This is a genomic window from Bradyrhizobium sp. CB82, assembly GCF_029714405.1.
Lineage (GTDB): Bacteria > Pseudomonadota > Alphaproteobacteria > Rhizobiales > Xanthobacteraceae > Bradyrhizobium.
In genome coordinates this window covers 5,914,168-6,375,540 of record NZ_CP121650.1, presented here as the reverse complement: position 1 = coordinate 6,375,540, position 461,373 = coordinate 5,914,168, and the positions used below count along the sequence as shown (strand labels likewise).

Below are 461,373 nucleotides of genomic sequence, written 5' to 3'. Positions count from 1 at the left end.
CCGGTCTCGGCTTCGTCGCCCTCGCTATAGCGGCCGCGACTGCGGTCGCCCTGTTGATCATACGAGAAGTACACGTTCGTGCATTGGAGATGCGGGCGTCAAACGCCGTGATCGGCGTTCCGGAGGGGTCAACACGCTCCCAGGACATGGTTGGTTGGCTTTCGTCCCTCGGCATGCGGTATCGGCGCTTCTATGCCGAAGAAAATCTCGAACAGCTGCGAGCGATCCTTCAATCATCAGGTTTCAATCATCACCGAAGCTTGCCGATCTGGCTCGGTATCAAGATCGTCAGCATGTTCCTGTTCCCGGTCAACGCCTTCTTGATTGCGCAGCTGTCGGGCAGGGCTCCGATGGATGTGCTGGTCTTCACGCTTTGTGGCGTGGTGATCGGAATCATGGGGCCGCGATTGATATTGTCGGTGCTCAGACGTCGCTTTGATGCGGCCATTCGGTTGGGCACGCCGGATACCATCGATCTGCTGGTCGTGTGCAGTGAAGCCGGAATGGGCCTCGAGAGCGGGTTGCAGCGCGTGGCGCACGAAATGAACGAGACCAATCCGGCCATGGCCGGGGTCTTGAACGGTCTTCTCGATGATCTCCGGGTGTTGCCAAATCGCAGCGACGCGTTCGAGAAATTGGCAGCGACATCGGAGGGACTTCGCCGCTTCGGCACCATGATCAGCCAGAGCCTGCAATACGGAACGCCGTTGAGCCAGGCTCTGCGCACCATTGCTGCCGACCTTCGGCGCGAACGTATTACCAAGCTGGAGGAAAGAGCACACAAGCTGGGTGCCAAGCTGACGGTCCCGATGGTGTTGTTCCTGCTTCCATCCATGTTCATCATTCTCGGTGCAAGCCCGTTTCTGCACCTCATTCGTACGTTCGAGCACTTGAGATAACAGCCATGACCACGGTTCGCGCCTGGCGAGAGAGGCTTAAGAGCCGTACAGACGCGTTCATAGCGGATCGACGCGGCGCCGTCTCGTTCGAGATGGTTTTCGTCTACGGTCTCATGATGTTCAGCCTGTTTCTGCCGCTGGCCGACGTTGCTATCGCTGGCTTCAGGTACATATCCGCCTGGGAGGCGTTACGCGGCTTCGGGCAATTGATCCAATACGCTCCGCCACCTAACCTTGCGGACCCGTCGAGCGTGTCAAGTTGGTCGACAAGCGCGCGCGCCAAGGCTGATCCCAGTTACCCCATCCCCAGTATTCAGCTCATTTGCGGCGATAGCAACGCTGTCTGCTCCTCAACCAACACGGCGTCGCCCAAATATTATTTGTACACGACGACAGTCACCATGGCGCCGCTGGTGCTGAGATCGGTGTTGTGTACGAGTACCAATACCAATCCTTGTACGTTCACGCTGTCTTACTCGGAACGGTTTCAATAGGATTATTCCCATGCGTAACCTACTGCGTAGCCGTCGAGGTTCGGTCGCATTCGGAACCGTCATCGCGCTCGTGCCGCTGATCGGAGTGGTTGCACTCGGGGGCGAGGCGGGATCGTGGTACGTCACCAGGCAGCACGCCCAGAACGCCGCTGATGCCGCAGCCCTTTCGGGCGCCTTCTGGCTGGCATGCAAAAACTCCGGCAGCAGCCTTTGTGAGCCAAATCCAGCACAGGACTATATCTCTCGCGGGAAAGAATTTGCCGCACAGAATAGTTTCTGCAACTCCGGCGACGTGTCCTATCCAGGCTCCACCTGTCCCAGTTCGCTTGCGAAAAATACGTCACGGAGTGTGCAGATCGATCGAGGGACCTATGACGTTGCTGCCAACACTTGGACCGGCTCGGCGAGCGGCAGTGACGTTCGTGCCGTTGTTGGCCAGCAACAGCCAGCCTACCTGGCGGCAGTACTTGGTTGGTCGACTGTCAACATAAGTGCTACGGCCGTTGCCCGAGTCGGGAAGCCGAAAGACGTATGTACGCTGGCCCTTGCGCGGTCGCCGTCAAACAGCTCAGCACTTACACTGGCCGGCAGTCTTAGCGTTACCGGAAATGGTTGCGAGATGATGTCGGACGACACCGTCAAGTATGCCAGCACTCCGTCTTTCACCGGTTCGGGGTGGGCCATTGGTGCTGCAAATGGCTGTGTCAACTCGGGGAGCTGCGATCCTGGTGTACCATACAATTATTCTATGCCCCCTGCGGCGAATCCGCTCCAGGCACTGGATACTGCATCGTTCAACAGCAGGACTGGCAACGACAAGCCACTCACAACGATAACGTGCCCCACTTCGCCACCGCCACCCGCTGGTACAAGCAGGTGTTATTCGGTGGCCCCGAACAGCAGTGGCGCGTACGGAAATCTAACGGTGACGACCGGAGATTGGGTGAATTTTGCACCAGGAACATACTTTTTCTATAATGCAGCGATAAAGATCAATGGCGGAACCGTCACCTGCACCACCTGCACAAGCTGGGCCAGCACGGGTCTAGGCGTAACGCTCGTATTGCTGGGGGATTCGAGCATTTCCATCACGGGCGGGACGGTTAGCCTTTCCGCCCCGAAGACCAACACGACATCCTCCGCTCTGAACGGCGTTTTGATCGACGATCAGGCACCAAACAAGAGCAACAATGCAGTCACGATCAATGGCAGTGGGACGGTTTCCCTCGGCGGCGCGATGTACCTTCCCAACGTCGATGTCACGTGGAGCGGAACGACCGCCAATACCAATACCAACTGTTCAGAGGTGATCGCCAATAGTGTGACAATGAGCGGAGGTGCGTATATGAGCACGCAGAACTGCCTGCCAAACACCGTTCCTTTCACCCAGGTTGTCATTTTGGTGCACTGATGAGGAAGCTCGATCAGCGCGGGACCGCGGCGCTGGAATTTTCCCTGGTCGCCCTGCCGTGGTTCCTGCTGATGTTCGCCATCTTCGATCTCGGTCGATATGCGATCACCATGCAATCGCTGCGCAAGCTCGCGAGTGCAGGCGCCCGGGCAATGATAATCCAATGCTACTCGCCGGCCGTCACTGGTTTGACACCTGGCACGTCACCCTCGAGTTGTACCGGTACATACCTTTCTGCTGCGCAGATGCAAGCTGCCGCTCCGTTCCTGTACGGCGGCGGTCTCACGCCTACACTGAGCATATCGTCGGGAGGCTCTGCACTTACCGTTACGGCATCTCAGCCGGGCTTCACAATGCTGACGCCGGTCATCTGGGGCACAGCCTTCAATGGGCCGAGCGCGTCCACCCAGGTCCCGTTCTAGCGCCGTTCCAGCCCCCTGCACTTAGGGGATTATCCGGGCGAGGCGCATGCGCTGGAGGCGGCGTATGGCGTTGCGCGCCGGCATCTCGATCGCGAAATAAGTGCCGGTTGAGATGAGAAACGTTGTCCCCACCAGCAGCACGTAAACGGACATTGGCCAGGTGTCAGGCCTGGATTTGAGCGCAAGGATGAACAGGGCATACACGATGATGTGCGTCATGTAGATCGAGTAGGAAATGACGCCGAGAAAGTGTAACGGCCTCGATCCCAGCAGGCGCGATGTAGCCGAAGCTGGATCTGTCGCCGCGAGCACCACGAACGGAAAGAGGAATACCAGCGCCTGCGAGTGGATGCGGCCGCAGTACCACAGGACGAGAATGGCAACGAAGCCTAGCCAGATCGGGGTGGAGAACGTCGTGCAGAACGTATGGAGCCCGTCCCGCTTCTCAAAGCTCGCGAAGACGATCCATCCGGCCGTGAAGCCGAAAAGTCCACGGAGCAGGTTTAGCCAATAGCTCCACTGGCTCTTCGCGACATAGAGCTCCGGGTTTGTCAGGCGTTCGTCGTAATACTCCATGAACAGGCGGTAGGAAACGGCCGACAGCACGACGAGGCAGAGCAGCTTGATCGGCGTCGAGCGCGGCGCATTTTGAAGCAGTAGCAAGGGAAACAGCAGGACGTAGCAAAACCATTCGACAGAGATAGACCACGCCGGAGGATTCCAATGCACACAGGAGCCCACCACCGGCCAGCAGTTCAGCATCAGCGCCTGTAACAGGAAATCGGAGAAGGCTGTTCTGGTCGGATAGGTTACCGGATCGATCACCAGCGGCCAGATGTAGAACGCTCCGGCAATGATGAGTGTCAGGACGTACAAAGGGTAAATCCTGGCAACGCGAGCCATCAGGTAACTTGAAAACTGAAAATTCTCTCGGCTGTAAACGTAGGACAGCGTGAAGCCGCTGAGGCAAAAGAATAAATCAACCGCAGCATTCTGCCATAAGAAGAAGAGGTGGGCATCGAAGGGCAACAGCGGCCGGAAGTGCGCCAAGGCAACGGTCGTCGCCGCCACTCCGCGAAGCCCTGTTAGCGCCCTCAGCTCTGGCCGCGGTATAGGGCTGCCCTGACCGATCTGGTGACTTTCCAACCTGCCGTCCCTTTCGTGCTCGAAATGGGAATCATCACCAGACTAGCACCACCGAACAACCGAGCCGTCGGTTCGGCGCGACAAGGCAGCCTTCCCGAGCGGAGGGTAGGGGTGTTTTTACACCCATTTTACGCGGCGGTTGATCGGCCGTCAGGTCGCCAGCGGTCGAGCCGCGCCGACGGCCAGCACCACTGCGGGAGCCGCCGCACTGACTGTGATGGCCCCAAGCGGGCTTCACCATGATGCCGATCTGGGGCACGGCACTCGATGGGCCGAGTGCGGCCACCAAAATTCCGGTCTAGCGGGAATCAGTGTCCTCAAAAGTCATAAGCGGCCAAAACAGGCCCCCCGTTGTCCGAACAGACTTACCGGAGAACCGATAGGGAACTTGCCCAGTAGCGGAGCAACAGCGGGAACTCATCTGCGGTTCCACTGCAGAATGGTTCCAGCGACCTAGAGAAGTGGTGCTCACGGGCAACATCGCGAAGTTTTCTCTGCCGTTCCCGCACTGCAGTAAGTGTCTCTTCTTGCAAGTAGACGGCATGAGGGATGATGATGTTGCAAATACGAAGTAACGATTTGTTCTGAGACAGATTGTAGGCTCTGCGACGTGGTGCGTGGAGGGAGCTTTTAAGGGACATCGAGTGCGTGGATCTGCGGGATAGGCGTGGATCGCAGCTGGGGGAACTCGAATGGGTGGCGGTTGTGTTGCGGGTAATAAGGTAGGGAAGTCCCTCGCTTGCGGCGTGATGGCTCTTGGCGCGGCGCTCGCCCTGTTTGGGTCCGCTGACCGCGCGGCGGCAGCAGACCGGGGCGCCTCCTCCGGCGGCGTGTTCGTCAGCGAGATGAATGACGTCCAGCGGGTCAAGGTGGTGGTCAACAAGTCACGCACCTTCAGGGTCGATGCCCCGTTCGCGACCATTGTCGCGGGCTCGCCTGACATCGTCGACGTGAAGTCGCTGAGCGATCACCTGATCTACGTTCAGGGCAAGCAGACCGGCACCACCAACGTCATCCTGTTCGACTCGTCGATGAAGCAGATCGGGATCCTCGACGTCGAGGTCGTGCTCGATACCAGCAATCTGCAGCAGAACATCCGAGCGAGCACCGGCGCCCAGGGCATTCGGGTCTCCTCCTCCGAGGGCCAGGTCGTGCTGAGCGGAACGGCACCGGATGCCGTCGCCGCCGAGCGGGCTATGTCGATTGCCACCGGCAGCGTTCCCAAAGGGGGCGTCGTCGTCGTCAACGCCATGAGTGTCGCGTCGCCGCAGCAGGTGATGCTCGAGGTGCGCTTCCTCGAGGTCAGCCGGGAAGCAGGCCGTGACCTCGGCGTGAAACTGTTTGCCGCGAACGCCAATGGCACCAACGTTGCGAATTCGGGACTAGGCGGGGTCGCAGCGGCAGGCCGATCACCGATTGGCGGTATCAATACCACCAACGGTCCTCTCGGTGCTGGCGGGGGCGCTGTCGGTTCTCCCCCGACGGGAAGCCTTCCGCTCCTCGGAACTGTGGGGACACTCATTGGTTCGGCGGGCGGTGTAGCTCCCACCCCGTTCGGAAGCTTGTTGACCAGCATCATCCGAACCAGCAATGGCGGCTCGGTGGACTTGTTGATCTCGGCGCTGGAAACCAAAGGGTTGGCGCGCCGACTTGCGGAGCCGAATTTGACCACGCTGTCCGGCGATGCTGCCCGCTTCCTCGCCGGCGGTGAATTCCCGGTGCCGATCCCCAACACGACGACGAACGGTTTTCCGACCGTGACGATCGACTACAAGAAGTTCGGTGTTGAGCTGGCGTTCGTGCCCACCGTTCTGTCGCGCGGCGTGATCAATCTTCGGGTCGAGCCATCAGTCAGTGAGCTCGATTTCTCCAATGCGGTAACGATCCAGGGGACGACGGTTCCAGCGTTGACACGCCGCGACGCCCGCACAACGGTCGAGTTGCGCGACGGTCAGAGCTTTGCCATTGCTGGCCTGCTGCAGACCCGCAACCGCCAGGACGTTTCGCAATTGCCTTGGATTGGTTCGGTGCCTGTGCTTGGAACGTTGTTCAGCAGCAAGTCGTACCAGCAGCAGGAAACGGATCTCGTCATTATCGTGACGCCGCGCCTGGTCGCGCCGGCGGCACCGGGTCAGAAACTAGCATCGCCGCTCGACTCCCGCCTGCCGGCCAACGACGTCGATTTCTTCCTCAACGGCCAGATGGAAGTCCGCAAGCGTTACGACGACTACGTCAATTCCGGCGGCGACGTGAAGGGGCCGTATGGGCACATTATCGCGCCGGACGTTCGCGAGGCCGCGCCCCCAGCGGCTCCTGTCGCCGCACAACCCGTCGTCAAAACCCTCAACTGAGGACGCGAGACATGACCAAGCGTTACCTGGTACTCCTCGCGGTCCTGCCCCTGGGCGGCTGCTATGGCCTTTACGGCCATGATGAGGTCGACCGCTACTTCCAGCGCTCCGACACCATCACCATGAGCGCTGGCGATGCCAAAGAGGTCAACGCTGTCACCCACACCATCCATCCCTGGCCGCGCTATGTCGGCAACCGCAGGCTCGCCTACGACGCGCGACGTACAAGCGCCGCGGTGAACCGCTACACCACAACGACACGGCCGGTGGATCAGCTGCCCAACATCGGCCTTGGGGGAGACGCCATGGGCCAACCGCCACCGAGCAACCAGAATATCAACATCAGCGGAACGGGGGCAGGAGCGCCTGCAGTCGCGGTTCCGGTCGGCGGGGCCACGGCTAGGTAAAGACCGATGTCAGCCTCGAAGCGAAAAGCGCATTTGCCGCTGGGGCGGGGGCTGCAGGGGTGGAGAAATGCGGTGCGTATTTCTGGCGCTGACTTGTTGCCGTGTGGCCACAGGTCTGGCTGCCGGTTCATGGTAAGTAATTCAGCGATGATATTTCATTGAGTCCGCTGGAGTCGGGCGGGGGACAAGATTCATGCGGCGTGTGATTCTAATGCTGACCTGTTGCTGGTTAGGGATCGGCCTTGCGGCGTGCGACTACACCGTGAGGGAGGCCGCCATGGTGGCCCCCGTGGACCCGCCGGGCGGCGACCCCGTGCAAGAGCCGACCGACGTCAAATATTACCCCTCGGACGAGCCGGTGCGGCTCGGGCTCGAACATTACAACCGCGGCAATTACGGGCTCGCCCAGCGCTATTTCAAGGACGCCGTCGAAAAATCGCCGAAGGACGTGACGGCGTGGATTGGATTGGCGGCGAGTTATGACAAGATTCGTCGTTTTGATCTCGCCGACCAGGCATATGCGCAAGCGATCCGCCTCGGGGGCGTAACCGTTCAAATCTTGAATGATCAAGGATATTCGTACATGCTGCGCGGCAATCTGAGTGCAGCGCGGCGGAAGTTCGAGCAGGCCTATTCGCTCGATCCAGGCAACCCGGTCATCGCCAACAACCTGGAGCTTCTCAATGGCAGCCGGCGGTTCATTGAAAGACCGCCGAACAACCAGCCATCAGCAAACTAGTCCAGACACGGATTTAATTCATATTTTACGAGGGCCGAAGGCCGCCCCTTGCGGCCGGGGAACTTTAACATATCCTAAACATTGCTGGAGCAAGCTACGCTGCATGGTATCTGACGTATGGCACGTCGTCTCATGAACCGTCTCTTCAAGTTGCAAATCCTGGGACCATCTGCGCTTTTTGCCGCCACCCTTTGCGCCGAATTGTCTGCAAGGGCGCTTGAATACGCCCCCCGCTCCGAACTTCTCTGGTTCATCAATGTCCGAATCTTCGGCATCTTTCAGCGAAGCCACACCACGTTGAGCTACTTCGTCGCGATGGATGGGTTTCAGTTGTTCGGGCTTGCCCTTCCGATCTTCCTGCTTGCCTGCCTTGGGCTCGCAGCCAAATCCAGGCTCCCGTTCACGCTCGCAACGCACTTGAGTGCGGCATATGCGGGCTTCTTGGTCTTCTCCTGGCAGGCTGGCGTGCCCACCGCCAAGCAGGCATCGCTTGTACCCCTCGCGGTCCCATCCGGTGCCGGCCTGTACCTATTGGCGACCATTTTAGGGACGTGCGTGCTGTCCTTTGCGGTCACGCACCTGCTCTATTTCCGCGCCGTGGGGCAGGAAATCAGAGCTCTGTTAAATTGGGTCGGGCCGACACGAGTTGGTCGAGGCGGAGCAGAGGTTAAATAACGGTCGCGCTACTGGCGCCGCGTTTGAATACCGCGCCGACTGTCGTGCGCTCTGCTCCCCACCGCAGCGCCAGTCCTCCTCACCTGTCCTCCCTCGCGGTTGTGACGGCGTTACGGTCACCCTTGTTCTGCGTCTCCGCTGTCAATGGCGGAGAAGGCTTCTGCGCGATATCCGGGTCGGCGCGACCGCAACCGGCCTCAGTGCAAATAAGGCCGATATAGTCCTTCGTATCCCCACCAAAGCCATAGATTTTGACCAGGTGACCGGCGTCCGCCACGGAAACATTGGAGCGGTGGACGACTTGGCCGTCTGGGGCATAGGCCGTCATCAAGACTTGGCCGGGGCTGATCGCACGTATGGTGAAGGTGCGATCGGTTTCAGGTCTGACTTCCACAACGCCGTCGGCCGAGACCGAAAACCTGTTCACCGACTGCTGAAACATAAAGGTCCGCGTCTGCCCGGTCTGAATCTGGATCGTGTCGGCCCCAACAATCTCCTGCGGCGGCTGAGCGTTCGTAGTGCTGATGCTTCCGACGAGTAGGGTAGCGCTGATCGCGCTGAGAAATAAAATACGCATTGTGCTCTACCTCTGCTTAGGGGCAATTTACGATAAAGCTCCAATGCTAGGATGCTACTTGGGGATGGCCACAAATTCAATCACGAAAAGAGCCCCAAATGACGGTGATCGCCAACAACCTCGAGCTTCTCAACGGCAGTCGCAGGTTCATCGAAAGGCCGCCGAACAATCCGCCATAGCTTGCCGCGTGTCGTCAATTGGGCCCGATCACGACATCGGCGCGATTGCTGCCGTTTCGGGTAATGACGATGACGCCGTTGCGAATGGTAAATCTCGCGCCAAGCAGTTTACGCACCTTATCCGTGATTGGAGAAGGGAAGGGGATGGTTTCTCCCGCGACGGGATCGCCGACCTTGATCGAGTCAGTCGCGGAGCCCGCAACTGGCGCCGGCTTGATATAGTCGCGGATCAGCTGAAGCTCTTCGCGCGATAGGGCGAGGTCAGGACGATTCTCAGCCGGCGGCTTGGGCGCATCGCCTGGCTTGTCGCGCGCCTCATTGGCGCTTGCGATCTGATCGAGCCTCGCTACCCGCAGCTTGAGCGCGATGATCTCGCGTTGCAGCGTAGCGATCTCCGCTTTGAGCGACGTGACCTGCGTGAAGACAATGGTCGCGCAAACGCAACTCACGATGACGAGGACGCTCAGCAACGCGAGTAACCAGCGCTCGATGTTTCCCATCGAGCCGCCGGTCGCCTCGGGGAGTTGATCGAGCAGGAGGTGCCCGCGCCAGATGCGGCGTCCCCGCAGCATCCAATTCGCAATTGCGCTCACACGTCCGGATTTCCCCATCCCGGAACCGAAGTGCGCGGATGACAAGCCAGGGGCCTCTTGGGGCGGGTGAATGATGGGCGCACCGTTGCTGGGCTCGGTGTGTGGCCGCGGCTCTCGGCCCTCGGCGACGCGATCATCCTCCATCTCGTGATTAAGTCGGCCGGTATCCATTCTCGATGGAGCCATCTATCAGCTTCAGCGGTTGTTCCGCCCGGGGCGTCGAATCAGACGGTCGTTCTGCACGCTGCGCGCTTGTGCGTCGACGCCGCCGGATCCGTAAATCGTTTCAGCATGGACGTGGATGCAAACCGTGCCGACAAGCGAGCTCCATGTCAATTGAGGACAAGGACACCAGCATTGGACCGGGATATCCGAGGCACAGATCGTTTCCTTGCGCCCTGTTTTCGCGTTCGCGAACCCGTGAACAGATTTCGTTCGCCCGCGCCAGGACGAAACAAATGACCTCGGATTGAAACCACTTTCCAGCAACCACGAAGTCACGGAAAAACATGGCCGACCTACGATCTGGGCTGTTTCTAACTCGGAGAGCCAACAATGCGGTCTCACCAAAGTCTAGTCGCGCCAGTCGTCATTCTGTGCTGCTCGGCTCTGAGCATCGTCACGCTTGTGATGGTCGGGGCGTGGTGAGTCCCGGGCCATATGTCCATGCGTGAAGAATTCACATCTCTTGCCTTTTTGGCGGTTACGCTCGCGGGCGTCGTTCTGCTCAGCTCCGGTCTGCTCGCACTGATCATTGTGGGCTAGAGAGCGTTTTCCAGCGAAGTGGACACCGGTTCGCGTGAAGAAAACGCGTCAAAACTAAAGTCTAGAGCACCCGTTCCGATTCAATCGGAACGGAAACGGCTTTAGGGCGCGGCCGGACGCACGCTGCTGGTGCTACCGAGGAGTGATATCCGAGGCGGTGACCAACTCCTTGCCGATCTGCGCCAGCGTTTCGCTCTGAACGCGAACTTCGCGTCTTCGCGCGCTCACAGCTCTCCTGCGCGACTTTCGAGAGCTGGTCTTGAGGAGAGACTGTCTGCCCAAAAGCGTATCGCATGACGCAGCTCCAGCGCGTGGATGGCGAAATCGCGACTTTCAAACCTGCGCCTGACGTGATGCTCGTCGATCCGAGTGTCTACCCTCTTGCTCTCGATCGCCAGTTCATTCTTGGCTGGCTTCAAAAGAGAAGGCTCTCGCAATCAGTCAGAAGTGATGTCGCGATGTTCGATGTCCGGCTGGAGCCTGGCTTGAAAATTGTTGGTCAATTGCCGCGGTCTGTCGCTTGGGTTCGTAGCGCTCCACAAGCTTCAGAAGACGCATTTTGATGAAGGGATCGGCTTGCTCTGCGAGATCACGCAATATTTTCGCGCGCTGCTTGTTAAATTCATCGTCCAACACGGTCGTCCCCATACAAAGAATGATACCGCAATTGGGTTAGTATAGCGCCCCATGGTTCTTGAGGAAGCCCCCAAGACGCCGCCGAGAGGCCGCGCGGCACCAGGTGCCTGCGGACACGCGGATTCCTGCGTCAGCGGCTGGCAGCTCTGTCCAGAAACTCCAGCAGGGATGGCGCCGCGTCGTCGAGCTCGACGAAGCGGCGGCGAATCTCATCGGCGATGTCCGCAGTCACGTCTCGCGACCATCCCTCTATCGGATTGAAGGCAACGATGCGGATGGGATGTTCGTATTGGCCCTCGATCAGGTGCCGCACCAGCGTGGCGCGATTCGCGTCCTCTTCGGCAGTCTCGCACCAGGCACACCCGAGCCGGCCGCCGAAGTCTTCAAGCACGAGGTAGACGTCACTGTTGGCTGGCACATGCGGCACGATCGAGGGTGAGCGACTCATGGGGCCTCCGCCGGAAAGAGTAGGCTTCGCTTGATGCGGGGAACTCTGAGCCTTTGCGGTGAGAAAGCCATGGATATAAAGAGTTAGCCGTGGCCGATGCCGCGCATTGCGCTGCAACAGATCGGATGCTCTTCCGGTGCCGAATGGCCTGGAGCCTCATCCGGAGAAGTGTGAAGCGGTTTTCGACACCCTCCTGCCGGGCGAGCCTGACCAGTCGCCGGACGTCCTGTTCGGTCAATTGCTTTGGCTTCGGTGCTTTCATGGCGCGCGAGCGCCAGTTGGCCGGTGAGCCCAGTGGCCAAAACTTGAAAAACGGGTGTCCGCCGCGCGTGGACGTGATCCCGCCTGCCATCGAAGACAGGTCCGTAGCACATTGAAATCATTATAGAATCCGACTGGCCCGGCCAGCCGTAGCCAGATTCAACCATTCGGACTTTCCTGCCGCCGGCCTTTGCCGAGTGCAATCCTTATCGCTCCCTATCCCTCGTATTGGTCCGGTCCCATCGCCCAGGGCGATTGATCGTGGCCGAAAGCGTAGTTGCGGTTCGTCAGCGCCGGATTGCGGTTGACCATCGGCCGCATGAACATCGGGTGGGTCGCGCTGCGTACCTCGTGCTCGACGGTGAAGAGACGCTTGCCGCTGTCGAGATCGACGATGTCGCAAAACCGGTACTGGTACTGGTTGTCCTCGCGCGAGATCAGGTTGCGCGCCGATAGCCGTCGGTAAGGACCGGAGAAATCGGTGATGTACATCTGCACATGGTGGCCGTCGTAGTCCGGCTGGGGGCGGTCGGTCTCGCGGAACAAGAGATGCTGGCCGCGGCCGGCCTTCACCGCGGCAACCTGGCCGTCGCCGTTCCGCAAGCTGGCGGGCATGCCCATGATCTCGCGATAGAAGGCGCAAATTCCAGGTGTAGATCCGGCCGGCACCTCGAATTCGACATAGGGGATGCCGAGCGCGATGCGCCCGAAGCGCGCCGCATCCGGCTCATGGCAGCGCAGGCGATTGCCCCACGGACAGGTCGCCTCGACATAGTCGTTGTGCTCGGCGAACGCGAACGCCGTGCCCTCGAGCTTTTTGGCGACCGATGCCAATCGGGCCAGCAGCGCCTCACGGCCCGCGATGACCAGCCCGACATGACCGCGCAACACCTGCGGCTTGCCGCTCGGCAAGTGAAACTGGCTCCGACCGGCATTGATCCACATGTTGGTCTCGGACACCATCAGATAGGGATCGCGGGTGAGCCCAAGTCCCGCGACGTAGAATAAGGTGGCGAGGCGCTGGTCCGGGACCTGGACGTTGACGTGCTCGAGATGAATCGCGTTGCCGAGATCTTCAGCAGATCGATCGAACTGTTGAGGCATGGATGCGGCTCTGGGTAGGGATGACGGACAGGCCATACTAATGCGGAACGTCGACCAGTCTAACCATTGGGCGATCACTTCTGCTGGCCGAGGCTGGCGGTTGCCACCTTGCCGTGGCAACCGTTCCCTGTAATCTGACAAGAAACACAAGGGAAGAAATCGATGGGGGGAGTTCTGGAGGGCGTGCGCGTCCTCGATTTCGGGCGCTATATCGCGGGGCCGTATTGCGCGACATTGCTGGCCGAGTTCGGCGCCGAAGTCATTCGCGTGGAAAAGCGCGATGGCAGCGAAGATCGCTTCGTGGCGCCGGTCGGCGAAGGCGGTGAAGGCGCGCTGTTTCTACAGATCAACCGCAACAAGAAGTGCATCACGCTCGATCCGATGAAGCCGGAAGGGCAGGAGGTGATGCGCCGTCTTGTCGCGACCGCGGACGTGGTCGTCGCCAACCTGCCGCCACAGACTCTGCGCGCGATGAAGCTCGACTACGACGCCCTCAAGGCGATCAAGCCGGACATCATCCTGACGACGGCAACTGCGTTCGGCGGGCCGGGGCCCTGGTCCGACCGCGTTGGCTTCGACGGTGTCGGGCAGGTCATGTCGGGATCGGTGTACATGACGGGCGCCGGCGATCCACCTTACCGGGCCGCCGTGAACTGGGTTGATTTTGGAACTGCGTTGCATTGCGCGTTCGGAACGCTTGCCGCGCTGATCGAGCGCGGCAAATCCGGGCGCGGCCAGGTCGTCGAGGGCGCATTGCTTGCCACCGCGCTCTCCTTCACCAATGCAACGCTGATCGAACAGGCGGTGATTAACGTCAACCGCGTTCCGACTGGCAATCTCGGCCAGACCGCCGCGCCGGCCGACATCTACCGCACCAAAGACGGCTGGGTGCTGTGCCAGGTCACGGGTCATCCGCTGTTCGTTCGCTGGGCGAGGCTCATGGGTGAGGAAGACAAATGGCTCGGCGATCCGCGCTTTGCCGACGATATCAAGCGCGGCGACAATGGCCCCATCATCAGCGAGCGGATGGCGCGCTGGTGCGCCGAGCGCACCACGCAGGAGGCGGTCGACACGCTGGGACGTGCGATGATTCCAGCCGGCCCCGTCCTGAGCCCGCAACAGGCGCTGGATCATCCGCATATTCGCGCCACCGGCTTCATGCAGGACGTCGATTATCCGGGCTTGCCGAAACCCGCGCCGGTGGTACGAGCCGCCGTCCGGTTGTCGGAAACGCCGGGCGAGATCGCGACGCGTCCGCCGACGCTCGGCGAGCATACGGATGTCGTCCTGACCGAACTCGGCTATGACGCGGCCGCGATTGCGGCGCTCCGGCGAGGCGGCATCATTTAGCGGGTACGGCCATCCATTGCGTCCAAAGCGGGATGAGTTTTGGTTGAATCGGTGCGATGCCGAGGATTCACCTCTCCCGGAGGGAGAGGTCGGATCGCATCGACAGATGCGATCCGGATGAGGGTTACAGTCTCAATAAGTGCTGCGGCCCTCACCCGGATTGCTTCGCAATCCGACCTCTCCCCGCTGGGGAGAGGTGCCCCACGCGACTGATCGGACTTAATCTCATCACGCTTTAGGATACAAAAACGCTGGCGCCGCGATCTGCGCAACTGACGCGCTCGCGGAAGAAGCCGAAGAGTTCACGGCCGATTCCTACATGCGCGGTGGAGAGATCGGCTTGCGCGCAGGCTCGCGCGTCCCACTCGCTCGGGGCGACGAGCACGTCAAGCTGACCGGTGACGGCGTCGAGCCGAATGAGGTCGCCATCGCGAATCCGCGCAATCGCACCGCCATCCGCCGCTTCAGGGGTGACGTGAATGGCTGCAGGAACCTTGCCCGAGGCGCCCGAAAGCCGCCCATCTGTGACAAGCGCGACCCTCAGTCCGCGATCCTGAAGCACGCCAAGGAGCGGCATCAGCTTGTGCAACTCCGGCATGCCGTTTGCTTTCGGACCCTGGAAGCGTACCACCGCGACCACATCACCCGTGAGCTCACCCGCAGCGAAGCTCCGTTGCAGATCCTCCTGGGAATGGAAGACGCGAGCCGGCGCTTCGATGACGTGGCGTTGCGGTGCGACCGCAGATGTCTTGACGACCGCGCGTCCGAGATTGCCCGTCAGAAGCTGAAGGCCGCCGGCTGCTTGGAACGGATCAGCGATCCCGCGCAGCACGGCGGAATCGCCGCTTCCAGCCGGTCCGTCGCGCCACGTCAACGTGCCGTCGGCCTCGAGCAGCGGCTCCTGCAGGTACGCATCGAGTCCGGCGCCGCAGACGGTCAAGACGTCGCGGTGCAGGAGCCCGGCAGCAAGCAATTCCCGGATCAAGAAGCTCATTCCGCCGGCGGCATGAAAATGGTTCACGTCTGCGGAGCCGTTGGGATAGATCCGCGCGATCAGTGGCGTCACCTGCGCGAGGTCGGCAAAGTCGTCCCACGTAAGGGCGAGGCCGGCCGCCGCAGCCATGGCGACCAGATGCAGCGTCAGATTGGTCGAGCCGCCAGTGGCGTGCAGCCCCACGATGCCGTTGACGAAGGCGCGCTCGTCGAGCACGTGGCCAATCGGGATGGGTTGGTTGCCGAGCGAGGTGATGTCCAATGCTCGCTCGGTCGCCGCGCGAGTCAGCGCATCGCGCAAAGGCGTGTTGGGGTTCACGAAAGATGAGCCCGGAAGCTGCAGGCCCATGATCTCCATCAGCATCTGGTTGGTGTTGGCCGTCCCGTAAAACGTGCACGTCCCCGCGCCGTGGTAGGCCTTCGCCTCTGCTTCCAGCAGAGCTTCGCGGCCCAGCTTTCCTTCCGCGTAGGCCTGCCGGATTTTCGCTTTTTCGCTGTTGGCCAGGCCCGAGGTCATCGGTCCCGACGGAATGAAGACCGCAGGCAAATGTCCGAACGAGAGCGCGCCGATAACAAGTCCCGGCACGATTTTGTCGCAAATGCCGAGAAACACCGCGGCGTCGAAGGTTTGATGCGACAGCGCGATCGCGGTGGACAAGGCGATGACCTCGCGCGAGAACAGCGAGAGCTCCATTCCCGCCTCGCCTTGCGTGATGCCGTCGCACATCGCCGGAACGCCGCCTGCGACCTGGGCAACACCACCCGCTGCACGCGCAGCCTGTCGGATGAGTTCAGGGAAACGCTCGTAGGGCTGGTGGGCCGAGAGCATATCGTTGTAGGCCGTGACAATTCCGAGGCTGGGGACATGGCCATCCTGCATCAGCTTCTTGTCGTGCCCCCCGCAAGCCGCGAAGGCGTGGGCCTGGTTGGCGCATCCCAGTCGCCGCCGCACTGGCGTGCTCGCCGCGTTCGCAATGCGGTCGAGATAGCGTGCTCGGCTGTCGTGACTGCGCCGAGCGATGCGATCCGTCACTTCGGCGACCCGCGCATTGATCCTTGCTTCGATCGTCATACAAGCCTCCTGTTTGCGGACTGAGCATCGATTGCGCGCTGCTCGGCAATCATGGACCGTCCTCCATCCATGTTCGGCCGTCGCGCTCGATCAGTGCGACGGCCGCGGAGGGGCCCCAGCTGCCGGCAACATAGGGGCGCGGGATTTCGTTCATCTGGCTCCACGCCTGACGGATCGGGTCAATCCAGCGCCATGCCGCCTCGACTTCGTCCCGGCGCATGAACAAGGTCGCGTCTCCGCGGACCACATCCATCAACAGCCGTTCGTAAGCGTCCGGTACCGAGACGTCGAATGCTTCGGCAAAGCTCATGTCGAGGGGGACATATTGCAACCGCATGCCGCCCGGCCCGGGCTCCTTGATCATGAGCCAGAGCTTGATTCCCTCGTCGGGCTGCAGGCGGATCACGAGCCGCGTCTGAACGGCTTTTCCCGAATTCGAATTGAAGATCGAATGCGGAACTTTCCTGAAGGTCACGACGATCTCGGAACTGCGTTGCTGCAGTCGCTTTCCGGTGCGCAGGTAGAAGGGAACGCCGGTCCAGCGCCAATTGGCAACGGCTGCCTTGAGCGCAACGAAAGTTTCGGTCGCGCTTGGGCGATCGGTGATCTCTTCCGCATAACCCGGAACCGCGACCCCATCGCATGCGCCGGCGCGGTATTGACCCGGCACGGTCAGCAATGCCGCGTTTGTTTCGTCGATCCGTTCGAGCGATTTCAGGATCTTGAGCTTCTCGTCGCGCACGGCGTCGGCTTCGAGCGAATGTGGCGGCTCCATCGCCACCAGACAGAGCAGCTGGAGGAGATGGTTCTGCACCATGTCGCGCAGGGCGCCGGACTTGTCGTAGTAAGTGCCGCGTTCCTCCACGCCGATGGATTCAGCGACCGTAATTTGCACATGGTCGATGTGAGCGGCATTCCACAGCGGTTCGAACAACGCATTGGCGAACCGTAGCGCCATCAAATTCTGCACCGTCTCCTTGCCGAGATAGTGATCGATCCGGTAGACGCGTTCCTCCGGGAAAATCATGCCGATGGTTTGATTGAGCCGGATTGCGGACTCGAGATCCTTGCCGATCGGCTTCTCGATAACGATGCGGGAATCGCCTTTTGAAAGACCGTAGTGACCCAGCCGTTCGCAGATCGGTCCGAACAGATGCGGTGCCGTCGCCAGATAATGGACCTGAATGCGTTCCGCGTAGGCCGACAAGGCGGCTGCGAGTTCGGGCCAACCATTCTCACTCTCTGCATCGGCAGCCATGTAGGAGATGCGGCCCAGGAAGCGATCGAGTTCGGGTCCGGCGGTTTCCGATGCCGGCACATATTTCATGATCGCCGCTCGCACCATGGCGAGGAAATCATCCCGCCGCATTGCGCCGCGCGCGACGCCGAAAATAGTCGCTTCCTCCGGTAGCTGGCCGGCAAAATCGCGACGAAACAGCGCCGGCAACAGCTTGCGGCACGCCAGATCGCCCGTCGCTCCGAAGACGGTCAGGACGAAGGGAGCCACGGGAATCACGCGGCTGGTCATAGGCGAAGCCTTTTCAATTGGAGCCCCTCTGATGTGGCCCGTTGCGTCCGTCACTCTGTCAAGCATGGCATGGCTCCGTACTCGCATCGATCTCGGTGGTGGTCGGCAGGTCGGCACCATCGCGGGAAACCGTGATGGCGGCGGCAGCCGCTGCGTAAGCAAGCAACTCGCGGATTGCGGGCAGGTCGAGCGCCGCGATGGACTCGGGATGGAGCCTGCCGGTTTTCGCAAGCTGCGCAAGCAGTGCGGCGTGGAATGTGTCGCCGGCGCCCACGGTGTCGCGCACGACCACGGAACGACCCGGCACTGAAACGCTGCCAGCGGCGGAAAAGGCGGTTGCCCCCTTCGCTCCCTCGGTCACCACCACGAGGCGCGCGCCACACTTGAGCCAATAGGCGGCCGCATCGGCAATTGAGACACGACCGCCCCACGCGAGGCGAATATCCTCGTCGCTCGCCTTGATCATCGTGGCCGTCCGGTAAAAACGTTCCGCGGCAACTGCCCAGCTTTGCATATCGCTGACGACGGTCGGACGGACGTTCGCGTCGACGCTGATGACGCGGCGTGCACGCTCGCGCTCGGCGAGAGCAGCAAATGTGGTGCCGACCGGCTCGACAGCCATGGAAAAGGAACCGAAAGTCAAAGCCTGAACGTCGTCCGGCAACATGCCGGGCAGGTCTTTGAGCTGAAGCGACCGATCTGCCGCCCCATCGCCATGGAAAGCGTAGTTCGGTTGACCGTCGTCGGTCGTCGCTACGATCGAGATCGTGGACGGCCTGTCGGTGCGCACGAGAAAGCTGTCATCAACGCCTTCGCCAGCCAGCCTGTCCGCGAGGAACGCGCCGAAGTGATCGCGCGAGATGCCGCTCAGGAAGGCCGTTCGCACGCCAAGCCGAGCGAGACCGATCGCGACATTGAAGGGAGAGCCACCGGCAACGGCACGGGCCGACATTTCGGACCGGCCGGACCTGGTCACAAACAGATCGATCAGGGCTTCGCCACAGACAAGGATCACGACGTCACCCTTGTTCATCGCGACAAGCCTCGAGTCTGTCAGGGACTTGCGGGAAGAAGGATCCGTACCACGCACGATAATGCGCTCGGAGTGGAGAACCATGCCGTCGATCATGCTCAATCCTTGAAGAGAACGTCGTGATCGCGAGCGAACGCTGCGAGCAGCGGCAAGGCCGCACCGCCGATCGCGCGTGCATCACGCCCGATCGAGCCTTCCACCACCACGGCATCGGTGAGGCCCTGCCGGTCCATGCGGGCCCAATATTCGTTTGTGCGCTCGACGAGACGACGGCGCACATCGAGCGGAAAGGCTCCGTCGATGATGACGGCTTCAAAGTCGATCACAGCCAGCAATGCGGCGATGGCCTGCGCCAGGGCCTCGGCCGCTCCCGCAACCCACGCATCGAGCGGCTCCTCGAAACTCGACCAATCGTCGGGCGAGAGCCAGATATCGGTGCCGCGTCGACCGGCGGCGATCAGTTGTCGCTCCAGCTGATAGATGGAGGCAGTGCGGATCAATTGCTGAAGGCTCGACTCACCATGTTCGTCCCGTCGCATGATCGGCATGGAGCCAAGCGCGCCGGCGTTGCCGCTGCGGCCGGGGAAGAGGCTTCCGTTCAGAACGATACCGCCGCCGATGAAGGCGCCAATGTAGAAGTAGGCGAAATCCCGGTACGCTGCGCCGGCACCGAAGGTGAGTTCGGCCGCACAGGCCGAAGTCGCGTCGTTGCAGACGTGCACCGGCCAAGCGCCGAAGCGGCGCGAGAGTTCAGCTGCTACGTCGAAGTCACGCCACTTGCCGAGCACGCCGGGTGGCGTTTGCAGATCGGCTTCCCAGTTCCACAACTCGAACGGCATCGCGACACCAATGCCGCTGATCCGGCCATGCTGGGCTTCAGGCAATTCGGCGAGAAGATCCGGCATCTCGCGCTCGGCAAATGCCATGATGTCTTCTGGCACGGGGAATGAATAGATCGCGCGGCGTCTGGCGCGGATTCCGGCGGTGAAGTCCATCAACACCAGATCGGAGCTGCGCCGGCCGATCATCAGACCGAGACCAAAAGCGCCGGCCGGGTTGAGCGAGTAGGGAACGGAAGGTTGGCCGATGCGGCCTCGCTGCGGTTCGCCTGCGAGCACCAGGCCATCGGCTTCCAACCGATTGATGATCACCGTCGTCGTTTGGGTCGAAAGACCAGTCAGGCGCGCGATCTCGACTTTGGCGAGACTGCGATGGCGCCGGATAAGGGAGAGGATCAGGCGCTCATTATACAGCCTCATACCCGTCTGGGTGCTGCCGCGGCTCCCGCCCGGCAGGGCCACCGTCGGGTTGGTTGCTCCGACCGGTGTTGTTTCGTCCATCCTCGGCTCCGCAAACGCCTTGGTCGTTTGCCATCACGACAGTTTGGTTGACCCATTCCAAATGGCAGTCGGCCTACAATGAACGCAGTTGCCGGTCGGTGTCAATTAATAAGTCGGAATGATTTATTTATTGACAAGTCCGTTTGCTTTCTCTTAGGATCATCCAACCCGCGGTCGAACCGCGCAGGCAACAAACGCTCCAGGAGAGGGAATACATGCGTCAGTCACTCGGGCTATTCGCGGCAGTCGCGCTTACTTTGGGCGCCACTAGCGCTTTCGCGGCCGACAAGCCGATCGTCGGGCTCATCACCAAGACCAATACCAATCCGTTCTTCGTGAAGATGAAGGCCGGCGCCGAGGAGGCGGCCAAGGCCAATGATGTCGAGCTGCGATCCTTCGCCGGAAAGGTCGACGGTGACAATGAGAGCCAGGTCGCAGCCATTGAGAACCTGATCGCCGCCGGCGCCAAAGGCATCCTGATCACACCGAACGACTCCCGCGCCATCGTTCCCGCCGTCGAGAAGGCACGGGCCGCGGGCATCTTGGTCATTGCCCTCGACACCCCGCTCGATCCGGCGAATGCGGCGGATGCGACGTTTGCCACCGACAACTTCCTGGCGGGCCAATTTATCGGCCAGTGGGCCGCCAAAACGCTGGGCGCCAAGGCGGCATCGGCGAAGATCGCGCTACTGGACCTGAACGTGAACCAGATCTCGGTCGACGTCGCCCGCGATCAGGGTTTTCTGAAAGGCTTTGGCATTGATCTCGGCAACCCCGCCAAAATCGGCGACGAGAAGGATGCGCGCATCGTTGGCCATGATGTGACCCTCGGCAGCGAGGAGGGCGGCCGCAAGGCGATGGAGAATCTGCTGCAGAAGGATCCCGGCATCTCGCTCGTCTATACCATCAACGAGCCTTCGGCCGCGGGAGCCTACGAGGCCCTGCGCTCGGTTGGCCGCGAAAAGGACGTGCTGATCGTTTCGGTCGATGGCGGTTGCCCCGGGGTGCGCAACGTGAAGGACGGCGTCATCGGTGCCACCTCCATGCAGTTCCCCTTGCTGATGGCGGCGAAAGGCGTCGAGGCGGTGAAGGCGTTCGCTTCTGGCGGCGGCAAGCCGAAGGCCTCGCCGGGCCTGGATTTCTTCAACACCGGTGTCGAACTCGTCACCGACAAGCCGGCCGGCGAGATGCCGTCGATCGACAGCGCCGCCGCCTTGAAGAAGTGCTGGGGCTGATCGCCCCTGACTAGTAGCCACTGGCAAGGACTGGCGTCCGCGATCCGGGCGCCAGATAACGCCGGAGAAGCTCGTCCGAGAGTGGATGGGCAGGTCTCCGCATGCAACGAGGAAAACGGCCATGACCGATATCGGCAGTAGTCGCCCCGCTGCCCAGGCCTTCGAGCTCGTGCCCGGCAAGGGCGAGAGCCGCGTGGCCGAATTCGAAGTCCGCGCAAGATCGCCGCTTCAGAAGCTTCAGCACTTCCTGCACGCCAATCCGACGGCGGTGCCGGCGATTGTGCTCCTGCTCAGCGTTGCGGCGTTCGGCATCACCGTCGGCCCGCGCTTTCTCTCGATGTTCAACCTGTCGCTGATCATCCAGCAGGTCACGATCATCGGGGTGATCGGGGCGGCGCAGACCTTGATCGTGATCACCGCCGGCATCGATCTGTCGGTTGGGGCGATCATGGTGCTGTGCTCCGTCATCATGGGCAAGCTTGCGGTCACCATGGGGCTGCCCGCTCCAATCGCGCTCGTCGTCGGCGTCGCCACGGGGGCCGGCTGCGGCTTGCTCAATGGTGCGCTCGTGACCCGGCTCAAGCTGCCGCCCTTCATCGTCACGCTCGGGACATGGTCGATCTTTTTCGCGCTCAATCTCTGGTATTCGGCGTCCGAGACCATCCGTTCGCAGGAGGTCGCGAAAATCGCCCCGCTGCTGCAGGCATTGGGAACGCCGGTGAACGTCCTTGGCGCCCGTTTCACCTACGGCTCCTTCTTCATGCTCGGACTTGTGGCGTTGATCTGGTTCGTGCTGAATCGTACGGCCTTCGGTCGCCATCTCTATGCGGTGGGCGATGATCCCGATGCGGCGCGGCTTGCCGGCATCCGAACCGACCGCATCCTCTTCAGCGTCTATGTGATCGCCGGCGTGATTTGCGCGCTCGGTGCGTGGGCGCTGATCGGGCGCATCGGCTCGATCAGCCCGCAGGCCGGCCAGACGGCCAATCTGGACAGCATCACGGCGGTCGTCGTCGGTGGTGCCAGCCTATTCGGCGGGCGTGGTTCGATTATCGGCACGTTGATCGGCGCCCTCATCGTCGGCGTATTTCGCAACGGGCTCGCATTGTCCGATGTCGACGTGCTCTGGCAGGAATTCGCCGTCGGCTGGCTGATCATCATCGCAGTGGCGCTCGATCAATGGATTCGCAAGGTGTCAGCATGAGTGCAGGACCGAACATTCCCGGGGCAACACCGCTCCTCCAGGCACGCGGCTTGAACAAGCGCTATGGCCGTGTGACGGCGCTCGATCACGCCGACTTCGATCTCTATCCGGGCGAGATCCTGGCCGTGATCGGAGACAATGGCGCCGGAAAGTCGTCGCTGATCCGGGCGCTCTCGGGCGCACTCGTTCCGGACGCCGGCGAGATCAGGCTGGCCGGCACGCCAGTCGCGTTCCGCTCGCCGCTCGACGCGCAGGCGGCCGGCATCGAGACGGTCTATCAAACGCTTGCACTGTCGCCGAGCCTTTCGATCGCCGACAACATGTTTCTTGGCCGCGAGCTACGCAGGGCGGGCCCGCTCGGCACGATCTGCCGCATGCTCGATCGCAAGGCCATGCAGCGCGTCGCGCGTGCGAAGCTCACCGAGCTGGGTCTCATGACCGTGCAGAGCATCAACCAGCGCGTCGAGACCTTATCGGGCGGTCAACGCCAGGGCGTGGCGGTGGCAAGGGCCGCGGCCTTCGGCTCGCGCGTCGTCATCATGGACGAACCGACCGCGGCGCTCGGGGTCAAGGAATCGCGTCGCGTGCTGGAACTGATCCTCGACGTGCGCCGGCGAGGCGTATCGGTGGTCTTGATCAGCCACAACATGCCGCACGTGTTCGAGATCGCCGATCGCATCCATATCCATCGGCTCGGTCGGCGGCTCACGGTGATCGATCCCAAGGCTTATACGATGTCGGATGCGGTCGCCTTCATGACCGGCGCGCGGGCACCGACAGACGTCGCAGCGTGACGGGACTGGAAGACTTTGTTTTCCTCGCCGCGCGTGCGGACTTTGATTCCGTCATTCGGAGGTTCGATGGCTCCCGCCCCGCCGGCGGCCATCGGCTAATTTGAAGCCAACGCCGTCTTGGCAACTTCGGCCATCCAGTGGGATGCGACCGGCAGGATTGCGTCGTTGAAATCGTAGCGCGGGCCGTGAAGCTCGGCGCCGTCGCGAAGCTCGCCGTTGCCGATCCAGACGAAGGCGCCGGGCCGATGCTGGAGGTAGAAGGCGAAATCCTCGCCGGCCATGCTGGGGGCGAGGTCGCTGCGCAGCGGCGCCTGCACCTTCTCCGCGGCAATGCGCGCCAGGCCCGCCTCCGCCGGCGTGTTGACGACCGTGCCCACGCCCATGACGATCTCGGGCGTGACCTTGACGCCAAAGCTCGTCGCAATGCCGGCGCAGGTCCGCTCGATACCTTCGACGATGGTGTCCTTCACCGCGCTGCGGTGGTGACGCAGCGTGCCGCGGATCACGACGCGCCCCGCGATCTGGTTCGACGCCGTGCCGCCTTCGATCGCGCAGAGCGAGAGCACGGCGGTGTCGAGCGGATCGACATTGCGCGAAACGATCGATTGCAGCGCCACGATCAGGTGGCCGGCGGCCACGAGCGGATCGCGCGTCAGATGCGGCATGCCGGCGTGACCGGCGTGTCCCTCGATCGTGAGCGTGACGCGCCCACCGGAGGCCATGACGACGCCGTCGTGGACCGCGATGGTGCCGGCGTCCAGCCCCGGCCAGTTGTGGAAGCCGAAAATCCGCGTCATCGGAAAGCGCTCGAACAGGCCGTCGGCGACCATCGCACGCGAGCCGCCAAAACCTTCCTCGGCGGGCTGGAAGATGAAATCGACCGTGCCGCTCCAGCTCGCATCGAGCGCCAGCAGCGCCGCCGCGCCGAGCAGCGAGGCGGTGTGGCCGTCATGTCCGCAGGCATGCATCACGCCTTGATGGCGCGAGGCGTAGGCAAGCCCGGTCTCCTCGGTGATCGGCAGCGCGTCCATGTCGGCGCGCAGGCCGACGCGGCCTTGCGCGGATCCGCGCGTCAGCGTTGCGACGATGCCGTGGCCGCCGATGTCGGCCTCGAAGGGAATGCCGAGCTCCGCAAGCCTCGATTGCACGAAGGCCGACGTCGCCTTCTCCTGCAAGGACAACTCGGGATTGGCATGCAAATGCTGGCGCCACGCGGTGAGTTTCTGGTGAAGTTCAGGTGTCAAGGCTTTGGTCTTTCGGATGGTGCCGGCGCTCGCCACCATAACCGAATCCCCGGCCCGCGGATCCGGCGCGCCGGAATGCCTCGCGTGCAACAAAACGCTTTCCGCCGGGGGGAAAGCTGTGCCAGCCCCTTCCAGTCGAAGCCGATGGGCCGCGGATATCAGATCATCGTCGGCGGGATAGATCGGGCGCCGCGCGGGTCGATATTTGGATTCGAGGCGACGTAATCGATCTCCCCACGCGAAATGCCGATGTCCATCAGCTCCCTGTCGGCTAGATCGGACAGGACGCCGCGCAGCCGCGTGCGTTTGCGTCGCTCCTGAAACGCCTCCCAATATCGTTCGAGCAGGCTGACGACACGCCGTGCAGAAGCGAGCCGCCTGTACGCTGTTGCACTATAGGTCGTGCTCATGGCGCAATCTCCGGATTGCCAACGCGGCCGGTACGCGCGTCATCGCCGCCTCGCGAGCGGCAGTCTTCAAGATCGGCTGTGGCTGCAGCATGGTTGGCTTCGCTATCGATCGGGAGCGCGCAGCCAACGCTCTGTCTGACGGGGGCAGGCGCAGCTGCTGCAACGGTTGCTTCGAAGGCAACCGCGATAGCCCCGATCCAGAACAGCTTCCTGCTGGAAATCTCCTGCGCAGAAAAATTTCGCAAGCCGACTTCCGTCAACGACCTTAGCTCGCTGCCCCCAGTGCCCACTGTGAGCGAATTCACATGCAGGCGCGAATTTCGACGCGTGCGACAATTTGCCTCCCGATAAAGTTGTGCTCAGTGTTCGTTCAACCGCATGTCAGAGGAGCGCCATGGCCGTCCCAGCCGCGGCACTGAAGGCGACGACGACGAGTGGAGGAGCGCGCCAGACGGTCAGCAGGACGAAGCCGACCAGCGCGATGCCGAAAGTCGCGAGGCGAATGCACGGTCGTCGTCCATACCGGATTGTAGAGCGCCGCGCCCAGCTCAGGTTGCTCACGGTCGTTCGATCCGGTTACGGGTCCACGTTTATCGGATTCCGATAAACGATATCGGTTCTTCAGCCGGCCAGTCTCAATCCTTCATGGCCTCGCCGGTGAATTCGAGGACGCGCGACTTCGCGAGCGCAAGCCCCCTCTTTGAATTTCATGCCGTCTTCATCGAATTTCGTAATTGGAACGAGGCTATCCCCCGACCGTTGACACGCCGTCTCGCCGGACGCCCGGAGTCTGGCGGTGCCAACATTAGCAATGAGGAGACTGGCCATGGCAAGTGCGGCAGATCGCGATCCCAGGCATCATACGCAGAAGATGCAGAAGCAGCTCCAGGATATCCGGAACCATCTGCGCGAGGACATCCAGAAAGTCGACGAACCGCAGTTGAAGGCGATGTTCGAGACGTCCGCCGAGGTTCTCGGCGGCCTCGAGAAGGCTTTCAAGGACTATGAACAGAAGAACGAAAAGGCCTGGCGCTGACCGCGCCCGACGGCTGCCAGAAGCGCTACGAAGCGGGGATCCGGAAGTTCTCGTCAAACGAGGATTTCGACGCCGCCCTGATCACGCAGTCGGCCGGGATCATCCGTGATTTCATCAACGACTATCATGAGAAGTCGGAGGAGGAGCACGTTTTCCCGCGCTTCAGGAAGGCCGGGAAGATGACCGATCTGGTGGACCCCCTCTGCGCCAGCACGAAGCGGGCCGAAAGGTGACGGAAACGATCCTGAGGCTCGCGCCGTCGGCCGCAGCAATGATGGCGATCGAAAGCAGCTCGTCGGTTCGATGCAGTCCTTCATCGCGATCTATCGGCCGCACGCGGCCCGCGAGGATACCGATCTCTTCCCGAAGCTGAAGGAGGTGGTCTCCTCGAATGAATACGATGCGATGGCCGAGGATTTCGAGAAGCAGGAGCACCAGCTGTTCGGGCAGGACGGCTTCGAGAAGATGGCGGCCCGCGTCGCCCAGCTCGAGCAGCAGATGGTCATCCGCTGGTATCCATCGGTCTTTTCCGTCTCCGTGTCACGCCCATCTCACGCACGACAAACGGGCCGATCGCTCCGCTTGTTCGAAGCGATCGGCCAAGTCTAGGGAGGAAACGCCCGTCGGCGCACGGCAAAGCGAACCAACGCCCGCCGCTCACCTAACGTAGTCTGCTCGATGGACACAACCTATGATCTAGATCACATAAGGAAGGCCGCTTGACTTGACGGGAGGCGCCCGATCGAACCGCGCCGGGCCACCGCAAGTCCACGGCTGATGCAGTGCAAGAGAGGCCTACGTGGCGCATACGCGCATTGGAATCATCTCGGACACCCACGGCCTGTTGCGGCCGGAGGCCGTGCAGTGCCTGGCCGGAGTCTCACACATCATCCACGGCGGTGATATCGGTCGGCCGGAAGTTTTGGACGGACTTCGCCGCATTGCGCCCGTCACCGCCATCCGGGGAAACATCGATGTCAGTGATTGGGCGAACAGCTACCCCGAAACGGTGACCGTACGGCTTGGCGGCCGATCGTTTTATGTCTTGCATGACCTCAAGACGCTACGGATCACTCCGGCCGCTTGCGGAATCGACGTCGTGATTTCCGGACATTCCCATCAACCCGGCTTCAACACGAAAGACCGGGTCCTCTACCTGAACCCCGGAAGTGCCGGCCCGCGCCGCTTCAGGCTGCCCGTGACGGTTGCGACGCTGGACATTTCGGCGCGAGAGCTTTGTCCAGTCATCCACGAGCTGAGGATGTAGCCTGTAGGAGGGTAGAGCGAGATGCAGCCCATCAATTCATTCGTGACAATGACGGATTCGCGAAGGGCTCAACTCATCTCATGAGCTAATTGCTCCTCGCGTCTTCGTCGTTGACGAGACCACGAATAAGCGCAACCAGAGGTTTCTCATCCCCGCCGAAGCTGTCGATCATGGCTTGCATCACCCGGTCAGGGTCCAGCCGCTCCATGGCCAGCGGATGACCGGCAGTCTCGGCGAGCAGAGTGAGGAAGGTAAGCTGTGCACGACCGTTGCCTTCGCGGAACGGATGGATCGCATTGAGGTCAGCGAGGAAATGTGCGGCCTTTTCCGCGAAGTTGTCAGGCGTCGTGTTCTTGAGGTGTTTCTGACCGGCGAGAGTGCTGAAGAGTCTCGACATCTCACGATCGATGCTCTCCGGATAACAGAACATGCTACCACCTTTCGAAATCCGGACCGTGCGGACCTTCCCGGCCCAATCGTAGACGTCCTGAAACAGGTGTTTGTGGATAGCCCGGTAGTGCGGATAGGTGAGCTTGCCAGCCGGCAGGGGCTCCTCTGCGCGCTGCGCGGTAATTTCCGCCTCGAAAGCGTCGAGTTCCTCTTGCGTCTTGAGCTTCAGCTTGTTCTTGAGGACCATTGTGCCCGGATAACAATACGGGTCTTCAACGGCGTCGTACATCGAGGCTCCTAGCCCTTCTTGTACGCTTTGATGATTTCGCGGCGCCGCTCCGCGGCAGACAAGCCTTGGCGGTCGAACCGGGCTACCCGCTTCAGCATGGCGGCCGAGGGCTGGATGCCCTCAACTGCGCTGATCTTTGCAAAGCGCTCTCGGCCAATAACGACCTTGGTGACGCGTTTTTTTGTCGAGGATTTTTTTCGGGCGGGCATAGAAGAATATTACCACAAGAGGCTGTTGCTTTGCACTTGCGAATGTTGCCGATACGTAGCGAGCTTCGCGCCGTTGAGCAAAACGTTGCCAAGCACCTGTCAGTGAGATTGCGGACCGGAATTACGGTGACCGCTCTCTGCCAATTCTGAGTGATTGCCGTGAATTTCTCTGGTGACGCTCACTGTCGGCCTAAGAGCGCAGCCTATTATTTGGTTAAGATGAATCAGCCATCGGTCAGCGTTGTGCTGTTCCTAGGTAGCGAAAGCTCGGGCGAAACGAGCCTCGAAAAGCCAATGTGCTCGAACGCTTTACCGATATCAGGAGCAAGGGATGGTGTCCCGCTGTGTCAGCGATGACGTCTAAGCCATTGATATTCCTGGCGCGCTGCGTCCCCGCGAATCAGCTCTCAGTTCTTAAATGGAGAGCTGTATGTCTGACCACCAATTGAAATTCAAAGGGCCTGGTTTTGAGTTCGACGCCCGGGGGTGGATGGGGGTGGTCGCTGCGGTTGTGATTGTCTTGCTCGTGCTGCTGGTGCCGAGGTTGCACTATTGAGAAACCCCCGACACTGCTTCCAACCGAGGTATCTCACGGCCGACTAGCCTCTTCCATAGGGCGAGGCATCACCGACTATCACTTCAACTCACGCAGCAGCTTCCGCGCTTCATCCAGCATTACCCGGACCTGCCTTCGTTCGGCGACCGCCTCCTTGGTGAAGAGGCCAAGCTTCCGAGCGTTCCGGTTTTTCTTGGGCGCGCCGGATCCCTCCGCGCCGCCGTGCATGCGGCAGCGGCTCTTGCCGCGCACGGCCGGCGCGCGGCAAGCATTGCCGCGGCGGGTTTTGGCGCCGCAGCGCGGGCTCTCGTGCATCGGTGTCCTGTCGCAGCGTTGATCGCTCATGCCCGGGCGGCGCGCGTTGCGCGCACGGGTGCGTGCTCGCGTTCGCCGAGCTCCTGCGTCGGGACCGTCCGCGCATCGGTTGTTGCGGCCGGCGGGCGTTGGTCCGAAACCATCACGCTCGCGTGCTGCGTGATGTTGCCGACGATGGCCTTGCCGCCGTCCTGCACCGACAGGTTTTGCACGGTGATGGCGGGCTCGTCCTTGGTCCGGTAGCGATTGAGCGCCTCCATCTGGGCCGGGAAGGTGCGCGCCAGCCGGCCGAGGGCGCGCGTGGCGCTGTCCTGCTGCGCGATGTCGATGGCGCTTGCGAGCTGAAAGGCGCAGCGCATCGTCATCACATGGACCGACACCATCTGCGCCACCAGCATGGCCTCGATGGCGTCCCTGGGCTGGATGCTCTGCACCATCGAGAGCATGAAGGCGAGGCAGGTCGCATCGGGCCTGGTGCCCTTCACGCTTGCCCTCACCAATTGGCGGAGGATGCCGTGCATGGCGTCGCGATCGGTGACGCCGAGTGCCTCGGCCATCAGCCGCTCGCCGGTTGCGGGATCCGGATGGTCGATCGCAAAGCCGCGGCGCGACAGCTTGATCCGTGGGATTGAGGCGGGTCGCCGTCGATCGGGCGCGGCGATCGTCGTGGTCGTGCTGCGGTCTGGGGCTGTGGTCATGTCGATGGACTCCTTCGCGCGGGCGCGCGGCTTTGCACGCGCGGGCGCGACGCCCGCTGCGGCGGTGAGATGCAACTTCATCTGTCGATTGGGATTTTTCGCGCGCAACCGCGCGACGCTCGCCTGTTCTCGGGCGGGTCTTGGGTCTGCTATTGCGGATTGTGCGATGATCTACTTTTGCCACTGATTTGCCCGACGTGTCAAGTCATTTCGTAAAAACAGCAATGGTGATCCGGCGACCCTCGCCGCCTTTGCATGGGGTTGTTTTTCAAATTTTGATGGGGCGGTCGGCCGAGCCGCCCGGTGCTCGCTGAGAACTGCGTCGCGTCGGGAGCGACGTGGGCTTTGGCTGAGAGCGTGACCGCAGGGTCGGTTGACCTCTTTTGCAGGCGGCAGAGGGGGCGCACCTGCTTCGTGGCCGGGCACGCGATCGCGAATTCGGGCCTCGTCGATCTCGTGTTCCCAGTGGTTACCTCGCCGGTGACCGACACGAGAGACCGGTCTGTGCAGCGGGCGCGACTGCAGCGATCTATCCGGAGCGCCCGCCCGCTAGCTGCGCCAGCCGATCCAGCAGCGGACGCTGTCCCGGATTGATCTTCGCCCGCGCCTCATCGAGCGCGAACCATTCGGCGCGATCGATCTCGGGGAAGCTTTGCCGCTTGCCGCTGCGCGGCGGCCATTCGATCTCGAATGTGTTGCTGCGAATGTTGCGGAGGTCGACGTCGAACTCGGCGGCGAAGGCGACGACGATCTTGCCGCCGCGTTGCTTGATCTGACCGAGCTTGGTCAGCGGCCTCGTCAGCTGTACTCCTAGTTCCTCGGCGAACTCCCGTCGTGCAGCTGCCTCGGCCTCCTGCCCGTCAACGTATTCGCCCTTTGGAATGGACCACGCTCCGAGATCCTTGTTGCGCCAGAATGGCCCGCCGGGATGCACGAGCAGGACCTCGATGCCCGGCGGCCGCATCCGATAGGCGATGATACCGGCGCTCTTCAACGGCATTGCTGTCCCGTGGCCTCGTGTTGCACCCCATTCGTCGGGAATGAATTTCAACACAGGCTGGTCGCCAACGAAAGGCGACCGTTGGAAGCCATCGGTCGAACGGCTCGCTGGTTTCGTGTATCAGCTCGAGGATCGCTCGCGCGATGCGACGCGAACGGCACGAGCCTTGGCGTTCCTGGCCGCGCGCGCGGCGATCATGTTGCGTGCCTTGCCGAGCCGCGTGGCACCCGCCGGCGCCGCGCTTTTCCTGAGCAGCAAAGCGAGGCGCTTGCGCACGCGGTGCGTGGCGAGCTTTGCCGTGGCCTCCGCGGCTTGCGCCTTCTGAATCAGCGCGGTGACACTCGCCGCAGGGGAGGCCGAGACGAACGCGACCTCCCTGGTCTTGGATAGCCCTCCGACGCCTTCGCACGGTGCTTCGCTGGGCAGATCAATACGGATCGCAAGCATGTCGGCGTCCTCGATCCAGTCTTCCGCCTTGGTGCCGGTGATGATCTGGACGTAATCGCGTGTCTCGCGCGGCAGTGCACTCTGCTTCGCCAGCCATTTCTGTATGCGGCCGCTGCCGGCATTGTAGGCGGCTGCTGCGAGGCCAAGATTGCCGAAATCATCGCGCAGCTTGCGCAGCAGTTTTGCGGACGCGGGCAACGCCTTGAACGGATCGAAGGGATCGTCGAGCCCGACTTCGGCTGCGGTTTCCGGCATGAATTGCGCGACGCCTCGCGCGCCGGCGTGGCTGACCTCGTTCGAGCGGAAGCGGCTCTCCTGCCAGATCAGGCGTGCAAAGAACGGCACCGGGATTTCGCTGTTCTCGGCGGCCTCGCGGAGCGCGTGGCAGAATGCATCGTGCGGCGACTTCTCCGCCTTGTATTCGGTGGTGGTATCCGCTGACGTGTCCGACGGAGGAGAATTCTCTTGCGCGCGTGCTACGTTCGACTGTTCGTTGGCCTCAGCTCTTTCGAACAGCGCTGCGAAGGCGGAGGAGATCTGTTCCGATGGACTGGTGGCGAGGAGAAGATTGTTGGCGCTCGATGCCGGATTCGCCGGTCCGTCGAGGTCGAGCATCAGGACGAGGAACGCGGCGAGCGCCGCGAGAACGAATCGCATTGCTTGTGTGAGCCTCAATTGTGGGTGAGTTGGCTGCAAATGCGCTGCCGATAGGGACTTTTTAACGAGTCGATTGCGGCGAAGCTGCGATCTTTGCTGTTCCGTGCAGGAACACCGTATTTTCCTCGCTCTGGAACTTCATCGCTTCCCGCGACTTTACGGAGAGCTTTGGGCTGAGGATGCAGCATGTTGCGAAGTCTTGCCGCTGTGGTGCTCTCGTTCCTTGCGATGACGCCCGTCATGGCAGCAGGTCTCGATGCCGCCGGCATCAATGACGCAGCCATGCCCGCGAAACCGACGGGCTCCGACAAGCCGAGCAGTTCAATCGTCAAGCTTCAGATCCTGCTCGACCGCGCGCACTTCTCCCCGGGCGAGATCGACGGTAAGCTCGGGGAGAACGCGCAGAAGGCCCTGTTCGTATTTGCCGAAGCAAATGGGCTAAATCTCGGGAAGGCAATCACACCGGATCTCTGGGATAAGCTCGCCGCGACGAGCGATGGCCCGGCCATCATCGATTACGAGATCACGGAAGCGGACGTGAAGGGGCCTTTCCTCAAGAAGCTGCCTGCGAAGATGGAGGACATGAAGAGCCTGGACGCGCTTAGCTACACGAGTCCGCGCGAGGCGCTCGCTGAGAAATTCCACATGAGCGAGGCGTTACTCAGTGCGATCAACCCCGGGAAGACTTTCGACAAGGCCGGGGAAAGTATCGCCGTTGCTAACGTCATTGGGCAACAAAATCCGATGCCGGTCGCGCGGGTCGAAATCGACAAGACGCGGCAAACGCTGAAGGCGTTCGATGCAAGCGGAAAGCTGCTCGCGTTCTATCCTGCGACTGTCGGCAGCCCGGAGAAGCCGACGCCGAGCGGTACGCTGAAAGTGACGGAAATCAATCAAAATCCGACCTATCGCTACAATCCGGACTACAAGTTCAAGGGCGTGAAATCGAAAAGGCCTTTCACGATCAAGCCTGGTCCGAACAACCCCGTCGGCTCGACCTGGATCAACCTGTCCGCCGAAGGCTATGGCATTCACGGCACCCCTGATCCTGGCAGGGTGAGCAAGTCGGCCTCGCACGGTTGCGTCCGGCTGACCAACTGGGATGCGCAGGCGCTCAGCGCGAACATCAAGCGCGGAACGCCGGTGGTGTTTCTGGACCGGCCGGGAGAAGCGGCTGCACAAAGTCCGCCGCTGGCGAAGAACTCGCGGATGTAGCATGGCCGATCGTCGTCCTCGGATGGACGCGCAGCTAGTCCTTGGGAAAGTCCTTGCGCATCGCGATCTCGGCGGCGTCGCCCGGCGACAGCACGGTCTGGTCGAACGCGGGCTGCGGCCTCGTCATGATGTCGTAGAGCGAAATGCCTTTGATGGGTTTTGCCATCAGCTCGCGAACGCATTCGGCGAGCGTGCCGTTGTAGACGAGATAGGGCGGGCCGCGGTCCTTGAGGCGTTCGCCCTTCAGCGACGGCCACTTCTTAAGTTCGGCCGGCGCGTCATAGACGATTGGCGAGCCTTCTCTAAACATGAATGCGATCCCAGGAAAATGTGGTGTACCTGGGATCGTATGGCGCCGGCGGTAAATAGCCGTTAAAGAATTAGCTCAAATCAGCCGGCAACGAAGGCGAGCAGGGTGCCGTTGGCTGCGGCCGGCGCCACGCAGATCGCAGCGCCGCTGCGCGAGGCGGCTGCACCGAGCGCCTTCTCGGTCGCCGCGAGATCGCCGCTCACCAGCACGAGCGCCGCCCCGCCGCGCTCGGCAAGACCTTCGAGCGAGACGCCGGGATAGCGCCTGCCGAGCTGGTCGAGCCTCAGGAACACGAAGTCGGCGCGGTTGCCGCCGGAGGGCACCGTCACGGCGCCGTCGGCTTCCGCTTTTGCCTCGCGGTCGATCAGGCGCGACAGATGCGCGGCGTCCTTCGTCGGCTCCGGGGTTGCGATCAGTACCTGCTTCAGCCGCTTCGCTCTGTTGGCATGCGTCATCAGCTCGGGAATCCACACCGTCTCGCGCGTCTTGTGCTGGCAGGCGAAGATGCGCACGCCGCCCGGCGCTTCCGCAACCGGCCACTGGAAGACGCGGAATTTTGCCGCCGACACCGAGCCGTTTGGCAGCGTCACCGGTCGCTCGAAATCAACCGGGCCGACCGGCGTCAGTCCGCGCGCGCGGATCTCCTCGGCGCCCGCCGTGGAATCGACCGCGGTGAAGGCGATGCGCTCGATGCCCTCACCGTGCTTTTCGAGAAAGGCGCGCGCCGGAGCATTATGTTCCGTCGGCGCGAGCACGCCGAGCAATTCCATATAGTCGGGGTCGAACATGATGGTGTAGTTGCCCGATCCCATATGCGCGCTGTGGGTGCCGCGTGGCGAGATGGTGAAGCCGAGCCGCTTGTAGTTTTCCGCGGCCTTGTCGAGATCCTTCACCATGACCACGGCGTGGTCGATTCCGATGACGTTTTTGAGGGCCACTTGATTTCCCCGGCATGAATGGGTGGATTAGGCTGGCGAGCACGACAACGTACCCGCAAGCGGCTGTCAACTGCGACTGCCGCAGATGCGGTATCTCGTGACGCTTGGGACAATTTGGAAAGATTGATGATGAGTGGTTCAACCGTCACCTGGCCGAATTCACTGTGGGCCGCGGTCACGCCGCAGGGGCTCGAATTGCCGGAGCTCGTCGGAGCTGCGAAGGCGGATGTGGTCGTGGTCGGCGGCGGCTTCACGGGCCTGTCGACGGCGTTGCACTTGCGCGAAGCCGGCGTCGATGTCGCAATCGTAGAGGCGGCCGAGCCGGGCTGGGGCGCCTCTGGCCGCAACAACGGCCAGGTGATCCCGACCTTGTCTCGCCCGGACCCCGAGGACATCATCGCCCGACACGGCGCGGTCGGCGAGCGCTTCGTCCACCTGTTGCGCGGCAGCGCATCGACGCTTTTCGAGGTGGCGCGGCGTTATGGCATCGAGGCGGAACAGGAGCAGGCGGGCTGGGTGCAGCCGGTGCATTCGCCGGGCCGCATCAAGATCGCGGAGCGGCGGGTGCGGCAATGGTCGAAATTCGGTGCGCCCGTCGAACTGCTCTCGCGCGAGCAGGTGAGGGACATGCTGGGCTCCGACGCCTGGTATGGCGGCTTCTGGAACAGAACCGGCGGCCACATCAATCCGCTCGCGCTGGCGCGCGGCCTGGCGCGCACCGTGCTCGGCCAGGGCGCGCGCATCTACGCGCGCTCCCCGGCTGTGAGCTTTGAGCGGCGCAACAACAGATGGGTGGTGAAGACGCTGAAGGCCGAGATCTCCGGCCGCGCGCTGGTGATGGCGACCAATGCCTATAGCGGCGAGTTCTCCAAGCAGCTCGTGCCCGACATCGCGCATGAGGTGATGCCGGTGCTGTCCTGGCAGATGGCGACGCTGCCGCTGTCGGACAATGTCAGGAAGACGATTATTCCCGCGCGGCAGGCAATGTCGGATACCCATGGCGAGCTGTATTTCGCCCGTTACGACGCGCGCAACCGGCTCGTCACCGGCGGTGCCGTGATCGGGCCCGGCAACAAGGCGGAGCGGCTAAAGACGCGCGTCACCGAGCGCTTGCGGCGGCTCTGGCCACAGATCGGTGACGTCAGCTTCGACTATGTCTGGAGCGGCTATGTCGGCATGACCTCGGATTTCCTGCCGCGGATCCACAAGCTCGGGCCGAATGCCTACGGCTGGACCGGCTGCAACGGCCGCGCGGTGGCGCTGACGATCCCGCTCGGCGATCAGCTTGCGAAAGCGGTGCGCGGCGTGCCGGACAGCGAGCTCGCGCTGCCGTTCACCAATCCGGTGCCGATTCCGGCGCACAGCCTGATGCGCAAGCTCGCACCGCTCATGCTGCTGGTCTACCGGCGCCGCGACGCGCGCGAGATGTAGACCATGAGATGAGATCCGGCCGGCAGCCTCGGTGTGCACCTCCCCAGCGGGGCGAGGTCGGATTGCGCCTGGCGATGCGAAGCATCGACCAGTGCCATCCGGGTGAAGGGCCGCAGCGCTCACCGCAGTCAAATCGCGAGTCCGCCCGGCTATACGGCCGTCTCATGCTCCCGTGCGAACGCGCCGCCCGGGACCGAGGCGAGCAGCGCCTGGGTGTAGGGATGTTGCGGCCGGCCGAACACGCCGGCCACCAGCCCGTGCTCGACGATCTCGCCCTCCTTCATGACCGCGACGAGGTCGCAGACCTGCGCTGCAACGCGCAGATCGTGGGTAATGAAGACGATCGAGAGCCCGAGCCGTTCGCGCAATTCGCCGAGCAGCTTTAGGACCTGCGCCTGCACCGACACGTCGAGCGCAGACACCGGCTCGTCCGCGATCAGGACATCCGGCTTCAGCGCGAGCGCGCGCGCAAGACCGATGCGCTGGCGCTGGCCGCCGGAGAATTCGTGCGGAAAGCGGTCGCCGGCGGATGGATCCAGCCCGACCAGCGCGAACAGTTCCCTGGCTTCGGTCATCGCGGTCGCGCGCGGCGTGCCGTGGACGATGGGGCCCTGCGCGACCAACTCGGCCGCCTTGCGCCGGGGGTTGAGCGAGGCAAAGGGGTCCTGGAACACCATCTGAATGTGACGGGTCTCGCGGCGGATCTCGTCGCGCTCCAGCTTTGCCCAATCCTTGCCGTCGAGCAGGATCGCGCCGTTGTCGGGATCGATCAGCCGTACGATGCAGCGCGCCAGCGTCGATTTGCCTGAGCCTGACTCGCCGACGATGCCGAGCGTTGCGCCCTTGGGCAGCATCAACGAAGCGTCCTTCACCGCCGCGGTGACGCGCACACCACGGCCGAGAAAGCCGCCGGTGCGATAGGTCTTGGCGACGTTGCTGATGGTGAGGATATTGTCTGATGACAGCGGCCGCGGCGGCGGCGCCGTCAGCGGCGGGACGGCGGCGATGAGCTGCTTCGTGTAGGCGTGCGTCGGGCGGTTCAGCACGTCATCGGCCGTGCCTTGCTCCACGATCTTCCCGTGCTGCATGACCACGACGCGGTCGGCGATCTCGGCGACGACGCCGAAATCATGGGTGATGAACAGCACCGCCGTCTTCTTGCGTTGTTGCAGGTCGCGGATCAGCTTCAGGATCTGTGCCTGTGTGGTGACGTCAAGCGCGGTGGTCGGCTCGTCCGCGATCAGGAGCTTTGGGTCGAGCGCCAGCGCCATGGCGATCATCGCACGCTGGCGCTGGCCGCCGGAAAGCTCGTGCGGATAGGCCTTGGCCGCAGCCTTCGGATTGGGAATGCGGACGTCCTCGAGCAGCGACAGCACCCGCGCGCCGATCTCCGCCTTGGAGAGATCGGTGTGGATCCGGAACATCTCCGCGATCTGGTCGCCGACGGTCCGCAGCGGATTGAGCGCCGTCATCGGTTCCTGGAAGATCATGGCGATAGCGGCGCCACGCACTTCGCGCATCACGGCCGGGTCGCTCGTGCAGAGATCGCGGCCGTCGAACATCATCCGGCCGTTCTCGATCCTGACCTCGCCCGGCAACAGCCGCATGATGGCATTGGCCATCATCGACTTGCCGGAGCCGGATTCGCCGACGACGCAGAGGATCTCGTTCGAGGCGATCGACAGCGAAATATCGTTCAGCGCATGCGTGCGATCGGCGCCCTTGGGCAGGCGGACGCCGAGGCCTTCCAGAGAGAGGATCGGCTGCTTGCTCATCGGCTCTTCAGCCTCGGATTGAGCGCGTCGTTCAGGCCCTGGCCGACCAGCGAGACCGCAAGCACGGTGACGAGGATGGCGATGCCGGGAATGGCCGAGACGTACCACTGCACGCGCAGCACGTCGCGCCCGAGGCCAATGAGGTTGCCCCAGGATGCCACGTTGGGATCGGAGAGCCGCAGGAAGGCGAGCGCACTCTCCAGCAGGATCGAGAGCGCCATCACCACGCTGGCATAGACGATCACGGGCGGCAGGGCGTTGGGCAGGATCTCGCCCAGGATGAGCTGAAGGTCTCTCATGCCGAGCGTGCGTCCGGCCTGGACGAATTCGCGGTTGCGCAGCGACAGGAACTCGGCGCGGGTCAGCCGCGCCGGCGCCGGCCAGGAGACGATGCCGATCGCGATCGTCACCGTCGTCAGCGTCGAGCCGAACACGGCGACGAGCACGAGCAGCAGCACGAAATTCGGCAGCGTCTGGAAGGCCTCCGTGATCCGCATCAGGATGTTGTCGACCCAGCCGCCATAGTAGCCGGCAAACGCCCCCATCAGTGTGCCGATCGCAACGGCGATCACGGTGGCGACGCCCCCGATCAGCAGCGAGATCCGCGCGCCGTAGAAAATCTGCGCCGCGATATCGCGCCCCGAATTGTCCGTGCCGAGCGGGAAGCGCGCATTGGTGAACGGCCACACCAGCGGCCGGCCGGCGAGCGCCAGCGGATCGCGCGGATAGAGCGCGCCGGCGGAGATCGCCATCGCGATCACGGCGAGCAGGAGAACGAGGCCGATCACGGCCGCGGGGCTGCGAAAATAACGCTTTACGGCGTCCATGTCAGCCCTCCGCCGAAATGCGCGGATCGAGCCGCGCGTAGAGGAGGTCAACGACGAAGTTGACGACGATGACCAAGAGCGCCGAGACGAAGACGATGCCGAGCAGCGTGTTGAGATCGCGCTGGATCACGGATTCATAGGCGAGCCGCCCAAGGCCCGGCAGCGAGAACACGCTTTCCACGACCACCGAGCCGCCGAGCATGGTGCCGGCTTGCAGGCCGATCAGCGTCACCATCGGCAGCAGCGCGTTGCGCAGCACGTGCCCCATGACGACGCGGGTCTCGTCGAGGCCTTTGGCCCGCGCGGTGCGGACATAGTCGAGGTTCAAGACCTCGAGCATCGAGGCGCGCATGATGCGCAGGTAGATCGCGAGGAAGATCAGCCCGAGGGTCAGCGTCGGCAGAATGAGGTGGCGCGCGATATCCATGACGCGGAAGATGCCGGTCCGCACCTCGCCGATATCCTCGAAACCGCCGGCCGGCAGCCATTGCAGATAGATCGAGAATACGACGATGGCCATCAGGCCGAACCAGAACGAGGGCGTCGCGTAGAAGACCAGGCCGAGGGTCGAGATCAGCGTATCCGGCCACTTGTTGACGGCGTGCGAGGCAATCACGCCGGATACGAGGCCAAAGAAGAACGCGAAGGACAGCGAGGCCGTCATCAAGAGGATGGTCGGCGGCAGCCGTTCCATGATCACGGTTGCGACCGGCTTGCCGTAGATCGACGAGAAGCCGAGATCGAGCCGCACCAGATGCCAGAGATAGTTGGCAAGCTGCGCCGGGATCGACAGGTCGAGCCCGTAGAACTTGCGCAGCTCGCGCGCGGTCGCAGCGTCGCCGCCGCCCATCTGGGCCATCAGCGCGTCAACGGTGTCTCCCGGCGCGAGCTGTAGCAGCAGGAAGACGCCGATCAGGATCAGGAACAGGGTCGGGATCGAGGCGGCGAGCCGCCGCCCCGCAAGGCCTATGATGCGCATGGCATCATCTTGACGAAAAACGGATCACGCGGAAAGCCAAAGATCGTGCCAGCTCGACGAGCCCCAGCGCGGGGTGTTGGAGTGGTTGCGGGCCTTGGCCGTGATCACGGTGACGAAGATCTGCTCGATCGGCATCCACACCGGCAGCTCCGTGTTCACCTCCTTGACGAACTCGGCATAGAGCGCCTTGCGCTTGGCGGGATCGAGCTCGGTCAGGGCATCGTCGATGGTCTGGTCGACCTGTTTGTCCTCCCAGCCCCACTGGTTGGTCCACGGCGCGCCCTTGGGCTGGCCGGAGCGGTACCACACCGTGGTCGAGACGGCGGGGTCGTTACGATATTGATGCCAGCCGGTGGCGAGATCGAAGGCATGCTCGTCATAGACCTGCTTGAGGAAGCCGCCGCCGTCATTGCGCACGATGTCGACGGTGATGCCGACATCCTTCAGCGACTGCTGGATGAAGGTCGACCAAAGCGAGATGTCCTCGCCCCAGGGTGCGGGCAGGAGTTTCAGCGAGAAGCGCGCGCCGCCGGCACCGGCCTTATAACCGGCCTCATCAAGAAGCGAGGCCGCCTTGGCCTTGTCGAACGGATACTGTGGCGTGCCTGTGCCGGGATAGAAGTCCGTCGACGTCGACGGAATCGGACCGGTGCCGAGCTTGGCAAAATCGCCCAGGAAGTTGTCGATGAAGAAAGGCACGTCGATCGCATGCGCGATCGCGCGGCGCACACGGATATCGGACAATTCCTTGCGGCGGAAGTTGAACTCGATGGTGTTGGTGCGCGCGTTGCCTTCGTTGCCCTTGGTGGTGACGACGAAGCGCTTGTCCTTCCCCAATCGCGCCATGTCGGAAATCGTCAGGCTTGAGAACGGCGAGTGTTGCAGTTCACCGGCCTCGAGCTGGGCTGCAGCAGCTGAACGATCGGTGATCACCTTCCAGACGATGCGGTCGAGATAGGGCGCATTGGGCCGCCAATAGTCGGGGTTGCGGTCGGCGATGATGTATTGGCCGCGCTCATATTTGACGAACTTGAACGGGCCCGTGCCGACCGGCGCGAGATTGGTCGGGTTCTGCCTGATGTCGCCGCTCTCATAGAGATGCTTGGCGGAGATATAGCCGAGATCGGGCAGCGCGCGGAGCAAGAGGTTCAGTGGCATCGGCCGCTCGTAGCGGAATACGGCCGTCTGTGGATCCGGCGTATCGACGGCGGTGAGGAAGAGCTGCAGCGTCGAGCCGTAGTTCAAAATCTTCTTCCACATGTTCATCGCGGTGAACGCGACGTCTTCGGATGTGAACGGCTTGCCATCATGCCAAGTGATGCCCTTGCGCAGCTTGAACGTGATGGTCTTGCCATCGGGCGAGGATTCCCAGCTCTCGGCGAGCACGCCGACCGGCTTGCCGTCGGCATCGAGATCGATGAGGCTCTCCTGGATCTTGCCGCTGATGATGTAGACTCCGGTGGACGCCTGGATGCTCGGATTGAGCTGGCGCTGCTCGGCATTGTAATGGACGTTGAACACGCCGCCCTTCTTCGGGGCCTCCTGCGCAAACGCCCGCATCGGGCTGATGACGTTGGCGGCGATTGCCGCCGAGGTCAGGAGCGCCGTACGGCGGTTGATTTCGAGGCGGGTCAAATCCATCCGACGTCTCCAAACTGACTTACAGGCCGACCAGTGGCCGCATGGTTTCCTATCTACGCCGGACGGGCGCTCAAGTCATTTTGAAATGGTCTGCAATTGCGGAATATCCTTCCGCAAAACGTCGCATGGACGCGTCGCTTCGATTGGCGTCAGCGATCGGTCTGCGTGATATAGGCGGCCAGCACCGCGCGTTCCTCGCCGGTCATCCCGGTGATGTTGCCCGGCGGCATCGCGCTCGACCATGCAGCGACGCGTCCGATCAACCTGATGTTGCGCTGGATGTGTTCGGGTGCGTCGAGCAGGATGCCCTTTGGCGCAGTGACGATGTCGGCCCACACGGGCTCTGCGGCATGGCACATGCTGCAACGGGACATCACGATCTCCTCGACATTGGCGAGCGTCGGCTGCGCGGCAAGCGCGCCGGTCTTCAACTCGCGCGGGCCGGCGGCGGAGAGGAAGCCGATTGCGATCACGCCGAATGCGGCGACGCCCCACACCCACCATGGCGATTTCCGCCCCGCATGACGCTCGTTGAAGAAGTGCCGGATCACCGGCCCCAGCGCCAGCACGATCGCAACGATGATCCAGTTGAAGCGCGTCGCGTAGAGCAGGGGATAGTGGTTGCTGATCATCAGCACGACGACGGGCAGCGTCAGATAGTTGTTGTGGACCGAGCGCTCCTTGCTGGTCTTGCCGAGCTTGGGATCGGGCGATACCCCCGCGATCAGGCTAGCCACGATCTTCTTCTGGTTCGGGATGATCACCGCGAAGACGTTGGCGACCATGATGGTGCCGATGATCGCGCCGATCTGGTTGAACGCGCCCCGGCCGCTCAGCACATGCGTGAAGGCATAGGTCAGCGCGACCAGGAACAGATAGCCGCCGATCGCAAAGCCGAGTTCGCGCCGGGCAAGGCCGGTGCGGCAGGCGATCTCGTACAGCAGCCATGCCAGAGCAAGGCTGCAGAAGCTGAACAGGCCCGCCTGGATCGGGGTGAGGTCGAGGATCGACCTGTCGACCAGGAACAGGTCGGCGTCGAGATAATAGACCACCACCATCAGCGCGAAGCCGGAGAGCCAGGTGGTGTAGGCCTCCCACTTGAACCAGGTGAGCTCCTCCGGCATCTGGTTTGGTGCCACCAGATATTTCATGATGCGGTAGAAGCCGCCGCCGTGCACCTGCCAGGCTTCGCCCTGCACGCCGTCAGGCAGTTCGCGATTCGGCTTCAGGCTGAGATCGAGATGGATGAAATAGAAGGAGCTGCCGATCCATGCGATCGCCGCCACGACATGCAGCCAGCGCAGGAGCAGGCTCGCCCATTCCGAGATGATGGATCCCCACATGCTTACCCCGTCCGTCGCGACGTCGATGCCGCAGCTTTGATGACCGCAACCGGCAGCCACGCCTCTACAATGTGTCGCACCGATCGACGGGATTTTCCAGCAGGACGGCACTTCGCATTGCACATCCTGCGGGCATGAGCTGATGTGCGATTCGGCACTCAAAGGCCGCGGAGGAACACGTGACGAAGCATCTTGGACGCCCGGCCAAGCCCGCATTGACGTCCGTACTGTTCGTGGCCGTCATCGGCACGACCGCGTCGGCAGAACCCGTGCTGCAAGGCAAGGACGCCTTCGGAAGCTGGCAAGCGGACAAGCCGGGGACGGTGAGGCTGATCCGGCCACAGGATTTGCCGCGGCCCGGCGCCTCGCCGTCGGTTGCCAACGCTTCGCATGTCGTCGCACGGCCATCCGGCGCGATGCCGCGGGTGCCGGAGGGATTCAAGGTCGAACTGCTCGCCGAAGGCCTTTCAGGTCCACGCATCCTGCGCGTCGCGCCGAACGGCGACATCTTCGTTGCGGAAACGCGGGCAGGTCGCATCCGCGTGCTGCGCGCAGACGGCGCGACGATCGTGGCGAATGATATCTTTGCCAGCGGGTTGAACCGACCGTTCGGCATCGCCTTCTTCCCGAACGGTGACAATCCGCAATGGGTCTATGTCGCCAACACGGACAACGTCGTCCGCTTCGCCTATCGCAGCGGTGACCTCAAGGCATCGGGCAAGCCAGAGACGGTTGTCGCGAACCTTGCGCATGGCACCGGCCATTCCACCCGCGATATCGTCTTCAGCCCGGACAACAAGCGCATGTTCGTCTCGGTCGGTTCGGCCGGCAATGACGGCGAGGGCATGGGCAATCCGCCCGGCGGCATCGAGGCGTGGTCACGCGCGCAGCCGCTCGGCGCACCCTGGGGCTATGAGGCGGGGCGTGCAGCCGTGCTCGCCTTCGATGCGGACGGCAAGAACAGAAAGCTCTACGCCACCGGCATCCGCAACTGCGTCGGCCTTGCCATCGAGCCGCAGAGCGCCACGCCCTGGTGCTCGACCAACGAGCGCGACGGCCTTGGCGACGATCTTGTGCCGGACTACGTCACGAGCGTGCGGGAAGGAGCGTTCTATGGCTGGCCGTGGTTCTATATCGGCGCCAACGAAGACCCGCGCCACGCCGGCGCGCGGCCGGACCTGAAGGACAAAATCACGATTCCCGACGTGCTGCTCCAGTCGCACTCCGCGTCGCTCGGCATGACGTTCTACCAGGGCAGCAATTTCCCGGCCGACTATCAAGGCGACGCCTTCGCCGCCGAGCACGGCTCCTGGAACAGATCCAAGCGCACGGGCTACAAGGTTATCCGCATCAGGATGAAGGACGGCAGGCCGACCGGCGAGTACGAAGATTTCGTCACCGGCTTCGTCGTCAACGACAGCGAGGTGTGGGGCCGTCCCGTCGGCGTCGTGGTGGCGAAGGACGGCGCGCTGCTGATTTCGGAAGACGGCAACGGCACCATCTGGCGCGTGACGCATTGACCTTCGCGCAACGCGGACGCCGCACCCTCTCCCCTCACAAGGCAGGGCTATCGCATATGGCCATGTCTCGTACCCGGCCTCATGGTTCGAGACGCGCCGCAAGCGGCGCATCCTCACCATGAGGGTCTAGGGTTTTCGCCACGAAACAAGACCTCATCCTGAGGAGCCTGCCGAAGGCGGGCGTCTCGAAGGATGGGCCGCAACGAAATCACCCACCAGGTTCTGGCTCAAATGCTATAGCCCTGCCTCACAAGGGGGAGAAGGAAAGGGCATCGTGCTCGCTTCAGCTCACCCCCTGATCACGCTCGCCCCGCCGTCCACCGGCAGTGTCACACCCGTGATGAAGTTCGCTTCGTCCGAGGCGAGGAATAGCGCCGCGTTCGCGACGTCCCATGCGGTGCCCATCTTCCGGCGCAGCGGCACCTTGCTGTCGCGCTCGGCTTCGACCTCGGCGCGGGTCTTGTGCCATTCGCGGGCGCGGGTGTCGACCGCCATCGGCGTGTTCATCAGGCCGGGCAGGATGACGTTGGCGCGGATGCCATATTCGGCGTTCTCATAGGCGAGCTGCTCGGTGAAGGCGATCATCGCCGACTTGGTCGCCTTGTAGGCGACGTAGGGATAGGTCGTGATTGCGGCCATCGAGGAGATGTTGATGATCGCGCCGCTTCTCTGCGCCCGCATGATCGGGATCACCTCCTTTGCCGCCAGGATGCAGCTTTTCAGATTGATAGCCACCACGCGGTCGAACGCCTCTTCGGTCAGCTTCAGGAGCTCGGCATCGCCGCCGCCGAGACTGACGCCGACATTGTTGTGCAGGATGTCGATGCGTCCCCAGCGCGTCTGCGCGTCCGCCACCATCGCCTTGATGTCGGCAATCCTGGTCACGTCGGCCTTGAAGGCGTTAGCGGTGCCTTGTTTCGCCGCGATCATCGCGACGGTCTCCTGTGCCGATTCGAGATTGTGATCGACGCAGACGACCCTGGCACCCTCGCGCGCAAAGGTCAGTGCGGTGGCGCGGCCATTGCCCATGCCTTCGCCGGGGCTTTGCCCGGCACCCACCACGATGGCGACCTTGTCTTTCAAGCGCATACGCTTTCTCCTTGCGTTTTCATCACGATAGCAATGGTGACTCCGGGAGAGAAGAGTGTTCGTCGGCCATACTATGGCGCCGAAGGAGCATTCCTCTACAAGACTTGCATGGCTTGATCGCCCTCAGAAGATTGTGCGGGCACGGCGATGACTTTGCCGTCCTGCGGGAACCGACGTCGCACGATTTTCGTTTGTTGGCGGAACTTGTCCGCGTTAGGCTCTCCCGGGGCTCCCCAACCGCCAGTGGCTTGCCGATGAATCTGCTCGATCCGCAAGGGCCTGTTGCTGTCGCCAACAGTACGATTCTCGTCGATTCCGTTTTCATCATGTTGACGATCGTGGTGCCGACGATCGTCGCCATCCTCGGCTTCGCCTGGTGGTTTCGCGCCTCCAATCCGCGGGCGCAGTACCAGCCCGACTTCGTCTATTCCGGCCGCGTCGAAATGGTGGTGTGGGCGATCCCGGCGCTCACCGTCATCCTGCTCGGCGGCGTCGCCTGGATCGGCTCGCACCAGCTCGATCCGAGGACGCCGGTGCCGGGCACCGGCAGCCCGGTGCGCATCCAGGCAGTGTCGCTCGACTGGAAATGGCTCTTCATCTATCCCGACCAGCGCATTGCGACCGTCAATTCGTTGACGGTGCCGGCGGGCGCCGAACTGAATTTCCAGCTGACGTCGTCGAGCGTGATGAACGTGTTCTTCATCCCGCAGCTCGGCAGCATGATCTACACCATGAACGGCATGGTAACGCGGCTCAATCTGCGCGCTGACAATGAAGGCAAGCTCCAGGGCCTTTCAGCGCATTTCTCCGGCGACGGCTTTCCCGAGATGATGTTCGACGTCAACGTGATCTCGTCGCTCGCCTTCCCGGACTGGGTAGCGAGCACGGCGAAGACCGACCAGGTGCTGAACGAGGACAGCTACAAGAAGCTGATGCAGCAATCCGTCGAGCGGGGCAGGCCGACCTATCGGCTCGAGGATCCCCGCCTGTTCGACATGATCGCGACCCAGCACATTCCGCCGGGGCCGGGCCCGCAGCTGACCTCGGACGCCGGGCGGGAGCACAGTGGAGAGCACGATGCTCGGTAAGCTTGATTGGTCCGCGATCCCGTTCGACCAGCCGATCCCGCTCGTCGCCGGCGGCGTGGTGCTGGTCGGGATATTTGCGGTGCTGGCCTGGGTGGTAGTGAAGGGGCATCTGCCCTATCTCTGGCACGAATGGATCACCAGCGTCGATCACAAGCGGATCGGCGTCATGTACATGCTGCTCGCCTCGGTCATGCTGCTGCGCGGCGGCAGCGACGCCATCATGATGCGGATCCAGCAGGCGGTCTCCTACCAGTCGCAAGGCTATCTTCCACCGGAGCACTACAACCAGATCTTCTCGGCCCATGGCACCATCATGATCTTCTTCGTGGCGATGCCGTTCGTGATCGGGATGATGAACCTGGTCGTGCCATTGCAACTCGGCGTGCGCGACGTCGCCTTTCCGACGCTGAACTCGGTGGGCTTCTGGCTGACGGCGACCGGCGCGCTGCTGGTCAACCTCTCGCTCGTCATCGGCGAGTTCGCGCGCACCGGCTGGCTCGCCTTTCCGCCGCTGTCGGAGCTCACCTACTCGCCCGGCGTCGGTGTCGACTATTACGCCTGGTCGCTCCAGATCTCGGGCGTGGGGACGCTGGTGGCCGGCATCAATCTCGTCACCACGGTGTTGAAGCTGCGCACCAGGGGCATGAGCTACCTGCACATGCCGATGTTCTGCTGGACGACGCTCGCCTCGAACCTCCTGATCGTCGCGGCGTTCCCGATCCTCACCGCAACGCTCGCGATGCTGCTGCTCGACCGCTATCTCGGCTTCCATTTCTTCACCAACGAGGCCGGCGGCAATATGATGATGTTCATGAACCTGATCTGGGCGTGGGGCCATCCCGAGGTCTACATCCTCGTGCTACCGGCCTTCGGCATCTTCTCGGAGGTGGTGTCGACGTTCTCCGGAAAACCGCTGTTCGGCTATCGCTCCATGGTGCTCGCCACCATGGCGATCTGCGTCATCTCCTTCATGGTGTGGCTGCACCACTTCTTCACGATGGGCGCAGGCCCCGACGTGAACGCCATCTTCGGCATTGCCAGCATGATCATCGCGGTGCCGACGGGGGTGAAGATCTACAACTGGCTGTTCACGATGTATGGCGGCCGCATCCGCTTTGCGACGCCGATGCTGTGGTCGGTCGGCTTCATGGTGACCTTCATCATCGGCGGCCTGACCGGCGTCCTCGTCGCGGTGCCGCCGGCCGACTTCATGCTGCACAACAGCATGTTCCTCGTTGCGCATTTCCACAACGTCATCATCGGCGGCGTGCTGTTCGGCGTGTTCGCCGGCTTCGAATACTGGTTCCCGAAAGCGTTCGGCTTCCGTCTCGACGAGCGCTGGGGCAAGGCGGCGTTCTGGTTCACCTTCACCGGCTTCTACATCACCTTCATGCCGCTCTATATCGCGGGCATGCTCGGCATGACGCGGCGCTTGCAGCATTACGACGTCGCGGCCTGGCGTCCCTGGATGTTCTGGGCGGCGATCGGCATGGCCGTGCTGACGATCGGCGTCATCTGTCAGGTCATGCAGCTCGTCGTCAGCATCCGCAACCGCGAGCAGCTGCGCGACCGTACCGGCGATCCCTGGGACGGCCGGTCGCTCGAATGGGCGACCTCCTCGCCACCGCCGGTGTTCAACTTCGCCTTCTATCCCGACGTGCGCGGCGAGGACGCCTATTGGGCGCAGAAGCTCCATGCCAAGCAGCAGCAATTCGAGCACGAGGAAGTTGAATACCAGGATATCGAGATGCCCCGGAATTCGCCGACCGGATTCGTCTGCGCCTTCTTCGCGTCCTTCATGGGCTTTGCGCTGATCTGGCACATCTGGTGGATGGTGATTTTGGGCGGCCTCGGGGCGTTTGCGACCTTCGTCGTGTTCGCCTGGCGCGACCATGACGAATACATCATTCCGGCGGTCGAGGTTGCAGCGATCGATCGCTCAAATCTTGAAGAGCGGCGCAATCTCGTCAGCATGGCGGGGGCTGTCTGATGGCCTTGACCGCGACCTATGGCCACGCGCAGGCCGATCCCCACCATCTCGGCCGCGCCGTCGAGCATCTTGGACCGGCGCCGAAACGGATCGTGACCGCCTACGGGTTCTGGGTCTTCCTGCTCTCCGACATCGTGATGTTCTCCTGCTTCTTCGCGGCCTATGCCGTGCTGGTCGGCCAGACCGCCGACGGTCCGAAGGGTTCGGAGATCTTCGAGCAGCGAAACGTGGCGATCGAGACGGTCTGCCTGCTGCTGTCGAGCTTCACGTGCGGCATGGCAAGCATTGCGGCCGACGTGCGCAACCGGTTCTGGTTCTACCTCGGCATGGCGGTGACCTGCGTACTCGGGCTGGCATTCCTGACCATCGAATTCCGCGAATTTGCCGACCTGGTTTCCCGTGGCTATGGACCCTCGCGCAGCGCGTTCCTGACGGCGTTCTTCTCGCTCGTCGGCTGCCACGGCCTGCACGTCACCGCAGGCGTGCTGTGGCTTCTCACCATGATAGCCCAGGTCTTCGCCAAGGGCTTTCGTGCCGACATCCTGCGCCGCATGATGTGCTTTGCGCTGTTCTGGCACGCGCTCGACATCATCTGGGTCGCGGTCTTTTCCGTCGTCTATCTGCTTGGAGGCGCGCCATGAGCGATCTGTCACAGCATGGCGTCCATGAGCACGACCTCGCCCCCGGCGAGGAAGAGCAGCACAGCGTCGGCACCCGGATCATCGGCTATGTCGTCGGCCTGGTCCTTGCCCTCCTGCTCACGGCGACGTCGTTCTTCATCGCCGGCACCAACCTGGTCTGGCAGCCCTCGATCCCCATCGCCATCATCGTGCTCGCGATAGCCCAGATGGGCGTGCATCTCGTGTTCTTCCTGCACATCACCACCGGCCCCGACAACACCAACAACGTGCTGGCGCTGGCCTTCGGGCTCCTGATCGTCTTCCTGGTGGTCGGCGGCTCGGTCTGGATCATGTCGCACCTGAACGAGAACATGCCGGCGATGGACCAGATCATGCGGATGCAGTGAGGCAGGGCTGCCTAGATGCGATCCGGCCTTGCCCGGAGGCGGGGAGAGGCGAAGAAGGAGTCGCTCTCTCAGATCACTTCGGCCGGCGGCAGTTATACGCCTTGCGGAAGCCTGCGGCCAACGCGTCGTCCTCGGAGCAGAACCAGCGATCCGGCTTCGTCGTCGCCGGATAGCTCGGGCAGCCCCGCAATTGATAGATGCCGATGTTGCCGGTGACGCGCGCGCGCACGGCGAGCTTGCCCTTGATGCTGCAATTCGGCGGCATGGCCGGCTCGTCCGGAAACAGCACGCTGCGGATCTCCTTGTCGCGGTCGGGGCGGCAGGCGGCGCCGAGCAGCGTGCCGTCCTTCTTGCCGGTGCGGAATTCCTGCGGTGCAACAAAGCAGCCCTTCCAGATACCGGCCGAATTCGTCTTGGCCTCGGCGGCGGCGGGCCTGACATTCGCCTTGATCGGCTCGCGCGCGACGGCAAAGCCGAGGCGGACGAGCTGCTCGTTCAGGCTCGCCTTGTCGCCATCGGCCGTGCAGATGGCGCGGTGCCGCTTGCCGAAGCTCTTCTCCGGCCCGACATCGTCGCAGCGCACGTTGCGGCCGTTGATCAGCTTTGCGAGCTGATCGCGCGCCTCCAGCCCGCAGGTCCAGGGATCGGCGTGGTCGTCGATGCAGACCTGGTCCAGCTCCGGCGCGTCGACGCCGTCCAGCCGGTAGGTCGCGTCGCCGAGCTGGATGGAGTTGCCATCCCGCGCCGTTGCGCTGGCCGTCACGGCGAAGCCAGGCTCGGCATCGGCGACGCAGACGAGGATAGCGAGAAGCAAGGCAAGCGCGGCAGCGCCGGCGGTGGCAATGGAATTTTGGAAGGACATACGTTCTCGCTATCGATTTGCTCTTTCGTGAGGGTTCTCTAGCATCTCGACATTGCAACACCAATGGTCTGCGCCCAGCGAAGCCTGACATTCGTCTCTCGCGGCTTTACTCGCCGGCAGCTCTGACCCTATCGTTTGACGCTGCATGCAAGCTGAATCGCCCGGGAGCGGCGAGGGCGGGAGGATGACCTTGGCATGAACGATCCAGTGGACGTCCTGATCATCGGCGCCGGCGCCTCTGGAGCTGCGGTCGCCTGGTCGCTCGCCGAGACCAAGATGCACATCCTCTGTCTCGAGCAGGGCGATTGGATGAAGCCGGCGGACTATCCGAGCACCGGGAGGGACTGGGAAGCCAGGTTCTACGGCGAATGGTCGACCAGTCCGAACATCCGCGGCCGGCCCGAGGACTATCCGATCAACGACGACAACTCGCCGATCAAGGTCGTCAATTTCAACGCGGTCGGCGGCTCGACGGTGATGTACACCGCGCATTGGCCGCGGCTTCATCCGTCGGATTTCCGCGTCAAGACGCTCGACGGCGTCGCCGATGACTGGCCGATCGATTACGATACGCTGGCGCCGTTCTTCGAGGAGAACGACCGGATCATGGGGACCTCGGGTCTTTCGGGCGATCCGCTGTCGCCGCTGACCCATCCGCCGATGCCACCGCAGCCGCTCGGGCTCTCCGGTCCCCTCGTCGCCAAGGCCATGAACACGCTCGGCTGGCACTGGTGGCCGTCGGACACCACGGTTGCGACGATGGACTACGAGGGCAGGGCGCGCTGCATCAATCTCGGCCATTGCACGCCGGCCTGCGCGCAAGGCGCCAAAGCTTCCACCGACATCACCTATTGGCCACTCGCGATCCGCGCCGGCGTCGAGCTGCGCACCCGCTGCCGGGTGCGCGAGATCATGACCGACGAGAACGGCATGGCCTCGGGCGTCGTTTATTACGACAAGGACGGCGTCGAGCAGTTGCAGCCCGCACATGTCGTGATCATCGCCTGCAACGGCGTCGGCACGCCGCGGCTGCTGTTGAACTCTGCGTCGGGGCGCTTCCCGAACGGCCTTGCCAATTCGTCCGGCCTGGTCGGCAAGAACCTGATGTTCCACCCCTATGCGCAGATCTACGGCTATGTCGCCGAGCCGACTGACTCAAACCGCGCACCGCCGACCTGCCTTTGGAGCAAGGAATTCTACGACACCGACCTGTCGCGCGGCTTCGTCCGCGGCTATGGCATCCAGTTCGTGCGCGGCGCGGGCCCGGTGTTCGAGGCCGTCGTGAGCGAGCAGAAGGGCATTTTGCCGTGGGGGGCGGATCACCACCGCGTCTTCCGCAAGCTCAACGGTCATCGGCTGGGCGTCTCCGCGATCTGCGAGGATCTCCCGGAGGAGCACAATCGCGTCACGCTCGATCCGGTCCTGAAGGACAGCCACGGCATTCCCGCGCCGAGGATCGACTACACGATCAGCGAGAACAGCCGGAAGATGATGGAGCATGCGCTGGCCCGCGGCCGCGAGATCCTCGAGACCGCTGGCGCGACCGACATCTGCGTCAACAGCCCGATCCCCTGGGGTGGCTGGCACCTGCTCGGTACCGCGCGGATGGGCGCCGATCCTGAGCGTTCCGTCGTCAACGAATGGGGCCGCTCGCACGACGTCAAGAACCTCTTCATCGTCGACGGCAGCGTCTTCGTCACCTCGGGCGGCGTGAACCCGACCTCGACCATCCAGGCCATCGCGCTCTACGTCGCCGACCAGATGAAGCAGCGCCTCGCCAATTTGTTCGATTGATGATGATCAGACCAGGCCACGAATTCGCTGTACCTCTCCCGCTTGCGGGGGAGGTCGACGCGCTCGAAAAGCGCGGCGGGTGGGAGCTCCCTCCACGCGGGGGCTATCGATTGCGGAAGCACCCTCACCCCAACCCTCTCCCGCAAGCGGGAGAGGGAGCGCACCGCCATTGCGGTTACACTTTAGATTAGAGGAAGCCATGCCTGATCAGATCACCCTCACGCCGCGGCAGCGCCATGACCTGCGCACCGTTGCGGCGATGATCATCCCGGCGAGCGCCGAGTATCGGGTGCCGGGTGCCGATGACGACATTATCCAGGCCGACATCCTCACGACGCTCGGCCGCGATGCCAAGCTCGTTGCCGCGGCGCTCGATCATCTCGCCCGGCTCGCCGGCATGCCGCTTGCGGAGCTCGATCCGGCTGCGCGCGACCGTGTCATCCAGAGATTCCGCAGCGAGGGCGGCGCGCCGGCCGCGACCCTCGTCCGCGTCGTGCTGCAATGCTACTACCGCGACGACCGCGTGCTGCTCTCGCTCGGGCTCGAGCCGCGCGCGCCTTTCCCCAAAGGGCACGTGCTGGAAGACGGCGATTGGTCGCTGCTCGACCCGGTCAAGGCCCGAGCTCGCACGATGCGTCAGGTCAGTTAAGCAGTTCGTGAAGAGCGGCCGGCTTGCATTATATGTCCGAGGTAACCATCTGACGCGCGAAGGATATTTGCCATGTTAGATTTTACCTCAGATCTCAGCGATGCCGGCTTATCATCGCAACCGATTCAATCCACTCCCGTCGACGATCAGCAGCTGTTAGACGCCTATTCGAACGCCGTGATCGGCGTGACGGACCGCGTCGGGCCGGCCGTGGTCCGCGTCGAGACCGGACCAAAGGTGCCGAACGGCCGCGAGCGCGGCGGGCTCGGCTCCGGCATCGTGATCTCGCCGGATGGCCTGGTGCTGACCAACAGCCACGTGGTCGGCTCATCCAGGGAGATCCGCCTACGTGACATCGAGGGGAATGTCGGCGACGCGCGTGTCCTTGGCGTCGATCCCGACACGGATCTGGCGCTGCTCCGCGCCAACGGTGTCCGCGACCTCCGCTACGCCTCGCTCGGCAATTCGAAAAGTCTGCGGCGCGGCCAACTCGTGATCGCGATCGGCAATCCCTTAGGATTCGAGTCCACCGTGACAGCCGGCGTGGTCTCGGCGCTCGGACGCTCGATCCGCTCCGTTAGCGGGCGGACCATCGAGGACGTGATCCAGACCGACGCGGCGCTCAATCCCGGCAATTCCGGCGGGCCGCTGGTGTCGTCGAATTCCGAGGTGATCGGCATCAACACCGCCATCATCAGCGGTGCGCAGGGCATCTGTTTCGCAGTTGCGAGCAACACCGCGCAATTCGTGCTGTCGGAGATTATCCGCCACGGCTATGTCCGCCGCGCCTATATCGGCGTCGCTGGCCAGACCGCGCCGATCCCGCGGCGCCAGGCGGTGCTCGCGGGCGTCGAGAACAAGATGGGTGCGTTGCTCGCCCAGATCGAGCCGGACGGGCCGGCGGCGAAGGCCGGGCTGCTCCCCGGCGATGTCGTGATCAGGCTCGACGCCGTCGAGATCAACGGCGTCGACGACCTGATCCGCGTGCTCGACCGCGACCGCATCGGCCGGCGGCTCGCCATGGACGTGCTGCGGCTCGGGCGCCTGCGGGCGATCGACATCGATCCCGTCGAGCGCAAGCCGGCCCGCTAGCCTGGGGCCAACCGGGCGAGTATGACTGCGTCATGCTTTGCCCGGGGCATTCCGCCGCATGATGCCGGCGCATGAGACCTACGACGTCATCGTGATTGGCGCCGGCGCCGGCGGCATGACGGCGGCAGCCGTCGCTGCCGCCGAAGGTCTGCGTGTGCTGGTGATCGAGAAGACCGCGTTCGTCGGCGGCACCACGGCCTGGTCCGGCGGCATGGTCTGGATTCCAGCCAATGCCCAGATGAGAGAGGCGGGGCTCTCGGACAGCGTCACGCATGCCGTGCAATATCTTGCGAGCACAGTGCCCGAACCCGGCAATGCTGGCTTGCGCGCTGCGTTCCTCGCTCGCGGGCCGGAGGCGATTGCCTATCTCGAGGCCAACACTGAAGTTCGCCTCCAGCCGGTGAAAGCCTATCCCGACCACTATCCGGAGCGGCTGGGCGCGACCGCCGGCGGGCGCGTGCTGGAGCCGGTGGCGTTCGATGGCACAAGATTGGGTGCCAGTTTCGCCCGGCTGCGGCCGCCGTTGCCCGAGTTCATGCTGTTCGGCGGCATGATGGTCAACAGGCTCGACATCCCGCATCTGCGCAAGCTCGGAAAGTCGTTCCGCTCGACGCTGTGGTCGCTGCGGCTGATCTCACAATATGCGCTCGAACGGCTGCGCTCTCCGCGCGGCACCACGTTGCATCTTGGCAACGCGCTCGCGGCGCGGCTCTACGCCTCGCTCAGGGCGAGGCAGGTCGAGATGCTCTTCAGCGCAGATGTCCAAGACCTCGTCGTTGCGGGTGGCCGTGTCAACGGCGTGACCATCCGCCATGGCTCGCGCGACCGCACGATCTCGGCGCGCCGCGGCGTGGTGCTTGCAACCGGCGGCTTCTCGCATGATGCGCCCTTGCGCAAGCGCTTCTTTCCCACTGCCGCGGGATATATCTCGGCGACCACTCCCGCCGCCACCGGCGACGGGCTTCGGCTTGCGACCGCAGGCGGTGCCACGCTGAACTTGGAGGCCACGAGCCCGGCCTATTGGGTGCCGGCCTCGCTATTCCGCCGCGCGGACGGCAGCCGCGGCGTGTTCCCGCACATGGTGACGGACCGCGCCAAGCCGGGCGTGATCGCCGTCAACGCGGCCGGCCGGCGTTTCGTCAACGAGGCGCAGTCGTACCACGAGTTCGTGCTCGCGATGTTGCGCGACGGCAATGGCGAGCCCGACCGGCCCTTCTACCTGATCTGCGACCGCAACTTCCTGTGGACCTACGGCCTCGGCCGCATCAAGCCCTTCACCTGGAGTTACCGCCGCTACGTCAGGAGCGGCGAGCTGATCGAAGCCGAAAGCATCGCGCGTCTCGCTGAGCGGATGAGCATCGCGCCGTCCTCACTCGCCGCGACCATCGCCGACTACAACGCCCACGCGCCCGAGGGCCGTGATCCCGAATTCGGCCGCGGCAGCACCATCTATCAGCGCCATCTCGGCGATATCAACCGCAAGCCCAACCCCTGCGTGGCGCCGATCGAGCGCGCGCCGTTCTTCGCAATGCGCATCTATCCCGCCGATCTCGGCACCGCCATCGGCATGAAGGTCGACGCCCATGCCCGCGTGCTGCGCGAGGACGGCGCGCCGATCGCGGGCCTCTATGCCTGCGGCAACGATATGGGCTCGATCATGAACGGCAACCATCCCGGGCCCGGCATCACGCTGGGGCCGGCGCTGACGTTCGGGTATATTGCCGGGCGGCATCTGGCTGAGGGTGCGACGGTCAGCACGAGCGCCGCCGCGGCGTCGGCCTGACCATCTGCTCCGCCGTCACATGCACCGGCGAAGTCGATATCGCTGGCCGGATCCGTATTACTCCCGCTAGAGCATGATCCGGAAAAGTGTGAAACGGTTTTCCCTCGCGACAAATGCGGAATGCGTTTACGTGGAGATCATGCTCGAACAATAACCTAAAGCGCGACGACGATTCATCTCAATCTCATCGCGCTTTAGTCAGGGCTGCAAGGGAGGCCACTATGACGGCACAAGCGTTCGACACCGAGATCACTGAGACCGACAGCGCCCTGATCGGGCCATGGCGCCAGCCACGCCAGATGCTCCAGGCGCAGGTCTATGATGCGCATGCCTCGATCCACGACGATGCGACCGCGCAAAAGCTCGGCTTCAAGGGCGGCACCATCGAAGGCCCGACGCATTTCAGCCAGTTTGCGCCGCTGGGTGCGCGGCTGTGGGGACGGGCCTGGTTCGAAACGGGATGCCTCTCCGCGCATTATCGCAACGCCTGCTTCGAGGGCGAGGAGGTGCAGGGGAGCTTGTCGAAGCCTCTGGCCGGCACGAGCCACTGTCAGATCCAGATGGTCAAGCGCGACGGCACCGAAGTGTTGCGTGGCTCGGCCTCAGTGGGTGATCCGCAGGTTGCGACCGCGCTCGAGACGCGTCTCATCGAGCTCAAGCCGCTCGTCGATCCCGTCATCCTGCGCGACGTGAAGGTGGCGCAGAGCAGCAAGCGTCAGGCCGTGCGCATGGGCCTCGACCAGAACATGGGCGACCTCTATCCGTTCTCGCTGCGGCAGAAGCTCGCCGTCATCACTGAGAATTCGCCGTACTATTCGAGCCCAGAGAACCCTTGGGGCAGGGCGATCATCCCGATGGAGATGCTCAGCGTGCTCTTCCAGTACCGTGCCAAGGACGATCCGCTTCCGACTCGGGGACCGGCCGTCGGCTTGTTCGCCGACCAGGAGATACGCCTGATCAAGGGTCCGCTCTTCGTCGACGAGGAGTACGAAGTCGAGCGCGAGGTGGTCGCGCTCTCCGGCAGCCGCCGCACCGAAAGCGCCTGGGTGAAGACACGCGTGTTCGACAAGGCGGGCACGGTGGTCGCGACCATGCTGCTCAACATGGCGACGATCAAGGACTCGTACGCGCCGTATGAGGCGGAGTATCGCAAGCTGTATGGGAGCGCACGGTAGGGGCCTCCGCTTATCATTCCGGGGCGACGCGAAGCGTCGAGCCCGGAATCCATTTCGCCGTTGCGCTGCGGCCCGATGGATTCCGGGCTCGCGACTTCGTCACGCCCGGGAATGACGTGCGGAGAGAGCTTCATTCTGCGCTCATCCTTTGAGCAGATGCCCGTCGCGAAGCCGTCGCACAGGGAATGAGCAGACGAGGGTTCCCAGCATAACGCGCTGAAAGCGCAACGAAATCCGACGCACGCCTCGGACCACCGCTATTGTACACAATGGCACGACGCTTGCAGAACTCTCCTGACAGGAGTTCTCGCGAGGGGCGTGCATGTTGAACTCAGCGAAGCCGACACTTGGCGTCATCGATGCCGAGCCCGAGCCGATCAAGCTCGACTGGTCGACCACTGCGCTTCTCATCATCGACATGCAGCGCGACTTCATGGAGCCCGGCGGCTTCGGCGAGACGCTTGGCAACGACGTCTCCCAGCTGGCACGCGCGGTCGAGCCGATCGGCGCCGTATTGGCCGCGGCGCGCGATACCGGCATGCTGGTCATCCATACGCGCGAAGGCCATCTGCCCGATCTGTCCGACGCGCCGCCTGCGAAGGTCGAGCGCGGTGCGCCATCCCTGCGCATCGGCGATCCCGGGCCGATGGGGCGCATCCTGATCCGCGGCGAGGCCGGCCACGACATCATCTCCGAGCTCTATCCGCTCGATAGTGAGGTCGTGATCGATAAGCCCGGCAAGGGCGCGTTCTACGCCACCGAGCTCAGCGACGTCCTGGAGAAATACGGCATCGAGAATCTCCTGGTGTGTGGCGTCACGACGGAAGTCTGCGTCAACACCACCGTGCGCGAAGCCAACGACCGCGGCTATCGCTGCGTCGTCATCTCGGACGGCTGCGCGTCCTACTTCCCCGAGTTTCACGAGATGGGCCTGAAGATGATCAAGGCCCAGGGCGGAATCTTCGGCTGGGTCGCAAGCTCGGCCGCAGTGCTGGAGGCGTTGAAGAGTTCGACCATTTAGGGGATCACCATGAGCATCATGACGGGGACGGCCGGCAAATCTGAGATCGCCAAGTCCGAGTTCAAGCCGGCACTGTGGACATCGGGCGACTGGAACGCGTTTTTCGGCTTCGGCACCAACATCCTCGTCAACATGCTGGTGCTCACGGGCCTCTTGCGCTTCGTGCTGAAGATGCCGGACAGTCTCGTGTTCGGCCGCATCCTGCCCGCGCTCGGGCTGATGATGTGCCTGTCGACCTTCTATTATGCCTTCCTTGCGTACCGGCTGGCGCTGAAGACCGGTCGCAGCGATGTCTGCGCGCTGCCTTCGGGCGTCAGCGTGCCGCACATGTTCATCGTCACCTTCGTGATCATGCTGCCGATCACGATCAAAACCGGTGATCCTCTGAAGGGCTGGTCGGCCGGCCTGGTCTGGGTGTTCTTCCAGAGTTTCATCCTCATGATCGGCGGCTTCGTCGCGCCGTTCATCCGCAGGATCACGCCGCGCGCGGCGCTGCTCGGCACGCTCGCGGGCGTCTCCATCACTTTCATCTCGATGCGGCCGGCGCTCGAAATGTACATGACGCCGCAGATCGGCCTGGTCTGCTTCGCGATCATCCTGGTGAGCTGGTTCGGCGGCGTGAAATATCCGAAGGGTATCCCGGCAGGCCTCGTCGCGATCGCGGTCGGCATGGTCATCGCCTGGGGCTCGAACCTGTTCGGTCTTGGCCTCGGCGGATTGAGCCTGAAGGGCGTCGGCGATGCCTTCGCCAATTTCGGCTTCTCATTGCCTCTGCCCGCCGTGGGCTACGTGTTCTCAGGCTTCGAATTCCTCGGCGTCATCCTCGTCACTGCGATCCCCTTCGGCATCTATGACCTCGTCGAGGCCATGGACAATGTCGAGAGCGCGGAAGCCGCCGGCGACGAATATCCGACTACGCGCGTGCTCACCGCCGACGGCGTCGTCAGCCTGATCGGCTGCCTGATGGGCAATCCCTTTATCAACGCCGTCTATATCGGTCATCCCGGCTGGAAGGCGATGGGCGGCCGCATCGGCTATTCGGCTGCGACCGGTGTCATGGTGGTTGTGCTGTCCTGGTTCGGCATCATCTCGGTGCTGCTGGCGCTGGTGCCTGTGGTCGCGATCTCGCCGATCCTGCTCTATATCGGCATGCTGATCGGCGCGCAGGCGTTCCAGACCACGCCAGTCAAACATGCGCCGGCGATCGTGCTGGCGCTGACGCCGCATCTTGCGGCCTGGGCCAAGCTCCAGATCGATACCATGCTGGGCTCGACCATGATGGCGGCGCAGAGCGTGGGCGGGTTGGCCGCCGACAAGGCCAACGCGGTCAAGGCTGCCGCGATCGCCGCACTGCCGCAGCAGGGCGTGTTCTATCACGGCCTCGAAGTGATGGGCGGCGGCTCGATCCTCGCCGGCCTGATCCTGGGCGCGATCGGTGTCTTCATCATCGAGCGCGACTTTGAGAGAGCCTCGGCCTTCGCGCTGGTCGGTGCGCTCCTCACCTATTTCGGCTTCATGCATGGCGAAGCTGTTGGCGTCGGCGGCGGCTTCGGCGTCACGCCGGCAGGGGCGCTCTCCTATGCGGTGATGGCCGCCGGCCTGTTCGCGCTCGGCCGCCTCGGCACCAGCGAGCACTATGCTGCGCACCCGGAGATGCACGCCGCGCCGGCGGAGTAGGCGTCCACCTTAATCCTGACGGAACGGCCGGGGGATGTCCCGGCCGTTTCCTTTTGGCCAGGGCCAGCTGACTCGGTGATTATGTTAAGGCGCCATCTCGGCTGTCTTGCGATGCTCCTGCGCCATTTTCTCGGCAACTTTCGTTGCCGCCGCTGTGATACAAGCGCACCGGTTTGCAGCGACTAAAGCGAATGTCGACGCGCGGGCACCTCTAGGCGCCGCAGCTACCCGCCCTTGACGGCCCCCGCAGTGAGCCCGGCGACGATCTGCCGCTGGGCGAGCACCGTCAGCAGCAGCACGGGGAAGGTGACGATCAGCGCGGCGGCCGCGAGCGGACCCCAGCTCAACTGATCGAACGAGATCATGTTGTAGACGGCGACGGGCAGGGTGCGCGTCTCGCGTCCGGCCAGCACGATGCCGAAGACGAAATTGTTCCAGGAGAAGATCACCGCCAGGATGAAGGCGACCGCGATGCCGGGCCGGGCGATTGGAAGAGCGACGTGGCTGAACACCTGCCAGCGCGTCGCGCCGTCGATCAGCGCGGCCTCTTCCAATTCCATCGGCGTAGTCTCGAAATAGCCAATCATGATCCAGATCACGATCGGGACCGTCACCACGAGGTGGATGATGACCTGCGGCACCAGCGTGCCGAGCAGTCCAAGCCACTGGAACAGCAGGAACAACGGGATCAGGTAGGACAGGCCGGGCGTGATGCGGGCGATCAGGATCACGATCGCGGATTTGTGCGCGGCCATCCGTGCGATCCCGTAGCCGGCGGGAACGCCGACGATCAGCGCCAGCGCGGTTGCGCTGCCGGTCACGATCAGGCTGTTGAAGAAATAGGTCAGGAAGCGGTTGGAGGCGAGCACGTCGGCATAGTTCTTCCAGGCGATATGCTCGGGGATGAACACTGGCGGGTAGGCGGCGTTGTCGACCTCGAATTTGAGCGACAGCGAGGCCATCCAGAGGAAGAACAGGATCGCCGGCGACACGATGACGAACACCGAAAGCCAGAGGCCGATTTGGCCGAGGATCTGACGCGGGGTCATGCGCCCCTCGCGATTTCGGTCCACAGCATGCGCTGGCGCATGTAAAGCATCAGGGCAGCGAGCGCGACGATGAGAAGGAAGAACACCACAGCGATCGCGGAACCGTAGCCGAGGTCGTAGTAGGTGAAGGCGACGCTGTAGAGATAGATGTTGATCGTCTCCGACGCCGAGCCCGGTCCGCCCTGCGTGATCGCGAAGATGATGTCGAAACTTTTCACCGCGTCGATCATCCGGATCATGCCGGCGATGAACAGGAACGGCATGATCAGCGGTAGCGTGATGAAGCGGAACACCTGCCAGAGATTGGCGCCGTCGATCTGCGCGCTTTCGTAAGGTTCGGTCGGGATCGCTGCGAGGCCGCCGAGCACGATCAGCATGACGAGGGGCGTCCACTGCCAGGTCTCGACCAGCACCAGCGAGGGAATGACGGTTGCGGGATGAAACACCCAGAGCTGCGCCGGCAGGCCGACCAGCGACAACAGATAATTCAGCACGCCGAGCTGCGGATGGAACATCATGGTCCAGACCAGCGCGATCGCCACGGGTGTTGCCATCATCGGCATGATGAAGACGCCGCGCAGGAAGCCGCGACCGGGGAATTTCTGGTGAAACACCACGGCTGCGAGCGTGCCGAGGATCAGCGGCAGCACCACCGACAGCACGGTGTAGACTATGGTGTGGCCCACCGACTCGAGGAAGCGCGGATCGCTCGTCAGCCGCAGATAATTGGAAGGCCCGACGAACGTGGTCGGCGAGCCGACTTTCCATTCGTTCAGGCTCATCCAGATCGTGAACAGCCACGGGAAGATGATGATCGCGAGCACGACGACCAGCGCCGGCACAACGAACGGCCAGTAGGACGGTGGCCGCAATTCCTTCTCCGGCGCGGCATCAGATTCTGCCGCGGCCGGAGTTGCTTGTGTCAACGCACTCACGCTTTTTCGCTACGCTCCAGGATCGGCCGGTACTGTTCGTGGGCTTTCTTCAGCTCGGTCGCGGGATCGGCGCCGGAAAGGGTTGCGGTGAGCGCGGCGCCGACGAGATCGCGGAATTCGGCGACCGGGATCACGACGGGCAGGCCGAGCTTGCTGATCTTGGCGGAATCGATCACCGATTGCAGCCACTCCGGCGGCATCTTGACGCCCTTCTGGACCTCGGGATCGTTCAGGATCGAGTTGCGGAACGGCACGCCGCCGCCGGCCTGCAACAGCCGCGCGCCTTGCGTCTTGGACACTGCCCACTGGCAGAGCAGATAGGCCGCTTCCTTGTTCTTGCTCGCGGCGGCAATGCCGAGGCCGTCGCCATAGGTGGCCGAATATTGTCCCTTCGGCCCGGCAGGCACGACGGTGTAGCCGACCTTGCCGACCACGCGCGAGGCGGCCGGATCCTCCAGCGGCGGCGCCCAGCCGACGCCGTCGATCCACATCGCCGAACGTCCTTGCGTGAACGAGGCCATCGACTCCATCCAGTTGAAGCCGGCGACGCCGGGCGGGGCAACCTTGGTCAGCAGCGTCTGGTAGAGCTTCGTCGCTGCGATGGCCTCGGGACCGTCAGTCAGGATGTTGCCCTTGGCATCGAGGAATTCACCGCCATAGTCGAGGAAGAAGTTGGTCCACAACGTCATGTTGGCGTTGCGCAGGCCGCGCCCGACAAAGCCATAAGTGCCTTCCTTGGCATCGGTGAGTTTCTCGGCGGCGACGACCATCTCGTCCAGCGTCTTGGGCACCGCGACGCCCTTCTTCTGGAACAGCTCCTTGTTGTAGTAGAGGATGAAATAGTCGACCGACCAGGGCAGCGACAGCATCTGGCCCTTGTCGTTCTTGCCGTATTGCAGGCCGGCGGCCGAAAAATCGCTCTCGATGAGATCGGGCGCGGTCAGCGTCGGATCCTTCATGAAGGGCGTGATATCGGCGAGCCAACCGGCTTTCTCGAACTGCCGCTTCTGCACGTGATAGCTGAGATGCACGACGTCGAAGCTCGGCCGCCCCGAGGTGAGTTCGATGACGCACTTCTGGCGCTGCTGCTGCTCGGGAATCTGCTCGGATTCGACCTGGATGCCGGTGAGGTCGGTGAACTCCTTGATGTTCTTTTGCAGGTTGTCGCCGCGCGGACCCTTGGCGAGGATCACCTCCAGCTTGGTCCCGGCATATTTCTTCCAATTGACCTCGGCGTGCGCCGGAAATCCGGTCAGGCTGAGCGCGCCAGCCGCGGCGGTCCCCTGCAAAAGCGTGCGGCGCGAGATACGATGGTCAGCCACTTTAACCTCCCTGTGACTCGTTTCTTGGGAGGGGATACTAGCGTCCGCGCCGCGCCTGCCTAGTCCTAATATTCCTCTGCGGATCAAGGCCGCACGGCGGGGCTTTCCATGGGCATGCGGCGCGCCCGCGCCATCAGATAGAGCTCGAGCGCGACCAGCTCGGGCGCGCCGTAGTCATAGGCCTGGGCTCGCACCCCGCTCATGCAGCTCCGCAGCCGGCGCTCCAGCGATCCCAGCGTCTGCCATTCCAGGCGATAGAGCGGATAGCCGGTCGGTTGTCCCTGCGTCACCGGGGCGCCCGCCAGATGCTTGTCGTAGTTGTCGTCATGGCAATTAGTGCATGCGAGGTTGAACTGCCCCTGCCGCCGCATGAAGAGCGCGCGGCCCTGCTCGACGAACGGTTTGAGCTGCGGATCGTCGGCGGCCGTGATCGCGGCCCCGCGCGACTGGCGCGCGACGAAGGCTTCGAGCGCGAGCAGGTCGCGGCTTTCGTAAGGCAGCGCTGTTGCCTGCTGATGGTTGGCGCGGCACAGATTGATGCGCTGGTCGAGCGTGACCGGGCGGGCCTGCGTCTTGTCGAAGGCGGGATAGCGCGCGGCGACGCCCTTCATGGTCTCGCGGGTCGCCGGCCGCCGCGCGGCGAAATCCGGTCTCCATGATGTGCGAGGTCAGCGTCCGGATCTCGATGACATCGCCGCGCTTCGCTCGTGCTGGAACGTTGATCAGGGCGGAAGCCATCAGTTCACCTCCTCGGTGCAGGCGGCGAGCGTCACGACGACATCGGCTGCGACTTGCCAGAAGGAATCGTTTGATAGCCGCGCGATCGCGACAACCTTCTGGCTGTCCGCGAGCCGGATGCGGGTCGAGACCTGCGCACGCCCGGCCCATGGGCCGAGATGAAAATTGCCGATATTCGGCTGCGGATTCTTTTCATTGAAGACGTGGATGCTCTTGACGTAATCAGTTACCGTCATCGGGCCGCGACGCTGACGATCATCGGCACGGTGTTGCCGTTCTCGACCAGCGGCGGAATGTCGAGCCTGACCTTGCCGGTGCGCAGTTGTGCTTCGCCGACGACATTGCGGATCGCCATGCCGAGCATCGCGGGCGTCGCCTCGAGCGGGCGGATCGCGGCGATGGGGATCGTCCCGGCGGCGACCGTGAAGCCCAAAAATTGTCGGCGTGTGCTTGGCATTCCCTGTCCTAAAGCATGATCCGGAAAAGTGTGAAGCGGTTTTCCGGGAAGTCCTTGGCGTCCAGGATCAGAACCTTCGAGCGCGGCTTCTTCGCTTTCAGATAATGCGCGATCAGGCTGGCGCGCTCGTAAGGCGCCGGCGGGCAGCGCGACGGATTGGCGGGTACCGCGATTGCGACCACGCCGCCATCATCCATGGCCTCCAACTGTCTGCGCAGGAGCAGCGTCTGCTCACCGGCCTTCCAGGCATGCGGCATCTTTTGGCTTGCGGCTTGGTCATAGCCGGGCAGGCCGTCGAAATGGAAATCGACGCCCGGCGAGAGCACGAGACGGTCATAGGGAAAGGATGAGCCATCGACCAGCGTGACGCGCCGCGCTTGCAGATCGATCGCGGTTGCGGCCTGCGCGATGACCCTCACGCCATCGGAGGCGATCTTCTCATAGCCGAACTGCTGCGCCTCGATCTCGCGCAGGCCCGCGATCACCTCGTTGCTGAACGGGCAGGCGGTGAAGGTCCTGTTGGGCTCGACCAGCGTGACCTCAGGATTCGCTGCGCTGCGGTTCAGCGCTCGTGCGCAGGCGGTCCCGCCAAAGCCGCCGCCGACCACGACGACGCGCGTAGCGCCCTGCGCGCGCACCAGCGCGGGCAGGGCCAGCGATGCGGCCGCGATGCACCGATGAGGCCCCAAGGCATGCAATCTGTCCGGCTAACGGAACCGTTTCAAATCAACAGTCCGAGGTTGGGCCTGCGAAACAATCCTGCGCCATCGGGAAGAATGTCCCGCGCGCGGTGTTGCGTCGCGCCTTACCGGTGCGCCTTTTCCTGGCCGGATTCCACCGTGACATCGTCCTCCGGATGTCTCTTCTCGTAGTGGAGGAAGAGATCGAGCAGAGCGAGGAGTGCGATGACGATGCCTATTCCGATGCTGATGTGCATGGCGCGGGTATGCGGGAAGCCCAGTAGCCAGGGCGAGGCAATGAGCCAGACCCCCATGAGGACGTTCACCCATTCCTCCCAGTCGCGGTAGGCGATGATCGCGGCGAGGGAGGCAATACCGATGACGGCGCCGGTGATCCAGAGATCGACCTTCCCCGGCTCGTTCGTCAGCCTGAACAGCCAGGGTGAAACGAACAACACGGCGGCGAGAAAAAGATTGTAGAGATCGGGTACGGTTTCGCGCTCTTGCAATTTGCTCATGACGAAATCTCCTCCGCGCGAGGGCATACCGAAGCAAGGTTTCGGCGACCGTCGGGTTCCCTTGGAACAGGCGTAATCCGGGTAGACTTTGGTCGTGGGGCCTGTTCGCAGGTGGCGTCCCTGAGCGCCGGCGGCGTGGCTTGAAGCGTCGTCCAGCGAATGAAGCGACGCAGCAGGCGACAGTTTGTCCGCTTGGAGGGGGTACAAGACGGACGTGCTTTGGTACACTCGGCACGAAGCCTGAGGGGGGTTCCATGAACGTGCCGCGCCGTTGCAATGTGCTCATGCTCTATCCGCTGTTCACGGCGGAGTCGTTCTGGAGCTTCGGCGAATCCTGCAAATTGATGGGCGTGCGGCGCCCCGCAGCGCCCCTGGGGCTGATCACCGTCGCGGCGATGTTGCCCCAAAGCTGGGCTATACGTCTGATCGACTGCAACACCACGCCGCTTGGTGATGACGATCTCGATTGGGCGGATGTGGTCTTCACCGGCGGGATGTTGCCGCAACAGACCGATACGCTGCGGCTGATCGAGCTTTGCCGTGCGAAGGGCAAGCCCGTCGTCGTCGGCGGTCCCGATCCGACATCGAGCCCCCATCTCTACGCGCGAGCCGACTTTCAGGTGCTGGGCGAAGCCGAAGGTGTCATCGACGAGTTCGTCGCCGCCTGGGAGAGTGGCGTGCGATCGGGCGTATTCACTGCGCCGAAATTCCAGGCCGACGTGACCAGGACGCCGGTGCCGCGTTTCGACCTGCTGAAATTCGAGGACTATCTCTATATCGGCGTGCAGTATTCCCGCGGCTGCCCCTTCACCTGCGAGTTCTGCGACATCATCGAGCTCTACGGCCGCGTCCCGCGCACCAAGACGGCGTCGCAGATGTTCACCGAACTCGAGGCGCTGTACCAGATGGGCTACCGCGGCCATCTCGATTTCGTCGACGACAATTTCATCGGCAACAAGAAGTCGCTGAAGCAGTTTCTTCCCGAACTCGCCGAATGGCAGCGCGCGCACGACTATCCCTTCGAATTCTCGACCGAAGCCTCGGTCAATCTCGCCGATGATCAGGAGCTCCTGAACATGATGGCGGCTGCGAACTTCTTCGGCATCTTCGTCGGCATCGAGAGTCCCGACCCGGCGACGCTGGTCGCGATGCGGAAGAAGCAGAACACGCGGCGCAACATTGCCGAGAGCATTCACAAGATCTACGGTGCCGGAATGCTCGTCACCGCCGGCTTCATCGTCGGCTTCGACAGCGAGAAAGTCTCGATGGCCGATGCCATGATCGAATTCATCGAGGAGGCCGCCATTCCCGTCTGCATGGTCGGCCTGCTTTTTGCCCTGCCGAACACGCAGCTGACGCGGCGTCTCGCCCGCGAAGGCCGGTTGCGCCCGAACCACGATTCGGCTGCGTCGACCATGAGCGGCGGCGATCAGTGCACCGCCGGGATCAATTTCGATCCGGTTCGCCCGTTACAGGACATCCTGATGGATTACAGGCAAGTTCTGGAGCGGATCTATGATCCCGCCGCTTATGCGAGCCGTGTCGACCGGTTGATGACGATGCTCGACCGTTCCCGGCAACGTCAGGAGCTCCCCGAGGGCGACATCCGTAACAGGGTGCGTGCGCTGGAAACCGTGCATCGCGTGACGTCAGCCATTCCTGAGGCGCACGGCCCGCTCTGGAAGACCTTCTTGAGTTGCGCCAAGCGCGACACGTCCTCGGCGCGCATTGCGGTCGCGATGATTGCGGCCTATGCGCATCTCGGACCGTTCTCGCGCCGGGTCATCGAAGCCATCGATGCGCGCCTCGCTGCTTTGAACGAGCAGATGCCGCCGATGGTGGCGGCACCTGCGTCACAGCCTATCTCACCGCCAGCCTGAGAAAGCTCATCACGCTGCCGAGCGCGGCGAAACCGGCGCCGAGGGCCAGTGCGGCGGTGGCGCCGTCATGTCCCGCAAGCGCAAAGCAGAGCGCGGCGAGCGCTGCGCCGGTCGTCTGGCCGGTCAGGCGCGCGGTGGCGACGATGCCGCTCGCGCTGCCGCTTCTGTGCGGCGGCGCGCTTGACATCACCGCCTTCATGTTCGGCGCCTGGAAGAAGCCGAATCCCATGCCGCAGATCACCATGCGCCAGATGACGTTGAGGATGGACGGATTGGCCGGAAGCGTTGCCAGGAGCGCCATGCCGATACCGAGCAGCACGAGCCCGATGCCGCCCAAAAGTCCGACTGCATGGCGGTCGGACAGGCGGCCGGCGATCGGCGCCATGATGGCGACGACCAGCGGCCACGGCGTCATGAAGAAGCCGGTCTCGACCTGGGAGCGACCGAGCACGTCCTCGAAATAGAACGGCAGCGAGACGAAGGCGAGGCCCTGCACGGCGAAGGAGCAGACCGCGGTCGCCGCCGACAGCGCGAACATGGGACGACTGAACAGGTCGATCGGCAACATCGGCGCGGGATGGTCGGCGTGCCTGCGCGTCAGGATGAGGCCGATCGCGAGCGCTGCGATCAGTTCGACCGCGACGAGGCGAGGGGAGAGGTTATGCGCCGCGCTGCCGATGCCCGTGATGAACAGGCCGAGGCAGATCGCCGCCAGCACGGCGCCTGCGAAATCAAAGCCGTGATCGGCGCGCGGTGTCTTCGGCAGCATCGCAAATCCAATGCCCATGGCAACGAGGCCAAAGGGAATGTTCACAGCGAACAGCCAGGGCCACGGCCCGAGCGCGAGGATCGCGGACGCAATCGACGGCCCGAAGGTAAAGGCGGTCGCGACCACGAGCGCATTGTGGCCGAAGCCGCGACCCTGCATCCGCCCGGGATAGACGAAGCGCACGAGCGCCGTGTTCACGCTCATGATGCCGCTCGCACCCAGGCCCTGCAGCGTGCGCGCCACGAGCAGGCTCGGCAGCGACCACGCCACTGCGCAGAGCAGCGAGGCGATCGTGAACAGGAGCAACCCGCCAAGATAGATGCGCTGATGCCCGACGATCTCGCCGAGGGCTCCGAGCGGCAACAGCGTGGCGACCAGCGCGATCTGGTAGACGTTGACCACCCAGACCACCTGTTCGGGGCTGACATGCAGATCGGCCGCGATGGCGGGCAGCGCGACATTGGCGATCGCGGTATCGAGCGAGGCCATCGCAAGCGCGGTGAAGATCGCGGCGATCGCCCAGCGCCGGCGCATCGTCGGCAGGCCGTCGGCGATGGGGCGATCGGGCTCCTTCGCGAGCGCAGGTAACGTGATTGTCATTGCCTGCGCTTTGCTCCGGCGTGAGGTGTCGATGTTGCTCCCGGGATGTACTACGGCCGCGCCGCGTGCCACAGGCCTATGCCTGCATACGGGTATGCGCGAGGATGGGGAGGCGATTGCGCGGCATGGCGTATGATCGAGATAAGCTGCCTTGAGGGGATTGACCGATGCAAATTGTGGTTCTGTCGGGTGACGGCATCGGGCCGGAGATCTCGGCCGCGACTTCGGCCGTGCTGCGCGTGGCGTCCGAACGCTTCCAGCTCAACCTGCGGCTGGAGGAGCATGCCGTCGGCCACGCCAGCCTGAAGCAATTCGGTACGACGGTGCGGCCCGAGCTCCTCGACAAGATGCGAGCGGCGGATGGGCTGATCCTCGGCCCGACCGCGACCTTCGACTTCAAGGACGAGGCGCGCGGCGAAATCAATCCGTCGCGTTACTTCCGCAAGAACCTCGATCTGTTCGCCAACATTCGCCCCGCGAGCACTTATGCCGGCAGGCCCGGCCGTCTCGGCGATTTCGATCTCGTCGTGGTGCGCGAGAATACCGAAGGCTTCTATGCCGACCGCAACATGGAACAGGGCAATGGTGAACTGCTGGTCACGCCGGATGTCGTTATCTCGCTTCGTCGGATCACGCGGTTGTGCTGCGAGCGCATCGCGCACGCGGCCTGCCGGCTGGCAATGAGGCGCCGCAGGCATCTCACCGTGGTGCACAAGGCCAACGTTCTCAAGATCGGCGACGGCATGTTCCTGGACATCTGCCGCGAGGCGGCGAAGGGCTATCCGGGCCTTGAGGTCGACGACGTCCTCATCGACGCCATGATGGCGCATGTCGTGCGCAACCCCGAGCGCTTCGACGTTATCGTCGCCACCAACATGTTCGGCGATATCCTGTCGGATCTCACCGCGGAATTGTCCGGTAGTCTTGGCCTCGGCGGCTCGCTCAATGTCGGCGACCGCCACGCCATGGCGCAGGCCGCGCACGGCTCGGCGCCTGACATCGCCGGGCAGGACGTCGCCAATCCGGTGTCGCTGATCCTGTCGGCCGCGCTGCTGCTGGCCTGGCACGAGGAGAAGATCGGCGCGGCGCGTTATGAGGAGGCTGCGCGCGCGATCGAGGAGGCGGTGGCGACCGCGATCGCCCAGGGACGCGCGACGCGCGACATCGGCGGCACTCTGGGCACAGCGGCGATGGGCGCCGCGGTGGCGCAGCTGTTGCACAGCAAGATATAGGATTGATCGCGGGTCGAGATTGCGTTCGTCGCGTTCTGGTTTCGGGGCCTGGCGATCGAAGAAATTCGGTCGGGCCACATGCGTCCCGTTTGAATTCGAACGGACCGGACATTGGCTTCCGCGGCCCCACGCCGCAGGACAAACATTTCCGCAGTGAGCGGGCACCGAAGCGACAAGGCCGCTATTGAGTTGGATCAAACGTTTCCAGGCTCGTTGGCGGGATATTCAGTAATGCGCCCTGCTCGGACACCGACCAAATACGCAAACGTCGCCGCGCCGGCAGGTGCGCTCTCGTCGATCAGAACTGATACCGCCGCAACCCGCCATCGACCGGGATCACCGTGCCCGTGATGTAGCGCGCCACCGGCGAGGCCAGGAACACGGCCAGGGCCGCAAGGTCCTCCGGCTCGCCCCAATAGCCGACCGGGATCTCCTCTTCCGCAAAGCGCTCGCGGTAATCGGGCGCATAGTTGCGGCGGATCTGCTCGCTCATGATGCGGCCGGGCGGGATGCAGTTGATGGTGATGCCATGCTTGCCGATCTCGCGCGACAGGCCCTTGGCCCAGGCGTGCACGGCGGCCTTGGCGGCGAAGGCGGCGTTGAGGCCTTCCGGCTCGGACTTGCCGGTGATGTTGATGATGCGGCCCCAGTTGCGCTCCATCATCTGCGGCAACAGCGCATGCGCGATGCGTCGGTAACTGGTGAAGTTCAGCGCGATCGCCTCGTCCCATTTGCTTTCGGGCGCATCGACCGGCAGCGGACGGCTGCCGCCGGCATTGTTGACGAGGATGTCGACATGGCCGAGCTCCTTGAGTGCAAAGGCGGCCAGCCGCTCGGCGGCGTCCTCCGCCATGACGTCCTGCTCGAATGCCGTGATCAGCCCCGCGCCTGACTCCTGCACGAGCTGGTCGAGCAGGTCCTTGCGCCGCGCTACCGCCACCACGCGTGCGCCTTCGGCGGCAAGGCCCTTGGCGATGGCGCGGCCGATGCCGATGCTTGCTCCCGTGACGACTGCGGTTTTCGACTTGAGCCCGAGGTCCATGGTCACACGCTCTCTTGTTTGCTCTTGTTGTGTTGCGGTTCGTTTCCAACGCGTCCCGGGAGCGATTTGCCCGACCGGGACGAGCAGTGGTAACGAAGAGCCAAGGCGAAGGAAACACGAAAAACAGGTTCGCGAAGATGGTGTGGGATCCGCAGCAATATTTGAAGTTCTCCGGTCACCGCCTGAGGCCCGCGGTCGATCTCTTGTTGCGGATTCCGGAATTTGCGGTCGCGAGCATTGCCGATCTCGGTGCCGGAGCCGGCAACGTCACAAAGCTGATCAGGGAGCGCTGGCCGGGTGCTGCCGTCACCGCTGTCGAGGGTTCGGCTGAGATGGTTGCCGCGGGCCGCAAGGCCGCGCCGGAGGTGGAATGGTCACATGAGGATCTCGGCCATTGGCACCCGACGAAGCGATATGACCTGATCTATTCCAATGCCGCACTGCACTGGCTGCCCAATCATGCGGCACTCTTCCCCTCGCTGATGGAGAAGGTCACCCCCGGCGGCATGCTTGCAGTGCAGATGCCGCGTAATTTTACCGCGCCCTCGCATGTCCTGATCGGCGAGACCGCGTTCAACGGTCCTTGGCGGGCCAAGGTCGAGCATCTCGTCACCCCACCGCCGGTCGAGGGGCCGGCATTCTATCACGATCTGCTTGCGCCCCTGTCGCAGAACATCGACATCTGGGAGACCGAATACCTCCAGGTCCTGGAAGGCGAGAATCCCGTCAAGGAGTGGACCAAGGGCACCTGGCTGACGCGCTATCTCGACATCCTGCAGGGCGAGGAGAAGGCCGCCTTCGAGGCCGCCTATGGCGAGCGCGTCGCAAAGGCCTATCCGAAGAATGCGGCGGGGAAGACGCTGTTTCCGTTCCGGCGGCTGTTCATGGTCGCCCAGCGCAAGGGTTAACTTCGTTCGCCGATGCGACATAAGCGCCCGGCCGCCGGGGCTGGAGCGGGCGCAAACTTGCGTATACAAGAGCCGTCAAGGCGATTTGGCTGCGGCAAATTGGGCTTAGGTCTAGTTGTTCGCCTGGTGGTTTGCTGCCACTACTGACCGGAAAACAAAAAAAGAACCGGCTTTAGAGGTTGTTGGGAGGTACTTAATGCGCAAACTGCTGCTTGCGGCCGCTGCGGCCGTGCTCGTCTCGACGTTCGTGTTGGCGCCTGCCGCCGTGCAGGCCCAGAGCCCGATCGTCATCAAGTTCAGCCACGTCGTCGCCAACGATACACCCAAGGGCAAGGGCGCGCTCAAGTTCAAGGAGCTCGCCGAGAAATACACCGACGGCAAGGTCAAGATCGAGGTCTATCCGAACTCCTCTCTCTACAAGGACAAGGAGGAGATCGAGGCGCTCCAGCTCGGGTCGGTGCAGATGCTCGCGCCCTCGACCGCGAAATTCGCGCCGCTCGGGGTGAAGGAATTCGAGGCGCTTGATCTGCCCTGGCTGTTCAAGGACGACGAGACCTACGCCAATGCGATGAAGGGAACGGTCGGCAAGTGGCTGTTCCAGAAACTGGAGGCAAAAGGCATCACGGGTCTGGCCTATTGGGACAACGGCTTCCACATGGTCTCGTCCAACCGTCCGCTGATCAAGCCCGCCGACTTCCAGGGACTGAAGTTCCGCATCTCGGGCTCGAAGGTCGCCGACCAGTATTTCCGCCTCGTCGGCTCGATCCCGCAGATCATGGCGTTCTCCGAAGTCTATCAGGCCCTGCAGACCGGCGTCGTCGACGGCTGCGAGAACACGGCCTCGAACTACCTGACGCAGAAGTTCTACGAGGTGCAGAAGGACATCACCGTGTCTTATCACGCGCATCTGCAATACGCCGTGATCGTCAACTCGAAATTCTGGGCGGGGCTGCCGCCGGACATCCGTGGCCAGCTCGAGAAGGCGATGTCGGAGGCGACCGACTACACCAACTCGATCGCGCGCCAGGAGAACGAGGACGCGCTCGCCGAGATCAAGAAATCGGGCAAGACCACGCTGCACTACCTCTCCGATGCCGACCGCAAGGCGTGGCAGGAGGCGATGCAGCCGACGTATAGATGGGCCAAGGGCCGGGTCGGGCAGGAGGTGCTCGATCTCGTCGCCAAGGAACTCGACGTCAAGATGAACTGACACGGCCTGGCGTAGAGCAACAACAAGAACGGTCGGGAGTGAACGCACTCCCGGCCGTTTCAGTCTGATAAGGGGGACTTGATTTGCTTCGCGTGCTAAATCGTGCGCTCGATCACCTCGAGGAATGGCTGATCGCGACGCTCATTGCGGCGGCAACGGGCCTGATCTTCATCGCGGTGCTGCATCGCTACGGCACCGGGGAGTCGATCGCGCTCTCCAGATGGGCCGCCGCGCACGGGCTAACCTGGCTCGCCGCGATAGCGCAGGGCCTGTTCACCTTCTTGTCCGAGCTCGACCTGTCCTGGGCGCAGGAGCTCTGTATCTACATGTTCATCTGGATGGCGAAGTTCGGCGCAGCCTATGGCGTGCGCACCGGCATCCATGTCGGCGTCGACCTGCTCGTCAACCGCCTGCCCGAACATTCGCGCAAGCATGTGATCCTGTTCGCGCTGCTCTGCGGCGCGATCTTCACCGGCATGATCGCGGCCTTCGGCGCCTCCTTCGTCGGCGAGATGTTCCACACCGGACAGCAGTCGAACGATTTGGAAGCACCGATGTGGATCGTGTATCTGGCTATCCCGCTCGGCTCCGGCCTGATGTGCTTCCGCTTCCTCCAGGTCGCCTGGTTCTATTTCTGGACCGGCGAGCTGCCGCATCACGACGAGACCCATGTCGAGGGCATTCAGGCCGGCGCTTCGCCTGCGCTGCATCCGCAGCCGGCGGGTGCTGTGACAAAAGCGGCTTCGCGAAAGGTTTCGCCGCTCGGCGTGATCCTGATTTTGGCACCGATCCTGATCTTCGCGCTGTGCCTTGCCGAAAAGTCCGGCGTCATCGTGCTGCCGCAGTGGATGCGCGCTGCCACGGTGTTTGCGCTGCTGATCGCGCTGATGCTGACGGGCATTCCGGTCTCGATCGCGCTCGGCCTCACCGTGATGACGTTCCTGTTCACGCTGACGGCGGTACCGATCGAAGCGGTCTCGATGAAGCTCTTCACGGGCATCGAGAGCTTCGAGATCATGGCGATCCCGTTCTTCATCCTGGCGGGCAATTTCCTCACCCATGGCGGCGTGGCGCGGCGCATGATCAATTTCGCGACCTCGCTGATCGGTCACTGGCACGGTGGCCTCGGGCTTGCCGGCATCGTCGCCTGCGCGATGTTCGCGCTGGTGTGCGGCTCGAGCGTCGCCACGGTGGCCGCGATCGGTGCGATCGTGCTGCCCGAAATGGTCCGCCACGGCTATCCCATGCGCTTCGGTGCCGGCATCATCACGGTCGCCGGCTCGCTCGGCATCCTGATGCTGCCTTCGATCCCGAAGATCGTCTATGCGGTCTCGACCAATACCTCGATCGGCGCGCTGTTCGTCGCGGGCCTTTTGCCCGGCATGCTGTTGACCACGATGCTGTGCATCGTGACCTGGTGGCTCGCGAAGAAGCGCGACTATCCGCGCCTGCCAAAGGCGAGCTGGGGCGAGACGGTGCGCACGTTCCGGGAGAGCATCTGGGGATTGATGCTGGTCGTCATCATCATCGGCGGTATCTATAGCGGCCTGTTCACCGCGACAGAGGCGGCCGCGATGGCAGCGGTCTATTCCTTCTTCATCTCGGTCTTCGTCTACAAGGCGATCGGGATGAAGGACGTGCCGCGCGTGCTGCTGCGCGCCGCAAATACCAGCGCGATGCTGCTCTACATCGTCACCAACGCGGTGCTGTTCTCCTTCGTGCTCTCCAACGAGAACCTGCCGGCGACGCTCGCCGACTGGATCGCGGCGCAGAATCTCGGCTGGGTCGGATTCCTCCTAGTCGTCAACGTGCTGTTGCTGCTCGCCGGCAATTTCATGGAGCCAAACTCGATCATCCTGATCATGGCTCCGATCCTTGCTCCGGCCGCCAAGAAACTCGGCATCGATCTCGTGCATTTCGGCATCGTCATCGACGTCAACATGGAGGTCGGCCTCTGCCACCCGCCTGTCGGGTTAAACCTCTACGTCGCCTCGATGATCGCGCGAATGCGTATCACCGAGCTCGCTGGGGCCGTCATGCCGTGGCTGCTCACGATGCTCGCCTTCCTCGTCGTCGTGACCTACTGGCCTGGCCTGACGCTCTGGCTGCCGAGAGTTCTCGGCATGCATTAGCCAATTGCCGGCGTTGGCAAATCTTCATGGCGGGCAACCAGCAATCCCGAGTTTCGAAAGGCGTGGCTGCCGGGACGGGAACTCGCCGATCCCGAGCCAACCACCATTACCCCCGGTCGAGAACTCCGATACGCCCTGCGCGAGAGCGTCCCACCCTTTCTCGAGAGCACGGTGACATTCAGGATCATCCCGACTCATTCTCAATCTTGAGAATTCCGCGCTCACCTATACCGAGGGCGTGCAGGCGGAGGAGGCCGACGCCAGTTTCACGCTCGCCCGCGCTACGCTCGACGAGGTGATCGCGAAGCTCACGACCTTCCCGGAGGCGGTTGCCGCCGGCAAGATCAAGCTATCGGGCAACGCACTGCGCCTCGCCGAGCTGATGACCCTGATGGACGAATTCCCGCGCATGTTCGAGATCGTCGAGCCAAAGCGCGCGGTGGTGACATAGCCGCGTGCCACATTGTCGGTGTCATCGCCCGAGTTGATCGGGCGATTCAGTATTCCGGAGACGACGCGAGGAAACGAGAGATCGCGGCGTACTGGATTCCCCGCTTTCGCGGGGAATGACAGCGGAGAATGTGGAGGCGTACCGCTACTCCGCGCTGCTCACCAGCTTGATCTTCGGCGCGGTCGCTTCCATCAGGCCGCGGTAGGCGGCGAGATAGTCGAGCGCCATGCGCCTTGCGGTGAAGCGAGTCTCGAACTGCTTGCGGATTGCCGCGCGGCTCAGCTGCGGCAGGCGTCCGACGGCCGCGACCGCGCTGGTCTCGTCCTCGACGACGAAGCCGGTCAGGCCCTCATCGATGATCTCGGGCACCGAGCCGCGATTGCAGGCGACCACCGGTGTGCCGCAGGCCATGGCTTCGATCATCACCAGGCCGAACGGCTCGGGCCAATCGATCGGGAGCAGAAGGCCGAGCGCGCCGCTCAAGAACTCCGATTTCTCGTTGTCGCTGATCTCGCCGATATACTCGACCAGCGGATTGTTCTCGATCAGCGGCCGGATCAGCTCGTCATAATAATCCTGGTCGGCGCGATCGACCTTGGCCGCGATCTTCAGTGGAATGCCGCAGCGGGTCGCGACGTTGATGGCGCGATCGACACCTTTCTCCGGCGCGATGCGGCCGAGCACCGCAAGATAATCCTGCTTTGCGGGCACCGGGGTCAGCAGATTCTCCGGCAGGCCGTGATGAATGGTGCGCACCCAGTTCGCCTGCGGTACGGGCCGACGCTGCGCATTCGAGATCGAGATGACGGGGATGCTGGAGAACGTATTGAACACCGGTTGGTGTTCGGGCAGGTCGAGCCGGCCGTGCAGCGTCGTCAGGAATGGCGTCGGCTGGCGATAGAACAGCGACCACGGATAGTAATCGAGGTGGAAGTGGAGGAAGTCGAATTCCTCGTCGTCGCATTTCTGCCGCACCCGCTCCAGCATCACCATGTGCAGTGCGTTGGGGTCGCGCACCGCGCCGTCGAGGCGCAACGCCTTCGGCCACATTGCGTCGAGCTTGCCCGAGGTATGCGAGTCGCCGCTGGCGAACAGTGTCACGTCGTGGCCAAGCGCCACCAGTTCCTCCGTCAACCAATGCACCACCCGTTCAGTGCCGCCATAAAGCTTGGGTGGAACAGCCTCCGTCAACGGAGCTACCTGCGCGATGCGCATCTCACCATCTCCTTGTCGCGATCATGAAAGTTGAACCCCAGCTCACTTCGGCACCGGCATGCCAGCGAAGGGAACGTTTCCGCATCTGCGAAGTTCCCTCGCGGAAAGGTTACTTATTCGACACGTCGGCAATACGGCGTGAGATGTCCGCAATCTGGTCTTGATGATGTCACGGCGGCTTCTCAGATCGCCTGCATCGTCGTGTCGTGATCGCACTGCAAGGGAACCGGATCGAGCCGGTTGATGTTCACTCAACCAGGGCCGTGCGGGGCACGACTGACAGTTCTTATGACGGGGTGGCAACCATATGGATCATCTGTCCGGCTACGCGAGGCGGCCGTTTGCCTTTGTTTTACGCTATCTTCGCCGGCGGCTCGCGTCGCATCTGGTGATCCTGTCGGCCGTGATCGCCGCGGTTGCCTGCTCGGTGGGCACGCAGTATGGCGTCAAGTCGCTCGTCGACAGCCTCTCCGCCGGCGCATCGCATAGCGGTAGTGTATGGCTGGCATTCGTTTTCCTCATGTCGCTGATTGCCGCCGATAACTTCCTCTGGCGCATCGCGAGTTGGACAGCGAGCTTCACCTTTGTCGGCGTGACCGGCGATCTGCGCCGCGACATCTTCCGCCATCTCACGGGTCATGCGCCGAGCTATTTCTCCGATCGCATGCCGGGTATGCTCAGCAGTCGCATCACCGCAACCTCGAACGCCGTGTTCACGGTCGAGAACATGTTCGTCTGGAACGTACTTCCGCCATGCGCTGCCACAGTTGCGGCCATCCTGCTGATTGGAACCGTGAGTCCTTATATGGCAGCCGGATTGATCGTGATCGCCGGCGGCATGGTAATCGCGATGTTCCATCTCGCCGCGGCCGGCAAGCCGTTGCATGACGACTTCGCCGACAAGGCCGCCGTCGTCGACGGCGAGATGATCGACGTCATCAGCAACATGCCACTGGTGCGGGCGTTCTGCGGCATCGCCCACGAACATCAGCGCTTCGATGCAACCGTGAACCGGGAACTCACCGCGCGGGGCCGCAGCCTGCGCTACCTGGAAAAGCTGCGCCTGACCCACGCCGCGGTCACTGTCGTTCTGACCCTTGCACTACTCGCCTGGGCGATCACGCTTTGGCAAAAGGGCGAAGCCACAACCGGCGAGGTCGTGCTCGTCTGTACGCTCGGACTCTCTATTCTCAACGCGACGCGCGATCTTGCGGTCGCTCTGGTCGACGTCACCCAGCATGTCGCGCGGCTCACGGAGGCGATCGCGACGCTGTTGGTGCCGCATGAATTGCGCGACCACCCCGAGGCCGAACCGCTGGTCAAGCGCGGCGCCGCGATTGCCTTCAACAACGTGACGTTTGGCTATCCCGGAGCGTCGAAGATATTCGAACGCTTCAGCCTGCGGCTGCAACCCGGCCAGCGTGTCGGCCTGGTCGGGCAATCCGGCGGCGGCAAGTCGACGCTGTTCACGCTGTTGCAGCGGTTCTATGACGTCGATGACGGCAACGTCACCGTCGACGGCCAGGATATCGCGCGTGTGACGCAGCAGAGCCTGCGCGAGGCGATCTCCGTGGTGCCGCAGGACATTTCATTGTTTCATCGCTCGGTCCGTGAGAACATCCGCTACGGCCGGCCCAACGCGACCGACGACGAGGTCTTGCGTGCGGCGATCGCGGCGCGCTGCGATTTCGTCGAGAGCATGCCCGAGGGGCTGGATACGATGGTCGGCGACCGCGGAGTCAAGCTCTCCGGCGGCCAGCGCCAGCGCATCGCGATTGCGCGCGCCTTCCTGAAGGACGCGCCGATCCTTCTGCTCGACGAGGCCACCGCGGCGCTCGACAGCGAGGCGGAAGAGGCGATCCGCGAGGCGCTGTCGCGTTTGATGCGAGGCCGCACGGTGATCGCGATCGCGCACCGGCTGGCAACCTTGCGCAACTTCGACCGCGTGGTGGTGTTGAAGGCCGGCAAGATCATCGAGGACGGCTCGCCCGATCGCCTGATGCAGAACCACGGGCCTTACCGCGAGCTGGTCACGCAGGAGATGAATCGGCTCTCGAAGTTCGCCGCGTAAGTCGTCAGTCGCGTTCAGGTCGATTGCGTTTTGGATAACGGCGCAGGGGAATAGCGCATGTCAGCCGAAGTCGTCACCCAGTTCGTCGCGGCATCGCGAACCGTGGAAGTGGTGGAGGAGCAGCCGTTCTACATTCCCATGACGGGACCTGCGGCGAGGCCGCGGCGCTCGCTCAAGCACGACGATACCTTCATCGTTCTCGACAGCCATGGCGATATCGGCGCCTCCGCCGGTGGTCCGGACGGTCTGTTCAACTGCGACACGCGCTATCTCGCGCGGCTCGAGCTCGTGCTCGACGATCTTCAGCCGTTGCTGCTCGGCTCGAACTTGCGCGACGACAACTCGGCCCTGACCATCGACCTCACCAATCCCGATATCTACCGCAATGGCCGCATCGTCCTCCAGAAGGATCTGCTGCACATCGTGCGCACGGTGTTCCTGTGGCGCGGCACGGCCTATCAGCGTATTGGCCTCCAAAACCATGGCGACCGGCCGGCGAGCTTCGAGCTGACGCTGCTGTTCGACAGCGATTTCGCCGATTTGTTCGAGGTGCGTGGCGAGAAGCGGCCGCGGCGAGGGACCGGCGCGAGCAAATTGCTCAGCCCGACCGATGTCCTGTTCGAATATCGCGGGCTAGATGATGCGCAGCGCACGACCGGACTGCACTTCGATCCAAGGCCAACCCGGCTTTCGGTCAATGCCGCCACCTGGCAGCTCGAGCTCGAGCCGCATCACACGAAGTCGTTGTTTGTGGCGGTGTCCTGCAACCGGCCGCAGACGCTCAAGCCCGTGCGCTTTTTTCCGGCCATGCTGGCGCACCGCCGCGAGATGCGCGCCTGTACGGCGGGGACGACCAGCATCGAGACCTCCAACAACATCTTCAACGAGGTGCTGTGCCAGGCGATGGCCGACCTCAACATGCTGATGACGGATACGCCGCAGGGCCGCTATCCCTATGCAGGCATTCCCTGGTACTCGACGACGTTCGGCCGCGACGGCCTGATCACTGCCTTGCAGATGCTGTGGATCGATCCGCGGGTCGCCAGAGGCGTGCTGCGGCGGCTCGCGCACTTCCAGGCCAAATCCACCGATCCGCTCGCCGACGCCGAGCCCGGCAAGATCCTGCATGAGATGCGCGGTGGCGAGATGGCGGCGCTGCGCGAGGTCCCGTTCGCTCAATACTACGGCAGCGTCGATTCCACCGCGCTGTTCGTGCTGCTCGCCGGCCGCTATTTCGAGCGTACGGGTGATGTTGAGACGCTGCTGGAATTGTGGCCCGCGATCGAGGCCGCGCTGGCCTGGATCGACGGACCTGGCGATCCCGACCGTGATGGCTTTGTCGAATATCAACGCGCGTCCGAGCAGGGCCTCGCCAACCAGGGCTGGAAGGATTCCTATGATGCGATCTTCCATGCCGACGGCACGCTCGCGGAAGGCTATATCGCGCTTGCCGAAGTGCAGGGCTACGTCTTTGCCGCCAAGCAGCTCGCCGCGCGCTGCGCCCTGCGGCTGGGCAAGCCGGACAAGGTGAGGAAGCTCGAGGCTGAGGCAAAGGCGCTCGCCGCCCGTTTCGAGGAGGCGTTCTGGTGCGAGGAACTCGGCACCTACGCGATCGCGCTCGACGGCGCCAAGCGACCCTGCAAGGTGCGGACGTCGAATGCCGGCCAGCTCCTGTTCAGCGGCATGATCAGAGAGGACCGCGCCCGCAAGGTCGCCGCCGACCTGATGCGGCCGCATTTCTTCTCCGGCTGGGGCATCCGCACCGTGGCGCTCGGCGAAAAGCGCTACAATCCGATGTCCTATCATGACGGTTCGGTCTGGCCGCACGACAATGCGCTGATTACGCTCGGGCTCGCGCGCTACGGCCTGAAGCATTCGGTGGCGCATGTCTTCAAGGGCCTGTTCGAGGCCGCGACCTACATGGACCTCCGGCGTCTGCCGGAATTGTTCTGCGGCTTCCGCCGCGAGAAGCGACGCGGCCCGACTCTCTACCCGGTCGCCTGTGCACCGCAGGCCTGGGCGAGCGCGACACCGTTCACGCTGCTGGAAGCCGCGCTCGGCATCGAGTTTGACGTCGCGCGTTGCGAGATCCGCCTGCGCAATCCGCATCTGCCGGCGTTCCTGAACGAGGTTGTGCTGCGCGAGTTGCAACTGGGCGCCTCCAGTGTCGATTTGCGGATCCGGCGCCATGGCCATGATGTCGCGCTCGAGGTGCTGCGCACGCGCGGCCAGATCCAGGTATCGATCGTGCTGGCGCACTAGCGCAATCAGTCGGAGGAGGTAGCATGCGCGCCATGACGCGGTTGATGCTCGTCGCAGTGATCGTGGGGAGCATCGCGCCTGCGGGCTCGTACGCGGCGGAGGAGCCTCCTGCGGCGCAAGCCGAGCCGAACGCGTCGCCGTCGCCGGCCCCGACCGTGCCCGTGGTGCCGAAGGACGCGGCGCCGCCGCCCTCGGTCACCATCATCGGTGCCAGCGACGCGCACGGCGTGCTCGGGCGGGACGTGCGCAGCGCCGCCGATGAGGACATGGGACGCATCGTCGATGTCATCGTCGATCGCGCCGGCAAAGTGCGGGCGGCGGTGATCGATTTCGGCGGTTTCCTCGGCGTCGGTAGCCGCAAGATCGTGGTCGACTGGAACGCGCTGCATTTCGGCAAGATCGCCAACAAGAAGGACAGCATCAGCCTGGAGCTGACCAAGGCGCAGGTCGCGGCTGCGCCGGAATACAAGGAGGACACACCGATCGTCGTGCTGGGTGCCTCCGGCACCCTGCAACCGCTGCAGTTCATTCCGTAAGGAAGGGGAGGGCAGACTGCCGGTGCGCTTGTCCAGGAAGCCGAGCCATCCGAGCGACGTTGAACGTGGCCGACCCGAGAGCCGCAACGCTGTTTCTGCGCTTCCGCAACCGGCGCCGTCAAAGCAGAGTCTGCGGGCGCTGGATTGGTTCATCTTCTTCCTGGCCGACGTGCAGACCGGCTTCGGCCCGTTCATCGCGGTGTATCTGACGACGCAGAAATGGACGCAGGTCGAGATCGGCCTCGTGCTGTCGATCGGCGGCATCGTCGGCCTGATCGGTCAGATGCCGGGTGGCGCGATCATCGACGCCGCGAAATCCGAGCGGCTGGTCGCGGCGCTTGCGATCGCGACCATCGGCTGCTGCGCGCTGGCTTATGCGGCGATGCCGATCTTTCCGGTCGTGGTGACGGCAGCGACCCTGCATGCGGCGGCGAGCTGCGTGCTGGGGCCTGCGATCGCCGCGATCAGCCTCGGCCTCGTCGGGCCGTTCGCGATCGGCGAACGGCTCGGCCGCAACGCGCGCTTCGCCTCGCTTGGTAACGGGGTCGCGGCCGCGGTGATGGGCACCGCCGGCTATCTCCTGTCGAGCCGCTCGGTGTTCCTCGTCACCTTCCTGCTTGCGATCCCGACCCTGATCGCCTTGTCGCGGATCCGTGAGGAGGAGGTCGACGTGGCGCGCGCGCACGGCGAAATGCCGCGCGAAGCCGCCGAAGGCGCGGACACGAATGTGTGGCATCTCCTGAGGCAGCGGCCGCTGTTGATCTTCGCCTGCAGCGTGATGCTGTTGCAGCTCGCGAACGCGGCGATGCTGCCCTTGATGGCCAGCGTGGTGACGACGCGGTCGAGCCAGTGGGCGACCGTCCTGATCGCGGGCTGCATCATCGTGCCGCAGGCGATCGTGGCACTGATGTCGCCGTCGGTCGGGCGCAAGGCGCAGGCCTGGGGCCGACGGCCGCTGCTGCTGATCGGATTCGGCGCGCTTGCGATTCGCGGGCTGTTGTTCGCGACCGTCCGTGATCCCTATGTGCTGGTGCTGGTGCAGGTGTTCGACGGTATCACGGCCGCTGTGTTCGCGGTGATGATCCCGCTGATCGTCGCCGACGTCGCCTTCGGCAGCGGCCATTTCAATCTTGCGCAGGGAGTCGTGGGAACCGCCACCGGCATCGGTGCGTCGCTGAGCACCGTGCTCGGCGGCTTCATCAGCGACAGGTTCGGCAGCAGCACCGCCTTCGTCGGCCTCGCCTGCGTCGCAGCAGCCGGGCTCCTCCTGATTCTCCTGGTGATGCCGGAGACGCGGCGCAGCGCGCGTTGAGAGTAAGAAAATGGTCGGCCGAAACGGGTTCGGCCGGCCAGTCGGGAAGATGGCAGGGAGGAAGAAATCAGGCGTCGAGATTGTGCAGACGCTGGCGGTTGCGCAGCACGATCTGACGGGCACCGGAGAAGCCCAGGATGCCCTGGGAATGAAGCTGCGACAGCGCGCGCGACACCGTCTCGAGCGTCAGGCCGAGATAGTCGCCGATGTCGCGGCGGCACATCGGCAGCGCCATCATGCCGGCGACAGCGAGGCGGCGGTCCATTTCGAGCAGGAAGGTCGCAACCCGCTCCATCGCGGTCTTGCGGCCGAGCAGCAGCATGTGGTCCTCGGCGTGGCGCAGCTCGCCCGCGGTCATCGCCCAGAGCTTGCGCGCGACCTGCACATCGATGCCGGCAGCCTTCTCGAGGCTGGAGCGCTTCACGAGGCGCACGGTGGTGTCGATGATGGCTTCGGCGGCGAGGCGATGGCTGGCGACGGATTCGAGGCCGAACACGTCGCCGGGGAGATGGAAGGTGCCGATCTGACGGCGGCCGTCGGAGAGGAGCTTGTAGCTGCGCACCGCGCCGGAGACGACCTGGTAGACATATTCAGCGGGCTCCTCCTCGCCGTAGATCTCCTCGTCCTTGCGATAGGAGAATTCGGTAGCGACAAGACCGACATGGCCGGTGATGGCGCCGAACTGGTCGGAGACGGGATAGGCGGCGGGGGCGATCTTGTTGCCGCGAACCTGGGTGTTGAGCGACTGGGTGAGCATCTGTGCCATCTCCGTTGTGATGGCGGATGGTTACCGCGCGTCGAGCGGCGTGAAAATTTCGAGCGATATCTTAAGGATGTCTACCTACGTAGAATCCCGTAGGTCGAGCCTTGAGGTCAACCCCTGGGCTTGCCCTCGATGGCGCCGCGGATGCACTTGATGAGATTTTCGTCGAGAAGCGGCTTCAGGATCACGTCCTTGATCCCGACCGCGGCGGCCCGGGTCGAAATATTCTCGTCCGGATAACCCGTGATCAGGATCACGGGCGTGTCGCCCTTCGACGTGCGCAGGCGCCTCGCAAGCTCGACGCCGTTGATGTCGGGCATCTTGTAGTCGATCACGTAGCAGTCCGCGCCCGCAGAGCGGGGAGCATTGAGCAATGCCGTGGCATTCCTGAAGGTCCGCACGGCAAAGCCGTCGGTTTCCAGCAGGAATCGCAGTGATCCCAGGACGGCGTCGTCGTCGTCGACCACGTAGACGATGGGCTTGAGTGAGGACGACATCGGATCCGGCCCACAATGCAAGCTGATCTCGGTCATGGCAGCTTTGCTAGCACGTGACGAGGGGAGGGCCTTGACCTGCCTCAAGTCGGACTTGCCTCAATCCTTGAGCATGCCGGCGCGCATCGCCAGCCGCACCAGCTCCGACAGGCTGCCCGCCTGCATCTTGGTCATGACGTTGGCCCGATACACTTCGATGGTGCGCGGGCTGATGTCGTACTCGCGGGCAATCAGCTTGTTGGAGAGGCCCGCGATCAGCCCCTCCATGACCTGACGCTCACGCGGGCTGAGCGAGGCCACACGCGCGGCGACGTCCTGCGCGATCGCCTCGCTCTTGGCGGCAGGCTCGGCCTGGCGGATCGCCGCTTCGATCATGGCGGTCAGGCGATCGTCCTCGAATGGCTTTTCGAGGAAATCGACCGCGCCGAGCTTCATGGCTTCGACCGCCAGCGGAACGTCGCCATGACCGGTCATGATGAGGATCGGGAATGGACTTTGAGCATCCTTCATGCGCTTCAAGAGCTCGATCCCGTCAAGCCCCGGCATGCGCACGTCGGAGACCACGCAGCCGAACGAGAGGCCCTGCAGCGCGTCGAGAAAGCTTTGCGCCGTCTCGAACAATCGGACGCTGAAGCCGGACGAATCCAGAAGGAAGTTCAGCGAATCCCGCATCGCCTGGTCGTCGTCGATGACATAGACATGTGCCTTTGTGGTCATTGATCAGTTCTCGTCGGCTGCCGGCAAGGTAAAGCGAAACGTTGCGCCGCCCGATGCGTTGCTCTCGGCCCACATGCGGCCGCCGTGCGCCTCGATGATCGAGCGGCTGATGGAAAGTCCCACGCCCATACCGGTCTCCTTCGTCGTGAAGAAGGTCTGGAACAGGTTTGGTATCACGTCGTCGTGGAAGCCGGATCCGGTATCGCAGACCTCGACTTCGATCATGCCGTCGGCCACCTCGGCGTTGGTGACGACGAGCTCGCGCTGCGGCGATTGCGCCATGGCTTCCAGCGCGTTTCGGAACAGGTTGACCAGTACCTGCTGGATCTGGACACGATCGGCCAGCACGAGGTCGGCGTCCGGATTGAGCTTGAAGCGGAGCTGGACGTTCTGCTCGCGTGCGCCGGCAAGGCCGAGCGCGCCTGCCTCCTCGATCAGCTTGGAGAGGCTCTCGACCCGCTTCTCGGATTCGCCGCGCGAGACGAAGTCGCGCAGGCGGCGGATGATCTGGCCGGCGCGCAGCGCCTGCTCGGCCGCGCGGTCCATCGCGCTCTCGATCTTGGTGATGTTCGGATCGCTGCTGCCCGCCAGCAGCCGGCGCGAACCCTTCATATAGTTGCTGATGGCCGCCAGCGGCTGGTTGAGCTCGTGCGCGAGCGCCGATGCCATCTCGCCCATCGCGCTCAGGCGCGAGACATGGACGAGCTCGGACTGCAACTCCTGCAGCCGGGCCTGGGTTTGCTGGTGCTCGGTCAGGTCGCGCACGAAGCCGGTGAAATAGGGTTCGCCGCCAGACTGCATCTCGCCGATCGACAGGTGCATCGGAAAGGTCGTGCCGTCGCGCCGCTTGCCGGTAACGATGCGGCCGATGCCGATGATGTGCGGGTCGCGCGTGGTGCGATAGCGGGCGATATAGCTGTCGTGGCGGGAGCGGTCGGGCTCGGGCATCAGGATGTCGACGTTCTGGCCGATCGCCTCATGCTCCAAATAGCCGAACAGGCGCTCGGCGGCCGCGCTGAACAGCTGGATGATGCCGTGGCCGTCGATGACGATCATGGCATCGGGAATCGTCTGCAGAATCGAGCGGAGGTGGCTCTCGCGCGTGCGCAATGCCTCCTCGACCTGCTTCTCCTCGTCGATGTCGAGGAAGATCCCGCTGAGATGGCGCGCGGCCCCGGCGTCGTCCCGGATCAGGCCGGCGCGGGCTCGGATCCATTGCCCTTTGCTGGAGACGCCGGAAATCCGGAAAGACACGTCGAACCCGCCGCCGCGTTCTGAAACGCGCTTGATCGCGGCTTCGACCCGCTCGCGGTCCTTCGGCTCCAGGTGCGACAGGAAGAACTCGTAGGTGATCTCCAGGTCGCGGGCGACGCCGAACAGCGCCCTGGCCGCATCCGACCATTCCAATTCCTGCGTCTTGAGATCAAGGTCCCAGGTGCCGACGCCAAATCCTTCGATCCGGACCCGGAAATGTTCGCCCCGACCGTCATCTGCCGGATGAGTTACGCGGGTCGGGCTCAATTTGCTTCCATCCTTGCGTCGTGGGGGTGCGGTTCCGCGGACGATAATTTCGCGCATGGCCGCCCGGGAGGCAAGTTCGGCAATCGGATAATCCGCTCGGGGCGGCTGGCCGAGCCGGCCCGAACTGCCTGGCGGCTTGATCTATCTCATCCCGCTCCGGCGGCGGTGCGCCTAGCATCTTCGCGATCCGCAAGTTCGGGAGACATGGAATGACATACGCGACCGTCATGGTCAGCCTGGCGCTTGGTCAGCCCAATGAGGCAAGGCTCCAGGTCGCGGGCGAGCTCGCGGAGCGCTTCGAGGCGGCGATCGTCGGAGTTGCTGCGGCGCAGTTCGCGCCGCCGCTCTATTTCACCGACGGTGCCGAGGCCCAGCGTCTGATCGACCAGGGCGAGGCCTCGGTTCGGCAGTGCCTTGCGGAGCTCGAGGGACAATTCCGCGCCGCGACCAGAAATCGCGGCGGGCACGTCGAGTGGCGCGGCGCGGTCGATTTCCCGGCGCGTTACGCGCTGCAACAGGCGCGCTGCGCCGACATCATCGTCAGTGGCGGGCAAAGCCCGGCCTTCTCGGACGCCTTCTCGCTCGTCACCCCCAAGGATCTGGTGATGCAGACCGGCCGTCCGCTGCTGGTTGTGCCCGACGGCATCGACTGGCTCGATCTGCGCAGTGTGCTGGTGGCCTGGAAGGATGCGCCGGAGGCGCGGCGCGCGGCCGCCGATTCGTTGCCGATGCTGCGCAAGGCGAGGGAGATCACGCTCGTCGCGATCCCCGAGCCGGACGACGATCGCCCGGCGGTGCTGGCCTCCGTCACCGACGTCGTCGCCTGGCTCGCCCGCCATGGCGTCACGGCAACCGCCCAGGTGTCGGAAGCGGGCCGGAACGAAAGCGCGGCTGACCATTTGGATAAGGTGGCTGGCGATGTCGGAGCCGGCTTGATCGTGGCCGGCGCCTACGGCCATTCGCGGTTCCGCGAATTGGTCCTCGGCGGCGTCACGCAGTTTCTGCTCACTCAGTCAGCCCGCTGCGTGCTGCTGTCGCACTGACATCGGCTGACTGAAGGACAATGAGGGACGCGCCGTGTACAGATTCCTTGAACAGACCACCGACGGCTACATGACGCGCAACGTCAAGACCGTGGTGCGCGACCTCAACATGCTCGAGCTCAGCGAGATGTTCGAGCGCGACGACTTCAACGGCTATCCAGTCGAGGAGGACGGGCAGGTCGTCGGCATCGTCACCAAGTTCGACATTTTGAAGTGCTTCGCCTTCACGCCGAGCCAGATGGTGCCTCGCTATCTCGACCTGATGAATCGCAGGGTCGGCGATGTCATGACGCCGGAATTCATCTACGTCCACCCCGACACGCGATTGACCCGTGTGCTCCAGCTCATGGTCGAGCACCGGATCCGGAGCATCATCGTGCTCGATGGCACGCAGAAGCTCGTCGGCATCATCGCGCGGGAGGACGTCATCACCGCGCTCAAGGCCAACGCGCGCGACTGACCACCGGCTGGCGCATTTTTGCGACATTCGGGCTCCGTGATTTGCCGGAGGTACTGCCGGTCATGCGCGCGTAAGTAGCTGATATCGTTTCCCGAAGTCCCGTCGATCGCGACCGCCGGAAATCCGGTTATCTTGATTTCAATCAATTCCGCGCGAGCGTGAATGTGGTTTCTGGCTCCGTGTTCTTTCAGAGAGAATCCGCATGAGCCAGCCCTCCATTTCCAAATCCATGACCGTCGGTGAAAGCGGCCTGGCGGTAGTCTTCGCAGTCACCGCCTTTCTCTGCGTGATCGCGGCGGCCAAGGCGCTCGATGCGCCCTTCGCATTCCATGCGGCACTCAGCGCCGCGGCCAGCATCGCTGCGGTCTTCGTCATCCTCAACCGCTACTTCGAGCGCCCTGCGGCGCTACCGCCCGCGGAAATCAACGGCCGGCCCAACTACAACATGGGCCCGATCAAGTTCTCCGCCTTCATGGCGATGTTCTGGGGCATCGCCGGCTTCCTGGTCGGCCTGATCATCGCCTCGCAGCTCGCCTGGCCCGCGCTCAACTTCGATCTGCCCTGGACGAGCTTTGGCCGCCTGCGTCCGTTGCACACCTCGGCGGTGATCTTCGCCTTCGGCGGCAACGTGCTGATCGCCTCTTCGTTCTACGTCGTTCAGAAGTCGTGTCGCGTTCGGCTTGCCGGCGAACTCGCGCCCTGGTTCGTCGTGGTCGGCTACAATTTCTTCATTCTGGTCGCGGGCACCGGCTATCTGCTCGGCGTTACCCAGTCCAAGGAATATGCCGAGCCGGAATGGTATGCGGACCTCTGGCTGACGATCGTGTGGGTGGTCTATCTGCTGGTCTTCCTCGTGACGGTGATCAAGCGCAAGGAACCGCACATCTTCGTCGCGAACTGGTTCTATCTCGCCTTCATCGTCACGATCGCCGTTCTGCATCTCGGCAACAATCCCGCGCTGCCGGTGTCGGTGTTCGGCTCCAAATCCTACGTCGCCTGGGCCGGCGTCCAGGACGCGATGTTCCAGTGGTGGTACGGCCACAACGCGGTCGGCTTCTTCCTGACCGCCGGCTTCCTCGCCATCATGTACTACTTCATCCCCAAGCGCGCGGACCGACCGATCTATTCCTACCGGCTCTCGATCATCCATTTCTGGTCGCTGATCTTCCTCTACATCTGGGCCGGCCCGCACCATCTTCATTACACCGCGCTGCCTGACTGGACACAGACGCTCGGCATGACCTTCTCGGTGATGCTGTGGATGCCCTCGTGGGGCGGCATGATCAACGGCCTGATGACGTTGTCTGGCGCCTGGGACAAGCTGCGCACCGACCCCGTGCTGCGCATGCTGGTGGTCTCCGTCGCCTTCTACGGCATGTCGACCTTCGAGGGTCCGATGATGTCGATCAAGGTCGTCAATTCGCTCAGCCACTACACCGACTGGACCATCGGCCACGTGCATTCCGGTGCGCTCGGCTGGGTCGGCTTCGTCTCCTTCGGCGCGCTGTATTGCCTCGTGCCGTGGGTCTGGAATCGTAAGGGCCTCTACAGCCTCAAGCTCGTCAACTGGCACTTCTGGATCGCCACCCTCGGCATCGTCCTCTACATCTCGGCGATGTGGGTGTCCGGCATCCTTCAGGGCCTGATGTGGCGCGCCTACACCTCGCTCGGCTTCCTCGAATATTCGTTCATCGAAACCGTGGAAGCGATGCATCCCTTCTACATCATCCGTGCCGCCGGCGGCGCTCTGTTCCTGATCGGTGCGCTGATCATGGCCTACAATCTCTGGATGACGGTGCGCGTCGGCGAGGCAGAAGTCACGTCGCCCATGGCTCTTCAGCCGGCGGAATGAGGAGTTCGACAATGTCTTTCTGGACTCGCCACCAAATCTTCGAGAAGAACTCGATCATCCTGGTCGTCGGCATCCTGCTGGTGATCTCGATCGGCGGTCTCGTCGAGATCGCGCCGCTCTTCTACCTCAAGAGCACGATCGAGGTCGTCGACGGCGTGCGGCCCTATACGCCGCTCGAGCTCGCCGGCCGCAACATCTACGTCCGCGAGGGCTGCTATCTCTGCCACTCGCAGATGATCCGACCCTTGCGCGACGAGGTCGAGCGCTACGGTCACTTCTCGCTCGCCGCCGAGAGCATGTACGACCACCCGTTCCAGTGGGGCTCCAAGCGCACCGGTCCCGATCTTGCCCGCGTCGGCGCCAAATATTCCGACGACTGGCACGTGACCCATTTGACCGACCCGCGGGCCATCGTGCCGCAATCGGTGATGCCGGGCTATCCGTTCCTGGCCGAGAATGAGGTCGATCCCGCCACGATTGCCGATCACATGCGCACGCTCAAGGCCGTCGGCGTGCCCTACAGCGACGACCAGATCGCCAACGCGGCCGATGACCTGAAGGCGCAAGCCGATCCGGACAATGCAGGCAGCGATGCCTTCACCAAGCGCTACGCCAAGGCGGTTGTGCGCAACTTCGACGGCAAGCCGGGCACCCCGACCGAGATGGACGCGCTGGTCGCCTATTTGCAGATGCTCGGCACGCTCGTCGACTTCAAGCTCTACAACGAGAAAGCCAATCTCCGCTGAGAAGGCATGAACGATGAAAGCAATTCTGACAGTCCATAACCTTGCGTCCGATCTCGTGACGACGATCTGGACGCCGGCCTTCGTCGCGATCTTCCTCGCGATCGTCGCCTACGCATTCTGGCCGCGCAACAAGGCCGCTTTCGACGAAGCGGCGCGACTGCCGTTGCGCGAGGAGTAAGGGATCATGACCGACCACGGTGAAATCGACCACGTCTCCGGGAAGTCCACGACCGGACATGAGTGGGACGGCATCAAGGAGCTCAACACGCCGCTGCCGCGCTGGTGGTTGATAACCTTCTATCTCACCATCATCTGGGCGATCGGCTACTGGATCGTCTATCCGGCGTGGCCGCTGATCTCGACCAATACCACCGGCCTGTTCGGCTATTCGACGCGCGCAAGCCTCGCGGTGGAGCTTGCCAATCTCGAGGCCGTCCGGGGTGAGAAGATGGCGGCGCTGGCCAAGGCCTCGCTCGCCGAGATCGAAAAGGATCCGGCGCTGCTCGCCCTGGCGCGGGCCAAGGGCAGGACCGTGTTTGGCGACAATTGCGCGCCGTGCCACGGCAGCGGCGCCGCCGGCGCAAAGGGCTTCCCGAACCTCAATGACGACGACTGGCTGTGGGGCGGCACGCTCGACCAGATCATGCAGACTATCCAGTATGGCGCGCGGTCCGGTCACGCCAAGACCCATGAGGGCCAGATGCTCGCCTTCGGCAAGGATGGCGTGCTCAAGCCCGACGAGATCGTCACGGTCGCCAACTACGTCCGCTCGCTCTCGGGCCTGCCGACCCGGCAGGGCTATGACGCGGCCAAGGGTGAAAAGATCTTCACTGAGAATTGCGTCGCCTGCCATGGCGACGGCGGCAAGGGCAATGCCGAGCTCGGCGCGCCGAACCTGACCGACAAGATCTGGCTCTATGGCTCGGACGAGGCGACGTTGATCGAGACCATCAGCCAGGGCCGCTCGGGTGTCATGCCGGCGTGGGACGGACGGCTCGATCCCGCCACCCTCAAGGCGATGGCGGTCTACGTCCACTCGCTTGGCGGCGGCAAGTAAGCGGAAGGCCGCTCTTGCAATCGAAGGGGACGGGGAAACCGCCCCCTTTGAGCTGGATCAACTGCACGGTCGGAGTTCGATCTAGGTTCGATCGTACCCGCAAACGGACCCGCGATGAACAAGGCTGTGAACCCGAACGAGCTCCAACCGGAAGGCGATTACGGACCGCTCTATGCGTCCCGCAAGAAGGTATACCCCCAGAGCGTCTCAGGCAGCTTCCGCCGGATCAAATGGGGGCTGATGGCATTCTGCCTCGGCGTCTATTACCTGCTGCCCTTCGTGCGCTGGAATCGCGGCCTTGGCGCTCCTAACCAGGCGGTGCTGATCGATCTCCCCAACAGCCGCTTCTATTTCTTCTTCATCGAGCTGTGGCCGCAGGAGGTCTACTATTTCACCGGCCTTCTCATCGTCGCCGCGGTTGCGCTGTTCCTGATGAATTCCATCGGCGGCCGCATCTGGTGCGGCTATCTCTGTCCGCAGACCGTCTGGACCGACCTGTTCTACGCCGTCGAGCGCCTGATCGAGGGCGATCGGCGCGAGCGCATGAAGAAGGATGCCTCGGCCGATCCGATGAAGCTCGAGCGCATCTCGGAGATCGTGCTCAAGCATTCGATCTGGCTCCTGATCGCCTGGTGGACCGGAGGCGCCTGGGTGCTCTACTTCAACGATGCGCCGACGCTGGTGAAGGAACTCGTCACCTTCCAGGGGCCGATGATCGCCTATATCTGGATCGGCATCCTCACCGCGACGACCTATCTGCTCGCCGGCTACATGCGCGAGCAGGTCTGCACCTATATGTGCCCGTGGCCGCGCATCCAGGCCGCGCTCACCGACGAGTGGGCGCTCAACGTCACCTACCGCTATGACCGCGGCGAGAAGCGCACGTCGGTCAAGAAGGCCGCCGAGCTGCGTGCGCTCGGCGAGCAGGTCGGCGACTGCGTCGACTGCTACCAGTGCGTCGCAGTCTGCCCGACCGGCATCGACATCCGCAACGGACCGCAGCTCGAATGCATCCAGTGCGGCCTGTGCATCGACGCCTGCGACACCGTGATGAAGAAGATTGGCCGGCCAACCCGTCTGATCGCCTATGACAACGACATCAACATCCAGCGCCGCCAGGAGGGCAAGCCGCCGATCTATCGCATCGTGCGGCCCCGCACCGTGATCTACAGCGCCATGATCGTGGCCGTCGGCGGCATCATGCTCTACGCGCTCCTGACCCGCAGCCTGCTCGACGTGAACGTGCTGCATGATCGCAACCCGATCGCCGTCAAGCTCAGCGACGGTTCGATCCGCAACGCCTACACCGTGCGGCTGCTCAACAAGCGCGGCTTTGACCGCGTCATCGCGATCGATGTCGACGGGCCCGTGAATGCGACGGTCCATGTCGTCGGCGTCGATTCCGTGACGCCGGACCGGCCGATGATCGTGATCGGTCGCGACCAGACCGCGGAATTGCGGCTGCTCGTGACGGCGCCGGCCGAGCAAAATCCGGAGAAATCGATCCCGGTCCATTTCCACGTCACCGATATCGGGCTCGGCGAGGTCGCAACCGCCACCGACAATTTCGTCGCGCCCTAAAGAGCATCGTTTGGAGTTTGCCATGGCATCCGCCGTATCGAAGCCACTGACCGGCACCACGGTCTTCGTCATCCTGGTCGCGTTTTTCGGCGTCGTGATCGGCGTCAACGTCACCATGATGAAGCTTGCGATCGCGACGCTTCCGGGCACCGACGTCGACAGTCCCTATGCCGCCGGTCTCACCTACGAGAAGGAGATCGCTGCGGCGCGGGGTCAGGCGGCACGGAAATGGCAGGTCGACGCGAAGATCAAGCGCAGCGCCGATGGCGGCGCGACGGTACGGGTCGAGGCTCGCGATGCCGCCGGCCGGCCGGTGACTGGCCTCACATTCTCAGGGCGGCTGGAGCGGCCGACCGACAAGCGTGCCGATCTTTCCGTCGAACTCGCCGAGATCGGCATCGGCGTCTATGGCGGCAGCGCGGCGGCGGTCGTACCGGGCCAGTGGGATCTCGTGCTCGAGGGCGATGCGCGCGGCGAGCGCATGTTCACGTCGCGCAATCGCGTGATCCTGAACTGAAGGAATTCGTCATGCACGTCTCGCGCGATTTCTCCCATTATGTTCGTGCTGCGGGTGAGGGCTTCCAGCACATCGATCTCGCCGTCGAGGGCGTGCACTGCGCCGGCTGCATGGCAAAGATCGAGCGCGGTCTCTCCGCCATTCCCGACGTGACGCTGGCGCGGGTGAATCTCACGGACCGCCGCGTCGCGCTGGAGTGGAAGGAGGGTACGCTCGATCCCGCGCGCTTCATCGATCGGCTCGAAGAGCTCGGCTACAAGGCCTATCCTTACGAGACCGCGAGCGCGGAGGCGACCGAGGTCGCGGAATCGCGCTTCCTGCTCCGATGTCTCGGCGTTGCGGCCTTCGCCACCATGAACGTGATGATGCTGTCGATCCCGGTCTGGTCCGGCAATGTCAGCGACATGCTGCCCGAGCAGCGCGATTTCTTCCACTGGCTGTCGGCGCTGATCGCGCTGCCGGCCGCGGCCTATGCCGGCCAGCCGTTCTTCCGCTCGGCCTGGCGCGCGCTCGCGGCGAAGACCACCAACATGGACGTCCCGATCTCGATCGGGGTGATCCTCGCGCTCGGAATGTCCGTGGTCGAGACCATCCACCACGCCGAGCACGCCTATTTCGACGCCGCAATCATGTTGCTGACCTTTCTCCTGGTCGGCCGCTTCCTCGACCAGAACATGCGCCGTCGAACGCGTGCGGTCGTCGGCAATCTGGCGGCGCTGAAGGCCGAGACGGCGGCGAAGTTCATAGGGCCCGATGAGATCTCGCAGGTGCCGGTCGCTGCGATCAACCCGGGCGACATCGTGCTGCTGCGGCCCGGGGAACGCTGCGCGGTTGACGGCACCGTGATCGAGGGCCGTTCGGAGATCGACCAGAGCCTGATCACGGGTGAGACGCTTTATGTCACGGCCGACAGGGGCACGCCGGTCTACGCCGGCGCGATGAACATCTCCGGCACGTTGCGGGTGCGGGTCTCGGCCGCGTCGGAAGCGACGCTGCTCGCGGAGATCACGCGCCTGCTCGACAACGCGCTCGAGGCGCGCTCGCGCTATCGGCGGCTCGCCGACCGCGCCTCGCGCCTTTATGCGCCGGTGGTGCATGCCACCGCGCTCCTCACCATCCTCGGCTGGGTGCTGGCCGGCGCAAGCTGGCACGATGCGATCGTCACTGGCGTCGCCGTGCTGATCATCACCTGTCCCTGCGCGCTCGGGCTTGCGATTCCGACGGTGCAGACGGTAGCCTCGGGCGCAATGTTCAGATCCGGCGTGCTGCTCAATGCCGGCGATGCGATCGAGCGGCTGGCGGAAGCCGATCACATCATCTTCGACAAGACCGGCACGCTGACGCTGCCCGATCTCGATGTGGTCAATGCGGCAGCGATCCCTGCCGACGTCCTGGCGCTCGCCGGGCAGCTCGCGCTGTCGAGCCATCATCCGGTGGCCGCCGCGGTGGCGCGGTCCGCCCGTGCCAAATCGCCGATCGTCGGCGCGGTCGAGGAGGCCGGGCAGGGCGTGCGCGCAAACAGCGACGGCGTCGAGATTCGCCTTGGCCGGCCGTCCTTCTGCGGCGCCGAGGGGCTCGTGCAGAGCGGCATCGCTCTCGATCCGGAAGCCTCCATCGTGGCCTTCAGCAGGGGAGCGGACAAGTACGTCTTCGCGGTGCGGCAGGCTCTGCGTCCCGATGCGGTCACGGTGATCGCGGCGCTGCAGGCGCGCAATGTCGGCCTCGAGATCCTCTCCGGCGACCGCGAGCCCGCGGTCAGGTCGGCGGCTGATGCGCTCGGCATTCCCGAGTGGCGCGCCGGTGTGACGCCGGCCGACAAGATCGCACGGATCGAAGAGCTGAAGCGGCGCGGCACGCGCGTCCTGATGGTCGGCGACGGCATGAACGATGCGCCCGCGCTTGCGGCGGCCCACGCCTCGATGTCGCCGATTTCGGCAGCGCATCTCAGCCAGGCGACCGCCGACCTCGTCTTCCTCGGCAAGCCGCTGGCGCCGGTCGTCACCGCCGTCGATCATGCACGCAAGGCGTTGCACCTGATGCGGCAGAATCTCTGGCTCGCGATCGGCTACAACATCCTGGCAGTGCCGATCGCCATCAGCGGCGTCGTCACGCCGTTGATCGCGGCGGCCGCGATGAGCGGATCGTCGATCCTGGTCATGCTGAACGCGCTGCGCGCGCGCAGCGCCTCGCGGGGGATCACATCATGGAAGTCCTGATCATCCTCGTCCCTCTGGCGCTGGGGCTCGGGCTTATAGGGCTCGCCGCTTTCCTCTGGTCGCTCAAGAGCGGCCAGTATGACGACCTCGACGGCGCGGCCTGGCGCGCGATCGCCGATGACGATCCGCCGCAGGAGACGCAGCCTGACCTGGCGCAGGTGAAGCGCTAGACATCGTTTTTGAGCGCGAGCTGTCCGACGAAGCCGGTCACGGCCGCCTGGGCGAAGAAGGTGCCGACTCCCGTCAGCACCATCCCGGCCAATACGTTGGCCAGGTGCGTGGTCAACATCAGAGGCAGGCCGAGCGCGGCAATGCCGAGCGCCGTCCAGATGGTCGGCCGTGTTCCGATGCGCGCGACGGCGCGGTCGGCGATCAGGGTGGTGATGACCGAGGGCAGGAAGACCAGGTAGACGAAGCCGAGGTCCATCATGCCGAGCGACAGCGGCGGCCGCACCAGCACGAAGTTGACGAAAGTGAATGTGCCGATGAAGGCGAACAGGATGCAGAATCCGATTCCATAGGCCGCGCGCAGCCGCCGGTTGCGCCAATGCGAGATCATGGCCGCAAGCGGGGAATCTGTCAGCGTCATGGCTGGCATCGGCGGGACGCGCTGGATGGTGAAATAGACCAGCGCCGCGCCTGTAAGGTTCAGCGCAGCGAAGAAATAAAAATTCCAGGCCAGGCCAAAGCCATCGGCGACCGCCGCAGAAACCAGCCGGCCAATCAGGTTGCTTGCGACATTACCGGTAATGTAGGCGGCGAACGCGCCTCCAGCGTCCATCGCGCTACACTGTTCGCCGAGATAGGCGAGCGTGAGCGTGAAAGCGGAGGCCATGCAAAGGCCCTGGATGATGCGCAGGCCTGTGAAGATCGCGAGGTTGGGCGCCCACGCGAGCAAGCTGGTGGGGATGGCGAGCAAGGTCAGGCTCAACAGGATGCCACGCCGTCGATCGATGCGCGGGCTGAGGAAGCCGACAACGAGGCTGGCGGTTGCCATGCCGAAAGTGCTGGCATTCACCGCAAAGCCCATGGCCGCCGGCGTCACGCCGTAGTGTCGCGTCAGTGAGGGGAGGATCGCCTGGGTGGCGAACAGGTCGACCACTGTGAGGAAGGCGGTCAAACCGATGATGATGGAGCGCAGCACAGCGCCGGGCGAATGCCGGCTCATCTCCATTGCAAGCGGCTTCATGCGTGCGGACAGATCGGTCATGACACGATGTCTCCTGAACTGGGGCGGGTCGTCATTCCGGGGTCGGCCCTACGAGCCGCCCCCGGAACGACGGGGTGCTCGTCACATGTTGTGGTCTTTCGGGTCCCTGCGGACATCGCCGACATAGAGGATGACGGTCTCCTTGCCGAGGTTCTTCCACCAGTGCGAGGTGCCGTAGACCTCGGGGCGGAGATCGCCGGCCTTATGCACGATCGGGTCGACGCAGTTGGAGGCGTATTCGACGATCTCGCCCTGCTGGACGAAAATCAGGGCCGGGCGGTCGTCATGGCTGTGCCAGGGTACGATGCCGCCGGGCTCGATGGTCAGCTTGCGGAAGCGCAACTCGCGGCCTTCGATATGGGCGGGCTGCTTTTCGAGGTCGATCGAGCCGAGCGTGACGTCAGTGACACCGACCGGCTTGGTGTCGACCATCTGGCGCGCACGCGGCTTGATCTTGTCGGCCGGACATTCGCCGGCGAACACCGGCTGGGCCGAGATCACGAGTGCGCCCGCGAGCGCAAGGCCCAGCCAGACGGTGCGCGACGAGGTGAGATGCGTGAACATGGAGAGTCTCCTCTGTTGGCCGTGGCCTGGTTGTTGGCCGGCTGGCATCACCTTCCTCGAAGCCACATGTCTGATGAAATGCCGTCTCGCTCTGGACGCGATAGCTCCACGCTATCGATAGGCGGCGGCTATCGAAGCGATTGGGGATCGGCATTTCCGCTCGAGCGCGGTCCGGCGTTCGATGTGAGCCGGTCCAGCGCCTCTTGCAGGTGGCCCCGCGACGAACCTAGTATCCGACTTCAAACGCCGGAGCGGAACATGACGTCCCTTTCAGCAGCCGATGCCGAGCGGCTCGGGCTCGCCTTCCAGCGCTGCCGCGACATGGAGGGCACGCTGAACGAGCAACTGCGGGCTTATGCCAACGCAGGCCGCGAGATCTTTCCGGCCTATGGCGCGGCGGTTGATCGCCTGGTGGCGCGGCTCGCCGAAAACGGTGGCGGAGAAAACGCACCGCGGCCGGGTGAGGCGATGCCGCCCTTCATGCTGCCTGACGAGAACGGCAAGCTGATCACGCTGCCTTCGCTGCTGGAACGCGGCCCGGCCGCCGTGATGTTCTTCCGCGGCCATTGGTGCCCGTACTGCCGGCTGAACGTGCATGCGGTGACCGAGGCGCATGATCGCATCACGGCGATGGGCGCCCAGGTCGTCGCGATCATGCCGGAGACGCAGGAATTTTCGGAGACGTTCAAGGCCGAGTCGGGTGCTTTGTTCCCGGTGCTCACCGATCTCGACAACGGCTATGCGCTGTCGCTCAATCTGGCGATCTGGCTCGGCACCGAGATCCAGGGGCTTCTCTCCTACCAGGACATGGCCAGATTCCATGGCAACGGCGGCTGGATCCTGCCGATCCCCGCGGTCTTCGTCGTCGGTCGCGATGGCATCGTCAAGGCGCGCTTCGTCGATCCCGACTTCCGCAGGCGCATGGAGATCGACGATCTGCTCGTGGCGCTGGAGCGTGCGAGTAGGGAGCGCTGAATTTCAAGACTTCCACTGCGAGCGCCGTATGTTCTTACCCTCTCCCCTTGTGGGAGAGGGTGGATCGCCGCGTAGCGGCGAAATGGGTGCGGGGGCACTCTCCGCGTATGACACTTTCGATGCGAACTCGCGGAAGCAACCCCTCATCCGGCGCTTCGCGCCGCCTTCTCCCACAAGGGGAAGAGGAGCGAAACGGCTGCTACCCCGCGATCTCCCGCCAGTCGGCGCCGCGCAGCATGCGCATCACCGCGGAGGCGACTGCCGTGCGCTGACGGCCGGCGACACCGTAGAGATTGACGGTGCGGCGGGCATCGAGCCCGGCGACAGTCGCCCGCTTCAGGCCATCAGGCACCGGCGAGGTGTGGGGCATCATGGCGACGCCGATATCGGCCTCGACCAGCTCGATCAGGTCGCGCTCGCTCGAAATCTCGTGGCTGTGATCGACGTCGACGCCGTGTTCGCGCAGGCTCGCCGCGATGCGCGTTGAGTGCTCGCAATAGCTCCGGCTGAGCAGCTGCTCGGAGCGCAAATCGTCGAATTCGATCGTGCTGCGCTCGGCGAGCGGGTGACCTTTGCCGATCACGAGCTCGAAATTCTCAGTGAACAGCGGCCAGACGTCGAGCCGCTCCCAGGCTTCGTCAATCTCGGCGGCGATGCCGAGCTCGGCCTCTCCTTTTTTCAGGAATTCGCCGACCTCGCGGCTCGAGCCGCGCAGGAAGCGGAATTCGAGCCGGTTGAACTGCCGCTTGATCTGGTTGAGATGCGGGATGAGCAGCGCGAGATCGACCGAATGCGTCAGCGCGATGCGCAACGCGCCGATCTCGCCGCTCTTGAAGGATGAGGCGAGCGAGCGCGCGCCGGCCGCGGCCTCGTAGCACTGCTTGAGCAGCGGATGCATGCGCTGGCCGAGCTCGGTCAATTGCGCCGCCGGTCGTTCGCGCCGGAACAGATCGCCGCCGAGCTCGGCTTCGAGCTGCTTGATGGCGCGGGTCAGCGAGGGCTGCGTCACGTTGCACTCCTCGGCCGCGCGCGTGAAGTTCAACGTTTGGGCCACCGCGAGGAAATAGCGGACTTGGTGCATCTCCATGGATCGCTCCCGGCAAGATCGAGGCCAAGTCTAGCCGATCGGGGCCGGGAATGACATCCCGGGCGCGATAGCGCCCGGGCATGGTTTCGGAAGCCAGCGGGCATTTCCGTTCTTGCCGGCGATCCCTCAGGGTTTGACCGCGGCTCGACCGCGCATCGATGGCCGGGGCGTAACGATGTACCGCGAGGTGCGAAGACTAGACCGGCGCAAGGTCTCAAGGGAGAGAGACATGAACGGCATGCGAGACAACACGCAGAGCAAGAAGGCCTTACCCGGCCAGATCGTGCTGGTATTGCAAGGCGGCGGCGGCGCTGCACGAGGCTGGAATCGAGCCGGACTGGATCATCGGCACCTCGATCGGGGCGATCAACGCCAGCCTGATTGCCGGCAACGCGCCGCAGGACCGGCTGTCGCGGCTGGAGGAATTCTGGAGGCGGATGGAGCAGAATCCGGTCTGGAACCTGCGCACGGCTTTTCCCGGCTTCAACGAGAAGCTGGCTTATTGGTCGACGGTCACCAACGGCATTCCCGGTTTCTTCCGGCCCAATCCTCTGGCGCATGCCGGCGATTCCTTCCCGCTCGGCGCGGATCATGCCGGCTTCTACTCGACCGCGCCGCTGGAAAGGACGCTCACCGAGCTCGTCGACTTCAACCTGGTCAACCGCTGCACGCCGCGCCTTACGGTCGGTGCCGCGCACGTCCGCACCAGCCAGATGCACTATTTCGATAGCCGCGACGGCGATCTGACGGTGAAACACGTCATCGCCTCGGGCGCATTGCCGCCGGCCTTTCCGGCCGTGCGTATCGACGGCGAGCTCTACTGGGACGGCGGCATCCTGTCGAACACGCCGACCGAGGCCGTGTTCGATGACAATCCGCGCAAGAATTCGCTGATCTTCGCAGTGCATCTGTGGAATCCGGTCGGCGCGGAGCCGACCACGATGGCGGAGGTGCTGAACCGTCACAAGGACGTGCAATATTCCAGCCGGATCGCAAGCCACATTGCGCGGCAGCAACAGGCGCACCGCCTGCGCCACGTCATCAACCAGCTCGCCGCGCGGCTGCCCGAAAGCGCGCGCAACGATCCTGCGGTGCGAGAGCTGACGAGCTATGGCTGTCCCACGCGGATGCATGTGGTGCGGCTGCTTGCGCCGCAGCTCGACCGCGAGACCCACACCATCGACTTCAGCCCATCCGGCATCATGCGGCGCTGGAAGGCAGGCTATCTCCATACGCGATCGGTGCTGGCGCGCGCGCCATGGATCGGCGAGTTCGACCCGCTCTCGGGCGTGGTGCTGCACGAGCACATGGAGGAGATGCCGATTGCGGCGGAGTAACCCATCATTGCAACCGACGTTGTGACGTGGCGACTTCGCGGTACCGCAGGGTTGGTCTATCTTGCGGTAGCCGCGCTGTCGAAAGGTTTGCAATTGGTCTCCGCGAAGGATCTGGAAACGACACTTGATCTCGTCAGGGCTGAAGCCGATGGACGTGTCGAAGGCATATTCGGTCCGGAGTCTCTGACCTGGAGGATCGATCGGGAAGCCGTCATCTTTCTGGGCGCCGGCCGCGCCTTACTGCTCCAGCTCGCCCACCCCTGGGTCGCCGCCGCCATCGCCGAACACTCTCGAACCTTTGCTGATCCGATCGGTCGATTCCATCGCACTTTCGACATCGTATTTGCCATGGTGTTCGGCTCGCTCGACAGGGCGCTCGCTTCGGCCCGACAACTCCACCGGCGTCATACGATGATTGTCGGCCGCATGCCCGAACCCGTCGGTCCCTTCGCGGCAGGCTCGCTCTATTGCGCCAACGACGTTGCGGCGCTGCGCTGGGTCCATGCGACGCTGGTCGATACCGCTCTCATCGTGCATGATCTGGTTCTGCCGCCGTTCTCGGTCGAAGAACGCGAGCAGTACTGGGCCGAGAGCCGGCTGTTTGGCGCCTTGTTCGGGCTGACGCCGGCCGACCTTCCGGCGGACTGGGCCTCCTTTGCTGCCTACACCGAGGCGATGGCTCAGTCGGACACGCTCTCCGTCAGCCCGGCGGCGCGCGAGGTCGCCACGCAGATCATGAGCGGGGGACGTCCGTGGTTGCGGCCGCCGCGATGGTATCGGGCGCTGACGGCGAGGCTGTTGCCGGAGCGATTGCGCGTAGGCTTTGATCTCGCTCTTGAGAAACAGGACCAAACGGCTGCGGACAACGCGCTGAGATGGATACGACGCGTCTATCCCCGCTTGCCCCATCGCCTGCGCTATGTCGGTCCGTATCAGGAGGCCCAGGCGCGATTGCGCGGCCAGCCGCAACCCGACTGGATGACGCGATGTCTCAATCGGGCCTGGATCGGCCGGCCGCACATGGACGAGCGCTCGAGATGAATCCCTATGCCGACGCGATCTTCCGATAAAGCGCGCTGTAACAGGCCGCGGAGATATTCCAGCTGAACGACCGCGACATGGCGGTGCGGCGCATGGAGTCGAGACGCTCCTGGGCCATGAATGTCGCAAAGGCCCGACGAACCCCGCCGAGGAAGGATTTGTGGGACGGCTGTGAGAACAGGAAGCCGGTCTCGCCGTCGGTGATGGTCTCCGCAAGGCCTCCGGTCTGGTGGCCGATCGGCAGCGAGCCGAAACGCTGGGCATACATCTGACTGAGCCCGCAGGGCTCGAAGCGTGAGGGCATCAGCGTGAAATCGCTGCCGGCAAAGATGCGCCGCGCCTGTGCATCGTTGAAGCCTATGGCGACGCCGATCGCGTCGGGCCGCCTGCGATGGGCGTCGATCAGCGCCCGCTCGAGCGCCGGCTCGCCGGAGCCGGTGACGACGATCTGCCCGCCGGCATCGATGATCTCGTCTGCGGCCGACAGCACGAGATCGATGCCCTTTTGGTGCACGAGACGCGCGACGATGCCGAACATCGGCCCGCGTGACACCGCGAGCCCGAACTGCTTGCGGACGTAGTCCGCATTCGCCCGCTTGCCGGCCCAGTCGCCGGCGCCGAATTGCTGTGCAAGCTGCGCGCAAGAGCGGGGGTCCCAACTCTCGTCGATGCCGTTCAAAATGCCGGTGAGTTCGGCTGCCTCGGAGCGGATGCGCAACAGGCCCTCGAGGCCGCAGCCGAATTCGGTCGTGGTGATTTCGCGTGCGTACGTCCCGCTCACGGTCGTCAGGTGCGAGGCGTAAACGAGGCCCGCCTTCAGGAAGGACAGCTTGTCGTAGAACTCAATGCCGTCGATATGGAAGGCGCTCTCGGGCGCGCCGATCCGCCGCATCGCGTCCTTCGTGAAGAGGCCCTGATAGGCGAGGTTATGGATGGTCAGTATCGATGGCAGCTTTGAGCCGCGCCAGGCGAGGTAGGCCGGCACGAGCGCGGCCTGCCAGTCATTGGCATGGATCAGGTCTGCTGCCCAATTCTTGTCCAGTTTGCCCGTTGCAAGCTCAGCGGCTGCCGACGCAAAACGCGCAAAGCGGACGTCGTTGTCTGGCCAGTCGCGCCCGGTTTCGTCGCCATAGGGGTTGCCGGGGCGGTCGTAGAGCTGCGAGCAGAGCAGCACATAGACCGGCAGACCGTCGCGCGTCGCGGCCCGGCCGAGCGTGCATGCAGGCATCTCCGCGAACGCCGGACAGCGGCCAACGATCTGAATATGCGTGAGTTGTTCGATGATATCGCGATAGCCGGGCAGCATGATCCGGATATCGGCGAAGGGGCGGAGCGCTCTCGGGAGGGCCGCAGAAACGGCACCAAGTCCGCCGACGCGGACAAAATCGTCCATCTCTGTCGTGACGAACAAGACCCTCAAGAACAGCTGCCCTCTTCCGAGCCCGATTGCTGCTATGCAAGATCGGGTCCAGTTGCTCTCGGAATTCCAAGCCCGCCCTGGAAAGCTGCCCTTCGGGTAAAGACTTTCCAGGCGGCCGCCATCTAGGGTCGGCGCATCAACAAGCAAGAACGCGCATGGTTCCAGGGAAGGGCAAGGATAAGGATTAAGGTCAAGGATGAAGGGCTTGATGCGGCTGATCGGCCGGCCGGACAGGGTTTCGGATGCGCGCTTCCGCGCCTATGGCGTGCGACGCGACAACTGGGCTGACATGATGGATGGTGTCGAAGCCTGGTCGCGGCAGATCGCGACGGAGCAATGTCTCGCCGCGCTCGGTGCCGAGGGCATGCCGGCCTCGGCCTATCGCGCCGTCGCCGAGGCGTTGCGCGACCCGCAGCTTGCGCATCGTCAGGCGCTGCCTGACGTGGAGGACGAGAGCGGCTTATACGCCGCTGGCCTCTGCCATCAGGCGAAGCCGGAACTGGCGGACGCCGAAGTGCCCGGACATCTCTACGCCTGCTTCCATCCGATCCAGATGGCCGAGGGGCTCGACGCATGATGCAGGTCGCCGCGAAGTCTGACGAGCCGCTGTTGAAGGTCGACAACCTCGTGGTCGGCCGCCTGCCGCATGAATTCTCCGGCGGCCAGTCGCCACGGGCGAGCCGCCATCGCCGATCGCGCCGCCGTCCGGTTGCCGCTTTCGCACCTGCTGTCCGCGCGCGGATCAGCGATGCGCGGCGGAGATGTCTGAGCTGCGCGAGGTCGCGCCCGGCCAGCTCGCGGCTTGCCATCATCCGCTGACGTAGCTTACGACAGCGTCGTTTGTTTTGCACCGCAGGACGTGGCAAGGTTGCGCTTGAGAACAAGCGCGGAAAAACGAGAATTGAGCGGGAGAGACGCCATGAAGAGCTTCAAGGTCGCCGATTTCAAAGCGCCGCTGAAGGAATTCGACGAGCCGACGCCGCAGCCCTCGGGCACGCAGGTGCTGATCAGGGTGAAGGCGGCCGGCGTCTGTCATAGCGACCTGCACATCTGGGAAGGCGGCTATGATCTCGGTCACGGCCGCAAGCCGCTCTCGCTGAGGGATCGCGGCATCGCGCTACCCCTGACGATGGGCCATGAGACGGTCGGTGAGGTTCTTGCGTTCGGCCCGGACGTGAAACCATCCGATCAGGGCGACCTCAAGAAGGGCGACATCACCCTCGTATATCCCTGGATCGGCTGCGGCAAATGCGCGACGTGTCTTTCCGGTGACGAGAACATGTGCCTGACGCCGCGCTCGCTCGGCGTCTATTGCGACGGCGGCTATTCCGATCACATGCTGGTGCCGCATCCGCGCTATTTGCTCAATCTCAGAGGACTCGATCCCGCCACCTCGGCGCCCTACGCCTGCTCCGGCGTGACCACCTACAGCGCGCTGAAAAAAGTCGAGCAGCATTTCGACACGCCGATCGTGATGTTCGGCGCCGGCGGCCTCGGCCTGATGGCGCTGTCGCTGCTCAAGGCGATGGGCGGCAAAGGCGCGATCATGGTCGATATCGATGCGAAGAAGCGCGAGGCGGCCGAGAAGGCCGGCGCGCTAGCGACCGTCGATCCCAAGGCGGCGGATGCGCTGGAGCAACTCGCCAGGAAGGCAGGCGGCCCGATCCGCGCGGTGATCGATCTCGTCGGCAACGCCGCGACCACCCAGCTCGGCTTTGACTGCCTGACCAAGGGCGGCAAGCTCGTCATCGTCGGCCTGTTCGGTGGCGGCGCCACCTGGGCGCTGCCGCTGATCCCGATCAAGGCGGTGACGATCCAGGGCAGCTATGTCGGCAATTTGCGCGAGACGCAGGAGTTGCTCGACCTTGTTCGGTCCAAGAAAGTGCCGCCGATTCCGGTGACGACATTGCCGCTCCACAAGGCCAACGACGCGCTCGTGCAATTGCAGCAGGGTGCAGTGGTTGGACGCACGGTGCTGACGCCGTAGCCCCGCCATTTCCACCGTTATTGCGAGGAAGCAAAGCAATCCAGAAACGCATCCGCGGTTCCAGCCTGGGTTGCTTCGCGTCGCTTGCAATGACAGTGTGGCCCCGTTCTTCGCACAGGAATCCCCATGTCCGCAAATAACGCCCTCCACATTGCCGTGCTCGCCGGTGATGGCATCGGTCCCGAAGTCATGGAACCGGCGCTGGAGGTGCTGGGCAAGGTCGGCGAGAAGTCGGGGCTCAGCTTCCATTTCACCGAGGCGCCGGCTGGCGCCGATAATTATCTCGCCACCGGCAAGTCGATGCCGGACTCGACGGTTCGGCTGTGCGAGGAGGCCGATGCGATCCTGCTCGGGGCCTGCGGCCTGCCTTCGGTGCGCTATCCCGACAACACGGAGATCGCGCCGCAGATCGAGCTTCGCTTCATCTTCGATCTCTATGCCGGCGTGCGCCCGGCGCGACTCATCCCGGGCGTGCCGAGCCCGATCGTCGGCGCTGACCAGCGCGGCATCGATCTCGTCGTGATCCGCGAATCCACCGAAGGCCTGTTCGCCTCGATGGGCAAGGGCGTCGTCACGCATGAGGATGCGCGCGAGACGATGGTGATCACGCGCAAGACGTCCGAGCGCCTGTTCGAGTTCTCGTTTCGTCTTGCCGAGCGGCGCAGGGCGAGGGGCAGGCCGGGCGCGCTGACCTGCGTCGACAAGGCGAACGTGTTCAAGGCCTTTGCCTTCTTCCGCGGGATTTTCGACGAAGCCGCCAAGCGTCATCCGGACGTCAAGGCCGAGCGCCTCTATGTCGACGCCTGCTCGGCGATGCTGGTCAAGCGGCCCTGGGATTTCGACGTGATGGTGATGGAGAACATGTTCGGCGACATCGTCTCCGATATCACCGCCAGCCTGATCGGCGGCCTCGGCATGGCGCCGTCGGCCGACATCGGCGATAAGTACGCTGTGTTCCAGCCCTGCCACGGCACCGCGCCCGACATCATGGGGCAGGGCAAGGCCAATCCGACCGGCATGATCCTGTCGGCGGCGATGATGCTCGATTGGCTCGCCGACAAGCACGGGGTGGAGAACGCCGCCGAAGCGGGTGAGCAAATCGAGCGCGCGGTGGATCAGGTCTATGCCAGCGGCATCAAGCCGATGGAGTTTGGCGGCAGCAACGGCACCGCCGACATCGCCAAAGCGGTGCTTGCGGCGCTTTGATCAATCTGATCGTGCATGGCTGCCGCTCAAGCTCGACGTCAAGGCCGATCGCCTCGGAATTTGCAGCTCACCCCGGGGGAGGTCTCAAACCTGCCAGAAGCAGATGTTCGCGCTTCGGCAGGTTGGTACATTGGCGTCGACCTTGGTGATGCCGGGCGACTTGGCCGGGTGACTTGACCGGGTGACTTGGCCGGGCGACTTGGCATCAACCGCGCGCTGTGTCATTTTGCATGAAATGGCGAGGGAGGGTTGTCTCTTGTCCTGGCACGTTGGAGCTCTAGGCTCGGCTGCAATGCTCGTGGTTGGCGCTACGTCAGCCGCCCTGGCCGGCGACTCGGAAAAGTGTCAAGAAATCGGCCGTCGGTTTCAAACCGCGCAATCTCAGATCACTGCAATGGAGGTATCGTTGCTTCTATTCTCAGCAGCGGACGAGAATTGTGCCGAGCTGGCGACCGCGCTGCTGGACCATGGCGCGTCAGTGGATGCGCGCGACCGGTTTGGAGCCCGCCCGCTCAGCCACGCCGCGCGATCTGGGCATCTGGAGATGGTCGATCTTTTGCTTGCGCGTGGCGCTCCAATTGATGCGCGCAATCTCGCCGGCGCAACGGCGCTCTACTTCGCGGCCGAGCGCGGCCATGTCGCGGTCGCCCGGCGACTTGTTGAACGGGGCGCCGACGTCAAGCTCACCGGACGCAGCGGCGTTTCACCGGTCGCGGCCGCCGCCTATGCGGGCAGTGACGCAATCGTCGAAACGCTACTCGCGAATGGGGCCGACGAAGGCGTGCCCGACGACACCGGGAAACCGCCAATCGTCTACGCGGCGGCCCGCGCCCGGCTCGACATTGTGAAGCGTTTGCTTTCGCGAAACATCGATATCAATGCCCGCTATCCGAATGGTCTGACGCTGTTGATGTGGGCTGCGGGTCCGGATGAAAAAGTTCCGGAGACGGAGGCTGTCGAGGTTGTGAGATATCTGCTGGAGTCAGGCGCGCACGTCGACGATCGCGATGCCCGCGGCCGGACGGCTCTCATGATCGCCGCCGAAGGTGGGCGTGCTGAGATCGCCGGCCTCCTGCTCGCGCGAGGCGCTGATCCCTCGCTCATGGACAACGCGGGCAAACGCGCCGCGGATCTCACCTCACTATCGTTGCTGCGTGATCGACTGGCTGGGCCGTAGCTCGGGCACGTTGTGGTCTGGCGCATGATCCGGAAAAGTGTACGGCGGTTTTCCCTCACGACAAACGCGGAACGCGTTTGCGCGGAGATCGCGCGCAAACAAAGAGCTAAAGGAGCGATGACATTAAGTACGATCAGTCGCAAAGTACGATCAGTCGCATGGGGACACCTCTCCCCAGCGGGGAGAGGTCGGAATGCGAAGCAATCCGGGTGAGGGGCCGCAGCAACCTTACTGCGTCATAAACGCTCTCACTCCTCATCCTGAGGAGCTTGCGAAGCAAGCGTCTCGAAGGATGTGGGCCACAGGCCGGGCCTCATGGTTCGAGACGCGCTTCGCGCTCCTCACCATGAGGTTTAGTGACACAGTAAGGTTAAAGCGCGATGACGATTCAACTTTTAAGACCGTCGCGCTTTAGAGACCGGCGAGATATTGCGCGAGCGCCGTAAGATCGTCGACAGGCGTGGCGAGCATCAGATCGGTCATGCCAGGATTGTTGCCGCGCGCACGGGTGCGGAAATCCGCGATTGTCTTGGCGAGGTATTCCCTGCTCTGTCCGGCCAGGCGCGGTGTGGTGCCACTGCCTTGAAACCGATCGAGATGACAGCCGGTGCAGCCTACCGAGTGCTCGGCGCTGAGCGCCTGCTGGGCCACCTGCTTCGGCGCGCGGGGCTGGCCCAGATCAGGCCACGGCTTTTGCGCGAAATACTGCGCGATCGCCAGCATGTCCTGCTTATCGAGAGACGACACGATCGGCTGCTTGATCTCGCTCTTGCGGTCCCCGCGTTTGAAGTCGCGCAGCTGGATGTAGATGTAGCCGGCTTGCTGTCCCCAGATGATGGGAATCGACTTGTCGCTCGGCTTGCCGTCCTGGCCGTGGCAGCCGGCGCAGACCTCGACCTTTTCCGCGATGCTTTGTGCGAAGGTGGGGGCTGCCATCAACAATGCCCCGAGGATCATCCCGCCCGAAATCACCCAGCTCAAATTGCCGACCATGGAGTTCATTCCGGCGAGATTAACAGAAGCGGGGCCGCAACCGGCCCCGCTTGAGTGATCGCACGTGATGCAAGTTCGCTCATTCGAGCGTGAAGGCGATGATGTTGTTGCCGCGCCTGAAGTTCACCTGGGTGTTACCCCCGGCGCCGACCACGATATATTGCTTGCCGCCCACCGAATAGCTGGACGGCGGTGCATTGACGCCCGCACCGGCGCGGAAGCTCCACAATTCCTTGCCGTTGGACGAGTTGTAGGCCGCGAACTTACCGTTGCCTTCGCCAGCAAAGACCAGACCGCCCGCGGTGGCGAGAATGCCGCCGATCATCGGCTCTGGCGTGTTCACCTTCCATCTGATCTTGCCGGTGTTGTAGTTGACGGCGGTGATGTTTCCCGACTGTCTCTCACCCGGAATGGCGGTGAACGCGCCACCAAGCCAGAGCTTGCCGTTTGGATAGGGCGAGTTCTCGACCCGGTAGTGCATGGGTTGATGCAGATTGATGGCGTAGGCCAGCTCCTGTCCGGGGTCCGTGGCAATCGGCGACCATTCGACGCCGCCATTTGCCCCTGGAAGCATGCGCGCGCCTTCCTTGGTCGGCAAGGTCCACATGTTCTCCTGCGGCACCATCGCCTCGGAGAACCGGATCATGCTGCAGTCTTTCCGGTCGTGAACATAGATGTGACCGGTCTTGCCGGCATGGATCACGCCCGGAATGGTCCTGCCGTTCTTGTCCTTCACATCCACCAGAACCGGCGGGCTCGCGGCATCGAGATCCCAGACGTCGTGGGCAATGTACTGAAAGTAGCAGGCCAATTTTCCGGTATCCAGGTCAAGCGATACCAGCGAGTCGGTGTAGAGGTTGTCGCCGGGGCGCGGCGTGCCGTCGAGGTCGGGAGATGGATTGCCGACCACGAAGTAGATCCGGTTGGTGGCGAGATCGACAGCGGGATTTTGCCAGACGCCGCCGCCCAGCTTCTGGTAGGGGTCACCGATCTTGGCGAGCTGGTCCTTTTCGGCCTGGATGTCCCGATGCATGTCCCGCCCCGTGGCGTCCTTGGTTGCCCAGACGCCGACGGTATTTTCCGGGATGGTATCGAAATTCCAGACCTGCTTGCCGGTCTTCGCATCATAGGCCCTGACAAAGCCGCGGATGCCGTACTCGCCGCCGTTGGTGCCGATCAAGACCTTGTCCTTGATGACCGTCGGAGCCATCGTCTCGCTGTAGCCGAGCTCGGGATCGGCGATATCGGTGCTCCAGACGACATCGCCAGTCCTTGCATTCAATGCCACCAGCTTGGAGTCCAGCGTGGCGAGATAAACCTTGTCACCGAGGACCTGGACACCGCGATTATTGGGACCGCAGCAGTAGGTCGTTACGGGCCCCATCTTGTGATTATAGTGCCAGAGCTGTTCGCCCGTCTTGGCGTCGATCGCATAGACATGGCTGAACGATGTTGTCACGTACATCACGCCATCGATCACAATGGGCGACGTTTCCAGGGATTCCTTGACCTCCGTCTGGAAGATCCAGGCGACGCGCAGGTTTTTCACATTGTCGCGGTTGATCTGCTTTGCAGGGTGAAAGCGCGTCTGAGCGTAATTGACGTTGGTCAGCAGAAAGTTCGTTGCATTCTTGTCTGCTGCATTGAGCTGCTCTTGAGTGACTGGAGAAATCTTCGCCTCGCGCGGAGGCGACCACTGATCCTGCTCCTTGACTTCTTGCGCATGGCCTGATGCTGCGAGCGTGCAGCCCAGGCCAAACAACGTGGCATATGTAATAGAATGTCTGTTCATGGCTTCAGCCCCTTATTATTCGAATTATCAGAGCCGGCACTCATGCACACCGGTTCCTGAATTCTGATCTTGCGAAACCTATTTGACAAGGAGAAAGCCATAGGGAGCGCGTTGCGGGCGTTTAAGCCTTCGCCGTTCGCGGCCGCCAAATCAGCGTGCGTTGCAGTACCGATTTGCCAAGTGGGTGCGGCAGCGGCGCATGCTTTCAGAGCACGCAGGGCGATAAACCGGCAATCGCCCTTAGGTCATAGTCACTGGCATATATTCAGCGGACGACAGAAGGCGACGTTGAAGCCGATACGTCTGTATGTCGATCTTGGGCCTGAGAGCGGCAATGCCCTGATCGGAAGAATTACGCTGGGCCGTCAGAGCGTTTTTTGTGAGTGCAGAACGTTTCACGAAAAAGGGGCCCCTTGGGCCCCTTCGTCGATCACCAGCGGCGCCAGTGACGATGGCCCCAGCCCCACCCGGGTCCGTAGAATCGCCGCGGACCATAAAAGCCGTAGGCGCCATAGTAGTTCGGGCGCCACCAGCAACGGCCCCAGGGGTTACAGACCCAGCGCACCTGATCGACATTGGCAGCCGGGCCGCTGGCGATACGATCGGCCTGCGGAATGCCATTCGGCATTGCCGCCAGAGCCTGCCCTGACGCGAGCGCCACACCGCCCATAGCCGCCAGGCCAAGCACAGCAAATCTGAGTTTCATCACAATCTCCCTCGTTGGTGTCGAGAGAACCGTCGCGAGATCAGTTGGTTGCAATGTGCAAACGGGCCCGAGAGGAATTTAATCTTCCTGAATATCGGTTCACGTCATTTGATGGTGCGAGCGGTTCCAGATCAGCGCGCTCAACGTCGTGCGCGATGCAGCGGAGCGATCCAGGTCGTTCCGAGGAGGCAGTCTGGATCGCTTCGTCGCGGTGCCCCTCGCACCACCGAGGCAGAAGCCCTGGATGCAGGCGATAATCGGCTTGAGGTAGTCGGCGAGCATCGCCCGCTGCGCGGCGCTGCGCTTCGCGTAGTCTTCGGAGGCCGCCGCGTTGTGGCGCTGCTTCTCGAACTGGCTGATGTCCGCACCCGACACGAAAGCCTTGCCGCCGGCGCCACGCAGGATCACCACGCGCACCGCGTCATCGTCGCGCAGGTTCGTCAGCGCCTGGCCAAATCCCTCCCACATCTCGAGCGACATCGCGTTGTGCTTGTCGGGATTGTTGAAGGCGATCACGCCAACGCCGTCGGTGGTCGTCCTGAGGATGTTGCCGTCGGCGAATGAAGTATCCGGCTGGAGAACGTCTGGCATCGCGCACCCGCTTGTGTTGGCGGATGGCAATTTGCGGCAGGCTGTGCGGCGAGGTCAACCATGGCAGGGGGGCCAGATCTCAGACCGGACCACGGCTGTTCTTCTTGGATTGCGCCGTCAGGACGTGCCATAGGCAGGGTCAAAAGCTGGCGTCCATCTAGCCAATGAAATCGCGGCGGGCTCTCCGAGCCCGCTCAGGTCTGGCGGGACGTGTTTAGCGTGACGTCTTGAACAGAGTCGGATTTGCCTCGACGTACTCGGCCCAGAGCTCTTCCATCATCCTCTTCACGGTCTCTGGATCGTATCGGTCGCCGGTTCGAGGCTCGCCTTTCAGCTGGCCCGCTCGAATGCTCCCGGAGAGAGGGTTGTCGATGTCAGGAATAAAGGAAGCGCCGGTCGGCTTGTGCGTAATGCCTTCAGGCGTGACATTGAACTGATCTCGGCTAACCAAAATATTGCCCACTCTCGCCGCCACCCGCTCGGGCGGCCCCTCATGCTCCCGTTGACGTTTTCTCCGCAAGGTAACGCTCAACGCCCGCCGCGCATCGCCGTTCCCGTCGCGCTTCGTCGGCGTCGCTGCGACTGGTCGCGTCAGAACGCTTCGAGCAAAGCACAGCCTTCGCGGCATTTCGGGAACATCTGCCAAGTGCCTGTGTTAACGCGCCGCCCTGGAAGGGCCAACGCTCTCGCGGGGTCTCATGCCGATCGTCAGATGTTTCCTGTTCACAGCAAGCCTGTTGCTGGTGCTTCTGTTCGCAGCGGTTTGGTATTGGCCTCCTCAAGGCGATCACGCTGTCGCCACGGACATTGACCGATCTGTCATCCGCATTCGCTCGGCGCGAAGCGTTCCTGAGAAGATCGTCTCGACACGAACAGGCCGACTGTCGTGTCCTCTTCGACTCCCATTCATGACCGGGGACGTGAAGCCGAGCCAAGGGATGCATTCGCGATGGTAGCTCCCTCGTTGCCACCCCGGCCAACCGGCGCAGACATCGTCAGCGGGCGTGGGCCGTCGCGAGCGGCACGGGAAACGCTCAACCAGAACGACGCAAAGATTGCCGGCGAGGCGGCTGGCCCTGGAGCGTCGCGAATGGTTTGGCGGCTGGTGACCGCTGCACGCGCACCCGTTCAGTGGGTGACTTGAGTGCCAACAGTGGACGCAACTTTCAATTTGCAGGTCGCTACCACCGGCGCAGTTTGGCGCGGGCCGTGAGACAACGCCTCGCGACGATCGACTCGGGCGCGGATCGGAGAAGCCGGCAAAAAAAACCGGCCGCTGGGGGGAGGAGCGGCCGGGGGTTTCGCTTTCCACCGGTGTTGCGGGGGGCCAAACCGGTTCGTGAAACAATCCGGCAGGCGCGCCTTCGTTCCTTGGCTGTGTCCTGCGAGAAGCAGTCTCTGCAGCGTGGCGATAGGCTAAGCGCGGTGAGATCAGGTAGTCATATGGGGACACCTCTCCCTCCCGGAGAGGTGAATCACTCGGCATCGCACCGATTCAACCAAAACTCATCGCGCTTTAGGTTGTTGTTTGCACATGATCTCGGCGCAAACGCGTTCCGGGTTTGTCGCGAGGGAAAACTGTTCCGATCCATGCTTTAGCGTCGTGAGAAGATCGTTCCGCGCTCGGCGGCTTCCGCAAGCTTGGTCCAATCGTCAGCCAGTCTCAGCCAGGCATCTCGTTCGGTCTCGCTCATGGCCCGATCGGCCAGCCGCTGGCATTCCTCCGCTTCCTTACGGAACTGTGCTGCATCGGTCGCGGTCATACCGATTCAATGCACAAACCGTCATGAGGTGCCATTGCTGCTTACGCAGCGGCGACTCGCCGTGCGCCGTTGCTTCCAACCGGTGGCAGCTCCAGCCGCCTCAACAAGAAAGCCCGCGAGCGGGGGCGGTGCGGGCTTGATGATTCTTGCGATGATGCATGTTTACAGGTGATTTGCCCGACGCGTCAAGTCATTTTCGTAAAATCCGCAATGGCCCGCGGCGACCGTCCCGCGCCTTTGCATGGGGTTGTTTTTCAGATTTTGATGGGGAGCGCCAGCTGGGACGCCCCCCGAGGGCCGCTCCGTGCCTACTGCGCCAGATGCGCGGTCAGCGGATGGTTGGCGGCATTGCTGAAGAACGCGGCCTCTTCGGCCGTGGCCTCCAGCAATTGTTCGTCCTGATTGTAGACGTCGTTGCGGAACTGGATGGTCTGGTCCTTGGTCATCCATGCCGTGAGATAGATCCAGGCCACCGGCACCTTCCTGGCCATAGCGACTTCGAGATGCTGTCCGGTGGCAATTTCAGCGTCGATCGCGGCGCGGTTCCACCTTGGCTGGTCCTTCAACAGCCAGGCTGCGAGATCGCGAACATTGTCCACGCGCGAGCAGCCGTGAGAATCGAAGCGGTAGTCGTCGCTGAACAGATTGCGCTGGTTGGTGTCGTGCATGTAGACCGAATAGGAGTTCGGCATGTCGATCTTGACCGCGCCGAGTGCGTTAAACGTGCCGTTCTGCTGGCGCAGGGTGAAGTTCGGCGTGTGCGTGCCCGACCAGTCGACCGAATGCGGATCGATCGGATTGTCGTGGCCGTCCAGCACCTCCATGTGCATGCGCGACAGATAGGTCGGATCCTTGCGCATATGCGCGGAGATTTCGGTCTTGGCGATCGAGGAGGGCACGGTCCAGGTCGGGTTGAGGATGACGCCGGTGATCTCGGCCGTCAGCGTCGGCGAAGGCTTCTCGGTCTTGCCGACGATCACGCGATAGCGCCGTACCACCACGTCGTTCTCGATCGCTTCGGCAAAGGCCGCGGGGATGTTGACCACGACATAGCGTTGCCCGAAGCCGAAGTTCATGTTCTGGAGCCGCTCCAGCGACGCCTCGAGCTGTCGGATACGCTTTTGTACGGGAACGTTCATGGCCGCGATCGTGCGCGGCGTCACCGTGCCGGTCGGCGCCAGGCCATGGCGTGCCTGGAAGCGCTTCACGGCCTCCGCCAGCGTCTCGTCGAAGGCGCCGCTTGTCTGGTCGGCGGCGAGATCGCCGGAGACGATCAGGCGCTTGCGTAGCAACTCGTCACTGGGCCCCTGCGCGCCGAGCGTGAATTTCGCATCCGCAGGGATCATCGGCCAGCCGCCGCGCACGGCGAGGTCGGAATAGCTCAGCGCAGCGTCCTTGATCCGCTGGACCGAGCCCTCGTCGAGGATCGGCTCGTGCGACAGCGCAAGTGCGGCGGCTGAGCGTGACTCGGGGGTCGAGGCGGACGTTGCGGCGGCCTTCGGCACCGCAATGTGGGCCGGATTGGCCGTCGCGGGCGTCGTGCCGGCCGGCGCTGTGGCGCCGGGCTTGGCGGGACCAGCCTGGCCGGTGGTTTCGGTTTGCGCAAGGGCCGAGGCGCTCGCGAACAGGCCAACCGCAACAATGATGGCTTGGCGCTTCAACATATTCCTGATCTTCCCCTTGGAAAGCCGAGGCCCGGACGGGCGCTCGCATGACGTTCTTCTTGCAGCAGTGCCGCGGGCGCGGCGTTCGGCGAGGCGGTGGCATCCTAGGGCATGGGGGTTGAGGTCCGATTAAACGCAGGCGTCCCGGCCCATCCGCCCTCGATTTGGTCGTTCGACGGCTCGGATCGGTTCGTGAAAAACGCGTCGGAGAGGAACGAAAAGCAGCAAGCGGGCCCGTTCAGAGGAGGCCCAAAAAAGCAACTGCCGCGCATCAGGCGCGCTCGAAGTCCCGTTCAATCCAGCCGCGCCCCCGCGACGCGGCGGATTGAACATCAAATCGATGGACGGCCGACTGCCCAGCCGTCGATCGCTCAGCTTTCGTTCGCCGCGATCGATTCCATCAGCGAGACGAGCTGACGCTGCACCGTCTGGTCCTTGATCTTGCTATAGGCGCGCAGCAGCCGGAGGCTGAAGGCGCTGTCGAGGAACAGAAGGCTCTCGACTTCGCGCGCCTTGTTGTCGCCGTCGTAGAAGAAGGTCACGGGCACGTCGAGCGCCGAAGCGATCTGCTGCAGACGGGCCGCGCCGACGCGATTGACGCCCTTTTCGTACTTCTGGACCTGCTGGAAGCTGACACCCAGCTTCTCGCCAAGCTCAGCCTGCGAGATTTTCATCTCGACGCGCCGCAACCTGATCCGTTTGCCAAGCTCAATGTCCGGTTTGCCGGCACTGCGCTGCTTCATTCTCTTCGCCGCTGTTTTCATACTTTTTTTCACCGTTCCTCGGTTGAAAATCCCCCGAAGAGTTGGGTCAGGGGTTCGCCCATGTACACTTCCTTGAATTCGCGCGGATGCACGAATTCATCCTTGAACCACGGGAAGCGCGCCGGATTGAAGGCCTCGATCAGCCAGTCAATCATGTGCCGCACCCTTGGAATCCGGCCGCTACCGGGATGGTAGGACAACCAGATATCCAACGGTCGCTTCAACGCGACCTCCAGTGGAATCAACTTCCCGCCAAGCGCGATGGCATAGCTCGGGAATACGCCGATTCCGGCGCCGTTCGCGACAGCCCAGTAGTTGGCGCTTGAGACGTTGGTCTTCATGACCAGAAGGTCACGCTCCGCAACGCCCGGGAAGAAGCTCTCGAATGTCTCCTTGGCGGCGATCTGATCGGCGAATTGCAGCACCAGGCGGTGCTTGATCAATTCGTGGGCCGTGCGTGGTGCGCCATGTTTCTGAATGTATCTTTCGGCCGCCCAGAACATCAGATGCATGCGGCCAAGCCGCACCAGCTTGATGTCCAGCGCTGAGGGGCGCGACAGATGGATGGCGACGTCGGCCTCGTGACGGGAGACGTCGGCCGAGCGCATCGCGCAGTGCAGGTCGACAAGGATATTTGGATAGCTCTGCTGGAATTCGACCAGCCGCGGCGCGAGCCAGAAGGTGCCGAGTCCCTCGGTGATGGCGACCCGCACCTCGCCGGACGTGCCCGCGAGCGTATCGCTGGCGCGCAGCACGTCGAAGGTCGCGGCCTCCATACGCTCGACGGCCGAGACCACCAGCGCACCTTCATCGGTCAAATGGGTGTCGTGGACGTCGCGGGTGAACAGGGTGGCGCCGATCTGGCGCTCGAAATCGTCGATTCGTCGCCGGACGGCATTAATGGAGAGCGAAAGGCGCTCGGCGGCCGAGCGGAAGCTGCCGCAACGCACGACCTCAAGGAATATCCTGGCCGCATCCCAATCCGAGAGGCCGCCGAGGAGTGCTTTCTGGCGTTCTTCCAGAGGAACGCCCCTTTCCGCCAAGAGGTGCATACAAGTCCTTTCGGCTGGCTAAACTGGCAGAATCTTGGACAAACCACAACCACGGCGGGTTGCGGGGGTGGCGAGTTTTTTTACGTCATCCTCACCTATGGTTTTGTGGTATCGCAGTGTGCCAAGGGTTGGGAATCGGGCAGACGATCGTCCGGAAGAGGGGTATCGCGTGCGTTTCGTTGCGAGCCTTGAGAGGACTGGGTGGATATCGGGTTCTCCGAAGCTGGAGAGCATCGACCCCAAGTCGAGGCACTTGGCGAGGCTTGGCGTTGCCTCCCATTCCTCGCTCAAACGACGCCATATTTCTGATGGGACGCTGTATTTCGCTCCGGACGCGGCGAAATCGTGTTCGAAGCCCCGAATTCGTCATGCTATCCTCGCCGGCGACGATGGGCCGCGGGGATCGTTGCCATTCATTCTCACAGGTTGAACTAACGGAAAGTACGCCGGTGCCGCATTCAGATGAACAATTGCAGTCGGTGCTCGAAACGCTTGAGGAGTGCCGTCGGGTTCTCGGTCAGAACCAGGTCCGCGAGACGGTCGAATTGCTGTCAATCGCCATCCTCGATTTGCGGATGAAACTCAAAGGCATCGACAATGGCGAATTGCGGGCGTTGTGCGACGAAATGCTGCGGGGCGCTGCCAGCGACACCGCCTTCCGTTCCAAGCAGACGCAGGACCAGCCCCGGCGTCCGCTGCTCCGCGTGGTGAAATAACCACGCCGCCATCTCTCGCAGCCGCGAGATTTGTGCGCGTCCCGATGCCGCATCTGTGATCAGAGGCGGCATCGGGAGGAGCCTTGGATTTCCGCGCCTCTGTTGCGCATTGCCCTGCATCGGTTACACCAAAGGCCGGTAGGCCCAAATTCCGTCGCGCCCCCTTGCGCACGGTGCGGGCCTTGAGATGGCCCCGACTGCATCATGCAAAATGTTTCGATTACGGCGGCGCTGCTTGCCGGCCTCGTCAGCTTCCTCTCGCCCTGCGTCCTGCCCCTGGTTCCGCCTTATCTGATCTATCTGACGGGCGCCACGATCGAGCACGTCGAGAGCGACGAGCAGCCGTCCGCCTCCAGGCGCGCGGTCATGATGTCGGCTCTGCTGTTCGTGCTTGGCTTCTCGACCATCTTCATCGCGCTGGGCGCCAGCGCCTCCCTGATCGGCAGCGTGATCCGTGCCTGGTCGACCGAGCTCTCGATCCTCGCCGGTGTCGTCATCATCGTGATGGGCCTGCACTTCCTTGGGCTGACACGCATCAGCCTTTTGATGCGGGAAGGGCGGCTGCCGATCCCCAAGCCGGTCGGCTTGTGGGGGGCCTATATCATGGGGCTCGCCTTCGCCTTCGGCTGGACGCCGTGCATCGGGCCGATCCTCGCGGCAATCCTTTCGATCGCCGCGGCGGAGGCGACGGTGACCAAGGGCGCCGGCCTGCTCGCGGTCTATTCCGCGGGGCTCGGCATTCCTTTCCTGATTGCAGCGCTCCTGATCGAGCAGTTCTCGGCGCTGTTCGCGCGCATGAAGGGCCATCTCGTCAATGTGGAGCGCGCGATGGGCGTGCTCATGGTGATCACCGGCATCTTCTTTCTCACCGGCGCGATCAGCAACATGAGCATCTGGCTGCTCGAGACTTTTCCGGTGCTCCAGAGCATCGGTTAGGACAGGTCGGGAGGGTCTTTCGCTACCGCGTTTCGTCCAGCGCGCAGCTGATCGTGCAGACGCCGCCGCGCGGCAGGAAGTCAACCGTGGCTTCGCCGCCGAGCTGATCGCGCGCGCTGCGCTCGATCAGGCGCGAGCCGAAGCCGCGTTGTACCGGAGCGGTCACCGGCGGGCCGCCCCGCTCGGTCCAGATCAGTCGCAGCCGCGGCTTGGGCGTATCGGCCGTGACCTCCCAGTCCGGCGTCACCGTCCCGGTTTCGTTGGACAGCGCGCCGTACTTGGCGGCGTTGGTCGCGATCTCGTGCACGATCATCGAAAGCACAAGGGCGAGGCGAGGCGACAGCGGCACCGCCGGTCCGTTCATCCGGATGCGATCCGGATTGTTCAGCAGGAACGGGTCCAGTGCGCGGGCAATGACGTCCTTCAACTCTGAGCCCTGCCACTTCTTCTGGCTCAGGAGATTGTGCGCTTCCGCAAGCGCGCCGAGACGTCCCTCGAACTTGACGCGCTCGTTGCGGCTCGCGCTGCGGAACGACTGCACCGCGATCGCCTGCATCAAGGCGAGGGTATTCTTGACGCGGTGGTTGAGCTCTTCGACCAAAAGATTGTGCAGCATCTCGCCGCGCGCGATGGTGGCGGCCATGCGCAAGGCGAAGGCAAGCCCGGTCAGGAGCAGCACGCCGCCGGAGAGCGAGCCGTACGGGCAGGGTCAACTTTGGCAAACGCGGACGTCCCGGTTTCGGCGCGACGGCGTCGAGCTACGGGTCAGCATACGGTCTGCGGCGCGCCAGCGCCAAGGCATTTTCCAAATGATCGCTTCTTCGAGCGCGATCGATTTTGCACCGCATTCGATGCAGGCAAGCTCGTCACCTCATCCTCCGGCGAACGGGCCGCCTTTCGGCGGCCCGTTCATCTCAGACGATCACTCGACTTCCTGCACCACAGTGCGCGTGCCCGGATCCACTAGCATCACGCGATCGCCAGAATAAACGTAACGGTACTTCGTGAGCGAGGGGCCCCAGTCCGTAGGAACCGCTTCGAGCTCCACATCACTCGGGACCGTCGCGCCCACGATGATCTTCTCCTTTGTCCTCACTGGCTGCACATGGTGCTCGGTGACGTAGGTTTTGATCTTGGTTCGGTATTCCGGCTCGATCTGAACCGTCGCGTGACCGGTTCCGGTCGTGGTGGTGACCGTCGATTGCGCGATGGCGCCAGTCGAGATCAGCGCGGCGGCTGCGGAAAGCAGCAACAGCTTCTTCATGATATCCTCCTCGTTGAAGCGATCGCGGCAACAACCCTGCAAAGCGCACCGCGTTCCAAACGACGAGGAACAACCTGACGCTTCCTCCCGTTGTCGAATTGCCGAAGCAACGACTTCGGCGATTGGAGGAGAGGGACCATGAAACTGAAAACCGCGACCGCGGCGCTGATGATCGCTGCCTTCGTCGTTCCAGCCTTTGCCGCCGACGAATTCTACGTCGTGCAGGACGTCAAGACCAAGAAATGCACCATCGTCGACAAGAAGCCGACGGAATCCTCGATGACCGTCGTCGGCCCGGCCGGCACCGTCTACAAGTCGCGCACCGAGGCCGAGGCAGGCATGAAGACCGTCAAGGTCTGCACATCCAACTGACGGAGGTGACGATGCCAATCATTCCAGTGTTCATTCTGTGGGCCGTGCCGACGATTCTCGTCATCGGCGGCGGCATCTATCTGATTGGTCATATGCACTGAGGCCGACACGTCGGGCCACGGCGGCAATTCGCCGGGGCCCGTCTCATGTGATCGCGCGAAACCTACAGATTGCTCTCGGTGATCGCGGCGTAGATCATGCTGCGGAGCTCGCGCCGGATCGGATAGGCGCTCGAGGGCACCACCTGCGTCATGAAGATCGTGATCAATTCTTCGGCCGGGTCGATCCAGAACGAGGTCGTTGCGGCGCCGCCCCAGCTATACTCGCCGGGGCTGCCCGCTATCAGCGTCTCTGCCGGGCGCATGGTAACGGCAAAGCCGAGGCCGAAGCCGATGCCGTTATAGGTCGCTTCGGAGAACAGCGAGCGCGAGACCTCCGGCAAGAAGCGGCCGCCCGGGATGTGGTTGGTTGCCATCAGGGCCAGCGTCTTCGGCCCGATCAGGCGGACGCCGCCGAGCTCACCGCCACCCAGCAGCGCGCGGCAGAAGGTGAGATAGTCGGCCACCGTCGAGCACAGGCCGCCGCCGCCCGAAATGAAGGAGGGCGGGGTGAGGAACGAGCTCGTCGCCGGATCGTCTTGCAGGGTCAGGCCCTGACGGCGCTGCCCGGCGTGGAAGGTCATGCCGCCTTGCGGGTCGGCTGAATAGCAGGCCGCGAAGCGGTGCGCCTTGGAGGCCGGCACGTGGAAATCGGTGTCGGTCATACCGAGCGGATCGAGAATGCGTGCTTTGAGGAATTGCTCGAAGGGCATGCCTGAGATCTTGCCGATGAGATATCCGATCACGTCGGTGGAGACCGAGTAGTTCCAGGCATCGCCCGGCGAGAATTCCAGCGGGATCTTGGCCAGTCCCTCGATCATGCTCTGGAGTGTGCCGGCCTTCTCCACCTCGCCGATCTTCTGCTCGCGATAGGCCGCGTCGACATTGGATCGCTGCTGGAAGGCGTAGGTCAGCCCGGACGTGTGGCGCAGAAGGTCGACGATCTGCATTGGCCGGGATGGCGGCCGCGTCAGGAAGGCGGGATTCGTGCCGGCGACGAACACGCCAAGGTCCTTCCACTCTGGAATGTATTTGGCGACGGGCTCGTCGATCGCGACGAGACCTTCCTCGACCAGCATCATGAAGGCGACGCTGGTGAGCGGCTTGGTCATGGAATAGATGCGGTAGATGGTATCGTCCTTGACCGGCACCTCGCGCTCGACATCCGCAAGGCCCAGCATCGAGCGGTGGGCGACCTTGCCGCGGCGATAGACCAGGAGCTGCGTTCCAGGAAAGCGGCCGGCATCGATATACCGGTTCTTCAGATGCGCATCGACGCGGTCGAGCGCGGCCTTGGACATGCCGACGGATTCGGGCGAGGCGGGGCTGGGGGCGAGCATCAGTTCCTCCGGACTGGTTTTATGGACAGGTGATAGCCGAAATGAGGACCCCATTCCAAGCCGGTCGCGCTTAACGCTGCCTACCCGACTGGTGTAGGCTCCGTCGCGGAGCGCCGTCAGGCCAAACAACGAGAAAATCGGACAGCGGGAAAGAGAAATGACCCAATTCAGCGAGAGCGAGCTCACCGAGGCCGTCGTCAAGAGCTTCGACAACACCCCAAGCCCGCGCGCGAAATTCCTGCTCCAGGAATTGGTGAAGTCGCTGCACGATTACGTGAGTAAGACCGGTCTCACCTTCGAGGAATGGGACTATGCGATCGATTTCCTGACCCGGACCGGACAAAAGTGCACCAATACCCGCCAGGAGTTCATCCTGCTCTCCGACGTGCTCGGCGTCTCCATGCTGGTCGACGCCGTGAACCATCGCGACCGCGGCGGCGCCACCGAGACCACGGTGCTCGGCCCCTTCTATGTCGGCGAGCACAAGGTGGCCGCGCATGGCACCGACATCTCGCCGCATAATCTCACCGGCGAGAAGATGTTCGTGCAGAGCCGCGTCACGGACCTCAACGGCAAGCCGCTCGCCAACGTTCCCGTCGACGTGTGGCACGCCGACGATGACGGCTTCTACGATTCCCAGAAGCCGAACTACGACGAGATTGGCGCCTCGGCGCGGGCGCGCTTCATCACCGATGACGACGGCCGCTTCTTCTTCCGCACCATTCTGCCATGCAGCTATCCGATCCCGACCGACGGCCCGGTCGGCGAGATGATCATGCAGACCAGCCGCCACCCGATGCGCCCTGCGCACGTGCATTTCCTTGTCAACGCCAAGGGCTATGAGCCCCTGATCACCCACGTCTTCATCGGCGGCGACAAATATCTCGATTCCGACGTGGTGTTCGGGGTCAAGGACGAATTGATCGCCAAGGTCGAGAAACGCACCGATCCGGCGATGCCCGACGGCGGCAAGGCGGCCGCGCCCTGGCACCTGATGACCTATGAATTCCACCTCAAGCCCGGCAACGGTTTGGCTCCCAAGCCGCTCGGGGTGAAGGTCGCGGAACACGCTTGAGAAGGTCCTCCCTAGCCCTGCCTAGTTTATATGCGACGCACAAGAACCGGGCAGGTCGCAAGTTCCGCGTGCGGAGAAGAGGCCTGCGACAATCTGTCAATCCCCATCAAGATATTGATATAACTTAAATATTGATCCCGCCGGGCCTGGCACAAAGCTTGAATAGTTTGTGTCGACGCCATCGACGCCGTCCCACGAGATTTCTCATCCGAATTTGCCGACGCCACCGGACGGGGGTCCCTCCCGTCATGCGTTCGCATGCGCCAAAGGCGGCGTCGCCGGACGGGCTCGTGTGCACTGACGCACCACTTCTGCAACGACGCAAAGGACGACACGACCTATGACCAAGCGCATTCGCCGCCCCTCAGAGAGCGGCCTCAGCCGCCGTCAATTGTTGAAGGCGACCGGCAGCACCGCTGCACTTCTCGCCGCCGCCAAGCTGAATTTCCCCGCCGGAGCGTTCGCGCAAGAAGCAGGCCCCGAGGTCAAGGGCGCCAAGCTGGGCTTCATCGCGCTGACCGACGCGACCCCGCTGTTCGTTGCCAAGGAGAAGGGCATCTTCGCCAAGTACGGCATGCCCGACGTCGAGGTGCAGAAGCAGGCTTCGTGGGGCACGACGCGCGACAACCTCGTGCTCGGCTCCGAAGGCAATGGTATCGACGGCGCGCACATTCTCACGCCGATGCCGTATCTGATTTCCGCCGGTAAGGTGACGCAGAACAACCAGCCGACGCCAATGTACATCCTGGCGCGGCTCAACCTGAACGGCCAGTGCATCTCGGTCGCCAAGGAATATGCCGACGTCAAAGTTGGCATCGACACTGCGCCGTTCAAGGTCGCGCTGGATAGGAAGAAAGCCTCCGGCAAGGCCGTGAAGGCCGCGATGACCTTCCCCGGCGGCACGCATGATCTCTGGATCCGCTATTGGCTCGCCGCCGGCGGCATCGATCCCGACAAGGACATCGAAACCATCGTCGTGCCGCCGCCGCAGATGGTCGCCAACATGAAGGTTGGCACCATGGATTGCTTCTGCGTCTGCGAGCCCTGGAATCTCCAGCTCATCCACCAGGAGATCGGCTACACCGCGATCACCACCGGCGAGCTCTGGGACAAGCATCCGGAAAAGTCGTTCGGCATGCGCGCGGCCTTCGTTGACAAGTACCCGAAGGCGGCGAAAGCGCTGTTGATGGCGGTGATGGAAGCCCAGCAATGGGCTGAGAAGGTCGAGAACCGCGAGGAGGCGGCGACGATCTGCGCCAAGCGCCAGTGGATCAATTGCCCGGTCGAAGACATCGCCGACCGCATGAAGGGCAAGTTCGACTACGGCACCGGCCGTGTCGTCGAGAACTCGCCGCAACAGATGCGCTTCTGGAAAGATAATGCCTCCTATCCGTTCCAGAGCCACGATCTCTGGTTCCTCACCGAGGACATCCGCTGGGGCAAGTACGAGCCTGGGTTCGACAGCAAGGCGCTGATCGCCAAGGTCAACCGCGAGGATCTCTGGAAGGATGCGGCCAAGACACTCGGTGTTGCGGCCTCGGATATCCCGACGTCCACCTCGCGCGGCAAGGAGACCTTCTTCGACGGCAAGGTGTTCGACCCCGAAAATCCGGCTGCCTATCTGAAGTCGCTCGCGATCAAGCGCGTCGAAGTCTGATTGGTCCCGCGGCCGCCCATGGGCGGCCGCATCGCCATTGCAGCCGGAGAACAGTTTCGATGAACATGTCCGTGAAGAAGATCAATGCTGAAGGTGTTGCGCCTTCCGTCGCCGCCGCCGCGCCGGTCGTCGCGATGACACCGAAGCGCCCGCCGCGCGCCGAGGCTTATGCCAGGATGGCGAAGGAGACTGCGGTCCGCGTCATCCCCCCGCTTGTCGTGCTCGCGCTGCTGACGCTGGTCTGGGAGCTCATCTGCCGCCGCGCCGGCTCGACGCTGCCGCCGCCATCAAAAGTGTTCAAGGATACCAAGGAGCTGATCCTCGATCCGTTCTTCGATCATGGCGGCATCGACAAGGGCCTGTTCTGGCATCTCTCCGCCAGCCTCCAGCGCGTCGCCTATGGCTACGCGATCGCGGCCATCGTCGGCATCGCGCTCGGCACGCTGGTCGGGCAATCGATCTGGGCAATGCGCGGACTCGATCCGCTGTTCCAGGTCCTGCGCACCATCCCGCCGCTCGCCTGGCTGCCGCTCTCGCTCGCTGCCTTCCGCGACGGCCAGCCCTCGGCGATCTTCGTCATCTTCATTACCTCGGTGTGGCCGATCATCATCAACACCGCGGTCGGCATCCGCAACATCCCGCAGGACTACCGCAACGTCGCGGCCGTCGTGCAGCTCAATCCGCTGGAGTTCTTCGGCAAGATCATGATCCCGGCGGCCGCGCCCTACATCTTCACCGGCCTGCGCATCGGCATCGGTCTCTCCTGGCTCGCGATCGTCGCGGCCGAAATGCTGATCGGCGGCGTCGGCATCGGCTTCTTCATCTGGGACGCCTGGAACTCCTCGCATATCAGCGAGATCATCCTGGCACTGTTCTATGTCGGCATCATCGGCTTCGTGCTCGATCGCCTGATCGCGGGCCTCGGCAAGTTCGTCACCCACGGCACCGCGCAGAACTGAAGGAGAGGGCACATGACCGCCTATCTGAAGCTCGATCACATCGACAAGATCTTTACCCGCGGTGCCGCCACGACCGAGGTGCTGAAGGATATCGAGCTCGCCATCGAGAAGGGCGAGTACGTCTCTATCATCGGCCACTCCGGCTGCGGCAAGTCGACTCTGCTCAACATCATCGCAGGTCTGACCGGCGCCTCGACCGGCGGCGTGCTGCTGGAGAACCGCGAGGTCAACTCGCCCGGCCCCGATCGTGCCGTGGTGTTCCAGAACCACAGCCTGTTGCCCTGGCTGACCGTGTTCGAGAACGTCAAGCTTGGTGTCGACAAGGTCTTTACCAGGACCAAGACGCGGGCCGAGCGCGAGGCCTGGGTAATGCACAATCTCAGCCTCGTGCAGATGGCCCATGCCAAGGACAAGCGTCCGTCGGAAATCTCCGGCGGCATGAAGCAGCGGGTCGGCATTGCCCGCGCGCTCGCGATGGAGCCGAAGGTTCTCCTGCTCGACGAGCCCTTCGGCGCGCTCGACGCGCTGACCCGCGCGCATTTACAGGACTCGGTGATGGCGCTGCATCAGAAGCTCGGCAACACCATTCTGATGATCACCCACGACGTCGACGAGGCCGTGCTGTTGTCCGACCGCATCGTGATGATGACCAATGGGCCGAGCGCGCGCATTGGCGAAGTGCTCGACGTACCGCTCGCGCGTCCCCGCAAACGGCTCGAGCTCGCGTCGAATGCCACTTACTTGAAGTGTCGCCAGCGCGTACTCGAATTCCTCTACGAGCGTCACCGCTTCGTCGAAGCCGCGTAAACGAATGGTTAAGGCCACAAACTGTCCGCGCCTAAATAATCGACATCTCGCTCAATCCTTGTGCGTCGCACAAGGATTGAGCGAATCGCAAAATTTGCGTGCGAAAAAGTCCTGCAAGAATTTCGGGCGACGCGAATAACTCGCTGAAATCCCTCTATTTCCAGGACACGCGCACTTGGCATGGAATTTGATATGTCATTTTGCGACGCCAACGACGACGTCCCTCAACATCATCAATCAGCATCGTGAACTCGCCACTGGGGAACGAGCCCCGGAGCGCGCCTCCGTGCGTGGAGGCTGAGCCTGCAACGACGCAGCGGTGAGACCAAAAGGGATTATCAATGACGAAGAATCCGACTGGAAATCCGGCCTGGATTTCAGACTGGCGCCCCGAAGACGAGGCGTTCTGGAATGCGACTGGCAAGACTATCGCGCGACGCAACCTGATCTGGTCGATCGTGGCAGAGCATATCGGCTTCTCGGTCTGGCTGATCTGGAGCATCGTCACCACCAAGCTGCCGCAGGCAGGCTTCCACTACACGACTGACCAGCTCTTCCAGCTCGTCGCCGTGCCGGGCCTGATCGGCGCCCTGATGCGCTTCCCCTACACCTTCGCGGTCACGACCTTTGGCGGCCGCAACTGGACCATCTTCAGCGCGGCGATCCTGTTCATTCCGACGCTGTCGCTTGCCTATTTCGTGAGCCAGCCCGACACGCCGTTCTGGCTGATGTTGCTCGTTGCGTCGACCGCAGGCCTCGGCGGCGGCAATTTCGCCTCCAGCATGACCAACATCTCCTTCTTCTTCCCTGACCGGATGAAGGGATCGGCGCTCGGTCTGAACGCCGCCGGCGGCAACATCGGCGTCTCCAGCGTGCAGCTCCTGACGCCGATCCTGATGACGCTCGGCGTCATCAATCTGTTCCAGGCGACGCCCGTCGACGGCACCTTTCTGCAGAACGCCGGCTTGATGTGGGTGCTGCCGATCGCGATCGCCGTGTTCGGGGCCGTGTTCTTCATGAACAACCTGACCTCGGCCAAGTCGTCGGTGAAGAACCAGCTCGCGATCGTCAAGCGCAAGCACACCTGGATCATGGCCTATCTCTATATCGGGACCTTCGGCTCGTTCATCGGCTACTCGGCGGCATTTCCGCTGCTGATCAAGACCCAGTTTCCCGCGATGACGATCTCGATCGCCTTCCTGGGTCCGCTGGTCGGCTCGCTGTCGCGGCCGTTCGGCGGCTGGCTGGCCGACAAGGTCGGCGGCTCCATCATCACGTTCTGGAATTTCATCGCGATGGCGGCGGCGACGATCGGCGTGCTCTATTTCGTCGGTCAGAAGGACTTCATCGGCTTCCTCTCGATGTTCCTGATCCTGTTCGTCACGACAGGCATCGGCAACGGTTCGACCTACCGGATGATCCCCTCGATCTTCCGCGAGGAGAATCTGTTCAAGGTGCGCGGCAAGGGCGACGCGGCGCGCGCGCTCGCGCTGAAGACGGCGAGCATCGAGAGTGGTGCGGCAGTCGGCTTCATCGGAGCGGTCGGCGCGGTCGGCGGCTATCTGATCCCGAGCGGTTTCGGCAAGTCGATCGCGATGACCGGCGGACCGCAGCTCGCGCTCGCGGTCTATCTCGTGTTCTACGCCTCCTGTCTCGGGCTGACCTGGTGGTTCTACCTGCGTCGCGGCCCGCAGGCCGAAGGCGCGCCGAGCCTCGCCGAAGCGCGCGTGTGACGCGTTGGTACGAATCTCGCTTCTCCCCGTACACGGGGAGAAGTTTTGCCGGAGAGTTTGCCCCATGAACCTTATCCGCAATGGCGCGGACAAAGTGCAGACTTCAAACCAGCAAGGAGACCAACATGACGCCCGAACAGATCAACCTCGTCCAGCAGAGCTTCGCCAAGGTCGCGCCGATTTCGGAAGCGGCTGCGGTGCTGTTCTACGACCGCCTGTTCGAGGTCGCGCCATCCGTGAAGGCGATGTTTCCTGCTGACATGACCGAGCAGCGCAAGAAGCTGATGGCGACGCTTGCCGTCGTCGTGAACGGTCTGACCAATCTCGACTCGATCCTGCCGGCCGCCTCTGCGCTCGCGCAACGTCACGTCGCCTACGGTGCCAAGCCCGAACACTATCCGGTTGTGGGCTCAACGCTGTTGTGGACGCTGGAGAAGGGCCTGGGCGATGCCTGGACGCCCGACGTCGCGGCGGCGTGGACCGCGGCTTACGGCGTGCTGTCGAACTTCATGATTTCCAAGGCCTATGGCGCGCGGCCGCAGGCCGCAGAATAGGAGACCAAAGTTGAGTGAACCGCTCGTCATCGTCGGTAACGGTATGGCGGCCGCGCGTCTGGTCGATGAACTCGCCAAGACCGCGCTCGGCCGTTACGCAGTCGCTGTGATCGGCGAAGAACCGCGGCTCGCTTACAACCGCGTGCTGCTCTCGTCCGTGCTCGCGGGCGAGACCGGCTCGCACGAGATCGAGCTCAGGCCCGCCGACTGGTGGCGTCAGCGTGGCGTCACCGTACGCTATGGCTATCGCGTCACCGAGATCGATATTGGCCGGCGCGAGCTGAAGATTGCGGGCGAGGAGAGCATGGAATATTCCAAGCTCGTCCTCGCCACTGGCTCGACGCCGCTGCGGCTGAACGTGCAGGGCGCGGATCTCACGGGCGTTCACACGTTTCGCGACAGCCGCGACGTCGACCTGCTCCTGACGCTCGCGGCAGCCAAGAAGCGCGTCGTCGTGGTCGGCGGCGGCTTGCTGGGACTTGAGGCTGCCTACGGTCTTGCGAAAGCGGGCGCGCCGGTGACGCTGCTGCACCTCATGGACCGCCTGATGGAGCGCCAGCTCGATCTGCCGGCGGCCGAGCTGCTCAAGACGCTGGTCGAGCGCAAGGGCATCCACGTCCTTCTGAACGCGAGCACCAAGTGCATTCATGGCGAGGACCACGTCGAGGCCGTCGAGCTTGCCGACGGCAGCCGTATCGAGGCCGATGCCGTGATCTTTGCTGCTGGCATCCGGCCGAACGTCACGATCGCGAAGGAGGCGGGGCTTGCGGTCAACCGCGGCATCGTCGTGAACGATTGCCTCCAGACCAGCGAGTCCGGCATCTTCGCGCTCGGTGAATGCGCCGAGCATCGCGGCACCTGCTACGGGCTGGTCGAGCCGGCCTATGAGCAGGCGCGTGTGCTGGCGCGGCATCTTGCCGGGAAGAGTGCCGCCTATCAGGGCAGCGTGGTTTCGACCAATCTGAAGGTGTCCGGCGTCAGCGTGTTCTCGGCTGGCGATTTCGTCGGCGGCGAGGGCAGCGAGAGCCTCGTGCTCTCCGATCGCAGGCGCGGCACCTACAAGAAGCTGGTGATCGCCGACGGCAGGCTCACCGGCGCCGTGCTGATCGGCGATACCGTGGACGCGCTCTGGTATCTCGAACTGATCCGCAATCGCGAGAAGGTCGCCGCGATCCGCACCGACATGATGTTCGGCCGCGCACTCGCGCTTCCCCCGAAAGCCGCTTGATGGATGCTGCCTGGAATGACCGCAATCGATCCGACGCTTCGCACCACCCGCACGACCTGCCCCTATTGTGGCGTCGGCTGCGGCGTGCTGGCGACGCCCGACGGCAAGGGTGGGGCTGCGATCGCCGGCGATCCCGAGCATCCCGCCAATTTCGGCCGGCTCTGCTCCAAGGGTTCGGCGCTCGGCGAGACCGTCGGGCTCGAGGGCCGGGTGCTCTATCCGATGATCCGCTGCAAGGGCACGCTCGAACGCGTCGCCTGGAGCGACGCGCTCGACCATGTCGCCCATCGCATGCAGCATATCGTTGCGCGCGACGGCGCGGATGCGGTCGCCTTGTATCTCTCCGGCCAGCTGCTGACCGAGGACTATTACGTCGCCAACAAGCTGATGAAGGGTTTTGTCGGCACGGCGAATGTCGACACCAATTCGCGGCTCTGCATGTCGTCATCGGTCGCGGGCCATCGCCGCGCGTTCGGCGCCGACACCGTGCCCGGTTGCTATGAGGATCTCGACCAGGCCGATCTGCTCGTGCTGGTCGGCTCCAATGCCGCCTGGTGCCATCCGATCCTGTTCCAGCGCATGCGCAGGAACAAGGAGGAGCGTGGTGCGCGGATCGTCGTGATCGATCCGCGCCGCACCGACACTGCGAGCGATATCGATCTGTTCCTGGGCGTCAAGCCCGGAACCGACACCGCGCTGTTCTCAGGCCTGTTCGTTCATCTCGCCGACAACGGCGCTCTCGACAAAGACTACATCGAGAACAATACGTCGGGCTTCGACGATGCGCTGGCGCGCGCACGCAGCATCGCCGGCAGCGCCACGGCTACGGCACTCGCGACCGGCCTGTCGGAGCAGGACGTCGCGGCGTTCTTCGCGATGTTCCGCGAGACGGAGCGCGTCGTCACGCTATACTCGCAAGGCGTCAACCAGTCGGCGCAGGGCACCGACAAGGTCAACGCCATCCTCAACTGCCATCTCGCCACGGGCCGGATCGGCAAGCCCGGGGCCTCGCCGTTCTCGCTCACGGGACAGCCCAATGCGATGGGCGGGCGCGAAGTCGGCGGGCTCGCCAATCAGCTCGCTGCGCACATGATGTTCACGCCGCCCGAGATCGATCGCGTGCGCCGGTTCTGGAAGGCGCCGCGCATCGCCACCCATGAGGGGCTCAAGGCGGTGCAGCTGTTCGACGCGATCAACCGCGGCGAGGTCAAGGCGTTGTGGGTCATGGGCACCAATCCTGCGGTGTCGCTGCCGGATGCCGATCTCGTGCGTGAGGCGCTGAAGAAGCTCGAGCTGTTCGTGGTCTCGGAGAACGTACTCTCCAACGACACGGTCGAGGCGGGGCCCCATGTGCTGTTGCCCGCGCTCGCCTGGGGCGAGAAGTCGGGCACGGTGACCAATTCCGAGCGCCGCATCTCGCGGCAGCGATCGTTCCTGCCGGCGCCGGGCGAGGCGCGGCCGGACTGGTGGATTCTGAGCCAGGTCGCAAGGCGCCTCGGCTTCGGCGAGGGCTTCAACTACAAATCGGCTGCCGAGATCTTCCGCGAGCATGCTGCGCTTTCCGCGTTCGAGAATGATGGCAGCCGTGACTTCGACATCGGCGCGCTGCAATCGGTGTCCGACGAAGCCTATGACGCGCTGGTGCCGCTGCAATGGCCGGCGCGCGAGGGCCAGCCGTCCGGAGAGCGTTTCTTTGCGAACGGCGGCTTCTTCACCAATGACGGCAAGGGCCGTTTCGTTGCGCCAGAAGTGCCGGCGCTGCGCAGCGAGACCAATGCGGCGCGACCCCTGCGGCTGAACACCGGACGCATCCGCGACCAGTGGCACACCATGACCCGCACCGGCCTCAGCCAGCGGCTCGGGGCGCATCTGCCGGAGCCGTTCGTCGAGATTCATCCGGATGACGCCGGCAAATACGGCGTCGCTGACGACAGCTTTGCCCGCGTCACCACCGATTATGGCCGGTGCATTTTGAAGGTCGTGGTCAGCGAGCGCCAGCAGCGCGGCACGCTGTTCGCGCCGATCCACTGGAGCGCGATGAACACCTCGCACGGCCGCATCGGCGCGCTGGTGCAGTCGTTCAACGATCCGTTTTCGGGGCAGCCGGAAACCAAGGCGACGCCGGCCGCGATCGCGCCATATGAATACGTCTTCCGCGGCTTTGCGCTGTCGCGCAAGCAGCTGATGCTGCCGCCGCATCTGTGGTGGGCGCGTGTTGCGATCGGCGGCGGCTATGGCTATCTCTTCGCCGACAACGCGGACCTGTCGCGCTGGCCGGCGTGGTTGCACGGCGTTGCTGGCGAGGATGTCGCCGAGTACCGTGATTTCGGCGGCGGCGTCTATCGCGCCGCGTCCTTCGTCGGCGATCGCATCGAGGCCTGCCTGTTCATCGGCCCTGCCCATGATGCCGGTGACTGGGAGGTAGTGAAGAGCCTTTTCGCGGCAAACACCGTCAGCGACGAGCAGCGCCGTCTCCTGCTCTCCGGCAAGTCGACCGAGGGCGTCGCCTCGACCGGTCCCGTGGTCTGCGCCTGTTTCGGCGTCGGGCGCGCCACCATCTGCGACACCATTGCTGCCGGCGCGCGCAGCGCGGCCGAGATCGGCGCAAAACTCAAAGCCGGCACCAATTGCGGCTCCTGCATTCCCGAGCTGAAGCGGCTGATTGCGGAGACGGGTGGCGCCGCGAAGGAGGCAAAGTTCGCGGGTGCTGCGAGCTGAGCCAAATACTCCGGCGTCATCGCCCGGCTTGGCCGGGCGATCCAGTCCTCCGAGACGCCTGAGATCAATTGATAGGCTGCGTGGTACTGGATGCCCGCTTTCGCGGGGCATGACAGCAGTGGTGTTGCAACGACCTTCCAGCATCTGACGCCTTGATCTAGGTCATCGCCGCACGATACTCCCTCTGCCATCCTTGCCGCCCGCGCAACCCTGCCGGCGTTTTTTCGTGTCCGCATCCGACGTTCCCATTCGACCCTTCCTGATCGGCTTTCCTGCCGCGGGGCTCGTGCTCGGCTTCGTGCTGCGCGCATCCGGCTTTTCGGCGTGGGCGGACCTGGTCTGGGCGATCGCGACGCTGCCGGTGCTGCTTGCACTTCTGGTCGAGATCGTGCTGCGACTGAAACGCGGCGATCTCGGGCTCGACATCGTGGCAGCGCTCTCGATGACGTCGGCGCTGGTGGTCGGCGAGGAGCTGGCGGCCGCCGTGGTCGCGCTGATGTATGCCGGCGGGCAATACCTGGAGGACCTTGCTGAAGGCCATGCGCGTCGCGAGATGACGGCGCTGCTCGCCCGTGCCCCGCGCAAGGCGATGCGTCATCGCGACCATCGGCTTGAGGAGATCGACGTCGAGCTGGTCGCAACGGGCGACCGTCTTCTGATCCGCCAGGGCGAGATCGTGCCGGCCGATGGCACGCTCGCAAGCCCGCTTGCCGTGCTTGACCAGTCTGCGCTGACGGGGGAATCTCTGCCGGTACAGTGCAAGGCCGGCGAAGCCGTGATGAGCGGAGCGACCAATGCCGGCGAAGCCTTCGACATCGTCGCCACACGCCCGGCGGCGCAAAGCACCTATGCGGGTATCGTCCGACTGGTCGAGGCCGCGCAGCGCGCCAGGGCGCCGATGGCGCGGCTCGCCGATCGCTATGCGATCGTGTTCCTGATCGCCACGCTCGCGATCGCGGGCGCGGCCTGGGCCTGGACGCGGGATCCGATCCGCATGGTGGCGGTGCTGGTGGTGGCGACGCCATGCCCGCTGATCCTCGCTGTGCCGGTCGCCATCGTGGCCGGCCTGTCGCGCGCGGCGCATCACGGCATCCTGATCAAAGGCGGCAAGGCGCTCGAGACGATGGCGCGCATCGGCTCGCTCGTGGTCGACAAGACCGGCACGCTCACCGACGGCAGGGCGAGGGTGGTTGCCGTCCACGCCGCGGAAGGATTCGGCGAGGACGACGTACTGCGCATCGCCGCATCGCTCGATCAGGCCTCCAAGCACGTCATCGCGCAGGCTCTGGTCGCCGAGGCGCGGCGCCGCAAGCTCGCCCTGTTGATTCCGGCCGATGTCGCGGAGACGCCCGGTGAAGGCGTCAAGGGACGCGTGCAGGGGCGCTTCGTCGCCGTCGGTGGCCGCCGCTATGTGCGGTCGCAATTGCCGGATCCGAACCAGGGCGCAACCGAGCCCGCGCAGACCGCGCCGGGCGCGGTCGCCGTATGGCTCGCGCTTGACGGACGGCTTGCCGGCCGGATCGTGCTCGCCGACGAGCTGCGCGCCGGCATCGAGGGACTGCTCGCCAAGTTGCGGCGCCTCGGTGTCGAGCGCATTGTGCTCGCCACCGGCGACCGCCGCGATGTGGCCGAGGCCATCGCGGCCGGCCTCGGCCTCGATGCGGTTCGTGCCGAGCTGACCCCGGACCAGAAGGTCATGGTGGTGCTTTCGGAACGCAAAGCCGGTCCGGTGATGATGGTGGGCGACGGCGTCAACGACGCCCCGGCGCTTGCGGCTGCCGACATCGGCGTCGCCATGGGCGCGACGGGTGCCGCCGCGTCGGCGGAAGCAGCCGACGCCGTGTTGCTGGTCGACACGCTCGACCGCATTTTGCCCGCGATCGAGATCGCGCGCCGCGCACGCTTCATCGCGCTTCAAAGCGTGATTGCCGGCATCGGCCTGTCGACGCTTGGCATGATCGCCGCTGCGTTCGGCTACCTGACGCCGGTCGAGGGCGCGATCTTGCAGGAGGTGATTGACGTCGCCGTGATCCTGAACGCGCTGCGGGTGCTGCGCGACCGGTGAAGGTTGTTGTAAAAGTCGCTGTGACGTACCGGTTCAGTCGCATATGCTGGCGTTATTGTCTGGTCGAACAAAACGAACAACCATGACGTACCTGGAAAGCGCCGCCCCGCCTGATCGAGACAAAGCTGTGCTCCGATCCGGGTGATGGGCAGCCTCCGCGAGCTTCTCTGCCATCGAATTGCTGAAGCAGCCCCTTTCACCCCAACCCTCTCACCGTAAGGACGGGGAGAGGGAAATAGACATCGGAGATGATCGTGAACACAAAGCCCTTCGGCCGCACCGGCGCCAATGTCCCCGCCATCGGACAGGGCACCTGGTATCTCGACCACGGCGACCGCAAGCGCGCGATTGCGGCGCTTCAGCGCGGGCTTGATCTTGGGATGACGCACATCGACACCGCCGAGATGTACGGCGATGCGGAGCTCGTCATTGCGGATGCGATTGCCGGCCGCCGCGACGAGGTGTTCCTGGTCTCGAAAGTGCTGCCGAGCAATGCTTCGCGCCGCGGCACCGTCACCGCCTGTGAGCGCTCGCTCAAACGGCTAAAAACGAACCGGCTCGACTGCTATTTGCTGCACTGGCGCGGTTCCTATCCGCTGGAGGACACCGTTGCCGCGTTCGAGGAGCTGGTGAAGGCCGGCAAGATCAAATCCTGGGGCGTGTCCAACTTCGACGCCGACGATCTCGACGACATCCTCGGCGTCGCCGGCGACGGCAAAATCGCCTGCAATCAGGTGCTGTATCATCTCAAGGAGCGCGCGATCGAGCATGCGGTGATCCCGTGGTGTGAGCGGCACGGTGTCGCGGTGGTGGCCTATTCGCCGTTCGGCCATGACGATTTTCCGGCAAGCTCGAGCAAGGGCGGCGCGGTGCTCGCGCGCATCGCAGAGGCGCACCGCGCGACGCCGCGTCAGGTGGCGCTCGGCTTCCTCACCCGTGCAACTACGGTGTTCGCGATCCCGAAGGCGTCGTCCGCCGAACATGCTGGCGAGAATGCGGCAAGTGGTGATCTCGTATTGACCAGAGACGACATCGCCGCGCTGGACGCGGCGTTTCCACGCGGAAGCAAGCCGCGCAGCCTGCCGATGCTGTAGCGCAAAAAAGCGAACTTTATTAATGGAGCGTTCACATGCGTGCCCATCAGCGCATATCGGCTTCCTGTTTTCGGGCGTTGTGAACGCGGCGCAATTGTCGTTTCTATAGGGCTCATAAGATTCGCATTTTCCCGAGTTCCAGCCGTGACACCGCCGCCCGCCGCAGCCGCAAGGCTCGACAGTATTTCCGTGCCCATGCCCGAGAAGAAGCAGGCCGCACGCCGCGCACTCGCGCGCGTCGACCATCCTTTCAAAGGCATTGCGCTGGTCCTGCTGTCGACCGTGTTCCTCGGCTGCTCCGACGTCACAGCGAAATATCTTTCGACGAGCCTGCCTTCGATCGAGATTACCTGGATCCGCTTCCTGACTTTCGCACTGATGTTCACGCCGGTGATGCTGCCGGCCTCGCCGCTCTATGCGATGCGTACCGAGCGGCTCGGCCTTCAGTTGATGCGCGGCGCCGCGCTGCTCGGCTCCTCGCTGTTCTTCATCACCGGCTTGCGCTTTCTCCCCATCGCTGAGGCATCCGCCACGGGCTTCGTCTCGCCGCTGTTCGTCACGGCGCTGTCGATCATCTTCCTGAGCGAGAAGGTCGGCCTGCGCCGCTGGCTCGCAACCGCGCTGGGCCTCGTCGGCGTCATGATCATCCTGCGGCCGGGCTCGAACGCGTTTCACGTCGCCGCGTTCTTCCCGATCGTCTCGGCGTTCTGCTGGGCGGCCGCGCTGATCCTGACTCGCATGATAAGCGGGCGGGAAGCCGTCGTCACCACGATGGCCTATTCCGCGCTGACAGGTCTTGCGATCCTCACTGCGATGGTGCCGTTCGTCTGGGTCACGCCGAGCTGGACTGCCATTGGGCTCGGTATCTTCATCGGCATCGCCTCTACGGTCGGCCAGTGGATCATCGTGCTCGCCTATCGCTATGGTGATGCTTCGGTGTTGGCTCCGTTCTCCTACACGCAATTGCTGTGGGTCAGCATTCTGGGCTTCTTCATCTTCGGCGAACTGCCGGATGTCTGGACCATCACGGGCGCCGCGTTCATCGTCGCGAGCGGACTCTATATCGCCCATCGCGAGCGCGTCCGCCGCGCCCAGCTTTTGGTGCTCGAAGAGCGTTCACCGAACGCCTGACGCAATATCTCAGGGCTGCCACGAGTTCTGCTGCGAGATCGTCGATTACGGTCCGGGCACCGAACGCAAGCTGAAGCGAGGTGCGCGCGTGTGCTCGCTGCCGGCGTTGCTGACGCCGGCGGGCATCCAGGGCATCGGCTATTCCAACGACAACATCGGCGGCTATGCCGAGGCGATGCTGTTCAGCGAACCCCTCCTGCTCGAAGTGCCGAACGGCCTCGCCGCGGAGCACGCCGCGCTCACCGAGCCGCTCGCGGTCGGCGTCCATGCGGTCGCCAAGGCAAACGTGCGCGGCGGCGAGGTGCCGCTGGTCATCGGTTGCGGACCTGTGGGATTAGCGGTCATCGCGGCGCTGAGGATCAAGGGCCTGCGCCCGATCGTCGCTGCGGATTATTCGCCGGCGCGGCGCGCGCTTGCGGCAAAGCTCGGCGCCGACATTGTCATCGATTCCCGCGCGTCGCAGCCCTATGCGGCCTGGGCCGAGCACGCGCAGAACCGACCTCGCCAATCCCGAGGCGCACACCAAGATCATCGTGCAGCCGTGGAGGTAGGAAAGCCGTCATTGCGAGGAGCGAAACGACGAAGTAATCCAGACCGTATCCGTGGAAATACCTCTGGATTGCTTCGCCTCGCTCGCAATGACGGGAGGGAGTTGCCTTATACCGGCAGCGCGATCGAATATTTCACCTGGCTCAGTGCAAAGCTCGACTCGATCGAGGCGATGCCGTCGAGCCGGGTCAGCTTGTTCTTCAGGAATGCTTCATAGGATGAGAGATCGGCGGCGACCACGCGCAAGAGATAGTCGCGATTGCCGGTCATCAGATAGCACTCCAAAACCTCATCCCATTTAGAGATCGCTCGCGCAAAGCGGTTGAGGTCCTCCTCCTTCTGCCGTGCCAGCTTGATCGAGATGAAGACGCTGACATGCAGCCCCAGCGCCTTCTGGTCGACGGTCGCGATGTAGCGCGTGATGACGCCGCGCTCTTCGAGAAGCTTCACCCGGCGGTGGCAGGGCGAGACCGACAGCCCGACCTTGTCGGCGAGCTCCTGCATGGTCAGCCGGCTGTCCGTCTGGAGCAGGGCAAGGATCTTTCGGTCGATGGCGTCGAGCTCGGGCATTGGGATGAAACCTGCATGGGGTGACTATTCTTTGGTAAAATATCCCAATATTGGCGGGTATGGCGCGAAAAATTGAGAATTTTGCCGGCTCCCGCAGGCGTATCATGGGGCATCATTTTCCGGAGCATTGCCATGCCCGTTGATTCCGCTCGCCTCGACACATTGTCCGCGCTCGCCCGCAAGGTGCTGTGGCTGTCGTCCTGGACCATCCATCACGCCAACCACGTCCGCCCCAACGCGGACGGCCTGAAGGTCGGCGGCCATCAGGCCTCTTCCGCCTCGCTCGCGACCATCATGTCGGCGCTGTATTTCCACGTGCTGAAACCTGAGGATCGCGTCGCGGTGAAGCCGCATGCGAGCCCGGTGTTCCACGCCATCCAGTATCTGTTCGGTCGGCAAACCCGCGAGAAGCTGGAGAATTTTCGCGGCTTCAAGGGCGCGCAGTCCTATCCCTCGCGCACCAAGGATATCGACGACGTCGACTTCTCGACCGGCTCGGTCGGCCTCGGCGTTGCGCAGACGCTGTTCTCCTCGCTGGTGCAGGATTACGTCAAGGCGCATGGCTGGATGAAGGATCGCCGCGAGGGGCGGATGATCGCGCTGGTCGGCGACGCCGAGATGGACGAGGGCAACATTTTCGAGGCATTGGCCGAGGGATGGAAGCACGGCCTGCGCAACACCTGGTGGGTGGTCGACTACAACAGGCAGTCGCTCGATGCCGTCGTGCGCGAAGGGCTCTGGGAAAAGTTCGAGACCATGTTCCGCAATTTCGGCTGGGACGTGGTGATCGTGAAATACGGCCGCCTGATGCGCGAGGCTTTCTCCGAGCCCGGTGGCGAGGCGCTGAAAGCGTGGATCGACAACTGCCCGAACGCGCTCTACGCGGCGCTGTGCTTTCAGGGCGGGGCGGCCTTCCGCAAGCATCTGCACGACGAGATCGGCGACCAGGGGCCGATCACCAAGCTGATCGACCGCCGCAGCGACGATGATCTGCTGGCGCTGATGTCGAACCTCGGCGGTCACGACATGGCGAGCATGCTGGAGGCGTTCGAAAAGATCGATCACGATCGGCCCGTTTGCTTCATCGCCTACACCATCAAGGGTGTCGGCCTGCCGTTCCAGGGCCACAAGGACAATCACGCCGGCCTGATGACGGTCGCGCAGATAGAGAAGTTTCGCAGCATTCAGAACATCCGCCCTGGACATGAGTGGGACAAGTTCGAGGGCATGGCGCAGGACGCTGCCGGGCTCGAAGCCTTCCTCGCGCACGTTCCCTTCAACCAGGACGGCCGCCGGCTGACCGCGCCTGTTGTCGAGGTGCCCGCTCAGCTCACCTTCAAGCCGTCGAAGCAAATGTCGACCCAGCAGGGTTTCGGGCTGGTGCTGAACGAGATCGCGCGCAGCGACAGCGAGCTTGCGAAGCGCATCGTCACGACGTCGCCCGACGTCACCGTTTCGACCAATCTCGGTCCCTGGGTCAATCGCCGCGGCCTGTTTGCGCGCGCCGAGAAGGCCGATTTATTCCGCAGTGAGAAAATTCCATCGACCTTCAACTGGGATGCATCGCCCAAGGGGCAGCATCTCGAGCTCGGCATTGCCGAGATGAACCTGTTCATCATGATGTCGGCCCTGGGCCTTTCGCATCAGATCAACGGCGAGCGGTTGTTGCCGGTCGGTACGCTCTATGATCCCTTCATCGAGCGCGGCCTCGATGCGCTGAATTATGCCTGCTATCAGGATGCTCGCTTCATGGTGGCTGCGACGCCCTCGGGCATCACGCTCGCCCCCGAAGGCGGCGCGCATCAGTCGATCGCAACGCCTTTGATCGGCATGGCGCAGGACGGGCTCTCATCCTTCGAGCCGGCCTTTGTCGACGAACTCGCCGTGATCATGGGCTGGGGGTTCGACCACATGCAGCGCGAGGCGGGCGAGGGCGGCTCGGTCTACTTGCGTCTGTCGACGCGCAGCATCGAGCAGGCGCAGCGGATTATGACTCCCGAGCTCGCGCAGGGCATCACCGACGGCGCCTATTGGTTGCGCAAGCCGGGACCCAATGCCGAAGTCGTGATCGCCTATACCGGCGCGGTGGCGCCGGAGGCGATCGAGGCGACCGGCTTCATCGGCGAGAGCCGCCGCGACGTCGGCCTGCTTGCGATCACCTCGGCCGACCGCCTGCATGCTGGCTGGACCGCCGCGCGGAAATTGCGGCGTGATCGCCGCGGCGTGCAGCATTTGAGCCATATCGAAAAGCTTTTGGCGCCGGTGCCGCGCGATTGCGGTCTCGTGACCGTGATCGACGGCCATCCGGCCACGCTTGGCTGGCTCGGCAGCGTCCGCGGCCATCGCGTCGAGGCGCTGGGCGTCGAGCAGTTCGGCCAGACCGGCACCATCGCGGATCTCTACCGCCACCATGGACTCGATGCCAACGCCATCATCGATGCGGCCGAAAGCCTCACCACCGGCGCACCGGTGCTGCATCGGAAGATGGCGGTATAGCAGCCCGCCGTCATTCCGGGGCGATGCGAAGCATCGAACCCGGAATCTCGAGATTCCGGGTTCGCGCTAACGCACGCCCCGGAATGACCACAGCGAGAGACCTTGCCACGGCTTCGTCCCGCGATCATATTCCCGCGCGTCCGCCGCATCGCAGGTCAAGCATGGGGGCGGGTTCAACTCCCCCGGCTTTCGTGCAAGGATGCCTGCCGAAACGCCCGCTCCATTTGCGAAAAGAAGAGGTCTACAATGGTCAATCGCATGCAATTCTACATCGACGGCGCTTGGGTCGATCCCGCCGTCAAGAAGTCCACGCCGGTCGTCAATCCGGCGACGGAAGAGGCGATGTATGAGGTTGCGCTCGGCTCCAAGGCCGACGTGGACAAGGCTGTGGCTGCCGCGAAGCGCGCCTTTGCCACCTATTCCCAGACCAGCCGCGAGGAGCGCGTCGCGCTGCTCTCCAAGGTCATCGAGATCTACAAGGGCCGCCTCAAGGAGATTGGCGCGGCCGTTTCCGACGAGATGGGCGCGCCGCTGCCGATGGCGGAGAAGCTTCAGGCCGGCGCTGGCCTCGGCCACCTCATGACCACGCTCGAGGTGCTCAAGAACTATCATTTCGAGGAACCGGTTGGCACCGCCATGGTGCTGTGTGAGCCGGTTGGCGTGGTCGGCATGATCACGCCGTGGAACTGGCCGCTCAATCAGATCGCCTGCAAGGTGGCGCCCGCGCTCGCCGCCGGCTGCACCATGATCCTGAAGCCGTCGGAGTTCACGCCGACCTCGGCGCTGATCTTCGCGGAAATCCTCCATGAAGCCGGTGTGCCGAAGGGCGTGTTCAACCTCGTCAACGGTCTCGGCCCCGAGGTTGGTGCCGCCATGAGCGAGCATCCGGACATCGACATGATCTCGTTCACCGGTTCGACCCGCGCCGGCATCGATGTCGCCAAGCGCGCGGCTCCCACCGTGAAGCGCGTCAGCCAGGAGCTCGGCGGCAAGTCGCCGAATGTCATCCTCGAAGGTGCCGACCTCACGAAGGCGGTGACCGGCGGCGTGATGCATATGTTCAACAACTCGGGCCAGTCCTGCAATGCGCCCTCGCGCATGATCGTGCCGCTGTCCAAGATGAAGGAAGTTGCCGCGATCGCGAAGGCGGTTGCCGACAAGACCAAGGCGGGCGATCCGCGCGGCGAAGGCACCACCATCGGCCCGGTCGTCAACCGCGGCCAGTGGGACAAGATCCAGGCGCTGATCAAGAAGGGCATCGACGAGGGCGCTACCCTCGTCGCCGGCGGCCCGGGCCTCCCCGAGGGCGTCAACAAGGGGTTCTACGTCCGCCCGACCATCTTCGCCGACGTCACCAACGAGATGACGATCGCGAAGGAGGAGATCTTTGGACCGGTGCTGACCATCATCGGCGCCAAGGACGAGGCCGACGCCGTGCGCATCGCCAACGATACGCCCTATGGTCTCGCGGGCTACGTCTCGGCTGACACGGTCGAGAACGCCAAGAAGGTCGCGCGCCAGATCCGCGCCGGCAACGTCAACCTCCAGGGCGTGCCCAATGACCGCAGCGCGCCGTTCGGCGGCTACAAGCAGTCCGGCAACGGCCGCGAGTGGGGCAAGTACGGTCTCGAGGATTTCCTCGAGGTGAAGGCCGTCGCCGGGTTCAACGCGGCCTAAGCACGTCACGAACAATTGCAGCGCCGGAGCGGGAAACCGCTCCGGCGTTGTCGTTTTCAGTGAGGAGCTCGTAGGGTGGGCACGCTTCGCTTTGCTCACCCTACGCGCCCGGGCCTATCCGCCCAGTGCGCCCTGCGTGTTCACATAGAGCGCGTAGATCGACTGGCTCGCGGCCATGAACAGCCGGTTGCGCTTCAGCCCGCCAAAGCAGAGGTTGGCGCAGCGTTCGGGCAGGGCGATGCGGCCGATCATGACGCCGTCGGGCGCGAACACCACGACGCCGTCGAGCTCGGGGTCGCCCATGCCCCAGCCGCACCAGAGATTGCCGTCGATGTCGCACCGCATGCCGTCCGGCGTGCCGGGCCCCGCATCGATGAAGACGCGCTTGTTGGAGATCGTGGTGCCATCGGGCGCTACGTCATAGGCGAGGATCTTGCGGTTCGGTTGCCCGCGCGATTCCACCACGTAGAGGATCTTCTCGTCCGGCGAGAAGCATAGCCCGTTCGGCCCGAGCACGCCCTCGGCGACAATGGTCGCCTTTCCGGTCGCCGGATCGAGCCGGTACACGTTCGGATCGATCTCCGATTCCGCCTTGTAGCCCTCGTAATTGCCGAGCAGCCCGAACACGGGGTCGGTGAACCAGATCGAACCGTCGGACTTCACGACGACGTCGTTCGGCGAGTTCAGTCGCTTGCCGCCGAACGAATCCATCAGCACCGTGATCGCGCCGTCATATTCGGTGCGCACCACGCGGCGGCCGCCATGTTCGCAGGTGATCAACCGACCCTGGCGATCCCTTGTGTTGCCGTTGGCGAAGTTGGAGGGCTTTCGGAAAACGGAAACCGCTCCGGTCTCCTCCTCCCATTTGATGATGCGCTGGTTGGGGATGTCACTGCAGAGGAGATATCGCCCGTCACCGAACCACACCGGGCCCTCGGCCCAGCGCAGGCCGGTCGTGAGGCGTTCCACAGCCGAGAGCTTCAGCCAGTATTTCTCAAACCTTGGGTCTAGTGCACTGATCGCCGGATCGGGGTAATAGGTCGTCGGCCACCAACGTGGGGAATGGGACGATGCATCGGACATGTGCGGTTCTCGTTGTTGCGTTCCCTCTGGTCAGGTCTGCTATCATTGGAGCCTTACGACCGCAAACCGGTCGCCACCTGCGAGGGAAGAAATGCCGCGTATTTTAATGACGGGAGCTTCGGGCGGAATCGGCAGTGCGATGCGTAAATTGCTGCTGCCGATCTATCCGGATCTCCTGCTCTCCGACATCAAGCCGCCCGCCGATCTTGGCGCCAACGAAAAATTCAAGGCGGCGGACCTGTCCGATCTCGCGCAGTGCGAGGCGATCTGCGAGGGCGTCGACGGCATCCTGCATTTCGGCGGCTATTCGGTCGAGGGCTCCTGGGACGACATTTTGCAGGCCAACATCATCGGTGGCTACAATCTGTTCGAGGCGGCCCGTAAGAGGGGCGTCAAACGTGTGGTCTTCGCCTCGTCCAACCACGCGGTCGGTTTCTATCCGCGCCACCACAGGATCGGCACCGACGTCACCCCGCGCCCTGACAGCCGCTACGGCGTCAGCAAGGTGTTTGGCGAAGCGGTCGGCGCGCTCTATGCCGACAAGCACGGGCTGAAGGTCACCTGCATCCGCATCGGTAATTTCGGCGAGAAACCACTCGACCAGCGCCGGCTCGCGATCTGGCTGAAGCCCGAGGATCTCTTGCAGCTTTGCCGCATTGGCCTGGAGCACCCCGACATCCATTTCGAGATCTTCTACGGCGCATCGCTCAACGAGCGCACCTGGTGGGACAACAGTCGCGCCTACACGTTCGGCTATCGCCCCACGGGCCGCGCCGAGGACTTCTGGCAACACGCGATGGCCGAGCAGGCCAAGCTGAAGGCCGATCCGGTCGGCGACTACTACCAGGGCGGCACGTTCTGCAGCATCGAGTTCGATGCCGACCCGAGCCGCATCATCGACTGGAGCAAGCGCTAACGGGCGGGCTCTTCGTCGGCGATCCGCTTCAGATAATCCGACTTGCTGAACTGCATGTGATCGACACAGAGCTGGGCCAAGGCCCAGCTATCGCGGCCCTTCAATAGCTCGATCATCAGCTCGTGCTGGCGCCGTGATTGCGCGAGCCCCTCGCGGTCGGCGAGATTCTTGGCGCGCATCGGCAGCGTCAGGTTCATGTAGTCCTGGAGCGAGCGCACGAGATAGGGATTGCCGCAAGCCGAGAACAGCGCGACGTGGAAGGCGTCATTCGCTTCGTGGATGCCGCGCAGGTCCTGCACATCGGCCTTCGCGCAGTATTGCCGCTGCAGCTCGGTCAGTCCTTCGACCAGGCTTTGCGGCGCGGGCAGGGGGATCATCAGCGCGGCTTGCCGAGTCAGCATCTCCCGCACTTCGTAGATCTGCCGGACCTCCTCGGCCGAATAGTAGCGAACGGTGGCGCCGACGTTCTTCTCGCGCCAGACGATGCCGCGCCGCTCGGCTTCCACGAGAGCCTGCCGAACGAAATGCCGCGAGGTACCGTAGCGCGACATCAGCGCGTCCTCGGTCAGGCGCGCCGCCGGCGCAAACCGGCCGAAGATGATGTCCTCCTCGAGCCGCGCGACAACGTCGTCAGGATCGTCGCGCCGAACTGCTGCCGGGCTCGCGCTCAAAGTCTCCGTCATCCCCTTGGCCTCCCGGGCCAGGCTCGTGGTTCGGTCGCTCCTGTGGAGCAGGGAGGGAATGGATTGTCAATAATTTGCCGCATGCGGCGGTGTCTTGATCGTAAGAAGGTCAAATGGCGGCCTCCGTTATTGACAATCGGGGGGCAGCCTGTACGACAGTGGCGAGGCGAATGGAGTGGCATCATGACGAGTGGCTTGCGCAAAGGGCTGACGAGCTATGGCGATGCCGGCTTCTCGCTGTTCCTGCGCAAGGCCTTCATCAAGGCCATGGGCTATTCCGACGACGCGCTCGAGCGCCCGATCGTCGGCATCACCAACACTTACAGTGATTACAATCCCTGTCATGGCAACGTGCCGCAGATTATAGAGGCGGCCAAGCGCGGCGTGATGCTGTCGGGCGCGATGCCGTTCGTGTTCCCGACCATCTCGATCGCGGAGAGCTTTGCGCATCCGACCTCGATGTACCTGCGCAATCTGATGGCGATGGACACCGAGGAGATGATCCGCGCCCAGCCGATGGATGCGGTGATGGTGATCGGAGGCTGCGACAAGACGCTGCCCGCGCAGGTGATGGCCGCGATCAGCGCCGACCTGCCGACCGTCGTCATTCCCGTGGGACCGATGGTGGTCGGCCATCACAAGGGTGAGGTGCTGGGCGCCTGCACCGACTGCCGGCGGCTGTGGGCAAAGTACCGCGCCGGCGACATCGACGATGCCGAGATCGAGGCGGTCAACGGCCGGCTTGCGCCGTCGGTCGGCACCTGCATGGTAATGGGCACGGCCTCGACCATGGCCTGCATGATCGAGGCGCTCGGCCTTTCGCTGCCGATGAGCGCGACGATCCCGGCGCCGCATGCCGAGCGCTTCCGCCTGGCGGAGGCGAGCGGCAAGGTGGCCGCCGAGATGGCCAAGACCAAGGGTCCTAAGCCGAGCGAATTGCTGACGCCGGCCTCCTTCAGGAATGCCCAGGTCGTGCTCCAGGCGATCGGCGGCTCGACCAACGGCCTGATCCATCTGACTGCGATGGCGCATCGCTCGCCGCACCGACTCGATCTCGATGCCTTCGACAAGCTCGGCCGCGAGGTCCCGGTGCTGGTCGACCTCAAACCGTCCGGCGAGCACTACATGGAGCATTTCCATCACGCCGGCGGCGTGCCGAAGCTGCTGGCGCAGCTCGGCGATCTCATCGACCTCGACACCAAGACGGTTTCGGGGCAGACGCTCCGCGACGTCGTTGCCAATGCGGAAGACGTGCCTGGACAGGACGCGATCCGTCCGCGCGACAATCCAATCAAGCCCGAGGGCGGGCTTGCCGTCCTGCACGGCAATCTGGCGCCGCGCGGTGCGGTCATCAAGCAATCGGCCGCGAGCCCGAAACTGCTCCAGCACACTGGGCGCGCGGTGGTGTTCGAATCCGTCGAGGACATGACCTTGCGGGTCGACGATCCCGATCTCGAAGTCAGTGCGGATGACGTGCTGGTGCTGCGCAATGCGGGTCCGAAGGGCGCGCCCGGCATGCCGGAGGCGGGTTACTTGCCGATCCCGAAGAAGCTCGCGCGGGGCGGCACCAAGGACATGGTGCGCATCTCGGACGCGCGCATGAGCGGCACTGCGTTCGGCACCATCGTTCTCCACATCACGCCGGAATCCGCGGTCGGCGGTCCGTTAGCGCTGGTGGAGAACGGCGACATGATCTCGCTGGACGTTGCCAAGCGCAGCATCGAGCTTCTGGTTGATGATGCGGAGCTGGCGCGGCGGCGCTCGGCCTTGAAGCTCCCCGCGACGTCGGACGAAGCCAGGCGTGGCTATGCCTGGCTGTTCAACGAGACCATCTTGCAGGCCGACGAGGGCTGCGACTTCGATTTCATGCAGAGGACAGGACCAAAGACCGAGAAGGGGTGAGCGACCACCCGCAAAAACGTTCAGCCGCAACAGCGGCGAACCATAAAACAGGGGGAGACGATGATTGCACGATCCATGCTTGGGCTGGCGGCAACGGCCGCGATCCTGTTCGCAACCAGCGCATCGGCGCAGGAGGTGAAGCACTATCGCTTCGCCTACGACCAGCCGAAGACCACCGGCTATGGAATCCTCGGTGACATCTTCAGCGAGAAGCTGAAGGCGCTGAGCAAGGGGACGATGCTGATCGACCAGTATCCCGGCGCTCAGCTCGGACAGGAACCGCAAGTCCTGCAGCTCGTCAAGGCGGGGGATCTCGAGTTCTGCATCTCGTCATCCGCAAACGCCGCGACGCTCTCGCCGCAGGCCGGCGTGATGTCAATGCATTACTTGTTCCGCTCGGAAGACCATCTCATCAAGGCGATGGCGGATTCCGCCGTGGCCAGCGCCGTCAAGTCAATGATTTCGGATACGGTTCAGGGCGCCCACGTCATCGCGCTCGCGACTCTTGGTTTGCGCAACATGTATTCCAAGCGGGAGATCAAGAAGGTCGACGACATGAAGGGCCTGAAGGTGCGGGTACAGGCGACGCCGACCGAGGACACCATGTTTCCGGCCTATGGCGCGCAGATCGTGCATATGCCGTTCGGTAGCGTCTACACCTCCCTGCAAACCGGCGTAGTCGATGTCGCCGAGAACGGCGTCAACGTCTATCTCGCCAACAAGCACTACGAGGTGGCGCCGGTTCTGTCGATGACCGAGCATGAGGCCAACAACAGTTTGGTCTGGGTCAGTGATAAGCTTTGGAACGGCCTCACCCCCGAGCAGCAGGGGTGGGTCCAGACCGCAGCCGACGAGGTCAACAAAACTCAGCCGGCTAAGGCGATCGAGCTTGAGCATCAATCGCAAGTCAAACTGAAATCGATCGGCGTTAAGGTCGTGACCGACGTTGACAAGTCCGGCTTCATCGCGATTTCTGATCCTTATCTCGACAAGCTCGCCAAGGATCTCGGCCCGCACGCCGAGAAGATCAAGAACCTGATCCGGTCGATCAACTGAACCCTCATGGTGAGGAGCCGCGAAGCGGTGTCTCGAACCAGGCCCGTCTCTAGCCTCATCCTTCGAGAGGCGGCGAAGACGCCGCTCCTCAGGATGAGGAGCAAGCATCACCCCTCGGTTCAGGAACTCCAATGGCCATCGCCGACAAGCTCGTCCTGACGCGGCAGCGTCACCTGAAGTGGCGCTCGCTCGACTGGCTCGAGCTTGCGCTGATGATGCTTTGCGGCGTGCTGTGCTTCGGCTTCTCGCTGTCGGTGACCGCCGACATCGTCACCCGTACCGTCGGTCATCCCTGGCTGTGGCTTCAGGAGGTCACCTCGACGCTGTTCATCTACGCGATCTTCATCGGCACGGCGGCCGCGACGCGGCGCAACGACCACCTCTATCTCACCGCGATCTCCGAGGCGATGCACGGCCCGCCGCGGCTGATCGTCGAGGTCGTCATCCGCATCGTCGTGCTCGGCGTCGCCGCCTGCCTGATCTGGTACGGCTATCTCAACTATCTCCGCGGCTTCGGCAGCTTTCGCCTGCCGTCGGGTACGCCGATCGCATCGCTCTATGCCGTCATTCCGGTGTCGGGCGTCCTGATCGGGCTGTTCACCATCGAGCAGCTCGTCAACGGTCTGCGCAACGGGTTTGATCATCCCGAACCGCCGAACGAGAGCGTCGCGCCGCCGGATGCTCATGCGCAGGCGAGGGTGCAGCCGTGAGCGCACCCGTCGTGCTCGCGTTGATGTCGTTCTGCTTCCTGTTCTTCGGCTATCTCGGCGTGCCCGTGCCGTTCTCGCTGATGGCCGGCGTCTTCATCGGCGCGATCCTGTCCGACGTCTCGCTTGCGGCCATCATCCAGAAGATCTTCGACGGTGTGGATTCCGAGGCTCTGCTGGCGATCCCGTTCTTCCTGCTGGTCGGCGAGCTCATGAGTTCGGCGAACGTGGTGGTGCGGATCGCGAACCTGTCGGTATCGCTGGTCGGGCATATCAGGGGCGGGCTGTCCCAGGTCGTCGTCGTCTTCAGCATGTTCTTCTCGGAAATGTCGGGCTCGACCACGGCCGACGTTGCCGTGATGAGCCGCGCTCTTGGTGGCCCGATGAAGCGCGAAGGCTACGAGCCCGCGTTCATCGCCGCGATCATTGCGTCGGCCTCGACGATTGCGGCGCTGGTGCCGCCGAGCATCACCGCCGTGGTGTATGGCGCCGTCGGCAACGTGTCGATCGCCGGCCTGTTCATGGCGGGCGTCGTGCCGGGCCTGATGATCGGCTTCGGCCTGATGATCTACTGTTACTTCTTCGGCCCCTCGGGTCTGCGCAAGCCGCGCGCGCCGCTGCGGCAGGTGGTGTTTGCCGCAGGCGATGCGGCACTGCCGCTGATGATCCCGGTGATCCTGCTCGGCGGCATTTTGACGGGCTGGTTCACGCCGACGGAAGCCGGCGTCGTCGCCGTGGCCTGGATTATCCTGGTCGTGATTCCCGCGCTGAACCGCGGCCACTTCAGGAAGATTCCGTACGACTTCTGCCTTGCCGGGCTGATCTTCTCGCTGCCGCTGATCACGATCGGCGCCGCCAACGCCTTCGGCTGGATGCTCGCTTATTTGCGCGGCGCGAACTACATCGCGGATTGGATCACCTCCATCGCCGGCAACGATCCGCATCTGATCATGCTCCTGATGGTGCTGCTCTTCACCGTGGTCGGAGACTTCATCGAGCCGGTGCCGACCATCATCATCTTCATGCCGCTGGTCAACGCGCTGACGGAAGCAGGCGACATCAATGGTGTGCATATGGGCGTGGTGCTGATCGCAACGCTCGCGTTCGGCCTGATCACGCCGCCTTATGGCCTCGTGCTGCTGATGGCCTCGAAATTCGTCGGCATCAGCTTTGCCAAGGCGCTGCGTGCGGCATTGCCGATCTACGTCGTGTTCTTCGCCACCATCGCTTTTGCGATCTATTTCCCGAGCGTGGTGCTGTGGCTGCCGCGGCACGTGCTTCCCGAATCGGTCGGCTGCTTCAAGTCGCCGGCGGGCACGGGCTACATCTGCCCTCAATGAGGGCTTGCGGCTACTTGCCCTTGCTGGTGAATTTTTTCACGGCGACGCGAAAATCCTCCGTGTGCATGGCCATGATGATCTTGTGCTCCTCGGCATCGAGCTGCTGCCTCACCGGCGTCGTCGTGGCCTGATAGACCAGCGATTTCGTTCCTGCGATTGCGGCAGGTGGGTTTTGTGCGAGGCGTTCCGCGAGCTGCCGTGTGGCAGCCTTCAATTCGGTCGCTGGAACGACCTTGGCGACGAGACCCCATTCATGGGCCTGCTGCGCGGTAAAGCCTTCTTCCGCGAGGAAGATCTGCAGCGCGCGCCTTGTGCCGACGGTTCCGACGATCCCGACCGTGCTGCCGCCGTCCGGCGACACGCCGATCTTGGCATAGGCGGGCGTGAAGCGGGCGTCTTCTGCGGCGATGCAGAGGTCGGTGACGAAAGCGAGCCCCATGCCGGCGCCGGCGGCCGAGCCGTGCACGCTCGAAAGCGAGAGTTTTGGCATGCGCCTGAGTGTCTCGATGAAAGCATGATAGTGCTTCAAAAGCTCGCGTATGACCGGCGTCACTGTGTTGGCTTCGGCCGCGGCACCGATGGTCTGCAGATCGCCGCCGGCGCAAAAGGCGCGGCCTTCGCCTTCGATGACGACGACCCGGATCGCGTCGGAGGCCTCTATCTCAGCGGCGAACTGCTCGAGCCTTCGAGCGATCGCGAGATTGATCGAGTTGAACGCGGCGGGGCGGTTGAGCGTGATGGTGGCGACGGGGCCGTCGAGGCGCAGCAGGGCGGCGTCGTCGGAATGGGAGGCGGCGGATGCGGACATGGCAAAATCCCCGGCAAGAGGTCTTTGCCGCAACTAAATCGCAGAAGGCGAGGGGAGACAATCCCTAGCGCCGGATGCTGTCGGTCGCTCTTGCGTTACCGGGAACGATAGGGTCAAATGGCGGTGCCATCGTTTTGGGGACGGACACGAGCGCCGGCTCGCCAACCGACAAGGCCAGCAAGCCAAGATCAGTGAGAGAGAGGAGACGACATGGGTAACGCTCGTGTCCAGAAAGTTGGGCTGTTCCGATGACGGACGGTTCGGTGATCATCGTCGGCGCGGGCCATGGCGGCTACCAGGTCGCCGCCTCCCTGCGTCAATCCGGTTTTGCTGGTCGTGTCTGCCTGATCAATGACGAAGCGCACCTGCCGTATCAGCGGCCGCCTTTGTCCAAGGCCTATATCAAGGGCTCGGCTGGCCCTGAAAGCCTGATGTTCCGGCCGGAGAAATTCTATGTCGACCAGAAGATCGAGCTGATCGCGGGCCGCGCGACCTCGATTGACCGTGCCGCGCGAAAGGTTCATCTCGCCTCCGGCGACACGCTCGACTACGGCCATCTCGTGCTGGCGACGGGCGCGCGCAACCGGCTGCTCGATCTGCCCAACGCCAATCTGCCCGACGTAAAATACCTGCGCATCCTCGATGAGAGCGAGGCGCTGCGAAAGACCATCCCGTCGAGGACACGGGTCGTGGTGATCGGCGCGGGTTTCATCGGCCTTGAATTCGCATCCACCGCCCGCTTCAAAGGCTTGGAGGTTGACGTGCTCGAACTCGCGCCGCGCGTGATGGCGCGGGCGGTGACGGTGGAGGTCTCGGAGTATTTTCAAGCGCGCCATCGCGAGGCAGGCATCCGCATTCATCTCGGCGTGCAGGCGACCAGCATCGAGGCCGAGGGCGGCAAGGTCACCGGCGTCAGCCTCAGCGATGGCCATCATCTGCCGGCGGATCTCGTCGTGGTCGGCGTCGGCGTGCTGCCCAATATCGAGCTTGCGGCAGAGGCGGGGCTTGCGGTCGCCTCCGGCATCATCGTCGACGAGTATCTCCTGACGGCCGATCCCAACATTTCGGCGGTCGGCGATTGCGCGCTGTTCGCGAGCCCGCGCTTCGGCGGCTCGTTGCGGCTGGAGTCGGTGCAGAACGCAACCGATCATGCCCGCTGCGTGGCCACGCGGCTGACCGGCGACAAGAAGGTCTATGACGGCCAGCCCTGGTTCTGGAGCGATCAGGGCGACGACAAGCTCCAGATCGCCGGGCTCACGACGGGCTACGACCACGTCGTGCTGCGCGGCGATCCCGCCAAGAAGGCGTTCTCCGCCTTCTGCTACAAGGGTGACAAGCTGCTCGGTATCGAGTCGATCAACCGCGCCGGCGACCACATGTTCGGCCGCCGCCTGCTCGGGATGGACCGCTCGCTCGCACCCGAGAAGGCCGCGGACGCGACTTTCGATCTGAAGAGTGCGCTGGCTTGATCAGCCACTGTTGAGGACAGCGGAAACTTCTTCGGCCGTCGGCATCGAGGGGCCGGCGCCCATCCGCTGCACGGAGATCGAGGCGGCGGCGTTGGCAAAGGCGAGCGCATCGTGCAAGGCGGCGCCGTCGGCGAGCTGCGCGGCCAGCGCGCCGACGAAGCAATCGCCGGCGCCGGTGGTGTCGACTGCCTGCACCATGCGGCCCGGCACGATCAGCTCCTCGCGGCCGGCGAGCGCGACAACGCCGCGCTTTCCGAGCGTGACGCAGATGGTCTGGTCCGGGTTCACCTGAAGCCGCCGCGCCACGTCGATGATCCGCGCGAGCTCGTCGTCATCGGACAGCTCGGTTCCCGCGAGCAGGCCGAGCTCGGTCTCATTCAAGACGAGGACGTCGACCAGCTCGAGCAGGTCGCGGCCGAATTTCTGTGCCGGGGCCGGGTTGAGCAGCGTTCTCGCCTGCGCGGCGCGTGCTCGTCGGAAGAAGGCCGCGATCGTGGGCAGCGGAATCTCGAACTGGCTGACGGCGACATCGCCCTTCACCAGCGGCACGATTCCGACATCCTCGGCGCTCACCAGTGCATTGCTGCCGGGAATGACGACGATGGTATTGTCGGCCTCGGCGACCGTGATGATGGCGGTGCCGGTGTGGGCCTCCGCCGTCTCCTGGACATAGCCGAGATCGATGCCCTGACCTTCGAGGAACGCCTTCAGCTCCGTGCCGAAGGAGTCCTTGCCGAGCCGGCCGATCAGCGTAGTCCGCGCGCCGAGCCGTGAAGCCGCGACCGCCTGGTTGGCGCCCTTGCCGCCCGGGAAGTACAGCACCTGCTTGCCGGCGACGGTCTCGCCGACCCTGGGATGGCGATCGGCGGTCGCCACCACATCCATGTTGATGCTGCCGGCGACGAAAACGCGCCCCATGTGAGACCCCCTGGAGCATGATCCGGAAGAGTGTGCAGCGGTTTTCCGAAAAGATCAGGCTCGAATGAAACTCCTAGACCCTGACCTCGAATTCCTGCCTGACTTTGGCGATGTCGACAAGGGTTGGCAAGCCGGCCTCGTTGCCGAGGCGCTGGATCTTGTGGGTCGAGGCAGCGCGGGCAAAGTCGAAATGCTCGCGCCAGCTTTTGCCGGGGTGGGCGAGGTGGGAATAGATGTAGGCGCCGTGGAACACGTCGCCGGCGCCGTTGGTGTCGAGCACGCGCTCGCGCGGGATCGGCATCGCCGGCATGATATCGACCGCCCCGGTCTCGTTGTACCAGAGCAGGCCCTTCTCGCCCATGGTGACGCCGCCGATCTTGCAGCCGCGGCTCTTGAGATAGTCGAGCATCTTGTCCGGCGTCAGATCCATTTGTTCGCACAGCCGCTCCGCGACGATCGCAACGTCGATGAACTCCAGGAGCTCATGCGTGTTGGTGCGCAAGCCGCCGCCGTCGAGCGATGTCAAGATGCCGGCCTCGCGGCAGACCTTTGCATAGTGGATCGCGGCGTCCGGCTGGTGGCCGTCGATATGCAGCGCGCGGCAGCTGCCGAGATTGAGAATCGGGAAGGGATGGATGTGGTGATCGTCGCGGCAGCGGACGATGGCGCGCTTGCCGTCCTTCGGCATGATGAAGGACAGCGAGGACTGGTTGACCTTCCTGCCGTGCAGCGAGATCGCGTATTTGGCGCACATGTCCTGGAACATGCGGCCAAGCCAGTCGTTCGCGACGGTCGCGATCAGGTCGGGCACGATTCCCAGCTTGGCGCAGCAGAAGGCTGCCGTCACGGCATTGCCGCCAAAGGAGACCGCGTAGGCGTCCGCCACGTGCTTCTCGTCGCCGGTCGGCATGTGGTCGGTGATGAACGTGACGTCGATATAGGTTTGTCCGATAAAGAGAGCCTGCATTGGTTGTCCGTGATGCGCTGGGTGGTCCCGGCCGGCGGCATTACATTAGCACCGCTTCCGCCGATGGAACGCCGAAATTATTCGCAAAGGCGCCGCCCTAAGCGCTTGAGGTGAGCATAGGGCCGGAATACGACCATCGCTGGGCAATGCCAAGCCCGGACAAATGCCGTATTTCGACCCGTTGTTCCCTGTCGGTCAAATAGGGGGGAGTATGATCACCGGCCTCGATCACGTGGTCGCCCTGGTCAGCAATATCGCCGCCGCCAGAGCCGCCTATCAGACCCTGTTGGCACGGGCACCGGCCTGGCAGAACTCCGGCGAGGGCGCCGATCGCGTGCTGTTCACCCTCGACAATATGACGCTGGAGTTGATGGCGCCGAGTGGCTTCAGCGTCACCGCCGACCGGATGCGTGCGCTGCTGGATGACCATGAGGGCGTGCTCGCAAGCCTGTGCTTCCGCGTCGCAGACATCGGCAAGATGCACCGGCGGCTCGATCGGGTGGCGCTGAAGCCGGAACCGGTCGCGGAGATCGAGAGCCGCGACGAGGAGAGTGGCGCGGTGCTGCACTGGAAGCGCACCCGCACGGCCACCGAGCTCACGCGCGGCGTGCGCATGTTCTTTCTCGAGCTCGCCGGGCAGCGCCCGATCTCGGCAGTGACCGACGTCGGCCCGATCGAAGGACTCGACCACGTCGTGGTCGCGACCGAGGATTCCGAGCGTGCCGCGGCGCTCTATGGCGCCCGGCTCGGGCTCGACATGGCGCTCGACCGCTCGCATCACGACTGGGGCCAGCTGATGTTCTTCCGCTGCGGCGATCTCATCGTCGAGGTGGTGCGCCGGCCGGTCGCAGACGGCGATCTCAGCCATGACCGGCTCTTTGGCCTGAGCTGGCGCGTCGCCGACATCGAAGCGACCCGCGCCCGTCTGATCGCCGCGGGCGTCGGCGTCAGCGAGGTACGCAACGGCCGAAAGCCGGGCACGCGGGTGATGACGGTGCGCAGCCGTACCTGCGGCATCCAGACGATCCTCCTCGAACGCACGCCGAAGCCGGCCGACTGAGGCTGATCTCTCCAATCGTCATTGCGAGCGCAGCGAAGCAATCCAGAATCGCTCCGCGGGGGCGGTCTGGATTGCTTCGTCGCTTCGCTCCTCGCAATGACGGCGCGCGCGTGATACATGCAATCGGGACAAGCATTGGCGGGCAACCGGTTTGGCGAAGGCAAAGCGAATCCCCAAATGGCAGCGCGACCCGGAAGGGATGCGACTTCGCATCCTCGAAGCGGCGAAGCAGGAGTTTTCGGCCCATGGCCTTGCCGGTGCCCGCGTCGACCGCATCGCGGCCAAGGCCGGCGCCAACAAGCGCATGCTCTACTACCACGTCGGCAAGAAGGACGATCTTTATCTCGCGGTGCTGGAGGGCGCCTATGAGAAGATCCGCAACGAGGAGCTGGGGCTCGATCTCGAGCATCTCGATCCGCCCGAGGCCATCAAGCGGCTGATCGAATTCACCTGGAACTACTTTCTGCGAAACCCCGAATTCCTGTCGCTGCTCCAGACCGAGAACCTTGCGCGCGCAAAACATCTGAAGCGCTCGACCAAGGTCAAGTCGATGCACTCGCCCTTCGTCGAGATGATCGGTGCCGTGGTACGCCGCGGCCTCGAGAGCGGTGACTTCCAGGTCGCGGTCGATCCGGTGCAGCTCTACATCTCGATCGCGGCACTCACCTTCTTCTACCTCTCCAACAGCGCTACGCTGAGCGTGATTTTCGGCCGTGACCTGCTTGCGAAAGACGCCAAGGAGGAGCGGCTCGCGCATATGGTCGGTCTCGTGCTGGCGGCGCTGACCGGGCGCTCGGCGGAGTTGTTCGACATGGTCAAGGCGCCGAAGCCGCGCGTCCCGCAGCATCAGCCGGTCTAGCCGTTAGGTCTCTGGTGAGTAGGGCGGGCTAGGCGTAATCCACCTCTTCTCCCGCGGTGGCTTGAGTGGTGGGTTACGCCTTCGGCTAACCTTACTGCGTCATAAACGCTCTAACTCCTCATCCTGAGGAGCTTGCGAAGCAAGCGTCTCGAAGGATGTGGGCCACAGGCGGGAGCCTCATGGTTCGAGACGCGCTTCGCGCTCCTCGCCATGAGGGTTAGTGGCACAGTAAGGCTAACCCAGCCTACGAGCCGGCTCCCCCGCCGCACAACAAAATAGCGAAAACAACCCCATGCAAAGGATCCGATGACGGTTGGCGTGATGCCTTGCGCATTTTCCGAAATTTTGACGCGTCGGGCAAATCACCGGCATACTGCCATCATCGCCAATGTCGGTTAGTCGGGCAGGGTGCCGGGTCTGGCGGAAGCCAAACGTCACAAGGAAAGCGCTGGACAGTATTTATCCAACAGGTTAATTTCTTCCCAGAACCAGGGAAGACCGTGAGAAGGGCGGCGACGAAACGGCAAGGGAGCGAGCATCATGACGACCCAACGCCTCGGCCTCATCATGAACGGCGTCACCGGCCGCATGGGGCTCAACCAGCATCTGATCCGCTCGATCGTCGCGATCCGCGACCAGGGCGGCGTCAAGCTGAAGAACGGCGCTCGCGTGATGCCCGATCCGATCCTGGTCGGCCGCAGCGCCGACAAGGTCGAGCAGTTGGCCAAACAGTTCAACGTCGCGCGCTGGACCACCGATCTCGATGCGGCGCTCGCCGACAAGCACGACAGCGTGTTCTTCGACGCGGCGACCACGCAGGCCCGGCCGAACCTGCTGACCCGCGCCATCAACGCCGGCAAGCACGTCTATTGCGAGAAGCCGATTGCGACCAATTTCGAGGAAGCTGTGGAAGTGGTGCGGCTCGCCAACGCGAAGGGCGTCAAGCACGGCACGGTGCAGGACAAGCTGTTCCTGCCGGGATTGAAGAAGCTCGCGTTCCTGCGCGATTCCGGATTCTTCGGCCGCATCCTCTCGGTGCGCGGCGAGTTCGGCTATTGGGTGTTCGAAGGCGGCTGGCAGGAGGCGCAGCGGCCCTCCTGGAACTATCGCAATGAGGATGGTGGCGGTATCATTCTGGACATGGTTTGCCACTGGCGTTACGTGCTCGACAATCTCTTTGGCGACGTCGAGAGCGTGGTCTGCATCGGCAACACCGACATCGGCGAGCGCTATGACGAGCAGGGACAGAAGTACAAGGCGACGGCCGACGATTCCGCCTACGCCACCTTCCAGCTCAAGGGCGGTATCATCGCCCATATCAACATGTCGTGGGTGACGCGCGTCTATCGCGACGATCTCGTCACCTTCCAGGTCGACGGCACGCTGGGCTCTGCGGTGGCGGGCCTGTCCGACTGCATGATCCAGGCGCGGCAGGCGACGCCCCGGCCGGTGTGGAATCCCGACGAAAAGCGGCTGCACGATTTCTACGGCGACTGGCAGAAGCTGCCGGACAATGTCTCCTACGACAACGGCTTCAAGGAGCAGTGGGAGATGTACATCCGGCACGTCTGCGAGGATGCGCCGTACAAATTCACGCTGCTCGAAGGCGCCAAGGGCGTCCAACTCGCCGAATGTGCGCTGAAGAGCTGGAAGGAACGGCGCTGGATCGACGTCGCGCCGATCAAACTCTGAGGAGGGAGCCATGAACCAGCCAGTCCCGCCGATGTCGTCCTTGTCGGTCAAGCTGCCCAGGACGGATCGCTCGATCGAGACCTATCGGCTCGCTGCCTCGCGCAGCTTCCCTGCAAAGCTCGAGGGCACGCTGAACCGCGTTGCGTTCTCGGCCGCACACATGGTGGCCGATCCGCTCGCCGATAACGACCCCTGGCTCTCGGCTGCCATCGACTGGGACAAGACCATTGCGTTCCGCGAGCACATCTGGGACCTCGGCCTTGGTGTTGCCGAAGCCATGGACACCGCGCAGCGCGGCATGGGGCTGGACTGGCCGACCTCGCTGGAATTGATCACGCGTTCGGTCGCAGCCGCAAAGCCTCGCAATGCGCTGGTGTTCTCGGGGGCGGGCACCGACCACCTTGCGGTCGAGGATGCCGCGAGACTCGACGACGTGATCCGCGCCTATGAGGAGCAGATTGCGGCGATCGAGAAGGTCGGCGGCCGCATCATCCTGATGGCGTCGCGGGCGCTGGCAAGACTAGCCCGCAATGCCGACGACTACGCCAGGGTCTATGACCGCGTGCTGTCGCAAGTCCGTGAGCCCGTGATCATTCACTGGCTCGGCGACATGTTCGATCCGGCGCTGACGGGCTATTGGGGCACCACGGATCTGGACAAGGCGATGGACACCGCCGTCGCGATCATCAACGGCAATGCGGCCAAGGTCGATGGTGTCAAAGTCTCGCTGCTGGACAAGCAGCGCGAGATCGACATGCGCCGCCGCCTCGACAAGCGCATCAAGATGTATACCGGCGATGACTTCAACTATGCGGAGCTGATCGCCGGCGACGCGCAGGGTTTTTCGCATGCGCTGCTCGGCATCTTCGATGCCATCGCGCCGGCGGCCTCCTATGCGCTGTCGCGGCTGGCGGCAGGCGATGAGGCCGGCTTCCACGATGTGCTGGGACCGACCGTCCCACTGTCGCGTCACATCTTCAAGGCGCCGACGCGCTTCTACAAGACGGGTGTGGTGTTCATGGCCTACCTGAACGGTCACCAGGATCATTTCACCATGGTCGGCGGCCAGGAAAGCGCGCGCTCGACGCTCCATCTCGCCGAACTGTTCCGGCTCGCCGATCAGGCCGGTCTGCTCGCCAATCCCGAGCTTGCGACACAGCGGATGAAGACCGTGATGGCCTCGCGCGGAATCGAGGCCTGATGCGCGACTTCTCTTCCGATCATCGCTGGCTGTCGCTGAACACGGCGACGGTCCGCAAGCAGGGCGATCTCGTCGCCATCATCGACGCCTGCGCGCGGCACGGCATCCGCGCCGTCGATCCCTGGCGCGATCAGGTCGCCGCTGTCGGGCTCGATCGCGCCGTACGTGCGGTACGCGATGCCGGGCTGGAACTCTCAGGCTATTGCCGCGGCGGCATGTTCACGTCTGACGCCGCGCGTCGTGCCGAGGTTCGCGACGACAATCGCCGCTGCGTGGACGAAGCCAAGGCACTCTGCGCCTCCTGCGTCGTGCTGGTCGTCGGCGGCCTGCCGCAATATTCGCGGCCGGGCAGCGGCACTTCAAAAGATATCGTCGCAGCGCGTGCGCAAATCGAGGATGCTGTCGCTGAAATGCTCGATTATGCCAAGCAAGCAAAGCTGCCGCTTGCGATCGAGCCCTTGCATCCGGCCTATGCCGCGGATCGCGCCTGCGTGAACACGACGAAACAGGCGCTCGACATCTGCGATCGTCTCGATCCGGGCCGCACCGGCATGCTAGGCGTCGCGCTCGACGTCTATCACATCTGGTGGGATCCAGAGCTGATCGCCCAGATCGCGCGCGCGGGCCGGGACCGCCTGCTGGCGTTCCACGTCTGCGACTGGCTGGTGCCAACGAGGGATATCCTCAACGACCGCGGCATGATGGGCGACGGCGTCATCGACATCAAACGGTTGCGCGCCGCAGTCGAGGCCCAGGGATATGCCGGCTATTCCGAGATCGAGATCTTCTCCAACGATTGGTGGGAGAGACCGATCGACGAGGTGCTGCGCACCTGCATCGCGCGGCACCGAAGCGTGGTTTAGGATCATGACTCTAGCAACGCCAAAGACGCGGCGCCTGCGTGGCTGCCCCTTGGGATGAGGTCATCGGCCCGATGCCAGACCCTCATGGCGAGGCGGGGCGCACGGCGCGCCGTCTCGAACCACAAGGCCCGTTCGACCAGTTCCGTGGCCGTTTCGTCGGAGATGCCGTCGCTGGAGGACTCAAACCGGAATGGTGCGCCCTCTAGAACAAAATCGCGAACTCTCACATCATGAAACAGCACGGTGACCATCAAAGCGCGCGGATGAACGATGGCCTACGCGACGATCACACGATTGCGACCTTCATGTTTTGCGCGATAGAGCCGCTGATCGGCGACGCTCAGGAATCCGTCAAGCGTGTCTCCATCGCGCCCGAACTCCGATACCCCAACACTGATGGTGACGCCGACCGGCCGTTGGGCTCCGACGTCGAATGCAGTGCCTTCGATGGCCGATCGAAGGCGCTCCGCTACAGCACAAGCCGTGTCGAGCGTCGCCCCCGGCAGCAACACCATGAATTCTTCACCGCCCACGCGCGCGACAGAGTCGTAAGGGCGGATCGCCTCCAGACACTTTCGCACGAATATGCGAAGCACCTCATCGCCGACACTGTGACCACGCGAGTCATTGATATCCTTGAAATGGTCGAGGTCGAGCGACAGCAGGGATAGTGGAGCACCGCTTCGCTTGGCTCGCGCGATCTCGGCGCCGATATGTTCGATGAAGTGGCGCCGATTTCCGGCACCGGTCAGCGGGTCGGTGGCAGCAAGGCGTTCCAGCCTTTGATTGCTCAGTTGCACTTGCTGTAGCGCCCTTTGAGTGTCTGCCATCGACGCGGCCAGGCGGGCCGCCATTTCTTCCTGGCTATAGATGGTCGAGAATGATTGCGTCGTTCGGAAAGCCTGGACAACGCCATAGCTGAGCAGGAAGAAGCCGCCAGCAAAGATCGCGTGGGCGAGCCACCACATATGATTCCACGGCCCCGCCAGAATGAATGCGAGCGACGATAGCGCAAACCACGCGACCGAAATGCCGAAAACAAGCATGAGCGGCGAATGAATCCGTCGCATGAGCATGACCGCGACGTTCAGCGTACTGAACACCAGTGCGCCGCCCTCCATGGACAAGCGTACCGCCGGGTGTCCGGCAAAGGGGGAGTAGGCGATCACGGCGACGGCTATGTCCATCATCAGGAACAGGCCAATCCACATCAGCCAAGCGCGCGCATCCGAACGCTTCTCGACCTTGTCTGACGGCTGGTTGTAGCTGAGCAGCCCAACGAGGAGCAGAATCGACATCGCGAGACGCGACGCCGGTCCATAGAGCAGAAACAGCCATATGTTGCGGTGTGCCATCCCGGTGAAGGCGCCGTGCGGCGCATAGATCAGCACGAAGCCGAGAAAACCCAGCGTCAACCAACGCAACAGAGGTTCGCCTGAAGACCGGTAGCAACGCCATGTCACATAGGTGACGAACAGCCCTTCGAGGGTGGCAACGGCGATCGCGAATTCGTGGAACAGGTGATTTTCGAATTTTAGCGTGGGATCCTGCTGGAAATACAGGTAAGCGATGAACAGGGCAGGCATCAGGGCGAAGGCGACGAGGAGAAGGCTCATATACGCCTGTGTGACCAGCCGGAGCGCGTTGGGCGGTTCGGATACCGCAAGATCGGTGCTCATATGCATAGACCGTCTCCCATGGTGATACCTGCAGTCGTTTCATGGACTGTCGGTGGCTCGCCGGCCGCAAGACGCGGTTAAAACCGGGACGATTTTCGGGAGTCGCGCAGCCGGTCGAGAAAGATTCATGGCATCGATCGTAACACGCCAGGCCCGTCAATTCCAGAGCATGCAACCTCCCCGGGAGGATCTGCAGCGATCGCCCGGGGGCACGGCCTCGTGGTTGAGGCGTGCCGATGGAGGCGTCAGATCACGTCAACCTGCCGATCGACATGGCCGGTAGAAGCCGCTTGGGACAGTTGCGATGCTCTGCCGTCCGTTGGCTTCCACTCGCGCGCCCCAGAGCCCTCAAAGTCTTGAAGCGGCACCTTGAGGGCGCGAGTCGTGGCCTTGGCCGCGTTAACGATGTGCGAACCGGCCGGGTCGATCGCAAACCACTTTTGCCGGAACGACGATGCGATCCGACGGCGCGTTTACCGTAGCAGCTTTGCGAAGCGTTACTCGAGTTCCGACGATCGGCGCACCGCACAACATCTGGTGTTCAGTTGACACCTATGCTACCTGTAAGAACATCACTGGAACAACCGGCGTCAGCGAAGGTTCGACTGTGATGAAGTCAACTCCACGATCGCGCGTACTGCACGGCGATTGGTTCGATTGGCGTAGTTCTGCCACAAGGGATTTCATTGCTCTCTTCGGGGGCGTCGTTCTCGCTTCGATCTTGGCGCATGTCTATGGGCTTGGCCCTCGTCTGTTTCAGCTGGGACTGGGCTATGCGGATTCGGCACCCGACGACATCGTTTTCCTCATATTCGTCGCGTTCTTCCTGAGCGTTGCGCTGACAATCTTTAGTGTTCGCCGCTATCGGGAGCTCGTCTGCGAAACCAAAGCACGAACCATTGCAGAAGGAGAAGCGCGCGATCTGGCGCGACACGATCCGTTGACCGGCCTGCCTAACCGTCGCCTGTTTGATGAAAAACTTGATGCGTGCCTTGGCCTCGCCAGCGACACGCACCAGGTCGCCGTTCTGATGCTTGGCCTTGATGGCTTCAAGAGGATCAAGGACACGCATGGCCACGCAGCGGGGGACAAGGCACTATGCGAATTTGCCAACAGGGTCGCCGACATCTTGCGCAAGGACGGTGTCCTGGCGAGGATTGGAGGCGACGAATTCGGGATTGTCCTGCCAGACATCAGCTCCCTCGACGTTCCCACCAATCTGGCGCGCCGTATTGTGGCGTCCGCCGCCGACACTTTCGCGATCGAGACGGGGGCAGCCGAGCTTGGTGTGGGAATTGGCATCGCCATCGCTCCGATCAATGGCGTCAATCTCCACGAATTGGTCAGGCGCGCAGATCGGGCACTTTATCGCGCACAAGGCGATGGCAGGTCGTGTGTTCGCTTTTTCGAACCAGAGATGGACATGCATGTCGAGCGGCGCATCCAGATCGAGCGAGAGCTTCGCAGCGCCATCACGGCCGATATTATCGAGCCGCACTACCAGCCGCTGGTTTCGCTCAAAGGTAATTGCATCATCGGGTTCGAGGCCCTTGCGCGTTGGGAAAACAGGACGTTGGGGCGTATTCCACCCGACGTGTTCATTCCGATCGCAGAGGAAACGGGCCTCATCAACGCGCTTGGAGATCAGCTTTTTCGCCGCGCCTGTCTCGATGCCAATGCGTGGCCGGAGGCGTTTATGCTTGCCTTCAATATCTCGCCCATTCAATTGCGTGATCCCGCGCTTGGACAGCGCATTTTATCGATCCTTGGGCAAACCGGGCTCAGTCCGCGCCGCCTGGAGATTGAAATCACCGAGAGCGCGTTCGTTGAAAAGACCGGGGTTGCGAAGGCCGTGATTGATGAACTCCGTCGAGCCGGCGTCCGCATCGCGCTCGACGATTTCGGAACGGGTTATGCGACGCTTAGCCAGCTGCTTTCGTTTCGCCTCGACAAGATCAAGATAGACCGCAGCTTCGTGTCGCATCTCGACGACAGCACCGACAGCCGGGTGATCGTTCGTGCTATCCTTGGCCTTGCAAAAGGATTTGGCTTGACGACCACGGCCGAGGGCGTCGAAGACGCAGGCCAACTGGCCTATCTGCTGGCCAATGGCTGCACAGAAGGACAAGGCTACCTGTTCAGTGATGCCGTCCCGGCCGCCGGTATCCCCGCGCTGCTTGATCGCGAATCCGGCCGCACGGCGGTTGCTGAAGATGGCCAAAGAAGTCTCCATGCGTGAGCCGATATGCGCTTGGATGCCTTGCGCGCATGGGGCGTGGCTCCTGAGGTTCCATTCGCTGGAACAGATCGGTAGCGACAGGACCAGTGCGGAGTCCCGCTAGCAACTCCTCGGGCAGCCAGAACTTCGGCTATGCCACGTCTGTCACTGGCTTGCCGTCCGGGACATCGTGTTGAAGCGTGCCTTCTGCTCGCTGCTGAGCGTCGCATAGAATTCGTCCAACACGGGCTGCACCCAACTGGCCGCCTCCAGCATGGCTTCGAGACGCCTCTGCATGGCTTCCAGCCGTCCGACGGGTGTCAACGCCACATCATTGGGGCAGGCAGCTTGCAGTGCTTGAACCGCCTGTTTGGTCGCGTCGCTGAGGCGGTCGAGCGCTTCCTTTTGTTTGCCAGCCGGCTGTACGACGGCATCGATGCGTTCGATCGGCAACTGCGTCAGGCTTGATTTGGGATCGCCGCAGCCCCCGGGCTGAGCATTCGCTTCCTGTTGCTGAGGCTGCTGTTGCGAAGGCTCGCCGATATTGGGACCAAGCGCGTTGAAACGCGCCTGCTGCTCGTCGCTGAGCGAACCATAGAATTTTTCGAGCGCCGGCCGAACGATCTTCACCGCCTCGAGGGTGGCGCTGACGCGGTTCGTCATGGCGCGCAAGCGGCCGGGTGGCGTCAGCGGATAGGAATCGTTGCAGGATTGCTTGAATGCATCGGCAGCCTGTGCCGCCGCGGCCTTCAAGTCGTCGAGCAGGCTGCGCTGTTCGGGCGTCGGCCGGACCGCCTGCGTGATCGACGCGATCGGCCAGGCGGTTACACCCTTGTCCGGAGCGTCACACAATTGCCGTAGCGCCTGCGGGCTTGCGCTGGAGCCCCGCCGCGCGCGGTAGCCGCCACCGGTTTGCGGATAGTCATACGGGTTGGTGCTGGCATAGGCGGAATAGGCACCATCCCCGCCCCAGAACACGGTGTCGACGAAGTCGTCGTAGGCATAGGCCCAGTAGCCGGGCTCGTACGCGTATGACCAGAACGTGTAGTCAAAAATGTCCGAATAGGCATACGGCCAGAACACCGGCCCCAGCCACGCCAGAAAGACCGCAGGATGGCGGTGCTGCCATGCCTGCCGGGGAGCCCAGCCGCTCTGCCGTGTGACCAGCGCCGCTTGGCTTTGCGGATTGGCCTGCTCGCGGAATCGCTCCGCAAATCCCCCGCGCTGGGCCGCCTGCACGGCGGCAGCAGTGGCGGCTCGCCCAACTGTGGTGGGCTCAGGCCCCAGCCGCTGCAGGCGCGCCTGATCACCTTGCTGCAAACGCTGTTCGCGTTGCAGCAGTCGGTTCTGTGTCTGCAGCATCCGCTCCTGGGCGCGTTGCGCCCGCTGGCCTTCCGGTTTCTGTGACTGCAATTGCTGTACGCGCTGTTGCAGCCGATCGATGCGGGTCTGACGTTCCGCGCTCTGGCGCGACAGCGCTTCGCGCTGCCGTTGCTGCACCATCTGCTGACGCTGCTGGATCTGCTGCTGATGCTGTTGCGCGCGCTGCTCCATCTGCTCCTGTCGCGACGGCCGCGCGCTCACGGCCGGTGGCGCTGGGCGTGAGGGGGCTGCGATATGCGGCGTCGGCCGCGGTGCCATGGCCGGACGTTGTGGCGCTGCCGGCGCCCTATGGAATTCAGGCCGCGGGGCGGCCACGTGCGGGGCCGCGTGCGGCGGCGCAGCGATATGCGGGGTCGGACGCGGCGGTGGTGAGGCAATGTGAGGCGCCGGGTGTGGTGCCATCGCGGGTCGCTGCGGCATCGCCGGTGGATGGAACGCCGGTGCGGCGGGGCGCGCCATGGCAGGCGGCGCCGCCGGGCGAGCCATCGCAGGTGGTGCAGGTGGTGCGGCTGGGCGTGCGGCCGGTGCCGGCGGCCCACCACCCCGTCCATGGTGGTCCTGGGCGGACGCACTCAGGCTCGCCGCGATCATCGAGACACCAACCAAGAATGCCGAAAGGCAAGAGCCACGCGGAAGCATGATCGCAACTCCACGCTCGTCCCAGTCGCCCGCAACTGTTCAACGCGCAGGTGACGAAATCGTTCGTTTGTTGACTGCCGCCGGCCTTGCGGTGTTCCGACGCAGGCCAGTCTCAAGAGAAATCCTGCGTGAGGGCGGTGGCGAACCGCTCCAGCGCCCAGTCGACCTGATCACCGGTGATCACCAGTGGCGGAGCGATGCGGATCGTGTGCTCATGGGTATCCTTGGCGAGGATGCCATTGGCCTGTAGCGCCTCACAGTAGCGGCGCGCGCGGCCAGCCTCGGGATGCAGTTCGACCGCCAGCATCAAGCCGCGCCCGCGCACCTCGCGGATCGTGTTGGCGCGGATGTCTTTCAGGCCTTCGAGAAAGCGCGCGCCCTGCTTGGCCGCGTTTTCGATCATTCCTTCCTCGATCAGCACGCGCATTGCCGCGCGCGCGACCGCGCAGGCGAGCGGGTTGCCGCCGAAGGTCGAGCCGTGCTGCCCGGGCCTGAACGTGCCGAGCACCTCGTTGTTCGAAAGCACCGCCGACACCGGATAGAAGCCGCCGGACAAGGCTTTGCCGAGCAGCGTCACGTCCGCCTCGATACCTTCGTGCTGTTCGGCGAGCAGCTTGCCGGTGCGGCCGAGCCCGGTCTGAATCTCGTCGAGCACCAGCATCACGTTGCTGGCGGTGCAGAGCTCGCGCACCTTCGTGAAATAACCGGCAGGAGGAATGATGACGCCGGCTTCGCCCTGGATCGGCTCGACCAGGAAGGCAACGGTGTTTTGCGTGATCGCTGCCTCCAGCGCCGCGGCGTCGCCGAACGGGATGATCTTGAAGCCCGGTGCGAACGGCCCAAAGTGCTTGCGCGTCTCAATGTCCGTGGAGAAACCGACGACACCCAGCGTGCGTCCGTGGAAATTGTCGGTGCAGACGATGATCTCGGCTTGGCCGTCCGGCACGCCTTTGACCTCGTAGCCCCATTTGCGCACCGACTTGATCGCACTTTCGACTGCCTCGGCGCCGCTGTTCATCGGCAGCACCTTGTGGGAGCCGGTCAGCGCCGCGATCTCCTCGTAGAATGGGGCGAGCTGGTCGTTGTGGAAGGCGCGGGAGGTCAGCGTCAGCCGGTGCGCCTGTTCCACCATCGCCGCCAGGATTTTGGGGTGACAGTGGCCCTGGCTCACCGCCGAATAGGCGGAGAGGCAATCGAGATAACGGTTGCCTTCGGTATCCCAAACCCAAACGCCTTCGCCGCGCGACAGGACGACCCCGATCGGCTCGTAGTTATAGGTGCCGAGGCGCGCTTCCGTTGCCAGGAAATCAGTGACCGACAGGTTCATCTTCGTCACTCCAGCTCGTCTGCCTCGCGCAGTCTAACCGATATTGCGCGAGTCGTTCAAAAATCCGCGGGCGGCCGCCTTACTCCGTATCGCGGTGCTCGAGCTCCAGCGTCACCAGCCTCGCGAGCAAGGTGGCCGGATAGAGCTGTCCGAATATGGCTTCGAGATTGCAAAGGCTGCGAACGATTGGATGCACGGGCGAGACGTCGCCGTAGCCGGTCGTCGTCATGGTCGCGAAGCTGAAATAGATCACCTGGCTTGCCAGCGCCGGACTATCCTCCACTTTCATGCCGGAAAATGCTTCCGGCACGAGCGACCCGACGAAGGTGAAAAGGGCTGCGAAGATCACGGCAACCGTGAGGTAGAGCAGAACGGCGCCGACGACGCGATGATAGTTGATGCGTCCGGGCGCGAAGGTCGCGCGCGCCACCGCCCAGGCCATCGTGACGCCGACGATGAACCACGCGCCGGCGAAGAGGTTGAGGTCTAGCAGCGAGGGCGAGTGGAACCGCAGGACGGCGCCGGTGACGATCATGACGAGTGCGAGCAGCATCGCGCCGACCGCGATCGGACTCCCGGAAATGATGAAGATCCCGCAAACGAGCAGCAGGGCGAGCACGAGCTCGGACACCTGAAAGGCGAAGATCCCGAGTGCCTGGAGCGGTGCAACGACGAACATCATCACGACTAGAAGTCCCGTCAGTGCCGTCAAGAGGGGATCGCCCCAGCGCTTACGCAAGCTCTCGATACTCATGTGAGTCCTCGCCACGTATCAGCCGATCGCGCATGGCACGCTCAAAAATCCGCGGAAGCGGACGCGTCCGCCGCGCAGCGGTTGGCCGCTCAAGGCATAGTTCGGGAAGCGCGCCAGGAAGCGCGAAATCGCGATCGCGCCTTCCAGCCGCGCCAGCGCCATGCCGGCGCATTGATGCGCGCCGGTGGCGAAGGCGAGATGCCGGTTCGGCGTGCGCGCGATGTCGAAGACTTCAGGATCAGGAAATTGCGCGGGATCGCGGTTCGCAGCGCCGATGCACAGCGTGATCGACGTGCCGGCTGACAGCATCACGCCGCCGAGTTCCACCGGTTCGGTGGTCATGCGGTTGCCGAGCTGGTTCGAGCTCTCATAGCGCAGCATCTCCTCGACTGCCGTCTTGATCAGGTCGGGGTTCTGGATCAGCCGCTGCTTCTGGTCCGGATGACGATCGAGGGCCACGAGGCCATTGCCGATCAGGTTGGTGGTGGTCTCATGGCCGGCATTGAGCAGGAAGATGCAATTGTGCAGCAGCTCGGTCTCGGTCAGCCGTTCGCCATTGTCTTCGCCGTCACCTTCTCCCTGGATCAGGCGCGTCAGCACGTCGCGCTCGGGATTGCCGGGCTTCTGGCGGCGCCGCGCGACGAGCGTCTCGAGATAGGCAAGGAAATCCTTCACCGCCTGATTGCCGCGCGCAAAAGCGTCTGGCGAGACGACGGGTTCGAGTGCGCCCAGAATCGCCAGCGACCAGTCGCGCAGCCGCTCGCGCTCGTCATGGGGCACATCGAGCAGGTTGCCGATCACCTCGATGGGAATGGAGGCGGCGAAGTCGCCGATCAGCTCGCAGTCGCCTTTGGCCGCGATGGCGTCCAGCAGCCGGTCGACCAGCGCGACCAGGTCGCCCTCCATGCTCGCGATCGCGCGCGGCGACAGCGCGCCCATGATCAGGCGCCGCACGCGGGTATGGGCGGGCGGATCGTTGAAGACGAGGCTCGTGGTGTGGTGCTCGTAGAGCAGCGAGGCGCCGTATTTCGGCGCAAACTCCTTCTTCTTGTCAGAACTGAACGATCTCGTGTTCTTGTAGGTGGTGACGAGATCGTCATAGCGCGTCAGGAACACCGTGCCGTTCGGCAGGCGCTTGACCGGCTCGTTCTCCCGCAGTGCACGATAGGTCGGGTAGGGGTTGTCGTAGAATTCGGGCGTCAACCGCTCCAGATCGAAGCTCGCCGCCAGCTCTCTCGCGTGTGCGTTCATCCCGCCATACTCACCGGTTAAAGCCGATATGCCGTTATTGTTCTTCGAACGACGCATGCGTCCGTCTAGACTTCTTCCGACTTGCTAGCCGACTGGACACCAAAATGCACGCACGCACTGATGCCGATGCTCCGCCGTCATGGCCTGACGAGATCTTCGCGGTCCTGGAGCGTTTCGAGGTCCGCCAGGTGGCTTATGTGCCGGATGCCGGACACTCCCAACTCATCAGGCGCGTGCTCGCATCCTCCGCCATGCGCGGCATTCCGCTGACGACCGAAGAGGAGGGCGTGGCGCTGCTCGCCGGCGCCTGGGCCGGCGGACAGCGCGGCGTGCTGCTGATGCAGTCGAGCGGTGTCGGCAACTGCATCAACATGCTGTCGCTGATCCCGATCCTGCGTTTCCCGTTCCTCACGCTGGTGACGATGCGCGGCGAATGGGGCGAGTTCAATCCCTGGCAGGTGCCGATGGGATCGACCACACAGGGCGTGTTCGAACTCGCCGGCGTTAAGGCGCTGCGCGCATCGCATGCCGCCGAAGTGCCGGCCGTGTTAGAGGCCGCCGCAGCCCAGGCTTACAACGCGTTGACGCCGACCGCCGTTCTCCTGTCGCAGCGCCTGATCGGCGCCAAGGTTTTCACGAAATGAGCAAGACCAATCTGCTCGATCGTCGTCAGGTCGTCGCCGCGCTGCTTGCGAACCGCAAGGATGTGGTCGCGATCGGTGGCTTAGGGGCCTCGACCAACGACATCACCGCCGCCGGTGACCATGCGCGCAACTTCTATCTTTGGGGCGGCATGGGCGGCGCCGCGATGATCGGCCTTGGTCTGGCGCTGGCCCAGCCCAAGCTGCCGGTGCTGGTGATCACCGGCGACGGCGAGATGCTGATGGGGATGGGCAGCCTTGCCACCATCGGACTGCAGAAGCCCACCAACCTCTCGATCGTGGTGCTGGACAACGAGCGCTATGGCGAGACCGGCGGCCAGACCAGCCACACCTCGGCCGCCGCCGATCTCGTCGGCGTTGCCAAGGCCTGCGGCATCCACGACAGCCGGGCGATCTCCAGCATGGCGGAGGTCGAGAGTTTCGCCGCGTCCGTCCATGACGTCTCGGCCGGTCCCCGTTTTGCCAATGTGAAGATCGACAGCGCCGAGTTGGCCCGGATCCTGCCTACGCGCGACGGCACCTACATCGTCAACCGGCTGCGCGGCGACCTCGGCTTCCCGCCGATCTAGCTAGGTCCAGCACCTTGAGGGGCGATATCCGCTGAATCGGCAGTGCATTTTGGTTGCATCGCAGCATACTACTTGACTTTTGCGTGGGTGAGTGCTTACTCACTAGCATGAGCTCATTGCGTATGACGAGCGACCTGAGGAGGCAACTCATCCTCGGTGCCGCCAAACGTTGTTTTGCCCGTCACGGGTATAGCGGCACCACGACCAAGAGCGTGGCGGCCGCCGCGGCCATTTCCGAAGCGCTGCTGTTCAAGCATTTCCCGTCCAAGGCGGCGCTCTACGCCGAAATCCTCAGCGACGAGTGCGAGGCCGATCCGGCGCTGATGGAGCTTCTGGAGCGGGAGCCGTCGACCGCAACCCTGGTCGAACTGATCCGCGGCATGGTCCAGCACTTCGTGCAGATCGCTGAAGGACCGGATCAGGAGGAGGCGCAGCGCCTGCGACTGATGGTCACGAGCCATCTGGATGATGGCGAATTCGCCCGCCTGCTATATGCCAAGATCGAGAATCTGATCGGAGCGGTCTTCGTCGCCTCGCTGGAGCGCGCGGTCGCAGCCGGCGATGCGAGGCCCTGCGCAACGGATCCGCTCAACCTGTTCTGGTTCGCGCATCACGCGGCGATGACGGCTGCGCTGACCAGGCTGCCGGCTACGCCCTGCCTCGCTTACGGCAAAGCGAACGATCTGGAGCGGCAGCTCTGTGAGTTTCTCCTGAGAGGTATCGGACTTAACGACGCCGCAATTGCTTCGCATCTGGGCCACGGTTTGGCGCCGGGTGCCGGCGAGGCGACGATTGCAGAAAGTGCATGACATGAACATCGTGGCTGAACACAAAATATCGGGCGAACCAATCGACAAGGCGCCCAAGCGCCCGGTCAGGCCGGTGCGCTGGTTCATCATTGTCGGTTTGCTGCTCGGCGCACTCGTCGGCGGGCTGGTCTGGTTCAATTCTTTCCGTGGCCAGATGATCAAGCAGTTCTTCGCCAACAACAAGCCGCCGCCGGTGAGCGTCAGCGCCGCCGAGGCGAAGTCCGAGGTGGTGCCGAACCTGCTCACCGCGGTCGGCGAGCTCGCCGCCGTGCATCAGGTCAACGTCACCGCCGACGTCAACGGCCGTGTCACCGAGATCAAGTTCGAGCCGGGCGCGCATGTCGAGGAAGGCACGCCGCTGGTGCAGCTGTTCGACGCGCCGGAGCAGGGCGACCTTGCCAACTTCAAGGCGCAGGCGACGGTTGCGCAGCTATCGCTCGACCGCGCCAAGCAGCTCGCCTCGCGCCAGTTCGGTCCGCAGGCGACCGTGGATTCGGCGCAGGCCGCCTACGACCAGGCGCAGGCGGGCATCGCCAAGACCGAGGCGCTGATCTCGCAGAAGCTGGTGCGGGCTCCGTTCTCCGGCGATCTCGGCGTGCGCAAGGTCGAGGTCGGTCAGTATCTCACCGCAGGTACGGCCATCGTCTCGCTGACGGACCTTTCTGTATTGTGGGCCAACTTCACGGTGACGGAGAAGGACTCTGGCAATCTCAAGGTCGGCCAGGTCGTGCGGCTAAAGGTCGACGCCTATCCGGGCCGCATCTTCGAGGGCAAGATCACGACCATCGAGCCACAGATTGCTTCCGACACGCGCAACATCCGCGTCCAGGCGACGATTGCGAACCCGGACAAGATCCTGAAACCCGGCATGTTCGTGACCACCACGGTGGTGCTGCCAGACAAGCCGCCCGTGATCACCGTTCCCGAAACGTCGGTCGACTACACGCTCTACGGCGACTCCGTGTTCGTGATCACGGAAAAGCACGGCGAGGACGGCAAGACAAGCCTCTCCGCGGTGCGCACCTTCGTGCAGACCGGCAATCGCGTCGAAGGACGGGTCGAGATCCTCAAGGGTCTGAAACCGGGCGACAAGGTCGTCGCCGTCGGTCAGCTCAAGCTGCAATCGGGGGCGTCGGTCGCGATCTCGACGGATCCGACGCCGGCCGTTCCCGCGCAACCGCCGCGTTACTGACGACGCGTTCGCGTGATCCGGCCTGCCGGCCGGGTCACGCCACTCAAGCAAAACGAATTCGAGATCGCCGCGATGGCCTTTACCGATATCTTCATCAAGCGCCCGGTCCTGTCGGTCGTCGTCAGCCTGCTGATCCTCCTGATCGGCCTGCGTGCTGCGATGGTGCTGCCGATCCGGCAATATCCGAAACTGTCGAACACGGTCGTCAACGTCACGACCTCCTATCCCGGCGCGTCCGCCGACCTGATCCAGGGCTTCATTACCACGCCGATCGAACAGGCGGTCGCCTCCGCGGAGGGCGTCGACTACATCACGTCGTCGTCCGTGCAGGGTACCTCGACGATCCAGGTCTACATCAAGCTGAACTTCGACCCGAACCAGGCGCTCACCGAGGTGCTCGCCAAGGTGAACTCGGTCAAATACCTGATCCCGAAGGAGTCCAACGACCCGGTCGTCACCAAGACCACCGGCCAGACCACGGCCGTGATGTATATCGGCTTCTCCTCCGAGGAACTCTCGGGCTCGGCAATCTCGGACTATCTGACGCGCGTGGTGCAGCCGGTGCTGTCGACCGTCGATGGCGTGGCGTCCGCCGACATCCTGGGCGGCCAGACCTTTGCGATGCGGTTGTGGCTTGATCCCGTGAAGATGGCCGGCCGCAACGTATCGCCGGGCGATGTCGCGGCTGCGATCACCGCCAACAACTTCCAGTCCGCGGCGGGCCAGACCAAGGGCTACCTCATCGTCTCGAACATATCGACGAACACGGGCCTGACCGACGTCAACCAGTTCAAGAAGTTAATCGTCAAGGCCAAGGACGGTGGCTTCGTCCGGATGGAGGACATCGCAACCGTCGAGCTTGCGGCCCAGAGCACGGATGCAAGCGTCGCCTTCAACGGCGAGCACGCGATCTTCATCGGCGTGAACGCAACACCGCAGGGCAACCCGCTGACCCTCGTGAAGGGCGTGCGCGCGCTGTTCCCCGAGCTCGAGCGTAATCTCCCGCCCTCGATGAAGATGAAGGTCGCCTACGACTCGACCAAGTTCATCCAATCCTCGATCGACGAGGTCGAGAAGACGCTGGGCGAAGCGGTGATCATCGTCATCGTCGTGATCTTCCTGTTCCTGGCGTCGTTCCGCTCGGTCATCATCCCCGTCGTCACCATTCCGCTCTCGATGATCGGCGTGTGTACGCTGATGCTGGCCCTGGGCTTCAGCTTCAACCTCCTGACGCTGCTCGCGATGGTGCTCGCGATCGGTCTCGTGGTCGACGATGCCATCGTGGTGGTGGAGAACATCCACCGCCATCTGGAGGAGGGCAAGTCACCGGTGCAGTCTGCGCTGCAAGGCGCGCGCGAGATCGTCGGTCCCGTCATCTCCATGACCATCACGCTCGCCGCCGTGTACGCCCCGATCGGCTTCCTCGGCGGCCTGACCGGCTCGCTGTTCCGCGAGTTCGCCTTCACGCTCGCGGGTTCGGTGATCGTGTCGGGCGTGATCGCGCTGACGCTGTCGCCGATGATGTGCTCGGTGCTTCTGAAGAACACTGAAGAGGGCCGGTTCGCCAAGCTGGTGAACAAGGTGTTCGGCGCCGTGACGCGCTGGTACGGCCGCCGGCTCGACCGCTCGCTCGACTACAAGGCGGTGACCGGCCTCTTCGCGGTGACGATCCTTGGTCTCGTCGGCTTCCTCTACATGCATACCTCGAAGGAGCTCGCACCCGAGGAAGATCAGGGTATCGTGTTCTCGGTGATCAAGGCGCCGAAATACGCCAACATCGACTATCTCGATTTCTATGGCGACAAGCTCGACAAGAAGTTTCAAAGCTTCCCCGAGACCGACCTGCGCTTCGCGCTGAACGGCATCAACGGTCCGCAGAACGGCATCGCCGGCATGCTGCTGAAGCCCTGGGATGAGCGCAAGCGCTCGTCGATCCAGCTCAAGCCGCTGGTGCAAGCCGAGCTTTCCAAGATCGAGGGCGTCCAGGCTTTCGCCTTCAACCTGCCGCCGCTGCCGGGTGGGCCGGGCGGCCTGCCGGTGCAGATGGTCATCAACTCGACGGCCGGATTCCAGGCCGTCTATGAGCAGATGGAGAAGCTGAAGGACGCCGCGCGCAAGAGCGGCATGTTCATCGTCTCCGACAGCGACCTCGCCTACAACCAGCCGACGGTGAAGGTCAAAGTCGATCGCACCAAGGCCCAGGACCTCGGCATCAACATGCAGAATGTCGGCGGCGCGCTCGCGGTGCTGCTCGGCGGCAATTACATCAACCGCTTCAACCTGGAGGGCCGTTCCTACCAGGTGATCCCGCAGGTCCCGCGCGAGAAGCGGCTCTCGCCGGAGTCGCTCGATGGCTTCTACGTCACGACCAACACCGGCCAGCAGCTGCCGCTATCGACGGTGGTGTCGATCGAGACCTCGACCGATCCGAATGCGCTGACCCACTACAATCAGCTCAACTCGGCGACCTTCTCGGCCGTGCCGATGCCCGGCGTGACCGTCGGCGCTGCGGTCGACTTCCTCGAAGCCGAGGCCAAGAAGCTTCCGCAAGGCTTCAGCCACGACTACCTCGCCGACTCCAGGCAGTATGTGCAGGAAGGCAACCAGCTCGCGGTCACCTTCGGCTTCGCGCTGATCATCATCTTCCTGGTGCTGGCGGCGCAGTTCGAGAGCCTCCGCGATCCGCTGGTCATCATGATCTCGGTGCCGATGGCGATCGTCGGCGCCCTGATCCCGCTGTTCTTCGGCGCGGCGACGATGAACATCTACACCCAGGTCGGCCTGCTGACGCTCGTGGGCCTGATCACCAAGCACGGCATTCTGATGGTGGAGTTCGCCAACGAGCTCCAGATCAACGAACGGCTCGATCGCCGTTCGGCCATCGAAATGTCGGCCCGCATCCGTCTGCGGCCGATCCTGATGACGACGGCTGCGATGGTCACCGGCCTGATCCCGCTGCTGACGGCGACCGGGGCAGGTGCGGCGAGCCGCTTCTCGATCGGCCTCGTGGTCGTGGCCGGCATGTCGATCGGCACGCTGTTCACGCTGTTCGTGCTGCCGGCGGTCTACGTGGTGCTCGCGACCGACCACCGCGCCAAGACCGAATCCGAGCGGAACGAGCAGATCAAGGCGCTGGATATCGGCTCCAGCGCGCTGCGGCCGACCTGAGGCCGTTCGATCGAAGATGCAAAGCGGCAATGGCATCGCCATTGCCGCTTTTTTCTTGTCCTGTGCTAGACTTGCGCGGCGCGCTGTTGCGCCAGAGCAGGGAAGGCAAAATGAAGCGGCGCGAATTCCTCGGGGGGCTCGGCTGCGCTTCGCTGTTGTGGCCTGGCTCGGCGGCGGCTCAGGGCGGCCGGACCTACCATCTCGGCACACTGACCCCGATCGCGCCGATTGCGGAGACCAGTCCGCGCGGCAAGATCCTGATCGGGACGCTTGGCGGGCGTGGGTTTCGCCTCGGTCAGAATCTGACCCTTGAGCCTCGCGGCGCGGCCGGCGATGTCGCAAAGCTCCCCTCGCTGGTCGCCGAACTGAAGTCCAGGGGCGTCGATGCCATCGTGATCATAGGCTATCCGACGGCCATGGCCGCCAAGGCGGTGGGCGTTCCGACAGTTGCGGCCAGCGGCATCGGCGATCCCGTCGAGACCCGGCTCATCGAGAGCCTTGCCCATCCAGGCGGCAACATCACTGGCATTTCGGACGTCGCGGCGACGCTCAGTGCCAAGCGGCTGGCGCTCCTGAAGGAGATGTCGCCGAAACTGACCAAGGTCGCCATGCTCTGGAACAAGGACGATCTCGGCATGACCATGCGCTATCAGGCGTCAGCGAAGGCCGCCCAGGCGCTGGGACTGACGGTGCAGGCGCTTGGCGTCCGCGAACCTGACGATTTCGACGAGGCTTTCTCCGTGATGAACGGCGATTTGCCGGACGGCATCTTGATGGTGGCGGACGCGCTCACCATTCTCAACCGCAAGCGGGTGTTCGAGTTCGCCATCGTCCGGAAGCTGCCGGCGATCTACGAAAATGATGACCTCGTGCGCGACGGCGGTCTGATGTCCTACGGACCGGACCTGTCCGAATCCTTCGAGCGGGCTGCCGCGCTGGTCGCTCGCATTTTCAACGGCGCGAACCCCGGTGATCTGCCGTTCGAGCAGCCGACCCGCTATCCCCTCGTGCTCAACCTCAAGACGGCGAAGGCGACCGGACTCGAGATTCCACCGACCTTGCTGGCGCTCGCCGACGAAGTGATCGAGTAGCCTTGTGCACTGCGGCAAGAGACAAGCCCCGGCCTTCTTGCTAGGTTTGCGGGATGAGTATTTCCCTCCATCCCGATACGCCGCAGGGCCGGTCGCTGCCCGGTAGCGCAATGGCGAGCGATGCCGCTTCCGGGAAGGGCCCGCGATCCGGGGTCCGGACCCGGCTGTTCACCAAATATGTCGGGCTGTTCGTGGCTGTGGTGGCCGTTGCGCTGCTTGCCAACGGTCTCTTCGAGGTGTTCTTCTATTATCGTGAGCACAAGGCCGCGCTGATCCGCGTTCAGCGCGAGCAGGCCGAGGCGGCGGCCGCCAAGATCAGCCAGTTCGTCAAGGAGATCGAGAGCCAGCTTGGCTGGACCACGCAACTGCCGTGGTCTGCCGGCTCGATCGAGCAGCGCCGCTTCGATGCGCTGCGGCTGCTGCGCCAGGTTCCGGCCATCACCGAACTCGCCCAGGTCGATTCGACCGGCAAGGAGCGCTTGCGCGTCTCGCGTCTCGCCATGGATGTCGTCGACAGCGGAATCGATCTGTCGAACGACGCGAAATTCACCGAGGCTGTCGCGCACAAGGTCTACTACGGGCCGGTGTATTTCCGCCGGGAGTCCGAGCCCTATATGACGTTGGCATTGGCCGGCACACGCAAGGACGCCGGCGTCAGCATCGCGGAAGTGAACCTGAAGCTGATCTGGGACGTCGTCTCGCAGATCAAGGTCGGCGAGCACGGCCACGCTTTTGTAGTGGGCTCGCAAGGACGTCTGATCGCCCATCCCGACATCAGCCTCGTTCTGCGCAACACCGACATGTCAGGCCTCGAGCAGGTGCGCGCCGCCCAAGGCGGTGGCGGCACCATGCCTGATGCGTTGCAGGAGGCGACGAATATCCAGGGACAGAAGGTGCTGACCGCGTCGGCGCCGATCGCGCCGCTGGGCTGGACCATGTTCGTGGAGCTTCCGGTCGAGGAGGCCTATGCCTCGCTCTATGCCTCCCTGCAGCGTCTCGCCATCGTGCTGCTCGCAGCATCCATCTTCGCGGTGCTCGCAGGGATTTTCCTGGCGCGGCGCATGGTCGGCCCGATCCAGGCACTGCGCACCGGCGCCGAGCGCATCGGCGGCGGCGACTTCTCGCAGCGCATCTCGATCAGGACGGGCGACGAGCTGGAAGGGCTCGCCAACCAGTTCAACGACATGGGCGCGCGCTTGCAGGAGTCTTACGCGGATTTGGAGAAGAAGGTCGAACAGCGCACGGCGGAACTGAGCGAATCTCTTCAGCAGCAGACGGCAACCTCGGAGGTTCTGGAGACTATCAGTTCGTCCGCCGGCGAACTGCAACCGGTCTTCAACAAGATGTTGGAGAATGCAACGCGGGTCTGCGGTGCAAGCTTTGGCGTCATGGATCTCTGGGACGGAGAGCGATACAATCTGGTATCAGATTACAATCTGCCCCCGGAATTTGCAGCCAGGCGGCAGCCCACGATTGCTCCACATCCCGAGAGCGGCCTTGCCGAGGTTGCCAGGACGCATCAGGTTGCCCAGGTCCTCGACGTTCGCGAAGGCGCTGCCTATCGTGCCGGATCCGAGATGGCGGTCTTGCTTGCTGATGTCGGGGGCGCGCGCACGACACTCATGGTGCCGCTATTGCGGGAGAATGAGCTGGTCGGTGTGATAACGATCTTTCGCCGGGAGGTTCGCGCGTTCACCGATAAGCAGATCGCATTGGTGGAGAATTTCGCCAATCAGGCGGTCATTGCGATTGAGAACGCTCGACTGCTCAAGCAGCTTCGTGAGCGCACCAGCGAGCTCTCCCAATCCCTCGACGAGCTGCGCACCGCGCAGGACCGCCTGATCCAGACCGAGAAGCTGGCTTCGCTCGGCCAGCTCACCGCCGGCATCGCGCACGAGATCAAGAACCCGCTGAACTTCGTCAACAATTTCTCTTCGGTGTCGACGGAGCTGATCGACGAGCTCAACGAGGTGCTGCAAGGAGCCGGCCTCGACGACAAGGCCAAGGAGGAGGTCGCCGAGCTCACCCATATGCTCAGGGGTAATCTTGAAAAGGTGGTGCAGCACGGCAAGCGCGCCGATTCCATCGTCAAGAACATGCTCTTGCATTCGCGCGAAGGGTCGGGCGAGCGTCGCCCGGCCGACATCAATGCGCTCGTCGAGGAGAGCCTCAACCTTGCCTATCACGGCGCGCGTGCCGAAAAGCCGGGCTTCAACATCACGCTCAAGAGCGACCTCGATCCGGCCGCCGGCATGCTCGACATCTATCCGCAGGAGATCACCCGCGTCTTCCTCAACCTGATCTCGAACGGATTCTATGCCGCGACCAAGCGCAAGGAGAGCGAGGGCGGTGCGTTCGAGCCGACGCTGAGGGCGTCAACCAGCAATCTCGGCAACAGGGTCGAAATCAGGATCCGCGACAACGGCACCGGCATCCCGCCCGAGGTGAAGGAAAAGATGTTCAATCCCTTCTTCACCACCAAGCCGGCCGGCGAGGGAACCGGGCTTGGCCTATCCATGAGTCACGACATCGTGGTGAAACAGCATGGCGGCATGATCGACGTAAATTCTGAGCCGGGTGCATTCACCGAATTCATCATCACGCTGCCGCGCACGCTGGCAGCACAAGGCAATACCGGAGGCAGGACTTGAACGTCTATATCCTTGTCGTCGACGACGAGCCCGACGTTGAGGCGCTGTTTCGCCAGCAGTTCCGGCGCGACCTGCGCGCGGGCCGTTTCCAGATGGAGTTCGCGCCCTCCGCACCGGTGGCGATCGAGCGCGCAGTCGCCGTGCGCGATCCCTCGCTGATCCTGATCCTCTCCGACATCAACATGCCCGGCATGAGCGGGCTCGACATGCTGCCCAAGGTGCGCGCGGAACGGCCCGATGTGCCCGTGATCATGATCACGGCCTACGGCGATGCGGAAACACGGCGCAAGGCAATCGAGCGCGGCGCGGTCGGGCTTCTAACCAAGCCGATCGATTTTGCGCTGCTGCGGCAAGAGATCGACACCAGGCTCGAGCAAGCGGCATGACATCCACGATTCTCTTTGTCGATGATGAGCCCGATCTGGAGGCGCTGGTCCTCCAGAAGTTTCGCAGGCAGATCCGCGAGGGACTCGTCAGCTTCATGTTTGCCCATGATGGCGTCGAGGCGCTGCAATCGATCGAGCTGCATCCGCATGTCGATCTGGTGGTGTCCGACATCAACATGCCGCGGATGGACGGGCTGTCGCTGCTCCAGAAGCTCCAGGAGGCCGAGGACAAGAAGTCGACCATCATCGTGTCGGCCTATGGCGACATGAGCAACATCCGCACCGCGATGAACCGCGGCGCCTTCGACTTCCTGACCAAGCCGATCGATTTCGTGGATCTGGAGACCACGATCCAGAAGACCATCCGCCACGTCGAGACGCTGCGCGAGGCGCGGCGCCGCCAGCTGGAGGCCGAGCGCGCCCACGCCTCGCTGTCGCGCTATTTCTCGCCCGAGATCGCCAAGCGTCTGGCTGCGGTGAGCGGCGAGAGCGACGGCATGGAGGTGAAGTGGCGCGACGTCGCGACCATCTTCACCGATATCACCGGCTTCACGACGCTAGTCGAGAGTGCGGCGCCGGAAACGCTGGGCGCGCTTCTCAACGCGTATGTCGGCGGGATGACCGACATCGTGTTCCAACACGAAGGCACCGTCGCGAAGATCATCGGCGACGCCATCCAGGTGCTGTTCAACGCCCCCGGGGATCAAGCGGACTTTGCGACGCGTGCGGTCGCCTGCGCCCACGATCTCGATATATGGGCCGAAGGCTTTCGCCAGCGCTGCAAGGACAAGGGCGTCAATTTCGGCACGACACGCATCGGTGTCCATGCCGGGCCCGCGCTGGTCGGTAATTTCGGCGGCAGCCGCTTCTTCGATTACACGGCCTATGGCGACACCATCAATACGGCGGCGCGGCTGGAAGCAGCCAATAAGCACTTGGGCACGCGCATCTGCGTCAGCGCCACCATCGCCAAGGCGGCTGCGAATTTTCGAGGCCGACCAGTGGGCGATCTCATGCTGCGCGGCCGCAGCGAGCCGCTGCGCGCCTTCGAGCCGCTCCCGCCGGCAAGATTCGAAACGCCTCTGACGGCGCAATATTCCGAAGCCTTCGCCAAACTGGAAGCCGGCGACGTCGCGGCCATGCCGGCTTTCGCCGCTCTGGTCGGCATGCACGCCGACGATGCGCTAGCCGGATTCCACCTCAAGCGCCTGCTCAACGGCGCCAAGGGCGTGCGCATGCAACTGGAATAGGGGTCGAAATGACCAGCGAATTCGCAGCCGGCAATTATCGCTTCATCCCGTCCGTGTTCCAGTATTCGGCTGGCGCCGCCGCCGATCCCGGCTACGAGATCGAGCGCGTTCGCTTCGATCGTCTGGCGCCGCTGGCGGAGGGATTTGCGTCGGCCGCAAAATTCATCCGGGAGGCGGGACGGCCACTCACTGCGTTCTGCGCCTGCGAGCTGCGCTCGCCGGCCGCGTTCACGGAAGAGGGCTTCCGTAACTTCAATCTGCACTACGTCAAGACACTGTCCGAGTGGGGCATCTTCGACGGCACCACCAATCCGGTGGCGCGCAGCAATGTCTGTCCCGAGATCGATCCGCCCGCCGAGCCCTCATTCCATGCGTTCTCCTTCACGCGCCCGACGCGGTCGAGCACGCCGACCTTCGTGATCGCAGGCGGCGCCGAGGCGCGGGAGGGAAGCGGCAGTTATATCGAGCGCACCGTGCGCTACCGCGACCTCAGCCCGGAGGGCATCACGGAAAAGGTCCGCTTCACCACCTCGCAGATGGAGAGTCGCCTTGCGGCATTCGGCTTTGGCTGGAAGGAGACGACGGCGGTGCAGGCCTATTCGATCCGCGATTTCCACCACGCGCTGGCCGACGAGCTGGTGCGTCGCGGCGCGTTGCGCTCCGGCCTGACCTGGCACTTCGCGCGCCCGCCGGTGGTCGATCTCGAATTCGAGATGGATTGCCGGCGCGTGGTGCGGGAAGTCATGCTCTAGCTAGCGCTGGCGCGGATCGAGCGCGTCGCGCAGGCCGTCGCCGAGCAGGTTCAGGGACAGCACGACCAGGAAAATTGCAAGGCCCGGCCAGATCGCCATCCACGGCGCCTGTGTCAGAAAGCGCTGGGCGGCGTTGAGCATGCTGCCCCAGGACGGCGCCGGCGGCTGCTGGCCGAGGCCGAGGAAGGACAGCGCGGCTTCCGCGATGATCGCCGCGGCGATCGACAGCGTCGCCTGGACCAGGAGCGCCGGCAGGATGTTCGGCAGGATATGCGCGAATGCGATGCGCCAGGACGGGTTGCCGAGCGCGCGCGCGGCTTCGACATAGTCTTCGGCCTTGACGCTGAGCACCTGCCCGCGGGTCAGGCGAATGAACACCGGCGTCGCCGAGATGCCGATCGCGATCATGGCGTTGCCGAGGCTCGGGCCCAGGAACGCCGCGAGCGCGATCGCGAGGATCAGGAACGGGCACGCGAGCATCGCATCGGTGATCCGGCTGATCAGCGCGTCGGTGAAGCCGCCCCGGTAGCCGGCGAGCAGGCCGAGCGGCACGCCGATGCCAAGCGCGATTGCGACCGAGATGGCGCCGGCGAGCAGCGAGGCGCGCGCGCCGTAGACGACCCGGCTCAATATGTCGCGGCCGAGCTCATCGGTGCCAAACCAGTGCAGCGCGCTGGGCGGCTTGCGCACCAGGCTCCAGCTCGTGGCGACGGGATCGAAGGGAACGATCAGCGGCGCCAGCAGAGCCAGCAGGATGAACGCCGTCATCACGAGGAGTCCCGCGACCGCCGCCTTGCGCTTGAACAGGCGCCGCCGGGCGCGGCGTGCGGGACTGTCGAGCTCGCGCGTATCAGTGGTGGGATTGGCCGAGAGCACGGCGTCGGTCATGGCCTAGCCCCTCAGCCGCGGGTCGACGAGGATGTAGGCGATGTCGGCGATCAGGTTGAGCGTGATGTAGATCGTTGCGGTGACCAGCACGACGCCCTGGACGACCGCGTAGTCGCGGTTGAACACGGCATCCACGATCAGCTTGCCGAAGCCGGGAATGGAAAAGATCTGCTCGGTCAGCACCGCGCCCGAGAGCAGCGTGCCGAGCTCGAGCGCGCCGAGCGTGATCACCGGCGTCAGCGCGTTGCGCATGGCGTGCTTGAGGATGACCGAGCGCTCCAGGAGGCCCTTGGCGCGCGCGGTGCGGACATAGTCGCTCTCCAGCACCTGAAGCATGGCGCTCCGCGTATGCCGCATCAGGATCGCGGCGATGGCATTGCCGAGCACGAAGGCGGGCATGATGGTCGCGGCAAGGCTCGCGCGCCAATCCTCCGTCAGCGGCACGTAGCCGGAGGCCGGCAACCAGCCGAGCTCGATCGAGAACAGGAAGATCAGCATGATGCCGAGCCAGAAGTTCGGTGTCGAGATGCCCCATAGCGCAAACAGGTTGGCGCCGTAGTCCCAGGCACTGCCTTTCTTGACTGCCGAGATGATGCCGGCGGGAATGCCGATCAGGAACGCGATCAGGATCGCCATCGATGCGAGTTGAAGCGTCACGGGAAGCTTCTGTGCGATCAGTTGGCGCACCGGCATCTTGTTGCGCAAGGACTCGCCGAGATCGCCGGTCAGAACCCCTTTCACCCAATAGGCGTATTGGACGGGAATCGGTTGATCGAGCCGGTATTGCCGGCGGATCTGCGCGATCACGGCAGGATCGCGCTCTTCGCCGGCCATCACCAGTGCCGGATCGCCCGGCAGGAGTTGCTGGAGCGAGAAGATCAGCACCGACACGAAGAATAGCGTCGGCACGATCTGCGCGAGACGGCGGGCGAGGAAGTTCAGCATGCACACTCCCGTGTCCCGGGCGCAGCGCAACATGCAATGTTGCGCTGTTGAACCGGGACCCATGGATCGCGGTTCGCAGCTGTGGATCCCCGATCAGCATTGCGCCGCTGGCGCGCTGCAATGCGTCCGGGACAGGAGAACTTGCTCACTACCGTCACTTCAGCTTGAGGCCGACGACGCGTACGAGACCGTCCGGCATCTGCTTGTAGCCTTCAAGCTTGGTCGTATGGGCGATGATGATGCGGCGGTGGTAGAGATAGAGGATCGGCTCGTCCTCCTGAACCAGCTTGGCCAAGGTTTCATAGATCGCTTTGCGCTTGTCGGGATCGGTGACGAGCCGCGCATCCTCGAGCGCCTTGTCGGCTTGCGCGTTGCTCCACGCGCTGTAGTTCTGCGGGGCGTCGCTATGCAGGAAGATGTAGGCGTTGCCGTCGGGATCGACGCGGCCGCTCCAGGCAAGCATGTAGGCCTGATAGTCGCCGGCTTCGGCCTGCTTGAGCCCCGTCGCGAACTCTGTGACGCGGATCTTCATGTCGAAGCCGGCTTCTGCAGCCATCGATTGGATCACCTGTGCCGGAGTCTCGGTTTCTGCGCCCTTCGGCACCAAAATCGACTCTGACCGGAGGCGTCACGCCGGCTTCCTTCAGCAGGGCCTTGGCCTTCTCCACATTGCGGGCAGGGACGGGAAACGCCTTTTGATAATAGGGGTGATCCGGCATGACCCACTGGTTGCCCGGCTGGAATTCGCCGTTGAACACGACCTGGTTAATGGCGTCGCGGTCGATCGCAAGATCGAGCGCCTGGCGCACCTTGGCGGATTGGCTGAGCGGTCCCTTGGCCTGGTCCTTGCCGATGTTGAGCGTGATGCCCTGATAGCCGAGCTCGATTGCTGTCGCGACCTTCAGCCGCGAGTCGGCCCGCACATCCTTCAGATCTGTCGCGAGCACGCGCTCGATCAGGTCGAGCCCGCCGGATTTCAGATTGGCAAGCCGCACGGTCGCATCGACGATCGGCTGGAACACGACGCGGTCGATGAAGATGTTGTCCTTGTTCCAATAGTCGGTGAATTTCTCGAACACGATGCGATCCTGTTGCACGCGCTCGACGAATTTGTAGGGACCGGCGCAGACCGGATGCAGGCCGAACTTGTCACCTTCGGCTTTGGCCGCTTTCGGCGACACCATCATGCCGGCGCGATCCGTGAGCTGTGCGAGCAGCGGCGAGAACGGCGCCTTCAACACCAGCCTGATGGTGAGGGGATCGATCACCTCGACATGGTCCACCGAGGCGAGCTCGGGCTTGCGGAACGAACCCGGGAAGGTGAGATGTCGCTCGAGGGAGAACTTTGCCGCCTCCGCGTCGAACGGCTCGCCATCGTGGAATTTCACGCCAGGCCGAAGCTTGATCACGAGTGCCTTCCCGTCGTCCGCGGTCTCGCTGGACAGCGCGAGCTGCGGCACGATGTTGAGCTTCTCGTCGATGTCGAACAGCTTGTCGCAGAATGCGGAGAACACGATGCGGCCGACATAGGTGCGCGCCATGGTCGGATCGAGGATATCAGGGTCCTCGGCGAGGCCAATGCGCAGCGTGGTCTGGGCCTGTGCGACGCCGAGTGACACCAGTAACATGGCGGCGGTGGCCGCGAGGCGGAACATCTTCATTGCATCATCCCCAAGGCTTCTCTGACATGGCTGGCGGCTAGCTCGGTGTTGCCGGTGCATCCTGTATACCAACCCCGGAGGGGCCAGCGCCTTCCGTCTTTCGGCTGAAGGCGGCAACCAATTTCGCAAGCGCCGGCGACAAAGCGTGCGGGGCGGGCAGGATGGCGTCGGCGGGGGGCAGCTCCGCGACGCGGTGACATGCCGTGGCATGGCCGCTGCTATCAGCCAAAAGTAGCGGTGCCTCGCTGCGGCAGCGGTCGATCACGAACGGGCAGCGGGTGTGGAAGTGGCAGCCTGCGGGCGGATTGAGCGCGCTCGGCATCTCGCCCTGAAGCACAATGGCGCTGCGCTTGGCGTGCGGCTGCGGCAGGGGAATTGCGGATAGCAGCGCGCGGCTATAGGGGTGGCGCGGTGCGGCGAAGAGCGCATCGGCTTCGGCCGTCTCGACGATGCGGCCGAGATTCATCACGGCGACATGGTCGGCGATATGCTTCACCACCGCAAGGTCGTGAGACACGAAGATGTAGGCGAGGCCGAGCCGGTCCTGCAATTCGCGCAGCAGGTTCAGGATCTGCGAGCGGATCGACACGTCGAGCGCCGAGACCGGCTCGTCGCAGATGATCAGCCTGGGCTCGACCGCGAGCGCGCGGGCAATCGCGATGCGCTGGCGCTGGCCGCCGGAGAATTCGTGCGGATAGCGGCGCGCCAGCCAAGGCTCCAGGCCGACCAGCCGCAACAATTCCGCGACGCGCTCGCGTCGGCGCGATGGCGGGACGAGGTCATGCAGCGCCAGCGGCTCTGTCAGGATCTGGCCGACCGTCATGCGCGGGTTGAGCGAGCCGTAAGGATCCTGAAAGATGATCTGCGCCTTTCGACGGAAGGCGCGCAGAGCAGTGGCGTCGAGCGCGAGCAGATCGCGACCTTCGAAACGAACGCTGCCGGCATCCGGCTCGATCAACCGCAGCACCAGCCGGCTGACGGTCGATTTGCCGCAGCCGGATTCGCCGACCAGCGCCAGCGTCTTGCCGGCTTCGAGTGCAAAGCTCACGCCATCGACTGCCTTGACGAGGACCTTGGGCCGGCCGAGCAGCGAGCGCTCGGCGACGAAGTGCTTGACCAGATTTTCGACCTCGAGCAGCGCCATCACGACACCAGTTGCTCGAGCGGCGCGCGGATGCAGCGCGAGAGGTGGCCCGAGCTGACTTCCGCGAGTGGCGGCGGTGCTTTCGTGCAGGCGTCCAGCACGAACGGGCATCTTGCCGCGAAGCGGCAGCCGGCCGGCGGCTGCGCCATGTTCGGCACCATGCCTTCGATGGTCGCAAGCTGCTCGGTGCGATGGTCGAGGCGCGGGATCGAGCCGAGCAGGCCGACGGTGTAGGGATGCTGCGGCGAAGCAAACAATTCGTCCACCGGCGCGCGCTCGACGATCTCGCCGGCGTACATCACCGCCACCTCGTCGCAGACCTCGGCGACGACGCCGAGGTCATGGGTGATCAGGATGATGGCGGCGCCGCTCGCCGCCTTCAATTCGCGCATTAGCTCCAAAATCTGCGCCTGCAAGGTGACGTCGAGCGCCGTGGTCGGCTCGTCGGCGATCAAAAGGCGGGGGTCGCAGGCCAGCGCCATCGCGATCATCACGCGCTGGCGCATGCCGCCGGACAGCTTGTGCGGATATTCGTCGATGCGACGCTTGGGCGAGGGGATATGGACGCGGCGGAGCAGCTCGATCGCCCGCTCGCGCGCGCGCTTCTTTGAGCCGCCACGGTGGCGCAGGATCGTCTCGATGATCTGGTCGCCGATGGTGAAGCTCGGATTGAGCGAGGTCATCGGCTCCTGAAAGATCATCGCGAGCCGGTTGCCGCGCAGGTCGCGCAGGGTTTGGTCGGAGGTTTGCAGGAGATCAACACCATCGAAGCGGATGTTGCCGGTGACCTCGCTGGTCTGCTTCGGCAACAGTCCCATGATCGCAAGCGACGTCACGCTCTTGCCGCAGCCGGATTCGCCAACGAGGCCGAGCGTCGCGCCGTTGGCGACACTGAGATCGACGCAGTCCACCGCGTGCGTGATGCGGCCGTCGTCGCCGCGGAAGCGGACGCGCAGGCCCTCGATCTCGATGAGGGGCGCCGCGCTCATTGCTCTGTCGTGCGGGCCGCCGCAATGCGGGCATCGATCACGGCGCGATCGGTGATCCCGGCCGGGTTCTGGCGCGTCGGCAGCGAGTCGCGGAAATGCACCCAGAGCTCGTTGCTGACCTGCTCGAGCCGTGCCAGCTCGGCAAGCGGATCGGGATGATCGTCGACGCGCAGGTCGAGCGCGGACCATTCCTCCTCGCCATGGATGAGCAGTGCAGCAGACTGCTTGCCGCGCTTGTCGCCGCCGGCGGCTTCGCCGGCGCGCATCGCCGCCAGCAGGCGGCGCGCGAAGGGCAGGCTGTCATTGGCGATGTAGGTCTTTGCCGTCTCGCTGAGGACGTCGGGACCGGCAAGCATGTTGCCGGCAATGGAGAAGCCGCTTCCCGCCGTGTGTCCGCACCAGTCGACGCAGTCGCGGCCGGTATGTGCCGCGACCTCACCGCTGGCGTCCATGACGTGGACCTGGCGGCTTTCGCGGCCATCATCGGTCGCGAGCAGCGCTGCGAGCACGTCATGCGCATTCAGGCCTTCGCGCAACAGCTTGACGCCGTCGATGCCATAATAAGGATTGACGAAAGCTTGCGTTGCGATGGCGCCAAGGCCAGCGGCGATGAAGGGTACGCGCGCGCCGACGGCGAAGAAACGCGTCGCGACCGCTATGCCGAACTGGCCGTTGGCAGGATCTCGCGCGATGATCGACCAGGTCATGTCGTGCTCGCAGTCCTTCAGAGTTCTGCCTTCAGCGTCCTGCCGCGTAACCCTGCATGCCCCGTGGATTCGCGGCGGCGCGCCGGCGTACCCCGACGCGCGCTGCGGCGGTGAGACGGCCTTCGGACCAGTCGGGACCGACCTCCACGATATGCCCGCGCTCGCGCAAATTCTCGATCGTAGCCTTGGGTACCCGGTTCTCGACCACGAGGACGCCGGGACGCGCGGTGCGCGGCCAGAACGAGATCGGGAAATGCTCGGAATGCCAGGCCGGAGCGTCGATCGCCTCCTGGAGGTTGAGGTTGCAATGGACATGTCGCAGGAAGAACTGCGTGACCCACTGATCCTGCTGGTCACCGCCCGGGGATCCCCAGGCGAGATAAGGCTCGCCGTCGCGCAGCGCCATGGTCGGCGACAGCGTCGTGCGCGGCCGCTTGCCCGGCGCAAGCGAGGCGGGGTGGCCTTCCTCCAGCCAGAACATCTGCGCGCGGCTGCCCAGGCAAAAGCCGAGCTCCGGAATCACCGGTGAGGATTGCAGCCAGCCGCCGGACGGCGTTGAGGACACCATGTTACCGGCCTTGTCGATGATGTCGAAATGCACGGTGTCGCCGCGCACCTCGCCAAAGCGGCCGACCGTCGGCTCGCCGGCGCCAAGCGCACCGACAGCCTCGCGTTGACCTTCGGCGCGGCGCAGCTTGACGACCCCGCCAAAGCCTTCGACCGAACCGGGCCGGAACTCGAGCGAGGCCTTGTCGGTGACGAGCTTGCGGCGTTCGTCGTTGTAGGCATCCGACAGCAGCGTCGCGATCGGGATTTCGTTGAACTTGGGATCGCCGTAGAACTTTTCGCGATCCGCGAAAGCGAGCTTGGCGCATTCGATCTGGAGATGGATGAATTCGGGGCCCGTCGGATCGAGCCCGTCGAGGGCAAAGCCTTTCAGCAGCGCGAGCTGTTGCAAGGTGACCGGACCCTGGCTCCAGACGCCCGCCTTGCAGACGGTGTAGCGGCCGTAGTCATAGGTCAGCGGCGCTTCGATGGTCGGCTGCCAGCGCGCCATGTCGTCGGCCGAGAGCACGCCGCGATGCGGCGCGCCGCTGACGTCCATCACCTCCTGCGTCCGGCAGAACTTGTCGATGGCCTCAGCGACAAAGCCTCGCGACCAGGCCTTTCGCGCGCGCTCGATCTCGGCGTCGCGGTCACTGCCGCCGTATTCGGCTTCGCTCAGGATGCGTGAATAGGTGGCGGCGAGGCTCTTGTTGGTGAAGAGCGTGCCGGGTTTTGGAACTTCGCCGTTCGGCAGGTAGACGGCAGCCGACGTCGGCCAGTGCTTGCGGAACAGCTGCTCGACGGTCTTGATCGTCGCGCAAGCGCGCTCGACCAGCGGATAGCCGTCGCGCGCGTAGGAGATCGCAGGTTCGAGCACGTCGCGCACACGCATCGTGCCGTAGTCGCGGAGCAAGAGCATCCAGGATTCGAAGGTGCCGGGAACGCATGCCGCGAGGAGGCCTGTGCCGGGCACCATGTCGAGCCCTTCGCTCTTGTAATGGGCAATGGTGGCGCGCGCCGGCGCCGGGCCCTGGCCGCAGATCACCTCGGTCTGTCCGCGTTTGACGTCATGCAGGATGATGGGAACGTCGCCGCCGGGACCGTTGAGATGTGGCTCGACCACCTGAAGCGTGAAGGCGGTCGCGACGCCGGCGTCAAACGCATTGCCGCCTTTTTCGAGGATGGCCATGCCGACGGCGGTCGCGATCCAGTGCGTGGCGGCGACGACCCCGAACGTGCCTTCGATCTCGGGCCTCGTCGTGAAGGGATCCGGATTGATGTTGCTGGCCATGGGAGATCACTTTTCTTGTTTACGGCGGGCGCAATTGATCACAGGCAAGACCCGCTGCCAATTGCGCGGCGGCATGGCAGCGCGCGTCACGCCGGTTCTGGCGCCGTGTTGACGGCGTGGCAGGCGACGCCGTCGATCAGTTGCGGCGTCTCCTTTCGGCAAAGATCGAAGGCGAGGGGGCAGCGCGGATTGAATGCGCAGCCCGGCGGCGGGTCGATCGGGTTCGGGATCTCGCCTTTGACCGGAATCCGTTGGCGTCCGGACATCGCGAGATCCGGCACCGCGCCGAGCAGCATCTTGGTGTAGGGCATGCGCGGGCGCGCAAACAACTCACGGCCTTCGGCGATCTCGACGATGCGGCCGAGATACATCACGCCGACGCGGCTCGCCATGTGGCGGACGACCGCGAGGTTGTGGCTGATGAACATGTAGGTGAGGCCGAACTTGTCCTGGAGGTCGCGCATCAGATTGAGGATCTGCGCCTGCACGGACACGTCGAGCGCCGAGGTCGGCTCGTCGCAGACGATGAATTCGGCATCGGACGCCAGCGCGCGCGCGATCGCGATGCGCTGGCGCTGACCGCCGGAGAATTCGTGCGGGTACTTCAGCCGGTCGTCGGGATGCAGCCCCACCAGGCTCAACAATTCGCCGACGCGGGCCTGGATGTCGCGCTCGCCCTGGATCAGGTCGAAGGCGCGGATCGGCTCGGCGATGATGGCGTCGACCCGGAAGCGCGGATTGAGGGACGCATAGGGGTCCTGGAAGATCATCTGGATACGGCGGCGCAGGCGGCGGCGTGCCGGCGCCTGCTTCGGATCGGTCATCGACACGCCGTCGATCAGGACCTGGCCCGAGCTCGGCGGCAACAGGCCGACGATCATCCGTGCGACCGTGGTCTTGCCCGAGCCGGATTCTCCGACCAGCGCAAATGTCTCGCCCTTGTTGATGTCGAAGGTGACGCTGTCGACGGCCTTGAGATATTCGAGTTGGCCGCCCTCGAGCACCCGGTTCAGCCACGGCTTCGAGACGTCGAAGACGCGGCGCAGCTTTTTGGCCTGGACGAAGGGCGCACTCATGCTGCGCTCTCCGCGGGGACGGTGTCGTAGAGATGGCAGGCGACCGATTGCGCGCCTCGCACCAGCGGCTCGGGCCGCTCGACCCTGCAGCGGTCGAACGCAAAGGCGCAGCGCGGATTGAAGGAGCAGCCGCGCGGGATCGCCGACAGGCGCGGCATGGAGCCGGGGATCTGCACCAGACGCTTGTCCTCGCCGGCGAGTGTCGGGATCGCGCCCATCAGGCCCTTGGCGTAGGGGTGCAGCGGATTCTTCACGACGTCCTGCACCGGCCCGATCTCGGCGACGCGACCGGCATACATCACCGCGACGCGGTCGGAGGTCTCCGCGATCACGCCCATGTCGTGGGTCACCAGCATCACGGCGGTGCCATGGTCGCGACCGAGCCGCTTGATCAGCGAGATGATCTGCGCCTGTACGGAGACGTCGAGCGCGGTGGTCGGCTCGTCCGCGATGATCAGCTCGGGCTCGGCGCAGATCGCGAGCGCAATCACCACGCGCTGGCGCATGCCGCCGGAGAACTCGTGGGGATAGCCGTCGATGCGCTTCTCCGGCGCGGGGATGCCGACCTCGGCGAGGAGATCGATGGCGCGGCTGCGCGCAGCCTGCTCGGACAGGTTGAGATGCGTGCGGATCGTCTCCACGATCTGGTCGCCGATCTTGTAAAGCGGGTTGAGCGAGGTCAGGGGATCCTGGAAGATCATGCCGATCCGCTTGCCTCGGACGCGGCGCATCTCCTCCGGCGGCAGGTGATCGATCCGCGTGCCGGCGAGATGGATCTCGCCGCCGGCAATGCGGCCGGGCGGATCGATCAGGCCGATCACGGCGAGCCCGGTGACAGACTTACCCGCGCCGGACTCGCCAACCACGCCCAGCACCTCGCCCTTGGCGATATCGAAGGAGACGCCGTCGATCGCGCGTAGCGTGCCGCGACGGGAGGCGAACTCCACCTGAAGGTTACGCACGGAGAGAACTGTGTCGGTCATGGACGAGGTGGACTCACCTGAGTTTTGGGTTCAGCGCGTCGCGCAGCCAGTCGCCGAGCAGGTTGATGGAGAGGATCAGCACCGCGAGCGCAAGGCCTGGGAAGGCGACGATCCACCATTCGCCGGCGAACAGATAGTTGTTGCCGATGCGGATCAGCGTGCCGAGCGAGGGCATGGTCTCGGGCATGCCGGAGCCGAGGAACGACAGCGTCGCCTCGGTGATGATCGCGAGTGCCAGGTTGATCGTGGCAATGACAAGGATCGGCCCCATCGTGTTCGGCAATACATGGCGCAGCATGATTACGGGCGCGGGCAGACCGATGAGCTGTGCGGCGGCGACATAGTCCTTGTTCTTCTCGACCATCACCGAGCCGCGCACCGTGCGGGCATATTGCACCCAGAAGCTCAGGCCGATGGCGAGCACCAGCACGCCGAGCATGCTCATCTCGTCGAGCTTGTTGCCGAGCAGCGATTTGGCGATGCCGTTGATCAGAAGCGCGATGAGGATCGCGGGGAAGGAGAGCTGGACGTCGGCGACGCGCATGATGAGGCCGTCGACGGCGCCGCCGAAATAGCCGGCCGTCAGGCCAAGCAGGATGCCGAGCGCGCCGGAGAATACGACGCCGAGGACGCCGACGAGGAGAGATATCCGCAAGCCGTAGAGGATCGCGGACAGTACGTCGCGGCCCTGCTCGTCGGTGCCGAGCAGGAATGGGCTCTGACCGTCGGCAGTCCAGAGTGGCGAAATGCGCGAATTCATCAATTGAAGCTGCGCCGGATCAAAGGGATTCTGCACGGCGAGCACGGAGGCGAAGATCGCCAGCAGGAAGAACAGCAGCGTGATCGCAGCCGCGATCATGGTGATCTTGGAGCGGCGGAAGGAATAGAACAGGTCGCTCTCGATGGCGCGCTTGAACCAGCCGGATTGGGCGGCGCTGCGCGCGAGGGACTCTTCAGCTTTGTGCTGGACGACGGCCTCGCTCATCTCAATGTGCCCGGCTGACCGTCGAGCGCAGACGCGGATCGACGATGGTGTAGAGGATATCAACCACGAGATTGATGGTGACGAAGATCAGGGACACCATCATCAAATAGGCTGCCATGATCGGGATATCGACATTCTGCACGGCCTGGACGAACAACAATCCCATTCCCGGCCATTGGAATACGGTCTCGGTGATGATTGCGAAAGCAATTACCGAGCCAAACTGCAGACCGGCCACCGTGATCACGGGAATCAACGTATTCCGCAGTGCGTGGCCGAAATGGATTGCGCGTGTGGTCAGCCCGCGGGCGCGGGCGAAGCGGATATAGTCGGTGCGCAGCACCTCCAGCATCTCGGCGCGCACCAGGCGCATGATCAGCGTCATCTGGAACAGGCCGAGCGTGATCGACGGCATGATCAGCGCCTTCAATCCGGAGAGTGTGAGCAGCCCGGTCGTCCACCAGCCGATATGCACGACGTCGCCGCGCCCGAACGAGGGCAGCCAGCCGAGCGTCACCGAGAACAGATAGATCAGCAGGATGCCGATCAGGAAGGTCGGCAGCGAGATCCCGATCAGCGAGATCGCCTGGAATGCGTGCGCGAGCAAGGTGTCGCGGCGGAGCGCCGAATAGACGCCCATCAGGATGCCGCCGACCATCGCGAAGATGGTTGCGCAGATCGCGAGTTCCAGCGTTGCGGGCATCCGTTCCATCAACAGCGCCGAGACCGGCTGGCGGAACTGGTAGGAGATGCCGAATTTGAACTGCGCCGCATCGGCAACATAGTGGCCGAACTGCACGATGAAGGGATCGTCCAGACCAAGCGAGTGGCGGATCGCGGCGCGTTCAGCAACGGATGTATCCTGCGACACCATCTGGTTCACGGGGTCACCGGCGAAGCGGAACATCGCAAACGAAATGATGCCGACGGCGATCATGACGCCGATTGCCTGGATTGCCCGGCGAAGAGTGAAAGCGAGCATCGGTTCCTTTCAGGTCTCTTCAGAGGCGCGCATCATTGCGTAACCCTAAACGGCAAGTCCCGGAAGCCGAGGCTTCCGGGACTTCACAACGCATCAACACTTATTCTTCCTGTTTGTTGGCCCAGTAGAGCAGCACCTGGTTGTCCGCGCGCTGAACCAGTTTCACTTTCTTCGATACACCCCAAGCCAGCGCCTGCTGGTGGAGCGGGATGTAGGCGTAGTCCTTGATCGAGATCTCGTAAGCCTGCTTGATCAACTGGTTGCGCTTGGCGATGTCGGTCTCGACCAGGATCTTGTCCGTGAGTTCGTCAAGCTGCTTGTTGCAATAGCCGCCGAGATTGGATTCGCCGCGGTTCGGGTCCTTGGGATCATCGCGGCAACCCATGATGTCGTGCAGCACGTTGTGCGAATCCATCGTGCCCGGCGTCCAGCCCAGCATGTAGAACGAGGTCTTGTAGCCGCCTGGCTTGAGCACCTTGGCGAAATACTGCGCTTTGGGCTGCGCCAGCAGGTTCACCTTGACACCGATGCGGGCGAGCATACCGACCACGGCCTGGCAGATCGCCGCGTCATTGACGTAGCGGTCGTTCGGGCAATCCATCGTCACCTCGAAGCCATCAGGATAGCCGGCTTCAGTCAGCAGCTTCTTTGCGCCGTCCGGATCGGCTTTGGGCCGTGTGAACTCCTTCGACAGCGGAAAGAGCTCCGGTGCGATCATCAGGGCGGAGGGAGTGGAGAGCCCACGCATGACGCGATTCTTGATCAGCTCGACGTCGATCGCCTTGTAGAAGGCCTCGCGGACGCGGATGTCCTTGAATGGGTTCTTGCCCTTGACGTTCGAGAACAGGAGCTCGTCGCGGGACTGGTCCATGCCAATGAATATCGTGCGCAATTCCGGGCCGGAAAGCACCGCCGCATTGGGACTTGCATTGATACGCTGGATATCCTGGATCGGAACCGGCTCGATGACGTCGACCTCGCCCGATAGCAGCGCAGCGACCCGCGTTGCGTCCGAGGCGATCGGCGTGAACACGATTTCCTTGAGATTATGTTGCGGCTTCTGCCAGTAGTTCGGGTTGACCTTGAAGACGGTCTTCACGCCCGGCTGATGGCTTTCGATCATGAAGGGACCGGTGCCATTGGTGTGCAACGAGGCGTAGCTTGGGGTCGTGGCAGCTACCGGCGTCGGCGCTACCACGTTGTTCGCCTCCGCCCACTTTTTGTCCATGATGTACCAAGTATCCCAACCCGAGAGCAGGATGGGATTGGGAGACTTCAGAACGAAATCGACGGTATAGTCGTCGACCTTCACGACCTTGACGTCCGCAGGGACGCGGGTCAAAAGGTTCGAGCCGGGTGCTCGGACGCGGTCAGCCGAGAAAACCACGTCATCGGCGGTGAAGGGATCGCCATTGTGGAATTTGACGCCCTTGCGCAGGTGGAATCGCCAGCGGGTGGGCTCCGGCGTTTCCCAGCTTTCGGCGAGCGCCGGGATGATCTTCAGGTCCTTGTCGAGCTCGATCAGCCCCTCATAGACGTGGCCGAGATGCGCGTGGGTGGTGCTCTCATTGAGCGTATAGGGGTCGAGCGACTTGAGCTCGCCCTGGTTGGCGTAGCGCAGCGTCTGGCTCGAGGCGGGCGACACCGCCAACGCCAGCGCGGAGGCGAGCGTCATCGCTAAAAGACCCTGACGTACCGACATTCTTGACCCTCTCCACTGTGCCCGCACCGTGATTTTTGCTTGTTCGGCCGGCTGATGAAACCATGTTGCCCAGAGTTTTTGCACCGTGCAAGCGCATTCCAGCAAGGAACGCGCCAACTTGCGCCGCTGTGCAGCAATGCTGACCGATAGTCCGACAGATCGCCCGACGGCGACATTCGACTTTTGATTGACCATATTGACCGAATGCCGGAGGGGATGCGCGGCGCCTCGCATCTGGTCGCTTGCGTCGCACCACAACTCGCGGTGATACTGTGGCAAGTTGCTCCAATCCGATCAGGAGGAGACATGAAAGTTAACGTCGAAATTGACTGCACTCCCCTCGAAGCCCGCCAGTTCTTCGGATTGCCGGATGTGGGACCGATGCAGACTGCCGTCATGGACAAGTTGCAGCAGCAAGTGCTGAGCAACATCGAAAAGGTCTCACCGGAATCCCTGATCCAGAGCTGGTTCACCTTCGATCCCAAGCTCGCAGAGCGGTTTCAGGACATGTTCGTCACCATGGCCGGCCTCGGTGGGACGCGCAGCAGCGACAAGAAGAAATAATGCCGCCCGAGCAGAGCGGAGCACAGGCCTCGAGCCGGCTTCGTCCGCCGGGCCTCGGACTGCTGCTCGCGGAAGCGCGCGGCCTGTTCGAGTTCAACGCCAGCCTGTTCCTGTCGCCGCTTCTGATGCGGGCCCCCAAGGGCGACGGTCATCCGGTACTGGCGCTGCCCGGCTTTCTCGCCAGCGACCTGTCGATGGCGCCGATGCGCCGCTATCTGCACGAACTCGGCTATGACGCCCAGGCCTGGCGAATGGGCCGCAATCTCGGCGGGCTGGCGCGCGTTCGGGACGCGTTGCGTGTCCGTCTGGCGGAAATTCATGCGGCGACCGGGCGCAAGGTGAGCCTCGTCGGATGGAGCCTCGGCGGCGTCTATGCCCGCGACCTGGCTCTACAGGCGCCCGACATGGTCCGCTATGTCGTCACGCTCGGCAGCCCCTTTGCCAACGACGTGCGGGCGACCAATGCGACGCGGCTCTATGAGACGCTGTCGGGCGAGCGGGTCGAGGACTTTGCCGAGCTGCGCGAGGCCATCGCCGGCGACCTGCCGGTCCCTTCCACCTCGATCTTTTCGCGCAGCGACGGCATCGTGCACTGGCGCACCTGTCAGTGCCGCCCTTGCGAGCGCGCCGAGAACATTGAGGTTTATTTCGCGAGCCATATCGGGCTCGGGGTCAACCCCGCAGCGCTCTGGGCCGTGGCCGATCGGCTGGCGCAGCCGGAAGGGGAGTTCTGGCCATTCGACCGGGCGGGCCCGTTTGCCATTGCATATGCTCCGCCGCACCCTACAGTAGCGGCCTGACAAGAAGCGCCGGTAAGGCGCCTGTCTGAAATGAGTGGAGGGAACTATGGGTGACGGTAAGAAGCTGTCGTCGCTGGACGCGTCGTTTCTCTATCTGGAAACGCCGGAAATGCCGATGCATGTCGGCAGCATGGCGATCTTTCGCCTGCCTGACGACTACAAGGGCGACTTCTTCGAAGACTTCAAGGCGATGATCGCCTCGCGGCTGCACATCGCGCCGATCCTGAAGGCGCGCCTGGAAAAGGCGCCGCTCGACATCGACCATCCCTCCTGGGTCGAGGACGACCAGTTCGACATCGACCGTCACATCTTCCGCGCCAGCCTGCCGGCGCCACGCGACCGTGCGACGCTGGAGCGCATCGTCGGCTGGATGCATGCCAAGCTGTTGAACCGCGCCCGTCCGCTCTGGGAGTTCTATGTGTTCGAGGGCATGAAGGACAACGAGGTCGGCCTCTACTCCAAGATGCACCATGCCGCGATCGACGGCGGCGCCGGCGCCGCGCTGACCAACATGATCTACGACATCTCGCCGATCCCGCGGAAAGTCGATCCGCCGGTGGGCGGCGCGAGGCCCGGCCAGGAGCCGCGCGACATCGCCGCCAATCTGCTCGATTCCTACCAGCAGCTCTTCACCCAGCCGCTCGAAGCGTCACAGGCCGCCAAGAATCTGCAACTTCCACGCACGGGCAAGAGCGATATCGGCTCGATCCTGTTCGACAATGCGATGTACCAGATCGAAAGCGCGGTGCGCTTTGCCGGCAACATCCCGACCGTGCTCAAGAGCGTGTCCGACGTGCTCGGCAAGATCTCCGATCCCAACTCGCGCGAGAGCCTTGCCAGCATGGTCTCGCCGCCGACCATGCTCAACAAGTCGATCTCCTCCGAGCGCAGCTTTGCCGGCGTCTCGATCCCGCTGTCGCGCGCCAAAGCGCTCGCCAAGCAGGCCGGCGGCAAGCTCAATGACGTCGTGCTCGCGCTCGCCTCCGGTGTGGTGCGGCGTTATCTCCTGCAATACGGCACGCTGCCCGCGAAATCGCTGACCGCGGCGGTGCCGATCTCGCTCCGCGAAGAGGGCAACACCGAGGCCAACAACCAGGTGTTCGGCATGATCTGCTCGATCGCCACCAATGTCGACGATCCCAAGGGACGGCTGGAGGCGATCATTGCGCAGTCGACCAAGGCCAAGGAGATGTCGCATCCGCTGCGCGCGCTGATGCCGCAGGTCTCCAACATCTCGATGCTGGGCGCGCCGATGATGGTGCAGATTCTGGCGCTGCTCTACAGCCGCTCCAACCTGTCGGACGTGCTGCCGCCGGCCGCCAACATCACCGTCTCCAACGTGCCGGGGCCGCGGCAGACGCTCTATGCCGCAGGCGCCGAGCTTCTGCACATCTACCCGGTGTCGATCTCGACCCACGGGCAGGCGCTCAACATCACCGTGCAGAGCTATCGCGACCAGCTCGATTTCGGCTTCATCGTCGGCGCCAACATCATCCCACACGTGCAGGTGATGTGCGACATGCTGCCGGAGGAGTTCGCCGCGCTGGAAGCGGCCTATGCGCCGCCTGCGGCCGACGTCAAAGGCGCTGCCGAGTAGGAATTTTGCAATGATTGAAATGCCGCCGCTCAAGTTCGTGCAGACGAACGGAATTCGGATGGGCTATTACGAGGCGGGCCCGAACAGCGACAAGCCACCGATGGTGCTGTGCCACGGCTGGCCGGAGCTCGCCTTCTCCTGGCGTCACCAGATCAAGGCACTGAGTGAGGCCGGCATCCGCGTGATCGCGCCCGATCAGCGCGGCTATGGCGCAACCGATCGGCCCGAACCGGTCGAGGCTTACGACATGGAACATCTGACCGGCGATCTCGTCGGTCTGCTCGACCATCTCGGGATCGACAAGGCGATCTTCGTTGGCCACGATTGGGGCGGCTTCGTCGTCTGGCAGATGCCGCTCCGCCACCCTTCGCGCGTCGCCGGCGTCGTCGGCGTGAACACGCCGCATTGGGACCGCGCGCCGGAGGACCCGATCGAGCTGTTTCGCAAGCGGTTCGGCGATCAGATGTACATCGTGCAGTTCCAGGACCCGGCGCACGAGCCGGATCGGATTTTTGGCAGCCGCGTCGAAGAGACCTTCGACGCCTTCATGCGCAAGCCGGTCGCGCGCCCGCCGGGTGCGCCGGAGGAACAGCCGATTGCCGGCATTGGAGCCTCCCCCCGCATCAACCTCGCGTTCCCGCAGATGATCGCGAACTACGACGCCAGGCATGACCCGCGGACGCCCATCCTGTCAGCGGAGGAGAAGAAGGTGTTCGTCGACACCTTTGCGAAAACCGGTTTCACCGGCGGCATCAACTGGTACCGCAACTTCACCCGCAACTGGCAGAACTCCAAGGGGCTGGACCATCACGTGCGCGTGCCGTCGCTGATGATCATGGCCGAGAACGACGCGGTGCTGCCGCCCTCGGCCGCCGATGGCATGGAGAAGCTGGTGCCGGATCTCGAGAAACATCTGGTGAGGGACAGCGGCCATTGGACGCAGCAGGAAAAGCCGGAAGAGGTCAGCGCCAAGCTGATCGAATGGCGTAGAAGGCGGTTCGGCTAAGCCGTCATTGCGAGCGAAGCGAAGCAAAGCAATCCAGGAATATATCCGCCATGGCAGTCTGGATTGCTTCGTCGCTTCGCTCCTCGCAATGACTGTATTTGTTGAGCCGGGCAGGGGAAACCTACATAAATGTCATCCAAGAACCGTCTGGAGCCAATCCCGCATCCGCCGACCAGGCCCGTGGTCGGCAACATGCTGTCGCTGGATTCGGCCGCACCCGTGCAGCACCTGACGCGTCTCGCCAAGGAGCTCGGCCCGATCTTCTGGCTCGACATGATGGGTTCGCCGATCGTCATCGTCTCCGGCCATGAACTCGTCGACGAGCTTTCCGACGAGAAGCGCTTCGACAAGGTGGTGCGTGGTGCGCTGCGCCGGGTGCGCGCCGTCGGCGGCGACGGCCTCTTCACGGCCGATACCAACGAGCCGAACTGGAGCAAGGCCCACAACATCCTGCTCCAACCCTTCGGCAACCGCGCCATGCAGTCCTATCATCCGAGCATGGTCGATATCGCCGAGCAGCTGGTCAAGAAATGGGAGCGGCTCAACGCCGATGACGAAATCGACGTGGTCCACGACATGACCGCGCTGACGCTGGATACGATCGGTCTCTGCGGCTTCGACTACCGCTTCAATTCCTTCTACCGGCGCGACTACCATCCCTTCGTCGAGTCGCTGGTGCGCTCGCTCGAAACCATCATGATGACCCGCGGCCTGCCGTTCGAGCGGCTCTGGATGCAGAAGCGGCGGAAGACGCTTCATGAGGACGTCGCCTTCATGAACAAGATGGTCGACGAGATCATCGCCGAGCGGCGCAAAGCCGCGGAAGGCTCAGACGGCAAGAAGGACATGCTCGCAGCCATGATGACCGGCGTCGACCGCACGACCGGCGAGCAGCTCGACGACGTCAACATCCGCTACCAGATCAATACGTTCCTGATCGCGGGGCACGAAACCACCAGCGGTCTGTTGTCCTACACGATCTTTGCGCTGCTCAAGCACCCGGATATCCTCAAGAAGGCCTATGACGAGGTCGACCGCGTCTTCGGTCCTGACGTCAACGCCAAGCCGACCTATCAACAGGTGACGCAGCTCACCTACATCACGCAGGTTTTGAAGGAGGCGCTGCGGCTTTGGCCGCCGGCGCCCGCCTATGGCATCTCGCCGCTGAAGGACGAGACGATCGGCGGCGGCAAGTACAAGCTGAAGAAGGGCACCTTCACCACGATCCTGGTGACGGCGCTGCATCGCGATCCCAGCGTCTGGGGACCCAACCCCGATGCCTTCGATCCAGAGAACTTCAGCCGCGAGGCGGAGGCCAAGCGCCCCGTCAATGCCTGGAAGCCGTTCGGCAACGGCCAGCGCGCCTGCATCGGCCGCGGCTTTGCCATGCACGAGGCTGCGCTTGCGCTCGGCATGATCCTCCAGCGCTTCAGGCTGATCGACCATCAGCGCTACCAGATGCAGCTGAAGGAAACGCTGACCATCAAGCCGGAAGGATTCAAGATCAAGGTCCGTCCGCGCGCCGATCGCGAACGCGGCGCCTATTCCGGCCCTGCCGCGGCGACTGCGAGCGCGGGAGCGGCCGCACCGCGCGCCACCACGCGCCCCGGGCACAACACGCCGCTGCTGGTGCTCTATGGCTCCAATCTCGGCACGGCCGAGGAACTGGCAGCGCGCGTTGCCGATCTCGCGCAGGTCAATGGCTTCGCCAGCAAGCTTGCGCCGCTGGACGACCATGCCGGCAAGCTGCCGGACAAGGGCGGCGTGCTGATCTTCTGCGCCTCCTACAACGGTGCGCCGCCGGACAATGCCACGGAGTTCGTCAAATGGCTGCATGGCGACATGCCGAAGGACGCGCTCTCGAAAGTGCGCTACGCTGTGTTCGGTTGCGGCAACAGCGACTGGGCCGCCACCTATCAATCCGTGCCGCGCTTCATCGACGAGCAGCTGGCTGCCCATGGTGCGCGCAGCCTCTATGCGCGCGGCGAGGGCGATGCGCGGAGCGATCTCGACGGCCAGTTCGAAAAATGGTTCGTCGCTGCCGCGCCCGCGGCCGTGAAGGAGTGGGGGCTGACGGCAAATTTCAGCCGCAACGCCGATGACGAGCCGCTGTACAAGGTCGAGCCCGTCGCGCCCGGTGCAGTCAACGCGATCGCTGCGCTCGGAGGCACGGCGGCGATGAAGGTGCTGGTCAATGACGAACTCCAGAGCAAGGGCGGTCCCAATCCGTCCGAGCGCTCGACGCGCCATATCGAGGTGCAGTTGCCGCAAGGCATGAGCTACCGCGTCGGCGACCATCTCAGCGTGGTGCCGCGCAACGATCCTGCGCTGGTCGATGCAGTTGCGCGCCGCTTCGGTTTCCTGCCGGCCGACCAGATCAAACTCGCCGTGGCTGAAGGCCGCCGCGCGCAATTGCCCGTCGGCGAGGGTCTGTCGGTCGGTCAGCTCCTCACCGATTTCGTCGAGCTCCAGCAGGTCGCGACGCGCAAGCAGATCCAGATCATGTCGGAGAACACGCGCTGTCCGGTGACCAAACCGAAGCTGCTCGCCTTCGTCTGCGACGACGCGGAGGCCGGCGAGCGCTACCGCGCCGAGATCCTGGCCAAGCGCAAATCGGTATTCGATCTCTTGATCGAATATCCGGCCTGCGAGCTGCCGTTCCATGTCTATCTCGAAATGCTCTCGCTGCTTGCGCCGCGCTACTACTCTATCTCGTCCTCGCCCTCGGTCGATCCTACGCGCTGCAGCGTTACCGTCGGCGTGGTCGGCGGCCCGGCCGCTTCAAGTCGCGGCATCTACAAGGGCGTCTGTTCGAACTATCTCAGCGATCGCCGCGCCGGCGACACGATCTACGCCACGGTGCGCGAAACCAAGGCCGGATTCCGCCTGCCGGACGATTCGTCGGTGCCGATCATCATGATCGGCCCGGGTACGGGTCTTGCGCCGTTCCGCGGCTTCCTCCAGGAGCGCGCCGCGCGCAAGGCCAAGGGCGCCGGCCTTGAGCGGGCTATGCTGTTCTTCGGCTGCCGCCATCCGGACCAGGACTATCTCTATCGGGACGAATTGCAGGCGTTGGAGGCGAGCGGCATCACCGAGCTCTTCACCGCGTTCTCGCGCGCGGACGGTCCGAAGACCTACGTACAGCACCTTCTCGCCGCGCAGAAAGATAAGGTCTGGGCCCTGATCGAGCAGGGCGCGATCATCTATGTCTGCGGCGATGGCGGCAAGATGGAGCCCGACGTGAAGGCGGCGCTGGTGGCGATCTATCGCGAGAAGAGCGGCAGCGATGCCGCTGGCGGCGCGCGCTGGATCGAGGAGCTCGGCGCGAAGAACCGCTACGTGCTCGACGTCTGGGCGGGCGGGTAACCCGAGCCGCGCTTCGAAACAAATCGTGCTAAAGCTTTCGCATGATTCCCTGGGAAAAGATCGATACCGCACGGATCCCCGGCTCCGATGGCGAGCTTCGCCTGATGCGCCGCGGCAAAGAGTTCTCCATCATGCTCGGCACCAACGAGCTGATGAACAGCCGCCTGTCGGGCTCGGAGGCCGCACTCGCGACGCTTGCGGCCAAACAGATCGAGAAGGTCGCCAAGCCCGTCGTCCTCATCGGCGGATTGGGCATGGGCTTTACGTTACGTGCGGCGCTCGCCGTGCTCGGAAGCAAGGCGCAGATCTTGGTGTCGGAGCTCGTGCCTACGGTGGTCGCCTGGGCGCGAGGCCCGATGGCTCAAGTCTTTGGCGAGAGCCTCGATGATCCTCGTGTGAGTATCCGGGAGACAGATGTCTCCGAAATCATTCGAGCGCACCAATCGGCCTTTGATGCCATTCTCCTTGACGTCGATAACGGTCCGGAAGGGCTGACCCGCAAGAGCAATGACGCGCTCTACAATGCAACCGGGTTGAAACTGGCGCGGATGGCGTTACGGCCGGGAGGCGCGCTCGCCGTTTGGTCCTCGGGGAACAATCCGGCTTTCACCAAGCGCCTTCGGGCCGCAGGCTTCGACGTCAACGAAGTCAACGTCCGCGCGACCGGAAAGGGCGGTGGTGCGCGCCACGTGATCTGGATCGCGAGGAAGAGCTAGAGCATGATCCGGAAAAGTGTGAAGCGGTTTTCCCTCGCGACAAACGCGGAACGCGTTCACGCGGAGATCATGCTCAAACAATAACCTAGACTAAAGCGCGATGATGATTCATCTTAATCTCATCGCGCTTTAGGCTGCCTTCGCTGCCGCCCCGTGCGCGTGCTTGTCGACGGCGTCGATGATTTGCGGCCAGAAGCGCATCGGGAGCGCGTGGCCCATGCCGTCGATCATCAGAAGTCTTGCGTTGGGGATCGACGCCGCGGTGTCCTTGCCGCCCTCGGGGCGCACCAGCGGATCCACGGTGCCGTGGATGACCAGCGTCGGCGTCTTCACGCTGTGCAAGCGCTCCTTGCGGCTGCCGGAGGCGAGCACGGCGCGCAGCTGTCGCCCGACGCCTGCCGGATTGAGCCCGCGCGCGAAAACACGTTCGGCGCGGCCGGGATCGAGCGCCTCTTCCTCCGGAAAATGCCCGGCGCGCAGCACCTTCCAGGTCTGGCCGTAGCGAACGATGAATTCCTCCTTGCTGCGCGGCGGCGGCGCCATCAGCATGGCAGCCGCCTCGCGGGTCGGCGGCGGCACGCGCGGATTGCCCGTCGTCGACATGATCGAGGTGAGCGAGCGCACGCGGTGCGGAAACGACAGCGTGATTTCCTGCGCGATCATGCCGCCCATCGATGCGCCGACGAGATGCGCCGACTTGATTCCGAGCGCGTCCATCAGGCCGACCGTATCCCTGGCCATGTCGATCAGCTTGTATGTGGCGGCCACCGGAATCTTCAGGAAGCGCAGCTTCAAGAGCTCGAACGGCGTCAGCCGCTTGCCGCCGGTCAGATGGCTGGACTTGCCGATGTCGCGATTGTCGAAGCGGATCACGCGAAAGCCGCGGGCGGCGAGCTGTTCGCAGAACGCGTCGTCCCAGTGGATCATCTGGGCGCCCAGTCCCATGATTAGCAGCAAGGGCTCGGCATTGTCGTTGCCGAAAATCTCGTAGCAGATGTCGATGCCGTTGGCGCGGACGGTCTGCGGCGGCTGATGGGCGGAGGCATTCACGGGCGTGTTCCCTTGCTGACGACCAACATTGTATTGCACGGTTTGCCGTCGCAAAGAAGCCGCGTGCACGACACCAGGCCGCTGCTCGTGGGTTGACCCGCCCGTCACAACGGTGTGGTATGGCCGGAAAAGAAGGGCAACGCAGCCCTCGAATTGGAGGATGCCGATGACCGACAAGATCAACGATCCGGTCGCCTTGTGGCAGAAGATGATTGGCGAGATGGAGAAAGGCTTCAACTCGTTCGCCACCAAAGCGATGGAGACACCCGAATTCTCGCAGGCCATGAATCGGGCCGGCGGCGTTGCTGCGGGTGCTCAGAAACAGTTCGGCGACCTCATGGAGAAGTATCTTCTCTCGATGAATCTGCCGAGCCGGGAGCAGATGACCGGCATTGCCGAACGGTTGCAATCCATCGAAGGCCAGCTCGGCGAGATCAAGTCCATGCTCAGCCAGATGTCGGCCGCTTCCAGCGGATCGCAGATTGGGGCAGCGCCGCGACCGCCGCGGACCAAACGTCCCCCTTCCGAAGGCGGAGAGCCGAAATGAATGCGCCGACGGGACTTGATTTCGCATCGATCCCGGAGCGCATTCAGTCCGAGGTGCAGCGCGCCATCATGCGAAGCATCAAGGGCGTCGAATATTTTTCGACCTCAGGGCCCACGCTCGGGTCGACGCCGAAGGACGTGCTGCATTCGCGCGGCACGATGAGCCTCTATCACTACCGCCCGATGTCGGACGAGATCTACCGTGTGCCGGTGCTGATCGTGATGGCCACCACCAACCGCGGCTACATCCTCGATCTCGTGCCGGGCCAGAGCTTCATCGAGTTTCTCCTCAAGCGCGGCTACGACGTCTACATGCTCGACTGGACCGCGCCGCGGCCGGAGGAGAAGAGCCTTCGCATGGAGGACTATGTCCTCGATTTCGTTCCGGATTGCGTCCGCCGCGTGCAACAGGATTCCGGCGAGCAGGACGTTTCCGTGATCGGCTATTGCTTTGGCGGCGTGCTGTCGCTGCTCTACGGCTCGATCTTCGGGGATGGGCCGATGAAAAATCTGATCTGCTTCACCACGCCGATCGATTTTCGCGAGATGAAGCTGTTCTCGAATTTCTCAGATCGCCGCTATTTCGACGTCGACCGTCTCGTCGACAGCGTCGGCAACGTGCCGCCGGAGATGATCCTCTCCTCCTTCGAGATGCTGCGCCCGGCCTCGCGCACGGTGAGCCAGATCCAGCTCTGGGAGAACATCTGGAACGACGAGTTCGTGAAATCCTACCGGATGTTCGACCGCTGGGCGACCGATACGCTGCCGCTCGCCGGCGAATATTTCCGCGCCATCACCAAGGACCTGATGTGGGACAACAAGCTCTTCAACGACACCATGTCGGTGGGGGGACGCGCGGCAAAGCTCGAAAACATCAAGGTGCCGATCCTGCATGCGGTCGCCGAACACGATCACATCGTGCCCTATGACGCCGCAAAGCATCTGATCACGAAGATCGGGTCCGAGGACAAGGAAGAGGTGATGTTGAAGGGCGGCCACGTCTCTCTCGTCGCCGGTGCCAACGCGATCAAGCGGCTATGGCCGAAACTGGATTCCTGGCTGGGGAAGAGATCGACATGAGTGAAGCGCGTTCCTATCCGCGTCACGTCACTACCGATGCAGGGGACATCGAGATCCGCCTGATGTCCCCGGCGGACGAGGCTGCCGTGCTCGCCTTCGGCAAGGCGCTGCCGACGCATGACCTGTTATTCCTGCCACGCAACATCAGCGAGCCGAAGGTGCTCTCGGCCTGGGTCAAGGAGATCGAACGCGGCGCGATCGCGAGCCTGCTTGCGGTGAAGGACGGTAAGGTCGTCGGCTGCGGAACGCTGGTGCGCGACCCGCATTCCTGGTCGCCCCATGTCGGCGAGATCCGCATGGTGGTGTCACTGGACGTACGCGGCAAGGGGGTGGGGCGGGCGCTGTCACAGGAGACCTTTGCATTCGCGCTCGGTGCCGGCCTCGAAAAACTCTCGGTTCAGATGACGGTCGACCAGCGGGCAGCGATCGCCCTGTTCGAGAGCCTCGGCTTCAAGGCTGAGGCTCTCTTGCGCGACCATGTCCGGGATGTCGACGGCAAGACCCACGACATTGTGGTGCTCGGGCACAACATCGCGCAGACCCAGGCCCAGATGGAGGCCTACGGGCTACCAGGTGCCGTCCAACAGTAGAATGCGCCGTCCAGCCGTAAAAGGGCACCGTTCAACACGGAATCAGCACGAGGCAGCGCTGTTCAACCTTGGTCTGGCGATGGCCGGGGAGGTATCTGGTGCCTCCCACGGCGTTCACGATTTCGTGATATCGCATCGCAATATGGATATTGCACCGCACAATTAACAGTGCCATATAAGTCGTGCCCCGGGCCAATCCGGACGGGGTGAGCCCATAGCTCAGACAATTGAGGATGGAGAGACCCCCATGACGACCGAAATCAATACCGCTTTCGAGGGCTTCAAGGACGCGTTCAAGAACATCCAGAACCTGGAAGTTCCCGAGGCTGCACGCGAATTCGTCAAGAAGACCGCCAACACCGCCAAGGACCGCGCTGCCGAAGTGTTCGCTGGCTCCGAGCGGGTGACCGCCGCCATCGAGAACGCGGTGACCGATTCCGTCTCCGAGGCCGGCAAGATCAGCCGCAACATCCAGCAGGCGATCTACGAGGATGCCGAGGCGTTCTTCTCGGGCATCGACAAGCTCGCATCGGCCAAGTCGATCAGCGAAGCCGTCGAGATCCAGTCCGGCCTGCTCCGTGCCCGCAGCGAAGTGTTCGTCTCGCGCGCCAAGGCGACCACCGACTACCTCGGCAAGCTCGCCGCCAACGGCGCGAAGTCCGCTCAGGACAATTTCGCGAAGGTCTACAAGACCGCCTGATCGTTGCGTTGAGTTGAGAAACTGGAGTTGTTAAGGCCCGCTTCGGCGGGCCTTGTTCTTGTCTGAAGCCCGTATACCGCTGACCCCTCATGGTGAGGAGGCGCGCAGCGCCGTCTCGAACCATGAAGGCCGAGCTGTCGCAGCGGGGCCTTCATCCTTCGAGACGCCGCTGACGCGGCTCCTCAGAGGCTGTGAATCTTTTTGACTGCTCGCAAGCGGTATAGCCGAAAGCTGGTGCTGTGTGATTCTCTTGCGGTGATGGATTCGCAGGAGGGATGATGGCCGCTGATGAATTGTTTGGGGATCTGCCGGAGCAGGCAAAGCCGCAAGCCGGTGCGGCGCCGCTCGCAGCGCCGCGACTTCGTGAGCCCCAACGCGATCAAATCGAGTTGCGAGCAGTGGATATCGAGAGCCTGATCGGGGAAGACCATCCGGTGCGCCTGATCTGGTCCTATGTCGAGGAACTCGACCTGAGTGAGCTGGAGAACCGGATCAAAGCGCGGGGCGATCGGCCCGGTCACCCCGCGACATCGCCGCGGCTTTTGCTGGCGCTGTGGCTCTATGCCACCAGCGAGGGCGTCGGCAGCGCGCGCGCGTTGGAGCGGCTTTGCGAGAGCCATGACGCCTATCGTTGGCTGTGTGGCGGGGTGTCGGTGAACCATCACACGCTGGCGGACTTCCGGGTCGGTTGCGCCGACCTGCTCGACCGGCTGCTTTGCGAGCATTTGGCGGTGCTGGCGAAGGTCGGCCTCGTCAATCTGGAAACGCTGGCGCAGGACGGTGTTCGGGTCCGGGCCAGCGCCGGGGCCGCTTCGTTCCGGCGGGAGGCGACGCTCGATCGGCACCTGGCCTTGGCTGAGGCGGTGGTGGAAGACCTCAAACGCGAGGTTGACGCTCGTTCGGATGCTAGCAATCAGCGCATGAAGGCCGCCAAGGAGCGCGCCGCGCGTGAGCGCAGAGCGCGCGTCAAAGCGGCGCAGACGGCGCTCGCCGAAATCAAGCAGCAGCGCAAGGAGCGCGAAGAAAAGCGCGGCAACGGCAAGAAGCCGAAAGAGCCGCGGGCCTCCACGACGGACGCCGACGCACGGGTCATGAAGATGGCCGACGGCGGCTTCCGCCCCGCCTACAACGTGCAGGTGACGAGTGCCGCCGGCCAGCCGATCGTCGTTGACATCAAGGTCTGCAACACCGGGTCCGACCGCGGCCTGATGCGGCCCATGCTGGAGCGGCAGCGCGCGCGTCCTGGCGGGTTGCCCAAGGACCATCTCGTCGATGGCGGCTTTGGCAGTGCCGAGGACATCGAGTGGGCGCACGCCGAGGGCATCGATATCTTTTGCCCGCCCACTCAATCCAAGCACGGCACCGATCCCCATCTACCGCGACGCGGCGACGGCCCGGGGGTGTTGGCCTGGCGTGCGCGCATGGCGAGCGAAGAGGGCAAGGCCCGATACAAGCCCCGCATACATGCCCGCTGGCGCAACTGGGACCTGCGCCAATTGACCGTGCGCGGCTTCGAAAAGGTCCGCGCCGTCGTGCTCTGGTACGCCCTCGCCAACAACATCCTGCAAGGCAACCGCCTCGCTAGCGCATAGAGGAGCGTTCATCGACATCCCCCAACCTCGCCACAGCCGCCCAGCCCACGCGTTGCCACGACGAGGAACTGCCACATCCTTCGATGACCACGCAAAACGAGAAAGATTGGCAAGCTCTCAGGATGAGGTACGAATGCCGCCATGACCGCGCAGAGCACCTTCTCCTTCGACAGCCCCGGCGACGCCGAACGCGCCGCCGAGCTGCGCCGCGTGAAGGCACTGGCGACGCTTGTGCTTGCCTCGACGCTTCTGCTGTTCGTGGTCGCCAAATGGCTGCTCAACGTCCATCCCGTGTTCGGCTTCATCGCGGCCTTCGCGGAAGCCGCGACCATCGGCGGCCTTGCCGATTGGTACGCCGTGGTCGCGCTGTTCAAGCGGCCTCTGGGCTTGCCGATTCCGCACACCGCGATCATAAAAAGCAATCAGGCCCGCATCGCCGATAAGCTCGGCGAATTCATCCAGGTGCATTTCCTCGAGGCCGGTCCCGTCGAGGCCAAGCTGAAGGAAATCGACTTCGGCTCCTTCATCGCCGACTGGCTGCGGGAGCGCAAGCGCAGCGACGATCTCGCGCGCTTTGCCTTGCGTCTCCTGCCGGAGGCTTTCTCCGCCACGGAAAGCTCGGGCCTGATGACCTTCATCATCCGCCGCATGTCTTCGCAACTGCAAGCCATCGATCTCGCGCCGCTCGCGGCCGGCACGCTGCGCGGCTTCGTGGCGGAGGGGCGGCACCAAGCGCTGTTCGACGATCTCCTGCGCGTCATGCACGACACGCTGACGGGGAAGGAGACCATGGCGATGATCCGCGAGAGGGTGCGCGCGGAGCTGCCAACCTTGCTTCGGCTCTATCGCGCCGACAAATTCCTGGTGAACAAGATCGTGGCGTCCGCGAGCGCCTTCTTCGAGGAGGTGCGCAGCGATCCCAAGCATCCGTTCCGCGGCGAGTTCGATCGCATGGTGCTGACCTTCGTCGACCGGCTGGGCACCGACCAGACCTATATCGATCGCATCGACAGCCTGAAACGCGATCTGCTCGCGCGTCCCGAGCTAGCCGATCTCGCGCGCACCGTGTGGGCCAATACGCGCGCCTTCATCGAGCGCAGCGCCTCCGGCGAGACGCAGGTGCTCCAGCATCATCTCGCGGGCATGTTCGTCGCGGCCGGCGAGGCGCTCGCGGGCGACGCGGAGCTGCGCGGCGAGATCAACAAGGGCCTGGTCATGGTGCTGCGCAGCTTCATCGCCGACCAGAAGAGCGGCGTCTCGACCTTCATCTCCGACCAGGTCAAGTCGTGGAATATGACGCAGTTGATTTCGCTGATCGAAATCAACATCGGCCGCGACCTGCAATACATCCGCTTCAACGGCTCGCTGATTGGCGGGCTCGCGGGCCTTGCACTCTACTCCGTTGAATTCCTGCTTCGATTGCTGTGACTTTTGCGTCACGGCGGTTAGCATTAACGCGCGGGCCTATTGTCGCCCCCGTTTTCACCGGCTTGAATGTCCGGAACCGGACACCTAGCTGATTCATGTTGCGCTGCGGAACGACCAAGAAGCCGGCGTCTTGGAATTCACGCCATTACCGGCATCGCGGCCGGTGCCTTCAGAGGAAACATTGATGACCGCTAACGCCCAGACGCTGCGCCCGCCGTCCCGCACCCTGATGTTTCTGGAGGGGCGGGCGATCCACGAGCTCGGCGCCTTTCTCGGCGCGCTGCCGCTCCTCAGCCTCGCGCCGCGCGGCGACGGCCATCCGGTGCTGGTGCTGCCCGGCCTCGTCGCAACCGACGTTTCCACGCGGCCGCTGCGCTCGTTCCTCACGGGCAAGGGCTATGCCGTCAGTGGCTGGCGCCAGGGCCGCAACTATGGCCTGCGGCCGGGTGTGCAGCATGCGATGGTCGATCTCGTCCAGGAGCTCAGCGATACCCATGGTCGCAAGATCAGCCTGGTCGGCTGGAGCCTTGGCGGTCTCTATGCGCGCCAGCTCGCCAAGATGATGCCGGAGCGCGTGCGTCAGGTGATCACGCTCGGCAGCCCCTTTGCCGGCGATCCGCGCTCGACCAATGCCTGGCGCGTCTATGAATGGGCGAGCGGCCGCAAGGCCGACGAGGTCGATCCGCGCTTCGGCGGCGTGCTCGCAGATCCACCGCCGGTGCCGACCACCGCCATCTTCAGTCGTACCGACGGCGTCTGCGCCTGGCAGGGCTGCATGGAGAAGAGGACTGCGCAGACCGAGAGCATCGAGGTCGAGAGCAGCCATTGCGGCATGGGCCACCATCCGGCGGCGGTTTACGCGGTGGCCGACAGGCTCGCGCAGAAGGAAGGCCAGTGGCAGCCATTCGACCGCAGCGGCTGGCGCAGCCTGGCGTATCCCGATCCGCATCGCTAAGCGGGTCTGCATGGTTCGAGACGCGCGGCTTTGCCGCGCTCCTCACCATGAGGGTTGAGACCTGAATCCCCGCGAAAGCCGTTCGACCTCATCCTGAGGAGGCGCGAAGCGCCGTCTCGAAGATCGAGCCCAGCTTTGGCATTAGCGCAAATCGCGCTATGCCTGACGCATGGCGCATCCGCTTTCCCGCATCATCGACCAGCTCAAGCGCGAGCCGTCGCGCACCGGCTCCATCGTCATCACCGTGTTCGGCGATGCCATCGTGCCGCGCGGCGGCTCGGTGTGGCTTGGCACGTTGCTCGAATTCCTCGAAGGTCTCGACATCGACAGCGGCGTCGTTCGCACTGCGATGTCGCGGCTTGCCGCCGACGGCTGGCTCACGCGCGAAAAGGTCGGACGCAACAGCTTCTATCGCCTTGCCGAAAAAGGTCGCCAGACCTTCGAGGCCGCGACGCGCCACATCTATGATCCGCCGCCATCGGACTGGACCGGCCGGTTCGAGCTGCTGCTGATCGGCAATGGCGAGGACCGCGACGCCTCGCGTGAGGCGCTGCGCAATGCCGGCTTCGGCAGTCCGCTGCCGGGCGTCTGGGTTGCGCCATCGGGCGTGCCGGTGCCTGACGAGGCTGCAGGCGCGATCCGCCTCGAGGTCTCAGCCGAGGATGACAGCGGCCGCCGCCTGCTCAGTGCGAGCTGGCCGCTCGATCGTACGGCCGATGCCTATCTCAAATTCATGAAGATGTTCGAGCCGCTGCGCGCTGCGATTGCGCGCGGCACGGTTCTCTCCGACGCCGACGCCTTCACCGCGCGCATCCTCTTGATCCACTACTATCGCCGCGTGGTGCTGCGCGATCCGCTGCTGCCGGGCGAATTGCTGCCGGCGGACTGGCCGGGCAGGGCCGCCCGCGGGCTCTGCGGCGAGCTCTATCGCGCGTTGCTCGCCTCGTCCGAACAATGGCTCGATGACCACGGAACCAACGAAAAAGGGCCACTGCCCGCGGCGCGAAAGCTCCTCGCCCAGAGGTTCGGTACCTGAGTTATGTTACAGAAATATCTTGCATGAACTAATTTGTGTTATATATTGCCTCCCAATTAATCGGGAGGATGCGCATGTATACCCAGGCGCTGAACACGGCCGAGGCGGACGACCGCGGCCTCGAGGATGCCGCCAAGGCCGCACAATTCCAGGCGCGCATCGATGCCGAGGAACGCATCGAGCCGAACGACTGGATGCCGGCGGCCTACCGCAAGACGCTCACCCGCCAGATCTCCCAGCACGCCCATTCCGAAATTGTCGGCATGCTGCCCGAAGGGAACTGGATCACCCGCGCGCCGACGCTGCGCCGCAAGGCGGCGCTGCTCGCGAAGGTGCAGGACGAATGCGGCCACGGGCTCTATCTCTATGCGGCCGCCGAGACGCTCGGCTCATCGCGTGAGGAGCTGGTCGATGCGATGCTTGCCGGCAAAGCCAAATACTCCTCGATCTTCAACTATCCGACGCTGACCTGGGCCGACATCGGCACCATCGGCTGGCTGGTCGACGGTGCCGCGATCATGAACCAGATCCCGCTGTGCCGCTGCTCCTATGGTCCTTACGCGCGCGCGATGATCCGCGTCTGCAAGGAGGAATCCTTCCATCAGCGCCAGGGCTACGAGATCATGCTGACGCTGTGCCGCGGCTCGGACGAGCAGAAGGCGATGGCGCAGGACGCGTTGAACCGCTGGTGGTGGCCGGTGCTGATGATGTTCGGCCCGCCGGACGCCGCGAGCCAGCACAGCGACACCTCGACGAAATGGAAGATCAAGCGCTTCTCCAATGACGAGCTGCGCCAGAAATTCGTCGATGCCACCGTGCCGCAGGCGCAGTATCTCGGCCTGACCATTCCCGATCCCGGCATGACGCAGGATGCCGACGGCCACTGGCGCTACAGCGAGATCGACTGGACCGAGTTCAAGCAGGTGCTCGCCGGCAACGGCCCCTGCAACCGCGACCGCATCGCCGCGCGCCGCAAGGCGCATGACGAGGGTGCATGGGTGCGCGAGGCAGCGGCCGCTTATGCAGCGAAGCGCCGGCACCGCCAGACCGCGCAAGCTGCCGAATAGGGAGGTCACGATGATCACGCCGAACACGCCGCTGTGGGAAGTCTTCATTCGCAGCCGCAACGGGCTTGCGCACAAGCACGTCGGCTCGCTGCATGCGAGCGATGCCACCATGGCGCTGCAGGCCGCGCGCGACATCTACACCCGTCGCGGCGAAGGCCTGTCGATCTGGGTCGTGCCCTCGACCGCGATCACCGCGAGCGATCCCGCCGAGAAGGGCATGATGTTCGAGCCGGCGGAATCAAAAATCTACCGTCATCCGACGTTTTATGAGGTGCCGGAAGAAGTAGGGCACATGTAGCGCTCTCTACCTCACGGTGACGAGCCGCGAAGCGGCGTCTCGAACCATGAAGGCCCGTGAACTCTTGGCCCATCCTTCGAGACGGCGCTTCGCGCCTAGGATGAGGTCCGAACAAGTGGATTACGAAAGATGCCCGTCGCCAACATCCAGGTTTCCGAGACGCCGCTGGTGCTCTACACCCTGCGCCGCGCCGATGATGCGCTGATCCTCGGGCATCGGCTGTCGGAATGGTGCGGCCACGCGCCGATGCTGGAAGAGGACATGGCGCTTTCCAACATCGCGCTCGACCTCATCGGCCAGGCCCGCGAGCTCTACTCCTATGCGGCCAAAGTTGAAGGCACGGGCAATGATGAGGACAAGTTCGCTTACCTGCGCGACGTGCGCCAGTATCACAACCTGCTGCTGGTCGAGCAGCCGAACGGCGATTTCGCCCAGACCCTGGTGCGGCAGGTCTTTTATTCCGCCTTCGCCGATCTCTACTGGCGGGCGACGATGACTTCGCGCGATGCGACGCTCGCCGCCATTGCCGCCAAGTCCGAGAAGGAGAGCGCCTATCATCTCCGCCATGCCTCGGAATGGATCATCCGGCTTGGCGACGGCACGCACGAGAGCCATGCGCGTGCGCAGGCCGCGATCGATCATCTCTGGGCGTTCACCGGCGAGATGTTTGCCGTCGACGACGGCGAGCGCGGATTGATCGATGCCGGCATCGCGATCGATCCGGCGACGTTGCACGATCGCTGGCTGAAGACGCTCTCCAACGTCGTGAGCGAGGCGACGCTCACGCTGCCGCAAAATAATTGGATGCAGCAGGGCGGCCGCACGGGCCGGCACAGCGAGCATCTCGGCCATCTCCTCAGCGAGCTGCAATCGATGCAGCGCACTTTCCCGGGGCTGACATGGTGACGGTCCTCGATAGCGACACCGAGCTTCGCCAGCGCGCATGGGACGCCGCGGCAAGCGTGGTCGATCCGGAGATTCCGGTGCTGACCATCGCCGATCTCGGCGTGCTGCGTGACGTTACGCTTCTAGGCGATCACGTCGAGGTCGCGATCACCCCGACCTATTCGGGCTGCCCCGCGATGAACATGATCGCGCTCGAGATCGAGCTGGCGCTGCAACGCGCCGGATTCCATCGTCCAAAGGTGCGCACCGTGTTGTCGCCGGCCTGGACCACGGACTGGATGAGCGAGGAGGGCCGCCGCAAGCTGCGTGACTACGGCATCGCGCCGCCGCAAGCTGCGAGCTCGCGCCGCGCGCTGTTCGGCGAGCAGGCGGTGGCATGCCCGCAATGCGGCTCGGACAATACCGAGCTGTTGTCCGAATTCGGCTCGACCTCCTGCAAGGCGCTCTGGCGCTGCAAGTCCTGCCGCGAACCGTTCGACTACTTCAAGTGCCATTGATCATGTCCGCAGCCGCACCACGTTTTCATCGTCTCGCCGTTGGCGACCTCCGTCGCGAGTCTTCGGACGCCGTATCGATGACTTTCGTCATTCCGGGCGAGCTCGCCAGCGACTATGCCTTCACGCCCGGCCAGTACCTCACGCTTCGCACCATGCTCGACGGTGAGGAGGTGCGCCGCTCCTATTCGATCTGTTCGGGTCCTGATGACGGCGAGATCCGCATCGCCGTGAAGAAGGTCGACGGCGGCGCGTTTTCGAGCTGGGCAGCGGAAGAATTGAAGTGCGGCGACGAGCTCGACGTGATGACGCCGACCGGCCGCTTCGGTGCGATCCCGCTAGCCGACACCGCGCGCGTTCATGTCGGCTTTGCCGCGGGCTCCGGCATCACACCGATCCTGTCGATCGTGAAGGGGGTGCTGGCGCGGGAGCCCAACAGCCGCTTCTTCCTGTTCTACGGCAACCGCGCGACCGACAACATCATGTTCCTGGAAGCGCTCGAGGAACTCAAGGACCGATTCATCGACCGCCTGTCAATCTTTCACGTCATCTCCGGCGAGGAGCAGGATATCCCGATCCTGCATGGCCGGCTCGACGGCGAGAAGGTGAGGGTGCTGCTGCGCTCGCTGGTGCCGGCCGCAAGCGTCGATCACGTTTTCGTCTGCGGTCCTCTCGGCATGAGCGAGGAGGTCGAGGCGACCTGCCGCGAGCTCGGCATTGCAGATGATCGCATCCACGTCGAGCGTTTCGTGTCCGAGTTTGGCGGCAAGCCGCGGCCGAAGAAGGCTGTCGCAGCCGACGCGCCGCCCAAGGCCATCGCGTCGCTGATCATCGACGGCAAGCGCCGCGACGTTCCGGTCGCCGAGGACGAAGCCATCCTCGATGCCGCGCTGCGCGCCGGCGTCGATCTGCCCTTCGCCTGCAAGGGCGGCATGTGTTCGACCTGCCGCGCCAAGCTGGTCGACGGCGAGGCGCCGATGGATATCAATTATTCGCTGGAGCCTTGGGAGCTGAAGGCCGGTTTCGTCCTGACCTGCCAGGCCAAGCCCTCGTCGGACCGGGTCGTGGTCGACTACGACCATGTCTGAGCAGGCGCATCAGAACCCGATGATGCAAATGCGTCGCATGATTTGACAGTTTTGAGCGATCGGCAGAACATCGCGCAAAAGAGAACAGCTGGGAGACGCGAGTGAACGTCAAAGCAGCCCTGTCGCCGGAAGACGTCGCCCGCGCCTGCGCCGATGCGATGTGGGCGGAGGACGACGCGTCGAAAGGCCTCGGCATGGAAATCGTCGAGATCGGTCCGGGCTTTGCGACGCTGGCGATGACGGTGCGACCGGACATGGTCAATGGCCAGCGCATTGCCCATGGCGGCTTCATCTTCACGCTCGCCGATTCCGCTTTCGCCTTTGCCTGCAACTCGCACAATGAGCGCGTGGTCGCGGCGCAAGGGCATATCACTTTCATCAAGCCGGGCAAGCTCGGCGAACGTCTCGTCGCAACGGCGCGGGAGATCACCCGCAGCGGCCGCTCTGGCATCTACGACGTACGCGTCACCGCCGGCGACACCGTCATCGCCGAGTTTCGTGGGCATTCGCGTGTCATTCCCGGCACGTGGCTGCCGACGCAGGATCAGTGAACACAAGAACAAACAAATGATGCGGGGAAACGAGGATGGCTCGGACCAGGTTGAAGGCGGGTGGCAACGGCTATAGTGCCGAGATGGATGCGCATGAGCGCGCCTCGCGCGACGAGATCATGACGTTGCAGACGCTGCGCCTGGGCTGGTCACTGAAGCACGCCTACGACAATGTCGCGCACTATCGCAAAGCCTTCGACAAGGCCGGCGTGCATCCGTCCGACTTTCGCGAATTGTCCGATCTCGCAAAGTTTCCGTTCACCGTGAAGACGGATCTGCGCGACAACTATCCCTTCAACATGTTCGCGGTCCCGCGCGAAAAGCTGGTACGTGTGCATGCCTCCTCCGGCACCACGGGCAAGCCGATCGTCGTGGGATACACGCAACGCGACATCGAGACGTGGTCGGAGGTGATGGCGCGCTCGATCCGGGCCGCCGGAGGCCGCACCGGCATGATCATCCACAACGCCTATGGTTACGGCCTCTTCACCGGCGGCCTCGGCGTGCATTACGGCGCGGAAAAGCTTGGCTGCACCGTGGTGCCGATCTCCGGCGGCATGACCGAGCGGCAGGTGCAACTCATCAACGATTTCCGGCCCGACATCATCACGGTGACGCCGAGCTACATGCTGGCGATCCTCGACGAGTTCAAGCGCCAGAAGCTCGATCCGCGCCAGTGCTCGCTCAAGGTCGGCATTTTTGGCGCCGAGCCCTGGACCAACGCGATGCGCGGCGAGATCGAAGAGGCCTTCGACATGGATGCGACCGACATCTACGGCCTGTCCGAAGTGATCGGCCCGGGCGTCGCGCAGGAGTGCATCGAGACCAAGGACGGCCTGCACATCTGGGAAGATCATTTCTATCCCGAGGTGATCGATCCGGAGACCGGCGCGGTGCTCCCGGATGGCGAGAAGGGTGAGCTTGTGTTCACCTCGCTCACCAAGGAAGCCTTCCCGGTGATCCGCTATCGCACGCGCGATCTCACGCGGCTCTTGCCCGGCACGGCGCGTCCGGCCATGCGGCGGATGGAGAAGGTGACGGGGCGTTCGGACGACATGATCATCCTGCGTGGCGTCAACCTGTTCCCGACCCAGATCGAGGAGGTGCTGCTCGCAGCGGAGTGGTGCGGCGGCCACTTCATCCTGGAGCTGACCCGCGAGGGCCGGATGGACGAACTGACCATCATTGCCGAGGCGCGCCCCGAGAGCTGGGACGGCCGCGGGCTCGTCGACCACGCCGAGCGGATTTCGACCCACATCAAGAACACCATCGGCATCACCGCCAAGGTAAAGGCGGTCGCGCCGGCCACGCTGGAGCGATCGCTGGGCAAGGCCAAGCGCCTCTATGACAAGCGACCGAAGGATTAGCTCTCACCCCTCATGGTGAGGAGGCGCGTTAGCGCCGTCTCGAACCATGAAGGCCCGGCTGCTGCAGGCGGCCTTCATCCTTCGAGACGCCGCTTGCGCGGCTCCTCAGGATGAGGGGAGACATGTTGACTTGGGTCTCCGCAAAGGCGACAAGGCCCGCGAGGAATCGTGGGTCTTTCGATGTCAGCAGCCGAGAGCAAAACCGTCGAAGCGCGCTGCGTGCGCCTCAATGCCAAGGCCGAAAACGCTGCGGCGCTGGCGCCTCGCGTCGAGCATTGCGCGCTCGCCCGTGGCGCCAACGACGTCCTGATCGAAGCGAAGGCCGCCGCCGTCAATCCGTCCGACGTGAAGGCCGCGACCGGCTTGATGCCCTATTCCGTGTTCCCGCGCACGCCGGGCCGTGATTATGCCGGCGTGATCATCGACGGACCGGCCGGGATGGTCGGCCGCGAGGTGTTCGGATCCTCCGGCGATCTCGGCATCCGCCGCGACGGCACCCATGCCACGCATCTCGTGATCGAGGCCGACGCCGTGGTCGAGAAGCCCAAGGCGCTGTCCTGGGAGGAGGCCGCCGGCATCGGCGTGCCCTTCGTCACCGCAATGGAAGGTTTTCGTCGCGCCGGCCTGCCGAAGCAGGGTGAGACTGTGCTGGTGATGGGCGTGAACGGCAAGGTTGGCCAGGCCGCGGTACAGATCGCGACCTGGCAGGGCGCGCGCGTGATCGGCGTGGTGCGCAAGGCGGAAGCCTATGAAGGCCACGCCAACGCGCCCGTCGAGGTGATCGACGCCTCTGCCATCGACATTGCGGTACGCGTGCGCGAAGTGACCGGTGGCAAAGGAGCGGACATCGTCTTCAACACGGTCGGCGATCCCTATTTCCAGGCCGCGCACAAGTCGCTGGCCTTGCGCGGCCGCCAGATCCTGATCGCGGCGGTCGACCGTATCGTGCAGTTCAACATTCTGGAATTTTACCGTGGTCAGCATACTTACGTCGGCATCGACACGCTCGGCCTGTCGTCGACCGCGACCGGCGCCGTGCTGCGCGATCTCGGTCCCGGCTTTGCCAGCGGGCATTTGAAACCGTTCCCGATCAAGGACACCGCGATCCATCCGCTCGAGCGTGCCAAGGAGGCATATGTCGCCGTTGCGGGTTCCTCGCGCGATCGCGTGATCCTGAAGCCGTAATGATGGAGTCGTCGGCCCAGTTTGTCATCCTCGCAGGCCTCGCCATTGGCCTCGTCTACGGCGCGGTCGGCCTGCTCAGCGGCTTCTGCCTGATGAGCAGCATGCGTGGCTTCCTCGCGGACGGCGACGGCCGGCTGGTTCGCACCTACGCGCTGGCGATGGCGGTCGCGATCGCCGCGAGCCAGTTCCTCGCCGGAAGCGGCACGGTCGATCTCGGCAAGTCGATCTATCTGCAACAAGCTTTCTCGGCGCCGGTGCTGTTCCTTGGCGGGCTCCTGTTCGGCTATGGCATGGTGCTGTCGAATGGCTGCGGCTCGCGGGCGCTGGTGCTGCTTGGCCGCGGCAATCTGCGCTCCTTCGTCGTCGTGATCGTCCTCGCCATTGCCGCACAGATGACGCTGAAAGGACTGATCGCGCCGGCCCGCATCGCGCTGGTGCAGGCCTCGCAGACTGCCGTGAGCGCGAATTCGTTGCCCGCTCTGCTCTCGGCATTCGGCCTTGGCGATGCTGCCTCACGCACGCTCGCCGCTGTGGTGATCGCGACCGGGTTGTCGCTGTTTGCGTTTGCGCACGCGGCGTTCCGCCGCTCGCCGGGCCAGATTGCGGCAGGCGCCATGGTCGGTCTCCTGGTCACGGCCGGCTGGTATGTTACCGGCTTCCTTGGCGCTGATGATTTCAACCCGGTGCCGGTGACCTCGCTGACCTTCATCGCGCCGATCGCAGACGCGCTGCAATACGCCATGCTCTCGACCGGCCTGACGCTCAATTTCGGCATCGCCACGGTCGCCGGCGTGTTCGCCGGCAGCCTCGTCACGGCTCTTGCGACGGGTCGCTTCCAGCTCGAAGGCTATTCGTCGCCGCGCCACATGCTGCGCTCGGCGGGTGGCGCGGCGCTGATGGGCATCGGCGGCGTGATGGCCTTCGGCTGCTCGATCGGGCAGGGGCTCACCGGCCTCTCGACGCTGGCGCTGGCCTCGTTCGTTGCCGTTGCCGGCATTCTGCTCGGCACGATCGCAGCCCTGCGCGGCGCGTTGCGGGTGCAGCCGCTCAAGCCGGCGGCGGAAGCAGGTTCTCCGTCTGCTTAGGCTACTCCGCTATCGTCACGATCCTGATCTCCGAGGTCAGCGTGCGATGCACCGGGCACTTGTCGGCGATCTCCATCAGCTTCTTGCGCTGCTCGGCGTCGAGGGCGCCGTCCATCGCGATCGCGCGGTCGATCTGGTCGAGCATGCCGTTGCGCGTCTCGCATTCCTCGCAATCCTTCGCGTAAATCTTGGAATGCTTCAGCGTCACGGTGACGCGATCGAGCGGCAGCGATTTGCGGTCGGCATAGAGCCGCATGGTCATGGACGTGCAGGCGCCGAGGGCCGTAAGCAGGAAATCATAGGGGCCGGGGCCGGCATCCTCGCCACCGGCTGCGACCGGCTCGTCGGCCACCAGACGGTGCGGTCCGACGGAGATCATCTGGTTGAACTTGCTCTTGCGGGTCTCCTGCACCACGACCTGACGCGGCGCCTCAGGGAGATCGGCCACTTTCGCCGGTCTTGCCGCTTCGACATAGCGGCTCGCCCAGGCCGCGATGACGTCGGCGGCATAGACGGCATCGCTCGCCTTGCTGAGCAGATGATCGGCGTGGTCGAGCGAGACGAAGCTCTTGGGATGTTTCGCAGCGACGAAGATCTTCGTCGCATTATCGATGCTGACGGTATCGTCGACCGGCGAATGCATCACCAGCAGCGCCTTGTGCAGGCCAGTGACGTCCTTCATCAGCTCGTGCTCGATGATGTCGTCGAGGAATTCGCGCCTGATGCGGAAGGGGCGTCCCGCCAGCGACACCTCGACCTCGCCCTGCGTGCGGATGTCGTCGAGTTGCTCCCTGAACAGTCCGGTGACGTGCGCAGGGTCCGACGGCGCCGCGATCGTCACCACCGCCTTGGCCTCCGGAATCTTTCCGGCCGCCGCCAGGATTGCGGCGCCGCCCAGGCTGTGGCCGACCAGGATCGCCGGCGCATTGCGCGTTGCGCGCAGATGGTCGGCCGCGTGCACGAGATCGGCGACGTTAGAGGAAAATGTCGAATTGGCGAAATCGCCTTCGCTGGAGCCAAGCCCGGTGAAATCGAAGCGCAGCACGGCGATGCCTTTGGCCGCGAGCGCGACCGCGATGCGGCGCGCGGCCAGCACGTCCTTGCCGCAGGTGAAGCAATGCGCAAACAGCGCGTACGCCGCCGGCTCACCGTCCGGCAACTCGAGCGCGGCCGCCAGCAGATGGCCGCCTTGGCCCGTGAATTGGAAGCGTTCCATCGGCATGGGCGTCCTCTTGCTGTTGATGTCCACCTCTCCCTGTGGGAGAGGTGTCAATCGCCGGAATAGCGCTCTTCGGCCCAGGGATCGCCGCGGTTATGATAGCCGCGGACTTCCCAATAACCGGGAGCATCCTCGGTCAGAAATTCGATCGCCTGGAGCCATTTGGCGCTCTTCCAGAAATAGAGATGCGGCACAACCAACCGCACCGGACCGCCATGCTCTTCCGTCAGCGGCCGGCCCGACCAGCCATGGGCGAGCAGGGCGTCTTCGGTGGCGAAATCCTCCAGCGACAGATTGGTGGTGTAGCCGTCATAGGAATGCAGCACGACGAAGCGCGCATCGTCGCGCGGCTGGCAGGCCGCCAGCAGCTCGCGCGTCGCAAGCCCCTCCCACTTGTTGTCGTAACGTGACCAGGTCGTCACGCAATGGATGTCGGAGGTGAATTGTGCCTGCTTCTGCGCCGTGAATTCCGTAAACGTCCAGAACACCGGGTTCTCGACCGCACCGTAGACGTCGAGCCGCCAGCGCTCACGCGAGATCGACGGCGTCAGCCCGAGGTCGAGCACCGGCCAGTCGCGGGTCAGATGCTGCCCGGGCGGCAGGCGCTGGTCTTCCGGGCGCGTGATCCTGCCGGTGAGGAAGCGGCCCTCGCGCGCCCATTTCTCCTTGGTCCGCGTCAGCTTGCTTTCGGGCGGCGGCTCGTTCTCGTCAGCCATGATGTACTCGTGACATGTCTACTCGTGACGATGCATCGCGGAGGCATGCTTGGTGTCGCGCATCGTAGCATAGATGATCAGCGAGAGGCAGATGATGCCGCTGAGATAGTAGTAGAACCAGTCCTCGTGCCCGATGGACTTGAAATAGAGCGCGATCGCCGGTGCCGTGCCGCCGAACAAGGACACCGTGATCGCATAGGGCAGTCCCACGCCGAGGGCGCGAACATTGGTCGGAAACAGCTCGGCCTTCACCACCGCGTTGATCGAGGTGTAGCCGGCGACGAACAGCCAGGCGCAGCAGATCAGCACGAACGCCATGAAGGACGATTTCGTCTCCTTCAGCGCCACCAGCAATGGAACGGTCGCGAGCGTGCCGGCGAGGCCGAAGAAGATCAGCAGCGGCTTGCGTCCGATCTTGTCGGAGATCGCACCATAGATCGGTTGCAGGATGGTCGCGAAGATCAGCGTGCCGAAGATCACGAAGGTGGTCTGGTCCTCGGTCAGCCCGACCGAGAGTTTGACGAAGGTCTGCATGTAGGTGGTGAAGGTGTAGAATGCGGCCGTGCCGCCGGCGGTCAGTCCCACCACCAGCAACAGCTCGCGCGGATATTTCAGGAGATTGGCGATCGAGCCGGTCGGCTTCACCACCTTCTTGGCTTCCTCGAACGCCTCGGTCTCATGCAGGCCGCGCCGCATCACCGCGGCGAAGATCGCCAGCATCGCACCGATCGCAAACGGAATGCGCCAGCCCCAGGCCTTCAGCTCCTCGGGCGTGAGGAACACCTTTTGCAACAGCAGCAGCACGATGATCGCGGTAAGCTGCCCGCCGATCAGGGTGACGTACTGAAAGCTCGAGTAGAAGCCGCGATGCCGGGGATCGGCGACCTCGCTCAAGTAAGTGGCGCTGGCGCCGTATTCGCCGCCAAGACTCAAGCCCTCGATCACGCGCGCGACCGCCAGGATGGCCGGGGCCGCAAGACCGATCGAGGCATAGGTCGGCGTCACCGCGATGATGAGCGAGCCGAAGCACATGAAGACGACGGAGAGCGTCAGCGAAATCCGACGCCCGAAATGATCGGCGAGATAGCCGAAGAACCAGCCGCCCAGGGGGCGCATCAGGAAGGTCGCCGCGAACACGACGGCGACATTCAGTTGCTGGACGACGGGATCGTTGCCAGGGAAGAACGCCGGTGCGAAATACAGCGCGAACGCCGTATAGGCGTAGAAATCATACCATTCGACGAGATTGCCGATCGAGCCGATGAAGATCGCCTTGATCCGGCGTTCGGCGTCGGCAATGTCGAAGTGCTCGGAGGCCGGCTTGATTGCTTGGTCTGTCATCACCGGCCTCCCAGGTTGTCTGGAGGCTACATGGCCTTTCCAAGCAGAAATGGCAACTGGCGGGGACCGCGCACGGTCCCTTGCGACCAGGTCACGGTGCCCGCCGGATCGAGCCGGAAGTCCGGGATTCGCTTCAACCACTCTTCAATTGCAACCTGCATCTCCATCCGCGCCAGGTTGGAACCGACGCAGCGGTGGATGCCGAGGCCGAAGGCGGCATGGCGGTTCTCCCGGCGGTCGAGCACGACCTTGTCGGCATCGGGGAACATTCTGGGGTCGCGGTTGGCAGCGGGAAAGGAGAGCAGCACCATGTTGCCCGGCTTGACGGGACAGCCGGAGATGGTCGTCTCCTTCACCACCTCGCGCGCCATCGTCACCGGCGAATAGGCACGCAAGAGTTCCTCGACCGCGATCGGCATCAACTCGGGCTCGGCGATCAGGCGCTCGCGGTCCGCGGGCGTCTTCGCGAGGTGCCAAAGCGAGGAGCCGATCGCGCTCCAGGTAGTGTCGATGCCGGCGATCAGAAGCAGCCGCAGCGAGCCGTAGATGTGGGAGTCCTCGAGCGGCTGCCCGTTCTTGTCACGGGCGTTGAGGAGATAGGAGATCAGGTCGTCGCCCGGCTTCCTTTTGCGCGCTTCGACATGGCCGGCGAAATAGTCGGTCATCTCCTCGGCCGCCTGCTTCAGCATCATCTCGTTCGTGATACTCAGCTCGAGGATCATGTGGATCCATTTGATGAAGAGGTCGCCGTCGCTCTCGGGAATGCCGAGCATGTGCGCGATCGCGCGCACCGGGATGTGCTTGGTGTAGCGCGCAGCTGCGTCAACCTTGCCCTCAGTGATGAATTCGTCGATCAACTCGTTGCAGATGGCGCGGACGCGCGGCTCGAGCCTCTTCATCGCATCTGGCGTGAACGGCGGCAGCAGCAATTGCTTGGCCGGCTTGTGGTCGGGCGGATCGGAGGTGATCGGCGGCGCCGCATTCTTGGCGACTTCGGGCCGCTCATCGCGAACGATGATGCGGCGCGAGGAGAAGCTCTCGGTGTCGTTGGCGATCTGCCGCACCGCCTCATAGGTCGTCGGCAGATAGCAGCCGAGAAAGCGCTCGGTGTGCACGACCGGGCTTGCAGCACGCATTTGGTCCCAGATCGGGAAGGGATCTTCCGTCCAGCGCGGATCGGTGTGGTCGAAGTCGTGGAGCCAATCGGTGACAGGCGGATGGGCGGCGGGCTGGCTGACGTCGGACATCTCTGGATCCTCGGGGCTTGTGTTTACGGAGGTACGCAGGAACGCGCCACTATTCCTCGGTCACTTCGATCGCGATTTCCGGACAGTTGGATTTGGCAAGCCAGGCCTTGTCTTCCAGGCCGGCCGGCACCGTGCCGTCGCCGACCTCGTGCGCATTGCCGTATTCGTCGAGTTCGAACAGTTCCGGCGCTAAGGCCTTGCAGCGGGCGTGGCCCTGGCACTTGTCGGGATCGACGTGAACCCTCAGTCGTTCTGCCATTTAAGCTCCCTCGGTCATGCGCATGCGGGCCCTCGAAGGGGCCGGGCGCGTTCCTCAATTGATTATTCTCCGCAGCGGTACCTGCGAATTAAGTTATAGTATATTACATTGCGGACGGGCTTCCCCTGTCAAGCGCAAACTTATAGGTTTCCGCTCAACATGCCGACACAACTCGCCCGCAAGCCGCAAAACACCTATCACCATGGCGACCTTCGCGATGCCCTGATCAAGGCCGCCTTGCGTGAGGCGGAGCAGGGCGGCGCGGAGGCCATCAGCATCAAGGCCCTGGCGAGGGAACTCGGCGTTTCCCAGCCTGCGCCGTATCGGCATTTCGCGGACCGCGAGGCACTGCTCGCCGCGGTGACGGCGGAAGCCTTCCGCCAATTCACGACTGTGCTGCGAGAGGTGATGGCAAAGCCGTCGAAGCAGTCGAAACTCTCGAGGCTCGCCCAGGCCACGCTGGATTTCGGCCTGCGCCGCAACGGCATCTACCGGCTGATGTTCGCCTCGCGCACCGTCTCCTGCGCGGCCGCGGGAAGCGAGCTGCACGCGGCGACGAACGAGACCTTCGCACTCGTGATCGAGGCGCTGGAAGCGCCGGCCGTCGGCTATTTGCGCGAGCGGCACGCCCTCAAGATCTGGGCTGCGATGCACGGCGTGGTGATGTTGGCCCAGCAGGGCATGTTCACCGGCAAACCGGCACACACAACGCGCGAGGAGCTGGTCGAGGACTTTGTGGCCGAGACCAAGCTTGCGCTGGAGGTCGCAATCAAGGATGCGCGCCGCGGCGGCAAAGCGGACTAGCGCGTTACCTCCAACAGCTTCATCAGTTTCAGCACGGCGCTGTCAGGCGTCGTCACCACCGGTTTGCCGGTGGCCTCCGCGACCAGTGGCGCGGTGGCAGCGATGCTGAATTGCGCGAGCGCGATCACGTCGCAGTCGCGCAGGTCTCTTGCGGCTTCCGCGATCAGGTGATCGTGCGTGGTGCGGTCACCGCGATCGAGCGCGGCGAGCGCGCCTTCGGCGAGCTTCGGCACGATCTCAACCGGGGCAGGAAACTCCGGTGGCATCGATTGGAGCGTCGGTGGGAAGGTCGAGAGCAGGCCGATACGCCGGCCCATCGTCACTGCCTGCTCGATCATCGCCTCATTCGGTTTCAGGACCGGCATCGGCGCATGCCCGCGCGCAACCGCCTCAATACAGGGTCCGAAGGCCGAGCAGGTGAACAGGATCGCGTCAGCTCCAGTGGCGGCGGCATAATCCCCGAGCGCGAGGAAGCGGCCGGTCATGGCGTCGCTGAGCGCGCCGTCGCGCGCCAGATCCGCCGACAGGCTGTCGTCGAGCAGGTTCATCAGCCGCGCTTCCGGCCACAGGCGCGCGAACGCCGTCTCGATCGGGGCGATGGAATGCTTGAGCGCGTGGATCAGTGTGATGCGCATGTGGTTCGTTGCTGCTTCCTCTCCCTCTCCCCGTTCTTACGGGGAGAGGGTTGGGGTGAGGGGCTGTATCCGCACGATAGGTGAGAAATGGACTCGCGGAGAGTCCCCTCACCCGAAATTTCAAGCTGCGCTTGAATTTCGACCTCTCCCCGCAAGCGGGGCGAGGTGAAGAGGGCAGAATTCTTTACTTGAACGGAATGGCGTACATCAAGCCGCCCTTGCTCCAGAGGCCGTTGAGGCCGCGCTCGAGCTTCAGCGGGCCGCCTTTGCCGACGTTCCGCTCGTAAATCTCGCCGTAATTGCCGGTCGTCTTGATCGCCGTGACCAGCCACTTGTTGTCGAGCCCAAGCCGTGAGCCGAGGTCGCCGGAGGTGCCGAGGAGCCGCTGCACCGCAGGCGTCTGCGACTTCGCCATCTCCTCGACATTGGCCTGCGTCACGCCGAGCTCTTCCGCCTCGATCAGCCCGTAATGCAACCAGGTGATGATGTCGCTCCAGACTTCGTCGCCGTTGCGAGTGAAGGGGCCGAGCGGCTCCTTGCTGATGGTCTGCGGGAGCACGACGTAATCCGCCGGGTTCGGTGCGGCCGTGGTCACCGCGCCGGCCAGCGCCGAAGCGTCCTGGGTCATCGCATCGCAGCGGCCGCCGAAAAAGGTCTGGTACATGGTGTCGACGCGGTCGAACACCAGCGGCTTCCAGTCGATGCCGTTGGCGCGGCCGTAATCGCCGAGCGTCACCTCATGCGTGGTGCCCTGCGCGACGCAGACGGTGGCGCCCTTGAGATCCTTCAGCTCCTTCACGCCGAGGTCCTTCTTCACGACAAAGCCCTGACCGTCGTAGAAGTTGATCGGTCCCTGCCGCAAGCCGAGCGTGACTCCGCGCAAATAGGTCTGCGTCGAGTTGCGGTAGAGCACGTCGATCTCACCCGATTGCAGCGCGGTGAAACGGTTTTGGGCGGTCAGCGCGACAAAGCGCACCTTGTTGGGATCCCCTAACACGCCAGCGGCGAGCGCGCGGCAGTAGTCGACGTCGAGGCCCTTGTAATTGCCCTGCGAATCCGGTGCGGAAAAGCCGGCAAAGCCAGCGCTGACGCCGCACACCAGCGTGCCGCGGTTCTTCACCGTGTCCAGCGTCGCAGCCGTCGCCGCGCTGCTCGAAGCCGCAAGCAGGCCTGCCGCGATAATCACGTTCCTCATCATGCTACTCTCCCCTCAGTGATTGACACTACGCAACACGTTGTCGACGGCGGTGCCGAGCTTGTCGACAATGAGGTCGATCTCGTCCGTCGAGGCGATATAGGGCGGAGCCAGCAATACGTGGTCGCCGCGGACGCCATCCACGGTGCCGCCGCCGGGGTAGCAGCCGAGCCCCTCCGCGAAGGCGGCCGCCTTGATCTTCTGATGCAGCTTGAGCGCCGGGTCGAAGGAGGTGCGCGTCGCGCGATCGGCAACGAGCTCGATCGCCCAGAACAGGCCGCGGCCCCTGATGTCGCCGACATGGCGGTGATTGCCGAAGCGCTCGGTCAGCCGTTGCTCGAGCTGACGCCCGCGCTCCCTGACCTGATCGAGCAGTCCGTCTTCGCGGATCACCTCCTGCACGGCGAGGGCCGCGGCGCAGGCGAGGGGATGCGCCAGATACGTGTGGCCGTGCTGGAACGCCCCGCTTCCGGTGCGGATGGTGTCGATGATCTTGCCGCTTGCGAGCATCGCGCCGATCGGCTGGTAGCCGCCGCCAAGGCCCTTGGCGATCGCCTGGATGTCGGGCGCGATGCCTTCTTGCTGCCAGGCGTGCATGGTGCCGGTGCGGCCCATGCCGCACATGACCTCGTCGAGGATGAGCAGCGCGCCATGGCGGTCGCAGATTTCGCGCACCGCCTTGAAGTAGCCGTCGGGCGCAGTGACGGCACCGGCAGTAGCGCCGACGACCGGCTCGGCAAGAAATGCTGCGACGGTGTCGGGACCGAGCCGCTGGAACTCGGCTTCGAGCTCGGCGGCCAGCCGTGCCACGAACGCTGCATCGAGCTCGTTGTCGCGCTTCTCGTGATAGGCAAAGGCAGGCGTCACATGGCTGAAAGCGCCGGATAGGAGCGGCGCATAGGGCTCGCGGCGCCAGGCGTTGCCGCCGGCAGCGAGCGCGCCGAGCGTATTGCCGTGATAGCTCTGCCGCCGCGCGATGAAGTGGCGCCGCTGCGGCTCGCCGCGCTCGATGAAGTATTGCCGCGCGAGCTTGATGCTGGCTTCGATCGCCTCCGATCCGCCGCTGACGAAATAGGCGTAGGCGAGACCGCCGGGCTCATGGCCGACCAGCGTCTCGGCAAGCCGCTCCGCCACTTCGGAGGAGAAGAACGCGGTATGGGCATAGGCCAGCGTCGAGGCCTGCTGCGCCAGCGCCGCGATGACACGCGGATGCTGATGGCCGAGGCAGGAGACCGCGGCGCCTCCGGAGGCGTCCAGCACGCGCCGTCCGTCTTCGGCGAAGAGATAAACGCCTTCGCCACCGATCGCCTTCGGCGGCGTCTCGCGCAAGGAACGGTGCAGCACGTGGCTCGTGCGGGTGCTCATGGGTCAACCTTTCTCTGAGACGTAGATGGAGGTCGCGGCAAGCCGGGCCTCGGTGTCCTGCAGGCGCTTCTTGGCAGCCGCGCCGCCGAGCGAGAACGTCACCGCGGCAAGCGACTGCGCGATCGCGATCGCGCCGGTGAGGCTCGGGAAGAACCCGGGCGAGGGCGCTGCCTCAAACAGCAGCACATGATCGGCGCCTTCGGCCATCGGTGCGGTAACGCTGTCCGCGATCGAGATCAGCGTCGCGCCGGCGCGATAGGCGGCTTGCGCCACCCGGACGCTTGCGCCCGTGTAGGGGGTGAAGCCGATCACTACGACGGCTTCGCCCGCGCGGAAGGCGCCGAGGTCGAGATCGTCAGGGCCGGAGCCGCCGACGATCTGCACCTCGCTCGCGCGGAACAGCCGCAGCTCATAGTTCAAGAGCTCCGCGACACTGCGGCAGCTTCGAAAGCCCGCAATCCAGATGCGCTTTGCACCGTGCAAGGCCTGTGCGGCAAGGGCCACTGAGGAGGCCGAAATCAACGGCAGGCCCAAAGCTTCCGCTTCGAGCTTGTCGGTAATCAATGCAATGTCGGCATGGGGACCGTGGCGGTGGCCTTTGGCGCGACCGGAGAAGGGCGAGGTCTGTGCCGGGCGTCGCGCTTCGGTCAGCGCCGCGCGCAACGCGTCCCAGCCGGAATAGCCGATGGCCTTGGCAAGCCGTGTGAACGCGGCGGGGTCGGCGCCGGCCTCGGCCGCGAGATCGCGCATGGAGCGGGTGGTGGCGTCGTAGTCATTGGCCGCGACAAAACGCCCGACCTCCTGCAGTCGCATCGGGAGCGATGGCAATGCGCTGCAGAGTTCGTTCAACGGCGAGGATTTCGCGGGCTCGGCCATGAAACATTTGTTGCATATATCTTGGTTTGGTGCAACAGTTGATGCGCGCTCACGAAGCGCATGGCCGGAAATCGCTGCTTTCAAAACGTTTTGAGGATTTTTGTGCTGTGACGACCGATAGCCCCAGACCGCCGCCGCGCCGGACGTTCTCGCTCGCGCTGGGAGGCCCGCAGCTCAAGGGGCTGCTGTGGCAGATCCTCGTCGTCGGCATTGCCCTCGCCATCATCGCGTTCCTCTGGTCCAATACCGTTCAGAACCTCTCGGCGCGCCGTATCTCAACCGGCTTTGCGTTCCTGGGCCGCGAGGCCGGCATGCCGATCGCCGACAGCCTGCTCGCCTACAGTCCGAAGGACACGTACTTCTGGGCCTTCGTCGTCGGCGTCGCCAACACCTTGCGCGTCGCCGTCATCGGCATCGTGCTCGCGACCCTGCTGGGAACGCTGATCGGCATCTCGCGGCTGTCGGCCAACTGGCTGCTGTCGCGGCTCGCCGCCGTCTATGTCGAGGTGCTGCGCGACATCCCGCTCCTGTTGCAGCTGCTGTTCTGGTACGTGCTGATGCAGGCGCTGCCGGCCGCCCGCGCCGCATGGCGGCCGATCGAAGGCATCTTCCTGTCCAATCGCGGACTGATCCTGCCGTCGATGCCGATCGGCGAGGGGCAGCTTTGGGTGCTCGGCACGGCGGCGATCGGCGCACTCGCGTTTTACGTTTTACGACGGGCCCAGATTGCGCAGCAGATGCGCGACGGCAGGCCGAGACCGGCCTGGCCTTTTGCGCTCGGCCTCATCGTCGTGCTGCCGGCGCTGGTGTCGTGGTGGCTCGGTGTGCGCTGGACCGTCGCCTGGCCCGAGCTGCGTGGCTTCAACTTCGTCGGCGGCTTGACGCTGGCGCCCGAATATTTCGCGCTGCTGATCGCGCTCGTCACCTACACTTCGGCTTTCATCGCCGAAATTGTGCGCAGCGGCATTCAATCGGTGCCGCGGGGACAGTGGGACGCCGCCAACGCGCTCGGCCTGCGCCGCAGCTTCATGCTGCGGCAGATCATCCTGCCGCAGGCGCTGCGCGTCATCGTGCCGCCGATGACGAGCCAGTATCTCAACCTCACCAAGAACTCCTCGCTTGCGGTCGCGATCGGCTACCAGGACGTGGTCTCGATCGCCAATACCACGCTGAACCAGACCGGGCAGGCGATCGAGGCGATCGCGCTGATCATGGCGGTGTTCCTGACCATCAGCCTGTCGATCAGCTTCTTCATGAACTGGTACAATGCGCGGATTGCGCTGGTGGAGCGCTGAAGATGACCGCGATCACCGACAGTCCCAACACCGCGCGTGCCCGCCGCCCACAATCCGGCAACCGCGTGCTGCGCTGGCTGCGCACCAACCTGTTCTCGTCTATCCCGAATGGGATCATCACGCTCGTGCTCTTTGCGGTGCTCGCCAAGGGTATGATCAGCTTCGTGCAATGGGGCATTGCGAACGCGGTCTGGCTGACGCCTCCGAACGACTCCAGTGCCTGCCGCGCGGCGCGCGGGCTAGGTGCCTGCTGGGCGGTCATCCCCGAAAAATACCGCTTCATCCTGTTCGGCACCTACCCCTTCGACGAGCAGTGGCGGCCGGCGGTCGCGGTTCTGCTGTTCATCGCGCTGTTCTACGTCTCGACCCGCCGCGCGTGGTGGCGGCGCGAGCTCATCTATTTCTGGATTGCCGCGCTGGCGCTGATCAGCGTGCTGATGTGGGGCGGCGTGTTCGGGCTGTCTTTCGTCTCTCAGGATCGCTGGGGCGGATTGCCGGTGACTCTGATCCTGGCGACGTTTGGCCTGGCCTTCGGCTTCCCGCTCGGCATTCTCGTCGCGCTCGGACGGCGCTCGAAATTGCCTGCGATCCGCTCGATCTGCGTGCTCTATGTCGAACTGATCCGCGGCGTGCCGCTGGTAAGCCTGTTGTTCATGGCGAGCGTGATGTTTCCGCTGTTCATGCCGGGCGGCTTCAACATCGACAAGCTGTTGCGCGCGCAGATCGCGATCATCCTGTTCGCCGGCGCCTACCTCGCCGAGGTGGTCCGCGGCGGTCTCCAGGCCGTGCCGCGCGGGCAATACGAGGCCGCCGACGCGCTCGGACTATCCTACTGGCGCAAGCAGCGGCTGATTGTCCTGCCGCAGGCCATCCGCCACGTCATCCCGCCGCTGGTCAACACCTTCATCGCCTTCTTCAAGGACACCAGCCTCGTCCTGATTATCGGAATTTTCGATCTGCTGACGACGGCGAAGACCGCGATCATCGATCCCGCCTGGCAGCAATTTTCGGTCGAAGTCTACCTCTTTATCGCCGCGATCTACTTCGCGTTCTGCTTCGCGATGTCGCGCTACAGCCGAAGCCTGGAGGCGGGGACGGCGAGATGATTCTCCTTCTCCCGTTGTGGGAAAGGGATGAATTCGCCGAAGGCATTGAGAAGAGAGGTTCTTCCCGCCTTCGGCCTTCCGGGCGATACTGTAAACCGATACTGTATTTTCCCGGAGACCCTATCCCCATAAAAAAAGCCCCGATCTCGTGGCCATGGCGCCCTTACCTTGGCGGCTGCAAGCCCGGTGATCTTAGCCACTCGCTCATATGAGAGCCGGTTTCGGCTTGCCGAGCCTTGCGCAACAATTGCTCGCGCTCCGGTCCCTGCGGCAGAGCCTCGGCCTCTTGTCGCAGCCTGATCGCTTCCTGACCGAGACGTTCTTCTAGAGACAGGACTTTGCGTAAAACGCGCCTAAACATGGCGAAGCTCCCTGATCCAAGTGAGGCGGGAGTGCAACCGGCGTTCTCATCACCGGTAAATGCCACAGGCCGGGCGGTGACAATGGCAGTATGCACCTTCAGATCGGGAACAACAGAGCACAAGTGAACACACGGCTGGATGAAATTAGGGCAGGAACATTGGGGCGATTGCTGGGTTTTCCTAATGCCCTTTCCCAAGGGCAGTACTGCCGGCCCCAGCTCACTGCCCCCCAAGAGCTGGGGCCTTTTTGTGCGCACGGCCAACTGAGAGCTTGCCAATCTTTCTCGTTTTGCGTGGTCATCGAAGGATGTGGCAGTTCCTCGTCGTGGCAACGCGTGGGCTGGGCGGCTGTGGCGAGGTTGGGGGATGTCGATGAACGCTCCTCTATGCGCTAGCGAGGCGGTTGCCTTGCAGGATGTTGTTGGCGAGGGCGTACCAGAGCACGACGGCGCGGACCTTTTCGAAGCCGCGCACGGTCAATTGGCGCAGGTCCCAGTTGCGCCAGCGGGCATGTATGCGGGGCTTGTATCGGGCCTTGCCCTCTTCGCTCGCCATGCGCGCACGCCAGGCCAACACCCCCGGGCCGTCGCCGCGTCGCGGTAGATGGGGATCGGTGCCGTGCTTGGATTGAGTGGGCGGGCAAAAGATATCGATGCCCTCGGCGTGCGCCCACTCGATGTCCTCGGCACTGCCAAAGCCGCCATCGACGAGATGGTCCTTGGGCAACCCGCCAGGACGCGCGCGCTGCCGCTCCAGCATGGGCCGCATCAGGCCGCGGTCGGACCCGGTGTTGCAGACCTTGATGTCAACGACGATCGGCTGGCCGGCGGCACTCGTCACCTGCACGTTGTAGGCGGGGCGGAAGCCGCCGTCGGCCATCTTCATGACCCGTGCGTCGGCGTCCGTCGTGGAGGCCCGCGGCTCTTTCGGCTTCTTGCCGTTGCCGCGCTTTTCTTCGCGCTCCTTGCGCTGCTGCTTGATTTCGGCGAGCGCCGTCTGCGCCGCTTTGACGCGCGCTCTGCGCTCACGCGCGGCGCGCTCCTTGGCGGCCTTCATGCGCTGATTGCTAGCATCCGAACGAGCGTCAACCTCGCGTTTGAGGTCTTCCACCACCGCCTCAGCCAAGGCCAGGTGCCGATCGAGCGTCGCCTCCCGCCGGAACGAAGCGGCCCCGGCGCTGGCCCGGACCCGAACACCGTCCTGCGCCAGCGTTTCCAGATTGACGAGGCCGACCTTCGCCAGCACCGCCAAATGCTCGCAAAGCAGCCGGTCGAGCAGGTCGGCGCAACCGACCCGGAAGTCCGCCAGCGTGTGATGGTTCACCGACACCCCGCCACACAGCCAACGATAGGCGTCATGGCTCTCGCAAAGCCGCTCCAACGCGCGCGCGCTGCCGACGCCCTCGCTGGTGGCATAGAGCCACAGCGCCAGCAAAAGCCGCGGCGATGTCGCGGGGTGACCGGGCCGATCGCCCCGCGCTTTGATCCGGTTCTCCAGCTCACTCAGGTCGAGTTCCTCGACATAGGACCAGATCAGGCGCACCGGATGGTCTTCCCCGATCAGGCTCTCGATATCCACTGCTCGCAACTCGATTTGATCGCGTTGGGGCTCACGAAGTCGCGGCGCTGCGAGCGGCGCCGCACCGGCTTGCGGCTTTGCCTGCTCCGGCAGATCCCCAAACAATTCATCAGCGGCCATCATCCCTCCTGCGAATCCATCACCGCAAGAGAATCACACAGCACCAGCTTTCGGCTATACCGCTTGCGACCAGTCAAAAAGATTCACAGCCTCTGAGGCGCCCTTGATGCATGCCCACGAAAAGCGCCGTGACAAATATTCAGCGCCGAAGCCGCCATGCCGATGTCCCTAGTTTGAACGCGAGTCCGTTTACGAACGCGGGGGGCGGGTTGAAAATGGGAATTAGGACAGCGCCACTCACGGTAGTTTTCCGGAGTCCTTTCGGTTTGCCTCTACGCTGACCTTCGCCGGGGCTGGCATTTCGCATCCCGAACAAGAATTTCAACCGGCAAAGGGGCCGCTTTTTCCGGCCCCGTTCGAGTCCGGCGTTCGCGGACGGGTGAAGCCGCCAACTGAGGCAGCCTTACTTCTTGGACAGCTTGTCGGCAATCCGGCGCTGGTGTAGCTGCTCGTCTAGCTCCCTTGCCTTTTCCAACGTTGCGTACAGCTCGTGTATGAGCCGTTCGCTCTCTGCGATTGCCTTATCCGCCCGTTCGAGAAGCTGATCCAGCATAAAAAGCCCTTACCGGGAGCCCTCGGTGGGACCTAGCGCCTCAATCGCGCTGCGCGGTCCAGTAGCCTGAACAGCGCGCGTTTCCTGAATGGCCACTCCACGTCCCGCGGCCAGAATTGCTCGAGAGCCTGCCTGAGCCCGAGGCGAACTTGTCCTGAACTGTCACCGACGCCCGAACTGCGCCGGAACGCGCCACGTAGCCTCTGAACCTGACTAAATTCGGATGTGTAACTATTCCGTCGGTGATGTTGACGGTGAAATTATAGGTCGGATCGCAAGGGCCTCTTTGCGTCACGAAAATGAGGTCCCAGGAGCCGTCGAATGCGGAGCGGGCTTGCGCGACGGAAAGGAAGGCGACCAGGCAGCCCACGGCCGCCCCACAGGTGAAAAGCTTCTTCATTGTTTACTCCAAGCTGTCCCCCGCACATGTCGAGCGGAGCTGGCGAGTTCAATGCGGCTCGCCGGGGGCTGGAGGAGTGATGTCGGCTGCAGGTCACAAGCGCCGGTCGAGGACACCACGAATGAGGTCTGGTCTCCGCACCGGCAGACTTGAGCGGGCTGCCGAAGGTCGTCGCCTTTGGGCCACATGCCACTGGGCCGCCAACTGAGGCGGCCCTTAGTAAGCTCCCAATTCCTTCGGCCTCTTGGCGCTTTTGTGAGTGCCAGGAGTCGATCTTCTAGTCACAACGGCGGATCCTGCGGACCGAACCGTCGTCGCGTTCGATCGTGACGGTGCGGCATCCACCGCGATATCCGCGATCATATCCGTAGGCGCGATAAGCGGGTCGATCGTAGTCTCGGTAATAATGCCGCTCCGGGCCCACTCTTACGCCGCCGAGGGGAGTATCGACGGCAACTTGAGCTGACGCGGGTGCAGTGGACATCGGCGTCGCAATAGCGAAAGCGGCAACCGCCAGTACACCAGCCAGTAACAGAGTTCTCATGCGAGTTCCTCCCGAGTTGTTGTATTGCTTGCAACATTCCAAGGTAGGGCAAGGTTCCTGCAAGAAAGCAGCCAAACTGTGGGGCATGGGTCGCGCCGCGGCCGCTAAGACTTGGCGCCAGGGTTGGGCACCAGATTGGGCAGCGCCGCATACATGGCGTCGATGCTATCGAGGTCGACGGTCGCTAACCGTGGCCGGTCGCCGTATCGATCGCGCTCACCTTGACTTCCTCATGCCAGCCCTTCGCTTCCAGCTTGCGCGCGATGAACCGCCACGGGACGCACGGAGTTTGCGGCGCAGCTTGTGCTACCCCTTCACCTTGGGATCAATCGGCGTCGTTCCGCGCACGCCCAGAATATCCTCCAGCACCTTTGCGCCGGCGAGCACTCGTGCGTCGCCGCGCGGGGCAGATACCACCTGCACGCCGACCGGCAGACCGGATGCGGTGAAGCCGCAGGGCAGCGACAGCGACGGGCAGCAGGCCAGCGTGATGGCGTAGACGATGCCGAGCCATTCGACGTAATTGTCGAACTGCTTGCCGGCGCATTCCGCGACATAGCGGTTCTCGACCGGGAAGGGAGGCACGATCGTCGTCGGCGTGAGCAGGAGATCGTAGGTTTTGAAGAACTCGACCGCACGCGCGGTCATCGCGAGGCGCTGCGACTCGGCGCGCGCGATCTGGTCGACCGTGAGCCGAAGCCCTTCCTCGATGTTCCAGACCACTTCGGGCTTCAGGAGGTCGCGCTTCTCGCGCAGGAGCTTGGCCTTGCTCATCGCGAAGTCGAGCGCGCGCAGCGCGTGGAAGCATTCGTGCGCCTCGCGCCAGTCCGGGTGCGCCTCTTCCACGATCACGCCGGCGTCCGCAAAGCGCTCCGCCGCCTTCCGTGTGATCGCCTTGACCTCAGGATCGACGGGCGTGATGCCGAGATCGGGCGAATAGGCGATGCGCTTCGGCTTTTTGCCCGAGCGGGCCGCGGAGAGGAACGAGGTCGCGGGCGCGGGCAGCGACAAGGGATCAGCCGCATGGTCGCCGCTCATGGCATCGAGCAGCAGCGCGAGGTCCTCGACGTTGCGCGCCATCGGCCCCTGTTGCCCGAGGTTGCGGTCAACCCCGGCCGTGGGTGTGTGGGCGACACGGCCGATGCTCGGCCGCATGCCGACGATGCCGCAGAAACTCGCCGGGCTGCGCAGGCTACCGCCCATGTCGGAGCCATGCGCGAGCCATGCCATGCCGGTCGCGAGCGCCACCGCCGCCCCGCCCGAGGAGCCTGCCGCCGACTTCGACGTGTCCCAGGGATTGAGCGTTGCGCCGAATACCTCGTTGAACGTGTTGGCGCCGGCGCCGAATTCCGGCGTGTTCGACTTGGCGTAGACGATCGCGCCATTGCCTTCGAGATGTTCGACCAGAAGGTCCGATCGCGCCGGGATATTGTCCTTGAAGATCGGCGAGCCCTGTGTGTTCAACACGCCGGCAACGTCGGTCAGATCCTTGATCGGCACCGGTAACCCTGCGAGCAGCCCGCGCTCGGCAACCGGCCTCTGCATCAGCGCCTTGGCGCTTTTCCGTGCGCGATCGATGCACAACGTGGGGAGCGCGTTGACCTTGCCGTCGACCTCCGCGATGCGCTTCTCCAGGACGTTGAGGAGATCGAGCGGCGTGACGTCGCCGGCGCGCAATTTATCGACGACGGCGCAGGCGGTTTGGCGGACCAGGTCTTGAGCTGACAATTATTTGGCTCCTTTGTTCGGTCATGGTTTCGTCATTGCGAGGAGCGAAGCGACGAAGCAATCCAGGCTGTCGCCGCGGCGAGATTCCTGGATTGCTTCGCTTCGCTCGCAATGTCGGTGTCTGCGGCTTCTAGCGACGTCAACTAACTCCAACCCGCACTGATACCGCCATCCACCGTATAGATGACCCCCGACGTATAACCGGAGCGGTCCGAGGCCAGAAACGCCATCAGGTCGCCGATCTCGCGCGGATGCGCGGGTCGGCCGAGCGGCAGGCCCTTCTGGAATTCCTTGTAGCGGTTCTCGTCGCCGTACTGGTGCTTCGCGCGGGTCTTGAGCAGCGTGACGTGGCGATCGGTGCCAACCGGGCCGGGATTGATGCCGACCACGCGGATGTTGTCGGCGAGGCTCTTGCCCCCGAGCGCGCGGGTGAAGGCCATCAGCGCCGCATTACCGGCGCTGCCGCAGATGTAGTTGGCGTCGAATTTCTCGCCGGCCGCGCCGATGTCATTGACGATCACGCCGCCGCCCTTCGCCTTCATCTGCGCATAGATCATGCGGGTGAGGTTGACGTAGCCAAACACTTTCAGCTCCCAGGCGTGCCGCCAGGTCGCCTCGTCGATCCTGTCGATGGAGCCGCCGGGAATGTCGCCGGCATTGTTGACGAGGATGTCGATATCGGCGGCTTCCTTCGCGAGCCGCGCGACGTCCCCGGCTTGGCGCAAGTCCACGACGCTCGTTGCTGCGTCGATCTGATGCGCCGAGCGCAAGCGATCGGCGAGCGCCTGGAGCTGGTCGCCGCTGCGCGCAGCAAGCAGGAGGTGGCAGCCTTCCTCCGCGAACGCTTCGGCAGCGGCTGCGCCGATGCCTTTGGACGCGCCGGTAATCAGGACGCGCTTGCCACGTAAATGCAGGTCCATGGGGATTCTCGCTGCCGTCGGGGAACAGGATGAAATCGGTAGGTTGTCGCCCGCGCCATGGTCAACATTGCAGTGCAGCGTTGCACTGCCGGCGAGTTTGGTCCATTGCACGTCTATCGATCCGGCCCCATGGTCGGCCCGACCAGATCAAGTCAGGACAATTTCGATGAGCAAGAAACAATACCGGATCGCGGTGATCCCCGGCGACGGCATCGGCAAGGAAGTGATGCCGGAGGGGCTGCGCGTCTTGGAGGCAGCCGCGAAGAAACACGGCGTCTCAGTGCAGTTCGACCATTTCGACTTCTCGTCCTACGACTATTACGAGAAGCACGGCCAGATGATGCCTGACGACTGGAAGGAGAAGATCGGCAAGCACGACGCGATCTATTTTGGCGCGGTTGGCTGGCCGGCGAAGATTCCGGATCACGTCTCGCTGTGGGGCTCGCTGATCAAGTTTCGCCGCGAGTTCGACCAGTATGTCAATCTGCGTCCGGTGCGCCTGATGCCCGGCGTGCCGTCGCCGCTCGCAAACCGCAAGCCCGGCGATATCGATTTCTGGGTGGTGCGCGAGAACACCGAAGGCGAATATTCCTCCGTCGGCGGCCGCATGTTCCCGGACACCGACCGCGAATTCGTCACCCAGCAGACCGTGATGACCCGCGTCGGCGTCGACCGCATCCTGAAATTCGCCTTCGAGCTCGCGCAGTCGCGGCCGAAGAAGCACCTGACCTCGGCAACGAAGTCCAACGGCATCTCCATCACCATGCCCTATTGGGATGAGCGCGTGGAGGCGATGGCCAAGCAGTTTCCGGGTGTGAAGTGGGACAAGTACCACATCGACATCTTGACGGCGAATTTCGTGCTGCATCCGGACTGGTTCGACGTCGTGGTCGGCTCAAACCTGTTCGGCGACATCCTCTCCGATCTCGGCCCCGCCTGCACCGGCACCATCGGCATCGCGCCGTCGGGCAACATCAACCCCGAGCGGAGTTTCCCCTCGGTGTTCGAGCCGGTGCACGGCTCCGCGCCCGATATCGCGGGACAGGGCATCGCCAACCCGATCGGCATGATCTGGTCCGGCGCGATGATGTTCGAGCATCTCGGCGAGAAGGAAGCAGGCCGATCGATCGTCGATGCGATCGAGCGCACGCTGGCCGAACGCACGCTGCGCACCAAGGACCTCGGCGGCAACGCCGACACGACGGCGTGCGGCAAGGCAGTTGCGGAGATGGTGGACTGACGCTGCCTGCGTAGGGTGGTTTGGCCGAAGGCGTAACCCACCACTTCTGCGGCCATAAAATCGGTGGGTTACGCTTCGCTAATCTAATTAGTCTTACCGTGTTACAAGTATTCTGTCTCTTATCCTGAGGAGCCCGCTGAAAGCGGGCGTCTCGAAGGATGGCAGCGGGCGAGAGCCGGGCCTTCATGGTTCCCCCGGCGATGCGAAGCATCGTCCGGAGATGCGCTTCGCGCTCCTCACCATGAGGGTCTTGTGATACAGTAGAACTAACCCACCTTACGACATGGGTCTTTTTCGCGTGCGTTGAACTCGGTTCATGACGCAACGCCGGCGAGCGCCAGCACGGCGTGCATCAGCACGTTGGCGCCGGCGGTGCAGTCTGCCTGCGTCGCGTCCTCCAGCTCGTTGTGGCTGATGCCGTCCTTGCAGGGCACGAACACCATCGCCGCTGGCATCACGGTGTTGAGGTTGCAGGCATCGTGGCCGGCTCCGGAGGTGATGCGGCGGCTGGAATAGCCGAGCGTGTTGGCGGCGTTCTCGACGGCCGCAATGAGCTTCGGATCGAAATGCGTCGGCGCCTTGCGCCAGACGAGATCGAGCTTCACCTCCACCTTGCGCCGCGCGGCGATCTCGGCAATCGCCGCACGCAGGTCGCGATCGAGCGCGTCCATGATCGCGGCGTCCGCGCTGCGGCAATCGATGGTGAAGGCGATTTCGCCCGGGATGACGTTGCGCGAGGGATTCGCGATCACGGCCTCGCCGATGGTGCCGACCGCTTTCGGCCCGTGCTTTCTCGCGATGGCCTCCATCGCCAGAACGATCTCCGAGAGCGTCGCCAGTGCATCGCGGCGCAGCGGCATCGGCGTCGAGCCGGCATGGCTTTCAAAGCCGGTGATATGGCCGTCGTACCACAACACGCCCTGGCCGGAGTCGACCACGCCGATGGTCTTGGCTTCCGCTTCCAGGATCGGTCCCTGCTCGATATGCAGCTCGACGAAGCAGCCGAGCTTCTGGAAGCCGACCGGCTGGTCGCCGCGGTAGCCGATCGTATCCAGTGCCTGGCCGACCGTGATGCCCTCGGTGTCCTTGCGCGACAGGATATCGTCGGTGCTGAAATCGCCGACATAGGCGGCGGAGGCCATCATTGCGGGTGCAAAGCGCGAGCCTTCCTCGTTGGTCCAGTTGACGACGCAGATCGGTGCCTCGGTCTCGATGCCGGCGTCGTTCAGCGTGCGGATCACCTCGAGCGCGCCGAGCGTTCCCAAAATGCCGTCATATTTGCCGCCGGTCGGCTGGGTATCGAGATGCGAGCCGATGCCGACGGGCGGCTTCGACATGTCGCGGCCCTTCCGCAATCCGAACATCGAGCCGAGCGCGTCGATGTGCACCTCGAGGCCGGCATGCTCGCACGCCTTGCGGAACCAGTCGCGCACCTGCTTGTCCTCGGCGCTCAGCGTCAGCCGCCGCACGCCGCCCTTCTGTGTCGCGCCGAACTGCGCGGTTTCGTGGATGGAGCCCCAGAGGCGGGCGGAATCGATTTGCAGGTTGGTGGCGGCTCGGCTCATGCTTCTATATCCATTCTCATCCGGCCTACGTTCAATGACGCGGTGTTATCTCCGCGTCAACCGCAAGGCTCTTCTGCGCGATCTGCCGCGCGAGATCGGCGACGCGCTCGACGGCGACGACGTCGGGCGAGGCGAGCCAGCTTGCCGTGAAGGTCAGCGGCGTGATGTTCAGATCGGTATCGAGCAGTTGCAACCGCCCGTCGGCGAGCTCGTTCTCGACGATCGCGGCGGGGATCACCGCGATGCCGAGCCCCTCGACCGCCATGTGGATGACGGTCGCGAGCGAAGCGGAGGCATGCAGGCGGATCGGCGGCAGCTCGGGCCGGTCGAAGACCTCGCGCACGGCCTCGTACGGTCTGGTCTTGCGCGGGAAGGTGATGATCGGAAAGCGCGCGAGATCCTGCCGGGTGACGGGGCCATGGCCGAGCCCGAGCGAAGGGCTTGCGAGAAAGCCGATCGCATAATCGGCGAGTACGCGGTTGTGCACGCCGGGGGCCGACAACGGCCCGACCACGAAGGCAAGCTCGATCTCCTGCGCGAGCAGGCGCGCGGTCAGATTCGGCGTGATGTCGACCTCAATCTCCAGCGACAGGTTCGGGTAGATCTCGTTGACGCTCTTGACGAGCCGCGGCAGCCAAGTGTGCACGATGGTCTCGGCGACGCCGAGACGCATCACGCCGCGCATCGCGGACGCGTTGCCGATCTCGGCCATCATCGCCGCACGCAGGCCGATCAGTTTCTCGGCATACACCATCATCTGCCGGCCGCTCGGCGTCGGCGATGCGATGCGATGATCGCGGTTGAGGAGCTTGACGCCCATTTCGCGCTCGAGCTGGGCAATGCGTTGGGAGATCGCCGGCTGGGTGGTATTGAGCCGCGCCGCAGCCCCCCGGAAGCTGCCGAGCTTCACAACCCAAAGGAACGTTTCGATCGACCTGAAGTCCAGCATTGGAACGAATTTCCTGATCGATAAAACAAATTTATCGATATCGATTAAAAAGGAAGATTAGACTTTATAGCACGGCTGGTGTTGGCTGTCCTTGTCGGGATTATAGGCAGATCGATCAAATGACTATTTTGGTGGCAGCGCAGCAAACCGAAACTACCGACACCCTTCCGAGTCGTCTGGCCCGGCTCGCCTATCGCGGCGGAGAGGTCGGCTCGACGGCCGGCGTCGCCCCCGGCTTCGTGCAGGGCAATCTGGCGATCCTGCCCGAGGAATACGCCAGCGCCTTCCACCGCTTCTGCCAGCTCAATCCAAAGCCGTGCCCGATCATCGGTATGTCCGACGTCGGCAGTCCGTACATCCCCTCGCTCGGCGCCGATCTCGACATCCGCAGCGACGTGCCGCGCTATCGTGTCTGGCGCGACGGTGAGGTCGTGGAAGAGCCGACCGATATCACCAAGCACTGGCGCGACGATCTCGTGACCTTCGTGCTCGGCTGTTCGTTCTCGTTCGAAGAGGCGCTGCTCGACGAGGGGATGCCGATCCGCCACATCGAGCACAATGTGCGCGTGCCGATGTACCGCACCAACATCGCGTGCGGCGCCTCGGGGCCGTTCGCAGGTCCCATGGTGGTGTCGATGCGCCCGTTCAAGCCGGCGGACGCGATCCGCGCGGTGCAGATCACCTCGCGCTATCCCGCCGTGCACGGCGCGCCAGTGCATCTTGGCCATCCGCACCTGATCGGCATCAAGGACATCGCCAAGCCCGACTACGGCGATCCGGTGCCGGTCGCCGAAGACGAAATTCCGGTGTTCTGGGCCTGCGGCGTCACGCCGCAATCCGTCATCAACGCCGCGAAGCTGCCGTTCGCGATCACGCATTCGCCGGGGCTGATGCTGGTGACGGATCTGAAGAACAAAAACATGGCCGTGATTTAGCGGGCAGCGTTTGCTGCTTCTTCAGGCTTTACGCACTCCGTCAATCGCTTCATTCGATACGTGCAAAATTCAAGTAACAGGGGAATTTGCCAATGACGATCACTCGCCGCGACGTTCTGCTCGGAGCCACTGCCACCGCCGCATTGTTGCCGCTAGCGGCGCGCGCGCAGACCTCGGAGGTCGTGATCGGCGTCATCTATCCGTTCTCCGGCGCCAGCGCGCAGCAGGGCGTCGACGCGCAGAAGGCCTATGAGACGGCGCTCGAAGTCGTCAACAAGGACACCGATTTCGATCTGCCGCTGGCGAAAGGCGAGGGCCTGCCGGGCCTTGGCGGCGCGAAGATCAAGCTGGTCTTCGCCGACCACCAGGCCGATCCGCAGAAGGGCCGCGCAGAGGCCGAGCGCCTGATCACGCAGGAGAAGGTCTCGGCCATCATCGGCACCTATCAGAGCTCGGTTGCCGTCACCGTCAGCCAGATCTGCGAACGCTACCAGATCCCGTTCGTCTCCGCCGACAACTCCTCGCCCAGCCTGCATCGCCGCGGCCTCAAATATTATTTCCGTGCCTCGCCGCATGACGAGATGTACTCGGCCGCGATGTTCGATTTCTTCGATGCCATGAAGAAGAAGGGCACCAGGATCGAGACGCTGTCGCTGTTCCACGAGGACACCATCTTCGGCACCGATTCCGGCAACGCCCAGGCCAAGATCGCCGGCGAGCGCGGCTACAAGATCGTCGCCGACATCAAGTATCGGAACAACTCGCCCTCGCTTTCGGCCGAGGTGCAGCAGCTCAAGAGCGCGAACGCCGACGTGCTGATGCCCTCGAGCTACACCACCGACGGCATCCTGCTGGTCAAGACCATGGCCGAGCTCGGCTACAAGCCGAACGCCATCGTGGCGCAGGACGCCGGCTTCTCCGAGAAGGCGCTCTATGATGCCGTCGGCGACAAGCTCGCAGGCGTGATCTCGCGCGGCACCTTCTCGCTCGACCTTGCGCAGAAGCGCCCGATGGTCGGCAAGATCAACGACATGTTCAAGGCGAAGTCGGGCAAGGACCTCAACGACCTCACCTCGCGCCAGTTCATGGGGCTGATCGTGCTGGCGGATGCCATCAACCGCGCCAAGTCGACCGATGGCGAGAAGATCCGCGACGCGCTCGCGGCGACCGAGATCCCGGGCGAGCAGACCATCATGCCGTGGAAGCGCATCAAGTTCGACGAGATGGGTCAGAACAACGACGCCGACCCGGTGCTGCTGCAATATGTCGGTGGCAAGTTCGTCACCATCTTCCCGCCGCAAGCCGCGATCGCGGAAGCGTCCTGGCCGATGAAGTAAGCGGCGCAGGCCAAGGTGGGGGACCAAGCACTGTGACAGCCGAAGCTATCATCCAGAGTCTGGCGAGCGGCCTGTTGATGGGGCTGCTCTATGGACTGATCGCCGTGGGGCTCGCCCTGATTTTCGGCCTGATGGACGTCGTGAACTTCGCCCATGGCGAGTTCCTGATGGTTGCGATGTACGCGACGTTCTTTTTGTTCGCGTTCTTCGCCATCGACCCCTTGCTCTCGGCGCCGCTGGTCGCCGCGGCGCTGTTCGTGTTCGGCGCGGTAGTCTACCTGTTGATCGTCCGCTTCGCGATGCGCGCCAAAGCCAATGCCGGCATGGTGCAGATCTTCTCGACCTTCGGCCTGGCGATCGTGATGCGCGGGCTGGCGCAATTCTTCTTCACGCCCGACTATCGCAGCGTTCCGCAGTCCTGGCTCGGCGGCAAGACCATCTCGGTTGCCGGCATCTTCCTCCCCGAGCCGCAGCTCATCGGTGCGCTGGTCTCGATCGCCGCCTTCGCGGGGCTCTATTTCTTCATCAATCGCACCGATTTCGGCCGCGCGCTGGAAGCCACCCGCGAGGATCCCGGGGCGGTCGCGCTCGTCGGCATCGACAAGAATCGCGTGTTCGCGCTCGGCTGGGGCCTCGGCGCCGCGCTGGTCGGCTTGTCCGGCGCGATCATGGCGATCTTCTTCTACATCTATCCCGACGTCGGTGCATCCTTTGCGCTGATCGCCTATGTCACCGTGGCGCTCGGTGGCTTCGGCAGCGTGTTCGGCGCTTTCGCCGGCGGCATCATTGTCGGTCTGGTCGAGGCGACGACCGCGCTGGTGCTGCCGCCATCGCTGAAGTCTGTCGGCATCTACGCCGTCTACCTCCTCGTCGTCTTCATCCGGCCGCGCGGCCTGTTCGGGTCGATGTGATGGACAAGCATTTTGCCGCGCGGCGCCGCCGCGACCTCTTCATCGCCGCAGTGCTGGCCGTGCTCGCCGCGGCCACGCCGCTGGTCGTGAAGGACGTCTACGTCCAGAACATCCTGATCCTGACGCTGATGTACGCGGCCCTGTCACAGAGCTGGAACATTCTGTCCGGTTATTGCGGGCAGATTTCGCTCGGCCATGCGCTCTATTTCGGCTTGGGCGCCTACACCACCGAATTGCTGTTCACGAAGTTCGGCGTGCTGCCCTGGTTCGGCATGCTCGCGGGCGGCATGCTCGCGGCCGCCATCGCGATGGCGCTCGGCTATCCCTTCTTCCGCCTGCGCGGCCATTACTTCGTGATCGCGACCATCGTCATCGCCGAGATCGGGCTGCTCTTGTTCCAGAACTGGGAATGGGCGGGTGCAGCGCTCGGCATCACCATCCCCGTCCGCGGCGACAGCTGGCTGAAGTTCCAGTTCATGCGCAGCAAGCTGCCGTACTTCTACTTCGCGCTGGCGCTCTGCTGTCTCGCCTGGTTCGTCACCTGGTGGCTGGAAGACTCCAAATGGGGCTTTTGGTGGCGCGCGGTGAAGGACAATCCAGAAGCCGCTGAAAGCCTCGGCGTCGTGGTGTTCAATTCCAAGATGGGCGCGGCCGCCGTCTCCGCCTTCCTCGTCGCCATCGGCGGCAGCTTCTATGCGCAGTACCTTGCCTATATCGATCCCGAAAGCGTGATGGGCTTCCAGTTCTCGCTGCTGATGGCGTTGCCCGCGGTGCTCGGCGGCATCGGTACCCTCTGGGGGCCCGTGCTTGGCGCCGCCATCCTGATCCCGATGACCGAGCTGACACGCTCCTTCATCGGCGGTTCGGGGCGCGGCGTCGACCTCATCGTCTACGGCACGCTGATCGTCCTGATCTCGCTGGCCTTGCCCCAGGGCCTCGTAAGCCTGTTCTCACGGACCAAGTCGAAGGGAGCCGCACGATGACCGCGCTCCTAGAGACCCGCGGCGTCTGGCAGCGCTTCGGCGGCCTCGTCGCCAACTCCGACGTCTCGATCTCGGTCGGGCGCGGCGAGATCGTCGGGCTGATCGGCCCCAACGGCGCCGGCAAGTCGACACTGTTCAATCTCATCGCCGGCGTCCTGCCGCCGACGCAAGGCTCGATCTGGTTCGACGGCGTGGATGTCACGCGCATGCCGGCGGCGGAACGATGCGTGCGCGGCGTCGGGCGCACCTTCCAGGTCGTCAAGAGCTTTGAGACCATGACGGTCATCGACAACGTCATCGTCGGTGCGCTGGTGCGCACCACCGTGATGCGCGAGGCCCGCCGCAAGGCTTATGAGGTGCTGGAGTTCACCGGCCTTGCCGCCCGCGCCGACGTGCCCGCAAGCGATCTCGTTCCGGCCGAGAAGCGCCGCCTCGAAGTCGCCCGCGCGCTAGCCACCCAGCCGAAGCTGCTGCTGCTTGACGAAGTCCTCACCGGTCTCACGCCGACGGAAGCGCAGACCGGCGTCGCGCTTGTCCGCAAGGTGCGCGATGCCGGCATCACCGTGCTGATGGTCGAGCACGTCATGGAGATCGTGATGCCCTTGGTCGACCGCGCCATCGTGCTCGATCTCGGCAAGGTGCTGGTCGAGGGCAAGCCCGCCGACGTCGTCCGCGATCCCAAGGTGATCAGCGCGTATCTGGGAGATCGTCATGCTCAAGGTGCATGAAATCACGACTGCCTATCAGGGGCTGGTTGCGATCTCCTCCGTCTCGATCGATGTGGAGAAAGGCGAGATCGTCTGCGTCGCCGGCGCCAACGGCGCGGGCAAGTCGACGCTGCTAAAATCCATCGCCGGCGCCGAGCGCCCGCGCTCCGGCACGGTGACGTTCGACGGCAAACGGCTTGACGGTATGGCGCAGCATCACATCACAGCAGCCGGCATCGCCTATGTGCCGGAAAACCGCCGCCTGTTCCCGCGCCTGTCGGTGCGCGACAATCTGCGTCTCGGCAGCTATCTTTACCGCGGCGAAGCCAACCGCGAAGGGCCGCTCGACCTCGTCTTCAATCTGTTCCCGCGGCTGTCCGAACGCCTCGAGCAGCGCGCCGAGACGCTCTCCGGCGGCGAGCAGCAGATGCTCGCGATCGGTCGCGCGCTGATGACGCGCCCGCGGCTGTTGATGCTGGACGAGCCCTCGCAGGGCATCATGCCAAAACTGGTCGACGAGATTTTTCAGGCCGTCAAACGCATCCGCGATGCCGGCATGACCGTGTTGATCGTCGAGCAGCGCATGGCCGAATGCCTGGAGATCGCCGACCGCGCCTACATCCTGCAAACCGGCCGCGTTCAGATGCAGGGCCCCTCCGCCGAGATCAAGGGCAATCCGGACGTGAGGAAGGCATATCTGGGGCTGTAGCTGAGATCGGGCTGCCGCGGCCCGGATGAGCGCAGCGATATCCGGGACAGCCGTCCCCATATGTCGCTTCGCTCATGCGGGCTACCGATGTTGCCACATACTCCGTCATTGCTGTCGATGTTCAATAATTCGCTGATTGGATCGCGGTGGTCTTGGTAGCCGCAAAGGCTTTGGGAGTTTGTCCTGCCAAGGCCTGATGGGGTCTGTGGTTGTTGTAGTAGACGAGGTATTCGAACAGTTCGTTGGCGATGTGGTCGAGATTATCGAAGGTCGCGCCTTCGATGACGTCATCATCCAGCGTGCGCCAGAAGCGTTCGACTTTGCCATTGGTCTGCGGCCGGTATGGCTTGGTGTAGCGGTGTTTGATGCCGAGCTCGAGCAGCATGGCCTCGAACGGATGCTCGTCCGGCTTGGTGCGGGCGGCGAACTCGGCGCCGTTGTCGGACAGGATTTCCTGGAAGACGAGCCCGTAAGTGACGTTGAGGGTGTTGATCATCTTCAGGGTCTTGAACATGACCGGCAGCGCCTTCTTGGACGTCAGGACCTCGGCCCAGGCCAGGCGCGAGCAGCTGTCGATCAGGCTGATGATGGAGGCCGTGACCGGGGGTGGCGCGAGGAACATGTCGCGCGGCAATTGATGCAGGTCGACGTGGCCCAGCTCCCCGAGCTTGTCCTTGATAATACGGCGTTTCTCCTCACGCATCGCCGGCGTGCGCCGGTTCAGCTGATAGCGCCTCAGCACCCGGTAGATCGTGATCGGTGAAGGTACCGTGTCGCGCGTCTCGCGCAAGACGGCATGGATCTCATAACGGTTCATCCCCCGCTTGCGATGGGTGACGATCTCCGCCTCGATTCCTTCCGGCTCGCGCCGTTCCCGCCACTTGGGGCCGCGCCGCCGCGGCAGCAGGTCCGCTTCCTCGCCGCTCTGCAGATAGCGATTGTAATACTTGCGGAACGTCTGTGAGCAGGTCCCGTGGTGCCGGTAAAAGTCGCCGACCCGCTTGAACAGCGCCGATCGGCCAGCCTTCACCGCCTCATACTCCGGGATCAGAAAACGCCACTTCTGTAGATAGTTGCGCTCAATCGTCCGGTCGTAGCTGTTGTCGCGCATCGGATCGTCCTCCTGTGGAGCGATCCAATCAGCGAATTAGTGAACATGCACAATTGCGAGCGAAGCGAAGCAATCCAGAATCCCACCGCGGAAAGACTCTGGATTGCTTCGCTTCGCTCGCAATGACGATCTCTCCAACATCGTCCTGGACAAGCGAAACCTAATGCGCGTCCCCGTGCTCAGGCAGCGTCAGCCCGAACACCTTCACCAGATCCTTGACCTGCTCCGGCGACAAATGCCGCGGGTTCAGCCCACGCAGCAGCAGATAGAGCTTCGCCGTCTCCTCCAACTCCTCCGTCGCAAATACGGCGGCTTCGAGCGTGTCGCCGGCGACGACCGGGCCGTGATTGGCGAGCAGCACCGACGAATATCTTCCCGCCAGCCCCTTGATCGCATCCGCCACCGCGGGATCGCCGGGGCGGAAATAGGGCACGAGCGCGGTGGCGCCGCATTTCATGAGATAATAGGCCGTCATCGGCGGCAGCGCGGCGCGCGGGTCGATCTCGGGCAGCATCGAGAGCGCGACCGAATGGGTGGAATGCAGGTGCACGATCGCGCTTGCCGCGCCACGCGTCTCGTAAAGCGCGGTGTGCAGCGGAACCTCCTTGGTCGGAGCATCGCCCGAGACCAGCCGGCCCGATCCATCGAGCCGCGATAGCCGAACTGGGTCGAGGAAGCCGAGCGAGGCGTTGGTCGGCGTCACCAGCCAGCCGCCGTCGTCGAGCTTGACGCTGATGTTGCCGGAGGAGCCCGGCGTCAACCCGCGCTCGAATAGCGAGCGGCCGAAGCGGCAGATATCCTCACGAAGTTTCGTCTCGTTGCTCATGGCCGTCATGCCCGTTTGTCTCACGCTTTGGCAGCGCGGCCAAGCCGTGATATGCGGTTCAACAGGCCGCCGAGACCGGCCATTGAGGAACGCTCCAAGGGATCAATCGCATGTCGTCAGCCTCGCAGAAACCGCGTATCGCCGTCATCGGGCTCGGCTCGATGGGCTTTGGCATGGCCACATCGCTGAAGCGCGCCGGATTTACCGTCACCGGTTGCGACGTCTCGGCCGACGCGGTCTCGCGCTTCGTGAAGGACGGCGGCGCCGGCGCGAAAACGCCGGCGGAGGCGGCGGGGGAGGCGGACGTCGTCGTCAGCGTCGTCGTCAACGCCGCGCAGACCGAGGCGATCCTGTTCGGCAAGGATGGCGCGGCCGAAACCATGCCGAAGGAAAGCGTCTTCATCTCCTCCGCCACCATGGACCCCGACATCGCCCGGCGCCTCGCAAGGCAGCTCGAGGCGACCGGCCGGCATTACCTGGATGCGCCGATCTCCGGCGGCGCGCAGCGCGCCGCGCAAGGCGAATTGACGATCCTCGCCTCCGGTAGCCCGGCGGCCTTTGCCAAGGCGCGCCCCGCGCTCGATGCCATGGCGGCAAAGCTCTACGAGCTCGGCGATGCCGCGGGCCAGGGCGCCGCCTTCAAGATGATCAACCAGCTCCTGGCCGGCGTGCACATCGCCGCCGCATCCGAGGCGATCGCCTTTGCCGCCAAGCAGGGCCTCGACATCCGGAAAGTGTACGAGGTGATCACGGCCTCGGCCGGCAATTCCTGGATGTTCGAGAACCGCATGCCGCATGTGCTCGACGGCGACTACACCCCACGCAGCGCGGTGGAGATTTTCGTAAAAGACCTCGGCATCATCCAGGACATGGCGCGGTCGGCAAAATTCCCGGTGCCGGTCTCGGCAGCCGCGCTCCAGATGTTCCTCATGACCGCAGCGGCCGGCATGGGCCGCGACGACGATGCGTCGGTGGCGCGGATGTATGCGCAGGTCACCGGCGTGAAGCTGCCAGGCGAAAAATAACAAGAGGATTTAGATGCCCCGCTTTGCCGCCAATCTCTCGATGATGTTCACCGAGGTGCCGTTCCTCGACCGCTTCGATGCTGCGGCGAAGGCCGGCTTCACCGCCGTCGAATTCCTGTTTCCCTATGAGCACCCGGCCGAGGTTGTCGGCGAGCGCCTCAAGCGCAACGGGCTCACGCAGGCGCTGTTCAACCTGCCGCCCGGCAACTGGGACGCTGGCGAGAAGGGCTTTGCAGCGCTCCCCGCCCGCTTTGGCGATCTCAAGCAGAGCCTGGAGACGGCGCTGCCCTATGCCAAGGCGACCGGCGTCAGGCGCCTGCACCTGATGGCCGGCATGGCCAACCGCGGCGATCGACTTGCGATCGAGGCCTTCTACAAGTCGGTGGCGTGGGCCGCGGAGTTCTTCGCACCGCACGGCATCGACATCGTGATCGAGCCGATCAACCCGCGCAACGTTCCCGGCTATTTCCTCAACGACTTCGGCTTCGCACGCGACGTGGTCGAGGAACTGCGGATCCCGAACCTCAAGCTCCAGTTCGACATTTATCACTGCCAGATCATCCATGGCGACGTCACCATGCGCCTGCGTGAGATGATGCCGATCATCGGCCATGTCCAGATCGCCAGCATCCCCTCGCGCAACGAGCCCGATAGCGAGGAGCTGAACTATCCCTTCCTGTTCGCCGAGCTCGATCGTCTCGGCTATGCCGGCTTCGTCGGCTGTGAATACAATCCGCGCGGCAAGACTACCGACGGTCTCGCCTGGTTCAAGCCCTACGCCGGAGCAAAATCGTGACGATTGCAGCGAAAATTTCTCTTGGCTGCATTGCCGACGACTATACCGGCGCCTCCGATCTCGCCAATACGCTGACGCGCGCGGGCCTGCGCACCGTGCAGACCATCGGCGTGCCGTCTGACGACCTGGCGCTGCCCGAGGTCGATGCAGTCGTGGTGTCGCTGAAGAGCCGCTCGATCGAGGCGGGGCTTGCGGTGACGCGCTCGCGCGCGGCGGAGAAATGGCTGCGCGGCCGCGGCGCGGGTCACGTGCTGTTCAAGATCTGCTCGACCTTCGATTCCACCGACGCCGGCAATATCGGCCCGGTGATGGACGCGCTGCGCGACGATTGCGGCGAGGCGATCGTTCTGGTGACGCCGGCGTTCCCCGAGACCGGCCGCACCGTCTACCAAGGCAATCTGTTCGTCGGCCCTGTTCCGCTCAACGAGAGCCCGCTGAAGGACCATCCGCTCAACCCGATGCACGATTCCAACCTGGTGCGGGTGCTGGCGCGGCAGAGCAGGACCAGGGTCGGTCTCGTCAATCTCGCAAACGTGACGCGCGGCGCGGACGCCGTACGCGCGCAACTCGCCGAGCTGTCGGCCAAGGGCATGGGCGCGGCGATCATCGACGCCGTGTTCGACCGTGACCTCGAGACCATCGGCCTCGTCGCCGTGGAGCATCGGCTATCGGTCGGAGCCTCCGGCATCGGCCTTGGCCTGGCGCGCGCGCTGGTCTCCTCGGGGAAGGTGAAGGCCAATGCGGCGAGCGCGGAGGCGAACGCGCCGGTCGGCGGACCGGCGGCATGTCTCGCCGGAAGCTGCTCGCAGGCGACGCTTCAGCAGATCGCGAATGCCGAACGTCTCATGCCGGTGTTGCATCTCGATCCCGGGCAAATTGTCGCAGGCGCGCGCGAAGCGCAGCGCGCGCTCGCCTGGGCGCGCCCCCGCCTCGCGGACGGTCCGGTGCTGGTCGCCTCGAGCGGCACGCCCGAGGCGGTCGCCGCAGTGCAGGCGCGTCACGGTCGGGATGCCGCCGGTCACGCCATCGAGCAGGCCATGGCCGATATCGCCGAAGGGCTGGTGCAGTCGGGCGTTCGGCGTCTTGTGGTTGCCGGTGGCGAGACGTCCGGGGCCGTCGTCGATCGCCTGAAGATTCCCGGCTTCCTTGTCGGCGCTGAGATCGCTGCAGGAGTCCCGGTGTTGCACGCGGTGGGCGCCAGGGAAGGCAGCATGTTGCTTGCCCTTAAGTCGGGCAATTTCGGCGGGCCGGAGTTTTTCTCCGACGCGCTCGGGCTCATGCGCTGAGCGCAGGGCTTTCTTAGTCCTCTGTTGATTTCTTTCGGGTTCCGTACTCGTACGGAGTCGTAGTTAACGTCTGCTCAGGTCGTTTGGTGTTTGATATCGGCTGCACTCCTTTTGGTTGCAGCTATTTCCCGACGCCAAGCCGTGGCCCAAAAGCCGCGGTCCAAGACAAGAGACCAGCAATGCTCACGAATATTTCCATCCGCACCAAGATCATCAGCGTCGTGGCGTTTCTGCTGGTCGCGATGACCGGCATGGGCCTGCTCGCCGTATTGAAAATGCGGTCCATGAACGCCAATACCACGGACATCACGACGAACTGGATGCCCAGCGTGCGGGTGCTCGGCGATCTCCGGGCCATCGTCATCTCCTATCGCAACGTGGTCCGCGAGCACATGCTCGCCGAGACCTTGGAGGAGAAGCTGGCGGCCGAAAAGATGGCAGCGATCGTGATCGACATGTTGGCCAAGTCCCGCAAGGATTACGAGCCGATGATCACCTCGCCTGAGGAGCGGGCGCTGTACAACGAGTGGTCCAAGCTGTGGGACGATTACAAGAAGGGCACGGAAGAGGTGTTTGCGCTGTCGCGCCTGGAGGCCGGCAAGGTCCCACATGAGGCGCACGAGCTCAATACCAAGAAGGTCAACAAGATTGGTTTGCAATCTGACGAGGTCCTCAAGAAGGACATCGACCTCAACAATAAGGGCGGCGACCAGGCCGCCCGGGACGCCGCCGACAGCTATTCCTTCGCCTTCATGCTGGTGTCCGTCATTCTCGGCGCCGCTCTCGTCATCGGCATCGGCGTCAGCTTCTACATGATCCGCGACGTCTCCAGCGGCCTCAACTCCATCGTCGAGCCGATGCAGGCGCTCGGCAAGGGCGATCTGACCGCCGAGGTGCCGCATCAGGGCGAGAAGACCGAGATTGGCGCCATGGCCGACGTGCTTCAGGTCTTCAAGGAGGCGCTGATCGCCAAGAAGGCGGCCGACGAAGCCGCCGCCCTTGATGCTGAAGCCAAGATCGAGCGGGGCCGCCGCGTCGACACCATCACCCGCGAATTCGAATCGATGATCGGCGAGATCGTGCAGACGGTTTCGTCAGCCTCGGCCCAGCTCGAAGCCTCGGCTTCGACGTTGACCGCTACCGCCGATCGCTCCCAACAGATGGCGACCAAGGTCGCGGCGGCGTCGGAAGAGGCCTCGACCAACGTGCAGTCGGTGGCCTCGGCGACCGAGGAGATGGCCTCGTCGGTCGGCGAGATCAGCCGTCAGGTGCAGGAATCGGCGCGGATGGCGGGCGACGCCGTCGGCCAGGCCCGCACCACCAGCGAACGCGTCAGCGAGCTGTCCAAGGCGGCCTCGCGCATCGGCGACGTCGTCGAGCTGATCAACACCATCGCCGGCCAGACCAACCTGCTGGCGCTGAACGCGACCATCGAGGCGGCGCGCGCCGGCGAGGCCGGCCGCGGCTTCGCGGTAGTCGCATCGGAAGTAAAGGCGCTCGCCGAGCAGACCGCCAAGGCGACCGGCGAGATCGGCCAGCAGATCACCGGCATCCAGGCCGCCACCAACGACTCCGTCGGCGCCATCAAGGACATCTCCTCGACCATCGAGCGCCTGTCGGAAATCTCCTCGGCCATCGCAGCGGCGGTGGAAGAGCAGGGCGCTGCGACCCAGGAGATTGCCCGCAACGTGCAGCAGGCGGCGCAGGGCACCCAGCAGGTCTCCTCCAACATCGCCGACGTACAGCGCGGCGCGACCGAAACCGGCACGGCCTCCTCGCAGGTGCTGTCGGCGGCGCAGATGCTGTCGAACGATTCGAGCCGGCTGAAGACCGAGGTCAGCAAGTTCCTGACCAACGTTCGCGCGGCGTGACTCTCTCCAACCGGGTATCGCACGAAACGAGAGCCGCGCCATCAGCGCCGCTCTTTGTGTCTTGGGCGCCGTCCGACCGACTGAACGGTCTTGAGGCATTCCGTGCAGTATTGGTCCGCGGACCAAGGATGTCCGCACCAGCACCGTATCAAGGTCTCGTGAAACCGTCCCCTGCGCCGCGCCTTTCTTCCGTATGCCCGTAAAAATGCGGCGTATCCCCCTGCGATATCTCAGTAGGATTGCGGAGTTTCGTTAACGTGTTCCATCATTGGCGATGGTACCAAAATAGGGACGGAAATTGATCGCGCCGCCCGACGATCTGTGATCCGGTGAGCAATTTTTAATCGGAGAATACTGGGGAAATCGATGTCTTGGATCAATAATGTTCGTGTCTCTGTCAAAGTTTCCGCCGTATTCGCCGCAATCTGTCTCGTCGTCGCCATTGGTACCGGGGCGATCTACCATTCGCTGAGTGTGATGAACTCGACGGCGAGGATGACGATCCACACCTATGAGGTACTGGAGCAGCTCTCCGCGCTCGTCAGCTCCATGGTCAATTCGGAAACTGGCGTACGCGGCTACCTTGTGTCGGCGGATACCGGCTTTCTCGCGCCTTACGAGTCGGGCCAGAAGCAGTTTCAGGCGGCAGCGGCTAAAGTCGGTAGCCTGACCTCCGACAACGCGGCTCAGCAGAAGCGCCTCGAACGCGTCACGGCGTTCGCCAGCGACTGGATGACCAATATCGCTCAGCGCGAAATCGCACTGATGAAGGATCCCGCAACTCAGGCGAAGGCGCGCGAGCTTGAAGCATCCGGCGCCGGCAAGAAGGCCATGGACGGCCTCCGTGCCGTGGTGCAGGAGATGGACGCAGAAGAGCGGTCGCTGCTGACTGTACGGGCCTTGGCCTCCGACGCGGCGTCCGCAAACGCGACGCTCGCCATGCTGATCGGCGGCATCGTCACGCTATTGCTCTCGTTGGTCGGTGCTTTTGGTGTCGCAGTCGTGGTCACCCGCCCGATCCAGCGCATCACCTCCGAGATGGGCATCCTCGCTAAGGGCGATACGTCGGTGGCAATATCGGCCACCGAACGCAAGGACGAGATCGGCCAGATGGCCGGGGCAGTCCAGGTGTTCAAGACCAATGCAATCGAGGTCGAGCGACTGAAGGCGGAGCAGCTCGAAGTCGAAAGCCGCAACGCCGAGCAGCGCAAAGCCGATATGACGCGGCTTGCCAACGAATTCGAAGGCGCGGTCGGCGAGATCATCCAGGCCGTGTCGTCGGCCTCGACCCAGCTGGAAGCCTCGGCCTCGACGCTGACGTCGACCGCCGACCGCTCCCAGAAGCTTGCGACCACTGTTGCCGGAGCTTCGGAGGAAGCCTCGACCAACGTGCAGTCGGTGGCCTCGGCTACCGAGGAGATGGCTTCATCGGTCGGCGAGATCAGCCGTCAGGTGCAGGAATCGGCGCGGATGGCGGGCGACGCCGTCGGCCAGGCCCGCACCACCAGCGAACGCGTCAGCGAGCTGTCCAAGGCGGCCTCGCGCATCGGCGACGTCGTCGAGCTGATCAACACCATCGCCGGCCAGACCAACCTGCTGGCGCTGAACGCGACCATCGAGGCGGCGCGCGCCGGCGAGGCCGGCCGCGGCTTCGCGGTAGTCGCATCGGAAGTAAAGGCGCTCGCCGAGCAGACCGCCAAGGCGACCGGCGAGATCGGCCAGCAGATCACCGGCATCCAGGCCGCCACCAACGACTCCGTCGGCGCCATCAAGGACATCTCCTCGACCATCGAGCGCCTGTCGGAAATCTCCTCGGCCATCGCAGCGGCGGTGGAAGAGCAGGGCGCTGCGACCCAGGAGATCGCCCGCAACGTGCAGCAGGCGGCGCAGGGCACCCAGCAGGTCTCCTCCAACATCGCCGACGTACAGCGCGGCGCAACCGAAACCGGCACGGCCTCCTCGCAGGTGCTGTCGGCGGCGCAGATGCTGTCGAACGATTCGAGCCGGCTGAAGACCGAGGTCAGCAAGTTCCTGACCAACGTTCGCGCGGCGTGAACGCGGACCGCCGCTGACTGCAGATCTTGTAGGGTGTGCAAAGCGACTTGTCCGTCGTAGCTCGAAGAGCGAAGGCGGAAGCGTGCCCACCATCGTGACAGCGATTGCGCAGGGAGTGGTGGGCAGGCGCGAGCGCGCCTTCGCCCACCCCAACGAGCGCGATGATCGTGGATCAACGCATCCGCCACTCCGGCACGTTGTCACCGGCCATCGTGATTTGGCCGAGCGAGCCGACAGGCGTGCGATTCATGTCGAGCAGGTGCGCCAGCGTCGTGCCGTCGCCTGCCGGAATGCGGGCCAGCGTGCGCCGGTCGTCTTCCGTGCGCAGCATGACGACGCCGTGCTCGATGTCGCCATTGCGGCCGAAGATCACCGTAAAGCTCTCGACCTTGCCCTTGCCGCTCGCCTCGGTGACGAATTCAGGCACCGCGCGCTTGTTGTGATCGGCCTCACTCTGGACGCTCGTGTCCTGGGACAGCGCCGCGCGCGGCGGTGTCTTCGAGAGCACGAGCCCGTGATGCTTGGTGACAAAGCCGCCCTGGCCGTAGAGCAGGCCGAGCTTCGCGCCATCGCGCAACTTGCGCACCATCGCGCAGGCTGCATGCGTCATGTAGGTGTTGAGCGGCGCGCCGAAGAAGGTGAGGCCGCCGGTCACGGTCGGCTGCACGTCGGGCCCCAGGCCCAGCGTTCGCCGGGCCATCTTGGGCACGCAAGGAAAGCAGCTATAGAGCTCGATCGCGTCGAACTGCTGGCCGTCGCCGCCGGCGAGATTCATCGCGGCCTTCAACACCGCATTCTGAGGATGGCTCTCATAGAACTGGTCGCGCAGGAGATAATCGCGCGGCTCCTCGGCCGAGGCGCCGCCGAGCGGATAGACCAGTCGGTCTTCGGCAATACCGGCCGCGCGCGCCGTCGCAAGGCTGGTGAGCAGCAGCGCGCCGCCCATGTTGACCATGGGGTTGGCGACCATCAGTTTGGTGTAGGGCCAGGCGATCAGGCGGTTGTCCGCCGTCGGTGTCGTGATCTCGTCAGGCGCAAGACGCCGCTTCAGCCAGGCGTTGGGATTTTGCGCGGCGGCCTGCGAATAACGCGACCACAGCGTGCCAGATTCCGCCATTGCCTCGCGCGGGCTCTGGCCCCAATGTGCCGAGGACGCGGCCTCGTAGAAGGGATAGACCGTGACGGGGCGGAACACGCCGAGCTTCACGGCAAGCGGCTTCTGGAACGCTGCGCCGCGCTTCGGCTCGTCGACGTCATGCGCAAACGGCGTCCACGGCAGCTTGGCGCCGGTACGCTCCGCCTTGGTCGCGGTCGACTGCGCCTCCGCTCCGCAGACGGCGGCGACGCTGCATTCGCCGCGCGCGATGCGTTGCGCCGCCTCATGCAGATAGCGGATCGGGCTCTCGCCGCCGACCGGGCCGTAATAGCAGTGCGCGGGCTGAACGCCGAGCCGCTGCGCCAGCAGCTTTTCGGGATCGCGATAGCGCCAGCTCAGGAAGTTGACAACGTCGAGCGATTGCACCTCGCCGAGCAGCCTTGCGCCGGCATCCTCTTCGGCGCGCCGCAGCGCCTGTTCGAGAAGATCGAGCGGCTCGAGGCCCTCTGTGATCTCTCTGGGCCGGTCGACGATCTCGCCGACGCCGACGATGACGGGAATGCGGTCTGGGGGTAGATGCATTGTTCTTCGTTTCGCTTTCTCAACAGTTCACCACCTCATCCCGAGGTGCCCTGCGAAGCGGGCGTCTCGAAAGATGGGCCGCGGGCGAGATCGGAGCCTTCATGGTTCGAGACGCCGCTGACGCGCCTCCTCACCATGAGGATCTACCACGGTCACTCCGCCACCAGCGCATTCATGTGCTCGACGGCTTCGGCGAACCCTTCCTTGAACTCCTGCACCACCGTCCCTGCCGACTTCACGCTGTCGATGAGACCAACGCCCTGGCCGACGAAGTAGCTGACGAGGTCGCGCGCCCGCGCATTGCCGGCGGCGGCCGCGCGGTCGATCGAGTTGAAGGCGTCGCGGCTGACGATGCTTTGCAGGGGCATCGGCAGCGCGCCGGGGCTGTCCGGTGCGCGGTCCCAGGCATCGGTCCACACCGAGCGGAGCTGCCGCGCGGGCTTGCCGGTGCGGCCCTTCGAGCGCACCGCGTCGCGCGAGGACGCGGCGATCATCTTCTCGCGAAAAATCTCGGTGGTCTCCGACTCGATCGTGGCGAGCCACACCGAGCCGGTCCACGCCCCGGCCGCGCCCATCGCCATGCAGGCGGCCATCTGCCGCCCGGTCATGATGCCGCCGGCCGCCAGCACCGGCACATCGCGGATCGGTTTGATCGCCTTGATCACCTCCGGCACCAGCACCATGGTCGAGACCTCGCCGCAATGTCCGCCGGCCTCGGTGCCCTGTGCGACCAGAATGTCGACGCCGGCCGCGACATGACGCAGTGCGTGCTCCTTGGCGCCGACCAGTGCGGCCACCGGCACGCCGTGCGCCTTGCCCATCTCGATCATCGGTTTCGGCGGCACGCCCAGCGCATTGGCGATCAGGCGGATCGGATGACGGAAGGAGACCTCCAGCAGCTCCAGCGCGGTCTTGGCGTCGAAGGGCTGCGGCTGGTTGTCGGCGACGGAGGTGCTGGTCAGCTCGATGTCACACTTCTTCAGGAGGTTGCGCGTGTAGTCGCGATGCGCCTGCGGCACCCGCGCTTCCAGGCTCTTCCAGGTGACGTCCTTCTCGCCAGCGGTCGAGATGTTTTCGGGGATCAGCACGTCGACGCCATAGGGCTTGCCGTCGACGTGATCGTCGATCCATTTCAGCTCGCGCTCGAGGGTATCAGGCGTGTGCACGGTTGCCCCTAAGACGCCGAAGCCGCCGGCGCGGCTCACGGCGGCAACGACGTCGCGGCAATGGCTGAAGGCAAACAGGGGGAACTCTATGCCCAGCATGTCGCAGATCGGCGATTTCATCTGTCTCTCCCGCGCGCCGGCTTCGTGTTGCTCTTGCTATGGAGAAACGCTAGCCCAGCCTCGCCGCCATGCAAAGCCGGTTCGCCATGGGCTTCTTGCGTACAGGCGCCATGGGGACGGGAAGGCCCGGCCATGACGAAACGGCGAGGGCGCTCATCGGACAATGCATCCTTGCGCCCTTGCCAATCTCGCCTTTGTCGCTAGCTAACAGCCCACGCGCCTTCCGCGCTGGAGCCCTTTGCATGACCGACGCACCCGCCTACGAGCCGCCCAAAGTCTGGACCTGGAATAAAGCCAATGGCGGGCAGTTTGCCAGCATCAACCGGCCGATCTCGGGCCCCACGCACGACAAGGAGCTGCCGGTCGGCCGGCATCCGCTCCAGCTCTATTCGCTGGCGACCCCGAACGGCGTGAAGGTCACCGTGATGCTGGAGGAGCTCCTGGCGCTCGGCCACAAGGGCGCCGAATACGACGCCTGGCTGATCAATATCGGCAAGGGAGAGCAGTTCGGCAGCGGCTTCGTCGCCATCAATCCGAACTCGAAGATCCCCGCGCTGCTGGACCGCTCGGGCCCGGAGCCGATCCGCGTGTTCGAGTCCGGATCGATCCTCCTCTACCTCGCCGAAAAGTTCGGGGCCTTCCTGCCCAAGGACATCAAGACGCGCACCGAGGCCATGTCCTGGCTGTTCTGGCAGATGGGGAGCGCGCCCTATCTCGGCGGCGGTTTCGGCCATTTCTACGCCTATGCTCCGACCAAGATCGAATACGCCATCGACCGCTTCGCGATGGAAACCAAGCGCCAGCTCGACGTGCTCGACCGCCGCCTTGCGGAGAGCGAGTACCTCGCCGGCGGTCAGTACACGATCGCCGATATCGCTGTGTGGCCCTGGTATGGCGCGCTCGCCAAGGGATTGGTCTATGGCGCGGGCGAATTCCTGTCCGTGCAGGACTACAAGAACGTGCAGCGCTGGACCGATCAGATCGCCAAGCGCCCGGCCGTCAAGCGCGGCCGCATGGTCAACCGTGTCTCCGGCGATCCCGCAAGCCAATTGCACGAACGTCACGACGCATCGGATTTCGAGACGAAGACGCAGGACAAGGTCGCGGCTGTGGCTGCGTCGTAACGGTCTGTCGGCAGGCGCTTCTCACCTCGCCCCGCTTGCGGGGAGAGGTCGGATCGCAGATACGATCCGGGTGAGGGGGAGTCTCCGCGAATCCAGCTCTCACCGTGATCGTGGAAGCGGCCCCTCACCCCAACCCACTCCCCGTCAGAACGGGGAGAGGAAGCAGGGAGAGCTCACGGCATGCTCAGCTCATGCCGTCCCACCACCATCCAGTGCACCTCGTCCGGGCCGTCGGCAAAGCGCAGGTGGCGGACGTCCTGATACATCTCGGCGAGCGGCGTCCATTGCGAGATGCCGGTGGCGCCATGCATCTGGATCGCCTGGTCGATGATGGTGCAGGCGCGCTCCGGCACCATGGCCTTGACCATGGAAACCCAGACGCGCGCCTCCTTGTTGCCGAGCACGTCCATGGCCTTCGCCGCTTTCAGCACCATCAGCCGCATTGCCTCGATCTCGCAGCGCGCCTGCGCGATGATCTGCAAATTGCCGCCGAGATGGGCGATCTTCTTGCCGAAGGCTTCGCGGGTCAGGCCACGCTGCACCATCATGTCGAGCGCCTTCTCGGCCTTGCCGATCGTACGCATGCAGTGGTGGATGCGCCCGGGTCCGAGGCGGAGCTGCGAAATCTCGAAACCGCGGCCTTCACCGAGCAGGATGTTGTCTCTGGGCACGCGGACATTGTTGAAGCGCATGTGCATGTGGCCGCGCGGCGCGTGGTCCTGCCCGAACACGTGCATCGGGCCCAGGATCTCGACGCCTGGCGTGTCCTTCGGCACCAGGATCTGCGACTGCTGCTTGCTCGGTGGTGCATCGGGATTGGTCTTGACCATCACGATCATGATCTTGCAGCGGGGATCGCCAAGGCCGGAGATGTAATACTTCTCGCCATTGATCACCCACTCGTCGCCGACGAGCTTTGCGGTGGTGGAGATGTTCTTTGCATCGGATGAAGCGACATTCGGCTCGGTCATCGCGTAGGCCGAGCGGATCTCGCCGTTCAAGAGCGGCTTCAGCCATTTCTCCTTCTGCGCCTTGGTGCCGACGCGCTCCAGCACCTCCATGTTGCCGGTGTCGGGGGCCGAGCAGTTCATGGTCTCAGAGGCGAGCGGGCTCTTGCCGAGTTCGACGGCGATATAGGCGTAGTCGAGGTTCTTCAGCCCTTGGCCGGTGTCGTCATCCGGCAGGAAGAAGTTCCACAGGCCTTCCTCCTTGGCCTTGTTCTTGGCCTTCTCCAGCACCTCGAGTTGACCCGGCGTAAAGCTCCAGCGGTCGTCCTTGTCCTCGCCGTGCTTGATGAAGTCCACCGTCATCGGCTCGACGGTCTCGCGGATGAACTTCTTCACGTGGTCATAGAGGGGCCTGACCTGGTCCGACATGCGCAGGTCGTTGAGCTCGTCGCCGGGATTGAGCGTGTAGTTGGTGGTGCGGGGCACATAGGCGTGTTTCATTCTTGTTCCTCCCGATAGAGTGGGCCGCGATTGCCGCGACCATAGACGCGGAGAGCCGAAAGCGCGAGCGTGCTTTTTTGGGAGATGCGCCTTACCACGCCGCGGAATTTTATCGGTGCAGATCAAACGATGTTTAAAACGCTTGAGGCACGCGGCGCGCTACACTCGCGGTGTCATCGCCCGCCAAGGCGGGCGATCCATTATTCCAGAGACAGCGACGAATACGGAGAAGCCGCGGCGTACTGGATCCCCCGCTTTCGCGGGGATGACAGCGTCGTCTGTGGCGGGCTCACACCATCCGGTGCATCGCGCAGATCTTGTTGCCGTCGGGATCGCGCAGGTACGCAAGGTAGGCCTTGCCCGCCGAGCCCTCGCGAATGCCGGGAGGATTCTCGCAAGTCTTTCCGCCGGCCGCGACGCCGGCCGCATGCCATTTGTCGACCTGCTCGGGCGAATTGCAGGCGAAACCGATGGTGCCGCCGTTGGCCGCCGTCGCAGGCTCGCCGTTGATCGGCTTGGTCACGGAGAACACGCCGGTCCTGGTGATGTAGAAAATGCGATGGCCGTCGACGCGTGCAGGCCGAACCTCGAGGGTCGCCAGCAGCTTGTCGTAGAACGCCTTGGCCTTGTCCAGATCGTTGGTGCCGATCATCCCGTGCGAGAACATGGTTTGCTTCCTCCCCCGGTTTGAAATCGTAGAGTGGGCAAAGCGAAGCGTGCCCACCAGTTCGAGACGAGGTGGGCAGGGCGAAAGAGCGCCTTTGTCCACCCTGCAAAAGCCCTCAGAACGCGGTGTACCCGCCGTCGATCACGAACGTGTCCGCGGTGTGATAGGACGATGCCTTGCTCATCAGATACACCGCGATGCCGCCGAAATCGGATGGTTCGCCAAAACGCCGCTGCGGAATCCGCGGCATGACGTTGGCGACGAATTTATCGTTGGCCATGAGGCCCGACGTCATGTCGCTCTTGATCCAGCCCGGCAGGATCGCGTTCGCCGTGACGCCGTAGCGCGCGAGCTCGACGCCGAGCGCGCGCACCAGCGCGTTGATCGCGGCCTTGGTCGCAGCATAGTGCTCGTTGCGCGCGGTGCCGAAGATCGAGGCGAGGCTCGAGGTCGCAACCAGCCGGCCGAAGGGATCGCCGGCGTTGGCGCGCTCAGTCATGTGTCTGGCGGCGGCCTGGAAGGCGTGGAATACGCCGTCGAGGTTGGTCGAAAACATCGTGCGCCATTCCTCCTCGGTTCGCTCGACGAAGGAGCGCCTGCCGCCGCCGCCGATGCCGGCATTGGCGAAGCAGCCATCGACCCGGCCGAACGTGTCGAGCGTCGCCTCCATCGCCGCATTCACCGACGCAGGATCGGTGACGTCGCAGACGCGGGCATCGACCTTGCCGGGAAAGCCGGCCATGCTGGCGGCGGCAGCCTTGTTCTTCTCGGCATTGCGGCCCCAGATCGAGACGTTGCAGCCTTGCGCGGCGAGCGCCTGCGCGATGCCGAGCCCGATACCGCCATTGCCGCCGGTGATCACGGCGGCGCGGCCGGTGAGATCGAAAATGGTCATGGGTGTTTCCCCGCTGTTGTTGGCATGACGCGCATCAGCCTGTGCGCACAAGATTGTCCGCTATGTCCCGATCACCATGGACAAGCCGCCGGCAAAAATCAAATATGCGCCCCGACGAAAGGCAATTCCGGTCTGCGGAACATCGCAGGGCCGCAACGCGGGTGAGGAAAGCATGCAGTTCAAACACGTCACGCTCGATTTCGACGGGCCGGTCGCCATTCTCAAGCTCGATCACCAGGAGGTCATGAACGCCGTCTCGGTGGACATGCTGGGCGGGCTCGCTGAGGCGCTCGACGAGATCGAGGAGCGGAAGGGCGATGTCCGCTGCGTGGTGCTGACCGGCGCGGGGCGCGCGTTCTGCACCGGCGCGAACTTGCAGGGCCGCAACGATCAGTCGAAGAAGATCAAGGCCGGCCTGACACTGGAGACCGGCTTTCACCCGTTCCTGCGGCGGATCCGCAATCTGCACTGCCCGATCGTCACTGCGGTCAACGGGCCGGCTGCCGGCGCCGGCATGAGCTTTGCGCTGCTCGGCGACATGATCCTGTGCGCGCGCTCGGCGTACTTCCTGCAAGCCTTCCGCCGCATCGGCCTCGTGCCCGATTGCGGCTCGACCTGGCTGTTGCCGCGCCTCGTCGGCAAGGCGCGCTCCATCGAGCTGTCGCTGATGGGTGAGCGGCTGCCGGCCGAAAAGGCTCTGGAATGGGGCCTCGTCAACCGCGTCTATGACGACGGTGCGCTGATGGAGGAGGCGATGAAACTCGCGCATGAGCTCGCCAACGGACCGACGGTCGCACTGTCGCTGATCCGCAAGCTCTATTGGGACAGTCCGGAAAACTCCTTCGAGGAGCAGCTTAACCTCGAATTCCAATGCCAGCTGCGTGCGGGTGACACCGAGGATTTTCGCGAGGGCGTCGGCGCCTTCCTCGAGAAGCGGCCGGCCAAATTCAAAGGCAAATGATCGAGGCGGAGCTTTCGCGCAGCGTCGCGCGCTGGTGCCCGGGCGCAACCGGCGCAACCGGCGCGACAAAGCTGTCCGGGGGCGCCAGCCAGGAAACCTGGCGCTTCGACATCGCGCATCCGGACGGCACCATCGGCGCGGTCCTGCGCCGCGCGCCCAAGGGCTATGGCGCCGCGCCCTCGCGCGCCGCGGGCCTTACCGCTGAAGCCAGCCTCATGCAGCTCGCGTTCGAGGCCGGCCTGCCGTCGCCGCGCGTGCTGCATGTCTTGGAGCCCGAGGACGATCTCGGCACCGGCTTCGTCGTGCAGCGTGTCGAGGGCGAAACCATCGCGCGCAAGATTCTGCGCGATGACGAGTTCGCCTCAGCGCGGCCCATGCTCGCGCGGCAGCTCGGGGGCGTGCTCGCCGGCTTGCACAGGCTGCCGCTTGCGAAGCTGCCCGAACTGCGGCGCATGACGGCGGCAAAGGAGATCGACGAGTTCGAGCGCGACTATCGCAGCCTCGACTGGCCCAAGCCCGTGTTCGCGCTGGCACTGCGCTGGCTACGCGACCACGATCCCGGTCCCTCGGCCGAGGTCACGCTGGTGCACGGCGATTTCCGCAACGGCAATCTCATCATCGGCGCTGACGGATTGCGCGCGGTGCTGGACTGGGAACTTGCCCATCTCGGCGATCCCATGGAGGATCTGGGCTGGCTCTGCGTCAACTCATGGCGATTTGGCGAGATCGACAAGCCCGTCGGCGGTTTTGGCTCGCGCGAGGAGTTGTTCGCGGGCTACGAGGCCGCGGGTCGCAAGGTCGATCCGGCGCGGGTGAAATTCTGGGAAGTGATGGGCACTCTGCGCTGGGGCATCATGTGCTGCGGCATGATGCAGCGGTTTCGCACCGGGCCCGATCACTCGATGGAGCGCGCCATGATTGGCCGCCGCGCCTCCGAAACCGAAATCGATCTGTTGCGCCTCTTGGCGCCGCGAGGGAGCTGACCATGCAGGACGAGCCGAGCCCGATCGAACTGACCAAAGCGGTTGCCGATTTCCTGCGCAGTGACATCACGCCGCTGATCTCCGGCCACCAGGCCTTCAAGCTGCGCGTCGCCATCAACGCCCTCGACCTCGTGACGCGGCAGTTGACGCTGGAGGAGGGGAGCGATGCGAGGGAGGTGGAACGGCTGCGCGCGCTGCTCGGCGTGGACGGCTCGCTGACCGAGCTCAACCGCGCGCTCGCGATGCGCATCGCGAAAGGCGAGGTGGATCTCGCAACGCCCGGTCTAGCCGAACATCTCTGGCAGACCACGATGGACAAGCTCGCCGTGGATCAGCCGAACTACGCCTCATACAAGCGGGAGCTGTCGAGGGAGGGGTAACCGCGGCAACTCCCTCAACCGTCATTCCGGGGCGTCGCGTTAGCGACGAGCCCTGAAATCCATACATCCGGAGTCGCTGTGGCCCGATGGATTCCGGGCTCGCGCCGATCGACGCGCCCCGGAATGACAAAAGGGAGAGAGCCCTACCTCCCCAACCACTTCGGCGGCCGTTTCTCGGCAAACGCCTTCGGCCCCTCGATGTAGTCCTGCGAAGCCACCATCGCCTTCACCGCCGGGTACTCCCGCTGCTCCTCGATCGCCTGTTCCAGCGACACGGCGAGCCCCTTCTGGATGGTCTGCTTCGACGCGCGGATCGACATCGGCGAGTTCTTGGCGATCATCTCCGCCCAGCGCAGCGCGGCGTTGAGCGCCTCGCCCTGCGGCACCACCTCGTTGACGAAGCCGAGCTCGAGACCTTCCTTGGCGCTGACGTGACGCGCGGTGAGGATCATGCCCATGGCGCGCTTCAGACCGATCTGCCGCGGCAAGCGGTGCAGGCCGCCGGCAAGCGCCGCGAGGCCGACGCGCGGCTCGGGCAGGGCGAAGGTCGCATTCTCGGAGGCGATGATCAGGTCGCAGGCGAGCGCGATCTCGAATCCGCCGCCCATCGCGACGCCGTTGACCGCGGCGATGATCGGCTTGTCGCAGTCGAAGCGCGAGGTGAGCCCGGCGAAGCCGCCCTTGTCCCAGCCACGCTTGCCGCCGGCTGCCTGCCACTTGAGATCGTTGCCGGCGCAAAACGCCTTGTCGCCGGCGCCGGTGACGACTGCGACCCATTGTTCGGGATCGGCGGAGAAATCGTCGAACACCTTGTTGAGCTCGAAATGCGCATCGATATGCAGCGCGTTGTAGACCTCGGGCCGCGACAGCGTGACGATCGTGACTGGTCCCTTGCGCTCCACTTTGGAAAATTTCAGCTCCATGGTCGCTCCCGCATTTTCTGTTGGAAGGAATTGATCCCCATACTAACGCGCGTCCGGATTTGAGCACCACCCAATTGCGCAAGCACGCGTTGCGTAACCGTCGCCTCTCGGCTTGCTTGACTTGCACGCGCTGTTCTCACCTTATTCGAAGCAAGCAGAAACGCGCCTAGCGCCTCAACGCAAAACAGCAAGACTGGCCCGGGAGGGACTGCCGTGGATTTCTCATTGCCTGCCGATCTCATCGCTTATCTCGGAGAGCTCGACCATTTCATCGAACGCGAGATCAAGCCGCTGGAGGAGGCCGACGACAACGTCCGCTTCTTCGACCACCGCCGCGAATGGGCGCGCACCGATTTCGAGAACGGCGGCCTGCCGCGACACGAATGGGAGGCGCTGCTGCGCAAGGCGAAGGATCTTGCGGACGCCGCCGGCCATCTGCGCTTCGCTGTGTCCAGGAAATATGGCGGCAAGGATGGTTCCAACCTCTGGATGGCTGTCATTCGCGAGCATTTTGCCGCGAAAGGCCTTGGCCTGCACAACGATCTGCAGAACGAGCACTCCATCGTCGGCAATTTCCCCGTCGTGACCATGCTGGACCGCTATGGCCGCGACGACCAGAAGGCGATGATCGATGGCTCGATCAAGGGCAAGTACCGCGTCACGTTTGGTTTGACCGAGCCGCATCACGGGTCGGACGCCACCCACATGGAGACGCGCGCGGTGGCCGGGACCCGCGACAACGTCAAGGGCTGGATCATCAATGGCGAGAAGATGTGGACGACCGGCATGCACGTCGCCACCCATTGCGCGCTGTTTGCGCGTACCTCAGGCAACGACGGCGATGCGCGCGGCATCACCTGCTTCCTGGTACCGGCGAACAGCCATGGCGTCAGGATCGAGGAATACATGTGGACCTTCAACATGCCGACGGATCATCCGCGTGTCAGTTTTACCGACGTGTTCGTGCCGGAGGAGGCGCTGTTCGGCGAGGTCGGCCGGGGCCTGTCGCTCGCGCAATGTTTCGTGCACCAGAACCGCATCCGTCAGGCCGCCAGCTCGCTAGGAGCCGCCGTCTACTGCATCAACGAGAGCGTGGAATATGCGCGCGAGCGAAAGCCGTTCGGCAAGGCGCTCGCCGAGAACCAGGCGATCCAGTTCCCGCTGGTCGAGCTTGCGACCCAAGCCGAGATGCTTCGCCTGTTGATCCGCAAGACCGCCTGGGAGATGGACAAGCTCACCGAGGAGCAGATCGAGCGAACGCTGTCGGACCGCGTCTCGATGTGCAACTACTGGGCCAACCGCCTCTGCTGCGAGGCCGCTGACCGTGCCATGCAGGTCCATGGCGGCATGGGCTATTCACGCCACAAGCCCTTCGAGCACATCTACCGCCACCACCGCCGCTACCGCATCACCGAGGGCAGCGAGGAAATCCAGATGCGGAAGGTGGCGGGATTCTTGTTCGGGTATATGGGGCCAGGGAAGCATTAGTATCGTCATTGCGAGCGAAGCGAAGCAATCCAGAGATCTTGCCGCGGCGGTAATCTGGATTGCTTCGTCGCTTCGCTCCTCGCAATGACGAACGGGCTAATTCACCCGCCGATCCTTCACCGGCGCCTTGCAGTCCTCCACGATGAACACAACTTCCGGCCCCGCGAGCCGCCAGTTTACTGTCCTCACGTTGGTGAAGCTGATGACGCGCCCCGGCTCAGCAGCGCATCACGCCGCAAAGCGCGGCGCGCTGCGCTGCATCCGGGGCACGAGGTGATCATCACCCCCTCGCAGCCCGGTCCTTCTCGTTCTGCGCCTTGATGGATTCGCGGGCGGTGTTCCAGTCGTCGTCGGTCCAGTCGCGGAGTTGATAGAAATTGCCGCCCATCGCGAGCGCCTGCGCGCCGTCCATGGCGATGGTCTCGCCGTTGATCCAGTCGCAGCCGCCGGAGATCAGGAACACCGCGAGGTTCTGTAGCTCCTCCATGGTGCCGACGCGGCCCATCGGGTTCATCGCCTTGGTGCGCGCGCCGGCCTCATCGCCCGGCTTGATGCGCTTGCTCATGCCCTCGGTCGGGATCTCGCCAGGCGCGATGGTGTTGAGGCGGATGCCGTGACGGCCCCATTCGGTCGCAAGCGACATCGTCATGGCGTGGATTGCGGACTTGCTCATCGCCGACGGCACGACGTAAGGCGAGCCGTTGCGCACCCAGGTCACGGTGATCGAGACGACATTGCCCGGCTGCTTCGCGGCGATCCAGCGCTTGCCGACGGCATGGGTCACGTAGAACGTACCATGCATGACGATGTTGGCGACTGCGTCGAAGCCGCGCGGCGAGAGCTCTTCCGTGCGCGAAATGAAATTGCCGGCGGCATTGTTGATGAGATCGGTCAGCGCGCCCTCGCGAAAGATGTTCTCGATCATTTCCTCGACCGCGAGCGCGTTGCGGATGTCGACGCCATGGCTGGCGACCCGGCCGCCGTAGAGATCCATCAATTCGGTCGCGGTCTCGTCGCAGACGATCTTGCGCCGGCCGCAGATATGCACCTCGGCGCCGAGCTGGAGAAAGCGCGCCGCCATCGACTTGCCGAGACCGGTGCCGCCGCCGGTCACAAGGATGCGCCGGCCGGCCAGAAGATTTTCCTTGAACATGACGTTTCCCCTCGATGGATTATGCGTTAATTGGTCGATTGACTAAATCCGGCCGCCGTCGTCCTGTAAAGCTGCGACCGATCAAGAACAGGGGAGAATTCGTCCATGGAAGAGCGCGTCTCGATCTCGGTTTCGGAAGGCGTCGCCGACGTCCGCCTGGTGCGGGCGGACAAGATGAATGCGCTCGATCAAGCGATGTTCGGGGCGTTGGTGGACGCAACCGAGCGGCTTTCCAAAGAGAAAGGCGTGCGCGTCGTCGTGCTGTCGGGCGAGGGGCGGGCGTTCTGCGCCGGCCTCGACATGGGACGCTTTGCCGCCATGAAGGAGAAGGGCGGGAACGGAATTCCGGGTGGCGAAAATCGCGATCTCACCCTGCGCACGCACGGCAAGGCGAATTTTGCGCAGCAGGCGGTATGGGGCTGGCGTCAACTCCCCGTGCCCGTCATCGCCGCCGTGCACGGCGTCGCGTTCGGCGGCGGCTTCCAGCTCGCGCTCGGCGCGGACATGCGCTTCGTTGCGCCCGACACGCGGATGTCGATCATGGAGATCAAATGGGGCCTCGTCCCCGACATGGCGGGCACGCCGATCCTTGCGTCGCTGGTGCGCGACGACATCCTGCGCGAGCTCACCTACACAGGCCGCATCTTCTCGGCGCAGGAGGCGATGTCCTACGGCCTCGCCACGCGCATTTGCGATGACCCGCGCACCGCGGCGCTCGAAGTCGCGCGGGAGATCGCCGGCAAGAGCCCGGATGCGATCCGTGCCGCCAAGCGCATGCTGAACAACCTCTCCGTCGATCCGGCTGGCGCGCTGCTTGCCGAATCCGTCGAGCAGCAGAAGCTGATCGGCAGCGCGAACCAGACCGAAGCCGTTCGTGCCAATATGGAAAAGCGCGCACCGAAGTTTGCTGATTGGCACTGACCTCATCCCGAGGAGCCGCGTGAGCGGCGTCTCGAGGGATGGGCCGCGGCCTCTCATGGTTCGAGACGGCCGCCTGGCGCCTCCTCACCATGAGGGGCAACTCCAACAACAAAGAAAAACAACAATGAGCGAAACGTCCCAACACTTCCTCGGCCTCGTTTCCGGCGAACGCCGGCGCAGTCATGCGGAGGTCGCCGACCGCGCCGGTCGCATCGCAAGCGGCCTTGCCAAGCTCGGCGTCAAACAGGGCGATTGCGTCTGCATGCTCATGCGCAACGATATCGCCTTCCTGGAGGCCGCCTATGCCGCGATGCGGCTGGGGGCCTATGGCGTTCCGATCAACTGGCACTTCAAGCCGGACGAGATCAACTACATCCTGAAAGACTCCGGCACGCGGGTTTTGATCGCGCATGCCGACATGCTGCACGGCCTGCGCGATGCGATCCCTGAAGGCGTCATCGTGCTCAGCGTGCCGACGCCGCCGGAGATCGTGAAGACCTACAAGGTCGATCCCGATCATCTGGCAACGCCGGACTTCGCTATCGATTTCGATCCCTGGCTCGCGCAATTCCAGCCGTATGACGGCCCGGTCGTGCCGCAGCCGATGAACATGATCTACACTTCGGGCACAACGGGCCATCCCAAGGGCGTGCGCCGCAGCGCGCCAACGCCGGAACAGCTTGCTGCCGGCGACCGGATGCGTGCGATGATCTATGGTTTGAAACCCGGCGCCCGCGCGCTGTTGCCGGGACCGCTCTATCACTCCGCGCCGAATTCGTTCGGCATCCGCGCAGGGAAGCTCGGCGGCGCGCTGGTGCTGATGCCGCGCTTCGAGCCGGAAGAGTTTCTCGCGCTGATAGAGCATTATCGCATCGACACCATCTTCATGGTGCCGACCATGTTCATCCGTCTCCTGAAGTTGCCGGAGGCGCGACGCAAGAAATACGATGTCTCCTCGCTGCGCCACGTCATCCACGCCGCCGCGCCGTGTCCGCCCGACGTCAAGCGCGCCATGATCGAATGGTGGGGACCCGTGATCTACGAATTCTACGGCTCGACCGAATCCGGCGCCGTGACCTTCGCCACGTCGGAGGACGCGTTGAAAAAGCCGGGCACGGTTGGCAAGATCTCGCCCGGCGCCGAGCTGCGCTTCCTCGGAGAGGACGGCCGTGTGCTCGGCACGGGCGAGGTCGGCGAGATCTATTCGCGCATGCGCGACACCGCGGATTTCACCTATCACAACAAGCCGGAGAAGCGCACCGAGATCGACCGCGACGGTTTCATCACCTCGGGCGACGTCGGCTATATCGACGCAGACGGCTACGTCTTCATCTGCGACCGCAAGCGCGACATGGTGATCTCGGGCGGCGTCAACATCTATCCGGCCGAGATCGAGGCCGTGCTGCACGCCGTTCCCGGCGTGCACGATTGCGCGGTGTTCGGCATCCCCGATGCCGAGTTCGGCGAGGCGCTGATGGCGGTGGTCGAACCGCAGGCCGGCGTCACGCTCGATGCCGCCGACATCCGTGCCCGGCTCAAGGCCCAGCTCGCCGACTACAAGGTGCCAAAGCACGTCGACATCCGCACGAAGCTGCCGCGCGAAGATTCCGGCAAGATCTTCAAGCGCCGCCTGCGCGATCCGTATTGGGAAGAGGCGGGGCGAAAGATCTAGCGTTTCGTCTTCGCGCTCGGTGCCAGCCCTGGGGGCCAGATACTCAAAGAAGTTCGTCTTCACGAGCTCGTTGTTGATCTTCGGGAAGTCGATCACTGGAGCAGCTGGCGGCGACGGCTGATTTAGAAGTCAGTGTGGACCGGACATCGGCGTCGCGCAGCAGCGAAATGACGCGAACTCCAGAGATGGCCGGAGATGATATCGGGGCTGTCTTCGCAGAGACAATTTTCGAGCTTATACAAGCGGGATGATTGACAGCGGACAGTGCCATGGCACCAGTTTCCATCCTGCTTAACTTGCTCTGGATTCTCATCGGCGGCGCCTGGATGGCGTTCGGCTGGCTGGTGGCGTCCGTCATCATGGCCATCACCATCGTCGGCCTGCCCTGGGCGCGGGCGGCGTTCAACATCGCCGTCTACACCCTCCTGCCGTTCGGCTCGAAGGCGGTGCGGCGCGACGAGGTGACCGGGGAAAGCGATATCGGCACCGGCCCGCTCGGGGTGATCGGCAATATCGTCTGGTTCCTGCTCGCCGGCTGGTGGCTGGCGCTCGGCCACGTCGTTACCGCCGTGATCCTCGCGATCACCATCATCGGAATTCCGTTCGCCTGGGCCCATCTGAAGCTCGCCGGCATTGCGCTCTGGCCGATCGGCAAAGTGATCGTGCCGGCTTAATACAAAAGGCGTGAGCCAAGCGAAGCGCAGGCGGGGGGCGGACGCATACGACATCGGGTATCGCTCCGCTCATCCGGGCCACAATATCTACTTTGCATGGGGTTGATTTTCGAAAAAAGGAAAACCGCTTGTGGCGTCGGGCAAACCGTCGTTACGACTTTGCCGGATGCCCGTCAGTGTGCGCCGCCTCCAAGTTTATCTTGCACTGCGGCAAAAAACTTGCACACTCGCTGGGCCGGGCAGCCAAGGGACTTCGAAGGGAATTGAGCCATGTCCCTCCAGACCGTACCATCTGATGCAGCGATCGACCGTGCCAGCCGTGCCGAGGAGGCCCAGGCGCTGGAGGCGGATGTACGGCTGCGGGATGACATCCGCCTGCTCGGTCGCATCCTGGGTGACACGGTACGCGACCAGGAGGGTGCCGACGTCTTCGACCTGGTCGAGCGCATCCGCCAGACCTCGATCCGGTTCCACCGCGACGAGGACCGGCTGGCCCGCCGCGAGCTCGAGCAGATCCTCGACAGCATGTCGATCCCCGACACTTTGCGTATCGTCCGCGCATTCAGTTATTTCTCCCACCTCGCCAACATCGCCGAGGACCACAACAACATCCGCCAGATGCGAGCGCGCAGCGCCACCAAGGGCGCGGAAGCTGGTGTGCTTGCGGAAACGCTGGCGCGCGCGAAGGAGGCGGGCCTGACTGCCGAAGAGCTTCGGCGCTTCTTCAAGGGCGCCCTCGTCAGCCCGGTGCTGACGGCGCACCCGACCGAGGTCCGCCGCAAGAGCACCATGGACCGCGAGATGGAGGTTGCAGCGCTTCTGGATCGTCGCGAGCGCGTCGCCATGACGGCCGAGGAGGCTGCGGCCAGCGACGAGCAGTTGCGGCGCGAGGTCCTGACGCTGTGGCAGACCAATCTGTTGCGCCGGACCAAGCTCACCGTGCTCGATGAGGTCGCCAACGGCCTGTCGTTCTACGACTACACCTTCCTTCGCGAGGTCCCCCGCCTCGTCAACGTGCTGGAAGACCGGCTGGAGGAGGCCGGTGAGCGGGCCGCAAGCGAGCTCGCCTCATTCCTGCGCATGGGAAGCTGGATCGGCGGAGACCGCGACGGCAATCCCTTCGTCACCGCCGACGTGATGCGCGGCACGCTGCGGTTGCAATCGAGCCGGGTGATGCAGTTCTATTTGAACGAGCTGCACGTGCTCGGGTCGGAATTGTCGATCGCCGCGCATCTCGCCGATGTGTCCGAGGAACTGCGCGCGCTCGCCGAGCGCTCGCCCGATACCTCGCCGCACCGGAGTGGCGAGCCCTATCGCCTCGCGGTCTCCGGCATCTATGCGCGTCTGACAGCCACGGCCGAGAAGCTTCAGGTCGAGATCACGCGCAGGCCGGTCGGCAAGGGCGCGCCGTACGAGAGCGTCAGGGAATTGCAGGCCGATCTCGATGTCCTGCACCGCTCGCTGATCTCGAACAACGCCCGCGTCATCGCCCGCGGACGGCTGCGGCTGCTGCGGCGTGCGGTGGATTGCTTCGGCTTTCATCTGGCGCGGCTCGACATCCGTCAGAACTCGGCGGTGCACGAGCGCACCATCGCCGAGCTGATGGACGCGGCGAACCCCGGCATGTCCTATCTCGCGCTCGGTGAGGAAGCGCGCATTGCACTGCTCACCAACGAATTGCGCAGCACACGCTCGCTGGTCTCGCAATTCGTCAAATACAGTGACGAGACGATGGGCGAGCTCAACGTATTCCATGCCGCTGCCGAGGCGCATGCGAAGTTCGGCCCGGACGCCATTCCCCAATGCATCATCTCGATGTGCAAGGGCATGTCCGACATGCTCGAGGTGGCCGTGCTCCTCAAGGAGGTCGGCCTCGTCAATCCGTCGGGCCGCAGCGCCATCAACGTCGTGCCGCTGTTCGAGACCATCGAGGACTTGCAGGCCTCGTCCGGCATCATGGACCGCATGCTCTCGCTGCACGATTACCGGCGCCTCGTCGACAGTCGCGGCAGCGTGCAGGAGGTGATGCTCGGCTATTCCGACAGCAACAAGGATGGCGGCTTCGTCACCTCGGGTTGGGAGCTCTACAAAGCGGAGATCAATCTCGTCGAGGTGTTCGAGCGCCACGGCGTGCGGCTGCGCCTGTTCCACGGCCGCGGCGGTTCGGTCGGGCGCGGTGGCGGACCGAGCTATGACGCGATCATCGCGCAGCCGGGAGGCGCGGTGAACGGCCAGATCCGCATCACCGAGCAGGGCGAGATCATCTCGTCGAAATATTCCAACGCCGAAGTCGGCCGCAACAATCTGGAGATCCTTGCCGCCGCGACGCTGGAAGCGAGCTTGCTGCATCCACGCCAGAGCGCGCCGCGCCGCGAATATCTGACCGCGATGGATGAATTGTCGAGCCTCGCGTTCAAGGCCTATCGCGGCCTCGTCTACGAGACCGATGGGTTCGTCGACTATTTCTGGTCGTCGACCGTGATCAACGAGATCGCAACGCTCAACATCGGCAGCCGTCCGGCCTCGCGCAAGAAGACCCGCGCGATCGAGGATCTACGCGCGATCCCGTGGGTATTCTCCTGGGCGCAGTGCCGCCTGATGCTGCCCGGCTGGTACGGTTTTGGCAGCGCGGTCGAGACGTGGATCGCGGAGCATCCCGACAAGGGCATGCCGTTCCTGAAAGAGCTCTACCGGGAATGGCCGTTCTTCCGCATGCTACTCTCGAACATGGACATGGTGCTTGCCAAGAGTTCGATCGCGATCGCCTCGCGCTATGCGGAGCTAGTTTCGGACGAAGCCTTGCGCGAAAAGATTTTTGGCCGCATTCGGCGCGAATGGCACTCCTGCATCGAGACGCTGTTCGACATCATGGGTCAAGACCGACTCTTGCAGGGTAATCCGCTGCTCGAGCGCTCAGTACGCCACCGCTTTCCCTATCTCGATCCGCTCAACCACGTGCAGGTGGAGCTCTTGAAGGAGCATCGCGCGCAGAATCCGGACGAGCAGGTGCTGCGCGGCATTCAGCTCACCATCAACGGCATCTCGGCGGGCTTACGGAATACGGGGTAAGGCGGGGGACAGCGAATGGCGAGTAGTGAATAGAATCTTATTCCACATTCGCCACTCGCCATTCGCGCCAACTACACCGGATCCCAGGTGAAGATATCGGCCGAGCGATCGAGCTTGTAGAACGATCCCTTCAGCGCCGGCATCGCGTGCTCGGCGATCGACTCCGGCGTCCAGCCGTCGCTGCTTTGTACCGAACGGAGCGGACGATTCTGGCTGAACAGGAAGATCTCGTTCATGCGCACGCCGAAGATCTGTCCAGTAACGTCCTTGGCGGCATCGGAGAGCAGATAGGCGCAGACCGGCGCGATCCTCTCCGGTCCCATCTGCTTGATCTTCTCGACGCGGGCCTTCTCGGCATCGGTCTCGGTCGGGATAGTGCCGATCATGCGGGTCCAGGCGAAGGGCGAGACGCAGTTGGAGCGGACGTTGAAGCGGTTCATGTCGAGCGCAATCGATTTCGACAGGCCGACGATGCCGAGCTTGGCGGCGGCGTAGTTGGCCTGGCCAAAATTGCCGATCAGGCCGGAGGTCGAGGTGAAATGGACGAAGGAGCCGCTCTCCTGCTCGCGAAAAATCCGCGCCGCGGCGTGAGAGACGTAGAACGAGCCCATCAGGTGCACCTTGATGACGGCCTCGAAGGCTTCCACGCTCATCTTATGGAAGATCATGTCGCGCAATATGCCGGCATTGTTGACGACGCCGTCGAGCCGGCCGAAATGATCAGTCGCGGACTTGACGATCTTGCTGGCGGGGATGGCTTCCGCCACAGACTCGAAGTTGGCGATCGCAGTGCCGCCGCGCTTCTTGATCTCCTCGACCACCTCCTCGGCGGGAGCAGCGTTCGAACCGGCGCCGTCGGCGGCCCCACCGGGATCGTTGACGACGACCTTGGCGCCTTCGGCCGCGCACAGCAGCGCGATCTCCCGCCCGATGCCGCGCCCTGCGCCGGTGACGACGATGACCTTGTCTTGCAGTGATTTCGTCATGTGGATGTCTCCTGTCATTTCTTACCTCGCCCCGCTTGCGGGGAGAGGTCGGATCGCATCGCAGATGCGATCCGGGTGAGGGGGACTCTCAGCGAGTCCTTGTGTGTGGAAGCAGCCCCTCACCCCAACCCTTCCCCCGTAAGAACGGGGAGAGGGAGAGGCGGGCAGCTCGCTTATCTCTCGTTCGTAAACACGATCGTGCCCGACGCCGCGAACATTCCGCCGACGCCGTGGCACACCGAAATCTTCGCGTTGGGCACCTGCGCCGGCGCTGTGCCGCGCATCTGGCGTACGCTCTCCTGAAGCGCGTACATGCCGTACATGCCCGAATGCATGTAGGAGAGCCCGCCGCCATTGGTATTCAGTGGCAGCTTGCCGCCCGGCCGCGTGTTGCCGTCGGCAATGAAACTGCCGGTCTCCTCATAGGGCATGAAGCCGAGATCGCCCAGGCCGAACAGCGGCAGATGCGCGAACGCGTCATAGATCATGAGATGGTCGACATCCTCGTGCGCGATGCCGGCCTCCTTGAAGGCAAGAGAGCCTGCGACCTTGAAGGCGCGCGAGGAGTTGAAAGTTTCCATCTGGCTGACCATCGGCGTTTCCACGCTCTCGCCGGTGCCCATGATGTAGATCGGCTTGCGCGGAAAATCCCCGGCGCGGTCGGCCGAGGTCAGGATCAGCGCGCCGCCGCCATCGGTGACGAGGCAGCATTGCAGCAGCCGGAACGGATAGGCGATCATGCGCGAGTTGAGGACGTCGGCGACCGTGATCGGCTCTTTCATCATCGCTCGCGGGTTCTTCGCCGCCCATTCCCGCTGCACCACCGCCACCGCAGCAAGCTGCTCATGGGTAATGCCGTAGGTCTTCATGAAGCGCAGAACGGGAATCGGGAACATGCTGGGCGGTCCGTACACGCCGTAAGGTGATTCGAACTGACCATTGAGGCTGTCCGGCGCGGTAAAGCGCGGCTGCTTGCCGATCATCGACTTTCCGCTCTCGGCATGGGTGATCAGGACGGTCTTGCACAGGCCGGCCTCGATCGCCGCTGCGGCGTGACGGACATGCAGCATGAACGAGCATCCGCCGACCGAGGTACCGTCGACCCAGGTCGGCTTGATGCCGAGATAATGGCAGACCTGCTGAGGTGTCTCGACCGCGGTGGCAAAGCCGTCGATGTCGGACAGCTTGAGGCCGGCGTCCGCAATGGCATTGAGCGCCGCATCCGCATGAAGCTGGAGCTGCGACATGTCGGGGATGACGCCGAGCTCGGTGGTCTCGGCCGCGCCCACGACGGCGACCTGGTTCCTGCGCATGGCCTATCCCTTCGCCGGACGGAACACGGGGAGGGTGATGGCGTCGTCGAGCGTCTGGAAGGCGACCTCGAGCTTCATGTCGAGCTCGAGCGCTTCCGGCGTCTGCGGGCAGTCGATGATGTTGCTCATCATCCGAGGTCCCTCCGCAAGCTCGACCACCGCGATCGCGTAAGGCGGCGTGAAGCCCGGCGCGGCGGGACGGTGGTTGATCACGTAGCTGTAGAGAAAACCCTTGCCGCTCGCCTTGAAGACAGAGACCTTGCGGGAGGCGCAGGAGGGGCAGAAAGGGCGCGGCGGGAAATAGACATGAGCGCATGCGTCGCAGCGTTGCAGACGCAGCTCGCCCACTTTCGTGCCGTCCCAGAAATGCTGCGTCTCAGGCGTCGGTTTTGGTCGCGCGCGCTGCGGTTCGGCCATTGCGGCTGATCCTCCCAAGTAAGTCCTCCCAAGGCGCAGGCTTCACGCACGCCTGTTTCGATCTTGATGCGACAATTGACTATTGGCCGTCAACGGTCCAGCGATGTGCGCGCATGGTAAGTATACCGTCGCGCGCGCAATGCTTGTGTCGAACTGAGCCAGCGCGATAGATTGCGCGTGCCAATATTCCGCGAGACAGACATGCCCAACCTTCCGACACTGGCGAAGCTTGCCGAAGACCTCGAGAGCGGCCGCACAACCTCCCGCAAGCTGGTTGAGGAGTGCCTTTCCAGGATCGCCGATCCGGCCGGCGAGGGCCGACGCGCCTTCATTGATGTCGACAAACAGGCCGCGCTGACTGCGGCAGATGCGATGGATGGCTTGCGCGAGGTCAACGCAGCACCGTCGCGCTACGCCGGCATTCCGATCTCGATCAAGGACCTCTTCGACGTCAAAGGGCAGGTAACGCGCGCCGGGTCCCGCGCGCTCGACGATTCCGATCCGGCAGAGCACGACGCGGAGGCGGTGGCGCGGCTGCGTCGCGCCGGCTTCATTATGATGGGGCGCACCAACATGACCGAGTTCGCCTATTCCGGCATCGGCATCAATCCGCATTTCGGCACGCCGAAGGGCGCCTGGAACCGGGCTGAGGGCCACGTGCCCGGCGGCTCGTCCTCGGGCGCGGCGGTGTCCGTGCTGGACGGCATGGCGCATGCTGCACTCGGTACCGATACCGGCGGCTCCTGCCGGATCCCTGCGGCCTACAACGGCATCGTCGGCTACAAGCCGACGCAGCGTCGCGTGCCGCTCGATGGCTCAGTGCCGCTGTCATTCTCGCTCGACAGCATCGGACCGCTGGCGCGAACGGTCAGTTGCTGTGCCATACTCGACGCCGTGTTGGCGAACGAGCCGATAGTTCCGCTGAAGCCGCGCCCGGTGAAGGGCATGCGGCTGGCGGTGCCGACCACCATTGCGCTCGACGACCTCGATGCAGCAGTGGCGCAGACCTTCGAGCGCGCGCTGGAAGCGCTCGCCAGTCACGGCGCCACCATTGAGCGCGTCGAGATGTCGGAATTCCACGACATCGGCCCGATGAATGCCAAGGGCGGTTTCGCGGCCGCCGAAAGCTTCGCCTGGCACCGCTATCTCATCACGGCCAAGGGCGATGTCTATGATCCCCGCGTTGCGGTGCGGATCATGCGCGGCGAGGCGCAGAGCGCGGCCGACTACATCGATCTCCTCAACGAGCGCCGCTCGCTGATCGTGCGGGTCAATGCGCGGATCGCGCCCTATGACGCGCTGGTGCTGCCGACCACCGCCAACACGCCGCCGAAGATCGCCGATCTTGCCGATGACAAGGCGTTCACCACGGCGAATCTGCGTGCCTTGCGCAACTGCACCCTGATCAACATGATCGACGGTTGCGCCATCTCACTGCCCGCCCATCGCGAGGGGGAAGTTCCCGTCGGCGTCATGCTGGCGGGCGCCGGCGGATCGGATCGTCGTATTTTCGAGCTTGCTGCCGGTATGGAGGCCGTGATCCGTGTTTGACCTAACCTTCACCGTCGATGCCCAGGATACGACAACGCCGCTGACGCTTGCGATCAACCACGCCGTCATTGCCGGCTGGACCGGCCGCGATCCCGTCGCGCGCGACAAGCACATTGCCGAGCTCGAGGCCGTCGGCATCGCGCGACCGGCATCGACGCCGATCTACTACCGCGTTTCGGCGCGGCGGCTCACGATGGAAGACAGCATCGAATGTTCGGGCGGCGAGTCCTCCGGCGAGGTCGAATTCGTGCTGATCGGCTGGCAGGGCCGCATCTTCGTCGGCTGCGGCTCCGACCACACCGACCGCAAGGTCGAGGCCTACAACGTGACCGTCTCCAAGCAGATGTGCGACAAGGTCGTGGCCCCCGTGTTGTGGGAACTCGAGGAGGTCGCCGACCACTGGGACCGGATGATCCTGCGCTCCCACGCCTGGATCAACGGCGAGCGGGTGCTCTACCAGGAGGGCACGCTGGATGCGATGCTGCCGGTCGACGACCTGATCACGCGCGGCTTCGACGGCAAGAGGCTGCCCGACGGCTGCGTGATGTTCGGCGGCACCTTTGCGGCCAAGGGCGGCATCCGCCCCGCCGATCGCTTCGAGTTCGAGCTCGAAGACCCCGTGCTGAAGCGCACGATCCGGCACGCCTATGACGTGATCACGCTGCCGGTGCTGGGCTAGGTTCCTCTCCGGAAATCGGGTGGCTGCTGCCGCGGGAATTTGCGACCGTCATTCCGGGGCGCGACGAAGTCGCGAGAACCCATAACCATGATCGGGGGAGTATGGATTCCGGGGCCTGCGTCTTCGGCGCATCCCAGAATGACGGAACTGATAGGGTGATCGCAATGGCAATCGCGAAACGCGTTCCTGCCGCCCATGGGGCGTCCGACATCGCCGCTCGCGTCGATGCATTCGACTGGGCGCACATCGAAGGTGAACTCGACGCCCAAGGTTGTGCCGTCCTGAAGAGCCTGCTCACATCAGACGAATGCCGCGCCGTCGCCGCGATCTATCCCGACGACGCGCATTTCCGCAGCCGTATCGTCATGGGCCGCCACGGCTTTGGCCGCGGCGAGTACAAGTATTTCGCCTATCCGCTCCCGGACCTGATCGCGCGGTTGCGGCCGGCGCTGTATGCGCATCTGCACGGCGTCGCCAATCGCTGGAACGAGACGATGAGAATCGACATCCGCTATCCCGCCGCGCATTCGGCGTTCCTCGAGCGCTGCCACGAGGCGGGCCAGAGCCGGCCGACGCCGCTGCTGCTGCAATATGAAGCCGGCGACTACAACTGCCTGCACCAGGACCTCTATGGCGAGCACGTGTTCCCGATCCAGGTCGCGATCCTGCTTTCCGAGCCCGGGCGCGATTTTACCGGCGGCGAGTTCGTGCTGACCGAGCAGCGTCCGCGCATGCAGTCGCGCGCCGAAGTCGTGCCGCTCGCGCAGGGCGATGCGGTCGCCTTTGCGGTGCATCATCGCCCGGTGCAGGGGACGCGCGGCACCTATCGCGTTAATCTGCGCCACGGCGTCAGCCGGATCCGGACCGGCCAGCGCCATACGCTGGGTGTGATCTTTCATGATGCAAAGTGAGCGCGGCCGTTGACGGCGGATTTGTTCGACAGCCTCGCCGAGGCGCAGCCGTCGCGCGAAGACATCGCGGACGGGGCCGTGCTGCTGCGCGGATTTGCAGGGCCGATCGAGCGCCAGCTGATCGCCGCCGTCCGCGCGATCACGGCGCAGTCGTCGTTTCGACAGATGACGACGCCCGGCGGCTACCAGATGTCGGTGGCGATGACGAATTGCGGCGAGCGCGGTTGGATCACCGATCACACCGGCTATCGCTATGACCCGATCGATCCGCTGTCCGGGAAGCCTTGGCCGGCGATGTCGCCGATATTCCGAGACCTGGCGAGACGGGCGGCCGAGGAGGGCGGTTTTTCCGGCTTCGCGCCCGATGCCTGTCTCGTCAATCGCTACGAACCCGGTACGCGGTTGTCGCTGCATCAGGACAAGGACGAACTGGATCTCTCAGCGCCGATCGTCTCGGTCTCGCTCGGGCTTCCTGCGACCTTCCTGTTCGGCGGCATGACGCGCAGCGACAAGCCTCGCCGCTTCCGTCTGGTGCATGGCGACGTCGTGGTCTGGGGCGGACCGTCCCGGCTCGCCTATCACGGCGTCGCGCCGCTCGCCGACGGCGAGCACGCGCTGCTCGGCCGCCAACGGATCAACCTGACCTTCCGCAAGACGCGCTGATCTATCCCCTCATCCTGTAAGGAGCGCGTTTGCGCGCGTCTCGAAGGATGAAGGCCGAGACGCGAGAGACGGGCCTTCATGGTTCGAGACGGCGCTGACGCGCCTCCTCACCATGAGGAACTACGGCTTCGGCGGATGAATGAACGCCCACGGGCTCACCTCGGAATCCCGCGGCACTTCGATCGACAGCAGATACGGCCCGCCATGGGCTAGCGCCTTCTCGAGTGCGGCCTTGAAATGATCCGGTGAGGTCACGCGCGCGGCGGCGACGCCAAAGGACTCCGCGAGCTTGACGAAATCCGGATTGACGAGGTCGGACGCCACCACGCGGCCGTCAAAGCGCTCGCGCTGGTCGCGCCGCACGTTGCCATAGGCATTGTTGTTGAACACCAGCGTCACGACGGCGATGTTGAACTGCACGGCGGTGGCAAGCTCCTGCACGCCGAACATGAAGCCGCCGTCGCCGGTTATCGCAACGACCGCCCTGTCGGGATTGGCGACCTTGGCGCCCAGCGCAGTGGGAAAGCCGGAGCCGAGCGTGCCCTGATAACCCGAGGTAATGAAGGTGCGCGGCTCGTAGATCGGAAAGCCGTACCAGGAGGCGAAACCGACCTGCGACAATTCATCGGTGACGATGGCGTTCGCCGGCAGCATCTGGCGCAGAATGTTGAGATACGCCATCTGCGGTTGGATGCGCTGGATCTTCGCGTGCGCGGAGGCGGTCGCCTCGCGGATCGCGGCGCGGCGGCCGCTGGTCTTGCTGTAGCCCGCCTTGCGCACGGCGGCGGCGAGATCGGCGGTCGCGGCCTTGGCATCGGCAACCACCGCCGTGTCTGCGGAAAAGCGCCGCATCTCGACCGGATCGATATCGATCCGGATGCACTTCAATCCGTCCGGACGATACGGCCAGCGCGACATGGTCGGCAATTCGAGCCGCGTGCCGATGCCGATCATGAGGTCAGTGTTCGGCCACAGCTTGTAGGCGGCTGCCATGGTGAGTCCAAGCTCGTGCGCATTGGAGACGATGCCGCGGCCGCTGCGGAAAGCCACCACCGCCGCATCGATCATCTCGGCGAGCTCGAGGATCTCCTCGCGCGCATCGATCGCGCCGCTGCCGACGAAGATCATAGGTGTCTTCGCGGCCTTGATCAGTGCTGCGGCCTGCTTCACGGCGTCGGGATCGGGCTGCGGTGCTGGCAAGGGCGCGAGCACCTGCGCAGCGGCCGTTTCCGCGCGCTGCGTGAAGATGTCCCAGGGCATCTCGACCGAGGCGGGGCCGCGACGTCCCGACAGCATCTCCTGGAACGCACGCGCGACCACCGTCGGCGCGTTGGCCGGCGCTTCGATCCTGTCCGCCCATTTCACATAGCTGCGCAGGGTCGCGAGCTGATCCGGCATCTCATGCAGGTGCCCGCGGCCTTTGCCGAGAAACGCCGTCGGCACCTGGCCGGTGACGCAGAGCACCGGTTCATTGCAGCCGAAAGCGGTGAGAAGCGCAGCGCTCGCATTGAGCACGCCGGGGCCGGGCACCACGCTGAACACGCCGGGCCTGCCGCTCGATCGCGCATAGCCGAACGCCATGTAGCCGCAGGCCTGCTCATGCCGCGCGCCGATCACCTTGAGCTGAGCCTGGTGGAAGGCGTCGAACAGGCCATAGACCTGCGCGCCCGGCAGGCCGAACACGGTGTCGACGCCATGGGCAACAAGGCCGCTTACGATCGCTTCGCCGCCGGTGAGCGTAGTCATGGTTGTCTTCCAATTCAGATGTCAGGCTTCGTCGACGACGCCGTTGCGCAACAGGCCGATGCCCTCGGCCTCGACGTCGACGACGTCACCGGGCTCGAGATAGCGCGGCGGATCAAAGCGCGCGCCGGCGCCGGTCGGCGTGCCCGTGACGATGATGTCGCCGGGGACAAGCGTCGCAAACGTCGAGATGTAGTTGATGAGATAGCGGAACGGGAAGATCAGCCGGCTGGAGCGGTCGTCCTGCCTGAACTCGCCGTTGACGCGCGTGGTCAGGCGAATGTCGGCGATCTGCGATTCCTCGGTGTAGGGCACCAGCCACGGACCGAGGCTGCCGCTGGAATCGAAATTCTTTCCCTGCGTGACGTTGAACTTGGCGTGTCGCAGCCAGTCGCGCACCGAGCCTTCGTTACAGAGCGTGAGCGCCGCGACGTGATCGAGCGCGGTGCTTTCCGGAATGTGCCGGCCGGCCTTGCCGATCACCAGAACGATCTCGCCTTCATAGTCGAGTTGCGCGGAGGCGCGCGGGCGCACCAGCGGTGTCTCGTGGCCGACGAAGGAGCGGGGCGAGCGCATGAACATGCTCGGATATTTCGGCAAGTCCTGGCCGTCCTTGTACTCGGCATTGCGGTCGGGATAGTTGACGCCGATGCAAATGATCTTTTCCGGCGCAGGCACCGGGGGCAGCCAGGTGATGTCGGCGATCGCATGATCCGGCGTACGGTCGGCAGCTTCTTCTGCAAAGCTTGCCAGCTTGCCCGCCGCGATCACCTCGCGCAGCGTCGGATAGTCCTTGGCGTGGCGCGCGGAGAGATCGACGAGGCCGCCGTCGACGACGGCGCCGTATCTGGTTGCACCCTTGACGGAATAGGTGGCGAGGCGAGGGCGTGCCATCACTCAGTCCGCCACCAGCACGTCGGCCACGAATTTCGGCTCGCGCACCGCCTGTCCCGCGAACGGCGAGCCCTGCTCGAACCACGAGCGCGGGGCCGGCGCGCCCCACAGCGTCTGCCTGCGCGGATCGCGCAGCGACCAGCGCAGTGGCTCGTGATCGTGGTCGCCGGTGAAATAATCGCTGGTGTAGAGCTCGAGGCGATGGCCGTCGGGATCGCGGACATAGAGGAAGAATGCGTTCGAGATGCCGTGGCGCCCGGGACCGCGCTCGATGTTCTTCACGAATCCCGCCGAGGCCATCACGTCGCAGAGATGGATGATGTTCATCGCCGTCGGCGTCCAGTAGGCGAAGTGGTGCAGGCGAGGGCCTTTGCCGTTGGTGATCGCGAAGTCATGTACATTGCCCTTGCGATGCATCCAGGCGGCGGCGATGCGGCCGTTCGGCCCATCCTCTTCGGCATATTCGGTGAGGCGGAAGCCGAGCCTTGCGTAGAAATCGACCGTGTCCTGCACTTCGGCGGCGAAGACGTTGAAATGATCGAGCCGCTGCGGGTGGCATCCCCGGTAGAGATCATAGCGCCGGAGCAGATGCGGCCGCTTCTCCATCGATGCGTAGAGCTCGATCTGGAAGCCGAAAGGATCGGTGAATTGCAGCGTGCGGCCCTGGAAGCGCTGCTCGACGAACGCGTGCTCGAGACCGTTCTCGGTGAGGAAGGCGGCCGCGTTGTCGAGATCCTTCTCGTCGCCGACCTTGAAGCCGAGGCGGTTGCAGGCCGGCATGGCGGCCTTGCGTAGCACCAGCGAATGATGTTGACGCTCCTCTGCGCCGCGAAGGTACACGACGTTGTCGTCGGCATCTTCTACATGCAGCCCGACCGTGGTCTCGTAAAATTCGCGGCTGAGCTTCAGATCGGTCACGTCGAGCACGGCGTGGCTCGAACGGATGATGTTGAAGGGCGGCTCGAAGATGTGTTGCGGTACGGGCATTTGCGTTTCCCCTCTCCAGTCCATCATTCCGAGGCGGACCGTCGGGACCGAACCCGGAATCTCGAGGTTCCGGGTTCGATGCTTCGCATCGCCCCGGAACGACCGTGATTCTAAATTCCCAGTTTCTGAATCTTGTGCGTGCCCCGCGCGAGCGAGACGTGCTTGGTTTCCATGTAGAAGTCGAACGAATAGTCGCCGCCGTCGCGGCCGATGCCTGAGGCCTTCATGCCGCCGAACGGCGTCGGCAAATGGCGGATGTTTTCCGAGTTCAGCCAGATCATCCCGGCTTCGAGCGCGTCCGCGACGCGCAAGCCGCGGCCCATGTCGTTGGTCCAGACATAGCCGGTCAGGCCATAGCGGATGTCATTGGCGATCTCGACGGCTTCGGTCTCGTCGCGGAAGGGCAGCACGGTCAGAAACGGGCCGAACACCTCCTCCTGCGCCACGCGCATCTTGCTGTGCGCGCCGGTCACCAGCGTCGGCTGCACGTAATGCCCGCCGCCGGGGCCGTCATGGGCCCTGCCGCCGGCGGCAATGACCGCACCCTCCTGCCGTGCGACGTCGAAATAGGAGCAGACCTTGGCGAGGTGCCGCTCGTGGATCAGCGGCCCGATCTCGGTCGCGGGATCGAGAGGGTGGCCGACCCTCAGCGCCTTCACGCGCGCGGTGAGCTTCTCGACGAAATTCTCCGCGATGCTCGCCTGGACCAAAAGGCGGCTGGACGAGGTGCACCGTTCGCCGTTGAGCGAGTAGATCATGAACACGACGGCATCGAGCGCGCGGTCGAGATCGGCGTCGTCGAACACGATCACCGGGTTCTTGCCGCCGAGCTCGAAATGCACGCGCTTCAGAGTCGGCGCGCCCTGCTTCATGATTGCCGAGCCGGTTGCGCTCTCGCCGACGAAGCCGATCGCCTTGATCGCCGGATGCTCGGTCAGCGCTTTGCCGGCCTCTTCGCCAAAGCCATGCACGGTGTTGAGCACGCCGTCAGGGATTCCGGCCTGCTTGGCCAGCCTGGCGAGGAGATCGGCGGTGACCGGCGACCATTCGGCCGGCTTGTGCACGACGGTGCAGCCGGCGGCCAGGGCAGGAGCGATTTTCCAGGTCGAGAGCATGAACGGCGTATTCCAGGGCGTGATCACGCCGACGGGGCCGATCGGTACGCGGGTGGAGACGTTCCAATGCTCCTCGCTCGGTGTGTTCAGGCCGTCGCGGGCCTCCGCGCATTTGTCGGCGAAGAAGCGGAAATTCTCGGCGGCGCGGATCGCGGCCTTCGCCATGAAGCGATAGGCCTGACCCGTATCGATGCATTCGAGCACGGCGATGTCGTCGGCATTGTCCTCGATCGCGTCGGCGACCCGATGCAGCAGTTTGCGCCGCATCGCGGGCTCCATGTCGCGCCAGGGCTTGAAGGCGAGGGCGGCCGCGGTCGCGGCGCGGTCGATATCCTCGGCATTGCCGCGGGCGACGCTCGCGAGTGTCGCGTCATCGACCGGCGATTTCGTCTCGAAAATCTCGCCCGAGATCGAGGCGACGGCCTTGCCGTCGATCATGTGCCCGATGCCGTCGGCGCGCAGCTTTTTCAGCAGCGGTGCGGCGCGGTCGCGGTTGGCCTGGAACACATCGCCTTTCGGTATGGGCTTATCCATGGGCGGCCTCCACTTTCAGAGCATCGTGGATGTTGTTGCGCTTCCAACTCGTCTCCTTGTCGTTGATCTGCATGTCGAACGACAGGGCGAACTTCGAGCTCGCGAAGACAGGATCGAGATATCTGGAGAGCGTCTGGAAGACGTGTTCGCCGGCTTTCTTGCGTGTGGCGAGATCGCGACCTTCGCCGATGCGCAGCACCATGTCGAGAAAAGCAAGACCTTTGCTTCCATCGGCGATCGCGTAATGCTCGCATTTGATCGCGCGGACGCGGACTCCACCGACCGGGAAGATGCCGGTCTCCACCGCCGCCTTGCGCACGAGCTCGCACAGCGCGCCCATATCGACGCGGCCGTCGAGATTGGCCGAATATTCGATCGTGAAATGCGGCATGGCGGTTTCACTCCCTGTGCTTCTCGTTTGTCAGGCGAAGTAGCAGCTCACCGAGCCGTAAGCGCCATAATCGGCTTGAATTGTGTCGCCCTTACGGGCCTCGATCGGACGGATGAAAGAGCCGGCGAGCACGACCTGGCCGGGCTCCAGCGCAAGGCCGAGCTGCGCGATCTTGTTGGCGAGCCAGGCCACGGCGGTGGCAGGATGATTGAGCACGCCGGCGGCAAGCCCGGTCTCCTCGAGCTGGCCGTTCTTGAAGCACAGCGCGCCGATCCAGCGAAGGTCGGCTTCCAGCGGCCGGATCGGTCGGCCGCCGAGCACGATGCCGGCATTGGCTGCATTGTCGGCGATGGTGTCGAAGATTTTTCGCGTTGCCTTGGTCTTGGGGTCGACGCGCTCGATCCGCGTGTCCAGAATTTCCAGCGCGGGCACCACGAAGTCGGTAGCGTTGAGCACGTCGAACATCGTGCAGGCGGGACCTGAAAGCCGCCTGCTCATGATAAAGGCAAGCTCGGCTTCCACACGGGTGCCGATGAAGCGGTCCGTCGGCACCATTCCGCCATCGGCAAAGAACATGTCGTCGAGCAGCACGCCGGAATCCGGCTCGTCGATGTTGAGCGCGCTCTGCATCGCCTTCGAGGTCAGGCCGATCTTGTGACCTTTGACGATGCGGCCCTCGGCGAGCTTGATGTCGACCCAGGCCTTCTGAATCGCGTAAGCATCGGCGATGGTGATCGCGGGATAGTCCTGCGAGAGCTGCCTGATTTGCGCACGCGTCTGCTCCGCCTGGTGCAGACGTTTCGCGCATCTCAAGATATCGTCTTTGGAAAGCGCCATCCGTGATCTTACAAATCGTAATGCCGAGATATTTAACATGTTAAGTGAACTCGTCAAACCCAATTCGGGCTTGCTGCAATGCAAACATCTCGAGGTTTGAGGGCGGGCGCCATGGCGAAGAAGAAACCGGCCGATCCTGCGAACGCAAGCGCGCCTGCCGTGCGACAGGTGCCGATGCGCGAGTTTTCGCGCTCGTTGCCGATGGCGCTGCTGAGGGCGCGCGAGGCAGTGATGCGGCAGTTCCGGCCCTCGCTGCGCCAGCATGGTCTCACCGAGCAGCAATGGCGCATCCTGCGCGCGCTCGCGGCAATCGACACGGTCGAGGTCACGGAACTCGCGCGTACGGCGTTTCTTCTCGGGCCGAGCCTGTCGCGCATCCTTCGCGATCTCGAAGCCCGCCATCTGATCGAGCGGAAGACGGCAAAAGAAGATCAGCGCCGCAGCATGGTGTCGATCTCGGAGAAAGGCGTGAAGTTGATGGCGGTCGTGGCGCCGACGTCGGAAGCGATTTATGCGGAGATCACGCGACGCTTTGGCGCACGCAAGCTCACCGAGCTTCAGGAGATGCTGGGCGAGCTCGAGCAGAGCCTTTCAGAACTTGGAAGTGCGGACGAGGCAATAGCCGAGGAGTGAAACCAGATATGCGCGCGAAAGCGGCAAGAAGCATGGACATGGCCGCTTTTTTTCGCTCAAAGTGCCGCCCAAGCCGATCCGCCCAAAATCGGCGCCGTCACTGATGTCGCATCTTCCGCGGCTTCATTCGGCAGGGAACAAGGAAGAGGCGAACAGACCCGTTATGGTCATCATTCAGGTTCAGAAGCTGATCGACTTCGTCACGGACGTGTTTTCGCATGCGGAGTCGTCACCGGAGGAAGCCAGACGTATCGCGACCTATCTGACGACAGCCAATCTCACCGGCCATGACAGCCACGGCGTGATCCGTGTGCCCGTGTATATCCGCTGGAAGAAGATCGGCTCGGTGGTGCCGAACCAGAGCGCCGAGGTTGTGCTCGACACGCCTTCGCTCGCAGTGGTCGATGGCAAGTTCGGCTATGGCCAGACGGTCGCACCGCAGGCGGTGAAGATCGGCATCGAGAAGTGCAAGAAGGCGGGCCTCGCAGCAGTCGCGCTGCGCAATGCCGGCCATATCGGCCGCGTCGGCGACTGGGCCGAGATGGCCGCGGCTGAAGGGCTGGTCTCTGTTTATTTCGTCAACGCTGCAGGATCGCTGTTGGTCGCGCCGTTCGGCGGCGTCGAGAAGCGGCTCTCGACCGCGCCCTATTGCGTCGGCATCCCGCGCGAGGGCCAGGATCCGATCGTGTTGGACTTTGCGACGTCGATCGTCGCCGAGGGCAAGGTGCTGGTCGCAAGCCGCGGCGGCAAGAAGCTGCCCAAGGGCGCGCTGGTGGATTCCGACGGAACGCTGAGCGAGGACCCGGTCGTTCTCTATGGGCCCTACACGCCTGACGGTCTGCGCGACCACACCCAGGGAACGGGCGCGATTCGCGCTTTTGGCGAGCACAAGGGCTCGGGCCTTGCGTTCATTTGCGAGCTGCTCGGCGGCGCGCTCACGGGAACCGGCGCCACCTCCGGCGGCCGCCGCTTCGCCAATGGCATGCTCGCGTTCTTTGTCGATCCCAAGGTGGTCGATACCTCAGATGTTTTCGACGCCGAAGTGTCGCGCTATGTCGACTTCATCCGGGCCACCAAGCCGATGGCCGGCGTCGAACATGTCCTGATCCCCGGCGACCCCGAGCGGAAGACCCGGGCCGAGCGCACAAGGAACGGCGTGCCCTTGCCGGATGAAACCTGGGCGGCGATAGTGAATACAGCCCGCGACGTCGGTGTCAGCGAGACCAGCATTCAGAGGGCGACGAGCTAGGCTTGGACGCAATTCGTCATTGCGAGGAGCTCGCGGCAAAAATGCGTAGCAATTTTGCGCTGAAGCGACGAAGCAATCCGGAGAACCACCGGGGAAGATTCTGGATTGCTTCGCTTCCGCCTTCGCTCTTCGAGCTTCGGCGGACAGGGCGCTCGCAATGACGGCGATGACAACAATAGGGAAGGAAGGCAACGTGGTGAATAAAGTCAAAGAGATCTGGAAGTCGGGCAAGGCCGTCGTCAATGCGTGGCTCGCGATTCCTTCCGGCTTCTCGGCCGAGGTGATCGCGCAATGCGGCTTCGACAGCGTCACTGTCGACATGCAGCATGGCGTGCAGGACTATCTGTCGATGGTGCAGTGTTTCCAGTCGATGGGCAAGCATCCCGTGACGCCGATGGTGCGCGTGCCCTGGAACGAACCTGGCATCATCGGCAAGGTGCTCGATGGCGGCGCCTATGGCGTGATCTGCCCGATGGTCAACACGCCGCAGGAAGCCAGGAACCTCGTCTCCTATTCGAAATATCCGCCGAAGGGCGTGCGCTCGAACGGGCCGATCCGCGCCGGCATGTACGGCACTGCGGGCACCTATCAGAAGACGGCCAATGACGAGATCGTGCTGTTGCCGATGATGGAGACAAGGACGGCGGTCGAGAACATGGAAGCAATCCTCGACGTCGAGGGCCTCGACGGCGTCTATATCGGCCCGTCCGACCTCGGATTCTCCTACGGCCTCGAGCCGAAGCTCGACCGCACCGAGCCTGAGATCCTCGCGATCTACGAGAAGATCATTAGGGAATGTGGCAAGCGCGGCCTCAACGTGGGCATCCATTGCAGCGGCGCGGAAGGTGCCGCGCGCGCCATCAACATGGGGTTCAAGCTGGTGACGCTGTCGAACGAGGTTGGTCTGATGTCGACCTACGCTAAGATGCAGGTGAACCAGACCCGGAAGGATTCCGGCGGCAAAGCCTAACCGCGGGTGAATGGCGAACAGGGAGTAGCGAATAGCGTTACTTCCTTTTTCCATTGGCCACACACTATTCTCGCTTCCGAAGGAGACACCCTATGACCCCAGCCCCTGTCATCCGCCTGCATCCTGATGATGGCGTGGTGATCGCGCGTGCGAGCCTGCCGCCTGGAACATTGGTGGCTGACGGCGTAACGACCGTCGACCGCATCCCGTCGGGGCACAAGGTCGCGATCAAGCCGATTGCGGTCGGCGAGCCGGTCAAGCGCTACGGCCAGATCATCGGCTTTGCCACCGCGCCGATCACGCCCGGCCAGCACGTGCACACGCAGAATTGCGGCATGGGCGATTTTTCCAAGGACTATGCCTATTGCGCCGACGTCAAGCCGACGCCGAATTTCGATTTACCCGCGACCTTCGAGGGCATCCGCCGTCCCGACGGCCGCGTCGCCACGCGCAACTATATCGGCATCCTCACCTCGGTGAATTGCAGCGCGCATGTCGCAGGCCTCGTCGCCGACGTCTTCAAGAAGAATCCCTTCACCGGTGAAAATCCGCTGTCCGAATTCCCCAACGTCGATGGTGTCGTCGCGCTGACGCACAAGACCGGCTGCGGCATGACGCAGAACGAGCCGTTGACGCTGCTCCGCCGTACGCTCGGCGGTTACGCGCGGCACGTCAATTTCTCCCACGTGATCGTGCTGGGCCTTGGCTGCGAGGTGAACCAGATCGGCGGGCTGATGGAGGAGCAGAAGCTCGCAGGTCGCCTGCGGGCGATGGACATCCAGGAGGTCGGGGGCACCCGCAAGACGGTCGAGGCCGGCGTTGCCTTCGTGCGCGAGGCGCTCGCTGACGCCAACAACGTGAAACGCGAAGCTGTACCGGCGAGCGAGCTGACCGTGGCGCTGCAATGTGGCGGCTCGGACGGCTATTCCGGCGTGTCGGCCAATCCCGCGCTCGGCGCGGCCAGCGATCTCATCGTGCGTCACGGTGGCACCGTGATCCTGTCGGAGACCCCGGAGACCTACGGTGCCGAACATCTGCTCACGCGCCGCGCGGTCAGCCGCGAAGTCGGCGAAAAGCTCGTCGATCTCATGCGCTGGTGGGAAGAGTATACCGAGCGCGAAGGCGCCGAGATGAATGCCAATCCGAGCCCCGGCAACAAGGCCGGCGGCCTCACCACGATCCTCGAAAAATCGCTCGGTGCGATGGCCAAGGCCGGCACCACCAATCTCGTCGACGTGCTTCGCTATGCCGAGCCGGTGACGAAGAAAGGCTTTGTATTCATGGACACGCCCGGCTACGACCCGGTTGCTGCGACCGGCCAGGTCGCCGGCGGCGCCAATCTCGTCTGCTTCACGACGGGCCGCGGCAGTGTGTTCGGCTGCAAGCCCGCGCCGTCGATCAAGCTTGCGACCAATACGCCCATGTACAAGCGCATGGAAGAGGACATGGACGTCAATTGCGGCACCATCCTCGAAGGCTCCGAGACGGTCGAGCAGTGCGGCCAGCGCATCTTCGATCTGATCCTGAAGACGGCCTCGGGCCAGCCGACCAAGAGCGAGAGCTTCGACTTCGGCGGCGCAGAGTTTGCGCCCTGGGTGATCGGCGCCACGATGTGAGACGGGTGAATGGCGAGTAGAGAGTGGCGTCACTGCCTTCGCCAAGTCACCTCTCGCCTGTGCCGTAGGCACGCGCTGCCCGTTGTTAGTGCTTGATCGCGATGACGTCAGGTGTTCTGCTCAAAAAAGCTGCTGGAGCACCGCATCCGTGTCGATCTACGTCGCACTACACCACGTCACGCACTACAAATACGACCGTCCGATCGATCTCGGCCCGCAGACCGTCCGCTTGCGGCCGGCGCCGCATACGCGGACGCCGGTCCTGAGCTATTCGCTCAAGGTCACCCCGCCCAATCATTTCGTGAACTGGCAGCAGGATCCGCAAGGCAACTGGCTGGCGCGCTACGTTTTTCCGGAGAAGACGACGGAGCTGAAGATCGAGGTCGATTTCACGGCGCAGATGACGGTGGTCAACCCGTTCGACTTCTTCGTCGAGCCCTATGCCGACAGCTTTCCCTTTCAATACCCCAGAGATCTGAGGACCGAGCTCGCGCCCTATCTCGAGACCATCACGCCGGGGCCGCTGTTTGCCGAATATCTTGCGTCGATCCCGCGTGACGCGAGCAACACCGTCAACTTCCTGGTCGAGCTCAATCGCAAGCTCCAGGAGCGGGTGCGCTACATCATCCGCATGGAGCCGGGCGTGCAGACCCCGGAGGAGACGCTCACATCCTGCGCCGGCTCCTGCCGCGACTCCGCCTGGCTCCTGATCCAGACGCTGCGCCATCTCGGCCTCGCGGCGCGCTTCGTCTCCGGCTACCTCATCCAGATCCGTCCCGACATCGATCCGATCGAGGGGCCGCCCGAGGTCGAGAAGGATTTTACCGACCTGCACGCCTGGGCAGAGGTTTATCTGCCCGGTGCCGGCTGGATCGGCTTCGACGCAACGTCCGGCATGCTGGCGGGCGAGGGGCACATCCCCGTGGCCGCGACGCCGCACTATCGCTCGGCGGCACCGATCTCCGGCAGCGCCGGCTTTGCCGAGGTCGAGTTCGCCTTCGACATGAGCGTCAGGCGCATCCGCGAAGCGCCGCGCATCACAAAGCCCTTCTCCGACGAAGCCTGGGCGCGGCTCAATGAGCTCGGCGAGCAGGTCGACGGCGACCTCGCCGCGCAAGACGTACGGCTCACCATGGGCGGCGAGCCGACCTTCGTCTCCGTCGACGATCTCGAAGCCCCGGAGTGGAACACCGAGGCCGTCGGTCCCACCAAGCGTGCGCTTGCCGATGACCTGATCCGGCGCCTGCGCGCGCGCTTTGCGCCAGGTGGCCTGCTGCACTACGGCCAGGGCAAATGGTATCCGGGCGAGAGCCTGCCCCGCTGGGCCTTTGGTCTGTATTGGCGCAAGGACGGCGTCCCGATCTGGAAAAATGCCGACCTGATCGCGAAGATCGAGACTCCCCGCCGCGCCGAGGTCAAGGACGCCGAGGCCTTCATGGAGGGTACGGCTGCGCGGCTCGGGCTCGACCCCGGCTACATCATGCCGGCTTACGAGGATCCCGCCTACTGGCTGCAGAAGGAGGCCGATCTTCCCGCCAATGTCGATCCCTCAGACTCCAAGCTGTCCGATCCGGAAGCGCGTGCGCGCATGGCGCGGGTGTTCGACCAGGGCCTCGGCACGCCGCGCGGCTTCGTGCTGCCGGTGCAGCGCTGGAATGCGCCGCCGCGCTGGCGCAGCGAACGTTGGGGTCTGCGGCGCAGCCATTTGTTCCTGACGCCCGGCGACTCGCCCTTGGGGCTGCGGCTGCCGATGGGCTCGCTCGGCTACGTCCCGCCCAATCAATATCCTTACATCATCGAGCAGGACCCTATGGAGGTGCGCAAGCAGCTGCCGGTATTCAGCCGCATGCCGCGGCCGCCATCGCCGCCGCGCGTTGCACCTGAATATCTCAACACCACAATCCCTGTACGCACCGCGATGGCGGTCGAAATCCGTGATGGCGTGCTCTGCGCCTTCATGCCGCCGGTCGAGCGGATCGAGGATTATCTCGAGCTGATCGCCGCGCTCGAAGCCACAGCCGAGGAGATGCAGCTGCCGGTCCATGTCGAAGGCTATCCGCCGCCGTTCGATCCGCGCATCGACGTCATCAAGGTGACGCCCGATCCCGGCGTGATCGAGATCAACATCCAGCCGGCGAAAAGCTGGCGCGAGGCGGTCGATATCACGTCCGGTCTTTATGAGGACGCCGCCAAGGTGCGGCTTGGCGCCAACCGCTTCCTGGTCGATGGTCGTCACACCGGCACCGGCGGCGGCAATCACGTCGTGGTCGGCGGCTCGAGCCCGCAGGACTCGCCGTTCCTGCGCCGGCCCGATCTGCTGAAGAGCCTGGTCCTGTACTGGCAGCGCCATCCCTCGCTATCCTACTTCTTCTCCGGCTTGTTCATCGGCCCGACCAGCCAGGCGCCGCGCATCGACGAGGCGCGCCATGACAGCATTTACGAGCTCGAGATTGCGCTCTCGCACGTGCCGCCGCCGGGCTACCAGACGCCGCTGTGGCTGGTGGACCGTCTGTTCCGGCATCTGCTCGTCGATATCACCGGTAACACCCATCGCGCCGAGATCTGCATCGACAAGCTCTATTCGCCGGAAGGTCCGACGGGGCGGCTCGGCCTGGTCGAATTCCGCGCGCTCGAGATGCCGCCCGATCCGCGCATGTCGCTGGCGCAGCAACTCCTGGTCCGCGCGCTGATCGCCAAGCTCTGGCGCGAGCCGCAAGCCGGCAAGTTCGTGCGCTGGGGTACCGCGCTGCATGATCGCTTCATGCTGCCTCACTTCATCTGGGAAGACTTCGTTGACGTGCTTTCTGAGTTGAAGCAATCGGGCTATCCCTTTGAGCCGGAATGGTATCTGGCCCAGCTCGAATTCCGTTTCCCCGCCTTTGGCCGCGTCCATCATGGCGGCGTGACGCTGGAATTGCGCCAGGCGCTGGAGCCCTGGCATGTGCTCGGCGAAGAAGGCTCAGCCGGCGGCACCGTTCGCTATGTTGATAGCTCGGTCGAGCGACTTCAGGTGAAAGCTGAGGGCTTCATCGAGGGCCGGCACGTCGTGACCTGCAACGGCCGCCGCCTGCCGATGACCCCGACCGGTCGTTCCGCCGAGGCCGTCGCCGGCGTCCGCTTCAAGGCCTGGCAGCCGGCCTCCGGCCTGCACCCGACCATCCCGGTCCACGCGCCCCTGACATTCGACCTCATCGACACCTGGAACGGCCGCTCGCTCGGCGGCTGCGTCTATCACGTCGCCCATCCCGGGGGGCGCAACTACGACACCAAGCCGGTCAACACCTACGAGGCCGAGGCGCGGCGGCTGGCGCGCTTCCAGGACCACGGCCATACGCCGGGCCCCAGCCAGCCGCCCCCAGAGGAGCGCACAATTGAGTTTCCGCTGACCCTCGACTTACGCACGCCGCTCCTGCATTGAGTATGCGGGTATGGCAAGGAGAGGCGCATGGGCGAGGGCGCAACCGAGGGGACTGGTCAGGTGGGCAGCGGACGCCCCGGCCAGCGCCGTCTCGCACAATGGGTCCGCGACTATAACCGGCTGCCCGGCATTCCAGACGAATTCCTCGGCCCGGACGGCGCCCCGCGCGCGGTCTGGAGCCGGTTCTTCGATGCCTTCGGGGCGCTGGCGACCGACGAGATCGAACGCCGCTTCGCCATGGCCGACCGCCATTTGCGCGAGGCTGGCGTCACCTATCGCGCCCCTGGCGACAGCGCCGACCGGCCCTGGTCGCTCAGCCATCTGCCGCTCCTGATCGACGAGGCCGACTGGCAGCAGCTCTCCGCCGGCATCAAGCAGCGCGCCCAGCTTTTCGAGCTTGTGCTGCGGGACATCTATGGTGAGGGCCGGCTGGTTGCCGAAGGGGCGCTGCCGGCCGCGGCGATTGCCGGCAGTCCCGAATACCTGCGCCCGGTCTGCGGCGTGCCCCCACCCGGCGGGCGTTACCTGTCGATCTATGCCGCCGATGTCGGCCGTGGGCCCGACGGCCGCTGGTGGGTGCTCGGTGACCGCACGCAGGCGCCGTCCGGCGCGGGCTATGCGCTGGAGAATCGGCTGGTGCTCTCGCGCGCCTTTTCCGATCTCTACAAGTCGATGAACGTGCCGCGCGTGGCGCCGTTCTTCGAGGCGTTTCGGGACTCACTTCGCGCCAGCGCCGATCGTGACGAGCCGCGCATCGGCGTGCTGACGCCCGGCAGCTTCAGCGAGACCTATTTCGAGCACGCCACGCTGGCGCGTTATCTCGGCTTCCTGCTGGTCGAGGGTGACGATCTGGCGGTCAGCGACAACCGCGTTCACATCCGTACCGTCGCAGGTCTCAAGCGGCTCGACGTGCTCCTGCGCCGGGTCGATTCGAATTCGCTCGATCCGCTCGAGCTCGACGCGGCCTCGCGGTTAGGTGTGCCCGGGCTGATCGACGTGCTGCGCAAGGACGGTGTCGTCGTCGCCAACATGCCGGGCTCCGGTGTCCTTGAAGCGAGGGCGCTGCTCGGCTTCCTGCCCGCGCTGAGTCGCCGCCTGCTCGGCGAAGAGCTGAAGATGCCGCATATCGCGACCTGGTGGTGCGGCCAGCGCGCGGCGCGCGACGAGGTCTTGGCGCGGCTCGACGAGATCGCGATCGAAGGTGCCTATCGGCGCGGTGTTCCCGGATTCGAGAGCAACGGCCCGGTGCTCGCAGGCGAGCTCGACGCAAGCGGCCGCCAGCGCCTCACCGACGCCATCGCTGCGCGCGGCATGGACTATGTCGGCCAGGAGGTGGTTCGGCTCTCCACAATGCCGGTCTGGGAGCAGGGGCAGCTCACCCCGCGCCCCTTCGTGCTGCGCGTGTTCGCGGCCGCTACGGCCGACGGCTGGACCATTATGCCCGGCGGCTTCTGCCGGATCGCCGAGCAGCCCGATGCCCGGGCGGTGTCGATGGGCGACGGCGCGCGAGCGGCCGACGTCTGGGTCGTCTCCGAGCAGCAGGTCTCGGCGGCGACACTGTTGCCCGCGACCGACAAGGTACGGATCCGCCGTATCGCCGGCGTACTGCCGAGCCGTGCCGCCGACAATCTGTTCTGGCTTGGCCGCTATCTCGAACGCGCCGAGGCCACGCTGCGGCTGGTGCGCGCCCTTGGCTCGCCGAGCGGGCCCAACAAGGGCACCTCGGCCACGATGCAGTCGGCCGAGCGCATCCAGCGCCTGCTGGTGGCTTGGGGCGCGATCTCGCAGACTTCGCGCGCCGCGCCTGGACGCATCGTGGCCGAAGCGCTGCAGAGCGCAGAACGCTTCGGCTCGGCGCTGTCGCTGGTGCGCGCGGCGCAGCGCACGGCGACCTCCTTGCGCGAGCGGCTGTCGCCCGATGCCTGGCAGGTCATCACCGAGATGGCCGAGCGGCTCGCCTACGAGGTCGAGGATGACGACAGCGTGCTCAGCGCCGCCGAGCTGACTTTGCAGGAGCTTGCAAGTTTCGCGGGCCTTGCGCAGGAGAACATGAACCGTGCCGCTGGCTGGCGCTTCCTCGATATTGGTCGCCGGGCCGAGCGCGCCATCAACACCACGCGCTTCGCGCGGCAGTTCGCCTATGACGAGGCCAGTGACGAAGACCTCGATATCCTGTTGACGCTGGTCGATTGCCAGATCACGTACCGCTCGCGCTATCTGCTGGCGCCACTGCTCGCACCCGTGCGCGACCTCGCGATGCTCGATACCTACAATCCTCGCTCGGTTGCCTTCCAGGTCGCGACGCTAAACGAGCACATCGCGGCGCTGCCAAGCCTGAGGGAGTACGGTTTGATCGAGAAGCCGCAGCGGCTCGCGGTCGCTGTGCAGGCAATGCTCGCCACGGCGGAGGCCGAGAAGCTCGAGGTCAAGACGCTGTTCTCGCTGGAGCAGGATCTGCTCAACCTTGCCGAGGCGATCGGGCTGCACTACTTCCCGCATGGCCCCAACGCCAGCCGGCCGGAAAAGCTGACGGGGCTGGCGTGATCTACGACATCCGTCACGTCACGACCTATTCCTACGAGAGTCCGGTCAGCTTCGCCCGCTGCACGCTGCGGCTCGAGCCGAAGAGCGGCGAAGGGCAGGAGCTGATCTCGCACAACGTCGAAATCAGGCCGCGGCCTGCGGACCGCCATGCCCGGCGCGATTTCTTCGGCACGCTGACCGAGAGCGTCGTGATCGAGGCGGCCCATCGAAATTTGCGCATTGATTCCCGTTCTCGCGTATCGGTGTCGCGAAATCCGCCGCCGCGCGATGCCTTCAGTCCGCCCTGGGAAACCATCCGCGACATCGCTTTCGAGGCGACGAGCCTCGGGCCGTCGTCGCCGGTCGGCTACGTCTTTGCGAGCCCGCTGGTGCCGGTGCTGCGTCCCGTCAGCGCCTTTGCGGCGATGAGCTTTGCGCCTGGCGCGGGCATCCTCGCCGGCGCCGTCGATCTGATGCATCGCATTCGCACCGAGTTTCGCTACGATCCCAAGGCGACTGTGATCTCGACGCCGCTCAACGAGGTCTTCGACAAGCGCCACGGCGTCTGCCAGGACTTTGCCCATGTGATGATCGCAGGGCTGCGCGGGCTCGGGCTGCCCGCCGCCTATGTCAGCGGTTACTTGCGCACCATCCCGCCGCCCGGCCAGCCGCGCCTGCAAGGCGCCGATGCCACACACGCATGGGTCTCGCTGTGGTGCGGGCTTGAACTCGGCTGGGTCGGGCTCGATCCGACCAACGATCTCCTGGTCGCCAACGATCATATCGTGCTCGCGGTTGGCCGAGACTTCTCCGACGTCTCGCCGGTCGACGGCATCATCGTCGGGTCGCCAAAGCAGAAGCTCGGCGTCGCCGTGGACGTACTGCTGGTGGAGTAGGGCGCCTCGGCAGACGTTCAGCTAAGGACGGGAAGACCGTCGCGCAACGTAAATCTTTTCTCCGCAATGTCATCGGAGATTTGGTCAGCGACGGCCAGATGGGCTATGCTGCCCCGGGGGCGAGGAGATCGAGGCGTCAGGAGTTGGCGTGGGGACACCACCGAGGACGGGGCTGCATCCATGATGACGTTACCGAGGCTGGCGGCAGATTCCTTGGAGAAAATATTGGGCTCGTTCATGCGTCGCCGGTTCGACGAGTCCTCTGCAAGAATCATCGAGGGTGCGACCCGCACGGCGATGGAATGCATCGGCAACAGCGATGCCCTCTATCACAATATCGAGCACACGATGCTCGTGACACTGGCGGGTCATGCCATCCTCAGTGGCCGATATCTCCATACCCATTCGTTGGCGGAGGATTTCGTCCACGTCCTGATCGCCTGCCTCGCCCATGACATCGGCTATGTGCGCGGCCTCTTCGAGGAAGATGACCAAGACGGTTTCCTGATCGACGACACCGGCACCAAGATCGCGCTGCCGCGGGGCGCATCCGATGCCAGCCTGATGATGTATCACGTCGACCGATCGAAGCTATATGTGATGCGGCGGCTGCAACATATTCCGGGGCTCGATCCCGAACGTATCGCCCGCGCCATCGAGGGCACGCGGTTTCCGGCTCGGGACCGCCAGGACTACGACACCGACGCCTCGATCCTGCGCGCTGCCGATTTCATCGGCCAGCTCGGCGATCCTAATTACCTGCGCAAGGCCAATGCGCTCTACTACGAGTTCGAGGAGGTCGGCATCAACCGCCAGCTCGGCTATGACTCGCCCGCTGACATCGTGCACCGCTATCCGCAATTCTATTGGGACAGCGTCGCCCCGCATATCCAGACTGAGATCGGCTATCTCAACAAGACCGACCTCGGACGGCAATGGATCGCCAACCTCTACAGCAACGTGTTTCGTGCCGAGCGCGACATCTCGCTGTCGGGGCCGCAGAAGTAGCGGGGTCTGTAGCCGGCAAGGAGCGGGGCGCTCGCCGCCGCGAATCCCGGATTGCGCGGAGCCTGCCAATCGGGGCGGCGCTTTGCGCCGACCCGTTGGCTCCTTCCGGGCACCGCAGATGGATGAAAGGGTTATCTTACGAATGCAACCGAAAACAGTAACTGCCGGCGCCCTCGACATCGCCTATCTCGAATTCGGCGCGCCGGACGGCTGGCTATGCATCATGGGCCATGGTTTTCCCTACGACGTCCACGCCTATGCGGAGGCCGCGCCGCTGATCGCGAAATCCGGCGCCCGGGTGCTGGTGCCGTGGCTGCGCGGCTATGGCGGGACGCGTTTTCTGTCCGATAAGACGTTGCGTTCGGGCGAGCAGGCGGCGCTCGGCGCTGACCTCCTGGCCTTCATGGATGCTTTGAAGATCGAACGTGCGCTGGTCGGCGGTTATGACTGGGGTGGGCGCGCGGCCTGCGTGGTCTCGGCGCTCTATCCGGAGCGGGTCGTTGGGCTGGTCTCCGGCAATTCCTATAACATCCAGAACATCGCGCGGTCGATGGAGCCGGCTTCGCCGCCGGAGGAGGCCGCGTTCTGGTATCAATATCTCTTCCACAACGAGCGTGGCCGCCGCGCGCTCGAGCGCAACCGGCGCGGCTTTGCCCGCCACCTCTGGTCGATGTGGTCGCCGACCTGGGCGTTTGATGACGCAACGTTCGACAGAAGCGCTGCCGCGTTCGACAATCCGGACTTCGTTGACGTCGTAATCCACTCCTACCGCCATCGCTATGCGCTGGTCGAAGGCGATCCCGCCTATGCGGCAATCGAGGCAAAGCTTGCGGCGCAGCCGCCGATTCGTGTGCCGACGATCGCGATCGACGGAGATCAAGACGGCGTCATTCATGACACCGCCCATCACGCAAGCAAGTTCGAGGGTTTTTTCGAACGGCGCGTATTCAACGGGGCAGGTCACAATCTGCCGCAGGAGCGGCCCGCCGAATGGGCGCAAGCCGTGCTCGACCTTCGCAAGGCCGCAAACAGCTAGGCTTGGTTCCGAACCGTCCTGAATCTTCCTCCTTCCGGGAACCTTTTTCCGCTGCAGCCGTCCAAGCTTGGTACCGCAATGCATTGTTGCGGCTGGTCAGGGGAGGAGTTTCACATGGAACGACAGGCGCGACGGCTGGAACGCGTTGCACACGCGCAAGCGCCGACGGGCATGCCAAGCCAGGCGGAGGTCGAGGACGCCGTGCGTACCATGATCCGCTGGGCAGGCGATGATCCCGCACGCGACGGGCTGCGCGAGACGCCGGACCGGGTGGCACGCGCGTTCCGGGAATTTTTCTCCGGCTACACGCAGGACCCGACCGAAATCCTGCAAAAGACTTTTGAGGAGATCGAGGGTTATGACGAGATGATCGTGCTGCGTGGCGTTCGCTTCGAGAGCCATTGCGAGCACCACATGGCGCCGATCGTCGGGCGTGCCTGGGTGGCCTACATCCCGGAGGGACGCGTCGTCGGCATTTCCAAGCTCGCGCGGGTGGTCGACATCTATGCCAAGCGCCTCCAGATCCAGGAAAAGATGACGGCGCAGATCGCCAACTCGATCAATGACGTGCTCAAGCCACAAGGCGTCGGCGTGATCATCAAGGCGACGCATCACTGCATGACCACGCGCGGCGCCCACAAGCCGGGCACCGATCTCGTGACCAGCCGGATGCTCGGCGTGTTTCGTGACAACGCGTTGACGCGACAGGAGCTGCTTGGCCTCGCCAACTCCGACGATTGAAACCCAAAGCCATGGGAGACGGCGCATGAGCGATGAGAAGAAGCCGAGCGGACCCGATCTGAGCAAGGGCGTGAACCTCGCTGATTTCAAGGACGGCAAGCTGCTCGGCCATGTCGGTGACGAGGACGTTCTTCTGGTGCAACTCGGCGCCGAGGTCGCGGCGATCGAGCCGGCTTGCACGCACTATCATGGTCCGCTCGCCGAAGGGCTCGTAGTCGACGACACCATCCGATGTCCCTGGCATCACGCCTGCTTCTCGCTGCGCACCGGCGAGGCGGTCGCAGCGCCCGCGCTGAATCCGCTGGCGGTTTGGGAGGTCGAACGCGAGAAGAACAAGATCGTCGTGCGCCGCAAGCGCGAGGCGCCACCACAGGCCGCGCCACACCGCTCGGCGCCGACGCCGGACCGGTTCGTCATCGTTGGTGGCGGCGCGGCGGGATTTGCGGCGGCTGAAATGCTCCGCCGCGAAGGATTTGCCGGCAGCATCACCATGCTCAGCAACGACAGTGCCTTGCCCGTCGACCGGCCAAACCTGTCCAAGGACTATCTGGCAGGCAATGCGCCGGAAGATTGGCTGCCGCTGCGGCCGGAGGACTATTACCCAGACGCAGGCATCGATCTCAGGCTCGACACCTCCGTCGCCGCGCTCGATGCGAAACAGCGCCAGGTGACGTTGGGCAACGGCGACAAGGTGCCCTTCGACCGCCTGCTGCTGGCGACCGGCGCGGAGCCCGTGAAGTTGAAAATTCCAGGTAGCGAGCAGGCGCATGTCCATACCCTGCGATCGGTCGCCGACAGCCGTGCCATCATCACGGCGGCCGGCCGCGCCAAACGCGCGTTGGTGATCGGGGCGAGCTTCATTGGCCTCGAGGTCGCCGCCTCCTTGCGTGCGCGCAAGCTCGAGGTTCATGTGGTCGCACCAGAGGAGCGGCCGATGGAGCGCATCCTCGGAGCCGAGATGGGCGATTTCGTCCGCGCGCTTCATGAAGAGAACGGCGTTCGTTTCCACCTCAAGGACACCGTGGAGAAGCTCGACGGCCACCGCGCGCACCTGAAAAGTGGTGGCGTGATCGAGGCGGACCTCGTGGTGGTCGGCATCGGCGTCAAGCCACGCCTCGAACTGGCCGAGCGGGCTGGGCTTGCGATCGATCGCGGCGTGATGGTCGATGCTTACCTCGAAACCAGCGCGCCCGGCATCTTTGCGGCCGGCGACATCGCGCGCTGGCCGGATCCGCATTCGCAAGCCAACATCCGTGTCGAACACTGGGTGGTTGCCGAGCGGCAGGGGCAGGCCGCGGCGCGCAACATGCTGGGCCGGCGCGAACGCTACGACGCCGTTCCGTTCTTCTGGAGCCAGCACTATGACGTCCCGATCAACTATGTCGGCCACGCCGAAGGCTGGGATGACATCACGATCGACGGCAGCATCCCGGGCAAGGACTGTCTGCTCCGGTACCGGAAAGGCGGCCGCGTGCTGGCGGTCGCTTCAATTTATCGCGATCTCGACAGCCTGGAGGCCGAGCTCGACATGGAGCGGTCGCGCGCGTGAGGTGGGCTTTGCGGTCTTGACCTGAATCAATGGCGGCGCTGACGATGGCTGGTCTTCTGGCTGTCGCCCCCGCTGGGCCCGTGCTATCCTGACGTGTGCCGTGGGGGTTCGCATGTAGGAGTGGCCGTCATGACAACTGCTTCGGATATGTCTCACAGTCTAGGCTTGGGCTCCGGAATCGCGGCGTTGCGCCCGAAATGGGGCTGGATCGTCGCGCTCGGCGTCGTCTACCTCATTGCCGGCTTCATTGCACTCGGCAGCGTGGTGATGGCGACGGTGGCGAGCGTGCTCGTGGTCGGCGCGATGATGATCGTGGCCGGCGTGACCGAAGTCATTGGCGCGTTCCAAATGAAGAGCTGGGGCAAGTTCCTGATCTGGGCGCTGCTCGGCGTGCTCTACGTCATCGCGGGCTTTCTGACCTTCGAGAACCCGCTGTTTGCCGCGGTGCTGTTGACCCTGTTCCTCGGTGCCTCGCTGATCGCGTCCGGCGTCGTCAGGCTGTTTCTCGCCTTCAGCATGAAGCGGGAGAGCCCCTGGATCTGGGTCGCGCTCTCGGCCGTCATCACGCTGTTGCTCGGCCTGCTGATCCTGGCGCGCTGGCCGGTCAACAGCGTCTACATCCTCGGCCTGTTCCTCGGCATCGACCTGATCTTTGCCGGCACGGGCTGGCTGAGCCTCGGCTTCAGCCTGCGGCGCAGCACTTAAGGCGAGGGCTGATTTTAGTCGCGGTTTGACCGCGCCATGGTCCCGCGCGGTCGAATGGGAGTGCTTCATGCGTTGGGTCTATCTCGCCATCATCATCCTGTTCGCGGTTGCGATCGTGGTGTTCGCCGCGCAGAATTTCGAGACCGTGACGATCTCGTTCGTCAGGGTGAACCTCAGCCTGCCGCTCGCTCTGCTCGCAGTCGTCGTCTATCTGCTGGGGGCTGCGACGGGCGGAAGTCTGTTCGCGCTTTTGCGGCGGTCCTACAAGGGCTCCTGGCGCGGCGCCGAATGACGTGCGCCAGCCGCAGGCGGTGCGGGCGAAGGGGCTAGCTCGCCTTGGCGGTGTGGCGCTCAGCGGGTCCCGAGCGCAAATTCTGGAAGAACTTTTCCACCTCGCGCGACAGCGTTTCGGCCGTCGCGGTCAGGCTGCTCGCCGCAGTCAGCACGGAGGTTGCTGCCGTGTCCGTCTCGCCGATGGCGTCGCGGAGCGAGGTGATGTTGGCGACCAGCGTCTCGTTGCCTTGTGCAGCGGACTGCGCGTTGGCGGAGATTTCGCGGGTGGCGGAGTCCTGCTGGCCGATGGCACCTGCGATGGCCGAGGTGACGTCGTTGATCTCGCGCACCGCGCCGCCGATCTCGCGCACGGCCTCGACCGCGGTGCGGGTCGAGGACTGGATCATGCCGACGTTCTCACTGATCTCGGCGGTGGCCTTCGCCGTCTGCCCGGCAAGCGCCTTGACCTCATGGGCGACGACGGCAAAGCCGCGGCCGGCATCGCCGGCGCGCGCCGCCTCGATGGTGGCGTTGAGCGCCAGCAAATTGGTCTGTTCGGCGATCGCCTGGATCAGATTGAGCACGCCGTCGATGCGCTGCGTGGCGGCAGCCAGGCTCTCGATCTCGGAGATCGATTTCTCGGTGCGCTGGCCGGTCTGCTCGACGGCGCTCGCCGATTGCCGCACCTGACGGCCGATCTCCTCGACGGATGCCGACAGCTCTTCCGCCGCTCCCGCCACCGCCGTGACGTTCTGCGAGGCCTGCTCGGTGGCGCTCGCCGCCGTGCCGGCGCGCGCGTTGGCATCCGCGGTGACGCGGGTGATGGTCTGCGCCGTCTCGCGCATCGCCGACGCACTGTCGGCAAGGCCCCGCATGACCGCGCCGATCGCTTCGCGGAAGGCCTCGACCGAGGTCTCGATATGGCGGGTGCGCTCGTCGCGTGCGGCGGAGTCGTGCGAGACCTGCGAGGCCAGTTTGCGGTTGCGGTCCATCGCTTCCTGGAAGATCCGGATCGCGCGTGCCAGCGCGCCGATCTCGTCGGCGCGCTCGGTATGCGGCACCACGACGTTCTCTTCGCCGTCGGCGACCTGCTTGATGGTCGCGGTGATCGTCGAGAGCGGACGGGCGATCGAGCGCGCGATGATGACGATGCCGATCACGACGAGCGCCAGCGCGACGCCGCCGAGGCACGTCAGCACGAAGGAAAGTGTGCGATTGGTCTCGGTCTCCTCCGTAATCTGCTTGGCGCGCTCGGCATAGACCTTCGACAGCGCCTCGAGATCCTTGTTCAGCGCCGAACGGACGCTGCGGTTGGCGTCGTTGTCGCCCCATTCGCGGCCCGCGGCAGGACTGACCTCGTTGGCGCGCCGCACCAGCTCCTTTCGGAACTCGACGAACTGCTCGATGCGCTTCTTGAAGGTCGCGAACTGCTCGGAATCGTCGGCCTTGACGATGGTCTCCCAGCGCCTGACCACCTCGAGGATCTGCGCGTTGAACTTGAGAAGGCCCTCGCCGAATTTCTTCACCACCGCCGGGTCGGTCGACATGTAGACGCCGCGGGATTCCATCACCACGGCGTAGACCAGCGAGTTGACGCGCTCGACGTTCAGCGCCGCCGCATTCGCGGTCTCGATCGCGATCGTGAGCTCGGCGCTGCGGCGGCTGTTGTAGTCCGACAGCACCGCGATCCCTGCAGTGAGCAGCGCGAACAGCGCAAAGATCGAATAGAGCCTGATGGCAAGCGTGAAGCGGCCTGCCGGGCCGGCGGCATTCCCAGTTCGGTCAGTTGTCATGGCTTTCCAGGGGTCCGATTGGCCTTTTACGTGCGGCCGGTGAGCGCGGACGGTAAAATTGATACAAAACTATGCAGAATGAAGGTGGATGCATCGTTAACACGCCAGGGTAGCACCTCAGACCCTTGGTCGTGGAAAATATAAGGAATATCAGTCTCTTGGTGGGGCTTTCGGTTTTCGCCAAGGCGCCTTCCGGGATTGGCATGCCATGCTGCGAAGATGAGCGTGCGCCAGCGCCGCGAGACACGTACACCTCGGAGCTGGATTGGTTCTGCCTCGGCCATTGGCCGACTGACGCAGGAGGGACGTTTGGTCTACCGCCATACCATCGATGCGACGGGCTATGTTTTCGCCGATCTGCGCGACCTCCTGGCCAAGGCAACCCCGCCGCGCTCGGGCGACCGGCTGGCCGGAATCGCGGCCGGCAGCGCCGAAGAGATGATCGCGGCGCGGATGGCGCTCGCCGACGTTCCGCTCAGCCAATTCCTCCAGGAGGCAGTGATCCCCTATGAGGCCGACGAGGTCACGCGCCTCGTCATCGATACGCACGATGCAAAGGCCTTCGCGCCGGTGGCCGCGCTGACCGTCGGCGGCTTCCGCGACTGGCTGTTGTCGGACGCCGCGACGACGGAAGGTTTGCGAAAGCTGTCCCGCGGCATCACGCCGGAGATGGCGGCGGCGGTGTCGAAGCTGATGCGCAACCAGGATCTGATCCTGGGGGCGCGCAAATGTGAGGTGATCACGTCGTTCCGCAACACCATCGGGTGCAAGGGGCGGATGAGCACGCGGCTCCAGCCCAACCATCCCCTCGACGACGCCAAGGGCATCACCGCCTCGATCCTCGACGGCATCCTGCTCGGCGCGGGCGATGCCTGCATCGGCATCAACCCGGCGAGCGACGACCCCGCGACCATCGGCCGGTTGCTGCGGTTGCTGGACGAGATCATCGCGCGGCTCAACATCCCGACCCAGGGCTGTGTGCTCACCCATGTGACCACGACGCTATCGCTGATCGGGCAGGGCGTGCCGGTCGACCTCGTGTTCCAGTCGGTCGCCGGGACTGAGGCTGCCAACCGCAGCTTCGGCATCGATCTCGCTTTGCTACTGGAAGCGAACGAGGCCGGGTTGTCGCTGGGGCGCGGCACGGTCGGGCAGAACGTGATGTATTTCGAGACCGGCCAGGGCTCGGCACTCTCGGCCAACGCCCACCACGGCGTCGACCAACAGACCTGCGAGGCGCGCGCCTATGCGGTCGCCCGCGCCTATCAACCCCTGCTGGTCAACAGCGTGGTCGGCTTCATCGGCCCGGAATATCTCTATGACGGCAAGGAGATCATCCGCGCCGGGCTCGAGGATCATTTCTGCGGCAAGCTGCTCGGCCTGCCGCTCGGGGTCGACATCTGCTACACCAACCATGCCGAGGCGGACCAGGACGACATGGACAATCTCCTGACGCTGCTCGCTGCTGCCGGCGTCACCTTCATCATGGGGGTGCCGGGCGCCGACGACGTCATGCTGAATTATCAGTCGACCTCCTTCCACGATGCGCTCTATATCCGCGACGTCTTCGGCCTGCACCGTGCGCCGGAGTTCGACGACTGGCTGGCGAAGAGCGGGATCGTAGGTGCTGATTTCCGACTTGCTCGCGATGCGGGGCTGCTACCCGATTTTGCCTCACGCCTGATTGCCTGAAGCCGGGGGGAATTTCGCGGGATCCCCGGACAATCAGCGTGAACCGAGGAAACCATTGCTGCGTCTCATGAATTAGGCCCATGCCACAATATTGAGGAATTTCGGGCCCAGCGTTAGGTTATGTGTCTCTGTGTCTATTCTGCTGTTTGTAGAAGGTCGTTGGGGGAAGTTCGATGCGCGCTGAAAGCAACGGAACGGTCCGGCACATTCTCTGCGTCTTTCCGCGCTACACATCATCTTTCGGCACATTCGAACACGCCTATCCCCTGACCGATGGCGTCAAGGCCTTCATGCCGCCGCAGGGGCTACTCCTGATCAGCGCCTATCTGCCGAAGGAATGGCAGGTCAAATTCGTCGACGAGAACCTGCGTCCGACGACGAAGGAAGAGTTCGAATGGGCGGAAGCGGTTTTCGTCAGCGGCATGCACATCCAGCGCCAGCAGATGAACGACATCTGCCGCCGCGCCCATGAGTACGATCTGCCGGTCGCGCTCGGCGGCCCCTCGGTCAGCGCCTGTCCGGACTACTATCCGTCCTTCGACTATCTCCACGTCGGCGAGCTCGGCGACGCTACCAATGAGCTGATCGCCATCCTGTCGCGCGACACCGCGCGCCCGGCGCAGCAGGTGGTGCTGACCACCAGCGACCGCGTACCGATGACGGAGTTTCCGATCCCCGCCTACGAGCTTGCGGAGGTGAAGAAATATTTTCTCGGCAGCATCCAGTATTCCAGCGGCTGTCCCTATCAGTGTGAGTTCTGCGACATCCCCGGCCTCTACGGGCGCAACCCGCGCATCAAGTCCCCGGGGCAGATCATCGCCGAGCTCGACCGCCTGCGTGAATGCGGCATGACCGACACCGTGTATTTCGTCGACGACAATTTCATCGGCAACCGCAAGGCGGCTATGGACCTGTTGCCGCACCTGATCGAGTGGCAGAAGAAGACCGGCTATGTGATGCGGCTCGCCTGCGAGGCGACACTCAACATCGCCAAACGCCCCGAGATTCTCGAGAAGATGCGCGAGGCCATGTTCATCACCATCTTCTGCGGCATCGAGACGCCCGATCCAGATGCGCTGCACGCGATGCACAAGGACCACAACATGATGGTCCCGATCATGGAGGGCGTGCGCACCATCAATTCCTACGGCATGGAAGTCGTCTCCGGCATCATCATGGGGCTCGACACCGACAAGCCGAGCACCGCCGACGCGCTCATCAAGTTTGTCGAGGAATCCCGGATTCCGCTGCTTACGATCAACCTGTTGCAGGCGCTGCCGAAGACGCCACTGTGGGACAGGCTGGAGCGCGAGGGCCGATTGATCAACGACGAGGGGCGCGATTCCAACGTCAACTTCCTCTTGCCCTATGACGAGGTCGTTGCGTCCTGGAAGCGCTGCATGGAGCTCGCCTACGAGCCCGAGAAGGTCTACGCGCGCTACCAGTATCAATGCGACTACACCTACGACAATCGCATCAAGGTGCCGCTCGCGCCGGAGATGAAGACCTGGCCCAACATCAAGCGTGGCCTGATCATGCTACGCAACATCTTCTGGAAGGTCGGCGTGCTCGGCGACTACAAAGGCGTGTTCTGGAAGTTCGCGCTGGGCCGGATCAGGCGCGGCGATCTCGAAGGCCTGATCGGCTGCACGATAATCGCGCATCATCTCATCACTTTCGCGCGCGCGGCATCGAGCGGCCAGCAGAACGCGTCGAATTACTCGCTGCGGCTGCGCGAGGCGTCCGTTCCCGCCGAATGATGCGACATGTCTAGCCCATCCGTCCCGAGCCGCCCGACCCTGGACCTGCGGATGCTGACACCCGCGCGCGTCGCTCTCGGACGCAGCGGGGCGAGCTTGCCGACCAAACCGCTGCTCGACTTCACGCTCGATCATGCGCGCGCCCGCGACGCCGTCCATGCCGCCTTCGATGCCGAGCGGATGATCGCCGAGGTCGGCGAATTCGGCGTTCCCATCCTTGCGGCGAGGAGCCGCGCCGCCGATCGTGGCGACTATCTGCGGCGGCCGGACCTCGGACGTCAGCTCGAGCCGGCTTGCGCCGATCATCTCGCGGCGCGCGCTGCAGACCCCGGCCGGCTTGCGATCGTGATCGGCGACGGATTGTCTCCGACGGCGGTGCATGCGCATGCAGTCGGGCTGCTGCGCGCGCTGCTGTCGCGCCTCGCTGAACCTGCGCCTGTCGCAATTGGCCAGATCATTGTCGCCTCAGGCGCCCGCGTCGCGCTGGGCGACGAGATCGGTACCATTCTGGGGGCGCGCATGGTCGTGATGCTGATCGGCGAGCGGCCGGGACTGTCGGCCCCCGACAGCCTCGGGGCCTACCTGACCTTTGCGCCCAGGCCCGGCCGTACCGATGCCGAGCGCAACTGCGTCTCCAACATCCATCGGGCCGGTCTCAGCTACAGCGAGGCGGCCAACAAGATAGCCTGGCTGGTCCGTGCGGGCCTGTTGCGTGGGGTCACCGGCGTGGCACTGAAGGACGAGAGCGGCGATCCCCCGGCGCGAATCGGCACAGCGCTGCCGGAATGAGCAATCAAGGGCCGAAATCGCCGCATCTTGATCGATTTTTGTTCCCTCGCACGCGCTTGCGAGGGGGCGTGCCGACCTGCTAAACCCTCGGCGGCGATTTCCCGCGCATTTTCAAAGGGCAAGCCTCCCATCTGTATCGCGTTTTCAAGCCGATATGCGGGGCGCATAAGCTCACCAACCGAGCCGATTTAGGAACTGGACAAGGCATGCTCGAAAAGCACAGCGAGAGTGAGGTTCGTGTCGACAAGGTCGAGCAGGGACCCTCGTCCTCCATCGCTTTTGGACTCGAACGCATCGGATTGGTCGCCGTCCGCGCGCCGGTCCTGTCCTGCCTGATCCTGATCGCGCTGATCGTCGGCGCCGTCTTCGGCATCGAGCGGATCAAGATCGACGATTCGCTGTCGCAGCTGTTCCGCTCCAACACGCGGGAATTCCGCCAGTACGAGGAAGTCACCAAGAAGTTCCCGGCCGAGGAGTTCGACGTCCTCGTCGTCGTCGAGGGCAAGACCCTACTGGCGCGCGACAATCTGATGAAGCTGCGTGACTTCATCACCGACATGCAGCTCGTCGAAGGCACGCGTGGCCTCGTCTCGCTGTTCTCCGCCCGCCAGGCGCCGGCGCCGGGCAAGCTGCCGGCCGCGCTATTCCCGGCCGAGCTGCCAGAGGGCGCCGCCTATGACAAATTCATCGAAACCGTCAAAAGCAACGAGATCATCCGCGGCAAGCTGTTGTCCGAGGACGGCACGCTCGCGCTGATCGTGCTCTCGCTCGACCCGGAGGTGGTCGCCTCCAGCAAGCTCAGCAAGGTCGTTGGCGACATCAGGGCGCTGATGAAGGAGGATCTCGGCGACAGCGGGCTGAGCGTGCAGCTCTCCGGCGTGCCGGTGATGCAGCTCGAGATCCGCAATGCGGTCGAGCGCGACGGCCTGACCTACAACATCCTCGGCATTCTCGCCGGCTGCGTCATCGCCATCGTCTTCTTCCGAAAAATCTCCTTCATGGTGGTGGCGGCGTTCCCGCCGATGATCGCGATCCTGTTGGCGCTCGGCGCGCTCGGCTGGGCCAATTTCAATCTCAACATGTTCCTGAACGTGATGACGCCGCTCATCATGGTCATCAGCTTCTCGGACTCGATGCAGCTCACCTTCGCCGCGCGCGACCGGCTGATCGCAGGCCAGGACAAGTTCACGGCGTTCAAGAACGCGGTGCTGGTGGTTGGGCCTGCCTGCGTGCTGACGCACGGCACCGCCGGCATTTCCTTCATCGCGCTGCAATTCTCCAACTCCGACCTGATCCGCAAGTTCGGTGAGGCGGGCCTCGCCGCCACCATCATCGCGCTCGTCGCGGTGCTGTCGCTGGTGCCGGTGTTCGGCGTGCTGTTCGTGCGCAACGAGAGGATCTTTGCCGTGAAGTTCCAGAGCGCGGATGCCGGCGTCCAGGCGCTGCGCAATTTCTGCTACTGGATCGCGGTGCGCATGGTGGGCCGGCCCGGCCTGTTCAGTCTGATCGCAGTGCTGTTCGTGGGCGGTCTCGGCGTCATTTACGCCAATCTGGAGCCGCGCTATCGTCTTGCGGACCAGGTGCCCGACAAGCGTCAGGCGGTCGCCGCGAGCAACCGGCTCGACGCCAAGCTCACCGGCGCCAATCCGGTCAACGTGCTGATCACGTTCCCCAAGGGGGAGACGCTCTACTCGCCGGAGACCTTGCAGACGATCGCCGACGTGCACGCGACCGTGGAGAAGGCCGCCGGTGTCGGCAATGTCTGGTCGCTCGAAACGCTGCGCCGCTGGCTCGCTGAAAAGGCGGGCAGCACGGATGTCGCAACGCTGAAGGAATATGTGAACGTCATTCCCGAGCATCTGGTGCGACGGTTCATCGACGCCGAGCAGGACGCGGTCGTGGTCGCAGGCCGCGTGCCGGACAAGGATTCCAGCCAGCTCCTGCCCATCGTCGAAAAGCTCGACAACGAGCTCGACGCCGTCCGCAAGAAGCATCCCGGCTACGAGGTTGCGGTGACCGGCCTTGCCGCCATTGCAGCGCGCAACTCGGCCGGCATGATCGAGAAGCTGAACCGCGGGCTCACCGTCGAATTCGCGCTGGTTGCGATCTTCATCGGCCTGGCCTTCCGTTCCTGGGTGGTGATGTTCGCCTGCATCCTGCCGGGTATCTTCCCGGTGGTGATGTCCGGAACGGTGCTATGGGCGATGGGCGAGGGGCTGCAGTTCGCCAGCGTCGTGGCCCTCACCGTCTCGTTCGGCTTGGGTCTTTCCGCGACCATCCATTTCCTCAACCGCCTCAGGCTGGAGAGCAAGCCGGGTGTCGGTTCGGCGCTCGCGGTGGAGCGTGCGACCGTGCTGGTCGGCCCCGCGCTGATCCTGACCACGGTGGTGCTGGCCTGCGGCCTCGTCGTCACCGTGTTCTCTGATCTGCCGTCGCTGCGGCTATTCGGTTGGCTCAGCGCCTTCTCGATGGTGGCGGCGCTGGTTGCCGACCTCTTCATCCTGCGCCCGACGGCGATGTGGCTGATCAACCTGCACGAGAAGCTGCAGGGGGCTGACAAGCGCGCGATCTGAGCGAGGGCGGCTCACGCTGCCTCTTGCTCACGCCTCCTGTATGGATTGAACTTAAAAGTCGTCCTCGCGATACCGCGTTCTGCGAATGGGGTCCATGTTATGGAAAACCCCCGGCTCGCGAGAGCCAGGGGCCATGTTGTTCGGTCAAATCGGCGGGCGAGGCGCTTCAGCTCTTTACCATGGTGATGTTGACGCCGCGGATCTCGCCCTTGGAGCTGATCTGCACCGTCTGCTTGTTGCCGTTGGTGCGCAGCGTCAGGTTGGCGGCAAAACCGTTGGCCTCGACGAACACGTCGATCTGGCCGCCTCCGGCTGTGCCCTGCAGATTGCCGAAAATGTTGCGGCTCGCCTCGCTCCAGTTGCCGGAGATGCGGTCACCCTGGCTCGTCACGTCGCTGGTGAGGTCGAACTTGTAGCTGTCGCTGGCGCAGTGCAGCGCCTGCTTCAGGCCGAGACCGCTGGCCGCGACCTTGTAGTCCGCCTTGCAGCGGATGCGTTCGGTGGACCCGTCGGACAACGCGACCGTGCCAGTGCCGGCCCACGCGCCGTCGAAGCCGGCAAAGGGTCCGGACGACTGAGCGTGGCTCGCCGAAACCGAGAAGAACAGCGCAGCGCCAACGCCAGCCGCCTTGATCGCCAGTCCAGACCGCCCAAAGAATTTCATGTTCGAATATCCCGTTCTCTGAATGACGTTCGCCCTTAACAGAACGTCTCGCCGCATCGAAGGTTTAGTGTCCCCATCAGCAAGCAGGTTCAAACCATAACCTTGCGAGGTGTCAGAACGGCGAACCGTTGCGGCCCATTTTTCGTCGTTCCGCGCATGGTTTCAGCTGTGCCTTCTCGATCACCCCTGCAAGGGTTTGCGATGCAGGTCTGCAACAGGTCCATTGTAAAACACCGCCTGCCTAAATAATCCCGTAATATCAGTTTCTTACATCTGTCAAAGAAGGCGAGATCTGGTGGATTTGGTGCCAATTTGGCCGCATTTACCAGTGCTTGTGCTGTCTCCACTGCTGCGCGCTCCGCAGCAACGCCATCAGAACAATCCGTTCCGGCCGTCCGCCCTGTGGTGTCCGGGAACGGAGAGATTCTGCCGTCAGAATGAAGGACTACAATGCGTAAATCTCTCCTCGCTCTCACCCTGCTGTCGGCATCCCTTTCGACCGCGGCGTTCGCCCAGCAGCCCCAGCAGCAGGGGCGCGGCACGGCCGAAGAGCAGAAGGCCTGCACGCGTGACGTGCAGAAATTCTGCCGTCCGGTCATCGATCAAGGTGATTTCACGGTTCTCGCCTGCCTGAAGGAGAACCGGGCCAAGATCTCGCAGGCCTGCGATCAGGTCCTGAAGACCCACAATCAGTAAGCTCTCGCGGGGCCCGTGGAGCGTTCACGGGCCCCGCTTTTGCGGCGGCCTCGATTCGTGAGGGCAGGGGACCCGCGAGACAGGTTGGTTTTGCGGGCATATTCCCCTATATGGGGCCGCGCGCCCGGCTCTGCCGGGCGCCCAAAAAAGCCTTCCTGTTCAGACGATTGTTAACCAGTCCTCGATGACCTCTGCGAGCGAATTGCGATCCGGCAAGGGTGACCGCGACGAGAATTTTCCCGTCGCGTCGTGGATCATTCATCCGCGTCACCGCGCGCTGATCCTCGCTTTCTACAATTTCGTCCGCACGGCCGACGACATCGCCGACCATGCGACGTTGCCGCCTGAGGACAAGCTCGCCTATCTCGACCTGCTCGAGGCCGAGCTCAACGGCAAGGGTGACACGCAGGCCGAGGCCGTCATTCTCCGCCGTGCGTTGGCCGAACGCGGTATGCCGCCACGCCACGCGCTCGACGTGCTGATCGCGTTCCGCATGGATGTGACGAAGCTGCGCTACGAGACGTGGGACGAGGTCATCCACTACTGTCGCTATTCGGCGATGCCGGTCGGCCGCTTCATGCTCGACGTGCACGGCGAGAACACCTCGATCTGGGTCGCGTCGGATGCGCTCTGCGCCGCCTTGCAGATCAACAATCATCTCCAGGATTGCGGCAAGGATTTTCGCGCGCTCAACCGCGTCTACCTGCCGCGCGATGCGCTGGCCGCAAGTGGCGCCTCGGTCGAGCAGCTCGGCGGTGATCGTTCGCCGCCGCAGATGCTGGCCTGTCTCCAGGCGCTCGCCGCGCGCAACGAAGAGCTCCTGAACGAAAGCAAGTCGCTCTCCGCCGAGGTGCGGGACTTCCGCCTCGGCGTCGATATCTCGGTGATCCAGGCCTATGCCGATCGCATCGTGCGCCTCTTGAAGGTGCGCGATCCCCTGCGTGAGCGCGTTCATCTGAACAAGCTCGAGCTCCTCACCTTCAGCCTCGCCGGCATCGCCGGTGAAATCGGCCGTCGCGCCTTCCACCGCAGGCCAATCTCCAGTCCGGGGCCGGCCCATGACGCTTGAGGCGACCTCGCCCGGCGCCAATTATGGCTCGACCGCATCCGGAAGCTCGTTCTACGCCGCGATGCGCATCCTGCCGCGCGACCAGCGCGAGGCGATGTTCCAGATCTACAGCTTCTGCCGCCAGGTCGACGACATCGCCGATTCCAACGGCCCGCGCGACGAACGCCTCGCCGCGCTTCAGGAATGGCGCAACGACATCGACGCACTCTATCAGGGCCATCCGCCGGCGCGGCTTGCCGACTATGTCGCTTCCGTCAAAACCTTCGGGCTGAAGCGGGAGGATTTCCTCGCCATCGTCGACGGCATGGAGATGGATGTGCCGCAGGACATCCGCGCGCCCGACATGGCGACCCTCGATCTTTACTGCGACCGCGTCGCGAGTGCCGTTGGGCGCCTGTCGGTGCGGGTGTTCGGCATGCCGGAAGAGGACGGCATCCTGCTCGCCCATCATCTCGGCCGAGCGCTCCAGCTCACCAACATTTTGCGCGACATCGACGAGGACGCCGGCCTCGGCCGGCTCTATCTGCCGCGCGAAGCGTTGCTGCATTCCGGCATCACTTCCAACGATCCGAGCCGCGTGATCGCCGAGCGCGCGCTGCCAAAGGTCTGCCTGCCGATCGCTCAGCGCGCGAAGGCGCATTTCGAGAAGTCGGACGAGATCATGGCGCGCAACAAGCGCCGCGCGGTGCGTGCGCCGCGGATCATGTCGAAATATTATCACGCCATTCTGGACCTCCTGCTCGCACGCGGCTTCGCCGCGCCCCGCACGCCGGTGCGTGTGTCCAAGGTCACACGTATCGCCATCCTTCTCCGCTACGCTTTTTTCTGATGCAAAAGACAGCTCACATCATCGGTGCCGGAATTTCCGGCCTCTCTGCCGCCGTGCGGCTCGCCAATGCCGGCTTCAAGGTTGCCGTGCACGAGGCGACGCAGCAGGCCGGCGGCCGTTGCCGCTCCTATTTCGACGGCGCGACCAATCTCGTCATCGACAACGGCAACCATCTCCTGTTGTCGGGCAACCGCCACGCGCTCGCTTACGCGCGCTCGATCGGCACCGAGGCGGGGTTGGTGGGCCCGGCGCGCGCGCAGTTTCCCTTCGTTGATCTGAAGACCGGACAGCGCTGGCAGCTCGATCTCGGCGACAGCCGCCTGCCGGGCTGGGTTTTCGATGAGAGCCGTCGTGTCCCGGACACGGGACTGACCGACTATCTCAAGCTCGCGCCGCTGATCTGGGCGTCGGAGGAGACGCTGGTCGGAAAGTCGATCCCCTGCGAGGGCGTCCTGTATCAGCGCCTGGTGCAGCCGCTGTTGCTCGCAGCCCTCAACGTCGACCCGCCCGAGGGCTCTGCCGGCCTTGCCGGCGCGATCGTGCGCGAGACGCTGCTCGCCGGCGGGCAGGCCTGCCGCCCGCTGATCGCGCGCGACGGCCTCAGCGCCGTGCTGATCGAGCCCGCGGTGAAGTTCTTGGCCGAGCGTGGCCACTCCGTGCAACTCGGCCACGAGTTGCGCTCGTACGCGACCACGGATGGCAAGGTCAGCGCGCTCAATTTCGGCGGCGAGGATGTCATCGCGATCGGGCCCGATGATGTGATCGTGATGGCTGTGCCGCCGCGTGCCGCCGCTTCGCTGCTGCCCGGCCTGAAAACGCCAACGCAATTCCGCGCCATCGTGAACGCGCATTTCCGCTTTGAGCCGCCGCCGGGCTCGGCGCCGATCCTCGGCGTGATCGGCGGTGTCGTGGAGTGGCTGTTCGCTTTCCCGAACCGGTTGTCTGTCACCATCAGCAATGGTGACCGGCTGGTCGAGATGCCGCGCGAAGAACTCGCGCAGACGATCTGGAACGAGGTCTGCGAGGCGGGCGGCGTCGCCGGCGAGCTGCCGCCCTGGCAGATCGTGCGCGAGCGCCGTGCCACCTTTGCCGCCACGCCCGAGCAGAATGCCCTGCGTCCCGGGCCGGTCACTGCGCTGAAAAACCTGTTTCTCGCCGGCGACTGGACTGCTACGGGGTTGCCGGCAACCATCGAGGGATCGGTCCGGTCCGGCGATCGGGCCGCCGATTTGGTCCTGGCCGCACGGCGGACCTGACGGGCTTCGGTCGCGGTCAATTATCCAGGCAACTATCGGAGAAATCGAGCGAGATGCATTCCGTGAACAAGAGCGCGACCGACCGCGAAGTCTTGGAATCGAGCATTGCGTCGGCCACGCAAGGGGTGCTTGGCTTCCAGCAATCCGATGGCCATTGGGTGTTCGAGCTCGAGGCCGACTGCACTATTCCGGCCGAATATATCCTGTTGCGGCACCATCTTGCCGAGCCCGTCGATGCCGTGCTCGAGGCCAAGATCGGCAACTATCTGCGCCGCGTGCAAGGCGCCCATGGCGGCTGGCCGCTGGTGCATGACGGCGAGTTCGACATGAGCGCGAGCGTGAAGGCTTACTTCGCGCTCAAGATGATCGGCGATTCCATCGACGCGCCGCACATGGTGCGGGCGCGCGAGGCGATCCGGTCGCGCGGCGGCGCGATTCACAGCAACGTCTTCACCCGCTTCACGCTGGCGATGTTTGGCGTCGTGACCTGGCGCGCGGTGCCGGTGCTGCCGGTCGAGATCGTGCTGTTGCCGTTCTGGTCACCGTTCCACCTCAACAAGATCTCCTATTGGGCACGCACCACCATGGTGCCGCTGATGGTGCTCGCCGCGCTCAAGCCACGCGCGCGGAATCCAAAAGGCGTCGGCATCGACGAGCTGTTCCTTGGGGATCCGCGGTCGATCGGCATGACCGCGAAAGCGCCGCACCAGAGCACGGCCTGGTTCATGCTGTTCCGCGCGCTCGACAAGATCCTGCGCGTCGTCGAGCCGCTGTTTCCGAAGAGGCTGCGCCAGCGCGCGATCGACGCTGCGCTCGCCTTCACCGAAGAGCGGCTGAACGGCGAGGACGGCATGGGCGCGATCTACCCGCCGATGGCCAACGTCGTCATGATGTACGACGCGCTCGGCAAGGACGAGAATTTCCCGCCGCGCGCGGTCACGCGCCGGGGCATCGACAAGCTGCTCGTGATCCGTGACGACGAGGCCTATTGCCAACCCTGCGTCTCGCCGATCTGGGATACGACGCTGACCGCGCACGCGCTGCTCGAGGCTGGAGGCGCGCAAGCCGTGCCCGCTGCCAAGCAGGGCCTCGACTGGCTGATCCCGAGGCAGGAGCTAGAGGTGAAGGGCGACTGGGCGGTGAAGCGGCCCGAGACGCGCCCCGGCGGCTGGGCCTTTCAGTACAACAACGCCCACTATCCCGACCTCGACGACACCGCTGTCGTGGTAATGTCGATGGACCGCATGCGCCGCGAGCACGGCACGGCCGGTTATGACGCCGCGATCGACCGCGGCCGGGAATGGATCGAGGGCATGCAGAGCGACGACGGCGGCTGGGCTGCCTTCGACGTGAACAACCTCGAATATTATTTGAACAACATCCCGTTCTCCGACCACGGTGCGCTGCTCGATCCGCCCACCGAGGACGTCACCGCGCGCTGCCTCTCGATGCTGGCACAGCTCGGGGAGACCCAGAAGACCAGCAAGCACGTGGCTGACGGGGTCGCCTATCTCCGGCGGACCCAGCACCCCGAAGGGTCCTGGTACGGTCGCTGGGGCATGAATTTCATCTACGGAACCTGGTCTGTGCTATGCGCGCTGAATGCGGCCGGCGTCGGTCACACCGACCCGATGATTCGCAAAGCCGCCGACTGGCTGGTCTCGATCCAGAACCGGGACGGCGGCTGGGGCGAGGACGCCGTCAGCTACCGGCTCGACTACAAGGGCTGGGAGGCCGCGCCGTCGACCGCCTCGCAGACGGCATGGGCCTTGCTTGCACTGATGGCGGCCGGCGAGGTCGATCATCCGGCCGTCGCCCGCGGGGTGGAGTACCTGATTGCAACACAGAACCAAAAAGGGCTGTGGGACGAGCAGCGCTATACCGCCACAGGCTTCCCGCGCGTGTTTTATCTACGCTATCATGGTTACCCGAAGTTCTTTCCGCTGTGGGCGCTAGCGCGGTATCGGAACTTGCGGAACACCAATAGCAGGGTGGTAGGGGTCGGAATGTGACGTTGGGGACGGGGGACGGGGGAACCGTGGGTCAAGCCATAGACCTGCGGCCGATACTTATTGTGACCGGTCTAGTCCAGGAGGCCCGCATCGCGGCCGGCCCCGGGATGGCCGTTATCTGCTCTTCGAGCAGCCCGACGCAGCTGCGGGCGCTTTTGACGGTCGTCGACCCCGAGAGCATCCGGGGCGTGATCTCATTCGGCGTGGCCGGCGGGCTCGATCCCACGCTCCGCTCGGGTGACGTCGTGGTCGCGACCGAGGTGCTGGCGGGCGACGCCCGCTGGGGCGCCGGCCTGTCGCTCAGCGACGACCTCATCGACAAGCTGACCTCCGGACGCCGCCGCGTCGTGCGCCGCAGCCTCGCGGGTGCCGAGGAAGTGGTCACGGGCCGCTCCTGCAAGGCGGCGCTCCACTTGGAGACCGGTGCGGCCGCCGTCGATATGGAGAGCCATATCGCGGCCGCCTATGCCGCCGAAGCGGGCTTGCCGTTCGCCGCGGTCCGGGTGATCAGCGATCCCGCCCATCGCGCTTTGCCAGCACTGGCGCGCGAGGCGATCAAGCCCAATGGCCAGATCGACGTGGCGACGATCCTGCGCGGCGTCGTCCGTAACCCCGGCACGCTGCGCGCCTTGGTCTCGACCGGCATCGACTTCAACCGCGCGCTGCGCTCCCTTCGCGTCAGCCGCGATTTCCTGATCGGCGACGAGGGCATAGTCCCCGAGACGGTCTGAGCGGTCCTCTGAACGAGAAAACGAAAAAGGCCCGATCGCCGTACGATCGGGCCTTTTTACTGTCGTCGATGTTCTCGCAGCTTACGCGGCGGTTGATGCCTTCTGCTCGGCGGCGAGCGCCTCATCGCGGCGGATCTCGGAGAGCTTCTTCTGGACCTGCTCGGAGAAGATGTACTGCGCCGGCCGCTGCTTGGACAGGTCGATTTCCGGCGCCATCGGGCCCGAGGTCCTGACGCCGCGCATCGCAACCCAGGCCGCCTTGATCGGGTTCGTCAGTGCCGCCGTGGCCGCCGTCGGCTCGTAGCCGCAATGCGCCATGCAGTCGGCACACTTCTCATACTTGCCCGTGCCGTAGGAATCCCAGTCGGTGGTCTCCATCAGCTCCTTGAAGGTCTTGGCATAGCCTTCGCCGAGCAGATAGCAGGGCTTCTGCCAGCCGAAGATGTTGCGCGCGGGCATGCCCCAGGGCGTGCACTCGTATTCCTGGTTGCCGGCGAGGAAGTCCAGGAACAGGCCGGAATGCATGAAGTTCCACTTCTTGCCCTTGCCCATCGCGAAGACGTCCCGGAACAACTTCTTGGTCTTGGTGCGGTTGAGGAAGTGCTCCTGGTCCGGCGCACGCTCATAGGCGTAGCCCGGCGACATCGAAACGCCGACGCCGAGCTCGGTGGTGAAGTCCAGGAATTTTGCGATTTCCTCGGCCGGATGGCCGTCGAAGATGGTGGCGTTGACGTTGACCGTGAAGCCGCGCGCCTTCGCCGCCTTGATCGCGGACACCGCACGGTCGAAGACGCCCTTCTGCGACACCGCCTTGTCGTGGTGATCCTTCAGCCCGTCGAGATGCACCGAGAAGAACAGGTAGGGGGAGGGCTCGAACAGGTCGAGCTTCTTCTCGAGCAGAAGCGCGTTGGTGCAGAGCGATACGAACTTCTTGCGCGCCACGAGGCCGCGCACGATCTCGCCGATCTCCTTGTGGATCAGCGGCTCGCCGCCAGGGATCGCCACCATCGGCGCGCCGCATTCGTCGGCTGCGTCCCAGCACTCCTGCGCCGTCATGCGGCGGTTGAGGATCGCGTCAGGATAGTCGATCTTGCCGCAGCCGACGCAGGCGAGGTTGCAGCGAAACAACGGCTCAAGCATCAACACGAGCGGGTAGCGTTTGCGGCCAAGCAATTTCTGCTTGAGCAAATAGCCGCCGATACGCATTTCCTTGAAGAAGGGTATTGCCATCACACGTTTCTTTCTGGGCTTTGAAATTCAGGAAGATCAGCTTGCGGCGAGTTCCGCCGGAAGCCGGAATTCGATGTTTTCCTCGCGTCCCGGCAGCAACGAGACCGAGACCGGTCCGATCCGTCGCAGGGCTTCGATTACGTCATCCACGAGAACCTCAGGTGCCGAGGCGCCGGCTGTAATGCCGACGGTCTTGGCGTCTTTCAACCATTCCGGATTGAGCTCGCTACCATCGGCGACCAGATAACTCGCAACGCCGGCCTCAGTGCCGATTTCGCGGAGCCGGTTCGAGTTGGAACTGTTGGCAGCACCCACCACCAAGATCACGTCGACCAGCTTGCTCAAGTCCCTTACCGCAGATTGGCGGTTCTGTGTCGCATAGCAGATATCCCGGATGTCAGGGCCTTGAATATCTGTAAATCGGGCCTGGAGGGCCGCGATAATGTCCTTGGTGTCGTCCACCGACAGCGTGGTCTGGGTGATATAGGCCACTGGCCTATCGGCCGGCAGGGGCAAAGCCTTGACCTCTTCGACGCTCTGGACCAGCAGCACCGGGCCGGGAACCTGGCCCATGGTTCCCTCGACCTCGGGATGGCCGGCATGGCCGATCAGGATCAGGATACGGCCCTTGGAGACGTAGCGCTTCCCCTGATTGTGAACTTTCGTGACCAAGGGGCAGGTTGCATTCAGCACGGGAAGGTCTCGGACGGCAGCCTCTTCCTCGACGCTGCGCGCCACGCCATGGGCGCTGAAAACGGTCATCGCCTTCGGCGGAACCTCGGACAGCTCCTCGACGAAGATTGCGCCTTTCTTCTTCAGGCTCTCGACGACGTGTTTGTTGTGCACGATCTCGTGGCGCACATAGACGGGCGGGCCGTACTTCTCCAGCGCCCGCTCCACGATCTCGATCGCACGCACCACGCCGGCACAAAAGCCGCGCGGCTGCGCTAGATAAACTTCCATAGGACGTCCATCACGCAAGTTGCACCAAATCCGTTCTGTTTATCCCCGGCGGGACCTTGATACTTGCCAATAGTGCAATAACCGCACCATCGGTTAGGCGCCGGCGGTAGCTGCCCGCCGGTCGGTTAGGCCCCAAGCGCGTGGAAGCACACTGCCTTGTGTCAAAAAATCGGCCGCGAGAAAAGGCGCATCGCACCTCGGGTTCCGTTGACGGTATTATAGTACGAAAAGATTAAGCGGCCGACCTCACTCGTTCGTCACTTTACCGCCTCAAGTGGCCAGCTATACCGGCCGCGCCGCGGTCACGCCGGTGTCCCTCCCGCCATTTGCTCGAACCTGTGGACGGGTAAAACCGCCCAAAACAGCGATAGGTTTCGCAAGGGAACTCCGATAAACAGCGGGCGTTTCCGGCAAGCTGTTTGAAAGCCAGAAAGAAAAGATGTGCTGCAAAGTATAGTCGTTGCGATCGTCCGAGCCTGCACCCGATTTGCCACCCTGGTCGTTGTCGCCGGGCTCCTGCTGGCGGTTGGGGCGGGCTACTACGCGGCGCGCCATTTCTCCATCAACACCGATATCAACTCGCTGATTGCGCAAAATCTCGACTGGCGGCAGCGCGACCAGGCTTTTGACCGCGCTTTCGACCGTGACGCCACCATTCTGGCCGTCGTTGAGGCTGCGACGCCGGAGATGACGACGGCTGCGGCCGATGCCCTCTACGCCAAGCTGAGGGACGACAAGACCAATTTCGTGTCGATGCAGCAGCTCGGCACCGGCGAATTCTTCGAGAAGAACGGGCTGCTGTTCCTGCCGACCGAAGAGGTCGGCAAGATCACCGGCCAGTTCGAATCCGCAGCTCCCCTGATCGAGATCATGGCGGGCGATCCCTCGATCCGTGGCCTGACCGGCGCGCTGGAGACGGGGCTTGCCGGCGTCAAGCGGGGCCAGGTGAAACTCGACGACACCGAGCGTCCCTTTAGCCTGATCGCGCGCACGGTCGAGACTGTCCTGGCCAAGGGCAACGCGATCTTCTCCTGGCGCGAGCTCGTCAGCGACAAGCCGCTGACCGACTCGGACAAGCGCGCCTTCATCGAGTTCAAGCCGGTCCTCGACTACAACGCGCTCGAGCCCGGGAAGGGCGCGACCGACGCGATCCGGAAAGCCGCGGCCGATCTGGATTTCCCGACCAAATACCAGGCGCGGGTTCGCCTGACCGGCCCGGTCCCTATTGCCAACGAGGAATACGCCACGGTGCAGGAAGGCGCCGTCGTCAACGGCATCGGCACAGTCATTGTGGTTCTTTTCATCCTCTGGCTTGCGCTGCATTCGGCCAAGATTATCTTCGCCGTCTTCGTGAACCTCTTCATCGGGCTCGCGCTCACGACGGCCGGGGGCCTGATGATGGTCGGCTCGCTCAACCTGCTGTCGATCGCCTTCGCCGTGCTGTTCGTCGGTCTCGGCGTCGATTTCGGCATCCAGTACAGCGTGCGCTACCGCTCGGAGCGCTACAAGCACAATGATCTCGCCGGCGCCCTGGTACTGGCGGCGAAGCGCTCGGCGATTCCGCTGTCGCTGGCGGCGATGGCGACCGCGGCGGGCTTCCTCTGCTTCATGCCGACTGATTACAAGGGCATTTCCGAGCTCGGCCAGATCGCCGGCGTCGGCATGCTGGTGGCGTTCCTCTCCTCGATCACCGTGCTGCCTGCGCTCTTGAAGCTGCTCAACCCGCCCGGCGAGAAGGAACCGGTGGGGTACGCCTTCCTGGCGCCGCTCGATCACTTCCTGGAGAAGCACCGCGTGGTGATCGTGGGCGGCACGCTGTTGCTCGCCCTCGGCGGTCTGCCGCTGCTCTACTACATGAAGTTCGACTTCAACCCGATGAATCTACGCAACCCCAGGGCCGAGTCGATCGCGACCTTCCTTGACCTGCGCAAGGATCCGAACACCGGCGCCAACGCCATCAACGTGCTGACCAATTCGGAAGAGCAGGCGAGACAGATCGAGGCGAAGCTCGAGAAGCTTCCGGAGGTGCTGCGGGTGATGTCGCTCGACAGTTTCGTGCCATCGGATCAGGGGCCGAAGCTGAAGCTGATCGCGCAGGGTGCCAAGGTGATCAACCCGGCGCTCAACCCGGACCAGGTCGACGCTGCACCCTCGGACCAGGAAAATGTGGATTCGCTGAAATCCTCCGTCGAGGCCTTGCGCAGGACCGCAGGCAACGAGAAGGGACCCGGCGCGGTCGCCTCGCGGCGGCTTGCGGACGCGCTCGAGAAACTCGCCAACGCGGACGAGGCGACTCGCAACAAGGCGCAGGACGTCTTCATTACGCCGATGAAGATCGTGTTCGATCAGCTCAGGAACGCGATGCAGGCCGAGCCGGTCACGCTGAAGTCGCTGCCGCCTGATCTGGTCAATGCATGGAAGAGCAAGGATGGCGTGATCCGCGTCGAAGCGCTGCCGCGCGGCGACCCCAACGACAACGACACATTGCGCAAGTTCGCCGCGGCCGTGCTCGCAGCGGAGCCGACCGCGATCGGCGGTCCGGTGTCCATCCTGAAATCGGGCGATACCGTCGTTCGCGCGTTCATCCTGGCCGGCGTCTATGCGCTGGTCGTCATCAGCCTGCTGTTGTGGATCACCTTGCGGCGCTTCACTGACGTGCTGATGACGCTGGTGCCGCTCCTGGTTGCGGGCGCGGTGACGCTCGAGATCTGCGTGTTGATCGGATTGCCGCTCAACTTCGCCAATATCGTCGCCTTCCCGTTGCTGCTCGGCGTCGGCGTCGCCTTCAAGATCTACTATGTCGTGGCCTGGCGCTCCGGCAGGACAAATCTGCTGCAGACCAGCCTGACGCGGGCGATCTTTTTCAGCGCGCTGACGACGGCCACCGCGTTCGGCAGCCTGTGGCTGTCGAGCCATCCCGGCACGTCCAGCATGGGCAAGCTGCTCGCGCTCTCGTTGGTGACGACACTCGCCGCGGTGCTGTTGTTTCAGCCGGCTCTAATGGGCAAACCCCGCAATCTCAGGGAGTAGGCAGATGTCGCCGACGGGATCGGCGGCACCCTTCTGACCGGGTTTTGCGCTCGCGCCGGTGCTCTTGGGAGCGGCAGGAGCTGCCGTCGCGGCCATCCGGGGCGCCGCGCCGGTGGTCTTCGGCGTGCCCTTCGCCATGCTGTTGGCGGGGCTCGACGGTATCGGCGGCCCGACCCGGGTCCAGGTCTCGCCGCCGCAGAGGAAGCCGAGCACGCAGCCCTTGATCTCGAGTTGATCGCCGCCGGCAGGCGTGATGGTCGAGGCGTAAAGCTGGCCGTCCTTGGCGTTGTAGACTTGGCCCTCCCACTGGTCGGCGTCGGCCTTCTTCTTCATGTCGATCAGGATCGCCATGCCCAAGGTCGGCCTGTTCTTTTTTGACACATCCGGGTTGTTCTGGTCGCGGCCGCCGGGGGTCTTCTCCCAGGATACCGCGCCCCACATGCTGCCATTACATTGCGCCACGCGGATGTTGGCGACGCCGTCGGCGACCCGCCAGTCGCCGGTGGGGTCGGCGGCCAGCGCCGGCGTCAGGCAGGTGTAACCGCAAGCCAGTATTATTCCGGAGTAAAGGGCCAAACGCATGATAGTTCCTTGGCAGTGCAACATGACCTAAAGCTGTGCTTGCGAAGATGGCCCGAAAAAGGGCAAAAGGCCGCAACGACCGTTTTCTGTTGACGACACAGCCATCAACCGAAGTATGTAGCGGATGCACACTCCAAATCCAGACATGGCTCAGCTCTTTGCTGACCGCGAGGCGCAACGCAGTTCCCTGCATACGCGTCATCTGAACGAGCAGTTCGTTCGGGTGCTCAAGACCATCGGTTACGACGTCGGCTTCCAGAAGGGGCAGGGGCAGTACCTCTATGACCGCGATGGCGCGCGCTATCTCGACCTCTTGTCCGGCTTTGGTGTGTTCGCGATCGGCCGCAACCATCCGGTGATGCGTGAGGCGCTGAAAAGCGTGCTCGACGCCGATCTGCCCAATCTCGTTCAGTTCGACGTCTCGACGCTCGCCGGCGTGCTCGCCGAGCGGCTGCTCAAATACGTGCCCTATCTCGACAAGGCGTTTTTCGCCAATTCGGGCGCGGAGAGTGTCGAAGCGGCGATCAAGTTCGCACGCGGTGCCACCGGGCGCCCAGGCATCGTCTATTGCTCCCACGCCTATCACGGCTTGACCTACGGCGCGCTGTCGCTGACAGGGGACTCGAACTTCCGCAGCGGCTTCGAGCCGCTGCTGCCGGGCTGCACCTCGATCCCGTTCAACGATCTAGCGGCGCTGGAAAAGGCGCTGTCGTCGCGCGAGGTCGCGGGCTTCATCGTCGAGCCGATCCAGGGCAAGGGCGTCAACATGCCCACCGACGAGTTCCTGCCGGGCGCGGCTGCGCTCTGCAAGAAATACGGCACGCTGTTCATCGCCGACGAGATCCAGACCGGCATGGGCCGCACCGGCCGCTTCCTTGCGGTCGAGCACTGGAACGTCGAGCCCGACATGGTGCTGCTGTCGAAGTCGCTCTCGGGCGGCCACGTGCCGGTCGGCGCGGTGCTGACGCGGAAAAGCATCTTCGACAAGATCTTCAACCAGATGGACCGTGCGGTGGTGCACGGCTCGACCTTCTCCAAGAACGACCTCGCGATGGCCGCCGGCATCGCCACGTTGGACGTGATGGAATCCGAGAAGCTGATCGAGGCTGCCGCCAAGCGCGGCGCCGAGCTCCGCCTTGCGCTGACGCGCATGGTGCCCGGCTACGAGCTGATGAAGGAAGTGCGCGGCAAGGGCCTGATGATCGGCGTCGAGTTCGGCCCGCCGAAATCGCTGCGGCTCCGTGCCTCCTGGAACGTGCTGGAGACCGCCAACAAGGGGCTGTTCTGCCAGCTCATCACCGTGCCGCTGTTCAAGGACCACAAGATCCTGACGCAGGTCGCCGGCCACGGCAGCCACACCATCAAGCTGCTGCCGCCGCTCACCATCACCGAAGAAGACTGCAATTGGATCGAGAAGGCGTTCGACGACGTCATCGCCGGCAGCCACAAGGTCCCCGGCGCGATCTGGTCGCTCGGCAAGACGCTGGTGGACAATGCGGTGAGAAGGTCGGCGTAGGCAGCGTCCGTGCCATCGATCTAGTCAGCGTGGTTGCGCGTGCGCTTGTGAACGCCTTTGCTTCACTCTTTGACAGGTCAGGCCGCCTTCGGCTTGTTCACAGTCTCAATCCGATCCAGGACCTTGCCTAGTTCGCGCTTGGCGATCTGAATGTCGTAGTCGTTCTGCAAATTGAGCCAAAGCTGGGCTGTCGTGCCGAGCGCCTTGGCGAGCCGAAGTGCAGTATCGGCAGTGATCCCGGTTTGCTCGCTCGCAATACGCTCAATTCTTGTACGGGGCAGGCCACAGGCCTTTGCAAGCGCGCCCGCAGACGTGTTCAGCGGGACCAGAAATTCTTCCCGCAGAACCTCACCAGGATGCATCGGCTTGAGTTTCTTAGCCATCGTCACGTCCTCCTAGTGATAGTCCACGATCTCGACTTCGGCGGGACCTTCCGCCGTCCAAACAAAGCAGATCCGGAACTGGTCGTTGATCCTGATCGAGTGCTGTCCTCGGCGATTGCCCGCCAGAGCTTCCAGTCGATTCCCCGGAGGCGACCGCAGGTCACTGAGATTGTCGGCTGCATGAAGATAGCGCAGCTTCCGGCGTGCGACCTTCACCAAATCAGCAGGGAAGCCCTTCGGAGCTTCGCCATTGAATACGGCTTCCGTCGCTCTGTCTCGGAACGTCCTGATCACGATCAGGGTGTATCAATCTTTGATACAGTCATCAAGTTCTATGCATCAATTCATGATACAATATTTGTATCAGCGACAGAACTACCCCTCCACATTCGCCTTCATCGACGTCTCGAATTTGTCGACGAACTCGGCGAGCTCGTCGGCGCCGAGATCGCTCACGGCCCAGAAGTTCAGGCCGCGGTCGCCCCAGCGGCGGCAGTTGAAGCCCTGCATGGTCTGGGTCTTCGGCGGGCGGTGCTCGGCGCTCGCGGTCTGCGACACGAACAAATTGATGATGTGCTGCCGGCGCCGGTAGACCACCGCGCCGATCGCGCGGGCGTCGATATAGTCGAGCCGGCCGCCGACCAGCGTGAAGCCCTGCGCGGTCAGGTCGATCACGGGCGGGGCGACATCGAGCTTGCCGTTGAACCACGGCTTGACCGTGTGCTGGTCGGTGGAGACGACGTCGGTCAAATGACCGGCCTGAAGCGAGCGCAGATGCGCCGAGACGACTTCGGACAGGATGCGCTGCTGGTCATCCTGGCGCAGCACGATGGCGACGAGGCCGGTGGCGGCAAGCACGGAGACCGCCGAGCCCATCGCAAAGCCGCGCAGCACCGCGCGGCGGCTCTGCTGGCGCGGCTGCGGCAGCGAGGCCTCGATGCGTGCGCGCAATGCAGCCGGCGCGGTGTAGCGCAAGCTGACGTCGGCGAGCGCCGCCTTCATCTCGCGCTGCGCGACGAGCTCGGCCGCGCAAGCCGGGCAGGTCGCAACGTGCGCCTCGACCTCGCGGACGTGGCCGGCATCGAGCTCGCCATCGATCAGTGCGTGAAGCAGAGGCTTTGCCTCGTCGCAGGTCATTTCGGTTACTCCTCTTCCGCCATCCAGGCTGCGCGCAGCATGGCGCGGGCCCTGGCAAGGCGGGACATCACGGTGCCGATCGGCGCGCCGACCGCATCAGAGATTTCGCGATAGGACAGGTTGTTGATCTCGCGCAGCACGAAAGTTTCCTTGAAGGGCTCGGCCAAAGCCTCGATGAGCTTTCGGATCGCAGTCGCGTCGCGCTTGCGCAACACTTCGGTTTCGGGGTTTGCTTCGGTCTCGCGCCACATCGGCGGCTGCTCGGCCGCCTCCGGCATTTCCTCGATCGCGGCTGGCGAATGGGCGCGGCGCGCATATTCGGCGTTGCAGACGTTGCGAAGGATCGCGAACAGCCACGGCTTCATCGCCGGGCCGCGATAGCTGTCGAAATGCTTCAAGGCGCGCAGGTAGCACTCCTGCACGGCGTCCTCGGCATCCGCGGCGTCACGCAGCAGATAGCGGGCGAGCGTATAGACGTCGTCCAGATATGGCAGCGCCGCCTCGCGGAAGCGCCGGGCCTTGTCGGGATCGTGGCCGATGGAGGACATCGCCGCTCGCTTTGCCTTGTCGTCGGTGCCGACTTTCGACGCGCGCGCCCGGCCAGTGTCAACCAACTGGCCGGGCAGGATGGTGATGCCTTGGTTTGAGCCGTTACTCAACCTTGATCAACCCCGTCATGTGCGGGTGCAGCGAACAAAAATACTTGTAGTCGCCGGCCGCTGTGAAGGTGAAGGAGAATTTGTCGTCGGTGTCGAGCGTCTTGGACCTGAACTTGCCGGCCGAGACGATCGTGTGGGGGATGTCGTCGCGGTTGGTCCAGGTGACGGTCGTGCCGACCTTTACCGTCATCTCGGCAGGCGCGAAGACGAAATTGTCGATATGCACCTCCATGTCGTCGGCGCGGGCGTTCGTTGCGGGCAACAGGATGGCAGCGGCCACGGCGACACCGAAGTCGCGGCGATTGAGAGTCTTCATGATCGGCTTCCGTTCAACCTTGGAGCGGTGTGTCGATGATCGCAAGCGGCTGGTTGCCTTGCCTGAAATTGATGCTGGCGACCCCGAGCATCGAGCGGAGCTTTGCGTCCTCGACTTTCATTGGCCCGGGCGAGGGCGCAGCTCCGGGCGCAGGCTGCGGGAAGGCGGTCGAGCGCGCGGTGTGGAAGGTGACGTTGCCCTCGACTTTCTGCATCACCTGGTGGATGTGGCCATTCAATACGGTGACCGAGCCGAAGCCCTTGACGTATTCGAGCGCGCGGGCGCCGTCCTCGGTACCCCACCCCCATTGTGGATAGACAGTCCAGAGCGGGATGTGGGCGAACAGCACGATCGGCGTGGATTTTGATTTGCCGCGCAGATCGTCCTCCAGCCAAGCGAGCTGCTCGGCGCCGAGATTGCCGAGCCCGCCGGCCTTGAGGTCGACGACGTTGACGAGGCCGACGAAGTGCACGCCGCCGGCATCGAACGAGTACCAGCCCTGGCCCTTGGTGCCGCGGCCGTAGCGATCACGATAGAACTTCACTTCCTCATCGAGGAAATCATGCTCACCCGGCACGTAGTGCACGTCCAGCTTGGTCTGCGAGATGATGCGCTCGGCATTGTCGAATTCGGCCGCCTTGGACAGATGGGTGATGTCGCCGGTGTGGATCATGAAGGACGGCTTTGCCGGCATCGCGTTGATCTTGTTGACCGCCTCCTCCAGCGTGCCGAGCGCGTTGGGATTGGCCGGCTTGTCGAACCCGACATGGCTGTCGCTGATCTGGAGGAAGGTCATGCCGGGCGCTTCGGCGGCCTGCACGGAATCCACGATGCCAAGCGAGCGCGGCACGCCGCCCGTGATGGTCCAGAGTACCCCGGTGCCGGCCCAGGTCATGCATTCGAGTACCTTGCGGCGGTTGACGCCGTCGTCCCCGTGGTCGTGTCCGCTCATCGCGCCTCTCCTTGCGCCCGGAATTGGGCTTCGGGGCAGGTGATTGGGGGAGGAGCGGGTTTATTCCCGGAAGTTCGTCGATGACGTTTTTGTGAGAGGGCGGGGATCGCGGACGCGTAAAGCGATGCGGAATGCGGGCGACGCTTCTGGCACGAATTCCGGATTGCGCTGCGCTCCATCACGGCTACGTGCTGCTTCGCATTCACCAAATTCCTGGCCGCGCCTTTCTCCGCGATCAATGCGATCGACGTGTTGGTCTTCCAGAAATCGATCATTCTGACTTGTGCGTCACAAACTGACCCGTTCGTCATGGAGACATTGAGCTTTGTTGCGGGAAAAATAGGAACAGCCGGAGATCAGCTGCATTCAAGCGTTTGCCGAGGCGTAGCTAGCGTTTGGTGCTCTCGGCATTCGCAAATCGCAGAGGAGTCGACGATGAGGAAACTTGCGATCTTTGCCGCAGGCGTGTCACTGCTTGCAGGGGCCTGCCCAAGCTATGCAGCCGACCATCTGTTCACCGCCGTGGCGGCGGGCGGACTGTCGGCGGCGAGCCAGCCGTTTATGAATGGATTGAACAACCCGGGGCGGAATGGCGACGACGTCCCGGGTCAAGGCAGCGTGTTCCAAGGCAGCGACAGTACTGTCCCGGCGACGGATACGACGACCGGGGTGAAGTTTTCGCCTCTGAAATCACCGCCGCCCGTGGCGAGCGGGAAGACTGTGCCCACGGGCAGCCCTCGGGTGACCGTGCCCTGATCCAGCCGACTGCGATCGCTTTGGATCGCGCCATAGCGGCGCGTTATTATCAGCTCTTCTGGTCTGATCGCGCCGCCTGCGGCATCGCTAACAAGGGGGCAACCTTCAGCGTGGAGCACCGCCAGAGCTAGTGCGGCGAGAATATCATTCGCACGGATAACCAACTAAGTGTGCCACGAAGCCTCCTGCTGCGCGCAGCACTGGGAGGCGCCGCAATTGCTGTTGCCTATCCGTTGTGGGCGCCGGATAGCCCGCTCTCTGCGGTCGGGGATGATCTTGATAATTTGCGCTACGTCAGCATTACGCGCGATAACGTCGTTCAGAACGTCACAGCTGCCGGAACGCTCGAAGCCGTTGACACCGTCGAGGTCAGCTCACAGCTGTCAGGTCAGGTCGCCAAGCTGATGGCTGACCACAATTCCCGCGTTCGGGCCGGCGAACCGCTGGCGGCGCTTGACAGCGCGACCTTCGAGGTCGTGCTTAGGGAAGCGGAGGCCGCGCTCGCGGTGGCACAGGCACAATGCGAGGAAGCCGAGGCAGCCGTCCAGGGCGCACAAGCACACTACGATGACGCGTTGCGGGACCTTCAGATCAAGACGTCGCTCAGCAAGAACGGCAGTGTTTCCCAACGCGATGCGGAGCGAGCACAGATGGCGGCTCGGTCGCTCGCCGCGGAAGTGTCCGCGGCCAAGGCGCGCGAGCAGATACGGACGGCCGGAGTCTCGGCTGCGCGCGCTTCCCTCGAACGTGCTCGACTTGACCTCGAACGAAGCACCATCAAGTCACCGATCGATGGGATCGTCATTCGGCGCAGCGTCGAGCTTGGCCAGACCGTGGCCGCGAGCCTGCAGGCGCCAACGCTCTTCACCATCGCGCGTGATCTGTCGGACATGCGCGTCAATGCATTCGTGAGCGAGGCCGATATCGGAGCTGTGCGAGTTGGGCAGCGGGTCTTTTTCGGCGTCGATTCCTATCCAGGCCGCGCGTTCGATGGTCGCGTGCTCGAGATTCGGAAGGCCGCTCGGATGGTGCAAAACGTGGTGACCTATACCGTGATGATTTCGGCGCGCAATCCGGACGACTTGCTGCTTCCGGGAATGACCGCCGACGTTCGTATCGTCGTCCAGGAGCATCAGGACGCGATGGTGGTTCCCAATGCTGCGCTGAGTTTTCGTCCGACCCGTGACGGCGGAAGCAATCCTGCCCCGGGTCAGGGGGTGATCTGGGTCCGCACGAAACCGGACCTTTTGGCGCCCGCCACCGTGTCGCTGGGCGCGACCGGCGATTCGCTGACTGAGATCAGGTCGCCGGACCTGAAAATAGGCGTACAGGTCGCTGTCGGTCATCGGGGTAAACGTTAGGGGAGCCGCTCGGCGGGATAGCGTATGCACTCGCTCGTCAGCCTCGATCACATCCACAAGCAGCACCGGCTCGGTGGCCAAACCGTTCAGGCATTGTCCGATGTAAGCCTCAAGATCGATCGCGGAGAGTTCGTGGCGGTCACGGGACCATCTGGATCGGGCAAATCGACATTGCTTTCGATCCTCGGCTGCCTCGATCAGCCCTCGAGCGGGGGGTATCTTCTCGACGAGGAAAATGTATTCGTGCAGTCGAAGAACCGTCTTAGCGAGTTACGAAACAGGCGTATCGGCTTCATCTTTCAAAACTTCAACTTGCTGCCGCGACTGACTGCGCTCGAGAATGTCGGCTTGCCGCTGTTCTATCGACGCGAGCCGCTGCGCAATCCGACCGCGCTGGCACGTGCTGCGCTCGATCGGGTGGGTCTTGGCAGCCGAGTGCATCATATGCCTGCCCAGCTCTCGGGCGGCGAGCAGCAGCGTGTCGCAATCGCGCGTGCGATCGTCAACGGTCCAGATCTTCTCCTGGCCGACGAACCGACCGGGGCACTGGACACGAGTACGCGCGATGCCATTCTCGCGCTAATTGGCGAACTGCAGCGCACCGGCCTCACAGTCGTGCTGGTGACTCACGATCCGGAGGTCGCGGCGTATGCGCGGCGTACGATCAGGCTGCGGGATGGCGCAATGGTCGGCGACTCCGGCGTGACGGCACCTCATGAACTTTGACCGGCGTGAGGCTTGAATGCGATCGATCAGTTACCTTGATCTGGCGTTTCGGTCGGTACGTGTGCACATCCTGCGCTCCATTCTCGCAGTGACGGGCATCGTCATCGGCATTGCTGCCGTCCTGATCGTGGTCGCGGTGGCGGAAGCGGCGCGAGCCGAGATTTCAAGGCAGATCAACTCGCTTGGATCAAATCTGTTGCTCGTGCAGCCTGGCGCGCAAGTCGCGCAGGGCGTTCACCAGCAGATGGGCACCGTCCTCTCGCTCAGGACAAGCGATGCGGTCGCCGTCGCTCGCGAGGTGCCCGATGTTGTGATTGCGGCACCGTTCGTCGGCGAGCAGAAGACGGCGATATCGGGAGACTTGAACTGGTCTACACTCGTTGCCGGCGTGACGCCCGAATATTTTGAAGCGCGCGGGTGGAGGCTTGCGGAAGGCCAGCTGTTCAATGACGGCCATATCGCATCGGCAGCAAAAATAGCGGTCATTGGTCGTACTGTCGCACGTGAGCTGTTCCGGGACGGTGACCCGCTTGGCCGTTTCGTCCGGATTGAGCGCACCTCTTACCTCGTGATTGGAACGCTTGCCGAGAAGGGACAGGACTTCACGGGTCGAGACCAGGATGACGTCATGTTCATTCCACTCTCGTCGGCGAGAATCTTCGCTATCGGACGCAGTCAGGCGAATCCCGATGCGGTGCACTCAATTCTGGTAAAGGCTGATTCTGTTCAGTCGATGCCTGCGGCAGAAACTGCGATCGCTCGGGTGCTGCGACAACGTCACAAGATCATGGGGCGCAAGATCGATGATTTCCGGATTCAAAATCTCATTCAGGTCGCCCAGACTCGCGACCGAGCCTACCGCCAGTTCACGTTGCTGGTGTCCACGCTTGCGGGCATCTCACTGCTTGTCGGCGGCATCGGGGTGATGAACATCATGCTGGTATCGGTGACCGAACGGATCAACGAAATAGGCATTCGACTGGCATTCGGCGCCCGACCCCAAGATATCCGTCTCCAGTTTCTACTGGAAGCGGTGCTGCTTTGCACGATCGGCGGCCTGTTGGGACTCATAGTCGGCTACGCATGCGCGTGCATTGTTCCCTCCGCGCTCGGCTGGCCCACCGAGTTCAACGAACGGATGGCGCTGATCGCGATCTTCTGCTCCAGCCTCGTCGGTCTCCTTTTCGGCCTTCTGCCCGCCGAGCGGGCTGCGCGGTTGGATCCGGCCGTGGTGCTGAGGCTGGGCTAGTGGCGCTCGTCGCGACCAACTACTCCAGCTGGCAGTGTCCGGTCCTATCGCGCATCCTCCAAAATCATCGTCGCGCCCTTCTCGGCGATCATCGCGGTCGGGGTGTTGGTATTGCCTGAGGTGATCGTCGGCATGACCGAGGCGTCGATGATGCGTAAGCCGCCGAGGCCAAAGAAGCGCAGGCGTTCGTCGACGACTGCCGTCGGATCGTTGGCCGTGCCCATCTTCGCTGTGCCGACGGGATGGAAGATGGTGGTGCCGATGTCGCCGGCGGCTCTGGCGAGCGAGGCATCGTCATCGCCGACGGAGGGCCCGGGCAGATATTCGCTCGGGCGATATTTTGCCAGCGCCTTCTGCTGCATCAGGCGACGCGTGGCGCGGATGGCGTCGGCGGCGACCTGGCGGTCGTCATCGGTCGAAAGGTAATTGGGCGCGATGATCGGCTTCTCGTCCGGCGTCGCCGCGCGCAGCCGCACCGTGCCGCGCGAGGTCGGCTGGAGATTGCAGGCGCTGACCGTGATCGCCGGGAAGCGATGCAGCGGATCCCCGAACTTGTCGAGCGAGAGTGGCTGCACGTGGAACTGGATGTTGGCGCGCGAGCGCGTCGCATCGGAACGGGTGAAGATGCCGAGTTGCGACGGCGCCATGGTCAACGGACCGCGCCGACGGAAAGCATAGTCCAGCCCCATCAGGCCCCGGCGGAACAGATTGTAGTAGGTTTCGTTCAGCGTGCGGACGCCCTCGACCTTGTAGATCGCGCGCTGTTGCAGATGGTCCTGCAAATTGCGTCCCACCCCGGGCCGGTCCATCACGATGTCGATGCCGAGCGGCGACAGCCATTCGGCGGGTCCGATGCCGGTGCGGTGCAGGATCTGGATCGAGCCGATCGCACCGGCCGACAGGATCACCTCGCGCCTGGCGCGCGCCTCGATGGTCTCGCCGTTCTGGATGAAGCGCACGCCGACGGCGCGGCCCTGCTCGATGATGAGACGGTCGACCAGCACGTGTTTCTCGAGCCGCAGATTGGTCCGCTTCAGCGCGGGCTTGAGGAAGCCGCGCGCCGAGGACCAGCGCCGGCCGCGCTTCTGGTTGACGTGGAAGTAGCTCGTGCCCTCGTTGTCGCCGGTGTTGAAATCCGGGATGCGCTTGATGCCCATCTCCTCTGCGGCATCGCCGACTGCGTCGAGAATTTTCCAGGACAGCCGCGGCGCCTCGATGCGCCAGCCGCCGCCGACGCCGTGATGCTCGCTCGGCCCAAGGAAATGATCTTCCAGCCGCTTGAACATTGGCCGCACGTCATCGTAGCTCCAGCCGGTGAGCCCGAGCCGGCGCCAGTGGTCGTAGTCGGCCGCCTGTCCCCGCATCGAGATCATGGCGTTGATCGCCGAGCAGCCGCCGATCACCTTGCCACGGGGATAGGCGAGCGCGCGGCCGTTCAGCCCGGGCTCGGCCTCGGTCTTGAACATCCAGTCCGAGCGCGGGTTGCCGATGGCGAAGAGATAGCCGACGGGGATGTGGAACCAGATCCAGTTGTCGTCGCCGCCAGCCTCCAGAACGAGGACGCGGTTGTTCGGATCAGCCGAGAGCCGGTTGGCGACGATGCAGCCCGCCGTGCCGGCTCCGACGACAATGTAGTCAAACTCACCTTCGAGCCGCCTTGGCATTCTGCTTCCACCCGGATGATCGTCACGCCGGGGATCTGACTTTGGCTAGTCCCAGGCATCCACGCGCTTGCAATCCTAATAGTCGGACGTGGACGGCCACGACAAGCCCAGGCATGACGGCGGGCAAGGCCATGTCCGAAGCAGTTAGGTGGACCGCCGCTTGCATGGTAGACAATCCTGTATTCCCAACTGAAAGCTTGAGATCCTCCATGCCCATCGTGAACCGTGTCGCCGACCTTCAACCAGACATCCAGGCCTGGCGGCGGGACATCCATCAGCACCCGGAGCTGCTGTACGACGTCCACCGCACCGCAGCATTCGTTGCGGACCGTCTGCGCGAGTTCGGCTGCGATGAGGTCGTGACCGGCCTCGGCCAGACCGGCGTGGTCGGGCTGATCAAGGGCAGGAAGCCGGCGGGCGAGGGCATCAAGACCATTGGGCTGCGCGCCGACATGGACGCGCTACCGATCGAGGAGCAGACCAACCTGCCTTACGCCTCGAAGAATCCGGGCAAGATGCATGCCTGCGGCCATGACGGCCACACCGCGATGCTGCTCGGCGCTGCCCGGTATCTGGCCGAGACCCGCAATTTCGCCGGCGACGCGGTCGTGATCTTTCAGCCGGCCGAGGAGGGCGGCGCCGGTGGTGCGGCGATGGTCAAGGACGGGCTGATGGAGCGTTTTGCCATCGACCATGTCTACGGCATGCACAACGGCCCCGGCATTCCAATCGGCTCGTTCGCGATCCGGCAGGGGCCGATCATGGCGGCGACCGACGAGGTCGACATCAGGATCGAGGGCCTCGGCGGCCACGCGGCGCGTCCGCACAAATGCATCGATTCCGTGCTGGTCGGCGCGCAGGTGATCACGGCACTGCAGTCGATCGTCGCTCGCAGCATCGATCCCCTGGAGTCGGCCGTGATCTCGATCTGCGAATTCCACGCCGGCAACGCGCGCAACGTCATTCCGCAGACGGCGGAGCTGAAGGGCACGATCCGCACGCTGACGCCGGAGGTGCGCGCGCTGGTCGAGAAGCGCGTGCGCGAGGTGGTGGCGGGCGTGGCGCAGATTACGGGCGCCAAGATCGACCTGCATTACAAGCGCAATTATCCTGTGGTGAACAATCACGCCGCGCAGACCGAGATCGCGCGGACGGTGGCCAAACAGGTCGCAGGCGATGCCAATGTGCACGAGATGCCGCCGCTGATGGGCGGCGAGGATTTTGCCTACATGCTGGAAGCGCGCCCCGGCGCCTTCATCTTCTGCGGCAACGGTGACAGCGCGGGTCTGCATCATCCCGCATATAATTTCAACGATGAGGCGATCGTCTACGGCACGTCCTACTGGATCAAGCTGGTGGAAAACTCTTTGGCAGCTTCGTGGGCACGCAAGCCAGGCCAAAATGAAAAAGGGCCCGCGTGATGCGCGAGCCCTTTGTCGTCGAGTGTCGCTCGCTCAGAATACGCGCGAGAACACGTAGTACAGCACGCCCGAGATGATCATTGCGGCCGGCAGCGTCAGCACCCAGGCCATGGCGATGTTGCGGATCGTGGCCCATTGCAGGCCGGAGCCGTTGGCGGCCATGGTGCCGGCAATACCGGACGACAGCACATGCGTGGTCGAGACCGGCAGGCCGTAGACGTCGGCGGCGGCGATGGTGGCGGCCGCGGTGATCTCGGCGCAGGCACCTTGCGCATAGGTGAGGTGGGTCTTGCCGATCTTCTCGCCAACCGTAACCACGATGCGCTTCCAGCCGACCATGGTGCCCAGCCCAAGCGCAATGGCGACCGCGATCTTCACCCAGCCCGGGATGAACTTCGTGGCGTTGTCGAGCGAACCCTTGTAGGCGTTGAGAACGGCGACGTCGTTGGCGCTGAGCTCGGCCTCCTTGTCCTTCATCAGGAAGCGGATTGCTTCCGAGACGAGGTACATGTCGTTGCGGGTGTTGCCGACGACTTCCGCCGGCACCTTCGCGAGCGACCCGTAGGTGGTGACCTGCTTTGCGATGTCGAGCACGAGCACGGCGAGCGACGGAAACGTGCCGCCGTTGACCTCGTGTTGAGCGATGTAGTTGGTCACCGCGGGGCGCGGGTTGCCGATGACGTTGTAGCCGGCGGCCTTGGCCTCGATCACCCTGCTCGCGGCCTCCGAGTTCGCGGTGAACTGCTCGATCTGGCTCGCCGGCAGCGTGCGGTTGAGCGCATAGGCCGTCGGCACGGTGCCGATCAGGATCAGCATGATCAGGCCCATGCCCTTCTGGCCGTCATTGGAGCCATGAAAGAAGCTCACCAGCGTGCAGGTGAGGATCAGGATGCCGCGGATCCACCACGGCGGTGGCTGATCGCCCTTCGGCTCGCCGAACAGCGCGGGCGTGGCGCGCAGCAGCACGGTACGCAGAACCAGGAGCAGCGCCGCGGCGAGCGCGAAGCCGAACAGCGGCGACAACAAGAGTGCTTTGCCGATGTTGGTGGCCTGCGACCAGTCGACGCCCGAGGTGCCGCTGCGGCCATGCAGAACCGCGTTCATGATGCCGACGCCCATGATCGAGCCGATCAGCGTGTGCGAGCTCGACGCCGGCAGGCCGAAATACCAGGTGCCGACGTTCCAGATGATCGCCGCGATCAACAGCGCGAACACCATGGCGAAGCCGGCGCTGGAGCCGACCTGGAGGATCAATTCCACCGGCAGCAGCGAGACGATGCCGAACGCGACCGCGCCGCTCGAGAGCAGCACGCCGAACAGGTTGAACATGCCGGACCACACCACGGCAATGTGGGCTGGCAGCGAGCGCGTGTAGATGACGGTTGCGACCGCATTGGCGGTATCGTGGAAGCCGTTCACGAACTCGAAGGCGAGCGCAATCAAGAGCGCGACGAACAGCAGGAGGAAGGGTGCGAAAGTCTTGACCTGCGTGCCGGTCGCGTCGACGTCGACCCAGATGCTGTAGGCGACGAAGAGCAGCGCGGCGGCGATGATCCCCATGTAAATGATGCCGGTCAGCGGATGAAAACCGCGGTCGAGGTCGGGGCCTCTCCGCAAGGCCGGCTCGATGGAGCCGGGTAAAGCAAGGTCACTCATTGAAAATACTCCTGTCCCTGTGCCCCGATTTTGCGCGTGGCATGTGACAGGCAGTTGAAATGACGGCGTTTCTCTACTCGTATCTGCTGCGGCGCGACGCGAGCTAAGTCACGCTGCCCGTGCCGATTTTTCCCGGAATCCGGCGGCAATCTTCAGGTCATCGACGAAACGCTGGTATTCCAGCTCCTTGGCCTTGGGGTCCGGCAGCCGCAAGAGATAGGACGGGTGCACCGTCACCAGCGCTTTGCGGCCGTCCGGCAGAGCGATCAGCCGGCCGCGGTTCTTGCCGATCGGGGTGATCTTGCCGAACACGCTTTGCGCGGCGGTCGCGCCCATCGCAACGACGAGGCTGGGCTGGAGGGCCGCCAGTTCCCGTTCATACCATTGCCGGCACGCGCGGATCTCCGGCGTGGTCGGCTTCTGGTGCAGGCGGATTTTTCCGCGCGGCACAAACTTGAAATGCTTCACCGCGTTGGTGACGTAGACCTTCCTGCGATCGACGCCGGCCTCTTGCAGGGCGCGATCGAGCATCTGCCCGGCCGGTCCCACAAAGGGGTGGCCAGCGAGGTCTTCCTTGTCGCCGGGCTGTTCGCCGACCAGCATGATGGTGGCGGACTTCGGGCCTTCGCCGAACACAGTCTGCGTCGCATCCTTGTAGAGAGGGCAGGCGCGGCAATGGGCGGCCTCCTTGCGCAGCGTCTCGAGATCATCGGCGGCGGGTTTGCGTGTCATGGGTGCCTCCGGACGCGGGGTAGTCTGTCCGCCGGTCCAGCGTTCGGCGTCAGTGAGCAGAGGTTCAAGTATCGAGGCTTCGGGGAAGTTCCTCCCGCGCTGTTTGGGCGCTTCCGGTGTGATCGACCGGTCCGCCTGGAAGTGGCGGCGCCAGGTTTCCTCCAATCGGTTTGGTGCTGGCATCTCCGTCTGGCTGATCCCCGCCGTGAACGAGATGACGTGGCCGTTCCAATGGGCGCAGATGTCGGGCGTGAGAATCGACCAGGGCATGTCGGCATAGCGACGCGCGAAGAAAGGTGCCGCGAATTCGACGATGTGATGCTCCGGCACGAACCAGGCGGCGTAATGCGCCTTCTGCTCGCGTCCGATCTCGCGGAAACGGACGACATCGCGCATGCGCTGCACGTCGCGGTGCACGCTGTTTGCCATCGCGGTGGCCAGTGCCACATCGGGATCGGTCATCTCTGCCAATAGGTCGTGATCGGCCTTCAGTCGCCACAGCAGGCGATAGAGCAGTGCAAAGCGTTGGACGTCACGATTGAGGAGCGCGACGCGCGCAAGCTCGATGAAATTAGCCGGCACGTTGAAGGTGCTTTCGATCTCGATCGGCGGCAGGCTCGGCGCTTCTGACAGGCCGGGCGGGATTTGTTCTGTGGTTTGGCCCTGCACGTCCCATATCACATCGACGGGGGCGATGTGATGCAGTGCCAGCGCGCGTGCGGCTTTGCGCCAGCCGTCGAAATCAGTCTCGCTATCGAGGGTGATGAGGTACATGGCACTTGAATCCTATTGATTCCGCTCATGAATCCGGCGGCGCGCCAATTCGGTTGACTCCGGCGGCGCTGTTGGCTTTATATTAGAACATATCATGAACAAATGAGCCAGCCGATCGTTTGTCTTTCTGACGATCCTGGCGACCCTCAGTGAAGGAGCGGCGAGCATGAGCGGCGCACGCGGAAGCGCGCTTGCGGTCTTGCGTGGCCAGATCGAGCGCATCGAGACGTCGGAGGCCGCGCATCATCGCGATCGCGTGGCGCTCGGCCATCCGGAAGTGGATCAGGCTTTGCAGGGCGGCCTTGCACGCGCCGCGATCCACGAGGTGTTTTGCGAGGGACGCCATGGCACGGCCGCGACAGGCTTTATCACGGGACTCGCCGGCCGCGTGACCGCGCGCCGGCCGCTGTTGTGGGTGCGGCAGGATTTTTCGGACGTCGAGGCGGGCGCGCTGTCGATGAACGGGCTTGCCGAGCTCGGCCTCGATCCGCGCCATGTGGTGATGGTACGCGCTGCCGATGTCGAGAGTGCGCTGCGGACGTCAGCTGATGCGCTTGCCTGCGATGCGCTGGGTGCCGTCGTGCTCGAGCTCTGGGGTGAGACGAAACAGTTCGATCTCGTGGCGAGCCGCAAGCTGACGCTTGCAGCCCAGGCTTCCGGCGTGACCGGGCTGCTGTTGCGGATGGCGGCAAACCCTCTGCCGTCGACCGCGGAAACCAGATGGATGTTGCGGGCGGCGCATTCGCCGCCTGGACCTACTTCAAAGCCTGCGGCGCTTTGGAGCGCCTGGGGCGCGCCTTGCTTCGATGCCGAGCTCGTTCGCAATCGCCATGGCCCGGTCGGCCGGTGGATCATGGAGTGGAAATGTGATGAGTGCCTGTTCAGCGAACCGTCGCCGTATCCTCAGCCTGTGGCTGCCGCGCCTGCCCATCGATCGCATCCGGCGGGTTTTCTCAGCGATCGGCGGAGAGCTAGCTAAAGACGAGCCGAGCATCGTCGTCGCAAAGGAGAATAATGCGCTTGTTATTTACGCTCTCGATGAGGCGGCCGGACGCTTCGGCCTGCATATCGGCCAGCCGTTGGCGAACGCCCGCGCCATTTGCCCAGAGTTGAAAGTATTCGACGCCGATGTCGCGGCAGATGCCAAGACGCTCGAGGATATCGCCGACTGGTGCGACCGCTTCACGCCGCTGGTGGCGCTCGATCCGCCGCATGGCCTGTTCCTCGACATCACCGGCTGCGCGCATTTGTTCGGCGGCGAGGCCAACCTGTTGCAGGCGCTCGTCCGTACGCTGGCGCGGCAGGGTTTTGCGGTCAGCGCGGCGATCGCCTCGACCTCAATCTGCGCGCGCACGCTGACGCGGCAGGCCTCCGGCACCATCGTTGCCGATGGCGCTGAGGCGGAAGCGATCAACCGCTTCCCGGTCTCCGCGCTCGGCGCCGATGACGCCATCACCACGGGCCTGCGCCGCGCCGGCTTGAAAACCATCGGCGCTGTCGCTTTGCGCAGCTCCCATGAGATCACGGCGCGCTTCGGTGCGCGCTTCTCGACGCTGCTTGCGCATGCGCTGGGGCAGGGCGATGCGCCAATCAGCCCGCGAAAACCGCTGCCTGACTACATCGTGGAAAAACGCTTCGCCGAGCCGATCGCGACCGACACCATGATCGCGATGACGCTGTCGCGGCTTGCGGATACGCTTGTTACCTCGATGGAGAAGCAAGGCAAGGGTGCGCGGCGGCTGGAGGCGTCCTTCTTCCGCACCGACGGCGTGGTGCGCGCGATCATGGTCGAAACGGGACGTCCGGTGACGCGAAGCGCAGTCATCGACCGGCTCTTTCGCGAGCGGCTGGATGCGCTCGCCGATCCCCTCGATCCCGGCTTCGGCTTCGACATGGTGCGGCTGTCGGCGAGCAGGACCGAGACCGTGGTGCAGGAGCAGCGCGATCTCGATGCGCACGTCCACGACAATGACGAACTCACCGCGCTGATCGACCGCATCGCCGCGAGGATCGGCGGCAAGCGCGTCGTCGTGCACCTGCCGCAGGATACGCATATCCCGGAGTGCGCCGTGCTGGCCGTGCCCGCGCAGCATCATCTTGCCGCTGCTGCGCAGGCTGAATGGCCATCGCGCGTTGAGAGCGAGCCGCCGCTGCGTCCGTTGCGGCTGTTCGACAGACCGGAGCCGATCAAGGTGCCGTTCGCGACCGTGCCCGACGGCGCGCCGCATCAATTCACCTGGCGCCGCGCGCTGCATGCGGTGGTGCGGGTGGAAGGGCCCGAGCGCATCGCGATGGAATGGTGGCGGCAGGACGGCAAGCAGCTCACGCGCGATTACTTTCGCGTCGAGGATGCCGAAGGCCTGCGGTTCTGGATCTTTCGCGATGGTCTCTACGACAGCGAGCTCGTGGACGAGGAGGGCAGGTCCGTTCCCGCCAACTGGTATGTGCACGGTCTCTTCGCATGAACACGCCAGCCTATGCCGAGATCGGCATCACCACCAATTTCTCCTTCCTTCGCGGCGGCTCGGATCCGCGCGCCTATGTGCATCAGGCCAGCATTTTGGGCATTCCCGTGATCGGGATTGCCGATCACAACACGCTTGCCGGCGTCGTGCGTGCTTATAAAGAGCTCGACAATGCCGAGGTGCTGCACAAGCCGAAGCTCCTGATCGGCGCGCGCATCGTTTTCATCGACGGCACGCCCGACATCCTGGTCTATCCACGCGACCGCGCCGCTTACGGCCGGCTCTGCCAGCTTCTCACCAGGGGCAAGCGCGGCGATGACATCACGCGGATCGAGAAGGGCGAGTGCCATCTCAGCTTCGCCGATCTCCTGGAATTTACCGAAGGCCAGCTCCTGGTCCTGACGCTGCCGCATCGCTTTGATACAGCGAAGGCGCTGGACGTGCTTGCCGGGCTGAAGGCGAGCTCTGCCTATGGCGTGTGGCTGGCGGCGAGCCTGCTCTACCGCGGCGACGGTCGGCGCCGTCTCGCGCGGCTCGATGATCTCGCAGCGAAGGCGAAAGTGCCGCTGCTCGCGACCAACGAAGTGCTCTATCACCATCCCGCGCGTCGCCCCTTGCAGGACGTGCTGACCTGTATCCGGGAAAAGACCACGATCGAGGTGGTCGGGAAGAAGCTGGAGGCCAACGCCGAGCGGTTTCTGAAAACGCCCAGAGAAATGGCGCGGCTGTTCCGCGATTTCCCCGCGGCGCTCGCAGAGACCATGCGCTTTGCCGACAGCATCGACTTCTCGCTCGACCAGCTCAAATATCAATATCCGAACGAGCCGGTGCCGCCGGGCAAGACCGCGCAAGGGCATCTGGAGGACCTGACCTGGGCCGGCGTGCAGACTTATTTCGGCGGCAAGATCGACGACAAGCTCCGCGCCACCCTGCACAAGGAGCTCGCGCTGATCGCCGAGCTGAAATACGCGCATTATTTTCTCACCGTGCACGACATCGTCCACTATGCGCGCAGCCAGAACATTCTGTGCCAGGGCCGGGGCTCGGCGGCGAATTCGGCCGTGTGCTACGTGCTCGGCATCACCTCGGTCGATCCGACCAAGGTCGATCTGTTGTTCGAGCGCTTCATCTCCAAGGAGCGGCTGGAGCCGCCCGACATCGACGTCGATTTCGAACATTCGCGGCGCGAGGAGGTGATGCAATATGTCTATCGCCGCTATGGCCGCCATCGCGCCGCGATCATCGCGACCGTCATCCACTACCGCCCACGCAGCGCCATCCGCGATGTCGGCAAGGCACTCGGCCTGACGGAAGACGTCACCGCGGCGCTCGCCGATACGGTGTGGGGGAGTTGGGGCAAGGGCCTCAACGACATGCAGGTGAAGCAGGCCGGGCTTGATCCCAACAATCCCATGATCAGCCTCGCGGTCGAGCTTGCGACCGAGTTGATCGAATTCCCACGCCACCTCTCGCAGCATGTCGGCGGCTATGTGCTGACCCAGGACCGGCTCGACACCTATGTGCCGATCGGCAATGCCGCGATGGACGACCGCACCTTCATCGAATGGGACAAGGATGACGTCGACGCGCTCAACATGATGAAGGTCGACGTGCTGGCGCTGGGCATGCTGACCTGCATCCGCAAATGCTTTGACCTGATCGACAAACACAAAGATGAGCGGTGGGTTCTGGCGAGCGTCCCGCAGGACGATCCCAAGGTTTACGAGATGCTGTGTCTCGGGGAATCGCTCGGTGTGTTCCAGGTCGAGAGCCGCGCCCAGATGAACATGCTGCCGCGCCTGAAGCCGCGGACCTTCTACGATCTCGTCATCGAGGTCGCGATCGTGCGTCCAGGACCGATCCAGGGCGACATGGTGCATCCTTACCTGCGGCGGCGGAACGGTCAGGAAAAAGTGAGCTATCCATCGCCGTCACCTGAGCACGGGGATAAGGATGAGCTCTACAAGGTGCTGCACAAGACGATGGGCGTACCTCTATTTCAGGAACAGGCGATGCGGATCGCGATCGAGGCGGCAAAATTCACCTCTGAGGAGGCCAATGGTCTGCGCCGCTCGATGGCGACCTTCCGCAATGTCGGCACCATCGGCAAGTACGAGGACAAGCTGATCGGCAACATGGTCGCGCGCGGCTACGCCCCCGACTTCGCCAGGAGCTGTTTCGACCAGATCAAGGGGTTTGGCAGTTACGGCTTTCCGGAGAGCCATGCGGCGAGCTTCGCGCAGCTCGTCTACATCTCGTCCTGGCTGAAATATTATCATCCCGACGCGTTCTGCTGCGGGCTTCTCAACTCCCAGCCGATGGGCTTTTATGCGCCGGCGCAAATCGTCGGCGATGCCCGCAAGAACGACGTCGAGGTGCGCGACATCGACGTGTCCTACAGCTTCGCGCAGAACACGCTTGAGAGCACCGACGGCAAATACTGCGCCGTGCGCTTGGGCTTCCGCCAGATCGACGGGTTTCATTGGCTCGATGAGGATGAGGAGAGGCTGAGACGTTCTCAGCTGTCATTCCGGGGCGCGCCGAAAGGCGCGAGCCCGGAATCCATCGAGCCGCATAGGCCTGGAGGAGTGGATTCCGGGTTCGTCGCTGACGCGACGCCCCGGAATGACAACGCAAAAACAACCGACTGGGCCGACCGCATCGTCGCTGCGCGCAACCGCCGGCCCTTCACCTCGCTCGAAGACTTCGCCCGCGATACCGGTCTGCCCAAGCGCGCGCTGATCCTGCTGGCGGATGCCGACGCGTTCCGCTCGATCGGGCTCGACCGCCGCGAGGCGCTGTGGCAGGTGCGGCGCCTGCCCGACGACGTGCCGCTGCCGCTGTTCGAGGCGGCGACCGCGCGCGAGCAACCGGACGAGCACGCGAGGCCGCTGCCCGTGATGCCGCGCCCCGAGCAGGTCGTCGCGGACTACCAGACCATCCGCCTGTCGCTGAAGGGCCATCCGATGGAGTTCTTGCGCGAGATGTTCACGCGCGAGCGCGTCATCGCCTGCAAGGATGTCCGTCATGAGAACGAGCGGCGCCGCGTCCGCTGCGCCGGCGTGGTGCTGGTACGGCAGCGGCCGGGCAGCGCCAGCGGCGTCGTGTTCATGACGCTGGAGGACGAAACCGGCATCGCCAATGTCGTGGTGTGGCCCAAGATCATGGAGCGGTACCGGAAGGAGGTCATGGGCGCGCGCCTCATCCTGGTCGAGGGCTATATCCAAAGCAGCCCCGAAAAGGTGACGCATCTCATCGCCCTGCGAATGGTCGACCGCTCGCACGACCTGGTCGGGCTTGCGAACGACGCGCTGAGCCGCAAGCACCCGATGCCGGCCGGCGCCGCCCTGATCGAGCCCCTCAACGACGACCGCCGCGACCACCTCGACACCCCGGCGCAAAAAATCCGCCACCCCCGCGACGTCCGCATCCTGCCGCCGTCAAGGGATTTTCATTGAGGTGCGCCGGCTATCTCCAATGTCGTCCTGGCTTTCGCCAGGATGTCGACTGTGTGACGCCAACCTCTAGAAATTCACGCGGTTCGAGATTCCGCCGTCCACGACGAGATTGGAGCCTGTCGTGAAAGAGGACACCGGGCTTGCCAGAAATACCGCGGCGTTCGCGATTTCCTGCGGCGTGGCCATGCGCCCCGTCGGATTGCGGGCGAGCGCATCCTCGTAGCGCTTGGGCATGTTCTGCTCGACCATGTTCCAGACGCCGCCCTTGAAATAGACGGTGCCGGGCGACACCACGTTGACGCGGATTTTCTTCTTCGCGTATTGCCGCGCCAGTCCCTTGGCCATGTGGATCAGCGCCGCCTTGATCGGGCCGTAGGAGCCGGCCGCATCCGCCTGAGCCGCCGACACCGACGAGATGATGACGAAGGCCGCATCGCCCGTTGTCTCGCCGCTTGTCTCGAGGAACGGCCGCGCGGCTTCGAACGCATGCACGGCGCCGATCACATCGGGCCGGAAATTCTGCTCCCACGAGGCGACGTCGTTGCCTTGTGCCATGGCGCCGGCGTTGGAGAACAGCATGTCGATGCCGCCGAACTCCTTGGCGACGCCGTCGATCCAGGATTTCAGGGCCGCGCCATCGGTCACGTCGACCGCGCTACCTGTCGCGCGGACGCCGCTCGCTCTCAGTTCGGCCACGGTGGCCGCAACCTGCTCGGCGTTGCGTGCGCACACCGCGACGTTGGCGCCTTCGCCGGCCAGCGTCGCCGCAATCGCCTGCCCGATGCCGCGCGTGCCGCCCAGCACGACGGCGCTTTTCCCCTTGAGACCGAGATCCATTGTTGGCTCCTTTTTGTTGGTCGCGTGGAATGTAGTAGCTTCACCTTGAACGTTATAGGGTGCAAAGGCGCGTCAGCGCCGTACCCACCGTTCTTCAACTTGCATGAAAGTGGTGGGCACGCTTCGCTTTGCCCATCCCACGATTTCGCAACTACTCCGGCGCCGCACCCACCGGCGGGCCGCCGGGCGGGCGGTGCAGGAAGGTGAGCGACACGTAGGCGCCGACCCAGGAGCCGATTGCGGCGAAGGCGACGTAAGTGGCGTTCTCGGTATAGCTGATCACGGCGTAGGAGGAGAGCAGGTACCAGATCGCGCTCCAGGTCGCCGCCGGCACGCGCTTGCGCGCCACGACCGCGGAGGTGAACATGACGTAGACCGCGTCGGTGGCGGCGGTCGCGAGCAACACGGCACCCGCGGTGAGGGGATCGATGGCAGCCATTGCAGTCCTTTCCGTGCTAGAGAGCATGATCCGGAAAAGTGTGAAGCGGTTTTCCGAAAAGATCATGCTCAAACAATAACTCATGGCGCGATGATGATTCATCCCAATCTCATCGCGCCATGATGAAAAGCTTCAAGTCAAGCTAACGGGAGCAGGTGGCCATGCAAAGTCCGCCCCATATCCTCCGGGACATCTGGGCCTCCGCGGGCGGCGATGTCGCCGCGCTCGAGCGCGTGCGGCTGAGCGGCGAGGAGCCGCAAATCCCGTCCTCATTCCGCGTCGCGGCTGCGGCGCAGTCCTGCATCGCTGCGGCGGGGCTCGCGGCCGCCGAGATCTGGAGGCTGCGCTCGGGCGTAGCGCAGGATGTCACCGTGGACATGCGCCATGCCGTCGTCGAATGTCGCTCCGAACGTTATTTGCGCGTCGATGACAAGCCGCCGCCGCCGGCCTGGGACGCGATTGCAGGAATCTACAAGACCGGCGACGGCCGCTTCGTCCGCTGCCACACCAACTTCCCCCACCATCGCGACGCCGTCTGCAAGGTGCTCGGTTGCGAGGCTGAGCGCGAAAAGGTGCAGGCCGCGTTGATGCAATGGAAGGGCGAGGACTTCGAGACCGCGGCCTATGCTGCCGGTGGCGTCGTCGCGCTGATGCGTTCCCATGACGAATGGTCCGCACTGCCGCAGGCGCGTGCGCTGTCCGAGCTGCCGCTCGTCTCGATCGAGAAGATCGGCGAGGCGCCGCCAAAGCCATGGTCGAAAGGCGATCGTCCGCTCTCAGGCCTGCGCGTGCTCGATCTCTCGCGCGTCATCGCAGGGCCCGTTGCGGGCCGCACGCTCGCCGTCCACGGCGCCGATGTGCTGCTGGTGTCCGGCCCCAAGCTGCCCGCGATTCCCTGGCTCACCATCGACACCGGGCGCGGCAAGCTCACGACCTTCATCGAGCTGAAGAGCGATGCGGGTCGTAAGCAGCTCCGTGCGCTGCTCGCGGAAGCCGACATTTTCTCGCAAGGCTATCGCCCGCGCTCGCTCGCCGCGCTCGGCTTTGCGCCGGAAGATACCGCGCGCATCAATCCCGGCATCGTGCACGTCACGCTGTCGGCCTATGGACATGCCGGCCCCTGGGCGGAGCGACGCGGCTTCGACTCGCTGGTGCAGACCGCGACCGGCTTCAACCACGCGGAAGGGCAGGCCGCGGGCATCGACGGACCGAAGGAGTTGCCCGCGCAGATGCTCGACCACGCCACAGGCTATCTGATGGCCTTCGGCGCGATGATGGCGAAGGCGCGTCAGGCCCGCGAAGGCGGGAGCTGGCACGTGCGCGTGTCGCTGGCGCCAACCGGGCGCTGGTTGTGGAATCTCGGCCGGCTTGAGAATGGGCTGAAAACCCCGGATCTTCCGGGGTCGGCCGTACATCCTGCGTTCATCCAGGCCATGCCATCCGGTTTCGGAACATTGAAAGCGGTCAGCCATTCGGCGATGCTGTCGAAAACCCCCGCCGCGTGGCAACGTCCGGCAATGCCACTCGGTAGCCACCCGCCGGAATGGCCGAGCCGCGGCTGACACGAAGCTGACATAGAACTGACGTGGCAAAATTTTAACGCACCCGAAAGGCGACGCGCGTTTTTTAGGTTGTCTGAAATCTCAATTCGGCACTATTAGCGCGACCGATGAGGCAGTCATTTTGCCGGAATCATCGCGAGAATGACCGGGCCCTATGGTAGTTGAAAATACCAAGCGATTGCAGGTATTTACGAAGCAACGGATGGTCGCGTCCGTAGTTTTACTGATGCTCGCGGGCGGCGGCGCCTATGCCTACATCTATGCGGGGGGCAAGGAAAAGAACCACTCCGAAGTCTCCAGCCAGTCCCGCAAGAACGCGCAGAACTTCACGCCGACGCCGTCCGAATGGGCGACGTTGTCGATCGAGCCGGTGAAGCAGAAGGCCTTCCGCGCTGAATATGTCACCGAGGGCAAGGTCGCGGTCGATGAGGACCGCTCGACCCCGGTGTTCTCACCCTATGCCGGTCGGGTGACCAAGCTGCTGGTGAAGCCCGGCGAGAGCGTCAAGCAGGGGCAACCGCTGTTCTTGATCGAGGCCGCCGATACCGTCCAGGCCCAGAACGATTTCATTACGGCGATGACCTCGCAGAACAAGGCGAAGTCGTCGCTGGAGCTCGCCGACATCCAGTTCAAGCGCGCCAAGGATCTTTATGAAGGCCACGCCGTTCCGCTGAAGGATTATCAGCAGGCGGAGGCGACCCAGGTCCAGGCGCAGAACGATATGCGTTCCTCGGTGACGGCGCTTGAGGCGGCACGCAACAAGCTGCGCATCCTCGGCTTCACCGACGAGGCGATCAAGGCATTCGGGGACAAGGGCAGCATCAATCCGGAGATCACGATCTATGCGCCGATCTCGGGCACGGTCGTGCAGCGCAAGATCGGCCCCGGTCAGTATGTCAGCGCGGGCGCCAGCGATCCGGTGTTCGTGATCGGCGATCTCTCGACGGTGTGGCTCACGGCCTTCGTGCGCGAAAGCGATGCTGCTTCCGTCTGCGTCGGACAGGACATCACGGTCAACGTGATGGCGCTGCCGGGCCGTCCCTTCACGGCCAAGATCAACTACGTCGCGGCCGCGATCGATCCCAACACCCGCCGTCTCCTGGTCCGTGCGACCATCGACAACAAGGAAGGCCTGCTCAAGCCGGAGATGTTCGCAAACGTGACGATCTATTCGGCCGGCGATCGTGCAGCACCCGCGGTGCCGAAGCAGGCCTTGATCTATGAAGGCGACCAGGTCCGCATCTGGGTCGCGCGCGAGGACAAGTCGGTCGAGCTGCGCCAGATCAAGATCGGGCTCGTCAACGGCGATCTCGTCGAAGTCACAAGCAATCTGAAACCGGGCGAACAGATTGTAACCAAGGGCAGCCTGTTCATCGATCGTGCGGCCTCTGGCAGCTAGTCTGCGGCCGGCGCAAAGAAAAACCAATCTGAATGGATCGCCTCGTCGCCCTTGCCGTCAATCGCCGCTACCTGATGGTCGGCATGTTCGTCGCCGTGCTGATCGGCGGCCTGATCGCGTTCAACCAGCTCAACATCGAGGCCTATCCCGATCCGACTCCGCCGATGGTCGACATCGTGACGCAGAGCCCGGGACTGTCGGCGGAGGAGATCGAGCGCTACATCACGATTCCGATCGAGACGCAGGTGGCGGGGCTGAAGAACCTCACGACCATCCGCACCATCTCGCTCTACGGCCTCTCCGACGTCAAGCTCCAGTTCTCCTTCGCCTATACCTATGAAGAAGCGCTCCAGCAGGTCTTGAACCGCCTGGCGCAGCTCGCATCTCTGCCCGGCAATGTGCAGCCGCAGATCTCACCCCTGAGCCCAATCGGCGAAATCTTCCGTTACCGCCTGGTCGGCCCGCCGAACTACAGCGTGCTCGATCTGAAGACGATCCAGGACTGGATCCTCCAGCGCCGCTTCCGCTCCGTACCCGGCGTGATCGACGTCACGGGGTGGGGCGGCAAGACCAAGACCTACGAGATGCAGGTCGACTTCAACAAGCTGATGGCCAACGGCCTGACGCTGCCGCAAATGCTCCAGGCGGTGAGCAATTCCAACGTCAATGTCGGCGGCAACACCGTCAATATCGGCTCGCAATCCGCCGTGGTGCGCGGCGTCGGTCTGATCCGCTCGATCGACGATCTCGCCAACACCATGGTGGCACAGACCGGCGGCAATCCGGTGCTGGTAAAAGACGTTGCGACCGTGACCGTCGGCGAGAAGCCACGGCTCGGCATCGCCGGCCTCGACGATGACGACGACATCGTGCAGGGTATCGTGCTGATGCGCCGCGGCGAGCAGAGCACGCCGACCATCAAGCGCGTCGAGCAGCTCGTCGCCCAGATCAACGGCTCGACTATCTTGCCGCCTGGCGTGCGCATCGAGCGCATCTACGACCGCAAGGACCTGATCGACCTCACCACCCACACCGTGCTGCACAATATGGTGGTCGGCATTTTGCTGATCGTGCTGTTGCAGTGGATATTCCTGGGCGATCTGCGGAGCGCGCTGATCGTCGGTGCCACGATTCCGTTCGCGCTGTTCTTTGCCGTGATCATCCTGGTGCTGCGCGGGGAGTCCGCCAACCTGTTGTCGGTCGGCGCCATCGATTTCGGCCTGATCGTGGACGCCACCGTCATCATGGTGGAGGCGATCTTCCGCCGGCTGACGCAGACCACGCCGCTGTCCGAGCTTGAGCATGCCTCGCCCGAGACGCTGTTTGGCATGAAGAGCCATGCCATCCTGTCGGCCGCGGCCGACGTGTCGCGCTCGATCTTCTTTGCCGCCGCCATCATCATCGCAGCCTTCATCCCGCTGTTCACGCTGTCCGGTGTCGAGGGCAACATTTTCGGTCCGATGGCGCGCACTTACGCCTATGCCCTTGCAGGCGGCCTGCTTGCAACCTTTACGGTGACGCCGGCGCTGTCCGCGATCATCCTGCCTGCGCATGTCGAGGAAACCGAGACGCGGATCATGCTGATCCTGCACCGGCTCTATACGCCGCTGCTGCATTGGGCGGTCAGCAACCGCAACATCGTGATGGGCGGCGCCATCGGCCTCGTCGTCATGACGCTCGCACTCGGCAGGTTGCTGGGCCTCGAATTCCTGCCCAAGCTCGAGGAAGGCAACCTCTGGATCCGCGCCACGCTGCCGCCGACCATCTCGCTCCAGGAGGGCAACACCTACGTCAACGAGATGCGCAAGGTGATCCGCGCCCGGCCCGAGGTCGAATCCGTAGTATCGCAGCATGGCCGTCCCGATGACGGCACCGATGCGGCCGGCTTCTTCAACGCCGAGTTCTTCGCGCCACTGAAACCCGCGAGCGAGTGGCCCGGAACCCACGACAAGGAAGAGCTGACCGCCCAGCTTCTGAAACAACTCGACGACCGCTTCCCCGGCGTGGAGTTCAACTTCTCGCAATATCTCCAGGACAACGTCTCGGAGGCGGTTTCCGGCGTGAAGGGCGAGAACTCGATCAAGCTGTTCGGTAGTGACCTGAAGGCGCTGACCGACACTGCCAACAAGATCAAGTCGGTGCTGGCGACCGTGCAGGGCGTCACGGATCTCGCGGTGTTCACCTCGCTCGGACAGCCGACCATCCAGATCGACATCGACCGCGCCAAGGCCGCGCGCTATGGGCTCGCGCCCGGCGACATCAACGCCACCATCAAGGTGGCGATCGGCGGTGACACAGCCGGCGACCTCTATGAGCCCGGAAGCGATCGCCACTTCCCGATCATCGTTCGCCTGGCGCCGGAATACCGCAAGAGCGCGGAAGCGATCCAGAACCTGCGGATCGGCGCGCCCGGGCCGAACGGCACCGTCACGCAGATCCCCTTGAGCGAGGTCGCCTCGATCAACCTCGTTTCGGGGGCGGCCTATATCTATCGCGAGCAGCAAGAGCGCTATTTGCCGGTCAAATTCTCGGTGCGCGAGCGCGACCTCGGCAGCGCGATCCGCGAGGCGCAGCAGAAGATCGCCGAGCAGGTGCAATTGCCGCCGGGCTCGCACATGGAATGGGTCGGCGAGTATGGCAATCTCCAGGACGCAATCCGGCGGCTGTCGATCGTGGTGCCGATCTCGCTGGCGCTGATCGGCATCCTGCTCTGGTTAAACTTCGGCTCGATGACCGACACGCTCCTTGCAATGAGCGTGATCCCGATGGCGATCTTCGGCGGCGTGCTCGGACTCGTCATCACCGGCATTCCGTTCAGCGTCTCGGCGGCGATCGGCTTCATCGCGCTGTTCGGCATCGCCGTGATGGACGGCATCATCATCATCTCACAGTTCAACCAGCTCATCGAGGAAGGCCTGGACCGCATGACCGCGGTGGTGCGTACCGGCGAGTTGCAGCTCCGTCCGGTGCTGATGACCTGCGTGGTCGCCGGCGTCGGGCTGTTGCCGGCCGCGCTGTCCGAAGGCATCGGCTCGCAGGTGCAGAAGCCGCTCGCGGTCGTCGTCGTCACCGGCATGATGCTGGCGCCGGTCGTCATTCTGGTGACGCTGCCGGTCCTGATCTCCTTCTTCTCAAGCCGGGCGCGCTGATCCCGTGCCGCGGCTGCAAAAACGCAGAGCAGGTGCGCGTCAGAACCCGTAAAGCCGCGCCGGATTGTCGACCAGAATCTTCTTGCGGATGTCTGCATCCGGCGCCCATACTGGGAGTTGGTTGAGCAGGTGGCCGTCGTCGATCTGATAGAGCGGAGCGATGTCGGTGGCCTTCCGTCCCTCTACATGGCTTGAATCCGGATGCGGCCAGTCGGTGCCCCAGACGATACGGTCGGGGTTCGCCGCGATCAGCGCGCGGGCGAACGGCACCACGTCCTGATAGTCCGGCGCGAGCTTTGACGAGCGATAGGCGCCTGAGATCTTCACATAGGCTTTGCCGGATTTGACGAGCTCGAGCAGGTCAGAAAATCCGGGCTGCTCCAGCCCAAGCGATGCCTCGAGGCCGCCGAAATGGTCGAACACCGCCGGTACCGGCGCGGCCATCACGAGGTGCTTGATCGCGGAGATCATCGGCAGCGTCGTGTAGAGCTGCACATGCCAGCCGCGCGCCTTCATGCGCTCGACGGCCGCCGCGAAGCGCGCGCGCCCGACATTGGGATCGCTGATGCCGCCGGTTGCCAGATTAATGCGGATGCCGCGGAAGCCGTCCTCTCCCATCGCATCGAGCTGGGCTTGGGTCGTTTTGTCGTCGATCACGGCCACGCCGCGTGCACTCGCGCCCCGGGCCTTCATCCCGAACAGGGTGGACGAATTGTCGGTGCCGTAGACGCTCGGTGTGACGATCACCACGCGCTCTATATGCAACGCCTTGTGCAGCGCCGCCATCTCCTCTGGCGACGCCAACTCCGGCGTATAGACGCGGCCCTCGAAGAAGGGGAATTTCTCGGGATCGCCGTGAATGTGGGTGTGGCAGTCGCAGGCGTGGGCCGGGACGTCGAAATTGACTGATGTCGACGGCTGCGACGCCCGGGCGTGGGCTTTGCTGGTCATGGTAACTCCGGCAGCCAGGGAGGCAAGCAGAACGCTGCGTCGGTCGAGCACGGTTGTCTCCTTGCTTCGTTGTTCTGCTGTTCTCGGCTATGAGCGCGCCGACAACAATATCACATCAGCAGTGAACTTCGCTGCATAGCTGCTCGACGAGTTCTGCAAGGGGCCGCGCGCCGTCGACGCGCACGACCGGACAGGGCAAGCCCGCGAGCCACGCCTCATGCTTCGCGAGATTGCGGCCTTCGCGGTCGCAGGCCTCGTAGTGCGAGGCCCATTCGATGAAGGCTTCGGCTTCCTTATGGCGCCAGCCACCGGGCGCGACTGCGGCGGCGCCGAAATGCGTGGCCTCGCGGGCGCGCAGGCGGCTCAACCGCACCTCGCGCGGCGTGATCACGAAAACGACGAGGTCGAAATGCGCGATGAGCTCCTCGCCCCATCCGGTGACCGATCCGCTCAGCACCCAATCGCGGCGCGGCAGGAACATCTCGCGCATCAGGCGCAGGCGATCGGGGATGGGACGAAGCATCTGGTAGGGCGGTGCGGTCGGGAGCCAGAAATAATCGTCGCTGTCGTGATGCGGAAGCGCAAGCCGGTCCGCAAGCCTCCGGCCGAGCGTCGTCACGCCGGAGCCCGACGCGCCCATCAGATGAATGCGGCAACTTTTCATGGTCATGTCCCGAGAATTTGAACCCGGCGGCTGGCGGTTTGACTAATGATCCGCGCTCCCGGATCATCTGCCTCCCACCGGAATCACTTTATGCAAAAATCCTTTGGCAAATTCAAAGCAGGCGTCTCGGCCGCTGCCGTCCTCGTTGCGCTGTTCGGTGTTTATGGCTTCCGCAAGCTGCAGGCGCTGGCGGCCGATCCAAGCGGTCCAAAGGACTGCCGGGCTGCGGATGACATCGGCGAGCAGGGCTGGATCGACCTGGAGAAGGTGAGGGCGATCGCGCCGCTTCAGGGCGTAAAGTGGTCGCAGCTCGGCGGCAACATCAATGATGCGAGCTGCCTCAACCGCACCGAGATCTACGGCGTGGTCGAGGTGCACAGCGTCGACGATATCGCAAAAACGCTGGCCTTTGCGCGCGCCACCAAGCTGCCGGTGACGACGGCCGGCGTGCGTCACTCCATGGGCGGCCAGGCGTTCCGCAAGGGCGGCATCGTGCTGGACATGCGCACCTTCAACCGCATCACGCTCAACGAGTCGGCACGCAGCATCACCGTGCAGCCGGGCGCGACCTGGCACGACATCCAGATCGCGCTACATCCGCGCTTTGCGGTGCGAGCGATGCAGTCGACCGACATTTTCAGCGTCGGCGGTTCGATCTCGGTCAATGCCCACGGCATGGATCATCAGGCGGGCGCGCTGGCCCGCTCGATCAAGACGATGAAGGTGATGCTGGCGGACGGCTCGATCCAGAGCGTCTCGCCCACCGAGAACCAGGAGCTGTTCAACCTCGTGGTCGGCGGCTACGGCCTGTTCGGCGTCATCGTCGAGGCCGAGCTCGATATTGCCGACAACGCCGTCTACCAGACCGGGCGACGCGTGCTCGACTACAAGGCATTCCCTGCGCTGTTTGCGGACGACATCGAGAAGGACGACAATATTGGTTTGATGTACGGGCATCTGTCGACCGCGCCGAGCAGCTTCTTGCAGGAAATGCTGCTCTACACCTACACCAAAGCCGACGGCAGCGATTTCGCGATCGAGGAGCTTGGCGAGGTCAGCAGCACCAGGCTCAGGCGACTCACGATCAACCTCTCCAAGCAGGGGCCGTTCTTCCAGGAGCTGAAGTGGCTGTCCGAGAAGCACATCGAGCACCGGATGGAGACCTGCACGGTCACCCGCGCCAAAGCGATCGCCTCGGGCGAAGCCTGCCTCGTCAGCCGCAACAATCCCATGCACGACTCCGTGCCCTACCTGCGCAACGCGCTTCAGGACGAGACCGACATCCTCCACGAATACTTCATTCCACGTAGAAACTTCGTCGCTTTCGTCGACGGCATGCGCAGGATCATGCTCGACAACAAGACCAATCTCCTGAACGCGTCGGTTCGCGTCGTGCACAAGGAGGAGAATTTCCTCACCTATTCGCCAGAGCCGGCGTTTTCGCTGGTGCTCTACATCAACCAGCCGACGGACGATGAGGGCAACCGCCGCATGAAGAAGGTGACGGAGGAGTTGATCGACCTCACCATCGCCAATCAAGGACGCTTCTTCCTGCCGTATCAGCTCTATTATTCGCGCGATCAGCTCAAGAAGTCCTATCCGCAGATAGACGACTTCTTCGCGGCCAAGCGCAAGTACGACCCGGCTGGTCTCTTGACCAATACGATGTACGAGAAATATGGCTCGTAGAGCGACAAACCAGGCCGTGCACCCTTAGTTTGGTGGCGCAGTGCGACGATGCCAGGTGCGCTTTACTTCGTTGGCGGCCTGGATCACGCGATGGTGCAATATGTCGCGAAGGGCCATGAGCGGTCATTCGGCGCTAGTCTCAGCGTGAGCTCATTCAGGCAACCCCGCTTTGCTGAGGCCCTCAATCAACAACTTCGCCTTTGATTGCCCGCCCCGAGCGATGAATCCACTTATTGTAAAGGCGGGATCGGCCTCAAGCAGACGCGCCGCCGCCTCACGGGCCTCCGCATCACGTCCGAGATGGGCGAAAGCGGCGGCGAGACAGCGGTAAGCTGGCGAATAGTCGGGGCGCTGGCGGAGCGCTTTCTTCCCTGCGAGAATGGCCTCGTCAAAGCGACGAAGCTCAATAAAGGCCTGCCCCATCCCAGCCAACGGGTGGAGTAGCAGCGGGCCTACCGGGTTCATGCGAATGGCACGCTCAAAGCTCCGGACACCTTCCTCCGGCAGCCCCGCCAGTTTAAGATAGGCATAGCCTCTAGAGTACCATGCAAAAAATGAATTGGGGTTGAGCGCGACCGCCTTGTCAGCCATTTCGATCGTACTTTCACAATCGCCGACCATCCAGGTCGAGATATTGCAAGCCAATGCTAACGTGTCGGGATCATCATCATCGACACTCAATGCCAAGCGAAGAAGCCGAACTGCCTCCTTGCGATCGAATTGAGGATCGATAGCATAGCCTTGAAGAATCTTTTGCGTATGGCAGGCACCTGCCAGAGCGGCAACAAAGCCGAACTGAGGATCCAGCTCCAAAGCGCGATGAGCCAGCCTTATCGTCTCGGCCAACCCTTCGCGGGTCATCGGATAGTACTGCTGCATCGCTCGGAGAAAAAAATCATAGGCGGTGAGGTTCTCTGGCCGCCGTCGCGTCGCTATCGCAATTTCTGTTTGAAGCAATTTTGGCTGAATGGCTGAGACAACCGCGACCGTGACTTCGTCCTGGAGAGCAAAAACGTCCGTCAGGTCACGCTCGAACCTGTCCGCCCATAGGTGCGCGCCTGTCGCAGCATCAATCAACTGTCCTGTGATGCGAACCTTCCCCGCGGCCTTGCGCACAGACCCTTCAAGGACATAGCGCACGCCGAGCCTGCGTCTGACCTCCTTGATATCGACAGAAGTGCCCTTGAAAGTGAAGCTCGAATTGCGAGCGATGACGAACAACCATTTGAACCGCGAAAGCGCCGTCGTGATCTCCTCAACCATCCCATCCGCAAAGTACTCCTGCTCGGGATCATCGGACATGTTCTGGAAAGGCAGCACTGCAATCGAGGGCTTGTCCGGCAAGGCCAGCGGTGGTTCCGAAGACCGAGATGCCACGTCGCCACGGCTGGAATTGAGCAGCAGGTGGTAGACATGCACAGGTCGGACGATGTTCTTGAGAGCTAGCTCGCCGAGATCCTCGAACTCGAAGGCGATCTTGCCGCGTGCGTGATTGAGGACTGTCTGGGATATGCAGATGCCGCCGGGCTCGGCCACTCCCTCCAATCGCGCCGCGATGTTGACACCGTCGCCATAGAGGTCGCGACCCTCAACAATCACATCGCCTAGGTTGATCCCAATGCGGAATTCGATGCGTTTCTCCGGAGGGATATCGGCATTGCGTTCGCACATGCCCAGCTGGACCTCGATCGAGCAGGATATCGCATCCACCACGCTCGGAAACTCGATGAGGATGCCATCACCCGTCGTCTTGACCACGCGACCGCGATATTGCCTGTTCTTGGGATCAATCAGCTCTCGGCGATATTCCTTCAGGCGCGCGAGCGTACCGGCCTCGTCCGCACCCATTAACCTGCTATACCCGGCAATATCGGCAGCGAGTATGGCGGCGAGCTTGCGCTTGACCTGATCCGAAGCCATCCGGGTTTCCCTCCCGGCGAATAAACCCTCTGCGGCTCACCGCACGCAAACGGGGACAGCGCCGCTTCTGCGCGAACGTCGGCCGATTTGCGTGGAACTCAAGAGCCCACCAGCAAAGATATCACGGCAGCAGAATATCGGATGCGAAACGGTCGCGACGTTTCGACACAGTGTATACTCGACGCCTGCCGCATTTTTTGACCGCATCGGGTCATGTGTGGACGACGCCCACGTTGCAAGAAGAATCTGACGTTCGGCTGGCGGTCGGGTGCAAGTCATGTGTCCGGCCTGTTTGCGCGGCACCATGACCGCTGGCCCTGATGTAGTCCGCGGATCGGGTCCCAATCATTCGCACGGGCTCTGACGCCCATGACCCAGAAAGCGGGTTGTCCCGATCGACGGCTCGACCGTTTCGCATCACACCATCATCACCCTCGCAATTCGATTGTCTTGCTCCGCCGTCGCCTCACGCTCCCATTGCCAAGCCCCTTCAGGTGGCTGCAGCAGGCTCCGGCGCGCGATAGTATCCTCCCTTGGCCATGATTGCCCAGGCGATGCGCGCCATCTTGTTGGCAACGGCAACGGCGACGAGCTTGGCCGGCTTCCTGGCCAGCAGCCTTATGATCCAGGGATGCTTTTGCGGATGCCGCCGAGCGTGTTGAACAACGGATGTTGCACCGACGACGAGCAACCGTCGAAGGTAGCGATCTCCCTGCTTGGAGATGCCGCCGAGCCGCTCCTTGCCCCCGGTCGAGTGCTGCCGCGGCACAAGTCCGATCCATGCGGCAAAATCCCGACCGGATTTGAAGTTACTCGGGTCTGTGACAGTAGAAGCGATGGCCGTGGCCCCGATCACGCCTATCCCGGGCACGGTCTCGATGCGGCAGCTCATATCATTGGCACGATGATGGGCGTGAATGGAGCGATCCAGAGCCCCGATCTGCAATTCCAGCGCAGCGAGTTGATCGACAATGGCCTGCAGCGCCTGCTTCATCGCAGACGGAAGAGCTTCGCGATTACTCTCGTCCGTGATGATCTCGGCAAGCTGCGCGAGACCTTCGCGTCCCGTCTCCGCAACGAGGCCGAACTCGGCAAGGTGGGCTCGGAGCGCATTGATCAGCTGCGTGCGCTGACGGATCAAAAGATCCCGCGTTCGATGCAACATCAGCAAGGCTTGCGGCCGACTTGATCGGCACGAACCGCATTGATGGGCGTGTCACGGCCTCACAGATGGCGGCTGCTCGGCCGCATCGTTTTTCGACCGTTTGACATAGCCCTTCACGTAGCTCGGCGGCATCAGACGGACGGTGTGACCGAGCTTGGAGACTTCACGCGCCCAATGATGCGCGGTTCCGCAGGCTTCCATGCCGACCAGGCAAGGGGAAATCTTGCTAAAGAAGTCAATGACCTGCTTGCGCCGCAACTGACGAATGATGACGACCTTGCCCGCACTATCCACGCCGTGCACTTGGAACACGTTCTTGGCGAGATCAACGCCGATGGTGCTAACCTGCATGTGGACGACCCCCCTCCGGTGATTCGTGGTTCAACGATCACCCTTTGGCACATTCGATGCCGGGAGCGGGCGTCGTCCACCACATCATTTTCGACCGATCCGCTGGAGATTGTCAGCCAGGCAATGTTCGCTCTTCCTCGATAGCGGCGCCAGTGCCAAGGCTTGAGGTGAATTGAAGTTCTCGGCTCGCACCAGTTCAACCAGAACCCGTCGCGCTTCTAAGTGCGCTCAGCTCCGCCTCGGCACCAGCCCGTTGCAGCCGCCGGCCTGCTCGGCGTCGAGCACCAGCAGGGCGCCGGCGGCGTAGAGCCGGCCGACGAAGTCGGCAGCGTCGGAGCGGGCGATCGTGACATAGGTGTTCGAGGTCAGCACGCGGCCGTCGGCCTTTGCGATTGCCGCGATCGCCTGCGCCTGCGACCCGATCACGGCGAGCGGGCGGCCCGGCGCGGTGCCGAAGGTCAGGGCAACGACGAGCGCAAGCCAGCCCGTGACGACGAGCGCGATCGCGCCGGCGATCCTGCAGAGCGATGACAGCTTGCGTGGTGGCATGGCTTCCTCACAACAGGAGGAGGCCGCACCGCTTGGTCGATCACCTCTCCCCAACGGGGAGGTGGTTGCCGGAGCTGCACCATCTCGATCAGTGTCATCGGATTTAATAGTCGTAGAAATGCTCAAGGCTTACACCCTTGGTCGTCAGCTCGCGCTTGATCTCGACGAGCCGGTCGATCCTAGCCTTAAGGCCGGCCCTGCGGAAGCCGGGCTTGGCGTCCAGATCCAGTGAAAACAGTTCCGTAGTGTCGGGAATATCGAGAGCCGTCGCTTTCGGCGCGATCACCGTGATGAGGATCTCGTGATTGCCGGCGATCTCGGCGAGGCGGTGACCGCCGTCGAGTAGCCTGTTCAGGATCTCGCTCAGCGCCTTGTAGCGCGGAGCCTGCACGAGCTGCCAATCCGGCGACAGCGTCCGGACGGGGGTGATGCGGGGCTCGGCGCTGAGCACGTCCTGCGGCAGCGCAGCGACCACGAACATGATGTCGCGCGGCTCGTCGTCGTCGCTGGCATCGAGCGCCTTCTGGATCGCGGCGGCGTAGCCGATCTTGATGAAGTATTCGGTGCCGAGCGCGAAGTCGCGCTCCCATGTGCGCAAGGTACTTGGTGTCGGCGCCGAGATCGCCGTCAGCCCGTTCAGCGTGTCGCTGAACGGATATTTGTACCAGGGGATGGTGTAGAGGAATGCCGCATAGTCCTGCAGCACCGCGCGGGCGTATTCATCCTGCGGCGTAAGCTTCTGACCCCTGATCCATTCGAACGCACGCCCGATCGTGTTCTCGTAAAGTCCCTTGATCGCGTATTCGGCGGAGTAGCTGATGCCGATGACGTAGATCATCATTTTCACGTCGAAGCGCGATTCCGCTGCTGCCGGCACCGCGCGATTGATGGTGCAGAAGCTGCGCCAGAAGCCGAGGATGTGGCGCAAGTAACCGAAATGGCTTTCGCTGGACTGGTCGAGGAAGCGGCCAAAATCCTCGAAGGAATAGACGATGTACCATTCGGGGAAGGTGAAATAGGTGTTGTCGAGCGGCCGGCGATAGCCCTTCTCGCCGATCAGCGGCAGCGTCACTGCCGCCGTCGCCGGCGCCGCGGGTTGCGAGGCGGGCTGGCAGGTCCCCTCGATATAGGCGACCGGCCCGAGGATCGCGACGGCGATCAGGGCGAGCAGCGTCAGGACGATGCGGCCAAAGCGCTCGAGCGTCGGTCGCTTAAGCATGGGCCGGGCGCGTGCGCGGTGCAAGGAGATAGCCGATCAGGATGGCAAGCCCGCCAAGGCCGAGATGCGGCGCATTGGCGAAGATGCGGGTCGACAATGGCAGGTTCAGCACGCCGTTGATGAGGATACCGAAATCGAGATAGCCGCTGCCGGTGAGGAGGCCGAGCACGCCATCGGCGAAATAGAACACGCCGAAGAGCTGGAAGAACAGTTCGGATGCGCGGCGTGAGGTCAGCGCCGAGGCGAGCGCCCACAGCGCGGAGACGAGGTGCAGGCCGTCGGCGTACCAGGTGCGGCGGAACAGGCCGAAGATCATGTCGTTCTGGTCGATGAAGGTGGGGATGTAACCGGTCAGGATCACGAAACCAAGCAGTGCGGCATAGCCAAGTGCGCACAATCTGATGATGTCCATGAGTCCTCCGATGAGTTCGAATCTTGTTCGAGTTTAGAGCGTTTTCCAGCGAAGTGGACACCGGTTCGCGTGAAGAAAACGCGTCAAAACAAGAGTCTAGAGCCCCGTTCCGATTCAATCGGAACGGAAACGGCTCTAGAGTGTCCCGAGCGCCTTGAGCAGGGCGTCATTGAACTGGCCGAAGTCGCTCTCGGGAATCGAGGCTGGCTAACAACAGATCGTTACTCTAGCTGAGGTAGAGCGATTGGCTATCGTTAGATACAGGGCTGCGGCGGACGATTCACGCGCTGCCACCGACGCTCTTGCTGCAATCAGTAGAGACGTAAATTTGCCCACACTCCGTCATTGCGAGCGCAGCGAAGCAATCCGGGGCTGTCGGCGCGGAAAGATTCCTAGATTGCTTCGCTCTGCTCGCAATGACGATTTGGAGAAATCTGAGCGAAGCGATACGCATCACCGGCGCAAATGGGTTGCACTCTGCATACTGCGCGATGATCGTTCTTTATCCCTGATTTGCCCGACGCGTCAAGCGATTTCTGAAAATCAGCAGATCGCCGTGCCCGCGATCTTTCTCCTTTGCATGGGGTTGTTTTTCAGTTTTTGTAAAGAGCGAGTCAGGCAGCCTGCCGGGATCACTGCCCCGATGGCGTGCGCAGGCCGTGCCAGGCGTCGCGCACCTGCTGATAGTGCACTTCGGGCAGATAGTCGGGCGTGTTCAGGCTCAAGGTCTTGACGTCGAGGCGGCCGACCGCACTGAGCAGCGTGTAGGAGGCGATAACGCGGTCACGCAGTGCGCCGATCAGCCGGGCCTTGGCCTGGATCAGGTCGGCTTGAGAGTTCAGCACGTCGACGGTGGTGCGCTGCCCGCCGGCGGCTTCGCGCTGCACGCCCTGCAGGGCGACGGTCGCCGCTTTCACCTCGGACTCGGAGGCCGAGACCGCGATCTTGGCGCCTTCGTTCGCCACCCATGCGCTGGTCGCGGCGGTGCGTGCCTGGTTGCGCACCTGGTCGAGCACGAGGCGGCTCTGCGCTGCGACTTCTTTGGCCTGACGGGTTTGCGATGCGGCCTGGCCGCCGTCATAGATCGGCGCGGTGACGTTGGCGACGATGGAGGCCTGGTCCGTGCCGAACGTGCCGAGCGTCGGGTCGTTGTCGCGGCTGCGGCTGGCGCTGCCCTGCACGTTGGCGCTCGGCAGCAGTGCGCCTTCGGCGACGCGGATATTGGTCGAGGCGACATCGACGTCGAAGCCTGCCGCCATCACTGCGGGGTGCTCGCGGATCGCCATGGCGAGCGAGTCCTCGCGGCTCTTCGGCAGATAGCGGTCGACGACCTCCGCGGGCCGAAGCTGCGACGGCGGGTTGCCGATCACCTGAGTGTAGGTGGCCTGGCTGATGGCAAGCGCGACTTCGGCGGCGTTGAGATCGGAGAGCCCGCGGTTGAGGCGTGCCTCGGCCTGCGCCGTATCGGTTGGCGTGACGTCGCCCGCGTTCAGCCGGCGCTGAGTGACGGCGAGCGTCTCGCGCAGGAACGCGACGTTGGAGCGCTGCGCCTCGACCAGCGACTGGTTGGCAAGCACGTTGGTGTAGGCGGTCACCGCATCAAGCAGCACACCCTGGCCGACATTGCGCAGGGCCTCGCGGCCGGACTGCACCTGAAGCTCGGCGACGCGCACGCTGTTGGCGGTCCGAAAACCGTTGAACAGCGTCTGCGTCACGGTGACGCCGATGACCCATGGCTTCAGGTTCGCGGTCTGGATGGTGTTGTTCGGAAGCAGGTCGCGCACTGATTGCAGGCCGGCGCTCAGGCTCGCCACGATCTGCGGCCGGTAGCCGGCAAGCGCCTGCGGCACGTTCTCGTCGGTGGCGCGCTGGCGCGCCCGTTCGGCATTGAGCTGGGGATTGGTCTGATAGGCTTTTGCCAATGCCTCCGGCAGGGCCTCGGCGCGCGCGGCTGCGGGCAGGGCGCAGGAGACCGTCAGCGCGGTCCATGTGACAAGAACATGACCCATGCCCGATCGGCGCCGCGTCCTCACGCGGCCAGTTCTGGCGGCACGCCCGTTCATCTGATTCCGTAACAACCCCGGCTGTCCGCCCCCACCGACGGCGGTCCTCTTACCTGTTTAACCAGCGCCGGTCCCGCAGGCAAACTGCCGCGGGTGGATGTCCCATGAAATCAGTGCTTGTTGCAGCTGCGTCACAGGGATTCTGCGACGAAGCATCGGCGAGCCTTACATCAACCTTACCGGTTCTTGTTCACCGGCTTGCGCTTCTCGATGAAGGCGGCCATGCCCTCGGAGCGGTCTTCGAGCGCGAAGGTGGCGTGGAATAGGTTGCGCTCAACTTGCATCCCCTCGGCGAGCGTGGTCTCGAAGGCGCGGTTGACCGCTTCCTTGGCCATTGCGGCCGCGGGCTGCGACATCGCGGCGATCTTCTCGGCGGCCGCGATCACCTCGTCCATCAGCTTGTCGGCGGGGACCACGCGGCTGACGAGGCCGCTTCGCTCGGCTTCCGCTGCATCCATCATGCGGCCGGTGAGGCAGAGGTCCATCGCCTTGGACTTGCCGATCGCGCGCGTCAGGCGCTGCGTGCCGCCGATCCCGGGAATGGTGCCGAGCGTGATCTCGGGCTGACCGAATTTCGCGGTGTCGGCGGCGATGATGATGTCGCACATCATCGCAAGCTCGCAGCCGCCGCCGAGCGCGTAGCCCGCGACCGCGGCGATCGTCGGCTTGCGGCAGCGCGCCACGCGGTCGCCGCCGATCGCGGCAAAATCTTCCGAGAACATGTCGATAAAGCCTTTCGGCTGCATCTCCTTGATGTCGGCACCCGCGGCGAATGCCTTCTCGCTGCCGGTGACGACGATGCAGCCGATCGCGTCATCGGCCTCGAGATCGTCGACGGCAGCGGCGATCTCGCGGAAGACTCCGAAGGACAGTGCGTTGAGCATCTTCGGGCGGTTCAGCTTGATGATGCCGACCGCGCCTTTACTTTCGACGATGATGTGCTCGAACGTGCTCATGCTCCACCCACGCATTTTTCGATTTCAGTGGGCAATGTGCCCGCTGGCGCGGTGGGCTTCAAGAGGGCGAAAACGCGTTCCGGGACGCGCGAGCCGCGCGTCCCGGAACCGGCTCAGGGCCAATAAGTCAGGTCAAGAAGGTAGGCCAAGAAGTTAGGCCAGCAATCAAGCCATGAACATGCGCGCGGCCGAGGCCAGCGTCAGGAGCGCGCCGAAGCCGATGAAGATCTTGCCAATGAGCGAGCTCTGGTCCCAGGCCGAGTTTTCGCTGCTCGCGCCAGCCATCGCCGGAGCCGGGCGCGGCTGCGCGTCGGTTGCGGCGACCACGGTCTTTTGCGCAGGCGGGTTGTCCTGCTGCTGGGCGGCATCGCCCGGCTGATCTGACTCGGCCGTCTGGCTGTCCGGCGCGGGTGCTGCCGCCTGGTCGGCCGCGGCCTGCACGTTGTCATTGGCCCGCGACGTCATGGCGGTGGCTGCGGCGGCCGTCGGTGTATCGGCAGAGGCGAGTTGCGCATTGGCGTTGGCGACCATGGGCGGCACGGCGCCGAAGGCCGGCGCACTGCTCTCGGCGGCCACTGCGTCGTTCTTATTGCTCTTGTCGGCCTTGCCGTCGGACGATTTTTCTGCCGTCTTGCTGGTGCGGTGACGAGCGTGACGATGCCGAGGCTTGGATTCTTTGACGGTCTCGCTCGAATTGCTCGCACTATCATCCGACTTGGTGTCGCTCGAGGCGGTCGGCGCCGCCCGTGAGGCGCTCCCGATGCTGAAGAAAAGTCCGGCGGCGAGAATCAACGCTACGCGCCCGCTGGCTTTGATCATTGTGATGATCTCCCCAATTGGCCCATCCCGAGGCGAACAGAGACCCCCGGGCGTGACCACAACGGGGCAAAAAGAGGGTATCTTCGGGCGGGACCGGGCAAAACCGGGGCAATCGGCGGCCTGCTAAACACCTGATGGATGCCAGCCTGAGGGATCGGTGTTATGAGCCTCCCCCGAATTGCGGGCTGGCGGGGTTCTGCTGCGTGATCACAAGACCGTGATCGGTTGGCGATAGGCGTAACAAATTGAAAGAGCGGCCGAATTGCTAGGTGGGAGCGCGCGTGCGCGGACGTGAGGACGAATGGACCGGTCTGATGCGGTCGGCCATGGCAGGGGATGATGCGGCGTATCATCGCCTGCTGAAGGCGGTCACGCCGGTGCTGCGGGCTACCGCCCGGCGCGGCCTCGCGCGGGCCGGCCAGCCCCCTGATCAAGCCGAGGATATCGTGCAGGACATTTTGCTGGCGGTGCATTTGAAGCGGCATACCTGGGACAGCGAAGCGCCCTTCGCGCCCTGGCTGTTCGCGATCGCCCGCAACAAGCTGATCGACGCGCTGAGGCGACGGGGCAGACGGATCTTCGTCAATATCGACGATTTCGCCGAGACGCTGCCGGGCGAGGCGTCGCAGGAGACGGCCTCCGCAGGCGAGGTCGCGGCGCAGCTTGCCACGCTGCCGCAGCGCCAGCGCGACGTATTGCAGTCGATTGCGGTCGACAGCACCTCGATCAAGGACACCGCATCCAAGTTGTCGATGAGCGAAGGCGCGGTGCGCGTCGCGCTGCATCGGGGACTGGCCGCGCTTACCGCCAAATTGCGGGACAGATGAGATGGATACCGATCAACTCATTCGCACGCTCGCGGCCGACAACGCTCATCATGCGCCGAAGGTCGGCCCCGTGCTGATGCTCTCGCTGCTCGTTGCCGCGCCGCTCACGATCCTGATCTTCGTCACTTTCCTGGGCGTGCGGCCGGACGTGATGAGCGCAATCCACAATCCGTTCTTCGACATGAAGTTCGCAGTCACCCTGTCGCTCGCGATCCCGGCGATCGCGATCAGCCTGCATCTGTCGCGGCCCGAGGCCTTGATGCGCGGCTGGGGCTGGCTGCTGCTGCTCCCCGTGGCGCTGCTTGCGGTGGCGATCGGCGGCGAGATGATGATGGCCCCCGCAATGCCGATGACGATGCGGCTCGTCGGCAAGAATTCCAGGGTGTGCCTGTCGGCGATCCCAGCGATGTCGCTGCCGCTGCTCGCAGGCGCGCTGTTCGGCCTGCGTCACGGCGCACCGTCGCGGCCTGCGCTTGCCGGCGCGCTCGCCGGCCTGTTGTCCGCGGGGCTGGCGGCGACGCTCTATGCCTCGCACTGTACTGACGATTCGCCGCTGTTCGTGGCGACCTGGTACACGTTCGCGACCGCGCTCGTGACCGCGCTCGGCGCGCTCGTCGGGGCGAGGGTCCTGAGGTACTAACCGCGCCGGTTTACGCCGGCGCCGTGCTCTGCTGCATGCGGTGGAAACGCAGCACCTGCTGCGCGGTGGAGGTGCGCAACCCCTCATAGGTGTCTCGCGCGCTCAACAGGTCGGTCGGATCGCTGCCGGACAGCTTGTCGCGCATCGCGATGATCGCGCGCACGCTCGACCATGACAGGCCGGCGACCTTGGCGAGGATCATCACGCCCTCGGTGCGGCTTTCGATCATCATGTTCTCGGCGATCGCAACTGGCACACCCGCGAGCGCCGCGAGCCCGGCATTGGCCTCGTCGAACTTGTTCTGTTCGGCGAAGGCCGTGACCTGGTGCTCGTTGAGACGGCCGTCCTCGAACAGCGATCGCACCAGCGCGCGCGCAATTTCGGTCTGCCGCGTCATGGTTGCCGCGCGGACGCGCTGGGCCGCCTCGTGGACCGCGCTGAGCACCGCGTCGGCCTGTCCGGGATTGGCGGCTTCGAGCTTCCTGCGCACGCTCAAGGAGGCCTTCGCGATCAGCTTCAGATAATGATGCCGCGGCAGGTCGGGTCGCAGGCCCACGCAAGTTGCGAGGTCGTCGTCGCGCTCGGCGCGGCCGACCAGCTCCGTGAGGCTCAGTTCCGTGAATTGCGCGCCGGGATTCCCGACCGTCGACTGTACCACCTCGTCATTGCCGCGTGCCACCAGCACGTCGGTGAGCGCGTCGGACAGGACGCGGCGCATCGAAATGGCCTTGAGATGCGCCTGGCTCTTGCTCCGCGCGATCTCGATCAGGGTCGCCTCGTCCAGCCGCTCCGACTTCGACAGCACGGGGCCGGCAACGTCGATGACGTCATCGAGCGCGAGCGTGCGGATGGTCATGGGTGGTGCCGTGTCGATCGGTGCCAGGCGCTCGGCGAGCAGTACCTTGGCCGAGGTCTCGATATGGTCGATCAGGCACTGGAAGACGTCGTCGAACACGGCGACGTGGTCGTCGGAATAGTCCACCGCGCCGCTGATGAAGAGATCTGTGACGCGGCGCAGCGTCTCGACCCGGCGCGCAACGGTGCCGTGGGACAGCGTCGCTTGCAATTCGTCGAGCAGGTTTTCGGAAATCTTGGCTGATGCTTTCGCGGGTTTCGATCTCATGGCCCTGTCCTGGAGCGTTCGGTCCGGCGGTTCTTTCCGGCCGCGGTCAAAAATGGATTGGTCAGCTGGTCGCGATGCAATTGCGTCCTTGCGCCTTGGCGGAATGGAGCGCGCTGTCGGCGCGCGCGAGAAATGTGTCGGCATTATCGTTGTTGCGCAGTGCAGCAACGCCTGCGGAAATCGTCACATGCATGTTGGACGCGAACGCGCTCCAGTCGAGCTCGGCCACGATCGCGCGCAGGCGTTCGAGCATGCGCATGGCTGCCTCGCCAGGCGTGTCCGGCATCAGCAGCAGGAACTCCTCGCCGCCGTAGCGACCGAAGCGGTCGTTGGGGCGGATATTGGCGAAGATGGTGATAGCGAAAGTGCGCAGCACCTCGTCGCCGGTCGGGTGGCCGTGAACGTCGTTGATGCGCTTGAACCAGTCGAGATCAATGAGTGCGGCCGAGCAGGGCGTTTTCGCCTCGCGCGCGCCGGCGATCTGCTCCTCGAGCGCGCGCATGATCGAGCGGCGGTTGAGCGAGCCGGTGAGCTCATCGAGCTCGGCGAGCTCCTCGATACGCTGATAGGCGGCCTTCAGCTCGATGCTGCGCCGGTCCAGGATCTTGCGCAGCGTGCTGCCGAACAGGCCGAGGAAGGCGCACTGGCCGATGACCAGGACGAAGCATAGCATCGATGCGAGCCGCTCGAGCCGGCTCGTCATCGGCATGCCGATCGGCAGGTCGGAGATCAGGAAGACGAAGCCGAGCCCTGCGGTCACGAGCGTCCAGGTCAGCATCGCCTGCTGCGAGGTCATGCGCAGTGTGCCGAATGCGAAAACCAGGAACAGCACGCTGATGAAGGCGATTCCGATCGTCGGCACCGCCAGCACGAAGATGAGCTGGAGCGTCATATGCGCCGTGATCTGGAAGACCGTGAGATAGTGGTCCTTGTAGCGCTCGCCGACGCCGGCCTCCGACAGCACCGCGAAGATGCCGATGATCATCAGCCCGCCGAACCAGAACAGCGACGGCACGATCATCGCGATCGCACCGTCATAGGCATAGAGCAGCAGGACGGATGCGCCGAGCGAGTAGCTCGCGACCTGGCCGATGTACATCTGGCGCCGCTGCCGTAGGCGGCGGGCGATGACCTCCGGCGTGGCCTGGCTTGGAGAAAGGACGAGATCCGCCACCTCTGCGGCATTCCGCTCCGGGATGGTTGTCGCGGCCGTGTTCATGAACCTGCCATTGGTGGATGTCAGTTCAAAAATCTACGTGGCAAGCCTTTAGGTTTGGTATCCTTGCGATACGAATCCGGGCCCGTCGCTTGGATAAGCGCCTTGATCCGACACGGAAATTAGCAAGCGATTAGGGATTGTCGGCGATAGGCCAGTGACTGGGCCGAGCAATGAGCCGCGGATAAGGTCAACGGTAAGGTCCAGAGATACGATAAGGTCCGGAGATGCAGTCAAATTGGCCGGCGAATGCGCTGCACAAGGCTGCGTTATGGATCGAGGCTTGGTAAGATTGGGCCGCGCCTGCGGGCGCTCCGCAAGGAAAAGTTATAGTACTATGTTACCATTTTGGGCGAGCCCTCAAGGGCTGCAAGAATACGCGCGTATGTGGGGTACATCACACATGTCCCGGTACGACTGCGGTAGACTGAAGATTCTTGCATCACCCGTCGAACCGCCTGCCGTTTCGACCCGACCAACCTTGCGAGACGGCCTTTGAGCGTGACACAGGCGGCTTCGGACGAAGTCCTGATCGCCCGGATCGCCCAAGGCGACCGGCTTGCTATGCAGGTGCTGTTCGGGCGGCACCATGTCAGGGTGTATCGCTTCGGGCTCCGGCTCGTGCGCGATGAACAGGTCGCCGAAGACCTGATCAGCGAGGTGTTTCTCGACGTCTGGCGTCAGGCCGGAAAGTTCGAGGGCCGTTCCGCTGTTTCCACCTGGCTGCTGGCAATCACCCGATTCAAGGCTCTGTCTGCGCTTCGGCGCAGGAAGGATCTTGAACTGGACGAAGACGCCGCCAACGCGATCGAGGACCAGTCCGACGATCCGGAAACGGCGGTGCAGAAGAAGGACACCAGTGAAGCGTTGCGAGAGTGTTTGACGGCACTGTCGCCGGAACATCGGGAAATCGTCGATCTCGTCTACTACCACGAGAAGTCCGTGGAAGAGGTGGCCGAAATCGTCGGAATACCGGAGAACACCGTGAAGACGCGCTTGTTCTATGCGCGCAAGAAACTGGCCGAGCTGCTCAAGGCAGCCGGTGTTGAACGAGGCTGGCCATGATGGCATTGAGCAGGAAGATGCTGGACCAAGAGCCCAGTGAAATTGAGATGCTGCTGCCATGGCATGCCGCCGGCACCCTCAACCCGCGCGAGGCGCGCCGGGTCGAGGAAGCGCTCGCCCGCGATCCCGAACTGGCCAGGCAGTACGCCGCGATCCGCGCCGAATACGAAGAGACCATCCATCTCAACGAGAGCCTCGGTGCCCCGTCGGCCCGCGCGATGCAGAAGCTGTTCGCTGCGATCGACGCCGAGCCCGCGCGTGCGCCGGCGACACTGCCGCTCGGCTCGCGCATTTCCACGTTCTTCGCAAGCCTGTCGCCGCGCACGCTCGCCTGGTCGGCGAGCCTCGGCGCCATCGCGCTTTTGCTCCAGGCCGGTGTCATCGGCACCGTGCTGATGAAGGACCAGACCTCGACCTTCCAGACCGCCTCGCTCTCCACGAACGAGCCGATCACGCGCGAGCTCGGCGCGGCACCTGCGGCGTCGGCGCATGCGCTGGTGCGGTTCACGCCGGACGCGCGGGTCGCCGACATCACCACGCTGCTCGACAACTACCAGGCCTCGATCGTCGACGGCGCCAAGGGCGGATTGTTTCGCCTCCGGTTCAACAAGGCGATGAACAACGACGAGCTCGCCTCGCTGCTCGGCAGGATGCAGCGCGAGAAGATCGTCAACCTCGCCGTGGCGGCGCCCTAGGCGCCCGAGGATCATGCAGCGCAAGTCTGAAAGCGTGTCGAGAGCGGCAGCTTACGCTTTGTCGGTGGGCGCAGTTCTCTTGATCGGTGCTTTCGGCGGCGAGGTTGCGCACGCGCAGGCGATCATGCGCACCCCGACGATCAGCATTCCCTCTCGCACCCCGACCATCAGCGCGACGGTGACCTCGCACACCGGCCCCGTCGTCACCGGCCGTGCAGTGACGAGCGTCGATCGTGGTCCCAGGATCACACCCAGGATCACACCCAGGATCACACCCAGGCTCACGCCCACATCCATGCCCAGGCTGACGACGCGCATGGTTCCGACGACGGTGCTGCCTTATGTGCGCTATTCGCCAAATCTCTATCCGACCTGCACCGCGGCCTATCGGGACGGCGATGGCGAATGTCTGGATCAGGCGAATGCGGCCGGCGGTGGCGCCGGCAGGTCGGGCAAGACAAGCGCCGGTCACTCGGGCCGCAACACGGCGCAGGCGGTCACCACTTTGCGCAGCTTTGCCAATGAGTTCGTGGCCGAGCTCGACAGCAGCCTTTCGACAGTCGATGCCGACGCGCTTGCGCGCGGCCACGGCCTGACCCGAATTGCATCGGAGAGCTTTCCGCTGATCGGCGCCACCATCGGGCTGTTCCGCATCACCGACGGCCGGCCCTACGGCACCGTGCGCCGCGAATTCGCCGCGGCGAACGGCGTACGCTCGGTGCAGCCGAATTTCCGCTACGTGCTCCAGGATCAGAAGGCGGGCTCGCCGGCAGAGGGCGACCCGGCGCAATACGCGCTGGCAAAGCTCCGCCTGCCGGAGGCGCATATGCTGGCGCATGGCGCGAACGTCACGGTCGCGGTGATCGATTCCGGGATCGATACCAGCCATCCCGAGCTTGCCAACTCGATCGCCGACAATTTCGACGCGCTCGGCAGCAAGGAAGGGCCGCATGTCCACGGCACCGGCATTGCCGGCGCGATCGTGTCGCATGCACGTCTGATGGGGAGCGCACCCGAGGCCCGCATCATTGCGATTCGCGCCTTTGGCGGCACCACGGGGGGCGCCGAGAGCTCATCCTACGTGATCCTGAGATCGCTGAATTACGCCGCCGAGCACGGCGCGCAGATCGTCAATATGAGCTTTGCCGGTCCGAAGGACGCGTTGATCGAGCGCGCCATCGCGGCGACCGCCGCGCGCGGACTGGTGCTGGTTGCGGCGGCCGGCAATGCCGGGGCGAAATCGCCGCCGCTTTATCCCGCGGCCAATCCCAACGTGATCGCGGTCAGCGCGACCGATGCGCAGGACAAGTTGTTCTCTGCCTCCAATCGCGGCAGCCACATCGCGCTCGCCGCGCCCGGCGTCGACATCTTCCTTCCGGCGCCGGACGGCAAGTACCAGATGACATCGGGCACCTCGTTCTCAGCGGCCTATGTCTCCGGCGTCGCCGCGCTGCTTCTGGAGCGTAACTACGCTTTGAAGCCGGAAGCGCTGCGCCTGACGCTTGTAAAGACCGCCCGCGATCTGGGAACGCCGGGCCGCGACGATCTGTTCGGCGACGGCGAGCCCGATGCTTACGCCGCGGTCATGGCGGTTGCCGTCGATGGTGCGACGCCGGTTGCGGCGGCGCCAGGAACAACAAAACGTGAAGATGCGTCGGAACGTCGCGAAGAGCCTGGAACACGCGCCCTCGAGCAACCCTCGCTTTCCAGCGTCGTCGATAAATCCACGCTTTCTCAAGCGGATAGACCTGCCGCACGATAGTTGCGCGCGAGCATGCGCAGGCTGCCAAGGTTAAAAAATCACGCGAGGGGTTTTGAACGTTCGGCCCTGTGCCACGACCAAATGATGTGGGAGCGGTCATCCCTCCCCATCAGTCATATCAGGCGCGAGCGCCCATCCACCCCAAGCGCCCATATGGCTTGACCCGTCCGGTTGTCCCCCCGGACGGGTCTTTTCTTTTTGGGGCTCTCGATCTCCGAAGCGCTTCGCCTTTCAGCTCAGGGTTGAATCGGCGCGGATAATCATTTGCGATCGCCTTGCGCATTGCGCCGCCGCGGTGGCCGGCGCGCCAGCAACTGCTCGAGGTTGGCTTTACGCATGTGCAAGGGCAGGGACCGCAGGTCGTCGCCGTTCATCGCGAGGATGTCGAAGGCGTAGAGCTGGACCTCGTGGTCGTGCTTGCGGCTGTGCAGGGCATTGAAGGACGTCGGGCTCGGGTGACTGGCGCGCACTTGTCGCTTTTCCAGAGGAACCGGAACCGGGCGGTTTCGTTGTGATGCCACACACATCCATGGAGTGAATGGAATGAAGATTCTCGTTGTCACGATGGCTGTTGGCGCCGCGGCGCTGGCCGGTGGATCCACCGCCAATGCCGCCAGCAACGTCAAGGCCGATCCGGGCGTGCAGACGCAGACGAGCCAGTCGACAGACTTCAGCTCGCGCCACAGGTATCACTACGGGCATTATTATCGGCACTACGGCTACTACCGGCATTATCGGCACTACGGCTACTACCGGCCGTACTACAGGAGCTACGGCTACCGTCCGTACTATGGCAGCTACGGCTATTATCCGCGGTCGTATGGCTATTACGGCGGTGGGCCCTACGGCTACTACGGCGGCGGGCCGGGCGTGTCGTTCAGCTTCGGCACCGGCTGGTGACCCCAAAAGGCCCGACGCGACCGCTATGGAGCCCGCTGGTGCGCGTTTCTCTGCGGGTGGTCAACCTTCAGCAGAAGGCCGCGGCGCGCTCCCGGCGCGCGCGCTTGGCTGGCGGGGGCTAGCGCAGCCGCGAGATCATTGAGAGGTCGACAGCATAGGACTTCGCGATCTCGGCCAGGGTCTCGCCGCTCGGCGCTTGAGCGCTGCGCGAGCAGCGGCATCAGTTCGTGGGCCTCGACATCGGCAATCGCCGCGAAATCGCGGCCGGTCTCCGCGATGTGGCTCATGCGCTTGAGTTTTAGCCGCACATTCTCGATCTGGTCCTCGAGCGAGGTCAGTGGCGCAGCAGCGGTCATGGATCGGCCTTCGTTTCAAGTGCGGCGGACCATTCCGCCGACGCTCTGAATTTCGCCCGATGCTCAACGCCGGCGCTGTGATGAGCATCACGGGAGAGGCCGAGCCGCTGGTCGGTATCGAAGGCCGGCCGCCGCGCGCCAACGCATCAGCGGTGCGCGCCCGAGGCCGCCGCGCTAGCGATCCGTCGACTTTCGGCTCAGCCGCGAAATCATCGCTGCGTCGACCCCAAAGCTCTTGGCGAGTTGCATGCGCAGGTCGACCACCTCTTTCGCGCGCTCGTGGGCGACCTGCATCGCGCGGCGTTTGGCATCGCGCAGACGAATGATCTCGGCCTTTGCCTCGCGCAGCGTCGCGGCAGCACGCTCGATCTCGCGTGCTGCTTCCAGGCAAAGCGGGGACCGCTCGGATTTCAATCGTTGTACCAAATCAGTCATCGGTCGGCCCTCCCTATTCGGCCAGGCGCGAGATCATGCTGATGTCGACCGCGTAGGACTTGGCGATGGACGCTAATGTCTCGCCCGCAGCGCGCCGCTTGATCGCTTCTTGCCGCTGGTAGTCGGACAGCTTGGGCTTGCGACCAAACTTGACGCCCTTGGCCTGGGCGCGCTTCCGGCCCTCGCCGGTGCGCTCGCGGATTAAGTCGCGCTCAAACTCAGCGATCGCAGCCAACAGCGTCGAGAGAAGCCGGCCTTGCGAACTGGAAGTATCCCAAAGCGGGTCACCGAGGCTACGGAAAGACGCGCCGGCCTTGCCGATGCGCTCGATCAGGTCGAGCAGCTCACGGGTCGAGCGGCCAAGCCGGTCGAGCTTCGTGACGACCACGACATCACCCGCTTTCAGGGAGGCCATAAGCTTCGCCCGCTGCGGCCGATCTGCCCGGGCGCCGCTGACCTTCTCCTTGAAGATGGTGGTGGCGCCGGCTGCCGTCAGCGCCTCGAGCTGGCCGGTGAGGTGTTGGTCTTGGGTGCTGACGCGGGCGTATCCGAGAATGGCCATTCGCGCGCTCCACTTTCACAAATAAATTTCGCAAAGTGTAACACGTTGTTTTTCCACGTCCAGAAGTTTCTTGCAAAACTCATAAGTTTCGCAAATCGCATTAGCGCCAAGCGCCACGCGCCGAGGCAGCCCGCCAAGCCGCCCGGAACTGTTTTGGCAATTGCCGAATTGATTTGGGGTGCATGCTAATGCGCGGGAGGCTGCTATGCGCCTTCAGACGTTTCGCTCCCGACATTTCGACCTAGTCGGCGGAAGAAACCACCCCTGGTCTATCGACCTCGTCGTCTTGACGGCGACGGTCCTCCTGGTGGCGGGCTTCGCTTGCGCCGTCACGAGCCTGCTGGTCCGCTGACCGTAGCATTCTTCGGGAAAAGAAAAAACGCTGGCGGGGCGCCTGTGCGGGGTCAGAACGTCCGCGCGTCGAGAAGGATCGCGTGTGTGAGTTGGTTCATATCGGCCACACTGGCTTCCGGTGCAGCATCGGAGCTGCGGAGGGCTAATGCCATGCCCGAACAGCCTTCGAAAGGAATCGCGATAGACGTGCTGATTATCCTGCTCTCACTGGTGATCATCGGCATCGGGATCTGGGGCATAGGCCTCTGAGCGCAGGACCCCGGCCTATCCGGAGACCGTCGCAATCGTCACCAGAGAAACGTAAGCGCCAAGAATCCGATCGGTCGTTCGGATGGAGGGGGAACCGTTCCCATGTCCTTGCACCGGGCAAGGTTAAGGGTGCTGCAAAGCAGCACATCCGCGATCTCGGAACGAATTGGCTCGCGGCTGATTGTCCGACGCCGGGGCGTACATGAGGGGTGTCGAGCATGACCAAGGCCTACACGGTCAAGACGCGAAACTTCAAGTACACCGCCGCTAAGCCGACGCTCGAAGCCGCGATAAGTGTTGCATGCGAAAAGATCTGGCCCATCGCACCTGACGAGAAGGTCCAGGTCTACTGTGGCGAGGAGCTTGTAGGAGAGATCGAGCCCGTTTGAGTCGTGCCAATTCAGGCGCTTGCGGCCGGTGACCGCCTGGTGACCGCCCGTGCTCACCGGCCGGTGACCGGGCAGACGAGGAGAGCGGATTTTTTATGATGGGCGCGCGCGTGTTGGAGCGGCTCGCGACCGTAAGACTCGCGGGATTGCCATTATGCCGCGCGGGCCGCGACGGAACCGGCGCGGCAATCCTACGGTTGATTAGCTGTGTAACCTTCCAATGGAGGGTGTCATGGGAAACTGGATGGAGAACTGGACGAACGCAAACTGGATGGAGAACTGGACGAACGCAAAACTGTGCGACGTCGCAAACCTGATCCTTGGCGCGGTTCTGTTCGTTTCGCCCTGGATCTTCGGCTTCGGGGCCGGAACGGTCTCCACCAATGCCTACATCACCGGCATCGTCATCGCGATCCTTGCAATCGCGGCGCTGGCGCGCTTCGCGGTGTGGGAGGAGTGGCTGAACCTAGTCGTCGGCTTGTGGGCGTTAGTTTCGCCCTGGGTCTTGGGCTTCCAGGGAACAACCACCGCTGTGACGGTGCATGTGATCATCGGTGCGGTTGTCGCGATCCTGGCAGCGATCGAGCTCTGGATGCTAAACCAGATCCCGCCGCGGCTGACCACCGGCCGCTGAGGCTAAGGACGGCAGATCGTTCCTGCGCGCGATTGTGCACGCGCCCCTGGGACATTTGGGACATTCTGGGACAATGTCCCGTTTGTCCCAATGGGACTCCCAGACCCGTGATCGCAGCCGCAGCGCTCACGCGCGGAGGCGAAGTGGCTGTGGGACGTCCGCTGCGCGCGCCTTGGGGCGTGCTCGCTTCCATCCACAGAACGTAGCCCGGTCATTGTGGCGCCGGCCAGGCCGAGAATGATGTTCTGGCCGCTCATGATCTGGACGGAGGTGATGCCGAACGCGGCGGGATCGAGGCCGCCGAGATCGAGTGCGATCGGCCGCCGCGTCCGCATTAAATCCGTCACCGCAGTTATAGACTCTATGTGCGATGACGCACTTTTTGCGGACGCTCTGGCACGCCTCTTTCGTTCCGCTTCCTGCGCGAGACGGCGTGTCCGCTTCTCTTCCGGTGACAGGTTCAGCGCTGGCTGGCCACGTTTACGGCCGCTGCTGTTCTCGGCCCGGCGCCGACGCAAACTTGCAGGAACCTGCAAGGTCCAAAGTCGTAAAAGCCCGTATTTTGTAGGCTTTTCGAGATTCGCAATTAACGCGGCACGACCCCCGGACGGGTCTTTTCTTTTTGGAGCTCTCGATCTCCGAAGCGCTTCGCCTTTCAGCTCAGGGTTGAATCGGCGCGGATGATCATTTGCGATCGCCTTTGCGCATTCCGTCGCAAGTCCGCCATGCTTGTGTGGGGCTTGACGACGAAAGCCCACGAAATCTCCGCACGACTACGGAGGTCCGCTCCGAAATTTGCGCCGTCGCTGGACAAGTCAAAACTTTTCCACAAAATAATCCCGTCACGTCTAAATTGATTCGTGTGCGTTGCGTCCCGCGTCCGTGATTCCCTCCTGACGGGCTGGTTCATGACACATCGCCAAGGCGTGGCTCGCGGCCGCGACATCGCGGAGCGCTGGTGCGCACTCGCCGAGCAGCGGCTCGAACATCTCACCGAAATGTTCGAGACCGGACGCTGGCGCCGCTATCACTCCGAAGTCGCCTTTCTCGAGAATATCCAGGAAGCCAAGCGCGCCGTGCAGACCTGGCGGGCGCTCGCCGACGGTGCCGACGTGCCGGCGATGAGCCCGGTCGGGGCTGTCGCATTGGGCTGGTCGCCGGCAGCCTTGTCACGCGAAAAGGTACGGCACGAGCACGTCCAGACCGTGCAGCCGAAGTCCGTGCACATCGTGCCGGAGACGGTCGTGCCGGTCAGCTTCGCCAGCATGCCCGAACGGCTCGCCGAGATCACCGCAACCCCGATCGCCCCCGAGCCGCCGCCTGCAACCCCTGAAAACGTTGTTGAATTCACCTTCAGCCTCGACGGCATCGAAGCGAAATATCCGCTGCTGCGGAATGCGTTCTAGGGCGAGGTACGGGGCGCTTGTTCCTGCTACGCCATCGTCCCGGCCGAAGCCAGGACCTACAGCGCGGACTCTCCCGATCGGAATGACGGCCCAACCGCGTTATTGCGAGGAGCGAAGCGACGAAGCAATCCAGGCTGCCGCTGCGGAGTGTTTCTGGATTGCCTCGCTTCGCTTGCAATGACGGTATTGCGATGGCCCGATTTCGCTGATGCAGCGCGCGTATTGCAGAAAACGGGCGAGCCTTTCTGCACTCACCGCCTCACCGCATTCCCGCCCACCACCACTTGCGCAAAGCGCTGCGCACCGTCCGCCGCCAGATCCATCGTGACCGTTCGCGCGTGGTCGAGGCCGACGACGGCGCCTAGCGGGCTCTCGGATATGATGTTGTTGTTGACCAGCGCAGTGCCGGCGCCCGGCACCACGGACACGCCGACACCGGCGAGGGCCTTGCGGATCACGTTGCCCGAGATCGCGACGTCGCGCAGATATTTGCCCCAGCCGGCGACGATGCCGTAGGACGGCGCATTCTCGATCACGTTGCCGGTGACGGAGGTGTCAGCCTCGACATAGATGCCGACGCCGGCATCGTCGTCGGGTGCGGTGCCGATCGGCCGTTTCGGGATCAGGTTGCGGATGATGTTGCCCTGGACCACCGCGATGCGGCCGCCTTCGTTGAAATTGCAGACGGAGACGCCGACGGCGGCGCCATCCACCGTGTTGTTGGCGATCACCGCGGCCTCGAACGAGAACTCCGAGTAAAGCGCGACCTCGCGCACGTCGCTGACGCTGTTGCCGGTGATCTGGATGTTGGAAGCCGAATTGCCGCGCACTGCCGAGTAATCGCAATTCCTGATACGGTTGCCGCGGACGATGACGTTGGCGGCGCGGAAGGCGTTGACGGCGTTGCCGTATTGTCCGGAGCCGCCGGGGCCGGCCTTGACGTCCTCGATGTGGTTGTCGGCGACCAGCGTGCCGTCGTCGCCGACGGCGGCGCGTAAAATCTCGATGCCGTTGTCGTTGGTGCCGAGAATCGTGTTGCGCGAGACGATGAGTCCCTTGGCATCGAACGAGACCACAGCCGTCACGGCGATGTTGGTGAAGATATTGCCCGAGATGTCTCCGGCGATATGCTCGAGCCAGATGCCGCTACCGCCAGAACCCCTGATGTCGCAATCGAGAATGCGGACGTCGCGGCCGCCGAGACAGTGGACGAGCCCTCGACGCGTCGGCAGCGCAATTCCGCCGCCGTCGAAGGTGATGCCGGTGAGGCCGATCGAGCCGGCGCCTTCGCAGAGGATCATCGAAGGACCACCGGTGAAGACAAATTTCGTGGCACCGCGCACGCCCACGAGTTGCGAGCCGTTTTGCAGCCGCAACAGCCCGGTGCGGTAGATGCCCGGCGGGAGTGCCAGCGGCATTTGCGCGCGCGCGGCGTCGTCGATGGCGCGCTGGAGCGCACGCGTCTGGTCCTCGCTGCTGCCGGGTCGCACGCCATACTGCGTGGCGTCGCGTCCCAGCAGGGACGTCAAGGGTGCTGCGCGCGCGGCATCGACAGGCATGGCCAGCGCGCCGGCAACGCCAACGGTGGAAGCTCCAATGAGACGACGGCGATTGAGGTCCATAACGCGTCCTCTGGCGGACGCGGGGCGCATCCGCGAGCGTTAGTTAGCTCAGAAATGGAGTATGGCGGCCAGCCGCCGCACGATTGTTGCAGGTAAGGTTAAATGTTTACCCAGGAGGAGGTCCTACGCAGCTCTTTCGTGCCGCGCCGATCGGACCATTTCCATCAGCATCGCTTCGCCGGCATCGACCAGTTCCTCCAGCGTGATGCGTGGCGCTCCCTTGCGCCGCGACGCGCCACTGCGTGCCAGCAGCGGGATGTGGATGAACGCCGCAAGCTTCGGCCCGCCGGCGTTCACGCTTTCGATCGCGCGCCAGCTCAGATAGTTGCAGAGATATGCGCCGGCATCGCGCGAGGCCCGCGCGTCGATCCCGGTCAGTCGCGCAGCCCGCAGGAGCCTTGCAGTGTGCGGGCCGAACATCATCGCGTCCGCGTTCGCTGCGATCGCGCCTTTGCGGGAACGGCTGTTGGCGGCATCGGGCCAGAGCATGGTGACGGCGTTGCGCGCGCGGGTCTCGATGCGCAGGTACGAGGTGCGTGCGGCGAGGCCAAACATCAGAAGCGCATCGGGCCTCACCTTTGCGAGCACCTCGGGCAATTGTCGGTCGACCGCGGCATAGGTCACCGGGAAGATGTGAGTCTCAAGCTCGACGCCGTCGAATGCCGGACGGCGCAGCTTCGACAGCCGCGCGACCAGCGGCTGCGTCGGATTATGGGGCGCGCCGGGGAACGGGCCGAATCCGGTGAGGAGGACGCGAAGCTTGCCGCTCATTGCAGGAGCTCCATGATGTGCTCGGCGGCGAGCGCCGGCGTGACGCGACCATCGGCCACCTCGGCCTCGATCTTCTTCACCCTGGCGCGGACGGAGGCCTCGGTGCGCAGCCGCGACAGCATGCGCTGCTCAAGCATCGACCACATCCATTTCACCTGCTGCTCGCGCCGCCGTGCCGCGAAATCGCCCGATGCGCTCATCGCCTTGCGATGATCGAGGATCTTTTTCCAGAGCTCGGCAATGCCGTTGCCGCTCAGCGCCGAATAGGTCACGACCGGTGGATGCCAGTGTTCGGAGCGGGGCGCCAAAATGTGAAGCGCGCCGCGATAGTCCGCGGCCGTCATGTTGGCGCGCTTGATATTGTCGCCATCGGCCTTGTTGATCGCGATCATGTCGGCGAGCTCGACCAGGCCCTTCTTGATGCCTTGCAATTCGTCGCCACCGCCCGGCAGCATCAACGCGAGGAAGAAATCGGTCATGTCGCAGACCGCAGTCTCGGACTGGCCGATGCCGACGGTCTCGACCAGCACAACGTCGAAGCCGGCCGCCTCGCAGAGCAGCATCGCCTCGCGAGTCTTGGCGGCGACGCCGCCAAGCGTGCCCGATGACGGCGACGGGCGAATGTAGGCGTGATCGGATGCCGCGAGCCGCGCCATCCGGGTCTTGTCGCCGAGGATCGAGCCGCCGCTGCGCGCCGAGGACGGATCGACTGCGAGCACTGCGATCCTCTGGCCTTGCGTAATGAGATAGGTGCCGAGCGTGTCGATGGTGGTGGATTTGCCGACGCCGGGCGAGCCGGTGATGCCGACGCGGACCGCCTTGCCGGTGTCCGGCAGAAGCGATTGCACGAGCTCGCGCGCGGCCGCCTGATGGTCGCTGCGCCGACTCTCCACCAGCGTGATGGCGCGGGCGAGCGCGGCGCGGCTGCCGGAACGGACGTCCCGGGCGAGGGCTTTGACGTCGTGCGAAGCCTTCTTCTGAATCATGCCCTGCTTTACAACGGCCGGGCGGGACAGGCGAGGGCCGGGACCAGTATCAACGCGGCCGGCCTCGCCCTGCTCGACACGTCACGCTTTGGCGAGGCCGGCGGCCTTCATGGCAGCGCCCATCTGGACATCGCCCTTGTCCATAAAGTCGGCGAACTGGTCGGCATCGCGCCACGCCATGCCGAAGCCGCGATTGGCGACAAAGGCCCTGAATTCCACCGAGTCGAAGATCCTCTTCATCGCCGTCGAGAGCCGGGCAGCGATCTCCGGAGGCAGGCCCTTCGGTCCGCCGATGCCGCGCCAGCCGCCCGTTGAATAGTCAATCCCCATCGCTTCCTTCAGGGTCGGCACGTGGGGAAAACAGGGTTGCGTGCCGACGCCATGATGGCAAGGCTGCGCACCTTCCCGGCTTCGATGGTCGGGCGCGCCTCCGGTACCGAGCAGGTGGCGAGATCGATGTTCTCGGCCGCGAGATCCTGCAGCGCGGGTGCCGCGCCGTTCGACGGCACCAGGCGACCTGGTTGGCCGGCAGTCCCATCGCCTGCATCCAGCCGATCAGCGCGAGATGCCGGATGCCGCCCTGACCTGTGCCTGACGCCTTGAACTTGCCGGGTGGCGCGTCCTTGATGGCGACGGCCAGTTCCTTGACCGTCCGGTAAGGCGAGGCGGAGGAGACCTGGATGCCCGGCGCGTCCTCGTTCGTCATGGCGAGCGCCGTGAAGCTCCGTGGCGTCAGGTCGGTGAGCCCCTGCCAGTGCATCATGGTGAGCTCCACGGTCAACATGCCGATCGTGTAGCCGTCGGGAGCGGCAGTCGCGATCGCGGTGTGGGCGACGACGCCGGAGCCGCCGACCCGATTGACCACGTTGAAAGGCTGGCCGAGCTCTTTCTCCAGCATCGCCGCGAGAACGCGCGCAGTCGCATCCGTGCCGCCGCCCGCGCCCCAGGCCACGATCAACGACACGGGCCGCGCCGGATAGGTCTCCGCGCGTGTCGGCTTAAAGTCCAAGAGCGACGACAGCGACAGACGATGCCGCAAAGGCGCGGCGCGTGATGGCAGACATGAATACCTTTCAGCGGCGCCTGTGACGTCGGCCGCCATATCTATGCCGACAGTTTTGGCAGCTTTGCGCCAGGGCGGCAAGCAGCCGCGCTAGTTACGCTGTGAGCACGCGTCGTTCATACCGCAACGAATCATTGCCCGTCGTCTTCGTCGCCCTTTGGGCGCGCGCCGCCGAAAATCCGCGTGCCCTCCGGCGTCAAATACGGTTTCAGCGTTTCCCACGACACAAAGGCGACATATTCGCCCTCGGCGTAGGGGCCGACCGCATAAGGCGGATAGTGAAAGGTGAGACCGGAGCTCTTGCCCGCCTCGGTCGAAGGCGCGAGCGTCACGGCGCCGATCTTGAGCAGGTTCGGCTCGATGCCCTTAAACCACTCGTTGGTTGCCGTCTCGCCCGCATCGCGCTTTTTCTTCTCGATTCGCAGCGAGGCGATCACGGACTTCTGCATCGCCTTCATCGTCGCTCCGTTGTCGGCGGTCTCGGTGAAGAACGGGCGGATCGATATGCGCTTGGCTTGCACCTTGTCCCACAGGATGGTGTCGACGTCGGAATTCGGATGCGCGCCGTGGGTATCCATGTAGTCGGCGCGGATCAAGCTGACATAGCGGTCGGCGACCACCGAGCGTATCGTGTATTTGCGCTCGAAATCCCAGCCGCCGTTCTGGAAAAACTGCGGATCCTGCTTGCGCGAGGCGGCGGCATCAGCCGCATTCTTCTCGAGCCACTTCTTGCCCTCGGCCAGGCAATCGGCCGCGAGCGCGGGATCGGCCTTGATCTGGTCGTCGAGCAGCACGCGGGCTTCGATGGTCCTGTTCTTGATGATTGCATCGGGCTTGGGATCGGTAGCGAAGGACGGCGAGGCCATGACGAGCGTCGTGAGAATTGCGAGAGCACGCAAGGCTGATCCCGTGTTCGAATGGGCTCGGGGATATGTCGTGTCAATGGCCATAGATTTCACGCTCTTTCCATGTGCCGCTGACAATCGCGCGGCCGCGCGGTGACAGATAGCGGCTAAACTTCAAGGCATAAACACACAAGATGAACGGGAGCAAAACGGCCTGGGCTGAACACCGGATATTGAAAGTTGCGATCAAGCTTCGTCCAGGGACGGTCGAGTGCGCCCGCCTGATCGGGATGAGCCCGTCAATCGTGGCACATGCGCTGGTCCGCTTGGGTGGCGCATGCCGGGCCTACGGTCTCATCGCCGTTGGTCGCCACCAGAGGTCCTCCGGGTTCGCGCAGGGAAGCGCGATGTGTCAAGCGATGTCGCGATGGGACAACGCGCCCGTGGGCATGTCGCGCCGGACGGGCGAGCAGGCCGCACCGATCCTCGCCGTGATTGCTATCGCCGAGGCCGCCACCGCGGCACCGGCGATGATGTCGGACAGATAGTGTCCTCTGCCCAGCACGGTCGCCACGATCATCACCATGTTCCATGGGATGACGACGAGGCTGAACCAGCGCAAGGGCCAGAACGCCCACATATAGAGGATCGCGGCTGCGGTGTGGAAGCTCGGAAAGGTGAGCACGCCCACGAGTTGCGTCAGATGCACTTTGTGATGCAGGCCGGCGCGTACGAGCGATGCGTCGCGCAGGGTGTCGTAGTAGCCCTGCGGTTCGAAGTGAGGATAATCGGCGTGCGAGCCCAACGCCTGATACGCGCCGATGGCCGGCACCAACGCCGAAATGCAGGTCGTTGCCGCCAGGGCGAAGACGTAGGCGTATATCGCCTCGGCACCGCGCCGGTAGCGGCCGGCCAGCGGAAGAACGAGCATCATCATGATCATCTGCGGGTGACATAGAGCTGTAGGTTCGTGCAAAGAGTGGGATCAGCTCCCGATGATGGTCCGTAAAATCGAGGAGGCTCCGGAAATCGAATCCGAGCGCGCGATCCCACGCGAGCAGTCGCTCATCCTGCAGCGGAAGGTTGATCGACGTCGTCACATAGGTCAGCGTCACGAGCACCGGTATGGCCGGCATGACCTGCGCCAGCGAGGCGAGAGAGAAGAACACTCTCGGGGTCGCGCGGGCGGTCGAGCGCGCGTTGCGTAAGCCGAACCGCCAGCAGAGTGCGGCCAGCGTGAAAATCATTATATGGCCGGACCGGTCGACGTAGAATTCGCTGGCGATCAGCAAAGCAATGACGACGCCGGCGATGCTGCCCAGCAGCTTCCGGTTGAACATGAGCAGGCGCCAAGCGGAGACGACTTCGTCATCGGAATGAACGACAGGCAGGTGCGTCTCGGCCGAGTGCGCGATCGATAATTCTGCTCGCGGAACGCTGCGAACCGGTTTTGGCTTCTTGTTGTTGACTGAGTTGATGGTTCACGGAGCGCATCGAAAACGCGTGGTGACGCCAAGAGCTCGCCGGCGGGGCGCATTCCAATATCCCCATTCATGGTCCGTGTAAAATTACGAATCAACAAGTAAAGGTTGCATTAATCGGTGCGAGAATTAATTTCGACTGCTCGTATAGCGAGTACCCGGCGGCAACCGGCGGCCGCCACGTCAAAAATGACATGTCGGTCGCCGCCAGCGTTGCGATGGATGATGTAGCGAGGCCGACGCAGCCAGACCGAGGCTACTCCGCCGCCTCGCTATGGCCGAGCCGGGCGTTGAGCTTGTGGATCAACTCCTCGGCGGCGTCCGCGATCACCGTGCCGGGCGGGAAGATCGCTTCCGCACCTGCTGCATGGAGTGCATCGTAATCCTGCGGCGGGACCACGCCGCCGACGATGATCATGATGTCCTCACGGCCGTGCTTTTTCAGCGCTGCCTTCAATTCTGGCACCGCGGTAAGGTGGGCGGCGGCCAGTGAGGAGACGCCGAGGATGTGCACGTCGTTCTCGACCGCCTGGCGCGCGGCTTCATCGGCGGTGGCAAACAGCGGCCCGATGTCGACGTCGAAGCCGATATCGGCAAAGGCCGACGCGATCACCTTCTGCCCGCGATCGTGGCCATCCTGGCCGATCTTGGCGACGAGAATGCGCGGACGGCGGCCTTCCGCCTCCTCGAAGGCGTCGATCAGCGCCTGCACCTTTTCGACCTGACTGCCCATGGCGGACGCCTCCCGCTTGTAGACGCCGGTGATCGACTTGATCTCGGCGCGGTGGCGACCGAACACCTTTTCCATCGCGTCGGAAATTTCGCCGACCGTTGCTTTCGCGCGCGCCGCGTCGATCGCGAGTGCGAGCAGATTGCCGTTGCCTTCGCCGGCCGAGCGCGTCAACGCGGCGAGCGCGGCTTCGACGTCCTTCTGGTTGCGCTCGGATCTGAGCCGCGTCAGCTTGTCGATCTGCAAGCGCCGGACATTGGTGTTGTCCACTTTGAGGATCTCGATCGGCACTTCATCCGACGGCTTGTACTTGTTGACGCCGATCACCGCCTGCTTGCCCGCATCGATCCGCGCCTGTGTCTTGGCTGAGGCCTCCTCGATGCGCAGTTTCGGCACGCCGGCTTCGATGGCCTTGGCCATGCCGCCAAGTTCCTCGACCTCCTGGATATGGCCCCAGGCCTTGGCCGCGAGATCGCGCGTCAGCCGTTCGACATAATAGGAGCCGCCCCAGGGATCGATGATCCTGGTGGTGCCGCTTTCCTGTTGCAGGAAGAGCTGCGTGTTGCGAGCGATGCGCGCGGAAAAGTCGGTCGGCAGCGCGAGCGCTTCGTCGAGGGCATTGGTGTGCAGCGACTGAGTGTGGCCTTGCGTCGCGGCCATCGCCTCCACCGTCGTGCGCATCACGTTGTTGAAAACGTCCTGCGCGGTCAGCGACCAGCCGGAGGTCTGGCAATGCGTACGCAGCGAGAGCGAGCGCGGATCCTTCGGATTGAATGGCTTGAGCAGCTTCGCCCACAGCAGGCGCGCGGCGCGCATCTTGGCGACTTCCATGAAGAAGTTCATGCCGATCGCCCAGAAGAACGACAGGCGCGGCGCGAAACGGTCGACGTCGAGGCCGGCAGTCAACCCGGCACGCAGATATTCGACGCCGTCGGCGAGCGTGTAGGCGAGCTCGAGATCCTGCGTCGCGCCCGCCTCCTGCATGTGATAGCCGGAGATCGAAATCGAATTGAACTTCGGCATCCTCGAGGAGGTGTAGGCGAAGATGTCTGAGATGATCCGCATCGATGGGCTCGGCGGATAGATGTAGGTGTTGCGCACCATGAACTCTTTCAGAATGTCGTTCTGAATGGTGCCCGAGAGTTTTTCCGGCGGCACGCCCTGTTCTTCCGCCGCCACCACGAATAGTGCGAGGATCGGCAGCACCGCGCCGTTCATGGTCATGGACACGCTCATCCGGTCGAGCGGGATGCCGGCAAACAGCGTGCGCATGTCGTAGATGGAATCGATGGCGACACCGGCCATCCCGACGTCGCCGCCGACGCGCGGATGGTCGCTGTCATAGCCGCGATGGGTCGCGAGATCGAAGGCGACCGAGAGGCCCTTCTGTCCCGCGGCGAGGTTGCGACGATAGAACGCGTTGGAATCCTCCGCCGTTGAGAAGCCGGCATACTGCCGGACCGTCCAAGGGTGGTTCACATACATGGTCGGGTAGGGGCCGCGGAGATATGGCGCGATGCCCGGATACGTCTCGAGGAAATCGACGCCGGCAAGATCGGCCTCGCCATAGGCGCTTTTCACCGGGATGCCTTCGGGCGTCAGCCATGGCTCGCTGTGACCTCCCGGCGCAGCCGGTCTGACCAGTTCAAAGGCGACGCTGGCGAAATTAGGAATGCGGGTCATTCCTTGCAGTCCTCAAACTTGCGATGGTGTTCAAGTTTCTGCAAATTCCCCTTGTAAACGGGATCGCCCATGCGGCTTTCAGTCATCCGGCCAATCTCGGTCCACAGGAGCCGCGCGAGCGTCACGTCCCAGTCAATCAAGGCCCGTAGAATTCTTCCGAGTGCTCGGAGCATAGCATAGCCTATCAAAATCATAGCCCCGACATCTCAGCCCTCAATCATGATCCGGATGCTGATAGCTCACGATGGTCGCCATCTTCTCCGGCCCGTAATTCTGCTGCGTGGTCTGGCTCGGCAGATTGGAGATTCCGACCACCCAGCCGAGCCGCGACTCCGTGCCATATTGCCGCGTCGGCACCACCCGGTCGGGGCGGTCGAACGCGCCGGTCATGATCTCGATCCGCTCGCCGTCGATGCGGCCGAAACTCAGCGGTGTGCCGCAGGCCGGGCAGTAGCCCCGCTCGGCGATAGTAGATGAGCGGAAGAACGACGGCTGTCCCTTGGTCCAGGCGAAATCTGTCCTGTTGATATCGGCAAAGGAGGCGAACGGCGCGCCGCTTGCCTTCTGGCACATCCGGCAGTGGCAGATCGAAACCTTGTTTGGTGCTGTCGTCACCGCGAAGCGTACCGCGCCGCATTGGCAGCCGCCGGTGAGAACGGGTTTGGTCGTCTCGGTCATGCCTGCTCCATCCGTCGATAGGCGTCTTGCAGCGTGGTCAGCGCATCAGCACCTGCAAATATGAACCCGCTCACGCCCGCTGCGCGCAACGCGGACTCGTTCTCGTCTGGCCGGCCTGCCAGATAGATATGCTTCGCGCCCGCGATTTGCAGGGCCTTGGCCGAGGCTCCCGCGTGGGCCACGTAGACCTTGTCGCTGGAACAAAGGCAGGCGAGCTTCGCGCCTGACGCTTTGAAGGCGGCGGAAAGCTGTGCCGGATCGGTAGAGCCCTCGCTATCGACGGCCAGAATGCCTCCGGCTTCAAAAAAACTCTTTGCAAAGGTTGCGCGCGCGGTGAAATCGGCGGCCGTGCCGAGATTGGCCAGAAACACCTTTGGCCGCGCGCCTCTTGCCTTCAGCGTCATGTCGGATTGATCGCGCAGCGCCTCGAAAGGTTCCGCAATGCGGATCGGCACAAGCGGGGCGAATTTGAACTTTTGCTCGCCGTAAGGCGCAAGCGCGACCGGCGTCGCGGGCAGCACGGCCACGTCGCTCTCCTGCAGGTTCGGAAACTCGCTGGCGCCGGTTATCACGTCGCGGCGCTTGGCGATGTTGGCCTCGCGCACCTTGCGCGTTGCGGCGACCTTGCCCTGGATCAGGCCCTGCTGAAGCGCGGCAAAGGCGCCGCCGGCTTTCTCGGTTTGCTGGAACAGGGCCCAGGCCGCCTCGCAAAGCTGCGTCGTGAGCGTCTCGATGCCGCCTGCGCCCGCGGCAGGATCGGAGACCTTTGCGAGGTTGCTTTCCTCGAGCAGCACGAGTTGCGTGTTGCGCGCCACGCGCCGCGCGAATGGGTCGGGCAGCCCCAGCGCCAGCGTGTGCGGCAGCACAGTGATGGCATTGGCACCGGCAAGGCCTGCGGCGAACGTTGCCATGGTCGCGCGCAGCATGTTCACGTAGGGGTCGCGCTGCGTCAGCATGCGCCAGGCGGTGTCGGCCGCGATGAACAGCGGCTTCGGCGTCAAGCCGCAGGCCTGCTCGACGCGCGCCCACAATAGCCGAAGCGCGCGGACCTTTGCCATGGTCAGGAACTGGTCGGCATCCGCGGCAAGCCGTGCATAGACCATGCCCTGTGCCTGCTCCAAGGCAACGCCGGCGCCTTCGATTGCGCGCAAATAAGCAACGCCGCAGGCGAGCACGAAGGCGAGCTCCTGCACCTCCGATCCGCCGGCGTCATGGATCACACGTCCGTCGGTGGATGCGAACGGTCCTTTGAAGCCGAGCGCTGCGAGGCCCTTGATCCCGCCGGTCACCGCTGGAACGATCTCCTCCCAGGCGTAGGGGCTATGCCCCCAGACCGCACACGCCGCGAGCGGATCGAGGCCGAAGCGGATGTCGCAGGCCGCAGGGTCTATGCCGTTGCTCTTCACGTATTCCGCAACGTGGATCGCAGCCATCCGCGATTGCGGGCCGATCTGAAGCTCGATGCCGATGCCGGCATCGAGGTGAATATCCCTCAGGACCTTCGCGACCGCATCCGCCGTCGGTTCCAGGCCAAAGCCATGGCTGCCATTGCCGCCGGCAAACACCAGCGCCAAGCCCGTCGCGCCATTTTCCAGATCGTTAAGCGCCTGCGCGTTCGCCTGCGCCGCATCGGGATGGTCGATCCGCTGCATGATCTGCCAGGGCGCAGCCGCCGGCCGCCCCACCACGGCTGCGACATCCTTGGCACGCGGATAGAGTGGATCGATCTTCAACCCGTCGTAGGTCTTGCCGACGAGCTTTTCGAACGGCGCACCCTTCAGCACGCCATCGACCAGCTTGCGCCAATCCTCGTAACTCGCCTTGGGAAAGTCCGCGGCCAGCAGCAGATCGTCAGTCACGGCGGTCATTCGGCAGGAAACTCCCGGACATATTCGTTCTCATCGTTGGGAGCGAAATTGCCACGGTCGGCCGCCCCTGCAAACGGTTGTTTTTGGTTAACCGGTATCCGGAAGCCGCTCGATTCCTTGTGTTGAGACGCTGGCGCGGCCGTCGCGCACGCGGATCCCGCCGATCATGCGGTTGGGGGCGATTTCGGCGAGCGGCACCAGCACGAAGGCGCGCTCGAACAGGCGCGGATGCGGCAGCGTCAGTTCCGGCGTCTGCAAGGAGACATCGTCATAGGCGATCAGGTCGAGATCGAGCGTGCGCGGCCCCCAGCGCCGTTCCTTGGTCCGCGTGCGGCCGAATTTTTGCTCGACCTTTTGCAGCACGGATAGCAGCTCCTGGGGATCGAGGCTGGTTTCGATTTCGATGCAGGCGTTGATGAAGGGGGCTTGGTCCTCGTCTCCCCAGGGTGGGGTGGAATAGTCGGACGAGCGCGCGAGCAGCTTCGCCTGGGACGCGCCGCAGATGTCCGAGATTGCATCTCTGAACGTCGCGCGGACGTCGCCGACATTGCCGCCCAGCGCAATGACGGCGCTAGCGGACCGGATTTGACGTTCGCTCTCCATTTGCCGAGCTTCCTCCTGCGAACGTCAAATCAGGGCCTCTAGCCATTGTGCGGGTGCCGCGAGCGCGTCAGCACGACGCCGACGTCATCGAAGATGGCGGCGATCGGCGCGTGCGGCTTGTGCACGGTGACCTTCACCGCACGGATGCGCGAAAAATGCGCCAGGATGGCATCGGCCACCGCACCGGCCGCGCGCTCCAGAAGCCTGTAATTGGTGTTCTTGAACGCAGCCGTCGTTGTCGCAACCACGTCGGCATAGGAGACGGTGTCCGCGAGCCGGTCGCTGCGCGAGGATTCCTGGAGGTCGGCGTAGAGCTCGAGGTCGATGACGAAGCGCTGGCCGACCTCGGTCTCATGCTCCATCACGCCGTGCCGGGCATGGATCACGAGGCCGGTGAGGAAGATCGTATCGGTCATGGCTTGCTCTCGATGGCGGTGGCGACCCGTAGGGCTTGCAGGGTCTCGGCGACGTCATGGGTACGGATGATCCGCGCGCCGCGCTGCGCGGCGATGAGATGGGCGGCGATCGAGCCGCCGAGCCGCTGCTGCGGCTCCGATGGTGATACGGATGCGATGAAGCGCTTGCGCGAGGCGCCGACCAGCACCGGCAGGCCAAAGACGCTGAGCTCGTTGAGGCGCGCCAACGCCGCTATGCTCTGCTCCGGCGTCTTGCCGAAGCCTATGCCGGGGTCGAGCACGATGTAGCTTTGCGCGATGCCTGCCTTGGCCGCGATGTCGAGCGAGCGCTGAAAGAACGCGATCATGTCCTGCATGATGTCGAGGGCGGGATCGACGCTGTCGCGGTTGTGCATCACGATCACCGGCACTTTCCGCGCCGCGACCACGGCTGCCATCCCGGCATCGCGCTGCAAGCCCCAGACGTCGTTGGCGATCGCGACGCCTTGGTCCAGCGCGAAGGCTACGACCTCAGATTTCATGCTGTCGATCGAGACCGGCGCGCCGAGGGCGACCACTTCCGCCAGCACCGGCCTCAACCGCTGCAGTTCCTCCTCCGCCGTGACCGGTTGGGCGCCCTTGTAGGGCCGGGTGGACTCGGCACCGACGTCGATGATGTCGACGCCATCGGCGATCATGGCGCGCGCCCGCGCCAGCGCCTCGTCGGGCGCGATGAACTGCCCGCCGTCTGAGAAGGAATCCGGGGTCACGTTGAGCACGCCCATCACGGCCGGGACCGGCCTGGCCAGCAGCGTCCGCAGCCATGCGGCAGCGGGCGGGGCGGGGTGCGAGGGCAAGGCGCTCATGCGGTCGCTTTGCGCGGTCGGGGAGGTCAAGTCAAGACGCAGCCGTCATTGCCGGCACAAGCGGGCGATAATTTCAGGGGCGGCGAAGGCAACCGGAAAAGCGCTGCGAGAGACTGTCGACTAATACGAAATCTTCGGCGGCAGCTTGCGGGCCTTGGCGATGAGGTCGCCGACCGACTTCTCGGACGGTAGCACGCGGACCAGTTTCCGCTTCTCGTTCACCTCGCGCATGTTCTGCGCCAGTCGCGACGGGTTGCGATAGGCGAGCTCGCGGACGGTGGCGACGCCGGCGGCGCGGACGAGGTTGACCTTGGCCTTGCCCATGCCGGGAATGCGCATGTAGTCGGAGACGTTGGCCCATTCCAGGAGCTGCTGCTCGCTTATGCCGGTCCTGGCGGAGAGCGCCTTGCGGCCCTTCACGGTGCTGGCAGCTTCGAGCAGCGCGACGGTGGTGCGGATGCCCTGCGCCTTCAGCTTGCTGGCGGCGAAGGCCGACAGGCCCTCAATCTCGGAGATGGGATATGTCATGATACTCGATATGAAATATGAAGTGCGAAAGCTCAGGCGAACTGGCTGAGGCCCGGCGTCCCTGCAATGATCTTGCCCATCTGATCCGCTCCGATTTTGTCTCGACCAAAGCGAAAAAGTTCACGGGCGATCTTTTGAATATCGGACATGCCGAGCCCAAGGCCCATCAGCCGGGTACCGACGGCCATCAGGCCGCCGCCCATCAGGCGTGACAGGCCGCCGCCTTGCGTAGCGGCAATCACAGCTTCGGCGCCGGGAATATGGTCGATAAGAGCCTGGACGCTGTCGGAAGGGCCCTCGTTGCGCAGGAAGCCCAGGATAATGCCGATGGTCTTTTCAGCGACAGCACTATCGATGCTGGCGTTTGTCGCCAGCCGCCCGATCAGCTCGTCCATGTGCCTGCCCCCTCAGCCGGTTCAAGTCCGGAGTTTTGCTTCTGAAAATGATCTTGAGCCGGTGCGTTAAGAATTACAAGCGACGAACGCATGGGCGGCGACGAATCGCGCCGGGAGTGTTGCAGCGATGCAAGAGCGAAAGATGGAATCTGCGAAAAATTGCCGCGGAGTGAACCTATCGTTCGGACTTTCGGCGAAGAGACGCGCACCCTCATCTCTCACGGTGTCGCATATGCGCGCCTCGCGAGATGCGTTGACCCGTTCAATCGGCACCCAACATACGTTAAACTACGGAACCCAAGGTTCGCATTCCCCACCAAGGCAAACAGTAATGGCGACACAAGACACCAAGCCCGGCGATACCAGCGACAAGATCTTCGTCGGCAGGGGAGACGAGACCGCCTGGCTGACGCTTGCGTTTGCCAACCGCCATGGCCTCGTCACCGGTGCAACCGGAACCGGCAAGACGGTGTCGTTGCAAGTGATGGCGGAAGGCTTTGCGCGTGCAGGCGTGCCGGTCTTTGCCGCCGATATCAAGGGCGACCTTTCGGGCATCTCCGAGGTGGGAGAGGCCAAGGATTTCATCGTCAAGCGCGCCACTGACATGGGGCTGGTGTTCCAGCCCGACCAGTTCTCGACCGTGTTTTGGGACGTGTTCGGTGAGCAAGGTCATCCCGTGCGCGCAACCGTCACCGAGATGGGCCCGCTTCTGCTAGCCCGCATGCTGGACCTCAACGACGTGCAGGAGGGCGTGCTCAACGTCGCCTTCCGCGTCGCCGACGACAACGGACTGACCCTGATCGACATGAAGGACCTGCGGGCGCTGCTCGATGCCATCGTGCCCGACACCAGCAAGAAAGGGCCGGATGCCGGAGAAGATCCGCTGGCGCCGATCAGGAAAGCTGCCCAAGGTTTCGGCAACGTCACAAAGGCAACCGTCGGGACCATCCAGCGCCAGCTCCTGGTGCTGGAGAACCAGGGCGGCGCGAAATTCTTCGGCGAGCCGGCGCTGACGCTGAAGGACTTCCTGAAGACCGATCGCGACGGGCGCGGCATGATCAACATCCTGGTCGCCGACAAGCTGCTGCAGAGCCCGAGGCTTTACGCGACGTTCCTGTTGTGGATGCTGTCAGAGCTGTTCGAGGAACTGCCCGAGGCGGGCGACCTGCCCAAGCCGAAGCTGGTGTTCTTCTTCGACGAAGCCCACCTTCTGTTCAACGACGCGCCCAAGGCGCTGATGGACAAGATCGAGCAGGTGGTCCGCCTGATCCGCTCCAAGGGCGTCGGCGTCTATTTCGTCACGCAAAACCCGATCGACGTGCCCGACCGGGTGCTGGGGCAGCTCGGCAACCGCGTGCAGCACGCGCTGCGCGCCTTCACCCCGCGCGACCAAAAGGCGGTCGCGGCCGCGGCGCAGACCTTCCGGCCCAATCCGAACCTCGACACCGCCAAGGTGATCATGGAGCTCGGCAAGGGCGAGGCGCTCGTGTCCTTCCTCGAAGGCAACGGCACGCCATCGATGGTCGAGCGGGTAATGATCCGCCCGCCCTCGGCGCGGATCGGGCCGATCACGCCGGAGGAGCGCAAGGCCATCATGGATGCAAGCCCGGTGAGGGGCAAATACGATACCGCGATCGATTCCGAATCCGCCTACGAGATCCTGCAAAAGCGCATCGCCGGCACGGCGGCGACAGCGGACGGTTCGGCAAGCGGAGGCGGGGGCGGCATCCTCGGCCAGATCGGCTCGATCGTCGGCACCATCTTCGGCACCAACACCGGGCGCGCCCGGCTGACCACCGGTCAGCGTGTCGCGCGCGACGTGACGCGCACGGTCACAAATCAGGTGGTCGGCGGCGTCGTCGCCGATCTCGGCAAGTCGGTCGGCGGCCAGCTCGGCGGCTCGGTTGGTCGCGCCCTGGTGCGTGGCGCGCTGGGTGGATTGCTGCGGCGCTAAGCGCCAAGGTGATTTTTGGTCAAGCTGCTCGCTTGCAGCCGCAGTTCATTTTTCTTCTGTTGCGGGGAGAGGTTTCCGGCTTCGATCCAATCCAATATTATCAAGCGGTATTTTGGCCCGGATTGACCGACCTGTGATGCTCACCGAATCTTCAAGCAAGGGTGGAGTGCTCAGGACTCCGTCACTGCGCGCCCCGCTCGACGTTCTGTATCTGCTGTGCTGCGTGGCGCTGACCGCCGACGTCCTGGTTCCCGAGATTTTCGGCAACGGCAAGACCAAGGACTACGCTTTGTGGTACTGGGCCGGGCAGCAGGTGCTGCAAGGCGGCGATCTCTACCCCAGCGATCCCGCCCACGTGTTTCCCTTCCTCTATCCGCCGTTGCCGGCGATCCTGCTCGCGATCCCGAGTTGGTTCGGCAAGATTCCGCTTTATATCGTCCTGTCGATGCTGAATGCCGTGGCGTGGTGGTACATCGCGCAATTCTCCCATGCGATGTCCAGATCGGGACGCGCGCCGGGACGATGGCTTGAGGCGCTGCCGAGCTTCGTCACGATCTCCTTCGTGTTCGACATGTTCGACCTCGGCCAGCCCAACCTCGTTCTGCTTGCGATGATGCTGTACGGATTCTGGAGCCTCCACCATCGGGAAACATGGTTGGAATCCTGGCTGGCTGGCTTCATGTTCGCGCTCGCGACCGCCATCAAAGTGTTTCCGGTTGCGGTGCTGCCCTATCTGCTCTGGCGGCGGCAGTGGGGGGCGGCCGCCAGCATGATCGCCTGCACTGGCATCCTGCTGTTCGTGGTGCCCGCGCCGATCCGCGGCTTCGATCGCAACGTCGCCGAGATCAAGACCTGGTATCATGGCATGGTAGGCTCGAGCTCGGAAAAGGGCTTTGGCAAGCGCGACGAGCAGAACTGGTCGTGGGTCAATCAGTCCATCATCGCGGTGACGCACCGGTTGGTGCGTCCGGTCAACTGGAATCAGGACGATCCGGCCAAGCCGCCGCGCACCATGAATCTGATCGATGTTGATTACCAAACCGCGAACTGGATCGTGCTTGTGGTGTCGGCGGCGCTCGGGCTCGGCTTCCTCGCCGTGATGCCGCCGCAGCGGCGGCGAACGGGACGGTCGGACGCCGAGGAGCTCGGCATTCTGTTCTGCCTAATGACGGTGGCCTCGCCGCTGGCGCGACAGTATTACTTCATGTGGCTGTTCTTCCCGGTGACGGTGCTGATGCATCGTGCCGCTTTCGACGAGCGCCCAGGCGTACGGCTGGGAACCTGGATCGCCCTGGTCGTTGCAGGCATCCTTCTGTTGCTGTCGCTGCCGCCGTTTCCCTTGCTCTTGCAGGCCTGGGGCAACAATCTCGCGGCCACCGCCGTTCTCGCCGGTGCGCTGGTCTGGCACGTCAGGCATCCGCCAGATGCGTCTGGCTCGAAAGCCGCGGCGGCGCTAAAAGCAGCAGCGCCTTGAGACCCACTGCAGTCAGGAACGAGAACAATGTCCAATGCACAGCTCCAATCCGTGCTCGATCACATCGACAAGGATTTCGACAACAGCCTGACGCGCCTGTTCGCGCTGCTGCGGATCAAGTCGATTTCGGCCGATCCGGCCTTTGCCAATGATTGCAAGGCGGCGGCCGAGCATCTCGCCAGGGACATCGCAAGCCTTGGGGTTGCGACCGAGGTGAGGCCGACCGCGGGCCATCCCGCCGTCGTCGGCAAGAGCAAGGCGAGCGGACGTCCGCACGTGTTGTTCTATGGACACTACGACGTGCAGCCGGTCGATCCGCTCCATCTCTGGCAGAGTCCGCCGTTCGAGCCCGTCGTCACCGATCATGTCGACGGCCGCAAGATCATCGTCGCGCGCGGCGCCGAGGACGACAAGGGGCAAGTGATGACCTTCGTCGAGGCCTGCCGCGCCTGGAAGACGGTGACGGGCTCGCTGCCGATCGACGTCACCTTCCTCATCGAAGGCGAGGAGGAGGTGGGCTCTAAGAACTTCGTGCCGTTCATCGAGGCGAACAAGGACGAGTTCAAGGCTGACTATGTGCTGGTCTGCGACACCGGCATGTGGGATCGGAATACGCCTGCGATCACGACGTCGCTGCGCGGTCTGCTCTATGAAGAGGTGAAGATCACGGCTGCCAACCGCGATCTGCATTCCGGCGTGTTCGGCGGCGCGGCGATGAACCCGATCCGCGTGCTCACCAAGATCCTCGGCGCGCTGTTCGACGATGATGGACGCATCACCATTCCCGGCTTCTATGACGGGGTAAAGGACCTGCCCGCGGATATCCTGGAGCAGTGGAAGAAGCTCAATTTGACGTCTGAGACGTTCCTCAAGCCGATCGGCTTGTCGATCCCGGCCGGCGAAAAGGGACGCCTGCTGATCGAGCAGGCCTCCTCGCGTCCGACCTGCGACGTCAACGGCATCTGGGGCGGCTACATCGGCGAAGGCTCCAAGACGGTGATCCCGTCACATGCTTCGGCAAAAGTCTCGTTCCGCCTGGTCGAAGGACAGGATCCCGCGAGGATCCGCAAGGCCTTCCGTGACTACGTGTCGGCGCGCATTCCGGGCGACTGCAAGGTCGAGTTCGGCGATCATTCGGCCGCACCCGCAATCGCGCTCGACTGGAATATGAAGCCGCTCGCCGCCGCCAAGAAGGCGCTGACGGAGGAATGGGGCAAGGAGACCGTGCTGATGGGGTCGGGCGCCTCGATCCCGATCGTCGCCGACTTCAAGCGTACGCTTGGGCTGGATTCGCTGCTCGTCGGCTTCGGCCTCGATGACGACAACATCCACTCGCCGAACGAAAAGTACGATTTGCAGAGCTTCCAGAAAGGCATCCGCTCCTGGGCCCGCATCCTGGCCGCGTTGGCAGAGGTGAAGTAGGCGCTGGGGTGCGTAAGGTGCGCAAAGGCGCGAGGCGCCGTGTCCACCTTCTCTCCAGGATTGCGACGGAGATGGGCGCGCTTCGCTTTGCCGACCCTGCGAAGGCGAAAATAAAAACGCCGCCCGGAATTGGGCGGCGTTTCATTCCGAAACGTGCAGAGGTCGTTCGAAGAAGATCCTACACGAATCCTGGCAAATCTCAAGTCCGGTAGCCCGGATTGACCCGGTCGAGTTTGCGCAGCAGCGGCGGCCACACCAGGTTGGTGGCGCGCAGCTCGGCGCGGTCGCGGTTGGCGAGCAGTTCGGTGTTCTTCTCGATCGCGATCTCCTCGACCGGATAAACCGGCGTGCCCAGCGCGCGCGTGCGCACCTGCATCGAGCAGGCGCGTTCGAGGTGATACATGCGCTCGAAAGCCGAGGCGACCGAGCGGCCGACCGTCAACGTGCCGTGATTGCGCAGCAGCATGTGGTTGTGGCCGCCGAGGTCCTTCTGGAGTCGCGGCCGCTCCTCGTGATCGAGCGCGATGCCTTCATAGTCGTGATAAGCGAGGTCGTGGGTGACGAGCTGCGCGGTCTGGTTCAGCGGCAACAATCCTTCCGCGCTGCTCGACACCGCGGTGCCGTCGAGCGTGTGAAGATGCAGCACGCAGATCGCATCCTCGCGGACCTCGTGAATCGCCGAATGGATGGTGAAGCCGGCCGGGTTGATGCTGTACTCGCTCTCGGTGAGCTGGTTGCCGTGCAGGTCGACCTTGACCAGGCTCGATGCGGTGATCTCGTCGAACATCAGCCCATAGGGGTTGATGAGGAAGTGATGCTCGGGGCCGGGCACGCGGGCGGAGATGTGGGTGTCGACCAAATCGTCCCAGCCATAAAGGGCGACGAGACGGTAGCAGGCGGCGAGATTGATCCGCTGTTGCCACTCGGCCTCCGTCATGTTCGACGGCACTTCCTTCAGGCGCGCTTCCGCTGGGGACATGGCAAATTCTCCGAGCCTCGTTGTTGCGGAGCGGGAGCCTAGTCCTGCGAGCCGCTTGCAGCAAGGCGCGCCATGCGCGGCAGTCAAGCACAGCTCGCATGAGCGAAGCGGAATGCGAGGTCCCGGATGTCGCGAAGCCTGTCATCGGCGGCGCTTCGCGCCGACCCGTTGGCTCATCCGGCGACATGGCCAGGAGAAGAATATTACGGCGCCGGGATCGACAGCAGGCTGGAAATGCTGCGGCCGCGGATATCGTAGACGCGAGCAAACACGACGTCGTCGCGCTTGATCTCGACCATGACCGGCGCGTTGAGGCCCTTGCAGTAGAATTCGCCGAGCGTCATGGCGAAATCCGCGGCGTTGGAATCCCAGCCGATGGTGAAGTCGGGACCGAGCGCGACCTGCGCCGGCCGCTGCGGGCCGCACACCGCGACCTTCCATTTGCGATTGCGCGGCGGGATTTCCTGCCGCTCGATGAGCTGCTCGCGCAGCTCGTCGGAGGCCTGCTTCAAGGCCAGGCCCCAATAGTCCAGCATGAAGCGGTCATCGGCGCCACGCACGGTGCCGGCGATATAGTTGAAGTGCGTGTATTGATACGGATGCAGCCGGATCATCTCGGCGAGCGGCAGCGCGAGGCCGAAGCAGAAGGTGGCGAGCACGACCGGCTGCCAGGCACGATGATTGGCCCGCAGACGCTCCATGGCCCAGGCAAAGGCGACGCCGCCCAGGACGGCCATCGGCGGAATGACGAAGACGAAGTGGCGGATGCCGTTGTAGAGCGCGGGCCGCTTCACCATCGCGATCACGAGCGGCAGCGTGGCTGCGAGCGTCAGCATCAACAGGATGGTCTTGCGGCGTGCCGGAACCTCGCGACGCGGCAGGATGACGAAGGTGCCGATGACGGCGCCGATCATCGCCACCAACATGACCTCGGGAAGCTGGAGCGCGAACAGCGTTGGCAGATAGGACCAGGGCATGTCGGGCACGGACACCAGCGCGCCGTCGAACATCTCCTTCCAGGGCTTTTCGAAGAAGTGCGAGAAGTAGGTCAGCGCCTGGAATGGATTGCCGGGCTCCATGATCGACCATGGCCAGATCAGGCCCATGATCAGATAGCCGAGCACGAGGCCGGGCAGCAGCACATAGACGACATGGGCGAAGCGGCGGATCGCTTCGCGGGTACCTTCGACGCGCAGCTCTTCCAGAAACAGCGGCAGGAAGCCGATCATCGCATAGACGAGCGAAAGGCCGCCGAGAATGCGCGTGCCGATCGAGAGGCCCGCGCCGAGGCCGACGATCAGGATCGTGCGCGGCGAGGGCTGCGGATATTCTTCCGCAAGCCGTGCCAGGCCCAGCATCAGGATGATCATCGCGACCGCGAAGGGCGCATCCTTCGGGTTCATGAACATGTGCCCGTAGAAGATCGGGCAAAGCGCAAGCAGCAGCAGCGCGGCAAGACCGGCAAGCGGTCCGCCGATGCGGCGCGCGAGCCGCCAGGTCACCGCAAGCCCGATCACGCCGACGGCGGCGCCAACGAGACGGCGCGTCTCGAACAACTCGAGCGGCATGACCTTGTGCAGGAGCGCCGCGACCATGTCGAAGCCGCCGCCATACATGTAGAGATTGGCGAAGGAGAGTGCAGCGGTGTCCTTGAAGCCGGAACCGAACATGCGCAACAAGAGATCGGCATATTCGGCGTGGGTGTAATCGTCCCAGCCGAGCCCGTAGTCGCGGAAGGTCAGCCCCGCGATGACCGCGACTGCCGCCAGCACCAGCATGGCAAGGTCGTCGCAAGTCCGCTCAACCGAGCGCCGGAGAGGCGTATCGATCGCCGAAGTGGTGATGGATGTCATGGCAGTCGGTGACCCGGAATCCCCTCTCGGCCGTGCTGGTGCGCATGGCCCTTTCGCCCGGGAACCCTATAGCGCAGTTCCATTTCCAAGTAATTGCGCATTATGGCTAAATTCCTGATGCAACGCAGCAATTTTGAAATCCTGGTGCTTCAATACAGCTAGCGAGATGTTGCTGAAGGGAATGTGAATAAGTCCCTGATTTCGCTATTTTAAGGAACGGCCGTGGCAATTGGCCGTTGGCGAGGCGTGCGATATGACGGTATCGTGGCGTGTCGCGCGCGGATGCGCGGCCGGGGGTGAGTTCGATGACACTGGCAATGCTGATCGCGGGGATTTTCGCCTTTCTGGCGGGTATCCTCACGGTCCTTTGGGGCATCTCGCTCAAGGAATTCAGTCTCGGCAGCACCTTCATACTCAGCGGGACCATCGGCGTCTGCTCCGGGATGCTACTGATGGGCCTGTACGCTGTGGTGCAGGAGCTGAAGGGCATCGCGCGGCGGCTCGCCGGAGTGATGGCACCGTCCGAGGTTCGGGTCAGGCCGGTGCTTCCGCCAGGCCTTACGACAGCGGGCATGCCCGGACCGGAAGCGGTCCCTGCCGAAGCTGCCAAGGTTGAGCCCACGATGCCGGTATCTCCGGCTGCGCCGCCGCCTTGGCAGAATGAAGCTGTGGCGCGCGAACGGCCGCGTGCGGAGGCTCCGTCGGTACCGGAGGTGCCGGCTTCTCCGCCTGCGCCTGAAGCGCCGCGCCGACGCAACCTGCTGTTTGCTTCGACCTCGCGCAAGGAGCGTGAGCGCGCGCAGGCCAAGGCTGCCGAGGTCGCGCCGGCTGAGGAGCACCCGGCTGCTGCGGTTCCGGAACCTCCCGAGCCGCCGCCGAGCTTCGACGATACCTGGCCGAAGCCCGACCGCATGCGACCGCCTGAGCCAACTCTGCCGCGCCGTCCCCCGCCGCGCACACCCTCGACCTTTACCGAGGCCACGCCACCTCCTGCCCCGCCGCCGCCCGAGCCGCGTCCGGCGCCACCGGCCGAGCAGCCGGCCGTCACCGTGCTCAAATCGGGCGTCGTCGACGGGATGGCCTACTCGCTCTATTCCGACGGCTCGATCGAGGCGCAGATGCCCGAGGGCATGATGCGCTTCGCGTCGATCGACGAGTTGCGCACGCATCTCGACCAGCGGTCCTGAGGTCCAATCCGTGTCAGATGCCGCGGGTAAAAACTTCATCGAGCTCACGGCGAACATCGTCTCGGCGTATCTCAGCAACAATCCGACGCCGGCGGCCGAGATCCCGAACTTGATCAGCCAGGTGCATGGCGCGCTGGTGCGAGTCTCCTCGGGTCGGACCGAAGCGCCGCTCGAGCCGGCAAAGCCCGCGGTGTCGCTGAAGAAATCGATTGCGCCGGACTATCTCGTGTGCCTCGAGGACGGCAAGCGTTTCAAGTCGCTGAAGCGCCATCTGCGCACCCAGTACAACATGACGCCCGAGCAATATCGCGAGAAATGGGGCCTGCCGGCTGACTATCCCATGGTCGCGCCGAACTATGCGGTGGCGCGCTCGCAACTGGCGAAGAAGATGGGATTGGGGCAGCAGCAGCGGAAGCGGAAGTAGAGCCACGCATTCCACCTCATCCTGAGGAGCCCGCAAAGCGGGCGTCTCGAAGGATGGCTGCGGGCGAGAGCGGGGGCCTTCATGGTTCGAGACGCGCTCCGCGCTCCTCACCATGAGGGTCTTCAGGAAGCCTCGGCAAGCGCCTCGCGCGCATCGGTCCGGATCCGTTCGACCATCGAGCGCAGGCCGTTGGAGCGCTGTGGCGTCAGGTGCTCGCGAAAGCCGAACTCGTCGAACACCGCGAGCGCGTCGGTCGCAAGGATCTCCTGCGGTGTACGTCCCGAATAGAGCGACAGCAGGATCGCGACCAGGCCGCGCACGATATGCGCGTCGCTGTCGCCGAGATATGTCAGGATGGGAGCGCCGTTGCCGCGATCGATCCGCTTGGACAGCCAGACCTGACTGACGCAGCCCTGCACCTTGTTGGCGGCGGAATGTTCGGTCTCCGGCATCGGTTCCAGGGTGCGGCCGAGCTCGATGACGTACCGGTAGCGGTCATCCCATTCGTCCAGAACCTCGAAATTGTCCCTGATTTCGTCGATCGTCGTCATGATGGCCCGCACTGTAATCTGAGGGCCAATATAGGGATGCAACCCGTCGAAATCGATAGGATCCGATCCCTAATTCGCCGTCTCCGGCCCGCGCCATTCGACGGCCAGGTCGTCCTGGGTCAGTGTGTCGCGCGGAGCTGCGCCGGCGTCGAGATCGGCCTCCGCCATGCTGCCGATCGAGCCGGTGTGGTCGGGCGCCTTCTTGTCGCTCTTGTCGTTCTTGTCGTTGGTGATCTGGTTCTTCTTGTCGGTGATGATCTGGTAGAGCTTGCGTGCCCCGTCCTGCGCCCGCTGGCCGATCACGGTTGCAGCCTGGCCGCCGACCTCGCAGGCCGCGGGCTGGCGCTTGCAGAACTGGCTCATGTCGGAGACGGCCGCGGACGCTGCCGATACGGCCTCGGCGGCGCCGATCTGCGGCACCTTCTCCGATTCGGGAGTCTTATCCCGCGGCAGGAGCACCAGCACCAGCCCGAGCCAGAATGTGATGCGGAGCAGAAAACGCATCTTGCGACCTGTGTGTTAGATCCAGCCGGCGGCACCCCCGCGGGCTTTCGACCTAGCAACCCTCGATAAATCGCAAGTGATTGCGTTGAGCTTAATTTGGCGAAAATTTGCGTGAGATTTGAACGAATCGAACGGCTCCCAAAGTGCGGGCTGGCGATTGCCCGTTTGCGCCCTTCCACCAATTCGAAACCATAAGGCGAGGAATGCGGAAACCTCGCGTTCACCATCCGCGCGAATGAAACCGTCAAATCGCGTAAAATTCCTCACGATCATACGATGTTCTGCCGCATGCGCCACCGCCTTAGCGTTCGTTTAATGTCGCTCTGACACGGTGGCTCAACGACAAGGAGGCGTTCCGGCGCGTCTTTTCGATGCATGAGCCGAAGCGCGAGATCCGTGACAGTTTTGAGTATCATCCGCGATTGTCTCGATGCGCTGCTGCATCCCTCGGCACGTTATGACGCGCTGACACGGGCACGCCATCGGGCTTTCATGGCCCCCAGGCTCCTCGGCAGCCTCGCCGCCTTTGCCGCATTCCCGATTTATCTCGCCATGCGCGGCGCACCCAGCGCGATCGAGGTCGCCGCCTTCGCCTGGCTGATCGCGCCGATCCTGCTGTCGTGGTTCCTTTCGCGCACCGGCCGCTATGAAGGCGCCCATGTGCTGTCGTCGCTGGCGCTCGCCGGACTGATCATGGCGGTGGCGGCGACGACGGGCGGCATCGAATCGTTTGCTGCAGTCTGGCTGGTCGTGGTTCCCTTGGAGGCGGCGTTGTCCGCCTCGCGCCGCGTTGCGGCCTTTGCTTCGGTGCTGGCGCTGTCCTGCGCGGCGCTCTTGATCCTGTCGGGTCATCTCGACTGGTTGCCGTTCGACCAGGCCAATGCGGCCGAACGCAGCATGTTCACGGCATTCGGCGTTGCGTCTGCGACACTCTACGCGGCAGGTCTCGCCTTCGGCGCCGAATCGCTGGCGCGCACTAGCGTTGCGCTGCTGTCGCGCGAAGAGGAGCGCTACCGCTTGCTGGCGCGCAACATGAGCGACGTCATCTCGCGGCATCAGCGCAACGGACAAGTCCAGTTCATCTCGCCGGCGGTCGAAGCCATGCTTGGCCTGCCAGGCGCCCAGCTCACTGGTCACGGCCTGTTCGATCGCGTCCATGTCGCCGATCGTCCGGCCTATCTTACCGCACTGTCGGACGCCGCGCGCGGCGACGTGCGCAGCGTCGAGTTCCGGTTGCGGCGGGAGATCGGCGGCAGCGAGCGGGGCCAGGTCGATTTCATCTGGGTCGAGATGCGCTGCCGGCCGCTCGACCAGGATTTGGGCCGCGACGTGACGCGCGAGCCCGAAGTCGTCGCCGTGATGCGCGACGTCACCGATCGCAAACTCCAGGAGCAGGCGCTCGATCAGGCCTGTAGCGCCGCCGAGGCAGCCGATGCCGCCAAGACGCGCTTCCTCGCCACCATGAGCCACGAACTGCGCACGCCGCTCAACGCCATCATCGGCTTCTCCGAGATGATCGCGCAGGAGCAGACCCTGATGCTCGGTGCGGCCCAGCGCAAGGAATACGCAGAGCTCATCAACGATTCCGGCCAGCATCTGTTGTCGGTCGTCAACGGCATCCTCGACATGTCCAAGATGGAATCCGGCAAGTTCGAGATTTCGCCGGAGCCGTTCGCGCCGCGCGCCGCGCTCCTGCATTGCTGCAATCTGCTGGCGTTGAAGGCGCGAGAGAACGGCATCGATCTCATCACCGATGCGCCGCAGGATCTGCCGGTGATGACCGGCGATCCGCGCGCCTTCAAGCAGATCGTGCTCAACCTCGTCTCGAACGCGATCAAGTTCACCGAGCGTGGCGGGCAGGTCAACGTCGCTGCCACGGTTTCGCCATCGCACCTCTTCATTCGCATCAGCGACACCGGCGTCGGCATCGCGCCCGACGACCTGAAGCGGATTGGCGCGCCGTTCTTCCAGGCCGGCAAGACCTATCAGCGTCGCCATGAAGGCACGGGGCTCGGATTGTCGATCGTGAAGAGCCTCGTCGCCTTGCATCACGGCGAGTTGACGATACAAAGCAAGCTCGGTGAGGGGACGGCCGTCACCATCAAGCTGCCGTTCGTCTGCACGCCGTCGCAAGGTAAGCAGAGCGAAAGCAAGATCGCGACGTTGATGCCGCCGCCGCGCCATAATGTTCAGGACCAACCGGCTTTGGTGAAGAAAAGTGCCTAGAAAGTCTGCAAGGGATGAGGATGCTCCGCGCCGCCGTGGCGCCAAGGCGGCGGTCGTCGACGTCGAGACAGAGCGCAATCTCGCGCTGCGGATCCTGCTGCATAGTCCCAAGGATACTGTCGCCGGCCTCGTCGCCTTCGCAGCGGTCAGCGCCATCGTCGCCAACGCGCTGTTCCTGCAAACCGGCCGCCATCCCGCCCCGATGTTCGGCACCGTGATCAATTTGCCGGCGCCGTCAGCTGCTGCGTTGTCGAACCCGCTGCCGCGGCCGCGCCCGCTCGCGGCCGATTCACTGCCGCTCGAGCCGAAGCCGATGGAGTTCCGCGTCGCTGAGCCCAAGGGGACGGAGAAGGCGGCAGAGAAGCCGCCGGCGGCCGAGAGGGCCGCCGAGGCAACGGCCTCGACCTCCAGATCCGCCGATCCCCTGACCAATCTCGTCAAGGCCACGACGACAGCGTCTCCGTCGCAGTCCGTTGTCGCGCGACCGCCGGCAGCGATCCCGGCGCCACAGAGTCCCGCAATGCGCCGCGTCGCCGCCGTGCAGCGCGCGCTCTCCGAATACGGCTACGGGCAGTTGAAGGTGACCGGCTCGATCTCCGGCGAAACTCAGGCGGCGATCCAAAAGTTCGAGCGCGAGCACAAGATGCCGGTCACGGGGCAGCTCTCGGACCGCCTGCTGCGCGAGCTTGGGGCCGCGATCGGACATCCCGTCGAATAATCGCCATCGCTTGCCGCGGACACTGGTGCTGTTTTCGCGGCTGGCCTATCGTCCCGACCATGCGGTTGAAATCGAACATATGGGTGGCGGCGTACCTGCGCCGCTGCCAGACTGAAGGCGTGTTCGGCGCGGTGCGCCGGCGCGGCGCCGAGGAAGCCGGGGCGGTGTTCGTCAAGGTGTCGCTGCTTGACGGCAACGCGATGCTGTACGTGCCCGCGCCGCAGACCGTTTATGACGACGGCCGGCCGGTCGAGCGCTTCTTCGTGCCGGTCGCGCCGCAACCCTTGCCGGAGCCCGCGGTCGAGGAACGGCTCACCAAGGAAATCCGCTTCGATCCCGACGCCTGGATCGTCGAGACCGAGGACCGCGCCGGGCGGCATTTTCTGGAATTGGCAAGCGCTTGAGGATCTAGTGGTCCGATCCGCCGGTGCCTGTCCGAATCGGCGGGATCGTGCCGGGCTGCGCCGAAGGCCGCGACTGGCTTGCGGCGCCGCGCGCGCGCTGGCGTTCGCCGTCATAGAGTGACGACTGATATTTTGCGCGCGTTACCGCCAGCGTCGAGCCGCGCCAGGCGGCGAGCATCACCAGCGCCGAGCGATCGCTGAGGCGGTCATAGAGCCGCGACAGCCGGTAGACGGTGTTCACGGAGGTCCCGATCTCCGGCTTGAAGAACAGGAGGATGCGCTGGAAGTTGGGGCTCGGCATGTCGAGCGCGCGCGCGGCGACCGCAAGCGCTTCCCCGCCGGCATCATCCACGATCTGCGCGGCGACGCGGGCCGGCAGGATCAGGCTCTCGCCGAGCTCCAGCGCGAAACTCTCGGTATCCTCCGCGAACGCCGCCATCTCCAGCGTCTGGATCGCGCGCGTGGCCCGTGCGGTCGGAATGCGGGGCGCTGCCTTCAGCGGGGTTTGAGCCAGATTGTGCAGGATCAGCGCACGCTCCGAGGCCGAGGCGCGGAAGAACATGTCGTGGATCTCGGCGGCGTCCTTTGGCTGCATCGCCATGTTCGCGGACATCCGCAGCTCCGCTTCCGTCGACGTGCGGACGGGCGCGGCCGCCGCGGGCGGAGCGGGGATCTCGCGCGCCAGCGGGATTCTGCGGCCCTCATGCGCGGGCAGGAGCCCGAGCTTCTGCATGATCGGCGCGGGAGTTGCAGGATAGATCGCAAGACGCGCCTTGACAGCGGCGCGCGTTGCATCGTCGACCTGGTCGATCAGCCGCGAGGCGAGCTCGACGAATTGCCGCTCCTCGTCGCCACTATGGCTGTTTGCCTGCACGTAAAGATCGGTCAGCACGCGGAGGAGCGTCGGGCGAATATCGACGCCTTCGCGACGGGACAGGTTAATGAGCCCGTCGAATGCTGGAAATAGCGGCTTGGTCATGAGGCGTACGCAACTCGAGAAAAATCGTCCGCGTCAGCCTATCGCGGGTTGTTTTAAAGGCTCGTTAAGGAAAACGAGTTGTGAAGAGGAGCCTGTCATTTTGAGCTGTTGTTTGCCGCAATGGAACGGCGTGTCTTGCCCGTGCGGTTACGGTGCGGCTGGCACGTTTACACCCCGTTAACCATGTGCTGATCTTAATGACTCCCATGTTGTGAGGACCGCCTTCGGTCGCGCGGCAATAGAAGAGAGCTGACATGGGGACCATCATTGAATTTCCGGCCGGTCGCCGGCCGGGCTCATCGGGGGATGTCGCTCCGCTCGCAGAGATGGGGACGGTGTTGATCCTTCCCGTGATCCGCATCGAGCGTGAAACGGACGAGACCAGCGGCGGTCGCGGGCCGGAAGAGGGCACTGCGCCGGGACGCCGCCGACGGCGCCGCTAATCATCCGGCTGTCGTGCAATGCCGGACTCACACCACAAGATACGGTGTTTCGCATCGGCCCTGCTGCTCGCGCTGACCGGCGCGACGCTCGCTGCCTGTAGCGGGGGCGATTTCGGCCGCACCCGCGAGGACATGCGCAGCGACGACATGCACCGCTGGCTTGGAGCCGAGGTGACGGGCAGCCTTGGCATCCAGGCCTCGCAATTCCAACTCACCGACGAGGAGCGCCAGCTTCGCGACCTCGCCTATCCCATGATCGAGCCGCCGCTGTCGCGCCCGGCCTGGAAGAGCGTATTCGGCGACTACAAGGCGCTGCCGTCGCCATGGCGGCAGAACGTCGTGTTCGACCGCACCATGTACGGCCGCACGCTGATCGACGAGCCGCACCGCTCGCACTCCTCGCGCTACGCGCAGCTCATCGAGGACGTGCGCAACGACATCATGCGCTTCGAGCCGTTCTTCGCCAGCGCAATCCGCGTCATCGATCTCGACAAGAAGCGCAACGCCAGCATGGCGCGCGTCTCCGAGCTCTCGCCAAGGGAAAAGGCGGATGCGGTCGCGCGCATGCAGGAGAATTCGCTGATCATCCAGTGGGTGCAGCAATGCCTCGAGCAGCGCGTCTCGTCCTATCGGTGGGCGCTGGAGCGGCTGGTGATTCAGGCGCCCGACGGCATGGCGGCGGATGCCGACCGCCTGATCGGCGAGCTCGCCGCGCAGACCGCCAATCCACCGGTCGCTGCCCAGCCGCCCTACGGCCGCGCTGTGGCGGTGCGCGGCTAGGACGGCTCGCTTCGAAGCTGAAGCTGTGGCGGCTTTTCATGGCCCGCCACCGGAAGGCCGCACCGGCGAAGCCCCGCGTTTGCACTGCCAGCTCGGACCTTCGCCGAATGCATTTGCGCTTGTCCTGCAAGCGCGCGTGTCGATAGATTATGCCTGTTGTACCCGTTCATTTTGACCAAGTCTTTCAACAGGCGATCAGGCGCTTTGGCCATGTTCGAAAGTCATATCGATTCTCGTCCGCTGCCATCCTTCCGTAACCTGCTCGCCATCGGCCTTCTCCTGGGATCCACGGCCTCGGCATTGGCGCTGACAAAGGAAGCCGCGATCGAGAACTGCCGGATGACGGTCGGCAAGCCGATCGTGCAGGCCTGCATGCGCGCGGGGGGCGGCCCCGCAGGCGGAGCCAATCTCGAAGCCTGTCGCGCCAAGGCCTCACCTCAGGTCAAGGCCTGCGTGCTCGCCGCCCTCAATGCCGCGAATGGCCGCGCCAATGTCGCGGTCGAGGTGCCGAAGGAGGAGGCGCCCAAGCTCGCCCCGGGCACGGCACTGCCCAAGGGCTTCATCGCGCCGCCGCGCACCATCTCCGATATCACTGCGATCCTCGACAGCGAAAAGCCCGACGTGAAGTTGATCGAGGAGCTGAAATCGGACGCCGACTCGACGCCGACAGGGAAGGAATCCCGCGAGGATCTGGCGCAGTTCTATTTCGACCGCGCCAATGCGCGTGCGCAGCTCGGACGGCTCGCCGAGTCCATCGTCGATGCCAACAAGGCCATGGAAGTGGGGCGAGGTGCTGTCAGCGCAAATATGATGGGTCGGCTGATGCAGCTCGCCGCCACCCAGTATTTCGCCGCCGGCGATCCGAAGCGTGCTCTGGAGATCTCGCAACGGCAGTTGCGCGAGGTCGCCTCCATGCCGGGGGCCAAGGGATATCAATTCGGCGCCAACCGCGCGATCGCTGGCATCCTCATTCAAATGGGGGATATCGCGCAGGCCGAGGCCTATCTGCGGCGCATCTTGACCGGACTCCAGGAAGCACGCACCAGCGGTTTCCCCGGATGGCGCGCCTCATACGCGAAGGTCGGACAGAGCTGGGAGTCGGAACTCGAGACTACCCGCGCTATGATCTTTGAGGCCCGCGGACAGTTCAGCGAGGCCGAAGCCGCCTATCGCGTGGCAGAGCAACGCAAGCGAGCCGCCATGAAAGGTGTGCTGGCTACTGACAATCCGCCGGCGGAAACCCTGTTGCTGCAGGCGATCGACAACGCCGTGCTGAGCCAGGCCCGCATGAAGGCGCGACAGGGACGCCTCGCCGAGGCGGAGGTGGATGCACGCCGGGCACTCCTCTCGCGACTGAAGGACACCGGCAAATACAATCCCGTCACGCCGCGTTTCGTGATGGGCCTCGCCGGCATCCTGGTCGAGGAAGGTCGCTATGAGGAGGCCGAACAATTGGGGCGCGTCGAGCTCGAGATCAACACGACGGTTGGCGTGCCCGAGGACTCCCAGGCCACCGTCCAGTTGCTCTCGCAGCTTGCGGGCATCCTGACAGTGTCGCGGAAGACACCCGAAGCGAACGAGATGTATGCGAGGATCGACAAGGCCGTCGCCAATTGGGATCCGCAGCGCCGCCAGGTGTTCGAGCTTAATCCGTCGCGCATCCTGTCGCTCTATGCCTCCGGTCAGATCGAGGCCGGGATCGCCGCAGCCGAGCAACTGGTGAAGAAGCAGATCAGTCGTGTCGGCGAGAACCATTTCGACGCTGCCTCGGCGCGCGGGACGCTGGCGATCGGGCTGATGCGGGCGCGCCGCGATGCGGACGCGATCCGCGAGTTCAAGGCCGCCATTCCGATCATGATGACGAATGCGCGCGAGAACGCCGACGACGAGAACACGACCGTGGTGGCCGCGCGCAGCCAGCGACTGCAGACGATCGTCGAAAGCTACTTCCTCCTGCTCGCGCGGGCTGAGGGAACAAGCAACGAGGTCGGCGAGGAGACCTTCGGCCTTGCCGACGCTATCCGTGGCCACTCGGTCCAGCAGGCGCTGGCAGCCTCCAGCGCGCGCGCGGCGGCGAAAGATCCGGCGCTCGCCGATCTCGTGCGCAAGGAGCAGGACCTGACCAAGCAGGTCAATGCCCAGCTCGGCACGCTCAACAACGTGCTCGCCATTCCCTCTGCCGATCGCGACGAGAAGGGCGTTCAGCAGATCCAGGCCTCGATTGCGGCCTTGCGCGGCGAGCGCGACAAGGCGCGCCAGGAGATCAAGCAGAAGTTTCCGTCTTATGCCGATTTGGTTTCGCCAAAACCGCCGAGCGTCGCCGAGATCCGCGCGACGCTGGCCGACAACGAGGCGATGCTGTCGTTCTATTTCGGCCAGAACGGCAGCTTCGTCTGGGCCGTGCCCAAGACGGGGCCGGTGGCCTTCGCGGCAGTCAAGGCCAGGATGGGCGACATCGAGACCAGGATCCGCAAGCTGCGCGAGACACTCGAGCCGCAGGCGGCGATGATTTCGGACATTCCGCCGTTCGACCTCAAGCTCGCCTATGAGCTCTACGAGCTCCTGCTGAAGCCGGTTGAAGGCGGCTGGAAGCCGGCCAAGAACCTGATCGTCGTCACCAACGGCGCGCTCGGTCTGCTGCCGCTTTCCTTGCTGCCGACCGCTCCGATGGAAATCGCGCAGGATGACGACCCGCTGTTCGTCAGCTATCGCGACGTGCCATGGCTTGCGCGCACCCACGCGGTAACGACGGTGCCGTCGGCGGCCGCCTTGCGGACCCTGCGGCAGTTGCCGCCGGGCAAGCCCGGACGCAGCGAACTGGTGGCGTTCGGCGATCCCTATTTCAACAGGGACCAGCAAGCGGAGGCGGAAGCCACGGACGCCCGGCTCCAGGTTGCGGATGCCGGCGGCAATGTGACACGCGGCATGCTGCTGAAGCGGCGCAACAGTCCGAAGCTGGATGGCGTCGACAGCGCCGAGCTCGCGCTGCTGCCCCGGCTGCCCGATACCGCGGACGAGTTGAAGTCGATCGCGATCGCCTTGCAGGCCGATCCGTCGAAGGTCTTGTTCCTGGGCAAGAACGCGACGGAGAGCGCGGTCAAGACCATGAACCTCTCCGGCTTCAAGATTCTCGCTTTCGCGACCCATGGTCTCGTGCCGGGCGAGCTCAACGGCCTGACCCAGCCGGCGCTTGCCCTGTCGTCTCCGGCGGTGACAGGCGAGGAGGGGGATGGCCTCCTGACCATGGAGGAGATTCTGGGCCTGAAGCTCGATGCCGATTGGGTCATCCTGTCGGCGTGCAACACCGGCGCCGGAGCGGGGGCGGGCGCCGAGGCGGCCTCGGGACTTGGCCGCGCCTTCTTTTACGCCGGAACGCGCGCGCTGCTGGTCACGAACTGGTCGGTGCATTCGCAATCGGCGCGGCAACTGGTGACGGACCTGTTCAAGCGACAGGCTGACGATCCGAAGATCGGACGAAGCGAGGCACTGCGCCAGGCGATGATGGCTCTGGTCGACGGTCCGGGCTATCTTAACAGCGAGGGCAAGACCGAATTTGCCTACGCGCATCCGCTGTTCTGGGCGCCGTACACGATCATCGGAGACGGCGGGATGCGCTAGTGAAATGTGGTGTGTGGGAAGGAAGGGTTGAGCAAGGATGATGCGGAAGACGTTGCTCGGGCTCGTCGCGGCAGGCCTCTTGAGTTCGCACGCCGCGCACGGGACGCAATTGATCACGGAAGACGAAGCCAAGCTGCCGCCGCCGAAGGGGGCCATTGCGACCGACCGGCGCGGCATTTTGCGCGGACCGAAGGTGGAAGTGGTTTCGCCCAGCGATGCCGTCAGCTCGCCGCTGCGGCTGCAATTGAAATTCGAGTCATTCGGCGGGGCGAAAATCGATCCCGACTCGGTCAAGGTGACCTTCCTGCGCTCGCCCAACGTGGACCTGACTGCGCGGGTCAAGCCGTTCATCCAGGCCGATGGCATCAACATGCAGGACGCTGAATTGCCGCCGGGCGAATATATGGTGCGGGTCGACATCAAGGACAGCGACGGCCGTCCCGGCACAGCCAGTTTCGTCCTGAAAGTCGCGCCGAAATGAAGCGATGAAATGTCCCTATTGCCAGTCGGACAATGCCGAGAGTGCGCTGGTCTGCGCGTCCTGCTCGCGCGACATCGCGGTTCCCGCCACGCTGATCGCCGAACGCGACGATCTCCTGCGCAAGCGGGACCAGCTTCGTGATGAGTTGCGGCGCGCCAGAACCGAGATCGAGGCGATCATGACCCGCAGGAAGTCGCGCTGACGATGGAGTGCCCGTTCTGCGCCGAGACGATCAAGGATGAAGCCATCGCGTGCAAGCACTGCTCGCGCGACCTCCGTGTCGTGCGCCCGATGCTCGCCGAAATCGAAGAAATCGTCGCCGACCTCGATAAGCTCAGGCGTGATCTCGACCGGGTCAATGCGCGGCTCGAGCGGTACAACAACCCCGTGCGCTACTTTGCGACGCACGCTGTCCTCTATGTCGTGATTCCGTCTCTGCTGCTGGTCATCGCGCATATCCTCGTCACCATCACCTTCAACATCTCGCCGCTGCCACTGCGGCTGGCGTCGATCGTCATACCCCTGCTGTTCGGGCTCATGGCCTATCCGCTGCACAGGGTCTCCATGATCGGCGCGCTGGTGCTGGGCGTGCTGGGTGCCGCCCTCAGCATCCAGCTGATGCTGACGGTGACCGGCATTCACGATCGCGTCCCGATCCTTCCCGAAGTCTGGGTCGAGTGGCGCGAGGTCTTTGAATATGGCGCGAGCATCCTGCTCGCCTTCCTGTCCGGCAACATCCTGGGCGTCGTGATCTTCCAGGTGTTGCCGCGGGTGCTGACCCAGGGCGGCAAGCCCAATGCCTTCGCCTTCAGGATGGCCCGCCTTCTCGGGCAGCACGTCGGCGAGGAGCAATTGCGCCGCAGGGCGCGCCTGATCCAGGACCTCATGCAGACCATCGGTCCGCTTGTCGGCGTCGCCGCCACCGCGGTCGGCTCGATCTATGCGGGTCTGAAGGGGATACTTGGATAGGGCGAGGCGATCTATTCAGGCTGGTCCCGTCTCTTCGCTTTAGCCGGTGACGATGCGAGCCCATCCGCCGAGAAAGGGCAGACCTGTTGCCGCTTAAGAAGCCTGAACCAACAACAAGTCGATGAAGACAAACGTTCATCGAGATCGCATTGAGATTCGCTTCTCAAACGACGCTCGATGCAAGCCTCTTGGATATCTCACATCACTATGGAGGTAGTCCCATGCCGATCGTTCAATTTACTCGCTTCAAAACCGATAAGCCCGAGGAAATGACCAAGATTGTCCGGCAGGCCAAGAAGATCTTTGAGAAACACGGTGCCGAATTTCTTCGGCTGTCCCGTTTCCACACCGGCCATTGGGCAGGAGAGTTGCTGGTGACGACGCGCTACTCCAATTGGGAAGTTTACGGCAAGGTGCAGGAGGCCGTGGCAAAGGACCCGGAGTTCGCGCAGGTAATGGCCGACGGAATGAAGATCGCCGAGCTACAGGGCCGTAACATCGCCGTCAGCATCGATCTCTAGTCTGGATGCCGGCGCGGCGAAGCCGGTTAAGCGCGAGGGCCGCTGGCGATAACCGGCGGCCCCTGCTCCTTTGCATGGGATTGTTTTTCCACTGGCGCAGAAATAGGCGCAGCCAGAAACTCAGCTCAGCGTTTCCGTTTGCCGGTCGCTGTTGCGGTATTCTGCCGTCGCTTAGAAGCGGCCGGCGCGCAGTATGCATTCGCATCCTCTGCGACCAAATTGCAAAGCTCCGGGTGTCCATCGCAGCATTCGCTGACCAGAAACCCTATCAACGCCCGCATTCCCTCGACGTTCGAGCGGTAGATGATGGTGCGTCCCTCGCGGGCGCTACGGAGCAGGCCTGCCCGGACCAGGATGGCCAGATGAGACGAAAGCGTATTGTGCGGCGCGCCAATGGTGTCGGCGATCACGCCGGCGGTGATGCCGACCGGCTCGTGCTTGATGAGCAACCTGAAGATCGCCAGGCGCGTGGGCTGAGCAAGCGCAGCAAGGGCGGAAATCGCATGGGGCTCGGACAGCTCGCCCTGGACCGGCCGGCTGCTGGCGTGGCTGGCAACGGCCAGCATAGATTTCCGCATTCCGTGGTCTCCGCGCGAGTCGTCTAGGTGCGTCATCTTTAACCCACAGATCAGGTGACAAGCCAGCACGTTTCGACTATTGGATATGTCGAGACGTCTCGACACATCGTACCCCCTCGATGTGAAGGGCGTGCGACAGAAGCGAGCGCTCCGGCCGGTAGGCGTACCGGGCCGATCTCGAGGAAACACCCGCCAGTAGGCGTACTGGCGAAGGTCGAGGAGCATTCACCATGTCGCGCTGCGATCGTATGGTCGATGTCGGCCGCCGTCGCTTCATGAGCGGGGCGGGTCTTGCCGCCGCCGGCGTTGCCGTCAGCTCAATCTCGCCGTCCCCCACCCAAGCTGCGACGGCCGCCGCAAGGGTGGACTATCCCGTCAATCGTCTGGCCAACGTCAAGGATCTCAAGCTCAACGAGCCGCTGAACGTCTCCTATCCCGACGACAGCGCGCCTGGCGTGCTCCTGAAGTTGGGCAAGCAAGTGCCGGGCGGCGTCGGTGCCGAAGGCGATGTCGTCGGCTTCACGACGATCTGCCCCCACAAGGGCTTCACCCTCAATTACAGCGCGGCCGATCGGACCATGAATTGTCCCGGCCATTATTCCCGGTTCGACTGCGAGGCCGGCGGCCAGCAGATCTGGGGTCAGGCCACGCAGAACCTCCCGCAATACGTGCTGCGCGTCGACGACAAGGGCGACATCTACGCCGAAGGCGTGGATGAACTGCTCTACGGCCGCCTTTCCAACGTGCTCTAGGGGGAGGAACGACCATGGCCTACAAGCGTCAAATCGACCGGCTCCCGATCATTCCCGCGGACGCCAAGGAATCCAACGTAACCTGCCACTATTGCATCGTCGGATGTGGCTACAAGGCCTACACCTGGTCCACCAGTAAACAGGGCGGTACGGCACCCGATCAGAACAAGTTCGGTGCGGATCTGAGCAAGCAGCAGGGCGCGGAGACCGTCGCCTGGTATTCGCCTTCGATGTACAACATCGTGCGCCAGAACGGCCAGGATGTGCACATCGTCATCAAGCCCGACAAGGACTGCGTCGTGAATTCGGGCTTGGGCTCGGTGCGCGGCGCGCGCATGGCGGAGATGAGCTACTCCCAACAGCGCAACACGCAGCTACAGCGCCTCACCGACCCCATGGTGTGGCGCTACGGGCAGATGCAGCCGACGAGCTGGGACGATGCGCTTGACCTCGTCGCGCGCGTGACCGTCGCAGTGATGAACGACATGGGCGAAGATGGCGTGTTCGTCTCGGCGTTCGACCATGGCGGCGCCGGCGGCGGCTATGAGAACACCTGGGGCACCGGCAAGCTCTACTTCGGCGCCATGAAGGTGAAGAATATCCGCATCCACAACCGGCCGGCGTACAACTCGGAGGTCCACGCCACCCGCGATATGGGCGTGGGCGAACTCAACAATTGCTACGAAGATGCCGAGTTGGCTGACACGCTCGTAGCAGTCGGGACCAACGCGCTCGAGACCCAGACCAACTACTTCCTGAATCACTGGGTTCCGAACCTGCGCGGAACCTCGCTCGACAAGAAGAAGGCCGAGTTTGGCTCGGAGCCGGTGGAGCGCGCCAAGGTCATCATCGTCGATCCGCGTCGAACGGTGACGGTCAACGCCTGTGAGGTCGAAGCCGGCAAAGATAATGTCATGCACCTGGCGATCAATTCCGGCACCGACCTCGGCTTGTTCAATGCCTGGATGACCTACATCGCGGAGAAGGGGTGGCTCGACAAGGCTTTCATCGACGCCTCGACGACCAACTTCGACCAGATGAAGGCCGCCAACAAGATCAGCTTGGAAGACGCCGCTACGATCACGGGTCTTACCGCCGATGAAATCCGCAAATCCGCCGAGTGGATCGCCCAGCCCAAGGCGGCCAACGCGCGTCGGCGAACGATGTTTGCGTATGAGAAGGGCCTGATCTGGGGCAACGACAACTACCGCACCAACGGCGCCCTGGTGAATGTCGCGCTCGCTACCGGCAATATCGGTCGGCCGGGCGGCGGTTGCGTACGCATGGGCGGACACCAGGAAGGCTACTCGCGGCCGTCCGATGCGCATGTGGGACGGCCCGCCGCATATGTCGATCAGCTTTTGATCGAAGGCAAGGGAGGCGTCCATCACATCTGGGGATGCGACCACTACAAGACCACGCTGAACGCATTCAAGTTCAAGCAGGCCTACAAGAAGCGCACCGACATGGTGAAGGACGCCATGATGACGGCGCCTTATGGTGACCGGCCCGCGATGATCAACGCGATCGTCGACGCGGTCAAGAAAGGTGGGCTTTTTGCGGTCGACGTTGATATCGTGCCGACCAAGATCGGCGAGGCCAGCCATGTTTGGCTGCCCGCAGCGACCTCGGGAGAGGCCAATCTCACCTCGATGAACGGCGAACGCCGCATGCGGCTCACCGAGAAGTACATGGACCCGCCGGGGCAGGCGATGCCCGATTGCCTGATCGCCGCGCGCATCGCCAATCACATGGAGCGGGTGTTGCGCGAACAGGGCAAGGCCGAGATTGCCGACCACTTCAAGGGCTTCGACTGGCAGACTGAAGAAGATGCCTTCATGGATGGCTATCACCAGCATGAGAAGGGCGGCGAGTTTGTCACCTATGCCCGGCTACGCGCCATGGGTACAAACGGCTTCCAGGAGCCGGCGACCGGGCTCGAGACCACAGGGCCTGTCGCCGCTGGCACGTCGACCGGCACAACGACGGGGGAGGTCCTGAAGGGGCCGGCCATCGAAGGAACGCGTGGGAAGGAGCCCGTCCAGAAAAAGGGCGCCGCAACAACAGCGGCGGTGTCGCCGGCAACGACCGGCACCGAGCGGATCCTCGGCACCAAGCGGCTTTACGCCGACGGCAAGTTCAACAGCAAGGACGGCAAGGCCAGGTTCATGGAGACGCAGTGGCGCGGCTTGCAGGCGCCCGGCAAGGAAGCCGAGATGAAGAAATTCCCGTTCCTGATCAATAACGGCCGCGCCAACGTCACCTGGCAGAGCTCCTACCTCGACCAGGACAACGAGTTCGTCACGGATCGGATGCCTTATCCCTATCTCCAGATGAACCCTCAGGACATGGACGAACTGCTGCTCAAGCAAGGCGATCTGGTCGAAGTCTACAACGACAACGGCTCGACCCAGGCCATGGTCTATCCGACGCCGACCGCTAAGCCGAAGCAGACGTTCATGCTCTTCGCCCAGGCGACCGGCGTGCAGGGGAACGTGGTCTCACCCGGGGTGAACGAATTCATCATCCCGAACTACAAGCAGACGTGGGCGAACATCCGCAAACTTGCGGATGCGCCCGAAGGTGTGAAGCATCTCAGCTTCAAGTCGCTCGACTACACGAGCTGACGAGCACTCCTTCTCTCGACATTGCCGGCGCGGTGCGCTGCCCCGGCCGTGACGTGCCAGAGCAGCTAGTCTAGGCGGTGTCGATCACTTCGCCGTCTTCCTTGACGAAGCGTTCGATGTGGGGATTGGGCAGGAGGTCGAGCACCGCTTCCGAGGGCCGGCGGAGTCTGACGCCCTTCGGCGTGACGACGATGGGCCGGTTGATCAGGATCGGATGAGCCAGCATCTCGTCGACGAGTTGCTCGTCCGTCCACTTGGGATCGTCGAGGCCAAGTTCCTCGTAGGGATACCCTTCTCGCGCAGCAGGGCGCGGACCGGGATCTCCATGGCAGCCACCAATTCCATGAGTCTTTCCCGCGAGGGAGGCGTCTTGAGATATTCGATGATGGTCGGCTCGACGCCGCTCTGGAGGATCATGGCCAGCGCATTGCGGGACGTGCCGCAGTCTGGATTGTGATGATCGTGACGCTCATCGAGATGTCTCCACGATTTTGACCGGGCCCCGCACTTCAGGTCTTCCGAGCAGCCAATTCATCAACAGCATGCCTACGAAGGCACCGCATAGTTCGGCGACAATGAAGCCCGGCAAATCCATGGGACGGATTCCCGCGAACGTGTTTGTCAGCGAACGCGCGATCGCGACCGCCGGATTGGCGAACGAGGTCGAGGCGGTGAACCAGTATGCTGCCGTGATGAAGAGGCCGACGAGCCACGGCACCGCCGTGCGTTGGAAACGAATTCCCGCCAGTATGGTCGCGATCAGGCCGAAGGCGGCGACGAATTCGGCGAACCATTGGGCACCACCGGTCCGCGTCTTCATCGAGAAGTCGACGACGGGTAGGGCGAACATCAGATGCGCAGCCATGGTACCGGCGATGCCGCCGGCGATCTGCGCGATCACATAGAGCACGGCCTCCTGCGGCGGCAGCTCGCGTTTGCCGGTGAATACCAGCGTGACGGCGGGATTGAAGTGCGCGCCGGAGATGGGGCCCAGCACGGTGATTAACACGACGAGAATGGCTCCGGTCGGCAACGTGTTGCACAGCAACGCCAGGGCGATGTCCTTGGTCAGCGTCTCGGCCATGATGCCTGAGCCCACAACGGTAGCGACCAGAACACCGGTCCCGAGCGCTTCGGCCGTCAGGCGCCGCGAAAAGTCGAACGTGTCCATCAGCCGGCCTTTGGGGTTGAATGTGTCGCGCCTTCAGAGCGGCCAATCTCGCGCAGCTTAGTGCCGAGCGAGAGCTTGTCGATGCTGCGCAGTGGGAGGCTCACGAAAGTATCGATTCGATTCCTCAGGTAGCGGAATGCCGTGATGAACGCCGCCTGTTTTTCCAGCTCCGTGCCTTCGGCCCCGGCGGGATCCTCGATGCCCCAGTGCGCGGTCATCGGCTGACCGGGCCAGATGGGGCACGCCTCGCCGGCGGCATTGTCACAGACGGTGAAGACGAAATCCATGACCGGGGCATCGGGCGCGGCGAACTCCAACCAGCTTTTCGAGCGCATCCCGTCGACCGGGTAGTCCATGCTCTCAAGAGTGCGCCGCGCCAGCGGATGGACCGCGTCTTTCGGCGTGCTCCCGGCCGAAAATGCTTGAAAGCGGCCAGCTCCGTCCTTCCGCAGGATGGACTCGGCGAGGATCGAGCGTGCCGAGTTGCCGGTGCAGAGGAATAGGACATTGTAGAGGTGATCAGCCACGGGGTAGCTCCTTTCGTTTCGGAGAGCAGCAGGATTGCAGGCTTTCGACGACCGGTTCGCAAACTTCCGGCCGCCCGCCGCAGCAATCCCGCAGCAGGTAAACTGCGACATCGCGAAATTCAGTGAGATTGGCGCGGTAAACGATCGAGCGGCTGCGCCGTTCGGAGGTAACGAGGCGGGCTCGGGTCAAGATCGACAGATGCGCCGAGAGCGTATTCGGCGGAACTTCCAATAGGCGGGCGAGGTCGCCGGCCGCAAGGCCATCAGGTTCGTGTCGGACCAGCGTCCGGAATGCCTCCAGCCGCGTCGACTGGGAAAGGGCGGCGAGCGCCAGGACGACTTCTTCTGTTTCCATATATCCAGATTTATGGAAATAATCTGGCCGGGTCAATCCATGAAAGACAAAACTCAAACTGAGAATAATAAGTTTGCTGTCAGCCCTCTGCTCCTTTGCATGGGGTTGTTTTCCAGATTTTTGGTGAGCGGTCCGACCTCGCGCGGTTTTGCCGGGGAAGAGGTGGACCGGCGGCCCGCGCTCAACGTCGGCCGCGCGGGGCCTCGGCCTTGGCGGGCGCATCCGTCTGCGGCGCGCAAGTGGCGGCGGCAAGCGAAGCCTGCGCCTGGGGCATTAGGCCGGGCTCGGCGGCAAGCGCCTTCATCACGATCAGGCCGGTCGCGCTTGGGGAGTCGATGATCAGCCGGTCAGCCGCGGTGACCTCCTCGTCCTCGGGCAGCGCGTCGTGCTGGGCTTCCGTCATCAGGTCGAGCTCGATGACCTTCTTGCCGGCGGAGCGGTCGTTGATCGCGTAATAGGCGATCTCGTTGCGGGTGTAGAACGACACCGAGGTGTAGGCCTGGCTTACCGGCACCTTCAGCTTCAAGGGACCGCCCGACAGGTCGTAGCGGCAGATCGCCAGCGCGAAGGCCGGATCCATGAACGGCATCGGCGATGTGTTGGGATCGGCGAGCGGAAGCTGCGTGACCGCGTTTTCCTTGGTCATCGGCGTCAGCCGCGAATAGGCGTCCTGGGTCGCGATCCTCGGCAGCGCCAGCACGCTGACGAGGTGGACGATGAGGCCGAGCAGGATGCCCGCGAGAATGGTGAAGGCGAGCCGGATCATGGGCAGCCCACCATCGCGATCTGTGGCATCGGCGCGTCGCGCTGGGTGCGCGTGGCGACGCCGACGGGCGTGTCGTAGAGGCGGAGCATCAGCGCGTAACGCTCGATGCCGCCGGTCGGCAGCCAGTTGCCCGAGCGGGCGCGGGAGGCGATGCGGATCTCGAACGTGCCGTCCGACTGCCGCACGATCTCCTGGCTGGTGAAGCCGTAGCGCTGCAGCGAGTTGGCGACGAGGTGGCCCTTGCGGTCATAGAGCGTCAACGTCCAGAACCGTGCCGGCGGGGTCACGCCGGAGACGATCACGTCGCAGCGGCCGTCGAGCGCCTTCTTCTTGTCGTCGGTGGTCGCGGTGAAAGCGACGCCATCGCCGGTGCCGATCGGCAGCTCGCCATTGCGCACGATGGTGGCGCGCGAATAGGGATCGACGTCGGCGGTGCCGGTGCGCGGCCGCGCCGTCCAGGCGCCGATAGTGAGCGCCCCGATGTCGGTGCCGCGCGTTGTCGTCATCCAGGTCGCGCCGACACCGACCGCGGTCGCGAGCAGAAGGGCCGTCAATGTGATGATGACCAGCCGCACGGGATCAGGTCAGTTCTTGCGCGGGCCGGACGAGGTCGCATTCTCCTCCGCCGCATAGTTCTGCGGGAAAGCGAGTGCGTTCGACGGCGAGGCGGGCTTGGCCGGGTTCGCGGTATCGTCGGACGTCGTCTTGGTCGCGGTCTTGGCGGCGTCGTCGAGCAGCTTCTCCACGCGTACCAGAATATCGGCGCCCCGCTTGGTCAGGACCGGCGGCGGCCCGGGCTTGGTCTCCAGCACCTTCGGCGCCGCATTGGCCTGGGCGTTGGCGGCCGCCGGCTGCGGCGGCAGCTTCTGGCCCATGCCGATGCCAGGAATTTCCCGGACCTCCACGCCCTGATGTGCCGCGACCATGATGTCGTGCCAGGTCTGCGCCGGCAGCGAGCCGCCGGTCATGCGGTTGGTCGGCGAGTAGTCGTCATTGCCGTACCAGACCGCACAGGTGAAGTTGCCAGTGTAGCCGACGAACCAGGCGTCGCGATAGGCATTGGTGGTGCCGGTCTTGCCCGCGGTCGGAATGCCGTCGAGCGCGGCGCGGCGCGCCGTGCCTTCGCTGACGACGTGGCTCATCATGCCGGCCATGTCGGCGGCGATGTTCGGCGGAATGGCCTGCCGCGGCTTCGGACCGTCGCGGTCCCAGCGCCAGACCAGATCGCCGGCGCCGGTGCGCACCTCCAGCACCGAATGCGGAGTCACGGCCTTGCCCTTGTTGGGAAAGGTCGCGTACGCGACTGCATGCTCGAGCACGGTGACTTCGTCCGAGCCGATCGGCAGCGACGGGGTATCGGGCAGCGGTGCCTTGATGCCGAAGCGGCGCGCGACCTCGACGATCTTCGCCCGGCCGGCCTTCGGGCCGTCCTTGCCGCCCATCGCAATCGACAGCTTCACCGGCACGACGTTGATCGAGCGGGTGATTGCCTGCGTCAGCGTCACCGAGCCGGAGTAGGAATGGCCATAGTTCTGCGGGCACCAATTGCCGATACAGACCGGGCCGTCGACCACTTTCGACATCGGCGTGAATCCGTTCAGCAGCGCCGTCGTGTAGACATAAGGCTTGAACGACGAGCCGGGCTGCCGGTAGGCGTCGGTCGCGCGATTGAACTGGCTTGCGCCGTAGTCGCGGCCACCGACCATGGCGCGGATGCCGCCGTCGAGATCGGCGACCACAGTCGCGGCCTGCGTCGCGTGATAGTCTCGGCCGAACTGGCGAAGCTGGTTCTCGATCGCGTCTTCGGCGGCCTTCTGCACGTTGGTGTCGATCGCGGTGCGGACTACGAAGACGCGCTCGGTGTAGGATTTCGGGAACGTGTCGACGAGCTTGCGCATCTCGTCGAAGGCATAGTCGAGATAATAGTTCGGCGAAGCCTCGTCGCGACGGTCGACGGCGAATGCAGGATTCCGGCGGGCGCCGAACACCTGGCCCTCGGTCATGAAGCCGGCATCGACGAGGTTGTCGAGCACCACGTTGGCGCGGGCGCGGGCGGCGGGCAGGTTGATGTGAGGCGCGTATTTCGTCGGGGCCTTGAACAGGCCGGCGAGCATGGCGGCTTCCGCGAGCGTGACGTCGCGCGCCGACTTGTTGAAGTAGAAATGTGCGGCGCCGTCGACGCCGAAGGTGCCGCCGCCCATATAGGCGCGGTCCAGATACAGCTTCAAAATCTCGTTCTTGGTCAGGCGCCATTCCAACCAGACCGCGAGGAACGCCTCGTTGATCTTGCGCTCGATGGTGCGCTCGTTGCTCAGGAACAGGTTCTTGGCGAGCTGCTGGGTGATCGAGGAGCCGCCCTGGCGGACGCCGCCGGCCTGGGCGTTGGTGACGAGGGCTCGCGCGGTGCCGGCGATGTCGATGCCGAAATGATCGTAGAAGCGACGGTCTTCGGTCGCGAGCGTCGCCTTGATCAGCACGTCAGGAAAGTCTTCCAGCGGGATCGAGTCGTTGTGCTTGATGCCGCGGCTGCCGATCGGATTGCCGTAACGGTCGAGAAAAGTCACCGCGAGGTCGGACTTCTTCAGCCAGTCCTCATCCGCCGTTTCGCGGAAGGCGGGGATGGCGAGGGCGAGCAGCAGCACGAGCCCGCCGAGACCCATGGTAGCGGCCTCAGACAGCGGCTCGATGAACAGCCAGCGCTTCCACCGCCCGACATAGAAACGGTCCATGAAGGTCGAGTAGCGCTCATAGAGCTCGCGGATGCCCTTGGCCGAGGAGAACAGCGAGGAGTCGATGCGCGCATCGAGGTCCAGGAAGAAATTCCGGACCCTGCTCTTCCATTGCGGTGGTATGATCTGGCGCACCTAGAACCCTTGAGGCTCGGTTCGAAAGCGTTCAAGCACCCGGCAGGGGCGGCATCGAGACGTCTTGCGGGACTGTTGCGGCAAACCCAAGGCGCCCAATTTGCGTCCTTTGGGGGACTCGCAGGTTGTTCTAGCCGAGCGGTGGCCATAAACCAATGGTCACGCTCGCGATTTTAGACGACAGGCCTAATTGGGCCCGCTCTTCTACGGGGCGCCGAGTGTGCTGCTTGCGGTGCCGCAGGCGCAAGCCCTAGATGGGGTTGGCCAAAACTCTTGCGAAACCAGTTGAAGGCGTGATGACCGCAGCTCCAAAACGACCTTCAGACCAGGAGGGATTCTTCTGGAAAACCAAGACGTTGGAACAGATGTCGGAGGCCGAATGGGAGAGCCTTTGCGACGGCTGCGGGCGCTGTTGCCTGAACAAGCTCGAAGACGAGGACACTGGGGACATCTATTTCACCCATGTCGGCTGCAAGCTGCTCGATGCCGGCACTTGCGCCTGCAAGGACTACCCGAATCGGTCCGAGAAGGTGCCGGATTGCGTCCGACTGACGCCGGCCAATGTCCGTACCCTGAACTGGCTGCCGCCGAGCTGCGGCTACAGGCTGGTCGCGGAAGGGCGCGACCTCTATTGGTGGCATCCGCTGATCTCAGGCGATCCCAATACCGTGCATGAGGCGGGCGTCTCCGTGCGCGGCCGGGTCGAGGGCAGCGAGGACGAGATCCCGGACGAGGAACTCGAGGACCACATCGTCGAATGGCCAGCGCTGCTGCCCAAGCGGGCGCGGCTGCGGCGGCGGCCGAAGGCCTGACTGCCGCTCCCGATTCCAAATCGATCACGTCTTCGGGATGACCGGGGGGCGGGATGCTCCCATGCGTCGAGCTGCCTGCCTCGATGCGGTTTTGCTGCGTAAATTACGATTCATAGAACGAATCCCTCGCGGCGTTGCGCCGCAACAAAGCTGCGTCCGAAATGAACAAGTTCGACCGGCAGGGCAATGCTGCTGCCGACATCAGGGCTTTGCCCGACGACATCGCCGAAGAGCTGTCCCGCCTTCCGACCGAGGTCTTGAGCGTCGACGACGCCCCCTCCATCGCGCCACCGGCGCCGCTGACCTCGGACGAGGTCCGCACCATCGTCATCAGCCTGATGCTGACGATGTTTCTGGCGGCGCTCGATCAGACCATCGTGGCGACCGCGCTGCCGACCATCGGGCGCCAGTTCCGCGACGTCTCCAACCTCTCCTGGGTGATTACGGCCTATCTGCTGGCGGGAACCGCCGTGGCGCCGGTGTTCGGCACGCTGAGCGACATCTACGGCCGCCGCGCCATGCTCATCACCTCGCTCAGCCTCTTTGTAGCGGGCTCGATCCTGTGCGCTGTCGCGCCGAACATGCCGATGCTGATCTTGGCGCGCGGGCTCCAGGGCCTCGGCGGCGGCGGCATCATGCCGGTGGTGCAGACCGTGATCTCCGACGTGGTCAGTCCGCGCGAGCGCGGCCAGTACCAGGCCTATTTCTCCAGCGTCTGGATGGTGGGCGGCATCCTCGGCCCCGTGATCGGCGGCGTGTTCGCCGAGCATCTGCACTGGTCGATGATCTTCTGGATCAACCTGCCGCTCGCAGCCGCTGCGCTCGCGCTGCTGTTGCCGAAGATGGGCAAGATCCCGGTCTTCCATCGCAAGCGCAAGGTCGACTGGTTCGGCGGCGTCTTGCTGATGGCGTCCGCCGTCGTTTTCATGCTGGTCTTGACCTGGGGCGGCACCCGCTATCCCTGGCTCTCGCCGACGGTGCTCGCGATGATCGGCGCGGCCGTCGCTCTGGCGGTCACCTTCGTATGGCACGCGCGGCGGGCGGAGGAGCCGTTCCTGCCGTTGCCGCTGCTCAGCGGAACGGTCGCGCCTTACGCGCTCACTGCCGGCGGCTGCGCGCTCGGCGCGATCACAGGCCTCACCGTCCAGCTGCCGCTCTATTACGAGTCCGTCTACCATCTCAGCGCCAGCGAGGCGGGACTTGCGCTCATTCCGCTCGCGGCAGTCTCGACCTGCGGCGCGGCGATCGCCGGCCGTACGATGGCGCGCGCAAAGCATTACAAGCGCGTCGCCGTCGTTGGCACCTCATGGGCCGCACTGTGCGGACTGGGGCTCACGTTCTCCACGCTGCCGCTGTGGGCTCTCCTGGTCTTAATGGCCGCATTTGCGCTCGGCCTCGGCACGACCTTCCCGGTCTGCGTGGTCTCGCTGCAAAATTCGGTTGCCCGTTCCCAGGTCGGCACCATCACCGGCGCGATGAACTTTTTCCGCTCGCTGATGTCATCGTTCACGGTTGCAGCATTCGCGGCCATCCTGTTGATCTCGCTCGGCGCCGACATCCCGCTCGCCGGCGAGCATCACGGCGCGATCAACGCGATTCCCTCGGCCGACATGATGATGGCGTTCCGCTACGTTTTCGGCGCCGCGGCCGCGATGATGGCTCTCGCCTCGCTCTGCCTGATCCTGATGGAGGAGCGGCCGCTGGCCGGGCCTGCGACCGCACAGGCCGTCGAGATGGCGGAGTAGGGGCCTCACCCGCCTCGATCGGCGTAGGGATTGTCGTCAGCGCTGCGCTCGGCCGTCTTCCGCGCTGCCGCCGCAAGATGATCCTTTAGCCGCGCAAGCGCATCGGCAGACCAGTCCTGGACTTCGGTGACGGCAACCCAGGCATCGACGTAGTGCTCGGGCGCGTAGACGTGGCCAAAACCCATCGCTGTGTTGGTCGCAACCGCCATGTCGAGGGCGAGCTGAAGCATCGTCACGACGGGATACCACCGCAGCTCCGGTGACACGTCCGGACCGCGCGGCGCTAGCATCCAGGCTGGCGCCCGGTAGGCATCGCGGTAGTCGAACAGCACGATCGGATCGCTGGCATATTGCAGATAGACGACGCGCAGCGCGCCCCAGGGCGCATCTGCCGGCACCGTCGATCCGTTCTGGTTCATAAAGCGCACGAAGCGGCCGTCACGAAATTCCGGCAGCCAGGCCGGCGAGCCCGCATTGCGGTTCGCGGTGACCGAGCGCCAGATGCGGCTCTCGAACGGCGGCCCGCTCCACAGCGCGCCGGCAATGGGATCGCCGATCGTCTCGAACAGCTCGGCGGATTTTTCCGAGTTCATGGCGCCGAGGCTGAGGCCATGCAGGTACAGTTTGGGCCGCTTATCCCTCGGCAGCGTCGTCCAATAGCCGTAGATTTCGGAGAACAGGGCGCGCGAAGCTTCCGCGCCATATTCAGGCTGGAACAGCAGCGACAGCGGGCTGTTGAGATAGGAATACTGCATCGCGACGCTGGCGACATCCCCGTGGTGGAGATACTCGACCGTGCCCATCGCTGCCGGGTCGATCCAGCCGGTGCCGGTTGGCGTGATGACGATCAGGATCGCGCGCTCAAAGCCGTGCTGGCGCTTGAGCTCGTCGAGCGCCAGCTTCGCGCGCGCCTGCGCCGTGTCGCGGGCACCGAGGCCGACATAGACGCGCACGGGCTCCTGCGCGGGCCGCCCCGTGAAGGCGCTGATCTCGGCTGCTGTTGGACCCGAGGCCACGAATTCGCGTCCTGCACGTCCGAGCTCATTCCATTTGACCAGTGATGCCGTGCTTCCTGTCTTGCCGGGCGCCGTCGGCCGCGGTCGCTCCGGCTCGAGCAATGCGTCGAATTCGCGGAAGGACGAGTCGAGCGCGCTGAAAGCCGTGCGGATCAGGAGATTGTTGGCGATCGACCAGAACAGCAACGTCGCCACGACAACGCCAAGCACGTTTGCGATCTTTCTCGGGATGACACGCCCTTTGCGCGCGGCCAGGAAGCGAGCGACGAGCATGAACAGCCGCGCCAAAGCCAGAAGCACGACGAATGTGACCAAGGCGATGACGCAGACTTTGAGCGGATGAGCGGTCTCGACCGGCGCCATCTTCATGACGGCGCGGATCGAGTTCTGCCATTCGGCGGTCCGCCTGAGATAAATGATGACGACGAGAAAGCAGCCCGCCGCGACCAGCGCGTTGGTGGTCGATCGCACCCGCGCCGAGGGCTCGGGCAGCTCTAGATAGTGCCACAGCCAGCGCCAGAGGATGCCGACCGCGTAGCCGATCGCGAAGCAGGCGCCGGCAAGCGCCCCTTGCGTGAGATAGCTGCGGGGGATCAGCGTCGGCGTCAGCGCCGCCGCGAAGAACAATGCGCCCAGCATGAGGCCGACGCCGGACAGCGACAGCATCTGCCGCCGGATCAGCCATGCGAGATTTTTGAGAGCGGCACCCACTTCGCGACGGCTTTCCTCAATTGGGCGACTATCGCACAACCGGACTTGATCGCAACCGAGGTGAGACGGACGGCTTCCCGCAGTGTGGGCGACTACCCCGCCTGCGCGAGCCGCGCGTCGATCTCCTCGCGCAGCAGGGTGAAGTCGATTGGCTTGGTCAGGAGACCGCTCGCACCGCCCGCCAGTGCCTTGTCCCTGGTGTCGGCATCGCATAGGCCGTGATCATGATGACCGGCACTTCGGACCGGATTTCCTTCACCTTTGGCAGCATTTCGAGCCCGCTCATCCCCGGCATGTTGATGTCGGAGAGGATGAGGATCAGCGATTGTCCGATATTGTTCGCGATGCGTGACAGCGCATCCGCCGCCGAACTGGCAAAATCCATTACGGAGCGCCGGGCGCGGAGATCGCGGCGAAATTGCTGGCGGAACAAGGCCTCCACATCTGGCTCGTCGTCCACTACCAGAACCGTCACAGTCACGGCTAACCTTCGGTCTTGTCTGAAAAATTGCTCTTACGCGGCAACCGGATCGTGAACTCGGTAAATGCACCGGGCACGGTTTCAGCGTCGATGGTGCCACCATGCTGTTTCACGATAATGTCGTGGCTCATGGAGAGGCCGAGCCCGGTTCCTTCGCCGGCGGGCTTGGTCGTGAAGAAGGGATTGAACATCTTCTCTCTGACGTCAGGCGGAATGCCGATGCCGTTGTCGCGAATGCGGATTTCGACATGGGCGCCGCGATCGCGCGTGCCCGCGACCAGGACAGGCTCGTAGTCCTCAGCGCCGATCTCGGCCTTGCGCTTGGCAACCGCGTAAATGCCGTTGGCGATCAGATTCAGGAGGACGCGCGTGATCTCCTGCGGGAAGGCTTCGACCATGCCGGCCTCGGGGTCGAGCTCGCGTTTGAGCGTGACGTTGAACTGCGGCTTCTCGGCGCGGGCTCCGTGATAGGCGAGGTTGAGGCTTTCCTCGACCAGCGCATTTACATCGGTAGGCCGGTGCTCGCCAGAGCCCTCGCGGGAATGCAGGAGCATGTTCTTGACGATGGAATCGGCGCGCTCACCGTGCTGGACGACCTTTTGCAGGTTGCCCTTCAAGAGTCTCGTCAGTTCATCGACTTCCGCCCGGATCTTCTCGGTGAGTGTTGCCGAGTTCAGAATGTCAATGAGCTCGTCCGTCAGCTCTGCGGAAAGCGCAGCAAAATTGTTGACGAAGTTGAGCGGGTTCTTCATTTCGTGTGCGATGCCGGCGGTGAGCTGGCCGAGAGATGCGAGCTTCTCGGTCTGGATCAACCGGTCCTGCGCCGCGCGCAAGTCCTCCAACGATTTGGCGAGCTCCTTGGTGCGCGCCTGCACCTCGTTGAACAGCCGCGTGTTCTCGATGGCGATCAGCGCCTGGTCACGGAAGGATTCAGCGAGGGCGAGTTCGCTGTCGGCAAAATTGCTCAGACAGCTGCCGGCCAGTGCCAGCACACCAATGCATTCTTCGCCGCGTAAGAGCGGCAGAAAGAGGGAGGAATTGACGCCGAACATGTTGTGAATATTGCGCTCATGCTCGGGCAGGTCGATCTTAGACCAGTCCGGCAGATGGAGCATCTTCTTGCTCAGGATGGCCCGCGAGGGGAAGTTGGCGGCGGGATCGATCGGCAGGTTGGCCGGGCCGAGCTCGGCCACCGGTCCGTCGCGATTGGCGGCTGCGACGGGCGAATATGTGTTGCCGTCGCAGCGCAGGACGAAGCCGAGATCGCAGCCGAGCAGGCGAACCGCAGTGAGGTTGATGGCGTCGAACACCGGCTGCACGTCAGTCGGCGACTGGCTGATAATCCGAAGGATTTCGGAGGTCGCGGTCTGCCGCTCCCGTGCCTCGCCGAGCATGCCGCGAAACCGGGCCGTTTCTTCCTCCGCCGCGGCCTGACAGGCGAGCGCCTGGTCGCGTTCTGCGGTGCTCGACTGCAGTCGCCGCTCGAACTCGGCGATCTTGGCCTTCAGCTCGGCCACCACGTCCGTCGGAAGCGTGGGCATCTGAAATGTCCATATTGCCCCGGCGCCAGGTAGCGCCGGGCCCAATAGCTGAGCCCGATTATTCCATCCTCAAACTGTCAGGGCCAGCGAATTTCGGTGGTCGCCGACGCCGCTCACGTCCCCGGCCGCGACACGTCGGTCTCCTTGCTGGTGATGAACTCCAGCAGGGTCGGCACGCCGTCGCGGGTCTTCTGGATACCCCGCTTGATCGCGGGCACGATGTCCTCCGGCTTCGTCACCCGCTCGCCATGGCCGCCGAAGGCGCGCGCCATCGCCGCGTAGTCGCCGGAAATGTCGGTCGAGCGATATTTTTCGGTCGAGACCGGCATCACCTTCAGCTCGATCGCCATCGAGAAATTGTTGAGCAGGATCGACAGGATCGGGATGCGCTCGCGCACCGCGGTCTCGAAATCCATGCCCGTAAATCCGATCGCGGCATCGCCCCAGACATTGATGCAGAGCTTGTCTGGCTTTGCGAGCTTTGCGCCCATTGCAAGTCCGAGGCCATAGCCGAGCTGCGTGGTCTTGCCCCAGCCGAGATAGGAGAGGGGCTCAACCGCCTTCCAGAACGGCGAGAGCTGGTCGCGCGGGCTGCCGGCATCATGGGTGATGATGGTGTTGTGGATGTCGATCGTGTGCTGGAGATCCCAGAGCACGCGATAGGGGTTGAGCGGCGCGTCATTGCTGGTGAGCTTTGGCATCCATTTTGCGAGCCATTCCTTGTGGGACGCCGCGATCTCGGCCGCCACCGCCGATGCGTCGCGGTCCGACGTGACCGTCTTGCCGATCTCGTCCAGCAGCGCATCAAGCACCAGGCCGGCATCGCCGACGAGCCCGATCTTGGCTTCGACATCCTTGTTGAGGTGGTTCGGATCGAGCGTCGAATGGATGATGGTCTTGCCCTTGGGCATGGCAATGCCAAAGCTCGTCTCGGTGAAGGAGCAACCGATGCCGAAGATCACGTCCGCCTCGGCAAGAAACTTGGGAACGGCGCGCGGCACGGCGAGGCCGCCCGAGCCGAGCGAGAGCGGATGCGTTTCCGGAAACGACGACTTGCCGCCGAGGCTCGTGGTGACAGGGATCGCAAGGCGCTCGGCGAGCCGCTTCAGTTGCGGCCAGGCTTGTGCGTAGTGCACGCCCTGCCCGGCATAGATCACGGGACGCTTGGCGTTGATCAGAAGCGCCGCGGCCTGCTTCACATGAACGGGGTCGGCGCCGTAGCGGGTGCGCAGTACCGGCGTGTAGTTCAGGGGTTCCGGCACCTCCTCGTTCCACATGTCCGAGGGGATCTCGACGATCACGGGACCGCCGCGGCCGTTCTTCAGCTTGGTAAACGCGCGGCGGAAGATGTTGGCGACTTCAGCGGCCAGGATGATCGGCTCGGAGGATTTGGCGAACGCCTTCATCGCCTCGCTGGAGTTGAAGTTCGGCTCGATGTGCGACAGCCTGCGCTGATAGCCCATCGGCAGCACCAGCACGGGCACCGACTCACCGAAGCATTGCGCGACGCCGCCCATGGCGTTCTCCGCGCCGGGCCCGTGCTGCATGCAAAAGGCGCCGATGGTGCGCCCTGACGTGACGCGCGAGATCGCATCCGCCATGTGGATCCCGACGCGCTCTTGCCGTACCATCACGGGGCGTATCTCCGCATTCGCCGCGTGCTCGATCAGGTGATTGACGGGATAGCCGCAGAGGATCTCGATCCCCTCGCGCTTCATGATTTCCGCTATCGCAGTGCCGAGCTTCATCGCGTCTCTCCCTTCGGCGGGCCGGTTGATCCGGCCGGTTTGTCGGTTAGAGGATCAGGAATTCCCGGAAGCGTAAAGCGCGCGCCCCCGCGCGCGGCCGTAGGTCAGCCATGCAGGGCGGCCGCGCTCGGCCGCCGCGAGTTCGTCGATGCGCCGCAAAGCGAAGCGAAACCCATGTTGCGCCTCATTGCGCGCCTTGAAGCGTCCACATTGCCGGTGGAGAAGCGGCAGGACAATCGCGCAGGCTTGGAGACCGATGGGCGCCTGGGGGACGATGACACGTCGTATGGTCAGTGGAATGATAGCCGGCTTTGTGCTGCTGGCTGCGCCGGTCATGGCCGCCGAATCCCCGGCCGAGCTGATCTCCAGCTTCCGTCTCAAGCACGGCGAGGTCCGCGTCGTGCGCGATGCAACGCTGGACCGCATTGCGCTCGAGCAGGCGCGTGCGATGGCGGCGAAGGACGATCTCAGTCATGAGGTTCTCGGCCCATTCACCAGGCGGGTCGCGCCGGCGCATGCCGGGCGCGCCGCCGAGAACATCGCCTATGGTTACGACAGTTTCGAGAAGACGCTCGGCCAGTGGATCGACTCATCCGGGCACCGCAAGAACCTCTTGTTGCACAACGCCTCCCGTGTCGGGATCGCGAGCGCCAGGAATGCCAGCGGCAAACGCAGCTACTGGGCCATGGTGATCGCGGGCGATTACGAGCCGAAGCCGGGCAAGGGCAAGAAGGATAGGGAGCCCATTGTTGCCGTGAAACGCGACACCGCTCCCTCACCTGGATCCAGATCCAAGGACTGCCACATCAAGCTGCTCAGCCTCTGCATTTGAGGCGGGGGGCGATGTCGGATTCGCCGCGCGAATGACGGCGAGGAGCCTTGCGGAACCTGCTGCTGCAAAGGATGCTTGCAGGCGCCGTCCATCAGAGGAATCAGTCATGTCCGTCGACACTCAGGCCGCTACCGACCGCCTCATGCGCTTCCTCGCCGTCGAGGGCGTGACTGGAAAGGAGGCAGCGATCGGGCGCGAGCTTACGGCGGCGCTGCGAGAAAGTGGCGTGCCCGCGGGGGCGATCCGCCTCGACGATGCCAACACGCGCATTCCCGTGCCGACGGAGACCGGCAATCTCATCGTCGATCTGCCCGGCCGCGGCGCGATGCACAACCAGCCGCGGATCATGTTCATGACCCACATGGACACCGTGCCGCTGTGCGCCGGCGCGAAGCCGAAGCGCTCGGGGCGCAAGATCGTCAACGCGGCGAAGACCGCGCTCGGAGGCGACAACCGCTGCGGCTGCGGCGTTCTCGTCACGTTGGCGGCTGAGCTCGCGAAGCAGCAGCCCGATCATCCGCCGATCACGCTCTTGTTCTGCGTGCGGGAGGAGAGCGGGCTCTATGGCGCGCGCCACGTCCAGACGGAGGAGCTCGGCGCGCCGGTGATGGCCTTCAACTATGACGGCGGCTCCGCCTCCAACGTCACCATCGGCGCCGTCGGGGCGGATCGCTGGCAGGTCGAGATTTTCGGCCGCGCCTCGCACGCCGGCGTCGCGCCGGAGCGCGGAATCTCTTCGACCATGATCCTTGCGCTTGCGCTCGCCGAGGTGAAGGCCGGTGACTGGTTCGGCAAGGTGGTGAAGGGCAAGCGGCAGGGCACGAGTAACGTGGGTCCCGTCACCGGCGGCGAGGGCCGGCCGGCCGGCGATGCGACCAACGTCGTCACTGATTATGTGCACGTGCGCGGCGAAAGCCGCAGTCACGATGGGAAGTTCTTCAAGGAGATCACCAAGGCCTACAAGGCGGCGTTCGAGAAGGCCGCCAAGCGCGTCAAGAACGTCCAGGGCAAATCCGGCCGCGTCAGATTCAAGGCCGAGACCGACTATTATCCGTTCCGCATGAAGGAGAGCCTGCCGGTGGTCAAACGCGCGATCGAAGCCGTGTCCGCGGTCGGCGGAACGCCGAACATCCGCGCGGCGAATGGCGGCCTCGACGCGAACTGGATGGTCCGCCACGGCATCCCGACGGTGACCTTCGGTGCGGGGCAGAACGAGGCGCACACGATCGATGAATGGATCAATCTCGACGAATACGACCGCGCCTGCGCACTCGCGCTGCAGCTTGCGACGATGGGGTGAGGCGACGCCTGAGGTTCATCGGTGCAAAGGCGCGAACTGGCCGACGCAACGCGACAAGCCGTCGAGGCGAACATCGCGTCAGCATGAGCCGCGTGCCAGCGATCTAGAAGAATGGAGCGACTGTTGAGAACCGCTAGCGCTATTGCGTCCCTGATTGCCACTGCGATCTGCCTAATTGCTCCGAGTATGATCCTAGCTCAGTCTCTACCGGACGACGAAATGTTCGATCCGCTCAAAGTCATCAACGGAATACAGATTGCTCGCTCGACCTGCGAACAGATGGAGCAGCGTCAGACCGCAGTTTGGGTTCGCGTTGATGGTCGAGGCTATTGCTTGCGATACTATGCCGCCGGCCTGACCGTCGATGGGCCGAATCCTCTTGTCGCTGCCTGGATGTCAGGAGATGTGATGGGTGGCCCGAAAAGTGTCGCTCATCAACAAGGTCTGGGGGTCGCGTCAATGATTGAACAGTCCGGCACCTTATCCAATCGATACGCTGTGCCTTATATTTTTCTCGCGCGACCCGGGACCTATGGCAGCACCGGCAAACACTACGATGTCAGACACACGCCTCTGGAAGCGAGACTGATGGAGGCTCAGATTGAAGCCTTGAAGGCTCGTTACAAGATTGAACGATGGGTGCTGGGCGGACATAGCGGCGGTGGAACGCTTGCGGCGGAATTGCTCGCCCGACGCAATGATGTCCAATGTGCGATCCTTTCCTCTCCTGCGGCCGCCTATCGCGCCAGGCTCGAGGCGCGAGGGTGGGTGCACCGCCTGAGAGCGGAGGTGTTTTTCGACCCTTACGACTCGATCGGTCAAATTGCCAAGCAGCCCGAGCGACGGATATTCCTGATTGCGGACCCCCGGGACACCAATATTCCATTCTCAACCCAGGAGCTCTACTTCGATGGGTTGAAAAGACAGGGCCTCAATGCTTGGCTGGTGCCGCTAGCGAAAGCTCCTAAGCCAAAGTATCACAGCCTCGTCGACTTCGGAGAGACCGCCACGGGAATGTGCGCGAGCGGCGCGACGACCGATTCCATTCTCAAGAAATTGCACGACATGCCTCAGCAGCCAGATCGCATATCGAACTGATCGGAGGCTCGGTCGGTTGAATCGCTCACCGAGGGCGACGCGGCGTATTTTCAGTTGCGGGCGGAGGCAATCGGAATTCATGCACGGGCCAGGGAAGTTGCAGCCTGCAACCACTAGCCGCTGCGGCCTCAACCCGTTTGACCCAGATCATGGCGTGCGCATGGGGGCGGGCCATGCAGCCCAAGGCGTGGGTGGGCGCCTCAAGACGCCCTCTTCAGCCCGCCGTTCGGCCCGTTGGCGATCGTGCCGATCGCGCCAAGCCGGGTCGGCTATTACTTCATGGCCGCGCTGATCGAGTTGAATTTGTTGTTGAGGAGTGCGCTGCCTGTGTTGTTCACGACCGTAACGATTGCGAGCGCGATACCGGCGGCAATCAGGCCATACTCGATAGCGGTGGCGCCACTTTCATCGGCAAGGAAAGACCTAAACAAACGCATTGCCAACTCCTATTCATCCGGTCCAACGTATGCCCACGTCGTTTTCAGACTGGTAAATTGTTTCATTAAGTTTCTTGGGCGCATCAAAAAGAATAGGTTCCGTCGACCTCGCCTGCAGCCTCATAGGGCGACATCGATTAAATTAATGTTTCCTCACCCGCTTCAAATGGATCTAAACCGGCCAACCCTCGTGGCGGTCGTGTGGGGTGGCTCTCAAGGCGTCATCGCGCGTTTTCCGTAGGAAGACCCTCTACGAACCTGAGGTCGGGCGGTGTGCCGAAAAACGACGGTGCCGCTTAACGGATCGTTGAGCCTGTTAGCCAGCGGGTCGGCAAGAGGGGGCCTGGGCCTGCAGGAGTCATCCGCAGCGGCCGTCCGCGTTCAGCGCCCGCAACATGGCGATACGGGCGAACATCATCCAGCCGCCACCGGTCTCAGCCGCGCTGATGAGCGTCTCGATGGCGGTCTGCCAGTGCGCTTCGTGCTGCGCGTCCTCGGGCAGTTGCATGATGTAGTCGGCCGCCTCTTGCAGCGTGAGCAGCTTGCGCCGGTTGGGCACCGGGATTGGTTCGTCGAACGCCGTCGACCAAGGCATGTCAGACCGGGCGATACGCGAGGAGGGACATCACGGCAGCGTCGCCCGGAGGTGATGCCGCTATCCGGCCTTCCTGCCGCGCGCCGGCGCGCGCACCGGCTTATCGGCCTTCTTGGGCGCTTCCTTGGCGGCGGCGGTCTTGCCGCCCTTGCCGGCGATCGGCAGCAGCATTTCGCGCTGACCCTCGACGCGCTTCTTCGGCTTCTTGGCCTTGCCGTCGACCTTGGTGGCGGGCGCGGCCTCCTTCTCGGTCGCGAGGCTCTTCTTGAGCGCGTCCATCAGGTTGATGACGTTGCCTCCCGTCTTCGGCGCGGCCTTGGCGGCGAGCGGCACGCCGCTGCGCTTCTTGTTGATCAGATCGATCAGCGCGGTCTCGTAGTGATCCTCGAACACCTCGGGCTCGAATGCGCCCGACTTCTTCTCGACGATGTGCTTGGCGAGCTCGAGCATGTCCTTGGTGAGCTTCACGTCCTGGATGTCGTCGAAATACTCCTTCTCGCTGCGCACCTCGTAGGGGTAGCGCAGCAGCGTGCCCATCAGGCCGCTGTCGAGCGGCTCGAGCGCGATGATGTGCTCGCGGTTGGTCAGCACCACGCGGCCGATCGCGACCTTGTTCATGCTGCGGATGGTCTCGCGGATCACCGCATAGGCATCGTGGCCGACCTTGCCGTCCGGCACGAGATAATAGGGGCGGATCAGATAGCGGTTGTCGATGTCGGTCTTGGGCACGAATTCGTCGATCTCGATCGTGTGGGTCGATTCAAGTGCGATTTCGTCGAGCTCGTCCTTGGTGACCTCGATATAGGTGTCGGTATCGACCTTGTAGCCCTTGACGATGTCGTCGGAGGTGACCTCGTCTCCAGTCTCGGCGTCGACCTTGAGGTACTTGATCCGGTGGCCGGTCTTCCGGTTGATCTGGTTGAAGGAGACCTTCTCGGTATCCGAAGTGGCCGGATAGAGCGCGACCGGGCAGGTCACGAGCGATAGGCGCAAAAAACCCTTCCAGTTGGCACGGGGGGCCATGGGCTACTCCAAACGCAACAGGGACAGCCTGCGAGGATAACACCGGGGAACCCCGAATCATAGCAAGGGGCGGAATGGAATCTTGCAATGGCGTTAATCATTGACCTTCCGCCGGTCCGGCCCCGGAACATCGTTCGCGATCAGACGTTGCCCCGCACGTCATGAGAGGCCGCGAGGAGGTCGCGGCATTTGGACGCGATACCCCGGCAATTGAGGGTTACCATGGCTACGAGACGCAACGATCAGATCATCGAGACATCGACCGAGGCGCGCCAGGGCGAGCCCGGTCCGTCGGTCGCGGCGTTGCTCACCGTCTCGACCGGACTTGCGATCCTGATCCTCGGCGTCATTTGGTTCGTGTTCTTCCGGACCTGACCGCCGTCGCGCGGAGCTCACGATCAGCGCTTCCGACTCGCCGCGGAACGCGGCAAATTGCGCTCGCCATGCGGCCGGCTATGCCCGGGCGCATGGCGAGCGCCGTCGTGTCGGCTTCATGACGAAAAAGTAACATTTACCGGTTCCCGGCGTTCATATTCAGTTCACGCCGGGATTGGTCATCTTGGCAGTAGATTCCGCAGTCCATCCTTTCGGCTATTCTTGGAGAGAAGCGTGCGCCTGCTCGTTGTTGAGGACGACCCCGATCTCAATCGCCAGCTCACCAAGGCGCTAAGCGACGCCGGCTACGTCGTCGACCGCGCCTTTGACGGGGAGGAAGGGCACTATCTCGGCGAGAACGAGCCCTATGATGCCGTGGTGCTCGACATCGGCCTGCCCAAGAAGGACGGCATCTCGGTTCTGGAAGCCTGGCGGCGCAACGGCCGCGCCATGCCGGTCCTGATCCTCACCGCGCGCGACCGCTGGAGCGACAAGGTCCAGGGCTTTGATGCCGGCGCCGACGACTATGTCGCAAAGCCCTTCCACCTCGAGGAGGTGCTGGCGCGGATTCGCGCGCTGCTGCGCCGCTCGGCCGGCCATGCCCAGAGCGAGCTGACCTGCGGACCGGTGACGCTGGACACGCGGACCAACAAGGTGACCGTCTCCGGCAACCCCGTGAAGATGACCTCGCACGAATACCGGCTGCTGCAATATCTGATGCACCATGCCGGCCGCGTGGTCTCGCGTACCGAGCTCGTCGAGCATCTCTACGACCAGGATTTCGACCGCGACTCCAACACCATCGAGGTCTTTGTCGGCCGTATCCGCAAGAAGCTGGACGTCGATATCATCCAGACCGTCCGTGGTCTCGGCTATCTCCTGACCCCGCCGGCTGCGCCCGGTACTTGATCTGGCACTTGACCGGGCGGCGGGACCGGGGTCTTGGTCGCCCATGACCATCTCCGACCACCTGCCGTCCTGCGCCTGCCGGGATCGATCCAATGCGCGCTAGCTCGCTTGCCAACCGCCTGTTCCTGTCGGCGACGGCGTGGCTGGTGGTGATCCTGGCCATCACCGGCGTCGTGCTGTCGTCGGTGTACAAGAACGCGACCGAGCGCGCCTTCGACCGCCGGCTCAATCTCTACCTGCGCACGCTGATCGCCGAGGTCGCGACGCCCGACGAGCCGCCGGACCGTCAATTCCAGTCGCTCGGCGAGCCGCTGTTCGAGCTGCCGTTGTCGGGCTGGTATTGGCAGATCGCGCGCACCGACACCGAAAAGCCGGAGGTGCGCTCATCGCGCTCGCTGTGGGACAAGAAGCTGCCGAAGCTGGAGGAACAGGGGGTCGAGCTGACCGCGGCCGGCATCCGGCTCGGTTATGTCGATGGGCCGGAAGGCCAGACCTTGCGGATGGTGGAGCGGCCAGTCGATCTCGGCGCCGACGGCAAGTTCCTGGTCAGCATCGCCGGCGATGCCACCGAGATTTTCGACGAGACGCGCAGCTTCGACTATTACCTCGGCGGCACGTTCACGGCGCTCGGCATCGTGCTTCTGCTCACCACGGTTTTCCAGGTCCGATTCGGTCTAGCTCCATTGAAGCGCATTTCGGAGGCGATCGCCGACATCCGCTCCGGGCGTGCCGAGCGGCTGGAAGGCGAATTCCCCGTCGAGATCGCGCCGCTCGCGCGCGAGACCAATGCGCTGATCGAGGCCAATCGCGAGATCGTCGAGCGCGCGCGCACCCATGTCGGCAATCTCGCGCACGCGATCAAGACGCCGCTCTCGGTGATCGTCAACGAGGCCGCCGCCCATGCCGCCGATCCGTTCGCTGAGAAGGTCATGGAGCAGGCCGACGTCATGCGCGACCAGCTCGCCCACCACCTCGAGCGCGCCCGCATCGCGGCCAGGGTGTCGATCGTCGCAACCGTGACGGAGGTGGCGCCGACGATTGGGGCACTGCGCCGGACCATGGAGAAGATCCATCGCGATCGCGGCATCGTCGTCGAAACCAAGGCGGATCCATCAGCGAAATTTCGCGGCGAGCGGCAGGATCTGGAGGAGATGGTCGGCAATCTCGTCGACAATGCCTGCAAATGGGCAGCCTCGCGCGTCTTCATCGAGGTGCTGGTGGACAGCCCCGGCAAGCCCGACGCGGGGCCACGCCTGCGGATCATCGTCGATGACGACGGCCGTGGTCTGTCCGAGGCCGAGCGGGCGCAGGTCTCGCGCAGGGGGCAGCGGCTCGACGAGTCGAAGCCGGGATCGGGTCTCGGCCTGTCGATCGTGGTCGACCTCGCCGCGCTCTACGGCGGCAGTCTGATCCTCGGCAGCGCGCCGATCGGAGGCCTGCGTGCGGAGCTGGTGCTCCCAGGTATTTAGTCCTTGTTCCCGCGCACCTTTTTCCGTTGCGCTCAGGCGGTTCGACGCAAAAACGCACCGCCGCCGGGCAACTTCCTAAACGCCTTCTTAACGCGCCACCTCCTATGATCGCGCCCGGACGCATCCCTCGTCCGCCACAAGACCGTGCATAACGGGCGCATGAGCCAGACATCGATCGAGCGGCTGAGAGACTATCTCGCGCAGCTCCCGCCGCAGTCACAGGCGCTGCTGATGCGGGAGTTCGAGCGTGCGCTGGAGCGCGGCCAGGACACGGCGGTGGCCACCCTCGTGCTCGAGCAGCTGCGCAAGATCGTGCGCAAGACCGAGGTCGACGAAGATGCTGCGCCGCGCACGGAGGATCTGTCGCGGCTGCTTTATCAGCCGCTGGAACCGTTCCTCGTCGAGGCCGGCATTCCGGTCCGCCTCGGACAGATCCGCCGCTCCTCCCTGCTGCCGATCTGGCAATGGCTCGGCCGCGATGGTGCTCCTGACAAGGTGAGTGAGCTCGACGCCGCGCTTTCCCGCCTGCCGGCCGGCGACAGTGGTGAGGCTCTGGCCCTGAAAATCCAGGCGGTCGCGGCCGATGCGATTTTCGAGCTGACGGGGCCTGGCGGCGGCGACAAGTCGCGCGCGCTTGCCCGCGTCGGCCCGCCCAACGTCATCGAGGATCTCTACTCGGTCGGTGCCGTGCTCGGGGTTCGCGAGGCGATCGCGAGTCTCAATGAAAAGCTGCCGCGTTTCCTGCGTGTTTTCGGCGATTCCCAGATCGCGGCGGTGACGGCCGCGCTCAACGTTCCCGTCCTCCAGACGCCGCAGATGCTGCCGTTTGCCCTGTCGATGGTGGTCCAGCGGCTGACGGCGCCCTGGCAGATCATCCGCCTCGCCATCAAGATGGCAGCCTCCGACGACGAGATCCGCGTCGCCGCGACGCCGTTCGGCGTGGCGGTCACCATGGCCCTGCATGACCTGTCCTGTCTCGCTGCCATGCTGCGGCTCGACATCAAGCGCGGCCGCTTTGACAACATCGCCGAGAACCTCAAGGCGCTGCATGACGGCGTGCGCGGATTGCGTACCGAACTCGACCTGCGCAACGATTCCGCCTGGGGCAAGCAGCTGACCTCGATCCGTGCCGATATCTCCAACGCGCTGCAATCGGAGATCGACAGCGTGCCGGGCCGTGTCCGCCGCATCCTGCGCCAGCGCGCGGAGAAGGACATTCCGCCGGGCGCCCGCGTCGACAGCACCGAGGTCGAGGAAACCGCCGCGCTGATCGACTTCGTCGCGACCTGCCGCAACTATGCCAGCGAGCTTGCGATCAACGAGGTGACGCTTCGCACCTATTCGGACCTCCAGCAATATGTGGAGCGGTCGACGGAATCGCTGGTGCAGTCGCTGCGCGCCGCCGACCACAAGGTCCGGGCCTATCGTCAGCAGCAGATGGCCGCCGCGATCCGTTTCTGCGAAGTGCTGTTCGGCGACGATTATGCCTCGCTGATGAGCCGGGCAGCCGAAAGCGCGCTGACGGGCGAGCGCAAATCCTCGCGCGCCGGCTAGCTCCGGCGAAACTTATCTTCCCTACAATTTCTGATTGATAAAGGCCGGTGGTGACGAACGTACGGCCCTGCGAGCAAGTTTTTGGAATTTCTATTTGTGGTCGCATGAAACCCGTCATCAGCTTTGTGGAGGTTGAGAACCGCGTAATCTCGGCGATCTATCGAAGATTGATGGTCAGGGCGAAGGTGATGCTGGTCGAAACGATGAGCGGCCGGCAATTGCCGGATCCGGTTGCGACGATCGCCTCTCTCGTTCCCGTCGGCGCGGTGTGGATCAGGCTGCCCGATACGGTGAAGCCCGGAACCTATTTCCTGGAGGCCCTGAACGGGCATGGTCAGGACGCAGCCCGGAGCGCGGATATCGAGATCGCCTAAGCCATTGGATTCCTTCCCTTTCGGCTCCAAGCCTCGTCGCGCCAAATTGACAATTGTCAATTGCCGCGCCGCTTCAGCGTGGTGTAAAGCCACCTGAGAGGCGCGAACGACGCGCTGCCGGAAGCTTGCTCGATGACGCTATGGTTCGTGTTCGCGCTGATGACGGTCGCGGCGATTTTCGCCGTGCTCTGGCCGCTCGGCCGTGGCGGCCGCGCGCAGAGCGGAGGCAGCGAGGTTGCCGTTTACAAGGACCAGCTTGTCGAGATCGAGCGTGATCTTGCCGCAGGCTTGATCGCGGCGCCGGAGGCGGAGGCCGCGCGGGTCGAGATCGGCCGCCGGTTGCTCGCCGCGGCCGGCAGCGAGCCTGCGCCGGACGGCGGGTCGAGCCTGACATGGCGCCGCGCGGCGGCCGTGCTGGCGCTGATCGGCCTGCCGCTGGTCGCGATCCTCGTCTACGTCCCGCTTGGCTCGCCAAGGCTGCACGACTTTCCACTGGCGCAGCGCGATCGCGCGCCCGGTATGCAGCAATCGCTCGAGAACATGGTGGCGCAGGTCGAGCAGCACCTCGAGAAAAATCCGACCGACGGGCGCGGCTGGAACGTGCTTGCGCCGGTGCTGGAGCGGCTCGGCCGCTATGATGAAGCCGTGCGCGCCTATCGCAATTCGCTCACCTATAATGGCGAAAGCGCGGAGCGAAGGTCGGATCTCGGCGAGGCGCTTTTGGCTGCCGCCGGTGGCGTCGTGACGGCTGAAGCCAAGGCGGAGTTCGAGCGCGCGCACGCGCTCGATGCAGGGGAGCCGAAGGCGAACTATTTCCTCGGTCTTGCCGCCGAGCAGGACGGCCGCAAGGCTGATGCGGCTGCGATCTGGCGCAGAGTGCTGGCGAAAGCGCCGCCGGACGCGCCGTGGCGTGCGCTCGTGCAATCGTCGCTGGCGCGGGTCGGCGGCGGCAGCGCCGCGCCCGCGCTCTCGGACGATACGATCGCAGCGGCCAAGGAGATGAGCGAAGGCGACCGCGGCGCGATGATCCGCGGCATGGTCGATCGGCTCGCCAATCGGCTCAAGCAGAACGGCGATGACGTCGACGGCTGGCTGCGCCTCGTGCGCGCATACGTCGTGATGGGCGAGCGCGACAAGGCGAGGGGCGCGCTCAGCGATGCCCGCGAGGCGGTGGCCAACGACGCCGAACGGCTGCGCCAGCTCAATGAAGGTCTGAAGAATCTCGGGCTCGACGGATGACGATCGCAGGAAGGGCGCAAAGAGGCCAGCCATGACGCGCAAGCAGCGACGTATGACCATCATCGGCGGGTCGCTCGCCGTGCTCGCGCTCGCCGCAGCATTGGTGCTGAACGCGCTGCGGGACTCCATCGTGTTCTTCTCCACCCCGACCATGGTCGCGGAGAAGCACATCGCGCCGGGCAAGCGGTTTCGCCTCGGCGGCCTGGTACAGCCGGGCTCGCTGCAACGTGGCGACGATCTCGCAGTGACCTTTGAAGTGGCCGACGGCAGCGCCAAGCTGCCGGTCGCCTACAAGGGCATCCTGCCCGATTTGTTCCGCGAAGGGCAGGGCGTCGTCGCCGAAGGCGCGCTTGACGCGAGCGGCGTGTTCAAGGCCGACACCGTGCTGGCCAAGCATGACGAGACCTACATGCCCAAGGACGTTGCCGACGCCCTGAAGAAGCAGGGGCACTGGAAGGACGATTACGGCGCCAAGAACAACGCGACGCCAGCGGCAACGACCGCGCAAGGCAATCCACAGGGAGCCGTGCGGTGATCGCGGAATCCGGACACTATGCCCTGGTGCTCGCGCTTGGTCTCGCGCTGATCCAGTCCTTCGTGCCGCTGATCGGTGCGCGGCTGCGCGACCCCGCACTGATGAACGTCGCGCGCTCCACGGCGCTGGCCCAATTGCTGTTCGTCGGCGCGTCCTTCGTCGCGCTCGTCACCTTGCACGTCACCTCGGATTTCTCCGTCGCCAACGTCTACGAGAATTCCCACTCGATGAAGCCGCTGATCTACAAGATCACCGGTGTGTGGGGAAACCATGAAGGCTCGATGCTGTTATGGGTGTCGATCCTGGCGCTGTTCGGCGGGCTCGTCGCCGCTTTCGGCAACAACCTGCCGCTGTCGCTGCGCGCGCATGTGCTCGCCATGCAGGCGTGGGTCGCGAGCGCCTTCTATCTCTTCATCCTGATCACCTCGAACCCGTTCCTTCGCATAGCCAATCCGCCGATCGAGGGGCGCGACCTCAATCCGGTGCTTCAGGATATCGGCCTCGCCGTGCATCCGCCGATGCTCTATCTCGGCTATGTCGGCTTCTCGATCTCGTTCTCGTTTGCGATCGCGGCGCTGATCGAGGGCCGGATCGACGCGGCCTGGGCGCGCTGGGTGCGGCCATGGACGCTCCTTGCCTGGATCTTCCTGACGCTCGGCATCGCCATGGGCTCCTACTGGGCCTATTACGAACTCGGCTGGGGCGGCTGGTGGTTCTGGGATCCGGTTGAAAACGCCTCGCTGATGCCGTGGCTCGCCGGCACCGCGTTGCTGCATTCGGCGCTGGTGATGGAGAAGCGCAACGCGCTGAAGGTCTGGACCATCCTGCTGTCGATCCTGACCTTCTCGCTGTCGCTGCTCGGCACGTTCCTGGTGCGCTCGGGGGTGCTCACCTCCGTGCATGCCTTCGCCAGCGATCCGACGCGCGGAGTCTTCATCCTGCTGATCCTCTGCGTCTTCATCGGCGGCAGTCTCAGCCTCTACGCCGCCCGCGTATCCTCGCTGAAGCAGGGCGGGCTGTTCGCACCGATCTCGCGCGAGGGCGCGCTGGTGCTGAACAACCTCTTCCTCACCACGGCCTGCGCGACCGTGCTGGTCGGAACGCTCTATCCGCTCGGGCTGGAGGTTTTGACCGGCGAAAAGATCTCGGTCGGCGCGCCGTTCTTCAATCTCACCTTCGGACCGCTGTTCGTGCCGTTGCTGATCGCCGTTCCCTTTGGTCCGATGCTGGCGTGGAAGCGTGGCGATCTGCTCGGCGCCGCGCAGCGACTGCTGGCCGCCGGTATCGTCGCGCTGCTGGCGCTGGCGCTGGTGTGGGCCTGGGCGCATGGCGGCAGTGCGCTTGCGCCTCCGGCCATCGCGCTCGCGGTGTTTGTGATTCTCGGCGCGGTGACCGATCTCGTCGAACGCGTCGGCCTGTTCCGCGCACCGTTCGGAACGGCGGTGCGCCGTGCGCGCGGACTGCCGCGCTCGGTCTGGGGCACGGCCTTCGCACATGCCGGTCTCGGCGTCGCGCTGATCGGCATCGTCTGCGAGTCCACCTGGAACAGCGAATATATCGGCACCATGAAGCCGGACGATGTTGCGCACGTTGCTGGCTATGAATTGAAGCTCGACGGATTGTTCCAGCGGCAGGGTCCGAATTTCCGCGAGATGATCGCGCGGTTCGACGTCAGCCGCGACGGCGAGGCGCTCAGCGCGATGACACCATCGAAGCGGAGCTTCACCACGCGCGGCTCCTCGACCACTGAAGCCGCGCTCCTGACCCGCGGCGCGAGCCAACTCTACATCTCGCTCGGCGACGTCACCACGGAAGGCGCGATCGCCGTTCGCATTTATCACAAGCCGCTTGTGCTGCTGATCTGGTGGGGGCCGGTGCTGATGGCGTTCGGCGGCGTGCTGTCGCTGTCTGATCGCCGCTTGCGGGTTGGCGCGCCAAAGCCGGCGCGCGCGCAGCCGCGCTTGCAGCCGGCGGAGTGAAGCCGATGCGCAGGTTGATTGCAGCGATTCTTGCGCTTGCACTTTTGGGGCTGCCGGCGGCCTATGCCGTGCAGCCTGACGAGATCATGGCGGACCCGGCGAAAGAGGCGCGGGCGCGCGAATTGTCGCGCGAACTCCGCTGCATGGTCTGCCAGAACCAGTCGATCGACGACTCCGAGGCACCACTTGCGCGCGACCTGCGCCTCTTGGTGCGGGAGCGGATCGCGGCCGGCGACAGCAATGCCCAGGTGATCGACTTCCTGGTGGCACGGTATGGCGAGTTCGTGCTCCTGAAGCCACGCTTCGAGCGAGAGACCTTGCTGCTGTGGCTGCTCACGCCGCTCGCGTTGGGCGCCGGCGGCCTGGCGCTCTGGCTGCAGATTCGTCGCCGCGGGCAGGGCAGTGCGGAGGTGACCCCGCCGCTCACCCCTGACGAGGAGGCGAAGCTCGCCGAACTCCTGTCCGACCGGGCGAAATCGGGTTAGGCGTTCGCGTGTCGTGCAGGACCAGAAAGGGAAGCGTCCGTTGCCGTTCGCGGCACCTCTTAAGCTCCTGCAAAAACATGTTTTTTTGCCTGCGATAAACTGCCGCAGGTATTTGCGGCTTCATTACAAAAGTTTAACCCCACCGCCAGCGCGTTGTAAGGCGCAAATCCCCATCTTCAGGCCGTAAGGCGTTGCCCTAGCAGCGCCAAAAGGAATTCAAGGCCCTGGAGATCCCTGCATGACCGAACGTCACGACCTTTCGTCCTTCCCGTCGTACCGGCAGCCCCGCCGGTCGCTGCTTGGTGCCCGCAAACTCGCGCTGATGGCCTCGGTGGTCGCTGGCCTGGGCGTTGCCGTCTATGGCTTCAGCCCGTCGACGTCGCCGTCCGATCTGTTCTCGAGCCCGGCGCATGCGCAGGTCAACACGGAGGTCCGCAAGGTCGAACGTCCGATCGGATTTGCCGACATTGTCGAACGGGTCAAACCCTCGGTGATCTCGGTGAAGGTCAACATCAAGGAGAAGACCGCGAGCAACGATGACAGCGATGATTCGCCGTTCCAGCCGGGCTCGCCGATGGAGCGCTTCTTCCGCCGCTTCGGTGGGCAGGATGGGATTCCCGGCCTGCGCGGACCGCGCGGCGGCGGGCGTGCCATCACCGGCCAGGGCTCGGGCTTCTTCATCTCGGCCGACGGCTTTGCCGTGACCAACAACCACGTGGTCGACGGCGCGGACAAGGTCGAGGTGACGACCGACGACGGCAAGACCTACAGCGCCAAGGTGATCGGCACCGATCAGCGCACCGACCTGGCACTGATCAAGGTCGAGGGCGGCTCCAACTTCGCGTTCGCAAAGCTGTCCGATGGCAAGCCGCGGATCGGCGACTGGGTACTGGCGGTCGGCAATCCCTTCGGCCTCGGCGGCACCGTGACTGCCGGTATCGTCTCGGCCAGCGGCCGCGACATCGGCAACGGTCCGTATGACGATTTCATCCAGATCGACGCGCCCGTGAACAAGGGCAACTCCGGCGGCCCGGCCTTCAACACCGACGGCGAGGTGATGGGCGTCAACACCGCGATCTTTTCGCCCTCCGGCGGCAGCGTCGGCATCGCGTTCTCGATTCCGGCCGCGACCGTGAAGAGCGTGGTCGCCCAGCTCAAGGACAGGGGCTCGGTCAGCCGCGGCTGGATCGGCGTGCAGATCCAGCCCGTGACTTCGGACATCGCCGACAGCCTCGGCATGAAGAAGGCCGAAGGCGCCCTGGTGGCGGAGCCGCAGGCCAACGGTCCGGCGGCGAAGGCCGGCATCGAGTCCGGCGACGTCATCACCTCGGTCAACGGCGAGCCCGTCAAGGACGCCCGTGAGCTCGCCCGCACCATCGGCGGTATGGCGCCAGGTGCGACCGTGAAGCTCAACGTGCTGCACAAGGGTCAGGACAAGGTCGTGAACCTCACCCTCGGCCAGTTGCCGAACACGGTCGAGGCAAAGGCCGATACCGACAATGACAACAGCAAGGCGCCGACCCGCGGCACCGATGTGCCGAAGCTCGGCATGACGGTTGCCCCGGCCAACAGCGTGGCCGGCGCCGGCAAGGACGGCGTCGTTGTCACCGAGGTCGATCCGAAGAGCGCCGCAGCCGAGCGCGGCTTCAAGGAAGGCGACGTGATTCTCGAGGTCGCCGGCAAGAGCGTTAGCACCGCTGGCGACGTGCGCGAAGCCATCAACGCGGCGCGCACCGACAACAAGAACAGCGTCCTGATGCGCGTGAAGAGCGGCGGCCAGTCGCGCTTCGTCGCAGTCCCACTCGCCAAGGGCTGAGGATCAGGAGGCCTTACGAGATGAAGGGAGCCGCCGGCATCAGTCGCCCCCGCCGCGGGCCCCCTTCAGGGGAGCGGAGTAATTCCGCTTCCCCATCCTACCTTCCGGTGGAATACGCCCCCCTCCGTCGGAAGGGCCTAAGGGCGGTGAGGTCCCCCAGCTTCACCGCCCGCTCTTTTCCCGGTTCGAGAATCTTCCGCTCCGCTTGCATGCGATTGCCGACCGCGCCATGTTGAAAGGGCTGACCTCCTTGACCGCCGCCGACCGCACGATGCGCCTCCTCATCATCGAAGACGACCGCGAATCCGCCGACTATCTCGTCAAGGCGTTTCGCGAAGTCGGTCACATCGCCGACCACGCCTCCGACGGCGAGGAAGGCCTCGCCATGGCCGAGAGCGGCGACTACGACGTGCTGGTGGTCGACCGCATGCTGCCCAAGCGCGACGGCCTGTCGCTGATTGGCGCCCTGCGTGAAAAGGGCGATTCGTCGCCGGTGCTGATTCTCTCCGCGCTCGGCCAGGTCGACGACCGCATCAAGGGCCTGCGTGCCGGCGGCGACGACTACCTTCCCAAACCGTACTCGTTCGCCGAGCTGCTCGCGCGCGTCGAGGTGCTGTCGCGCCGCCGCGGCGGTCCCGCCGAAGACACGGTCTATCGCGTCGGCGATCTCGAGCTCGACCGGCTCTCCCACCGCGTTGCCCGCGGCAAGGACGAGCTGACGCTCCAGCCGCGTGAGTTCCGGCTGCTCGAATATCTGATGAAGCATGCGGGGCAGGTGGTGACGCGCACCATGCTGCTGGAAAACGTCTGGGACTATCATTTCGATCCGCAAACCAATGTGATCGACGTGCACATTTCGCGGCTGCGCTCCAAGATCGACAAGGGTTTCGATCGGCCGCTGCTGCACACGATCCGCGGCGCGGGATACATGATCCGTGACGGCATTCGGTAAGCTGATCCGCACCACGGCGTTCCGGCTGACGCTGGTCTATCTGTTTTTGTTCGCGATATTCGCGGCGTCGCTGCTTGGTTATTTCGCCTGGAATACGCGGCGACTGATCACCGAAGAGATCACGCAGACGGTGAATGCCGAGACCTCGGAGATCAACGAGATCTACGGCCGCCGCGGCATGTTTGGCCTCGTGCGAACGATCGAATATCGGGCGCTGCGCCCGGGCGCGAACCTCTATCTCGTAACCACCCCGACAGGGCAGGCGGTTGCCGGCAATGTCGGCTCGCTCGCGCCCGGCGTGATGGCGACCCGTGGCTGGTCCGAGACCGCCTACCGGCGGATCGAGGATACCGATGATCGCGACCATCGCGCGCTCGTTCGGGTCACCGAATTGGAGAACGGCTTCCGGCTACTGATCGGCCGCGACCTGGCCGAGCGGCGGCGCCTGTTCGGCATCGTCGCCAAGGCCGCGCAATGGTCGATCCTGATCGTCGTCGTGCTTGGACTCGGCGGCGGCGTGTTCGTCGCGCGCCGCGTGCTCAGGCGCATCGATGCGATGAGCGGCACGGCGCATCGCATCATGACCGGCGATCTGAGCGAGCGACTGCCGGTGGGACGCAGTGGCGACGAGCTCGACCGGCTCGCGGAAAATCTCAATGCCATGCTGGAGCGGATCGAGGCGCTGATGGCAGGCTTGAAGGAGGTCTCCGACAACATCGCCCACGACCTCAAGACGCCGCTGACGCGCCTGCGCAACCGCGCCGAGGAGGCGCTGGCGAAATCCGGCTGCGAGGCCGACTACCGTGCGGCGCTGGAACGGACCATCGAGGAATCGGACGGGCTGATCCGCACCTTCAATGCGCTGTTGATGATCGCCCGCGCCGAATCCGGCCAGGCGCGCGGCAACATGGACGATTTCGACGCCTCCGACGTCGCCAACGGCATCCACGAGCTCTACGAGCCGCTCGCCGAGGACGACGGCATGACCTTGAAGGTGAAGGCCGAGCCGGCGCCGGTGCACGGCAACCGCGAGCTGATCAGCCAGGCGCTCGCCAATCTCGTCGAGAACGCGATCAAATACGGCAAGCCGGCCGCGCAGTCCTCGGGAACCGTCGTCAGCATGGATAGCCGTCAGATCCTCATCGAGGCGAGGCGCGAGGGCGACCACGTGCTGCTCAGCGTCACCGATCGCGGCCCCGGAATTCCGGAAGGCGATCGCAAGCACGCCGTCGAGCGTTTCGTGCGGCTGGAGGCGAGCCGGACGCTTCCGGGCTCGGGCCTCGGCCTCAGTCTCGCCGCCGCGGTCGCAACGCTGCATGGCGGTGAGCTGAAGCTGGGCGATGCCCATCCCGGTCTCATCGCGACGCTGGTCCTGCCCGTTCGCGCTAGCGGCAGCGACAGGGTTGCTCCCCCGATACCGGATGTGCCACAGAAACAGAAGGTGGCATGAATCTCTCCGCGCCGGGAAACGCGGACAAGCATGCTGGGAGTCTGACCGCGCGCTTCGCGGAAGGCCCGCATGTTGCCGCTTCCGCCACCGCCGAACAACGTCTTCGCGACTGGCTCGCCGAGCTCGAGCCGCAGCAAAGGGCTGCGATCGAAGCGCTGCTCGATCGTCCCTTTGTGCGTCCGATCCTGGCCGGCATCGCTGAATTCTCACCCTATCTGTTCGACCTGATCCGCAGCGATCCGGCGCGACTGATCCGGCTGCTTGCGTGTGATCCCGATGCACATCTGGCGTCGCTGATCGACGACGGCAGACGTGCCGTGCTCGCCGCATCCGCCGAAGCCGAGGTGATGCGGTTGCTTCGCCGCATGAAATCGGAGGCGGCGCTGCTGATCGCGCTCTGCGATATCGGCGGCGTTTGGCCGGTGATGCGGGTGACGGCGGCATTGACCGACGTCGCGGTGTCCTCGGTCCAGACAGCGCTCCAATTCCTGCTGCGGCAGGACGCCGCACGCGGCAAGCTGGTGACGGCCAATCCGGAAGCTCCGGAAGAGGGCTGCGGCCTGATCGTGCTGGCGATGGGCAAGATGGGCGCTGGCGAGCTGAACTATTCCAGCGACATCGACCTGATCGTGTTCTTCGATCCGGACGCCACCACGCTTGCGCCCGACATCGAGCCGCAGCCGTTCTTCGTGCGCGTGACGCAGGGGCTCGCGCGCCTGCTGCAACAGCGCACCTATGACGGCTACGTGTTCCGCGTCGATCTGCGGCTGCGTCCCGATCCATCCTCGACCCAGGTTGCGATCTCGCGCGACGCCGCGCTGCATTACTACGAGCGGGAAGGGCGCACATGGGAGCGCGCGGCCATGATCAAGGCCTGCGCCTGCGCCGGGGACCTGAAAGCAGGCGAAGCGCTGCTCGCCGACATCGCGCCGTTTGTCTGGCGCAAGCATCTCGACTTCGCGGCGCTCGCCGACGTCCACGACATGAAGCGGCAGATGCAGACCTATCGCGGCCAGAGTGAGGTCGCCGTCGAAGGCCATAACGTGAAGGTGGGACGTGGCGGCATTCGTGAGATCGAGTTCTTCGCCCAGACCCAGCAATTGATCGCCGGGGGCCGTCATCCCGCATTGCGGGTGCGTCCAACGCTTTCCGCCCTAGACGTGCTCGCCAGCAGCAACTGGATCACCTATCAGGCGCGCGACGAGCTGACGGCGGCTTACCATTTCCTGCGACGAATCGAGCATCGCCTGCAAATGATCGCCGATGAGCAGACCCACGCGCTGCCTGACGACAAGGAGGCGGTGGAGCGTTTTGCCTGGTTTTTCGGCTATGAGAGCCGCGAGGCTCTCGCGCAGGACCTGTTGCGCCAGCTCGGGATCGTCCAGGGTCACTACGAAAAACTGTTCGAGGGCGATCCGACCGGCACCGCCAAGCTGCCGGCGATCGACTATGGTGCGGGTCCCGACGATGCGCGCCTGTTGCAGCACCTGGTGACGCTCGCCTTCAAGAAGCCCGCCACTGTTGCACAGACGGTGCGCGACTGGATCACCGGCGATTACCGCGTGTTCCGTAACGAGGCGACTCGCGGCGCCTTCGTCGAATTCGTGCCTGCCCTGATCGACGGCCTTGCCCATGCCGAGGAGCCGGACCGCGCCGTCGTGGCGTTCGATCATTTCCTGCAGGCCTTGCAGCGCGGCGGGCGGCTGATCACGCTGCTCAGCCAGAACCGGGATCTCGTCGCCCTTGTGGCGCTGGTGCTGGGGGCCGCTCCGCGGCTCGGCGAGATGCTGGCCCGGCAACCGCAATTGATGGACGGCCTGATCGATCCGCGCTTCTTCGGCGCCATGCCTGACAGGCAGGAGTTGTCCGCGCGGCTTGCGGCCACGGTGCGCGATGCGGATTCCTATGAGGAGTTCCTCGACCGGCTGCGCCTGTTCGGGCAGGAGAGCCTGTTCCTGATCGGCACCCGCATCCTCTCCGGCACGGTTTCTGCGCAACAGGCGAGCACCGCCTTCGCCGACGTCGCGGAGGGCATCGTGCACACAGTGCACGGACTGGTCGCAGATCGCTTCGCCGCCCAGCATGGCCGGATCAACGGGCAGGAGACCGCGATCATCGCCATGGGCCGGCTCGGCAGCCGCGAGATGACGGCATCCTCCGACCTCGACCTGATCCTGCTCTATGATTTCGACGGCGAGAATCCTGACTCGGACGGACCGAGGTCGCTCCAGGGCGCGCATTATTTCGCGCGCTTCACCCAGCGCCTGATCAGCGCCTTCACGACGCGGACCAATTACGGCGTGCTCTACGAGATCGACATGCGGCTGCGTCCCTCGGGCCGCGCAGGCCCGGTGGCCTCCAGCATCGCCTCCTTCGCCGATTATCAGGCGCGCGAGGCCTGGACCTGGGAGCACATGGCGCTGACGCGCGCCCGCGTCGTGTCGGCTTCGCCGGAATTCCGTGCGCGGATCGAGACCGTCATCCGCGAGGTGCTGACGCGGCGGCGTGATCCCGTCACGATTGCCAACGACGTCGCCGACATGCGCCGCGCGATCGCACAGGAGAAGGGCGAGACCGACTATTGGGACCTCAAATATGCCGCCGGCGGCATGGTCGATATCGACTTCATTGCGCAATATCTCCAGCTCGTCCACGCGCACGACAAGCCGGGGATTCTCGACGTCTCGACCATGCAGGTGCTGGAGAATGCGGCGAGGCTCGGGGTGCTGGCGCAGTCGGAGACCGAGTGCCTGCGCGCGGCGGCGCGGCTCTATCACGATCTGACCCAGATCCTGCGCCTCTGCGTCAGCGACCGCTTCAAGCCGGAGACGGCTGGCGTCGACCTTCTGCGCGTGATGGCGCGGGCTGGCGACGCGCCGGATTTCTCGTCGCTCGAAGCCCGCGTGAAGGAGACGCAGGGCGAGGTGCGGCGCGTGTTCAAGGCGCTGTTGGAAGGGCAGTAGCCTGCTTGAGTGCCGCGATGGCCTCGCGGACGTCGGGCTCCAGCCCGGCGCCGCCGGCGTCGAGGTGCGCGAAGATCGCGCGCTTCATCCGGGGATCCCAGAATTTCTTGATGTGCTCGGCGATCCCCGGCACGGCCTTGTCATGGCCCTGGCTATGGAAGAATTTGCCGATCTGATTGGCCATGTAGATCAAGCGGTCAGGCGACATCGGCAACCTCCGTGGCACGGCGGGCCACGCGGCCGCCATGCGTGAACACTTCAAACCCGTCCTGCCTGGCGATGGCAACCAGCGTGATGCCGGCGGCTTCTGCGGTGCGCACGGCAAGCGCAGTGGGTGCGGAGACCGCGACCACCACCGGCGTACCGATCGCAGCCGTCTTCTGCACCATCTCCACCGAGACGCGGCTCGTCAGCAGCACCATGCCGCCGCTCGCATCCGTGCGGCTGCGCGCCAGCGCGCCGGCAAGCTTGTCGAGCGCGTTGTGGCGGCCGACGTCCTCGCGCAGCGCGACGATGCCGCGGGCAGGGGACCAGAACGCGGCGGCATGCACGGCGCGGGTCTGCATGTTGATCGCTTGGAGGGAAGCGATGCCCTGCATCGCCGTCATGATCTGGTCCGGTGTGAAGGTCTGCCCCTGCGGCACGATGGCCGCTGGGCGCACGGCTTGCGCGATCGATTCGATGCCACAGATGCCGCAACCGGTGGGGCCCGCGATGTGGCGCCGCCGCTCGCTCATGCGACCGGCATCTTCCGAGGCCAGCCACATCCGGAGCTCGATGCCGTCATCGAGGCGAACCACCTCGAGGGACTGGATATCGTCGGCGGATTTGACGATGCCTTCGCTCAAGCTGAAGCCGACTGCGAAGTCTTCGAGATTTTGCGGCGTTCCCATCATGACGGCATAAGTGCCGCCATTGTAGGTCAGCGCGATCGGCGTTTCCTCCGGGATCAGCCGTGTCCCGCCGGAGGCCGCCCCGTCGCGCCAGCTCTCCCGATCAATCGCCTGGACCGCCACGTGCATGGGCCTACTCCGCAGCTTCCGCAGGCGCGATACGGCGGGAATGCCGCGCCTGCGCGTCATAGGCCTTCTGCCAGTCGGACGGTCCGTTGGACGGCGAGACCTGGACCGCGGTGACCTTGTATTCCGGACAGTTGGTCGCCCAGTCCGAATAATCCGTCGTGATGACGTTGGCCTGCGTGTCCGGGTGGTGGAAGGTGGTGTAGACGACACCAGGCGCAACGCGGTCGGTGATCTCCGCGCGCAGCGTAGTCTCACCGGCGCGGCTCTTCAGTCGCACCCAATCGCCATCGCGTACGCCGCGCTGCTCGGCGTCGTGCGGATGGATCTCGAGCCGGTCCTCCGTGTGCCAGACCACGTTGTCGGTGCGGCGGGTCTGCGCGCCGACATTGTACTGGCTGAGGATGCGCCCCGTCGTCAGCAGCAGCGGATAGCGCGGGCCCGTGCGCTCGTCGGTCGCAACATATTCGGTGACGACGAATTTGCCCTTGCCGCGGACGAAGCCGTCGACATGCATCACCGGCGTGCCCTCGGGCGCCTTCTCGTTGCAGGGCCACTGCACCGAGCCGAGCTCGTCGAGCTTGGCGTAGGAGACGCCGGCGAAGGTCGGCGTCAGCGCCGCGACCTCGTCCATGATCTCGGACGGGTGGTTGTAGTTCATCTCGAAGCCCATCGCCTTCGCAAGCCCGATGGTGACCTCCCAATCCGCAAGGCCGTTCTTCGGCGTCATCACCTTGCGCACGCGCTGGATCCGCCGCTCGGCGTTGGTGAAGGTGCCGTCCTTCTCGAGGAAGCTCGAGCCGGGCAGGAAGACATGGGCGTAGTTGGCGGTCTCGTTGAGGAAGAGGTCGTGGACGATGACGCATTCCATCGCCGAGAGCGCCGCCACCACGTGAGAGGTGTTCGGATCGGATTGCAGGATGTCCTCGCCCTGCACGTAGATCCCCATGAACGTGCCTTCGACCGCAGCATCGAACATGTTGGGAATACGCAGGCCCGGCTCGGGATTGAGCTTGACGTTCCACATCGCCTCGAACTGGTCACGCACGGCATTGCCGGAGATGTGACGATAGCCGGGTAGCTCGTGCGGGAACGAGCCCATGTCGCAGGAGCCCTGCACGTTGTTCTGGCCGCGCAGCGGGTTCACGCCGACGCCGGGCCGGCCAATATTGCCGGTCGCCATCGCGAGGTTGGCGATCGCGATCACGGTGGTCGAACCCTGGCTGTGCTCGGTGACGCCGAGCCCATAATAGATCGCGCCATTGCCACCGGTGGCGTAGGTCCGCGCCGCTTCGCGCAGCGCGTCGGGGTCGACGCCGGTGAGGATGGCGGTCGCCTCCGGGCTGTTGTTCGGCTGGGCGACGAAGGCCGCCCATTCCTCGAACTCGCTCCAGTCGCAGCGGTCGCGGACGAAGGCTTCGTTGACGAGACCCTCGGTGACGATGACATGGGCGAGCGCGGTGATCGCCGCGACGTTGGTGCCGGGCATCAAGGGCAGGTGCAGCGCCCTCACATGCGGCGATTCCACCATCTCGGTGCGTCGCGGATCGATCACGATCAGTTTTGCGCCCTGCCGCAGGCGCTTCTTCAGGCGGGAGGCGAACACCGGGTGCGCGGAGGCCGGGTTGGCGCCGATGATGACGACGACATCGGTATCTTCGACCGAGTCGAAGTCCTGTGTGCCGGCGGAGGTGCCGAAGGTGGTGGCCAGGCCATAGCCGGTCGGCGAGTGACAGACGCGGGCGCAGGTGTCGACATTGTTGTTGCCGAAGCCGGCGCGGATCAGCTTCTGCACCAGATAGGTCTCTTCATTGGTGCAGCGGGACGAGGTGATGCCGCCGATGGCGTCGCGGCCATACTTCGCCTGGATGCCGCGCATTTTCGCAGCGGCAAACGAGAACGCTTCGTCCCATGACACCTCGCGCCAGGGATCCTCGATCCGCTCGCGGATCATCGGCTTGAGAATGCGTTCCTTGTGGTTGGTGTAACCCCAGGCGAAACGACCCTTGACGCAGGAATGACCGCGATTGGCCTTGCCGTCCTTGTACGGCACCATGCGCACGACTTCCTCGCCGCGCATCTCGGCCTTGAAGGTGCAGCCGACGCCGCAATAGGCGCAGGTGGTGACGACGGAGTGCTCGGGCTGGCCGATTTCGATCACCGACTTTTCCGTCAGCGTCGCGGTCGGGCAGGCTTGCACGCAGGCGCCGCAGGAGACGCATTCGGAGCCGAGGAAGCTTTCGCTCATGCCGGGCGACACGCGGCTGTCGAAGCCGCGGCCCGCGATCGTCAGCGCGAAGGTTCCCTGCACCTCCTCGCAGGCGCGGACGCAGCGCGAGCAGACGATGCATTTGGAGGGATCGTAGGTGAAGTAGGGGTTGGATTCGTCCTTCGGCATCCAGGCCGCGTTGACCTCGCCGTTGGACTTGGCGAAGACGTGGTTCTCGCCCTCATAGCCGTAGCGCACGTCGCGCAGGCCGACGGCGCCGGCCATGTCCTGCAACTCGCAATCGCCGTTCGCGCCGCAGGTGAGGCAGTCGAGGGGATGATCGGAGATGTAGAGCTCCATCACGCCCTTGCGCAGCTTCTTCAGCCGCTCGGTCTGAGTGTGCACGACGAGGCCGTTCATCGCAGGCGTGGTGCAGGAGGCCGGCGTGCCCGCGCGGCCTTCGATCTCGACCAGGCAGAGGCGGCAGGAGCCGAAGGCGTCGACCATGTCGGTTGCGCACAGCTTCGGGATTTTGTGGCCGGCTTCCATCGCCGCGCGCATGATCGAGGTGCCCTCGGGCACCGAGATCTCTTTGCCGTCGATGGTCAGCGTGACCATCGTTTCGGATTTCGAGCGCGGCGTGCCGAAGTCGATTTCTTCGATCAGAGACATCGTTGTTCTCCTATTCCGCGGCCTGAAGCGTGGCCGGTGCCGGGCCAAAATCCTCCCGGAAGTGTTTGAGCGCGCTGAGCACGGGGTAGGGCGTGAAGCCGCCGAGGGCGCAGAGCGAGCCGAATTTCATGGTGTTGCAGAGGTCCTCGATCAGCGCGAGGTTTTCGCTCACGCGCTCGCCGCGCATGATCTTTTCGATGGTCTCGACGCCGCGGGTCGAGCCGATCCGGCATGGCGTGCACTTGCCGCAGGATTCGATGGCGCAGAACTCCATCGCGAAACGTGCCTGCTTGCGCATGTCGACGCTTTCGTCGAACACGACGATGCCGCCGTGGCCGATCAGGCCGTCGCGTGCAGCGAAGGCTTCGTAGTCGAACGGCGTGTCGAACAGCGCGCGGGGGAAGTAGGCGCCGAGCGGACCGCCGACCTGCACGGCGCGGACCGGGCGGCCGGTGAACGTGCCGCCGCCGATGTCCTTGACGAGCTCGCCGAGCGTCACGCCGAACGCGGTCTCGAACAGCCCGCCATGGCGGATGTTGCCGGCGAGCTGGATCGGCATCGTGCCGCGCGAGCGCCCCATGCCGAAATCCGCATAGGCCTTGGCGCCTTCCGCGAGGATGAAGGGGACCGCCGCGAACGACAGCACGTTGTTGATGACGGTCGGCTTGCCGAACAGGCCGTGATGCGCAGGCAGCGGAGGCTTTGCGCGCACGATGCCACGGCGACCTTCGAGGCTCTCCAGCAGTGAGGTCTCCTCGCCGCAGACATAGGCGCCGGCGCCGACACGCACTTCGAGATCGAAGCCTTGCGTGGAGCCGCCGATATTGGTTCCGAGATAGCCGCCGTGCTGTGCCGCCGCAATCGCTGCGTTCATCGCCTCGACGGCGT

403 protein-coding genes and 18 pseudogenes (2 of these 421 cut by a window edge) are annotated in these 461,373 nt (G+C 63.9%); 232 read left to right on the top strand and 189 right to left on the bottom strand.

Going from position 1 to position 461,373, the window contains the following annotated elements; all coding sequences use genetic code 11:
- The 4 genes in view from QA640_RS30960 to QA640_RS30945 are tightly spaced (at most 10 nt apart) and all read left to right on the top strand, a layout consistent with a single transcriptional unit that may run on beyond the window.
- On the top strand, positions 1-899 hold the 3' portion of the coding sequence (locus QA640_RS30960) for a type II secretion system F family protein (RefSeq protein ID WP_283036638.1). 7 nt of this gene lie to the left of the window's left edge; only the last 899 of its 906 coding nucleotides appear in the window; the start codon falls outside the window, past its left edge; the stop codon is at positions 897-899.
- 5 nt (positions 900-904) lie between these two features.
- Positions 905-1,393 carry a hypothetical protein gene (locus QA640_RS30955; protein ID WP_283036637.1) on the top strand — a complete coding sequence of 163 codons (489 nt, stop codon included), beginning with the start codon at positions 905-907 and terminating at the stop codon, positions 1,391-1,393.
- Positions 1,394-1,403: 10 nt separating this feature from the next.
- Entirely contained in the window at positions 1,404-2,804 is a 1,401-nt protein-coding gene (locus QA640_RS30950; RefSeq protein WP_283036636.1) for a pilus assembly protein TadG-related protein, read from the top strand.
- Positions 2,804-3,226: a TadE family protein gene (locus QA640_RS30945; protein WP_283036635.1), complete on the top strand. Its 423-nt coding sequence runs from the start codon at positions 2,804-2,806 to the stop codon at positions 3,224-3,226. The genes QA640_RS30950 and QA640_RS30945 overlap by 1 nt, the downstream gene beginning before the upstream one ends.
- A gap of 21 nt (positions 3,227-3,247) precedes the next feature.
- Here the strand turns inward: QA640_RS30945 and QA640_RS30940 are convergent, their stop codons facing one another.
- Positions 3,248-4,297 carry an acyltransferase gene (locus QA640_RS30940; protein ID WP_283036634.1) on the bottom strand — a complete coding sequence of 350 codons (1,050 nt, stop codon included), beginning with the start codon at positions 4,295-4,297 and terminating at the stop codon, positions 3,248-3,250.
- 767 nt (positions 4,298-5,064) lie between these two features.
- Here QA640_RS30940 and QA640_RS30935 point away from each other — a divergent pair.
- From QA640_RS30935 to QA640_RS30920, 4 genes are all read left to right on the top strand, one after another.
- Positions 5,065-6,723 carry a type II and III secretion system protein family protein gene (locus tag QA640_RS30935; RefSeq protein WP_283036633.1) on the top strand — a complete coding sequence of 553 codons (1,659 nt, stop codon included), beginning with the start codon at positions 5,065-5,067 and terminating at the stop codon, positions 6,721-6,723.
- Between the two features lie 11 nt (positions 6,724-6,734).
- Positions 6,735-7,130, top strand: coding sequence for a hypothetical protein (locus QA640_RS30930; RefSeq protein ID WP_283036632.1), 396 nt, complete (start codon positions 6,735-6,737; stop codon positions 7,128-7,130).
- Positions 7,131-7,419: 289 nt separating this feature from the next.
- Entirely contained in the window at positions 7,420-7,869 is a 450-nt protein-coding gene (locus QA640_RS30925) for a tetratricopeptide repeat protein (RefSeq protein WP_283036631.1), read from the top strand.
- A gap of 132 nt (positions 7,870-8,001) precedes the next feature.
- Positions 8,002-8,544, top strand: a complete 543-nt coding sequence (locus QA640_RS30920) for a hypothetical protein (RefSeq protein WP_283036630.1) — start codon at positions 8,002-8,004, stop codon at positions 8,542-8,544.
- A 79-nt stretch (positions 8,545-8,623) separates the two neighbouring features.
- Here QA640_RS30920 and QA640_RS30915 read toward each other — a convergent pair whose 3' ends face one another.
- A complete protein-coding gene (locus QA640_RS30915; RefSeq protein WP_283036629.1) occupies positions 8,624-9,121 on the bottom strand; it encodes a pilus assembly protein N-terminal domain-containing protein in 498 nt (165 codons plus the stop codon).
- 193 nt (positions 9,122-9,314) lie between these two features.
- A complete protein-coding gene (locus tag QA640_RS30910) occupies positions 9,315-9,872 on the bottom strand; it encodes a hypothetical protein (protein ID WP_283036628.1) in 558 nt (185 codons plus the stop codon).
- 1,079 nt (positions 9,873-10,951) lie between these two features.
- On the opposite strand from QA640_RS30910, the gene QA640_RS30905 reads away from it, so the two are divergent.
- Complete coding sequence (locus QA640_RS30905; RefSeq protein ID WP_283036627.1) at positions 10,952-11,221, top strand: hypothetical protein; 270 nt, start codon at positions 10,952-10,954, stop codon at positions 11,219-11,221.
- A 203-nt stretch (positions 11,222-11,424) separates the two neighbouring features.
- Here the strand turns inward: QA640_RS30905 and QA640_RS30900 are convergent, their stop codons facing one another.
- Together QA640_RS30900 and QA640_RS30895 are read right to left on the bottom strand one after the other, a co-directional pair.
- A complete protein-coding gene (locus QA640_RS30900; RefSeq protein WP_283036626.1) occupies positions 11,425-11,742 on the bottom strand; it encodes a hypothetical protein in 318 nt (105 codons plus the stop codon).
- 477 nt (positions 11,743-12,219) lie between these two features.
- Complete coding sequence (locus QA640_RS30895; protein WP_283036625.1) at positions 12,220-13,107, bottom strand: VOC family protein; 888 nt, start codon at positions 13,105-13,107, stop codon at positions 12,220-12,222.
- A gap of 162 nt (positions 13,108-13,269) precedes the next feature.
- Here QA640_RS30895 and QA640_RS30890 point away from each other — a divergent pair, with 162 nt between their 5' ends.
- Positions 13,270-14,457 (top strand): CoA transferase, encoded by a 1,188-nt coding sequence (locus QA640_RS30890; RefSeq protein ID WP_283036624.1) that lies wholly within the window; start codon positions 13,270-13,272, stop codon positions 14,455-14,457.
- Positions 14,458-14,692: 235 nt separating this feature from the next.
- Here QA640_RS30890 and edd read toward each other — a convergent pair whose 3' ends face one another.
- Genes edd through QA640_RS30870 form a run of 4 tightly spaced genes read right to left on the bottom strand, consistent with a single transcriptional unit; the run spans position 14,693 to position 20,423 of the window.
- The gene (edd, locus tag QA640_RS30885; protein ID WP_283036623.1) at positions 14,693-16,522 is read right to left on the bottom strand and encodes a phosphogluconate dehydratase; all 1,830 of its coding nucleotides are present in this window, start codon (positions 16,520-16,522) and stop codon (positions 14,693-14,695) included.
- A 49-nt stretch (positions 16,523-16,571) separates the two neighbouring features.
- Positions 16,572-18,050, bottom strand: coding sequence for a glucose-6-phosphate dehydrogenase (gene zwf, locus QA640_RS30880; RefSeq protein WP_283036622.1), 1,479 nt, complete (start codon positions 18,048-18,050; stop codon positions 16,572-16,574).
- A 58-nt stretch (positions 18,051-18,108) separates the two neighbouring features.
- Complete coding sequence (locus QA640_RS30875; RefSeq protein ID WP_283036621.1) at positions 18,109-19,179, bottom strand: carbohydrate kinase; 1,071 nt, start codon at positions 19,177-19,179, stop codon at positions 18,109-18,111.
- Positions 19,180-19,181: 2 nt separating this feature from the next.
- Positions 19,182-20,423, bottom strand: coding sequence for an ROK family transcriptional regulator (locus QA640_RS30870; RefSeq protein ID WP_283036620.1), 1,242 nt, complete (start codon positions 20,421-20,423; stop codon positions 19,182-19,184).
- Between the two features lie 215 nt (positions 20,424-20,638).
- On the opposite strand from QA640_RS30870, the gene QA640_RS30865 reads away from it, so the two are divergent.
- The 3 genes from QA640_RS30865 to QA640_RS30855 all read left to right on the top strand — a co-directional run bounded on the left by QA640_RS30865 (position 20,639) and on the right by QA640_RS30855 (position 23,656).
- A complete protein-coding gene (locus QA640_RS30865) occupies positions 20,639-21,658 on the top strand; it encodes a sugar ABC transporter substrate-binding protein (protein WP_283036619.1) in 1,020 nt (339 codons plus the stop codon).
- Between the two features lie 121 nt (positions 21,659-21,779).
- Entirely contained in the window at positions 21,780-22,862 is a 1,083-nt protein-coding gene (locus tag QA640_RS30860; RefSeq protein ID WP_283036618.1) for an ABC transporter permease, read from the top strand.
- Positions 22,859-23,656, top strand: coding sequence for an ATP-binding cassette domain-containing protein (locus QA640_RS30855; protein WP_283036617.1), 798 nt, complete (start codon positions 22,859-22,861; stop codon positions 23,654-23,656). Before QA640_RS30860 ends, QA640_RS30855 begins: the two co-directional genes overlap by 4 nt.
- Before the next feature lie 95 nt (positions 23,657-23,751).
- On the opposite strand, the gene QA640_RS30850 is transcribed toward QA640_RS30855, so the two are convergent.
- The 3 genes and pseudogenes from QA640_RS30850 to QA640_RS30840 form a co-directional block, all read right to left on the bottom strand.
- On the bottom strand, positions 23,752-24,900 hold the full coding sequence (locus tag QA640_RS30850; RefSeq protein ID WP_349253756.1) for an amidohydrolase: 1,149 nt from the start codon (positions 24,898-24,900) through the stop codon (positions 23,752-23,754).
- Between the two features lie 158 nt (positions 24,901-25,058).
- Positions 25,059-25,310 (bottom strand): DUF1127 domain-containing protein, encoded by a 252-nt coding sequence (locus QA640_RS30845; RefSeq protein ID WP_283036615.1) that lies wholly within the window; start codon positions 25,308-25,310, stop codon positions 25,059-25,061.
- A 381-nt stretch (positions 25,311-25,691) separates the two neighbouring features.
- A pseudogene (locus tag QA640_RS30840) lies at positions 25,692-25,857 on the bottom strand (chromate transporter); the annotation flags it as partial.
- 279 nt (positions 25,858-26,136) lie between these two features.
- On the opposite strand from QA640_RS30840, the gene QA640_RS30835 reads away from it, so the two are divergent.
- The 3 genes from QA640_RS30835 (at position 26,137) to QA640_RS30825 (ending at position 27,613) form a co-directional block, all read left to right on the top strand.
- Entirely contained in the window at positions 26,137-26,346 is a 210-nt protein-coding gene (locus QA640_RS30835; RefSeq protein WP_283036614.1) for a hypothetical protein, read from the top strand.
- A gap of 303 nt (positions 26,347-26,649) precedes the next feature.
- Positions 26,650-26,955 carry a hypothetical protein gene (locus QA640_RS30830; protein ID WP_283036613.1) on the top strand — a complete coding sequence of 102 codons (306 nt, stop codon included), beginning with the start codon at positions 26,650-26,652 and terminating at the stop codon, positions 26,953-26,955.
- Positions 26,956-27,145: 190 nt separating this feature from the next.
- Positions 27,146-27,613 carry a metallophosphoesterase family protein gene (locus QA640_RS30825; protein ID WP_283036612.1) on the top strand — a complete coding sequence of 156 codons (468 nt, stop codon included), beginning with the start codon at positions 27,146-27,148 and terminating at the stop codon, positions 27,611-27,613.
- A gap of 85 nt (positions 27,614-27,698) precedes the next feature.
- Here QA640_RS30825 and QA640_RS30820 read toward each other — a convergent pair whose 3' ends face one another.
- Positions 27,699-28,292, bottom strand: a complete 594-nt coding sequence (locus QA640_RS30820; RefSeq protein WP_283036611.1) for a Fic family protein — start codon at positions 28,290-28,292, stop codon at positions 27,699-27,701.
- Positions 28,293-28,931: 639 nt separating this feature from the next.
- Between QA640_RS30820 and QA640_RS30815 the strand changes: the two genes are divergently transcribed.
- A complete protein-coding gene (locus QA640_RS30815) occupies positions 28,932-29,057 on the top strand; it encodes a hypothetical protein (RefSeq protein WP_283036610.1) in 126 nt (41 codons plus the stop codon).
- Positions 29,058-29,135: 78 nt separating this feature from the next.
- On the opposite strand, the gene QA640_RS30810 is transcribed toward QA640_RS30815, so the two are convergent.
- From QA640_RS30810 to QA640_RS30795, 4 genes are all read right to left on the bottom strand, one after another.
- Positions 29,136-29,372: an HGGxSTG domain-containing protein gene (locus QA640_RS30810; protein ID WP_283036609.1), complete on the bottom strand. Its 237-nt coding sequence runs from the start codon at positions 29,370-29,372 to the stop codon at positions 29,136-29,138.
- Positions 29,373-29,398: 26 nt separating this feature from the next.
- Positions 29,399-30,070 carry a hypothetical protein gene (locus tag QA640_RS30805; protein WP_283036608.1) on the bottom strand — a complete coding sequence of 224 codons (672 nt, stop codon included), beginning with the start codon at positions 30,068-30,070 and terminating at the stop codon, positions 29,399-29,401.
- A gap of 529 nt (positions 30,071-30,599) precedes the next feature.
- The gene (locus QA640_RS30800; RefSeq protein ID WP_283036607.1) at positions 30,600-31,070 is read right to left on the bottom strand and encodes an NUDIX domain-containing protein; all 471 of its coding nucleotides are present in this window, start codon (positions 31,068-31,070) and stop codon (positions 30,600-30,602) included.
- Between the two features lie 120 nt (positions 31,071-31,190).
- A complete protein-coding gene (locus QA640_RS30795) occupies positions 31,191-32,174 on the bottom strand; it encodes a lytic transglycosylase domain-containing protein (protein ID WP_283036606.1) in 984 nt (327 codons plus the stop codon).
- 186 nt (positions 32,175-32,360) lie between these two features.
- Here QA640_RS30795 and QA640_RS30790 point away from each other — a divergent pair, with 186 nt between their 5' ends.
- A complete protein-coding gene (locus tag QA640_RS30790) occupies positions 32,361-33,389 on the top strand; it encodes a L,D-transpeptidase (RefSeq protein ID WP_283036605.1) in 1,029 nt (342 codons plus the stop codon).
- A gap of 34 nt (positions 33,390-33,423) precedes the next feature.
- Here QA640_RS30790 and QA640_RS30785 read toward each other — a convergent pair whose 3' ends face one another.
- Entirely contained in the window at positions 33,424-33,699 is a 276-nt protein-coding gene (locus QA640_RS30785; RefSeq protein ID WP_283036604.1) for a hypothetical protein, read from the bottom strand.
- A gap of 80 nt (positions 33,700-33,779) precedes the next feature.
- Complete coding sequence (locus QA640_RS30780) at positions 33,780-34,637, bottom strand: VOC family protein (RefSeq protein WP_283036603.1); 858 nt, start codon at positions 34,635-34,637, stop codon at positions 33,780-33,782.
- A gap of 129 nt (positions 34,638-34,766) precedes the next feature.
- On the opposite strand from QA640_RS30780, the gene QA640_RS30775 reads away from it, so the two are divergent.
- Positions 34,767-36,068, top strand: coding sequence for an FAD-dependent oxidoreductase (locus tag QA640_RS30775; protein ID WP_283042938.1), 1,302 nt, complete (start codon positions 34,767-34,769; stop codon positions 36,066-36,068).
- 149 nt (positions 36,069-36,217) lie between these two features.
- Here QA640_RS30775 and QA640_RS30770 read toward each other — a convergent pair whose 3' ends face one another.
- From QA640_RS30770 to QA640_RS30750, 5 genes are all read right to left on the bottom strand, one after another.
- Positions 36,218-37,843, bottom strand: a complete 1,626-nt coding sequence (locus tag QA640_RS30770; protein WP_283036602.1) for an ABC transporter ATP-binding protein — start codon at positions 37,841-37,843, stop codon at positions 36,218-36,220.
- Positions 37,840-38,670 (bottom strand): ABC transporter permease, encoded by an 831-nt coding sequence (locus QA640_RS30765; protein ID WP_283036601.1) that lies wholly within the window; start codon positions 38,668-38,670, stop codon positions 37,840-37,842. The genes QA640_RS30770 and QA640_RS30765 overlap by 4 nt, the downstream gene beginning before the upstream one ends.
- Position 38,671: 1 nt before the next feature.
- Positions 38,672-39,649: an ABC transporter permease gene (locus tag QA640_RS30760; RefSeq protein WP_283036600.1), complete on the bottom strand. Its 978-nt coding sequence runs from the start codon at positions 39,647-39,649 to the stop codon at positions 38,672-38,674.
- A gap of 24 nt (positions 39,650-39,673) precedes the next feature.
- Positions 39,674-41,290: an ABC transporter substrate-binding protein gene (locus QA640_RS30755; RefSeq protein ID WP_283036599.1), complete on the bottom strand. Its 1,617-nt coding sequence runs from the start codon at positions 41,288-41,290 to the stop codon at positions 39,674-39,676.
- 149 nt (positions 41,291-41,439) lie between these two features.
- Positions 41,440-42,633, bottom strand: a complete 1,194-nt coding sequence (locus tag QA640_RS30750; protein ID WP_283036598.1) for a urate hydroxylase PuuD — start codon at positions 42,631-42,633, stop codon at positions 41,440-41,442.
- A 215-nt stretch (positions 42,634-42,848) separates the two neighbouring features.
- Here QA640_RS30750 and QA640_RS30745 point away from each other — a divergent pair, with 215 nt between their 5' ends.
- Positions 42,849-44,153, top strand: a complete 1,305-nt coding sequence (locus tag QA640_RS30745) for a sorbosone dehydrogenase family protein (protein WP_283042937.1) — start codon at positions 42,849-42,851, stop codon at positions 44,151-44,153.
- A 288-nt stretch (positions 44,154-44,441) separates the two neighbouring features.
- On the opposite strand, the gene QA640_RS30740 is transcribed toward QA640_RS30745, so the two are convergent.
- Positions 44,442-45,242 carry an SDR family NAD(P)-dependent oxidoreductase gene (locus tag QA640_RS30740; protein WP_283036597.1) on the bottom strand — a complete coding sequence of 267 codons (801 nt, stop codon included), beginning with the start codon at positions 45,240-45,242 and terminating at the stop codon, positions 44,442-44,444.
- Positions 45,243-45,496: 254 nt separating this feature from the next.
- Between QA640_RS30740 and QA640_RS30735 the strand changes: the two genes are divergently transcribed.
- The 4 genes from QA640_RS30735 to cyoD are packed head-to-tail and all read left to right on the top strand — an operon-like array spanning position 45,497 to position 49,347.
- Positions 45,497-46,330: a cytochrome ubiquinol oxidase subunit II gene (locus QA640_RS30735; protein ID WP_283036596.1), complete on the top strand. Its 834-nt coding sequence runs from the start codon at positions 45,497-45,499 to the stop codon at positions 46,328-46,330.
- Positions 46,320-48,320, top strand: a complete 2,001-nt coding sequence (gene cyoB / locus QA640_RS30730; RefSeq protein ID WP_283036595.1) for a cytochrome o ubiquinol oxidase subunit I — start codon at positions 46,320-46,322, stop codon at positions 48,318-48,320. The genes QA640_RS30735 and cyoB overlap by 11 nt, the downstream gene beginning before the upstream one ends.
- A complete protein-coding gene (locus tag QA640_RS30725) occupies positions 48,320-48,961 on the top strand; it encodes a cytochrome (ubi)quinol oxidase subunit III (RefSeq protein ID WP_283036594.1) in 642 nt (213 codons plus the stop codon). Before cyoB ends, QA640_RS30725 begins: the two co-directional genes overlap by 1 nt.
- Complete coding sequence (gene cyoD / locus QA640_RS30720) at positions 48,958-49,347, top strand: cytochrome o ubiquinol oxidase subunit IV (protein ID WP_283036593.1); 390 nt, start codon at positions 48,958-48,960, stop codon at positions 49,345-49,347. The genes QA640_RS30725 and cyoD overlap by 4 nt, the downstream gene beginning before the upstream one ends.
- A gap of 73 nt (positions 49,348-49,420) precedes the next feature.
- Here the strand turns inward: cyoD and QA640_RS30715 are convergent, their stop codons facing one another.
- Positions 49,421-50,209 carry a thermonuclease family protein gene (locus QA640_RS30715; protein ID WP_283036592.1) on the bottom strand — a complete coding sequence of 263 codons (789 nt, stop codon included), beginning with the start codon at positions 50,207-50,209 and terminating at the stop codon, positions 49,421-49,423.
- Positions 50,210-50,404: 195 nt separating this feature from the next.
- Here QA640_RS30715 and QA640_RS30710 point away from each other — a divergent pair, with 195 nt between their 5' ends.
- The 7 genes from QA640_RS30710 (at position 50,405) to QA640_RS30680 (ending at position 59,400) form a co-directional block, all read left to right on the top strand.
- A complete protein-coding gene (locus QA640_RS30710; protein ID WP_283036591.1) occupies positions 50,405-52,003 on the top strand; it encodes a GMC family oxidoreductase in 1,599 nt (532 codons plus the stop codon).
- Between the two features lie 199 nt (positions 52,004-52,202).
- A complete protein-coding gene (locus QA640_RS30705) occupies positions 52,203-52,652 on the top strand; it encodes a hypothetical protein (RefSeq protein ID WP_283036590.1) in 450 nt (149 codons plus the stop codon).
- Between the two features lie 72 nt (positions 52,653-52,724).
- Positions 52,725-53,744, top strand: a complete 1,020-nt coding sequence (locus QA640_RS30700; protein ID WP_283036589.1) for a trypsin-like peptidase domain-containing protein — start codon at positions 52,725-52,727, stop codon at positions 53,742-53,744.
- 58 nt (positions 53,745-53,802) lie between these two features.
- Positions 53,803-55,527, top strand: a complete 1,725-nt coding sequence (locus QA640_RS30695; protein ID WP_283036588.1) for an FAD-dependent oxidoreductase — start codon at positions 53,803-53,805, stop codon at positions 55,525-55,527.
- A gap of 221 nt (positions 55,528-55,748) precedes the next feature.
- Positions 55,749-56,702: a hypothetical protein gene (locus QA640_RS30690; protein WP_283036587.1), complete on the top strand. Its 954-nt coding sequence runs from the start codon at positions 55,749-55,751 to the stop codon at positions 56,700-56,702.
- Between the two features lie 322 nt (positions 56,703-57,024).
- Positions 57,025-57,723: an isochorismatase family cysteine hydrolase gene (locus tag QA640_RS30685; protein ID WP_283036585.1), complete on the top strand. Its 699-nt coding sequence runs from the start codon at positions 57,025-57,027 to the stop codon at positions 57,721-57,723.
- An 18-nt stretch (positions 57,724-57,741) separates the two neighbouring features.
- Positions 57,742-59,400, top strand: a complete 1,659-nt coding sequence (locus QA640_RS30680; protein WP_283042936.1) for a regulator — start codon at positions 57,742-57,744, stop codon at positions 59,398-59,400.
- Between the two features lie 224 nt (positions 59,401-59,624).
- Here QA640_RS30680 and QA640_RS30675 read toward each other — a convergent pair whose 3' ends face one another.
- The 8 genes and pseudogenes from QA640_RS30675 to QA640_RS30640 form a co-directional block, all read right to left on the bottom strand.
- Positions 59,625-60,449 carry a carbohydrate ABC transporter permease gene (locus QA640_RS30675; RefSeq protein ID WP_283036584.1) on the bottom strand — a complete coding sequence of 275 codons (825 nt, stop codon included), beginning with the start codon at positions 60,447-60,449 and terminating at the stop codon, positions 59,625-59,627.
- The gene (locus QA640_RS30670) at positions 60,446-61,384 is read right to left on the bottom strand and encodes a sugar ABC transporter permease (RefSeq protein WP_283036583.1); all 939 of its coding nucleotides are present in this window, start codon (positions 61,382-61,384) and stop codon (positions 60,446-60,448) included. Before QA640_RS30670 ends, QA640_RS30675 begins: the two co-directional genes overlap by 4 nt.
- Positions 61,381-62,706, bottom strand: coding sequence for a sugar ABC transporter substrate-binding protein (locus tag QA640_RS30665; RefSeq protein ID WP_283036582.1), 1,326 nt, complete (start codon positions 62,704-62,706; stop codon positions 61,381-61,383). The genes QA640_RS30670 and QA640_RS30665 overlap by 4 nt, the downstream gene beginning before the upstream one ends.
- Positions 62,707-62,789: 83 nt before the next feature.
- A pseudogene (gene soxA, locus QA640_RS30660) lies at positions 62,790-63,320 on the bottom strand (sulfur oxidation c-type cytochrome SoxA); the annotation flags it as partial.
- 25 nt (positions 63,321-63,345) lie between these two features.
- A pseudogene (locus QA640_RS30655) lies at positions 63,346-63,444 on the bottom strand (thiosulfate oxidation carrier complex protein SoxZ); the annotation flags it as partial.
- Positions 63,444-63,901 (bottom strand): annotated as a pseudogene (locus QA640_RS30650) (SoxY-related AACIE arm protein). The pseudogenes QA640_RS30655 and QA640_RS30650, both read right to left, overlap by 1 nt.
- 35 nt (positions 63,902-63,936) lie before the next feature.
- Positions 63,937-64,599, bottom strand: a pseudogene (locus tag QA640_RS30645) (FAD/NAD(P)-binding oxidoreductase); the annotation flags it as partial.
- A gap of 107 nt (positions 64,600-64,706) precedes the next feature.
- Positions 64,707-65,099 carry an SPW repeat protein gene (locus tag QA640_RS30640; RefSeq protein ID WP_283036581.1) on the bottom strand — a complete coding sequence of 131 codons (393 nt, stop codon included), beginning with the start codon at positions 65,097-65,099 and terminating at the stop codon, positions 64,707-64,709.
- 254 nt (positions 65,100-65,353) lie between these two features.
- On the opposite strand from QA640_RS30640, the gene QA640_RS30635 reads away from it, so the two are divergent.
- Positions 65,354-66,979, top strand: a complete 1,626-nt coding sequence (locus QA640_RS30635; RefSeq protein ID WP_283036580.1) for a B12-binding domain-containing radical SAM protein — start codon at positions 65,354-65,356, stop codon at positions 66,977-66,979.
- Here QA640_RS30635 and QA640_RS30630 read toward each other — a convergent pair.
- A complete protein-coding gene (locus QA640_RS30630) occupies positions 66,960-68,348 on the bottom strand; it encodes an MFS transporter (protein ID WP_283036579.1) in 1,389 nt (462 codons plus the stop codon). The two genes, QA640_RS30635 and QA640_RS30630, sit on opposite strands and share 20 nt — an antisense overlap.
- Before the next feature lie 167 nt (positions 68,349-68,515).
- Here QA640_RS30630 and QA640_RS30625 point away from each other — a divergent pair, with 167 nt between their 5' ends.
- Positions 68,516-69,580 (top strand): isocitrate/isopropylmalate family dehydrogenase, encoded by a 1,065-nt coding sequence (locus QA640_RS30625; RefSeq protein WP_283036578.1) that lies wholly within the window; start codon positions 68,516-68,518, stop codon positions 69,578-69,580.
- 298 nt (positions 69,581-69,878) lie between these two features.
- Here the strand turns inward: QA640_RS30625 and QA640_RS30620 are convergent, their stop codons facing one another.
- Complete coding sequence (locus QA640_RS30620) at positions 69,879-70,622, bottom strand: SDR family oxidoreductase (RefSeq protein ID WP_283042935.1); 744 nt, start codon at positions 70,620-70,622, stop codon at positions 69,879-69,881.
- A gap of 137 nt (positions 70,623-70,759) precedes the next feature.
- Between QA640_RS30620 and QA640_RS30615 the strand changes: the two genes are divergently transcribed.
- The 5 genes and pseudogenes from QA640_RS30615 to QA640_RS30600 form a co-directional block, all read left to right on the top strand.
- Entirely contained in the window at positions 70,760-71,530 is a 771-nt protein-coding gene (locus tag QA640_RS30615; protein WP_283036577.1) for a methyltransferase domain-containing protein, read from the top strand.
- A 196-nt stretch (positions 71,531-71,726) separates the two neighbouring features.
- Positions 71,727-72,740: a DctP family TRAP transporter solute-binding subunit gene (locus tag QA640_RS30610; protein WP_283036576.1), complete on the top strand. Its 1,014-nt coding sequence runs from the start codon at positions 71,727-71,729 to the stop codon at positions 72,738-72,740.
- Positions 72,741-73,066: 326 nt separating this feature from the next.
- Positions 73,067-73,303, top strand: a pseudogene (locus tag QA640_RS48385) (TRAP transporter small permease); the annotation flags it as partial.
- Positions 73,304-73,588: 285 nt separating this feature from the next.
- On the top strand, positions 73,589-74,872 hold the full coding sequence (locus tag QA640_RS48380) for a TRAP transporter large permease subunit (protein ID WP_349253755.1): 1,284 nt from the start codon (positions 73,589-73,591) through the stop codon (positions 74,870-74,872).
- Positions 74,873-75,068: 196 nt separating this feature from the next.
- Positions 75,069-75,323 (top strand): annotated as a pseudogene (locus QA640_RS30600) (alkyl sulfatase C-terminal domain-containing protein); the annotation flags it as partial.
- Between the two features lie 144 nt (positions 75,324-75,467).
- Here QA640_RS30600 and QA640_RS30595 read toward each other — a convergent pair.
- Entirely contained in the window at positions 75,468-76,538 is a 1,071-nt protein-coding gene (locus QA640_RS30595; protein WP_283036575.1) for a glycosyltransferase family 4 protein, read from the bottom strand.
- A 307-nt stretch (positions 76,539-76,845) separates the two neighbouring features.
- Here QA640_RS30595 and QA640_RS30590 point away from each other — a divergent pair, with 307 nt between their 5' ends.
- The 4 genes from QA640_RS30590 to QA640_RS30575 are packed head-to-tail and all read left to right on the top strand — an operon-like array spanning position 76,846 to position 82,719.
- A complete protein-coding gene (locus tag QA640_RS30590; protein ID WP_283036574.1) occupies positions 76,846-78,609 on the top strand; it encodes an ABC transporter ATP-binding protein in 1,764 nt (587 codons plus the stop codon).
- A gap of 57 nt (positions 78,610-78,666) precedes the next feature.
- Complete coding sequence (locus QA640_RS30585) at positions 78,667-80,871, top strand: amylo-alpha-1,6-glucosidase (protein ID WP_283036573.1); 2,205 nt, start codon at positions 78,667-78,669, stop codon at positions 80,869-80,871.
- Between the two features lie 23 nt (positions 80,872-80,894).
- Positions 80,895-81,407, top strand: a complete 513-nt coding sequence (locus tag QA640_RS30580; RefSeq protein ID WP_283036572.1) for a PRC-barrel domain-containing protein — start codon at positions 80,895-80,897, stop codon at positions 81,405-81,407.
- A 22-nt stretch (positions 81,408-81,429) separates the two neighbouring features.
- The gene (locus tag QA640_RS30575; RefSeq protein ID WP_283036571.1) at positions 81,430-82,719 is read left to right on the top strand and encodes an MFS transporter; all 1,290 of its coding nucleotides are present in this window, start codon (positions 81,430-81,432) and stop codon (positions 82,717-82,719) included.
- Positions 82,720-82,786: 67 nt separating this feature from the next.
- On the opposite strand, the gene QA640_RS30570 is transcribed toward QA640_RS30575, so the two are convergent.
- The 4 genes from QA640_RS30570 to fixL form a co-directional block, all read right to left on the bottom strand.
- Positions 82,787-83,476, bottom strand: coding sequence for a helix-turn-helix domain-containing protein (locus tag QA640_RS30570; RefSeq protein WP_283036570.1), 690 nt, complete (start codon positions 83,474-83,476; stop codon positions 82,787-82,789).
- Positions 83,477-83,592: 116 nt separating this feature from the next.
- Positions 83,593-84,015 (bottom strand): response regulator, encoded by a 423-nt coding sequence (locus QA640_RS30565; protein WP_283036569.1) that lies wholly within the window; start codon positions 84,013-84,015, stop codon positions 83,593-83,595.
- Between the two features lie 60 nt (positions 84,016-84,075).
- A complete protein-coding gene (gene fixJ, locus QA640_RS30560; protein ID WP_283036568.1) occupies positions 84,076-84,693 on the bottom strand; it encodes a response regulator FixJ in 618 nt (205 codons plus the stop codon).
- A gap of 3 nt (positions 84,694-84,696) precedes the next feature.
- The gene (gene fixL / locus QA640_RS30555; RefSeq protein ID WP_283036567.1) at positions 84,697-86,214 is read right to left on the bottom strand and encodes a sensor protein FixL; all 1,518 of its coding nucleotides are present in this window, start codon (positions 86,212-86,214) and stop codon (positions 84,697-84,699) included.
- 209 nt (positions 86,215-86,423) lie between these two features.
- Between fixL and QA640_RS30550 the strand changes: the two genes are divergently transcribed.
- The 10 genes from QA640_RS30550 (at position 86,424) to ccoS (ending at position 95,856) form a co-directional block, all read left to right on the top strand.
- Positions 86,424-87,257 (top strand): universal stress protein, encoded by an 834-nt coding sequence (locus tag QA640_RS30550; RefSeq protein WP_283036566.1) that lies wholly within the window; start codon positions 86,424-86,426, stop codon positions 87,255-87,257.
- A 34-nt stretch (positions 87,258-87,291) separates the two neighbouring features.
- The gene (locus tag QA640_RS30545) at positions 87,292-87,717 is read left to right on the top strand and encodes a CBS domain-containing protein (RefSeq protein WP_283036565.1); all 426 of its coding nucleotides are present in this window, start codon (positions 87,292-87,294) and stop codon (positions 87,715-87,717) included.
- Between the two features lie 202 nt (positions 87,718-87,919).
- Entirely contained in the window at positions 87,920-89,569 is a 1,650-nt protein-coding gene (gene ccoN, locus QA640_RS30540) for a cytochrome-c oxidase, cbb3-type subunit I (protein ID WP_283036564.1), read from the top strand.
- 11 nt (positions 89,570-89,580) lie between these two features.
- Positions 89,581-90,315 carry a cytochrome-c oxidase, cbb3-type subunit II gene (ccoO, locus tag QA640_RS30535; protein ID WP_283036563.1) on the top strand — a complete coding sequence of 245 codons (735 nt, stop codon included), beginning with the start codon at positions 89,581-89,583 and terminating at the stop codon, positions 90,313-90,315.
- A gap of 13 nt (positions 90,316-90,328) precedes the next feature.
- On the top strand, positions 90,329-90,493 hold the full coding sequence (locus QA640_RS30530; RefSeq protein WP_283036562.1) for a cbb3-type cytochrome c oxidase subunit 3: 165 nt from the start codon (positions 90,329-90,331) through the stop codon (positions 90,491-90,493).
- A gap of 6 nt (positions 90,494-90,499) precedes the next feature.
- Positions 90,500-91,372, top strand: coding sequence for a cytochrome-c oxidase, cbb3-type subunit III (ccoP, locus tag QA640_RS30525; protein ID WP_283036561.1), 873 nt, complete (start codon positions 90,500-90,502; stop codon positions 91,370-91,372).
- Between the two features lie 114 nt (positions 91,373-91,486).
- Positions 91,487-92,953, top strand: coding sequence for a cytochrome c oxidase accessory protein CcoG (ccoG, locus tag QA640_RS30520; protein WP_283036560.1), 1,467 nt, complete (start codon positions 91,487-91,489; stop codon positions 92,951-92,953).
- Between the two features lie 22 nt (positions 92,954-92,975).
- Positions 92,976-93,470, top strand: coding sequence for a FixH family protein (locus QA640_RS30515; RefSeq protein WP_283036559.1), 495 nt, complete (start codon positions 92,976-92,978; stop codon positions 93,468-93,470).
- 11 nt (positions 93,471-93,481) lie between these two features.
- Positions 93,482-95,686 (top strand): cation-translocating P-type ATPase, encoded by a 2,205-nt coding sequence (locus tag QA640_RS30510; RefSeq protein WP_283036558.1) that lies wholly within the window; start codon positions 93,482-93,484, stop codon positions 95,684-95,686.
- Entirely contained in the window at positions 95,674-95,856 is a 183-nt protein-coding gene (gene ccoS, locus QA640_RS30505; protein ID WP_283036557.1) for a cbb3-type cytochrome oxidase assembly protein CcoS, read from the top strand. Before QA640_RS30510 ends, ccoS begins: the two co-directional genes overlap by 13 nt.
- Here the strand turns inward: ccoS and QA640_RS30500 are convergent.
- Together QA640_RS30500 and QA640_RS30495 are read right to left on the bottom strand one after the other, a co-directional pair.
- The gene (locus tag QA640_RS30500; RefSeq protein ID WP_283036556.1) at positions 95,853-96,896 is read right to left on the bottom strand and encodes an MFS transporter; all 1,044 of its coding nucleotides are present in this window, start codon (positions 96,894-96,896) and stop codon (positions 95,853-95,855) included. The two genes, ccoS and QA640_RS30500, sit on opposite strands and share 4 nt — an antisense overlap.
- A gap of 81 nt (positions 96,897-96,977) precedes the next feature.
- The gene (locus tag QA640_RS30495) at positions 96,978-97,460 is read right to left on the bottom strand and encodes a cupin domain-containing protein (protein WP_283036555.1); all 483 of its coding nucleotides are present in this window, start codon (positions 97,458-97,460) and stop codon (positions 96,978-96,980) included.
- Positions 97,461-97,718: 258 nt separating this feature from the next.
- Here QA640_RS30495 and QA640_RS30490 point away from each other — a divergent pair, with 258 nt between their 5' ends.
- A complete protein-coding gene (locus QA640_RS30490) occupies positions 97,719-98,435 on the top strand; it encodes a peroxiredoxin-like family protein (protein ID WP_283036554.1) in 717 nt (238 codons plus the stop codon).
- Positions 98,436-98,634: 199 nt separating this feature from the next.
- Here the strand turns inward: QA640_RS30490 and QA640_RS30485 are convergent, their stop codons facing one another.
- Positions 98,635-99,522, bottom strand: a complete 888-nt coding sequence (locus tag QA640_RS30485) for a LysR family transcriptional regulator (protein WP_283036553.1) — start codon at positions 99,520-99,522, stop codon at positions 98,635-98,637.
- A 229-nt stretch (positions 99,523-99,751) separates the two neighbouring features.
- Here QA640_RS30485 and QA640_RS30480 point away from each other — a divergent pair.
- A pseudogene (locus QA640_RS30480) lies at positions 99,752-100,859 on the top strand (patatin-like phospholipase family protein).
- Positions 100,860-100,952: 93 nt separating this feature from the next.
- Positions 100,953-101,900: an oxygenase MpaB family protein gene (locus QA640_RS30475; protein WP_283042933.1), complete on the top strand. Its 948-nt coding sequence runs from the start codon at positions 100,953-100,955 to the stop codon at positions 101,898-101,900.
- A 4-nt stretch (positions 101,901-101,904) separates the two neighbouring features.
- On the opposite strand, the gene glgA is transcribed toward QA640_RS30475, so the two are convergent.
- Positions 101,905-103,320 carry a glycogen synthase GlgA gene (gene glgA, locus QA640_RS30470; RefSeq protein WP_283036552.1) on the bottom strand — a complete coding sequence of 472 codons (1,416 nt, stop codon included), beginning with the start codon at positions 103,318-103,320 and terminating at the stop codon, positions 101,905-101,907.
- Between the two features lie 199 nt (positions 103,321-103,519).
- On the opposite strand from glgA, the pseudogene QA640_RS30465 reads away from it, so the two are divergent.
- From QA640_RS30465 to QA640_RS30445, 5 genes and pseudogenes are all read left to right on the top strand, one after another.
- Positions 103,520-103,897, top strand: a pseudogene (locus tag QA640_RS30465) (CoA transferase); the annotation flags it as partial.
- A 73-nt stretch (positions 103,898-103,970) separates the two neighbouring features.
- On the top strand, positions 103,971-104,144 hold the full coding sequence (locus QA640_RS30460; RefSeq protein WP_349253754.1) for an oligopeptide/dipeptide ABC transporter ATP-binding protein: 174 nt from the start codon (positions 103,971-103,973) through the stop codon (positions 104,142-104,144).
- Between the two features lie 95 nt (positions 104,145-104,239).
- The gene (locus tag QA640_RS30455) at positions 104,240-105,307 is read left to right on the top strand and encodes an alcohol dehydrogenase (protein ID WP_283036551.1); all 1,068 of its coding nucleotides are present in this window, start codon (positions 104,240-104,242) and stop codon (positions 105,305-105,307) included.
- 126 nt (positions 105,308-105,433) lie between these two features.
- Entirely contained in the window at positions 105,434-106,513 is a 1,080-nt protein-coding gene (locus QA640_RS30450; RefSeq protein ID WP_283036550.1) for an isocitrate/isopropylmalate dehydrogenase family protein, read from the top strand.
- Positions 106,514-106,919: 406 nt separating this feature from the next.
- The gene (locus QA640_RS30445; protein WP_283036549.1) at positions 106,920-107,690 is read left to right on the top strand and encodes an ankyrin repeat domain-containing protein; all 771 of its coding nucleotides are present in this window, start codon (positions 106,920-106,922) and stop codon (positions 107,688-107,690) included.
- Positions 107,691-108,101: 411 nt separating this feature from the next.
- Here QA640_RS30445 and QA640_RS30440 read toward each other — a convergent pair whose 3' ends face one another.
- The 9 genes and pseudogenes from QA640_RS30440 to QA640_RS30400 form a co-directional block, all read right to left on the bottom strand.
- Entirely contained in the window at positions 108,102-108,683 is a 582-nt protein-coding gene (locus QA640_RS30440) for a cytochrome c4 (protein WP_283036548.1), read from the bottom strand.
- Positions 108,684-108,762: 79 nt separating this feature from the next.
- Positions 108,763-110,475, bottom strand: coding sequence for a PQQ-binding-like beta-propeller repeat protein (locus QA640_RS30435; protein WP_283036547.1), 1,713 nt, complete (start codon positions 110,473-110,475; stop codon positions 108,763-108,765).
- Positions 110,476-110,905: 430 nt separating this feature from the next.
- Positions 110,906-111,181, bottom strand: a complete 276-nt coding sequence (locus QA640_RS30430; protein ID WP_283036546.1) for a hypothetical protein — start codon at positions 111,179-111,181, stop codon at positions 110,906-110,908.
- Between the two features lie 222 nt (positions 111,182-111,403).
- Positions 111,404-111,772 (bottom strand): annotated as a pseudogene (locus tag QA640_RS30425) (enoyl-CoA hydratase/isomerase family protein); the annotation flags it as partial.
- A 214-nt stretch (positions 111,773-111,986) separates the two neighbouring features.
- On the bottom strand, positions 111,987-112,418 hold the full coding sequence (locus tag QA640_RS30420) for a hypothetical protein (protein WP_283036545.1): 432 nt from the start codon (positions 112,416-112,418) through the stop codon (positions 111,987-111,989).
- A 949-nt stretch (positions 112,419-113,367) separates the two neighbouring features.
- Positions 113,368-113,535, bottom strand: a complete 168-nt coding sequence (locus QA640_RS30415; RefSeq protein ID WP_283036544.1) for a hypothetical protein — start codon at positions 113,533-113,535, stop codon at positions 113,368-113,370.
- Positions 113,536-113,843: 308 nt separating this feature from the next.
- Positions 113,844-115,199 (bottom strand): L,D-transpeptidase family protein, encoded by a 1,356-nt coding sequence (locus QA640_RS30410; RefSeq protein WP_283036543.1) that lies wholly within the window; start codon positions 115,197-115,199, stop codon positions 113,844-113,846.
- Between the two features lie 371 nt (positions 115,200-115,570).
- Positions 115,571-115,942 (bottom strand): helix-turn-helix transcriptional regulator, encoded by a 372-nt coding sequence (locus QA640_RS30405; protein ID WP_020608151.1) that lies wholly within the window; start codon positions 115,940-115,942, stop codon positions 115,571-115,573.
- Positions 115,943-115,971: 29 nt separating this feature from the next.
- Positions 115,972-117,015, bottom strand: a complete 1,044-nt coding sequence (locus QA640_RS30400) for a LysR family transcriptional regulator (RefSeq protein WP_283036542.1) — start codon at positions 117,013-117,015, stop codon at positions 115,972-115,974.
- A 479-nt stretch (positions 117,016-117,494) separates the two neighbouring features.
- Here QA640_RS30400 and QA640_RS30395 point away from each other — a divergent pair, with 479 nt between their 5' ends.
- Together QA640_RS30395 and QA640_RS30390 are read left to right on the top strand one after the other, a co-directional pair.
- On the top strand, positions 117,495-117,731 hold the full coding sequence (locus QA640_RS30395; RefSeq protein ID WP_283042931.1) for a hypothetical protein: 237 nt from the start codon (positions 117,495-117,497) through the stop codon (positions 117,729-117,731).
- A 204-nt stretch (positions 117,732-117,935) separates the two neighbouring features.
- Positions 117,936-118,667, top strand: a complete 732-nt coding sequence (locus QA640_RS30390; protein WP_283036541.1) for a cytochrome c biogenesis protein CcdA — start codon at positions 117,936-117,938, stop codon at positions 118,665-118,667.
- A gap of 22 nt (positions 118,668-118,689) precedes the next feature.
- Here the strand turns inward: QA640_RS30390 and QA640_RS30385 are convergent.
- A pseudogene (locus QA640_RS30385) lies at positions 118,690-119,361 on the bottom strand (sensor histidine kinase); the annotation flags it as partial.
- A gap of 228 nt (positions 119,362-119,589) precedes the next feature.
- Positions 119,590-119,931 (bottom strand): DUF1236 domain-containing protein, encoded by a 342-nt coding sequence (locus QA640_RS30380; RefSeq protein ID WP_283036540.1) that lies wholly within the window; start codon positions 119,929-119,931, stop codon positions 119,590-119,592.
- Between the two features lie 138 nt (positions 119,932-120,069).
- Between QA640_RS30380 and QA640_RS30375 the strand changes: the two genes are divergently transcribed.
- A complete protein-coding gene (locus QA640_RS30375; protein WP_283036539.1) occupies positions 120,070-120,303 on the top strand; it encodes a hypothetical protein in 234 nt (77 codons plus the stop codon).
- A 163-nt stretch (positions 120,304-120,466) separates the two neighbouring features.
- Here the strand turns inward: QA640_RS30375 and QA640_RS30370 are convergent, their stop codons facing one another.
- Entirely contained in the window at positions 120,467-121,741 is a 1,275-nt protein-coding gene (locus tag QA640_RS30370) for a serine hydrolase domain-containing protein (protein WP_283036538.1), read from the bottom strand.
- A 157-nt stretch (positions 121,742-121,898) separates the two neighbouring features.
- On the opposite strand from QA640_RS30370, the gene QA640_RS30365 reads away from it, so the two are divergent.
- The 12 genes from QA640_RS30365 to QA640_RS30310 all read left to right on the top strand — a co-directional run bounded on the left by QA640_RS30365 (position 121,899) and on the right by QA640_RS30310 (position 137,528).
- Positions 121,899-122,816: a dioxygenase gene (locus tag QA640_RS30365; protein WP_283036537.1), complete on the top strand. Its 918-nt coding sequence runs from the start codon at positions 121,899-121,901 to the stop codon at positions 122,814-122,816.
- Positions 122,817-123,156: 340 nt separating this feature from the next.
- Positions 123,157-124,473 carry a CmpA/NrtA family ABC transporter substrate-binding protein gene (locus QA640_RS30360; RefSeq protein ID WP_283036536.1) on the top strand — a complete coding sequence of 439 codons (1,317 nt, stop codon included), beginning with the start codon at positions 123,157-123,159 and terminating at the stop codon, positions 124,471-124,473.
- Positions 124,474-124,532: 59 nt separating this feature from the next.
- Complete coding sequence (ntrB, locus tag QA640_RS30355) at positions 124,533-125,432, top strand: nitrate ABC transporter permease (protein WP_283036535.1); 900 nt, start codon at positions 124,533-124,535, stop codon at positions 125,430-125,432.
- 12 nt (positions 125,433-125,444) lie between these two features.
- A complete protein-coding gene (locus QA640_RS30350; protein ID WP_283036534.1) occupies positions 125,445-126,239 on the top strand; it encodes an ABC transporter ATP-binding protein in 795 nt (264 codons plus the stop codon).
- A gap of 341 nt (positions 126,240-126,580) precedes the next feature.
- Positions 126,581-127,972: an MFS transporter gene (locus tag QA640_RS30345; protein ID WP_283036533.1), complete on the top strand. Its 1,392-nt coding sequence runs from the start codon at positions 126,581-126,583 to the stop codon at positions 127,970-127,972.
- Positions 127,973-128,097: 125 nt separating this feature from the next.
- Positions 128,098-128,526 carry a globin family protein gene (locus tag QA640_RS30340; RefSeq protein ID WP_283036532.1) on the top strand — a complete coding sequence of 143 codons (429 nt, stop codon included), beginning with the start codon at positions 128,098-128,100 and terminating at the stop codon, positions 128,524-128,526.
- Between the two features lie 10 nt (positions 128,527-128,536).
- The gene (locus tag QA640_RS30335; RefSeq protein WP_283036531.1) at positions 128,537-129,754 is read left to right on the top strand and encodes an FAD-dependent oxidoreductase; all 1,218 of its coding nucleotides are present in this window, start codon (positions 128,537-128,539) and stop codon (positions 129,752-129,754) included.
- Between the two features lie 15 nt (positions 129,755-129,769).
- Positions 129,770-132,472, top strand: a complete 2,703-nt coding sequence (locus QA640_RS30330) for a nitrate reductase (protein ID WP_283036530.1) — start codon at positions 129,770-129,772, stop codon at positions 132,470-132,472.
- A gap of 226 nt (positions 132,473-132,698) precedes the next feature.
- The gene (locus tag QA640_RS30325) at positions 132,699-134,537 is read left to right on the top strand and encodes a heavy metal translocating P-type ATPase (RefSeq protein ID WP_283036529.1); all 1,839 of its coding nucleotides are present in this window, start codon (positions 132,699-132,701) and stop codon (positions 134,535-134,537) included.
- A gap of 254 nt (positions 134,538-134,791) precedes the next feature.
- Complete coding sequence (locus QA640_RS30320; protein ID WP_283036528.1) at positions 134,792-135,631, top strand: aldo/keto reductase; 840 nt, start codon at positions 134,792-134,794, stop codon at positions 135,629-135,631.
- Between the two features lie 195 nt (positions 135,632-135,826).
- Positions 135,827-136,762 (top strand): DMT family transporter, encoded by a 936-nt coding sequence (locus QA640_RS30315; protein ID WP_283042930.1) that lies wholly within the window; start codon positions 135,827-135,829, stop codon positions 136,760-136,762.
- An 88-nt stretch (positions 136,763-136,850) separates the two neighbouring features.
- Positions 136,851-137,528, top strand: a complete 678-nt coding sequence (locus tag QA640_RS30310; RefSeq protein WP_283036527.1) for a zinc-binding dehydrogenase — start codon at positions 136,851-136,853, stop codon at positions 137,526-137,528.
- Here the strand turns inward: QA640_RS30310 and QA640_RS30305 are convergent.
- Positions 137,420-137,881 carry an Lrp/AsnC family transcriptional regulator gene (locus QA640_RS30305; protein WP_027525536.1) on the bottom strand — a complete coding sequence of 154 codons (462 nt, stop codon included), beginning with the start codon at positions 137,879-137,881 and terminating at the stop codon, positions 137,420-137,422. The two genes, QA640_RS30310 and QA640_RS30305, sit on opposite strands and share 109 nt — an antisense overlap.
- A gap of 132 nt (positions 137,882-138,013) precedes the next feature.
- Here QA640_RS30305 and QA640_RS30300 point away from each other — a divergent pair, with 132 nt between their 5' ends.
- Together QA640_RS30300 and QA640_RS30295 are read left to right on the top strand one after the other, a co-directional pair.
- Positions 138,014-140,377: a transketolase gene (locus QA640_RS30300; RefSeq protein ID WP_283036526.1), complete on the top strand. Its 2,364-nt coding sequence runs from the start codon at positions 138,014-138,016 to the stop codon at positions 140,375-140,377.
- Between the two features lie 246 nt (positions 140,378-140,623).
- Complete coding sequence (locus QA640_RS30295; RefSeq protein WP_283036525.1) at positions 140,624-142,054, top strand: aldehyde dehydrogenase family protein; 1,431 nt, start codon at positions 140,624-140,626, stop codon at positions 142,052-142,054.
- 114 nt (positions 142,055-142,168) lie between these two features.
- On the opposite strand, the gene QA640_RS30290 is transcribed toward QA640_RS30295, so the two are convergent.
- On the bottom strand, positions 142,169-143,137 hold the full coding sequence (locus tag QA640_RS30290) for an SMP-30/gluconolactonase/LRE family protein (protein WP_283036524.1): 969 nt from the start codon (positions 143,135-143,137) through the stop codon (positions 142,169-142,171).
- A gap of 91 nt (positions 143,138-143,228) precedes the next feature.
- On the opposite strand from QA640_RS30290, the gene QA640_RS30285 reads away from it, so the two are divergent.
- Entirely contained in the window at positions 143,229-144,053 is an 825-nt protein-coding gene (locus QA640_RS30285; RefSeq protein ID WP_283036523.1) for an NAD(P)-dependent oxidoreductase, read from the top strand.
- Here QA640_RS30285 and QA640_RS30280 read toward each other — a convergent pair.
- Positions 144,050-144,736 carry a GntR family transcriptional regulator gene (locus QA640_RS30280; RefSeq protein WP_283036522.1) on the bottom strand — a complete coding sequence of 229 codons (687 nt, stop codon included), beginning with the start codon at positions 144,734-144,736 and terminating at the stop codon, positions 144,050-144,052. The genes QA640_RS30285 and QA640_RS30280 overlap by 4 nt on opposite strands.
- 183 nt (positions 144,737-144,919) lie before the next feature.
- On the opposite strand from QA640_RS30280, the gene QA640_RS30275 reads away from it, so the two are divergent.
- The 4 genes from QA640_RS30275 to QA640_RS30260 all read left to right on the top strand — a co-directional run bounded on the left by QA640_RS30275 (position 144,920) and on the right by QA640_RS30260 (position 149,741).
- The gene (locus QA640_RS30275) at positions 144,920-146,638 is read left to right on the top strand and encodes an IlvD/Edd family dehydratase (RefSeq protein ID WP_283036521.1); all 1,719 of its coding nucleotides are present in this window, start codon (positions 144,920-144,922) and stop codon (positions 146,636-146,638) included.
- A 60-nt stretch (positions 146,639-146,698) separates the two neighbouring features.
- Entirely contained in the window at positions 146,699-147,694 is a 996-nt protein-coding gene (locus tag QA640_RS30270; RefSeq protein ID WP_283036520.1) for a TRAP transporter substrate-binding protein, read from the top strand.
- Positions 147,695-147,825: 131 nt separating this feature from the next.
- On the top strand, positions 147,826-148,404 hold the full coding sequence (locus QA640_RS30265) for a TRAP transporter small permease (protein WP_283036519.1): 579 nt from the start codon (positions 147,826-147,828) through the stop codon (positions 148,402-148,404).
- Complete coding sequence (locus QA640_RS30260) at positions 148,401-149,741, top strand: TRAP transporter large permease (protein WP_283036518.1); 1,341 nt, start codon at positions 148,401-148,403, stop codon at positions 149,739-149,741. The genes QA640_RS30265 and QA640_RS30260 overlap by 4 nt, the downstream gene beginning before the upstream one ends.
- A 10-nt stretch (positions 149,742-149,751) precedes the next feature.
- Here the strand turns inward: QA640_RS30260 and QA640_RS30255 are convergent, their stop codons facing one another.
- Positions 149,752-150,549: an enoyl-CoA hydratase-related protein gene (locus QA640_RS30255; RefSeq protein WP_283036517.1), complete on the bottom strand. Its 798-nt coding sequence runs from the start codon at positions 150,547-150,549 to the stop codon at positions 149,752-149,754.
- A gap of 248 nt (positions 150,550-150,797) precedes the next feature.
- Here QA640_RS30255 and QA640_RS30250 point away from each other — a divergent pair, with 248 nt between their 5' ends.
- Positions 150,798-152,018: an FAD-dependent oxidoreductase gene (locus QA640_RS30250; RefSeq protein WP_283036516.1), complete on the top strand. Its 1,221-nt coding sequence runs from the start codon at positions 150,798-150,800 to the stop codon at positions 152,016-152,018.
- On the opposite strand, the gene rbsK is transcribed toward QA640_RS30250, so the two are convergent.
- Entirely contained in the window at positions 152,019-152,936 is a 918-nt protein-coding gene (gene rbsK, locus QA640_RS30245) for a ribokinase (RefSeq protein ID WP_283036515.1), read from the bottom strand. It abuts the gene before it with no gap.
- A 73-nt stretch (positions 152,937-153,009) separates the two neighbouring features.
- The gene (locus QA640_RS30240) at positions 153,010-153,903 is read right to left on the bottom strand and encodes a sugar kinase (protein ID WP_283036514.1); all 894 of its coding nucleotides are present in this window, start codon (positions 153,901-153,903) and stop codon (positions 153,010-153,012) included.
- Positions 153,904-154,114: 211 nt separating this feature from the next.
- Here QA640_RS30240 and QA640_RS30235 point away from each other — a divergent pair, with 211 nt between their 5' ends.
- From QA640_RS30235 to QA640_RS30215, 5 genes are all read left to right on the top strand, one after another.
- Positions 154,115-154,963: a VOC family protein gene (locus QA640_RS30235; protein WP_283036513.1), complete on the top strand. Its 849-nt coding sequence runs from the start codon at positions 154,115-154,117 to the stop codon at positions 154,961-154,963.
- 151 nt (positions 154,964-155,114) lie between these two features.
- Positions 155,115-155,822 carry a TetR/AcrR family transcriptional regulator gene (locus tag QA640_RS30230; protein ID WP_283036512.1) on the top strand — a complete coding sequence of 236 codons (708 nt, stop codon included), beginning with the start codon at positions 155,115-155,117 and terminating at the stop codon, positions 155,820-155,822.
- A gap of 540 nt (positions 155,823-156,362) precedes the next feature.
- A complete protein-coding gene (locus tag QA640_RS30225; protein WP_283036511.1) occupies positions 156,363-157,514 on the top strand; it encodes a Gfo/Idh/MocA family oxidoreductase in 1,152 nt (383 codons plus the stop codon).
- A gap of 10 nt (positions 157,515-157,524) precedes the next feature.
- Complete coding sequence (locus QA640_RS30220) at positions 157,525-158,715, top strand: dihydrodipicolinate synthase family protein (protein ID WP_283036510.1); 1,191 nt, start codon at positions 157,525-157,527, stop codon at positions 158,713-158,715.
- The gene (locus QA640_RS30215) at positions 158,715-159,578 is read left to right on the top strand and encodes a sugar phosphate isomerase/epimerase family protein (RefSeq protein WP_283036509.1); all 864 of its coding nucleotides are present in this window, start codon (positions 158,715-158,717) and stop codon (positions 159,576-159,578) included. The genes QA640_RS30220 and QA640_RS30215 overlap by 1 nt, the downstream gene beginning before the upstream one ends.
- Positions 159,579-159,853: 275 nt before the next feature.
- Here the strand turns inward: QA640_RS30215 and QA640_RS30210 are convergent, their stop codons facing one another.
- Positions 159,854-161,263 carry a GGDEF domain-containing protein gene (locus tag QA640_RS30210; RefSeq protein ID WP_283036508.1) on the bottom strand — a complete coding sequence of 470 codons (1,410 nt, stop codon included), beginning with the start codon at positions 161,261-161,263 and terminating at the stop codon, positions 159,854-159,856.
- Positions 161,264-161,711: 448 nt separating this feature from the next.
- On the opposite strand from QA640_RS30210, the gene QA640_RS30205 reads away from it, so the two are divergent.
- The gene (locus QA640_RS30205; protein ID WP_283036507.1) at positions 161,712-163,496 is read left to right on the top strand and encodes an EAL domain-containing protein; all 1,785 of its coding nucleotides are present in this window, start codon (positions 161,712-161,714) and stop codon (positions 163,494-163,496) included.
- Between the two features lie 144 nt (positions 163,497-163,640).
- Here the strand turns inward: QA640_RS30205 and QA640_RS30200 are convergent, their stop codons facing one another.
- The 5 genes from QA640_RS30200 to QA640_RS30180 form a co-directional block, all read right to left on the bottom strand.
- Positions 163,641-165,029, bottom strand: a complete 1,389-nt coding sequence (locus QA640_RS30200; protein ID WP_283036506.1) for a Spy/CpxP family protein refolding chaperone — start codon at positions 165,027-165,029, stop codon at positions 163,641-163,643.
- 124 nt (positions 165,030-165,153) lie between these two features.
- On the bottom strand, positions 165,154-165,480 hold the full coding sequence (locus tag QA640_RS30195) for a hypothetical protein (RefSeq protein ID WP_283036505.1): 327 nt from the start codon (positions 165,478-165,480) through the stop codon (positions 165,154-165,156).
- A gap of 129 nt (positions 165,481-165,609) precedes the next feature.
- Positions 165,610-166,824 (bottom strand): ornithine--oxo-acid transaminase, encoded by a 1,215-nt coding sequence (rocD, locus tag QA640_RS30190; RefSeq protein ID WP_283042929.1) that lies wholly within the window; start codon positions 166,822-166,824, stop codon positions 165,610-165,612.
- A gap of 79 nt (positions 166,825-166,903) precedes the next feature.
- Complete coding sequence (locus tag QA640_RS30185) at positions 166,904-167,578, bottom strand: potassium channel family protein (RefSeq protein ID WP_283036504.1); 675 nt, start codon at positions 167,576-167,578, stop codon at positions 166,904-166,906.
- Positions 167,579-167,596: 18 nt separating this feature from the next.
- On the bottom strand, positions 167,597-168,829 hold the full coding sequence (locus tag QA640_RS30180; protein WP_283036503.1) for a cytochrome P450: 1,233 nt from the start codon (positions 168,827-168,829) through the stop codon (positions 167,597-167,599).
- A gap of 104 nt (positions 168,830-168,933) precedes the next feature.
- Between QA640_RS30180 and QA640_RS30175 the strand changes: the two genes are divergently transcribed.
- The 10 genes from QA640_RS30175 to QA640_RS30130 all read left to right on the top strand — a co-directional run bounded on the left by QA640_RS30175 (position 168,934) and on the right by QA640_RS30130 (position 181,359).
- On the top strand, positions 168,934-169,473 hold the full coding sequence (locus tag QA640_RS30175; RefSeq protein ID WP_283036502.1) for a thiamine pyrophosphate-binding protein: 540 nt from the start codon (positions 168,934-168,936) through the stop codon (positions 169,471-169,473).
- The gene (locus QA640_RS30170) at positions 169,470-170,060 is read left to right on the top strand and encodes a thiamine pyrophosphate-dependent enzyme (protein ID WP_283036501.1); all 591 of its coding nucleotides are present in this window, start codon (positions 169,470-169,472) and stop codon (positions 170,058-170,060) included. Before QA640_RS30175 ends, QA640_RS30170 begins: the two co-directional genes overlap by 4 nt.
- Before the next feature lie 122 nt (positions 170,061-170,182).
- Positions 170,183-170,869, top strand: coding sequence for a TetR/AcrR family transcriptional regulator (locus QA640_RS30165; RefSeq protein WP_283036500.1), 687 nt, complete (start codon positions 170,183-170,185; stop codon positions 170,867-170,869).
- Between the two features lies 1 nt (position 170,870).
- The gene (locus QA640_RS30160) at positions 170,871-172,061 is read left to right on the top strand and encodes an efflux RND transporter periplasmic adaptor subunit (RefSeq protein WP_283042928.1); all 1,191 of its coding nucleotides are present in this window, start codon (positions 170,871-170,873) and stop codon (positions 172,059-172,061) included.
- Between the two features lie 72 nt (positions 172,062-172,133).
- Entirely contained in the window at positions 172,134-175,229 is a 3,096-nt protein-coding gene (locus QA640_RS30155) for a MexW/MexI family multidrug efflux RND transporter permease subunit (RefSeq protein ID WP_283042927.1), read from the top strand.
- Between the two features lie 110 nt (positions 175,230-175,339).
- Complete coding sequence (locus QA640_RS30150) at positions 175,340-176,320, top strand: ABC transporter substrate-binding protein (RefSeq protein ID WP_283036499.1); 981 nt, start codon at positions 175,340-175,342, stop codon at positions 176,318-176,320.
- 53 nt (positions 176,321-176,373) lie between these two features.
- Entirely contained in the window at positions 176,374-178,971 is a 2,598-nt protein-coding gene (locus QA640_RS30145; RefSeq protein WP_283036498.1) for an ATP-binding protein, read from the top strand.
- Positions 178,968-179,357 (top strand): response regulator, encoded by a 390-nt coding sequence (locus QA640_RS30140; protein ID WP_283036497.1) that lies wholly within the window; start codon positions 178,968-178,970, stop codon positions 179,355-179,357. The genes QA640_RS30145 and QA640_RS30140 overlap by 4 nt, the downstream gene beginning before the upstream one ends.
- On the top strand, positions 179,354-180,607 hold the full coding sequence (locus QA640_RS30135) for an adenylate/guanylate cyclase domain-containing protein (RefSeq protein WP_283036496.1): 1,254 nt from the start codon (positions 179,354-179,356) through the stop codon (positions 180,605-180,607). The genes QA640_RS30140 and QA640_RS30135 overlap by 4 nt, the downstream gene beginning before the upstream one ends.
- Positions 180,608-180,615: 8 nt before the next feature.
- Complete coding sequence (locus tag QA640_RS30130; RefSeq protein ID WP_283036495.1) at positions 180,616-181,359, top strand: hypothetical protein; 744 nt, start codon at positions 180,616-180,618, stop codon at positions 181,357-181,359.
- Here QA640_RS30130 and QA640_RS30125 read toward each other — a convergent pair whose 3' ends face one another.
- From QA640_RS30125 to QA640_RS30070, 12 genes and pseudogenes are all read right to left on the bottom strand, one after another.
- A complete protein-coding gene (locus QA640_RS30125; RefSeq protein ID WP_283036494.1) occupies positions 181,360-182,247 on the bottom strand; it encodes an ABC transporter permease in 888 nt (295 codons plus the stop codon).
- 3 nt (positions 182,248-182,250) lie between these two features.
- Positions 182,251-183,192, bottom strand: coding sequence for an ABC transporter permease (locus QA640_RS30120; protein ID WP_283036493.1), 942 nt, complete (start codon positions 183,190-183,192; stop codon positions 182,251-182,253).
- 154 nt (positions 183,193-183,346) lie between these two features.
- Positions 183,347-184,853: pseudogene (locus QA640_RS30115) on the bottom strand (ABC transporter substrate-binding protein).
- 37 nt (positions 184,854-184,890) lie between these two features.
- Positions 184,891-185,997, bottom strand: coding sequence for a dipeptide ABC transporter ATP-binding protein (locus tag QA640_RS30110; protein WP_283042926.1), 1,107 nt, complete (start codon positions 185,995-185,997; stop codon positions 184,891-184,893).
- On the bottom strand, positions 185,997-186,986 hold the full coding sequence (locus QA640_RS30105) for an ABC transporter ATP-binding protein (protein ID WP_283036492.1): 990 nt from the start codon (positions 186,984-186,986) through the stop codon (positions 185,997-185,999). The genes QA640_RS30110 and QA640_RS30105 overlap by 1 nt, the downstream gene beginning before the upstream one ends.
- Entirely contained in the window at positions 186,983-187,693 is a 711-nt protein-coding gene (locus QA640_RS30100; protein ID WP_283036491.1) for a DUF1028 domain-containing protein, read from the bottom strand. The genes QA640_RS30105 and QA640_RS30100 overlap by 4 nt, the downstream gene beginning before the upstream one ends.
- A 31-nt stretch (positions 187,694-187,724) precedes the next feature.
- Entirely contained in the window at positions 187,725-189,530 is a 1,806-nt protein-coding gene (locus tag QA640_RS30095; protein ID WP_283036490.1) for a gamma-glutamyltransferase family protein, read from the bottom strand.
- A gap of 86 nt (positions 189,531-189,616) precedes the next feature.
- Entirely contained in the window at positions 189,617-190,606 is a 990-nt protein-coding gene (locus QA640_RS30090; RefSeq protein WP_283036489.1) for an oligopeptide/dipeptide ABC transporter ATP-binding protein, read from the bottom strand.
- A complete protein-coding gene (locus QA640_RS30085) occupies positions 190,603-191,589 on the bottom strand; it encodes an ABC transporter ATP-binding protein (RefSeq protein ID WP_283036488.1) in 987 nt (328 codons plus the stop codon). The genes QA640_RS30090 and QA640_RS30085 overlap by 4 nt, the downstream gene beginning before the upstream one ends.
- A gap of 13 nt (positions 191,590-191,602) precedes the next feature.
- Complete coding sequence (locus tag QA640_RS30080) at positions 191,603-192,574, bottom strand: ABC transporter permease (RefSeq protein WP_283036487.1); 972 nt, start codon at positions 192,572-192,574, stop codon at positions 191,603-191,605.
- Position 192,575: 1 nt separating this feature from the next.
- Positions 192,576-193,556 carry an ABC transporter permease gene (locus QA640_RS30075; RefSeq protein ID WP_283036486.1) on the bottom strand — a complete coding sequence of 327 codons (981 nt, stop codon included), beginning with the start codon at positions 193,554-193,556 and terminating at the stop codon, positions 192,576-192,578.
- 100 nt (positions 193,557-193,656) lie between these two features.
- Complete coding sequence (locus QA640_RS30070) at positions 193,657-195,258, bottom strand: ABC transporter substrate-binding protein (protein ID WP_283036485.1); 1,602 nt, start codon at positions 195,256-195,258, stop codon at positions 193,657-193,659.
- Positions 195,259-195,564: 306 nt separating this feature from the next.
- Between QA640_RS30070 and QA640_RS30065 the strand changes: the two genes are divergently transcribed.
- From QA640_RS30065 to QA640_RS30040, 6 genes are all read left to right on the top strand, one after another.
- Positions 195,565-195,822, top strand: a complete 258-nt coding sequence (locus QA640_RS30065) for a DUF6489 family protein (RefSeq protein WP_283036484.1) — start codon at positions 195,565-195,567, stop codon at positions 195,820-195,822.
- Positions 195,822-196,622, top strand: a complete 801-nt coding sequence (locus QA640_RS30060) for an alpha/beta hydrolase (protein ID WP_283036483.1) — start codon at positions 195,822-195,824, stop codon at positions 196,620-196,622. The genes QA640_RS30065 and QA640_RS30060 overlap by 1 nt, the downstream gene beginning before the upstream one ends.
- Positions 196,623-196,668: 46 nt before the next feature.
- Positions 196,669-198,219 (top strand): wax ester/triacylglycerol synthase family O-acyltransferase, encoded by a 1,551-nt coding sequence (locus tag QA640_RS30055; protein ID WP_283036482.1) that lies wholly within the window; start codon positions 196,669-196,671, stop codon positions 198,217-198,219.
- A gap of 10 nt (positions 198,220-198,229) precedes the next feature.
- On the top strand, positions 198,230-199,225 hold the full coding sequence (locus tag QA640_RS30050) for an alpha/beta hydrolase (protein ID WP_283036481.1): 996 nt from the start codon (positions 198,230-198,232) through the stop codon (positions 199,223-199,225).
- A 129-nt stretch (positions 199,226-199,354) separates the two neighbouring features.
- Positions 199,355-202,591 carry a cytochrome P450 gene (locus tag QA640_RS30045; protein ID WP_283036480.1) on the top strand — a complete coding sequence of 1,079 codons (3,237 nt, stop codon included), beginning with the start codon at positions 199,355-199,357 and terminating at the stop codon, positions 202,589-202,591.
- A 41-nt stretch (positions 202,592-202,632) separates the two neighbouring features.
- On the top strand, positions 202,633-203,307 hold the full coding sequence (locus tag QA640_RS30040) for a spermidine synthase (RefSeq protein WP_283036479.1): 675 nt from the start codon (positions 202,633-202,635) through the stop codon (positions 203,305-203,307).
- A 129-nt stretch (positions 203,308-203,436) separates the two neighbouring features.
- Here the strand turns inward: QA640_RS30040 and QA640_RS30035 are convergent, their stop codons facing one another.
- Positions 203,437-204,357: an alpha/beta hydrolase gene (locus QA640_RS30035; RefSeq protein WP_283036478.1), complete on the bottom strand. Its 921-nt coding sequence runs from the start codon at positions 204,355-204,357 to the stop codon at positions 203,437-203,439.
- 166 nt (positions 204,358-204,523) lie between these two features.
- Between QA640_RS30035 and QA640_RS30030 the strand changes: the two genes are divergently transcribed.
- The 17 genes from QA640_RS30030 to QA640_RS29950 all read left to right on the top strand — a co-directional run bounded on the left by QA640_RS30030 (position 204,524) and on the right by QA640_RS29950 (position 220,325).
- Complete coding sequence (locus QA640_RS30030; RefSeq protein ID WP_283036477.1) at positions 204,524-204,904, top strand: hypothetical protein; 381 nt, start codon at positions 204,524-204,526, stop codon at positions 204,902-204,904.
- Complete coding sequence (locus tag QA640_RS30025) at positions 204,901-205,983, top strand: alpha/beta fold hydrolase (protein WP_283036476.1); 1,083 nt, start codon at positions 204,901-204,903, stop codon at positions 205,981-205,983. The genes QA640_RS30030 and QA640_RS30025 overlap by 4 nt, the downstream gene beginning before the upstream one ends.
- The gene (locus tag QA640_RS30020) at positions 205,980-206,573 is read left to right on the top strand and encodes a GNAT family N-acetyltransferase (RefSeq protein WP_283036475.1); all 594 of its coding nucleotides are present in this window, start codon (positions 205,980-205,982) and stop codon (positions 206,571-206,573) included. The genes QA640_RS30025 and QA640_RS30020 overlap by 4 nt, the downstream gene beginning before the upstream one ends.
- Positions 206,574-206,820: 247 nt before the next feature.
- Positions 206,821-207,273 carry a phasin gene (locus tag QA640_RS30015; RefSeq protein WP_283036474.1) on the top strand — a complete coding sequence of 151 codons (453 nt, stop codon included), beginning with the start codon at positions 206,821-206,823 and terminating at the stop codon, positions 207,271-207,273.
- Positions 207,274-207,548: 275 nt separating this feature from the next.
- Entirely contained in the window at positions 207,549-208,865 is a 1,317-nt protein-coding gene (locus tag QA640_RS30010; RefSeq protein WP_283036451.1) for an IS1182 family transposase, read from the top strand.
- 141 nt (positions 208,866-209,006) lie between these two features.
- Entirely contained in the window at positions 209,007-210,293 is a 1,287-nt protein-coding gene (locus QA640_RS30005) for a DUF445 domain-containing protein (RefSeq protein ID WP_283036473.1), read from the top strand.
- Between the two features lie 184 nt (positions 210,294-210,477).
- A complete protein-coding gene (locus QA640_RS30000) occupies positions 210,478-211,248 on the top strand; it encodes an alpha/beta hydrolase (RefSeq protein ID WP_283036472.1) in 771 nt (256 codons plus the stop codon).
- 169 nt (positions 211,249-211,417) lie between these two features.
- Complete coding sequence (gene paaX, locus QA640_RS29995; RefSeq protein ID WP_283036471.1) at positions 211,418-212,284, top strand: phenylacetic acid degradation operon negative regulatory protein PaaX; 867 nt, start codon at positions 211,418-211,420, stop codon at positions 212,282-212,284.
- A gap of 74 nt (positions 212,285-212,358) precedes the next feature.
- Positions 212,359-213,351, top strand: a complete 993-nt coding sequence (paaA, locus tag QA640_RS29990) for a 1,2-phenylacetyl-CoA epoxidase subunit PaaA (RefSeq protein ID WP_283036470.1) — start codon at positions 212,359-212,361, stop codon at positions 213,349-213,351.
- Between the two features lie 10 nt (positions 213,352-213,361).
- On the top strand, positions 213,362-213,649 hold the full coding sequence (paaB, locus tag QA640_RS29985) for a 1,2-phenylacetyl-CoA epoxidase subunit PaaB (RefSeq protein WP_283036469.1): 288 nt from the start codon (positions 213,362-213,364) through the stop codon (positions 213,647-213,649).
- Positions 213,650-213,778: 129 nt separating this feature from the next.
- Entirely contained in the window at positions 213,779-214,555 is a 777-nt protein-coding gene (gene paaC / locus QA640_RS29980) for a 1,2-phenylacetyl-CoA epoxidase subunit PaaC (RefSeq protein WP_283036468.1), read from the top strand.
- Complete coding sequence (paaD, locus tag QA640_RS29975) at positions 214,549-215,052, top strand: 1,2-phenylacetyl-CoA epoxidase subunit PaaD (RefSeq protein WP_283036467.1); 504 nt, start codon at positions 214,549-214,551, stop codon at positions 215,050-215,052. Before paaC ends, paaD begins: the two co-directional genes overlap by 7 nt.
- A 2-nt stretch (positions 215,053-215,054) precedes the next feature.
- A complete protein-coding gene (gene paaE / locus QA640_RS29970; protein ID WP_283036466.1) occupies positions 215,055-216,137 on the top strand; it encodes a 1,2-phenylacetyl-CoA epoxidase subunit PaaE in 1,083 nt (360 codons plus the stop codon).
- Positions 216,138-216,238: 101 nt separating this feature from the next.
- Positions 216,239-216,688, top strand: coding sequence for a hydroxyphenylacetyl-CoA thioesterase PaaI (gene paaI, locus QA640_RS29965; protein WP_283036465.1), 450 nt, complete (start codon positions 216,239-216,241; stop codon positions 216,686-216,688).
- Between the two features lie 35 nt (positions 216,689-216,723).
- On the top strand, positions 216,724-218,055 hold the full coding sequence (gene paaK, locus QA640_RS29960) for a phenylacetate--CoA ligase PaaK (protein ID WP_283036464.1): 1,332 nt from the start codon (positions 216,724-216,726) through the stop codon (positions 218,053-218,055).
- A 180-nt stretch (positions 218,056-218,235) separates the two neighbouring features.
- Entirely contained in the window at positions 218,236-219,240 is a 1,005-nt protein-coding gene (locus tag QA640_RS29955; protein WP_283036463.1) for a zinc-binding alcohol dehydrogenase family protein, read from the top strand.
- Positions 219,241-219,242: 2 nt separating this feature from the next.
- Entirely contained in the window at positions 219,243-220,325 is a 1,083-nt protein-coding gene (locus QA640_RS29950; protein WP_283042925.1) for a YeeE/YedE family protein, read from the top strand.
- Position 220,326: 1 nt separating this feature from the next.
- On the opposite strand, the gene QA640_RS29945 is transcribed toward QA640_RS29950, so the two are convergent.
- Genes QA640_RS29945 through QA640_RS29925 form a run of 5 tightly spaced genes read right to left on the bottom strand, consistent with a single transcriptional unit; the run spans position 220,327 to position 225,107 of the window.
- The gene (locus QA640_RS29945) at positions 220,327-221,547 is read right to left on the bottom strand and encodes a bifunctional alpha/beta hydrolase/OsmC family protein (protein ID WP_283036462.1); all 1,221 of its coding nucleotides are present in this window, start codon (positions 221,545-221,547) and stop codon (positions 220,327-220,329) included.
- Between the two features lie 47 nt (positions 221,548-221,594).
- On the bottom strand, positions 221,595-222,260 hold the full coding sequence (locus tag QA640_RS29940) for a sulfite oxidase-like oxidoreductase (protein ID WP_283036461.1): 666 nt from the start codon (positions 222,258-222,260) through the stop codon (positions 221,595-221,597).
- An 18-nt stretch (positions 222,261-222,278) separates the two neighbouring features.
- Positions 222,279-223,601 carry an MFS transporter gene (locus QA640_RS29935; RefSeq protein WP_283036460.1) on the bottom strand — a complete coding sequence of 441 codons (1,323 nt, stop codon included), beginning with the start codon at positions 223,599-223,601 and terminating at the stop codon, positions 222,279-222,281.
- A gap of 26 nt (positions 223,602-223,627) precedes the next feature.
- On the bottom strand, positions 223,628-224,848 hold the full coding sequence (locus tag QA640_RS29930) for a cytochrome P450 (RefSeq protein WP_283036459.1): 1,221 nt from the start codon (positions 224,846-224,848) through the stop codon (positions 223,628-223,630).
- A 49-nt stretch (positions 224,849-224,897) separates the two neighbouring features.
- On the bottom strand, positions 224,898-225,107 hold the full coding sequence (locus tag QA640_RS29925; protein ID WP_212402241.1) for a ferredoxin: 210 nt from the start codon (positions 225,105-225,107) through the stop codon (positions 224,898-224,900).
- Between the two features lie 159 nt (positions 225,108-225,266).
- Here QA640_RS29925 and QA640_RS29920 point away from each other — a divergent pair, with 159 nt between their 5' ends.
- Positions 225,267-225,911 carry a TetR/AcrR family transcriptional regulator gene (locus QA640_RS29920; RefSeq protein ID WP_283036458.1) on the top strand — a complete coding sequence of 215 codons (645 nt, stop codon included), beginning with the start codon at positions 225,267-225,269 and terminating at the stop codon, positions 225,909-225,911.
- Here QA640_RS29920 and QA640_RS29915 read toward each other — a convergent pair.
- The 4 genes from QA640_RS29915 to QA640_RS29900 form a co-directional block, all read right to left on the bottom strand.
- Positions 225,908-226,546: an aspartate/glutamate racemase family protein gene (locus tag QA640_RS29915; protein ID WP_283036457.1), complete on the bottom strand. Its 639-nt coding sequence runs from the start codon at positions 226,544-226,546 to the stop codon at positions 225,908-225,910. The genes QA640_RS29920 and QA640_RS29915 overlap by 4 nt on opposite strands.
- Before the next feature lie 184 nt (positions 226,547-226,730).
- Positions 226,731-227,744 carry an amino acid ABC transporter substrate-binding protein gene (locus QA640_RS29910; RefSeq protein ID WP_283036456.1) on the bottom strand — a complete coding sequence of 338 codons (1,014 nt, stop codon included), beginning with the start codon at positions 227,742-227,744 and terminating at the stop codon, positions 226,731-226,733.
- A 12-nt stretch (positions 227,745-227,756) separates the two neighbouring features.
- Positions 227,757-229,106 (bottom strand): aspartate aminotransferase family protein, encoded by a 1,350-nt coding sequence (locus QA640_RS29905; RefSeq protein ID WP_283036455.1) that lies wholly within the window; start codon positions 229,104-229,106, stop codon positions 227,757-227,759.
- Positions 229,107-229,109: 3 nt separating this feature from the next.
- Complete coding sequence (locus QA640_RS29900; RefSeq protein ID WP_283036454.1) at positions 229,110-229,982, bottom strand: MurR/RpiR family transcriptional regulator; 873 nt, start codon at positions 229,980-229,982, stop codon at positions 229,110-229,112.
- Positions 229,983-230,089: 107 nt separating this feature from the next.
- On the opposite strand from QA640_RS29900, the gene QA640_RS29895 reads away from it, so the two are divergent.
- Positions 230,090-231,277, top strand: a complete 1,188-nt coding sequence (locus QA640_RS29895; protein ID WP_283036453.1) for an ABC transporter permease subunit — start codon at positions 230,090-230,092, stop codon at positions 231,275-231,277.
- A gap of 2 nt (positions 231,278-231,279) precedes the next feature.
- Entirely contained in the window at positions 231,280-232,383 is a 1,104-nt protein-coding gene (locus QA640_RS29890; protein ID WP_283036452.1) for an amino acid ABC transporter permease, read from the top strand.
- A gap of 746 nt (positions 232,384-233,129) precedes the next feature.
- On the opposite strand, the gene QA640_RS29880 is transcribed toward QA640_RS29890, so the two are convergent.
- The 4 genes from QA640_RS29880 to QA640_RS29865 form a co-directional block, all read right to left on the bottom strand.
- Positions 233,130-234,446 (bottom strand): IS1182 family transposase, encoded by a 1,317-nt coding sequence (locus QA640_RS29880; protein ID WP_283036451.1) that lies wholly within the window; start codon positions 234,444-234,446, stop codon positions 233,130-233,132.
- 590 nt (positions 234,447-235,036) lie between these two features.
- A complete protein-coding gene (locus tag QA640_RS29875; protein ID WP_283036450.1) occupies positions 235,037-235,396 on the bottom strand; it encodes a hypothetical protein in 360 nt (119 codons plus the stop codon).
- 850 nt (positions 235,397-236,246) lie between these two features.
- Positions 236,247-237,668 carry an amidase family protein gene (locus QA640_RS29870; RefSeq protein WP_283036449.1) on the bottom strand — a complete coding sequence of 474 codons (1,422 nt, stop codon included), beginning with the start codon at positions 237,666-237,668 and terminating at the stop codon, positions 236,247-236,249.
- A gap of 143 nt (positions 237,669-237,811) precedes the next feature.
- Entirely contained in the window at positions 237,812-238,588 is a 777-nt protein-coding gene (locus QA640_RS29865; protein WP_283036448.1) for an SDR family oxidoreductase, read from the bottom strand.
- A gap of 166 nt (positions 238,589-238,754) precedes the next feature.
- Between QA640_RS29865 and QA640_RS29860 the strand changes: the two genes are divergently transcribed.
- A complete protein-coding gene (locus tag QA640_RS29860; RefSeq protein ID WP_283036447.1) occupies positions 238,755-239,828 on the top strand; it encodes a tartrate dehydrogenase in 1,074 nt (357 codons plus the stop codon).
- Positions 239,829-240,142: 314 nt separating this feature from the next.
- Here QA640_RS29860 and QA640_RS29855 read toward each other — a convergent pair whose 3' ends face one another.
- Complete coding sequence (locus tag QA640_RS29855; RefSeq protein ID WP_283036446.1) at positions 240,143-241,393, bottom strand: Zn-dependent hydrolase; 1,251 nt, start codon at positions 241,391-241,393, stop codon at positions 240,143-240,145.
- 31 nt (positions 241,394-241,424) lie between these two features.
- Positions 241,425-242,342, bottom strand: coding sequence for a LysR family transcriptional regulator (locus QA640_RS29850; RefSeq protein WP_283036445.1), 918 nt, complete (start codon positions 242,340-242,342; stop codon positions 241,425-241,427).
- Positions 242,343-242,461: 119 nt separating this feature from the next.
- On the opposite strand from QA640_RS29850, the gene QA640_RS29845 reads away from it, so the two are divergent.
- The 6 genes from QA640_RS29845 (at position 242,462) to QA640_RS29820 (ending at position 247,924) form a co-directional block, all read left to right on the top strand.
- Complete coding sequence (locus tag QA640_RS29845) at positions 242,462-243,277, top strand: putative hydro-lyase (RefSeq protein ID WP_283036444.1); 816 nt, start codon at positions 242,462-242,464, stop codon at positions 243,275-243,277.
- Positions 243,278-243,369: 92 nt separating this feature from the next.
- The gene (locus QA640_RS29840) at positions 243,370-244,614 is read left to right on the top strand and encodes an ABC transporter substrate-binding protein (RefSeq protein ID WP_283036443.1); all 1,245 of its coding nucleotides are present in this window, start codon (positions 243,370-243,372) and stop codon (positions 244,612-244,614) included.
- Positions 244,615-244,691: 77 nt separating this feature from the next.
- Positions 244,692-245,525 (top strand): branched-chain amino acid ABC transporter permease, encoded by an 834-nt coding sequence (locus tag QA640_RS29835; protein ID WP_283042923.1) that lies wholly within the window; start codon positions 244,692-244,694, stop codon positions 245,523-245,525.
- Entirely contained in the window at positions 245,525-246,508 is a 984-nt protein-coding gene (locus QA640_RS29830) for a branched-chain amino acid ABC transporter permease (protein WP_283036442.1), read from the top strand. Before QA640_RS29835 ends, QA640_RS29830 begins: the two co-directional genes overlap by 1 nt.
- A complete protein-coding gene (locus QA640_RS29825; RefSeq protein ID WP_283036441.1) occupies positions 246,505-247,236 on the top strand; it encodes an ABC transporter ATP-binding protein in 732 nt (243 codons plus the stop codon). The genes QA640_RS29830 and QA640_RS29825 overlap by 4 nt, the downstream gene beginning before the upstream one ends.
- Positions 247,220-247,924 (top strand): ABC transporter ATP-binding protein, encoded by a 705-nt coding sequence (locus QA640_RS29820; protein ID WP_283036440.1) that lies wholly within the window; start codon positions 247,220-247,222, stop codon positions 247,922-247,924. The genes QA640_RS29825 and QA640_RS29820 overlap by 17 nt, the downstream gene beginning before the upstream one ends.
- 121 nt (positions 247,925-248,045) lie before the next feature.
- On the opposite strand, the gene QA640_RS29815 is transcribed toward QA640_RS29820, so the two are convergent.
- Both QA640_RS29815 and QA640_RS29810 read right to left on the bottom strand, forming a co-directional pair.
- Positions 248,046-249,035 carry an integrase core domain-containing protein gene (locus QA640_RS29815; RefSeq protein WP_283036439.1) on the bottom strand — a complete coding sequence of 330 codons (990 nt, stop codon included), beginning with the start codon at positions 249,033-249,035 and terminating at the stop codon, positions 248,046-248,048.
- Positions 249,036-249,195: 160 nt separating this feature from the next.
- Positions 249,196-249,870: an aldolase gene (locus QA640_RS29810; protein ID WP_283036438.1), complete on the bottom strand. Its 675-nt coding sequence runs from the start codon at positions 249,868-249,870 to the stop codon at positions 249,196-249,198.
- A gap of 101 nt (positions 249,871-249,971) precedes the next feature.
- Here QA640_RS29810 and ltnD point away from each other — a divergent pair, with 101 nt between their 5' ends.
- The 5 genes from ltnD to QA640_RS29785 all read left to right on the top strand — a co-directional run bounded on the left by ltnD (position 249,972) and on the right by QA640_RS29785 (position 256,894).
- A complete protein-coding gene (gene ltnD, locus QA640_RS29805; RefSeq protein WP_283036437.1) occupies positions 249,972-250,886 on the top strand; it encodes an L-threonate dehydrogenase in 915 nt (304 codons plus the stop codon).
- A 13-nt stretch (positions 250,887-250,899) separates the two neighbouring features.
- The gene (gene otnI / locus QA640_RS29800; RefSeq protein WP_283036436.1) at positions 250,900-251,682 is read left to right on the top strand and encodes a 2-oxo-tetronate isomerase; all 783 of its coding nucleotides are present in this window, start codon (positions 250,900-250,902) and stop codon (positions 251,680-251,682) included.
- Positions 251,679-252,968, top strand: a complete 1,290-nt coding sequence (gene otnK, locus QA640_RS29795) for a 3-oxo-tetronate kinase (protein ID WP_283036435.1) — start codon at positions 251,679-251,681, stop codon at positions 252,966-252,968. Before otnI ends, otnK begins: the two co-directional genes overlap by 4 nt.
- Before the next feature lie 179 nt (positions 252,969-253,147).
- Positions 253,148-254,839, top strand: coding sequence for a methyl-accepting chemotaxis protein (locus QA640_RS29790; RefSeq protein WP_283036434.1), 1,692 nt, complete (start codon positions 253,148-253,150; stop codon positions 254,837-254,839).
- 366 nt (positions 254,840-255,205) lie between these two features.
- Positions 255,206-256,894, top strand: a complete 1,689-nt coding sequence (locus tag QA640_RS29785; protein WP_283036433.1) for a CHASE3 domain-containing protein — start codon at positions 255,206-255,208, stop codon at positions 256,892-256,894.
- A gap of 172 nt (positions 256,895-257,066) precedes the next feature.
- Here the strand turns inward: QA640_RS29785 and QA640_RS29780 are convergent, their stop codons facing one another.
- Together QA640_RS29780 and QA640_RS29775 are read right to left on the bottom strand one after the other, a co-directional pair.
- Positions 257,067-258,572: an acetyl-CoA acetyltransferase gene (locus tag QA640_RS29780; RefSeq protein ID WP_283036432.1), complete on the bottom strand. Its 1,506-nt coding sequence runs from the start codon at positions 258,570-258,572 to the stop codon at positions 257,067-257,069.
- Between the two features lie 152 nt (positions 258,573-258,724).
- The gene (locus QA640_RS29775; RefSeq protein ID WP_283036431.1) at positions 258,725-259,858 is read right to left on the bottom strand and encodes a nitronate monooxygenase; all 1,134 of its coding nucleotides are present in this window, start codon (positions 259,856-259,858) and stop codon (positions 258,725-258,727) included.
- Positions 259,859-260,100: 242 nt separating this feature from the next.
- Here QA640_RS29775 and yghU point away from each other — a divergent pair, with 242 nt between their 5' ends.
- Positions 260,101-260,982: a glutathione-dependent disulfide-bond oxidoreductase gene (gene yghU, locus QA640_RS29770; protein WP_283036430.1), complete on the top strand. Its 882-nt coding sequence runs from the start codon at positions 260,101-260,103 to the stop codon at positions 260,980-260,982.
- Positions 260,983-261,155: 173 nt separating this feature from the next.
- Here the strand turns inward: yghU and QA640_RS29765 are convergent, their stop codons facing one another.
- From QA640_RS29765 to QA640_RS29755, 3 genes are all read right to left on the bottom strand, one after another.
- Complete coding sequence (locus QA640_RS29765) at positions 261,156-262,430, bottom strand: acyl-CoA dehydrogenase family protein (protein ID WP_283036429.1); 1,275 nt, start codon at positions 262,428-262,430, stop codon at positions 261,156-261,158.
- A gap of 289 nt (positions 262,431-262,719) precedes the next feature.
- Complete coding sequence (locus QA640_RS29760; RefSeq protein WP_283036428.1) at positions 262,720-263,097, bottom strand: VOC family protein; 378 nt, start codon at positions 263,095-263,097, stop codon at positions 262,720-262,722.
- Positions 263,098-263,212: 115 nt separating this feature from the next.
- Positions 263,213-263,992, bottom strand: coding sequence for an SDR family oxidoreductase (locus QA640_RS29755; protein WP_283036427.1), 780 nt, complete (start codon positions 263,990-263,992; stop codon positions 263,213-263,215).
- 172 nt (positions 263,993-264,164) lie between these two features.
- On the opposite strand from QA640_RS29755, the gene QA640_RS29750 reads away from it, so the two are divergent.
- Genes QA640_RS29750 through QA640_RS29740 form a run of 3 tightly spaced genes read left to right on the top strand, consistent with a single transcriptional unit; the run spans position 264,165 to position 266,316 of the window.
- On the top strand, positions 264,165-264,953 hold the full coding sequence (locus QA640_RS29750; RefSeq protein WP_283036426.1) for an enoyl-CoA hydratase/isomerase: 789 nt from the start codon (positions 264,165-264,167) through the stop codon (positions 264,951-264,953).
- Positions 264,950-265,936, top strand: a complete 987-nt coding sequence (locus QA640_RS29745) for a phosphotransferase family protein (RefSeq protein WP_283036425.1) — start codon at positions 264,950-264,952, stop codon at positions 265,934-265,936. The genes QA640_RS29750 and QA640_RS29745 overlap by 4 nt, the downstream gene beginning before the upstream one ends.
- Before the next feature lie 2 nt (positions 265,937-265,938).
- Entirely contained in the window at positions 265,939-266,316 is a 378-nt protein-coding gene (locus QA640_RS29740; protein WP_283036424.1) for a DUF6285 domain-containing protein, read from the top strand.
- Between the two features lie 143 nt (positions 266,317-266,459).
- Here QA640_RS29740 and QA640_RS29735 read toward each other — a convergent pair whose 3' ends face one another.
- Positions 266,460-267,239, bottom strand: a complete 780-nt coding sequence (locus QA640_RS29735) for an enoyl-CoA hydratase-related protein (protein ID WP_283036423.1) — start codon at positions 267,237-267,239, stop codon at positions 266,460-266,462.
- 213 nt (positions 267,240-267,452) lie between these two features.
- Between QA640_RS29735 and QA640_RS29730 the strand changes: the two genes are divergently transcribed.
- Positions 267,453-268,727 (top strand): acyl-CoA dehydrogenase family protein, encoded by a 1,275-nt coding sequence (locus QA640_RS29730; RefSeq protein ID WP_283036422.1) that lies wholly within the window; start codon positions 267,453-267,455, stop codon positions 268,725-268,727.
- A gap of 280 nt (positions 268,728-269,007) precedes the next feature.
- Here the strand turns inward: QA640_RS29730 and QA640_RS29725 are convergent, their stop codons facing one another.
- A complete protein-coding gene (locus QA640_RS29725) occupies positions 269,008-269,880 on the bottom strand; it encodes an SDR family oxidoreductase (protein ID WP_283036421.1) in 873 nt (290 codons plus the stop codon).
- Between the two features lie 105 nt (positions 269,881-269,985).
- Here QA640_RS29725 and QA640_RS29720 point away from each other — a divergent pair, with 105 nt between their 5' ends.
- The 4 genes from QA640_RS29720 to ppc all read left to right on the top strand — a co-directional run bounded on the left by QA640_RS29720 (position 269,986) and on the right by ppc (position 276,216).
- Positions 269,986-270,801, top strand: coding sequence for a crotonase/enoyl-CoA hydratase family protein (locus tag QA640_RS29720; RefSeq protein ID WP_283036420.1), 816 nt, complete (start codon positions 269,986-269,988; stop codon positions 270,799-270,801).
- A 124-nt stretch (positions 270,802-270,925) separates the two neighbouring features.
- Positions 270,926-272,473, top strand: coding sequence for an acyl-CoA synthetase (locus QA640_RS29715; protein ID WP_283036419.1), 1,548 nt, complete (start codon positions 270,926-270,928; stop codon positions 272,471-272,473).
- Between the two features lie 269 nt (positions 272,474-272,742).
- A complete protein-coding gene (locus tag QA640_RS29710) occupies positions 272,743-273,147 on the top strand; it encodes a YccF domain-containing protein (protein ID WP_283036418.1) in 405 nt (134 codons plus the stop codon).
- Between the two features lie 270 nt (positions 273,148-273,417).
- Positions 273,418-276,216, top strand: coding sequence for a phosphoenolpyruvate carboxylase (gene ppc, locus QA640_RS29705; protein WP_283036417.1), 2,799 nt, complete (start codon positions 273,418-273,420; stop codon positions 276,214-276,216).
- A 71-nt stretch (positions 276,217-276,287) separates the two neighbouring features.
- Here ppc and QA640_RS29700 read toward each other — a convergent pair whose 3' ends face one another.
- From QA640_RS29700 to QA640_RS29690, 3 genes are all read right to left on the bottom strand, one after another.
- Positions 276,288-277,202 (bottom strand): SDR family oxidoreductase, encoded by a 915-nt coding sequence (locus tag QA640_RS29700; protein ID WP_283036416.1) that lies wholly within the window; start codon positions 277,200-277,202, stop codon positions 276,288-276,290.
- 173 nt (positions 277,203-277,375) lie between these two features.
- Entirely contained in the window at positions 277,376-278,515 is a 1,140-nt protein-coding gene (locus tag QA640_RS29695; RefSeq protein WP_283036415.1) for a thiolase, read from the bottom strand.
- A gap of 3 nt (positions 278,516-278,518) precedes the next feature.
- Positions 278,519-278,932 (bottom strand): OB-fold domain-containing protein, encoded by a 414-nt coding sequence (locus QA640_RS29690; RefSeq protein ID WP_283036414.1) that lies wholly within the window; start codon positions 278,930-278,932, stop codon positions 278,519-278,521.
- A 201-nt stretch (positions 278,933-279,133) separates the two neighbouring features.
- Between QA640_RS29690 and QA640_RS29685 the strand changes: the two genes are divergently transcribed.
- The 4 genes from QA640_RS29685 (at position 279,134) to alkB (ending at position 282,736) form a co-directional block, all read left to right on the top strand.
- Positions 279,134-280,483 (top strand): amidase, encoded by a 1,350-nt coding sequence (locus QA640_RS29685; protein WP_283036413.1) that lies wholly within the window; start codon positions 279,134-279,136, stop codon positions 280,481-280,483.
- A complete protein-coding gene (locus tag QA640_RS29680; protein WP_283036412.1) occupies positions 280,476-281,162 on the top strand; it encodes a DUF2848 domain-containing protein in 687 nt (228 codons plus the stop codon). Before QA640_RS29685 ends, QA640_RS29680 begins: the two co-directional genes overlap by 8 nt.
- Before the next feature lie 164 nt (positions 281,163-281,326).
- Positions 281,327-282,073: a 2OG-Fe(II) oxygenase gene (locus QA640_RS29675; RefSeq protein ID WP_283036411.1), complete on the top strand. Its 747-nt coding sequence runs from the start codon at positions 281,327-281,329 to the stop codon at positions 282,071-282,073.
- A 9-nt stretch (positions 282,074-282,082) separates the two neighbouring features.
- On the top strand, positions 282,083-282,736 hold the full coding sequence (gene alkB, locus QA640_RS29670; protein WP_283036410.1) for a DNA oxidative demethylase AlkB: 654 nt from the start codon (positions 282,083-282,085) through the stop codon (positions 282,734-282,736).
- Positions 282,737-282,856: 120 nt separating this feature from the next.
- On the opposite strand, the gene QA640_RS29665 is transcribed toward alkB, so the two are convergent.
- From QA640_RS29665 to hpaH, 6 genes are all read right to left on the bottom strand, one after another.
- The gene (locus QA640_RS29665; protein WP_283036409.1) at positions 282,857-284,482 is read right to left on the bottom strand and encodes a thiamine pyrophosphate-dependent enzyme; all 1,626 of its coding nucleotides are present in this window, start codon (positions 284,480-284,482) and stop codon (positions 282,857-282,859) included.
- A gap of 21 nt (positions 284,483-284,503) precedes the next feature.
- Complete coding sequence (locus QA640_RS29660) at positions 284,504-285,373, bottom strand: fumarylacetoacetate hydrolase family protein (protein ID WP_283036408.1); 870 nt, start codon at positions 285,371-285,373, stop codon at positions 284,504-284,506.
- Positions 285,374-285,376: 3 nt separating this feature from the next.
- Positions 285,377-286,360 (bottom strand): 3,4-dihydroxyphenylacetate 2,3-dioxygenase, encoded by a 984-nt coding sequence (gene hpaD, locus QA640_RS29655; RefSeq protein WP_283036407.1) that lies wholly within the window; start codon positions 286,358-286,360, stop codon positions 285,377-285,379.
- A gap of 110 nt (positions 286,361-286,470) precedes the next feature.
- Complete coding sequence (gene hpaE / locus QA640_RS29650; RefSeq protein ID WP_283036406.1) at positions 286,471-288,009, bottom strand: 5-carboxymethyl-2-hydroxymuconate semialdehyde dehydrogenase; 1,539 nt, start codon at positions 288,007-288,009, stop codon at positions 286,471-286,473.
- On the bottom strand, positions 288,002-288,400 hold the full coding sequence (locus QA640_RS29645) for a 5-carboxymethyl-2-hydroxymuconate Delta-isomerase (protein ID WP_283036405.1): 399 nt from the start codon (positions 288,398-288,400) through the stop codon (positions 288,002-288,004). Before QA640_RS29645 ends, hpaE begins: the two co-directional genes overlap by 8 nt.
- Before the next feature lie 30 nt (positions 288,401-288,430).
- Entirely contained in the window at positions 288,431-289,237 is an 807-nt protein-coding gene (hpaH, locus tag QA640_RS29640; RefSeq protein WP_283036404.1) for a 2-oxo-hept-4-ene-1,7-dioate hydratase, read from the bottom strand.
- Between the two features lie 111 nt (positions 289,238-289,348).
- On the opposite strand from hpaH, the gene hpaR reads away from it, so the two are divergent.
- From hpaR to QA640_RS29575, 13 genes are all read left to right on the top strand, one after another.
- The gene (gene hpaR, locus QA640_RS29635; protein WP_283036403.1) at positions 289,349-289,870 is read left to right on the top strand and encodes a homoprotocatechuate degradation operon regulator HpaR; all 522 of its coding nucleotides are present in this window, start codon (positions 289,349-289,351) and stop codon (positions 289,868-289,870) included.
- A 163-nt stretch (positions 289,871-290,033) separates the two neighbouring features.
- A complete protein-coding gene (locus QA640_RS29630; RefSeq protein ID WP_283036402.1) occupies positions 290,034-291,119 on the top strand; it encodes a malate/lactate/ureidoglycolate dehydrogenase in 1,086 nt (361 codons plus the stop codon).
- Between the two features lie 193 nt (positions 291,120-291,312).
- Positions 291,313-292,089 (top strand): aldolase/citrate lyase family protein, encoded by a 777-nt coding sequence (locus QA640_RS29625; RefSeq protein WP_283036401.1) that lies wholly within the window; start codon positions 291,313-291,315, stop codon positions 292,087-292,089.
- Between the two features lie 92 nt (positions 292,090-292,181).
- Entirely contained in the window at positions 292,182-293,705 is a 1,524-nt protein-coding gene (locus QA640_RS29620) for an altronate dehydratase family protein (protein WP_283036400.1), read from the top strand.
- A gap of 148 nt (positions 293,706-293,853) precedes the next feature.
- Positions 293,854-297,123 carry a transglutaminase family protein gene (locus QA640_RS29615; protein ID WP_283036399.1) on the top strand — a complete coding sequence of 1,090 codons (3,270 nt, stop codon included), beginning with the start codon at positions 293,854-293,856 and terminating at the stop codon, positions 297,121-297,123.
- A gap of 27 nt (positions 297,124-297,150) precedes the next feature.
- The gene (locus QA640_RS29610; RefSeq protein ID WP_283036398.1) at positions 297,151-299,667 is read left to right on the top strand and encodes a circularly permuted type 2 ATP-grasp protein; all 2,517 of its coding nucleotides are present in this window, start codon (positions 297,151-297,153) and stop codon (positions 299,665-299,667) included.
- Positions 299,664-300,542: a transglutaminase family protein gene (locus tag QA640_RS29605; protein WP_283036397.1), complete on the top strand. Its 879-nt coding sequence runs from the start codon at positions 299,664-299,666 to the stop codon at positions 300,540-300,542. The genes QA640_RS29610 and QA640_RS29605 overlap by 4 nt, the downstream gene beginning before the upstream one ends.
- A gap of 180 nt (positions 300,543-300,722) precedes the next feature.
- Positions 300,723-301,550, top strand: a complete 828-nt coding sequence (locus QA640_RS29600) for a metal-dependent phosphohydrolase (RefSeq protein WP_283036396.1) — start codon at positions 300,723-300,725, stop codon at positions 301,548-301,550.
- 142 nt (positions 301,551-301,692) lie between these two features.
- Positions 301,693-302,586: an alpha/beta hydrolase gene (locus QA640_RS29595; RefSeq protein WP_283036395.1), complete on the top strand. Its 894-nt coding sequence runs from the start codon at positions 301,693-301,695 to the stop codon at positions 302,584-302,586.
- Between the two features lie 114 nt (positions 302,587-302,700).
- Positions 302,701-303,327, top strand: coding sequence for a GTP cyclohydrolase I FolE (folE, locus tag QA640_RS29590; RefSeq protein WP_283036394.1), 627 nt, complete (start codon positions 302,701-302,703; stop codon positions 303,325-303,327).
- A 25-nt stretch (positions 303,328-303,352) separates the two neighbouring features.
- Positions 303,353-304,876: an FAD-dependent oxidoreductase gene (locus QA640_RS29585; RefSeq protein ID WP_283036393.1), complete on the top strand. Its 1,524-nt coding sequence runs from the start codon at positions 303,353-303,355 to the stop codon at positions 304,874-304,876.
- A 129-nt stretch (positions 304,877-305,005) separates the two neighbouring features.
- Complete coding sequence (locus QA640_RS29580) at positions 305,006-305,581, top strand: HdeD family acid-resistance protein (protein WP_283036392.1); 576 nt, start codon at positions 305,006-305,008, stop codon at positions 305,579-305,581.
- Between the two features lie 67 nt (positions 305,582-305,648).
- Entirely contained in the window at positions 305,649-305,873 is a 225-nt protein-coding gene (locus QA640_RS29575; protein WP_283036391.1) for a hypothetical protein, read from the top strand.
- 34 nt (positions 305,874-305,907) lie between these two features.
- Here the strand turns inward: QA640_RS29575 and QA640_RS29570 are convergent, their stop codons facing one another.
- The gene (locus QA640_RS29570) at positions 305,908-307,647 is read right to left on the bottom strand and encodes a methyl-accepting chemotaxis protein (protein WP_283036390.1); all 1,740 of its coding nucleotides are present in this window, start codon (positions 307,645-307,647) and stop codon (positions 305,908-305,910) included.
- A gap of 309 nt (positions 307,648-307,956) precedes the next feature.
- On the opposite strand from QA640_RS29570, the gene QA640_RS29565 reads away from it, so the two are divergent.
- The 4 genes from QA640_RS29565 (at position 307,957) to QA640_RS29550 (ending at position 314,461) form a co-directional block, all read left to right on the top strand.
- The gene (locus QA640_RS29565) at positions 307,957-309,339 is read left to right on the top strand and encodes an ethanolamine ammonia-lyase subunit EutB (RefSeq protein ID WP_283036389.1); all 1,383 of its coding nucleotides are present in this window, start codon (positions 307,957-307,959) and stop codon (positions 309,337-309,339) included.
- A gap of 173 nt (positions 309,340-309,512) precedes the next feature.
- Positions 309,513-311,099, top strand: a complete 1,587-nt coding sequence (locus QA640_RS29560) for a B12-binding domain-containing radical SAM protein (protein WP_283036388.1) — start codon at positions 309,513-309,515, stop codon at positions 311,097-311,099.
- Positions 311,100-311,105: 6 nt separating this feature from the next.
- Positions 311,106-311,888 carry an ethanolamine ammonia-lyase subunit EutC gene (gene eutC / locus QA640_RS29555; RefSeq protein ID WP_283036387.1) on the top strand — a complete coding sequence of 261 codons (783 nt, stop codon included), beginning with the start codon at positions 311,106-311,108 and terminating at the stop codon, positions 311,886-311,888.
- Between the two features lie 206 nt (positions 311,889-312,094).
- Positions 312,095-314,461 (top strand): MMPL family transporter, encoded by a 2,367-nt coding sequence (locus tag QA640_RS29550; protein ID WP_283036386.1) that lies wholly within the window; start codon positions 312,095-312,097, stop codon positions 314,459-314,461.
- Positions 314,462-314,627: 166 nt separating this feature from the next.
- On the opposite strand, the gene QA640_RS29545 is transcribed toward QA640_RS29550, so the two are convergent.
- Positions 314,628-315,125, bottom strand: a complete 498-nt coding sequence (locus QA640_RS29545) for a hypothetical protein (protein WP_283036385.1) — start codon at positions 315,123-315,125, stop codon at positions 314,628-314,630.
- Between the two features lie 450 nt (positions 315,126-315,575).
- On the opposite strand from QA640_RS29545, the gene QA640_RS29540 reads away from it, so the two are divergent.
- The 6 genes from QA640_RS29540 (at position 315,576) to QA640_RS29515 (ending at position 321,718) form a co-directional block, all read left to right on the top strand.
- Entirely contained in the window at positions 315,576-315,821 is a 246-nt protein-coding gene (locus tag QA640_RS29540; RefSeq protein WP_283036384.1) for a hypothetical protein, read from the top strand.
- 184 nt (positions 315,822-316,005) lie between these two features.
- Complete coding sequence (gene hpnC, locus QA640_RS29535) at positions 316,006-316,890, top strand: squalene synthase HpnC (protein ID WP_283036383.1); 885 nt, start codon at positions 316,006-316,008, stop codon at positions 316,888-316,890.
- On the top strand, positions 316,880-317,719 hold the full coding sequence (gene hpnD / locus QA640_RS29530; RefSeq protein WP_283036382.1) for a presqualene diphosphate synthase HpnD: 840 nt from the start codon (positions 316,880-316,882) through the stop codon (positions 317,717-317,719). Before hpnC ends, hpnD begins: the two co-directional genes overlap by 11 nt.
- Positions 317,719-318,975 (top strand): hydroxysqualene dehydroxylase HpnE, encoded by a 1,257-nt coding sequence (gene hpnE, locus QA640_RS29525; protein ID WP_283036381.1) that lies wholly within the window; start codon positions 317,719-317,721, stop codon positions 318,973-318,975. The genes hpnD and hpnE overlap by 1 nt, the downstream gene beginning before the upstream one ends.
- Positions 318,976-319,028: 53 nt before the next feature.
- The gene (gene shc / locus QA640_RS29520; RefSeq protein ID WP_283036380.1) at positions 319,029-320,987 is read left to right on the top strand and encodes a squalene--hopene cyclase; all 1,959 of its coding nucleotides are present in this window, start codon (positions 319,029-319,031) and stop codon (positions 320,985-320,987) included.
- Positions 320,984-321,718, top strand: coding sequence for a phosphorylase (locus QA640_RS29515; RefSeq protein WP_283036379.1), 735 nt, complete (start codon positions 320,984-320,986; stop codon positions 321,716-321,718). Before shc ends, QA640_RS29515 begins: the two co-directional genes overlap by 4 nt.
- Before the next feature lie 81 nt (positions 321,719-321,799).
- Here the strand turns inward: QA640_RS29515 and hpnH are convergent, their stop codons facing one another.
- Complete coding sequence (gene hpnH, locus QA640_RS29510) at positions 321,800-322,948, bottom strand: adenosyl-hopene transferase HpnH (RefSeq protein WP_283036378.1); 1,149 nt, start codon at positions 322,946-322,948, stop codon at positions 321,800-321,802.
- 36 nt (positions 322,949-322,984) lie between these two features.
- The gene (gene ispH, locus QA640_RS29505) at positions 322,985-323,911 is read right to left on the bottom strand and encodes a 4-hydroxy-3-methylbut-2-enyl diphosphate reductase (RefSeq protein WP_283036377.1); all 927 of its coding nucleotides are present in this window, start codon (positions 323,909-323,911) and stop codon (positions 322,985-322,987) included.
- A 441-nt stretch (positions 323,912-324,352) separates the two neighbouring features.
- Between ispH and QA640_RS29500 the strand changes: the two genes are divergently transcribed.
- A complete protein-coding gene (locus QA640_RS29500; RefSeq protein ID WP_283036376.1) occupies positions 324,353-326,941 on the top strand; it encodes an MMPL family transporter in 2,589 nt (862 codons plus the stop codon).
- Here the strand turns inward: QA640_RS29500 and QA640_RS29495 are convergent.
- Positions 326,909-327,523: a DUF2147 domain-containing protein gene (locus QA640_RS29495; protein WP_283036375.1), complete on the bottom strand. Its 615-nt coding sequence runs from the start codon at positions 327,521-327,523 to the stop codon at positions 326,909-326,911. The two genes, QA640_RS29500 and QA640_RS29495, sit on opposite strands and share 33 nt — an antisense overlap.
- Positions 327,524-327,647: 124 nt before the next feature.
- Here QA640_RS29495 and hpnO point away from each other — a divergent pair, with 124 nt between their 5' ends.
- On the top strand, positions 327,648-329,039 hold the full coding sequence (gene hpnO / locus QA640_RS29490; RefSeq protein WP_283036374.1) for an aminobacteriohopanetriol synthase HpnO: 1,392 nt from the start codon (positions 327,648-327,650) through the stop codon (positions 329,037-329,039).
- A 77-nt stretch (positions 329,040-329,116) separates the two neighbouring features.
- Here the strand turns inward: hpnO and QA640_RS29485 are convergent, their stop codons facing one another.
- The 7 genes from QA640_RS29485 to QA640_RS29455 form a co-directional block, all read right to left on the bottom strand.
- On the bottom strand, positions 329,117-329,422 hold the full coding sequence (locus tag QA640_RS29485; RefSeq protein ID WP_283036373.1) for a HigA family addiction module antitoxin: 306 nt from the start codon (positions 329,420-329,422) through the stop codon (positions 329,117-329,119).
- Between the two features lie 12 nt (positions 329,423-329,434).
- Positions 329,435-329,716: a type II toxin-antitoxin system RelE/ParE family toxin gene (locus QA640_RS29480; protein WP_283036372.1), complete on the bottom strand. Its 282-nt coding sequence runs from the start codon at positions 329,714-329,716 to the stop codon at positions 329,435-329,437.
- Between the two features lie 81 nt (positions 329,717-329,797).
- Complete coding sequence (locus QA640_RS29475) at positions 329,798-330,559, bottom strand: anti-sigma factor (RefSeq protein WP_283036371.1); 762 nt, start codon at positions 330,557-330,559, stop codon at positions 329,798-329,800.
- Between the two features lie 5 nt (positions 330,560-330,564).
- On the bottom strand, positions 330,565-331,107 hold the full coding sequence (locus tag QA640_RS29470; RefSeq protein WP_283042922.1) for a sigma-70 family RNA polymerase sigma factor: 543 nt from the start codon (positions 331,105-331,107) through the stop codon (positions 330,565-330,567).
- A 103-nt stretch (positions 331,108-331,210) separates the two neighbouring features.
- Entirely contained in the window at positions 331,211-331,534 is a 324-nt protein-coding gene (locus tag QA640_RS29465) for a cupredoxin family copper-binding protein (RefSeq protein ID WP_283036370.1), read from the bottom strand.
- Between the two features lie 13 nt (positions 331,535-331,547).
- A complete protein-coding gene (locus QA640_RS29460) occupies positions 331,548-332,486 on the bottom strand; it encodes a metallophosphoesterase (RefSeq protein ID WP_283036369.1) in 939 nt (312 codons plus the stop codon).
- Between the two features lie 608 nt (positions 332,487-333,094).
- Entirely contained in the window at positions 333,095-333,406 is a 312-nt protein-coding gene (locus QA640_RS29455) for a hypothetical protein (RefSeq protein ID WP_283036368.1), read from the bottom strand.
- A gap of 6 nt (positions 333,407-333,412) precedes the next feature.
- On the opposite strand from QA640_RS29455, the gene QA640_RS29450 reads away from it, so the two are divergent.
- Genes QA640_RS29450 through QA640_RS29440 form a run of 3 tightly spaced genes read left to right on the top strand, consistent with a single transcriptional unit; the run spans position 333,413 to position 336,578 of the window.
- Entirely contained in the window at positions 333,413-334,603 is a 1,191-nt protein-coding gene (locus QA640_RS29450; protein ID WP_283036367.1) for an efflux RND transporter periplasmic adaptor subunit, read from the top strand.
- A 24-nt stretch (positions 334,604-334,627) separates the two neighbouring features.
- Positions 334,628-335,329, top strand: coding sequence for an ABC transporter ATP-binding protein (locus tag QA640_RS29445; RefSeq protein WP_283036366.1), 702 nt, complete (start codon positions 334,628-334,630; stop codon positions 335,327-335,329).
- A 16-nt stretch (positions 335,330-335,345) separates the two neighbouring features.
- Positions 335,346-336,578 carry an ABC transporter permease gene (locus tag QA640_RS29440; RefSeq protein ID WP_283036365.1) on the top strand — a complete coding sequence of 411 codons (1,233 nt, stop codon included), beginning with the start codon at positions 335,346-335,348 and terminating at the stop codon, positions 336,576-336,578.
- A 44-nt stretch (positions 336,579-336,622) separates the two neighbouring features.
- Here the strand turns inward: QA640_RS29440 and QA640_RS29435 are convergent, their stop codons facing one another.
- Positions 336,623-338,242 carry a GMC family oxidoreductase N-terminal domain-containing protein gene (locus tag QA640_RS29435; RefSeq protein ID WP_283036364.1) on the bottom strand — a complete coding sequence of 540 codons (1,620 nt, stop codon included), beginning with the start codon at positions 338,240-338,242 and terminating at the stop codon, positions 336,623-336,625.
- A 209-nt stretch (positions 338,243-338,451) separates the two neighbouring features.
- Between QA640_RS29435 and QA640_RS29430 the strand changes: the two genes are divergently transcribed.
- Positions 338,452-339,663 (top strand): M20 aminoacylase family protein, encoded by a 1,212-nt coding sequence (locus tag QA640_RS29430; protein ID WP_283036363.1) that lies wholly within the window; start codon positions 338,452-338,454, stop codon positions 339,661-339,663.
- Between the two features lie 33 nt (positions 339,664-339,696).
- Here the strand turns inward: QA640_RS29430 and QA640_RS29425 are convergent, their stop codons facing one another.
- Positions 339,697-341,319, bottom strand: a complete 1,623-nt coding sequence (locus QA640_RS29425; protein WP_283036362.1) for an inorganic phosphate transporter — start codon at positions 341,317-341,319, stop codon at positions 339,697-339,699.
- 108 nt (positions 341,320-341,427) lie between these two features.
- Positions 341,428-342,825, bottom strand: a complete 1,398-nt coding sequence (locus tag QA640_RS29420) for a UdgX family uracil-DNA binding protein (RefSeq protein ID WP_283036361.1) — start codon at positions 342,823-342,825, stop codon at positions 341,428-341,430.
- A 166-nt stretch (positions 342,826-342,991) separates the two neighbouring features.
- Here QA640_RS29420 and QA640_RS29415 point away from each other — a divergent pair, with 166 nt between their 5' ends.
- Genes QA640_RS29415 through QA640_RS29405 form a run of 3 tightly spaced genes read left to right on the top strand, consistent with a single transcriptional unit; the run spans position 342,992 to position 348,748 of the window.
- Positions 342,992-343,804, top strand: coding sequence for a DNA repair protein (locus QA640_RS29415; protein WP_283036360.1), 813 nt, complete (start codon positions 342,992-342,994; stop codon positions 343,802-343,804).
- Positions 343,695-345,290 carry a DNA polymerase Y family protein gene (locus QA640_RS29410; protein ID WP_283036359.1) on the top strand — a complete coding sequence of 532 codons (1,596 nt, stop codon included), beginning with the start codon at positions 343,695-343,697 and terminating at the stop codon, positions 345,288-345,290. Before QA640_RS29415 ends, QA640_RS29410 begins: the two co-directional genes overlap by 110 nt.
- A complete protein-coding gene (locus QA640_RS29405; protein ID WP_283036358.1) occupies positions 345,287-348,748 on the top strand; it encodes an error-prone DNA polymerase in 3,462 nt (1,153 codons plus the stop codon). The genes QA640_RS29410 and QA640_RS29405 overlap by 4 nt, the downstream gene beginning before the upstream one ends.
- Before the next feature lie 66 nt (positions 348,749-348,814).
- Here the strand turns inward: QA640_RS29405 and QA640_RS29400 are convergent, their stop codons facing one another.
- Both QA640_RS29400 and QA640_RS29395 read right to left on the bottom strand, forming a co-directional pair.
- On the bottom strand, positions 348,815-349,585 hold the full coding sequence (locus tag QA640_RS29400) for an SDR family oxidoreductase (RefSeq protein ID WP_283036357.1): 771 nt from the start codon (positions 349,583-349,585) through the stop codon (positions 348,815-348,817).
- Positions 349,586-349,736: 151 nt separating this feature from the next.
- Positions 349,737-350,024, bottom strand: a complete 288-nt coding sequence (locus QA640_RS29395; protein ID WP_283042921.1) for a hypothetical protein — start codon at positions 350,022-350,024, stop codon at positions 349,737-349,739.
- A 161-nt stretch (positions 350,025-350,185) separates the two neighbouring features.
- Here QA640_RS29395 and QA640_RS29390 point away from each other — a divergent pair, with 161 nt between their 5' ends.
- The 3 genes from QA640_RS29390 (at position 350,186) to QA640_RS29380 (ending at position 356,134) form a co-directional block, all read left to right on the top strand.
- A complete protein-coding gene (locus QA640_RS29390; protein WP_283036356.1) occupies positions 350,186-351,586 on the top strand; it encodes a CoA transferase in 1,401 nt (466 codons plus the stop codon).
- Between the two features lie 154 nt (positions 351,587-351,740).
- The gene (locus QA640_RS29385) at positions 351,741-352,985 is read left to right on the top strand and encodes an efflux RND transporter periplasmic adaptor subunit (RefSeq protein ID WP_283036355.1); all 1,245 of its coding nucleotides are present in this window, start codon (positions 351,741-351,743) and stop codon (positions 352,983-352,985) included.
- A 32-nt stretch (positions 352,986-353,017) separates the two neighbouring features.
- Complete coding sequence (locus QA640_RS29380) at positions 353,018-356,134, top strand: CusA/CzcA family heavy metal efflux RND transporter (protein WP_283036354.1); 3,117 nt, start codon at positions 353,018-353,020, stop codon at positions 356,132-356,134.
- 39 nt (positions 356,135-356,173) lie between these two features.
- Here QA640_RS29380 and QA640_RS29375 read toward each other — a convergent pair whose 3' ends face one another.
- Positions 356,174-357,136 (bottom strand): amidohydrolase family protein, encoded by a 963-nt coding sequence (locus tag QA640_RS29375; protein WP_283036353.1) that lies wholly within the window; start codon positions 357,134-357,136, stop codon positions 356,174-356,176.
- A gap of 64 nt (positions 357,137-357,200) precedes the next feature.
- On the bottom strand, positions 357,201-357,749 hold the full coding sequence (locus tag QA640_RS29370; RefSeq protein WP_283036352.1) for a hypothetical protein: 549 nt from the start codon (positions 357,747-357,749) through the stop codon (positions 357,201-357,203).
- Positions 357,750-357,839: 90 nt separating this feature from the next.
- Here QA640_RS29370 and QA640_RS29365 point away from each other — a divergent pair, with 90 nt between their 5' ends.
- Entirely contained in the window at positions 357,840-359,438 is a 1,599-nt protein-coding gene (locus QA640_RS29365; protein WP_283036351.1) for an FAD-binding oxidoreductase, read from the top strand.
- A gap of 150 nt (positions 359,439-359,588) precedes the next feature.
- Here the strand turns inward: QA640_RS29365 and QA640_RS29360 are convergent, their stop codons facing one another.
- The 8 genes and pseudogenes from QA640_RS29360 to QA640_RS29325 all read right to left on the bottom strand — a co-directional run bounded on the left by QA640_RS29360 (position 359,589) and on the right by QA640_RS29325 (position 368,892).
- Positions 359,589-361,358, bottom strand: coding sequence for an adenylate/guanylate cyclase domain-containing protein (locus tag QA640_RS29360; RefSeq protein ID WP_283036350.1), 1,770 nt, complete (start codon positions 361,356-361,358; stop codon positions 359,589-359,591).
- A gap of 490 nt (positions 361,359-361,848) precedes the next feature.
- Positions 361,849-362,874, bottom strand: a pseudogene (locus tag QA640_RS29355) (IS110 family transposase).
- Between the two features lie 228 nt (positions 362,875-363,102).
- Complete coding sequence (locus tag QA640_RS29350) at positions 363,103-363,423, bottom strand: hypothetical protein (RefSeq protein ID WP_283036349.1); 321 nt, start codon at positions 363,421-363,423, stop codon at positions 363,103-363,105.
- A 103-nt stretch (positions 363,424-363,526) separates the two neighbouring features.
- Entirely contained in the window at positions 363,527-364,642 is a 1,116-nt protein-coding gene (locus tag QA640_RS29345; RefSeq protein ID WP_283036348.1) for a hypothetical protein, read from the bottom strand.
- On the bottom strand, positions 364,635-365,054 hold the full coding sequence (locus QA640_RS29340) for a hypothetical protein (protein WP_283036347.1): 420 nt from the start codon (positions 365,052-365,054) through the stop codon (positions 364,635-364,637). Before QA640_RS29340 ends, QA640_RS29345 begins: the two co-directional genes overlap by 8 nt.
- A 632-nt stretch (positions 365,055-365,686) precedes the next feature.
- Positions 365,687-367,117, bottom strand: coding sequence for a TolC family outer membrane protein (locus QA640_RS29335; RefSeq protein WP_283036346.1), 1,431 nt, complete (start codon positions 367,115-367,117; stop codon positions 365,687-365,689).
- Positions 367,118-367,293: 176 nt separating this feature from the next.
- Positions 367,294-368,073 (bottom strand): enoyl-CoA hydratase, encoded by a 780-nt coding sequence (locus tag QA640_RS29330; RefSeq protein WP_283036345.1) that lies wholly within the window; start codon positions 368,071-368,073, stop codon positions 367,294-367,296.
- 165 nt (positions 368,074-368,238) lie between these two features.
- Positions 368,239-368,892, bottom strand: coding sequence for a hypothetical protein (locus QA640_RS29325; RefSeq protein ID WP_283036344.1), 654 nt, complete (start codon positions 368,890-368,892; stop codon positions 368,239-368,241).
- Between the two features lie 281 nt (positions 368,893-369,173).
- On the opposite strand from QA640_RS29325, the gene QA640_RS29320 reads away from it, so the two are divergent.
- A complete protein-coding gene (locus QA640_RS29320; protein ID WP_283036343.1) occupies positions 369,174-369,719 on the top strand; it encodes a sigma-70 family RNA polymerase sigma factor in 546 nt (181 codons plus the stop codon).
- Position 369,720: 1 nt separating this feature from the next.
- Entirely contained in the window at positions 369,721-370,359 is a 639-nt protein-coding gene (locus QA640_RS29315; protein ID WP_283036342.1) for a DUF1109 domain-containing protein, read from the top strand.
- 10 nt (positions 370,360-370,369) lie between these two features.
- On the opposite strand, the gene QA640_RS29310 is transcribed toward QA640_RS29315, so the two are convergent.
- Positions 370,370-371,482, bottom strand: coding sequence for a DUF2336 domain-containing protein (locus QA640_RS29310; protein ID WP_283036341.1), 1,113 nt, complete (start codon positions 371,480-371,482; stop codon positions 370,370-370,372).
- 61 nt (positions 371,483-371,543) lie between these two features.
- Positions 371,544-372,701 carry a GGDEF domain-containing protein gene (locus tag QA640_RS29305; RefSeq protein ID WP_283036340.1) on the bottom strand — a complete coding sequence of 386 codons (1,158 nt, stop codon included), beginning with the start codon at positions 372,699-372,701 and terminating at the stop codon, positions 371,544-371,546.
- A 492-nt stretch (positions 372,702-373,193) separates the two neighbouring features.
- Between QA640_RS29305 and QA640_RS29300 the strand changes: the two genes are divergently transcribed.
- Positions 373,194-373,763: a sigma-70 family RNA polymerase sigma factor gene (locus QA640_RS29300; protein WP_283036339.1), complete on the top strand. Its 570-nt coding sequence runs from the start codon at positions 373,194-373,196 to the stop codon at positions 373,761-373,763.
- Complete coding sequence (locus tag QA640_RS29295) at positions 373,760-374,458, top strand: hypothetical protein (protein ID WP_283036338.1); 699 nt, start codon at positions 373,760-373,762, stop codon at positions 374,456-374,458. Before QA640_RS29300 ends, QA640_RS29295 begins: the two co-directional genes overlap by 4 nt.
- A gap of 51 nt (positions 374,459-374,509) precedes the next feature.
- On the opposite strand, the gene QA640_RS29290 is transcribed toward QA640_RS29295, so the two are convergent.
- Positions 374,510-374,776 carry a hypothetical protein gene (locus QA640_RS29290; RefSeq protein WP_283036337.1) on the bottom strand — a complete coding sequence of 89 codons (267 nt, stop codon included), beginning with the start codon at positions 374,774-374,776 and terminating at the stop codon, positions 374,510-374,512.
- Here QA640_RS29290 and QA640_RS29285 point away from each other — a divergent pair.
- Positions 374,775-376,220, top strand: coding sequence for a S8 family serine peptidase (locus QA640_RS29285; RefSeq protein WP_283036336.1), 1,446 nt, complete (start codon positions 374,775-374,777; stop codon positions 376,218-376,220). The two genes, QA640_RS29290 and QA640_RS29285, sit on opposite strands and share 2 nt — an antisense overlap.
- A gap of 296 nt (positions 376,221-376,516) precedes the next feature.
- On the opposite strand, the pseudogene QA640_RS29280 reads toward QA640_RS29285, so the two are convergent.
- A pseudogene (locus QA640_RS29280) lies at positions 376,517-376,747 on the bottom strand (DNA ligase); the annotation flags it as partial.
- 16 nt (positions 376,748-376,763) lie between these two features.
- Between QA640_RS29280 and QA640_RS29275 the strand changes: the two are divergent.
- Positions 376,764-377,120, top strand: a complete 357-nt coding sequence (locus QA640_RS29275; RefSeq protein WP_283036335.1) for a hypothetical protein — start codon at positions 376,764-376,766, stop codon at positions 377,118-377,120.
- 23 nt (positions 377,121-377,143) lie between these two features.
- Here the strand turns inward: QA640_RS29275 and QA640_RS29270 are convergent, their stop codons facing one another.
- From QA640_RS29270 to QA640_RS29260, 3 genes are all read right to left on the bottom strand, one after another.
- Entirely contained in the window at positions 377,144-377,476 is a 333-nt protein-coding gene (locus tag QA640_RS29270) for a hypothetical protein (RefSeq protein ID WP_283036334.1), read from the bottom strand.
- 174 nt (positions 377,477-377,650) lie between these two features.
- On the bottom strand, positions 377,651-377,911 hold the full coding sequence (locus QA640_RS29265) for a hypothetical protein (protein ID WP_283036333.1): 261 nt from the start codon (positions 377,909-377,911) through the stop codon (positions 377,651-377,653).
- A gap of 13 nt (positions 377,912-377,924) precedes the next feature.
- Positions 377,925-378,473: a recombinase family protein gene (locus tag QA640_RS29260; RefSeq protein ID WP_283036332.1), complete on the bottom strand. Its 549-nt coding sequence runs from the start codon at positions 378,471-378,473 to the stop codon at positions 377,925-377,927.
- Positions 378,474-379,294: 821 nt separating this feature from the next.
- Between QA640_RS29260 and QA640_RS29255 the strand changes: the two genes are divergently transcribed.
- The 3 genes from QA640_RS29255 (at position 379,295) to QA640_RS29245 (ending at position 381,505) form a co-directional block, all read left to right on the top strand.
- Entirely contained in the window at positions 379,295-379,465 is a 171-nt protein-coding gene (locus QA640_RS29255) for a hypothetical protein (RefSeq protein WP_283036331.1), read from the top strand.
- Between the two features lie 271 nt (positions 379,466-379,736).
- Positions 379,737-380,099, top strand: a complete 363-nt coding sequence (locus QA640_RS29250) for an SPW repeat protein (protein WP_283042920.1) — start codon at positions 379,737-379,739, stop codon at positions 380,097-380,099.
- A gap of 926 nt (positions 380,100-381,025) precedes the next feature.
- Positions 381,026-381,505, top strand: a complete 480-nt coding sequence (locus tag QA640_RS29245; RefSeq protein WP_283042919.1) for a TIGR03809 family protein — start codon at positions 381,026-381,028, stop codon at positions 381,503-381,505.
- A 251-nt stretch (positions 381,506-381,756) separates the two neighbouring features.
- Here the strand turns inward: QA640_RS29245 and QA640_RS29240 are convergent, their stop codons facing one another.
- From QA640_RS29240 to QA640_RS29210, 7 genes and pseudogenes are all read right to left on the bottom strand, one after another.
- A complete protein-coding gene (locus QA640_RS29240; protein WP_283036330.1) occupies positions 381,757-383,127 on the bottom strand; it encodes a TIGR03808 family TAT-translocated repetitive protein in 1,371 nt (456 codons plus the stop codon).
- 123 nt (positions 383,128-383,250) lie between these two features.
- A complete protein-coding gene (locus tag QA640_RS29235) occupies positions 383,251-383,898 on the bottom strand; it encodes a pyroglutamyl-peptidase I (RefSeq protein ID WP_283036329.1) in 648 nt (215 codons plus the stop codon).
- Entirely contained in the window at positions 383,895-384,884 is a 990-nt protein-coding gene (meaB, locus tag QA640_RS29230; protein ID WP_283036328.1) for a methylmalonyl Co-A mutase-associated GTPase MeaB, read from the bottom strand. The genes QA640_RS29235 and meaB overlap by 4 nt, the downstream gene beginning before the upstream one ends.
- An 81-nt stretch (positions 384,885-384,965) precedes the next feature.
- Positions 384,966-385,393: pseudogene (locus QA640_RS29225) on the bottom strand (tripartite tricarboxylate transporter substrate-binding protein).
- 104 nt (positions 385,394-385,497) lie between these two features.
- Positions 385,498-385,782: pseudogene (locus QA640_RS29220) on the bottom strand (tripartite tricarboxylate transporter substrate-binding protein); the annotation flags it as partial.
- A 296-nt stretch (positions 385,783-386,078) separates the two neighbouring features.
- Complete coding sequence (locus QA640_RS29215; RefSeq protein WP_283036327.1) at positions 386,079-386,897, bottom strand: RsiV family protein; 819 nt, start codon at positions 386,895-386,897, stop codon at positions 386,079-386,081.
- A gap of 307 nt (positions 386,898-387,204) precedes the next feature.
- Positions 387,205-387,735, bottom strand: a complete 531-nt coding sequence (locus QA640_RS29210; protein WP_283036326.1) for a phosphatase PAP2 family protein — start codon at positions 387,733-387,735, stop codon at positions 387,205-387,207.
- Between the two features lie 182 nt (positions 387,736-387,917).
- Here QA640_RS29210 and QA640_RS29205 point away from each other — a divergent pair, with 182 nt between their 5' ends.
- Both QA640_RS29205 and QA640_RS29200 read left to right on the top strand, forming a co-directional pair.
- Entirely contained in the window at positions 387,918-388,064 is a 147-nt protein-coding gene (locus QA640_RS29205) for a hypothetical protein (protein WP_283036325.1), read from the top strand.
- Complete coding sequence (locus QA640_RS29200) at positions 388,043-388,213, top strand: hypothetical protein (protein ID WP_283036324.1); 171 nt, start codon at positions 388,043-388,045, stop codon at positions 388,211-388,213. The genes QA640_RS29205 and QA640_RS29200 overlap by 22 nt, the downstream gene beginning before the upstream one ends.
- A gap of 316 nt (positions 388,214-388,529) precedes the next feature.
- Here the strand turns inward: QA640_RS29200 and scpA are convergent, their stop codons facing one another.
- The 8 genes from scpA to QA640_RS29160 form a co-directional block, all read right to left on the bottom strand.
- Positions 388,530-390,686: a methylmalonyl-CoA mutase gene (scpA, locus tag QA640_RS29195; RefSeq protein ID WP_283036323.1), complete on the bottom strand. Its 2,157-nt coding sequence runs from the start codon at positions 390,684-390,686 to the stop codon at positions 388,530-388,532.
- Between the two features lie 213 nt (positions 390,687-390,899).
- On the bottom strand, positions 390,900-391,364 hold the full coding sequence (locus tag QA640_RS29190; RefSeq protein WP_283036322.1) for a GFA family protein: 465 nt from the start codon (positions 391,362-391,364) through the stop codon (positions 390,900-390,902).
- Positions 391,361-393,232 carry a methylmalonyl-CoA mutase family protein gene (locus tag QA640_RS29185; RefSeq protein WP_283036321.1) on the bottom strand — a complete coding sequence of 624 codons (1,872 nt, stop codon included), beginning with the start codon at positions 393,230-393,232 and terminating at the stop codon, positions 391,361-391,363. Before QA640_RS29185 ends, QA640_RS29190 begins: the two co-directional genes overlap by 4 nt.
- A gap of 87 nt (positions 393,233-393,319) precedes the next feature.
- Entirely contained in the window at positions 393,320-393,835 is a 516-nt protein-coding gene (gene folK / locus QA640_RS29180; protein ID WP_283036320.1) for a 2-amino-4-hydroxy-6-hydroxymethyldihydropteridine diphosphokinase, read from the bottom strand.
- Between the two features lie 38 nt (positions 393,836-393,873).
- Positions 393,874-394,251, bottom strand: a complete 378-nt coding sequence (folB, locus tag QA640_RS29175) for a dihydroneopterin aldolase (RefSeq protein WP_283036319.1) — start codon at positions 394,249-394,251, stop codon at positions 393,874-393,876.
- On the bottom strand, positions 394,248-395,096 hold the full coding sequence (folP, locus tag QA640_RS29170) for a dihydropteroate synthase (protein ID WP_283036318.1): 849 nt from the start codon (positions 395,094-395,096) through the stop codon (positions 394,248-394,250). Before folP ends, folB begins: the two co-directional genes overlap by 4 nt.
- 120 nt (positions 395,097-395,216) lie before the next feature.
- Positions 395,217-395,624, bottom strand: coding sequence for a DUF4332 domain-containing protein (locus QA640_RS29165; RefSeq protein ID WP_283036317.1), 408 nt, complete (start codon positions 395,622-395,624; stop codon positions 395,217-395,219).
- A gap of 32 nt (positions 395,625-395,656) precedes the next feature.
- On the bottom strand, positions 395,657-396,019 hold the full coding sequence (locus QA640_RS29160; RefSeq protein WP_283036316.1) for a DUF2267 domain-containing protein: 363 nt from the start codon (positions 396,017-396,019) through the stop codon (positions 395,657-395,659).
- Between the two features lie 331 nt (positions 396,020-396,350).
- Between QA640_RS29160 and QA640_RS29155 the strand changes: the two genes are divergently transcribed.
- The 3 genes from QA640_RS29155 (at position 396,351) to QA640_RS29145 (ending at position 400,869) form a co-directional block, all read left to right on the top strand.
- Entirely contained in the window at positions 396,351-397,973 is a 1,623-nt protein-coding gene (locus QA640_RS29155) for a helicase HerA-like domain-containing protein (protein WP_283036315.1), read from the top strand.
- A 136-nt stretch (positions 397,974-398,109) separates the two neighbouring features.
- Positions 398,110-399,447, top strand: coding sequence for a glycosyltransferase family 87 protein (locus QA640_RS29150; protein WP_283036314.1), 1,338 nt, complete (start codon positions 398,110-398,112; stop codon positions 399,445-399,447).
- A gap of 27 nt (positions 399,448-399,474) precedes the next feature.
- Positions 399,475-400,869 (top strand): M20/M25/M40 family metallo-hydrolase, encoded by a 1,395-nt coding sequence (locus QA640_RS29145; protein WP_283036313.1) that lies wholly within the window; start codon positions 399,475-399,477, stop codon positions 400,867-400,869.
- Positions 400,870-401,068: 199 nt separating this feature from the next.
- Here the strand turns inward: QA640_RS29145 and QA640_RS29140 are convergent, their stop codons facing one another.
- On the bottom strand, positions 401,069-401,848 hold the full coding sequence (locus QA640_RS29140) for a class II aldolase/adducin family protein (RefSeq protein ID WP_283036312.1): 780 nt from the start codon (positions 401,846-401,848) through the stop codon (positions 401,069-401,071).
- A gap of 203 nt (positions 401,849-402,051) precedes the next feature.
- On the bottom strand, positions 402,052-403,701 hold the full coding sequence (locus QA640_RS29135; protein WP_283036311.1) for a glycosyltransferase family 39 protein: 1,650 nt from the start codon (positions 403,699-403,701) through the stop codon (positions 402,052-402,054).
- A gap of 305 nt (positions 403,702-404,006) precedes the next feature.
- On the opposite strand from QA640_RS29135, the gene QA640_RS29130 reads away from it, so the two are divergent.
- Positions 404,007-404,888: a DUF308 domain-containing protein gene (locus QA640_RS29130; protein ID WP_283036310.1), complete on the top strand. Its 882-nt coding sequence runs from the start codon at positions 404,007-404,009 to the stop codon at positions 404,886-404,888.
- A 10-nt stretch (positions 404,889-404,898) separates the two neighbouring features.
- Positions 404,899-405,312, top strand: coding sequence for a MucR family transcriptional regulator (locus QA640_RS29125; protein WP_254096273.1), 414 nt, complete (start codon positions 404,899-404,901; stop codon positions 405,310-405,312).
- Between the two features lie 122 nt (positions 405,313-405,434).
- On the opposite strand, the gene QA640_RS29120 is transcribed toward QA640_RS29125, so the two are convergent.
- Both QA640_RS29120 and QA640_RS29115 read right to left on the bottom strand, forming a co-directional pair.
- A complete protein-coding gene (locus QA640_RS29120) occupies positions 405,435-405,863 on the bottom strand; it encodes a SufE family protein (RefSeq protein ID WP_283036309.1) in 429 nt (142 codons plus the stop codon).
- Between the two features lie 69 nt (positions 405,864-405,932).
- Positions 405,933-406,367 (bottom strand): DUF5330 domain-containing protein, encoded by a 435-nt coding sequence (locus QA640_RS29115; RefSeq protein WP_283036308.1) that lies wholly within the window; start codon positions 406,365-406,367, stop codon positions 405,933-405,935.
- A gap of 375 nt (positions 406,368-406,742) precedes the next feature.
- Between QA640_RS29115 and QA640_RS29110 the strand changes: the two genes are divergently transcribed.
- The 3 genes from QA640_RS29110 to QA640_RS29100 are packed head-to-tail and all read left to right on the top strand — an operon-like array spanning position 406,743 to position 409,715.
- The gene (locus QA640_RS29110; RefSeq protein ID WP_283036307.1) at positions 406,743-408,593 is read left to right on the top strand and encodes a PAS domain-containing sensor histidine kinase; all 1,851 of its coding nucleotides are present in this window, start codon (positions 406,743-406,745) and stop codon (positions 408,591-408,593) included.
- The gene (locus tag QA640_RS29105; protein WP_283036306.1) at positions 408,586-409,311 is read left to right on the top strand and encodes a peptidoglycan-binding domain-containing protein; all 726 of its coding nucleotides are present in this window, start codon (positions 408,586-408,588) and stop codon (positions 409,309-409,311) included. The genes QA640_RS29110 and QA640_RS29105 overlap by 8 nt, the downstream gene beginning before the upstream one ends.
- Before the next feature lie 59 nt (positions 409,312-409,370).
- Positions 409,371-409,715, top strand: coding sequence for a DUF1491 family protein (locus QA640_RS29100; RefSeq protein ID WP_283036305.1), 345 nt, complete (start codon positions 409,371-409,373; stop codon positions 409,713-409,715).
- 4 nt (positions 409,716-409,719) lie between these two features.
- Here QA640_RS29100 and QA640_RS29095 read toward each other — a convergent pair whose 3' ends face one another.
- The gene (locus tag QA640_RS29095) at positions 409,720-410,694 is read right to left on the bottom strand and encodes a DUF2336 domain-containing protein (protein ID WP_283036304.1); all 975 of its coding nucleotides are present in this window, start codon (positions 410,692-410,694) and stop codon (positions 409,720-409,722) included.
- A 254-nt stretch (positions 410,695-410,948) separates the two neighbouring features.
- On the opposite strand from QA640_RS29095, the gene QA640_RS29090 reads away from it, so the two are divergent.
- The 7 genes from QA640_RS29090 (at position 410,949) to QA640_RS29060 (ending at position 417,506) form a co-directional block, all read left to right on the top strand.
- On the top strand, positions 410,949-411,137 hold the full coding sequence (locus QA640_RS29090) for a hypothetical protein (protein WP_283036303.1): 189 nt from the start codon (positions 410,949-410,951) through the stop codon (positions 411,135-411,137).
- An 18-nt stretch (positions 411,138-411,155) separates the two neighbouring features.
- Positions 411,156-411,917 (top strand): hypothetical protein, encoded by a 762-nt coding sequence (locus QA640_RS29085; RefSeq protein WP_283036302.1) that lies wholly within the window; start codon positions 411,156-411,158, stop codon positions 411,915-411,917.
- A gap of 210 nt (positions 411,918-412,127) precedes the next feature.
- Entirely contained in the window at positions 412,128-415,535 is a 3,408-nt protein-coding gene (locus tag QA640_RS29080; RefSeq protein WP_283036301.1) for a CHAT domain-containing protein, read from the top strand.
- A gap of 40 nt (positions 415,536-415,575) precedes the next feature.
- Entirely contained in the window at positions 415,576-416,016 is a 441-nt protein-coding gene (locus QA640_RS29075) for a hypothetical protein (protein WP_283036300.1), read from the top strand.
- A 4-nt stretch (positions 416,017-416,020) separates the two neighbouring features.
- Positions 416,021-416,218 (top strand): hypothetical protein, encoded by a 198-nt coding sequence (locus QA640_RS29070; protein ID WP_283036299.1) that lies wholly within the window; start codon positions 416,021-416,023, stop codon positions 416,216-416,218.
- Positions 416,219-416,220: 2 nt separating this feature from the next.
- A complete protein-coding gene (locus QA640_RS29065; protein ID WP_283036298.1) occupies positions 416,221-416,985 on the top strand; it encodes a hypothetical protein in 765 nt (254 codons plus the stop codon).
- A gap of 221 nt (positions 416,986-417,206) precedes the next feature.
- Positions 417,207-417,506, top strand: coding sequence for a hypothetical protein (locus tag QA640_RS29060; protein WP_283036297.1), 300 nt, complete (start codon positions 417,207-417,209; stop codon positions 417,504-417,506).
- 125 nt (positions 417,507-417,631) lie between these two features.
- On the opposite strand, the gene QA640_RS29055 is transcribed toward QA640_RS29060, so the two are convergent.
- Entirely contained in the window at positions 417,632-418,072 is a 441-nt protein-coding gene (locus QA640_RS29055) for a metalloregulator ArsR/SmtB family transcription factor (protein WP_283036296.1), read from the bottom strand.
- A gap of 242 nt (positions 418,073-418,314) precedes the next feature.
- Here QA640_RS29055 and QA640_RS29050 point away from each other — a divergent pair, with 242 nt between their 5' ends.
- Both QA640_RS29050 and QA640_RS29045 read left to right on the top strand, forming a co-directional pair.
- Positions 418,315-418,836, top strand: a complete 522-nt coding sequence (locus tag QA640_RS29050) for an arsenate reductase (azurin) small subunit (RefSeq protein WP_283036295.1) — start codon at positions 418,315-418,317, stop codon at positions 418,834-418,836.
- Positions 418,837-418,850: 14 nt separating this feature from the next.
- Complete coding sequence (locus tag QA640_RS29045) at positions 418,851-421,463, top strand: arsenate reductase (azurin) large subunit (protein ID WP_283036294.1); 2,613 nt, start codon at positions 418,851-418,853, stop codon at positions 421,461-421,463.
- Between the two features lie 70 nt (positions 421,464-421,533).
- Here the strand turns inward: QA640_RS29045 and QA640_RS29040 are convergent.
- The 7 genes and pseudogenes from QA640_RS29040 to QA640_RS29010 all read right to left on the bottom strand — a co-directional run bounded on the left by QA640_RS29040 (position 421,534) and on the right by QA640_RS29010 (position 427,146).
- A pseudogene (locus QA640_RS29040) lies at positions 421,534-421,880 on the bottom strand (ArsC/Spx/MgsR family protein).
- A 52-nt stretch (positions 421,881-421,932) separates the two neighbouring features.
- The gene (locus QA640_RS29035; RefSeq protein WP_283036293.1) at positions 421,933-422,634 is read right to left on the bottom strand and encodes an MIP/aquaporin family protein; all 702 of its coding nucleotides are present in this window, start codon (positions 422,632-422,634) and stop codon (positions 421,933-421,935) included.
- Positions 422,634-423,161 (bottom strand): arsenate reductase ArsC, encoded by a 528-nt coding sequence (locus QA640_RS29030; protein ID WP_283036292.1) that lies wholly within the window; start codon positions 423,159-423,161, stop codon positions 422,634-422,636. Before QA640_RS29030 ends, QA640_RS29035 begins: the two co-directional genes overlap by 1 nt.
- Positions 423,154-423,516, bottom strand: a complete 363-nt coding sequence (locus QA640_RS29025) for a metalloregulator ArsR/SmtB family transcription factor (protein ID WP_283036291.1) — start codon at positions 423,514-423,516, stop codon at positions 423,154-423,156. Before QA640_RS29025 ends, QA640_RS29030 begins: the two co-directional genes overlap by 8 nt.
- Before the next feature lie 181 nt (positions 423,517-423,697).
- Positions 423,698-424,282, bottom strand: coding sequence for a DUF1254 domain-containing protein (locus tag QA640_RS29020; RefSeq protein ID WP_283036290.1), 585 nt, complete (start codon positions 424,280-424,282; stop codon positions 423,698-423,700).
- Positions 424,279-424,857 carry a DUF1214 domain-containing protein gene (locus tag QA640_RS29015; RefSeq protein WP_283036289.1) on the bottom strand — a complete coding sequence of 193 codons (579 nt, stop codon included), beginning with the start codon at positions 424,855-424,857 and terminating at the stop codon, positions 424,279-424,281. Before QA640_RS29015 ends, QA640_RS29020 begins: the two co-directional genes overlap by 4 nt.
- A 9-nt stretch (positions 424,858-424,866) precedes the next feature.
- Entirely contained in the window at positions 424,867-427,146 is a 2,280-nt protein-coding gene (locus QA640_RS29010) for a PBP1A family penicillin-binding protein (protein ID WP_283036288.1), read from the bottom strand.
- A 296-nt stretch (positions 427,147-427,442) separates the two neighbouring features.
- Here QA640_RS29010 and QA640_RS29005 point away from each other — a divergent pair, with 296 nt between their 5' ends.
- Positions 427,443-427,958, top strand: a complete 516-nt coding sequence (locus tag QA640_RS29005; RefSeq protein WP_283036287.1) for a YcgN family cysteine cluster protein — start codon at positions 427,443-427,445, stop codon at positions 427,956-427,958.
- Positions 427,959-428,119: 161 nt separating this feature from the next.
- Positions 428,120-429,703 (top strand): MDR family MFS transporter, encoded by a 1,584-nt coding sequence (locus QA640_RS29000; protein WP_283036286.1) that lies wholly within the window; start codon positions 428,120-428,122, stop codon positions 429,701-429,703.
- A gap of 5 nt (positions 429,704-429,708) precedes the next feature.
- On the opposite strand, the gene QA640_RS28995 is transcribed toward QA640_RS29000, so the two are convergent.
- The 5 genes and pseudogenes from QA640_RS28995 to QA640_RS28975 form a co-directional block, all read right to left on the bottom strand.
- A complete protein-coding gene (locus QA640_RS28995) occupies positions 429,709-431,358 on the bottom strand; it encodes an alpha/beta-hydrolase family protein (protein ID WP_283042918.1) in 1,650 nt (549 codons plus the stop codon).
- A gap of 164 nt (positions 431,359-431,522) precedes the next feature.
- Positions 431,523-431,911: pseudogene (locus tag QA640_RS28990) on the bottom strand (response regulator).
- Positions 431,912-431,913: 2 nt separating this feature from the next.
- Positions 431,914-433,452, bottom strand: coding sequence for a sensor histidine kinase (locus tag QA640_RS28985; RefSeq protein WP_283036285.1), 1,539 nt, complete (start codon positions 433,450-433,452; stop codon positions 431,914-431,916).
- 113 nt (positions 433,453-433,565) lie between these two features.
- Complete coding sequence (locus QA640_RS28980; RefSeq protein WP_283036284.1) at positions 433,566-435,200, bottom strand: thiamine pyrophosphate-requiring protein; 1,635 nt, start codon at positions 435,198-435,200, stop codon at positions 433,566-433,568.
- 54 nt (positions 435,201-435,254) lie between these two features.
- Positions 435,255-435,536, bottom strand: coding sequence for a hypothetical protein (locus tag QA640_RS28975; RefSeq protein WP_283043131.1), 282 nt, complete (start codon positions 435,534-435,536; stop codon positions 435,255-435,257).
- Here QA640_RS28975 and QA640_RS28970 point away from each other — a divergent pair.
- The 3 genes from QA640_RS28970 to QA640_RS28960 all read left to right on the top strand — a co-directional run bounded on the left by QA640_RS28970 (position 435,457) and on the right by QA640_RS28960 (position 438,430).
- Positions 435,457-436,032 (top strand): CAP domain-containing protein, encoded by a 576-nt coding sequence (locus QA640_RS28970; protein WP_283036283.1) that lies wholly within the window; start codon positions 435,457-435,459, stop codon positions 436,030-436,032. The two genes, QA640_RS28975 and QA640_RS28970, sit on opposite strands and share 80 nt — an antisense overlap.
- Positions 436,033-436,138: 106 nt before the next feature.
- The gene (locus QA640_RS28965) at positions 436,139-437,332 is read left to right on the top strand and encodes a M20/M25/M40 family metallo-hydrolase (protein ID WP_283036282.1); all 1,194 of its coding nucleotides are present in this window, start codon (positions 436,139-436,141) and stop codon (positions 437,330-437,332) included.
- A 219-nt stretch (positions 437,333-437,551) separates the two neighbouring features.
- The gene (locus QA640_RS28960) at positions 437,552-438,430 is read left to right on the top strand and encodes an alpha/beta hydrolase (RefSeq protein WP_283036281.1); all 879 of its coding nucleotides are present in this window, start codon (positions 437,552-437,554) and stop codon (positions 438,428-438,430) included.
- Between the two features lie 272 nt (positions 438,431-438,702).
- Here the strand turns inward: QA640_RS28960 and QA640_RS28955 are convergent, their stop codons facing one another.
- From QA640_RS28955 to QA640_RS28945, 3 genes are all read right to left on the bottom strand, one after another.
- Positions 438,703-438,867: a Flp family type IVb pilin gene (locus QA640_RS28955; RefSeq protein ID WP_283036280.1), complete on the bottom strand. Its 165-nt coding sequence runs from the start codon at positions 438,865-438,867 to the stop codon at positions 438,703-438,705.
- 358 nt (positions 438,868-439,225) lie between these two features.
- On the bottom strand, positions 439,226-439,462 hold the full coding sequence (locus tag QA640_RS28950; protein WP_283036279.1) for a hypothetical protein: 237 nt from the start codon (positions 439,460-439,462) through the stop codon (positions 439,226-439,228).
- 60 nt (positions 439,463-439,522) lie between these two features.
- Positions 439,523-440,485, bottom strand: a complete 963-nt coding sequence (locus QA640_RS28945) for a Ku protein (RefSeq protein WP_283036278.1) — start codon at positions 440,483-440,485, stop codon at positions 439,523-439,525.
- A 222-nt stretch (positions 440,486-440,707) separates the two neighbouring features.
- Between QA640_RS28945 and QA640_RS28940 the strand changes: the two genes are divergently transcribed.
- From QA640_RS28940 to QA640_RS28880, 13 genes are all read left to right on the top strand, one after another.
- The gene (locus QA640_RS28940; RefSeq protein WP_283036277.1) at positions 440,708-440,860 is read left to right on the top strand and encodes a hypothetical protein; all 153 of its coding nucleotides are present in this window, start codon (positions 440,708-440,710) and stop codon (positions 440,858-440,860) included.
- Between the two features lie 234 nt (positions 440,861-441,094).
- Positions 441,095-441,769, top strand: coding sequence for a response regulator transcription factor (locus tag QA640_RS28935; RefSeq protein ID WP_283036276.1), 675 nt, complete (start codon positions 441,095-441,097; stop codon positions 441,767-441,769).
- Positions 441,770-441,861: 92 nt separating this feature from the next.
- Positions 441,862-443,238 carry a sensor histidine kinase gene (locus QA640_RS28930; RefSeq protein ID WP_283036275.1) on the top strand — a complete coding sequence of 459 codons (1,377 nt, stop codon included), beginning with the start codon at positions 441,862-441,864 and terminating at the stop codon, positions 443,236-443,238.
- A 159-nt stretch (positions 443,239-443,397) separates the two neighbouring features.
- Positions 443,398-444,792: a hypothetical protein gene (locus QA640_RS28925; protein WP_283036274.1), complete on the top strand. Its 1,395-nt coding sequence runs from the start codon at positions 443,398-443,400 to the stop codon at positions 444,790-444,792.
- 104 nt (positions 444,793-444,896) lie between these two features.
- Positions 444,897-445,166, top strand: a complete 270-nt coding sequence (locus QA640_RS28920; RefSeq protein WP_283036273.1) for a hypothetical protein — start codon at positions 444,897-444,899, stop codon at positions 445,164-445,166.
- 132 nt (positions 445,167-445,298) lie between these two features.
- Positions 445,299-446,405, top strand: coding sequence for a c-type cytochrome biogenesis protein CcmI (gene ccmI / locus QA640_RS28915; RefSeq protein ID WP_283036272.1), 1,107 nt, complete (start codon positions 445,299-445,301; stop codon positions 446,403-446,405).
- Between the two features lie 31 nt (positions 446,406-446,436).
- On the top strand, positions 446,437-446,940 hold the full coding sequence (gene ccmE / locus QA640_RS28910) for a cytochrome c maturation protein CcmE (protein WP_283036271.1): 504 nt from the start codon (positions 446,437-446,439) through the stop codon (positions 446,938-446,940).
- A complete protein-coding gene (locus QA640_RS28905) occupies positions 446,937-448,919 on the top strand; it encodes a heme lyase CcmF/NrfE family subunit (RefSeq protein ID WP_283036270.1) in 1,983 nt (660 codons plus the stop codon). The genes ccmE and QA640_RS28905 overlap by 4 nt, the downstream gene beginning before the upstream one ends.
- A 5-nt stretch (positions 448,920-448,924) precedes the next feature.
- Positions 448,925-449,404, top strand: coding sequence for a cytochrome c-type biogenesis protein (locus tag QA640_RS28900; RefSeq protein WP_283036269.1), 480 nt, complete (start codon positions 448,925-448,927; stop codon positions 449,402-449,404).
- A gap of 238 nt (positions 449,405-449,642) precedes the next feature.
- A complete protein-coding gene (locus QA640_RS28895; protein WP_283036268.1) occupies positions 449,643-451,220 on the top strand; it encodes a Do family serine endopeptidase in 1,578 nt (525 codons plus the stop codon).
- A 271-nt stretch (positions 451,221-451,491) separates the two neighbouring features.
- Positions 451,492-452,172 carry a response regulator transcription factor gene (locus QA640_RS28890; RefSeq protein ID WP_254105763.1) on the top strand — a complete coding sequence of 227 codons (681 nt, stop codon included), beginning with the start codon at positions 451,492-451,494 and terminating at the stop codon, positions 452,170-452,172.
- Positions 452,156-453,622 carry an ATP-binding protein gene (locus QA640_RS28885; RefSeq protein ID WP_283036267.1) on the top strand — a complete coding sequence of 489 codons (1,467 nt, stop codon included), beginning with the start codon at positions 452,156-452,158 and terminating at the stop codon, positions 453,620-453,622. The genes QA640_RS28890 and QA640_RS28885 overlap by 17 nt, the downstream gene beginning before the upstream one ends.
- On the top strand, positions 453,619-456,585 hold the full coding sequence (locus QA640_RS28880) for a bifunctional [glutamine synthetase] adenylyltransferase/[glutamine synthetase]-adenylyl-L-tyrosine phosphorylase (RefSeq protein WP_283036266.1): 2,967 nt from the start codon (positions 453,619-453,621) through the stop codon (positions 456,583-456,585). The genes QA640_RS28885 and QA640_RS28880 overlap by 4 nt, the downstream gene beginning before the upstream one ends.
- Here QA640_RS28880 and QA640_RS28875 read toward each other — a convergent pair.
- The 4 genes in view from QA640_RS28875 to QA640_RS28860 are tightly spaced (at most 10 nt apart) and all read right to left on the bottom strand, a layout consistent with a single transcriptional unit that may run on beyond the window.
- Positions 456,560-456,793, bottom strand: a complete 234-nt coding sequence (locus tag QA640_RS28875; RefSeq protein ID WP_283036265.1) for a formate dehydrogenase subunit delta — start codon at positions 456,791-456,793, stop codon at positions 456,560-456,562. The two genes, QA640_RS28880 and QA640_RS28875, sit on opposite strands and share 26 nt — an antisense overlap.
- On the bottom strand, positions 456,783-457,607 hold the full coding sequence (fdhD, locus tag QA640_RS28870) for a formate dehydrogenase accessory sulfurtransferase FdhD (protein WP_283036264.1): 825 nt from the start codon (positions 457,605-457,607) through the stop codon (positions 456,783-456,785). The genes QA640_RS28875 and fdhD overlap by 11 nt, the downstream gene beginning before the upstream one ends.
- Before the next feature lie 4 nt (positions 457,608-457,611).
- Positions 457,612-460,485 carry a formate dehydrogenase subunit alpha gene (fdhF, locus tag QA640_RS28865; protein WP_283036263.1) on the bottom strand — a complete coding sequence of 958 codons (2,874 nt, stop codon included), beginning with the start codon at positions 460,483-460,485 and terminating at the stop codon, positions 457,612-457,614.
- Positions 460,486-460,495: 10 nt separating this feature from the next.
- A protein-coding gene (locus QA640_RS28860; RefSeq protein WP_283036262.1) for an NADH-quinone oxidoreductase subunit NuoF crosses the window boundary here: on the bottom strand, positions 460,496-461,373 show its 3' portion. It continues 679 nt past the right edge of the window; the window shows 878 of its 1,557 coding nt (coding positions 680-1,557); its start codon lies beyond the right edge, outside the window — the gene reads right to left on this strand; it ends in the stop codon at positions 460,496-460,498.

Coding starts and splice junctions, on each gene's coding strand:
- QA640_RS30955 (WP_283036637.1), top strand. CDS start 905: ATGACCACGGTTCGCGCCTGGCGAGAGAGGCTTAAGAGCCGTACAGAC.
- QA640_RS30950 (WP_283036636.1), top strand. CDS start 1,404: ATGCGTAACCTACTGCGTAGCCGTCGAGGTTCGGTCGCATTCGGAACC.
- QA640_RS30945 (WP_283036635.1), top strand. CDS start 2,804: ATGAGGAAGCTCGATCAGCGCGGGACCGCGGCGCTGGAATTTTCCCTG.
- QA640_RS30935 (WP_283036633.1), top strand. CDS start 5,065: ATGGGTGGCGGTTGTGTTGCGGGTAATAAGGTAGGGAAGTCCCTCGCT.
- QA640_RS30930 (WP_283036632.1), top strand. CDS start 6,735: ATGACCAAGCGTTACCTGGTACTCCTCGCGGTCCTGCCCCTGGGCGGC.
- QA640_RS30920 (WP_283036630.1), top strand. CDS start 8,002: ATGAACCGTCTCTTCAAGTTGCAAATCCTGGGACCATCTGCGCTTTTT.
- QA640_RS30915 (WP_283036629.1), bottom strand. CDS start 9,121: ATGCGTATTTTATTTCTCAGCGCGATCAGCGCTACCCTACTCGTCGGA.
- QA640_RS30910 (WP_283036628.1), bottom strand. CDS start 9,872: ATGCTGCGGGGACGCCGCATCTGGCGCGGGCACCTCCTGCTCGATCAA.
- QA640_RS30905 (WP_283036627.1), top strand. CDS start 10,952: ATGACGCAGCTCCAGCGCGTGGATGGCGAAATCGCGACTTTCAAACCT.
- QA640_RS30900 (WP_283036626.1), bottom strand. CDS start 11,742: ATGAGTCGCTCACCCTCGATCGTGCCGCATGTGCCAGCCAACAGTGAC.
- QA640_RS30895 (WP_283036625.1), bottom strand. CDS start 13,107: ATGCCTCAACAGTTCGATCGATCTGCTGAAGATCTCGGCAACGCGATT.
- QA640_RS30890 (WP_283036624.1), top strand. CDS start 13,270: ATGGGGGGAGTTCTGGAGGGCGTGCGCGTCCTCGATTTCGGGCGCTAT.
- edd (WP_283036623.1), bottom strand. CDS start 16,522: ATGACGATCGAAGCAAGGATCAATGCGCGGGTCGCCGAAGTGACGGAT.
- zwf (WP_283036622.1), bottom strand. CDS start 18,050: ATGACCAGCCGCGTGATTCCCGTGGCTCCCTTCGTCCTGACCGTCTTC.
- QA640_RS30875 (WP_283036621.1), bottom strand. CDS start 19,179: ATGATCGACGGCATGGTTCTCCACTCCGAGCGCATTATCGTGCGTGGT.
- QA640_RS30870 (WP_283036620.1), bottom strand. CDS start 20,423: ATGGACGAAACAACACCGGTCGGAGCAACCAACCCGACGGTGGCCCTG.
- QA640_RS30865 (WP_283036619.1), top strand. CDS start 20,639: ATGCGTCAGTCACTCGGGCTATTCGCGGCAGTCGCGCTTACTTTGGGC.
- QA640_RS30860 (WP_283036618.1), top strand. CDS start 21,780: ATGACCGATATCGGCAGTAGTCGCCCCGCTGCCCAGGCCTTCGAGCTC.
- QA640_RS30855 (WP_283036617.1), top strand. CDS start 22,859: ATGAGTGCAGGACCGAACATTCCCGGGGCAACACCGCTCCTCCAGGCA.
- QA640_RS30845 (WP_283036615.1), bottom strand. CDS start 25,310: ATGAGCACGACCTATAGTGCAACAGCGTACAGGCGGCTCGCTTCTGCA.
- QA640_RS30835 (WP_283036614.1), top strand. CDS start 26,137: ATGGCAAGTGCGGCAGATCGCGATCCCAGGCATCATACGCAGAAGATG.
- QA640_RS30830 (WP_283036613.1), top strand. CDS start 26,650: ATGCAGTCCTTCATCGCGATCTATCGGCCGCACGCGGCCCGCGAGGAT.
- QA640_RS30820 (WP_283036611.1), bottom strand. CDS start 28,292: ATGTACGACGCCGTTGAAGACCCGTATTGTTATCCGGGCACAATGGTC.
- QA640_RS30815 (WP_283036610.1), top strand. CDS start 28,932: ATGTCTGACCACCAATTGAAATTCAAAGGGCCTGGTTTTGAGTTCGAC.
- QA640_RS30810 (WP_283036609.1), bottom strand. CDS start 29,372: ATGCACGAGAGCCCGCGCTGCGGCGCCAAAACCCGCCGCGGCAATGCT.
- QA640_RS30805 (WP_283036608.1), bottom strand. CDS start 30,070: ATGACCACAGCCCCAGACCGCAGCACGACCACGACGATCGCCGCGCCC.
- QA640_RS30800 (WP_283036607.1), bottom strand. CDS start 31,070: ATGCCGTTGAAGAGCGCCGGTATCATCGCCTATCGGATGCGGCCGCCG.
- QA640_RS30795 (WP_283036606.1), bottom strand. CDS start 32,174: ATGCGATTCGTTCTCGCGGCGCTCGCCGCGTTCCTCGTCCTGATGCTC.
- QA640_RS30790 (WP_283036605.1), top strand. CDS start 32,361: ATGTTGCGAAGTCTTGCCGCTGTGGTGCTCTCGTTCCTTGCGATGACG.
- QA640_RS30785 (WP_283036604.1), bottom strand. CDS start 33,699: ATGTTTAGAGAAGGCTCGCCAATCGTCTATGACGCGCCGGCCGAACTT.
- QA640_RS30775 (WP_283042938.1), top strand. CDS start 34,767: ATGAGTGGTTCAACCGTCACCTGGCCGAATTCACTGTGGGCCGCGGTC.
- QA640_RS30770 (WP_283036602.1), bottom strand. CDS start 37,843: ATGAGCAAGCAGCCGATCCTCTCTCTGGAAGGCCTCGGCGTCCGCCTG.
- QA640_RS30765 (WP_283036601.1), bottom strand. CDS start 38,670: ATGGACGCCGTAAAGCGTTATTTTCGCAGCCCCGCGGCCGTGATCGGC.
- QA640_RS30760 (WP_283036600.1), bottom strand. CDS start 39,649: ATGCGCATCATAGGCCTTGCGGGGCGGCGGCTCGCCGCCTCGATCCCG.
- QA640_RS30755 (WP_283036599.1), bottom strand. CDS start 41,290: ATGGATTTGACCCGCCTCGAAATCAACCGCCGTACGGCGCTCCTGACC.
- QA640_RS30750 (WP_283036598.1), bottom strand. CDS start 42,633: ATGTGGGGATCCATCATCTCGGAATGGGCGAGCCTGCTCCTGCGCTGG.
- QA640_RS30740 (WP_283036597.1), bottom strand. CDS start 45,242: ATGCGCTTGAAAGACAAGGTCGCCATCGTGGTGGGTGCCGGGCAAAGC.
- QA640_RS30735 (WP_283036596.1), top strand. CDS start 45,497: ATGAATCTGCTCGATCCGCAAGGGCCTGTTGCTGTCGCCAACAGTACG.
- cyoB (WP_283036595.1), top strand. CDS start 46,320: ATGCTCGGTAAGCTTGATTGGTCCGCGATCCCGTTCGACCAGCCGATC.
- QA640_RS30725 (WP_283036594.1), top strand. CDS start 48,320: ATGGCCTTGACCGCGACCTATGGCCACGCGCAGGCCGATCCCCACCAT.
- cyoD (WP_283036593.1), top strand. CDS start 48,958: ATGAGCGATCTGTCACAGCATGGCGTCCATGAGCACGACCTCGCCCCC.
- QA640_RS30715 (WP_283036592.1), bottom strand. CDS start 50,209: ATGTCCTTCCAAAATTCCATTGCCACCGCCGGCGCTGCCGCGCTTGCC.
- QA640_RS30710 (WP_283036591.1), top strand. CDS start 50,405: ATGAACGATCCAGTGGACGTCCTGATCATCGGCGCCGGCGCCTCTGGA.
- QA640_RS30705 (WP_283036590.1), top strand. CDS start 52,203: ATGCCTGATCAGATCACCCTCACGCCGCGGCAGCGCCATGACCTGCGC.
- QA640_RS30700 (WP_283036589.1), top strand. CDS start 52,725: ATGTTAGATTTTACCTCAGATCTCAGCGATGCCGGCTTATCATCGCAA.
- QA640_RS30695 (WP_283036588.1), top strand. CDS start 53,803: ATGATGCCGGCGCATGAGACCTACGACGTCATCGTGATTGGCGCCGGC.
- QA640_RS30690 (WP_283036587.1), top strand. CDS start 55,749: ATGACGGCACAAGCGTTCGACACCGAGATCACTGAGACCGACAGCGCC.
- QA640_RS30685 (WP_283036585.1), top strand. CDS start 57,025: ATGTTGAACTCAGCGAAGCCGACACTTGGCGTCATCGATGCCGAGCCC.
- QA640_RS30680 (WP_283042936.1), top strand. CDS start 57,742: ATGACGGGGACGGCCGGCAAATCTGAGATCGCCAAGTCCGAGTTCAAG.
- QA640_RS30675 (WP_283036584.1), bottom strand. CDS start 60,449: ATGACCCCGCGTCAGATCCTCGGCCAAATCGGCCTCTGGCTTTCGGTG.
- QA640_RS30640 (WP_283036581.1), bottom strand. CDS start 65,099: ATGAGCAAATTGCAAGAGCGCGAAACCGTACCCGATCTCTACAATCTT.
- QA640_RS30635 (WP_283036580.1), top strand. CDS start 65,354: ATGAACGTGCCGCGCCGTTGCAATGTGCTCATGCTCTATCCGCTGTTC.
- QA640_RS30630 (WP_283036579.1), bottom strand. CDS start 68,348: ATGACAATCACGTTACCTGCGCTCGCGAAGGAGCCCGATCGCCCCATC.
- QA640_RS30625 (WP_283036578.1), top strand. CDS start 68,516: ATGCAAATTGTGGTTCTGTCGGGTGACGGCATCGGGCCGGAGATCTCG.
- QA640_RS30620 (WP_283042935.1), bottom strand. CDS start 70,622: ATGGACCTCGGGCTCAAGTCGAAAACCGCAGTCGTCACGGGAGCAAGC.
- QA640_RS30615 (WP_283036577.1), top strand. CDS start 70,760: ATGGTGTGGGATCCGCAGCAATATTTGAAGTTCTCCGGTCACCGCCTG.
- QA640_RS30610 (WP_283036576.1), top strand. CDS start 71,727: ATGCGCAAACTGCTGCTTGCGGCCGCTGCGGCCGTGCTCGTCTCGACG.
- QA640_RS48380 (WP_349253755.1), top strand. CDS start 73,589: ATGCGCGCTGCCACGGTGTTTGCGCTGCTGATCGCGCTGATGCTGACG.
- QA640_RS30595 (WP_283036575.1), bottom strand. CDS start 76,538: ATGCGCATCGCGCAGGTAGCTCCGTTGACGGAGGCTGTTCCACCCAAG.
- QA640_RS30590 (WP_283036574.1), top strand. CDS start 76,846: ATGGATCATCTGTCCGGCTACGCGAGGCGGCCGTTTGCCTTTGTTTTA.
- QA640_RS30585 (WP_283036573.1), top strand. CDS start 78,667: ATGTCAGCCGAAGTCGTCACCCAGTTCGTCGCGGCATCGCGAACCGTG.
- QA640_RS30580 (WP_283036572.1), top strand. CDS start 80,895: ATGCGCGCCATGACGCGGTTGATGCTCGTCGCAGTGATCGTGGGGAGC.
- QA640_RS30570 (WP_283036570.1), bottom strand. CDS start 83,476: ATGCTCACCCAGTCGCTCAACACCCAGGTTCGCGGCAACAAGATCGCC.
- QA640_RS30565 (WP_283036569.1), bottom strand. CDS start 84,015: ATGACCGAGATCAGCTTGCATTGTGGGCCGGATCCGATGTCGTCCTCA.
- fixJ (WP_283036568.1), bottom strand. CDS start 84,693: ATGACCACAAAGGCACATGTCTATGTCATCGACGACGACCAGGCGATG.
- QA640_RS30550 (WP_283036566.1), top strand. CDS start 86,424: ATGACATACGCGACCGTCATGGTCAGCCTGGCGCTTGGTCAGCCCAAT.
- ccoN (WP_283036564.1), top strand. CDS start 87,920: ATGAGCCAGCCCTCCATTTCCAAATCCATGACCGTCGGTGAAAGCGGC.
- ccoO (WP_283036563.1), top strand. CDS start 89,581: ATGTCTTTCTGGACTCGCCACCAAATCTTCGAGAAGAACTCGATCATC.
- QA640_RS30530 (WP_283036562.1), top strand. CDS start 90,329: ATGAAAGCAATTCTGACAGTCCATAACCTTGCGTCCGATCTCGTGACG.
- ccoP (WP_283036561.1), top strand. CDS start 90,500: ATGACCGACCACGGTGAAATCGACCACGTCTCCGGGAAGTCCACGACC.
- ccoG (WP_283036560.1), top strand. CDS start 91,487: ATGAACAAGGCTGTGAACCCGAACGAGCTCCAACCGGAAGGCGATTAC.
- QA640_RS30515 (WP_283036559.1), top strand. CDS start 92,976: ATGGCATCCGCCGTATCGAAGCCACTGACCGGCACCACGGTCTTCGTC.
- QA640_RS30510 (WP_283036558.1), top strand. CDS start 93,482: ATGCACGTCTCGCGCGATTTCTCCCATTATGTTCGTGCTGCGGGTGAG.
- ccoS (WP_283036557.1), top strand. CDS start 95,674: ATGGAAGTCCTGATCATCCTCGTCCCTCTGGCGCTGGGGCTCGGGCTT.
- QA640_RS30500 (WP_283036556.1), bottom strand. CDS start 96,896: ATGACCGATCTGTCCGCACGCATGAAGCCGCTTGCAATGGAGATGAGC.
- QA640_RS30495 (WP_283036555.1), bottom strand. CDS start 97,460: ATGTTCACGCATCTCACCTCGTCGCGCACCGTCTGGCTGGGCCTTGCG.
- QA640_RS30490 (WP_283036554.1), top strand. CDS start 97,719: ATGACGTCCCTTTCAGCAGCCGATGCCGAGCGGCTCGGGCTCGCCTTC.
- QA640_RS30485 (WP_283036553.1), bottom strand. CDS start 99,522: ATGGAGATGCACCAAGTCCGCTATTTCCTCGCGGTGGCCCAAACGTTG.
- QA640_RS30455 (WP_283036551.1), top strand. CDS start 104,240: ATGAAGAGCTTCAAGGTCGCCGATTTCAAAGCGCCGCTGAAGGAATTC.
- QA640_RS30450 (WP_283036550.1), top strand. CDS start 105,434: ATGTCCGCAAATAACGCCCTCCACATTGCCGTGCTCGCCGGTGATGGC.
- QA640_RS30440 (WP_283036548.1), bottom strand. CDS start 108,683: ATGGTCGGCAATTTGAGCTGGGTGATTTCGGGCGGGATGATCCTCGGG.
- QA640_RS30435 (WP_283036547.1), bottom strand. CDS start 110,475: ATGAACAGACATTCTATTACATATGCCACGTTGTTTGGCCTGGGCTGC.
- QA640_RS30430 (WP_283036546.1), bottom strand. CDS start 111,181: ATGAAACTCAGATTTGCTGTGCTTGGCCTGGCGGCTATGGGCGGTGTG.
- QA640_RS30415 (WP_283036544.1), bottom strand. CDS start 113,535: ATGACCGCGACCGATGCAGCACAGTTCCGTAAGGAAGCGGAGGAATGC.
- QA640_RS30410 (WP_283036543.1), bottom strand. CDS start 115,199: ATGTTGAAGCGCCAAGCCATCATTGTTGCGGTTGGCCTGTTCGCGAGC.
- QA640_RS30405 (WP_020608151.1), bottom strand. CDS start 115,942: ATGAAGCAGCGCAGTGCCGGCAAACCGGACATTGAGCTTGGCAAACGG.
- QA640_RS30400 (WP_283036542.1), bottom strand. CDS start 117,015: ATGCACCTCTTGGCGGAAAGGGGCGTTCCTCTGGAAGAACGCCAGAAA.
- QA640_RS30390 (WP_283036541.1), top strand. CDS start 117,936: ATGCAAAATGTTTCGATTACGGCGGCGCTGCTTGCCGGCCTCGTCAGC.
- QA640_RS30380 (WP_283036540.1), bottom strand. CDS start 119,931: ATGAAGAAGCTGTTGCTGCTTTCCGCAGCCGCCGCGCTGATCTCGACT.
- QA640_RS30375 (WP_283036539.1), top strand. CDS start 120,070: ATGAAACTGAAAACCGCGACCGCGGCGCTGATGATCGCTGCCTTCGTC.
- QA640_RS30370 (WP_283036538.1), bottom strand. CDS start 121,741: ATGCTCGCCCCCAGCCCCGCCTCGCCCGAATCCGTCGGCATGTCCAAG.
- QA640_RS30365 (WP_283036537.1), top strand. CDS start 121,899: ATGACCCAATTCAGCGAGAGCGAGCTCACCGAGGCCGTCGTCAAGAGC.
- QA640_RS30360 (WP_283036536.1), top strand. CDS start 123,157: ATGACCAAGCGCATTCGCCGCCCCTCAGAGAGCGGCCTCAGCCGCCGT.
- ntrB (WP_283036535.1), top strand. CDS start 124,533: ATGAACATGTCCGTGAAGAAGATCAATGCTGAAGGTGTTGCGCCTTCC.
- QA640_RS30350 (WP_283036534.1), top strand. CDS start 125,445: ATGACCGCCTATCTGAAGCTCGATCACATCGACAAGATCTTTACCCGC.
- QA640_RS30345 (WP_283036533.1), top strand. CDS start 126,581: ATGACGAAGAATCCGACTGGAAATCCGGCCTGGATTTCAGACTGGCGC.
- QA640_RS30340 (WP_283036532.1), top strand. CDS start 128,098: ATGACGCCCGAACAGATCAACCTCGTCCAGCAGAGCTTCGCCAAGGTC.
- QA640_RS30330 (WP_283036530.1), top strand. CDS start 129,770: ATGACCGCAATCGATCCGACGCTTCGCACCACCCGCACGACCTGCCCC.
- QA640_RS30315 (WP_283042930.1), top strand. CDS start 135,827: ATGCCCGAGAAGAAGCAGGCCGCACGCCGCGCACTCGCGCGCGTCGAC.
- QA640_RS30305 (WP_027525536.1), bottom strand. CDS start 137,881: ATGCCCGAGCTCGACGCCATCGACCGAAAGATCCTTGCCCTGCTCCAG.
- QA640_RS30300 (WP_283036526.1), top strand. CDS start 138,014: ATGCCCGTTGATTCCGCTCGCCTCGACACATTGTCCGCGCTCGCCCGC.
- QA640_RS30295 (WP_283036525.1), top strand. CDS start 140,624: ATGGTCAATCGCATGCAATTCTACATCGACGGCGCTTGGGTCGATCCC.
- QA640_RS30290 (WP_283036524.1), bottom strand. CDS start 143,137: ATGTCCGATGCATCGTCCCATTCCCCACGTTGGTGGCCGACGACCTAT.
- QA640_RS30285 (WP_283036523.1), top strand. CDS start 143,229: ATGCCGCGTATTTTAATGACGGGAGCTTCGGGCGGAATCGGCAGTGCG.
- QA640_RS30280 (WP_283036522.1), bottom strand. CDS start 144,736: ATGACGGAGACTTTGAGCGCGAGCCCGGCAGCAGTTCGGCGCGACGAT.
- QA640_RS30275 (WP_283036521.1), top strand. CDS start 144,920: ATGACGAGTGGCTTGCGCAAAGGGCTGACGAGCTATGGCGATGCCGGC.
- QA640_RS30270 (WP_283036520.1), top strand. CDS start 146,699: ATGATTGCACGATCCATGCTTGGGCTGGCGGCAACGGCCGCGATCCTG.
- QA640_RS30265 (WP_283036519.1), top strand. CDS start 147,826: ATGGCCATCGCCGACAAGCTCGTCCTGACGCGGCAGCGTCACCTGAAG.
- QA640_RS30255 (WP_283036517.1), bottom strand. CDS start 150,549: ATGTCCGCATCCGCCGCCTCCCATTCCGACGACGCCGCCCTGCTGCGC.
- QA640_RS30250 (WP_283036516.1), top strand. CDS start 150,798: ATGACGGACGGTTCGGTGATCATCGTCGGCGCGGGCCATGGCGGCTAC.
- rbsK (WP_283036515.1), bottom strand. CDS start 152,936: ATGGGGCGCGTTTTCGTCGCCGGCAGCATCAACATGGATGTGGTGGCG.
- QA640_RS30240 (WP_283036514.1), bottom strand. CDS start 153,903: ATGCAGGCTCTCTTTATCGGACAAACCTATATCGACGTCACGTTCATC.
- QA640_RS30235 (WP_283036513.1), top strand. CDS start 154,115: ATGATCACCGGCCTCGATCACGTGGTCGCCCTGGTCAGCAATATCGCC.
- QA640_RS30225 (WP_283036511.1), top strand. CDS start 156,363: ATGACGACCCAACGCCTCGGCCTCATCATGAACGGCGTCACCGGCCGC.
- QA640_RS30220 (WP_283036510.1), top strand. CDS start 157,525: ATGAACCAGCCAGTCCCGCCGATGTCGTCCTTGTCGGTCAAGCTGCCC.
- QA640_RS30215 (WP_283036509.1), top strand. CDS start 158,715: ATGCGCGACTTCTCTTCCGATCATCGCTGGCTGTCGCTGAACACGGCG.
- QA640_RS30210 (WP_283036508.1), bottom strand. CDS start 161,263: ATGCATATGAGCACCGATCTTGCGGTATCCGAACCGCCCAACGCGCTC.
- QA640_RS30205 (WP_283036507.1), top strand. CDS start 161,712: ATGCGATCCGACGGCGCGTTTACCGTAGCAGCTTTGCGAAGCGTTACT.
- QA640_RS30200 (WP_283036506.1), bottom strand. CDS start 165,029: ATGGAGCAGCGCGCGCAACAGCATCAGCAGCAGATCCAGCAGCGTCAG.
- rocD (WP_283042929.1), bottom strand. CDS start 166,824: ATGAACCTGTCGGTCACTGATTTCCTGGCAACGGAAGCGCGCCTCGGC.
- QA640_RS30185 (WP_283036504.1), bottom strand. CDS start 167,578: ATGAGTATCGAGAGCTTGCGTAAGCGCTGGGGCGATCCCCTCTTGACG.
- QA640_RS30180 (WP_283036503.1), bottom strand. CDS start 168,829: ATGAACGCACACGCGAGAGAGCTGGCGGCGAGCTTCGATCTGGAGCGG.
- QA640_RS30175 (WP_283036502.1), top strand. CDS start 168,934: ATGCACGCACGCACTGATGCCGATGCTCCGCCGTCATGGCCTGACGAG.
- QA640_RS30170 (WP_283036501.1), top strand. CDS start 169,470: ATGAGCAAGACCAATCTGCTCGATCGTCGTCAGGTCGTCGCCGCGCTG.
- QA640_RS30165 (WP_283036500.1), top strand. CDS start 170,183: ATGACGAGCGACCTGAGGAGGCAACTCATCCTCGGTGCCGCCAAACGT.
- QA640_RS30160 (WP_283042928.1), top strand. CDS start 170,871: ATGAACATCGTGGCTGAACACAAAATATCGGGCGAACCAATCGACAAG.
- QA640_RS30155 (WP_283042927.1), top strand. CDS start 172,134: ATGGCCTTTACCGATATCTTCATCAAGCGCCCGGTCCTGTCGGTCGTC.
- QA640_RS30150 (WP_283036499.1), top strand. CDS start 175,340: ATGAAGCGGCGCGAATTCCTCGGGGGGCTCGGCTGCGCTTCGCTGTTG.
- QA640_RS30145 (WP_283036498.1), top strand. CDS start 176,374: ATGAGTATTTCCCTCCATCCCGATACGCCGCAGGGCCGGTCGCTGCCC.
- QA640_RS30135 (WP_283036496.1), top strand. CDS start 179,354: ATGACATCCACGATTCTCTTTGTCGATGATGAGCCCGATCTGGAGGCG.
- QA640_RS30130 (WP_283036495.1), top strand. CDS start 180,616: ATGACCAGCGAATTCGCAGCCGGCAATTATCGCTTCATCCCGTCCGTG.
- QA640_RS30125 (WP_283036494.1), bottom strand. CDS start 182,247: ATGACCGACGCCGTGCTCTCGGCCAATCCCACCACTGATACGCGCGAG.
- QA640_RS30120 (WP_283036493.1), bottom strand. CDS start 183,192: ATGCTGAACTTCCTCGCCCGCCGTCTCGCGCAGATCGTGCCGACGCTA.
- QA640_RS30110 (WP_283042926.1), bottom strand. CDS start 185,997: ATGGCGCTGCTCGAGGTCGAAAATCTGGTCAAGCACTTCGTCGCCGAG.
- QA640_RS30105 (WP_283036492.1), bottom strand. CDS start 186,986: ATGAGCGCGGCGCCCCTCATCGAGATCGAGGGCCTGCGCGTCCGCTTC.
- QA640_RS30100 (WP_283036491.1), bottom strand. CDS start 187,693: ATGACCTGGTCGATCATCGCGCGAGATCCTGCCAACGGCCAGTTCGGC.
- QA640_RS30095 (WP_283036490.1), bottom strand. CDS start 189,530: ATGGCCAGCAACATCAATCCGGATCCCTTCACGACGAGGCCCGAGATC.
- QA640_RS30090 (WP_283036489.1), bottom strand. CDS start 190,606: ATGAGTGCGCCCTTCGTCCAGGCCAAAAAGCTGCGCCGCGTCTTCGAC.
- QA640_RS30085 (WP_283036488.1), bottom strand. CDS start 191,589: ATGACCGACACAGTTCTCTCCGTGCGTAACCTTCAGGTGGAGTTCGCC.
- QA640_RS30080 (WP_283036487.1), bottom strand. CDS start 192,574: ATGAGCGAGGCCGTCGTCCAGCACAAAGCTGAAGAGTCCCTCGCGCGC.
- QA640_RS30075 (WP_283036486.1), bottom strand. CDS start 193,556: ATGCTCGCTTTCACTCTTCGCCGGGCAATCCAGGCAATCGGCGTCATG.
- QA640_RS30070 (WP_283036485.1), bottom strand. CDS start 195,258: ATGTCGGTACGTCAGGGTCTTTTAGCGATGACGCTCGCCTCCGCGCTG.
- QA640_RS30065 (WP_283036484.1), top strand. CDS start 195,565: ATGAAAGTTAACGTCGAAATTGACTGCACTCCCCTCGAAGCCCGCCAG.
- QA640_RS30060 (WP_283036483.1), top strand. CDS start 195,822: ATGCCGCCCGAGCAGAGCGGAGCACAGGCCTCGAGCCGGCTTCGTCCG.
- QA640_RS30055 (WP_283036482.1), top strand. CDS start 196,669: ATGGGTGACGGTAAGAAGCTGTCGTCGCTGGACGCGTCGTTTCTCTAT.
- QA640_RS30050 (WP_283036481.1), top strand. CDS start 198,230: ATGATTGAAATGCCGCCGCTCAAGTTCGTGCAGACGAACGGAATTCGG.
- QA640_RS30045 (WP_283036480.1), top strand. CDS start 199,355: ATGTCATCCAAGAACCGTCTGGAGCCAATCCCGCATCCGCCGACCAGG.
- QA640_RS30040 (WP_283036479.1), top strand. CDS start 202,633: ATGATTCCCTGGGAAAAGATCGATACCGCACGGATCCCCGGCTCCGAT.
- QA640_RS30030 (WP_283036477.1), top strand. CDS start 204,524: ATGACCGACAAGATCAACGATCCGGTCGCCTTGTGGCAGAAGATGATT.
- QA640_RS30025 (WP_283036476.1), top strand. CDS start 204,901: ATGAATGCGCCGACGGGACTTGATTTCGCATCGATCCCGGAGCGCATT.
- QA640_RS30020 (WP_283036475.1), top strand. CDS start 205,980: ATGAGTGAAGCGCGTTCCTATCCGCGTCACGTCACTACCGATGCAGGG.
- QA640_RS30015 (WP_283036474.1), top strand. CDS start 206,821: ATGACGACCGAAATCAATACCGCTTTCGAGGGCTTCAAGGACGCGTTC.
- QA640_RS30010 (WP_283036451.1), top strand. CDS start 207,549: ATGATGGCCGCTGATGAATTGTTTGGGGATCTGCCGGAGCAGGCAAAG.
- QA640_RS30005 (WP_283036473.1), top strand. CDS start 209,007: ATGACCGCGCAGAGCACCTTCTCCTTCGACAGCCCCGGCGACGCCGAA.
- QA640_RS30000 (WP_283036472.1), top strand. CDS start 210,478: ATGACCGCTAACGCCCAGACGCTGCGCCCGCCGTCCCGCACCCTGATG.
- paaX (WP_283036471.1), top strand. CDS start 211,418: ATGGCGCATCCGCTTTCCCGCATCATCGACCAGCTCAAGCGCGAGCCG.
- paaA (WP_283036470.1), top strand. CDS start 212,359: ATGTATACCCAGGCGCTGAACACGGCCGAGGCGGACGACCGCGGCCTC.
- paaB (WP_283036469.1), top strand. CDS start 213,362: ATGATCACGCCGAACACGCCGCTGTGGGAAGTCTTCATTCGCAGCCGC.
- paaC (WP_283036468.1), top strand. CDS start 213,779: ATGCCCGTCGCCAACATCCAGGTTTCCGAGACGCCGCTGGTGCTCTAC.
- paaD (WP_283036467.1), top strand. CDS start 214,549: ATGGTGACGGTCCTCGATAGCGACACCGAGCTTCGCCAGCGCGCATGG.
- paaE (WP_283036466.1), top strand. CDS start 215,055: ATGTCCGCAGCCGCACCACGTTTTCATCGTCTCGCCGTTGGCGACCTC.
- paaK (WP_283036464.1), top strand. CDS start 216,724: ATGGCTCGGACCAGGTTGAAGGCGGGTGGCAACGGCTATAGTGCCGAG.
- QA640_RS29955 (WP_283036463.1), top strand. CDS start 218,236: ATGTCAGCAGCCGAGAGCAAAACCGTCGAAGCGCGCTGCGTGCGCCTC.
- QA640_RS29950 (WP_283042925.1), top strand. CDS start 219,243: ATGGAGTCGTCGGCCCAGTTTGTCATCCTCGCAGGCCTCGCCATTGGC.
- QA640_RS29945 (WP_283036462.1), bottom strand. CDS start 221,547: ATGCCGATGGAACGCTTCCAATTCACGGGCCAAGGCGGCCATCTGCTG.
- QA640_RS29940 (WP_283036461.1), bottom strand. CDS start 222,260: ATGGCTGACGAGAACGAGCCGCCGCCCGAAAGCAAGCTGACGCGGACC.
- QA640_RS29935 (WP_283036460.1), bottom strand. CDS start 223,601: ATGACAGACCAAGCAATCAAGCCGGCCTCCGAGCACTTCGACATTGCC.
- QA640_RS29930 (WP_283036459.1), bottom strand. CDS start 224,848: ATGTCCGACGTCAGCCAGCCCGCCGCCCATCCGCCTGTCACCGATTGG.
- QA640_RS29925 (WP_212402241.1), bottom strand. CDS start 225,107: ATGGCAGAACGACTGAGGGTTCACGTCGATCCCGACAAGTGCCAGGGC.
- QA640_RS29920 (WP_283036458.1), top strand. CDS start 225,267: ATGCCGACACAACTCGCCCGCAAGCCGCAAAACACCTATCACCATGGC.
- QA640_RS29915 (WP_283036457.1), bottom strand. CDS start 226,546: ATGCGCATCACACTGATCCACGCGCTCAAGCATTCCATCGCCCCGATC.
- QA640_RS29910 (WP_283036456.1), bottom strand. CDS start 227,744: ATGATGAGGAACGTGATTATCGCGGCAGGCCTGCTTGCGGCTTCGAGC.
- QA640_RS29905 (WP_283036455.1), bottom strand. CDS start 229,106: ATGAGCACCCGCACGAGCCACGTGCTGCACCGTTCCTTGCGCGAGACG.
- QA640_RS29900 (WP_283036454.1), bottom strand. CDS start 229,982: ATGGCCGAGCCCGCGAAATCCTCGCCGTTGAACGAACTCTGCAGCGCA.
- QA640_RS29890 (WP_283036452.1), top strand. CDS start 231,280: ATGACCGCGATCACCGACAGTCCCAACACCGCGCGTGCCCGCCGCCCA.
- QA640_RS29880 (WP_283036451.1), bottom strand. CDS start 234,446: ATGATGGCCGCTGATGAATTGTTTGGGGATCTGCCGGAGCAGGCAAAG.
- QA640_RS29875 (WP_283036450.1), bottom strand. CDS start 235,396: ATGAAGAAGCTTTTCACCTGTGGGGCGGCCGTGGGCTGCCTGGTCGCC.
- QA640_RS29865 (WP_283036448.1), bottom strand. CDS start 238,588: ATGGACCTGCATTTACGTGGCAAGCGCGTCCTGATTACCGGCGCGTCC.
- QA640_RS29860 (WP_283036447.1), top strand. CDS start 238,755: ATGAGCAAGAAACAATACCGGATCGCGGTGATCCCCGGCGACGGCATC.
- QA640_RS29855 (WP_283036446.1), bottom strand. CDS start 241,393: ATGAGCCGAGCCGCCACCAACCTGCAAATCGATTCCGCCCGCCTCTGG.
- QA640_RS29850 (WP_283036445.1), bottom strand. CDS start 242,342: ATGCTGGACTTCAGGTCGATCGAAACGTTCCTTTGGGTTGTGAAGCTC.
- QA640_RS29845 (WP_283036444.1), top strand. CDS start 242,462: ATGACTATTTTGGTGGCAGCGCAGCAAACCGAAACTACCGACACCCTT.
- QA640_RS29840 (WP_283036443.1), top strand. CDS start 243,370: ATGACGATCACTCGCCGCGACGTTCTGCTCGGAGCCACTGCCACCGCC.
- QA640_RS29835 (WP_283042923.1), top strand. CDS start 244,692: ATGGGGCTGCTCTATGGACTGATCGCCGTGGGGCTCGCCCTGATTTTC.
- QA640_RS29830 (WP_283036442.1), top strand. CDS start 245,525: ATGGACAAGCATTTTGCCGCGCGGCGCCGCCGCGACCTCTTCATCGCC.
- QA640_RS29825 (WP_283036441.1), top strand. CDS start 246,505: ATGACCGCGCTCCTAGAGACCCGCGGCGTCTGGCAGCGCTTCGGCGGC.
- QA640_RS29820 (WP_283036440.1), top strand. CDS start 247,220: ATGCTCAAGGTGCATGAAATCACGACTGCCTATCAGGGGCTGGTTGCG.
- QA640_RS29815 (WP_283036439.1), bottom strand. CDS start 249,035: ATGCGCGACAACAGCTACGACCGGACGATTGAGCGCAACTATCTACAG.
- QA640_RS29810 (WP_283036438.1), bottom strand. CDS start 249,870: ATGACGGCCATGAGCAACGAGACGAAACTTCGTGAGGATATCTGCCGC.
- ltnD (WP_283036437.1), top strand. CDS start 249,972: ATGTCGTCAGCCTCGCAGAAACCGCGTATCGCCGTCATCGGGCTCGGC.
- otnI (WP_283036436.1), top strand. CDS start 250,900: ATGCCCCGCTTTGCCGCCAATCTCTCGATGATGTTCACCGAGGTGCCG.
- QA640_RS29790 (WP_283036434.1), top strand. CDS start 253,148: ATGCTCACGAATATTTCCATCCGCACCAAGATCATCAGCGTCGTGGCG.
- QA640_RS29785 (WP_283036433.1), top strand. CDS start 255,206: ATGTCTTGGATCAATAATGTTCGTGTCTCTGTCAAAGTTTCCGCCGTA.
- QA640_RS29780 (WP_283036432.1), bottom strand. CDS start 258,572: ATGCATCTACCCCCAGACCGCATTCCCGTCATCGTCGGCGTCGGCGAG.
- QA640_RS29775 (WP_283036431.1), bottom strand. CDS start 259,858: ATGAAATCGCCGATCTGCGACATGCTGGGCATAGAGTTCCCCCTGTTT.
- yghU (WP_283036430.1), top strand. CDS start 260,101: ATGACCGACGCACCCGCCTACGAGCCGCCCAAAGTCTGGACCTGGAAT.
- QA640_RS29765 (WP_283036429.1), bottom strand. CDS start 262,430: ATGAAACACGCCTATGTGCCCCGCACCACCAACTACACGCTCAATCCC.
- QA640_RS29760 (WP_283036428.1), bottom strand. CDS start 263,097: ATGTTCTCGCACGGGATGATCGGCACCAACGATCTGGACAAGGCCAAG.
- QA640_RS29755 (WP_283036427.1), bottom strand. CDS start 263,992: ATGACCATTTTCGATCTCACCGGCCGCGCCGCCGTGATCACCGGCGGC.
- QA640_RS29750 (WP_283036426.1), top strand. CDS start 264,165: ATGCAGTTCAAACACGTCACGCTCGATTTCGACGGGCCGGTCGCCATT.
- QA640_RS29745 (WP_283036425.1), top strand. CDS start 264,950: ATGATCGAGGCGGAGCTTTCGCGCAGCGTCGCGCGCTGGTGCCCGGGC.
- QA640_RS29740 (WP_283036424.1), top strand. CDS start 265,939: ATGCAGGACGAGCCGAGCCCGATCGAACTGACCAAAGCGGTTGCCGAT.
- QA640_RS29735 (WP_283036423.1), bottom strand. CDS start 267,239: ATGGAGCTGAAATTTTCCAAAGTGGAGCGCAAGGGACCAGTCACGATC.
- QA640_RS29725 (WP_283036421.1), bottom strand. CDS start 269,880: ATGTTCAAGGAAAATCTTCTGGCCGGCCGGCGCATCCTTGTGACCGGC.
- QA640_RS29720 (WP_283036420.1), top strand. CDS start 269,986: ATGGAAGAGCGCGTCTCGATCTCGGTTTCGGAAGGCGTCGCCGACGTC.
- QA640_RS29715 (WP_283036419.1), top strand. CDS start 270,926: ATGAGCGAAACGTCCCAACACTTCCTCGGCCTCGTTTCCGGCGAACGC.
- QA640_RS29710 (WP_283036418.1), top strand. CDS start 272,743: ATGGCACCAGTTTCCATCCTGCTTAACTTGCTCTGGATTCTCATCGGC.
- ppc (WP_283036417.1), top strand. CDS start 273,418: ATGTCCCTCCAGACCGTACCATCTGATGCAGCGATCGACCGTGCCAGC.
- QA640_RS29700 (WP_283036416.1), bottom strand. CDS start 277,202: ATGACGAAATCACTGCAAGACAAGGTCATCGTCGTCACCGGCGCAGGG.
- QA640_RS29695 (WP_283036415.1), bottom strand. CDS start 278,515: ATGCGCAGGAACCAGGTCGCCGTCGTGGGCGCGGCCGAGACCACCGAG.
- QA640_RS29690 (WP_283036414.1), bottom strand. CDS start 278,932: ATGGCCGAACCGCAGCGCGCGCGACCAAAACCGACGCCTGAGACGCAG.
- QA640_RS29685 (WP_283036413.1), top strand. CDS start 279,134: ATGCCCAACCTTCCGACACTGGCGAAGCTTGCCGAAGACCTCGAGAGC.
- QA640_RS29675 (WP_283036411.1), top strand. CDS start 281,327: ATGGCAATCGCGAAACGCGTTCCTGCCGCCCATGGGGCGTCCGACATC.
- QA640_RS29665 (WP_283036409.1), bottom strand. CDS start 284,482: ATGACTACGCTCACCGGCGGCGAAGCGATCGTAAGCGGCCTTGTTGCC.
- QA640_RS29660 (WP_283036408.1), bottom strand. CDS start 285,373: ATGGCACGCCCTCGCCTCGCCACCTATTCCGTCAAGGGTGCAACCAGA.
- hpaD (WP_283036407.1), bottom strand. CDS start 286,360: ATGCCCGTACCGCAACACATCTTCGAGCCGCCCTTCAACATCATCCGT.
- hpaE (WP_283036406.1), bottom strand. CDS start 288,009: ATGGATAAGCCCATACCGAAAGGCGATGTGTTCCAGGCCAACCGCGAC.
- QA640_RS29645 (WP_283036405.1), bottom strand. CDS start 288,400: ATGCCGCATTTCACGATCGAATATTCGGCCAATCTCGACGGCCGCGTC.
- hpaH (WP_283036404.1), bottom strand. CDS start 289,237: ATGGCGCTTTCCAAAGACGATATCTTGAGATGCGCGAAACGTCTGCAC.
- hpaR (WP_283036403.1), top strand. CDS start 289,349: ATGGCGAAGAAGAAACCGGCCGATCCTGCGAACGCAAGCGCGCCTGCC.
- QA640_RS29630 (WP_283036402.1), top strand. CDS start 290,034: ATGGTCATCATTCAGGTTCAGAAGCTGATCGACTTCGTCACGGACGTG.
- QA640_RS29620 (WP_283036400.1), top strand. CDS start 292,182: ATGACCCCAGCCCCTGTCATCCGCCTGCATCCTGATGATGGCGTGGTG.
- QA640_RS29610 (WP_283036398.1), top strand. CDS start 297,151: ATGGGCGAGGGCGCAACCGAGGGGACTGGTCAGGTGGGCAGCGGACGC.
- QA640_RS29600 (WP_283036396.1), top strand. CDS start 300,723: ATGATGACGTTACCGAGGCTGGCGGCAGATTCCTTGGAGAAAATATTG.
- QA640_RS29595 (WP_283036395.1), top strand. CDS start 301,693: ATGCAACCGAAAACAGTAACTGCCGGCGCCCTCGACATCGCCTATCTC.
- folE (WP_283036394.1), top strand. CDS start 302,701: ATGGAACGACAGGCGCGACGGCTGGAACGCGTTGCACACGCGCAAGCG.
- QA640_RS29585 (WP_283036393.1), top strand. CDS start 303,353: ATGAGCGATGAGAAGAAGCCGAGCGGACCCGATCTGAGCAAGGGCGTG.
- QA640_RS29580 (WP_283036392.1), top strand. CDS start 305,006: ATGACAACTGCTTCGGATATGTCTCACAGTCTAGGCTTGGGCTCCGGA.
- QA640_RS29575 (WP_283036391.1), top strand. CDS start 305,649: ATGCGTTGGGTCTATCTCGCCATCATCATCCTGTTCGCGGTTGCGATC.
- QA640_RS29570 (WP_283036390.1), bottom strand. CDS start 307,647: ATGACAACTGACCGAACTGGGAATGCCGCCGGCCCGGCAGGCCGCTTC.
- QA640_RS29560 (WP_283036388.1), top strand. CDS start 309,513: ATGCGCGCTGAAAGCAACGGAACGGTCCGGCACATTCTCTGCGTCTTT.
- eutC (WP_283036387.1), top strand. CDS start 311,106: ATGTCTAGCCCATCCGTCCCGAGCCGCCCGACCCTGGACCTGCGGATG.
- QA640_RS29550 (WP_283036386.1), top strand. CDS start 312,095: ATGCTCGAAAAGCACAGCGAGAGTGAGGTTCGTGTCGACAAGGTCGAG.
- QA640_RS29545 (WP_283036385.1), bottom strand. CDS start 315,125: ATGAAATTCTTTGGGCGGTCTGGACTGGCGATCAAGGCGGCTGGCGTT.
- QA640_RS29540 (WP_283036384.1), top strand. CDS start 315,576: ATGCGTAAATCTCTCCTCGCTCTCACCCTGCTGTCGGCATCCCTTTCG.
- hpnC (WP_283036383.1), top strand. CDS start 316,006: ATGACCTCTGCGAGCGAATTGCGATCCGGCAAGGGTGACCGCGACGAG.
- hpnD (WP_283036382.1), top strand. CDS start 316,880: ATGACGCTTGAGGCGACCTCGCCCGGCGCCAATTATGGCTCGACCGCA.
- hpnE (WP_283036381.1), top strand. CDS start 317,719: ATGCAAAAGACAGCTCACATCATCGGTGCCGGAATTTCCGGCCTCTCT.
- shc (WP_283036380.1), top strand. CDS start 319,029: ATGCATTCCGTGAACAAGAGCGCGACCGACCGCGAAGTCTTGGAATCG.
- hpnH (WP_283036378.1), bottom strand. CDS start 322,948: ATGGCAATACCCTTCTTCAAGGAAATGCGTATCGGCGGCTATTTGCTC.
- ispH (WP_283036377.1), bottom strand. CDS start 323,911: ATGGAAGTTTATCTAGCGCAGCCGCGCGGCTTTTGTGCCGGCGTGGTG.
- QA640_RS29495 (WP_283036375.1), bottom strand. CDS start 327,523: ATGCGTTTGGCCCTTTACTCCGGAATAATACTGGCTTGCGGTTACACC.
- hpnO (WP_283036374.1), top strand. CDS start 327,648: ATGCACACTCCAAATCCAGACATGGCTCAGCTCTTTGCTGACCGCGAG.
- QA640_RS29485 (WP_283036373.1), bottom strand. CDS start 329,422: ATGGCTAAGAAACTCAAGCCGATGCATCCTGGTGAGGTTCTGCGGGAA.
- QA640_RS29475 (WP_283036371.1), bottom strand. CDS start 330,559: ATGACCTGCGACGAGGCAAAGCCTCTGCTTCACGCACTGATCGATGGC.
- QA640_RS29470 (WP_283042922.1), bottom strand. CDS start 331,107: ATGTCCTCCATCGGCCACGATCCCGACAAGGCCCGGCGCTTCCGCGAG.
- QA640_RS29465 (WP_283036370.1), bottom strand. CDS start 331,534: ATGAAGACTCTCAATCGCCGCGACTTCGGTGTCGCCGTGGCCGCTGCC.
- QA640_RS29460 (WP_283036369.1), bottom strand. CDS start 332,486: ATGAGCGGACACGACCACGGGGACGACGGCGTCAACCGCCGCAAGGTA.
- QA640_RS29445 (WP_283036366.1), top strand. CDS start 334,628: ATGCACTCGCTCGTCAGCCTCGATCACATCCACAAGCAGCACCGGCTC.
- QA640_RS29440 (WP_283036365.1), top strand. CDS start 335,346: ATGCGATCGATCAGTTACCTTGATCTGGCGTTTCGGTCGGTACGTGTG.
- QA640_RS29435 (WP_283036364.1), bottom strand. CDS start 338,242: ATGCCAAGGCGGCTCGAAGGTGAGTTTGACTACATTGTCGTCGGAGCC.
- QA640_RS29430 (WP_283036363.1), top strand. CDS start 338,452: ATGCCCATCGTGAACCGTGTCGCCGACCTTCAACCAGACATCCAGGCC.
- QA640_RS29425 (WP_283036362.1), bottom strand. CDS start 341,319: ATGAGTGACCTTGCTTTACCCGGCTCCATCGAGCCGGCCTTGCGGAGA.
- QA640_RS29420 (WP_283036361.1), bottom strand. CDS start 342,825: ATGTACCTCATCACCCTCGATAGCGAGACTGATTTCGACGGCTGGCGC.
- QA640_RS29415 (WP_283036360.1), top strand. CDS start 342,992: ATGAGCGGCGCACGCGGAAGCGCGCTTGCGGTCTTGCGTGGCCAGATC.
- QA640_RS29410 (WP_283036359.1), top strand. CDS start 343,695: ATGAGTGCCTGTTCAGCGAACCGTCGCCGTATCCTCAGCCTGTGGCTG.
- QA640_RS29405 (WP_283036358.1), top strand. CDS start 345,287: ATGAACACGCCAGCCTATGCCGAGATCGGCATCACCACCAATTTCTCC.
- QA640_RS29400 (WP_283036357.1), bottom strand. CDS start 349,585: ATGGATCTCGGTCTCAAGGGGAAAAGCGCCGTCGTGCTGGGCGGCACG.
- QA640_RS29395 (WP_283042921.1), bottom strand. CDS start 350,024: ATGGCTGCCATCGATCCCCTCACCGCGGGTGCCGTGTTGCTCGCGACC.
- QA640_RS29390 (WP_283036356.1), top strand. CDS start 350,186: ATGCAAAGTCCGCCCCATATCCTCCGGGACATCTGGGCCTCCGCGGGC.
- QA640_RS29385 (WP_283036355.1), top strand. CDS start 351,741: ATGGTAGTTGAAAATACCAAGCGATTGCAGGTATTTACGAAGCAACGG.
- QA640_RS29380 (WP_283036354.1), top strand. CDS start 353,018: ATGGATCGCCTCGTCGCCCTTGCCGTCAATCGCCGCTACCTGATGGTC.
- QA640_RS29370 (WP_283036352.1), bottom strand. CDS start 357,749: ATGAAAAGTTGCCGCATTCATCTGATGGGCGCGTCGGGCTCCGGCGTG.
- QA640_RS29365 (WP_283036351.1), top strand. CDS start 357,840: ATGCAAAAATCCTTTGGCAAATTCAAAGCAGGCGTCTCGGCCGCTGCC.
- QA640_RS29360 (WP_283036350.1), bottom strand. CDS start 361,358: ATGGCTTCGGATCAGGTCAAGCGCAAGCTCGCCGCCATACTCGCTGCC.
- QA640_RS29350 (WP_283036349.1), bottom strand. CDS start 363,423: ATGCCACCACGCAAGCTGTCATCGCTCTGCAGGATCGCCGGCGCGATC.
- QA640_RS29345 (WP_283036348.1), bottom strand. CDS start 364,642: ATGCTTAAGCGACCGACGCTCGAGCGCTTTGGCCGCATCGTCCTGACG.
- QA640_RS29340 (WP_283036347.1), bottom strand. CDS start 365,054: ATGGACATCATCAGATTGTGCGCACTTGGCTATGCCGCACTGCTTGGT.
- QA640_RS29335 (WP_283036346.1), bottom strand. CDS start 367,117: ATGAACGGGCGTGCCGCCAGAACTGGCCGCGTGAGGACGCGGCGCCGA.
- QA640_RS29330 (WP_283036345.1), bottom strand. CDS start 368,073: ATGAGCACGTTCGAGCACATCATCGTCGAAAGTAAAGGCGCGGTCGGC.
- QA640_RS29325 (WP_283036344.1), bottom strand. CDS start 368,892: ATGATCAAAGCCAGCGGGCGCGTAGCGTTGATTCTCGCCGCCGGACTT.
- QA640_RS29315 (WP_283036342.1), top strand. CDS start 369,721: ATGGATACCGATCAACTCATTCGCACGCTCGCGGCCGACAACGCTCAT.
- QA640_RS29310 (WP_283036341.1), bottom strand. CDS start 371,482: ATGAGATCGAAACCCGCGAAAGCATCAGCCAAGATTTCCGAAAACCTG.
- QA640_RS29305 (WP_283036340.1), bottom strand. CDS start 372,701: ATGAACACGGCCGCGACAACCATCCCGGAGCGGAATGCCGCAGAGGTG.
- QA640_RS29295 (WP_283036338.1), top strand. CDS start 373,760: ATGATGGCATTGAGCAGGAAGATGCTGGACCAAGAGCCCAGTGAAATT.
- QA640_RS29285 (WP_283036336.1), top strand. CDS start 374,775: ATGGTTCCGACGACGGTGCTGCCTTATGTGCGCTATTCGCCAAATCTC.
- QA640_RS29290 (WP_283036337.1), bottom strand. CDS start 374,776: ATGCGCGTCGTCAGCCTGGGCATGGATGTGGGCGTGAGCCTGGGTGTG.
- QA640_RS29275 (WP_283036335.1), top strand. CDS start 376,764: ATGAAGATTCTCGTTGTCACGATGGCTGTTGGCGCCGCGGCGCTGGCC.
- QA640_RS29270 (WP_283036334.1), bottom strand. CDS start 377,476: ATGACCGCTGCTGCGCCACTGACCTCGCTCGAGGACCAGATCGAGAAT.
- QA640_RS29265 (WP_283036333.1), bottom strand. CDS start 377,911: ATGACTGATTTGGTACAACGATTGAAATCCGAGCGGTCCCCGCTTTGC.
- QA640_RS29260 (WP_283036332.1), bottom strand. CDS start 378,473: ATGGCCATTCTCGGATACGCCCGCGTCAGCACCCAAGACCAACACCTC.
- QA640_RS29255 (WP_283036331.1), top strand. CDS start 379,295: ATGACCAAGGCCTACACGGTCAAGACGCGAAACTTCAAGTACACCGCC.
- QA640_RS29250 (WP_283042920.1), top strand. CDS start 379,737: ATGGAGAACTGGACGAACGCAAAACTGTGCGACGTCGCAAACCTGATC.
- QA640_RS29240 (WP_283036330.1), bottom strand. CDS start 383,127: ATGGACCTCAATCGCCGTCGTCTCATTGGAGCTTCCACCGTTGGCGTT.
- QA640_RS29235 (WP_283036329.1), bottom strand. CDS start 383,898: ATGAGCGGCAAGCTTCGCGTCCTCCTCACCGGATTCGGCCCGTTCCCC.
- meaB (WP_283036328.1), bottom strand. CDS start 384,884: ATGATTCAGAAGAAGGCTTCGCACGACGTCAAAGCCCTCGCCCGGGAC.
- QA640_RS29215 (WP_283036327.1), bottom strand. CDS start 386,897: ATGGCCATTGACACGACATATCCCCGAGCCCATTCGAACACGGGATCA.
- QA640_RS29210 (WP_283036326.1), bottom strand. CDS start 387,735: ATGATCATGATGATGCTCGTTCTTCCGCTGGCCGGCCGCTACCGGCGC.
- QA640_RS29205 (WP_283036325.1), top strand. CDS start 387,918: ATGGCCGGCATGACCTGCGCCAGCGAGGCGAGAGAGAAGAACACTCTC.
- QA640_RS29200 (WP_283036324.1), top strand. CDS start 388,043: ATGGCCGGACCGGTCGACGTAGAATTCGCTGGCGATCAGCAAAGCAAT.
- scpA (WP_283036323.1), bottom strand. CDS start 390,686: ATGACCCGCATTCCTAATTTCGCCAGCGTCGCCTTTGAACTGGTCAGA.
- QA640_RS29190 (WP_283036322.1), bottom strand. CDS start 391,364: ATGACCGAGACGACCAAACCCGTTCTCACCGGCGGCTGCCAATGCGGC.
- QA640_RS29185 (WP_283036321.1), bottom strand. CDS start 393,232: ATGACCGCCGTGACTGACGATCTGCTGCTGGCCGCGGACTTTCCCAAG.
- folK (WP_283036320.1), bottom strand. CDS start 393,835: ATGGAGAGCGAACGTCAAATCCGGTCCGCTAGCGCCGTCATTGCGCTG.
- folB (WP_283036319.1), bottom strand. CDS start 394,251: ATGACCGATACGATCTTCCTCACCGGCCTCGTGATCCATGCCCGGCAC.
- folP (WP_283036318.1), bottom strand. CDS start 395,096: ATGAGCGCCTTGCCCTCGCACCCCGCCCCGCCCGCTGCCGCATGGCTG.
- QA640_RS29165 (WP_283036317.1), bottom strand. CDS start 395,624: ATGACATATCCCATCTCCGAGATTGAGGGCCTGTCGGCCTTCGCCGCC.
- QA640_RS29160 (WP_283036316.1), bottom strand. CDS start 396,019: ATGGACGAGCTGATCGGGCGGCTGGCGACAAACGCCAGCATCGATAGT.
- QA640_RS29155 (WP_283036315.1), top strand. CDS start 396,351: ATGGCGACACAAGACACCAAGCCCGGCGATACCAGCGACAAGATCTTC.
- QA640_RS29150 (WP_283036314.1), top strand. CDS start 398,110: ATGCTCACCGAATCTTCAAGCAAGGGTGGAGTGCTCAGGACTCCGTCA.
- QA640_RS29145 (WP_283036313.1), top strand. CDS start 399,475: ATGTCCAATGCACAGCTCCAATCCGTGCTCGATCACATCGACAAGGAT.
- QA640_RS29140 (WP_283036312.1), bottom strand. CDS start 401,848: ATGTCCCCAGCGGAAGCGCGCCTGAAGGAAGTGCCGTCGAACATGACG.
- QA640_RS29135 (WP_283036311.1), bottom strand. CDS start 403,701: ATGACATCCATCACCACTTCGGCGATCGATACGCCTCTCCGGCGCTCG.
- QA640_RS29130 (WP_283036310.1), top strand. CDS start 404,007: ATGACACTGGCAATGCTGATCGCGGGGATTTTCGCCTTTCTGGCGGGT.
- QA640_RS29120 (WP_283036309.1), bottom strand. CDS start 405,863: ATGACGACGATCGACGAAATCAGGGACAATTTCGAGGTTCTGGACGAA.
- QA640_RS29115 (WP_283036308.1), bottom strand. CDS start 406,367: ATGCGTTTTCTGCTCCGCATCACATTCTGGCTCGGGCTGGTGCTGGTG.
- QA640_RS29110 (WP_283036307.1), top strand. CDS start 406,743: ATGAGCCGAAGCGCGAGATCCGTGACAGTTTTGAGTATCATCCGCGAT.
- QA640_RS29100 (WP_283036305.1), top strand. CDS start 409,371: ATGCGGTTGAAATCGAACATATGGGTGGCGGCGTACCTGCGCCGCTGC.
- QA640_RS29095 (WP_283036304.1), bottom strand. CDS start 410,694: ATGACCAAGCCGCTATTTCCAGCATTCGACGGGCTCATTAACCTGTCC.
- QA640_RS29090 (WP_283036303.1), top strand. CDS start 410,949: ATGGGGACCATCATTGAATTTCCGGCCGGTCGCCGGCCGGGCTCATCG.
- QA640_RS29085 (WP_283036302.1), top strand. CDS start 411,156: ATGCCGGACTCACACCACAAGATACGGTGTTTCGCATCGGCCCTGCTG.
- QA640_RS29080 (WP_283036301.1), top strand. CDS start 412,128: ATGTTCGAAAGTCATATCGATTCTCGTCCGCTGCCATCCTTCCGTAAC.
- QA640_RS29075 (WP_283036300.1), top strand. CDS start 415,576: ATGCGGAAGACGTTGCTCGGGCTCGTCGCGGCAGGCCTCTTGAGTTCG.
- QA640_RS29070 (WP_283036299.1), top strand. CDS start 416,021: ATGAAATGTCCCTATTGCCAGTCGGACAATGCCGAGAGTGCGCTGGTC.
- QA640_RS29065 (WP_283036298.1), top strand. CDS start 416,221: ATGGAGTGCCCGTTCTGCGCCGAGACGATCAAGGATGAAGCCATCGCG.
- QA640_RS29060 (WP_283036297.1), top strand. CDS start 417,207: ATGCCGATCGTTCAATTTACTCGCTTCAAAACCGATAAGCCCGAGGAA.
- QA640_RS29055 (WP_283036296.1), bottom strand. CDS start 418,072: ATGCTGGCCGTTGCCAGCCACGCCAGCAGCCGGCCGGTCCAGGGCGAG.
- QA640_RS29050 (WP_283036295.1), top strand. CDS start 418,315: ATGTCGCGCTGCGATCGTATGGTCGATGTCGGCCGCCGTCGCTTCATG.
- QA640_RS29045 (WP_283036294.1), top strand. CDS start 418,851: ATGGCCTACAAGCGTCAAATCGACCGGCTCCCGATCATTCCCGCGGAC.
- QA640_RS29035 (WP_283036293.1), bottom strand. CDS start 422,634: ATGGACACGTTCGACTTTTCGCGGCGCCTGACGGCCGAAGCGCTCGGG.
- QA640_RS29025 (WP_283036291.1), bottom strand. CDS start 423,516: ATGGAAACAGAAGAAGTCGTCCTGGCGCTCGCCGCCCTTTCCCAGTCG.
- QA640_RS29020 (WP_283036290.1), bottom strand. CDS start 424,282: ATGATCCGGCTCGCCTTCACCATTCTCGCGGGCATCCTGCTCGGCCTC.
- QA640_RS29005 (WP_283036287.1), top strand. CDS start 427,443: ATGACCGCAGCTCCAAAACGACCTTCAGACCAGGAGGGATTCTTCTGG.
- QA640_RS29000 (WP_283036286.1), top strand. CDS start 428,120: ATGAACAAGTTCGACCGGCAGGGCAATGCTGCTGCCGACATCAGGGCT.
- QA640_RS28995 (WP_283042918.1), bottom strand. CDS start 431,358: ATGCTGGGCGCATTGTTCTTCGCGGCGGCGCTGACGCCGACGCTGATC.
- QA640_RS28985 (WP_283036285.1), bottom strand. CDS start 433,452: ATGCCCACGCTTCCGACGGACGTGGTGGCCGAGCTGAAGGCCAAGATC.
- QA640_RS28980 (WP_283036284.1), bottom strand. CDS start 435,200: ATGAAGCTCGGCACTGCGATAGCGGAAATCATGAAGCGCGAGGGGATC.
- QA640_RS28970 (WP_283036283.1), top strand. CDS start 435,457: ATGGGCGCCTGGGGGACGATGACACGTCGTATGGTCAGTGGAATGATA.
- QA640_RS28975 (WP_283043131.1), bottom strand. CDS start 435,536: ATGACCGGCGCAGCCAGCAGCACAAAGCCGGCTATCATTCCACTGACC.
- QA640_RS28965 (WP_283036282.1), top strand. CDS start 436,139: ATGTCCGTCGACACTCAGGCCGCTACCGACCGCCTCATGCGCTTCCTC.
- QA640_RS28960 (WP_283036281.1), top strand. CDS start 437,552: ATGTTCGATCCGCTCAAAGTCATCAACGGAATACAGATTGCTCGCTCG.
- QA640_RS28955 (WP_283036280.1), bottom strand. CDS start 438,867: ATGCGTTTGTTTAGGTCTTTCCTTGCCGATGAAAGTGGCGCCACCGCT.
- QA640_RS28950 (WP_283036279.1), bottom strand. CDS start 439,462: ATGCCTTGGTCGACGGCGTTCGACGAACCAATCCCGGTGCCCAACCGG.
- QA640_RS28945 (WP_283036278.1), bottom strand. CDS start 440,485: ATGGCCCCCCGTGCCAACTGGAAGGGTTTTTTGCGCCTATCGCTCGTG.
- QA640_RS28940 (WP_283036277.1), top strand. CDS start 440,708: ATGGCTACGAGACGCAACGATCAGATCATCGAGACATCGACCGAGGCG.
- QA640_RS28930 (WP_283036275.1), top strand. CDS start 441,862: ATGCGCGCTAGCTCGCTTGCCAACCGCCTGTTCCTGTCGGCGACGGCG.
- QA640_RS28925 (WP_283036274.1), top strand. CDS start 443,398: ATGAGCCAGACATCGATCGAGCGGCTGAGAGACTATCTCGCGCAGCTC.
- QA640_RS28920 (WP_283036273.1), top strand. CDS start 444,897: ATGAAACCCGTCATCAGCTTTGTGGAGGTTGAGAACCGCGTAATCTCG.
- ccmI (WP_283036272.1), top strand. CDS start 445,299: ATGACGCTATGGTTCGTGTTCGCGCTGATGACGGTCGCGGCGATTTTC.
- ccmE (WP_283036271.1), top strand. CDS start 446,437: ATGACGCGCAAGCAGCGACGTATGACCATCATCGGCGGGTCGCTCGCC.
- QA640_RS28900 (WP_283036269.1), top strand. CDS start 448,925: ATGCGCAGGTTGATTGCAGCGATTCTTGCGCTTGCACTTTTGGGGCTG.
- QA640_RS28895 (WP_283036268.1), top strand. CDS start 449,643: ATGACCGAACGTCACGACCTTTCGTCCTTCCCGTCGTACCGGCAGCCC.
- QA640_RS28890 (WP_254105763.1), top strand. CDS start 451,492: ATGCGCCTCCTCATCATCGAAGACGACCGCGAATCCGCCGACTATCTC.
- QA640_RS28880 (WP_283036266.1), top strand. CDS start 453,619: ATGAATCTCTCCGCGCCGGGAAACGCGGACAAGCATGCTGGGAGTCTG.
- QA640_RS28875 (WP_283036265.1), bottom strand. CDS start 456,793: ATGTCGCCTGACCGCTTGATCTACATGGCCAATCAGATCGGCAAATTC.
- fdhD (WP_283036264.1), bottom strand. CDS start 457,607: ATGCACGTGGCGGTCCAGGCGATTGATCGGGAGAGCTGGCGCGACGGG.
- fdhF (WP_283036263.1), bottom strand. CDS start 460,485: ATGTCTCTGATCGAAGAAATCGACTTCGGCACGCCGCGCTCGAAATCC.